The sequence below is a fragment of the Ideonella azotifigens genome (genome assembly GCF_021043325.1).
Taxonomy (GTDB): Bacteria; Pseudomonadota; Gammaproteobacteria; order Burkholderiales; family Burkholderiaceae_C; genus Ideonella; species Ideonella azotifigens.
Map to the genome: position 1 here is coordinate 114338 of NZ_JAJNKD010000004.1, position 351654 is coordinate 465991.

The window sequence follows — 351654 nt, forward strand, 5'->3', positions numbered from 1 at the left end:
CCAGGCGCTGAACCACTGGCTGCGCGACTTCAAGCTCGGCGGCGCTGACCTGCAGGGCGATGCCAAGACACGCTTTGCCGCCATCCAGGACCGCATGGCCGAGCTGTCGCAGGCCTTCTCCAACCACGTGCTCGACGCGACCGACGCCTTCGCCTACTACGCCAGCGCAGAAGAGCTGGCCGGCGTGCCTGAAGACGCGGTGGCCGCTGCACGCAGCGCCGCCGAGGCCGAAGGCAAGGACGGCCACAAGATCACGCTGCACTTCCCGAGCTATTTTCCGGTGATGCAGTACGGCAGCAACCGCGCGCTGCGCGAGACCCTCTACCGCGCTTACGCAACCCGTGCCAGCGAGTTCGGCCCGGCCGACCGCGACAACAGCGCGGTGATGAGCGAACTGCTGACGCTGCGCGCCGAAGAGGCCGCACTGCTGGGCTACGCCAACTACGCCGAGGTCTCGCTGGCCAGCAAGATGGCCCGCAGCCCGGCCGAAGTCATGAGCTTCCTGCGCGACCTGGCGCAGCGCGCCCGCCCCAGCGCCGAGCAGGACTTGAGCGACCTGCGCGCCTTTGCCAAGGCCGAGCTGGGCCTGGCCGACCTGCAGGCCTGGGACGTGGCCTACGCCAGCGAGAAGCTGAAGGAGGCCCGCTATGCCTTCAGCGACCAGGAGGTCAAGGCCTACCTGCCGCTGCCCAAGGTGCTGCAAGGCCTGTTCGGCATCATCGAGACGCTGTTCGAAGTGGCCATCCGCCCGGCGGACGCGCCGGTGTGGCACGAGAGCGTCAGGTTCTACCGCATTGAAAGAGGCTCGGAGCTGGTCGGCGAGTTCTACCTGGACCCGCACGCCCGCCCCGGCAAGCGCCCCGGCGCCTGGATGGACAATGCCCGCGACCGCTGGAAGCGTGCCGACACCGGCAGCCTGCAGACGCCGGTGGCCTTCCTGGTCTGCAACTTCGCCGCCCCGGTGGGCGACAAGCCGGCGCTGCTGAACCACGACGATGTCATCACGCTGTTCCACGAGTTCGGCCACGGCCTGCACCATTTGCTGACCCGCGTCGAGGACCTGGGCGTGTCCGGCATTGGCGGCGTGGAGTGGGACGCGGTCGAGCTGCCCAGCCAGTTCATGGAGAACTTCTGCTGGGAGTGGGAAGTCATCAAGCACCTCAGCGCCCATGTGGACAGCGGCGAGCCGCTGCCACGCGCGCTGTACGACAAGATGCTGGCCGCGAAGAACTTCCAGAGCGGGCTGCAGACGCTGCGCCAGGTCGAGTTCGGCCTGTACGACATGCGACTGCACACCGAGGCCGACGCCGCGCAGCGCGTGCTGCCCATCGTGCAGGAAGTGCGCGCCGAGGTCGCGGTCATGCAGGCGCCCGAGTTCAGCCGCACACCGAACACTTTCTCGCACATCTTTGCAGGTGGTTACTCGGCCGGCTACTACAGCTACAAGTGGGCCGAAGTGCTGTCGGCCGACGCCTGGAGCGCCTTCGAGGAGCAAGGTGTGCTGAACGCAGACACCGGTCGCCGCTACCGCCGCGAGATCCTGGAAATGGGCGGCAGCCGCCCCGCGCTGGACAGCTTCAAGGCTTTTCGCGGCCGCGAGCCGTCGATTGACGCCTTGCTGCGTCACCAGGGCATGGCCAACTGAGCTTGCAGGCCGCGGTCCCCCATGCCTGCGGGGGGACCGTGCCGAAGTGCCTGCTGCGCCCACGGCGTCACCGCCAGTGTTGGTTCCGCGCGGCACGTCGGACCGGCCTTTTTGCTACCCTCAGACCTTGTCGTTGGGCGCAGCCACGAGGTTGGCGCCATTAGATTTGGAATCCGCAGTCATGATGCTCAAGGTTTCGCTTCGCCATCTGTTGCCGCTGGCCACCCTGCTCTGCCTGGCGCCACTGGCCCAGGCGCAGTACAAGGTCGTCGGCCCGGACGGCAAGGTGACCTACACCGACCAGCCGCCCGCCGACCCCAAGGCCAAGGTGCAGGCCATTGCCACGCCTGGCGCCGGCGCAGTGCCCACAGCCAGCCTGCCAGTGGGCTTGCGTGGCCCGGCTTCGCGTTATCCGGTGGTGCTGTATGCCGCGCGCGGCTGCCAGCCCTGCGACGCGGGCCGTGGCCTGCTGGTCCAGCGTGGCATTCCGTTCAGCGAAAAGCGGGTTGAAACCCCGGCCGACATCGAGGCGCTGCAGCGCATGAGCGGCAGCCGGGCGCTGCCTTTGCTGACCATCGGCACGCAGCAGGTGCGCAGCCTGTCCACCGCCGAATGGAACGGCTATCTGGACGCTGCCGGTTACCCGCAGGAGTCGCAGCTGCCGGCCAACTACCAGCGCCCGGCCTCCACGCCGCTGACCACGCCGCCGGCTGCCGCCGCGCCCGCCCCGGTCAGCTCGCCGGACACTGCGCCGCCGCCAGCCCCGGCCCCTGCCACCGGGCCCAACATCCGGTTCTGACGAAGCGCCGGTTCACGGCACCACGCGCCGGGCCGGCCACTGCGCCAGCAGCACGATGCTGCCCATCAGCCACATCGGCGCAGCCGGCAGCGTGGCGGCGGCCAGCAGGCCGAACACCGTGGGCATGAAGACGGTGGCGCCGTTGGTCACCAGCATGCGCAGCCCCAGCGCCTGGCCATGGCGGTCCGGGGGCGTCACCTGGTGCAGCATGGCCAGCACCATCGGCTGAACCGAACCCAGCGCCAGGCCCAGCACCGCCGAGCCGACCAGCATGCCGCCGGTGCCTGGAAGCCAGGCGTAGAGGAACGACACTGCCGTGGCCAGTCCCATGGCCGAACGCAGCGCCAGCCGCTCGTCCAGCTTGTCGGCCCAGCGCGAGATCAGGAGGCGAACCAGCGTGGCCGCGGCGGCAAACGAGCCCAGCACCAGGCCGATGCTGGACGCGCTCATTGCCCGCACATGGCCCAGCACCGGAATCGCGAAGCTGTGCGCGTCCCAGCAGGAAGACAGCGCCAGGTTGACCAGCAGCAAGGCGCGCAGCTGCGGGCTTTTCAGCAGGTGCCATGCAGGCGCCTGCTTGGCCGCAGGCCCCGCTGGCGGCGCAGGCTGGCGCGGCACCCAGCCGGCAAATGCCCAGGACAGCAACGGCAGCACGGCGGCAAACACAAAGCCGCTGCGGTAGCCCACATGGTCGATCAGCAAGCCGACGACCACCGGCGCCAGCGCGTTGGACAGCGCCGGCCCCAGCGACACCCAGCTGAACACCCGCTTCAGGTCCTGCGCGTTGTGCGCCAGGCGGCCGGCCTCGCGCTGGATGCCGACGGCAGCCACCGCGACCGCGCCACCCGTCGTCAAAGCCGCCAGTGCCAGCGCCACCGGGTGCTGGGAAATGGCCGCCAGCAGCGCGCCACCCGCGCCCATGGTCACGCCAACGCCCAGCGTGCGGTGCATGCCGTGGCGGTCTGCCTGCCGGCCGGCCCACAGCGACAGCGGCAGTGGCGCCAGCGCGAACAGCGACAGCAGCGTGCCCACCATCCATTCCGGGTAGCCCAGGTGCAGCAGCAACAGGCTGGCGGTCACGCGGGTCGCGGCCATGGACGCATGCACACCGACCAGTGCGCCGATCACCGCGGGCAGCGCCCGGCGCATCGCCAGCTTGTCCTGCAGCGCGTCCTGGGCAGAAGCCGCGGCCGTCATTCGCCGGTCTCCCGCAGTTCATCCAGTGGTGCAGCCACCGCGCCCAGCAGCTTGGCCGCCTGCGGCTCGCCCATCTGCTCCACGCCCTTGAGCTTGCGCGCCATCACGCGGGTGCGCACCTCGGCCGCGTCAATGCTGGAACTGGCTTCCTCCAGCTTCTTCTTGGTCTTGGCCAGCACCTCGCCAAACTTGCCGAACTCGGTCTTCACGGCACCCAGCACCTCCCAGACTTCGGCACTGCGCTTTTCCAGCGCCAGCGTGCGAAAGCCCATCTGCAGGCTGCTCAGCGTGGCCAGCAGCGTGGTCGGGCCGACCAGCGTGATGCGATGGTCCCGCAGCAAGCCTTCCACCAGGCCCGGTCGGCGCAGCGCTTCGGCGTACAACCCCTCGGTCGGCAGGAACAGCAAGGCAAAGTCGGTGGTGTGCGGGGCTGCCACGTATTTCTCGCGGATGCTGCGCGCCTCCTGCCGCAGCCTGGCCTCCAGCGCGCGCGCTGCGGCTTCGGCTGCCAACGGGTCGGCCTGCTCCTGGGCCAGCAGCAGGCGCTCGTAGTCTTCACGGGGGAATTTCGCGTCGATCGGCAGCCACAGTGCCTGGCCGTCGTCGCGCCGGCCGGGCAGGCGGATCGCGAACTCGACCCGTGCGCCGCTGCCAGGCACGGTTTCTACATTGGCGGCGTACTGGTCCGGCGTCAACACCTGCTCCAGCAGTGCCGCCAGCTGCAGCTCGCCGAACACACCGCGGGTCTTCACGTTGTTCAGCACGCGCTGCAGCGAGCCCACGTCGCGGGCCAGCCCCTGCATCTCGCCCAGGCCCTTGTGCACCAGCTCCAGCCGCTCGGCCACCTGGCGAAAGCTTTCGCCCAGGCGCTGCTCCAGCGTGGCGTGCAGCTTTTCGTCGACGGTGGCGCGCATCTGTTCGAGCTTCTGCTCGTTGCCCTGCTGCAGCTGGGACAGGCGCTGCTCGACGGCCACACGCAACTCGGCCTGCTTGCGTTCGTTGGCATCGGACAGGCTTTGCAGCTGGCGCGTCAGCGCCTCGGCCAGCCGGCGCAGCGCCAGTTCCTGCGCCTCGCGGGCCTGGGCCAGCGTGCGGGCCGCGTCGCCGGCCTGGGTCATCAGGCCTTGCTGCAGGTGCGACAGGCCTTGGGCCAGCTCGGTGCGGGTGGCGCGGGCGCTGCCCTGCACCTCGCCGCGCAGTTCGCGCTCCAGCCGCTCGACCGCAGCGGCGCTGCCATCGCCGCGTCGCAGCCAGAGGGCCAGCACGGCGATCAGGTTCAGCACCAGCAGGGCCAGCAAGGCCGCCTCGACGCTGGTGATGGAAAGGCTGGAAACGGAAACGCTTGAAGAAGCAGCAGCAGGCAACACGGTCATTGCTGCCATTGTCGCGCTCGCCAAGGCGGCCAGCCCCGCGCAGGCCTCAAGTCCTGGCCAGTACCTCGGGGTTCAGGGCGGTCGGCGGCTTGCCGCCGGTCAGCGCGGCAATCAGGTTGTCGGCCGCCAGATTGCACATGGCCATGCGGGTGGGGATGCTGGCGCTGGCGATGTGCGGCGTGAGCACCACGTTGGGCAGGTCCAGCAGCGCGGGCAGCACTTTGGGCTCGCCCTCGAACACGTCCAGCCCGGCCGCGGCAATGCGCCGTTCGGCCAGTGCACGCGCCAGCGCCGCGTCGTCCACCACGCCGCCGCGGGCAATGTTGGTCAGCGTCGCGCCCGGCTTCATCAGCGCCAGCTCGGCCTCGCCAATCATGTGGTGCGAGGCGGGGCTGTAGGGCACGACGATGACCAGGTGGTCGGCCTCGCGCAGCAGCGTGGCCTTGTCGACCCAGCGCGCCTTGACGGCCTGCTCGTCAGCCTCCGGCAGCCGGCTGCGGTTGTGATAGATCACCGGCATGCCAAAACCCAGCGCGCCGCGCCTGGCAATCGCCTGGCCGATGCGGCCCATGCCCAGCACGCCCAGCGTTGCGGCATGCACGTCGGCACCGGCCATCAGGTCGAAGCTCCAGTGCGTCCATTCGCCGCGGCGCAGGAAACGCTCGGACTCGGCGATGCGCCGCGCGGTGGCCATCATCAACGCGAAGCCGAAGTCGGCCGTCGTCTCGGTCAGCACATCGGGCGCGTTGCTGACCAGCACGCCCCGCGCAGTGCAGGCCGGCACGTCGATGTTGTTGTAGCCCACCGCCATGCTGCAGACCGCTTTCAGCTGCGGACAGGCCGCCAGCAGCTCGGCATTGATCGGCTCGCTGGCTGCGACGAACACGCCGTCGCAGCCTTGCAGCCTGGCTTGCAGTTCGGTGGCGCTCAGCGCTTGCTCGCTGTCGTGCGTGATCACGTCCAGGTGCTCGCGCAGCCGTGCAATGACTTCCGGGAAGATGGGCCGCGCGACCAGCACGCGAGGACGGACAAGGCTTGATGGCATCGGTGAAGGTGGGTTGAGAGAGGGCTCAGTCAGCCCGCAGCGGCAGCAAGGCCTGCAGCAAGGCAGCCGGCAAAGGCACCGGGCGACGATTGGCCCGGTCGACGTAGACGTGAACGAAATGGCCGGCCGCGGCGCTCATCTCGTCGCCCGCGCCAAACAGGCCGACTTCATAGCGCACGCTGGAGCGGCCGACATGCGCCACGCGCAGCCCGGCCTCGACGGCTTGCGGAAAGGCCAGCGGCGCGAAGTAGTTGCAGCGGGTCTCGATCACCAGGCCGATGGTCTCGCCGGCATGGATGTCCAGCGCGCCGGCTTCGATCAGGTAGCCATTCACGGCGGTGTCGAAGAAGCTGTAATAGACGACGTTGTTGACGTGGCCGTAGACGTCGTTGTCCATCCAGCGGGTGCCGATGCTGCGGAACAGCGGATAGGCTTCGCGGGGCAAGGCCATGGGGCGGGTGTCTTCGCTCATCAGGCGATTGTTCCATCGGCAGCTGCCAGCGGCTGTCGCCTGCCGGACGAGGCCTGCCACGCCTTCCAGCTCTCGCTGGCCAGTGCCAACGTGTGCCGCTGCAGTGCAACGGTGACGGCAATGTCATGCCCATAACCGCCGGCCATCGACAGCGCCACCGGCAGCCCGCGCTCGCGCAGCGCGTCCAGCACCAACCGGTCGCGCTGCGCCAGGCCAGCCGCGCTGACCTTGAGCCGGCCCAGCCTGTCGCCCTCGTGCGGGTCGGCGCCGGCCAGGTAGAAGACAAGGCCCGGTGGCGTGTGCTGCAGGCGTTGCCACACGGTGTCCAGGCCTCGCGCCAGCGCGGCCAGGTAAGCCGTGTCGTCGCAGCCGTCCAGCAGGTCCACGTCCAGGTCGCTGGGCACCTTGCGGAACGGAAAGTTGCGCGCGCCGTGCATCGAGAAGGTGAAGACGGTCGGGTCGTCGGCAAAGATCTCGGCGGTGCCGTTGCCCTGGTGCACGTCCAGGTCGATCACCAGCACGCGCAGCAGGCTGCGATGATGGCGGTGCCATTCGGCCTGCATCAAGCGCGCCGCCACGGCCACATCATTGAACACGCAATAGCCCGAGCCCTTGGCAGCGCTGGCGTGGTGCGTGCCACCCGCCAGGTTGGCCGCCACGCCTTCGCTCAGCGCCACCCGCGCCGCCGCAATGCTGGCGCCGACCGAGCGGCAGGCGCGCTCGGCCATGCGCTGCGACCAAGGAAAGCCGATCTCTCGCTGCTGCGCCGGGCTCAGCCAGCCTTGCAGCACGGCGTCGATGTAGCCAGGCTCGTGCGCCAGCGCCAGTTCGCCCTCGGTGGCTGGCGGCGCCTCGCGCAGCCGGATCTGCGGCAGGGTCTCGGCCACCGCATCGCGCAGCAGCGCATATTTACTCATCGGGAAACGATGCCCCGGCGGCAGTGGCAGCACGAAATGGTCGGACGTGAAAGCCTGCATCAAGTCTTGATTGTGTGGCCCTTCCGGTTCGGCTGCTTGGGGCCCATAAGGAAGGTAAGTTCCGCATGCGGCATCGCGATCTTCACATGAATTGCTGCAGCGCAACAAAAGACGCTTGCAATCCCCGCGCGCACCTCTATACTTCGAGTCATGTTGCAGCGCACAAAACAGTCCGCGCTGTCCTCACGGATCGAAAGATCCACCCGCCGCTGTTTTTCTTCACTGAATGGAGACTCTGATGCTGACTGCTGAACAACTGGTTGCCAACCAAAAGGCCAATGTGGAAACCCTCTTCGAACTGACCGCCAAGGCCTTCGAAGGCGTGGAAAAACTGGTCGAACTGAACCTGCAGGTGGCCAAGGCTTCGATGAGCGAAGTCGCCGAAACCGCCAAGGCCGCCATGTCGGTCAAGGACGCGCAGGAACTGCTGTCGCTGCAAGCCAGCCTGATGCAGCCGGCCGCCGAAAAGGCAGCTGCCTATGGCCGCCACCTGTATGACATCGCTGCGGCGACCAATGCCGAGCTGACCCGCGCCGCCGAAGCCCAACTGTCCGACGCGCAAGGCAAGTTCATGGCCACGGTCGACACGGCGGTCAAGAACGCCCCGGCCGGTTCGGAAAACGCCGTGGCGCTGGTCAAGTCGGCCATGGCCGCTGCCAACAACGCCTACGAAAGCGTGCACAAGGCTGCCAAGCAAGCCGCCGATGTCGCCGAAGCCAACTTCCAGGCGATGACCAACACGGCAGTCAAGGCTGCCCAGTCGGCCCCGAAGCCGCGCCGCGCCGCCACTGCAGCCTGAGCTTTGAGACACAGGGGGAGCAGATTCACCCTGTAACGCGGACGGCCGGGAACTTCCCCGCCGTCCGCTGCTCCATCTGGAGGGGCACCGCAGACAGCCACCTGCTGGTGCTCGCTCCATGGAAGGTTGTCTCCTCGGTGCCTTCTTCTCCAGTTAGGCACCTTCAAACCCGACTCTGGTCACGCTGACCCGGTCGGGTTTTCTTTTGGCAGAACCCTGCGCAGCGCCGGGTTTGCTGTTTCTGGCCTGGTCAGCGCGTCAAGGCCGTGATGCGCGCCTTCAGCGCCGCCACCTGCGCCAGCGCCGCTTCGCGGCCGGACTGCACGGCCTTGGCGCGGGACGCGAAATCGGCGCTGGAGACGCCGACCAGACCGGGGCGCAGCACGATGTCGGCGTCCTTCAGTTCGAAGCGGTTGATGCTGCGGCCCATGATGGCGAAGGTCTGCAGCAGCAGGTGAAAGGCGTCGCCGGTCGCGGCACCGTCGGGCGGAGACGAAATGTCGACCGCGATCACCAGGTCGGCCCCCATCTGGCGCGCAAAGCGCACCGGCACCGGGGACACCAGGCCACCGTCCACATATTCACGCGTGCCGATCTTGACCGGCTGGAACACCGCCGGCACAGCGCTGGAGGCGCGAACTGCCGCCCCGGTGTCGCCGCGCTGGAACAGCACGGCCGCGCCGTCGTCCAGGTCGGTGGCCACGATGCCCAGTGGCACCTTCATCTGCTCGATGTTCAGGTTGCGAGTCTGCGCGCGCACGTAGCGCGCCAGCGCGTCACCGCGAATCAGGCCGCGGCCGGGGAATGCCCAGTCCGTCAGCGCCGATTCGTCCATGCCTTGCGCCAGCGCGGCCAGTTCCGCACCTGACTTGCCGGACGCATACAGCGCCGCGACCAGGCTGCCGGCCGAAGTGCCGACCACCAGATCCGGCTTGATGCCCTGCTCTTCCAGCACCTGGATCACGCCAATGTGGGCAAACCCCCGCGCCGCGCCGCCGCCCAGCGCCAGGCCAATGCGGGGTGGCTTCGGCACTGCGCTGGGGATCAGCGGTGGCGGTGGCAACTCGACGTGCACCGGAGGCGGCGCAGGCGGGGTCGATTGGCAACCGACCAGCAGGCCGGTCAAACCGCCAGCAGCCCAACCCAGGCAACGGCGACGGGAACAACGCGAATTCATGGACGAGCAGGTCTCCAGAGACTTCCAGTGGCAACGGATTCTAGGTGGCGCATGAGCTTGGAAGATTTCTTCATATTCATTTGAAATAAACAATCAACTTTTATGTTCTTTTCAAGAATAAGAAGGCTTCCTACAGTGCATGGCATCGGGTGTTCCCTGCCCCCAGCCATCGCCATGTACAACTACACCGACTTCGACCGCCAGTTCGTCCGCCAACGCGCCGCCCAGTTCCGTGATCAGCTGACACGCAACCTGGCCGGTGAGTTGGGCAGCGAGGAATTCAAGCCACTGCGGCTGCAGAACGGCTGGTACGTGCAGCGCCACGCGCCGATGCTGCGCGTGGCCGTGCCCTATGGCGAGCTGAACAGCCGCCAGCTGCGCCAACTGGCCGGCATCGCCCGCGAGCACGACCGCGGCTTCGGCCACTTCACCACGCGCCAGAACCTCCAGTACAACTGGATTCCGCTGCCGCAGGCAGCCGATGTGATGGACAAGCTGGCCGAAGTCGACATGCACGGCATCCAGACCTCGGGCAACTGCATCCGCAACATCACCAGCGACGTGTTCGCCGGCATTGCGCCCGACGAAGTGGTCGACCCGCGCCCGTACTGCGAAATCCTGCGCCAATGGAGCACGCTGCATCCCGAGTTCGCCCACCTGCCGCGCAAGTTCAAGATTGCCGTGTCCGGTGCGACCGAGGACCGCGCCGCCATCGCCTGGCATGACGTGGGTCTCCAGTTGCTGAAGAACGAGGCCGGTGAAGTCGGCTTCAAGGTGCTGGTCGGCGGCGGCATGGGCCGCACGCCGGTGATCGGCAGCGTGATCCGGGAGTTCCTGCCCTGGCAGCAGATCCTCGTCTACCTCGAAGCCATCGTGCGGATCTACAACCGCTTCGGCCGCCGCGACAACGCCTACAAGGCCCGCATCAAGATCCTGGTGAAGGCCGAAGGCCAGAAGTATTTCGACGCGGTCAACGCCGAGTTCGACAAGCTGATGACCTCCGACCCGGCTGGCCGCGAACACACCATTCCCGAATCCGAACTGGCCCGCGTCGCCGCGAGCTTCCAGGACCCGGTGGGCGTTCACCCTGCCGTGGGCGGCTTCGACCCGCATCGCACCGGCCCGGCACCGACCGCGTTCCTGCGCTGGCTGGAGCGCAACGTGCACGGCCACCGCATCTCCGGCTACCGTGCCGTCACCCTGTCGCTGAAGCGCCCGGGCCAGGCGCCTGGCGACGTGACCGCCGAGCAGATGGAACTGGCCGCCACGATGGCCGACCGCTACTCCTTAAGCGAGCTGCGAGTCAGCCATGACCAGAATCTCGTGCTGCCCTGGGTGCGCGAGGCAGATCTGTTCGCCGTGTGGCATGCCGCCCGCGACGCCAGCTTCGCCACGCCCAACATCGGCCTGTTGACCGACATGATCGCCTGCCCCGGCGGCGACTTCTGCGCGCTGGCCAATGCCCGCTCCATCCCGGTCGCCGCCAGCATCACCGAGCGTTTCGACGACCTGGACGCGCTGTACGACCTGGGCGACATCGACCTGCACATCAGCGGCTGCATGAACTCCTGCGGCCACCACCACACCGGCCACATCGGCATCCTCGGCATCGACAAGGACGGCGACGAGTGGTACCAGATCTCGGTCGGCGGCTCGGACGGCTCCACGCTGAGCGGCGCCTCGGTGCCTGGCAAGGTCATCGGCCCGTCTTTCGCGGCCGAGGAAGTGCCGGACGTGATCGAGGCGCTGATCGACACCTACCGCGCCCAGCGCGAAGCCGGCGAACGCTTCATCGACACCGTGCGCCGCATTGGCGTGCCGCCGCTGCGTGCCGCGGCCGATGCCGTGCGCCACGCCACCGCCAAGCCCCAGCAAGACCAAGAGCTGGCCACCGAAGCGGCCTGAGCCGGTCACAGGACATCCACCATGAAGTTCGTTTCCCTCCAAGACACCGGCTGGCAGGCAGTTGACGCCGCCGAAACCGCGCCGGCCGCCGCGCCCCAGCGCCTGCTGACGCTGGCCCAGTGGCAAGCCGTGCGCGCCAGCTGGCCGGCCGAGCTGCCAGTCGCCGTGACGCTGCCCAACACCTTCGACGTGGAAGAGCTGGCCGCCGACCTGCCGCGCATCGCGCTGCTCGCGCTGCAGTTCCCCAAGTGGACCGACGGCCGCGCCTACAGCCAGGCTCGCACGCTGCGCGCCCGCCTGGGCTACCAGGGCGAAGTGCGCGCCACCGGCGAGGTGCTGGTCGACATGCTGTCGCTGCTGCAGCGCACCGGCGTGGACGCCGTGCAGCTGCGCGCCGACCAGCGCGAAGAAAGCGCCCGCCGCGCGCTGACGCTGGTCACCGAGAACTACCAGGGTGATGTCTCGCAGACCCGCCCGCTGTTTGCAAGGCTTGCTGCATGAGCGCCGACAACATCTCCGTCCTGCCCGCGCCCGACGCCGGAGAAACCTCCGCCCTGCCCTGGGCCAGCGCCGCGTCCAGCGCGATTGCGCTGTATGCACGCCACACGGCCGGCTTCGAAGCGCGCGTGGCGGCCACGGTCGCCTGGCTGCGCGAAGCCGCCGAGCAGCACCCCGGCAGCGTCGTGCTGGCCAACAGCCTGGGCGCCGAAGACATGGTGCTGACCGACCTGATCGCCCGCCACAAGCTGCCCATTGCCATCGGCACGCTGCAGACCGGCGCGCTGCACGCCCAGACGCTGGCGCTGATTCCGCAGATCGAGCAGCGCTATCAGCTGCCGGTCGAGGTCTACGAGCCGCGCAACGAAGCGGTGGTGCAGTTCGTGCGCAAGAACGGCGAAAAGGCCATGTACGAAAGCCTGGAGCTGCGCAAGGGCTGCTGCTTTGTTCGCAAGCTGGAGCCGCTGGGCCGCATGCTGGAAGGCCGCAGCGCCTGGGTCACCGGCCTGCGCCGCGAGCAGTCGCAAAACCGTGGCGAGATGCCCGCCAGCGAAGTCGAGGCCAACGGCCGCACCAAGTACAACCCGCTGGTCGACTGGACCTGGGCCGACATCTGGCACTACATCGAGCAGAACAACGTGCCGTACAACGCGCTGCACGACCAGTTCATGCCCAGCATCGGCTGCGCGCCCTGCACCCGCGCCATCGCCGTAGGCGAGGAATTCCGCGCTGGCCGCTGGTGGTGGGAAGACGAGAAGGCCAAGGAATGCGGCCTGCACGTTCGACCTGAAGCCGAGACGGCCGAAGCCTGAACCCGCGCATGTCCCTGCCTGCCAACCCCGCAACACCAGGCCGCGTCATCTTCATCGGTGCCGGCCCTGGTTCGGCTGACCTGATCACGCTGCGCGGTGCCCGGGCGCTGGGCCAGGCGCAGGTCGTGCTGTTCGACGCCTTGACCGACCCGTCGCTGCGCGACTTCGCGCCACAAGCCCTGTGGCTGGACGTGGGCAAGCGCGGCTTCACCGCCGCCACCGCCCAGGCGCGCATCAACGCCTTGCTGGTGCAGCACGCCGCGAGCGGCGCCGTCGTCGCCCGGCTCAAGGGTGGCGATCCGTCCATCTTTGGGCGTCTGGAAGAAGAACTGCAGGCGCTGGCCGAGGCCGGCATTGCCAGCGAAGTCATTCCCGGCGTGACCGCGGCGTTGGCAGCGGCTGCCGCCACGCAGCGTCCGCTGACCCGCCGCGGCCAGGGCCGCAGCCTGGCGCTGAGCACCGCGATGACGGCAGAGTTGGAGTTGCGTGCCAGCCAGCGCGCCGACACCGAAGTCTTCTACATGGCCGGCCGCCAGCTGGCCGACCTCTCCCGCCGGCTGCAGGACGCCGGCTGGGCAGGCGACACGCCGGTCAACGTGGTCTCTCGCGCAGGCTGGCCGGACCAGCTGATGTCCGACCATTGCGTGAGCACCTTGCCAGCCGCCTGCGTGATGCATGCCGGCCGGCCGGCTGTGGTCACCGTGGGCGTCGGCGCGGCACCGGTCTGTCGCCTGTTGGCTGCGCCGACTGCGACAGCAGTTGAAGGCCATCCAGCAAGCGCCGCCTTCCCACCGTAAAATTCGCTTTTCGCCAGCCGCTGCCGGCGCGGTCGACTTCGGTCGCCAGCCGCCGCGCAGCAAGCCACGCGTGCGTTCCTGCAGACGGGGCGCCCCCTTTTCTCATACAAACGATTCCGCCCCATGACCCACGTCGTCACCGAAGCCTGCATCCGCTGCAAGTACACCGACTGCGTCGACGTCTGCCCCGTCGACTGCTTCCGCGAAGGCCCGAACTTCCTCACCATCGATCCGGACGAGTGCATTGACTGCGCGGTCTGCATCCCCGAGTGCCCTGTGAACGCCATCCTGCCCGAGGAAGACGTGCCCGGCGACCAGCAGCAATACATCGCGCTGAACGCCGAACTCGCCAAGCTCTGGCCCAGCATCACCAAGCGCAAGCCCGCGCTGCCGGATGCCGACGAGTGGAAGGACAAGACCGGCAAGCTGGGCGAGCTCAAGCGCTGAGCGCCGCGCTCACCCGAACAGCCCGCCGCGTGCGGGCTTTTTTGTGGGCTTTTTGCGCCGGCCGGTCCGCCACCGTGTTGCGCGCTGGTTAAGGGCGATAATCCGCCCGCGCTGCCGTCTCTCTCACGACTGCAGCGCATCCGCTAGGGGTGTTGGCCCGTCCACCGGACGGGGCCGACTGAGACAGTCCCTTTGAACCTGATTGAGGTAATCCTCGCGCAGGGAAGCCATGTTGAGAGCGCGTGCCGGTCCTCGGCCGCCATTCACTGCATTGCCCTTGCGCCATCGACTGGAAGTCACCGATGGCCCGCCGCCTTTCTTCTTCTTTTCTTCGCCTGCCGCTCGCGGCTGCCGCGCTGCTGGCATTGACCGCCGGCGCCCACGCACAAACCACGCCGACCGAGGTCGTCACCGTGACGGGCCGCAGCAGCGCCCTGCCCGCCACCATCGCCGGCTTTGGCGACACGCCATTGGCGCGCTCGCCGTTCCAGGCCAGCGTGTTGAACACCGGCCTGCTGCTGGACAGTGGCATCGACTCGCTGGGTGAGATCACCAAGCTGGACGCCAGCATTGGCGACGCCTACAACGCGCCCGGCTACTGGGCCTCGATGCGGGTGCGCGGCTACGAGCTGGACAACCGCCACAACTACCGGCGCGACGGTCTGCCCATCAATGCCGAGACCGCGCCGCTGATGGACAACAAGGAAAGCATCGAGGTGCTCAAGGGCACCAGCGGCGCGCAGGCCGGCATCAGTTCGCCTGCGGGCCTGGTCAACTTCGTCGTCAAGCGCCCTCGCGGGGACCAGAAGAGCGTGCTGCTGGGCTGGACCGAGTCCGGCAGCCTGAAGGCAGCCGCCGACATCGACCAGCAACTGCTGGACGGCCAGGCCGGCCTGCGCATCAACGCCTCGGTCGAGAAGCTGGACCCGCTGCAGCACGACACCGAAGGTCACCGCCACCTGCTGGCCGCGGCCGGCATGCTGAGCCTGGGCAGCGGCGGCAAGCTGGAGGCCGAGGTCGAGTTCAGCCACCAGTCGCAACCCAGCGTGCCGGGCTACAGCATGCTGGGCGACACTTTGCCCAAGGCCTCGACCGTGGACCCGCGGCTGAACCTGAACAACCAGCCCTGGTCGCTGCCAGTGGTGTTCGACGGCCAGACCGCCAGCCTGCGCTGGACCCAGGCGCTGAGCGCGCAGTGGCAGCTCAGCGCGCAGGCCATGCTGCAGCGGCTGCAGACGGACGACCGCGCGGCCTTCCCGGTTGGCCTGTTCGACCCTGTCACCTACGACTGCGCGCCGTGCGACCGCTACAGCGCCGACGGCCATGTGTCGCTGTGGGACTTCCGCAGCGAAAACGAGCACCGCGACACCCGCACCGCCGCGCTGACGCTGGAAGGCAAGCTTGCCACCGGTCCGCTGACCCACCAGCTCTCCACCGGCCTGACCTGGAGCAAGCTCACCGCCCGCTTCGGCCCGCAGACCTACAACCTCGCCGGCACCGGCACGGTGGACGGCAAGACCGAGGTGCCGGCCAGCCCCGAGGCGCTGTACACCAACACCAACCGCGACGAGCGCAGCGTCGAACTGCACCTGCGTGACGTGCTCGACCTGAGCCAGGCCACCCGCCTCTGGCTGGGCCTGCGCCACACTCGGCTGTCGCGCGGCAGCGTGGCCACCGACGGCAGCGAGCCTGTCAGTTACGACCAGAGCTTCACGACGCCATGGCTGGCGCTGACGCAGCAGTTCACGCCCACGCTGATGGGCTACGCCAGCTGGGGCCAGGGCATCGAGAGCGACGTGGCACCGAACCGCCCGGTCTACAGCAATGCCGGCCAGCCGCTGCCTGCGTTGAAGAGCCGCCAGACCGAAGTGGGCGTCAAGTTCCAAGACCGCGAACTGGACGCCAGCCTGACCGCCTTCGACATCCACCGCCCGGTCAGCAGCGACCTGGGCAGCTGCTCGGACGATGGCAGTTGCACCCGGGTGAGCGCTGGCGACGCGCGCCACCGCGGCCTGGAAGCCAGCGTGGACTGGCACGGCGGCCCGCTGACCCTGCGCGGCAGCGCAATGGCACTGCGCGCCCGGCGCGAAGGCGCGGCCGATGCGGCCCAGAACGGCCTGGTGCCGGAGAACGTGGCCCAGCGCTCGCTGCGTGCCACTGCCATTTACGCACCGCCGCAAGTGCCCGGCTTGTCGCTTGTCCTCACCGCTTCACATGAAGGCTCACGCTACGTGCTGCCGGACAACTCGGTCGCCATTCCTGGCTGGACCACCTGGTCGCTCGCCAGCCGCTACCAGACCCGCATTGCCGGCCATGACACCGTGCTTCGCGTGGGCGTGGACAACCTGTTCGACCAGCGCGCCTGGCAGGAAAGTCCGTACCAATATGGCCATGTCTACCTGTATCCGGTGGCGCCCAGAACTTTTCGCGCGTCTTTTCAAGCGTTTCTGTGAGCCCCAGACCTGCCGCTTCGCGTCAGGCCCCCCGAGGGGGAGAAGAAAACTTGGGGCGGCCCGGCGTTTTCTTGTGAAACCCTTTAATTTCTGCCTATAATCTGAGGCTTCACTTCCCCGATAGCTCAGTTGGTAGAGCGCCGGACTGTTAATCCGTAGGTCCCTGGTTCGAGCCCAGGTCGGGGAGCCAGATCAAGACGCCAAGGTGCCACCGCATGCCTTGGTCGACATACCAAGGTCTCGGGATTTCCGGGACTGACGAACTGCCAGTCAAGTAATTCACTTGCTTGGACAATTCCTCGATAGCTCAGTCGGTAGAGCGCCGGACTGTTAATCCGTAGGTCCCTGGTTCGAGCCCAGGTCGAGGAGCCAAATCATGAGAGCCAGCAGATGAATGTCTGCTGGCTCTTTTTTTCGTGGCTTCGTCAGCGCCTTTTCAGGTCAGTTCTTCAAGCCAAGCTTGGGAATGAGGGCCTTGAAGGTCTCGTTGTCACGCGCCATCACCGCACGGAAGGTTTCGTCGTCTCCGTAGGCGTAGCCAAGGGACAGCTTCTCCATCGCTTCGCGCATGGCCGGTTCCTGCATGGTCTTTTGCGTCGCCACCTTCAGGATCTCCACCACCTCCTTCGGCGTGTTCTTCGGCAGCCCCAGGCCACGCCAGGTGCCCACGGCCACGTCAATGCCACGCTCCTTCAGGGTCGGCACCTTCTCAAACCCCTTCTGGCGCTGATCGGCCATGACCGCAAGCATCCTCAACTTGCCTGCCGCCACATAGGTCGCCACCTCCGCCGGGCTGACCGACACGGCGTCGATGTGGCCGCCCAGCAGGCTCAGCACCGCCGGGTTGGCGCCCTGGTAGGGAATGTGGCTGAACTTCGCACCAATGCGGTCTTCCAGCGCCGCGGCCGCCAGGTGCCAGATCGAGCCGTTGCCCGAGTTGCCGACCTGCAACTCGGTGCCCGGCTTCTTGGCGGCGGCGATGAACTCCTCGATGGTGTTCCACGGCGCATCGGCCTTCACCGTGATGGCGGCCGGGTCGGCGTTCATGCGGGCGATGGGCGTGAACTCCTCGTGGCTGAACTTCTGCAGTCCCAGGTGCGGCAGCGTGGTGAGTTCCACCGTCATCAAGGCCAGCTTGTAGCCATCCGGTTTGCTGTTGAGCACCTCCTGCCAGCCGATCACGCCGCTCGCACCGGGCCTGTTGTAGACCACGATGGGTTGCGGAAAGTGCCTGCGCGCAGCCTCGGCAAAGGCACGCGCCAGTGCGTCGGTCCCGCCGCCGGGGTTGTAGGGAACGACCAGCTCCACCGGGTGATTGGGGTAGTCGACAGCCAAGGCAGGACCGGCGCCACAGGCGGCAAGCAGGGCGAGGCAAAAGGCGATGCGGCGGTTCATGTGGTCCCAAATAGTCAGACCATTTGAGAATCGCAGCGTTTTCAAACCCTGCCAATCGGGTTAGCCCGGCTTTGGCGCGCCCAAGAGAGACTGTCGCGCGCCAGGCATGAAGCGCCGGGGCGCACACTTCAACCAGCCGAAACAGGCACCTGAAAAAAACAGGCCCACATGGGGCCTGTTTCATCTATCGATCAAGCGAGAGACGTGGGCTGAAGGCGCGCCAGGCGCCGTCCGCTCACTTGCTGGCTGCGGGAGCAGCAGCAGCGGCCGCGTCGGCCTTCTTCTTCGAGTGCTTCTTGTGCGAAGCCTTGGCCGGAGCCGATGCAGCAGCGGCCGATGCCTCCGGCTTGGCGGGCGTTTCGGTGGCGAAGGCACCGGCAGCAAACACGGTGGCGATCAGGGCAGCAGCGAGCTTGTTCATGGCAGTTTGACCGCGAGGTCAATCAAGTGGATGGTGCCGGTTCAACGCCACGTGTTTCTGGCACGTTGACGAATCAACCTGTCGTCAAGCTGTCATCGGTGCCGGCGTGTCGCGGTCGAAGCGGTCCAGCACGTGGCTCAGCATGCCGCGCGCCAGTTCCTCCTCACCATAGAAAACCGCGCCGATCTTGTCGCGCCGCAGCAGTTCGGACTCGTCTTCGCTGTGGGTGCGCAGCACCACCTCGATCTGCGGGTTCAGCGCGCGGGCGGCCTCGGCCATCTGGCGCACGTTCAAGGCGTCCGGCGTGGCGATCACCAGCATCGCAGCATTGGCAATGTGGGCCTGGATCAGCACGGCAGGATCGGCTGCATTGCCAGAAACTGCGGCCACACCGCGCTTGCGCAGGTCTTCCACGCGCTCGCGGTTCTGCTCGGCGACGACGTAGGGGATGCCGCGTGCGTCCAGCCCCTGCGCAATGCGCTTGCCCACGCGGCCGTAGCCGACGATCACGACCTGACCTTCCAGGTAGCGGCGCTCGGTGCTGGTAGGCAGTTCGGCGTACGGGTCTTCGCGCTGCTCCAGCCGCTGCGCCAGCGTCGAGCGCGCCAACACCCAGCGGCGAAACGGTTCCAGCGCGGCGAACAGCAGCGGGTTCAGCGCGATGGAGATCAGCGCGCCGGCCAGCACCAGGCTCATGCCTGCGGCCGGCAACAGGCCCAGCGCCACGCCCAGTCCCGCCAGGATGAACGAGAACTCTCCTATCTGCGCCAGGCTGGCGGCCACCGTCAGCGCGGTGTTCAGCGGGTAGCGGAACAGGATCACCAGTGCCGCAGCGGCAAGCGCCTTGCCCAGGATGATGACGGCCACCACCGCCAGCACATGCCCCGGCTGCTCGACCAGGATGGCCGGTTCGAACAGCATGCCGACCGAGACGAAGAACAGCACCGAAAACGCATCGCGCAGCGGCAGTGACTCTTCGGCCGCCCGGTGGCTGAACTCCGACTCGCGCATCACCATGCCGGCGAAAAACGCGCCCAGCGCAAACGAGACCTTGAACAGCACCGCAGCGCCGTAGGCAATGCCGATGGCCACCGCCACCACCGCCAGCGTGAACAGCTCGCGCGAGCCGGTGCGCGAAACCTGCCACAGCAACCAGGGCAACACGCGCCGGCCCACCACCAGCATCAGCACGATGAAGGCCGTGACCAGCAGCAGGGTCTGGCCAATGGCCCACCAAAGAGGCTGGCCAGCTTCGGCTTCGGGCACGGTGCCGCCCAGCACCCCCGCCAGTGGCGGCAGCAGCACCAGCACCAGCACCGTGGCCAGGTCTTCCACCACCAGCCAGCCGACCGCGATGCGGCCGTTCATGGACTCGAGCGTGTTGCGCGCCTCCAGCGCCTTCAGCAGCACCACCGTGCTGGCGCAGGACAGCGACAGGCCAAACACCAGGCCCTGCCCCCATGTCCAGCCCCACCAGTGGGCCAGCAGCATGCCCAGCAGCGTCGCAAACGTCATTTGCACGATGGCGCCGGGCACCGCCACGCGCTTCACGGCCAGCAGGTCCTGCAGCGAAAAATGCAGGCCCACGCCGAACATCAACAGCATCACGCCAATTTCCGACAGCTGCGACGCGATGTGCACGTCGGCTACATACCCCGGCGTGGCCGGGCCGATCAGGATGCCGGCCATCAGGTAGCCGACCAGCGCGGGCAGCTTCAAGCGCTCCGCGATGAAGCCAAGGACCAGGGCAACGCCAAAACCGGCGGCAATCGTGGTGATCAGAGAGGTGCTGTGTTCCATGTCTGGTTGACCTTACCAGACGCTTCCGTTTCTCCAGGCGATGGCCGGACGCTGCGACAAGAATAGCCTCAGCTGCGCGCGCCCAGTCGGCGGGACAAGGCCGCCGCGCTGGCCCGCAACAGCTGCGCAGCGGCACCTTCGGGCGACGGGTCCAGCGAGGCGCGCGGGCCAATGGCGGTCAGCGCCAGCACCATCGCGCCAAAGCCATCGAACACCGGCGCAGCCAGCGCCGAGATGCCCTGCACCGTACCGCCGTCGACGCTGGCGAAGCGCTGCGCGCGGACCTGCGCCAGCTCGGCCTCGAAGCTGGCGTCGATGCCCTTCGGCGGCTTCGCGCCGGCCGGCGCATGGGCCGCTTCGTCGCGCAAGGCCTGCAGCACCTGCTCGCGCGGCGCGAAGGCGGCGAACAGCCGGCCCGAGGCCGTGCCGCGCACCGACACCACCGTGCCATGCCGCATGTTGACGTGCACCGCCGTCGGCCCCTCCTCCAGCCGCACGAAGGTCGGTCCGCGGTTGCCCCAGATCGCGATGCCCACGGTCTGGCCGATCTGCCGCGCCAGCGCCGGCAGTTCGGCCGAAGCCAGGCGGATCGGGTCCACCTGCTGCAGGCTGATCAAGCCCATCTGCAGCGCCAGCGGCCCCAGGCCGTACTGCCCGGTGGCCGGGTCCTGGGCGATCAGGCCCAGCTTGCCGAAGCTGACCAGGTAGGGATGCGCCTTGGCCGGCGCCATGTCGGCTTCGCCGGCCAGTTCCTTCAGCGGCGCCGGCCGGCCCAGGTGCACCAGCGCCCGCAGCAGCCGCCCACCGACCTCGATGCTCTGGATGCCGCGCGAGCCGCCGCCCTCGTCTTCAACGCTCATCGTCACCACACATTGGTAGTTATACCTAAACGAATTGTTTTGACATTATCAAACGAATTGACCAAGATCAACACACTTTCACATTGCCTAATCGATTCGTCATGAGCAAAGAACCCACCAAGGCATTTGCCTCGCAAGCCGATCTGGAGGAGAAGAAAGTCTCGTTCACGCGGCTGTCGGCCAACGCCTATGCCTACACCGCCGAAGGCGACCCAAACACCGGCATCATCATTGGCGACGACGCGGTGATGGTGATCGACACCCAGGCCACGCCGGTGATGGCGCAGGACGTGATCCGCCGCATCCGCGAGGTGACCGACAAGCCCATCAAGTACGTGGTGCTGAGCCATTACCACGCGGTGCGCGTGCTGGGCGCCAGCGCCTACCAGCCGCAGCACATCATTGCCAGCCGCGACACCTACGACCTGATCGTCGAGCGCGGCGAAGCCGACAAGGCCAGCGAGATTGGCCGCTTCCCGCGGCTGTTCCAGGCGGTGGAGTCGGTGCCGGACGGCATGACCTGGCCCACCATGACCTTCACCGGCCGCATGTCGGTCTGGCTGGGCAAGCTGGAGGTGCAACTGATCCAGCTCGGCCGCGGCCACACCAAGGGCGACACCGTGGCTTGGCTGCCCGAGCAGAAGATCCTGTTCAGCGGCGACCTGGTCGAGTTCGACGCCACGCCGTATGCCGGCGACGCCTACTTCAAGGACTGGCCGCAGACGCTGGACAACATCGCCGCGCTGCAGCCGCTTGCGCTGGTGCCCGGCCGCGGCGCCGCGCTGACCACGCCCGAACAGGTCGCCGCCGGCCTGGCCGGCACGCGCGGCTTCGTGTCGGACGTGTACGCCGCGGTGCAAGCCGGCGTGGCGGCCGGACAGGACCTGAACGCGGTCTACAAGTCGGTCTACGCCCAGCTCAAGCCCAAGTACGGCCACTGGGTCATCTTCGACCACTGCATGCCCTTCGACGTGACACGCTGCTACGACGAAGCCACCCAATACGTCGACCCTCGGGTGTGGACGGCCGAGCGTGACCGCCAGATGTGGGAAACGCTGGAGGGCTGAGCCATGGCCGCGGTCGAAACCGATTTCCAGCAACTGCGCTTTGGCTACCAGCGCAGCGCCGACCAGGACGCCGTCACGCCGGTGCGCCGGCCGGTGGTCGTGGTCGGCGCCGGGCCGGTGGGCCTGAGCCTGGCCATTGACCTGGCGCAGCGCGGCGTGCCGGTCGTGCTGCTGGACGAGGACAGCCAGCTCTCGGCCGGCTCGCGCGCCATCTGCTTTGCCAAGCGCACGCTGGAGATCTTCGACCGGCTGGGCGTGGGCGAGCGCGTGGTCGCCAAGGGTGTGAAGTGGAACGTCGGCAAGGTGTTTTTCGGCAACGAGGAAATCTACCGCTTCGACCTGCTGCCCGAGCCCGGCCATGAGCGGCCGGCCTTCGTGAACCTGCCGCAGCATGCGGTCGAGGGCTACCTGGTCGAGCGTGCGGCCGAACTGCCGGAGCTGGACCTGCGCTGGCATCACCGTGTCACCGGCATCGCCCAGCAAACAGACCACGTGCGGCTGACCGTCAGCACACCCGAAGGCGACTACACGTTGGAGGCAGAGTACGTGGCTGCCTGCGACGGTGCCCGCTCGCCGCTGCGCCAGATGCTGGGCCAGGAAAGCAGCGGCCGGGTGTTCCGTGACCGATTCCTGATCGCCGATGTGCGCATGAAACACGCGCAGCCGGCCGAGCGCTGGTTCTGGTTCGACCCGCCCTTCCATCCCGGCCAGAGCGTGTTGCTGCACATGCAGCCCGACGGCATCTGGCGCATCGACTTCCAGCTCGGCTGGGACGCGGACCCGGAGGTCGAGAAGCGGCCCGAAAACGTGCTGCCGCGGGTGCGCGCCCTGCTGGGTGAGGACCAGGACTTCACGCTCGAATGGGCCAGCGTGTACACCTTCGCCTGCCGCCGCATGCCGCGCTTCCGCCACGGCCGGGTGCTGTTCGCCGGCGACTCGGCGCACGGCGTGTCACCCTTCGGTGCCCGCGGTGCCAATTCCGGCGTGCAGGACGCCGACAACCTCGCCTGGAAACTCGCCGCCGTGCTGCAAGGCTGGGGCAGCGACGCCCTGCTGGACAGCTACGCCGACGAACGCGAAGCCGCGGCCGACGAGAACATCCTGAACTCGACCCGGTCCACCGACTTCATCACACCCAAGAGCGAGATCAGCCGCGTCTTCCGCGACGCCGTGCTGCAGCTCGCCAAGCACCACCCGTTCGCCCGCAGCCTGGTCAACAGCGGCCGGCTCTCGCTGCCCAGCACGCTGACCGGCTCGACGCTGAACACGGCCAGCGAGACACCCGAAGGTTGCCGCATGGTGCCCGGTGCGCCGGCAGCCGATGCACCACTGCAAGCCAAGGGCGATCAAGCGCGGTGGCTGCTACGCGAACTGGCTGAGCGCGACCGGGGCTTCACGCTGCTGGTCTTCAATGAGGCGAACGATTGGTCTGACGCCGCATTGCGCCACGCCGCTGAAGGCTTGGCGCCGCTGCAGTTGCTGCACCTGCGTCCGCAAGACGACACGCAAGGCCTGCTGGCGCAACGCTACGCGCTGTTGCCCGGCAGCGCGCTGCTGCTGCGCCCCGACCAGCACCTCGCCGCACGCTGGGAGCGCCTGTTGCCCGACGCGGCAGGCCAGGCCGAACTCCGCGCCGCGCTGCAGCGCGCGCTGGCCCGCTGAACACCGGACACCAAGATGGCCCTGATCCTCACCCCCAACCTGGCAGCCCCCGACGACTTCTATGAAGCCCTGATCGCCGCGCACCAGGACCTGGACACCGCCGCCAGCCACGCGCTCAATGCGCGCCTGGTGCTGCTGCTGGCCAACCACATCGGCGAGCTTCCGGTGCTGCTCGAAGCGCTGCAGGCCGCGCGCGACAGCGGCCCCGCGCCCAAGAACAACGACCTGAGAGACAACGCATGACCGCCACCCACGTTTCCCGCCGTGCCGCCTTGCTGGCGACCTTGGCTTCGACCGCCTCCCCGCTGCTTGCGCAGGCCCAGGACCGGCCGCTGGAATGGGTGCTGGGCTACGCGCCTGGTGGCGGCTCGGACGTGGTGGCCCGCACCGTGGCCGATGCAATGAGCAAGACGCTGAACCGGCCCATCGTCGTCAACAACAAGCCCGGTGCCGCGACCAACATTGCCGCCGACTACGTGGCCAAGTCCAGGGACTACGGCAACGTGATGCTGACGGCTGACTTCGCCACGCTGGCCGCCAACCCGGCGCTTTTCAGCAAGCTCAGCTACAACGCCGAGAAGGACTTCACGCCGGTCGGCCTGCTGGCACGTTTCCCGCTGCTGCTGGTGGTCGCGCCCAATGTGCCGGTGAAGAACTGGAAGGAATTCCTGGCCTGGGCCAACAGCCATGCGGACGGCACCAGCTACGCCTCGGCCGGCGCCGGCAGCCCGCACCACCTGGCGACCGAGCTGCTGCGCGAGCGCACCGGCCTCAAGCTGATCCACGTGCCCTACCGAGGCGCCGGCCCTGCTGTCACCGACCTGCTGGGCGGTCAGGTCCCATTCGGCATGATGGACACCGCCAGCGTGCAGCAGTACCTGGGCAGCGGCAAGCTGAAGGCCATTGCGGTGGCCAGCCCGCAGCGCCTGAAGGTGCTGCCTGAGATCCCGACCTTCGCCGAACAAGGCCTGCCGAACTTCGTCGCTTATGCCTGGCAGGGCCTGGTCGTGCCCACCGGCACGCCGCCCGAAACCGTGGCCAAGCTGAACAAGGCCTTGCAGGCAGCGCTGGACAGCACCTTTGTCAAGGCCCGCTTCCAGACGCTGGCGCTCGAAGCCCTGCCCGGCACGCCGCAGCAGATGGCCGACCACGTGCGCGCCGAGCGCGAACGCTGGGGCCAGCTGATCCGCGCGAACCACATCACCCTCGATTGATTGATGCACCTCTTTTTCCATGTCTGACACATCCCTCCGCTACCTGAGCGGCTTCGGCAACGAGTTCGCCACCGAAGCCGTGGCCGGCGCCTTGCCGCAAGGCCGCAACAGCCCGCAGCGCGCGCCGTTCGAGCTTTATGCCGAGCTGGTCTCGGGCACCGCCTTCACCGCGCCGCGGCATGAGAACCGCCGCAGCTGGCTGTACCGCCGCCAGCCTTCGGTGGTCGCTGGCCGCTACCAGCCCTATGCACAACCTCTTTGGGTGACCGGCAAGCCCGAGGGCGCAGTGCTGCCGCCCGAGCCGCTGCGCTGGGGTCCGTTCCCGATGGACGATGCGGCCGCGCTCGACTTCGTCGACGGCCTGCGCACCGTCGCGTCCAACGGCGACGTCGAAGCCCAGCAAGGCCTGGCCGCGCTGGTCTACGTCTGCGGCCGTTCGATGGACCAGCGCGCGCTGGTGAATGCAGATGGCGAGATGCTGCTGGTGCCGCAGCAAGGCCGGCTGCGCATCACCACTGAAATGGGCTTGCTGGACGTCGCGCCCGGAGAGATCGCACTGCTGCCGCGTGGCATCGCCTTCAGCATCGCGCTGCCGGACGGGCCATCACGCGGCTACGTCTGCGAGAACCACGGCGCCCAGTTCCGCCTGCCCGAGCTGGGCCCGATCGGCTCGAACGGCCTGGCCAATGCGCGCGACTTCCAGGCCCCGGTCGCCGCCTTCGACGACACACCCATCGGCCCGGCCGGCAGCTACCAACTGGTCAAGCGCTTCGGCGGCCGGCTGTGGGCGGCAGACGCGCACCGCTCGCCGTTCAACGTGGTGGCCTGGCACGGCAACCTCACGCCGGTGAAGTACGACACCCAGCACTTCATGACCATCGGCTCGATCAGCTTCGACCACCCCGACCCGTCGATCTTCACGGTACTCACCTCGCCTTCGGACACGCCCGGCACCGCCAACTGCGACTTCGTGATCTTCCCGCCGCGCTGGATGGTCGCCGAAGACACCTTCCGCCCGCCCTGGTACCACCGCAACCTGATGAGCGAATTCATGGGCCTGGTCTACGGCCAGTACGATGCCAAGCCCGAAGGCTTCCGTCCTGGCGGCGCCTCGCTGCACAACTGCATGGTGCCGCACGGCCCCGACCAGGAAGCCTTCGAGAAAGCCAGCGGCGCCGAGCTGAAGCCGCACAAGCTGGACCACACACTGGCCTTCATGTTCGAGAGCCGCTACCGTTTCATTCCCACCGATTACGCGATGCAGCCCAGCGGCGCGCTGGACGCCGACTACCCCGCCTGCTGGGCCGGCCTGCAAGACCGCTTTGCCGCTTCGAACTGAAATGAATCTCCCGATGACCGCATCCTCCGACATGACCCTCAACCCGGCACTGAGCAGTTGGGTAACCTCCGCGAACGCGGCCGAAGCCGACTTCCCCGTTCAGAACCTGCCCTACGGCCGCTTCCGCCGAGCCGGCAGCGCAGACGCCTGGTGCATCGGCGTGGCCATTGGTGACCAGATCCTGGACCTGAAGCTGGCGGCCGACGTGCCCGGCTGGGCCGACGGCCTGAAGGACCTGCTGCTGCCGCTGGCCGCTGGCGAGCTGAACGACCTGATGGGCCAGCCCGCTGCGGCCCGCCATCAGTTGCGCGCCGCACTCTCGGCAGCGCTGCTGGCCAACAGCGTGTACGAAGCCGCGCTCGCGCCTTGCCTGCTGCCCCAGGCCGAAGCCGAAATGAGCGTGCCCTGCCGCATCGGCGACTACACCGACTTCTACACCGGCATCCACCACGCGACTACGGTCGGCAAGCTGTTCCGGCCGGACGAGCCGCTGCTGCCCAACTACAAGTGGGTGCCCATCGGCTACCACGGCCGGGCTTCGTCCATCATCCCCAGCGGCCAGCCTTTCCATCGGCCCCAAGGCCAGTTGAAGCCGCCCGAGGCCGAGCTGCCGTTCCTGGGCGCCACCAAGCGGCTGGACTATGAACTGGAGCTGGCCATCTACGTCGGCCCCGGCAACGCACTGGGCGAGCCGGTGAGCCTGGCGCAGGCCGAGTCGCACATCTTCGGCCTGGGCCTGCTGAACGACTGGAGCGCGCGAGACGTGCAAGCCTGGGAATACCAGCCGCTGGGCCCGTTCGGCGCCAAGAACTTCGCCAGCACCGTCTCGCCGTGGATCGTCACGCTGGAAGCGCTGGCCCCATTCCGCGCCGCCTTCGAACGCCCTGCAGGCGACCCCGCTCCGCTGCCCTACCTCGCCAGCGACGCCAACCAGGCCAGCGGTGCGCTGGACATCCAGCTCGAAGTCTGGCTGCAGACACCCAGGATGCGCGAAGCCGGTGAGCCTGCCATCCGGCTCAGCCAGTCCAACTATCGCGACGCCTATTGGACCGTGGCGCAGCTCATCACCCACCACACCATCACCGGCTGCAACCTGCAGCCTGGCGACATGCTGGGCAGCGGCACCCTCTCCGGCCCGCAGCCCGAACAAGCCGGCTCGCTGCTGGAACTCACCAACGGCGGCAAGCAGCCGATCACGCTGCCCAACGGCGAAACCCGCCGCTTCCTGGAAGACGGCGACACCATCACGCTGCGCGCCTTCTGCCAGCGCGAAGGCGCGCGCCGCATCGGCCTGGGCCACTGTTCAGGCACGGTCCTGCCGGTGCGCGCTACCACCTGAGGGTGCCCCCAGGCCTGCCGCCATAACGGCCACCCGAAGCCGGCCCGGCCGGCAGCATAAAGTGCTTCCTCCCTAATTTGGTGGATGTGGTCACCCCACAAACTTACCCAAACGCATAAGCAGCTGCCTAGACTGCAGTGAAGTTTTGCAAAGAGGTGCCGCAGGTCAAGCGGCGATGCCTCTCTGACAAAGCTCACACAACAACACAGTCAGGGCGGGGGCCATGGATTTTTCGCATTGGCGGGGGCGCTGGGGTGCTCCTGCGCGTGAGCAGCAGCGCGGTTTCATCGAGTTTTCGGCACAGGTGCTGCCTCAGTCGCAATGGCTGTGGGCCTTGGGCTCCTTGTGTGCCCTGCACCAGCGGCCCTTCTCGGCCGGCTTGGTGCTGCGCGAGTTCCCACCGCCGTGCAGTGACAGCAGCTTGCTGGCCGCCGCGCGGCAATTGGGCTTGCGGTGCGAGCCCATGCCGCTTCCGGCACAGCCCGAGGCGTTGGCAGCCCTCCTGCCCCGCTTGCCGCTGCCCCTGCTGGTGAACTTGCGGCCCGCAGCAGAGGATGCCACCGAGGCCTCTGCGCAGCTGGCCATCATCACCACCGTCGACACGGCGCCCGTTCCACCCGGCTCGGAGGCGGGCACCGCCCTGCAAGTCCTGCTGTTCAAGGCCAATACCATCGAGCCCTTGCGCTTGAGCGTGGCAGAACTTCTTCCCATGCTCGGCGGCACGGCATGGCTCAGCAAGCCCAGCACGCCCCAGGTGGCGGACCCGGACGCACCGCCTAGCCAGACCGCTTTTGGTTTCCGTTGGTTCGTGCCCGAGTTGCTGAAGCACCGCCGCGTATGGCGTGACGTGCTGCTGGCCTCGCTGGCCTTGCAGGTCATCACGCTGGCCACCCCGCTGTTCACCCAGGCCATCATCGACAAGGTGGTGGTGCACCGCACCCAGAGCACCTTGATCGCCATCGGCGTGGCGATGGCGCTGTTCATCGTCTTCACCAGCCTGCTCAGCTGGGTACGGCAATACCTGGTGCTGCACACCGGCAACCGGGTGGACGCCGTGCTGGGCGCCACCGTCTGGGGCCATTTGCTGGGCCTGCCCTTGCGCTACTTCCAGCACCGGCCCACGGGCGTGGTGGCTGCGCGGCTGCACGGGGTGGAAACCATCCGCGAATTCGTCGCCAGCACCGCGGTGACGCTGGTGCTGGACCTGCCCTTTCTGCTGATCTGCCTGGGCGTGATGCTCTGGTACAGCCCCTTGCTCTCGGGCGTGGTGGTGGGCGTACTGGCGCTGATCGCGCTGGCCAGCGCGGTGGTGGCGCCCATCTTCCAGGCCCGGCTGGCCGAGCAATTCCAGTTGGGCGCGCGCAACCAGGCTTTTCTCACCGAACACATTGCCGGCTTCGAGACCGTGAAGTGCCTGCAGATGGAGCCTTTGCTGCGCCAGCGCTATGGCGGCTTCCTGGCGGCCTACCTGCAAAGCGGCTTTCACACCAAGCAGATTGGCAACACCTACAACGTCGCCGCCAACACCCTGGAACAGCTGATGACCCTGGGCGTGCTGATGCTGGGCGCCTGGGAGGTGATGACCGAGCCCAGCTTCACCATCGGCATGCTGGTCGCCTTCCAGATGTTTGCCGGCAAGCTCAGCCAGCCGGTGATGCGCCTGGTGGGCCTGTGGGCGCAATTCCAGCAGGCCCGCCTGGCGGTGCAGCGCCTGGGTGACGTGATGAACGCACCCACCGAGCCCCACACGCTCACGCCGCAACGCGCGGGCGGCGGGCTGGCTGGAACCGACCAAGGCCGCATCGAAATCCAGAACCTGGCCTTTCGCTACGCGCCCGAATTGCCGTTGCTGTTCGAGCACTTCCACCTGACGATTGAACCCGGCCAGGCCATTGCCATCATGGGCCCTTCGGGCAGTGGCAAGAGCACGCTGGCCAAGCTGATGCTGGGCTTCTACCCGCCCAGCGAGGGGCAGATCAAGCTCGGCGGCGTGGACATTCGCCACCTCGGGGCCAACGAGCTGCGCAGTGCCTTCGGCGTGGTGCCGCAAGACACCACGCTGTTCAGCGGCAGCATCTTCGACAACCTGCGCGCCGCCAACCCCGGCGCCACGCTGGATCAAGTCGCCGCCGCCTGTCGCATGGCCGGCATCCACGCCACCATCGAGGCCCTGCCCCAGGGCTATCAAACGGAGATTGGCGAGCGTGGCGTGGGCCTCTCCGGTGGGCAGAAGCAGCGCCTGGCCATTGCCCGCGCACTGCTCAAAGGCCCCAAGGTGCTGATCTTCGACGAAGCTACCAGCGCGCTGGACGCCCAAACCGCCGAAGCCTTTGCCGCCACGGTCAACCAGCTCAAAGGCAAGGTCAGCATGGTGTTCATTGCGCACGGCTTGCCCAAGGCACTGAAGGTGGACAGGGTGGTGACCATTGGCGCAGTCCCGGACGGCATCGTTTCGGAACAGGGAGATCGCTGAGATGAGACTCCTGATCATTCACCAGAACTTCCCAGGCCAGTTCGGCCACATGGCGCTGGCCTGGGCTGCCCGCCCCGGCTGGGATGTGCGCGCACTGGGCCGGGAAACCTCGCCCGGCCTGCCGGGCTTCCAGAAGCTCTACCGCTACAAGCTCGCACGTTTGGGCCGCAAAGAGCAGCACCCCTACCTGCGCCAGATGGAAGCCGCCACGCTGCACGGCCAGGCCACCGCGCGCGCCATGCTGCAGCTGCGCCAAAGCGGCTTCACGCCAGACGTGATCCTCGCCCACCCCGGTTGGGGCGAAACGCTCTACGCCAAAGACGTGTACCCGGACTCAAAGCTGGTGCACCTCTGCGAGTGGTACTACAACGCCGAGGGCGCGGACCTGGGCTTCGACCCCGAGTTCCCGCTCACGTTTGACGACCGGGCTCGCATTCGCACCTGGAACGCGCTGCACACGCTGAACCTCACGAACTGCGACGTGGCCATCAGCCCCACGCACTGGCAGCGCAGCCGCCACCCGGAATTCTTCCAGCCCAAGATTCAAGTGCAGCACGAAGGCATTGACGTGGACTCACTGGGGCCGGCCCCCCAGGCCTGCATCCGCACGCCCAGCGGAGAGCTGCTGCGCGCGAACGATCCTGCCAAACCCGTCATCACCTACGTGGCCCGCAACCTTGAGCCCTACCGTGGGTTTCACATCTTCATGCGGGCACTGGAGAAGATTCAGCAGCAGCACCCGAGTTGCCACGCGGTGATCGTGGGCGGGGACGGCGTGAGCTACGGGCGCAAGCCCAAGGACGCGGCGAACTGGCGTGAACAGATGCTGCGCGATGTGAAGCTGGACCCGTTGCGCACGCATTTCATGGGGCGCATTCCGCGGGCGGAATACATCAAAGTGCTGCAAATCTCCAGCGCACATGTCTATCTGAGTTATCCGTTTGTGCTCAGTTGGTCCTTGCTGGAGGCAATGGCGTGTGGCACTCCTTTGATTGCGAGCAATACCTCACCTGTGCGTGAAGTGCTAGTCCACGGGCGGAATGCAAGGCTAGTGAAGTTCTTTGATGCTGGAGCCTTGGCTCATGAGGCGCTAGCGCAGATTGATTCCGGTGCCGATCAATCAGAGCACGCTCGCGGGGCGCGTTTGGATGTGCAGAAGTACAACCTACGGGATGGACTAACTGGGTATGGACGAGCCATGGCAATGCCCAGTTCGCCGGTGGATCTGCCTAGCTCAATCCTAGAAGACGTGACAAATTGAGATGGCCGGATTAAAAGCCAATATTTGTAAATCCAGATTGGGAACAAGGGAGTCAAGCATGAATTTATCTCGAACGCTTCTTTCATTTTTTATCGCGAGTATGGTTGTTGGCCAAGTCGGCGCCGCCATGACGATATCCACGTTTGAATTCTATAGGGAGCCAGAAAACGGCGATAGCAAGGGACAGAGAAGTGACCCGGCTTGCAAAGACATTCTGTCATATATCAATGAGTCACGGTCCAGTGGGCTATTCTTGAGTAGCGGCTTACTTACGCATGGCCATGAGCGCATCAAGTCGGTGATGTGGGAGACTTTGGATAAGAAATTATATAGAGCCGGCTATATGCAACTGATGAGTAGCTGGACTGGTGAAGGTTTGGAACTCGGATTGCGCGAGTTCGAGTCTCAAGATTGGGCGTTGCAGCGTACAGCGCTTTATCCCAACTCATATCATTTGATTAATACTCCGCGACCTGAGCAGTGGTTATACCGTTTGGTTTCCCTGAAGCGAGACGGTTGGGATACAAGTTCCAGAACGGCCGAGCGGCCGGTCAAGAATTCCATATCAACGCTATCTTGGTTTCCATCGGATGCAACTTCTTGGGTGGGGGATGATAAGGGTAATCGATCGGCCGAAGATCGGTACATGGGGTTCCAAACAGGGCCAAGGCAATGGCTGATTCGCGATGGCGCCCACTACGCCATTTATCAATTCGTAGTGGCAAAAGCAAAGAATGCTGCGGAGCCTGCCGAATTGCATCTGCAAGTTACTCAGTTGAGCATGTTTGATAGATTGCAACCCACATATCCATGGGTATGCTCATTTCGCGCAGATTATAGAAATTAATAGAAACCAGCAGGAGGACCAATCATGACCATTACAGCCCATTCATTATCTCAGAATCAATACAATACGCTACTTTACAACATCTTGCTGACGCTTGAGCAAAGTGGAGATCCGGCTACCACAGCATACACTGATGGCAAAGGGATACCCACCATCGGAGTTGGCTTCAATTTGCAAAATAGCGATAAAGTTGATGCCATCTTAAATATCGCGTTTGGGGGAATTATAGACAAAGACCTGACTAAATCGCTGGTCGCCGTCGCCACCAAAAATCCAACCACTAACAAGGCGTGGGAGCCTAACTTGAATGGTTCGGATGCCAAGCCATTGAATGATCTGCTGAATGCGACCATGTTGGAGTACCACAAGACTCACGCGAGTTCGCCTAGCACGTTTGTGCTGGATGTGGGGCAAATTCAATCGGTATTCAACTTCCTGGTACCTGGGTTCGAACTGGATGTTAATGGATTTCTTTCTAAATATCAAGTTGGCAACTTTGATCTCACCCTTGAGAAGCTGGCACTGATGTCGTTAGGTTGGGGAGGATCAAAGGGTGCGAGTCCAGCAAACTTGTTAGGTCCCGGCTTAGGCCAAGCCCTCAAAGAGGGAAATCGAGCTGAGGCATGGTATCAAATCCGGTATGGATCAAATGGTGGCGCTTCTCCAAGCGGCGGCGTTGCTGCGCGTCGGTATCTTGAGTCCAATATCTTTGGTTTGTACAACGGTGCTCAGGCAACCGAGGCCGACGCCAAGCAGATCGAAGCCAAGCAGATCTATGGCATGCTGACCCAGCATCGGTCAGAAATTTTTGGCTACGATGCCAAGTGGAGCGTCTCGCCAGATGGGAAGGTGGCCAACGGTACCAATTATTTGGTGGGCGCTCAGGGTAATTATGATCAGATCGTAAAAAACGCCAATTTGGAATTGGCTGGCAGCGGCAATTTGCTGCCTTCAGGGGCAGTGCCTACGTTGGTCCAAGCCCTGTCCTTGGCTTACAGCTCGTTTGTCTCATACGCGAATCGACTTCATGGCGCCAATGCACCGGATGTCAACCAATCTGTGATATCCAATGCCGCAGCCATCTATTTCAAAGCAGATCAGACATCGGTAGCACAGCTGGATGCACGTGTCGATGACGCGCGTTCGGGCAACCGGCTGAACAATAACTTGATGGTCGGCGGTGAGAAAGGGGATGTGATCTACGGCGGGACGGGGTTGGATTACCTCTTGGGCCAGGCCGGCGGTGACGTGCTAGATGGTGGCGCTGATGATGACACTCTGATTGGCGGTTTGAACAATGACACCCTGAAGGGCGGGCTGGGAAAAGATTCATATATATTCTCCACCGGCGATGGATTGGATAGCATCGTCGACCAAGACGGCCTCGGAGAAATCCGAATCGGCGGGACAGCTCTCTCTGGTGGAACGTCCGTCCAGCACGTGCTGGAAGGTAATTTCGACGCCTGGGTGGTCGATGATTTCCAGTACATCTACAGCTTGGACAACGATCATAAGACCCTGGTCATCAGTGGTCTTGCCTTGGGCGACGGCAACGAGATAACGATCTCGAATGTTGACGTTGATAAGTTGCTTGGAAGTGCAGGCTATTTAGGAATTAAACTGCAGCTCGAGAAGAAGGTCGATGTGCAGCCGGGAGCCAATAGTAACCCCTATGCTCAAACGCCGGCTGGTAGTCAAACCTTGGCGGGGCCGACTGCCGATATTCTTGAGCGAGGCGGCAGATCGTTCACCATCAGCCTGAACAGCGCCGCTGCTGCTGGCGACACGCTGACTTTGGCCCTGACAGGCGGGGCTTCGGGCCAGTTCAAAGCCATTCTTGGCGACAGCACGGTCACTGCCAATGGCGCGGTCATCACGCTGGCCGAAGGGCAGACCCAGGTGACTTTTGCCTTGATTGAAGATGGCGATGTCACCGCTGATTCCACCTCCACGCTTTCGGTGAATTACGTCAGCCAGGGCGCGAGCGTCAACAGCAACAGCGTGGCGATCAATCTGCATGACACCGGGGTCATCTCCAAAACCTTCAATGGCGATCAGCGGCCGGCGAACCTGACTGGGGCCAATCACGATACCTATGACTGGGCTTCCACCACATGGCAGGCCAACGGCACGCTCACGGGCGGCGTGACCGAAGTCAATTTCTCGGACGTCATCCACGGTGGCTCTGCGGCAGAGCAGATCAATGGCCTGGGTGGCAATGACGCATTGGATGGCGGGGCGGGGAACGACAGGATTGATGGCGGCGAAGGCGATGACCTGATTGGCGGCGGCACCGGCAGTGACTACATCCAGGGCGGCAACGGGAATGACTACATCAGCAGCAGCGCCACGCTGAGCACGCTGCAGCGGGAAAAGACGACAGACGATTGGAATCCGCCGGCGGGCCAGCAAGTTATCACCGAAGGGGCGCGCTGGGGGATCTACCTCGCCGGCCCTTACTCAAGTGTTTGGGATGGTGTCAATGCGCCGGTGGGTTCCGATGGCGACGTAGTGGACGGCGGAGCCGGGAACGACAACATCATGACCTCCGCTGGCAACGATCGCGCCACCGGAGGTGCAGGGCAAGATGGCATTGACGGCATGGGCGGTGATGACATTCTCGAAGGTGGCGATGGGATGGATGCCCTCATTGGCGATTACGACATCAACCAGGTAGCCGGGCAATACCATGGCGCTGACTTTTTGGACGGTGGTGCTGGGAACGATTACCTCAATGGCAGTGGCGGCAACGACCAGCTCTTTGGAGGCGCAGACACCGACTTGATGTACGGCGATTCAGACGACAACCCCGACGTGGGCTGGGCCATCCGCGACGTCTCGTTCCATGGAAATGACTACCTCGACGGGGAAGATGGCGACGATCGACTGTTTGGCGGAGGCAAAGGCGACACCCTGTATGGTGGTGCTGGCGGCGACACGCTATGGGGTGATGTATCCGCGAACCTTGCCAAAAACTACTCCGACCAGACCTTGCTGTGGGGTGATGATTTTCTAGATGGAGAAGATGGTGTTGACATCCTCGTTGGCAATGGAGGCGAAGATTCACTTTATGGCGGAGCAGACAACGATTCGCTGTGGGGCGATGATCCCAACCTGGCCCTTGAAGGAAGGTATCAGGGCAAGGATTATCTGGATGGGGAAGACGGCGCCGACCAGTTGGTGGGCGGTGGTGGTGATGATACCTTGTATGGCGGCACGGGTTCCGACGCCATTTGGGGTGACGACAACGCCACGTATCTGGACCCTCAGTATAATGGCGACGATTATCTAGATGGTGAAGCCGGCACCGACCAATTGGTTGGCGGGGGCGGCAATGACACGCTGATTGGCGGTGACGATGCCGACATCATGCTGGGTGATGCCGATGACATTGCGGCCGAATATCATGGCACTGACAATCTGGACGGTGGCGAAGGCAATGACACCCTTTTCGGCTATGGCGGGGATGACACGCTGCTGGGCGGCGCTGGTGACGACTGGCTGGCGGGCGAAGACGAAACCGACAGCTCGGTCGTTTCCGCCTATTCGGGAAATGACTGGCTGGATGGCGGAGACGGGAACGACACACTGATCGGCGGCAATGGCAACGACACACTGATCGGTGGTGCCGGCACGAACAACCTCTACGGCGGCGCGGGGGACGATCTCTACATCCTGGATGTGGGCGACAGCGTCGGTGAAAGTCCTGCCAGCGCGCAACAGGCGGGAGCAGTGGCTACGGCCGGCCCCTCCACGCCCGTAGGCTGGGATGCAGATTTCGGTGCGGTGGCGATCCCGATTGCCATTCCTCGGGCACCGCAGGGCGTCACGGTCGATTCTGCCGTCGCCCAAGTTCACGACAAGCAGATCGCCGTTCCGGACCAGTCCACCCGCGACGTGGATGGGGCCGGTGCGCAGCTGTCCGCTGCCCCCAATGCCTCGGCGGCGCCCGTGAACCTGATAGGCGATAGCGGCGGCAATGACACGTTGCAGGTCAACGGTGATTTCGCCGTGGCGGACACCGATGCGGACGGGTCGCTCACGCTGTCCCTGGGGGATCCGGCCCAAGGGCAATATCTGACATTGCGCAATGCTTATTTTGGCGCAATGACCAATCTGAACATTGGTGGCGACAGCGTCCTGCTGCGGGATTGGGTGCAAGACAAGGTCACGACAAACTTCACCTTCTCATTGGATGGCGCACCGGTTCATCAGGTTTTTGGCGCCGGTGGCAACGACACGATTTTTGGAACCTACACAACGTCTGCCATGGAAATATTGGATGGCGGCTGGGGTGATGATCACATTTTTGGGTATGGCGGGGCCGACTCTCTCATTGGTGATGAGGGTAATGATTATCTCGATGGCGGTGATGGAGAAGATGTATTGGACGGCGGGGCCGGAAATGATACCCTGATGGATTACGACGGTGGAGACCTCTTTCGAGGCGGTACAGGCAACGACTCAATTTATGCACTCGGTAGTAGTTCATATATGTTTAACTTGGGCGATGGAAACGACACCATTGGTGTCGGCGGCACGTTGCCACCCGTTCGGGATGCCCCCTTCAGTACATTAAATTTTGGTAGCGGGATCGCGACGAGTGATATATCTCTTTCGAGAAGCTATCGGCAATATTATGACCCGGATAAGGATGAATGGATAAATGGTCCCATTGACTTGCTGATTAAAATCATCCCATCGGGCGATTCGATATTAGTTCAGAATTTCTCATGGAATAACGATCCGTTCGGGGTGGTTACTCCGCAAAACCCTCTCCAGGAGATTGATTTTGCCGATGGAACCATCTGGAGCCTCGCTCAGATTTGCGATCTAATCACTGCCGGCACAGTCGGCGATGACTACATTGACGGATTTTCTCGGCCGACCATTATAAATGGGGGGCTAGGAAATGATACGTTGGTCGGTCATTCTTCGATCGGTGGGGATACTTTGGCGAGCGGGGATGGTGACGACTTCTTGCAAGGCAATGGCTTGTTGCACGGGGATGCGGGGAATGATTCCCTGGGCGGTGGGGGGTATCTCTATGGAGATGCAGGCAATGATTATTTGTCTAACTACAGTCCGGAGAGCGGATACATTTCTGCAACATTGGACGGCGGGGATGGAGATGACTCCTTTGAAATAAGAGGCGTTCCATGCACGGTGATCGGAGGAGGTGGAGACGATTGGCTGCAGGCCGCAGGATCTGTGTATACTGAAGGTGGAACCGGTGAGGATACCATCTTCGCTAGCAACGAACAGATCATTGGCTTTCGCCGTGGCGATGGCGCGGATTTGATAATGTATGACGGTTTTTCCGGATCGGCAGGGCCGGCAATATTCGATATTCTTGGAATATCTGCCAGTGACGTCAAGATCAGGCTTGCCGGTACAGATGATCTTGTGTTGGATTTTGGTGGGCTTGATCGGATAACGATAGATTCATACTTTGACGCGAATCAGTCTGCCTCTTATGGTATTGAGATCGACGGCGCAGAGGTGCAGTTACTTTCGAGTTTGATTATCTCAGGGACATTCGGCGCTGATTCGATGGTGGGTACCGCGGGCGATGATGTGATGTCTGGAAGCATTGACAACGACACTTTATCCGGTGGAGCGGGTAATGACGGGCTGCAGGGGGGGCTTGGCAATGACAACCTGACTGGAGGGGATGGCGCGGATACATTGGTGGGAAGTTTGGGCTCCGACAGGATGCTCGGTGGCGCGGGAAATGATGTCTACTTCGTCGATGAGTCTGATGCAGCCGTTTCGGAGAATGCCAATGCTGGGTTGGATACCGTTCACCTGGTGGTCGCTTATGCTCCCAAATCCACTTACACCTTGGCCTCTAATGTCGAATCACTGCTGCTCGACGAGGGGACGTCGCAATGGCTGAATGGCAGCGGCAATGATCTGGCCAACACTGTGACTGGGAATTCTGGCAGCAATTCGTTGGCTGGTGGTACTGGTGGCAACGATACCTTGTTTGGTCTGGCGGGTGATGACACGCTCGATGGCGGCACTGGCACCGACAGCCTGGTGGGTGGTCTCGGAAACGATACTTATGTGGTGGATGTTGCCGGAGACATCATCGTTGAGCAGCTGAACGAGGGCGTGGACACGGTGAAGGCCGCGATCAGTTATACGCTCACCAGTAATTTTGAAAACCTCACCCTGTTGACCTCTTCCGCCATCGATGGTGTGGGCAATTTGAATGCCAATGTTTTGACGGGCAACTCCTCGGCCAATTCATTGAGCGGGGCTGATGGCAACGACACGCTGGTCGGCGCCGGGGGGGCCGATACCTTGTTGGGTGGCCTGGGCGATGATGTTTTTGTGTGGGACTCCGGAACCGTCAGTCTGATTGAGAACTCGGGAGAAGGCGCGGATACTCTGCAAAGCAGCCTGACGGTGACGCAGCTTGCCGACAACGTAGAGAACCTGGTCTTGACCGGTGCTGGCATCATCAGCGCTACCGGGAACACGCTTGCCAACCGAATCACTGGCAACGGCGCGGACAACGCGCTCTACGGCGCTGGCGGCGATGACACGCTGGATGGAGGCGCTGGCTCGGACGCCATGTATGGCGGCCTGGGCAATGACGTGTACGTCATAGACTCGGCAAATGACTCGGCCAACGAGACTTCCGGGCAGGGCATCGACACGATTCAGACCGCAGTTAACCTGCAGGGCAGCTTGGCTTCCGAAGTGGAGAACCTGGTGCTGCTGGGATCCGAAGCGCTGAACGGCACCGGCAACGGACTCGCCAACGCGCTCACCGGCAACTCCGCGAGCAACACACTGACCGGCGCTGCGGGCAATGACACACTGGACGGCGGGGCCGGCGCGGACAGCCTGGTCGGCGGCACCGGCAATGACCTGTACGTCTTGGACGACGCCGGCGATCTGGTCACCGAGAACTCTGGCGAGGGGACCGACACGGTCCAGTCCTATGTCTCCGTCGCCGGGCTCTTCGCCAACGTTGAAAACCTCACCTTGCTGGGCTCCGATGGATTGAGCGGCGTGGGCAACGGGCTCAACAACCAGCTCATCGGCAATCTTGCCGGCAACACCCTGGATGGCGGCGCCGGCAACGACATCATGAAGGGCGGCGCCGGGGACGACGTCTACCTCGTGGATTCGGCCAGCGACGCGGTGACCGAAATCTCTGGCGAAGGCACTGACACGGTCCAGACCACGGTGAGTTTGTTGGCTGCCTTGGCCAATAACGTCGAGAACATCACGGTGCTCGGCAGCAATGCCTTGCAGGTGACCGGGAATACGCTGGCCAATGTGCTGACAGGCAATGTGGCCAACGACACCCTGATGGGCGGCAACGGCAACGACACTTTGGATGGCGGCGCTGGCGTGGACAGCCTGGTGGGGGGCGGCGGCAATGACGTGTATATGGTTGACACGACGGGCGACGTGGTTGCCGAAGATGCCAGCGCAGGCACCGACACCATTCGGACCACGGTGACCCTGTCCAGCTTGATCACCAACATGGAGAACCTCGAACTGCTGGGCGACCAGGCACTCAGCGGCACTGGCAATGACAGCGCCAATCGGTTGACGGGCAACTACGCCAACAACGTGCTCACGGGACTTGCCGGCAACGACACCCTGGATGGCGGTGCAGGCGCGGACAGCCTGGTCGGCGGCGCGGGCAATGACGTCTACGTGGTGGACGACTATGGCGATGTGGTGACGGAAAACGCCAGCGAGGGGACGGACACGATCCAGACCTACGTGACGCTCAGCAATTTGGCAGCCAACATTGAGAACGTGCTTTTGCTGGGCAACAACTGGCTGAGTGTGACCGGCAATACGCTGAAGAACACCCTGACCGGCAATGCCGCGGCCAACACCCTGGACGGCGGTGCCGGCAACGACGCGATGCTGGGTGGTGCGGGTGATGACGTCTACGTGGTGGACAGCACAAGCGATGTGGTGACAGAGAACCTGAACGAAGGGTTGGACACCATCCAGACCACCGTCACCCTGCTGGGCAACTTGGTGAGCAATGTCGAAAACCTGGTGCTTCTGGGCTCGTCGTTGCTCAGTGCCACTGGCAACGAACTCGACAACCAATTGGTCGGCAACTCCGCGAACAACACCCTTTCAGGAGGCGCCGGCAATGACACCCTGGACGGTGGTGCCGGCGCGGACAACATGAGCGGAGGCGATGGCAACGACACCTATGTGGTGGACAGCGCCGATGACCTCGTGACCGAAGCGGCCGGTGCCGGGACGGACACGGTGCAGACCAGCGTTCAGTTGGGGGCCTTGAGTGGCACTGTCGAGAACCTCGTGTTGTTGGGGGCGAATGCCCTCAATGCCACGGGCAATGACCTGGCCAACCTGCTGGTGGGCAATTCGGCCGCCAATGTCTTGGACGGGGGCCTGGGCAGTGACGTGCTGCAAGGCGGTGCGGGCGACGATGTCTACCTGGTGGACGCCACAGGGGACTTGGTGACCGAGAACCAAGGCGAAGGTGTGGACACCATCCAGACCTCCGTCGCCCTCCAGGGCAACCTGGTGAGCAACGTGGAGAACCTGGTGCTGCTTGGGTCGGCCGGCCTGAGCGCCACGGGCAACGAGCTTGGCAACTGGCTCACCGGCAACAGCGCAGGCAATCTGCTCACAGCCCTGGACGGGAACGACACATTGGACGGTGGGGCTGGCGTGGACACCATGCGCGGCGGCGTGGGCGACGATGTTTATTTCGTGGATACAGCGACGATGGGGAACACCCCCGGCGACGTGGTGACCGAGAACTCGGGCGAAGGCACGGACACGATTCGGACCACGGTCAGCCTCACCGGCTTGGCGAACAACGTGGAAAACCTCACCATGCTGGGCACCAATGCCCTGAGTGCGATTGGGAACGGGCTTGCCAACGTGATGACGGGTAACTCGGCCAACGACACCCTGACTGGTGCCGGCGGCAATGACACCCTGGACGGTGGCGCTGGCATGGACAGCTTGGCGGGTGGCGGCGGAAACGATGTCTACGTGATAGACGACGCTGGCGACTCGGTCTCGGAGGATGCCAGTGCAGGCACGGACACCGTTCAGACCTACGTGAGTGTGAGTCTCTTGGGGCCAAATGTCGAAAACCTGGTGTTGCTGGGAATTGGGGACCTGAGCGGCACGGGCAATGACCTCAACAACCAGCTCACCGGAAACGCGGGTGCCAATGCCCTGAGCGGAGCAGCCGGCAATGACACGCTGGACGGCGGCAGTGGTGCGGACCGCATGTCGGGTGGCGCTGGCAACGACGTGTATGTGGTGGACGGCGTCGCCGATGTTGTCACCGAGGACGCCAGCGCTGGTACCGACACCATCCAGACCACCGTCACGCTGAGCGGGCTGGCCACCAATGTCGAGAACCTCATGCTGCTGGGCACCGACGCATTGAACGGAACCGGCAACACGTTGAAGAACCTGCTCACCGGCAACACCGCGGCCAACACGCTTACAGGCAATGAAGGCGCCGATACGTTGGTGGGTGGCCTTGGCAACGATTACCTCATCGGGGGCACAGGAAACGACACCTACCGCTTCGCCGTGGGCGACGGGCAGGATCTGCTCAGTGACAGTGACAGCACGGCTGGCAACTCGGACTGGCTGGAGTTCGGCACCGGCATCAACGCCAGCACCGTGCTGGTCAGCCGGGTGGGCAACGACATGGTCATCAAGTCCAAGACAGGCACCGATTCGGTCACCATGACGGGTTGGTACAACGGCACGGCGTACAAGGTCGAGAACGCGCGTTGGGGAGATGGCACAACCTCGACGGCCGCACAGCTGGAGGCTGCGGCGGCAGGGTCTGGCAGTTTGGCCATTGCACCTGGCACACCTGAAGTCGGTATCGACGCCTTTGACGCTGACGAGCCCTGGATCGGGCGGAAGTTCTGGGGTGGCGCCGTGCGGCACGCCCTGGTGCGGCGAGACACCACTTCAGCAGGTGTGGACACACAGGTACCTTCAGTCCCTGCTGTGGGCATGCTCTCGCCAGTCCTGGTTGCATGGCATGGGTTAAACGCCAAGATGGCGTTGTGGGGTGAGCGCGTCGACCTCATGGAGGATGTGACAGGCGCTGATGGCTCGGCCGGATCGCCTCAATGGGCTGGCGCGGCCTTGGGCGGAGGGGATGCAAACGACGCAGCGATGGCCTCGCGCAAGCACCGCCCCAATGCGCCATCGCCGCGGCGCGATGAACTGATGGGTTGGCTGTGAGCGCGCCGGGCCGTCCCAAGGGCGAACACCGGAGTGCGCAGCACGAAGGTTCACCAGTGAGCGCGGCCTGGGACTTCGCGCCCGATCTGCTGGCCCTGCAGGAACGGCCTCCAGCCAGCATGCCGCGTGTGGTGGGCGGTGTCGTGGTGGCTGCCTGTGCGCTGATGCTGGCATGGGCGGCCTGGGCCAAGCTGGACATCGTGGCGGTGGCCGAGGGCCGGCTGGTGCCGCAAAGCCTGGTGAAGCTGGTGCAGCCGGCCGAAGCGGGGGTGGTGCGCGAGATCCTGGTGAAGGAAGGCGACACCGTGGCGCAAGGCCAACTGCTTTTCCGCATGGACCCTCGCCTGTCGCAGGCAGACAGCTCGGCTTTCGAGCGGGACGTGTGGCTGAAAACCTTGAGCCTGCGGCGGGCTGAAGCCGAGTTGGCAGAGCCTTCCAGCTTGAGCCTCGGCATGCTGATGGGAGACGGCACGCTTTTGGGTGACAACCCCGGAAGCCAGGCAAGGGCCCGACCCGATTGGCTGCCGATGCTTGCATCCCAGGTCCTGGCGCAATACCAGGCCAGGCGACGTGCCCATCTGGATGCCATCGCGCAGGAGCAGAACACCCTGGAGAAAGCCCAGGCGGAAGACGCCGCCGCGCGGCAGGTGCTTGAGAAGCTGCGCGCCACCTTGCCGGCGTATCGGCAATCTGCACTGGCCTACGACAAGCTGCACAAGGAAGGCTTCGTGGGCGAGTTGGCAGCGGTGGAGAAACAGCGTGAGGCCATGGAGCGCGAGCAAGACATGAAGGCGCAGGCTGCCACGCTGGAAAGCCTCCAGGCGGCGATTGCCCAGGCACGGAGCCGACTCACCGCCCTGCAGTCCAGCTACAGGGCGGATCTGGAGAACGAACGGATGGAGTTGCAAACCCAGCTGGCCAGGTCGAAACAGGACCTGCAAAAGTCCAATGTGCGAGACGAGTTCCTTGAGATCCGTGCGCCGCAGGCAGGGGTGGTGAAGGACCTGGGCGTCACCACCGCAGGTGCCGTGGTGCAGGCAGGCACCTTGCTGATGAACCTGGTGCCGCAGGGGGACCTGCTGCAGGCGGAAGTGCTGCTCAAGAACGAGGACGCCGGTTTTGTGGTGCCCGGCCAGGTGGCGCGCATCAAGGTGGCGGCCTATCCGTTCCAGAAGTACGGATTGATCGATGCGCAGGTGCTGCAGATCAGCGCGGATGCGACGGACCCGAAGCCGGGTTCAACGCAAATGCCCCTGCCAGCCCAAGCGACCTACAAGGCCTTGATCGCGCCCCAAGCTGCGCAGCTCTCGAACTATGGCCAGCGGCTGCAGGCGGGCATGATGGTGAGTGCGGAAATTCAGCAAGGACAGCGCACGGTGCTGGAGTACCTGCTCTCCCCTGTGCAGAAGGTGCGACAAGAGGCCGGGCGGGAGAGATGACCGCCTCAGGCAGCGCAGCCGCGCGCCCTCACAGGCGCGCCCAAAAAGTTTCGACTCGAAACAGCCGGCGCTTCGTCGATGGGACGCAGCGCTCGGAAAGAGAAATCTTGCGGGTAAACCACGAGATTGGCGTCAAAAATGGCGCCCGTCCGTGCAAAAGACGGCGGCTTCTCGGCAGAACCCCTAATCCCGAGAGAAACCCGGGGCTGGCCCGAATCCTGCAGATGAACGATAATGAGGGGCTGGCCGGAGCGCTTCTATCGTCTCATTCGTCTTACAGGGGAGGTGATCCAGGGTGAAAGCCTTGGGCGTTCATGATTTCGGGGGTCAACCCCGAAGGATCCGGCAGCCGTTGTTGAACCATTTTGTATTTTGAGGAGCGCATTCTGGCCAAGGACGATCCCAAGACCTCCATCGACGCTGGTGGTCTTCGTTACCGCTCGAAAGTAGCGGGTTCTCCCTTCTCTGCGACGGGTGCGTTTGGCGCCGCCACCATGTCGTGTTTCCTGTGTGGCAAACATCGCCCACGTGCCCAGCTGAAGTCCCGTAAGCTGCTGGGCAAGGCACAGGCGGTCTGCGCGCCGTCTTGCCGCGAACTTGACCAGGCTGCTCAAGCCTGATCCGCTGCGCACCGCGCTGGCGCGGTGCGCAGCCTCTTCTTCTTCGGGTTCCCCATTCCGATGCACGAGCATGAGCCGGCCGATGATGCGCGTCTGGACGCGAACGCTGACGCCGAACCCGGTGCCGACCGTCCGCTGAACCGACGCGAACGCGGCGTGGTGCTCGCCCGGATCCAGGCCTTGATGGAGTTCTGGGGCATCACGATCGACGACTTGCTGCAGGACACCCCGGCCCCCGAACCGGTCTTGATTCCCGACCTGCCGCCCAAATACCGCCACCCCACGACCGGCGAAACCTGGGACGGCCAAGGCGCCCAGCCCGACTGGCTGCGCCGCGCGCTGCTCAAGGAAGGCATGCGCGTCGAAGAGCTGCGCCAAGCTGCGCTCGCGCCGCCGCCCCCACCACTCGTCGAGCCTGCGGCCGACGATGCTTCGCCCGCCGCCGACGACACGCCGCCCGCCGGCCACTGAAGCGCGCTGCCCTGCTTTACCACGCCTGCATTGCGCAGCGCGGCAGGGCAAGCCCACAATCCCTCGCTGCCCACCGCCAGCATGCCAAGCCGGCACGCCTGGCAATCGCACGCAGCCAATACCAACCAAGGGACCAAGGGGAGATCGTCAATGGCAGAGGACAAACTGATCCTCATGCACCGCGCGGCGCTGCAGCGCAAGTACGGTGAAAAAGGACTGGCCAAGGTCGATGCGGCGCTCAAGCGCCTGGTCAAGGCCGATGCACGCCGCGGTTTCGACAGCCGGGTGATCCACCTGGACGATGCGGCCACGATGAAGCCCTGGGGCGGCGCCGTCTCGGCCGAGCCCACGCCCAAGGAAATCAAGCAGGCGGTGGACCGCCTCTACGCTGCACTGTCTCCGCACTACCTGCTGCTGCTCGGCGGACCCGACGTGCTGCCCCTGGTGCCGCTGCGCAACCCAGCCTTCAGCACTGCCAACGGCGACCCGGACAAGCTGGTGCCCAGCGACCTGCCCTATGCCTGCGACGCCGCCTACAGCACCGACCCCGGACGCTTCCAGGGCCCTACCCGCGTCGTCGGCCGGCTGCCGGACCTGCCCGGTGCGCGCGAGCCGAGTGCACTGACATTGCTGATCGACGCGTCGGCGCGCAGCATCTCGCGCCCGCGCAACGACTACGCCCAGGCCTTTGGCATCAGCGCGCAGGCCTGGGAGGCATCGTCCAGGCTGAGCATGAAGACCCTGTTCGGCAGCGCCAGCGCGCTGCACCTGGTGCCGCCACAGGCCTTGCCATGGAAGCCGGCGGACCTGGCTGCGCGGCTGCACTTCATCAACTGCCACGGCGCCAAGGACATGCCAGAGTTCTATGGCCAGCCGCCGGGCGTCAGCGAGTTCCCTGTGGCGCATCGCGCACGCAGGCTCAAGGGCCGCATCAGCGCCGGCACGGTGGTGGCCGCCGAATGCTGCTATGGCGCCCAGTTGTACGACCCGGCGCTGGCCGTGCCCTCCGGCGGTGGCGTGGACGAGCCCGGGATTGCACTGGCCTACCTGCTGGACGGCGCCAGCGCGGTGTTCGGCAGCACCACGATTGCCTACGGCCCCAGCGAAGGCAACGGCATGGCCGACCTGATCTGCCAGTACTTCCTGCTGCAGGTGCTGGCCGGTGCGTCGACCGGCCGGGCAATGCTGGAAGCCCGCCAGCGCTTTGCCGGCGCGCGCACCCACCTGGACCCCTGCGACCTGAAGACGTTGGCCCAGTTCTGCCTGCTGGGCGACCCTTCGCTGCATCCTGTCGCCTTCGAAGGCCACGCGCTGAACCGTACCAAGGCCTTCAAGAAGGCCTTTGCCGGCACGCAGGACCGCACCGTGCGCGGCCTGCGGCGCGAAAAGCTGGCGCGAGACGGCCAGTTGCTGGGCAAGGCCTTGCCCAAGCTGGTGAACAGCGAAACGGCACCCGGTGAAGCCGCCACCACCACCTTGCGCGCAATGCTGCGTGAGTCCGGCCTGGATCCCAGCCTGGCCCCCGTCAGCTTTGAGGTGCGCGGCGGGTTGCAGGCACAGGCCAGCAAGCGCGTGGTGCACCTGGTGAACGGCCGGCGGGCGCTGAACCCGACCGAACATCCGCTGAACTCGCCAGCAGCCGGCCTGGTGGCGTTGGTGTTGACCGAGCAGGACGGCGAACTGCTGCACGTGCGCCGCCTGCATGGCCGCTGAAACCGCCATGTCCACCAACGACCCAAACGCCTGCACCGCCAGCCTCTGCGGCCGCCTCGAATCGGCCGAGCGCGCCCGCGGCAGCAAGAGTGAACACCAGGCCACGCTGCTGCGCGACGATGCGGGCGACCTGCACCCGCTGCGCCGTGCCGGCGGCTCGCCGTTCACTGACCCCGCGCTGCAGGCACTGGAAGGCCAGCGCGTGAACCTGCATGGCCAGCCGCGCGACGGTTATTTCCTGATCATCCGCATCGAAGTGCTGCCCGGCTGAACCCGTCAGCCAGCCCGCGCTGGCCCTGCCGCAGGTGCAAGGCGACCTGGGCAAGGTGTCAACATCGCGCTGCATGTGCGCGAGCGGCTGCAGGCGCGCTACAGGCAGGTGGGCGACGATTTGCGCCAGGCAGCCTGGGCCCGGCAGGTGACTCGCGTCACAAGGACTCGGTTGCGGTGGCGGGTGTCGACCAGGCGGCTTTCAGCGCATCACCGAGGTGGGTGTACAGCGCGTAGCTGCGCTTGATGAGATCGGGCAGGCCAAAGAAGCAGCCGCCGCGCGAGTCGGCCTGGCGGAAGACCATCGGTGTGCCGTATTTCAGTCCGTGGGCCTGCGCCAGCTCCTTGTACACGGGCCACAGCACGGAGCCGGCCAGCGGGTTCTTCACATAGGGCGCGGGGAACTGCGGCAGTGTCAAGCCCAGTTCCTTGGCCAGCCGCACGCCATAGGCCTGGAACACGACCGAGGTCGGGTGGTTGAAGGTCATCAGCGTGGGAAACTGGCGGACCAGGCCCAGGAACTCCTTGGCGAAGGGCACGTCCACGTCCTTGTCCCGCGCCAGCAGTTCCTTGGCCGATCTGTCGTAGGCCTGGAAGTAGCCGCGGCGCTCGTATTCGGCAGCGTTGAACATGGCCCGGCACTCGGCTTCGGAACGGCCTTCGCAAAAGGCGTCGAGGATGATCTTGCTGTGGTAGTCGCCCAGCGGCGATTGCAGGCGCGCGCTCATTTGGCCGACATAGGTCACGTCCGGATGGAGACCGTCGAAGAACAGGTTGGTGATGGTCTTGACCTTGGCCGTGCGCTGGCGCAGCTCGTCGGTCGAATAGCCGCCATGCTCACCTTTGACGGGAAAGGTGAAGACGTGGGTATCGGCGCGGTCGAGCAAGGGCTGCAGCTCGGCGTCGATTTCGGCGAAGCGCTTGGAGCCTCGCTCATGCACCGCAATGCTGCGGGCGGTGGCGATGTCCGGCAATTGCTCCAGCATGTGCGCCAGCGGCGCGGCCTGGCAATTGCCGATGACGATGACATTGGGCATGAATGAACTGCCTTCCCCGATCTTGAAAATTGAGTCCGTGCCCGCGATCGTGTGTGCGGGTCATGTGGTGCGCAGCCTGTCCAGCAAGCCACTGGCGCGGCGCGTCGGCAGCGAGGCGGCCTGGGTCATCAGGCCGGGTCGCGGCGCGAGCAGCGAAAACGCCTCACGGGCTCGGGTAATGCCGGTGTAGACCAGTTCGCGCGACAGCAGCAGGCCTGCCTGTTCGGGCAGCACCAGCGCAGTATGCTCGAACTCGGAGCCCTGGCTCTTGTGCACCGTCATCGCAAATGCAGATTCCACCTGGGACAGCCGGGTGACTGCGACCGAGCGGAGTCTCGGGCCGTCCAGGAACCAGGCGCGCAGGTTGCCGCCATCCCCGGCCGCTGGCAGCACGATGCCAATGTCGCCGTTGAACACGCCCAGCGCCGAGTCATTGCGCGTCACCATCACCGGCCGGCCGATGAACCACTCGCCGCGCACCTGCAGCCAGCCCGCCTCGGCCAAGGCCTGCTGCACCGCGCGGTTCAGCCCGGCCGCGCCCCACGGGCCTTCGCGCACCGCGCACAGCAGCCGGAAGCGCTCGAACTGCAGCAGCACGTCACGCGCCCATGCGCCATGCGCGTCCACGTCGCCACTCGCCGGCCGCAGCGCCAGGCGTGACAGGTAGGCCTGGTAGCTGGCCGGCGCGCCGGGCCGGCCGTGCAAGGCCAGCCGCAGCACGTCGGCCTGCGTCGCGGTTTCCAGGCCCCACAGCGGGCCGTGCTCACAAGGAAACGCAGGGGCGTCCCAAGTTTCCTTGACCCCCACGCGGGGCGGGTTGGGTGCAGCCCGACCCTGGGGGCCCTCATCTCGAAGCAGTTGCTGGGCGCGCGCACCATCGCCCACATGCACTGCCAGGGCCAGTTGGCCGATGGGCCCGCCGAAGCGGCGGCTCTCGCGCAGCATCACCGTGTGCTGGGCCAACAGTGCAGGCGGACTTGCCTGCGCAAGGTATTCTTCAGGCAGGGAAATGCTGGCGACCGCCTGGGCATAACGTGCCGTCTGCTCGCTGTAGCCGCCCTGCTCCGCGCCTTCGCACAGGTCGGCCAGCACCGCGCCGGCTTCCACCGAAGCCAGCTGATCCTTGTCACCCAGCAGGATCAGCCGGGCCTGCGGCGGCAAAGCATCCAGCAGCGAGGCCATCATTTCGAGGTGCACCATCGAGGCTTCGTCGACGATCAGCACATCCACGTCCAGCGGCTGGCCGGCATGGTGGCGGAACTGCCGGCTGTCGGGCCGCGCACCGAGCAGCGCATGCAGCGTGCGGGCCGCGCCAATGCGGCCGGCCAGCAGCGTCAGGTCCAGCTTCGGCGCGAGGCGCTCGGCCAGGCCTTGCAGCGCGCTGTCCAGCGACTGCTTGAGCCGCGCCGCGGCCTTGCCGGTGGGCGCCGCCAGCGCGATGCGCAGGCGCTCGGGCGCAGGGTCCACCGCAAAGAGCAATGCCAGCAGCCGGGCCGCGGTGTAGGTCTTGCCGGTGCCGGGGCCGCCAGTGATGACGCTGAAGCCGCCGCGCAATGCGATGGCGCAGGCCAGCCGCTGCCAGTCCACGGTGCCGGGCTTGGGCGCATCGAACAGCGCGTCCAGCCATTCGCGTGCCGCGGCTTCGTCAATGGGCTGCGCACGCCGCGCGCGGTCCAGCACCTGCGCCGCCACGCGGCGCTCATGGTCCCAGTAGCGCCGCAGGTACAGCCGCCCTGCGGCCAGCACCAGCGGCTGGCCGGCATCCGCCTCGCCTGCATCGACGCTGCGCAGCACTGCGCTGCCTTGCAAGGCCTGCTGCCAACCGGCCGGCGCCGCTGGCATCGCCAGCCACAGCTCGGCCAGCGCCTGGGCGCCTGCCAACGGCCAGCCCAGCAAGGCATTCGGGTCGCCGCACAGGTCCTGCAGCGGCAAACAGGTGTGGCCACGGCCTTCCATCTGCGACAGCAGCGCGGCGGCCAGCAGCAGCTCGGGTGACGCGGCCGCATCCAGCTCGGCCAGGAAGGCCGGCAGCGCCGCGTCCAGCCGGCGCAGCCAGCCGGCGTCTGCCCAGGCCGGCAGCAGTGCGAGCACGGCCTCGCGGCTGGTCGCAGCCACTTCGGGCGCAGGCTCGGCGTCGAACAGCGACAGCGTGGTGTCCGTCCTCAGCATGCGGCCTCCGGGGTTTGCAGCAGCGCGTCCAGCGCATCCAGCCAGGCGACATCGGCCGGCAGCAGGCAGACGCCGCCGGTGGGTCCGTCGATGCCGCGCAGGAACAGGTACAACGCGCCGCCGAGCTGCGCGGCCGGGTCGTAGGCATCGCCAAGGCGCGCGCGCAGCAGCCGGTGCAGCGCCAGCAGGTACAGCGCGGCCTGCACGTCGTAGCGGTGTTCGCCCATGGCGGCGGCGAGCGCGGCTTCGGTGTAGGCGCTGCCGTCAGCACCCAACTGGTTGCTCTTGTAGTCCAGCACCCAGTAGCGGCCTCCGTGCTCGAAGACCAGGTCGGCAAAGCCCATCAGCATGCCGTGCAGCTCACGCGCCGGCAGCACCGGGCGCGGCTGACCGGGCAGCAGGTGCTCGCGGCACAAGACGTCGATCTCGGCGGCCGGCAGGCGGCCGGCGGGCAGCCAGAACTCCATCTCCGGCAGCACCCGGTCCAGCCCGGCCAGCGCCACGCCAGGGCCTGGCAAGGGCAGCCGCACGATGGCGCGCAGCCAGGCCAGCAGGTCGTCCGCCTGGGCTGTGCGGCCGGCACGCTGCGCGCGGCGGCGCACGGCTTGCGCCAGCGGCTCATCCGGCTCCTCGCCCAGCCCGAAGCGCTCGCCGGCCAGCCACTCCAGCTGGTCATGCAGGAAGTTGCCGGCGATGGCGCCGCGCTCGAAGCGGTGCCAGGGCGGCAGGTCCGCAGGCTGACGAACCGGTCCGGGCAAAGCTTCGGCCGCGGCTGTTTCGTCATCGGCCGGGCGAGGCAGGGCATGCACGATCTGGCTTGGCCCGTGCTGGATCGCGCGCACCAGCGACGAGAAGCTGGCAATGCCCCAGTGCTGGTCGAAACGGCCGGGGTATGGCGGCGCGTCCTGCAGCGGCGGAAGCTGTTCGCGGGCAGCCAGCCGCGTGACCGGCACCACCGCGTCTTCGGCGCAAGGTGCGCGCTGCCAGGTCATCACGGCGGCATCGCCAATCTCGGCGGCCAGGTCTTCGATCGCCACCTGCAAACCTTCCGGCGTGACCGGCTCGGGCCCGCCCAGCAGGTAGCCAATGGCGCTCAGGTGGCTCAGCGTGTCCGGCACTTCCTTGTTGCGCGAGTTGCCCACGGCCAGCGGCACCAGCCCCAGCCACAGCGCATGCCGCGCCCGGGTCAGCGCCACATAGAACAGCCGCAAGTCCTCGCGCAGCCGCTCGCGCTCGGCCTGCGCCATCGCTTCGTCGCTCAGGCTGAGGTCCAGCGAGCGACGCCCGGCCTCGTCCACCATCGCGACGAAGCCTGTGTTGCGCCGCGTCTCTTGGCGCAGCGCGCCGGCAAACGGCAGACACACGACCGGATATTCGAGGCCCTTGCTCTTGTGCACCGTGACGACCTGCACCAGGTCCGCATCGCTCTCCAGCCGCACGATCTGCTCGTCGCCGCCAGCCATGCCCTCGGCCGCCTGGCCGATCTCACCGGTCAGCCAGCGGATCAGCGCCAGCTCGCCATCCAGCTGGCTGCTGGCGGCCTGCAGCAGCTCGGCCAAATGCAGGTAGTTGGTCAGGCGGCGCTCGCCATCGGGCAGCGGCAGCCAGCGTGCCGGCAGATCCAGCTCGTGCAGCGTGCGGCGCAGCAGCGTCAGCACGCCCTGGCTCAGCCAGACCTGGCGCAGCGCGCGAAGCTGCTCGGCGCGGGCGTCGAAGGCTTCGTCATCTCGCGCCAGCCAGGCCAGTTCGTCCAGCGACAGGCCCACGGTCGCGGTGGCCAGCGCGGCGCGCACCAGGCGCACATCGGTCGGCTGGGCCACGGCGCGCAGCCAGCGCAGCAGGTCCGCCGCCTCGGGGCTGGCGAAGACCGAGTCGCGGTCCGACAGGAAGACCGAGGCCACGCAGCGGCGGCGCAGTGCGCGGCGCACCGCGCGGGCTTCGGTGCCATTGCGCACCAGCACTGCAATGTCGGCCGGGCGCAGGCGGCGCAGCGCTTCGCCTTCGCGCGCAAAGCCGGCCTGCGCGTCGTTCAACCAGCCGACGATTTGCTCGGCGCACAAGACCGCGTGCTGCTGCCGGTAGCCTTCGGCATTGCAGGCCTCGGCTTGCCACTGCAGCAGCAGCGCGGGCACGGCGCCCTGGGCGCTGACGAAGCGCTCGCGCCGGCCGGCTGCTGCCACCGGCAGGAAGGGCAGCGGGTTGTCACCGCCCGGCTGGCGAAAGCCGAAAGCGCCCTCGCCTTCGCGCTGCTCGCCACGCAGGAAGATCGCGTTGACCGCCTGAACCACGGCTTCGGTCGAGCGGTAGTTGGTGTCCAGCACATAGTGGCGGCCAGCGGTGGCGGCGCGGGCCTGCAGGTAGCTGTGGATGTCCGCGCCGCGAAAGCGGTAGATGGACTGCTTGGGGTCGCCGATCAGCAGCAGCGCCGTGCCGCGTGCATTCGCCGCCGTGTCGTAGAGCCGGTCGAACAGGCGGAACTGCAGCGCCGAGGTGTCCTGGAATTCGTCGATCAACGCCACCGGCGTCTGCGCCAGGATGCGCTCGCGCAGGCGGTCGCCGTTGGGGCCTTCCAGCGCAGCGTCCAGCCGGCTCAGCAGGTCGGCAAAGCCGAACTGGCCGGCCTGGCGCTTGAGCTGGTCCAGCCGCGCCGACACGCGCGCCGCAGCATGCAGGCGCAGCGTCGGCGCGATCTCCGGCAAGGCATCCAGCGCCGTGAGCAACGATTCGAAAGCCTCGAACACAGGCGGCAGATCGATGGCTGGCGCGTCGACCTTGCGCATGCCCCGCACACCGGCCGGCGTGAGCCGTTGGCGCCCGGTCTTGAGTTCGGGCAACTCAGCTTCGCTGTCGCCCCGCGCCCAGCTGGCCAGCGTGTCCAGCCAGGGATTGAAGAACCGCGCCTGAAGGCTGCGACCTTCCCAGCCCAGCTTGAGGTCGCACTGCGCCTGCAGCCAGTGGCGCATCTGTTCAGCTCGCTCGGCCCAGCCGGCACGCAGCGCAGCCAAAGCCTCGGCCCGCACCTGGGTGGCCTGGCGCAGGCAGTCGGCCAGGCTGCCCTCGCCAGCACCTTCAGGCAAGGTTTGCGTGCCCAGGCTGCGCACGTCGGCCACCAGCGCCGGCAGGCCGCGCCAGACGGACAGCACGGCGTTCAGCGACGCACTGTCCAGCGGGTAACACTGCTGGCGCCAGTAGTCCTGCGCGACCTCTAGCCACAGCGCCTGCTCGTCGGCCAGCAGCTCTTCGTCGAACAGGCTGCCGCTGTCGAAGGCGTGCTCACGCAGCATGCGCTGGCACCAGGCGTCTATCGTGTGCACCGCCGCGTCGTCCATGCCTTCGGCGGCGGTGGCCAGGCGCCAGGCCGCAGCTTCGCGGGCAGCGTCGTCGCCCTCGTACGTCGCCATCAGTTCCTTCAGCAGCGAATCGATCTTCGACTCGTCCAGCTCGCCTCGGAAGGCCTTGGCCGCGTCGAGCAGGCGGGCGCGAATGCGGTCCGACAGCTCGCGCGTCGCGGCCCGGGTGAAGGTCATCACCAGGATCTGGTCTGGCCGCAGCGGGCCGCCGAAGCGCGTGGCATCAATGCCATGGCCCAGCACCAGCCGCAGGTACAGCGCGGCAATCGTCCAGGTCTTGCCGGTGCCAGCGCTGGCCTCGATCAGCCGGCTGCCCCAGAGCGGAAAGTCCAGTGGCCGCAGGGCCTGGGCAGCGGACGTCATGCAGCCTCCTCGGCCACGTCGTCTGCGCTCGGGTGCCAGGTCACGCTGACGTGGCGCTGCGCCCAGTCGCGCAGTGGCGCATACAGCGCCTGGGCCCAGTGGCCGAAGTTGGCACCAGCAGCGTCGGCTTCCGTCAGTGCCTCGAAGTCAGGAAACAGCCGCGCCAGGCAGGGTTCGTCCACCTCGCCGCGGCGCTGGAAGTCTCCCTGGTAGGTGGCGAGCGCAGTTGCTGGCGCGTCCAGCCAGGCCAGTGCAGTGCGCGGCGCGACCGGCAGCGGCTGCTGCTGTGCCACTTGCCACGCGGCCAGCACAGCTTGCGCCGCCGCGTTGGCCATCTCGAGTGCAGGCGGCGTGAAGTACAAGGTCGCATCGCGGCCGATCAGCAGCAGGTCCACTGGCTGGCCGCTGGCGGCTGCGGCCATCGCGCGCAGCCACGGGCCGACCAGCTTGTCCAGCCGCGGCGTGGCCTTGCCGCTCGCAGGCTTCTTGCCGCACAGGCGGCTGGCCTGCACCTGCAACCAAACAGGGCGCTCTTCGCCAACCCGCAGACCATCCAGCCAGTCGTCCAGTTGCAGTGGCAACAGCAGCGGCTGCCCGTCCAACGGCAACACGTCTTCCGCCTGCGCCAGATGCAATGGCAACCTCGGCGCGGCTTGCGGAAACTGCCGCTGCGCCTGCTGCCAGGCCTGCAGCATCGCAGCCAGGTCATGCGCCAGCAAGGCCTCGGTGCGCTCGCCGAAGCCGGCCAGCGGCAGCCGGCCGGCGCGGCGCAGCCGGGCCAGGCGCTGGGTGACCACGGGCGCCAGTTCGGCCTCGGGTGTGCTCTCCAGCGTGCGCTGCAGTTCGGCCAGCGAGTCGGCAAGCAGTTCGTCGACCAACTGATGCTCATCCAGCCCGGCGATCTCGAAGGCTTCGTCGTCGGCGTCTTCCACTTCGTCCGGGTCGAACACCACCTGCAGGCGGTGGCGGAAAAAGGCCTTGACGGGGTTGCGCAGGAAGGCGGTGAGCAGGTCCAGCGTGAGCGCAACCGGCGTGCCCTGCTGCTCAGGCGCAGCCGCGTCGTGCAAGGCCGAGGGCTTCGCTTCGGCATGGGCTTGCCGCCATTCGCGGGCCCAGGTGTGCGCCGAGCTGCCGGGCTCGAAGTAGCGGCGGCTGAACGGCTGCAGCGGGTGCTCATGGCTGCGCGCTTCCACCGCGGCCTGGCCCCAGGCGGCGGCCAGGTAGTCGCGCAGCTGCGACAGCAGCACCGAAGGCGGCTGTTCGCTGTTGTCACGCGCATTGCGGCCAGCCCAGCTGAGGTAAAGCACGCGGCGGGCGGACAGCAGGGCTTCGAGCATCAGCTGGCGGTCGTCGTCGCGGCGCGAGCGGTCGCCGGCGCGCGTCTGGCCAGGCGTGGCCATCAGGTCGAAGTCGCTGCGCATCGCGCGGCGTGGGTAGTCGCCGTCGTTCATGCCCAGTAGGCACACCACCTCGAACGGAATGGCGCGCATCGGCATCAGCGTGCAGAAGGTGACACCGCCGGCGCGGAAGCGGCGGTTCAGCGCCGGCTCGTCCAGTGCGTCCAGCCAGGCTTCGCGCGCCACGGCCAACGGCACCTCGGCCTCGAATCCCGCCTGGGCGCAGGCGTCCAGCCAGGTGGCCAGTGCGTCGTCCAGCGCGGCCAGGGTCTGGCGCTCGTCGTCGCTGCCGGCGCGAAAAAAGTCGGCCAACAATGCCCTGCCCCGCTCTGCCCATTGCACCGGCGTGGCGGGCATGCGCAGCAGCGCCCACCAGTGCGCCAGTCGCCCCAGCAACTGGGCCAGGCCGCCAGCCAGCTCGGCGTCCAGCCCGCCGACTTCTGCGTAGGGCTCGATGCCGTCGAACGCCGCCGCTGGCGCGGCCTGTCCGTCAAAGTCCTGCATCACGTCCAGTGGCGCCGCGCCGCTGGCATAGCCCAGCAGCATGCGGCGCAAGGCCCACCAGCCGCTGTTCTGCGCACCGCAGGCCCCCAGCCCAAGCGACGCGCGCTGGGCCTCGTGCAAGCCCCAGCGCAGGCCGGCGCCGGCCATCCAGTGCGTCAGCTGCGGCAGGCTTTCAGCGTCGAGACCAAACCGTGCGGCCAGCGCCGGCACGTCCAGCAGGTCGCGCAGTTCGCTGAAGCGGCAGCGCTGCTGAGGCAGGCACAGCAGCCACTCCAGCGCGCCCACCAAGGGGCTGGCCTGGCGCGCGCCCAGGTCGGCAATGTCGAACGGAATGTGGCGCGCATCCTGCCGGGCGTATTGGCCAAACACCGCGCGCACGGCCGGTGCCACGGCGTCGATGTCCGGCACCATCACCACGATGTCGCGCGGCTGCAGCGCCAGTCGTTCAGTCGACGCGGGCTGGGCCAGCAGCGTCAGCAGCTGGTCATGCAGCACCTCCAGTTCGCGCATCGCGCTGTGCGCACTGTGGAAGACGATGGACTGGTCGGCCGCCTCCAGCGGCGCCTCGTCGTGTTCGGCCAGCGGCACCAGGTCGCGGATGCGGGCCTGCACGCGCGTGAGCAGCGGCGCATGTTCGGCCGGGTCTTCATCGAACAGGTCCAGCCGCGGCAGCTCGGCCTGCTCGAGCCCGCGCTGCTGTTCGTCGAAGGCGTCCAGCTGGCGCACGAAGTCCCGGCCCTGGCGGCCCCAGGCGGCCAGCAGCGGGTGTGCATGGGCGTGCATCTGCGCGAGCGGCAGCGCGGCCAGGTCGCGGCCCTCGCGCAGCGGCTGGCGGCGGCGCTCGATCTGCAGCAGCTCGCGGCCATCGAGGATGTCAGCCCAGTGGAAGCGGCAGGGGTTGGGCACAGCCAGCAGCACCTGGCTGTGCGGCGCCATCGCGGCCAGGGCCTGCAGCGTGGGCAGCGGCACATGCGTCATGCCGAACAGCACAACGCGGCGCGGCAGCGGCAGCTCGCCGTGCGACGCCTCTGCCAGGCGCGCCAGCACGCGCTCGTGCAGCCGCGGGCGGATCGAGGCGTGCTGCGACGCTTCCAGCGGTTCCAGCAGCTCGCGCCACAGCATCGCCTGCCAGCGCTGGTCCGCCGGCAGCGGATGGTCCGGCCTGCCCGGGTTGCGCAGCACGTCGCGCCCCTGCGCCCAGCCTTCCAGCCAGTCGGCGCGGTAGACCTGGTACTGGTCGAACAGGTCGGCCAGGCGACGGCTGAGCTGCAGCAGGCGATCCGGCTCGTCGCCCATCAGGAACCCGGCGACGGGCTCAAAGCCAGGTCGCTGCGCCAACTCGGGCAACAGCTGCATCAGCCGCCAGGTCAGCGGCGTCTTGTCCAGTGCCGAGTGCATCGGCACCTGGTCCCGCCCCAGCACCTGCCGGTACAGCCTCCACAGGAAACGCGCAGGCAACTCGACCCGCGCCGCAGCGCAAATGCCCGCCGCCCCGCCAGACTGCGCCAAGGACATCTTCAGCCACTCGGCCATGCCGTTGCTCTGCACCAGCATGACCTCCTCTTCCAAAGGCGCCAGCGGATGCGCCCTGAGCCAGGCGAACAGCGTTTCGGCCAGCAGTTCCGCGCGGTTGCCGTGCAAGACCATCAAGCCTTGCGGGATCGCGGGACGGTTATCGGGAGCAGGTGGGAATGTCATCAGGGCGCGGAGAAGCGAACAGGCGCCTGGTGACTGTAAGCGACCGATCCGCCGGCACGATCAGTGCTCCCATTGATCCAGCCAAGGTCTCGGACAGGCAGCAGGACGAACGGCGAACTCAGGCGGCACCACATAGCCATCAGGCACCACCAGCCGCATCTGAAAGGCAATGCGCTTGATCACCCCATTGCGCTGCTCCTCACTGAGGTTCGCGGCTGACTTTCCACTGTCCGGACTTGGCCCGATGCCCGGGATCACGTCGGCGCTCGTGATGCTGAGCGTTGCTCTCCCCATGGGAAGGGCACCCAACTGAGCCACGCTCGTCTCTTGAGATTGAACAGGTGCGGAAAAGATCAGTTGGCGCACTGACCAGGACGCCTTCTTTCCATCTTTCACTGTGTAGTTGAACCAGAACTCCCGCTTCAGGCCTTTGTAGACAGCATCCTGCGCCTGGAAACCACCGTAACTGAGATCCAGATAGCTGTCGTTCCGATTGCGGTAGGGACGATTGAGAGGATAGATGTATTCCAGTTCATCGTCAGGAGGCTGAAGACGGTCTGGCGGCCGAACTTCCATTTGCCAGCCACCCGAGACTCCTTTGCTGGGCACCATGACAAAGATGGCCTCGGGTCCGATCACGCGCCGAAACTCGTGGTGGCTGCTCACCGCGCCGGAAAACCCAAAGGCCTTGCACCCCATTGCGGGCGCGGCGGCAGATGCGGACTGCGAGGCAAGGTCGCAAGCGACTGCTGCTGCAAGCACGAATCGGCTGGCATGAGTCCGGATCATTACGTCTCCTTGGATGTCAGGCACTTTGCCCTGAATTCCGCCACAACTTCAACATCCGATTTCCGGCCTCACCGAAAAACAGCCATCACTGCGCCCAGCAAACCCATCCCCAGCAAGCCCAGCACCGGTGTCATGCTGACTGCATAACCGAGCGAGCGGCTGGTGGGGTCGCGGGTATAGGCGCGCAGGTAGATCATGCGGCCGACGAGGTAGACGGCTCCAGCGCCGGCTGTCCAGAGCGGCGACCAATGTTGGGCGGCCAGCCACAGGCTGGGCAGCAGCACGACCAGCAGTTCCAGCGTGTTCATCTGCACCCGGTAGAGGCGCTCGAAGCCTTCATGGCCTGACACGGCCGGCGCATGAATGCCGTAGCGCGTACGGCCCCGGCTCACCAGGATGGCGAAGTACACATACTGCAGCAGCGCAAGCGCCGCGACGATTTCAACCCAGGCCATGAGAGATTCCAAACTGAGGAGGTGAAGCGGCGCCCGCGCGGGAAAGGCCCGGCGTTCCGATATCCGGATGAACAGGCCAGCGTCTACTGGCCCTTGAGAAATCGCGCAACGGCCTGCTCGCCAGCCGCCGACAGTCCTTCAAACTGCAGCCCCACCATGAACGCACCATGGTTGCTGCTGAGCACGCTGTGGGCGACCTGGACCTTGACTTCGACTGGCGTGCCGCCTCCCGTGAGCAAAGGCACCACGAAGCGGATCACGCAGCGCAGCTTCGGTGGTGGATTGGCCGAGGCGATGATGGCGATGCCGCCGGCGCTGATGTCCCAGGTGCGCACTTCCAACGGCGGCTGACTGGGGAAGACCAGCTGCGCCGTGCCGCGCAAGGGCTTGCGCTCGTGCAGGCGGCGCTCGGCACCCTTCAGCTCTGCCATGGGGCGCGCAGTGCCGACTCCGGCCGGTCAAGCTTGCTGCGGCGGGGACTTGGAAGCGGTGGGGTACACATCGTGGGCGCAATCTAACATCGACCGCCGCGGCGGCGCTACCGCCTGCCAGCGCTCATTGGGCGAGTGGCAGTACCCGCTCTTTCAGGTACTTGAACTGCGCCCCCAGCATCGCCGGGTTCGGGTCGTGGCCCATGCGAGGCAGCAGCACCCAGTCCTTCTGCGGCGCGTCGATGCTGTCGAAATAGCGGCGGGCCACGTCGGGCGTGGTCACCAGGTCTTCCTCTCCCTGCACGAAGAACACCGGCAGCTCGAACTTCAGGCCCAGGCTGGGCAGGTCGGTGGACGACAGCATGCCGTCGCCCTTCAGGCCGACGAACTGCAGGTAGGAGTAGTCCTCGCCGGCCTCGTAGTCGGCCTCGGCTTTGGCGGTGGTGTAGAGGGCGGAAGGCTGCCACCAGGCCTTGGGCGCGGGGTCGGTTCGGGCGGCTTCGTAGCGGCGGGTCACGCGGCGCAGGATGCCGAAGTTGCGCGGGTCGCGCCAAGGCGGCGGGCCCAGTGCCTCCAGCTTGGCGATGTTCTCCTGGTCTGCGGTCGCCTTGGCCCGCGCCAGCGTCGCGGCGTAGCTCGAAGACAGGTTGGCCTGCCCGTTCACCAGCTGCGCGGTGCTGATGTAGGCATGGAACAAATCAGGCCTGGCCTTGGCGATCTGGATGCCGAGGATGGAGCCCCAGGAACCGCCCATCAGGATCAGCTTGCGCGCGCCCAGGTGCTGCGCCACGTAGCTGGCCACCGCGATGCCATCGTCCCGCAGCTGGGCGACGGTGAGCGCCTCGTCTTCGGCCGGCCGGTTGCGGCCGTAGGTCATGCCGGAACCGCGCTGGTCCCAGTGCACGATGGTGAAGTCCTTCTGCCACGGACCGTAAAGCCCGTCAGAGAACATGCTGACCGGGTTGCCCGGCCCGCCATGCACCACCAGCACCACCGGGTTGCCACAACGTTCGCCCTTGATGGTGACCCACTGCTCGATGCCATTGATCGGCACGAAGCCTTGTTCGTCCAGCCGCTGGGACGGCGAGCTGCAGACCGAGCCGGCGGTGGCCAGTGGCGCAGCTTCCGCGGCGCCAGCGGCTTGCGCGCACACGGTCAGCGCGCCAGCCAGCCAGCGGCAGAGTGAAGAAGAGCGCAACAGGTTCAAGAGGACTCCTACCGAGCGGGGTACCCGCCCGCCGAAGATCGGAGTATCCGCGAGCGTCAGTTCGCGGCCATTGACTGGCGCGAGGCATGGCGCTGCGCCTGCGTCTCGCCATCGTAGCCCCAGCTGTCGCCCGGGACCTGGTGCAGCACGACATACAGCGGCGCCTGCGCGGGCCGGCCGCTTTCGGCCAAGATCAGCGCGTTCGCCTCGGCGATGAAGCGGCGACGTTCTGCCGCGGTGTTGCTGCCATCGGTGATGAACACCTCCAACTGGGCAGACCAGTCCTGCGCGCCAAGCGCAGCACCGGCCACCGACCAGGACCCAGGCGGCGCCTGTTCGACGGCCACGACGGTCAGGGCTGCGTCCTTGCGCAGCGTGCTGGCCATCAGGCGGGTCAGGCCTGACTGAAGGCGCTGGCGGCTCGCGTCGTCAAACTCATTGGCGCTGGCAAGGGTCAGGCGGAGGAAAGGCATGGCGTCTCGAAGAAGAAGTGAAGGTGCGCCATCGTGAACCGGCGCCATCAAGGAGACAATCACACACTCACTTGACACACTGTTTCTCTTGAGGAAACCATCATGCGCCCATCCGCCATTGGCGACGCCCAGCAACTCGCGGCCATGGTGGTCTTCGCCCGGGTGGTGGCCGCGGGCAGTTTTTCGGCCGCGGCGCGGGAGCTCGGGCTCACCAAGTCGGCCGTCAGCAAGCAGGTCCAGCGGCTGGAGCTGGAACTGGGCGCGAAGTTGCTGAACCGCAGCACGCGCAAGCTGTCGCTGACCGAACCCGGGCAGATCGTGCACGCCCATGCGGAGCAGATCGTGCACCTGAGCAACGCCACCCGCAACGAGCTGGCGCAACTGTCCGAGCGCCCAAGCGGGCTGCTGCGCATGACGGCCTCGCTGGCCTACGGCAAGCATGTGCTGGCGCCGCTGCTGCCGGACTTCTTCGCGCAATGCCCCGAGGTGCGGGTGGCGCTGACGCTGGTGGACCGGCACGTGGACCTGATCGAAGAAGGTTTCGACCTGGCGATTCGGCTGACGGACACGCCGCCCGAGCCGCTGGCCGGGCGGCGCCTGCATGCCTGTGAGTTCGTGCTCTGCGCGTCGCCCAAGTTCGCCGGGCTGGCCGACGTTCAGCATGCGCGAGACCTCGCGCAGCAAGCTTGCCTGGGCTTCTCGGCCGGCGTGTCCGCCAAGCTCACGCCCTGGCGGCTGACCGACCCCGACGGCAAGGCGGTGACCGTTGCCGTCCAGGGCCCGGCCGTGGTCAACAGCAGCGACGTGGTGCGCGAGCTGACGCTGCGTGGCCTGGGCATTGGCCTGCTGCCCCGCTTCACCGTGGAGCCCGATCTTGCCCAGGGCCAACTGGTCCAGGTGTTGCCGCAATGGCAAGCCGCCGGCGCATTTGGCCCGGCCTGGGCGCTGTGGTCACCGCAGCGGCAGATGCTGCCCAAGCAGCGCGCGATGATCGACTTCCTGGTGAGCCGCCTGAGCGCGGCCTGAGTGGCCGCTATTTCAGGTAGGACCTAAGCGCGCCCACCACCTGTTCCACATCCTCGCCACGCTGCTCGGCACTCACACCCTCAGCACCCAGGTGCTCGCGAATGTGGCCTTCCAGCACCTCGGCCATCAAGCCATTGACGGCACCGCGGATCGCCGCGATCTGCTGCAGGATGGCGCCGCATTCGGTCTCCTGATCGAGCGCGCGCTCCAGCGCGTCCGCCTGGCCGCGGATGCGGCGCACGCGGGCAATGAGCTTCTTCTTGGACTGGATGGTGTGGGCCATGGGGCAAGGGCATCGCCTCACGGCGACAAGCCGTGAGGCGAGAACAAATGTACTGGGGGGTAGTATGCAGGCTTTACGGCCTTCCGGCCGCCGAACGTCTGCAGTCCGCCCGCCATGACCACGCCCGCCGCCTCACCCTCTTCCGCCAAAGCCTGGACCGACACCGGCCGCCACAGCCACGCCTTCGGCGAAGCCAACCCGCTGGCCGAGCGGCGCACTCGCTGGGCGATGTGGATCACGCTGGCGATGATGGTGGCCGAGATCATCGGCGGCTGGTACTACAACTCGATGGCACTGCTGGCCGACGGCTGGCACATGAGCTCGCACGCGCTGGCGCTGGGCCTCGCGGCCTTCGCCTACGTGGCCGCACGCAAGCTGGCGCACGACCGCCGGTTCTCGTTCGGCACCTGGAAGATCGAGGTGCTGGCCAGCTACACCAGCGCCATCTGCCTGCTGGGCGTGGCGCTGCTGATGCTCATCCAGTCCGGCGAGCGGCTGCTGAACCCAGGTGCGATCCACTACGACGAGGCGATTGCACTGGCCGTGCTCGGGCTGGCGGTCAACCTGGTCTGCGCCTGGCTGCTGAAGGATGGCCACCATGGGCACGACCACGGGCACGGACATGGTCACGCCCACGGCGACGAAAGCCATGCAGACGAACTCCACCATGACCTGAACCTGCGCGCCGCCTACATCCACGTGCTGGCCGACGCCGCCACCTCGGTGCTGGCCATCCTCGCCCTCTTCGGTGGCAAGCTCTGGGGCGCGGACTGGCTGGACCCGGCCATGGGCATCGTCGGCGCAGGCCTGGTCGGCAAGTGGTCCCTGGGCCTGCTGCGCGACTCAGGCAAGGTGCTGCTGGACGCCGAGATGGACGCGCCGGTGGTCGCCGAGATCGAGGAAGTCATCGCCGCCAGCCCGGTGCCGGCCCGCATCCGCGACCTGCACGTCTGGCGCGTCGGCCAGGGCAGCTATGCCTGCATCCTGTCGCTGGAAGTGGACGTGCCCACCACGCCCGAATACTTCCGCCAGCAACTCGCGGTGCACGAGGAACTGGTACACATCACGGTGGAACTGATCCAACCCGGCGAGGCAGTGGCGCGCTGACGGTGCAGCCCCAGGTCCAGCGAGGCCACCCATCCAGTTTCACGGCCGCGATGCCCGCGCCGCCGTCGGCTTGAGCACTGCCTGGAACACCCGGTTCTGCGGGTCGTTGCGGCTTTGGGCTTGGACCACGATGGCGCCGCTGTCGTTGATCGCGGTCGGATACGAAATCATCCAGCCGGCCGCGCGGGCCTTGGTGTCCAGCAGTTTGGTGAGTGACGTGACCTGGCCATTCCGCCAGATCACACCAATGCCGGTGCAGTTGCCAACGGCCACGTCCAGGTTGTTCAGCGCGGTGGCCGTGCAGACGGTGTGCGCCAGCGCCGGCAGCGGCAGCACCTGGCCCGGTTTCCAGAGCATGGCCAGTGAGCCCCGGCTCGGGTCGAGGTAGCCACCCACCGCGGTGCCGTTGGCGTTGATGGCATTGATCGATGGATAGCCGAGCGCATCCAGTTCCGGCGTGGGCACCAGCAGACCGTCCTTCCAGACCAGCATCTTGATGCCGCCCGTCTCCGGCCACTGCCGCCAGCCGCTCATCCAGCCGTTGGCCGACGTGCGGTACACCGCCGACTCCGCCACGGCGACATCGGTGGGCAGCAGCGTGGGCGGCAGGGTGGGATCGGTCCACACCGCAGCCTGTTCGAGACCGTCCTTCGGGATGCGGCCCATCACCCGGCCTTGGGGGTCCACATCGAAGCCCTGGCAGGCGCAGTTCTCGTCGCCGCCATTCCAGGATGACAGCTGCACCGAAGAGCCGTCCGGTCGCCAGACCATGCTGAATCCCCTGTCGCCCTGGGCGCTGACGGTGTATCCGTTCTGCTCGCTGCGGCGCACCGTGTCCACGGTATGGCCGTCGGGCAGGGGCAGCACTTGCGGAACGCCTTGGGTCCACAGCACGGGCACCCACCGGGTGCCCGTCCACGCACGGCCGGTCACCACGCCCTGCTGGTCCAGCGTGCTGGTCACGGCGTCGCTGGCCCCGGAGGGGTTCTGCAGCAATTGCAGCCGGTAGGTTTCGGCGGCAGCAAGCCGCGGCACCAGCGCGGCGGCCAAGGCCACTGCGGCCACGGAGAAGCGATGAATCACGAAGCGCATGAACACACCTTTCAGGGTGATGAGGCAAATGCGTAGCTTTCGACCTCACGCTGCGCGCGTCTATCCTCGTCCAGAGGACGAACAGGCAGGGTCGGCCCCCTAGAATCGGCGGCCCTGCCAACCCACACCGCCGCTCGGGCCACCTGCCCTGGCGTGCCGGCCACCGGCTCGCGGCCACACGCCGCAGCGCCGGCCCAGCCAAGCAACGATGACCCTTGCCCGCCTGATCCTGAACTTCGTGCGCCGCCATGCCGCGGCCTACGGCCTGGCCGGCGTGATGCTGGCCGGCATTGCCTTGTTGACGGTCTGGCTGCCGCGGCAGATCGGCCACCTGGTGGACGCACTGGTGTCACATCAACTGGCGGGCCCGGCGCTGTGGCGCGAGCTGGGCTGGCTGCTCGCGGCCGGCGTGGCGATCTACTTCCTGCGCGTGGGCTGGCGAATGCGCCTCTATGCCGCCGCCTACCGCATGGGCGTGGAACTGCGCGCGCAGCTGTACGGCAGGCTGGCCGACCAGGGCCCGCGCTTTTTCCAGACCCGCCGCACCGGCGACCTGATGGCGCTGGCCACCAATGACGTGGACGCCGTGGAAATGGCTTGCGGCGAAGCGCTGCTGGCCGGCTTCGACGGCACGCTGACGCTGGTGCTGGTCGTCGGCACCATGGCCGTGGGTGTGGACTGGCGGCTGGCCGCGGTGGCGCTGCTGCCCTTCCCGTTCATGGCCTGGGCCTTCTGGTGGATCTCGCGCGCCGTGCACGAGCGCTCGCGCCAGGCGCTGGACGCCTTTGGCGGTCTGAACGACCACGTGCAGGAAACCATTTCCGGCGTGCGCACGCTGCGTGCGCTGGGGCTGGAGGCGCGCAGCAGCGCGCGGTTTGCCGAGCTGGCCAGCCATGCCGCCGAGACCGGCTTCCAGGCCCAGCGCTGGGAGGCGCGCTACGAGCCCGCCGTCGGCATGGCGCTGGCCTGCGCGAGCGCGTTTTCGCTGGGCCTGGGCGGCTGGTTGGTGTGGCATGAAGAACTCAGCATTGGCCAGTTGACCAGCTTCGGGCTGTACCTCACGCAGTTGATCTGGCCGATGTTCGCCGCCGGCTGGGTGCTGTCGCTCTGGGAGCGCGGCAAGGCGGCCTGGGTGCGGCTGTCCAAGGTGCTGGACGAACCACTGGCCATCGACGACGACGGCAGCATCAGCCCGGTGCAGGCCGGCGAGATCGCGATCGAACAGCTGCGCTTTGCCTACCCAGGCGCGCCGGCCCCGGCGCTGGACGCGCTGAACCTGCGCATCACGACCGGGAGCACGCTGGGCCTGGTGGGGCCGACCGGCTCGGGCAAAAGCACGCTGATCAAGCTGCTGCTACGCCAGTGGATGCCGCAGGCCGGCAGCCTGCGCTGGGGCGGCGTGACGCTGGCCGACTACACACTGGACGCGCTGCGCGCCGGCATTGCCTGGGTGCCGCAGGAGCCCATCCTGTTCTCCGCCAGCGTGGCCGAGAACATTGCGCTCTCGCGGCCCGAAGCCACGCGCGAAGCCATCGAAGCCGCAGCCAAACTGGCGGCGGTGCACGACGATATCGTGCGCCTGCCGCAGGGCTACGACACGCCCGTGGGCGAGCGCGGCGTGACGCTTTCCGGCGGCCAGCGCCAACGCGTGGCGATTGCCCGCGCGCTGCTGGCCGACGCCCCGCTGCTGCTGCTGGACGATGCGCTCTCCGCCGTGGACACCGAGACCGAGCACCGCATCCTGCAGCACCTGCGCGAGCAGCGCCGCGGCCGCACGGTCATCGTCGTCAGCCACCGGCTTTCGGCCCTGGCGGACGCAGACCAGATCGCCGTGCTCAAGCAAGGCCGGTTGACCGAACTCGGCAGCCACGAACAACTGCTGGCCCGCGGCGTGGACGCCAGCTGGTACGCGCATCAATGGCGGGTGCAGCAACTGGAGACTTCGTTTGAGCACGACGACTGAGGCGCCTGTGGACGACGCGCACAAGAAGCCCCAGGGCGTGCCGGTGAAACGCGCCGCTGCGCTGCTGTGGCGTGCCGTGCAGCCGGACGTCGCCACCGTGCGGGTGGGCCTGTTCTGGCTGGTGCTGGCCGCCGGGCTGGACGCACTCGGCCCGGTCATGGGCAAGGCCTTCATCGACCGCTACCTGCTGCCGCACAACCCGCAGGTGGGCGCCATGCTCGGCCTGCTGGCCGGCGCGCTGATTGCCGGTTGCACGGCCAGCCTGCTGCGCTACCACCAGCTGTGCCGGCTGGCATCGGTGGCCATGCAGTCGGTGCGGCGCATCCGCGAGTCGGTCTACGGCCATGTGCTGCGGCTGCCGATGAGCTTCTTCGACAGCGCCATCACCGGCCAGCTCGTCAGCCGCGTGACCAACGACACCGAGGCCGTCAAGCAGCTCTATGTGCAGGTGCTGTTCGTGATGCTGGACTCGCTCATCATGCTGACCACCTTGCTGGTCACCATGACCTTCCTGGACTGGCGGCTGATGCTGATCGTCGCGGCGCTGGTGCCTGCCGTGTTCGGCATCGTGTTCCTCTACCAACGCCTCTCGGCACCGGCCGTGGGCCGTACGCGCGAGCTGCGCAGCACGCTGAATGCGCAGACGGCGGAGTCCATCGCCGGCATGGCCGTGCTGCAGGCCACCGGCGCCGCGGCCACCTACGGCAAGCGCTACGCCAGCGTCAACGAGGCGCACTACGCTTCGCGCCAGGTCGAGCTTCGGGCCAATGCATGGCTGCTGCGGCCGGCGCTGGACCTGCTGAACGTGGCGATGCTCGCGGTTGTCATCGCGGTCTTCGGGATGCGCGAGAGCGGCGGCCAGTTGAGCGCGGTCGAGGTCGGCGTGCTGTACGCGTTTGTCAGCTACATCGGCCGCGTGGTCGAGCCGCTGATCCAGCTGACCATGCAGTTCTCGCAGCTGCAGCAGGCCGTCGTGGCAGCGGCGCGGGTCAACACGCTGCTGGACGAAGCCGAGGCGCCGCGGCCGCAGGCCAAGGGCCGCGTCATGGCCGGTGCCGTCACGCTGCAAAACCTGAACTTCGCCTACAAGAACGGCGTGCCGGTGCTGCGGGACGTGAACCTGGATGTGAAGCCCGGCGAGTTCCTCGGCATCGTCGGCCCCACCGGCAGCGGCAAGACCAGCCTGCTGTCCCTTTTGCTGCGCTTCTACCCAATTGCCGAGAACAGCGGCCAGTTGCTGGTCGACGGCCAGCCCATTGCCGAGCTGGACGAAGCCGCCTTCCGCGACGCCGTCGGCCTGGTGCCGCAGGAGCCATTCCTGCTCGCCGCCAGCGTGCGCGAAAACATCGCGATGGGCCGCGACTTGAGCGAAGCGCAGATCCACACCGCCGCCGAATCCGCCGGCGCCGCAGGCTTCATCGGACGGCTGGAGAACGGCTACGACACACCGCTCGGCGAAGGCGGCGCGCGCCTGGCCGTTGGCGAGAAACAGCTGCTGGCGATTGCCCGCGCGCTGGCCGGACAGCCCAAGATCCTGCTGCTGGACGAAGCCACCTCGCACATCGACACCGGCACCGAACAGGTCGTGCAGCAAGCCCTCGCCAAGCTGCACGGCAAGCTCACCATCATCTCCATCGCCCACCGCCTCTCCACCATCCGCGACGCCGACCGCATCCTGGTGCTGAGCCACGGCCATGTGGCCGAACTGGGACCGCACGATGCGCTCATGCAGATCGAGGGCGGGCTCTACCGGCGGCTGGTGGAGTTGCAGCAGTTGGCGTCAGAAACCTGACATCACCGCCGCCTCGGCTTGCGGCGGTACATGTCGGCATCTGCCTGGGCCAGCAGCGTGGTGACGTCATCGCCATGCTCCGGGTAGAGGGCCACGCCAATCGCCACCTCCAGGCCCTCATCTTCCGTCGCGGGCAGGCCGGCGAGGCTGTCCAGCGGTTTGGCGAAGGCGGCTTTCAGCTTCGCAAGCACCGGCGCGAGAGCGGCTTCGGGGTCTGTGCCTTCGCCGGGTTCATTGAGCTCCAGCAGCACCAGGAATTCATCGCCGGCCAGGCGGGCCACGCTGTCTTCCTCGCGCAGTGCGCCGCGCATGCGTTCGCCGAGTTCGACCAGCACCTTGTCGCCCACCGCGTGGCCGTGGTTGTCGTTGATGGCCTTGAAGCCGTTGACGTCGAGGAACAGCAGCGCGAAGGGCTGGTGGTCGCCGGAGCGGCGGTGGTGGGCCAGGCGGTCTTCGATTCGACGCAGCATGGCCTCGCGGCTGGCCAGGCCGGTGAGCCGGTCGGTCGCCAGTCGCTGGGTCATCGCGCTGAAGCTGCGCGCCAGGTCGCCGATCTCGTCCTGCCGCTGCACGTCCAGCGTCGGGTCGAAGCGGCCTTCGCCGACCTGGCGGGCGGCAGTGGCGATCTGCTTCAGGTCGCGTGACAGCACTTCCAGGCTCAGCAGGCCGATGGCCACCACGGCCACCGCAGCCAGCAGGCCCAGCAACAGGCTTTGCATTGCGTTGTCGCTGACGCGCTGCAGGAAGTCGCTACGCGGCACGGCAACGACGATCAGCCAGTCCAGCCCCGCCGCGTCGCGGATGCGCGCATGCGCCAGTTGCACCGAGTCGCCGTCCGGCCCGTCGATGCGCATCGCCCGCGTGGCCCCCGCGTCTTCCGGGCTTTGCAGCAGCGCCTGCACGGCGGCGTGGCTGGCCTTGAGCAGGCCGTCGCTGCTGTCTGCGGCATTCAGGCGAACGGGCTGGCCATCGGCGCCATTGCGCAGATAGTCGCCGCGCGAGGTGGCGATCAGGTTGCCGTTGGGCTCGGTCACGAACGCAATGCCGTGTGGGCTGAGCGGCAGCGAGTGCACGAAGGCGCTGAGGTGGCGCAACGTCACGTCGGTGGCGACCACGCCTTGGGCGTGGCCGTCTTCGGCGAGCACGCGGCGCGCGCGGGTGGAGATCAGCTCGCGGGTGCGGAAGTCGATGTAGATCGAGGTCCAGGTTTCCGTGGGCGCGTCATGCCCGGCCTGGTACCAGGGGCGCTGGCGCGGCTCGAAGATGCGCTCCTCGGGCTTGGCGGGGCCCAGCGCGCCATGGATGCCCTTGAACTCGTACAGGCTGCGCGGGCCCTCGCCCTTCAGGCGCAGCCGCAGCTGGGCCTGTTCGCCGCCTTCGCGCAGCAGGCCGAAGAAGTGGCCTTGTTCGTCGCCGTAGTAGACGTAGTTGTTCAACTCCGGGTGCACCGATGTGGCCAGCCAGAAGCGGGTGCGCAACGCGTCCAGCCCGTCAGCCACCCGCGGCGGCGCGCTCATGCCGCGCGGGAAGGCGGTTTCCAGCACCGCGCCGGAGCCCAGCACGTGCAGTTCCACCGCCTGCGAAATGCGGCCCACGGTCTCGGTGAGCAACTGGTCGGACAGGCTGTCGACCGCGATGCGGCCGGCGCGGTAGGACAAGGTGCCCAGCACCAGCGTGAGCAGCAGCACCAGCACCACGTAGGGCAAGGTCAACAGCTGGCGCAGGCTCAGCCAACGGAACACGGGCATGTTTGTCTCTCTCCAGGACTGTCACGCGGCACCCGTGGCGCGGCGGCAGCCATGAACCGTCGTCGTCGCGCCGGTTCTTGTTGTGCAGGGCTCAGGCGGTGGCGGCCTGGCGCTGCGGCAGCGCGGCCAGCCAGTCCACAAGGTCACGCTGCAGTTGCTGCAGCTCGGATTCGCGGGAATACATCATGTGGCCACCGGCATAGCGCTTGTGCAGCAGGTTGGCGCGCACGGCCTCGGGCAGGTCCAGCTGGTCCAGCGACCAGTCGGTGGCGCTGACGGGGGTGGCCAGGTCGTAGATGCCGCTGGCCACCAGCACGCGCAGATGCGGCAGCCGGCGCATGACCCGCGCCAGCTCCACCGAGGTGCAGGCGTACTGGTTGCCTTTGGCGCTGCCGCGCAGGAAATTCCACTCCTTGATGACCTCGGGGCCGAACAGGTGGTAGCGCCGGCTGCTGTCCATGCCGAGCTGGCCGAAGTAGTGCTGCGCGGCCATCGCGAACGGGCCCCACAGCGGGTCCAACCCGGGGTCGAATTCCATGCCTTGCGGTTGGGCCAGGCCCATCGGGCCGGTGACACGCGCGTCCATGCGGCCAACGGTGCGGCCGCGCGAGCGCAGTGCCTCGACGAAGAAGGTCGAGTCGCTGATGCGCAGGTGGTGCTGCTCCACCAGCGCTGGCGCCAGCCCCGTGAGCTCGCCAACGCGGCGGGCCACGCGGCTGCGCGCCCGCGGCTCCAGCGCGCCGCCGCGGTGCAGGGCGCTGAGGTATTCGCGGTGCACGAAGTCGTTGGCTGCCGCCAGCGCCGCCTCGGGCGAGGCACCGGCCTCGCCCTTGAGCGTGCCGTGGTACTGGGCCACGGCCGCGAAGGCCGGCAGGAACAGCGCGTATGGCAGGTCGTTGCGCGGGCTGAATTCCAGCGCCTGGAAATCCATCGCGGTCGAGACCAGGATCAGGCCGGCCAGCGGCACGCCGGCATCGGCCAGGGTTTCGGTCATCGCCGCGCAACGCGTCGTGCCGTAGCTCTCGCCGCACAGCAGCACCGGCGAGCCCCAGCGGCGGTGCCGCGTGAGCCATTCACACACGGCGTCGGAAAGCACCGCGATGTCGCCGTCGACCGAGAAGTGCTTCTTGCGCACCTCGTCGCCGGCCGACAGTGAGCTGCCGGTGTGCGGCGGGTCCACGAACACCAGGTCGAACTGGGCCAGCCAGCTCAGCGGGTTGTCCTGCACCACGTAGGGCGGCGGCGGCATCTGGCCGTTGTCGAGGATGGTGACCCGCTTCGGGCCCATCAGGCCGATGTGCAGGAAGGCCGACGAGGCGCCCGGACCGCCGTTGAAGGCAAAGCAGATCGGCCGCTGCACAGCAGCAGCGGCCGGCTCACTGCCTTCCGGCGCTTCGAGCTGGTAGGCGGTGGTGAAGATGGCCGCCTCGGGCTCGGGCGATTGGCCGGGCACATGAGAAAACGCCGGCACGAAGCCGGCGTCGACCCGGTAGCGCAGGCGCTGGCCGGGCAGCTGCAGCTCACCCTGGGCGCGCAGCGGCGCACTGGCCAGGGCTTGTTGCACCGCCTCGCGCTGGCGGCGCACCGCCTCGGCTTCGGCGGGCGTGGGAACCGGTGGGGGAGTAGGCGTCGTGGTCATGCAATGTTGGCGCGGCGAAGCACGCAAGGCATCTGGTGGCGGTGAGAAAACGGCCGCCGCCGCTCACGGCGACGGCCCCTGGAAGCCGCCGGCGCGGAAGGTCAGCACAAGGGTGTCGCGGTGGCCTTCGGCCCCGGGCACCAGCGGCTGGATGGGCGTGGATTCATGGATCACGCGCTCGTCGTCCAGCAGCAGCGTGCTCCAGCGCTGGTCCAGCGTGAAGCGCTGGCCCTCGCGGCCCTGGGCGGCGAAGACACGCGTCTCTGCACCCTTGATGCCTTCACGCGAAACCAGCGTCACGCTGACCAGGTCCACGCCGTCGCGGTGGGCGCCTTCGGGCGTCGGCCGGCCAATGCCGTCGGTGGTGTCGATGCGGAACGGGTGCGCCTCGACGTACCAGCTGCGCTCGCCCTTCAGCGCCGAGGCGCGCGCGGCAAGGGCCGCAAGCCAGCGCTGCCACAGCGGGTCAGTCACCAGGCCAGCTTCGATCGGCTCGAAATGGCGCTCGATGCCGCCGTGCAGCGCGTTGTACTCGACTGGCTGCCAGTGTGGCCGCTGCGGCACCAGCGTGACCTGCTCTCCTTCGACGATGAAGCAGGCATGGCGGCGGCGGCGGTAGCGGCCACCGTCGCGCAGGTAGGCGTCTGCCGGCAGCCGGTCCCAGTGGGACAGCCAGGGTGCGAGGTCGTTGGCGGTGCAGTGCAGCAGGCCGAACAGGCCATCGGCGTCCAGCACGGCAAAGCCCTGGCGGGCCAGCGTGGCGTCGATCTCGGCCAGCGGGGTGACGGGAGGAGCGAGCATCATGATGCGCGGATTGTCACCGCTGCGCGCAAGCGCTTTGCTCAGGAACGGCCCGCCCTCAGCCCGGCAGCCGGGCCGGCGTGAATGTGCACCGGCAGACTGTGACTTTTCTCACAGCAGCCACCCCTCATGCGCCCCGCAGCCCGGGACCGGTCCGTCTGCGCCTCGATCGGGATCTCCATCTCTGGTGGCGCACCGCGGCGGGCTGTGTTTTCGCGGCGCGGTAACCGGTGCCGAAGGCCTAGCGCTGGACGCGATGTTCGGCCCAGCTGAACCGCTCGAACCCTGAGCAGACGCAGGCAGGAATGACCCGGCGGGGTCAGACTTGAACCAAGGCCCTCTGGGACCCTGGCGGGGCGCCTCGCCTGGCCATGACCACACGCATGCGGTCCAGGACGGCATCCAGAACCGTGGCCAGTTGCGATGTGGGCGCGTCGATCGGCGCGGCGGTGCGCAACGCGCTCTCCAGCGCAGTACAGGCCTGCGCCACGCCATCCAGGCCCAAGGAGGCCGAAGCTTCGCGCAGCGTGTGCGCGCTGCGCTGCAGCGCGCCAAGATCGGCCTGCGCCAGCAGCGCCATCAGGCGTGCTCCCGCGTCCCGCTCCAGCGCCTCGAACTTGGTCAGCAGTCGCCAGGCCAACATGTCATCGCCGAGCACGCGACTCCGCAGCGCGGCGTAGTCCAGCCCTGGGATCTGCGGATCGCATCCGCCAGCCGGTGCTTCGGCTGGCGCGCCCATGGTGGCCTGCGTGCTCGTTTGGCGGACAGGTGCCTCGTGCGGGATCCACCTCAACAAGGTGTCGAGCAGACCCTCTGGAACCAGCGGCTTGGCCACATGGTCGACCATCCCAGCCTCGAAGCACAGCGCACGGTCCTCCGCGAGCGCGGCAGCCGTCATGGCGATCACCGGCAGCGCCGCCCAGGCGGCACGCCCGCGTATGCGCCGGGTCGCCTCGAGCCCGTCCATGACGGGCATGTGCAGGTCCATGAGCACCGCATCGAAGGGCTGCCCTGCCGGATCCTCCAGTGCCGCAAGCGCCTGCACGCCGTCGTCCGCGACACGCACCTCCAGGCCCATGCGCTCGAGGATCCGCCGCGCCACGATCTGATTGACCATGTTGTCCTCCACCAGCAGCACGCGGGCCCCAGCCAGCGGTGCCGCGCGGCGCAGCAACCATTCGGCCTGCGATGTCGGGGACGGCAACTCCAGGATCCGCTCCCCCGCGCTTGCCGCAGGGCCACGCAGGCCCGCCAGCGCGGCGGCTTTCTGCATGGCTGCGAGCAAGGGCGTGGCCAGCATCGGCTTGACCAGCACCACATCTGCCGGAAAGTCAGTGGCTGTATCGCTGGCCGCGGTGTGGGCCGACGAGAACATCACCACCACAACCGGGCGCTCCGTGCCATCGCCCGCTTGCCTCAGTTCGCGCAGCAGCGTGCGATGCTCGTCCGCGGCGAGCATCTGCCCGTCGAGCAGTACCACGTTGAACGGGTCGCCCGTGCCCCGGGCCTGCTCCACCTGCGCGACCGTGCCGCACGCCTCACGGGAGCAGGTCACCCTCACTTTCCAGGCCTGCAACTGAACCTGCACTCCCCGCGCCGCCGCGCAGGACTCGTCGACCAGCAGCACGCGCAGGCCCTCCAGGCCGACCTGCGTTGGAACGGCGGCCGTCTGCGATGTGTCGCGCAGCAGGGCCGCCGTGAACCAGAATTCGCTGCCACGCCCGAGAACACTGTTCATCCCGATCTCGCCGCCCATCATCCCGACCAGGCGGCGGCAGATCGTCAGCCCGAGGCCGGTGCCGCCGAAACGGCGGGTGATCGAACTGTCGGCTTGCGTGAATGCATTGAACAGGCCGGCATGGTGCGCGACATCAATGCCGATGCCACTGTCGCTCACCGCAAAGCGCAACAGGCAGTGCTGGGCGTCGGCCGCCGGCAGTTCCCGCACCTCGACATGGACGTGGCCATGCTCGGTGAACTTCACGGCATTGCCCACGAGGTTGTTCAGCACCTGCGACAGGCGCAGCGCATCCCCCACCAGTTGCAGCGGTAGTTCGGGCGGCAGGTCGACGACGAGCTCCAGGCCCTTCTGGCCGACACGGGCGGCGAAGACATCGACCGTGCGCTGCAATACCTGCTCCAGGTTGAAGCCCGCCTGCTCGAAGCGCAAGTGACCGGCCTCGATCTTCGAATGGTCGAGCACATCGTCGAGCAATCCCATCAGCGCGACTGCCGCGGTGTGGACCTTGTCGAGGTCGTCGCGCGCACCGGCCGGCAGCTCGTCTTCCAGCGCCAGGCGGCTCAAGCCGACAATGGCGTTCATCGGCGTGCGTATCTCGTGGCTCATGTTGGCCAGGAATGCGCTCTTGGCGCGCATGGCGACCTCGGCCGAGTCGCGCGCCAACACCAGCGCATCCAGGACCTTGCGCTGCTCGGTGACGTCGTTGGCAAAGAGCAGCAGGTGGGCTTGCCCCTCGCGCAGGATGCGCGCCAGCCTGCAGTCCAGGCGCGGCATTGCACCCGCCCCGCCGATCAACTCGACATCGCAGCGGCGCTGCTGGCCGTCCTCCAGCGTGGCCCGGGCGGGTTCGACCAGCGACGGGGCGTGCTGCGCCAGCCAGTCCCAGAGCCCCAGCCTGCCAAGCCGCTCGGCGTCGGTGCCGAGTGCGCAGTCGAGCGCGCGGTTCGACATCACGCAGTGGCCGTCAGCGCGGTAAACGCCGCAGCCGACCGGGTCGGTGTCGATGATCGCCTCGGCGAACCGCGCCAGCTCCTCGGCCCGCGACTGGGCCTGCCGGATCGCGGTGACATCGGTCGCCGTGGCGTAGAAGCCCCGCACCACGCCCTCGTCGTCGGCATCGGGGCGCAGGTTGAACAGCGCATGGCGCGTGGCGCCGCCGACGGTGGCGACGAAATCGTGCCCGAAGGCTTGCGGCTGTCCCTTCAGAACGGCATTGATCTGGCCCTCGTAACGCGCGAAGTGCAGCGGCCCGATCACGTCGCGCAAATGCCTGCCGGGCAAGGTTCGCGCGTTGACCCCGAGCCAGCTGCGATGGGCCCGGTTGCCGAAGCGGTTGCGCAACTTGCTGTCCCAGTAGCCGACGACACTCGGTGTGTGATCGAGAATGGCACGCAGATCGCGCCTGCTCACGACGATCTGCGCCGCCTGCTCTTCGACACGCCGTTGCAGCTTCAGCTTCAGGGAATCGATCTCCCGGCGCATCTGCTGGTGCTCGAGTGCCCGTTGGATGGCACGTGTCAGGATGTCGGTGCTGAGCTGGAACTTGGGCAGATAGTCGGCCGCGCCATCGCGAAGCGCCTGCACCGCCAATCCCTCGTTGCCCGCGCCGGTGATCATGATGATCGGGCAGTCGCGCAACGCCTCGCGGTGCAGTGCCGGCAGCAGTTCCGCGCCGGTGGCCGCGCCAAGCTGGTTGTCCAGCATCACGCAGTCGAATTCATGCTCGCGCACCAGGCGCAACGCATCGGCGCCATTGGCTGCCTGCATCGAATGCACGTCCCAGTCCGCCCGCGTCAGCAGGCGCAGCACACGCTCGCGGTCAACGTCGTCATCGTCAACTACAAGCAGGTGGATGGCCAGGCGTTGGGCCGTCGTGCCGACCGTGCCGGCGGCAACCATGGCAGCGCTCATTGCCGCCCTCATGGCAAGCGCACGGCAAGCCGGTACGACACCAGCAGCTGCGCCAATTTCGCAAACTGCGGCCCGACCAAGGCCTTGACCATGTAGCCCGCGACATTCTCGTGATAGGCCCGCACGCGGTCCGCGTCGGCATCGGAAGTGGTGAGCACGAACACCACCTCGTCGCAGAGCGCCGGGTCCGCACGCAGCTGCTGCAGGAACTCGAAGCCGTCCATGCGCGGCATGTTCAGGTCCAGCAGCACGACACGCGGCCGCGGCGCGTGCCGCAGCGGGTCGGTGCCGCGCAGCACGCGCAGCGCCGCTTCACCATCCTCCGCCCATGCCACCGGCACGCTGACGCCGCAGCGCTTGAGGCCGCGCATCACCGCTTCGGCGGCGACGTCGTCATCCTCCACCAGCAGGATCGCAAGGTCCAGGGCTTCAGTCATTGCCAGCCTTGCGCGCCCGCCTGGGCCACCAGAAGCGGAAGCAGGCGCCACGTCCGGACTCGACTGGCGAGACCAGCTCGATGCGGCCGCCATGCACCTCGATCAGGCGCTTGCTCAGCGCCAGGCCGATGCCCGAGTTGCCACGCTCGGTCGAGGTCAGGGTCTGGAACAATTTGAAGATGCGCTCGCGGGCCTGCAGTGGCACGCCCGGACCATCGTCGATGACGCTGATTTCACAGTCGCTGCGGTCGTGCCGCGCCTCAACACGCAGACGCCCTTCGATGCGATCATGGTGCTTGATGGCGTTGCCGATCAGGTTGCGCAGCACTGTCTCCAGCGGTGCGGCGATGGTCTCGAACGGCTCGATATCGAGCCCCAGTTCAACCACGAACCCCGGCGGTGCCGGCTGCATCTCCAGAATGCCGCGGACCATCGCGCCAAGGTCGACGACAGCGTACTCAGTGGCGGCGCGCCCGGCTCGCGCATAGCTCAGCAGGTCGTCGATCAAGCGCTCCATGCGCACGATGCGTTGGCTCACGCGGTCCAGGTTGCGCTTGACCTCGGCTGGCGGTTCCGGGCCCAGGTCGGCCGCGATCCATTCCATCAGATCGGCGATGCCGCGCAGCGGCGAGCGCAGGTCGTGCGAAGCAACGTAGGTGAACTCCTGCAGATCGGCGTTGGTACGGCGCGACTCGAGCTCCAGGTGCCGGCGGTGCTGCTCGACTTCATCGGCCAGGCGTTTGCGAACCGTGTTGTCGGTGCCGATCAGGAGATAGCCAATGATGGTTTCCTGGGCATCGCGCAGCGCGGTCACCGAAACAACCGCCGGAAAGCGGCTACCGTCCTTGCGGATCTTGGTCAGTTCATAGATGTCTTCAATGCCGCGCGAGGCCTTGAACACCAGGGCTTCGAACCCGGGGGAAATGGTCCTGGAGAACTCGGCACTCAGGACCTGGGCACGGGCGATCAGCTCCTGCGGGTCGGAGATGTCGGCCGGCGTGATCCTGTTCACGACCTCTGCCGCGGCATAGCCGAGCATGCGTTCGGCACCGACGTTGAAGATCTGGATGACGCCCTTGGCATCCGTGGCGATGCTGGAGAACATCGCACTGTTGAATATCGCGCCCTGCAGCGCGCCGGCTTTGGCCAGCGCCTCTTCTGCCTGTTTACGCGCGGTGTTGTCGGTGCCGATCAGCAGGTAGCCGATGACGCTTTCTCCAGCGTCGCGCAGCGCCGTCACTGACACCACCGCCGGCAAGCGGGTGCCATCCTTGCGGATGTAGGTCAGTTCGTAGATGTCTTCGATCCCACGTGAGGCCTTGAACACCAAGGCTTCGAAGCCGGGGGCAATCGGGATCTGGAGTTCGACGCTCAGCGCCGCAGCGCGTGCAATCAGCTCCTGCGGATCTGAAAGGTCGGCCGGCGTGATCTTGTTGACCACGTCGATGGCCGCGTAGCCCAGCATCTTGGCCGCGCCGACGTTGAAGATCTGGATGACGCCCTTCGCATCGGTGGCGATGCTCGAAAAGTTGGCGCTGTTGAAGATGGCGTTCTGCAGCGTGCCCGTCTTGAGCAAGGCCGCCTGCCGGCGCACCTCGGTGATGTACTCAGCCACTGGCGCGGAGTCAGGAACGACAGGATCGGAAAGGTGCGTAGTCAGAGGCCACTTTGTAGAACAGCAGTACCTTTCGCGGATCGCGCGACCGAAGATGCGGTGTGCACTGAAACCCGTTATACGCTGATCCCGCGATCAGCCGCGTGCCATGCCCCCAATGTGGAGACGATTGAGCCTGGCGCAGGGCAGTGAGCGCACGATTCGGTCGATGCGGGTCCGCAACGAATCCACCGGCCATGGCCGGGCAGCCCGGCACGGGATGTCTTGAATGCCCGGCGGATTCCGTACAGCAAGAAGGTCCGTGCGCGCGTCCCAGCGGCGCGGGCCCGGTCGTTCGTCACTGCGATTCACCAGGAGCTTGAAAATGCAGGCACGCCACTCTTCCGTCCATCCGGCCATCAGCGCGTTGCTAGCGGTCAGCCTGGTGGCCAACTTCGCGCTGTTTGGCAACACCGCGGACTACGCGCCCTCCATTCGGCCAGTCCTCGTTGGCGGCTTGTTGATCTTCAATTGCGTGTTGGCATGGTTCGGCGGTGCGCGCGGGCTGCGCAGCGCCGAACCCGTTGGCCAGTTGCCGGCAGTGGCCGGCTGTCTGCTGATCGCACCGTTTGTGCTGTTTGCATTGCTGCTGGGCATCGGCCCGCCGCATGAACAGCCGCCGTCGGAAAACGACTTGCGCTTCTTGCTGCTGGCCATCAATTCGATCCTGGTCGGCGCTGGGCTGATCGTGCTGCGGGAGGCGCTTGTGCCGGGCGGTGAGCGGCTGTATTCAACGCTGGGCCTGGCCTGCGCGGTGCTCGCCACGCCGCTGTATTTCCTCTTCTGCGTCATCCAGCGCAACGACTATGTGGCCGAGCAACTGGGCTGGTCCTGGACAGCGTCTGTCTCGGGCCACCTGCGTGAACTGACGCCGCTGGACGCGCTGTCCATCACCGCACTGTTCTTCGCTGGCGTCTTGACCTACCTGGCGACCGCGGCCTTCGCTCGCTCGCTGTCGAAGGCGGGCTGGCTGGGCCGCGGCGCCACATGGGCCTTCCTGCTGCTCAGCGGCCTCGGGCTGTTCTTCCTGATCGCCCGGGGCCTGGCCTACCCCAGCATGCAAGCGGCGATGTCGCACTGGTACACCGTGCCCGGCTTTGTCGCCGGCATCCCGGCGGTGCCATGGATGATGCCGGCGGCGATTGGCGTGTTGATGCTCAGGCGCTGCGGGCCGGAAAGGCCGCAGGCCTGAGCCGGCGCTTCAAGGCAGCAGGATGCTGCAACCCGTGGTCTTGCGGGCTTCCAGGTCGCGATGCGCCTGCGCCACATCGGCCAGCGGGTAGCGCTGGTCGATGCGGATCTTCACCTGACCGCTGGTGACCATGCCGAACAGGTCGTCTGCCATGGCCTGGGTGCGCTCGCGGGTGGCGATGTGGGTGAACAGCGTGGGGCGGCTCACGTACAGCGAGCCCTTGGCGGCCAGCAGGCCGATGTCCAGCGGCGGCACCTTGCCTGAGGCGTTGCCGAAGTTGGCCAGCAGGCCGAAGGGCTGCAGGCAATCCAGCGACTTCATGAAGGTGTCGGCACCGACCGAGTCGTAGACCACCTTCACGCCCTTGCCGCCGGTGATTTCCTTGACCCTGGCGACGAAGTCTTCCGTGCGGTAGTTGATGGTGTGAGCGGCGCCCAGTTCGCGAGCCAGCGCGCATTTCTCGTCGCTGCCTGCCGTGCCGATCAGCTGGTAGCCCAGCGCCTTGGCCCATTGGCAGGCGATCAGGCCCACGCCACCGGCCGCGGCATGGAACAGGATGAAGTCGCCCGCCTGCAGGCCGCCCTGCGGCAGCGTGCCGCGCAGCAGGTATTGCGCGGTCAGGCCCTTGAGCATCATGGCTGCGCCTTCGTCGAAGCTGATCGCGTCCGGCAGCTTGACCACGCACTTGGCCGGCAGCACGCGGCGCTCGCAGTAGGCGCCGGGCGGCTGGCTGGCATAGGCCGCGCGGTCGCCCACGGCCAGGTGCGTGACGCCCTCGCCCACCGCCTCGACCACGCCCGCACCCTCCATGCCCAGCGACAGCGGCAGCGGGTTGGCGTAGAGGCCGGTGCGCTGGTAGACGTCGATGTAGTTCAGGCCCACCGCGTGGTGGCGGATGCGCAGCTCGCCGGGGCCGGGTTCGCCAACCGGGCGGTCGACGAGGCGAAGTTGTTCGGGGCCGCCAAAGGCGTCGATCACGATGGTGCGGCTGCTCAAGCTCATGGGTCGGAGTCTCCTTGGGGGAATCTTTGGGGGAATGCGGTGCAGGCCAGCTGCAAGAGAGGTAGTCGGTTATCGTGCCAGCCTTTTGTGTTGTCCGATGCCCAACCAGCCACTGACCCTTCGCCTGGCTCTGTTGCTCACGCTGCCGCCGCTGCTGTGGGCCGGCAACGCGGTCGTCGGCCGGCTGGCGGTGGGCGCGGTGCCGCCGGTGGCGCTGAACCTGGCGCGCTGGCTGCTGGCCTTTGCGCTGCTGTGGCCGCTGGGCAAGGCGGCTTTCCGCGACCTCGCCACCATCCGCGCCCGCTGGCGCTACCTGTCGCTGCTGGGCCTGCTCGGCATGGGCAGCTACAACGCGCTGCAGTACCTGGCGCTGCACAGCTCCACGCCGCTGAATGCCACGCTGATCACCGCCAGCTCTCCCGTCTGGATGCTGGCCATCGGCGCGCTGGTCTACCGCATTGCGCCGCGGCGGCAGGACGTGGTGGGCGCGCTGCTGTCGCTGCTGGGCGTGGCGCTGGTCATCTGCCGCGGCGAACCCGAGCGGCTGCTGGCGCTGCGCTTCGTGTCAGGCGACCTGCTGATGCTGCTGGCCATCATCAGCTGGGGCTTTTATTCCTGGCTGCTGGCCCGGCCGCCAGCCAGCATGCAGGGCGAGCAGCGGCCGGACTGGGACTGGGCCGGCTTCCTGCTGGTGCAGATTGCGTTTGGCCTGCTGTGGAGCGGCGCCGCCACCGGCGTCGAAACCCTGGTGGCCGACGCCCGCTGGCACTGGACGCCCTGGGTGCCGGTGATCCTGCTGTACGTGGCCGTCGGCCCGTCCTTGATCGCCTACCGCTGCTGGGGCCTGGGCGTGTCCACCGTCGGCCCGGCCATCGCCGCGTTTTTCGTCAACCTCACGCCGGTCTTCGCCGCGCTGCTGTCGGCGGCAATGCTGGGCGAGTGGCCGCAGTGGTTCCACGGCGCGGCGTTTGCGCTGATCGTCGTCGGCATCCTCATCTCGTCCCGGCGCTGAAAACCGGCAGGCCCACGCGCAGCGCGACAATTCGCGCATGCAACTCAAGCACAAGTTCCTGCTGCTCGCCGCGCTGCCGCTGCTGGTGACGCTGGCGCTGATCGCTGCCACCGTGCTGCACCAGGACAGCGGCCTGGCCCAGCGCGAGCGGGCGCTGGTCGAGCAGGAGTACATGACCGCGCGCAAGGCCGAGTTGCAGCACTACGTGGAACTGGCCGTCAGCACGCTGCAGCCGCTCTACGACAGCGGGCGCGACGACGAGGCCACGCGCGCCGAGGCCATTCGCCTGCTGGGCTCGCTGAACTACGGGCGCGACGGCTACTTCTTCGTCTACGACCTGCAGGGCCGCTCGCTGATGCACTCGCGACAGCCCGAGCTGGTTGGCCAGAACCTGTGGGAACTGCGGGACGCCCAGGGTCGGCCCACGATCCAGCAGCTGGTCGGCCAGGCCCGGCAAGGCGGTGGCTTCGTGGACTACCAGTGGCGCAAGCCCTCCACCGGCCAGATGGCGCCCAAGCTCGGCTACGTGGTCGCCCTGCAGCGCTGGAACTGGATGCTGGGCACGGGGCTGTACCTGGACGACATCCAGGCCACGCTGGCGCAGCTGGACCGCCAGGTCAGCGCCAATGTGCGCAGCACGCTGCTGTGGATTGCCGGCATGGCGGTGCTGGGTGTTGGCCTGATCAGCGCCACCGGGCTGATGCTGAACCTCAGCCAGTACAAGGACGCCGAGACCAAGCTGCGGCTGCTGGCCCGGCAGGTCGTACAGTCCCAGGAGGACGAGCGCGCCTACCTCGCCCGCGAGCTGCACGACGGCACCAGCCAGTCGCTGGTGTCGACCAAGCTGATGATCGAATCGGCGCTGGACGACATGGCCCACGACGGCAGCCAGCGCCCGCTGCCGGCCACGCTGCCCAAGGCCTTGAGCTGCCTCAACGAGACGCTCACCGAAGTGCGCCGCATCTCGCACCGGCTGCGCCCTGCGCTGCTGGACACGCTGGGCCTGCCTGCGGCGCTGGCCCACCTGGCGCGCGAGTTCGAGGGCCACGGCCTGCCGGCGGTGGACGTGGCGGTCGATGGTGAGGCCGTGGAGCTGCCTGAGGAGGTCAACACCGCGCTGTTCCGCATGGCCCAGGAGGCGCTGACCAACGTGGCCAAGCATGGTCACGCCCATGCGGTGCAGGTCACGCTTGGCTTTGCGGCCGATGGCAGCGTGAGCCTGGAGATTGCCGACGACGGCCGCGGCTTCGAGGTCGAGCAGGTCATGCAGGCGCCCACGCGCGGCATCGGCCTGCGCAACATGCGCGAGCGGCTGGACACGATCGGCGGCCAGTTCGAGGTCCACTCGCAACCCGAGGGCGGCACGCAGGTGCAGGCCCACGTGCCGCAGCGCGCGCTCGCGCGGCTGCGCCCCACCGAAACGGCACGCACATGAACGACCAGCTCTCGCCCGAACCCGCCTCGCCGCTGCGCGTGCTGCTGGTGGACGACCATCCGCTGGTCCGCGAAGGCCTGCGCGCCCGGCTCTCGCGCATTGCCCGCATCACCGAGTTGGGAGAAGCCGGCAGCGCGCTCGAAGCGCTGGAACAGATGACCCGCTTGCGGCCTCACCTGGTACTGATGGACGTGGGCATGAAGGACATGAACGGCATCGAGCTGACCACGCTGCTGTTGCAGCGCGAGTCGCAGCTCAAAGTGCTGATGCTGAGCATGTACGACAACCCCGAGTACGTGCAGCGCGCCCTGCAGGCCGGCGCCCGTGGCTACGTGCTGAAGGACGCGCCGGCAACCGAGATCGTCGCCGCCATCGAAGCCGTCTCCGCCGGCGGCACCTTCCTCAGCCCCGCCGTCTCCAAAGGCCTGTTCCGCAACCAGGCCCCTCGTCCGCTGCTCACCCCGCGCGAAAGCGAAATCCTCTCCGCCCTGGGCCGAGGCGAGTCCAGCAAACACATCGCCTCAGCGCTGAACCTGAGTGTGCGCACCGTCGAAACCCACCGGCAAAGCATCAAGCGCAAGCTGGGCATCGAAGGCCAGGCGGAGCTGATCAAGTATGCGGTGGAGCATGGGAAGCGCTTGCCGGAGGGTTGACGATCACATGACAGTTGGCGCTTCCATCAGTTGGCGCCTGATTGATTGAAGGCGTGCCGTTGGATCGCTTTGCGGGTGCTCCCACCTGGTATCGGCGAGCCTAATCAGGGTTGTCACCTACGTGGTCCTGCGCGCATGGCCTGCGCAGTGGCGCCGATGAATCTGCGCCGGTCGATTGCCACACTCGAAGCCCACATCAACGTCGGCCGTTTCGTGTCACCGGACACCGCGCCGCGAGCTTCGAGGAGACATCCGTGTTGAACATCCGCCGCCACCTGCCGTGGCTTGCCGTTGCCGTGCTCGGCGCATTTGCATTGGCCACGGTCGCGCTCGGGCGCGGCGAGGCCGTCAGCGCCTTGTGGATCGTGGTCGCCGCGGTCAGCGTCTACCTGATCGCCTACCGCTACTACAGCCTGTTCCTGGCCTACCGCGTGCTCGGGCTGGATGAGAAACGGCAGACGCCCGCCTGGCGCCACAACGACGGGCTGGACTACGTGCCGACCAACCGCTACGTGCTCTACGGCCACCACTTCGCCGCGATTGCCGGCGCCGGCCCGCTGGTCGGCCCGGTGCTGGCCGCACAGATGGGCTACCTGCCGGGCCTGCTGTGGATCCTGGCCGGCGTGGTCTTCGCCGGTGCGGTGCAGGACTTCGTCGTGCTGTTCATCTCCACCCGCCGCGACGGCCGCTCGCTGGGCGACCTGATCAAGCAGGAGATGGGGCCGGTGCCCGGCGTGATCGCGCTGTTCGGCGCCTTCATGATCATGATCATCATCCTGGCGGTGCTGGCACTCATCGTGGTGAAGGCGCTGGCGAATTCGCCCTGGGGCACCTTCACGGTGGCGGCCACCATCCCGGTGGCGCTGTTCATGGGCGTGTACCTGCGCTGGATCCGGCCGGGCCGCATCGGCGAGGTTTCGCTGATCGGCTTCGTGCTGCTGATGCTGGCCATCCTCGGCGGCCAGTGGGTGCATGAGAGCCCTGCCCTGGCGCCGCTGTTCACCTTCGACGGCAAGGCCCTGACCTGGATGCTGATCGGCTACGGCTTCGTCGCCTCGGTGCTGCCGGTGTGGCTGCTGCTGGCGCCGCGGGACTACCTGTCCACCTTCCTGAAGATCGGCACCATCGTCGCGCTGGCCATCGGCATCCTGATCGTGGCGCCGGACCTGCAGATGCCGAAGTTCACCCAGTTCGCGCAGGGCAACGGCCCGGTGTGGGCGGGCAGCCTGTTCCCCTTCCTGTTCATCACCATCGCCTGCGGGGCGGTCTCCGGCTTCCATGCGCTGATCGCCTCCGGCACCACGCCGAAGATGCTGGAAAACGAGACGCACGCGCGCTTCATCGGCTACGGCGGCATGCTGGCCGAGAGCTTTGTCGCGGTGATGGCGCTGGTGGCGGCATCCGTCATCCAGCCGGGCGTGTACTTCGCGATGAACAGCCCGGCTGCGCTGGTGGGCAGCACGCCCGAAGCGGTGGCGGCCACGCTGTCGACCTGGGGCTTTGTCATCACGCCGGACGTGCTGATCCAGACCGCCAAGGACGTGGGCGAGAACACCATCCTGGCGCGTGCCGGTGGCGCACCCACGCTGGCCGTGGGCATGGCGCACATCCTGCACCAGGTCATCGGCGGCAAGGCCATGATGGCCTTCTGGTACCACTTCGCGATCCTGTTCGAGGCGCTGTTCATCCTCACCGCCGTGGACGCTGGCACCCGCGCCGGCCGCTTCATGCTGCAGGACCTGCTGGGCACCTTCGTGCCGGCCTTGAAGCGCACCGAATCGCTGCCGGCCAACCTGATTGCCACCGGCCTGTGCGTGGCCGCCTGGGGCTATTTCCTGCACCAGGGCGTGGTCGATCCGCTGGGCGGCATCAACACGCTGTGGCCGCTGTTCGGCATCTCCAACCAGATGCTGGCCGCCGTCGCCTTGCTGCTGGGCACGGTGGTGCTGTTCAAGATGAAGAAGGACCGCTACGCCTGGACCACCATCGTGCCGGCCGCCTGGCTGCTGGCCTGCACGCTGACGGCCGGCTGGCTGAAGATCTTCTCGGCCGACGCGAAGGTGGGCTTCCTGGCCCACGCCGCGAAGTTCTCTGAAGCACTGGCCCAGGGCCACTTGCTGGCCCCCGCGAAGACCCCCGAAGCCATGGCCCGCATCGTCTTCAACGACCGGCTGGACGCCGTGCTCTGCGGCCTGTTCATGTTCGTGGTGCTCAGCGTGCTGGTCTACAGCGTGAAGGCCTCGCTGGCCGCGCGCGCCGCCAGCCGGCCGACGACCAGCGAAGTGCCGTTCCAGCCGCTGGCTTTGGGGGCGAAGGCATGACCACGGCCGCCAAGGTAGAGCGCCTGGGTCAGGACTTGAGCCGTGCAGGACGCTACCTGGCCCAGTCCTTCCGGCTGATGGTGGGCCTGCCGGATTACGACGCCTACCTCAGCCACATGGAAGCCACCCACCCGGACCAGCCGGCGATGAGCTACGAGCAGTTTTTCCGCGAACGGCTTGAAGCGCGTTACAGCAGCCGGGTCGGCCGCTGCTGCTGAGGTTCGTCACGCACCCAGCCCGATGCCCACGAAGGCGCTGGCAGGACTGGGCATCGGCGGGTCGGGCAGCGGTGCATCCAGGGCCCAGTCCGGCGCGGCCGCCAAGCCAGCGGCCAACGCCGGGTCGTGGCTCGTCAGCACGGCTTGGGTGGCCTCGCGCTGTCGAGCCAACAGGTTCAGCATCGGCGCCAGCGACCCGCCGGACAAGGCCGAGGGTCCATCCAGCACCTGCTGCAACTCGTCCAGCATGTCCGGGTGGTGCTTGAACAGGTCCTGCGCAACGTCGCATTCCGGTTGGTCGAACTGCAAGGGCTGCGACCAGCGCTCGCGCGCCCGTTGACGCAGCATCGCCACCCGCGCCAGCGCAAACCCCACTTCGCGCAACTGGAAAACGGCCTGCGCGGGCTGCCCTGCGTTGGCCAACAACTGTGCCGCGACAAGCCTGGTTTCCAGTTCCCGCGGGTCATGCCAGTACGCATAGGCCCAGCGAATGCTGGTGGACACGCTGGCCGGCCAGCGTGCATCGTCCGGGGTCATCCGCAGGCAGTCCCGCAGCAGCAGCATCTGCATGCGGCGCAGCGGCGTGGCCAGCCGCGCGGGGTCGCCATCCAGACCCAATGCGCTGGTCCAGTCTTCGGCCAACGCCATGCCCAGCAGTGCCTCGGCCTCTGGCCAGCAGGCCGGTGCCTGCGTGTCCACGGCCGGGCACCAGCGACCGCAGCCGTCCAGCAGCAGCGCGAGCGCGGCCGCATGGGCTTTCTGGAACCACAGCCGGGCAAGGCCTGGAAAGGCCTGGCTTGCGCCAGCCTGCACCACCGCGAAGCGTGCCCCCTCGGCGAAGCTGGCACAGCGCGCGGCGCGCGCGGCAGGCGCATGGGCGTATTCCAGCGAAGCTGCCAGCTGGCGAGCCAGCAGGGCTTGCACCGGGGGCGCGTCCAGCAAAACGGCCTGCGCCATGCGGTGAGTCAGCAAGTCGGCGCAAGCCAGGCGGCCAGGCTCGGCCAGCCAGGCCGCAGGCAATCGGGTCAGGTCCAGCGAAGGCAGCCGTTTGCCATCGGCCATGCCAGGGGGCCAACAGCGCTGTTGCCGCGCATTCGTGCCATGGTCGAAGACCAGCAGTTCCAGCGTGTCGCCTGCCGGCGCGGCCACACCAGCGTCTGGCGGACGCAGCAGCCTCAAGGCCTGCGCCGCGTCTCCGATCTGGCCCATCAGCCAGTCACAGGCCAGGCGGGCCGGTGAGTTTTCAGGGAGGCGGTACAGCTCGGACCCAACGTGTGCTTGCATGTGCGCGCCGAGTGCCCCGCAAGCCCCGCGCTGTGGTCACGGGTGAGGGCCTGCTCGCTCCTTGCTGTGGCCGGTCGAGGCGGCCTGTGGCATGAACAAATCAACCATACGGCAAGCTGTTGCAGCGCACAACGCATAAGCACGGCGTTTGATTCGGGGTTTTCCCGCGAAGGTGCCCGCACGTTCCGCAAGGAAGCGCCGGTTTCGCGCAAGCGCGCTGCCTGCCGGGCCCGTGGACCTACCGATTGGGGATGGCATCGCCAGCACCCCTTTCGTTAGCATGCTGCCAGGCAGCCCGCTGCCGCGACACATCAATCAAGAAGCGAACTTTCTGGAGGGAATTTCCATGCGTGTTCACGCGCCCCTGCGCCGCCTTACCGCGGCTGCGGCCATCTGTGCCATGGCCATGTCTTTCGCCTTGCCTGCCCAAGCTGCGACCTACACGGCACAGCGGGTGAAGTTGACCCATGACATTGGCGCCGGATGCAACGTTGCTGGCATCAACGATGCCGGACAGCTTTCCGGAGGCTGCTTCACAGCAGATGAGCTGTTCTCCGTCGGTTCCGTGACCGAAGCCAAAGGCAAGAAGCCGACGGACTTCGGGCTGCTCGGCGGGATCGACAGCTATGGCTATGACATCAACAACAACGGCGTTGTGGTCGGCGAAGCTACGCTGCCGGGCGATGTGATCTACCACGCCGTGTTGCGCAAGCCTGGCGACGCCGGTTTGACCGACCTCGGCACGCTGGGAGGAAGCTACGCCTACGCGGCTGGCATCAATGACAACGGTCAAATCGTGGGCTACTCGTACACCGCCGACGATGCCCAGGGACAGATCTTCGTCGCCAGTTTGGCTGACACGCGATTGGTGAATCTCGGCGCCGTGAATGACGTAACTTCCAGTACCCCAGTTGGCATCAACGGCAAAGGCGTCATCGCAGGCTATGGCTACACAGCCGCAAGTCCGAACTACACGCACGCGTTCTACGCCAAGCCGCCGAAATACAAGTTCATTGACCTCGGGACACTGGGCGGTGCGATCAGCCTTGCGACAGCCATCAGCGACAACGGGCTGGTGGTCGGATACTCCAAGATCGACTCCAGCAGCTTCCGCCGCGCTTTCATCGCCGACATCAATCAAGGTGGCGTGATGAAAGACCTCGGCACGCCTGCCGGCCTGAATACGCGTGCCTACGGGGTGAACAATCATGGCCAAGTGGTCGGCAGCTACCTCCTCGCAGACGGGGTGACCTACGCGCCTTTCATGTGTTCCGGCGACTGCAGCGACTTCGTTGACTTGAATACGGTGACCGGCGGGCTACCGGAGGGCGTCCTGTTGACCTCCGCCAGGATCATCAACAAGAAAGGCCGCATCGTCGCGCACGGCAGTGACGGCTACGCCTACCTGTTGACGCCGCAGCAGTAACCCCGCTGTGCAGCGAGCTTGAGCCGCGCATTGGAGTTCACACCCAAACGACCCACCATCCTGCAGCACGATCTGCGCAGTGACGTAGCCCGCCTGCACGCTGCACAGGAAGGCGCAGACGGCGCCGAATTCTTCCGCAGTGCCAAAACGCTGGGCGGGGATGGCGAGGAGGCATTGGTCGCGCATGGATTCGACCGGGCGGCCGCTGGTGGCCGCCGCGCCGGCCGTGTTCTTTCTGCAGGCGCGGTGTCGAAGGCGCCAGGCAGCAGGTTGTTGATGGTCACGCTGCGGGCGGCCAGTTGCGGCTGGCGAGCCGGTCCAGTCGCCAGCGTATCGCGCCCGCAGCTTTCACCGTGGTGCGGTCGCCCGGCACGGCATGTTGCAGTACGCCCGCGGCGCCGAATTCTCCACGCGATTGTGGATCCCTGCGAAGTGGCCGAATCGATACCATGCCAGCGGTCCGCCCCTGCCGAGCCGATGTTACGAAGTGAATTTCCCAGAGGATTTGTCATGCACCTTCACGCGCCTTTCCCCCTTCTCAAGACAGCCGCAGTGCTCGCGGCCATCACCGTTTTGTGCGCCCTGCCCGCTTATGCGGTGACCTACGTTGCCAAGCAATTGAAACTGCCCCACGACATCGGCCACGGTTGCGATGCCGCCGGTATCAACGACGCGGGTCAACTCTCGGGTGGTTGCTATACGGAGGACGAACTCTTCTCTGTCGGCTTCAGCACGGAAGCAAATGGAAAGAAGGGCACCGACCTTGGCCTGCTAGGCGGGACGGACAGCTATGGGTGGGGCATCAACAACAACGGTGTTGTTGTGGGAGAAGCCACATTGCTGGGTGACCTGATTTACCACGCTGTATTGCGCCGGCCGGGCGATTCCGCGCTGACAGATCTCGGTACGCTCGGTGGTGACTACGCCTACGCGGCGGGGATCAATGACGCAGGACAAATTGTTGGCGTCTCCACGGTGGCGTCGGGCGACAGCCATGTCTTCATATCCAGCTTGACCGACAACCGCTTGATCGACATTGGCGGGATGGGCGGCAGCTTCACGATGCCAATGGCAATCAACGGCAAGGGTGTCATCGCCGGTTATGGCTTGTCGCCTGCAGATTCGATGAATGTGCGTGCGTTTTACGCCAAACCGCCGAGCTACCACTTTGTCGCCCTAGGCACCCTGGGCGGCGGCGGCAGTTGGGCGCGAGCGATCAGCGACAAGGGACTGATCGTGGGCTACTCGAAGACTGCTGGTAGTGGCTACAACCGTGCATTTGTCTATGACATGCACAGCAAGGTCATGCGTGATCTGGGCACCCCGGGGCCGTACTCATCGATCGCTTATGACGTGAACAGTCATGGCCAGATTGTTGGCCAGTACACGCGAGACGACCGGGGCACCACGGCGGCCTTCGTCTGCTCCGGCGACTGCAGCGACTTTGTGGACCTCAACACCGTGGCAAGCGGTCTGCCCGAGGGGGCAATGCTCAACTACGCCAGGGTCATCAACAAGAAGGGCCAAATTGTCGCCAAGGGCAGCGACAAGAAGCTCTATCTGCTGACCCCTCAGTAAGTCACATCGCCCCCCCAAACGACCCACCATCCTGCAGCACGTTCTGCCCCGTGATGTAGCCCGCCTGCACGCTGCACAGAAAGGCACAGGCGGCGCCGAACTCTTCGGCGGTGCCGAAGCGCTGGGCCGGGATGGCGAGGCGGCGTTGGTCGCGCATGGATTCGACCGGGCGGCCGCTGGTGGCGGCGGCGCCGGCCATCGTTTTCTGCAGGCGCTCGGTGTCGAAGGCGCCGGGCAGCAGGTTGTTGATCGTCACGTTGCGCGCAGCCAGCTGCGGCTGGCGGGCCAGGCCGGCGACGAAGCCGGTCAGGCCGCTGCGGGCGCCATTGGACAGGCCCAGCGTGGCGATGGGGGCCTTGACGGCGCCAGAGGTGATGTTCACGACGCGGCCGAAGCCGCGTTCGGCCATGCCGTCCACCACGGCCTTGATCAGCTCGATGGGCGTGAGCATGTTCGCGTCCAGCGCGGCGATCCACACGTCGCGGTCCCAGTCGCGGAAATCGCCGGGCGGTGGGCCGCCTGCGTTGTTGACCAGGATGTCGACCTGCGGGCAGGCGGCCAGCGCGTTGGCGCGGCCTTCGGCGGTGGTGATGTCCCCCACCACGCCACGCACCTGCACGGACGGGTTCGATGCGCGCAATTCGGCCACGGTGGCGGCCAGCGCCTCGGCACCGCGGGCGGTGATGACCACGTTGACGCCTTCGGCCGCCAGCGCCTGCGCGCAACCCTTGCCCAGCCCCTTGCTGGCGGCGCAAACCAGCGCCCATTTGCCGTTCAGCCCCAGATCCATGATGTGTTGTGCTCCATTGAAGAGTTGAGATTCAGCGCTCGACGGTTGGCTCGGCCGGCGCGCCCGGCGGCGCGACGGTGGCCGCAGCCGGTGTGCGCGAACGGGTGACGATCCAGACGCCGCTGAGCACCAGCGCCGTGCCCAGCAGCAGCACCGGCGTGAAGCTTTCGCCCAGCAGGGCAATGCCCATGAAGATGGTGCTCATCGGGCCGATCATGCCGGCTTGCGCGGTCAGCGTGGGGCCCAGGCGTTCGATGGCCATCATCGTCATCAGGACAGGCGCGACGGTGCAGGCGGTCGCGTTCAGCACCGACAACCACAGCACCGCAGGCTGCACTTCGGCCAGCCCGCTGATCGGCCGGGTCACCAGGAAATGCGCGATGCACAGGCCGCAGGCCACCGTGGAGGCCAGACCCGTGAGGCGCAGTGAGCCGACCCGCTTGACGACTTCACCGCTGGCAACCAGGTAGCACGCATAGCTGATCGCGCTGCCAAACACCAGCAGGCCGCCCAGCACGGTGTGCGTGCCTTGCAGGCTCATCTCGCTGCCGAAGACCAGCAGCGTGCCGGCGTAGCTGACCAGCATGGCCAGCACCGCGCGCGGCGTGAAGCGCTGCCGGCCCAGCAACACCGACATCACCAGCACGATGGTCGGGCCGAGGTAGAGGATCAGCCGCTCCAGGCTGGCGCTGATGTAGGCCAGGCCCATGAAGTCCAGCAGGCTGGCCAGGTAGTAGCCGGAAAAGCCCAGGCCGAGGATGGCCAGCCAGTCGCGCAGACCCAGCGCGGGTTTGCCGCGCCCGGCCCACCACGAAAGCAGCAGGAAAAACGGCAGCGCGAACAGCATGCGCAGCATGATCAGCGTGACCGCGTCCACGCCGTGCCGGTAGGCCAGCTTGACGATGATGGCCTTGCCGGAAAACGCGATGGCGCCGGCAAAAGCCAGCGGCAGGCCGGTGCGCAGCGGGTGCGGCTGGGCGAGGCTGGCCGAGGAGGACGAGGCGGCGCCGCTCATGCTTCGGTCTCCAGGACTGCGAGGCCACCGTCGTCCGGTGCGCGCCGCTGCAGCGCCCAGTCGCGGTCGAAGCCCTGGAAGCCGACCGAGCGGTAGATGCCAATCGCCACATCGTCTGGATCGGCCTTCATCAGCAGGCGCTGCAGGTCCCAGTTCGCGAACCCCCATTCGCAGACCGCGGCGACCAGCGAGCGGCACAGGCCGCGGCGGCGCCAGTCCGGGTGCGTCTCGACGTGCTGGAAGCGGCCCACTTCACTGTCCCGCAGCAGGCCGCAGTCGGCCGCCAAAACGCCATCGCACCAGACGCCGAACCACTCGGCAATGCCGCTGCGCTGCATTGCCGCATAGCGCGCCATCTGGCGCTCGCGGAAACGGCGGTAACCGGCTGGCGCGTGGCCGTCGGTGTCGGTGCATTGCAGCGCCACCAGCGCGGGCAAATCCTGGGCCCAATCGACAGGCCGGACGAGGACTTCGCCGCGCGGCGCAGGAGGCCGCTGCAGTTCACCGCGGTGAAGCGCCAGCACCTCGCTGTCGTAGCGCTCGAAGCCTGCGGCGCGCCAGCTCGGCAGCGCGTCGGGCGGCGGCGCGTCGCTGTTGAAGGCAAAGGCCACATGCCGCACTTCGGGCCGGCCGGCGGCCACTTCGTCGTCGAAACGGCCCAGCCAATGCGCCAGGTCGCCATCAGCCGGCGTATGCGGCAGCGCGAGGAAGTTGCCCCAGTAGAAGTTGGGGTTGGCGGGGGTGCGAACGACCAGGCAGTCGTCGCGTTCGATCAACTCGGCGTCGAAGCGGTGCAGGATGAAGTCGGTGCGCCAAGCGGCACGCAGGTCTTGAAATTTCATGCGGGGGTCAGAAGCCGACGGCGGCGCCGTCGCGGCGGGGATCGCTTGCGGCGACAAAGCCGTCCACCGCGGGGTCGCCAAGACGCCAGATGAACTGGCCGGCGCCGAAGTCCTGGTAGCTGTCGTTGATCTGCTCGATCTGGTGGCCACGCGCGCGCAGCCCCGCGAGCACGGCAGGCGCAATGTGGGCCTCGACGTTCAGCGACAGGCCTTGGTTGTAGCGCCAGCGCGGCGCGTCGCAGGCGGCCTGCGGGTTCTGGCCATGCGCCAGCATGCGCACGAGGGTCTGCAGGTGCCCCTGTGGCTGCATGTTCGCGCCCATCACGCCAAAGCTCATCACCGGCTGGCCGTCCTTCGTCAGGAAGGCCGGGATGATGGTATGGAACGGGCGCTTGGCCGGCGCAACGACATTCGCGCTCGCCGGGTCCAGCGAAAAACCATGGCCGCGGTTCTGCAGGCTGATGCCCCACTCGGGCAGCACAACGCCGGAGCCGAAACCCATGTAGTTGCTCTGGATGAAGCTGACCATGCGGCCTTCTTCATCGGCGGCGGTCAGGTAGATGGTGCCGCCCTTGACGGGATTGCCAGCGCCGAAGTCCTGGGCCTTCGCAGGGTCGATCAGCTTCGCGCGCTCGGCGAGGTAGGCCGGCTCCAGCAGCTGTTCCGCCGTGACGGCCATTGCGCCGGGCTCTGCAACGAAGCGGTACACATCCGCGAAGGCCAGCTTCATCGCTTCGATCTGCAGGTGCTGGGCCTCGGCGCAGTCGATGGGCAGCGATGCGTGGTCCCACTGCTTCAGGATGCCCAGCGCGATCAGCGCGGCAATGCCCTGCCCGTTCGGCGGAATTTCGTGCAGCCGGTGGCCCAGGTAATCCATGCCGATGGGATCGACCCACTCGGGCTGGTGGCCGGCCAGGTCGGCCACCGTCATCGCGCCGCCTTGCGCCTTTGCGGCGGCGGCCAGCGCCTCGGCGATCTCGCCTTCGTAGAACGCCCGGCCGCGGCTTTCGCCAATGGCGCGCAGCGTGCGGGCCGCGCCAGGCATGGCCCAACGTTCGCCCACCGCTGGCGCCCGGCCCCTGGGCAGGAACACATCCGTAAACCCGGGCTGGCGGGTGAGTTCGGGCAGCGCGGCGGCAGCGGCCCATTTCTGTTGCACGACGACAGGCACCGCGTAGCCGCGCTCGGCGATCTCGGCGGCCGGCGCCAGCACTTGCGCCAGCGGCAGGCGGCCGAAACGCTCACTGAGTGCGACCCAGGCAGCCACCGCGCCGGGCACGGTCACGGCATCCCAGCCGCGCACCGGTGGCGTGGCTCGGCCGTCGCCATATTTCTGCCGGAAGTAGCCGGGCGACCATGCGGCCGGCGCGCGGCCCGAGGCGTTCAGGCCGTGCAGTTGCTGGCCGTCCCAGAGGATGCAGAAGGCGTCCGAGCCCAGGCCGTTGCTGCAGGGCTCCAGCACCGTCATCGCGGCGGCGGCGGCAATGGCCGCGTCCACAGCGTTGCCGCCCTGCGCCAGCAGCTTCAGCCCTGCCTGCGCAGCCAGCGGATGAGACGTGGCGACGACGTTGCGCGCGAACACCGGCAGGCGGGCGCTGGGGTAAGGATTGGCGTAGTCGAACATGGCAATGGCGGCGGGTGGCCGGTCAAGGGGTGGATCTTCGCAGCCTCGGCGAATCAACGGGCGCGGCGGGCTTCTCGACTGCACAAGCCTGGCTTCGCAGGCTCGCGCCTGACAAGGTGGCCTGCTCGGCCAGCACTACAAGGTGGCTTGCTCGGCCAGGTAGCGACTGACAACCGGGTCGTGCGCGCCGAGGTGGAACTGCAGGCGCTGCGCGCGCAGGCCCGCGTCCGCGGCAGTGAATCGCTCCTGACGGCGCAGGTGTTCAACCCAGTTCTCGTCAACAAAATATTCGACGTAGCGGCCCACCCGCTCGCTGTCACGGAACAGGCCCCAGGACAGCGCGCCCTGCCTCAGCCGTGCGCGCTTGGTGTCCTGCATCACCCGCGCGAATTCGGCCGCCCGCGCCGGGTCGATCAGGTACTCGACGGTGACCATCACCGGACCTTCGTCGGGATCGATGTCAATGGCCGGGTTCGGTGCGCTGAATGGCTTTGCGCGGCTGTGGTCCTCAGCGGCGCTGGGCAGCTCGCGCTTGCGCACCACCGCCAGCACCGCCAAGCCGAACAGCGCCGAGGCGGTCAGGCTCCAGCGCACGCCCAGGTGCTCGGCCACCTGGCCCCACAGCGCCGAGCCGGCCGCAGTGCCGCCCATCAGCGCCATCTGGTAGATCGCCATGCCGCGGGCGCGCACCCAGTCGGGCAGCGCCATCTGGGCGGCCACCGTCAGCGTGTTGGCGGTCGAGATCCAGGCCATGCCGGCCACGAACATGGCCAACATCGCCACGGCTGGATGCGGCGCCACCACCACCAGCAGGGTGGCCCCGGCATGCGCAGCCGGGCCCCAGGTGATGAAGCGCGAGGCATCGAAGCGGGCGCGCCAGCGCGGGAACAGCATCACCGCGGTGATGGCGCCCGCGCCCTGGCAGGCCAGCAGCGCGGTGAACAGGTGCGCGCCGCCGCCCAGCAGCCGCGCCACCAGCGGCAGCATCGACAAGAGCGCGGCCGAATGCAGGAAGAACAGGAAGATGCGGGTGAGCACGCCACGCAGCCGCGGCGACTGCCAGACGTGCTGCGCGCCCACGCGCATCGCGCCGACAAAACGTTCGCCCGGCAGCGCGCTCTGGCGCTTCTGCTGCGACTGCCAGCGCAGGATGATGACAAAGGCCAGCAGCGACAGCAGCGTGTTGGTGACGAACACCCAGGCACTGCCAAACGAAGCCAGCAGCACGCCGGCCAGGATGGGGCCGATGATGCGCGACAGGTTCATCGCCACGCCATTGAGCGCCAGTGCGCCGGCCAGGTGATGCGGCGGCACGACCTCCGGCACGATGGCCGCGAATACCGGCCAGCGCAGCGCCAGGCCAATGCCGTTGGTGAAGGTCAGCAGCAGCAGCAGGCCGGCGTTCATGCCGTCCGCCAGCGCCACGACCGCCAGCACTGCGGCATTCAGCCCGACCCACAGCTGCGTGGCGGCGAAGTAGCGGCGGCGGTCGAGCAGGTCGGCCAGCGCACCGCTGGGCAGGCCCAGCAGGAAGACCGGCAGCGTGGACGCGGCCTGCACCAGCGCCACCATCGTGGTGCTGGTGCTCAGCGTGGTCATCAGCCAGCCGGCCGCCACGTCGTTCATCCACATGGTGATGTTGGCCGTCAGCCAGGCCAGCCACAGCATGCGGAAGACCGGCACCTCCAGCGGCGCCAGCGCCGAGCTGCGCATCGGCACCGGCGGCGTGGCTTCCTGCGGCAGCACGGGGCCTGGCGCGCCGGCGGCGGCCTCGGCCTCCAGTTCGGCTCCGAGTTCGGCAGGCACCGGGGACGCCGGCACTTCCGGCGCGATGGCCGCAGCCTCCACGGCGGCTTCTACCGGGCCCGGTACCTCCGTCTCGGTCCCCAGCGGCAGCCTGGCCTGGGGGTCGCTGTCATCTGGCGGTGGAACTTCACGCATGGGCACACGCAATCATCGCGGAAGGACCGCCTGAACAAAAAAGCCCCGCCGAGCGTAGGGCTTGGCGGGGCCATCAGAGGTACGGGTCATCACGGACCCGCCACACCGCAGCGAAGCGGTAGGCGTGCTGTCATCAGTCTTCCTGGAAGGCTTCTTCGCGCTTGTTCTTGATGGACGGCAGCATCACGACCACGATCATCAAGGCCGCGGCGATCAGCAGGCCGGCCGACAGCGGACGCGTCATGAAGGTGGCCCAGTCACCACGCGACAGCAGCAACGCACGGCGCAGGTTCTCTTCCATCATCGGTCCGAGGATGAAACCCAGCAGCAGCGGCGCAGGCTCGCAGCCCAGCTTGTAGAACAGGTAGCCGACGAAGCCGAACCCGACCGCCATGTAGACGTCGAAGGTGTTGTTGTTCAGCGTGTACAGGCCAATGCAGCAGAAGGTCAGGATGGCCGGGAACAGCAGGCGGTAAGGCACGGTCAGCAGCTTGATCCACATGCCGATCAGCGGCAGGTTCAGGATCACCAGCATCAGGTTGCCGATCCACATCGAGGCGATCAGGCCCCAGAACAGCTCCGGGTTGCTGGTCATGACCTGCGGGCCGGGCTGGATGCCCTTGATGGTCATCGCACCCACCATCAGCGCCATCACCGCGTTGGGCGGGATACCCAGCGTCAGCATCGGGATGAAGCTGGTTTGCGCGCCGGCGTTGTTGGCCGACTCGGGACCCGCCACGCCGCGGATGTTGCCCTGGCCGAACGGCACTTCGCCCTTGCGGCCGCGGGTCTTCTTCTCCAGCGTGTAGGCCGCGAACGAGGCCAGCAAGGCACCGCCACCCGGCAGCACGCCGAGGATGGAACCCAGCGCGGTGCCGCGCAGCACGGCGGGCCAGGCGTCCATGAAGTCCTGCTTGGTCGGCCACAGGCCCTTCACGTCCTTGGTGAAGACTTCGCGGTGCTCGGCCGGCTGGCCGAGGTTGGCGATGATTTCACCGAAGCCGAACACACCCATCGCGATGGTCACGAAGTTGATGCCGTCGGTCAGCTCGGCAATGTCGAAGCTGTAGCGCGGCGTGCCGGAGATCACGTCGGTGTTGATCTGGCCGAGCAGCAGGCCCAAGAGGATCATGCAGATCGCCTTGACCAGCGAGCCCGAGGCCAGCACCACCGCACCGATCAGGCCCAGCACCATCAGCGAGAAGTACTCGGCCGGGCCGAACTTGAAGGCCAGTTCGGTCAAGGGCGGCGCGAAGGCCGCGATGATGATGGTGCCCACGCAACCCGCGAAGAACGAGCCCAGGCCGGCCGCGGCCAGCGCCGCACCGGCGCGGCCCTTGCGGGCCATCTGGTAGCCGTCGATGGCTGTGACCACCGAGCTGGATTCACCCGGCACGTTGATCAGGATGGCAGTGGTCGAACCACCGTACTGCGCGCCGTAGTAGATGCCGGCCAGCATGATCAGCGCGGGGGTGGCGTCCAGCGAATAGATGGACGGCAACAGCATCGCGATGGTCGCGACCGGGCCCAGGCCGGGCAGCACGCCAATCAGCGTGCCCAGGATCGCGCCGAAAAACGCGTAGGCCAGGTTCGTCAGCGTGAAGGCCGTGTGAAAGCCGATGCCGAGGTTTGAAATCAGGTCCATGACTGCAACTGCCCTTTCAGCCGCCCAGGCCGAACACGGTCGGCCACAGCGGAATGATCAACTTGAGGCCGAGCACGAAAACGGCCCAGGACATTGCGGTCAGCACCACGGCGTTCAGGATGGCGGCACGCCAGCTGAACTCTTCACTGGCCAGGCTGGAGATGATCACCAGCAGCGGCAGCGAGATGAACATGCCCAGGCGCTCCAGCGTCAGGCCGAAGACAAACACTGCGGCCAGGATGACGAGCAGCGGCCGCCAGGCAAAGCTGCCGACCGGATCGCCGTCGGCCGACTCGATGGTCAGCGCCTTGAACAGCACCACGCCACCCAGCACAGCCATCAGGATGCCGAGGCCAAACGGGAAGTAACCCGGACCCGGGCGGGCCGAACTGCCGAAGCTGTATTCAGTGGCGCCCCAGGCGAAGGCAATGCCCACCGCCACGAACATCAGGCCGGACCAGAAGTCCTTCTGACTCTTTATCTTCACGAGATCTCCTCCAATGACAGGTTCCCGACAGATTCTAGGCAGCGAGCCATGACAGGCCGCTGTGGAATACACGTAAGCCCAATGCCTAGACCGGGACCCTTCGACAAGCTCAGGGCGAACGGTGTGGGGGCGCCAGACGAGTCACTTTCCCCGTTCGGGCTGAGCCACCTTCCAGGTTCGGGCTGAGCCGCCTTTCCCGTTCGGGCTGAGCTTGTCGAAGCCTTGTCAGGTCGTCGCGTGCGGCCCTTCGACAGGCTCAGGGCGAGCGGATTCGCTGAGGGGGCTCAACCCTCCCAACGCGGGGTGGAACGCAGCACTTCTTCCAGCGTGGTCACACCTTGTGCGACCTTGTTCAGGCCCGCCAGGCGCAGCGGCTGCAGGCCTTTTTCCAGTGAACGCTGGCGCAACAGCGCCGGCTCCAGGCGTGGGTGAATGGCTTCCTGGTGGGCCTGTTCCATCACCATCAGCTCGTACAAGGACGAGCGGCCACGGTAGCCGGTGCCGCGGCAGACCTGGCAGCCCACGGCCTTGTGCGGGCGCAGCGGGCCGGCCAGTTTGAAGGGCTTGGCCTGGTCCTGCAGCATCTCGGGCGTCACCAGCGGGTCCGGCACGGCGCAGGCCTTGCACAGCGTGCGCGCCAGGCGCTGGGCCAAAACGCCCACCACGGTGGCCGAGATCAGGTACGGCGGCACACCCAGGTCCACCATGCGGGTGATGGCCGAGGGCGCGTCGTTGGTGTGCAGCGTCGAGAAGACCAGGTGGCCGGTGAGCGCGGCCTGGATCGCCATCTCGGCGGTTTCCAGGTCGCGGATTTCGCCGACCATGATGATGTCCGGGTCCTGCCGCATCAGCGCCCGCAGGCCTTCGGCAAAACCCAGGTCCACTGACGGCTGCACCTGGGTCTGGTTGAAGCTGGGCTCGATCATCTCGATCGGGTCTTCCACCGTGCAGACGTTGACCTCGTCGGTCGCCAGCTTCTTCAGCGTGGCGTACAGCGTGGTCGTCTTGCCCGAGCCTGTCGGGCCGGTGACCAGGATGATGCCGTGCGGCCGCTCGATCAGGCCGCGCCAGCGGCTGGCCTCGTCGGCCGAGAAACCCAGCGCGTCGAAGGGCTTGTTGGCAGCGGTCGGGTCGAAGATCCGCATCACCACCTTCTCGCCAAAGGCGGTGGGCAGCGTGGACAGCCGCATTTCGACCTCGCCCTGCCCGTCGGGACGGCGGGTCTTGATGCGGCCGTCCTGCGGCCGGCGGCGTTCGATCACGTCCATGCGGCCCAGCAGCTTGATGCGCGCGGTCATCGCCGCCATCACCGTCTGCGGCACCTGGTGCACCGTGTGCAGCACGCCGTCAATGCGAAAACGCACCGCGCCGGTGTCGCGCCGCGGCTCCAGGTGGATGTCGCTGGCGCGCTGCTCGAAGGCGTATTGCCACAGCCAGTCGACGATCTGGATCACGCCCTGGTCATTGGCGTCCAGCGTGTCCTTGGACTTCAGGTCGACCAGGGCCTCGAAGTTGTTCGAGGCGCCACTGTCGGCGCTGCTCTTGCGGGCCACGCGCACGCTTTGCGCGAGCTGGTAGAACTCGGCGGTGAAGCGTGCCACTTCGTCGGGCGAAGTCAGCACCAGGCGGATCTTGCGCTTGGTGTGGGCCTCGATCTCGGCCACCCAGTCGACCGCAAACGGTTCGCAGGTGGCGATGGTGATCTCGGTTGGCCCCACTGCCACCGGCAGCGCGCGCCGGCTCTCGGCATAGGCCTGGGACATGACCTCCTGCACCCGGCTGGCTTCCACACGCAGCGGGTCGATCTTCAGCACCGGCAGGTTGAAGCGCTGGCCCAGCCAGGCGGTCAGCGTCTCGACGGTCAGCTGCTGCTGGTTGCGCGCGTCCACCAGGCCGGCACCGCCCAGGCGCAGCAGCGGATGCAGGCTGGAGCCCGCCTGGCCGAAGCGCCGCACCAGGCGCTCGGCCTCCTCTGTGCTGAGCGCGCCATCGTCGCGAAGCCACTTGAGCAGGTGGCGCATGTCCAGCGGGCCGCGCGGGGCGGCGGCGGGACGGTCAGCGGCGCGGATCGGAGCGTTCATCAATGGCTAGCAGGCAAGGACATCATCAGCTGGCAGGCCCGGCCAGCAGGGCTGGGTCGAGTGGCCGCACCATGCGCAGCCATTTGCGCGCCGGCAGGCCGAAGCGGCTTTCGATGTTAGCGGCGCGCGCCGTCAGGGTCTCGCGGTCCGGCACCTTTACATGCCGGGCCGCGACGACCACCGTGTTGCCCTCCTGCGTGGGCCGCAGGCTCCAGACCTGGTCCAGCCCGAAGACGCGGGCAATGCGCGCGGCGCTGCGCTGGAAGCTGGCGTGGCGGCCGAACAGGTTGACGGTCATCAGCCCGCCTTCGTCCAGCACGTCGCGGCAGGCGGCATAGAAGGGCTCGTCGTCCAGCACCGGCTCGGCGGCGTCGTGGTCGTAGAGGTCCACGTTCAGCACCTGCGCCGTGTGGCGGTTGGCCGGGTCCAGCACCCAGCGTGCGGCGTTCTGGTTCACCACGCTGAGCTTGGCGTCGTCGTCCGGCAGGCGGAACCAGAGACGGCAGGCCTGGATGACGGACGGGTTGATCTCCACTGCAGTCGTCTTCATGCGCAGCACCTTGTGCGTGAAGCGGGTGATGGCTGCGGCGCCCAGGCCCAGCTGCACGCTGTGGCCCTCGGTCACCTCCTCTTCCGGCCGCCACAGCAGCCAGGCCATCATGCGCTGGATGTACTCCAGCTCCAGCTGGTTGGGCTTGGAAATGCGCATGGCGCCCTGGATCCAGATGGAGTCCAGGTGCAGGAAACGCACGCCGTCATATTCGGACATCGTGGCGCCGACCATCTCGGGCTCGGCAGCGGTGTTGGTTTTCTTGGAAGGCATGAAGACTAGGGTTCGATCAGGCCGCATTCGGCAAACACCCGCCGCCAGGCGGCCAGCTTGCGTTCGAAAGACCAGGAGGCATTGGCCGGGCTGGTGGAGGGCAGCTTGAACACCGGCACGCCGAAGCTGGCGGTGAAGCGCTGCGCGCGGGCCGATTCGCCGCCGTTGTGGGCAATGCCGCGCAGCAGCGGCAGCGTGGGGATGAGGCTGGCGAAGTCGTTGAACTCGGCTTGCTGGATCGCACTGTCCAGGCTGCCTTCGCGCTCGCAGGCGGCGTACACGTCCCAGATGCCCAGCCCGCGCTCGCGCACGGCGGCCAGCCGGTCTTCGTAGGCCATGGCCTTCAGGTCCAGCCCCAGCAGTTGGCCGACGATGGGCCAGAACTGGTTGCGCGGATGGGCGTAGTACTGCGCCGCATCCAGCGAGGCCACGCCGGGGAAACTGCCCAGCACCAGCAGTCGGGTGCGGGTGTCGGTCAAGGGAGCAAAGCCAGCCAGCATCGCGGCATTGTCCATGCGAATGGCGCAAGCCCCGGGGCTGTCCTGCAGACGGGGGATGGTGCGCCCCGCAGCCACGCCGGACACTGCGCAAGCCGCAACATCAGGACGCCCGCCATGCCACTCGCACGCCTCGCCGAACTTCGTCTGCCGCGCCCTCCCGCAGCGCGCGCGATCTCGCGGCTGAGCGTGGTGTTGGCCGTGCTGTTCTGCGCGGGCACGCAGGCCGTCGAGCTGCCACCCGTGGCGCCACCGGGCAACCTGGTCACCGACTACCCCGGCGCCCGCGTGGCCGACCCATACCGCGCGCTCGAAGACCTCAGCTCGCCCAGCACCCAGGCCTGGGCCGCGGCGCAAGCCGCCTACACCCGCACCCAACTGGACGCCCTGCCCGGCCTGCAGCCGCTGCGCGAGCGCATCCAGGCGCTGGACGCCAACCGCAGCCCGGCCATCGTCTCGCTGGACATTGCCCGCAGTGGCGCCTGGTTCTACCTGAAGCGCGAGCCCGGCGCGCGCGTGGCCAAGCTCTACACCCGCGCCAGTGCCAGCGCGCCCGAGCGCCTGCTGCTGGACCCGGAGAAGTGGGAGAAGCAGACGGGCGTGGCCCACTCGATCAACAACATCGCCGCCTCGCCGGATGGCAGGCACGTGGCCGCCGTCGTCTCCAAGGCCGACGCCGAGCTGGGCGACCTGCGCGTGTTCAGCACCAAGGACGGCCGCGACGAAATGCCGCCGGTGCCCGGCATCTGGGGCGAGATTCCCGGCATGTGGCTGCCCGACAGCCGCGGCCTGATCTACATGCGCGGGGCCGACGCGCTGACCCCGGGTGGTGCCGCCTTCGGCAAGATGCAGGCCCACCTGCGCCGCCTGGCCGGTGGCGAAGACGCCTTGCTGCTGGGCGCAGGCCAGGCAACAGCGGCCATGGGCCCGCAGATCCGCGAACGCGACTGGGTCTGGGCCGACAGCCAGAGCAACCCCGGTTTTGCCGTGCTGCAGCTGAGCGACGGGGTGGGCGCCAATGCCCGCGTGATGTTCGCGCCGCAAGAGGCGCTGCTGAAGCCCACTGCGGCGGCCGCCTGGCAGACCTTGTTCGGCGAGGACATCCGGGCACGCGGCGTGACGCAGCAAGGCCCGTGGGTCTACGCCCGCAGCGCGCAGGACGCGCCGCGCTACCAGGTGCTGCGCTACGACCTGCGTGCGCCGACTCAGCCGCCAGTGGCCGTGGTGCCGCAGCAAGTGGGCGTGATCGACGAGATCACTGCCGTGCAGGACGGGCTGTACTACATCGTGCGCCAAGGCTCGGTCAGCAAGCTGTACCGGCTGCCGCATGGTGCGGGTGTGGACAAGGCGGCCCAGGTGCAACTCCCGTTCGAGGGCGCGGTGTCATTCCTGGGCGCGCAACCGCACCGGCCTGGCGTGGTGGTCACGCTGCAAGGCTGGACCAAGGCGCTGCAGGCCTACGTGGTGCAGGACCTGCGCGCCACGGCCAGCCCGCTGATCCCACCCGACCGCAGCGGCATCGGCCAGGATTGGGTGTCGGAAGAAGCCACCTGCACAAGCCACGACGGGGTCGAGGTACCGATGTCGCTGATCTACAAAAAGGGCTTGGCCAAGGACGGCAGCCACATGACCGTGCTGGACGGCTACGGCGGCTACGGCATGGCCGAGACGGCCTACTTCAACCGCAAGCTGGACCCGTGGCTGCAGCGCGGCGGCATCTGGGTGGACGTGAAGCCGCGCGGCGGTGGCGCCTATGGCCACGAGTGGTACCAAGCCGGCGTAGGCGCCACCAAGCCCAACACCTGGAAGGACATGATCGCCTGCGCCAAGGCGGTGGTCGCGCGCGGCTACACCCGCAAGGACAAACTGGCCATCATCGGCACCAGCATGGGTGGCGTGGCCGTGGGCCGGGCCATCACCGAGGCGCCGGAGCTGTTTGCCGCCGCCGTGGTGCGCGTGGGCATCACCGACAGCGTGCGCTTCGTCGAAGCCACCGATAACGGCCCGAATCACGAGCTGGAAATGGGCTCGGTGAAAACCGAGGCCGGCATGCGCCAGCTGCTGGCCATGAGCACCTACGAACACGTGCAGCCCGGCACGCGCTACCCGGCCGTGCTGTTCACCACGGGCATGAACGACAAGCGCGTGGCACCGTGGATCTCGTTCAAGACCTTCGCCCGTTTGTCCGCTGCCACCGCCAGCGGCGCACCGGTGCTGCTGCGGGTGGAGACGGCCGGCGGCCACGGCGTGAGCCAGACGGCCGAGCAGCGCAACGCCGAACTGGCCGACGTGTTCGCCTTCCTGGCCTGGAACCTCGGCGACCCTGGCTTCCAGCCCGCCACCAGCATGCGGCCGACCGCGACAGCCGCGGTGCCTGCCTCGGCGCCGAACTGAAGCCTCAGCCAGCCATCAGGGCGGCCAGCCGGGGCAAGGCCGCAAAGGCGTTGGCCCGGGTCTGCGCCGCGGCCTGTTCGGTGGTCCAGCCTCGCAGCTCGGCCAGCGTCTGCGCAATGCGCGGCAGCTCGGCGGGCTCGTTGCGGCCGGTCACCTCACCCGCGGCGCGCTGCTCTGCCGTGCGGTAAAGCCAGTGCGGCGGAATGTCGGGCGCGTCGGTTTCCATCACCGGCGCCGTCTCGGGCACGGCCACCAAGCGCTCGCGGATCTGGTTCGCGCGCTCGAAGGTCATCGCGCCGCCAAAGCCCAGGCGCAGGCCGCGTTTGACGAACTCGTCCGCCTGCTGGGCGCTGCCGTTGAACGCATGGGCAATGCCGCCCACGCCCTCGAAACGCCGCAAGCCTTTGAGCACCGCGTCCGCCGAGCGGCGCACATGCAGCAGCACCGGCAGGCCCGCGGCACGCGCCAGCTTCAGCTGCGCCCAGTAGAAGCGCTCCTGCTTCTCGCGGTCCAGCCCGGGCACGAAGTGATCCAGCCCGATCTCGCCGACGGCCACCAGGCGCGGGTCGCCGGCGTGTGCCTTCAGCGCCGCGGCCAGCGTGTCAAGGTCGGCCTCGTTGGCCTCGTCCACGCACAGCGGGTGGATGCCCAGCGCGTAGCTCAGCAGGTGCCGGTGCGCCAGCTCGCGCACGGTGTCGAAGTTGGAGACCGCCACCGCCGGCAGCACCAGCATGTCCACGCCTGCGGCCCGCGCCCGCGCCACCACAGCATCCCGGTCCGCGTCGAACTCGGGCGCGTCCAGGTGACAGTGGGTGTCGATCCACATCGTGGGGGCCTAGACGCCTTCGGTTTCAGGCTGCAGCAAACGCCCGGCCTCCATGCGCAAGCTGCGATCGCAGCGCGCGGCCAGCGCCGCATCGTGGGTCACCAGCACAAAGGCCAGGCCACGTTCGCGGGCGCGTTGCAGCATCAGCGCGAAGACCTTGTCGGCCGTGTCGCGGTCCAGGTTGCCGGTGGGCTCGTCGGCCAGCACGCAGGCCGGCTGGCTGACGAGCGCGCGCGCCAGCGCCACGCGTTGCCGCTCGCCGCCAGAAAGTTCGGAGGGCCGGTGCAAGACCCGCTCGCCCAGGCCAACCTCCGTGAGTGCGGCACGCGCTGCATCCCGCGCCTGAGGCGTCGGCACGCGACGAATGCGCAGCGGCATCGCCACGTTGTCCAGCGCGCTGAACTCGGGCAGCAGATGGTGGAACTGGTAGACAAAGCCCAGATGCTGGTTGCGCCAGCGGCCTTGCTGCGCGGCGTTCATCGCGTCGAAGCGCTCGCCCATCAGCGTCACGCTGCCGCCGGTCGGCGCGTCCAGTCCGCCAAGCAAATGCAGCAGCGTGCTCTTGCCGGAACCGGAAGCGCCGACGATGGCCAGCGTCTCGCCAGCGCGCACCTGCAGGTCAACGCCGCGCAGCACCTGCACGTCCAGCGGTCCTTCGATGAAACGCTTCTTGAGGCCTGCGCACTGCAGCGCCACATCACCTGGCCGGACTGCCATCTTGGGTTCATTCATAACGCAGGGCCTCGGCAGGATTCACGCGGCTGGCGCGATAGCTCGGGTACAGCGTGGCCAGGAAGGACAGCACCAGCGAGATGACAGCGATGGGCATGATGTCGCCCCATTGCGGGTCGCTGGGCATGCGGCTGATCAGGTAGATGCTGCCGGGCAGGAAACTCACGCCCAGCAGGTGCTCGATGAAGGGCACGATCACGTCGATGTTGAAGGCCACCAGCAGCCCAAGGCTGACGCCGGCAAAGGTGCCGATCACCCCGGCCGCGGCGCCCTGCACGACGAAGATGCCCATGATGGACCCCGGGCTTGCGCCCAGCGTGCGCAGTATGGCGATGTCGGCCCGCTTGTCGGTCACCGTCATCACCAACGTGGAGACCAGGTTGAAGGCCGCCACCGCGACGATCAGCGTCAGGATGATGGCCATCATGCGTTTTTCGATCTGCACCGCGTCGTACCAGGCGGCGTTGGTGCGCGTCCAGTCGCGCACCAGCACCTGCGGTCCCAGCAGGCTGGACAGCTGCACGCCGACTTCGCGTGCCTTGTGCACGTCGTTCAGCCGCAGCTGCACACCGGTCGGCCCGTCCCGGCGGTAGAGCTTGGCCGCATCGTCCAGGTGCACCAGCGCCAGCGCACTGTCGTATTCGTAGTGGCCCACGCTGAACACGCCCGCCACGGTGAACTGCTTGAAGCGCGGCGCCACGCCAGCCGGCGTCACCTGCGCGCCCGGCGCGATCAGCGTCACCGAGTCGCCCACGCGCACTGCCAGCAAGCGCGCCAGCTCAGCCCCAAGGATGATGCGCCAGGCGCCCGGCTGCAGTTGGTCCAGCGTGCCGTCCTTCTTCAGCTGCGAGGCCAGGTCGGTCACGCCGCCCTCGTCGGCCGGCGACACGCCGCGCACCACCACGCCCCGCATGTCCTCGCCACGCGCCAGCAGCGACTGCGCCGCGATGAACGGTGCTGCAGCTTTCACCTCCGGCAGCGTCTTCGCCTTGTCGGCCAGCACATGCCAATCCGGCAGCGCATTGTCAGTCGCCGAATTCAGCTCCACATGCGGAATGGCCGCCAGCATGCGGTCCCGCACCTCCTTCTGGAAGCCGTTCATCACGCTGAGCACGATGATCAACGCCGCCACGCCCAGCGCAATGCCGATGACCGAGACAAACGAGATGAAGGAAATGAAGCCATTGCGGCGCCCCGCCCGGCCCGCACGCGTGTAGCGCCAGCCAACCTGCCATTCGTACGGCCAGGCCGACCCGGAAAGAAGTGAACTCATGGGGCGGATGCTACCGGAGGCTGCATCCCGCCCCGCCGGTTCAATGCAATGGCATCACCTGAAGCGCTGGCGTGACCATGCCCTGCGCCTTCCTGGCGCTTGCTGCGCGTGACCGCGTGGCAAGGCTGTTCATGACCTCATCTGGCAGGCTCATCGCCACCACGCCTCGCGGCCCGACGACGAACACGCTGCGGTCGCCTGGCGCCACCGTGATGCTTGCGCCATGCTGGCAACTTTCACCGGCGGCAAGCGCCGCAGTGCAGCCCACGGCAGCCGGCAGGGCCAGCCTTGACACGACAGTCTGCGTGCCAATCGCCACGACGGAAAGCGTTGGCTCTGTCGCACGTGCGCCATCCGCAGTGTCGGCAACGCGGTAGCTGTAGATCAGCGCAGCCTGACCGTTGCCTGAGATTCCGTAGCCTCCCGCCACGTGCATGCTCGGCAGCAGTGCCGCCAGCGCAAAGCCGCTGCCGGCATTGGACCAGGGTGCCATGCGAATCACGCCGTCGTCGCTGATGGTCCAGCCGACCTGGTCGGCGACGGCCACGACCCGGCGCCCGGCCGCCAGGCTGCCTGCCTCCAGCCGCGCCTTGTCCAGACCCTTGTAGAGCGTGATGCGGCCATTGGGATAGCTCAGCGCGAGCGAGCCGCCCTGGGCACTGCGGGCGATGCTGGCGCCGCTGCTGGACTCCCCGACATTGCCCAGGTAGTCGCTGCCCGGGTCGCCAAGGCAGCTGTGGGACGCCAGGTCCGTTCGGCCAAAATCGTTTGAAGGACAGCCTGCCAGCCAGCTCACACCGTGTCGAGTGGGCCAGGTGTCGTCAGAAGCCGCCGTCAACGCCCGACCATCGGCCGCATAGGCCAGGCCACTGCTGCCGGGTACCGTGGCGCTATCGAAGACATCGTGACCCCATTCGGTGGACAGACTGGATTGGCGCAGCACGGCCAGCGTGGCCGGATCAAGCGCCGTCACCGCATGAGCGCCAACGGCATAGATCGCCGCTTCGTCAGGCGAAGGCACCGCGTCCAGCAGTTGGGCAAGCGCCTGCTTCTTTGCACTGCGCCATGCGGTGTCATGAGGCCAGCGCCAGAGCGCGCCGCCGCCGGTGAAGGTCAGTGCGGTCAAACCGGGCAGGTACGACGCTGGCCGGTAGCTGCCAAACGGCAACGCGAGATGGCCAGAGGGCACCTGCGGCGGTGCCACGGCCTTCAGCACGCGCTGGGTCACGCCCAGCGGCGAAGTGGCCTGGATCACCACATCGCGCCCAGCCACCACGCCATCGATGTCCAGCGCGATGACGCTCACGTCGCCGGCGAAGCGGGTATCGCTGAGCCGCTGCGCATTGCTCAATGTGGCGCCCTGCACGCTCAAGACGCCTGCGCCCAACACCCCGCTGTCGCTCAGCACCATGCCGTCCAGGTACACGCGCGCACTGCTGCCGGTCAGCACACCGGGAGAGGCCTGGTCGAAGCGCGGCAGGAAATTCTGGACCGTGACCGGCACACGGACCGCACTCACGCCGGCCTGGTCGAGCTGGACACTCAGCCCTGCCTCGACCTGCCAGCCGGTGGCAGGGAACTTCGATGGATCCACCTCCACCTGAAGCGGGTCCACACCGGTGATGCCATCGGCACGCAGCACCTTCAGCCAAGGCTGATCCGAGCTCACATGCCAGCCAACCGAGCTGCCCTCGGGCGTGGCAATCTGGGACTGCAAGCGAAGGTTGGCAGGCTGGGTCTGGGCATTGATGCGCAGTCCGCCGAATTCGGGATTCTCAAGCAGCAGAGCTGGCGAGACCTGCACCGAGATTTCCAGTTGGTCCTGCCCGCCAAGCGGGCCGGCGTCCGCGGCAATCGTGGCGTAGTAGGTAAAGCCTGCTTCGAGTTGGGTACCGTCCACGGTGAATTCGTATTCGTCTTCGCTCACCAGGTGCAAGTTGGTGATGTGAGCATCGCCCGAGACCTGCAACGGGCCCACCAGGTCCGTCCACGTTGGCCGCTGCAGCTTGAAGCGGTAGACCGGCTGCGTCTGGGCCTTGATCGTCACATTGAGGAACTCCGGCGCCAGGCGCAGCGGCAGTTCGCCGCCCGCCGGTGCTTCCACCACATAGCTCAGATCCACGCTTGCGCTGTAGCGATCATCGGAGGTGCCGTAGACCTCCGCATGCATCTGATAGCTGCCGGCCGGCATCTGCAGCGTCCGCACATCCAGCAAGCCGTCGTGCAGCGACAGCTCGAAAGCCCCATACGCGCCGCTTTGCCTCAGCGCCAGCTCGCCCGCCTCGGGCACGAGACTGAGCGGGAGCGACTGACTCGGCGCGGGGTCACGGCCGGTGCGTCGCATTGGTTGGGCCGTCGCAATCTGCAGGTTCGGCTTGACCTCCACGTGCAGTGGGAGATGGAATGGACTGCCGGCCAGTTGCTGCTTGCAGTCTTCATCCCAGCAGGCGTAGAGATCCAGTGTGCTGTCGTACTGGCCAGGCGCAATCGCGTCGCCCAGCAGCAGCGTGGCGGACAACAGATCGCCCGAGACATCCATCGAGCCGTCCTTGACCAGGCCTTGAGACTCGCCCAGGCGCAGGTAGACCGGCTCGGTGCCCTGGTACGACATCGTGGCTTGGACCAGCACGGAGTCGCTCCGGCCCGCAATCAGCGTGGTGCTGACCGCGGGTTGCGCAAACGTCACCGAGAACTTGTCAGGCGACGATGCCGGGTTGCTGCCTCCGCCCCCGCCACCGCAGCCCCCAAACAAGCCGATCAGCAAGCCAACGGCCGCCCAGGCCCATGGACCGAGCGCGCGCCCTTGCCAGCCGCATGTCGGGGACCAAGCTCGCAACAGATTTCCCATCCTCCCACTCCCTCTCGCTGTCTTGTCAATCGTTTGTAAAGCGCAGATTTTGCAACGCCAGCGCCACCGCGATAATCCCGCTCATGCATCTCGTGCTCCCCTTCGCCAGCGCCCTGACGCCGCCAGCCCAGCACGCGATCTCAACGCTGGCATTGCCAAACCTGGAGCGGCTGCTCGGTCGGCTCCAGCCGGCCGGGCCTGGGCCTGCCGCGGCGCCGGAGGAAGACGAAGAGCTTTCGCTGAGTGCGCCGCACGAGCAGGTGCTGGCCGCCGCCTGGGGCTGGCCGGCCGGGCCGGCGCAGGACGGGTTGTTGCCTATGGCGGCGGTGGCCGCGCAACGCGACGGGCTGGCGCCGGTGGATGACGAGTTGGGCTGGGGCTTGCTGAGCCCAACGCACTGGCATGTGGGCACCGACCAGGTCTCGCTGACCGACCCGGCCACGCTGGGGCTGGACGAGGCGATGTCGCGCACGCTGTTCGACGCGCTGCGCCCTCTGTTCGAGGAAGACGGCTGGAAGCTGCAGTGGGGCGCGCCGACGCGCTGGTATGCCACGCACCCCAGCCTGCGCAACCTGCCGACCGCGGCGCTGGATCGCGTGATCGGCCGCAATGTGGACCTGTGGCTGAACACGCACCCGCAGGCCCGGCTGATCCGCCGGCTACAGGCCGAGGTGCAGATGCTGCTGTACAACCACCCGGCCAACGACGAGCGCGAGGCGCGTGGCCTGTTGCCGGTCAACTCCTTCTGGCTCAGCGGCACCGGGCCGACGCAGCCGATGCCGGGCGTGCACGCCGGCATCGTGCATGACGACCGCCTGCGTGCACCGGCGCTGGCTGGCGACTGGACGACCTGGGCCGAGGCCTGGGCCGCACTGGACGCCGGCCCGCTGGCCGAGGCGCTGGCCAGCGTGACGGCCGGCCAGGCTTTCACGCTCAGCCTCTGCGGCGAGCGCCGTGCGCAGACCTACACGCCGCGCCCGCTGACCTGGTGGCAGCGCGGCCCGCTGGCGCCCGGGCGCGTGCACGCGGCACCGCTGCTGGCCTCTCTTTGATCTCCTGCAGGACCCGATGACAAGCAGCCCTTCCCTGCACCTGCGCGACGTGCCGCCGCGTGCCGCCTACGCGCTGGAGCAAAGCGGCGTACACCCGCTGCTGGCACGCCTCTACGCTGCCCGCGGCGTGCGCGAACCGGCCGAACTGGACGACGACCTGAAGCAGTTGCTGCCGCCCAGCCTGCTCAAGGGCACCGATGCCGCCGCGAGGCTGCTCGCGGACACACTGGCCAGCGGCGCGCGCATCTGCGTGGTGGCCGACTACGACTGCGACGGTGCCACGGCCTGCGCCGTCGCGCTGCGCGGCCTGGCGATGCTGGGCGGACAGCCCGCGCAGCTGCACTACGTGGTGCCGGACCGCGCGGTTCACGGCTATGGGCTGACGCCCACCATCGTCGACCTGGCCGTGGCCCAGTGCCAGCCGCAGCTGCTGCTGACCGTGGACAACGGCATTGCCAGCCAGGCTGGCGTGGCCCATGCGCGCGCGCTCGGCATGCAGGTGCTGGTGACCGACCACCACTTGCCCGCATTGGTGGACGGCGAGGTGCTGCTGCCGGATGCCAACGTGATCGTGAACCCCAGCCAGCCCGGCTGCGAGTTTCCCAGCAAAGCGCTGGCCGGCGTGGGCGTGATGTTCTACACCCTGCTCGCGCTTCGCGCCGAGCTGCGCCAGCGTGGCGCCTACGAAACCGTACCCCAGCCCAAGCTGGACGCGCTGCTGGACCTGGTCGCGCTGGGCACGGTGGCGGACGTGGTGAAGCTGGACGGCAACAACCGACGCCTGGTGGCGCAAGGCCTGCGGCGCATCCGCGCCGGCCGCATGCAGCCGGGCGTGGCGGCGCTGTTTGCCGCGGCCTCGCGCCAGCCCGCCAAGGCCAGCGCCTTCGACTTCGGCTTTGCGCTGGGCCCGCGCATCAATGCCGCGGGCCGGCTGTCGGACATGACGCTGGGCATCGAATGCCTGACCACCGACGACCCCGGCCGCGCCATCGAACTCGCGCAGCAGCTGGACGCGATCAACCGCGAACGGCGCGACGTGGAAGCCGGCATGCGCGAGCAGGCCGAGCTGCTGCTGGACTCGCTGATGCCCGAGGGCCAGCCGCCCGCCGCGGTGGTGCTGTTCGACCCGGACTTCCACGAAGGCGTGGTCGGCATCGTGGCCGGCCGCATGAAAGACCGGCTGCACCGGCCGACCTTCGTCTTCGCGCTGGGCGCAGACGGTTTGCTCAAAGGCTCCGGCCGCTCCATCCCCGGCTTCCACCTGCGCGACGCCCTGGACCTGGTGACCAAGCGCCACCCCGGCGTGCTGAAGAAATTCGGCGGCCACGCGATGGCCGCCGGTTGCACGCTGGCAGAAGAAGACTTCGAGACCTTCGACCAGGCGCTGCAGCAAGTCGCCCAGGAATGGCTGCTGCCCGAAGCCCTGGCCCGCAAGCTGGCGACCGATGGGCCGCTGCTGCCGGAATACTTCAACCCCGAGACGGTGGCCAAGCTGGATGCCGTGGTCTGGGGCCAGGGTTTTGAGGCACCTGTTTTCTGCGACGAGGTGGTGGTCATCCAGCAAAAGCTGGTCGGCGAAAAGCACCTGAAGCTGCGCGTGCGCCACGGCGGCCCCAAAGGCACGCTGCGCGACGCGATCTGGTTCGGCCATGCCGAGCCGGTGGCCGAAACGGTGCGGCTGGCGTACCGGCTCAGCGTGGACGAGTTCCAGGGGCAGGTGCGCGTGCAGATGGTCGTGGAGGCGGCCGTCTGATGGCCCGCTGGATCGCCCTCTTCCGCGGCATCAACGTCGGCAAGGCCAAGCGCATTGCGATGGCGGAGCTGCGCACGCTGCTGGAGACCGAGCTGGGCCACAGCGAGGTGAGCACCTTGCTCAACAGCGGCAATGTCGTCTTCAGCGCGACCGGCAGGCCCACGGCGATCAAGCTGGCAGCGGCCATCGAAACTGCCATCGAGCAACACCTGGGCGTGCAGAGCAAGACCACGGTGATCTCGGCCGCGCAGCTGGACGCGATGCTCGCGGCCATGCCCTGGGACGATGCCGACGAGATCGCCTCGCGCCTGCTGGTGGCCGTGCTGCGGGAGCCGGACAGCGAGGCCACCAGCGCCGCGCTGAAGCAGCTGGGCGAGAAGGACTGGGCGCCCGACGGTTTTGCCATCGGCCCCGGCGTGGCCTACCTGCGCTGCGAGCCGGGCATCCTGGACAGCAAGCTGGCGCCGGCCTTCGAGAAGCTGTTCAAGGACCGCGCGACCAGCCGCAACTGGGCCACGATGAAGAAACTGCAGGCGCTGGCGAACGGGTAAGGCGATGGCTGGTTGTCGCCTTTCTGCCCGCTGGCGTTTGGCTGTGCCGTTGCTGATCTTCGGCGCGAGCGCTCTCGCGGCCGATCCACCAGCCGATGCCGAGCTGTTCCAGTTCCCCGCCGACCGCAACGTGGCGGTGAACCTGCAGCTCTGGCCGCTGGGCCTGAAGAGCGGGCGAGATGCACCGGTCTTTCACAACTTCATGGCCCAGTTGCGCTTCTCCGGCGAACCCGAAGTGCTGACCTGCGCGCTGCGGCTGTACGACCCCGAGGGCCAGCTGAACCCTGGCGAGACGCAGGACCTGGCGATCCGCTGCCTTCAGCCGTTCCGCGTGAAAGCGAAGCAGCCGGACTTCCAGGTCTTTGCCGCCGGCCGCCCCATCGGCAAGGGCCAGCTGCGCTCGGCCGCACTGGCGCAGGTGATGGGCGAACCGGGCGCTGCCACCAGCGCCGCCAGCGCACCACCATGAGTGAAGCCCTGTATTTCGCCACGCCAGCCCAGTTGCACGCCTGGTTCAAGCGCCACCACGCCACCCAGACCGAGCTGTTGCTGGGCTACTGGAAAGTGGGCAGCGGCCAGCCCAGCGTGACCTGGCCCGAGTCGGTGGACGAGGCGCTGTGCGTGGGCTGGATCGACGGCGTGCGCCGGCGCATCGACGACGCGCGCTACAGCATCCGCTTCACGCCGCGCCGGCCCGGCAGCGTGTGGAGCATGGTCAACGTGCAGCGGGTGCCGGTGTTGCTGGCCGAGGGGCGCATGCGGCCGGAGGGGCTGGCGGTGTTCGAGGCGCGCAAGCCCGAACACCACACCGGCTACACCTTTGCCGCCCGGCCGCAGGAGTTGCCGCCGGAGATGGCGGCGCAGTTGCATGCGCTGCCCGATGCCCTGGCCTTCTTCCTGGCCCAGCCGCCAGGCTACCGGCGCACGGCGGTGCACTGGGTCACCAGCCCCAAGACGGCCGCCACCCAGGCTCGGCGGCTGGCGGAACTGCTGGCCAGCTGCGCCCGCGGTGAGCGGCTCGGGCATACGCAGAAATACCGCTAGTTGTCGCGTGCTTTGCGACGAACGGGGAGCCACGTTCAAGGGGATTGCGGACAGAAAAACGACAGTGCGGCTGGTGTCAAATTGCCGTCACCATCGCTCCCTGTCCAGGACCGTCCATGTTGTTTTCGACTCCCTTGCGTGCGCTGGCCCATGCGGCCGCCACGCTGTGCCTGCTCACCGCTGCTACCTCAGCTTCAGCAGCCACACCTTCCGCGGCCAGCGCCAACCCGGCCCTGGGCCCGCTGCAGGATCCGCTGTGGATGCGCTACCCGGCCATCTCGCCCGATGGCAGCCAGATCGCCTTCAGCTTCCAGGGCAACCTGTTTGTCGTGCCCGCCGAGGGTGGCGTGGCCCGGCTGCTGGTGGCCAACGGCCAGAGCAACTCGCGCGCCGTGTGGTCGCCAGACGGCCGCAGCATCGCCTACGCGGCCAACCTCTATGGCAACTACGATGTCTTCCTGGTCTCGGCCCAGGGCGGCCCTTCGCGCCGGCTGACGACGCACTCGGCCAACGAGACGCCGCTGAGCTTCACGCCGGACGGTAAGGAAGTGCTGTTCTCCGGCACCCACATGGACGCCCGCGGCAACCTGATGTTCCCCTCGGGCCAGGCCAGCGAGCTGTACAAGGTTTCGGTCGAAGCCGGCCAGCGCCCGGTGCAGCTGCTCAGCACGCCGGCCCTCTCGGCCCAGCTGAACAAGGCTGGCACGCAGATGCTGTACGAGGACTGGAAAGGCTACGAGAACCTGTGGCGCAAGCACCATGTCTCGCCGGTGGCGCATGACATCTGGCTCTACGACACCAAGACCGGCCAGCACCGCCAGCTGACCACCTTCGGCGGCGAGGACCGCAACCCGGTCTGGTCGCCCGACGAGCAGGCGGTGTATTTCCTGAGCGAGCGCAGCGGCTCGTTCAACGTCTGGAAAATGCCGCTGAACCAACCCGAAGCGGCAGTGCAGGTCACCAGCTTCAAGACCAACCCGGTGCGCTTCCTCAGCATGGCCAGCAACGGCACGCTGAGCTTCGGCTACGACGGCGAGCTCTACCGCCTGGCCCCGGGCGCCAGCGCGCCAACCAAGGTCGCCGTGCAGATCGCCGCGGACACCCGCACCCGCGGCACCGAGCTGCAGCGCCTGTCGCAGGGCGCGACCGAGATGTCGCCCAGCCCCAGTGGCAACGAAGTGGCCTTCGTGATTCGTGGCGAGGTGTTTGTCGCCTCGTCCGAGTTCGGCGACACCAAGCGCATCACCGACACGCCGACGCAGGAACGCTCGGTCAGCTTCAGCCCGGACGGCCGGCGCCTGCTGTTTGCCGGCGAGCGCGATGGCGCCTGGAGCCTTTACGAAGCCAGCCTGCCCGGCAACAAGAAGGAATCGCCGAACTTCTACAGCGCCGGCAAGGTGCAGATCAAGACGCTGCTGAGCAACGGCAAGGACAACTTCCAGCCCCGCTACTCGCCGGACGGCAAGGAAGTGGCCTACCTGGAAAACCGCAACACGCTGAAGGTGCTGAACCTGGCCAGCGGCCAGACCCGCACCGTGCTGCCGGCCGAATGGAACTACTCCTACGCCGACGGCGACCAGTGGTTCGACTGGTCGCCCGACGGCCACTCGCTGCTGACCCAGTTCGTGGACCGCAACCGCTGGGGTGCCGAGGTCGGCCTGATCGATGCGCAGGGCAAGCGCCCGCTGGTCAACCTGACCCAGAGCGGCTATGACGACTTCTCGCCGCAGTGGGCACGCAACGGCCAGATGATGGTCTGGCTGACCGACCGCACCGGCATGCACGGCGCCTCCGGCTCGTCGCAGAAGGACGTCTACGCGATGTTCTTCACCCGCGAGGCCTTCGACCGCTTCAACCTCGACAAGGGCGAATACGCCGCGCTGCTGAAGAAGGAAGAAGAGGAAAAGAAGGAAAAGGACAAGGCGAAAGAAGCCAAGGCCGACAAGAAGGGCGGCAAGGACAAGGAGAAGGACGACGACGCCATCACCCTGCCCGAGCCGGTGAAGCTGGAGCTGGACCAGGTCGAGGACCGCGTGGTGCGGCTCACGCCAAACGCCGGCAACGTGCGCGCTGCGGTGCTCTCGGAAGATGGCGAAGCCCTGGTCTACCTGCTGGAAACGGCCGACGGCATCGAGCTGTGGGTCAACCGCCTGCGCAGCAAGGAGAACAAGAAGGTCGGCGGCTTCCCGGCTGGCAAGGGTGGCCACGGCGACCCGCTGCCGGTGGACCTGCAACTGGACGCCAAGGGCGAAACCGTGTTTGTGCTGGCCGATGGCGGCATCCAGAAGTTCAAACTCCCCAAGGAAGACGGCCCCGTCAAGCCTGAGCCGGTCAAGTTCGCCGCCGAGCTGAACCTGGACCTGCGTGCCGAACGCGCCTACATGTTCGACCACGTCTGGCGCCAGACCCAGGCCAAGCTCTACGTGGCCGACATGAATGGCGTGGACTGGGCCGGTTACCGCAAGGTCTACGAGCGCCAGCTGCCCTACATCGCCAACGGCGAGGACTTTGCCGAGCTGCTGAGCGAAATGCTGGGCGAGCTGAATGTCTCGCACACCGGCTCGGGCTACACCGGCAAGCCTGGCGCAGGCGACGCCACAGCCCAGCTGGGCGTGTTCTTCGACCCGGCCTTCACCGGCGCCGGCCTGAAGGTGGCCGAGATCATCGACGGCAGCCCGCTGCAGGCCGGTGAGGCACGCATTCAGCCCGGCATGGTGATCGAGAAGATCGACGGCGTGACGATTGCCGCCGGTGCCGAATACGACTCGCTGCTGAACCAGAAGGCTGGCAAGCGCGTGGTGCTCGGTGTGTTCGACCCGGCCAAGAACCAGCGCTTCGACGAGGTGGTCAAACCCATCCCGGGCGGCGAGCAGAACGAGCTGCTGTACAAGCGCTGGGTCAAGGCCGAACGCGCGCTGACGGAGAAGCTCTCGGGCGGCAAGGTCGGCTACGTGCACGTGCGCGGCATGGACGACGACAGCTACCGCCAGGTCTATTCGGAGATGCTGGGCCGACACAGCGGCAAGCAGGCCGTCATCGTCGACACCCGCTTCAACGGCGGCGGCAACCTGCACGACGAACTGGCCACGCTGCTCAGCGGCAAGGCCTACCTGGACTTCGTGCCGCGCGGCCAGCACCTGGGCGCCGAGCCCACCGGCAAGTGGACCAAGCCTTCGCTGGTGCTGATCAGCGAAAGCAACTACTCCGACGCGCACCTGTTCCCGTGGACCTACCAGCACTTGGGGCTAGGCAAGCTGGTCGGCATGCCGGTGGCAGGCACCGGCACGGCCGTGTGGTGGGAAACGCTGCAGGACCCGAACGTCTACTTCGGCATTCCCGAAGTCGGCTTCGTGGACGCCAAGGGCCAGTACATGGAAAAGGCCTTGATCCAGCCGGACATCCAGGTCGCCAACGACCCGTCCCGCATCGTCAAGGGCGATGACCAGCAGTTGGCAGCCGGCGTGAAGGAACTGCTGAAGGGCATCAAGCCCTGATGCACTGAACCGCTGCGCTGCCAGACAGAACGGCCGCCTTCACCAGGCGGCCGTTTTTTTCCTGCAGCCGGAATGCGTCAGCCCTCGCCGCGCAGCAGCGCCTGAAGGCCCGCCTCGTCCAGCACGGCAATGCCCAGCTCGCGCGCCTTGTCCAGCTTGCTGCCGGCCTCTTCACCGGCCACCACGTAGGTGGTCTTCTTCGAAACCGAGCCGCTGACCTTGCCGCCGGCCGCTTCGATCAGGTCCTTGGCCTCGTCGCGGCTCAGCGTGGGCAGCGAACCGGTCAGCACCAGCGTCTTGCCCAGCAGCGGGCGCGGCGCGTCGCTGGCAGTGCCCTCGATGTCCGGCCAATGCACACCGGCCGCGCGCAGTTGCTCCACGACCTCGCGGTGCTGCGGCTGGTCGAAGAAATGCCGCACGCTTTCGGCGACGATGGGACCCACGTCGTTGACTTCCAGCAACTCTTCCAGCCGCGCGTCCATCAGGCGGTCCAGGTTGCCGAAGTGCTTGGCCAGGTCTTTCGCGGTCGTCTCGCCCACGTGGCGAATGCCCAGGCTGTAGAGGAAGCGGCCCAGCGTGGTGGACTTGCTCTTCTCGATACCGTCCAGCAGGTTCTGCGCGCTCTTGTCGCCCATGCGCTCCAGCGTCGCGAGGTTGGCAAAGCCGAGCTTGTAGAGGTCCGGCAGGCTGCGCACGATGCCGGCGTCCACCAACTGGTCCACCAGCTTGTCACCCAGGCCTTCGATGTCCATCATGCGGCGGCTGGCGAAGTGCAGCAGCGCCTGCTTGCGCTGCGCCGGGCAGGTGATGCCGCCGGTGCAACGCCAGTCAGCCTCGCCTTCCTCGCGCTCGATGGGGCTGCTGCACACAGGGCATTTGCCGTCCAGGCGTTTGTAAAGGTCGAACGGCTCACCCACGTCCTCTGGCCGCCTGTCCATCACCACACCGACGACTTCGGGAATGACATCGCCGGCGCGGCGCACGATCACCGTGTCGCCAATGCGCACGTCCTTGCGCCGCGTCTCGTCCTCGTTGTGCAGCGTGGCGTTGCTCACCGTGGTGCCGCCGACGAACACCGGCTCCAGCTTGGCCACCGGCGTCAGCTTGCCGGTGCGGCCGACCTGGATGTCGATGCCCAGCAGCCGCGTCATCTGCTCCTGCGCCGGGTACTTGTGCGCCACCGCCCAGCGCGGTTCACGCGAGACGAAGCCCATCTGCTGCTGCAGCGCGCGCGAGTTCACCTTGTAGACCACGCCGTCGATGTCGAACGGCAGGCTGTCGCGCAGCTCGCGGATGCGCTCGTGGAAAGCCACAAGGCCGTCAGCGCCCTGCACCACCGCGCGGTCTTCATTGACTGGCACCCCCATCTTCGCCAGTGCGTCCAGCATGCCGCTGTGCGTCTCCGGCACCTCCCAACCCTGCACCTCGCCGAGACCGTAAGCAAAGAAGCTCAAGGGCCGCTTTTTCGCCATCGCCGGATCCAGCTGGCGAACCGCACCGGCGGCGGCATTGCGCGGGTTCACGAAGGTCTTTTCGTTCTTCGCACCCGCGGCAATCAGCTCGCGCTGCCGCTCGTTCAGCGCGTCGAACTCGTCGCGCCGCATGTAGACCTCGCCGCGTACTTCCAGCACCGCCGCACTGCAGCCGCGCAGCTTGCGCGGCACCTGCTTGATCGTGCGGATGTTCTGCAACACGTCCTCGCCGGTCTCGCCGTCGCCGCGCGTGGCGGCCTGCACCAGTTCGCCGTGCTCGTACCGCAGGTTGATCGCCAACCCATCGAACTTCAGCTCGGCCGCGTAGTCCACCTGCGGCGCATCTTCAGCCAGTTTCAGCTCACGCCGCACCCGCGTGTCGAACTCCACCGCACCCTGCGCCGTCGTGTCCGTCTCGGTACGGATCGACAGCATCGGCACAACATGCCGCACCGGCGTGAAGCCATCCAACACCGCACCAATCACGCGCTGCGTCGGCGAGTCCGCCGTCACCAGTTCAGGATGCGCCGCCTCAATGGCTTCGAGTTCCTGGTAAAGCTTGTCGTACTCCGCATCCGGGATCTGCGGCGCATCCAGCACGTAGTACTGCTGGGCATGGTGGTGGAGTTGGGCCCGTATCGCGGCAACTCGCTCTTTCAGTAGCGGAGTTTCTGACATCTTGCTAGTTCGACTGTTCGTCAATTTCAATTGGAAGGGATGTTGACATCTACTCAGAGGAGTCCTTGCCGTCCCCTCGCCTTCTTAAGAGATGCGCCATCAAGCCACGCCCCCAAGAAATGTTCCAAACGACAAATAGCAGAAGCAACAGAAGAAAGGTGAGTCCATTCGAAATGGGCAACCATGGCAGTAACTGCCTTCTCAAGATGAGGCAAATCGCCAGGGTCCAAATGACAAGTTCTTTCACTTCTCGACTCCTTGGACTTCCCCAAAACACATAGGGCAATTTGAAGATCGCCCGTCAACTCACCTTCGCAATCATCACCTGGTCCACCCTATGCCTGTCCACGTCCATCACCTCGAAGCGCCAGCCTTCCCAGGTGACCGTGTCGGTGCGTTTGGGGATGCGGCGCAGCATGACCATCAGGAAGCCGGCCAGGGTGTCGTATTGGCCGGCGTGCGGCCATTCGGCGATGTCCAGTGCGCGTTCGAGGTCGGGGATGGGGGTGACGCCGTCGGCGAGGAAGCTGCCGTCGTCGCGGCGGATGATCTGTTCCTCGTCGTGCGGGGCGACCATCGCGCCCATCACGGTGCTCATCACGTCGTTCAGCGTGATTACGCCCACCACCAGGCTGTATTCGTTGACGATGACGGCGAAGTCCTCGTGGGCCTGGCGGAACTGGGTCAGCATCTCGGCCAGCGTCAGCCGGTCCGGGACGATCAGCACCTTCTTGATCAGCCCGCTGTCGCCGCAGGCGCGCAGGCCGATGGGCTCCTCGCGCAGCACGCGGGCGAACATGTCGGTCGCATCCACGTAGCCGATGACTTCGTCGATGCCTTCACCGCAGACCAGGTAGGTCGAATGCGGATCTTCGGCCACGCGGGTGCGCAGCAGCACCTCGTCGTCGTCCATCGCCAGCCAGACGACACGCTCGCGCGAGGTCATTGCGCTCTCGACCGTGCGCGTGTCCAGCTCGAAGACGTTTTCGATGATCTGCTGCTCGGAGCTGTGCACCGCGCCGGTCAGGGTGCCGGCCGCCGTCAAGGCCAGGATGTCGTGGTGGGTGATGCGGTCGTCGCGCGTCTGCGGCAGGCCGAAGAGCTTGGACAGGCCATCGGCCGCGCGGGTGAAGGTCCACACCACCGGCTTGAACAAGGCACTGAGCCACAGCATCGGGCCGACCAGGCGCATGGCCAGCCGCTCCGGGTCGTTCATGCCCACGCGCTTGGGCAGCAGGTCGGCCAGCAGCACGAACAGCACGGTGACGGCCAGGAACGAAAGCGCGAGGCTGAGCCCGCCAAGGCGCTCCTCGCCCACGCCGGCCCAGCGCAGCGCGGCGGCGAAATGCGGTGTCAGCGCGCCGTCGCCCACGATACCGGCCAGGATCGCGATGGTGTTCAGCCCGATCTGCACCACCGTGACGTAATGGCCAGGCGCATCCTGAACCGCCAGCACCTGTGTGGCCCGGTGTTCGCCCAGGTCGGCCAACTGGCGCAGCTTGAGCCGCCGCGCCGCGGCCATTGCAATCTCGGCCACCGCGAAAAAGGCCGACGCCGCGATCAGCAGCGCAATGAGCAACAGGCTGGCGATCAGGTCCACGGGCCTAGCTGAACAAGCGCCGTGCCGCGGCGCTGCCTGCTTCCAGCTCGCGGGCCGCCAGGGCCTCGTACAGCCGGCCAAGCTCCAGGCCGATGGCGGCAAAGGCGTGCAGCGTGATGGGCGTGCCGCGGTCGTCGACCAGGGTCGCATCCAGATCCTCGGCCAGGCGGCGGGCGCATTCCTGCCAGGCGGCAAAGGGCTCGGCCGAAGCCGGGGTTTGCGGCACGTCCAGCGTCAGCGTCACTTCGCGTAGCGCGGCCTGGCCTGGGTCTTCGGACAGGGCGACCTGCGAATCGAAGGACAGCACCAGCACCGGCGGCGCGCCGTCTTCGGCAGCAGGCAGCACCTGGCGGCCGGCGACCGCGCCGGGCACGAAGCCATGCCGGCTGGTGCATTGCTGCAGGTAGCCGACCGACCATGCGACCGAGTTGGCGCGCAGCACGGCGCCCAGTTGGGCGTCGTGCTGGCTGGCGAAGCTGTCCAGCTCGCGGGCGCGGGCGACCACGTCCAGCATGTCCGGGAAATCCGGGTTGGCGCTCAGCGCGTCGGCAAAGGCCTGCAGCTTCTGCACGAATTCGGAATACTCGATCTCGTTCAACGGGCCATGACGATTGGCCATTTGCAGGCCCGCCTGGAACTCGCCGTAGCGCTGGCCGGGGCGCGGCATTTCCCACTCGCCAGTCTCGGCGTTCAGGCCTTCGATGTGGAAAGGCTTGGCACCGGCGCGGCGGCTGGGCGGCAGGTGCTGCAGCGCCAGGTCGCCGGTGACGGGTGCGTCTGGCCGCACGGTGGCAATCGCGTCGATCAAGGCGTCGATGCGCGCGCTGCGGCGACTCAGCGAAGCGGCGCGCAGCGCCTCGGGCAGCGGCGCCACGCCGGGCACGCCAACCGGGTCCAGGTCCTGGCCGACATTGCTGGTGGCATTGCTCAACCCGCTCATCGTGGGTTCCTGGCGCTCGCCATTGGAAGCCGCGGGCGCGTCCGGCAGGCTTTGCCGCGGTGCGCTGCGCCGTGCGGCCCATGCGCCCTGCACCACAACGGCAAGCAACACGATGCCCGCCAGAATCGCCAAACCAGTGGTCAACGTCATGCGGCTTCCACCATGCCGATGGCGGCCTCCATGTCCACCGCGACGATGCGCGAGACGCCTTGTTCCTGCATCGTGACCCCGATCAGCTGTTCGGCCATTTCCATTGCAATCTTGTTGTGCGAGATGAACAGGAACTGCGTGCCCTTGGACATCTCGGCGACCAGGTTCGCGTAGCGCTCGGTGTTGGCGTCGTCCAGCGGCGCGTCCACCTCGTCCAGCAGGCAGAACGGAGCGGGGTTCAGCAGGAAGATCGCGAACACCAGCGCGATGGCGGTCAGCGCCTTCTCGCCACCTGACAGCAGGTGGATGGTGGAGTTCTTCTTGCCCGGCGGCTGCGCCATCACCTGCACGCCGGCGTCCAGCACCTCGTCGCCAACCATCGTCAGCTTGGCCTGGCCGCCGCCGAACAGCGTCGGGAACATGCGGCCGAAGCCTTCGTTGACCTGGTTGAAGGTGGTCATCAGCAGGTCGCGGGTTTCGAGATCGATCTTGTGGATCGCATCTTCCAGCGTGTTGATGGCGTCGGTCAGGTCGGCGTTCTGCGAGTCGAGGAAAGTCTTGCGCTCGCGCGCCGCGGCCAGTTCGTCCAGCGCGGCCAAATTGACAGCGCCCAGCGCGGCAATCTCGCGGTTGATGCGGTCGATCTCGCCCTGCAGGCCCCAGAGCTTGACCTGGCCTTCTTCAATCGAGGTGGCCAGCGCTGCCAGGTCGACCTCCGCTGCGCTCAGCTGCTCCATGTACTGCGCACCGCCCAGCTGGGCGGCTTGCGACTCCAGCTGCAGCCGGGTGATGGCTTCACGCAGCGGCTCCATGCCGCGTTCCAGCGTCAGGCGCTGCTCGTCGGCCTGCCGCAGTTGCATCGACAGTTCGTCGTAAGCACTGCGCGCCGCGCCCAGCGCCTGTTCCTTTTGCAGCTTGATGGCCAGCGCTTCCTGCAGCCCGGCCTGGGCCGCGGCGTCGTTGAAGCTGGCCAGCTCGCTTTGCAGTTGCTCTTCGGCCTGCACATTGGCCTGGATCTGCTGCGCCGCGGTTTCGATGGCGCGCTGCAGTTCGCCACGGCGTGCGGCCAGCGCGCGAGCCTGGAACTGCGCCTCCTGCGCCTGGCGCTCCAGCGCTCGCAACTGTTCGCGTGCACCACTGAGCTTGCGCTCGGCAGCAATCACCGCGTCTTCCAGCTCGGCGTGGCGTTCCTGGGTGTTGGCCAGGTCCATGTCCAGTTCTTCGAAACGGGCCTCGCCAGTCATGCGGCGCTCTGCCAGCTCTTCCATCTGGCCGTCGATCTCGGCCAGTTCTTCTTCCAGCTGGCCGCGGCGCGAGTTCGCTGCCTGGGCTTGCTGGTTCAGCTGCATCAGCTGGACTTGCAACTGGTGCGCGCGGGTCTGCGCCTCGGCGGCTTCGCGGCGGGCCGCGGCCAGGCGCGAGGCGGCTTCGGTGTACTGGGCTTCCTGGCGGATCAGCGCGGTGCGCGATTCGTCGGCCAGCAGGGCTTGCGCGCGGCTGCTGCGTTCCAGGTTCTCGATTTCCTGCGCCCGGGCCAGCATGCCGGCCTGCTCGGAGTCGGGTGCGTAAAAAGCCACCGCGAACTGCGAGACCGCATGGCCTTCGCGGGTCATGATGACCTCGCCATGCGTCAGCTGGGAGCGCTGGGCCAGCGCGGCTTCCACGGTGTCGGCCGTGTACACGCCTTCGAGCCAATCGTTCAGCAGCGCAGTCAGGCCGGCGTCGTTGAGCTTCAGCAACTCGGCCAGGCGCGGCAGGGTCTGGTGACTGTCGGCATGGCCGCTCGCGGGCGGCGAATAAAAGGCCAGCTTGGCAGGCGGCGCGTCGGTCGCAAAAGCGCGCACCGTGTCCAGCCGCCCGACCTGCAATGCGCTGAGCCGCTCGCGCAGCGCCGCTTCCAGCGCCACTTCCCAGCCTTGCTCGATGTGCACCTTGGTCCACAGGCCGGGCAGCCCATCCAGCCCGTGCTTGGCCAGCCAGGGCTTGAGCTTGCCTTCGGTCTGCACCTTCTCCTGCAGCGCGCGCAGCGCTTCCAGGCGAGCGCTCAGCTCGGCGTGTTTGGCAGCTTCGCGGTTGACCAGCGCCTGCTGCTCGCGGCGCCGCTCGTCCAGCAGAGGCACCTGTTCACCCAGATCGTGCAGGCGGGCTTCGGCTTCGGCATTGGCCTCGTCGGCCATGGCACTGTCTTCTCGCAGCGCGGCCAGCTTGTCGGCGTCCGGCGCGGCCAGGCCCTGGCGCTCGGTGGCCAGGCGCTCGCGGCGGGTGCGCAGCGCGCGGGTCTGTTCCTCGATGTTGCGGCTCTCGGCCGCCAGCACCTGGATCTGCTGCTGCACCTGGGCCACGCGGCCACGCTGCTCGTTGGCGCGCGCCTGCGCTGCGCGCACCGCCTCTTCCTGCTGCGGGCCGCTCCCGGCTTCTTCTTCGGCCTGCGCGGCCAGGATCTCGGCCTGCTCTTCGGCGGCGGCAATCTGCTCGGCAATGGTTTCCTGCTCGGCAACCGCGTCGTCCCGGCGCTGAGCCCATTGCTGGTTCTGGCTTTCCAGGTCGGCCAGCCGGGCCTGGGCGCGTTGCCGGCCCTCGACCACGTAGCGGATGCGCTCTTCGAGCCGGCTCACTTCCAGCGAAGCCTGGGCCAGGTCGCCCTGTTTGGCGTGCAGCGCGTCAGAAGCTTCGTAGTGCGACTGGCGCACCACTTCCAGCTGCGCTTCCACGTGGCGCAGGTCGGCCAGCTTGGCTTCCAGCGCGTTGGTCGCGTCCAGCGTGGCCAGCTTCAGGCGGTCTTCCTCGGCGGCCGCGTCGCGGTGCTTGAGGAACCACAGCTGGTGCAGCTTCAGCGTGCCGGCCTTTTGCAGGCCGTGGAAACGCGTGGCGACCTCGGCCTGGCGCTCGAGCTTGTCGAGGTTGGCGTTGAGCTCGCGCAGGATGTCGTCGACCCGGGTCAGGTTCTCGCGCGTGTCGCGCAGCCGCAGCTCGGTCTCGCGGCGGCGCTCCTTGTACTTGGAGACGCCGGCAGCTTCTTCGAGGAACAGCCGCAACTCTTCAGGGCGCGACTCGATGATGCGGCTGATCGTGCCCTGGCCGATGATGGCGTAGGCGCGCGGGCCCAGGCCGGTGCCAAGGAACACGTCCTGCACGTCGCGGCGGCGCACCGGCTGGTTGTTGATGAAGTAGCTGCTGGTGCCGTCGCGCGTCAGCACACGCTTGACGGCGATCTCGGCGTACTGGTTCCACGAACCACCGGCGCGGCCGTCTTCATTGCTGAACACCAGCTCCACGCTGGCGCGGCTGGCCGGCTTGCGGTTGCCGGAGCCGTTGAAGATCACGTCCTGCATGGACTCGCCACGCAGCTCGCTGGCTTTGGACTCGCCCAGCACCCAGCGCACCGCGTCCATGATGTTGGACTTGCCGCAACCATTCGGCCCGACCACGCCCACGCGCTGGCCCGGCAGCTGGAAGGTGGTGGGCTCGGCGAAGGATTTGAAGCCTGACAGCTTGATCTGGTTGAGCCGCATGAAATGGGGCGTGACACGCAGTCCCACGCTGGCACCGCGGCAAGGCATTCGAATACCCGTCGCGGCGCTGTGGACTGCGCCTTAAGTCATTGATTTACTTGGAATTTTAGGTCGCCATTCGGTGACCTGACTGGCCGGGATGATAGCATCGCACCCCTTCTTCCCGGGTTGGTGCAGCAGCCCGTGGCCCCTTTGTTTGCCTGACTGTGCGCCATGTGGCGCCGGCGGGCGTCCATTTGCATTTGCCATGGCCCGTTCTTCCGCTCCTTCTGCCGACAAATCCGTCGAAAAATCTGCCCAGAAAGCCGCCAAGTCCGCTGACAAGCCGGTGAAGGCCGTCAAGATCGCCAAGGAGGCTGCGCAAGAGCGCCCCATGCCGCCGAACCCGCCGACCGCGCCCTCGAAGGAACTGCATGTGTTCCCGAACCCGGCCGCCGAGCGGGACTACGTGATCCAGTTCCAGATCCCCGAGTTCACCTGCCACTGCCCGCTGACCGGCCAGCCCGACTTCGCGCACTTCACCATCGACATGGTCTGCGACGAACTCTGCATCGAGCTGAAGAGCCTGAAGATGTACATGTGGAGCTTCCGCCACGAAGGCGCGTTCCACGAGAAGGTCACCAACGACATCCTGACGAAGATCGTCGGCGTGACCCAACCGCGCTACGCCCGCATCACCGCGCGCTGGTATGTGCGCGGCGGCATCTACACCAACGTGGTGGCCGAGCACCGCGCCAAGGGCTGGAAGAACGACGCCATCGTGCCCGCTCCGCAACTGCCCCAGGCCACCGGCCTGCGCTGACACCTTGCCGCAGCTCACGCCTCAACCGCCCGTCTCGCCCGAACCGCGGCCCACGCCTCGCCTGATCGACGTCATGGGCACCCTCGCCGTCCGTCCGCCCTACCAGAAGTACGACGTGACGGTGAAACGCAGCCCGATCGATGGCTTCGGCGTGTTCGCGGCCGAGGTGGTGCCGCGCTGGCACAAGATCGGCGAGGTGCGGGGCGAGAGCATCAGCATTGCCGAGGCGCGCCGCCGCGCGGCCACGCTCAAGCGCATCATGATCGTAGAGGTCTCCGACAAGACCGCCATCGACCTGGCCCAGTCCAGCGACCCGATGCGCTTCACCAACCACAGCTGCCAGCCCAACGGCCAGCTGCGCATCATTGCCGGCCGCATCGAGTTCTATGCGCTGCGCGAGATCGAGGTGGGCGAAGAGATCACCGTGAACTACGGCGAGACCCACCACGAAGGCCGGCTGACCTGCCAGTGCGGCGCGCCGGGCTGCGTAGGCAAGCTTTAGGACACACCCGCGGACGGCTCGCCGAGCCAGGCAGCCAGCACCACCTGCAGTGCAAGCGCATCGATCGGCTTGCCCAGGTGGGCGTTCATGCCAGCCTGGCGGCAGCGCTCGCGGTCGTCTTCGTAGACGTTGGCGGTCATCGCCAGGATGGGCGTGCCGGTGTGCATCGGCAAACGGCGGATGCGGCGCGTGGCCTCCAGGCCGTCCATCAGCGGCATGTGCATGTCCATCAGCATCAGGCTGTAGGGGTGGCGCTGGGCCAGCGTGCTGGCCACCACGCCATCGCTGGCGCAGTCCACCACCAGGCCGTGGCGGCCCAGCATGGCCTGCATCACTTCCAGGTTCACCGGGTTGTCGTCGACCACCAGCACGCGCCGGCCGGGCCACTGCGGCAATACGCTGGGCGCCAGCAAGGCACCGGCGTCCGCTTCGGCCTGGCGCAGCAGCGGCAGCGCGATCCAGAAGCGGCTGCCCTCGCCCGGCTGGCTGGCCACGCCGATCTGCCCACCCATCAGCTGGCACAGCTCGCGGCTGATGGTCAGCCCCAGGCCGGTGCCGCCGAACTGGCGCGTGGTCGAAGCGTCGGCCTGCTCGAAGGCGTCGAACACGCGGGCCTGCTGCTCGGGCGTCAGGCCGATGCCGGTGTCCCAGACCTCGAAACCCAGCCAGACCTGGGCGCCTTCGTCGCGCAGCCACTGCGCGCGCAAGCCCACCTCGCCCTGGCTGGTGAACTTCACCGCGTTGCCCAGGAAGTTCAGCAGCACCTGGCCCAGCCGCCGCTCGTCGCCCTGCAGCAGCGCGGGCAGGCGCTCGTCCAGCTCGGTGCGAAGCTGCAGGCCCTTGTCGCGCGCGCTCAGCTCCACCATGCCGACCATGCGCTCGACCAGCGCGCGCGGCGAGAACGTGACCGTCTCCAGCGACAGCTTGCCGGCCTCGATGCGCGAGAGGTCCAGCACGTCGTTGATCAGGCCCATCAGGTGGTGCGCAGCGCCATCCACCTTGGCCAGGCGGTCGCGCTGCAGCGGATCGATGCTGCCTTCGCCCAGCAGCCGGGTCAGGCCGATGATGGCGTTCATCGGCGTGCGGATCTCGTGGCTGATGTTGGCCAGGAAGCTGCTCTTGGCGCGGCTCGCGGCCTCGGCCGCGTCCTTGGCGCTGGCCAGGTCGGCCGTGCGCTCGCGCACCTGGGCTTCCAGGCGCAGGTTGCCGTCCTGCAGCCTCGCCTCGCTCTCGCGCAGCGCGGCCTCGGCCTGGCGGCGCTGGGCCAGTTCTTCGGACAGCGCGTGCAGGTTCTCCGCCAGCCGCTCGCCCATCAGGTTGAAGGCCTGGCTGACGCGTCGCAACTCGGCCGTGCCACGCACCGGCACCCGGCGCTGCAGGTCACCTTCGGCCATCGCCTCGGCCGAGGCGCTGAGCGCCGTCAGCCCGCGGGTCAGCCGCGCGGCGATGGACCAGGCCGCCCCCAGCCCGAGCAGGGCCAGCACCGCCATCAGCAGCACCGCATCACGCAGCTTGGCCCGGACCGGCGCGTCGAACTGGTTGCGCGGCAGGTAGGTCATCACGCGCAATTCGGTGCCCGGCACCGCGGCCACCGCACCGCGCCAGGCCTGCGAGCGCCAATCGAAGTTCAGCGCCCCCGGCGGCGGGTTGACCATGTCGATCGGCACCGCATCGGTCTCCTGCAGCGCCGGGTCGCTCCAGCCGTGAAGGCGGCCATCGGTGTCGAACACGGCGGCCTGCACGTCGGCCCGGTCGATCAGGCTCTCGGCCAGCACCTGGCCCACCAGACCGCCCTGCAGCCGGATGCGCAGCAGGCCCAGCGCCTCGTTGCCCTGTTTGATCGGGGCGGTGACGAACAGTGTGCGTCGCCCATCGTCCGCCCGCTGCGGCCCGAAAACCCTCGGGTAGCCATGCGCAATGCCTGGAGAAAAGAAGTATTCGGCCGCCTCGCTGCTGCCCACGCGCTGCGGTTGCGTGTCGGCCAGGTCGCGGCCGTCCCGGTCCAGCAGCGCCACTGAAATGGTGTTGACCGGCTCGCGCAGGCTGACCAGCGTCAGCACCCGGTTGACCCAGACCTTGTCGGCCTTGGCTGGCGCCTGCAGCACTTCGGCCAGACCAGGGATCGCCACGTCGGCGCGCGCGTTGTCGAGCATGCGGTCCACGCGCAGTCCCAGGTCGCGTGCCGCTCCCTGGCTGAAGCTGACCAACACCTCGTCCCGCTCGCCCAGCAGGTGGCCTGTTTCCTGGCGCACCTGCAGCGCGATCAGCACGCTCAGCGGCAGCACCGTGATGCCGAACAGCACGGCCGTCACGAAAAGCCTCGTGTTCATCACCCTGCGGCTCAAGGCAACAACTCCGCCTGCAGCAGCGCCAGCGCGTCCAGCGGCCGGCCCACCGTGCCCTTGGCGACGAAGAAGTCGCTGTAGCGCTGCACCACAGACGCCAGCGCCGGCACGGCCCCACCAGCGCCCAGCATGCGCCGGTTGTGCGCCAGGTCCAGCAGCCGCACGCCCTGCAGAGAGACCTTGGCCTGCGCCAGGTGCAGCCGGCGTGAAATCAGCTGCACGGCGGCCAGCGGATTCGCGGACCACCAGTCCACCGCGCGGAACCACTGCCGCACAAATGCCTGCAGCGGCGGCCGGCGGCGCTGCACCGTGACCCGTGTGGCCACCAGCACGTCGGCCACCAGCCCCGGCGTCTCGGCGCTGGAAAACAGCTTGCTCGCGCCCGCGGCGACCGCTTGGCTGGCGTATGGCTCCCAGGTGTGGCCCACGTCCAGCATGCCGCTGGCCAGCAGCCGCGGCACCTCGGCCGCGTCTGCATTGACCCAGGTCCAGCGCTTGTGCTGCAGGTGGCGCTGGTCGATGAACTCGTGCAGGAAAACCTCGCCGAAGCCGCCGAGGTTGGTGCCGATGGTCAGCGGTCGGTCGGTCTCCAGCGTCACGCCGCGGCGCAGCAGCACCGCATCGCCGCCGGACGACTCATCGCAGACGACGATGACCTCGACGCCCAGGTGGCCGCGCGTCAGCGCGATCAGGTCGCCCAGCGAGGCACCGATCAGGTCGTACTGGCCGGCAGCGAAGTCGGCAATCATGCGGTCAGTGTCGGCCGGAAAGGCCAGCTTCAGCGCCACGCCCGCCGGTGCCAGCCAGCCCAGCTCGTCTGCCAGCACGGCCGGGAAATAGCCAGGCCACAGGTCGATGGCCACGCGCAGCGGCTGCTGCGCGACTGCTGCGTCCGGCGCGGGGCTGCAGGCGGCCAGGCCACCGAGCCCGGCGGCAGCGAGCAATGCACGGCGGCGCGTCATGCCGCGGGCCTGGCCACACACCAGCACGGAAGACAGAGCGGGAAGGACGACAACGGCGACATCGACAACGCAACAAGCTGCGACAGCAAGGCAACACGGCAAAGCCTGGCGGCGCAGGTCGACCTTGCAGCAAGGCCCCGCGCCGGGGCGGATTGTCGCCGCGTGGCAAGCCCGCCAGGCTGTCACCTCGGCGACGGGTCGTGCCAGATCCGTGCCAAGCCGCCACCGCCCGGCCGCAAAGCCGGCAACGCTCGCCGATAATCCCGGGATGAATCCGCTGCTTGGCCGCTTGCACGCCTACCCCTTCGAGCGCCTGAATGCGCTCGCCAAAGACATCGTCCCGAACCCGGCCCTGCGCCACATCAGCCTGGGCCTGGGCGAGCCCAAACACCCGGCGCCGGCGCTGGTGGAAGAGGCGCTGTGCAGCAACCTGGCCGGCCTGTCGAACTACCCCGCCACCGCAGGCGAGCCGGCATTGCGCGAAGCCGTCGCCGGCTGGATCGGCCGCCGCTACGGCGTGCAGCTGGACGCCAGGACGCAGATCCTGCCGGTCAACGGTTCGCGCGAGGCGCTGTTCTCGCTGGCCCAGGCCGTGGTGGACCCGACCGCAGCCGATGCGGTGGTCGTCTGCCCGAATCCGTTCTACCAGATCTACGAAGGTGCGGCGCTGCTGGCCGGCGCCCGCACCGCCTTTGTCAACAGCAACCCGGCACGCAACTTCGCCTGCGACTGGGACCAGATCGACGAGGCCACCTGGGCCCGAACGCAACTCGTCTATGCCTGCTCGCCTGGCAACCCGACCGGCGCGGTGATGCCGCTGTCGGAATGGCAGCAACTCTTCGAGCTGAGCGACCGCTTCGGCTTCGTGATCGCCAGCGACGAGTGCTACTCCGAGATCTACTTCCGCGAAGACGCGCCGCTGGGCGCGCTGGAAGCCGCCAAGGCGCTGGGCCGGGACGATTTCCGCAACCTGATCGTGCTGTCCAGCCTGTCCAAGCGCAGCAACGTGCCCGGCATGCGCTCAGGTTTCGTCGCGGGAGACGCCAAGGTCATGAAGGCCTTCCTGCTCTACCGCACCTACCACGGCAGCGCGATGAGCAAGGTGATCCAGGCTGCCAGCATTGCCGCCTGGAACGACGAGGCGCATGTGGAGGCCAACCGCGCCGCCTACCGGGCCAAGTTCGCCGCCGTCACGCCGCTGTTGGCCGAGGTGCTGGACGTGCGGCTGCCGGACGCTGGCTTCTACCTCTGGGCCGGCATCCCGAAGCACTTGCACGGCGGCGATGACATTGCCTACAGCCTGGACCTGCTGGCTCAATACAATGTCGCCGTGCTGCCTGGCAGCTTGCTGGCCCGCGAAGCGCATGGCGTGAACCCCGGGGCCGGCCGCATCCGCATGGCGCTGGTGGCCGACACGGCCGAATGCACCGAGGCCGCCCAACGCATCGTGGCCCACGTCCGCAGCCTGTCCTGACCGAGGACACGTCTTCTCTTCCCATACCGCCCCTCGGCAACCGCCGCCGGCCCGTCATTCTTCAGAATTCGCCTCACCCATGACCACCGCCAACCTGCAAGCCACCATCGACGCCGCCTGGGAGCAGCGCACCGAGTTCAGCCCTGCCAGTGCGCCCGCCGAAGTGCGTGCCGCCGTGAAGCACACGATTGACGAGCTGAATGCCGGCCGGCTGCGCGTGGCCGAGCGCCAGGGCGTGGGCCAGTGGCAGGTCAACCAGTGGATCAAGAAGGCCGTGCTGCTGAGCTTCCGCCTGACCGACAACGCGGCGATGCGCTCGGGCGAGTTGACCTTCTTCGACAAGGTCGCGACCAAGTTCTCCGACCTGGACGACGCGGCACTTGCCGCGACCGGCGTGCGCATCGTGCCGCCGGCCGTCGCACGCCACGGCAGCTACGTCGCCAAGGGCGCGATCCTGATGCCGTCCTACGTCAACATCGGCGCCTACGTGGACGAAGGCACGATGGTCGACACCTGGTCCACCGTGGGCTCCTGCGCGCAGATCGGCAAGCATGTGCACCTCTCGGGCGGCGTGGGCATCGGCGGCGTGCTGGAGCCGGTGCAGGCCAACCCGACCATCATCGAGGACAACTGCTTCATCGGCGCCCGCTCGGAAGTCGTCGAAGGCGTGATCGTCGAAGAGAACTCGGTGCTCGGCATGGGCGTGTACCTGGGCCAGAGCACCCCCATCTTCGACCGCGCCACCGGTGAGATCAGCTACGGCCGCGTGCCCAGCGGCTCGGTGGTGGTCAGCGGCAACCTGCCCAAGACGGCCGCCAACGGCGCGCCCTACAGCATGTACGCTGCGATCATCGTCAAGCGCGTGGACGCGCAGACCCGCTCCAAGACCAGCATCAACGAGCTGCTGCGCGACTGATGTCGCGGCCGGGCCGGGTTATCGTCCGGCCCACCCCATTCTTTTTCCTCCATCCTGACCTTTTGCCGCGAAAGAGCTGTCCGATGAACATGCAACGTGTCCTGCAGTTGATGGCGGAAAAAGGCGCTTCCGACCTTTACCTCTCGGCCAATGCACCGGTGCTGCTGAAGGTCAACGGCCAGTTGCTGCCGGTCACCGATCATGTGCTGCCGCCGCTGATGCCGCGCACCATGCTGTCCGAGGTGATCACGCCCGCGCAGCTGGAAGAGCTGGACCGGGAAGGTGAGCTGAACATCGGCATTGGCGTACCCAAGGTGGGTGGCTTCCGGCTCTCGGCCTTCAAGCAGCGCAACACCATCGCGGCGGTGGTGCGTTGCATCCCCGTCAAGATCCCGTCGATCGACACGCTGCATTTGCCGCCGGTGCTCTCCACGCTGGCGCTGGAAAAGCGCGGGCTGATCCTGATGGTCGGCGCCACCGGTACCGGCAAGAGCACGACCATGGCCTCGATGCTGGAGTGGCGCAACCAGCACCTCTCCGGCCACATCCTGACGATCGAAGATCCGATCGAGTTCCTGTTCAGCAACAAGCGCTCCATCGTGAACCAGCGCGAGGTCGGCCGTGACACGGCCACGCTGCACGTGGGCCTGAAAAACGCGCTGCGCCAGGCCCCGGACTGCATCATGATCGGCGAGATCCGGGACCGCGAGACCATGACCGCGACGATCTCGTACGCGCTCTCCGGCCACCTGGTGATGGCCACGCTGCATGCCAACAACAGCTACCACGCGTTGGGCCGCATCCTGTCCTTCTACACGCCCGAGTCCCGCGGTGCGCTGCTGGCCGACCTGGGCGCGGCGCTGAAGGCCATCGTCTCGCAGCGCCTGCTGCGCTCGATGCAGGGCGGGCGCATCCCGGCGGTGGAGGTGCTGCAGAACTCCAAGCTGGTCTCCGAGATGATCGAGAAGGGCGACTTCCCAGGCGTCAAGGAAGCGATGGAGCGTTCGCTTGCAGATGGCTCGCAAACCTTCGAGCAGGACCTGGCGCGCTTGATCGGCGAGGGCCTGGTGTCGCGCGAAGAAGCGCTGGTGCATGCCGACTCGCCGACCAACCTGCTCTGGCGCCTGCAGAACGACAGCGCGCCGGTCTCGCGCGTGCCGCCGGTCAAGGTCGAGCCGGACACGCCCTCGTTCACCGAAATCACGCTGGACGTGGTGCAGGAGGCGCCGCGCACGCCCGGCATCAGCGCCCGCACCCGCTGAAGTTCTGCGGCAAGTGCCGCCCCTGTTGTTGCCTTGCCCACCGCGCACTGCGGTGGCCTGCGGTCCTTTTCGGCCCTGCCCTGTTGTTGCCCATGTCCGCCACCCTGCACCTGCTTGAAGACCTGATCGCCCGCCCGTCCGTGACGCCGGCCGACTTCGGCTGCCAGGGCGTGATCGCCCAGCGGCTGGCAGCCGCCGGCTTCAGCTGCGAGCAGATGCCGTTTGGCCCGGACGACTTCCGCGTCGACAACCTCTGGGCCGTGCACACCGGCAGCCGCCCAGGCCCCACCATGGTCTTCGCCGGCCACACCGACGTGGTGCCCGCCGGCCCACTGAACCGCTGGAACAGCGACCCGTTCGTGCCCAGCTACCGCGACGGCAAGCTCTATGGCCGCGGCGCGGCCGACATGAAGACCTCGGTCGCCGCGATGGTGGTCGCCGCCGAGGAATTCGTGAAGGCCCAGCCTGGCCACGCCGGCCGCATCGCCTTCCTGCTGACCAGCGACGAGGAAGGCCCGTCGGTGGACGGCACCGCCAAGGTCATCGAGGCGCTGAAGGCCCGCGGCGAGGCGTTGGACTGCTGCATCGTCGGCGAGCCGACCTCGGTCGACACGCTGGGCGACATGATCAAGAACGGCCGCCGCGGCTCGCTCTCGGGCAAGCTCACGATCACCGGCGTGCAGGGCCACGTGGCCTACCCGCAATTGGCGCGCAACCCCATCCACCTGCTGGCGCCGGCGCTGGCCGAGCTGGCGGCCATGCACTGGGACGAAGGCAACGAATACTTCCCGCCCACCACCTGGCAGGCCTCCAACCTGCACGCAGGCACCGGTGCGACCAACGTCATCCCGGGCGAAGCCGTGCTGGACTTCAACTTCCGCTTCTCCACCGCCTCCACGCCCGAGAGCCTGAAGGCCCGCGTGGCCCAGGTGCTGGACCGCCACGAGCTGCAATGGCGCATCGACTGGACCCTCGGCGGCGAACCTTTCCTGACGCCCGTCGGTAGCCTGGTCGGCGCGCTGGTGCAGGCCATCCAGGCCGAGACCGGCGTGGCCGCCACGCTGTCCACCACCGGCGGCACGTCCGATGGCCGCTTCATCGCCAAGGCCTGCGAGCAGGTGGTCGAGTTCGGCCCGGTGAACGCCACCATCCACAAGGTCGACGAACACGTGCGCGTCGATGCCATCGAACCGCTGAAGAACATCTACCGCCGCACGCTGGAACTGCTGCTCACATGACGATCTCCGACCTGATCACCGCTGCAGCCGCCCGCCTGACCGAGGCGGGCGTTTCATTTGGGCACGGCACGACCAACGCACACGACGAGGCCGCCTGGCTGGTGCTGTGGTCGCTGCATTTGCCGCTGGACAGCGACGACGCCAGCGGCGACGTGACGGTGCCCGAGCCCGACGTGGCCAAGGCCATGGCATTGATCGCCCGGCGCATCGAAACCCGCAAGCCCGCCGCCTACCTCACCGGCGAAGCCTGGTTGCAAGGCGTGCCGTTCACGGTGGACGAGCGTGTCATCGTGCCGCGCTCCCTGATCGCCGAATGCCTGGCCGACGCCAGCATCGACCCCTGGCTCACCGACAAGACCCGCCAGGTGCTGGACCTGTGCACCGGCAACGGCAGCCTGGCCGTGCTGGCGGCCATGGCCTGGCCCGAGGTCGAAGTCGTCGGTGCCGACCTTTCCGCCGACGCGTTGGCCGTGGCCCGCGTCAACGTCGAACGCCATCACCTGCAGGACCGCATCTTGCTGGTCCAGGGCGACGGCCTGGCTGCCACCGGTGGCCGCGTGTTCGACCTCATCCTCTGCAACCCGCCCTATGTGAACAGCCAATCGATGGCCCAACTGCCGCCCGAATACCTGGCCGAGCCCACGCTCGCGCTGGCCGGCGGCAGCGACGGCATGGACTTCATCCGCAGCCTGCTGCGCGACGCGCCCGCCCACCTCAGCGACCAGGGCCTGCTGGTGCTGGAGATCGGCCATGAAAAGCCGCACTTCGAGGCCGCTTTCCCGCAGCTCGCGCCCATCTGGCTCAGCACCAGTGCCGGCGACGACGATGTGCTGCTCCTGACCCGCGAGGCCCTGCTGATGCAGCCCTCCTCGCCTGCTGTTCCCCTTTCCCGAACATGATCACTCTTCGCAATGTGACGCTGCGCCGCGGCGTCAAGGTGGTGCTGGACAGCGCCACCGTCACCCTCAATCCTGGCGAGAAGATCGGCCTGGTCGGCCGCAACGGCGCCGGCAAGTCCAGCCTGTTCGCGCTGCTGGCCAACCGCCTGGGCGCCGATGCCGGCGACTTCGACATCCCCGCGCGCTGGCGCATGGGCGAGGTCGCCCAGCACATGCCCGAAACCGAAGATGCCGCCACCGACTTCGTGATGCAGGGCGACATCCCGCTGATGGAAGCCGAGGCCGAACTGGCCGCTGCGCTGGCGGCAGACGACGGCGAGGCCATGGCCCACGCCTACCTGAAACTGGAAGAAGCCAGCGCTTTCGACGCCCGCGCCCGCGCCCACACCTTGCTGATGGGCCTGGGCTTCCGCGTCGACCAGCTCGAAGCGCCGGTCAACAGCTTCTCCGGCGGCTGGCGCATGCGCCTGCAGCTGGCCCGCGCACTGATGTGCCCGAGCGACCTGATGCTGCTGGACGAGCCGACCAACCACTTGGACCTGGACGCCCTGGTCTGGCTGGAAGGCTGGCTCAAGCGCTACACCGGCACGCTGCTGATGATCAGCCATGACCGCGAGTTCCTGGACGCGATCACCACCGTCACGCTGCACCTGGAAGACGCCAAGCTCACGCGCTACGGCGGCAACTACACCCGCTTCGAGGAAATGCGCGCCGAGCGCATGGAGCAGCAGGCCGCCGCCTACGGCAAGCAGCAGGAGCGCGTGGCCCACCTGCAAAAGTTCATTGACCGCTTCAAGGCCAAGGCCAGCAAGGCCAAGCAGGCCCAGAGCCGCGTGAAGGCACTGGAGCGCATGGAAAAGCTGGCGCCGGTGCTGACCGCCGCGGACTTCAGTTTCGAATTCCGCGAACCGCTGAGCCTGCCGGACCCGATGCTGGCGATGAACGACGTCGTTTGCGGCTACATCGGCGCCAACGAAGACGGCTCGAACAAGGCCATCGTGCACGGCATCAACCGCACCGTGCTGGCCGGCCAGCGCATTGGCGTGCTGGGCGCCAACGGCCAGGGCAAGTCCACCGTGGTCAAGACGATTGCCCACGCGCACCCGGCCCTGGCCGGCACCATGGTCGAGGGCAAGGGCCTGGCCATCGGCTACTTCGCGCAGCAGGAAATGGACTTGCTGCACAGCGACGACACGCCGCTGCAGCACATGGTGCGCACCGCCAAAAGCCTGGGCATCAACGCCCGCGAGCAGGAACTGCGCGACTTCCTCGGCCAGTTCCGGTTTGTCGGCGAAATGGTGCACCAGCAGGTCGGCACGCTCTCGGGCGGCGAGAAGGCCCGCCTGGTGCTGGGCACGCTGGTCTGGCAGCGCCCCAACCTGCTGCTGCTGGACGAACCGACCAACCACCTGGACCTGCAGACCCGCGAAGCGCTCTCGATGGCGCTCAACGAGTTCGAAGGCACGGTCATGCTGGTCAGCCACGACCGCGCACTGTTGCGCGAAGTCTGCGACGAGTTCTGGATGGTGGCCGACGGCGTCGTCAAGCCTTTCGATGGCGACCTGGACGACTACCAGCGCTGGCTGCTCGAACGCAGCCGTGAGGCCCAGCGCTCGCTGAGTGGCAAGGCCGCGAAAGCTGAAAAGGCAGCCGAAAAGGCAGCCGCACCTGCGCCGGTGGCGCCTGCGCCCGTCGCCAAATCAGCCCCCAAGCCCGCTGCCGCGCCGGCCCCCGCCAGCCGCGACGACCGCAAGAACGCCGCCCAGAACCGCGCCAAGCTGGCCGACCAGACCCGCCCAATGCGCAACGAGCTGGCCGGTCTCGACAAGAAACTTGAAAAGCTCAACGCCGAAAAAACCTCGCTCGAAACCCAACTCGCCCAACCCGGCCTCGCCGGCCCCAAGATCGCCGACCTCGGCCGCCAACTCAGCCACGCCCAGGCCGAGATCGCAATGGGCGAAGAACGCTGGCTGGAGCTGACCGAGCAGATCGAGGCCATCCAGGGCGGGGGTTGATCGGCCTCGGACGAGCTCATCACCCACGGGCTCGGCCAAGTGGAGAACCGTTGGAAGCCAAGAGCGCACCCTGTATTGTGGTCAGGCCAGCCAGGAATCTGAGGTGACCAATGGGCAATACGAAGTCAGACAAGCCACCCCTCCCAGGGCACTGGGTGTTGCGTCTCGGAGTTCGCACATGCGAAAGTGGCGTTCCTGAATCCTTGGAATGCTGGGAACTGACAATGCAGATTGAGGCGATTCGGGGCGGGGCCGGCTGAGCGGTCAGCCTGGCATACGCCTGCTCTTTCGCCACACAGCACGGCGCAGCGTCAGCAGCGCCGTGCTGCCCGTGACCAAGAGCACCATGCCAGCCAACGGCGCCAGCACATGAAGCGCGCAGGCGCCGCACACCAGCCCCGCAGCCGGGTAGAGCGAATCGTCTTCCCGCCACACGCTCCACGCAGCGTAAAGCGCGGAAGCCAGCGTCAGGTAGACCACGTAGACCGCTGCCGCCGCCAACGCACGCGTGTCGTCGACGGAGCCGATGCCCATGGCCTGGAAGCTGCGATCGGCTTCCGACACTCGCAACAGACCCAGCGAATCAGCGATGCGCAGCAACAGACCCGGCCGAAGTGGCCAGGTTGGTTCCAGGGCTCGGATCCCTTCGGCAACGATCAACGCCCCGCCGCCCAGGACAAGGGACAGGACACCATCGACGGCACGCGAGCTCATGCGTCGCACCGCTTGGTTGCTCTGCGAAACCAAGCGTCGCATTTGGAGGCCAGGCTGGAGGTCATGGCTGGGTCGCCTGACGATTCTTCAATTTGTCGATGACCACCTGCTCAGCCTTTTTGACAGCTTGCCAGCTGTGGCCGGCGGGTTCGACTTCGGACTGGCCTTGAAAGAAGAACCAGAGAAGACCGGTCACCACTGCCAAACTGGCAAACAGCAACAGGCCGCCCCCGAGCAAATTCCACCACTTGAATATCGGGTGGACATTTGCGAATCGGGTGTCGAAGTCGGCTCGGAATTCAGGCGACAGAACATAGCGCCACGGCCGCACACTCCCGAGGAGTAAATGCGCGCAGGCCTCGAACACAAACGAGACGAGAGGGCCGATGACCTCAGCAAGGATGGACGCCGCGGCAGAAACCAAGCTGACCTCGAATAAATTCCTGCATGTTGATTGGGTGCTCAAAGCACGCGGCGAGTTTCGTCCGACCGGAACCGGCTGCACGATAACCGGTCCATCAGCGCAAGAAAAGCCAACGCTTGGCGTGAATGGACAGCAAGACCACCCAGCCATCGAGCGAGAGAAAGTTCACCTCATGACCAGCGCCATCATCGACACGCCGCCGGCCCTGCCGCAGACTCACCGGCCCAGCGAAGTGGTCGGCTTCTGGCAAGCCGCCGGTCGCAAACGCTGGTTCTCCAAAAGCACGTCGTTTGATGCCGAATTCAAGCAACGCTTTCTGCCAGCGCATGAAGCGGCCTTGCGGGGTTACCTGATCGGCTGGTCATTGACGGCCGAAGGGGCCTTGGCGCTGGTGCTGTTGCTGGACCAGTTTCCGCGCAATGCCTTCCGCGACACGCCGCGCGCGTATGAGACGGATGCGCTGGCGCGGGAGACGGCCGACCAGGCCATCGCGAAGGGGTTTGACCGGCAGGTGGAAGAGTTGCTGCGGCCGTTTTTCTACATGCCGTTCATGCACTCGGAGCACTTGGCGGACCAGCAGCGCTGCGTGGCGCTGTGCGCCGGGGTGGATGCGAGCACCCAGCGGGCCGCGGTGAAGCACCGCGTCATCATTGCCCGCTTCGGGCGCTTTCCGCATCGCAATGCGGTGCTGGGGCGCGTATCCACACCGGAAGAAATCACCTTCCTCGCGGACGGCGGTTTCAAGGGATGAGCAGCCTCACTCCGGATTGAAGCGGAAATCCAGCGAGGCTTGCTGGCCAGCGCGCAGGTCAACCGGCTTGGCTTCCTGCTTGCCTTTGAATGCGGTCTGCACCTGGTAGTGACCGGGTGGCAGGTTGATCAGCAGCACCGGGCCGCTGAGCTTGCGGTCGAAGAAGACCTGCTCATTGGGGCCGACGATGCGGGTGCGGACGTCGGCGAGGAATTCGCCCGAGGGCGCTGCGGTGAGTACCTTCAACGTGAAGCCGGCGCGTTCGTGCTCGATCTGGCCTTGCTCGTCCTGGCCAATGCCACCCATCACGAAAGGCTGGCCCAGCGGGCCGGTACCGCGGTCCAGCGCCAAGGCGTCTATGGCCGCGGCTGCCAGGCCCACGGCCAGCAGCACTTTGACTGCGCCCATCCACTGGGCATGACTGAGGTGTTTCATCGCGGAAGCTCCTTTGCTGCAGCAACACGAACCTTCGCAGGCTGCGGTCGCATTGTTCAGGGGCAATCGGCAGGCCTGGCCTTGCCTGGCACGTGGCTCATTTGGCGCCGGCCACAGGCTCCGGCATCGCAGACGAGTGATGGTGGGCGATCAGCCACTGGCCGTTCTCCCATTCATAGACATAGGTGTAGCGCGCCTTCACCGTCTGGCCGTCCTTGAACTGGAAGGTGTAGGTGCCGACGTCCTGCGCCACGTTGCAGCCGATCCTGATGAGGCGCTTGTCAATCGTGCCCTGTGGTTCCGATTTCAGGAACTTGACGAAATAGTCGCGAATCTCTGCCGGGCTGGTCCGCGGCTCATTGGAGACGGTGGGCAGCAACACACCGTCGGGGGCATAGTTGGCCACCACCTTGTCCGGATCCAGCGTGCGCAGCGAGGCGTTCCAGCGATCAAACAGGGCCGCCACCTGCTGTTCGCTGGTCGCCTGGCAGATGGCGCTCGTGCCGGCGTCGTCCTGCGCCAGCGCAGGTGTGGACAAGCCCAGCGCCAGGCTGGCAGCCGCGAACAAGGGGGAGAGTGTCGAGAATTTCATGTCGTGACGTGCTCGAAGCAATGAGTTGAATGAAGTGACGCCCTGCCCGAGGGCCTTGCGTCACAGGAACTCATTCTTCGGGTGCTGGATGAACAGCAGCCACGAGGCGCCATGAACAGGCACTGACGCGAAGATGAACGGCAGGTGAACTGCGCGCCGTCCCCTCGCGCGAGCTTCTCAGCTGGGTTCGGCGTCCAGCTTGTAGCCAAAGCCCCGCACCGTCTTGAGCAGGGTCAGCGCGTGGCCTTCGTCGATCTTGCTGCGCAGGCGCCGCACGTACACGTCCACCACATTGGTCAGTGGATCTTCATTGGTGCCCCAGACATTGGCCAGGATGCGCTCGCGGCTGTAGACCCGGCCGGGCGCGCTCATCAGCAGCTCCAGAAATGCCAGCTCCTTGGCGGTCAGCACCACAGTCCGGCCGGCCCGGCTGACGTGCATGCGCTCGCGGTCCAGCTGCAGATCGGCCACCTGCAGCGTGGCGGCGCGCGGTCGCTGCTGCCGGCCCCGGCGCAGCAGGGCCTCGATGCGGGCCAGCAACTCCTCGAAGGCGAAGGGCTTGGTCAGGTAGTCGTCCGCGCCCAGGCGCAAGCCGTTCACCTTGTCCTCGGTCTGGTTCATCGCACTGAGCATCAGCACCGGGACCTGAAAGCCTTCGGCCCGCAGCGTCTGGCAAACCTCCATTCCGCTCATGCCCGGCAGCATCAGGTCCAGGATCAGCAAGGCTCTGTCATCGGCGCGGGCCAGCGCCAGGCCCTCCGGGCCGGTGCGGGCCAGCTGCACGGCATAGCCCTCGGCACGCAAGCCGCGCAGCAGGAAGTCGCCCACCCGCGCGTCGTCTTCCACCACCAGGATGTTCATGCCGACAAGCCCTCGGACAGCGCCTGCAGGGCCCGCGGTAACAGCGGGAGCACCATGCGAACCTGGGTGCCGTGGTCAACCCGACTGTCGATGTGGATGCTGCCCTGGTGGGCGGCAATGATGGTCTGGGCGATCGACAGGCCGATGCCAGTGCCGTCTGCCCGGTACGCCCGCGCGCGGCGACCGCGCGTGAAGCGCTCGAACACCAGCGGCAGCTCGTCGGCATCAATGCCAATGCCCTCGTCGCTCACCAGCAGCATCACTTCCCGCGGCGACACCTGCCATCCCAGCCTCACTGCGCCACCGGGGCGCGAATAGCGCACCGCGTTGTCCAGCACGATCATCACCGCCCGGCGCAGCCGCTCCGCATCCGCATGCACCGGCAGCTCGGTGGGCAGCCGGCCCTGCGGCGCAGCGCCTGGCTCCAGCAGCACCCGCACGCCCTGCGGCTGGCCCAGGGCTTCGGCCTGCTCGGCCACCTCGCCGAGCAAGACCAGCAGGTCCAGCTCATGCGGCTGCATCACCAGCTGGTCCACCTCGGCCCTGGCGATCAGCATCAAGTCGTCGATCACGCCGGTCAGCTGACCCACGCCGCCCACGATGCGGGCCAGTGACTGCTTGTATTCCTCCACCGGCTTGTCCTGGCCGCGCAGGGCGATCTCGGCCTCGCCGCGGATTGCCGTTGCCGGCGTGCGCAGCTCGTGCCCGAGATCGGCAAACAACTGGCGCCGCCGCTGGTCCACGCGCTGCAAGGCGTCATGCGCGACGCGCAGCTCCGCGGTGCGGTCCTGCACGGCGGCCTCCAGCCGGTGACGCGCCTCGTCGGCCGCCTTGCGATGCTGCTGCAGCTCGGCCGCCATCTGGTTGAAGCTCTCGGCCACCCGCTCGAACTCATCTCTCGAACCGATCGCCATGCGATGGCCCAGCTCGCCAGCCTGCAGCGCCTGGGTACCGATCAGCAACCGGTCCAGCGGCTGCTTCAGGCGCCGGTTCAGGTGCAGGGCCAATGCAGCCGCCACCGCCAGCATCGTCACCGCCATGCCAATGGCCTGCCGGCGCAAGGCATCCAGCCCGCGCTCGGTGGCGGCGCGGGCCTCCGGAACGACCACCCGCTGGCGTTCGATTGCGCCGTTGACCAGCTCGCGCAGATCCCGTCCGCCCGCCATGTCGAACACCTCGTTGAGCTCGTGCCACACCGCCGCGAACTCGGCGCCGTGGTCCATCGGCGTCAGGCGCATCAGGCGCGACTGCACCGCGGTGATGTTCTGGTCCAGCAAATCGGTCACGGCCACCAGCTTGGGCACATCCGGCGGGATGGGGGTGTCCTCCCGGGCCGAGAATTCGATCCACAAGGCATGGTCGCGTCGCGCCAGGCCTTTGAGCTTGCCGGCGCTGGACTGGATGCGAGTCACGAGTTGGTCACGCACCTCCACCGAAGCCTCCGCATTCATCAGGCGCTGCGAAGCCCAGACGCGCAGGCGCTGCTTGTTGGCCGAAAGCTCCAGCAGTTCCGAGAGGATGTCGCTGGCCAGCCGGCTGTGCTGGGCATAGTCATTGACGCGGTTCGCGCCCCAATAGACAAAGCCGGCCTGCACAAACACCAGCGCCACCAGCGCCGCAAATGCCAAGGAAAGACGCGTGCGAAACATGCCGAACTGTAGCCGGGCCGCTCGACGCCGGCATGCGGCGCGTTGGCGGCCAACTCGGCGAGAAAGGCGTCCGGATCGCCGGGTCCGCGCCGCGGCCCGCCGCCCGGCTGCCGCGAATCAAGCCGCGCGGTTCGCCAGCCCGGCCAGCAAGGCGTCGCGCTGGCGCACAAAGCTTTTTGCCTGGGTGTTCAACCAGGCCAGCACCAGGTCCACGCCAGGCAATGGCTCGCCATTCATGACGAACTGGTAACTCGCCGGTGAGCGCAACGCAGGTCCAGCAGGCGTGCCGAAGGGGGCGACCAGGCGGCCAGTGGCCAGGTCCTCCAGCACCAGTGCCGCCCGCCCCATGGCCACGCCCTGCCCGGCCAGCGCAGCGCCCACGGCCAGCTGGGAGAGGTTGAAGTGACGGCCGCCCTGCAGCCGGTCCAGGGCGAGACCTGCCGCGCTCAGCCAACCCTGCCATTCCTCATGCGGGCCGGCCCCGTCCCAGGGTTGATCGTCGTGCAGCAGATGCTCGGGGCGCAGGTCGGCCGCCCGGCGCACTTCCGGGTGCGCCGCCAGCCAGGCCGGGCTGGCGACTGGCAGCAACCACTCGTCCAGGAAGGCGGTGGCCTGCAGGTCGCCGTAGGCCGAGCCCGGGTCGTAGCGCACGGCTGCAGCCAGGCCCAGCTGCGCCATGCGCTGGCGATCCAGCCCCTGGAACTCGCTGATCACCCGCAGGTCCAGCGCCGCGTGCTGGCGGAAGAAGTCGCCCAGGCGGGGCGTGAGCCAGCCCATGGCGAACGAAGGTGAGCAGCTCAGCGCCAGCGCCGCGCCGGGCTCGGGTTTGCGCAGTTGCAGCAGGGCCGCCTCCAGCGCGTCGAAGGACTCGCGCAGCACAGTCGCCAGGCGCAGCCCCTCGGGCGTCAAAAGCAGGGTGCGCGGGCTGCGCAAGAACAGCGGCCGCTGCAGCCACTGCTCCAGCTGTTTGACCTGCTGACTCACCGCGCCCTGCGTGATGCACAAGACTGAGGCAGCATGGGTGAAGCTTTCGCACCGTGCTGCAGCATCGAAGCACCGCAACCAGGATAACAAGGACGGATTCAGCGTCGGACCCATGTTGCCATTGCTATTACTAATAGATGGCCAAGTATAAGTGGCTTGCGCGGGCGCACTTATCCAGGCGAGCATGAGGCATGTCATTTGCACCCGCCTCTTCCGCTATTTCCCCATCCAGCGCCCTGCTTCCCTGGCAAACCGGTCTGGACTGGGCAACATTGCAAGCCGCACGCCCCCTGCTCTGGGCACAGGACGCAACACCTCCGACCACGCCCGACAGCGCGCCACAAGGCGAGTCCGGCATTAGCGCCATGCAGGAGTCCCTGGCCGCCATGCAGGCGGCGTCGGCCCGGCTGAACCGCTTCGCGCCACTGCTGGCGCAGCTGTTTCCCGAAGCCCTGGGGGCCAGCGGCGGGCTGATCGAATCCCCGCTGTTGGCGGTGCCGGCGCTGCAGGCAGCGCTGGGCCTGCCTGCCGAGGCGGGCACGCTGTTCGTGAAGGCCGACCACGCGCTGCCGGTGGCCGGCTCCATCAAGGCGCGTGGCGGCATCCACGAGGTTCTGGAACATGCAGAGGCGCTGGCGCTGCGCCATGGCCTGCTGCCGCAGCAGGATCTGGAACTGGCCGACTATCGCGTGCTGGCCTCGCCAGCGGCTCGCGCGCTGTTTGCCGCGCATCAGGTGGCCGTGGGCTCCACCGGCAACCTAGGCCTGGCCATCGGCGTGATGGCCGCTGCACTGGGCTTCAAGGCCACGGTGCACATGTCGGCCGATGCCAAGGAATGGAAGAAGGCACGCCTGCGCCAGCGTGGCGTGCAGGTGGTGGAGCATGAAGGCGACTACGCCGAGGCGGTGGCCGCGGGGCGGCGCGCCGTGCAGGCCGACCCGCAGGGCCACTTTGTCGACGACGAGCACTCGAGTTCGCTGTTCATGGGCTATGCAGTCGCCGCCGAGCGACTGGCGGCCCAGCTGGAAAGCGCCGGACGGACGGTGGACGCTGCGCATCCGCTCCTCGTCTACCTGCCCTGCGGGGTGGGCGGTGCGCCAGGCGGCGTGGCCTGGGCACTGCGCCAGCATTTCGGGGCGAATGTGCACTGCTTCTTTGCCGAGCCGGTGCAGTCGCCCTGCTTCCTGCTGCAGTTGCTGGTGAACCATGCGGGCGCCCGGGCTGCGCTGCCGCCGCTGGCTGCGCTGGCGGCCAACCCGCAGCCACCCTCGGTCTACGACATCGGCCTGAGCAACCGGACCGAGGCCGATGGGCTGGCAGTGGCGCGGGCCTCGGAACTGGCCGGCGCGCTGGCCGGACCCGGTCTGGCGGGCGCCTACACGGTGACGGACGACGATCTCTACCGCCTGCTGCACCACGCCGCCGTGAGCGAGGACCTGCGCCTGGAGCCTTCAGCCACAGCCGGCCTCGCAGGCCCTGCGCGGCTGCTGCACAGCGAAGCCGGGCAGGCCTGGCTGGCACGCCGCGGCCTGCAGGCGCCGCAACTGGCAGTCGCCACCCACGTCGCCTGGACCACCGGCGGCCAGGCGGTGCCCGAGCCTGAACTCGCCTACTTCCGCTACCGCGCGGCCGAGCTGGCCCGCGAGCCGGCCGATGACCCCGCCCTGCGACAAAGCCTGCCCTCCCCGCATCCCTGATCTCCAACCACTTGAGCGCCTCGACATGAACTCTTCCGCATTGCTGCCCTCGTCCATTGCCCGCCGCGCCCTGCTGGCTGGCCTTGCCCTTGCCGGCCTGACCCTGCCCGTGATTTCTGCGCTGGCCGCCGACGCCTATCCGAACAAGCCCATCCAATTGGTCGTGCCCTTCCCGCCGGGTGGCGCCACCGACGTGCTGGCCCGCCTGGTGGCCAAGGGCCTGGGGGACAAGCTGGGGCAGAGCATCGTGGTCGAAAACCGCGCCGGTGCCGGCACCGCCATTGGCGCCAGCTACGTCGCCAAGTCCCCGGCGGATGGCTACACCTTGCTGATCAGCTCCGGCACCACCTACATCGCCAACCCGGCCATCAACCCCAAGCTGGGCTATGACCCGCTCAAGAGCTTCGAGCAACTGGGCATCGTCGGCCGCACCGGGCTGATCCTGCTGGCCAACCCGCAGGTCAAGGCCGACTCTCCCAAGAGCTTTGTCGCCCTGGTGCACCCGGCGCCCGGCAAGTTCGCCTGGGCCTCGTTCGGCAACGGCACCACCTCGCACTTCACCGGCGAACTGCTGCAGCGCGCCACCGACACCCAGATGCTGCATGTGCCCTACAAGGGCAGCTCGCCAGCCATGATCGACCTGATCGCCGGCCAGGTGCAGTTCTCGGTGGACACGGTTTCGGCGGCGCTGCCGCAGCTCAAGGCCGGCAAGGTCAAGGCCATTGGCGTGACCATGGCCAAGCGCTCGGCCCTGCTGCCCAATGTGCCCAGCTTCCAGGAGCAGGGCTATGCCATTGATGCCGACACCTGGCTGTCGGTCGCAGCGCCGCGCGGCCTGCCGGCTGCCGTGCGGGCCAAGCTGGAAAAGGCGCTGGCCGAACTGGCCGGGCTGCCCGAAGTGAAGGCGCAAATGGCGAGCGTGGGCTTCGAGGCTGGCTTCGTGCCGGGCGCCAAGGTCGAGCGCATCATCGAGGCGGACCTGCCGGTGATGCGGGCCACCGCCACTCGCGCGAACATCAGGATCGAATGAAGAAAGACGACAAAGCCCATGTCCTCCTCCTCCTCCCCGTCCTCGCCGCAGGCCGAGTTGCTGGCGCTGTCTGCCGTGGAAATGCGCCGCCGCATCGGCGCCAGGCAGCTTTCTCCGGTTGAACTGCTGGATGCCTGCATTGCCCGCATCGAAGCGCTCAATCCTTTTGTCAACGCTGTCACGGCCACCTGCTTCGACCGCGCCCGCGCCGAAGCGCGCCAGGCCGAGGCCGCCGTCATGCGCGGCGAGCCGCTGGGCCTGCTGCACGGCCTGCCGCTGGGTGTGAAGGACCTGGAGGAAACGGCCGGTCTGCTGACCACCCATGGCTCGCCGCTGTACCGCGCCCATGTGCCGGCAGCCGACAACCTGCTCGTGGCCCGCCTGCGTGCGGCGGGCGCCATCGTCGCCGGCAAGACCAACGTGCCGGAAATGGGCGCCGGCGCCAACAGCTTCAACCCCGTCTGGGGCGCGACCGGCAACCCCTTCGACCCGCGCCTGAATGCCGGTGGATCGTCCGGCGGTTCGGCCTGCGCACTGGCGCTGGACCTGCTGCCGATCTGCACCGGCTCGGACACCGGCGGCTCGCTGCGCATTCCGGCCGCCAAGTGCGGCGTGGTGGGCTTCAGGCCCTCGCCCGGCCTGGTGCCCAGCGCGCGCCGGCCGCTGGGTTGGTCGCCCATCTCGGTGGTGGGGCCCATGGGCCGCAGTGTGGCAGACGCCTGCCTGCAACTGGCCGCCAGCGCCGGCATGGCCGCGGTGGACCCGCTGAGCCACGAGGTCGACGCGGCCGAGTTCCTGCGCCTGCCGGACGTGGACCTGGGCCGGCTCCGGGTGGGCTTCACCGAAGACTTCGGCCTGTGCGATGTGGACGAAGACATCCGCGCCACCTTCCGCGCCAAGGTCGCGGCCCTGGCGCCGCTGTTCAAGTCCTGCACCGAATTGGATTTCGGCGGCAAACATGCCATGGGCGATGCCCACCGCTGCTTTGACGTGCTGCGCGCCGAGGCCTTCGTGGCCGGCATGCGCGAAGCCTATGAACGCGACCCCGCCAACCTCGGCCCCAACCCGCGCAGCAACTACGAGATGGGCGCCCGCATGAGCCTGCTGGACGTGGCCTGGGCCCAAAGCGAACAGACCCGGCTGCTCAAGCGCTTCCAGCAGATCTATGAAGAGGTGGACCTGGTGCTCTCTCCCGTCACGCCCGTCTCGCCCTTCCCCTGGACCCAGCCGCATGCCGCCACGGTGCAGGGCCGCCCGCAGGCCAACTACTACCGCTGGCTGGCGCTGACCTATGTGACCACGCTGACCACCCATCCCGCCCTGAGCCTGCCCTGCGGCAGCGACGCGCAAGGCATGCCCTTCGGCTTGCAACTGGTGGGCCCGTTCCGTGGCGACCGCTTCACGCTGGCCGCCGCCCAGGCACTGGAAAGCGCCTGCGCCGGCAACCCGCTGCTGAACCGCCCGCGCCCCGACCCGGCACGGCTGGGCCCGGTAGCACCGGCGCTGCGCTCCATCGTCACCGCTCCACCGGTGCTGGACGCGGCAGCGCAATCGCAGGCAGACAGCGTCAGCGCCGTGTGAAGGCCGGGCCGCGCTTGCTCAATGCAGCTTGGCCCTGGCCAGCCGCAGCACGAAGCTGACGCCGCCCGCCTCGCCGGGTGCGCCAATGTCGTTTTGCGCCCTCACCGTGCCACCCATCTTGGCCAGGTAGGTGCGCACAACGAACAGCCCCTGGCCGCGCTGGTCCGGCCTGTCGCCCGAACCTTCGTGCTGGCTGGACACGCCGTATTCGAAGATGCGTTCGAGTTGTTCAGTCGCAATCGGCGGGCCGTCGTTGTGGATGCGCAGCTCCGCAGCGTCGCCTTCCAGCGCCAGCGTCAAGCTGATGGGCGTACCGGGCGGGCGATAGCGCTGCGCATTGCTGAGGATGTGGGTCACCGCGTCTTCCAGCGCGTAGGCATCTGCCTGCACCGGCACGGGCTGGCCCAGCGGCGTGTAGACGACGTGCTCGACACCCGCGTGCGGCGCATTGGCCGCCACCTCGGCGAGGAAGGCGTCCAGGTCCAGCGCGTCCAGCCCCAGCGTGGTGGCCTCGAAGGCTTCGCTGGGGCTGGCCTGGCCGTACAGCACGCGCACGGCCTGCTGCATGCGCTGGATGTAGCGGTGGCTGGCGTCGTCCGCCTTCGGGTGCAGCACCATCAGCGACTGCAGCGGCGACATGATCTCGTGGCCCACCGCATGCCACTGGTCCTTCTCCTGCTGCGCGCGGATGTGCTCGCGCCGCACGGCATCGTTGACCCGCTGCATCAGCTCGGCCAGCGTGCCGGCCAGCAGGCCCAACTCGTCGCTGCCGCGCAGGCCGGACACGTCCAGCACCAGGTCGCCTTCCCGCAGCCCTTGCGAGACCGCGGCAGCGCGCTTGGTCAGCAAGGTGATGCGCCGCATCATCGCCAGTTCGATGGCGGCCCAGGTCAGCACGATGGCGGCCAGCATCGCGCCGACATAACCCGCCACGCGCGCCGCCACCAGGCTGAGCGCGCGGTTCACGCCACGCAGGTCGCCGCTGAGCTGCAGTTCGTAGCGGCCCAGCGGCGTGGCGATGCTGTCGTCGATCTGGATGGGCCGGTCGTAGCCCTCCACCGGCAGCTGGCGGATCAGCCGGTCCAGCAGCGGCGAGGTGGGCTGGCTCTTGTCCACGCTGCCAGTGAGTGTGGCGATCTCGGCGCCTGCCGGCGCGCCGGCCTTGCGGATGCGCAGCGTCTCGCCGGGCAGCAGCAGCGGCGCCAGGTCGGCCAGCGAGAACGGTGGCGTGGCGTCAGGCTGGTCAGAGTCGAACAGCGGCTGATCGCTGCCACCGGCCAGCGCCTGCACGCGCACCTGCACCCGGTCCAGGTCCGGCGGCGGCCAGGCCAGGCGCTCGCGCTGCGCCATCAGCTCTTCGCGGAACAGCTCCACCGGCAGGCGCACCGAGAAGAAGGACAGGCGGCGGCAGCCGGCTGTGTTCGCCACTGCCGGCTGCTCGCCCTCGCCCAGGCAGCGGGCGTCCTGCCACCACCAGCCGCGGAAGTCCCGCACTGGCCGCGTGCCGAGCAGGCCTTGCGGGTCCTCGGCAAAACCGGCCAGCCGGCCGCGAGTGGCCGGGCCCCCTTCGGCGCCGGCTTCCAGCGGCGCCAGCCATTGCGTGCTCTGGCCGCGCAGCGTCACGCTGATCTTGAGCCGATGCGCCTGCGCCAGGTCGGCCGAACCGAGGCGGCGGGCGATCAACGGGCCATCGCTGCCGAAGCTGCCCACGGCGTAGAGGAAGGCACCGGCCATCGCGCTGTTGCCCACGGCCAGGCAGAGCTTGGCGCCGTCGCCGTACTGCACCTGGCAGCCGGCCATCTCCACGGCCTGCTGCGCCTTCACGCGGTCGTCGAAGTCGATCGAAGCAAACGGCAGCACCAGCGGGCGCAGCGCAGCACCCGCACTGCCGCCGCGGCTGCCGGGATTCAGCAGCGCCAGTTGGCCTGCCGGGTGGCGCAGCCGGGCGACGATCTGCGCCTGCGTCTTGGCCAGCCCGTCCTGGTAGGCCCGCCAGCCGCGCTGCTTCTCGTCCTGCAAAACACCCAGCGCCAGCGCCAGCGTGGCCAGCGCCAGCAGCAGGAAGGCACCGCGGAAGAAGACCCGCAGCCGCAGCGGAATGCGGATGCGGCCCGGCAGGCTGAGGATTTCAGCGCCGGGAAAGCGCAGGCCGAACGCCATGCTCAGCCGCCCCAGCGAAAGCCACGCATGGGGATGTTGGCAATCGCGTCGAAGGCCGGGTCGATCTCGCGGAAGGCGTCGCGGATGGTGCTGACGTGCTTGCGGATGTTGTCGCGGTTGCGCCCGCTTTTCACCACCAGGTAGAGGTCTTCGTAGCTGACCACCTCGCCCTGGCGGGCCACCAGCGCGGCCAGGATGCGCTGGGCGGTGAGCGGCAGGTTGATGCGCTGGCCACGCCAGATGGCGCTGCCCTGGCGCAGCGGGTCCAGCTGCAGCTCCTGCGCGGGCGCGGGCTGCGGCACGGGGGCGGCCTGCGCGCGGTCGCGGGTGGCACGCAGGATGTCCAGGAAGGTGTCGATGAAGTCGGCCTCCTCGAAGGTCGTCTTCTGCAGGTAGTCCCAGGCGTCCAGCGCCTTCATGATGCTGCGGTAGATGGCAGCCGGCATGGCTGAGACCACCAGCACCGGCGTGCCTGCGTGCTGCTTGTTGATCGCGTTGATGATGGCCACGCCGGCATTGCGCTCGCGGCCCAGCTCGATGTCCAGCACCACCAGGTCATAACGCTCGCGGGCCAGCGCCGCCTCGGCGTCGTCGCGGTTGAACCACTGGTCCACCACGATGCCTGGCCGCGCCGCTTCGATCCAGCCGCGCAGCTGCTGGCTGGTGGGCTGGTCGTCCTCGATCACCGCCACCCGGGGCGGGTTTGCTGCACTGGCCATTGCGCTGGTTCCTCCTGCTGGCCGCGGATTATCCGGGGCCGCCCTGGCCAGCCACGTGAAGGTTTCTTCCGCGGCCGGAAACCAGGCTCACGCCGCCGAGCAAAGACGCCCCGCGCCACCGCTGTCGCCTTCCGGGCCATTTCCGAAGAATGACTTCCACACCATTTGAACGGAGCCCCACATGAACCCCCGCCTCTCCTCCCTGGCCCAGGCTGTGCGCAGCGCCTTGTCGCGCACCGGCCGCGGCCTGGCCCGCGTCACCTCGGCCGGCGCCGGCCGCGTCTTCGCGGCCCGCACCGGCCTGGTCCTGCTGGCAGGCATTGGGCTGGCGGGCTACGCGCTGGTGAAGCATCCGCCGGTGCAGACGGTCGCCCCTGGCGAACTGGCGGTGCGCACCAATGTGCTGACCGGCGGCGCCACCGCCGCCAGCGCCGGCACCGTGTTCCTCATCCCCGGCCTGCACGAGCTGCACCGCTACCCGCTGCGCGACCAGGTCTATCGCCCGGCGGACAGCGCCACGGCCAACGGCGCCGCGCCCTTCCAGTCGGTCGAAGGCCTGTCGCTGGGTGTGGACCTCTCGGTGCGCTACGCATTGGACCCGGCCCGCGTGGCTGCGATGAGCCGCGACCTTCCCGCGGACCTCGGCAAGGACGTGGTGCAACCGGCGGTGCAAGGCGTGATCTTCAAGGTCTTCACCCGCTACACGGTGCGCGAGATCTTCTCCAGCCGCCGCGCCGAGATCCAGCAGCAGATCGAAGCCGAGCTGCGCCCGCGCCTGGCGGCCGACGGCATCCTGTTGCGCAGCGTGCAGATGGGCAAGGTCGATTTGCCGCCCGACTACCGCGCCGGCATGGACCGCCTGCTGGCCGAGGAACTGGCCACCGAGAAGATGCAGTACACGCTGCAGCTGAAGGAAAAGGAAGTGCAGCAGACGGCGCTTGAAGCCGAGGCGCAAAAGGTGCGCCGCGAGAAGAACGCCGAGGCCAGCGCCCGCGAAACCCTGATCGCCGCACAGGCCCAGGAAGAGGCGATGAAACACGTGCTGCCGTTCAAGCAGAAGCAGATCGAGCAGCGCTCGCTGGAAGCTGAGGCCGACAAGCAAACCCGCATCAAGGGCGCGGAAGCGAATGCCCAGGCGCGCCGCATCGAAAGCCAGGGCGAGGCCGATTCTCGCCAGAAGCTGGCCGATGCCGAGGTCTACCGCCTGCAGAAGGTCGGCCAGGCCAATGCCGAGCAAATGGCCAAGGAAGGCGCGCTGATCACCCGCCACCCGCTGCTGATCCAGAAGACCCTGGCCGACAAGCTGAGCGACAAGATCCAGGTCATCATCGCGCCCCCGCCGGCCAACGGCGACTTCATCGGCAGCGCGCTGGTGGGTGGCATGCAGCGCACCGCGGCGGTTGCGCCGCAGCAGCCGCAAGAAGCTGGGGAAGCGCAATGAACCGGCGCAACCTGTGCCTGTCCGCGGTAACGCTGGGCACGCTGGCCGGCGCCCTGGCCAGCGCCGCGCTGCTGATCGCCGCGGCCATGGTGCCGGCCCAGGCGGATGCGGCGCCGCTGCCGTCAGCCGAAGCTGGCGCACCGCTTGCCATCGTCTCGCTGGACAACACCTCGCTGCGCGCCGGCCCGAAAGACAGCGCGCTGCAGCAGGCCCAGCTCTGGCAGGGCGACCTGTTGGAAGTGCGCGGCGAGAAGCTGGACTATTTGCAGGTGTATGACCACCGCCGCGAGCGCGCCGGCTACGTGCGCGCCAGCAGCGTGCGCCGCATCGGCACCACAGAGGCCGACGCGCCTGAGCTGCTGGCCGTGCTGCGCTTCGTGCGCGACACGCCCGCCGCCGAGGCGCTGGGCGTGGCCTATGCCGCGGCCTACCTGCAAGCCGTGCCGGCCAAGCAGCTCAAGGCCGAACCCTTCGACGCGCTGGGCACGCTGGCCGAGCGCCTGGCGCGCCGCGCCTCGGCCCGCAATGCTGCCAACACCACCGACAACAAGCTCGCCGCCCACCTCGAAGGCGTGGCCAGCTACGGCGTGAAGATCGCCAGCTTCGAGCAGGACGGCCAGGTGCAGCTCTGCTACGACGGCGAAGCCTTCCGCCGCGTGCTGGCCATGCCAGGTGCCACGCCCGCCCAGCGCGCCCGCGCCGCGCTGGCGCTCACCCGCGAAGACTGCATTGACCCCGCGCTCACCGCCACCGCCCGCGAAGCGCTGGACCGCTGGCGCGGCGACGTGCTGAACCGCCTCACGCCCGCAGACTGGACCGCCCTGCCTGAGCAGACCCGCAACCGCCTGCGCATGCGCAGCGCCGGCGTGTGGGCCACGCTGGCCTTCCAGCAAGCCCGCCGCGGCGACGCTTCGCAGGCAGCAGGCCAACGCGCGCTGGACACGCTCGCTGGCGTCGTCAAGACCGAGCTGAGCGACGATGACCAACTTGACTACCAGGAAGCCGCGATCCGCGTTGGCGCGTCCCGCTGGGCCGCCGAACCGCCGCTGCCGCCAATTGCTGTTGCAACCGCCAACGATCGCCCACAGCTCAGCACCAAACCCGGCCGCACTGGTGAAACCTGCGTGCTGTTGACCGACGCGCGCCACGACGCCACGCACCCCCTGTTGCGCCGCTGCAGCTTCGGCGTCGCCTGGCTGGCCTCCACCAGCATCAGCCGCGACGGCAAGGCCGCCACGCTGGCCGTGCAGCCGCTCGCCGGCTGGCGCGAACTCTGGGTGATGCGCAGCAGCGCGGACGCGGAAGGCGGCTGGACGCTGGACGTGCTGCCGCCCGCCGCCGGCAACCCACTGGGCAGCGACCTGGGCTACATCGAAGCCGCCGGATGGACGGCAGAGCCCGAGCCCAAGTTGCTGGTCGCCCGCGAGACCCGTACCGACAACAGCGCCGCCAACACTAGCACGCTCGGCCCACGCAACATCCGCCGCTTCGAAGTTACGCGCCTAAGCAACCTGGAAGTCGACAAGAGCGCCAGCAGCCCGCAGATCCTCGCTGCATTCCAGCGTTGGCAGGACCCGCAGTGGAAGCGCCAGAGTGTGAGCTTGCGCTAAGGCAACATCAGTGCAACCCCATCGGCAGTTCCGGCGAACGCTCCCCAGCCAACTCCTGCATGCGGAAGAAAGCGTAATCCGCCAGCATCTCATGGCCACCCTGAAAAATCGTCAGCGAAACTGGGCCGGTCTCTCGTCGATAGAAGACCTGCCGTCCACCGATGCTGGGCGCTGCCATGTTCCACACACCTGACCTACTCACGCTACGCGACAGCAGTCGGATCGTGTCGGCTTGGCTCACTTGGCTGTCAGTCGATCCGAGCGCATTCGCCATTCGGTTGAAGAACTGGATCGAATGGGTGATCGGCACGCTGCCGCTGTAACCATCCTCAATGCCGGCATAGATCTCCAAAAGCGTTGCTGGATTGGGTTTCACATCCCAGTACATTGGTGAGCGTTGTTGCGCCAATGCCTTGTCAAAAGACCTACCATCCGACGTGCAATTGAGAATGTCCGCCGCGTAGCGGGACTTCTGGCCGCTGGACTCGCGGTACCAGGCAGATAGATCGCTGATCGGTGCCCAAGCCAGAAAAGCTTTGACCGTGGCTCGCGTCTTCAAATAAGAACCAAGTGCTATGTAGCCGCCACCCGAAACACCGATGACGAAGACATTGTGTTCATCAACGGAACCTTGCTGCATCGCGTAGCCGATCGCGTCATCAACATCAGCTATGACCTTGTCGCTTAGGCAGGCATCCTTGTTCATGTTCGGTCCTCGCAGATGCGGGTGTACATAATTCCACCCCGCTTTGTACGCAAGCGTAGCCAGCGGATCTCGCTGATCGTAGCTGCCACTCCAAGTATGAAGGCTGACAAGCAATGGTTTCGGCCCACCCGCGGCGGCTAAGAAATAGGCTGGTTGCGAATTTCCGTCGAAACTGCTGTCTATACCGACCTTCACAAACTCGACGCCCCACTTGACTGCAGAATGGTCGTCCCATAAAGTTTGCTGGCTCGTCTTCAGACGATGTGTGTAGACTTTCCAACCGCCCATTACTACCGCCGCTACGCAGGTCAGGGTCAAAAAACCAATGAACTTGACACGACCTTTGATGAATATCATACAAACCACCTCTCCCGCCAAAGGACGATTACGCCGGATATCAGCAATGACGTTGATCGAGCAGGTCGAATGTTCACTTTTCCGTCAGTCCCTCCCAATTCGCATCGCGCGCATGATGAAGGTACCAAAATACGCGCAGCCGAATGTGATCGCTATAATGATACCTGATTAGTCATGCCCCTCATCCTGGCGCATCCTGTGAGCCCGTGGCTGCGTAGCCTGAACAGATTCGCAGCCCAGGAGATCGTGATGGCGATGAACCGAGTTCAGTTCCAGCAAGGCATGTCGCTGCACGAGTTCATGCAGGACTTTGGCACCGAGGTGCAATGCGCGTTGGCGCTGGAGAAGGCGCGCTGGCCCACCGGCTTTCATTGCCCAGCCTGTGACTGGACGGGGCACTACCGCGTTCGCCATGGCAGCCGCACTGTTGCTGCAGTGCGGCGCCTGCCGGCACCAGACTTCGCCGACCGCTGGCACGGTGCTGGAAGGCACCAAACTGCCACTGAGGACCTGGTTTCTGGCGATGCTGATCAGCCAGGCCAAGACAGGCTTGTCGGCCCTGGCCTTGAAGCGCTACCTGGGGGTGAGTTGCCGCACCGCCTGGTTGGTGCAGCACAAGTTGACGGACACGATTTCCCGGGCGGACGCCCAGGTGCCGCCGCAAGGCCAGGTGCTGCTTGATGATGCCTATCTTGGTGGAGAACATCCTGACCCTGGCGGGCGGAGCTCGCCCACCAGGGTGCCTATCCTGGCGGCGGTCTCGCTCAATGACCAGGGCAACCCGGTGCGAGCTAGGATCTCGGCCTTGGGCGGCTTCACCCGGTAGGCCGTCGCGCAGTGGGCGGGCTGGAACCTTAGGCCCGGCGCATGCTCAGCGACGGGCTCAGCTGCTTTGCCGGGGTGATCGATGCGGGCTGCGCGCACTCGTTCATCGTGGTGGGCCAGCGCAAGCCGCGGGAGATGGAAATTCTCAAGTGGGTCAACACGATGCTGTGCAACCTCAAGACAGCCATCAACGGCGCCCCACAAGGCCATTCGGTTCGCCAAGCACGCATCTCACTATCTGGGCGCCTTCAACTACCGTTTCAAACGTCGGTTTGACCTGCATGGGTTGCTTAGTGACGTGCTCAGACATGTGGCCCGCGGGCGTCGACTGAGTGAGCGGGATATCCGCCAACAAGCTGAGACTCGTGACTAATCAGGAGACAGAATGAAGCAGAAATGCCGGTGCAATGCTTGCACTAAATATATGGAAAGAAATGAAAATCGTCGAGATGAATGACGACTCATAGACCAACCCACACACCCAACACTCGATTAAACAATATGACAATCAATTATCACTTGGTTCATGCAAGAAATGCCACCGCGAGCGCCTTACCAATTTTTATCTCCTTTTTTTGCATCCCAATTACCATTTTCTCATCGAATGCGTATGAGTTCGAATGGGATACCTTTATCCTGCTACCTTTCATGGCAATTGCAATCATAGGCTGGATCATCCTGTTTATCACAAGCATCTGTGGCCAACTCAGCAACAGATACATTAAATTCATGCTTACCATCGGCGTATTCATACTCCTCTCTGACGCACTATTTACAACCCAATGGGGCCCCATTGATGGAAATAGCCAAATTAAAATATCAAAAACTGAGACCATAGGGCAAGCCTGCCTCGCAACCGCAATTGTCCTAATCTCATACTTCACCCCCATATTGAGCAGTAAAAATTATGGTTTTTTATTAACCTGCGCCATAACCGCAACATCATGCATTCAGTTAGCTTCAATCCATGCCCCTCACGCAGAATCAATCATCAACAGTGATAAATCAATCCATCAAGTCAAGTTTAAAGGAAATATATATGAAATAGTATTTGATGGATTCTCCGGTCTTGAATTTTCTAAAACGATCAGAAATCTTAACATTAAAAACGAATTTTCAGGGTTTACATTTTTCGAAAATAGCTATGCTAACGAAACAGGCACAGACGCCTCTTTACCCAGTTTCTTTCAAGGGGTCGGATTTCGAGGTGGTAATTATTATGAATATCAGGAAAAAGCAAGGTACGGGGGATTCAGAAGTCGCCTGAGAGAAAACGGGTTCAACATCTCCTTGTACATCCCAGATAAAGCTCGCTATTGGTCATTTCCCAGTGCACAGCATGTTGTCACCAGTATGGAGCTTGCGGGGATTAACCCTCGCATCCAGCACTTGCAAACATTGCTACTGGTTTCTGCCGTCCGGCTGACCCCGATACCCATAAAAAGATGGACGCGACGAAAGCTAGAGGCTATTTTCGTCAACTCGTCGTATCACAAGTATAAATCCGCGTCCATTCCCTTAATCGATCAGTTTATTAAGGACGAGAAAAATAGAAACCGGGCCGGCAATTATATTTATATGCATTTGATTCTTCCCCACCCTCCATTTCTCCTAAATTCCCAATGCGCCGTTACACAGGAGGTGGCGACGAGTTATGACGATCAAACAAAATGCGCAACCCTACAGATGGTCAGAATATTACAAGCAATTGCGGAAGCAAAGAATTTCGATAACTCCCTCATACTAATACACAGTGATCATGGATTCGATTCAGTCAATTCTGATCCAGGCCCCTTCGCCAAGGAGGTACCTATCGATGTTGAAAATGCGATAACCACTAACGAAACATTTGATACACCAGGTGTCATGCGCAGATTGCGTCCACTAATCCTATCCAAGCGCCCAGCCCAGAGCGGAGAGATTCAGACCAGCCCCAAACAAGTCCAGTTGCTTGATATTTCTGCCACCATTTACTCGGAGCTAAACATGAGCAACAGCAGCGATGGGGACTCCATCTTTTGCGATAGTTGCCCCTATAAACCTGTAGAGATATATTTCGGCGCCTCGCGCTTATCATCAATCCCGCACGGGAAGAAATTTTTATTCCTTAAATCATCCTACTCTCAATCTACGGGATGGGGGCCTGTGACCAAGGTTGAGGCAATACGCTGATATTTATTCCTGAATCCGTGATCTCAATACTCATCCCGAATTTGTCTTGCGCGGTGGCCCTGAACATGCCCGCTGAGGCCGCGCAAAGGGTGGTTTTGGTTCATGGTGGAATTGGAACGCTGCTTGCTCGGCTGCGCACCGAGCTGCACCACGCCGCAACGGGCGCGCTGAGCACCGTTTTCGCAATCCGTGCGCCCACGGGTTGGCGCTCGACTGCTGGCGGCAGCGAACAACTCGACACCAAGCCGGCCGAAGGCCGCGCAACGCGCAGCTTCAAAGTCAGCCGTCTGGGCGGGCTCGACCTGGACAAGTCGGCCAGATACGTATTCAGCCCTCCTCAGGCCGCCACCCGGAGGGTGCAGCAGCGGTGAACCTGACGAATGGACTTAAATTGCCTCTTGTAAGCTGCTGATTTGACTGGAACACTGCGACCTCATGGCAATCACTCCGAGCACCCCGAGTGAGGTCGAGGGCGTCAAGCCGGCGACCTTGGCGCAGTGTCACGAGATCATCGCGCAGCAGGCCCTGGAACTGGCCGAGTTGAGGCAGGCCGTGGCGCTGCTGGCCGAGCGGCTGAAGCTGGACTCGCACAATTCATCGAAGCCGCCGTCCTCAGACGGCCCGGGAGGCGCCAACCGAGCGCAGCGCCGCGCCAGTGGACGCAAGCGTGGCGCGCAAAAGGGCCACCCCGGCACCTACCGTGCCTTGCTGCCGGAGACCGAGGTCAATGGGCTGCACCAGTGCGTGCCACCGCCGCAGTGCGAGTGCGGTGAGGCGGTGGCCGTGCGGGGCAAGCCGTATCGCCACCAGGTGTTCGACATTCCGCCCGCGGTGGCCGATGTCCAGGAGTACCAGCTGTACAGCGGCGTGTGTTCGGGCTGCGGCAAGCTGCATCGCGCGCCCTTGCCGGCCGGCGTGCCCAGCGGACAGATCGGCCCGCGCGCGCTGGCCATCATCGGTACGCTGGGCACCCGCCACCACCTGACGCAGTTCAAGATCCGTGACTTGCTGGCGCAGATGATGGGGCTGGACTTCAGCGTGGGCACCATCTCGCAGGCCCATGGCAAGGTGGCCCAAGCGCTCAAGGCGCCGGTGCATGAGGCCATCGGGTCACTGGCCAAGGCGCCGCTGGTGCACATGGACGAGACGCGCTACCCGCGAGAAGGCCAGACCAACTGGGTCTGGGCTGCGGTGCACCCCACCTTGGCCGTCTTCAACATCTTGCCCTCGCGCGCCCGGTATGTGATCCATGAGCTGATCGGACGCGAGCCTGGCGGCATCGTCGTGTCGGACCGGTATGCGGGCTATGCGTTCATCGATCCGCAGCGGCGGCAAGTCTGCTGGGCGCACCTGCTGCGAGACTTCAACCGGATCGGCCAGCGCCAGGGCTTGGCAAGGCAGATCGGGCGCCGCTTGCTCGGGCTGGGCTTTGTGCTGTTTCGCTGGCGCGAGCGGGGCAAGGCCGGCGCGCAGTTCGAGGCCCTGCAGCGCCGCGTTCACACCGCCTTGACCCGAGGGGTCGAACAGACCGGTTGCCCTCGCACGCAGGCCACCTGCCAGAACCTGCTCAAGCTCTGGCCGGCGCTGTGGGGCTTCGTGGGCAACCCGGCCGTGCCGCCGACCAACAATGAGGCCGAACGGTCGATCAGGTCCATCGTGCTCAAGCGCAAGATCTCCGGGCCGACCCGCTCCAAGCGCGGCGACGAGTTCATCGCGCGTGGCTTCAGCGTCGTCGAAACCTGCCGCAGGCAAGGCCGCGACTTGCTAGCCTACATGCATCAGGCGGTCATCGCCTGGATCGACAAGGCTCCCCACCCAAGTCTGCTGCCACCGCCACCGCAGATCGCGCCTTCAGGTTGATGGCCTTCGCGCTTGGCACCCCTGCGCCCGTGAACATCCCTTGCTCGCTTAACTTCCTCGTGAGGGGGCTGAATACGTACCTGGCAATGTTCCAGCGCTGGCAGGATCCGGCGTGGAAGCGCGGCAGCGTGAGCGTGCGGTGAATCACTGGCAGCCCGGCGCTCGGCACGCATGGCACAGGTCGTCGACACGGGCTGTCTCATGCGCCCGCCACCTTTGGACTTGGCGGAAACAGCAGCGCCCGTGGCACGACATAGCGAAGTCCATGCGGCGCTGTCCATTCGAGCCGCGCAGCAACACTTGTGGACAGATCAGCCCGCATCTCAATCGGGTAGAAGCGGCCAGGCTGAAGCTCGATCGCGGCGTCCGGCACTGCCTGGCCGCCCATCATCCATTGGCCAGCGACGATGACGGTGCTGCCGGGCAAGGCATGGAAATGGTAGAGGCCCTTGAGCGGCGCCTTGATCCATCCTTGCCAGCGCGCCGAGCGGGGCCGGGCCGCCGCTGTGGGCCAATCTGTTGCAAGCTCGAATTCAACCGTGGGTTCCAGGCGAGACAGCAGTGGCTGGCCGTTCAAGGCGTCACCTGCAAAATAGTCGGCCTGCAGGCCGGTGCCCTTGGCGTTGCTGTCGCTGCAGCGCAGGGCGCTGGGTTCGGCCAGCACTTCCGCCATCGCAGCTTCGGCTGCCGCCGCACCTGCGCCCGGCAGCGGCATGGCCCACCTGGCGCCTTGCCAGCAAGCCAGCAGCGCCGCTGCGCCGCAGCCCAGCCAGAGCATGCGTTTGAAGCCTGATCGCCCAGGCCGAAAGGCTTGCACAGCTTCTCAGGGAATGACCATCATGCGGCCATCGCCAAGCAGGTGCGAATGGCAATCGCGCTGGGCACGGTCACAGTTCTTCACCCAGACATCGACGATCTCCGGCTTCCAGCCGTTGAACCAGTCGCCGTGGCCGGAATAGCCTGCCGGCTTGGTCAGGTCGTAGTTGTCACTCGCCAGCCGCCAATACTTGGTTTCACCCGCGGCTTTCAGTTGATAGAGCACCTGGAACGAGATCTGCGGAATGGCCACCGGATGCGAGCTGGGGCAATTGCCGGTGTTGTTGGCCTTCACGTTCACTGGCTCAGCCATGTGGCTGATGTGATCCGGCGCGTCGAGATTGACACCGTCCCAGCATTGCGGAAAGTCGATGGCCATGATCAGCCAGGAAGTGCCGACGACGGGGCAGTCGGTCGGAATGCTGTTTTGCCAGTCGCCATTGCCACCGTCCCAGACACAGGCGTACATCACCGCCGCGCTGGGCGCTTCGGGAGTTCCCTTGGAATCGCCAGCAATCATGCGCAGGCCGGCAGGCATTGCGGTGATGGCGCTGGGCGGCAAGGCATAGCCGGTCTTGTAATAGAAGTTCGATTCGAACATGGGCGCCAACGGCGCTCCGGTGCGCGTGTCGACCATGCTGGGCACCCAGTAGGCACTGCGATTGATGGTTCCACCCCGGCAGGTGCTGTTGCCGGTGGTGGCCAGGCTGTCGGCCGTGCTGCTGGCATTGACCCCGGTATTGCCGAAGAAGGTGTGCAGGTGGCTCTTGCCGGGTTGGCCCGGAAACACGATCGGATCGTCGAAGGCGTATTTCGACACCTGGCAACCCGTGCGGAATGCGCCAATGTCGGAGGGAGGCGCCACCTCGGTGGTGGGCAGCAGCATGTCCTGCGACCAGCCTCCCACCGGGTTCTGGTTCACCGCAGGGATCAAGGCCGGATTGACATAGACCACTGGCGGCGGAGGGGGCGGTGGAGGAGGCGGTGGTGGGGGAACGACCTTCAGCTCACAGTGCTTGGCTTTGCCGGGCGCCGGGTCCACGCCGAAGAAGGCGGTCGAGCAAGTGCCCGCGCCTTTCATCGTTTTCTTCACCCAGCTCTTGTCCAGGCCATAGCGCACGACCTGCTTGCCCTTCACCTTGAAGGACTCGTTCTCGTTCGCCAGCCAGGTCCACTCCACTGTTGCAGTGGCGGCCTCGAATGCGGAGGCGGAACGCTCGCCGCCCCCCTGGGCGGCCTGCACCGAGCGACTCGCAGACGCCTGGGCCGGCAAGGTCGCGACGGCACCCGTGTCGGTTGTGGACGAAGAGCTTCCACCGCACGAACTGAATATCAAGCCGGCCGCTGCGGCGCCTGCGATGCGCATGGCGGGCCGGACGGCGCGAAGGCGCTCGCCAGCCGGACTCGGCGCGCACGTCGGCCTGGGTCTGTCTTCCCTCATGAGATCTCCCTCGTTCGAGCTTCAGCCCGGCAAGGGACTTGCTCACATTGAAAAGCGCTGCCCGACGTGACCACTCTGCGGTGGCCATGGCATATCCCTTTGGAATGTCCATGCGCCAACCCGGTCGATACATCATCGAGAACCGCGTTGATGGTAGAAGGCAGGCGCTTCGCCAGCTGTGAACAAGCGTAAATGCCGATGCGGAAAGGCGTTCAGCGCGCCGCGCCAGACCTTGCATCCGCCCGCCGCAGCGCATCGTTCAGCTGCGCCTCGATCGCATCTGCTTCCGCGCTGTCGCCCAGCGCGCGGGTGGCCGCCAGCAGGCCGCGCCTGGCGTCCACACGGCCGGGGTTGAGCGCCAGCGCGCGCTCGAACTGCTGGCGGGCCTGGACAGGGTCGGAAGCGGCCAGCAGGCGGCCCAGCAGTTCGCGCGTGGGCTCGTCGACCTGGGGCGGGCCGAAGGCGGCTGGCAATGCATCCTCCTCCCGCGCGACGGCTTCCAGCTGCGCCAGGCCCACGGCGCGCTGGCCGGCCAGCAGTGGCGCGGCGGCTTCCAGTTGGCCGAGCTGGATGGCGAGCACGCGGCGAAAAGCGTCATCCGCGGGCATGGCCGCCTGGTCGATCTCGGCGCGCAGCCGCGCGGCGCTGGCGCGTGCCCGCGTGGCAGCCGCAGCGAACTCGCCGGCGGCCTGCTTGCGCACGGCGAGGATGGCATCGCCATAGTCGCGCAGGAACTCGGCATACGGCAGGTTGCCGGCGGCGGGTGTCCAGCCCATGACCTCGGCATCGGCCGGCGCGTCCAGCAGGTAGCGCAGCCGCATGATGTAGAAGGCGCCGACGGGCGAGGCTTCGGGGTTGAACTCGCCGGCCGCGCCGCCGCCGGGATGCTGCCGCCCCAGCGCCAGGCATTCGGCCAGCACGCGCTTCGCGTCGGCATACCGACCTTGCTGCAGGTAACCGTAGTTGAGCCAGATCGGACCGTGGCCACAGGCGATGGGCATCACCCCCCGCATGCCGCTGCGGCGCGAGGCCACCGCGAGCGAGCGCTCATTCGCGGCCACCACCTCGTCCCACAGGCCCAGGGCCAGGTAGATGTGCGAGCTCATGTGCAGCGCGTGCGAGGACTCCGGCGCGATCTCGCCATAGGCGCGTGCCGCCTGCAGGCCTAGCGGCGCGTGCGCCGCGTCGTCCACCGAGTGGATCAGGTAGTGCGTGATGCCAGGGTGCTGCGGGTACTGCCGGAACAGATCGTCCAGCAGCGCAAAGGACTTCATGTAGGTCGCCACGTCGCGTCCGGCATGTGCGGTGCCGAGCAGCGAAAGCGCGTAGAAAGCGGTGGCGTCGATGTCGTCGGGCCAGCGCTCGTGCAGGCGTTGCATGGCCAGGGCGTAGCGCTTGTCGCGCTCGAACTTGTCGCCCGTCTCGGCGTAGAGGATTTCTACAGCGTCCAGGTAGGCGCGCTCGCGCTCGGTCTGGCCCTTGGCCACGCGAGTCGCGCGGTCCGGCCCCAGCCTGGCCAGCACGGCGCGGGCGGCAGCAGCGTCCTGCTGCATCCACACCGGGTGGTTGTAGGTCATGGCCTCGCCCCAGTAGGCCATGGCGAAACCCGGGTCCACCACCTGCGCACGCCGGAAGGCGGCAGCGGCGGCCGGGTACTGGAAGTTGTGCAGCTGCGCGAGGCCGTAGGTGAAGTCGGCTTGCGCCGCGGGCGCGCCGGAGTTGGCGAACTTCACCACGCCCACGCTGGCCGGGCCAGTGCCAGGTTCTGCAGGCGCTGCAGGTGCTGGCACCACAGGCTCGTGCGCGACCGCTGCACTCACCTGCAGTGCCAGCACGGCAGCGGCCAAGACAGATCGGGTCTTCATGCACAGCCCCCCGGCGTGAGTTGCGCCGAGTGTAGGGTGGTGGGCGCGGGGCCCTGCCCCCTGTTCGTGGCCTCGCGATCCGGCAATGGCCGACATGATGTGGACGAAGGCTCGCTCGCCGTAAGTGTCAGCTTCCGGGGTAGCGCACGAAAACGACGGCCTTCAGGAGATGTGCGACTCCCCTGTCCCACTCTCCCACTGCACTAGGACCGCCAACCGCCAACGATTAGAAGGACGCCCATTCCTCATGGCCGGTGACTGCCATGGTCTTGCCGGGCGCCGGGCGGCTCGGCGCTTTGGGTGATTTGCTGCCTGCCTTGGCTGCTGGCGCAGCCTTCGATGCAACAGGCCTTGGGCCTGCACTGATCGTCGAGGCTGGCTGGGACGACAGACTGAAGACCGAGACCGAACTCACCAGCCGCTGCGCCTGCTGCCGCAGGCTTTCCGCGGCGGCTGCGCTTTCCTCGACAAGGGCGGCGTTCTGCTGGGTCACCTGGTCCATCTGCGAGATGGCCTGGCCCACCTGGGAGACGCCGGAGCTCTGCTCGCTGCTGGCAGCGCTGATCTCGGCGACGATGTCGCTCACACGCCGGATCGCGCCAACGATCTCTTCCATGGTTCGCCCGGCCTCATCCACCAGCGCGCTGCCATGCTCGACCTGCTCGACGCTGCTGTTGATCAGGCCCTTGATTTCCTTGGCGGCGGCAGCGCTGCGTTGGGCAAGGCTGCGAACCTCGCTGGCAACGACTGCAAAACCACGCCCTTGCTCGCCGGCCCGCGCAGCTTCGACGGCGGCATTCAGCGCCAGGATATTCGTCTGGAACGCAATCCCGTCGATGACGCCGATGATGTCGGCGATGCGCTTGCTGCTGTCATTGATGCCCTTCATGGTGCCGACGACGCGGGACACCACGTCCCCGCCTTTCATCGCCACCTCGCTGGCGCCAGTGGCAAGCTGGTTGGCATGCTTGGCGCTGTCGGCGTTGTTTCGCACCGTGGTGCCGAGCTGGTCCATGGTGGCCGCGGTCTGCTGCAGGGCGCTGGCCTGCTCTTCGGTGCGCTGGCTGAGGTCCGCATTGCCCATGGCAATCTCCGCCGAGCCCGTTGCGATGGACTCCGAGGCCCCCCGGACTTCGCCGACGATGCTGGAGAGGCTGGATTGCATGGCGCTGAGCGACGCCAGCACGCTGCCGGCGGGTGCGTCTTCTCCCCCCGGCAAAGAAGAGAGTTCGCCTTCGGCGACTCGCTGCGCCGCAGCGCCAAGTTGCGCCGGCTCGGCACCCAAGGCGCGAGTGAGGCTGCGCACGATCAGGTAACCCGCAAGCCCCGCTGCGCCGACGGCCAGCAGGCAGGCCAGGATCAACAGTTTCCTCTGGTCGGCATACGCTTGCGCCACCTCCGCGACCTGCCCCTCTTCCTGGCTCGCGGTGGATGATTGATAGGCATCGGAAGCCTTGATCAGGGCCGCGAGCTGCGGACGGCATTCGTCATTCATCTTCGCAATCGCCTCGTCGCGCTTGCCGTCCACCGCCAGCTTGACGATGGCCACCGCGATGGGTGAATAGGCCTGCTCGACCTGATCGATGCCCCCGATCAGCCGTCGCGCTTCCTCCGTCACGCCGGGCAACTGCGCCATCTCCTTGAGCTTGGTCAGGCGCGTCTGCACATCCTCATGGGCTTGCAAGGCAGCCGCCTTTTCTGCGGCCAGCTCCCCAGGCTTGCTGACGAGCACCAGATTGCGCACCGCGACGGCTCGGCGATCGACCGCGTTGCGGACGCTGGCGGCCACCAAGGCGCGCGCATTCACGCCGCGGATGAGGGTTGTGAAGCGGTCGTTTGCGTCGGCCAGGAACTTCAGCGAGAGCCCCGCAACCAGCACAACCAGCACTGCCAGGACTCCGAAGGCTGCGGTGAGCTTGGCACGGATGGTCATGTTCTCGAACTTCATGGATTTACCTCTGGGTCTTATTCAACGTGTCAGGCCGAGCTCAACCCTGCGCACCGAGACGGCTTGGATCTGTCTGCAATTGGCCATGTCGCGCTATCGGCACGAATGACAGTCTCCGTGAGCGAATTTATTCGCATCACATGAATATGCGGTGATTTTGCACACCGACTCTCAGGGCCACCAGCCAGGCGGTTGTGATCGAATGACTGCTGTTCTGAGCTTTTTCCGCTGATACATGCTGCCCAAGACCCTGGCCCTGGTCGACGATGATCGGGAGTACTCGGATGGCCTGACGCGCTACCTGCGCGAACAGGGCATCGTCGTCAGCACTTTCGCCGACAGCAACGACCTGCTCGCGCACGCCGATCCCTACATGTATGACTTCTACGTCACCGACCTGATGCTGCCAGGCGTAGACGGCACGGACTTGATCAAGATCATCCGGCAGCGCACCAACGCTGGCGTGCTGGTTGTTTCGGGCCGGCTCGCCGCGGACACCTTCAAGCAGGTCGTCACGGCCGGGGCTGACATGTACCTGTCCAAGCCGGTTCAGTTCGAGCAAATCGTGCTGGCCATCGAGGCCGTGTGCAGGCGATCGGTCGCGATGGATCCCGCGCAAAACGTGTGGCGCCTGGATCGCCGGGTCAGCCAGTTGATTGCGCCGGACGGCGCCCGCGTTGACCTGAGCGACGCGGACTGCATCCTGATCGAGTGCTTTGTCGAAGCACAGGGCAAGGTGGTGCCACGCGACACCCTGCTGCTGCAGCTGGGCCGAGCAGGCGACGCAGAAGGCTTCGGGAGCTTGAATGCCACCGTCTTCAGGCTGCGCCGCCGCATTGAGCGCGCCACCCCGGCGACCGTGCCGCTGCAAACCAAGTCCGGTGTCGGCTACGCCTTTCGCGCGCTGCTCAAGGCGATCTGAACATCCCGGGTCTGCCGGTTTGCGAAGGCCTGGGACGCGGGGCGCGCCGTGCGCTGGCGGCCTTCGTCTGCCTACGCGCCGTTTCCGGTCTGGTCGACGAGCAACCTCAGGGTCGTGCCTGCGTCTCCCGTGCTCAAGATTTCGACGCTGCCTCCATGCATCGACATCACCTGCCGGACGATGTAGAGCCCGAGCCCATGGCCGGCATTGGCATTGCGCCCGCGGGCGCCGCGGGCGAACAGCCCGGGCAGCTGTTCTGGATGAATCCCGGCGCCCGAGTCGCACACGTCAATCACCAGCGCCAGAGGTTCATCGGAGTCGGCAATGCGGATTTGCACCGGCGTGCCGGGGGGGCTGAACTTCAAGGCGTTGGAAACCACATTGCGCAGGGCCAGTCGCATGAGACTCATGTCCATGAGCGCCGTTCGCGTCGTGGTGTCCCGCTGAACAAGGATGCGGCTGCGCTCGGCCTCGTGCATGTCGGCGACGACAACCGCGATCAAGGTGTCGATGTCCGTGTCATCGCACTGGATGGGTTCGGGCCGCGCCAGCAGCGACGCGACGGCCAAGGTGTTGTCGATGCATGTGAGCACCTGCCCCAGCACGGCTTGCGCCCGCACCAGCTGGTCCGAGACGAAAAGGTCACCCATGACGCTGAGCGCGCCTTTCGCGCTCTGCAAGGCAGCAGAGGCGTTGTTCAATGGCTGCCTGACCTCGTGTGCGAGAACGTCCAGCATCTCGGTGCGCTCACGCAGCAGTGCGTCGAGTTCAGCGGCATGCGCTTCGACCTGCCCACGCAGTTGCTCTTCCCGACGCAAGGCCGCCTGGGTCTCCTTCAACTGGGTGACTTCGGTGACCTGCACGAGAAATCCCCGCACCTCGTCGCCGACAAGGTCGGGGATGTACTCCGCCAGGCTGTGGCGTTGGACGCCACCCGGCCCGGGCACGATCCGCTCGAACACCTGGCGCTCGCCCGCCAATGCTGCTTGTATGTGGGGCTCATTCATGGCGAACAGCTTCGGTCCCAGCAGGTCGCGTATGGACGTGCCGAGCAAGCGGTCCGGACTCACACCGAACCACCTCTCGTAGGCACGATTCGAGAACCGACAACGCAGGTCTCGATCCCAGTAAGCCAGCATCGACGGCACCCGGTCGACAAGCAGCCGCATGTGGTAGTTCGCATCTGCGGAGAAGTCGTCGCTCATGTCAACCTTTCGAATGGCCGGGGGCCTGTCCATCGTGATGCGCGCACCAGTCAACTCGCCTTGGCGTGAACATTCACCCCCCGGCACTTGTCGCCACACCCAAACGCTTGGCCAGTCGCGCCAGGTTCGCCCGGTCAAGTCCCAGAGCACGCGCAGCCGCTGCCGGCCTGCCGCCGTGCGAGGTCAGCGTGGTCTGGAGCAGGCGACGCTGGAACTCGTCGACCGCGTCTCGCCAATTGGCGACAGGGGAGATTTCGGTTCCTGGCCCGGTAGATGAAGCCTGCGCCGCCACTGGCTCGAATGCCGCGATGGGCAAATCCAGGTCTTCCGCTGCGACGCCCAGGATGCGCGGCCTGTTCGGCTGGCGACTGAGCGCGCGCAGTGCGGCTCGCGCGATCACGTGTTCGAGTTCGCGCACGTTGCCGGGCCAGCCATATGCGAGCAAGGCGGCCTGGGCGTCTGCCTCCAGGCGCAGCGAACCCAGGCCGAGGCGGCTGCGGTTTTCTTCGAGGCAGAAGCCGGCCAGCAGCAGCACGTCTCGTCCACGCTCGCGCAGTGGCGGCACCTGCAGCGGGAAGACGCTGAGGCGGTGGTAGAAGTCGGCACGCATGCGGCCGGCCTTGACTTCGTCGGCCAGCTTGCGGTTGCTGGCGGCGACGAGGCGCACGTCCACGCGGTGCGGCCGGTCCGAGCCCAGGCGCTGCAGCTCGCCGCTTTGCAGCACGCGCAGCAGCTTGGCCTGCACCAACAGCGGCAGCTCGGCCACTTCGTCGAGGAACAGCGTGCTGCCGTGCGCCAGTTCGAACTTGCCGCGCCTGTCGCCATGCGCGCCGGTGAAAGCGCCGCGCACGTGGCCGAAGAGTTCGCTTTCGACCAGCGTGTCCGGCAGTGCTGCGCAGTTCACGCTGACCATGGGCTGGGCCGCACGCGCCGAGCGCTCGTGCAGCGCCTGCGCCACCAGCTCCTTTCCAACGCCGGTTTCGCCGTGGATCAGCACCGGCAGTTCGCTGGCCGCAACGAGTTCGATCTCCTGCAGCAGCGCCTTGAACGGCTTGCTCTGGCCCAGCAGGCGGCGCGGCACGCGGGCCGCCACAGCCGCCTCGCGGTAACCCTCGGCACGCCGCCGTTCCTGCTCGGCGCGCACCGCCAGCGCCTCCATGCGGCGGATCACCGAAACCGTGGCCGCGGCCAGTTCGGCAAAGGCCTGCAGCGCGGACAACTCAATGCCATCGAAGCGGCCGACGCTGAGCGCGTCCACCGTCAGCATGCCCCAAAGCTGGCCGTCGAGCTTGACGGCGCAGCCGGCGCAGTCGTGCACCGGCAGTGGCCCGGTCTGGTGTTCGACCAGGCCGTCGTACGGGTCCGGCAGCTCGCAGTCGGCATCGAAGCGCAGCGGGCCGGGCGCGTTCAGCAAGGCCTGCAGCCGCGGGTGCTCGGCGGGCAGGAACTGGCGGCCCAGCGTGTCGGCGCTCAGGCCTTCGACCGCCAGCGCCTGCAGGCGTTCGCCTTCCAGCCGCAGCAGCGCAATCGCGTCGCAAGGGATCAGCTGCCGCAAGCCGTGCAGCAGGCGCCGGTAGCGCTCGCCTTCGGGCAGCTCGCGCGCGAGGTCGGCCACCAGCGGCACCAGCGCGTCCATCGTCGTTGGCGTGGTCATGTTGACTCCATGCTGTCGAAACGACTCCTTCGTCACCGAGTCATTCTGACAGCAACATGCGCCAAGTGCCTGATTTTCCTGGTCAGGCATTGTGGAACGGCGCTTGCGGATGCCGCCCACTCATCACCGCCAGGGACCCAACACCATGCTCACCGAAGCCCAACGCCAGATCGTCACCGCCACCGTTCCGCTGCTGGAAACCGGCGGGGAAGCACTGACCACGCATTTCTACAAGATCCTGCTGGCCGAACACCCGGAGGTGCGGCCGCTGTTCAACCAGGCCCACCAGGCCAGCGGCACGCAGCCGCGCGCGCTGGCCAACGGCGTGCTGATGTACGCCAAGCACATCGACCGGCTGGAAGCGCTGGGCGGGCTGGCGGCGCAGATCGTCAACAAGCACGTGGCGCTGCAGATCCAGCCCGAGCACTACGGCCCGGTGGGCGCCTGCCTGCTGCGCGCCATCCGCGAAGTGCTGGGCGCGGAGATCGCAACGGACGAAGTCATCGCGGCCTGGGGCGCGGCTTACGGCCAGTTGGCCGACATCCTGATCGCTGCCGAGCGTGCACGCTACGACGCTGCCGCTGCGGAACCCGGCGGCTGGCGTGGCGGCCGGCTCTTCCGTGTGAGCGACAAGCGGCGCGAGAGCGACGAGATCACCTCGTTCCACTTAGAGCCGGCAGACGGCGGCGCCATCGTCGCCTTCGAACCAGGCCAGTACATCGGGCTGCAGCTGTTCGTGGAAGGCGAAGAAATCCGCCGCACCTATTCGCTCTCGGCCGCGCCGAACGGGCGCGACTACCGCATCAGCGTCAAGCGCGAGCCGAATGGCAAGGCCTCGAACTTCCTGCACGACCAGCTGCAGGTGGGCGACACACTGACGCTGTTCCCGCCCTCGGGCCAGTTCACGTTGAAGCCGGGCGACAGGCCTGTGGTGCTGATCAGCGGCGGTGTCGGCATCACGCCCACGCTGGCGATGCTGGACGCTGCGCTGGCGCAGGACCGGGCCGTGCACTTCATCCACTGCGCCCGCCATGCCGGTGTGCACGCCTTTGGCGACACGGTGGACACGCTGGCCGCGCAGCACCCGCGGTTGCAGCGCTTCTACTGCTACGACGAGACGCTGCCCGGCGCGCGGCTGCCACATGCGGTCGGCCGCCTGGACACCCAGCGCCTGGCCGACTGGCTGCCGGCCGGCACCCGCGACGTGGACGCCTATTTCCTCGGCCCCAAGCCCTTCATGCGCGAGGTGCGGCGCTCGCTGCTGGCGCTCGGCGTGCCGGAAGACCAGATCCACCACGAGTTCTTCGGGCCGGCCGAAGCGATCTGACGAAACCCGGCGGCGCCAGGCGCGCCGTCGGCAGGTTAGGCTGGCGCCTTTGCCACTCTCGCGCCAGCCCATGCCCATCGAACTCGACAAGCCTGTCCGTGAGCAGGCCATTGCCTCGATCCAGCGCTACTTCGAGCAGCACATGGACGACAAGATCGGCAACATTGCCGCGGGCGCGCTGCTCGGCTTTTTCCTCGAGGAGATCGGCCCGACGATCTACAACAAGGGCGTGGCAGACGCCCAGGCCGCGATTCAGGCCCGCGTCGCCGAAATCGACATCGAGGTCCACCAGGACGAGTTCGGCTACTGGCAGAAGTACGAGCGCCCTGCCAAGCGGCGCTGAGGCGCAGCCGGGCAAGGTGAAGCATTGCGGCCGCAGAGGCGGCGGCATGCAGGCTCAGGCGACGACTTCGACGCCGCGGTCGCGTGCGCGATCTGACCGCGAGCGGCGGTTGGCGTGCACAAGCGGCAGGTTCTTCGCGCGCTGCAACACCGTCTTCGCTTCGCTCAGCGCCATCAACGGCGCGGCGACCGCATGGTGCTGCTCTTCCCAGGCGCTGCGGCGCGTCAAGGCGTACAGCGTGTCCCACAGGCCGACGATGGCAAGGACAAACGCACCCATCGCGGTCAAATACAAAGCGGTCACAGGCATCTCCAAGGTGTTGGTTGGACGGGTTGCACGCGCAGCGGCGCGCACCCGATTCGGCATCAAGTCGCCCCAGCTACATCGGGCATCCGCACCGAAACCTTGAGCCAAACATCGCACGCACCGAGTGCCGCCACAATGGCCCGCTTCATTGCTCACGCTGAATTCGCCATGTCTGGTTTTCACCGTTCCCCGGGCGCCCGGCCGGCCGCCACGCGCCTGGCCGGCACCGCCGCGCTGGCCGCCGCCCTGGCCTGCGCCGTTGCCACCCCGCTCGCCTTTGCCTCGCCCGCCGCGCAATATCCGGCCACAGCCAAGCGGCCGGTCAGCGACACCTTCCATGGCGTCAGCGTCAGCGAAGACCACCGCTGGCTGGAAAACGGCGCCAGCGCCGAGGTCACCGCCTGGGCCCTGGCCCAGCAGCGCCTGACCCGCAGCGTGCTGGACGGCCTGCCCCAGCGCGCCTCGCTGGCCAAGGAACTCGCACAGATGATTGGCGGCAACAAGGCCATGCGCCACGGCTTCGAGCTGACCGCAGGCCAGGTTTTTGCCCTGAAGCGCCAGCCACCTAAGAACCAGGACCTGCTGGTCGTGATGAATGCCAGCGCCGAAACCGCCAGCGAGCGCGTGCTGCTGGACCCGAACCTACTCGACAAGAGCGGCAAGACCACCATCGACTGGTTCAAGGCCTCGCCGGACGGCAGGCTGGTGGCCGTGTCCCTGTCCCGCAACGGCAGCGAGGATGGCGCCCTGCACATCTATCGCACCGACAACGGCAAGGCCCTGCCTGACCTGGTGCCCCGCGTCCAGTTCGCCACCGCCGGCGGCAGCGTGGCCTGGACGCCGGACGCCAAGGGCCTCTACTACACCCGCTACCCGCAAGGCCAGGAGCGGCCGCCGGCAGACGCCAACTTCTACCAGCAGGTCTATTTCCACCGCCTGGGCACGCCCGCGCAGCGCGACGAATACGTGCTGGGTCGCGACTTCCCCCGCATTGCCGAGACCGTGCTGGCCAGCAGCGACGACGGCCACCACCTGCTGGCCGACGTCTCCAATGGCGATGGCGGCGAGCACGCCTTCTGGCTGCGCAGCCGCGGCGAGAACGGCAGCGAAGGTGCCTGGCGCCTGCTGGCCGGCTTCGAGGACGGACTGCGCGCGGCGCAGTTCGGCCGGGACGGCAAGCTCTACGGGCTGGCCTTGAAGGGCTCGCCGCGCGGGCGCATCGTCGCCATGTCGCTGGCCGATCCGGCTGCCGACCTGCGCAGCGCCACCACCGTGGTCCCCGAGAGCGAAGCCGTGATCGAGGCCTTTGCCGCCAGCGCTACGCGCCTGACCGTCGAGGCCCTGCTCGGCGGCCCCACGGAACTGCGCCGCTACACGCTGGCCGGTGAGCCCCTGGGCACGCTGCCAGCGCCCGCGGCGTCCACCAACCTGATCGGCCTTCGACTGAAGGGCGATGAACTGCTGATCGGCAGCCAGAGCTTCACCCGCGCCTTCAGCTGGCTGCGCCTGGACAGCGCCGCGGCCGAGCCCAAGCCGCAGCCCACCGACCTGGCCGAACCGCCCGCGTTTGCCCAGGACGGTGGCCTGCCCGGCGTGGAGGCCGTGCGCGAATGGGCCGTCTCGAAGGACGGTACCAAGGTGCCCATGACCATCGTGCGGCGCATCGGCACGCCGCTGGACGGCAAGCAACCGGTGCTGCTCACCGGCTACGGCGGTTTCGGCATCTCGGAACAGCCGCGCTTCAAGCGCGACGTGGCGCTGTGGCTGCGGCACGGCGGCGTCTACGTGCAGGCCAACCTGCGGGGCGGCGGCGAGTTCGGCGAAACCTGGCACCAGGGCGGCATGCTCACGCGCAAGCAGAACGTGTTCGACGACATGATCGGCGCCGCCGAGGCCCTGATCAAGCTGGGCTACACCACGCCCGAGCGCCTGGCGATCCAGGGCGGCAGCAATGGCGGCCTGCTGATGGGCGCGGTCACCACCCAGCGGCCAGAGCTGTTCCGTGCCGTGGTTTCGCAGGTGGGCCTGTACGACATGATGCGGGTGGAGAACACCTCCAACGGCGCCTTCAACGTGACCGAGTTCGGCAGCGTGAAGGACCCGGCCCAATTCAAGGCGATGCTCGCCTACTCGCCGCTGCACCAGGTCAAGGATGGCACCCGCTACCCGGCCATGCTGTTCACCACCGGCCTGCACGACGGCCGGGTGGAGCCCTGGATGTCGTTCAAGATGACCGCGCGCATGCAGGCCGCCAACCCCGGCTCGCTGGCCGAGGGCCGGCCGGTGCTGCTGCGCGTGGAGGCCGATGGCGGGCACGGCATCGGCACCTCGCTGGCGGCCGGCGTGGCCGAACAGGCCGACATCTTCGCCTTCCTGTTCAGCCAGCTGGGCATGAACTGACAGCCCGCAGGCAGCGCCGTGGCGCCAGTGGGCAGCGACACACCGTTGGCCGCTTCGTAAAATCACGGCCATGTCGCTGCCCATCCTCAACATCTCCACCTACCGTTTTGTCGCCCTCGATGGCCTGGAAGCGTTGCGCGACCACCTGCATGCCGAGGCCCAGGCCCGCGACCTGAAAGGCACGGTGCTGCTGGCCGAGGAAGGCATCAACCTGTTCCTGGCCGGGTCGGCGGAAGCGGTGAACGGCTGGCTGGCCGTGCTGCGGGCCGACCCACGGTTTGCCGACCTGCCGGCCAAGGAAAGCTGGAGCGAGGCCCAGCCTTTCGAGCGCCTGAAGGTCAAGGTCAAGCGCGAGATCATCCGCATGAACATGCCCACCGTGCGTCCGCAGGGCGGCCGCGCGCCGGCCGTCTCGCCGGCCACTGTGGCACGCTGGCTGGCCGAAGGCCATGACGACGCCGGCCGCGAGGTCGTGATGCTGGACACCCGCAATAGCTTCGAGGTGGACGCTGGCGCGTTCGACAAGGCCATCGACTGGCGGCTGGAGAAGTTCAGCGACTTCCCCGCCGCGCTGGCCGCGCACCGCGAAGCCTTGCAGGACAAGACCATCGTCAGCTACTGCACCGGCGGCATCCGCTGCGAAAAAGCCGCGCTGGTGATGCAGGACCTGGGCCTGGCCCACAGCTACCAGCTCGAAGGCGGCATCCTCAAGTACTTCGAAGAAACCGATGGTGCGCCACACTGGCATGGCGGCTGTTTCGTGTTCGACGAGCGCGAGGTGCTGGACCCGACGTTGCAGGCCACGCCCGTCGGGCGGCGGCCAACCAAGGCTTCGGCGACATGAAAATGGTGCTCTGGCGCATGTTCGGCATCTTGCTGATGCTGACAGCGCTGTCGCTGCCCTTGATGCAGGCGCCGGACCGGGCTGTCGAAACCCTGGTCGCCCATTGGGCCCTGCCGCCATCCGAATTCATCGAGGTCAAGGGCCAGCTCGTGCACCTGCGCGACGAAGGCCCACGCGACGACCCCGCCCCGCTGCTGCTCATCCACGGCACCGGCGACAGCCTGCACACATGGGAAGGCTGGACACAGGCGCTCAAGGGCCAACGCCGGGTGATCCGCTTCGACCTGCCCGGCTTCGGCCTCACGGGTCCGTTCACCGGCCAGTACGCGCCTGACGACTACCGCGACGCCACGCTGGCCAGGTTCACGCTGGACCTGATGGACCAGCTGAAGCTGCAGCAGGTGGTGATCGCCGGCAATTCGCTGGGCGGCGAGGTCGCCTGGCGCGTGGCCGCCGCCGCGCCGCAGCGGGTCGAAAAGCTGATCCTGGTCGACTCCGCCGGCTACGACTTCAGGTCCCAGGCGGTGCCCATCGGCTTCCTGCTGGCCCAGGTGCCGGTGCTGAACAAGCTGGGCGAATACCTGCTGCCCCGCGCCGCCGTCGAAGCCAGCCTGCGCGCTGTCTATGCCCACCAGGACCGCGTGACACCCGAACTCGTCGAGCGCTTCTATGAACTGACGCTGCGCGAAGGCAACCGCCGCGCACTGGGCCTGAGCATGCGCCAGCTCGACCGCGGGGCAGGCGCCGCCCAGATCGCCACCCTGCGCCTGCCCACGCTGATCCTCTGGGGCCAGCAGGACAAGCTGATTCCCCCGGACAGCGCCCAGCGCTTCGCGCACGACATCCCGGGCAGCCAGCTGGTGATGCTGGACGGGCTGGGGCACGTGCCGCAGGAAGAAGACCCGGCGGCGAGCGTGGCACCGGTGAAGGGGTTTCTGGGGCTGAAGTGAAAGCTGGGCGCCTTTCCGTCTCTTTTCCTGCCCTACTTGCACCAGTTCTCGACCCGCACGCCTTTCACGCGCCCAAAGTCCTTGACGTTGTTGGTGACGACGATGGCGCCCATCGCGCGTGCATGTGCCGCAATCATCAGGTCGGCCGCGCCAAGCTGGGCGCCTCGCTTCTTCAAGTCCTGCCGGATCTCCGCATAGTGGGGCGCTGCGGCCTGCGGCCAATCGAGCACAGCCAGGTGCCGCGCAAGGCTGTCCAGCACGGCCTGATTCTGCTTTCGCTTGGCGGCCGCCGAGGCTTGCACGCCATAGGTCAACTCGGCGAACGTCACCGCCGACATCACCTGCTGCCGCAGCGGCACCGCCTGGACCCTCACGGCCAGTGCAGGCATCTCGCCCCGCATGAGAAAGATGCAGGTGTCGGTGTCCAGCATGTAGACCGGAAGCGTCAAAACGATCGCTCCTGAACCGGCATGCGTTCATCGGTGGCCATGAAGTCTGGCGAAGCCTTGAGTCCCAAGGCAAAGAAGCCGGACCAATCGCTGGGCCTCGGTGTCAGGATGACACTCTCGCCCTCGCGCCGGATGAACACCTCTTGCACCGACTCTGGAAACCGGAAGTCCAGCGGCATCGTGACCGTCTGCGAACGATTGTTCCAGCCAACGCGGGCGGTGGGGCGGGGATCGGGAGTTTGACGTTGTGCCATGTATCAAAGCATATGGCTTTCAACGCCAGGTGGCAAGGCATGTATTGAGGGGAGTGAGCGTTTCCGGTTCTGGCCGTCCACTCGCTCGTTCACCACGCCGGTGGTTGCGCACGGGCGGCCGGCCAAGCCGCGCCCCTTCAGGATGCGCCGGCTGGCAGCAGCGGTGCCACGAAACTGATGGCCACGTCAAGGTTCTTCGCGGCCAGCATCCGCATGTCATCCGAGATCGGCACCGGTAGCTGCTCGGTTTGCACCGCCATCCAGAACCGGCGGGCCGCCTTCGCCGCCATCGCCCACACCTGCGGCTTGGCACCCACCGTGCCGACCTTTGGCTCTATGGGCACCAGGTCAGGATCAATGCCTGCACCGATTGGCGCATAGCGCATCGGCAGGATGTCGTAGGCCGGCGCGATCCCTATGTATTCGCCGCGCTCATCGATCAGCAAAGAGATGTTCTCGAAGTGGCGATCCGTGTTGCCAATGAGCTCACTGAATGCGGCCATCACGTCCACCTGGAGCACGTCCTTTGACGACAGGTACCTGACCTGCTCGCACCGGGCTGCAAATTCCGACCACGTGTCGCGCTTGCCGAAGAACTCATCGTCCACAGCGCCCGCCGACAGCATGCCGACGCGCCCCGTTTCACCGATGCGGTCAAAGCGACGAATCTCCAGGAAGACGAAGTCGCCCGAGCTCACCAAGGATGTCTTGGACGACGGGATGCCCACCTCCGCAAGCGAGCGCAGCGCCAGGTGTTCGAGTGGCAGCAGATCCGCCATGCGAGTCCCGAGCTTTGCAAACTTGACGATGAGGTGTTCGACATCCTCCAGCGTCGCGAGAAACTTTGGCTGCTCCCCTCCCGCGCTGGAACCCAGGGCATGGCCCTTGAGTGCCATGGCAACGGCCTCGTAGTGCTCGGCCTTGTCCCCGCCAAGCCTTGCATGGGCCTTGCGGAGATTCATCTCCCGCTCCACTGCGGCGTCACCAAACACCAGGTTCCCCACCTGGTTCACGGCGCGGGTGAAGAGGTACGCCAGTTTGTGCTCGTCGTCCCAGTCCTTCAGGCTCTCAGGAAACTGGGCGGTCGCCGAAGCCGCCTGGGCTTGGACGCGGCCCAAAAAGCCGGACGGCGCAGCAAATGAGATGTAGGGCGGCAGCCCTTCGTACAGCCGCGCAGCCGTGCCCATGCGCTCCAGCGTCGCACCACCGGACAGGAATTCGAGCTCGGCGAACGGCTCGAAGGAGCCAGTGCTGAGGATCTTGTAGATCCGCTGCCTCGGGTTGAGACCCAGTGGCAACTGCCGGAGCAAGCCGTACTGCGGGGTTCGAACGCCCTTGATTCGAAACGATGTGACTTCGCGCGACATCTCACGAATAGTTCGAGAAAGCGTTGGTTGGCTCACACCCAACGCCTCCAAAAGTTCAGCCGCAGACTTCGCGCCACCCTTGAGTGCTCGCCTGATGCTTTGCTCAAGCTCACCGCCAGCCGGAACGCCAAGTGTCGCCATTTGGATTGTTCATGAATAGTTCAGAGAATTTTATCAGAAATCCCTTTTCAAGGCGGTGCGGCGCCAGACAGTCCCCAAGAAGCCCCCGATCCCCCCACCATTTCCGGGCACCACAGCAGGGCGGTCTTTCTTACGATCGGTGAAGCTTTCCATCAGCTCGCCGAACATGACCGTGACCACCTTGCCGCGCCCCGTGACCGAGACCTCTGCCCCTGAGGCGGCAGGCGCCGTGCCTGCCGTGCCGGCTTTCCAGGCGGCCTGCGTGCCGCAATTGGTGCGGGCGCAGAGCGGTGAAATGCCCATCAATGAGCTGCTGGACTTTGCCGGGCGTTGGCAGGAACAGAGGCTGATGGCCGAGGCAGCCGAGATCTACCGGCTGTGGATTGCCCACACCGACTCGCCCGTCAAGTACGTTGCCTGTTTCAACCACGGCACGGTGCTGGCGGCACAGAACCGGCTGCCGGAGGCGGAAGCCGCCTACCAGCTGGCGCTGACGCTGTCGCCGCATTTCCCGCAGGCAAAGCTGAACCTGGGCCATGCACTGGAGCGCCGGGGTGCGCATGAGGAAGCGCAGGCCCAGTGGCAAGGCGTGCTGGAAGACACTCAGGACGGCGGGGCCGACGCGCTGCCGTTGCGCCTGCACGCATTGAACAACCTGGCGCGCCTGAACGAGACGCTGCGCCGCTTCGACGTGGCCGAGCGCTACATGTGCGACAGCTTGTCGCTCAAGCCAGATCAGTTCGACGTGCTGCAGCACTATGTGCACATCCGCCAGAAGCAGTGTGAATGGCCGCTGTACAAGACCGTGGGCGAAGTGACGCAGAACCAGCTGCTGGTGGGCACCTCGGCGCTGGCCATGCTCAGCGCCAGCGACGACCCCGTGCTGCAGCTGATGGCCGCGCAACGCTTCGTGCACGAACGCCTGCCCGCGCCGCCGGCCAAGGCCATGCACATCGGCTTTCCGCCGCGCACCGGCAAGGTCAAGATCGGCTACCTCTCGGGCGACCTGCACATGCATGCCGTGGGCCTGCTGACGGCCGAACTGCTGGACCTGCACGACCACGAGCGCTTCGAGACCTTCGCCTTCAGCTGGAGCCGGGACGACGGCACCCCGCTGCGCGCGCGGCTGGTGAAGAGCTTCGACCACTACTACCGCATTGGCGGCGTGGACGACCACACTGCCGCCCGCATGATCGCCAGTTGCGGCATTGACGTGCTGGTGGACCTGCAGGGCCTGACCAATGGCGCGCGCGCCAACATCCTGGCCCAGCGCCCGGCGCCCATCCAGGTGAGCTACCTCGGTTTCCCGGGCACCTGCGCGCTGCCCGGCGTGGACTGGATCCTGGCCGACCGCTTCGTGATGCCCGAAGCGCTGCGGCCCTTCCACACCGAAAAGCCGATCTACCTGCCGAACTGCTACCAGGTGAGCGACCGCCAGCGCGAGATCGGCAAGATGCCGACGCGCGCGCAATACGAGCTGCCGGAAGACGCGTTTGTCTTCTGCTCGTTCAACAACAACTTCAAGTTCACCGAACCCGTGTTCGCAGCCTGGATGCACATCCTGCACGAGGTGCCGAACAGCGTGCTGTGGCTGCTGGCGGACAACGAATGGGCACGCGAGAACATGCTGCGCCAGGCCGACGCGGCCGGCGTGGCCCGCAAGCGGCTGATCTTCGCGCCGCGTGTGGCGCCGCCGGACTACCTGGCCCGCTTCCAGCTGGCCGACCTGATGCTGGACACCTTCCCGTACAACGCCGGCACCACCGCCAGCGACGCGCTGTGGATGGGCCTGCCCATCCTGACATGCTCGGGCCGCAGCTACATCTCGCGCATGGCCGGCAGCCTGCTGACCGCCGTGGGCCTGCCGGACCTGATCACCGAGTCCATCGCCGACTACGAGAAGCTGGCCATCCAGCTGGGCCGCAACCCCAAGCGCGTGGCTTCGTACAAGCGCTACCTGGCCGAACACGGCCGCAGCTCGGCCCTGTTCGACATGCCGCAGATCGTGCGGGACATCGAAGACGCATTCGAGACCATGGCGCTGGCACAGCGCGCACATGGCTGAAACGAGGGAATTGCCAGTGTCGGAAGCGATCACGCTCTCCATGGACGACGCCGTGCCGGCGATCGAGCTGCCGCCATCGGCAGCCTCGGCCGCGCCCGGCGCCAAGGCCGTCAGCCCGGACGACGACGCGCTGGTGCAAAGCCTGATCTGGATCACCTTCCACTACGGCAGGCCGCGCTCTGCTGCCTCGCTGCTGGCCGGCGTGGCGGTGGACGGCGCGCTGCGGCCCAACCAGGCGGTGCGCGTGATGCAGGAGGCGGACTACCACGCCAGCCTGATCGAACGCCCGCTGGACCAGATCAGCGCGCTGATGATGCCGGTCGTGGCGCTGCTGCGCGAAGGCGACACCTGCGTCATCACCAAGCGCCTGCCGGCCAAGGGTGGCAAGGGCGAATGCAGCTACGAGATCGTGCTGCCGGCGGCGGCGGGCGCGACCTGCATCGTCAGCGAAACCGAGCTGAAGAGCGAGTACCTGGGCCATGCCCTGGCTGTGGCACCGCGGGTGGAGCTTGGGCAGAACGAGCACAAGGTGCTGCAGTCCGGCAGCCACTGGCTGTGGGGCACGCTGCGGCGCTTCATGCCGTACTACCGCTCGGCGCTGATGGCCGCGCTGGTCAGCAACGTGATGATGCTGGTCACCGGCATGGTCACCTCGGTGGTGTTCGACAAGGTCATTCCCCACCAGGCATTCGTCACGCTGTGGACCCTGGCCAGCGGCGCCTTCCTGGCGCTGTGCATGGACTTGGCCGCACGCCAGCTGCGCAGCCATTTGATCGACCTGTCCGGCCGCAAGGCGGACATGATCATCGGCTCGCTGCTGTTCCGCCAGACCCTGGGCGTGCGCATGGAGCACAGGCCTGCGTCTTCAGGCGCGTTTGCGCACCACCTGGCGCAGATCGAAACCGTGCGCGACTTCTTCGCCTCGGCCACGCTGTCCACGCTGTCGGACCTGCCGTTCATCGCGATGTTCGTCGCCATGTGCTTCATCACCGGCGGCCCGCTGGGCTGGGTGCTGGCGATGGCCATTCCCATCATCCTGGGCGTGGTGATCGTGATCCAGGGCTCGCTGAAGAAATCCATGCAGGCCAACCTCGGCCACCAGGTGGACCTGCAGGGCGTGCTGGTCGAAGCGGTGGAAGGCCTGGAAGACCTGAAGAGCTGCGGCGCGCAAGGTCGCTTCCTGCAGCGCTACGAATCGGCCACCGCTCAGGCGGCGAACTCCTCGCTGCGTGCCCGCGCGCTGTCGAGCTGGTCGAACAACCTTTCTTCTGCCGCTCAGCAGGCCGTCACGCTGGTGATGCTGGTCTGGGGCGTCTACCTGATCAAGGACGGCACCATCACCGCCGGCGCGCTGATCGGCTCGGTGATGTTCGCCGGCCGCGCGGTGGCGCCGCTGGGCAGCGTGGTCGGCCTGGCCGTGCGCTACCAGGGCGCGCGTGCCGCGATGAAGTCGCTGGACCGGCTGATGCAGCTGCCGCTGGAACGCGACGAACAACGCGCCTATGTGGCCACGCCGAAGATCGAAGGCGGCATTGCGCTGAGCCAGGCCGGCTTCGCCTACCCGCCCACCGGCAAGGACGCGGCACCCATGGTGCTGCAGAACGTCAGCCTGAGCTTCAAGCCGGGTGACCGCGTGGCCATCCTCGGTCGCATCGGCTCGGGCAAGTCCACCATCCTGCGGCTGCTGGCTGGCCTCTACCAACCCAGCGAAGGCCGGGTGGACGTGGACGGCGTGGACCTGCGCCAGATCGACCCGGCCGACTTCCGCGCCCGCGTCGGCTTTGTCACGCAGGACCCGCGCCTGTTCGCCGGCACGCTGAAAGACAACGTGCTGCTGAACCGCACCGCGGCCGATGCGAGCCGCCTCAATGGCGTGGCCCAGCTCACCGGACTGGACCGCGTGATCGCCTCGCACCCGCTGGGCTGGGACATGCCGGTGGGCGAGCGCGGCGGCCTGCTCTCGGGCGGCCAACGCCAGTTGGTGGCACTGGCCCGCTCGCTGGTCACCTCACCGCAGATCCTGCTGATGGACGAACCCACCAGCTCGATGGACGCGCAAAGCGAAGTGCAATTCCTGCAGCGGCTGCAAGCCTCGGTCGGCAACCGCACGCTGATCATCGTCACCCATCGCCCGGCGGTGCTGGAAATGGTCAACCGGCTGATCGTGGTCGACGGCGGCCGGGTGCTGATGGACGGCCCCAAGGGCCAGGTCCTGGCAGCGCTGTCGGGCCAGCCGCCCGCCGCCCGCCCGCCAGCAGCGCAAGCGGCGCCCGGTGCCATGCCACCTGGCATGGCGGGTAGGGCACCGGCATGAGCCCCGCACGGCCGCCCGAAGGGGCGCATTCCCGCTTGGCGGGACAGGCCGACAGGCCTGAGGGTGCAGCATGTCGTTGAGCAAACGCAGCTGGCATGCGACAGACGAAGGCGGCGAAGGCCGCATCGACCCGACCGGGCTGGTGCACGCGGCCGACCTGCCGCTGCAGCCCGGCGCCAAGCCACCCAAGCCATCGCTCATGCAGCGCTGGCGCAAAACGAGCGAAGAGCGCGAGCAGCGCCGCCTGAAACCGGGCGACGTGCAGTTCCTCAGCAGCGTGCGCGAAGCGCAGGTGCTGGAATCTCGCACCGGCGCAGGCGCGGCCATCTGGCTGATGCTGGCCACCGTGGTCGCAGCCGGCACCTGGGCCAGCATGACCAAGGTCGAAGAGATCACCCGCACCGATGCACGAGTGGTGCCAGACGGCCGCGAGCAAGTCATTGCCAGCCTGGAAGGCGGCATCCTGCGAGAGCTGATGGTCAAGGAAGGCTCGGAAGTGAAGATCGGCCAGCCGCTGGCCAGGCTGGACCCGACACGCTTCGAGTCCCAGCAGAACGAAGGCGAGGTCAAGCAACTGGCCCTGCAGGCGACCATGGTGCGGCTGCGCGCCGAAGCCTCGGGCGCCAACTCGCTGAACTTCCCGCCCGAACTGGCGGCCAAGCCCAAGCTGGTCAGCATCGAGATCGAAGCCTTCAATGCGCGCAAGCAGCTGCTCAACGAGGCCGTGGCGTCGTACCAGCGCAGCATCGGCCTGGTGCAGAAGGAACTGAACATGGCCGAGAGCATGTCGGCCCGCGGGCTGATGTCCGAGGTCGAGGTGATGCGGCTGCGGCGCCAGATCGGCGAGATGCAGCAACAGTCCACCGAACGCCGCAGCCGCTTCCGCCAGGAGGCCAGCACCGAGATGCTGCGCGTGCAGTCGGACCTGGCGCAGATCGAGCAGCAGATGGTGGCACGCGAAGACATGGTCAGGCGCACCGTGATCGAGTCGCCGGTGGTCGGGCTGGTCAAGAACATCCGCAACAACACGCTGGGCGGTGTGGTCAACCCCGGCGCCGCGATCATGGAGATCGTGCCGCTGACCAGCCGCATGCTGGTCGAGGCCCGCATCAAGCCCAGCGAGATCGGCTTCGTCAAGGTGGGCCAGGTGGCCGAGATCAAGCTCAGCGCCTACGACTACAACCTCTACGGCGGCCTGCGCGGCACGGTGGACTCGATCAGCCCCGACGCACTGGGCGACGCCGAACGCAACAACGGCGGCCCCGACAACACCTACTTCCGCGCGCTGGTGCGGGTCGACCACTCGTCCCTGGAAGCCGGCGGCAAGGCCCTGCCCGTCCGCCCCGGCATGACCGCCACGGTCGAGATCAACACCGGCGAACGCACGGTGCTGGAGTTCGTGCTGCGACCCTTGCTCAAAGCACGCGAGGCGTTCAAGGAACGTTGAGCGGGTTCAGGAACCCTTCGACAGGCTCAGGGCGAACGGCCATGAAGCGCGGAGCAACTGCCCTTCCCCGTTCTGGCTGAGCCGTGCGCTACGCGCCAGCGGGAGTCTCCTCCTCCGGCAGATGAAACTCATGCCACATGCCGTTGAGGATGCCGAAGCCGACGGCCAGGCCGAGGCCGAGGATCCAGGTGAAGTACCACATGCTTGAAAAGTCCTTTCGATTTGTTGGATCGTGATGCCGGAGCGGCCAAGGAAACGCAGGGCCGCCCCAAGTTTCCTTGACCCCCTCGGGGGGCGGGTCGGGCACAGCCCGGCCCTGGGGGCCCTCAGTAGCGGTCCGGGTGGGTGGCCATCTCTTGGGTGGTCACGCGGCCGCGCATCACGCGCAGGGCCCAGCCGGTGTAGATCAGGATCAGCGGCAGGAAGACCACGGTGACGAAGAGCATCACGCCCAGCGTGCTCTCGGTGGACGAGGCATTCCACACGGTGAGGCTGGAACGCGGGTCGATGCTGGAAGGCAGGATGAACGGGAACATCGACACGCCGACCGTGGCGATGATGCCTGCGGCCGACAGCGACGAGCCGGAGAAGGCCAGCCCTTCGCTGCGCAGGCGAATGCCCAGCAGCGCCAGCAGCGCGCCGAGGAAACCGGCGGCGGGAGCGAGCATCGTCAGCGGCGCTGCCGCATAGTTCGCCAGCCAGGCGCCTGCGGTGTGCACAGCCTCCGAGCGCAGCGGGTTGGACGGGCCGAAGTGGTCGGCCGGCGCGGTCAGCTTGTAGCCCAGGTCGCCATAGGCCACGAACAGGCCACCGGCCGCGAACAGCAGCAGGCTGGCCAGGCCGGCCACCGTGCCGAAACGGCGTGCGCGCACATGCACCGGACCGGGCTCGACCTTGATCGTCAGCCAGGCGCTGCCGTGCAGCACCAGCATCGCCACCGAAAGCAAACCGCACAGCAGCGAAAACGGCGTGAACAGCGCAAAGAAGCTGCCTTCGTAGAACGAACGCAAGTCCGAATCGAGCCGGAACGGCACGCCCAGCAGCACATTGCCCACCGCCACGCCAAAGACCAGCGCCGGCACCAGGCCACCGACGAACAGCGCCCAGTCCCAGCGGGTGCGCCAGGCGGTGTCTTCATGCTTGGAGCGGTACTTGAAGCCGACCGGCCGCAGGATCAGCGCGGCCAGCACCACGAACATCGCCAGGTAGAAGCCGGAGAAGCTCACTGCATAGACAAACGGCCAGGCCGCGAAGATCGCGCCGCCGCCCAGGATGAACCACACCTGATGGCCCTCCCAATGCGGGCCCACCGAGTTGATGACCATGCGGCGCTCGACGTCGGTCTTGCCGACAAAGGGCAGCAGCGCGCCGACGCCGAGGTCGTAGCCGTCGGTCAGCGCGAAGCCGATCAGCAGCACGCCCAGCAGCGCCCACCAGATGAAGCGCAGGGTTTCGTAGTCGAAGAAAGCCATGATGTTGTTGTCCTTCTTGTGGGCTCAGGCGGCAACGGGTGAACTGGCCGGCACCGGGCCGGGCGCGGGCTGCTGCTCGTCGTGATGGTCGTACGGGCCCTTGCGGATGGCCGAGAGCATCAGCCGGACCTCGATCACGGCCAGCGTGCCGTACAGCGAGGTGAAGCCGATGATGGTGATCCACAGCGAGGTGCGGCTCAGCGACGAAGCGGCCAGGAAGGTGGGCAGCACGCCATCAATCGCCCACGGTTGGCGGCCCATTTCGGCCACCACCCAGCCCAGCTCGGCTGCCAGCCAGGGCAGCGGAATGGCCAGCACGGCCAGCTTCCAGAACCATCGCGCCTGGCCATGCAGGCGCAGCGAGCACAGCACGAAGGCGGTGGCGAACAGCGCAATCATCGCGAAGCCGATGAAGGCCATGATGCGGAAGCTCCAGAACATCACCGGCACGCTGGGCACGGTGTCCCAGGCGGTGGCAGCGATCTGCTGCGGCGTGGCCTCGCGTGGGTCGGCCAGCGTGCGCTTGAGCAGCAGCGCGTAGCCCATGTCGTGCTTGTGCTGCTCGAAGGCGGCGCGAGCCTGCGTGTTCTTCGGGTCCAGCTTGAGCTTTTCGACCGCGTCGTAAGCCACCACGCCGGAGCTGATGCGCTCCTGGGCGCGCAGCACCAGCTCCGACATGCCGGTCACCTGGCCATGCAGGCTGCGCGTGGCGATCAGGCCCAGCACCCAGGGGATCTCGACCGCATAGCGCGTGGTCCTGGCCTCGGTGTCCGGCAGGCCGAACAGCGTGAGGCCGGCCGGTGCCTTCTCGGTGTGCCAGGCGGCCTCGATGGCGGCCAGCTTCATCTTCTGGTTGTCGGTCAGCACATAGCCGCTTTCGTCGCCCAGCACCACAACCGACAGCGACGAGGCCAGGCCGAAGGCGGCGGCCACCGTCATCGAGCGGCGCGCCACTTCGGGGAAGCGGCCACGCAGCAGGTAGAAGCAGGAGATGCCCAGCACGAAGACCGAGGCGATCACGTAGCCAGCGCTCACCGTGTGCACGAACTTGGCCTGCGCAATCGGGTTGAACAGCACCGCGACGAAGTCGGTCACCTCCATGCGCATCGTCTCGGGGTTGAACTCGGCGCCAATCGGGTTCTGCATCCAGCCGTTGGCGATCAGGATCCACAGCGCCGACAGGTTGGTGCCCAGCGCGACCAGGAAGGTCACGACCAGGTGGCCGAGCTTGGACAGCCGGTCCCAGCCGAAGAACATCACGCCGACGAAGGTGGCTTCGAGGAAAAACGCCATCAGCCCCTCGATGGCCAGCGGGGCACCGAAGATGTCGCCCACGTAGTGCGAGAAGTAGGACCAGTTGGTGCCGAACTGGAACTCCATCGTCAGCCCGGTGGCCACGCCGAGCACGAAGTTGATGCCGAAGAGCTTGGCCCAGAAGCGGGTGATGGTGCGCCAGATGGGCCTGTCGGTCATCACATAGATCGCCTCCATGATGACCAGCATGAAGGACAGCCCCAGCGTGAGCGGAACAAAGAGGAAGTGGTACAGCGCGGTGAGTGCGAACTGCAAGCGCGAAAGATCGATGACGCCTGAATCCATGACGGGTTCTCTTCTTTTGAGCGAACGAAATAGGAGGGTTAACCCCAGGGCGTACAGCGTATCCATCGTACTGGCGATGCGCTTGATCCAAATCATGCGAAGGGAGGAGGCGATATAGGATCGTGGTGAACATGGTTTCATCCCCTCTTTCCATGCTCTCCGACCTGGCAGAGCAACAACTGCAGGCCCACGCCCGGGCCGCCCCCGGCAGGCATGCCGCGAGTGCCTGCCTGGTGCTGGACGCCGTGGCCGGCATCGGCTTCGCAGCCGGCCTGGCCGGTGCCGTGGCCGCGCTGGCAGCGCAACAGCCGCCCTGGGGCTGGCTGGCACTGCTGGTGCTGGCGGCAGGGCTGCGCGGGCTGCTGGGGCGAAAGGCCGCACTGTCGGGGCAACAGGCGGCGTTGGCCGTCAAGCGAAGCTGGCGCGCCCGCCTGGTTCAGGCCGCGCTGGGCGGAGCTGCAGGGACCGCCGCCGCGCGGCGGCAGGACACGGCCGGCGGCGAGGCCGGCCCCGCCCGGCTGGTCAGCCTGGCTGCCGAAGAGATCGAGGCCCTGGAGGCCTGGGTGGCCCGCTTTCTGCCGGCCCGGCAGGCCGCCACGCTGGCACCGCTGCTGGTGCTGGCCGCGGTGGCCATCGCCAGCCCGGTGACGGCCGCGATCCTGGCCGCCACGCTGCTGCCTTTCATCGTGCTGATGGCGTTTGCAGGCCGGGCCTCGGCTGCTGAGTCGCATCGCCAACTGGCCGCGCTGGCCCGGCTCTCGGGCCTGCTGGCCGACCGCGTGCGCGCGCTGCCGGTGGTGCTGGCGATGCGGGCCGAAGGGCGCGAGCGCGCCCGCCTGGCAACGGCCGCCGAAGACGTGGCGCAGCGCACGCTGCGGGTGCTGCGGCTGGCCTTCCTGTCCTCTGCGGTGCTGGAGTTCTTCGCCGCCTTGTGCGTGGCGCTGGTGGCCGTGTATTGCGGCTTTGGCCTGCTGGGGCTGCTGCCCTTCCCCGCACCGGAACGCTTTGCGCTGGGCCCGGCGTTTTTCGTGCTGGCGCTGGCGCCGGAGTTCTACCTGCCGATGCGCCGCCTGGCCGCGGCCTATCACGACCGGCAGGCCGCGCAGGCGGCGGCCGAGCGTCTTCTGGCTTGCGAGAGCGCCGCCACGCCGGCGCTGAAGTCTGCTGCAGCAGCCAGCTTCCAGAGCCCGCCCAGCCTGTGTTTCCAGAACGTCAGCCTGTCCCACGGCGACACGCCAGCCGTGCTGCAAAAGCTGAGCTTCGATCTGCCCGCCGGCCAGAGCCTGGCGCTGATGGGCCCGTCCGGCAGCGGAAAGACCACCGTGCTGCGCGCACTGCTGGGCCTGGCGCAGGTCCGCGAAGGCAGCATCCTGCTCAACGGCCTGCCGCTGGCCGCCGCGGGCTCGCTCGCAGCTTGCGCGGTGTGGATCGGCCAGCAGCCGCTGATCGTGCCGGGCACGCTGCGCGAGAACCTGTTGCTTGCGGCGCCAGAAGCCTCGGCGCAGGCGCTGGCCGAAGCAATCGAGCGGTCCGGCCTGCAAGCCATGCTGGCCGGCCGCCCGCTGGGGCTGGACACGCTGCTGGACGCACGCGGCGGCGGTCTCTCCGGCGGCGAGCGGCGGCGCCTGGCGCTGGCTCGGGCGCTGCTGAAGCCCGGCGCATGGCTGTGGCTGCTGGACGAGCCCACGGCCCACCTGGACGCCGAGGCCGAAGCCGCGCTGGTCGACACGCTGGCCCGCGCCTGCGAAGGCCGCACCACCTTGATCGCCACCCACAGCGAGCGGCTCGCCGCCTGCGCGCACCGGGTGCTGCGGCTGGGAACCATGGCATGACGAACCACGTTCATGCGAATGCCGTACCGGCCCCGCCGGCCTTGGCACAGCGCGGGCCAGGCAGCATCCGCCAGCAAGATCGCACCGGCCCCGCCGGATCCCCGTTGCGCCAGTTGCTCGCCACCGAGCGCCGGCGGCACAGCGGCCTGTTCCAGGCCGCTGCCGCCTGTGCCGCACTGCTGGGCCTGGCTTCGGTGGCCTTGCTGGGCGTGTCCGGCTGGTTCATCACCGCGGCGGCGGCGGCAGGCGTCAGCGGGTTGGCTATGGCCCAGGCCTTCAATTACCTGCTGCCCAGCGCCGCGATCCGCCTGCTGGCAATTGCCCGCACAGGCGCACGCTACGGCGAGCGCCTGTGCAGCCACGAGGCAGCGCTGCGCAGCCTGGCCCGCGTGCGGCCGGCCATCTTCGGCGCGCTGTGCGCCGCACCGGCGGAGCGCTCGCTGGCAGTGAGCACCGGCGAGGCCGTCACGGCGATGGTGCAGGACGTGGAAGCCATCGAGGCCCAGCAGGTGCGCCGCTCGGTGCCGTGGACCGCCGCGGCCGGCGTGTTGACCGGCCTGGCGCTGCTGGCCTTCGGCGGCTGGCCGCCCCTGGTTGCCACGCTGGGTTGCGGCGCGCTGCTGGTGTTGGCCGGCGGGTTCGGCGCACGGCGGGTGCGCAGCGCAGCGCAGGCCAGCCGCGCCGCGATGGGCGCGCTGAAGGACGAACTGGCCTGGCTGTCGGCCCACGACGCCGAGCTGCACTGCCACGACCTGGCCGCGTGGGCCGGCCAGCGCGTGGTGACCCAGGACCAGGCCCTGGCCAAGGCCCAGCGCCGCCAGCTGCGCCTGATGGCCGGGCTGGACGCGGTACTCGCACTGGCCAGCGGCTTCACTGCCGCGCTGGCCTTTGCGTTGGCACGGGGCGCCGGCGCACCGGTGGCGGCGCTGTGCGCGCTCGCGGCGGTCATGACGGTCGAATCGCTGGCGCCGCTGCTGCGCCATGCGCTGCAGCAGGCCAGTGCCCACGAAGCCGAGCGCCGGCTCGATGCCCTGCTGGGCAGCGCGCAAGCCTTGCCCTCGCCTGCCCCGGCCGACAGCACGCCCGCCAGCACCGCCGCCGCGCTGCACCTGCCCGCGCTGTCCGCCTCGCCCTTGCAGCCCGGTGAACACGTCGCACTGCTAGGCCCGTCCGGCTGCGGCAAGAGCACGCTGCTCGAAACCCTCCTGGGGCTGCGCCCTGCCGTGCGCGGCACGGCGGAGCTGGCAGGTCACGACCTGGCCGACCTGCCGGTCTCCACGCTGCGCGCCCAGTTCGCCTGGCTGCCGCAGGATGCCGCGCTGCTGGCCGGCAGCGTGCGCGACAACCTCACGCTGGGCTGCGGCCAGGCCAGCGACGAACAGCTCTGGGCGGCCCTGCAGGACGCCGGCCTGGACCGCCGCATCCGGGCCCTGCCAGGCGGGCTGGACGGCTGGCTGGGTGAGGACGGCGCAGGCCTTTCCGGCGGTGAGCGGCGCCGCCTGGCGCTGGCCCGGGCCTGCCTGGTGCCCGCGCCATGGCTGCTGCTGGACGAACCCACCGAGGGCCTGGACGCCGCCACCGAAGCGGCCGTGGTGGCCGGCCTGCGCCGCCGCCTGAGCCTCACCGGCCAGGGCCTGCTGCTGGTCAGCCACCGGCCCGCGCCGCTGGCCTTGTGCAACCGGCAACTGATGCTGGGGCGCCTGCAGGACAGCGCCAACGGCTTGGAACAGGCGGGTTTTGAAGCTGTTTATTGAGGGGATGTGAAGGCCGCTGCGACGGTCTACTGGCGGGCATGTCTCCTCCTGGGTCGACGGCCATGTCCACTCGCACTTCTGCGCTCTCCCTGATCACCCGTGCCATGCTGGCAGCCACCGCGCTGACGCTGGCCGGCACCGGCATGGCCCACGCCGCCTGCGCCGAAGGCCTGACGCCGCTGGCCCAGCGCGACACACCTTCGGGCGACGCCAGCGCACCGCGGCTCACGCTGCTGAACCTGATCCAGGCGGCCGAGCAGCGCAGCAAGGCCGTGGGCGCCGCCAAGCTGCTGGCCGATGCCGCGCGCAGCGACATCGAAGAAACCAAGGCCGGCGCGCTGCCCACGGCCACGCTGAGCGCCGCCATCGGTCCGTCCGGCGACCAGATGGAAGGCCAGAAGACGCGCAACCAGTTCCAGGTGCGGCCCGGCCTCACCGTCAGTGCGATGCTCTACGACTCCGGTCGCAATTCACACCTGACCCAGTGGCGCACCAGCTTGGCCGAGGCTGCCAACCAGGGCCAGATCAGCACCACCGAACAGGTCGCGCTGCAAACCGTCATCCTGTCCTTCGAGCGCGACCGCTACCGACTGCACGCCCAGGTCTGGAGCCAGTACGCCGCCAAGGTCTGCACGCTGGTGGACTCGCTGGAACAGATCGTCGCCACCGACCGCGGCCGCGGCAGCGAGCTGGTGCAGGCCCGCAAGACGCTGCAGCAGGTGCTGCTGTCGCGGGCCCAGTCCATGACCCAGCTGCGCCTCACCGAAACCCGGCTGCGCCGCCTGGTGGGCGACAGCCTGCCGGAGGCCAACGGCCTGTCCGCACTGATGCTGCAAACCCCTGCGCTGCCCGAGCTGCAGTCGCAAGCCACAGGCGCCTCCAGCATTGCCCAACTGGCCGCGCAGGCCGACGCTGCCGACAGCCTGGCCAGGGCCACCGATGCCGGCAACAAGGTGCAGGCCAACTGGCTGGTCAGCGTGGCCAAGAATGCCACCGGCGACCACGCCGGCAACTGGAACGCCGGCATCACCATCAACGTGCCGCTGCTGAACCCTGCCGCCGCACCGGCGTCCACTTCGGCCCGCCTGCGCGCCGAAGCCGCCCGCGTGCAACGCGCCGAATCGCTGGACGCGCTGCAGAACCGGCTGGCCGAAGTCCACGAACAAGCCAGCGCCGCACTGGTCCGCGCCCGCGACACCGTCACCGTGCTGAAGAGCAGCGAACGCGTGCGCGACGACACCATTGCCCAATGGCAGCAACTCGGCAAGCGCTCGCTGTTCGACGTGATCTCGGCCGAAGGCGACCACTTCAACCTACGCATTGCCTATGTGGACGCCCTGCACGACGGCCAGGAATCGATCGCCCTGCTCTATTCGCTGGCGGGCAGCGTGAAGTTGCCGTTGAACTGACCGGCTTCGCACCCGGCAAAAAGCCGCTCGATTCCGAGCGGCTTTTTTCATTCACGCTGAATCGTCACCTCATCTTGAGGGCAGTTGCCATACCTGCTCGGCAACCCGATGGATCCAACGCTGGCGCCCGTCAAAAAATTTCGATTGGGACCGCCGTTTGGTGAAGAAGGCGTTCACCTCCACCACCTCGCCAAGGAAGTGCGGAACGTATTCGATTTTGCGCAGGACGAGCCCGAAAGGCTCAAGCAGCGAAATGAGGTCAGGCAGCAGCTTCTGCTGGTTGTAGAGCGGATAGAAGTGCGCTTCAAGCTCGATGCCGAGGCATCCATGCAAGAGATCACCGAAACCCTGCAACACCTCGTATTCGAAGCCCTGCACGTCAATCTTCACGAGATCCGGTTGAGGTGTCTTTCCTTCTCGATGCAACACGTCATAGCGGGTGCAAGCGATGTCAATCGAACGTTGCACCTCGAAATGCGCCTGCATATTGGGATATTCCGCCAGCAGCACCTCATTGGGCTCCAGCACGGAAATGCAAAACGGATTTTTCGTGATGTACAGCTTCCGCGATTCCACCGCGTTGGACAAGCCGGCCTGCACCACATGTGCCTCGGGAAACTTAGCGCGAAGATTCTGCGCGGATTGCGGGCTGGGCTCGAACAGGACAGGCTCTAGCCATGCCACATGTGGCCGCCACTTTGCCTGCAGCCCGCCTGCACTCCCCACGTCGGCCAGCCGTATGCGCATTTCTGCGGAGGGAGGCTCGGGGAACGTCAGCACCGATGGCTCACTGGTCTGCATGGTTGCAGGTACCGGCACGGACGGTAGGCTGGCGGTAGCGGGCTTTCTCGATGAAAAGAGCTTGAACGGATTGGACTTCATTCGCCTAGTTCGCTGACAGTGAATTCACTGCGACCACGGTGCCTGTGTACGGCCAGTGCCGGACACCGCCGCCAGCCTCGAATCAGCGCTCAATAGAAGCGAGGACGTGGCCGGCGAGGGCATCATAGTCGCCACCGAAGTGATGGCCGCCGGCCAGCGGCAGCGGGCGGGCGTGCAGCGGTGCCAGCGTCGGGCACAGCGAGTTTTTCTCGTCCTGGCCGTAGATGCACAGCGTGCGGGCGGCCACGAGCTGCTGGGCTTCGGGCGCAATCGGCCGGTCGCCGCTGGGACCGATCCAGTTGGACAGGTGGAACTCGAACGAAGCCTTCTGGCCCAGGCCCAACAGCGCGGTGAGACGCACCCGCGTGCGCGTGGCGGCGGGCAGGCGGTTGACGGCAAATGGCAGCACGTCCGCGCCTTGCGAGTAGCCGATCAGGATCACCTCGCTGCGCTTCCAGCGGTGCGAGTAGAAGCGGATCAGGCGGTCCAGGTCGGTGGCCAGGCCTTCGGGCGTGCGGGCGCTCCAGAAGTAGCGCAGCGAATCCACGCCGACCAGCGGAATGCCTTTGGCGGCCATCGCCGCGGCAATGCCTTTGTCGATGCTGGCCCAGCCGCCGTCACCGGACAGCAGCACCGCGAAGCGGTCCGCATTCGGCCCGCCTGCGGCTTCGGCAGTGGCCGGCACTTCGATCACCGGCAGGTCGGCCAACTGGGCCGGCGGCGGGCCCAGCGTGACCTGGCGCGCGGCCAGCGAGGCATAGGCGCTGTCGAAGCCGGCCGGCAACTCGGGGCCGGTGGCCGGCGCAGGCTGCCAGACGGCTTGCGGCACGCGCTGCACGAAGTCTTGCGCCGCCGGGCACGCGGCCATGCTGCTGCCGGCCTGCATCGCAGTCCACGGCTCGGGCAAGGCGGTGGGAGGCGGCAGCAGGTCCACTCCGCTGCCGTCGGCTGCAGGCTGCCAGCGCAAGGCGTTTTGCGCGCACATGGGCTTGCTCATCGGCAGCCGCGGGCAGAAGCCGACCGACAGCGCTGAAGCAAAGGTGCCGGCCGGCGCCTGGGCCACCAGCGCGTAGGCAAACGCGCCCGCGCTGCCGGTGCCCACCAGCATCGGCTCCATGTAGGCCCCCAGCTTCTCCGAGGCCTGCAACTGGCGCGAAAGGTTCTCGAAGGCGCCGCCGGCATAGGTGCACTTGCCGTCCTGCACTTCCAGCCGGCGGTAGAAGTTGGTCAGCGGAATGGTGGCCACCATCGCGCCGGCGGTGACCATCTTCTGGATCATCAGCCGCTCGCTGTCGTTGGCGCCGTCCATGCCGGTGAAAGGCAGCATCACGAACTGCTGCGGCACGCCGGCCGGGCGGTACAGCGCCACGTCGTTGAACAGCCCGTGCGACAGCAGCCGCGGGAAGCTGGTGCCGGGAATGGGCAGCGGCGGCGGCACGGCGGGCAGTACCAGCGCAAGCGCTGGTGCCAGGGCCGGCGCGCTGCCCGCGGCTGCGGGAGGCACCAAAGGGGCCAGCTTGGCCGTCTGCGCCAGCAGCAGCCCCGGCAGCATGGCCATCAGCAGCGGCAGGCCCACCCGCCCCCGCGTTGCCCAGGTACGCACACTCACTTCGTCACCACGCCTTTCATGCCACCGCCAATCAGCGCGGCCACGTCGGCCAGCACGAAAAACGGCGCCAGCCCGCCGGGTGCCGCCAGGTAGCGGGCTTCCCATTCGGGCTCGAACTTGTCCTTGAAACTGTGCAGGCCGCGGAAGTTGTAGAAGCGGTCCCCGTATTTGTAGAGCAGCCGGCCCAGTTGCTGCCAGCGCGGCGCCTTGCGACGCTCGGCCATGCCCGCCATGGGCGACATGCCCAGCCCGAAACGCTGGTAACCCTCGGCCTGCAGGTGCAGCATGACCTTGGCGAACAGGAAGTCCATGGTGCCGGGCGGGGCGCCGGGCAGGTAGCGCATCAGGTCCACGCTGGCTTCCTGCTTCGCAGCGGTGCTCAGCAGGTTGGCAAAGGCGATGACCTTGCCCTCGCGCCAGACCACGGCCACCGGCAGCTGCTGCAGGTAGGCCTCGTCGAAGCGGCCAACGGAAAAGCCTTTTTCACGGCCGCGCTGGTGCGTGAGCCAGGCCTGCGAAACCTCGCGCAGCTGCGGCAGCAACTCGGCCACGCGGGCCGGGGGCAGCACCTCGAAGCTCAGGCCTTCACGCTCGCCGCGGTTCACGCCGGAGCGCAGGTTGGCGCGCTTGGCGCCCTTGAGGCTGAAGTCAGGCAGGTTCACATGCGCATATTCGCCCAGCTTCAGCGCCTGCAGGCCGCAATCCAGGTACAGCGGCAGGGCCACTGGCCGCACCTGGTAGAAGGCCGCACGACCGCCATGGGCGTTGGCCAGCTCGATGAACTGCCACACCAGGTCGGCCCACTCGCGGCTGTCGCCAAACGGGCCGTACAAGGACACCCAGCTGCGCGCCTGCTTGCCGTACATCAGGAAGCTCCTGCCGGACGGCGAGAACATCAGCTGCTTGTCGCCGATCAGCGCGTAGCAGCCGTCGGACGAGGGGTTGGCGCGGATGATGGCCGCCGCGCGGGCGATCTGCTCGGGCGTGGTGCGGCTCAGCACGCCGGCTGGCTGGCGCATCAGCTGCCACAGGAAAAACGCCAATGCCATCAAGGCCACGCCCATCAGCGCGCGCAGCGAGCGCGGGGCCTGCCCGTCCAGCTCGAACTGCCACCACAGGTGGTTGCTGTAGGCCACTTCCTGGTAGGCGAAAAACAGCACCCACACACAGGCCAGCACCACGCCCAGCAGCGCCAGCAGCCACTCCGGCTCCAGCCGCTGGGCGAACAGCGAGGACGGCCGGTTGAACTGCTTGCGCGAGATCACCAGCAGCAGCACCAGCATGCTGAGGAAGGCCGCCTCGTTCAGCGCAATGCCCTTGGGCAGCGCCAGCAGCGCAGCCACCATCGACAGCCCCAGCGCCGCCCACCAGGCCGCGTCCAGCCGGTGCAGCAGCCCGCGCGCCACCAGCAGCAGCCCGAGGCCGGCCACGCTGCCGAGAAAGTGCGAGGCCTCGATCAGCGGCAGCGGCACACGCAGCGTGGCCAGCACCTCGCGCGCGTCTTCGGTGAAAGGGGTGACGCCGGAGACCAGCAGCCACAGGCCGGCGACCATCGTCAGTGCCGCCATCAGGCGCGGGCTCAGGTGCACGGCCATGCGGCTCACAGGTGCGGCCACGCCTGAGCGCAACTCGTAGGCGATCAGGGTGCCGGTGGCCAGCAGCAGCGGCAGCACGTAGTAGATGCCGCGGTTCAGCAGCAGCGCGCCCAGCATCGCGTCACTGGGCACCCCGGTGCCGCTGGCCAGCAGCATCACCGCCTCGAACACGCCCACGCCGCCCGGCACGTGGCTGATGATGCTGGCGGCGATGGCAATCGCATAGAAGGCGATGAAGGTCGGCAGGCCGATGTGGTTGGTCGGCAGCAGGAACCAGAGCGCTGCGGCCGAAGCGGCCAGCTCCACTGCGGAAATGAGCAGCTGGCGCAGCGCCAGGTTCAGCGTAGGCAGGCGCAGCGTCCATCGCCGGCCGCGGCCCAGGCCCACCTGCAGCAGGTGCTGGCGGCTGCACAGCCACAGGAAGCCGGCAAGCGCCAGCAGCATGGCCAGCGCCAGCACGCGCAGCCACCAGGCCCGGCTGTGCAGCAGCGGCGCGACGTCCGCCGCGCCCCACAGCAGGCCCATGGCACCGAACACCATCATGCCCAGCGCAAAGGCCGCTGCATTGAAGCCGATGACCCGCGCGATCTGAGGCGGCTCCAGCCCCGCCGCGGCATACAGCCGCATGCGCACCGCACCGCCCGACAAAGGTCCGAGGCCGATGGTGTTGGACAGCGCATAAGCAACGAAGGAAGTCAGCAGCACGGTGCTGCGCGGCACCTTGGCCCCGGCATATCGCAGCGCGGAGGCGTCGTACTGGGTCAGCGCAAGATAGCTGGCGGCGGTGGCGAGCAGCGCGGCGAAGATGTCGATGTTGGGCGTGGCCGAGACGGCGGCCATCACGCTGGCATAGCGCACCTCGCGCAACAGCCCCTGCAGTGCGAAGCCCACGGCGCCCGCCAGCACCAGCCCCAACGCGGCCAGCAGCCAGGGCCGCAGGCGGGGCCACCACTCACCAAGCCTGGCCACAGGCGAACGGGGCTGCACAATCAACGGGGGTTCGGGAACGGACACAGGTCTTCTTGCTTTCTGGGTGGCCGGGTCAGGCACATTCTGTCGGTTTTGAATCCATTGTTGCGAATGGATTCAATGCCGACGAAGCTGAACGCCGTTGCAGTTGCGACGGTGCACAGTGCCACGCAAGCCTCGCACCAGCTTCTGCCAGGCAAACCGAGTACCCGCGTCAAGGCGCAGGCGGCTGCCACCAGTCGTATTCCCACTGCCACGGCATGCGGGTGGCGCCCAGCACCCGCTCGGCCAGCGCCGGGTAGAGCCGCTCGGCGCGCACGTCGTTGGCCAGCAGCACGATGCAGCGCTGGCCAGCTTCCAGGCACAAGGCCATGTTGCCGGTGGCGTCGTCGTGGCCGCCCTTGAGCCAGGCTGGGCCGCTGGCATCGTCGAAGCGCACGACGCCCAAGGCAGCGGAGAGGCCGATGGCCTGGTAGCGCGTTTCGGTGGGTGGCAGGAAGGTCGGGAACTGGTGCGCGGAGGTGATGGGCAACTGCCCTTTGATCCATTCGGCGCGCGCTGCCGGGCTCAGGCCGTCGCCTCGCATGAAGCCGGCCCACATGCGCGCCTGGTCGGCAATCGTCGTGTCCATCGAACCGGCGGCGCGCACATTGCTGCGCTCGTCATGCGGCAGCTCGCTGCCGTCCAGCTGGTAGCCGTCGGCCAGGTTGTTGGCAAAGTCCGGCCGCCAACGCATGCTGGTGCGGGTCATGCCGAAACGGTCGAAGATGCGGCGCTGCATTTCCTGGCCCACGTCCAGGCCCAGGCCTTTTTCCAGCACGAACTGCAGCAGGTTGATGCCTTCGCCGGAATACGCATAGCGGCTGCCGGGATCGAAGTGGAACTGCAGCCGCTGGTCCGCCTCGACCCATCGGAAATTTGCAAAACCGCTGCTGTGCGTGAGCAGCATGCGAGGCGTGAGCTGGCGCCAGCGCTCGTCGCCAGCCAGGTCGGCGTAACCGCGCTTGGCATCGCCGTACTTCGGCAAGGGCTGCGGCAGCAGCTGCGCCAGCGGCGCGTCCAGCGACAGCCGGCCCTCGTCCGCCAGTTGCATCACCATGTAGCCGAAAGCCGCCTTGGTCAGCGAGGCGCCATACATCACCGTGTCCGGCGTGAGCGGCAAAGCCTTGGCCACATTGCGCTGCCCGTAGGCGGCCACCTTGACCACCTGGCCGTGTTCGATCACCGCCAGTGCCAGGCCCTTGACCTGCTCGCGCTGCATCAACTGGCGCACCGCGTCGTCCAGCGAAGCGCTGGCCAGCGGAGCCGACGGAGGGCCGGCGCACGCGCCCAGCAGCATCGCCCCCGCAGCCCATGCACAAGCCCCCATCCACCGCCAACCTGGCTTCATCGTTGCTGGCTCCGTTGTGGTGCGACGGTTCATCAAGCCATTCCTGAAAGACATGCGAGGCAGCGCGTGCGACACGGCGGCCATTCACCTACGAACCTGGACGGAGGCGTGCCTTGTCGAGCTTGATGGCCACCCCGACACTTCGGCCCGCAAGATTGGGCACGCTGTAGTGTGCCGAACTGCCAAGGATGATGGCGCATTCGGACAGCGTGAATCCATGGTCCTGCTGCAGCCATTGAATGAGTCCTGTCGTGGCCGAGCGCAGCGCTTCGTCCAAAGAACCCGCCTGGCCCAGCACCATGATCTGCGTCGGGGATTCAACCCGCGGCATCGCGATCGATTTCCCCTTGATCACCTCCACTGTGAATTCGACATCCATCGAGGTTTCCAGCGCGTACTGCGAGGTTTCGCCATCGCCTTGAAGGGCATGGGCGTCGCCCAGGTAAAGCAAGGCGCCCGGCTGCTGGACGGGCAGGTAGACCACATTGCCTTCCACTACTTCGTTGAAATCCATGTTGCCGCCAAACCTTCCGGTGTCTCCGGTGGAAATGGGAGCCGATCCAAAACCCGGTGCAACCGCAAGCCCGCCCAGCATCGGGCGAACCGGTACGACAAACTCCTTCAAGCGCTCGGTCGGCGTTTCAAGGCTTGCCAAACCGCGCATCCGATCCAGCTTCCAGCGCACCGGCTGGCCCAGGTCCGCCGCTTTGCCAACCAGGCTGGCACCCAGCGCCCTACCCACGATGGTATCCAGGCTGTCGGCATGGTCCCGGTTCAGGCGCAGGCGGTTGAGCCGCACCACCAGCGTGTCGCCAGGCGAGGCTGTCGCGACAAAAAACGGGCCGGTCTGCGGGTTGCCGAACAAGGCGCGGGTGACGCCGTTTTCGTCCACGCCACCTGAATCGATGGTCTTGGTGTGCACGGTGTCGCCCGGCCAGATAGTCAGGACTGGCGCGCGGTGCGGACTGAACTCGTTGGAATACTCCGTTGGCTCGAACTCGTGGCGGCGCGGCGGTCCTGCCGGTCGATCGGGAATGCGGCGCGCTGAAAAGCCATGCTTGGCACGCCTGGCCGGGTTGTTGCTGTCCGGAAAGTCGGCAATGCCATCGATGCGTCCGCCCTTGATCGTGCCGGCAAACGAATACCTCGCGTTGTTCGCGCCGGTTTCCTCGAACGTGATGGTCGAGCCATGGCGACGCCCCGTGACCTTGTCGCCGTCCATGTCCCCCGCAATCGCCTCGCCATCCTGTTTCAAGGTGAGGGTTTGATAGACAGGATTGCCCCAGAGATCGGTCGTCACGACCCACTGCTCGGTCGCCTGCGCCAGCGCGGCCCCGGGGATCAGGCAAAACAGCAAGGCAACACGTTTCAACATCAAGCAGGTTCCGGTTCGATTCATGAATTCACATGGGTTGTTTCAGCGCACCAGGCTACCGCTGGTGGCCCGGGATATGCCCGGATCTCCAGCAAATGCTGATTCGGATCGTTGAAATAAAGCGTGGGCGCTGGCCCGCGTGCACCGCTTTCCTCGCCTGGCCCGGTGTTGGTTCCCACCGAATCGAAGGTCGGGCCGTGGGCCATGCCGGCCGCCTTGATGCGCACGAAGATCTGCTCGAATTCCTCGCTGCTCACCGCAAACGCGTAGTGCTCGAATCCGGGCGTGCCCCAAGGCGCCAACTGCAGCTGACATTCTGGCCCTGCCCTGAGCACGGTGAACGGTCCGTCCTGCCCCTGCAAGGTGAAACCCAACACCTGCGTGTAGAACGCGATGCTGGCGGCCAGGTCGTTGACCTTCAGGATGATGTGATCGAGTGTGGCCATTCGTGCAGTCCTCCGGGGTCACATGCCCACACCATGCGCCATCAGGCTGGCGCACAAGGCCACGCCCAGCAGCAGCACGACTTCCAGCCGCAGGGCCAGCATGATGCGCCGGTACTCCTGCGCCGAAACCGAAGGCGCCATGCCCTGGCTGGTCTGCGGGCGCCACTTGATGAAGCGAATCGTCGGGTAGATCGACAGCAGACCCGCCAGCACGAACAGCGTGAGCTTGGCGTGGAAAAACGGGTTGGCGAGATAGAAGCCGCTGCCCTTCTCGAAATAGAACACGCGCACCAGACCGATGATCAGCACCAGCCCGGCAAAGGTGCCATACCACCGGTCGCTAGCCTGAAGCCGCTTCGCCTCCGCCAAGGTCGGCGCGGGGCTCATGGTCTGCCACTCCAGGAAGACGGCGCCCACGATGCCGAAGACGGCGAGGAAATGAAGGAAGGCAAACACCGCGCTGATGGTCATGGATGTCCTCTTCAATGATCTTCGGTCATGCCCCGCCCAAGCGGGTCGGCGGCGCCTGAATCTCAGGCGCCAACATCCTTCAGCGAGGCCTGGTAAGCCTGAATCCTCGGCAACAGCAATTCCCGGCGCTGCAGGCTTGACGCAGGCCAATGCTGCGCCCGGTCGTAATACTCGGGCACTGCCGGCACGTCGCCGGACAACAGCACCCAAGGCTGCTTCGAGGCCGTGAAGATGTGGATGTCCGGCGGCAGCAGATCGGGGTTGTCCAGTGTGCCCACGCGCACGAACTTCACCAGCGGCCCCGCACCCGCGTAGTGGCTCCACACCGCCACCTGGCACCGCGGACAGCGCGCGATCTGCTGGCCCTCGCCACTCTCGGAAGGCATGTGCACCAGCGCCACTTCGCCACCCAGCGAATCCACCGCATCGCTTTCGATCATCGCGTTCAGCGCAAACGAAGCGCCCGATTCCCGCTGGCACCAGCGGCAATGGCAGCAGTGCACGAACAAGGGCGCAAGGTTCAACCGGTATCGGATCATGCGGCAATCACAGCCGCCTTCGATGGGGGTCATGGTGCGTGGCGAAATTGGAGCAGCGCCAGCCTACCCGCGGGAGCCCGCGATGGCAAACACCGCCATCACCGGCACACCCGGCAGCAGCAAGCCGACCACACACTGCCAGTCGGCCAGGCCCCGCAGTTCAGCGCGGAATCTCGCGCAACACGCGCACGCCGACGCGGCCGTCCGAGTCGACGAAGTTGATGTCGTAGCGATTGCGGATGCCGCAGCGCACGTAGGGTGCCTTGCCGTCCCACGAGCCTCCGCGCATCACCCGCTTCTCCTCGCCGCCGGATTCGATCTTCGGGTTGTTTTCCACCGCCGTCGGGTAAGGCGACACAAACTTGTCCTGCACCCATTCCCACACGTTGCCAGCCATGTCATGCAGGCCCAGGCCATTGGCCTTCTTGGTGCCGACCGGGTGGGTCTGCTTGCCCGCTTCCGCCTTGTTGAACCAGGCCACCTCACCCAGTTCGCTCGCACCCACGCCGCCAGGCCAGGTCTCGTCCTTGCCGCCACTGCGGCAGGCGTATTCCCACTCGGCCTCGGTCGGCAAGCGGAACATGCCCTTGCCTTGCGCGCTGAGCTTCTGCACGAACTCCTGCGCCTGCAGCCATGAGACCTTGTCCACCGGGCAATTGTCGCCACAGCCCGCGAACTTCGACGGGTTCACGCCCATCACCGCCCGCCACTGCGCCTGCGTGACCTCGTACTTGCCAATCTCGAAGTCGCTGACGCAAACGTTGTGGATGGGTTGCTCGTGTTTCTCGTAGCCCTGCGTGCCCATCTTGTAGCAACCACCCGGCACACGCACCATTTCGATGGTGGCCGCAACCTCCTCGGCCCGTGCCGCCGACGCACCCAGTGCCGCCGCGAGCAGGGAAAATGCCATCGCACTCTTCATCCATTCCTCCCTGAAATCACTGCTGATCCCAAAGATTCTGCCAGTGGCATGCGAGGCTCAGGCTCAGCACAGGCCCTGGACTTGGCCCCGGGGCCAGGCAACCCACCAGCGCCGAACCGCATTCAGGATCGTCCTCAAGCGCAGGCTCGTCGGCCAAACTAGGAAGCGTCATTCGCCGCCTGTGTGAACAGGGCCATGGCGGCGTTCGATTTCGGCGACTGAACCGATGACGAGTTGCGCCAGGACGGACGGGTCCAGATCCGCGAGGCGCTTGAAGTAGAGGCAACCCTTGCCCATCTTGTGCGGGCCCAGCCTGGACAGCAACTCGGCTGCGCCATCCCAGTACGGCGCCAGATAGAGCACGATCTCGCGCCCTCGAATCGCGAAGCCGACCAGGCATGAAGTGCCGGTCCTGCCGGATGCGTAGGTGTACTGGTAGGCGCCATAACCCACGATGCTCGGCCCCCACATCTTCGGGCCTTGCCCGGTGACCTTCTTGAGCAGGGCCATCAGGGCCTTGCAATCGGCTCGCTGCGCCTCGCTTGCCTTCGCGGCGATGTGGTCATCGACGCTTGCATCTGTCGGCTTGGTCTTGGCTTCTGGCATGGCGGGAATCCTGGCAGGGTTTTCAAAGCTCGGCGATGGTCAGAATGATGGCGACTTTCTTCTCATCGAGGCCCTGAAGATCTTCTTCGGCAATGCGACCTTCGCGCAGCAGACGCCCAAAGACGTGCAGCAGCTGCGAGTACCGGTAGTCGTACTTGAAGTCAATCTCCCTGCGCCTCTGATCGGTGCGCTTGATGAGAGACCACAGTTCATCAGGTTCGGATATGGATGCAGCCGCACGCTTGAACTCGGTGATGATGTCCGAGAGTTCCTTCTGCAACGCAGATTCAAAGACCGCTCGCGCGACCCGCTTCTCCGAGTTTGACCAGTTGATGTCGTGCATGTCTTGGCCTCCAGAACAAGGATCTCCAGACACGAGGGGCTGCCGAAGCCAGTCACCTCGATTGAAGGGTCAAGCAACGCTCGACCGTGCGTTCATGACTTCCCTTCCCGTTTGAACATCGCCTTCGTGTCTTCGAACCCGATGGGGGCGGATGTGTGCTCGTGGACGATGCGTAAAACATGGCCGCGGGTTTTGAGCACCCAGGTGATGCGGTTTTGCATGGCCCGAAGTTCTTCGCCTTGAGCCGAAAAGGCAGCGTACCTGGCGAAGGCGGTCATTGCGGCGAAGCTGGGCTCCGCCGTGATTTTCACGTCTTCGAACGTCACCCTGACGGTCTCGTCTCCGAGCGAAGAGAACCACCCCTCCACGGCGATTCGCCAAGCCGCGGCACCTTCGTATGACCAGGTTCCCCAAGTGTCGAATACCCGGACCTCGGCGTCGTAAAGCTGCATGAAGGTCTCGGCGTTCTTCGCCAGGACAGCGGACTTGTAGGTGTCGAGCTTTTGCAGAACCTGCTTCTCGGGATCACTCATGGTGAGTCCTTCCATTGACGATTGATCGTTGCGGCTGGTGACGGGCCGCAGCCAGTTCCAACAGGACATCCGGGCAGCGCTCTTCGTTCAAGCTGCCGTCTGTGAACTCTATCGCGCTGAAGCCGTGCCGCTTGTAGAAGCGGCGTGCGCCTGCATTGGCCTGGAATGTATAGAGCCTGACGGGCCGGGGAAGCGACGCAAGCCCATGCCCTGGCCAACAAAGCCCGGCAGCACATACAGCTGATCAATCCAGGAAATGCCCTTGGCCTCGGAGGTGGCCAGAATGCCAACCACGGCCTCCGCCATACAGGCAACCGAAACTCTACAAGAAGGCATGAGAATATTCCGTACCCAGTGGTGGGTTTCGACTGCGCTGTGCGCCATCGGCGCATATGGAATGAATGCCTTGCGAGACGAGATAATAACTTCGGCTACTGCCGATGCATCGTCGTTCACAGCCTTACGGAGAAGAGGTTGCATACGAAGGAATCACCCAGTCCTGGATTGGTATCGAAGTACCAATATTGACTTGCTGCGGAAGTTCAATCTGAGCGACCCAGCTTGATGCGGCAAGTCAGGTTGATTGAAGGGTCTACAGCTTGCGCGCATACGAAAAGCGCCCTGTGCACAGCCAAATGATGATCTGGGCACCGCTCCGGGAGCCGAGCGAGACTGCGCTGGAGTGGTCCTTGTCCAGAAACCAAGTATGCATGCCAGCACTGCTCATGGAGGGCGAACCCAGCAACTGGATCATGGCCGCAAGGGCCGTCTCCTTCTGCACTGATTCCAGCTTGACCAACAGCGCTCTTTCGCTTGCAGTCATTTGGGCCAGCGCATCAGCGTTCTGCTCTTCCTGGGTTTGATTGGGGTCGAAGCCGTAGCGCCACTTGTTGAGAAGACTGTCGGAACTCTGGATGCCAAAGATGTCCATGATGTTCTCGATGTATTGAAGCAATTGGTCTCGGTCTTCGCTGTCTGTGTTCTCGAACTCCTTCAACGTAGGCTTGAACTCGTCGAGCACTTCGGCCTTCGACGGCAGAGCGCTCAGTCGAGCAAGCAGACGGTTGGCAAGAGCGTTCACTCGCGCCTCGTATTCCAGGCGTGCGGCCTCGCTTGGCGGGCGATACAACCCTTCCTCTCGAAATTTCGGTAACGCTAAAAAGCGTTCGAGCGCTTGCCTCGTATCGCTGACAACGGACATAGGCACGGATCCCCCTGGGGTTTCGTTGCTCACCGCACCAGCCACAAGGCAAAAATTGAGAGCAGTGGAGAATAAGATGGCAACCAGCAGTCGACGGCTCATGGAAACCTAAATTTAAAATTCAGCTGCGTGGCAGCGGCTCGGTGCAATTCGGCATTGAAGGAGCCCGAATGGCGACTCAATCAAACGTAGGACTTGCCGCGCTAGGAGGTTCTTCACGGGTTGGGCGGAACTTCATGCGCCGCCGCGAGCCCAGTGCCAGAACAATGCTCCGGCCAGCGCGAACAAGCAAAAGTATGTGCCTAAAGCACCCACGAACTTGAGTGGGTGGCGCTCATTGACGGAGGGAACGAGAAGCGTGCCAGCAGCATGAAACCTGCAGACCAGAACTGCTGCCGCAAGGCCAGTGACAAAAATGCTCGGAGAGGCGGTGTTAGGCGTGGGCCCTCCGTACCCGAAAGAGGACGCTCACAAGAAGCGCGCCCACGGGAGCTGCTAGGGACCATATGGCCAACTGCCACGGAGCTGCCGGTCTTGGGAACTGAGCAAATGCCGTAGCAAAAACAGCACTTGCCACAAGGCTTCCCCGCAACGACCATGAATGCGATCCAGAGAGAAGGCAAGCGATGAACGCGCCAAGACCAAAGGACACCGCACGAAACAAAGTGTCTACGCGCCAGAAAGATGTTTGGCCGGCGATGAGCACAACATTTTCAGACGGTGGCTTGTCGTAGAGCCACTCGAGTGCAGCGATAGGCACCAAGTTGTCGATCAGCACTTGTGCTCCCAATGAGACCAACAGGGCCACAACGGTTGCAAACCAGATCGAACCGGTGAATTTCGGGGGTGCTGACATGCGACGTCTAACGAATGAAAGGGACTTCCCCGTCCCGATTGGTACCCTGGCCTATAGAAATCATCTCGCCTGCATCAGTTCGGCGTCGGAAGCCGGTTCGCTTTCGCGCCACCGCTCCTGCCGATGCGGGTGTAGGTGATCGTCCGAGCCGGGCCTTCTCCGGTCGTGACCGCCTTGATGGTGATGCCGCTGTCCGGGCCCACCAGACCTTCCGCCGTGGCGTAAAGAGGTTCACGGTGGCCGTCGCCGCGGTCGAAGATCAGGTCTTCGCCTGCCTGGCCGTGAATGATCCTGAATGGATCGACGCCCTGAATGTCGGCGAACGCATAGGTCCCAACAAACCTCTCGGAAACTGAGGCAGTGATTTCTGTGCGCACCACGACCGGCGTGGCCATGGCGTCTGGCCAGCCATACGCGTCGGCGATCCCGCGCAGCAGTTCGGCGATCAGGGGTTTGGCATTGTCGGAATTGGTCAGTATCGCGGCCCCTTGGCAGGTCGCGGGGTAGAGGATCAGTGAGGAGTTGTACCCTACGTTCGTGCCGTCATGTCCGAAATGGCGATTTTGGCCTTCGCCGCCGACAACAAAGCCGAGACTGCGTGAGCCGATCTGCGCCGTCGTCATCAGGTCGGCAATCCCCGGCGATAGAAGAGCGTGGCGGTCATGGCGCGCGGCCTTCATTGCCACCACGCCGAACAGGGCGAGATCGGGCGCGGTGGTCCACAGGCTTGCCGCCGCTAGCTCGGGATAGATGTGCCAGCCCCCCGGGACTTCCGATCCATCCGCGACATGGCCGACCGCCACATCCTGCCCGTCTGGAGTCTCGAAGCCGCTGTGGTGCATGCCGGTGGGCACGAACACCTCGTCTCGCATGAGGCTATCGAAGCTCTTACCCGTCTTCTCTGTCATGAGAAGCTGTGCGACAAGGTAGCCGCCGCCAGCGTAGCGCCACTCGGAACCTGGCGTATAGGCAACCTCGACCGGTTTGGGGCGTGCCGGTTCGATTCCGTCCAGGGTCTGGAGCAGTGTCGGCATCGGTGACCCCTTCTTATAGCCACCATAGCCACCGGGAACGAGGCCGGCACTGTGACTGAGGATGCTCCGCAGGGTGACTGGATGGCCAGCCAGCAGCGGGGTGTCCGGAACCTTCCACGCTTGCAGATGGAGATTCACGTTTTCGTCGAGCGAGAGGACGCCTTTATCGACCAAACGCAATGCGGCGAAGGCCGCCACGGGTTTGGTGACGGAAGCTGCCTGGAATATGGTTTGTGTACTGACTGCATGCCCGTTTGCACCAGCGACCCCGAAGCCTTTGATTTCAACGATGCGGCAGTCGTCGATGATGGCGACACTCACCCCCGACACCTTCCAGCGTGCCATCCGGTCGGCCAGCGACATCTTTGCTTCCGCCGCACCTTCGAACGCAACCGCCTGCCGCAAGGCGTTGTCGTAGCGCGTGTGTGGGCTGACGGAAGGAACCTGAACAAATGCACAGCCAGACAAGGCCGAACCGATGATTGCGCCAACAACGCGTTTCTGAGCTGCTGCGTGCATTTATATCCATTGCCGTTCGAGCTTGAAGCTTAACTATAAATCACGCTTCAGACATCGCCAAAGTGCCTGACGAGGCGGCGCCTGCCCCAACATCTGAAAAGCCATTGGATTCTCGCTGAGGATTCCGGACGCCTGGCGCTGGTTTTTTTTTGAAAACGCTCGCCCGGCCAACGCGCCGCGCGAGCCCAAAAAACAAAACCCGCCAGCGGCGAGTTTTGGGGTCTGCGGGTGAGGCCTGGTGGGCAAGTGGAGGACGGGGCTTGTGCCCTGCCCTGCCTTTGCCCGCCGGGCTTGTGCCTTAGATCAGCGGGGTGCTGTTGGCGCGCAGTTCGTCTTCCAGCGACTTGTGGTGCAGGACGCTGGCGGCCACGTTGGTGGTGGCGGCGTGGCTGGTGCCAGCGTCGCCGACACCGCCGGGCAGTGCATCGGCCGGGGACGCGAGCAGGTCGTTCAGGGTCGGCGTGGTGGACGCCGTGCCCGTGGTGCTCTTGCCGTTGTCCTTGTTGAACCAGACGTCCGCCACGTCGTGCTTGCTGCCGTCGGTGGTGGTGTAGCTGGAGGTCAGGCCGAGGAAGTTGCCGTTGTCGGTCACCGTGCCGGTTTGGGCGTGCAGGTTGATCGAGACGATGCCGTAGTCGGACAGGCTCTTCAGTTCACCCGCTTCGCTCACGCCGTCGTGGTTGGCGTCGACCCACAGCTTGAGCTTGTCGAAGTTGATGTCCGACGCGTTCAGCAGGCCGTCGCTGTTGCTGTCCATCGAGCTCATGGCGGCGAAGCCGTCGGTGGCCTTGCCGGTGGCCGTCTGCGTGGCCGAGCCGAAGAGTTCGGAGCCATTGTTGATGGTGCCGTCCCCGTTGCGGTCCATGGCCAGCAGGCCGTCGGTGGAATCCACCCAGCCGACCTTGTGCGCGGTGCCGGTCGCGTCCAGGTCGAAGTTGACACCGTTGGCAGCCGCGGTGGTGTGCACGCCGTCGCCGTTCAGGTCAAAGACGATCGGGGTCGAGGCCAGTGCGGTGGTCTGGCCGGCGTCCATGGCGTCCTTGGTCGCCTGGGTGAAGGCCGAGGCCTGGCTGGCGCTCATCGCCGCGATGTCCGCCGAGGACAGACCGGAGATCTGGTCGGAAGTCATCGCATGGATCTGGGCGTTGGTCAGGGACTGCGCCTGGTCCGTCGTCAGGCCGGCGATCTGGGCGGCAGACAGCGAGACAAACTGGTCGGTCGTGAGACCGGCAATCTGCGCCGCGTTGAAGCCTGCCACCTGGGTCGAGCTGAGGCCGTCCAGCGTGGTGGCGTCCAGCGTCTTCAGGTCCGCAACGTCGATGGCCGCGATCTGGCTGCTGGTGAAGCCGGCGATCTGCGTCGCATCCAGGTGTTGGATCTGCGTCGAGGTCATGCCGGTGATCTGGGCGTTGCTCAGCGAGGCGAGATCCCCCGAGGTCAGCGCACCGATGGCGTCCAGCGACAGGCCGCGCATGTCACCGGCTTCGATCGCGGCCAGCTGAGCGGTGCTCAGGGCGTTGAGGTGGGCGGCGTCCAGCGTGTTGAGCTGAGCGGTGTTCAGGGCGATGACGGCGTCCGTCGTCAGGCCGGCGATCTGGGTCGCATCCAGACCGGCGAACTGTGCCGTGCTCAGTGCGGCAACGTGGGTGCCCAGGGCAGCCACGTCGGCCGAGCTGAGGCCGTCCAGCGAACCACCGACCATGGCCTTCAGGTCCACCGTTTCAATGGCGGCCAGTTGGTCCGAGCTCATCGCATGCAGCTGGGTGCTGGTCAGCGCGGCGGCCTGGGTGGTGCTCAGGGCGACGATCTGGTCGGTCGTCAGTGCATGCAGGTGGGTGGCGTCCAGGCCGTTGAGCGTGTCGGCGCTCAGGGCCTTGATGTCGCCCAGCTCGATCTTGGCGATCTGCGCGGTGCTCATCGCGTTGACCTGGTCGCTGCTCAGCACGGCGATCTGGGTCGACGTGAGCGCAATGATCGCGTCGCTGCTCAGGCCGGCAATCTGCGCGGTGCCGATGGCGTCGATCTGCGTGGTGGTCATCGCGCCGACCTGGCCGGCCGTCAGGGCCGACAGGTCAGCGGAGCTGAGGCCTGCCAGTGCGCCTGCATCGATGGCCTTGAAGTCGGCCGATTCGATGGCAGCCAGCTGCACCGAGCTCATCACGCCCAGCTGGTCGCTGGTCAGCGCTGCTGCCTGCACCGTGCTGATGGCGACGATCTGGTCGGTCGTCAGGCCGCTGATCGCGGTGCTGCCCAGGCCGTGCAGCGCGTCGGTGGCGATGGACTTGATGTCCGCTGCCTCGATCTTGCTGATCTGGGTGCTGGTCAACGCGTTCAGCTGCTCGCTGGTCATCGCGGCGAACTGGCTGGAGGTCATGGCCACCAGGGCGGCGGTGCTCAGGCCAGGGACCTGGTCGCTGGTCAGTGCGTGGATCTGCGCGGTGGTCATCGCGGCGACCTGGGTGGCGCCCAGTGCGGCCACGTCGGCCGAGCTGAGCCCTGCCAGTGCGCCCACGCTGAGTGCCTTGACATCGGCGGTTTCGATCGCGCCCAGCTGGGTCGAGGTCATGCCGCCGAGTTGGTCGCTGGTCAGCGCGTAGGCTTGCTGGGTGCTCAGGCCGACGACCTGGTCTGTCGTCAGTGCGGCAACCGAGGCCACGGCGAGGCCGGCGATGGCTTCGGTGGCAATCGCCTTGATGTCACCCACTTCCAGCTTGGTCAGCTGGGTGGTGGACAGCCCGTTGAGCTGATCCGAGGTCATGGCGCCCACTTGCGCGGACGTCAGGGCCACGACACCGGCGGTCGTCAGGCCGGCGACCTGGTCGCTGCCCATGCTGTGCAGCTGGGCGGTCGTCAGCGCCTGCACCTGGTCGGTGGACAGGGCGCCCACGTCGCCAGCCACCAGCGCGGTCAGCGCGGCCGTGGTCAGGGTCTTGATGGCGTTGGTGCTCAGCGCGAGCAGCTGTGCGGTGCCCAGCGCGTCGATCTGGTCGCTGGTCAACACCGCAGCCTGGGCCGAGGTCAGCGAGGCCACACCGGCGGTGCTCAGGCCGGCGAACTGGTCCACGCTCAGGGCATGCACCTGGGCCGTGCTCAGCGCGGCGACCTGGTCGGAGCTCAGTGCGCCGACCTGGGCGGCCAGCAGGCCGGCCATCGCGGCAGTGCTCAGGGCCTTGACGTCGACGATTTCCATCTTCGCGATCGCGGCGCTGGTGATGCCACCCAGCTGGGTGCTGCTCAGCGAAGCCACCTGGATGGAGCTCAGGCCGACGATCTGGTCGCTGCTCATCGCGGCGAAGCTCACGTCGGTCAGGCCCTTCAGTGCGGTGGTGCTCAGCGCGGCCAGGTCAGCCGTTTCAAGCTTGCCGACCTGGGCAGCCGACAGGGCAGCCACCTGGTCGCTGTTGAGCGCGCCGAACTGGGCCGAGCCCAAGGCGTTCAGCTTGGCCGTGGCCAGGCCGCTCAGCTGGTCGGCGGTCAGCGCCGCGGCTTGCGCCGTGGTGATCGCGTCGATCTGCGCGGTGGTCATGGCGGCCACTTGCGACGGGTCCAGCGCATGCACCGCGGCGGTGGTCATGGCCTTCACGTCGGCGGTGGTGATCGCGGCGATTTGCGCAGTCGTCAGCGTGACGAGCTGGGCGGTCGGGATGGCGTTGAACTGGGCCGAGCCGAGGACGGCCAGGTTGGCCGTCGTCAGGCCGGCCAGTTGGTCGGCGCTCAGTGCCTTGACCTGGTCGGTCGTCATGCCGGCGACCTGGGCGGTCGTCAGCGCGCCGACCTGTTCAGGGGTCAGCCCGGCCATCGCGGCGGTGCCGATGGCCTTGAAGTCCACCGCTTCCATCTTGGCGATGTCGGCCGTGGTGATGGCGGCGATCTGCGCGCTGCCCAGTGCCGAGACTTGGGCGCTGGTCAGCGCCACGGTCTGGTCGGTGGTCAGTGCGGCCATTGCGTCAGCGCTCAGGCCCTTGACCGCTGCGGTCGACAGGGCCGCCAGGTCGGCGGTCTCCATCTTGGCCACTTGCGCGCCGGTCAGTGCCGACACCTGGGCGCTGTTCAGTGCAGCGAACTGCCCCGTGCCCAGCGCGTTCAGGTTGGCGGTGCCGAGGGCGGCGAGTTGGTCGGAGGTCAGCGCCGCGGCTTGCGCCGTGCTCAGGCTGGCCATCTGCGAGGTCGAGAACTGGGCGATCTGGTCCGGCGACATCGCATGCAGCGCGGCGGTGCTCAGCGACTTCATGTCGCTGGTGTCCATCGCGGCCAGCTGTGCCGAGCTCATCGCGGCGATCTGGTCGCTGGTCAGCACGCCCAGCTGGGTGGAGGTCAGGCCATGCACCGCAGCGGTGGTCATGCCGGCCACCTGGTCGGCGGTCAGCGAGTTGATCTGCGCGGTGGTCATCGCGCCGACCTGGCCGGCCGTCAGGCCGCCGATCTGGTCAGCCGTCAGACCGCGCAATGCTGCGGTGCCGATGGCCTTCAGGTCCACGGTCTCGATGGCGGCCACGTCGCCGGTCGTCAGCGCTGCCAGCTGCACGCTGCTCAGCGAGCCGACTTGCGCGGTGTTCAGCGCGACGACCTGGTCGGAGGTCAGCGCGGCCATCCCGTCAACGCCCAGGCCCTTCAGCGCAGCGGTGCTGATGGCGGCCACGTCGGCAGTATCCATCTTGGCCACTTGCGCGGCGGTCAGGCCGCTGATCTGCGCGCTGTTCATCGCGGCGAACTGCGCGCTGCCCAGGGCGTTCAGCACCGCGGTGCCGAGCACATTGAGCTGCTCGGAGGTCAGCGCGGTGGCCTGGTCGGTCGTCAGCGCAGCGAACTGGCCGCTGGTCATCGCGCCGATCTGGTCAACGTTCAGCGAATGCAGTGCGGCAGTGCCCAGGGCCTTGATGTCGGCGGTTTCGATCGCGGCGATCTGGGCGGTGCCCAGACTGGCGATCTGGGTGCTGCTCAGCGTGCCGATCTGGGCCGAGCTCATGCCGGCCACGGCCGCGGTGCTCAGGCCGGCCAGCTGGCTGCTGCCCAGCGAGGCGATCTGGGCGGTGCTCAGCGCGGCCATCTGGCCCGCGGTCAGCGCACCGACCTGGTCGGCCGACAGGCCATCCAGCGCGGCGGTGCTGAGCTGCTTGACGTCAACCGTTTCCATCGCGGCGATGCCGGCGGTGGTCAGCGCGCCCAGCTGGGTGCTGGTCAGCGCCGAGACCTGCAGCGAGCTGAGGCCTGCGACCTGCGTCGTGCCCAGCATGGCCATCGCGTCGGCCGACAGGCCCTTCATCGCGGCGGTGCTCAGCGCGGCCAGGTCCTGGGACTCCATCTTGGCGACCTGGTCACCCGTCAGCCCGGCCACCTGGGCGCTGCCCATGGCGGCGAACTGGGCGGTGCCCATCGCGTTGAGGTTGGTGCTGCTCAGGTTGGACAGCTGGGCAGTGCCCAGCACGGCGACCTGGGCGGTCGTCAGCGCGGCCAGCTGGCTGCTGGTCAGGTTGCCGAACTGGTCGGCCGTCAGGGCCTTGACCGCGGCGGTGGACATGGCCTTCAGGTCCGCGGTTTCAATCGCGGCCAGCTGGGCGTTGCTCAGCGCTGTGACTTGCGCGGTGCTCAGCGCGCCGACCTGGTTCGAGGTCAGGCCGACGATGGCGGCCGTGCTCAGGCCGGCGAACACGCTGGGCGACAGCGCCGCCACCTGCTCGGTGGCCATCACGCCGACTTGCGCCGCCGTCAGGGCACCGACCTGGTCAGCCGACAGGCCGGCCAGTGCGCCGGTGCTCAGCGCCTTGATGTCCACGGTCTCGATGGCGGCCACGGCGGCCGTCGTCAGGCCGCTCAGCTGGGCCGAGCTCAGCGCGCCCACTTGCGTGCTCGTCAGGCCGGCCACTTGCGCGGTGGACAGCTGGTTGATGTCGTCTGCAACCAGGCCCTTCAGCGCGGCGGTGCTCAGCGCGGCCAGGTCGGCCGTCTCCAGCTTGGCGATCTGGTCGCCAGACAGCGCGGCGATCTGGGCGCTGCCCATGTTCGCGAAGTCCGCGGTGGTCAGCGCGTTGAGGTTGGTCGAGCTCAGGTTGGCCAGTTGGTCGGTGCTCAGCGCGCCAACCTGGGTGGTCGTCAACGCGGCCATCTGTGCCGTCGTCAGCGTGTTCAGCTGGTCAGCGCTCATGGCGCGCAGCACGGCGGTGGACAAGGCCTTGATGTCGGCCGTCTCGATGGCGTCCAGCTGGGTGCTGGTCAGCGAGGCGATCTGGCCGGAGGTCAGCGCGCCCACTTGAGTCGAGGTCAGGTTGACGATGTCGGTCGTGCTCAGGCCGGCCAGCGAGGCCACCGGGTCGAACGGCAGCGCGGCGATCTGGGCGGAGCTCAGCACGGCCAGCTGCGAGGAGGTCAGCGCGTCCACTTGCGCCGAGCTCAGGCCGGCCAGTGCGGCGGTGCTCATCGCCTTCAGGTCCACCGTCTCGATGGCGGCAATGTTGGCGGTGCTCAAGGCGCCGATCTGGGCGCTGCTCAGCGCGGCCACTTGCGCCGAGCCCAGGCCTGCCACTTGCGCAGTCGTCAGCACGGCCATCTGGTCCACACCCAGGCCCTTCAGGGCGGCGGTGCCGATGGCGGCAAGGTCGGCGGTCTCCATCTTGGCGACCTGGCCGGCGGTCAGCCCGGCCACCTGGGCGCTGGTCATGCCAGCGAACTGTGCGCTGCCAATCGCGTTCAGCGCGGCCGTGCCCAGCACGCCGAGCTGGTCAGAGCTCAGCACTGCGGTTTGCGCGGAGGTCAGCGCGCCCAGCTGGGTGCTGGTCAAGGCGCCGAACTGGTCCACGCTCAGCGCCTTCAGCGCGCCGGTGGACAGGGCCTTGATGTCGCCCGATTCAATGGCGGCCAGCTGCGCGGTGCTCAGCGCCGCGACTTGCGCGGTGGACAGCGCGGCAACCTGGTTGGAACTCAGGCCGACGATGCCGGCGGTGCTCATGCCAGCGAACTGGTTGGCACCGATGGCGGCGATCTGGCCGGTGCTCAGCGCACCGATCTGGCCAGCCGTCAGCGCGCCGACCTGTTCGGCGCTCAGCGCGGCAAAGGCGCCGGTGCTCAGGGCCTTGATGTCCACCGTCTCGATGACCGCCACGTCAGCCGTCGTCAGCGCCGCCACCTGGGCGGTGCTCAGTGCGGCGACCTGGTTGGAGGTCAGGCCGGCGACTTCGGCCGTGGTCAGCACGGCCATCGCGTCAGCGCTCAGGCCCTTCAGTGCGGCGGTGCTGAGGGCGGCGAGGTCAGCGCTCTCCATCTTGGCCACCTGGTCCGGCGTCAGCGCGGCCACCTGGGCGCTGCTCAGCGTGGCGAATTGCGCGCTGGTCAGGGCGTTCAGGTTGGTCGAGCTCAGGCCGTTCAGCTGGGCGGTCGTCAGCGCGGCGACCTGGTCGGTCGACAGCGCAGCCATCTGGGCGGTGCCCAGGCCGCCGAGCTGGTCGGCGTTCAAGGCCTTCAGCGCAGCGGTGGAAATGCCCTTCATGTCGCCGGTTTCGATGGCCGCCAGTTGCGCGGTGCTCATCGCAGCCAGCTGGGCACTGCCCAGCGTGTTGATCTGGGCCGAGGTCAGGCCCACGACTGCGGCGGTGCCCAGGCCGGAGACCTGGTCAGCGCTCAGCGCGGCCACTTGGGCGGTCGTCATCGCGGTGGCTTGTGCCCCCGTCAGTGCGCCCACCTGGTCGGCCGACAGGCCCTTCAGCGCAGCGGTGGAAAGGTTCTTCAGGTCCACGGTCTCGATCGCGCGGATGCCGGCGGTCGTCATCGCGGCCAGTTGGCTGCTGCCCAGCGCGCCCATCTGGCCGGAGGTCAGGGCCACAACCTGGTCGGTGCTCAGTGCGGCCACGCCGTCCGCGCTCAGGCCCTTGATGGCGGCCGAGTTGATCGAGGCCAGGTCACCGGTGGTGAGCTTGGCGACTTGGTCGGCCGTCATCGCGGCGACCTGGGCACTGGTCAGCACCGCGAACTGGCTGCTGCCCAGTGCGTTGAGACTGGCGGTGGACAGGTTGGCCAGTGCGGCCGAGCCCATCGAGGCGATCTGGTCGGTGCTCAGGGCAGCCAGCTGGGCCGTCGTCAGCGTGGCCACCTGGTCGGCGCTCAGCGCATGCAGTGCAGCGGTGGTGATGGACTTGATGTCGCCGGTGGCGATGGCGTCCAGCTGGGCGCTGTTCATCGCGGCCAGTTGCGAGCCGGTCAGCGCCGCGGCTTGGGTCGAGGTGAGGCCAGCGATGCCGGCGGCCGACAGGCCAGCGACCTGGTCGCTGCCCAGCGCGGCCAGCTGGCCGGTGGTCAAGGCGGCGACCTGCACGCTGGTCAGCGCGCCCATCTGGTCGGCCGACAGGCCCTTCAGCGCCGCGGTGCCCAGCGCCTTCAGGTCAACCGTTTCGATGGCGGCGATGCCGGCGGTGGTCAGTGCAGCCACTTGGCCGCTGCCCAGTGCGCTGACCTGGTTGGAGCTCAGGCCGGCCACTTCGGCGGTGGTCAGCGCGGCCATCGCGTCGTTGCTCAGGCCCTTCAGTGCAGCGGTGTTCAGGGCCGCGAGGTCAGCGGACTCCATCTTCGCGACCTGGTCGGCCGAGAGGCCCGCCACCTGGGCGCTGCTCATCGCAGCGAACTGGGCGGTGCTCAGCGCGTTCAGGTGGGTGCTGTTCAGGCCGCTCAGCTGGGCGGTGGTCAACGCGCCGACCTGGTCGGTCGTCAGCACGGCCAGTTGGCCGGTGCCGAAGCTGTTGAGCTGGTCAGCGCTCAGGCCCTTCAGCGCGGCAGTGGCAAGGCCCTTGATGTCGGCCGTTTCGATGGCGGCCAGCTGCGCGGTGCTCATCGCACCCAGCTGGGCGCTGCCCAGGGTGTTGAACTGGGCCGAGGTCAGGCCGACCACGGCGGCGGTGGACAGGCCGGCGACCTGGTCGCTGCTCAGCGCGGCGACCTGGGCGGTGCCCAGCGCGGTGGCCTGGGCACCCGTCAGCGCGCCAGCCTGAGTGGCCGTGAGGCCCTTCAGTGCGGCGGTCGACAGGTTCTTGATGTCCACGGTTTCGATGCCGGCGATGGCGGCGTTCGTCAGCGCGCCCACCTGGGTGCTGCTCAGCGAGCCCACTTGGTTGGACGTCATGGCCGCCACTTGCGTGGAGCTCAGCGAGGCCATGCCGTCGGCGCTCAGGCCCTTGATGGCGGCGGTGTTGATCGCCGCCAGGTCGGCCGTGCTCAGCTTGGCCACCTGGTCAGGCGTCAGCGCAGCGATCTGGGCGCTGTTCAGCGTGGCGAACTGCGCGGTGCTCATCGCGTCGAGGTTGCTCGTCGACAAGCCTGCCAGTGCGGCGGTGCCCAGCACGGCGATCTGGTCGGTGCTCAGCGCGGCCAGCTGGGCCGTCGTCAGCGAGCCGACCTGGTCGGCGCTCAGTGCCTTCAGCGCAGCGGTGCTCAGCGACTTCATGTCGCCGGTCGGGATCGCGTCGAGCTGGGTCGAGCTCATCGCGGCCAGTTGCGCGCCGGAGAGCGCAGCAGCCTGCGTGGAGGTCAGCCCGGCCAGGCTGGCGGCCGACAGGCCTGCGACCTGGTCGGAGCTCAGCGCGGTCAGCTGGCTGGTGGCCAGGGCGCCCACCTGGGTGCTGGTTAGCGCAGCGATCTGGTCAGCCGAGAAGCCCTTCAGCTGGGCCGAGCCCATCGCCTTCAGGTCCACGGTTTCGATGGCTGCCACGTCAGCGGTGGTCAGTGCGTTGACCTGGCCGCTGCTCAGCGCCGCGACTTGCGTGCTGGTCAGGCCGGCGACCTGTGCGGTCGTCAGCGCAGCCATGTCGTCAATGTTCAGGCCCTTCAGCGCAGCCGTGCCGATGGCCGCCAGGTCGGCGGTCTCCAGCTTGGCGACTTGCGCGGCCGTCAGCGCGCCCACCTGGGCGCTGGTCAGCGCAGCGAACTGGGCGGTGCCCAGCGCGTTCAGGTTGGCGGTGGACAGGGCGGCCAGCTGGTCGTTGCTGAAGCCGGCAATCTGGCCGGAGCTCAGCGCGGCCATCTGCGCGGTGGTCAGGTTGTTCAGCTGGTCGGCGCTGAGCGCGTGCAGCGCGGCGGTCGAGAGGGCCTTGATGTCGGCGGTCTCGATGGCCGCCAGCTGGGCGGTGCTCATCGCGGCCACCTGGGCCGAGGTCAGGCCACCGACCTGGGTCGAGGTCATGGCCACGATGTCGGCGGTCGACAGGCCGCCCAGCGAGGACGGGTCCACCGTCAGCGCGGCGATCTGGGCCGAGCTCAGCACGGCCAGCTGGGTGGAAGTCAGCGCATCGACCTGGGCCGAGCTGAGGCCGGCCAGGGCGGCGGTGCTCAGGGCCTTGATGTCGACGGTTTCGATGATCGCGATGTTGGCGGGCGTCAGCGCGGCCAGCTGGGTGCTGCTGAGCGCGCCCACCTGGGTGCTGGTCAGGCCGGCGACCTGGGCGGTCGACAGGCCGGCCATGCCGTCAGCGCTCAGGCCCTTCAGCGCGGTGGTGTTCAGTGCGGCCAGGTCGGCCGTTTCCAGCTTGGCCACTTGCGCGGCGGTGAGGCCTGCGACCTGGGCGCTGGTGAGGGTGGCGAACTGGCTGGTGCCCATCGCGTTCAGCGCGGTGGAGCCCAGCGAGCCGAGCTGGTCGGCGCTCAGCACGGCGACCTGGTCGGTCGTCAGCGCGCCGAGCTGGCCGCTGGTGAGGTGGCTGACCTGGTCGACGCTCATCACCTTGATGGCGGCGGTGGACAAGGCCTTCAGGTCACCGCTCTCGATGGCGGCCACCTGGGCCGTGCCCATCGCGGCGACTTGCGCGGTCGTCAGCACGGCGACTTGCGCCGAAGTCAGGCCAACCACGCCGGCGGTGCTCATGCCGGACATCTGGCCGGGTGTCAGCGCGGCGATCTGGTTGGTGCTCAGCACACCCACTTGCGCGCCGGTCAGCGCGCCGACCTGGTCTGCCGTGAGGCCGGCCAGGGCGCCGGTGGCCAGCGCCTTGATGTCGATGGTCTCGATGGCCGCAATGTCGGCCGTGTTCAGCGCAGCCAGCTGGCCGGTGCTCAGCGCGGCGATCTGGTTGCTGGTCATGGCAGCCACCTGACCGGTGGTCAGCGCAGCCATGTCGTCGTTGCTCAGGCCCTTCAGCGCAGCGGTGCCGATGGCGGCGAGGTCTTTGGTCGCGAGGTTGGCGACCTGGCTGACCGTGAGGCCGGCGACTTGCGCGCTGGTCAGGTTGGCGAAGGTCGAGGTGCTCAACGAGTTCAGGTTGTCGCTGCTCAGGCTGCCGAGCTGGGCGCTGCCCAGGGCGGCGCTCTGGGCAGTGCTCATCGCGGCCAGTTGCGCGGTGGTCAGCGAGGCGATCTGGTCAGCGCTCAGGCCCTTCAGCGCGGCGGTCGAGAGGGCCTTCATGTCGGCCGAGTCGATGGCCACCAGCTGCGCGGTGCTCATCGCGCCCAGCTGGGCGCTGGTCAGCGCACCCACTTGCGTGGAGCTCAGCGCGGTCACGTCACCTGCGGTCAGGTTGGCGACCTGCTCGGCCTTCAGGGCGCCGATCTGGCCGGCGGTCAGCGCGGCGACCTGGGCGGTCGTCAGGTGCGACAGCTGGTCAGCCGTCAGGCCGGCCAGCGTGGCCGTGCCCATGTTCTTCAGGTCGGAGGTCTCGATTGCGGCGACAGCGGCGGTGCTCATCTGCGCCAGTTGGCCGCTGCTCAGCGCAGCCAGCTGGGCCGAGCCCATGGCCGTGACTTGCGCTGCGGTCAGCGCGTTCATCGCGTCGTTGCCCAGGCCCTTCAGCGCGGCGGTGCCGAGGGCGGCCACGTCGGCCGTCTCCAGCTTGGCCACCTGGTCAGCCGACAAGGCGGCCACCTGGCCGCTGCTCAGCGAGGAGAACTGCAGCGTGGTCAGCGCGTTCAGGTCGTCGGTGGCCAGGCCGGAGAGCTGCTGGTTGCTCAGCACCGCGACTTGCGCGGTGGTCAGCGCGGCCAGCTGGCCGGAAGTCATGCTGCCCAGCACGTCCGGGCTCAAGGCCTTCAGCGCGGCGGTGGAGATGGCCTTGATGTCGGCCGTCTCGATGGCGCCCAGCTGCGTGCTGCTCAGCGCAGCCAACTGGCCGCTGCTCAGCGTGCCGATCTGGTTGGAACCCAGGGCGGCGATGTTGGCGGTCGACAGGCCGGCGATCTGGTCGTTGCTCAAAGCCGCGACTTGCGCGGTGCTCAGCGCAGCGGCTTGCTGGGAGTTCAGGCCGCCGATCTGGTCGGCCGACAGGCCCTTCATCGCGGCGGTGCTGATGGCGGTGATGTCAGCGGTGCTCAGCACGCCCACGTCGCCTGCGGTCAGCGCGCCCAGCTGGGTGCTGGACAGCTGTGCCACCTGGGCGGAAGTCATGTACTTGACCTGGTCGGTGGTCAGCGCGCCGATGGCGTCAACGCTCAGGCCCTTGATGGCGGCGGTGTTGATCGCGGCCAGGTCGGCGGTTTCGAGCTTGGCGGCCTGGGTGGCGGTGATGGCGGCCACCTGGGCGCTGCCCATCGCGGCGTATTGAACCGTGGTCAGCGCGTCCAGGTGGGCGGTGTCCAGCGCGGCCAGCTGGTTGGCGCTCAGCGAGGCGACTTGCGCGGTGCTCAGCGCGGCCAGCTGGGCGGTGCCCAGCGTGGCGAACTGGTCGGCCGACAGGGTCTTCAGCACCGCGGTGCTGATGGCGCCGATGTCGGCAGTGTCAATCGCGGCCAGCTGGGTGCTGCTCAGCGCGCCGAGCTGGGCCGAGGTCAGCGTGCCGACCTGGGTGGAGCTCAGTGCGGCGATGTTGGCGGTGTTCAGGCCGGAGACCTGGTCAGCGCTCAAGGCGGCGACCTGGGCGGTGCTCAAGGCGGCGATCTGGGCGGTCTTCAGCGCACCGACTTGGTCGGCCGACAGGCCCTTCAGCACGGTGACGCTGATGGCGGCCATGTCGGCGGTTTCGATGGCGCCAATGGCGGCGCTGCTCATCGCGGCGAGCTGGTTGCTGGCGAGCTGGGCCAGCTGGGCCGAGCTCATGGCCACCACTTGCGCGGTGGTCAATGCGCCCAGCGCATCGGCGCCCAGGGTCTTGACGGCGGCGGTGCTCAGCGCAGCGACGTCGGCGGTTTCGAGCTTGGCGACCTGGTCGGCCGACAGCGAAGCCACCTGGGCGCTGCTCATGGCGGCGAACTGGGCGGTGCCCAGTGCGTTCAGGTGGTCGGTGGAGAGGCTTTGCAGCTGGGTGGTGCTCAGCGCTGCCGTCTGGGCGGTGCTCAGCGCGGCGTACTGCGCGGTGGTCATGGCGCCGAGCTGGTCGGCGTTCAAGGCCTTGACGGCGGCCGTGCCCAGCGCGACGACGTCAGCGGTTTCGATGGCGGCGACTTGCGCATTGCTCATCGCGGCGACTTGCGCGCTGCTCAGCGCGCCGATCTGGGTCGAGCTCAGGGCAGCAACGTTGGCGGTGCTCAGCGAGCTCAGCTGGTCAGAGCCGATGGCGGCCAGCTGGGCGGTGCCCAGCGCGGCGGCCTGGACGCTGGTCAGGCCACCGACCTGGTCAGCGCTGAGGCCCTTGATGGCGGCGGTGCCGATGGCGCGGATCTTGTCGGCGCTCAGCTGCTGCAGGTCCACCACGTCCATCGCGGCGATCTGGGTGCTGCTCAGCGAGGCGACTTGCGCGCTGGTCAGCGCGGCAGCCTGGGTGCTGGTCAGCGCGGTGACGGCGTCGGCCGTCATGCCCTTGATCGCGGCGGTGCTCAGCGCAGCCACGTCCACGCTTTCCAGCGCGGCCACCTGGGTGGCGGTCATGGAGGCGACCTGCAGGCTGGTCATGGCGGCGAACTGGCCGGTGCTCAGCGAGTCAAGCTGGTTCGTGGCCAGGCCGGCGATCTGCGAGCTGGTCAGCACGGCCACCTGGCCGGTGGACATGGCGACGAACTGGTCGGTCGTCAGGGCGGCGAGCTGCGCGTCCGTCAGCGCCTTGATGGCGGCGGTCTTCAGCATCGAGAAATCTGCCGTGCCGAAGGCGGCGAGCTGGCTGCCGCTCATGGCGGCAATGCCGCTGCTGGAGATGGCGGCGGCCTGCGCGGTGCCCAGGGCCTGGATCTGCGCATTGCTGAACGCGGCCCAGTCTTCGGTGGTCAGCGCGGCGACGGCAGCGGTCGAGAGAGCTGCGATCTGATCAGTGGTCAGGGTCGGAACAGTGGTGGCCATGACAGATGTCCTTTAACTTGTGATCTCAAATGGAACGAGCCGGCGTCGCGGCGCGACTGCTACCCAGAAACTTCAAACGGTGCGCAAGGGGCTGAACCGAGGCTCCTCGCCTTGCGCCGAGATCAGGGCAGCAGCCGGTCGCAGGGCAGCGACGTCGGTGGAATTCCGATCTCTCAGTCGGTTTTCGTCCCGTGGACGAACGACTTAAGCCGCCGGAGGCAGCAAACAGGGCCCGAAAACCCCCTCTTCTTGCCGAAGAGTTGGCAAACCGGGGCTTCCTGGGCGTCGGCCGTTCACGGCCCCGCAAAATTCCGCGGGTTAACCCGCAGGCCGACGCGGAGGGGTGGTCAAGCGCGTACATCGTTGAACAGCTCATCGCATTCCACCGGGGGCGCCAGCTCCGGAGTGGCCGCAGCGGCCGGTGAAGAAGAGGCCACCGAAGCCGCAGGCGCTGCGGCGGTGGAAGACGACGAGCCGGCGGCAGCCAGCTCCGGATAGAAACTCGACAGGAAGCAGCCCATCACGTGCGAGACACCGCGTTCGGTGACCTCGCGCAGGTCCGAAGCCAGGTACTGGCCGAACGACGCCGCGTGGCTGATGATTTCGAAGGACGGGAAGTAGGCGACCTGCGCATGGCGCGCTTCGACCTCGCCCACCGCGGCGCGCAGCACCGACTTGGAATACGAGGACGCCACCAGCACGTTGCGCTCGCTGCGAGTGGCGACCAGCGGCACCGGTGAAACGGTGAAGATGATCTTCAGCGCCGGGTTCACCTCGGTGAGCGCGGCAACCAGGGCTTCCAGGTCGGCCACGACTTCGGTGCAGGTCAGGTTGCGGAAGACGTGCTTTTCAGGATCGAACTCGCCCTTGACCGTGCCCGGGCAGGCTGGGTAGGTGTGGCCGGTCTCGGTGTTGAGCCAGCATTCGGTCAGGCCCAGCGTGAAGATGAACACATCGGCCGTCTCGAACATGTGCTTGACGCGGCCCAGGTGGTAGGCCCGGTCTGCCCTGGCTTCTTCCAGGCTGGCAAAACCGGCCTTCACGACGCTGGGACGCACCAGGTCGTACCAGCGGCCGTCCTGCTCGAAGAAGTCTTCGATCATGGGGCGCTGGCCGAAGGCCTGCTGGAACAGCTCCAGGCACTGGCGTGTGGTGTAGATGTTCCCGTAGCGGGCGGAGAACTGCTGGTAGCTCTCCACCTCGCCGCCGAACTGGTGCATCAGCGGGTGGGCCGGCTCGGCGATGTACGGCGCCATGCCCACTTTCTTCATGTAGCGGGCGATGTGCTGCGCGAAGCAGCTGCCGGCGGTGGCGACCTTGTCGCTGCGCAGCAGCTGGAACTTCGGCGTGTCGTTGAGCGGCAGGTCGCGCCAGGCCACGTCGGACACGAACTTCTTCCAGAAGGCCCGCGGGGGGAGATTCGAATAGGGATGCATGTCGATCTCTCCGTTCAGGCGGCTTGCGCCAGCAACTCGGCCGGCACGCGGCGCTGGCCGGTCTTCTCGGCGATCTCGGCCATCTGGCGCAGCACCAGCGCGCCGTAGCGCTTGTTGCCATGCACCGAATCGCCGGCGAACTCAGCGGCCAGGTAGCCCTGCGGGTCCATGGCTTCTGCGGGCGGCAGCAGGCTGTTGATGCCGCAGGCGCGCGCCGATTCGCGGATCTGCCGGGCGTAGACCAGGTAGTACTTGAGCCGCACCGACAGCGGGCTCATGTCCACCGCTTCCGGGTCCACCACGCCGGGGCCCGGGTCCCAGCGCTCGCCAGGGATCGTGGGCGGGCACACCACGTTGAAGACCGGCATCGAAGGCTGCATCGCGCGGATGGCCAGCAGGATGGCCTGGGCCTTGGCGATCTGCGCGGCCACTTGCAGTTCGATGACGTACAGCGGCACGATCTGCCGGCCCGGCAGCGGCGCCAGGTCCGGCCGCTCTGGCAGCCAGAAGTCCAGCGGCTGCGGCTGCTCGCGCAGCGCCAGGTGGATGTGCTCCTCGCCGTGAATGAAGGTGAACAGCACGTTGCCGCCCTGCCCGCCTTCCCCGTTCATGCCAGCCAGCATCTTCTGGAAGCCCGGCGCCATGCTGATCACGCTGGGCGAGCTTTGCAGCGCCAGCGTCGGGCCCCAGTGCGGGGCGATCTGGCGGATGTAGAGGTTGGCCACCTGCACCGGCACGGCGATCTGCGCCGGATCGGTGTGCCAGTCGACAAACTGCGGCGCCTGGTCGTTGGAAATGCGGCCCAGCTGCGCCTTGAGCCCGTCTGCGCTGCAGGCGTCAAGCACCGGCAGGATGTGGCTCATGCCCATGATGTAGATCATTGGGTTGTCTCCCTCTTCTGGAATGCCTGTGGCGGCGGGTGTTCAGTCAGGTCAGCTGGATCAGCGGCACTTCGAAAGTGCGCAGCCCGCGGGCGTGCAGCCAGAAACCCAGGAAGCGTTCGGCGAGGAAGCCCGGGTAGCGGTTGTTGTAGGTGTCGTAAGGCGCGCCGATGCGCGCGTACACCGCGTCGATCAGCGGAAAGAGTTCTTCGCAGTACGCGTTGAACTGCTCGCGGCGGATGACGACCATGTTGCAGTTCGACATCGTGCTGTTCAGCTTGAACAGCGGGATGAACCTGCGGTATTCGGGATGCTGGTCGTGCAGCTCTTCCAGGAAGGCTTCCCAGGTTTCTGCAGGGTGATGCGCCAGGTAATGCGCCTCGATCGAGCGGTTCGAGCCGGCGCGCTTGGGCACGATGGCGTCGGCCACGTCCAGGATCTCGTCGAGCTTGCTGCGCTGGCCGTCGGCCGTCAGGTACGAGAGGAAAAAGGCATCGCCCGGCACGCCCACGGTGGTCTGGTACTGCCAGGTCGCGTCGAACACATAGTTCAGGTAGCGCCGGTAGTGATAGAAGCCCACCACGTCGGCCGTGGCGTTCTTCCAGGCCCAGTACTGGGCCGTCAGCTCGCAATAGAACGAGTTCAGCGACGAGATGTTGTCGTCACCCTCCCCGTCACTCTTGAAGCCCTCGGCCTGGTAGCCGTTGACCCCCACAGGCTGGATCCACGGGCAATCGGCATTGCGCACGTAGTCCTTGTGAAAGGTCTGGTAGATCGTCAGTTGCTGCGGGTCACTCATCTCGGTTCCTTGACGCTGCGCCAGCCTCGGAACCGGTCGGGTCAAGCCTCGACACGAGCACCAATCTGGACACAGCGACCTTACCGAGCGAGAGGTGTCTGCATTCCGGGGAGTAGAGGGGGGTTTTGGGGGCTATTGGGGGCGGAGAGGCGCGGCCGACTCCGACCGAGCGGCGGTTGAGCGACCAAAGGGAAAAGGTCGAGCAGTCTCAGGTTTGAAGCCCAGCGCCCAGCCCGCTCCATTTCCCAGGGGCTTTAATCCTTAAGGTAGAGGAAGTCGCCTCTTTCCATGATCGATACCGCGGTGATACGCTGGAGCGACGGACCAAAAATCAAGCCCATCGAGAACTTGCCTTAAATACCGCGAGTGTTGGTCTCTGACGATGAGTCTTGTCTCGCGACGGGTTTTACTGCTACATCGCGTTAGCTGCCTCAATCATGCGCCGTCTCAAGTCTTTAGCACTCGTTCTCACAGGCTTGGCATTCTTCGCGGGATGCACAGGCCTCGTTGTATGGGGGGTGTACGCCTTTTTCCAGTATCTCAGCACCATTCCGAAGGAGCTTGCCGCGCCGCTAATAGCCGCGTCAGCCACGGTGTTCGTTGCAACGGCAACGGTCATGGTGGGTCGGTACTACGAGAGAAAGAAGGAACTCGATGCGCTTTACCGCGACAAGAAGACCGAAATCTATGATGAGTTTCTCAAGGAGTTTTTCACCCTCTTCTTCAACGGTGGCGAAGACAGCCCGAGGACAGAGAAGGATTTGGTTCCCTTCCTTCGAGAGTTCACCCGCAAGCTTGTTTTGTGGAGCGGCCCAGATGTGATTGAAGCGTTCGTCGCCTGGAAAGATCACCTTGCCAAGGGAAATCCTGACGCAAAGTCAATCTTCCTCACAGAGGATTTTTTACTCGCAATTCGCAAGGACTTACGGCACACAAACAAGTCTCTGCGCAAAGTATTCTGTGCCCGTCTGTTCCTTCGCGAGGGTGCCCTATTCCTGACAATGGCGGAGAAAGACCCAAACGTCACGTTGGCAGCCCTCTCGGAAATTGAGAGTGCACTTTCAGCCCAAGCAACAGCGGTATAAAAAAGAAGACCAACCTGGTACTGAAGAGGACCGCCAAAACTCTGCGAATTTTATCTTCTGCTGAGCTTCGACATTATTCGTAAAAAACAGGGATAACGAGGTAAAATTTTGTATTCATGTATTCCTTTTCATGCGCGACGACGGCTCGTTTAGCTAGTTGCTGAGCGATGCCGCGATACAGGACTTGATCCTAGCGTATTTATTGCCCGACACATTCCCTACCGTTTGGACCTGGTAGACGGCATTGCACTCGAGGAGCGCCTCAAGAAGCTCTCAACAGAGGATGGCAACGGTGCCCAACAAGTTATTGGATCCTACTCGCGTCGGCAAGCCGTCGCTCGCACTCGGCTTAGTTGGCCTTTTCTCGTCGCTTGGAGTACTCATGTCGAACACAACCGAGGAAGAGCTAGTTGCAGCAGGGAGGGGAAAATGGTCAGCGCCAGGCGTGCCCCACAAAGGTTGGGTTTGCATTGATATCGAAGACCTTGGCGAGCCTCAGACCGAATGTGAAATGTGTGAATCTCGGACCATTCGCTACGTTCATCACATGGAGCATCCGGATTACTCAACGATTCTAGCCGTGGGCTGCGTTTGCGCCGGTCACATGGAAGGGGATTTGGATGCCGCGCGGAGTCGTGATGCATCAATGCAGAGCCGAGCATCCAAGCGTAGCCGTTGGACTACTCGAAAATGGAAAATATCAAAGAATGGCAACCCAACGATCAAGGCGGATGGGTTTAGGGTTACTGTATACGAGCGCAGCAATGGCTGGGCAGCAACCGTATCGCCGATGGGCGGATCTGGAGTTATACACGGCAGGCGAAACTATCCAACCATGAATCAAGCAAAACTCGCCGCTTTTGACGAAATCACTCGCCTACAGTCCGCAAATAATGGCTAACATCAGCGCCTCGGCGAGAGAAAATTTTGTGTTATACAGTATGATTCAATCACACTCAGTTCTGACTCTGAGATGATGCAATACAAGATTCGACTCCAGAATTACCTACCAAATCAGAACGCATGCCGCCACAACCCCAACGCCGGAAGCAGCTTCAATTCTGTACATAACGGCTGCTTGAGCGGGCCATAGACACAAAATAGTACAAGTTGACTAGTTATCGAGCCAGCAAATCCCACCATCGGAAATTTGCAAAGCTTAATAATGTCACATCATATGTGCACGGAGGCGGACTTCCAAAGCTGCTCGAATGTATCCCTCACAGGAATGAATGCATCCGCTATTTGCGTAAGTGTCGTCGGCGCCTTCTTTGCGCCATCTTTAAATGATGCTCCGGATTGATAGCAGTTAGCGTTGTCAACGAAGAGAAAGCGGTCGTGTAGTTGCGCTGTGGAACGCACTTCAATAGCTAATTTACTTTGCTGAGAAAAGGCTTGTACCGCCGGGAGGAGGGATTGAATTGTCTTATTTGCAAGAAGACGGACGCTGACTCCCGACTTGATATGAGGAGCGTATCTGGAAACAAACTCAGCATCGAGATAGGGATCAACAAAAAATAGACTTGCTTTGGCCTCTTCAATTATTTTCCTGAGCTCATCAAAATAATCGAAAACATTCCCACCACCTACCACAACAGATAGCGGACCGGTAGTCCTCATCCGCAGATCGAACCTCGCTTGGTTGATAATTGTCATCATTCCCGCAAGAGCCATGTAAAGGTCTCCGGTAGGCGATGCCAACGAATTAATGTACCCGTTAAGGACAAGCGATTGCGCCTCATCCCATTGAGCCACCAATGCAAGCGCCCGCCCAAACCACGAGTAGTTTTCTTCAAGCGGGTGTCTCAGCTTTGACCGTTCAGGCATTGTTCTCAGCAAATCCTCAATTTCTGAGAGCAACTGTTCGCGACTAAGGTTTGGCATGTTTACGTTGTGTGCGTTGTGGAAGGCAGGCGGTAGTGGGAGATCGTAAATGAGATCGCCTCATTGTGCCTGATGCACATAGATAGGTTTGTGGATCAGGCACGAGTAGAGAAGATCAGGCGCCGCGGCGAAACCAAGGTCCAGGCTTTTCGAAGAGTTTTTCTATCGTGTATATTTCGCTAAGTTGTTGATTCTTATGGAATCCGCTGTTTGAAATTTGCAAGAAAATTATTGGGCAGAGCTTAGATCAAGCGTCCCATTATCATCCACAATGATTGAATTCAATAGCAAATCCCCGTGAACACGAAATGATCGGCAAGAAGGAATTGCACTTCATGTGCGGCAAGGCGGGGGCCGGGAAAAGCACTTTGGCGGCATCGCTTGCGCGGCAACACGACGCAGTACTGCTGCGCGAGGACATCTGGCTGGCGCGGCTTTTTCCTGACGAGCTCGCCACTTTTGCGGACTACATCAAGTACTCGAAACGCATCAAGCTCGTGGTGGCGCCGCTGGTGGTGGAACTGTTGGCCAGGCAATCGGTGGTACTGGACTTTCCGGCGAATACGCGGGACGGGCGCAACTGGTTCCGCTCGATCTTCGAGCAGGCGAATTGCGCCCACACCTTGCACCATCTGGACGCCAGCAACCAGCTGTGCCTGCAGCGCATTGCCAAACGCAACGTTGAACGCCCGGAAGGCTCGCACGAACTGGACGAGGCGACCTTCAACCTCGTCACCTCGTATTTCCAGCCGCCTTTGCCGGATGAAGGCTTCAATGTGCGGAAGTATGCGCCGAGCGCGAACCAGTCCGACGGGGCGGATCGCCAGCCATGAAGGTTCGCGTCTTACCGCCCAATCCAGATTGGCGCGTCGAGTTTGATTCTGAGGCGGCACAGATTCATGCTGCGTTGGCCAATCTGGACATCGAAGTCCATCACATTGGCAGTACCGCGATCCACGGCGTCTTCGCCAAGCCAATCATCGACATGCTGCTGACGGTGCCCAGTCTCGCCACAGTGGACGACAACGCACAGGCCATGCAGGCACTGGGCTACGAAGCGATGGGCGAATTTGGCATTCCGGGCCGGCGCTATTTCCGAAAAAATTCACCAGACGGTATTCGCACGCATCAAGTGCATGCATTCGAGCGCGGCAGCGAGGGCGCAAGCCGCCATCTTGCTTTTCGCGACTACATGAACGCGCATGCCGAAGCGGCGCAAGCTTACAGCGCTCTGAAACAGCGCTTGGCGATCAGCTTTCCAGACGACATCCAGGGTTATATGGATGGCAAGAATGCGTTCGTCAAACACCATGAAGCACTCGCCCTGGCTTGGCAAGAGGGTCAACAGGTTGGCTGAAAAGTTGGCTTTGCGTACTGCACCACTCGCCGCGCTGCTCCTTGCAATCTCCGTGACGGCAATGCCGGCCGGTTTGGGTGCCAACGACAGACGACAGGTGGACGACGTTCGTGTCGATGACGCCACCGGTCAGGTCAAACTGTTGCTGGTGATTGACCGGCCGCTGGAAGACGGCCTGACCAAGCCCAGCGCGCAGCGAAAACTGCGCGGCTATCGGCAATGGCTCGACGATCCAAAGTTCACCACCAACTTTCCACAGGCGAAGCGCGACAAGGCGCCACTGGTACTGCTGGTCCATTTGCCGCCCAAGAACGAGCTTGGGCGTTCGGTCTTGAGTCAGATCGAGGTTTATGCGCGTGAATTGGGATTTGCGCCCGAGTTGCAACTCGCCGCGGTAAAAGACCCGCCACGGTAAAGCTGCCGAAACCAGCGTTGCTCACCCCCGCACAGGAGACCACCGACACTTGAAGGCACTGTCAGTGCGGCGCCGTTCGCTGGCAGCTGGACGAGATGCCCGAGCCCGGCACGGCTGGCAATCGCACTGCCAGCTGGCGATGCGACACGCTCTGGGTGTATGGGCTACGACGGTGAAGACATCAGGGACATATGGTTTGAACCCGTTCCTGACAGAGCGGGCGTGCCGTTTGCTGCCGGTCAGATCTGGTGGATTCGGAGGCGCACATGAAGCCAAGCATCACATTGCTGACCCTCGGGGTTTCGGACCTGGAACGGGCGGTCGCGTTTTACCGGGACGGGCTGGGATTGCCGACCAAGGGCATCGTCGGCACGGAAATCGAGAATGGCGCGGTGGCCTTCTTCGATCTGGAGAATGGCTTGAAGCTGGGCCTGTGGCCGCGCAAGAGCATGGCGGCCGACAGCGGGCTGCCAATGCAGCAGGCCACGAGTGCTCTGGAAATCTCCCTCGCGCACAACGTGGGCTCGAACGAAGAGGTCGACGCGGTGATGGGCCAGGCAACTGCCGCTGGCGCGAACATCGTGAAACCGGCCCAGGCGACCTTCTACGGCGGCTACGCCGGCTACTTCCAGGATCCGGACGGGCACCTGTGGGAAGTGGCGTTCAACCCGAGCTTCTCGTCGCTCTGACGAACCTGCTTCCGTGCCCAAGGAATGGCTTGCACTTCAGCCGCAAGCAGCTGGCGCTCAAGGCGACTTCGAGAACAAGACCACCTCGGGCAGGCCATCGAAATGCGCGTCACAGGTCAGCAAGTCCGCGCCGGCGTGCCGAGCCGTTGCGTAGACGATGGCATCGGCGGTAGCCAGTTTGTGTTCGCGGTGCAGGTCTGCCGCGAGCAGGGCGATGGAGGTGTCCATCGGCACGACCACACACTTCTGCGTGTAGGCGATCACTTGATCCGACTGTTCTTCGCCGAGCTCGCGCACCAGCCACTTCGACAGTTCGAGCTGCACGATGGTGGGGACGATGCACTGCGACTTGTCGGGGAACTGCTGGCCAAGTTGCTTGCCGAGCGTGCTGCCGATCAACCACTCGATCCATGCCGATGTGTCGACCACGCGCATGGCTGCCATCAGTAGCGATCCCCACGGTCGCGGTAGCCGTCTGTCTGCGCGCCCTTGGCGATGCCAGCCAGTTGTTCGAGTTCCGGCACGGGCATCACCAGCACCCCCTTGCCCTTGGGGATGAACACGAACTCTTGCCCGGCCTGCCAGTGCAGTTCCTCGCGCACGCCCTTGGGAATGGAAATCTGGAATTTGCTGGACAAGGTGGCGGTAGCTGTCATTTTCTTACTCCGTAAATATCGATCACCATTCGGTAAGAATACGCCTCTTTGCCCCCTGAGGCCAGGCGTGGTCGCGTGCAGCAACCATCAGCCCCAGCGGGCCCTACCTCGCCAGCAGTGCCAGCACCTCCGAATGGAACTCCCGGCGGAACAGCACCCAGATGACGCCGACGGTGGCGGCCACGAAGATCCACGGCGAGAAGAACCACCCGACGACGGCGAAGGCCATGTAGTAGCCGCGCAGGCCGTCGTTGAAGGCTTCGGCGGCCAGGGCCATGACGCCGCCGGCGCGGTCGGCGAAGGCGTCGCGTTCGGCTTCGGTCCAGGGTTCGTCGAACAGCGGGGCGGAGGCGACGAGCAAGGCGCCGAAGCTGTACTGGCGGATGCTCCAGGTGAAGCGGAAGAAGGCGTAGATGAAGATGCCCAGCAGCAGCACCAGCTTCATCTCCAGCACCAGCGCGCTGGTGTGGGCGGCAAACGGCAGGTCGCGCACCAGTTCTTCGGTGCGCTCCACGCCTGCGCTGATCACGGCCAACAGGCCGCCAATGATCAGGATGGTGGTGGACGCGAAAAACGATGGGCTGCTGGACATGCTTTGCGTGACCATGCCGTCGAGGATGCGGTTCTCGCGCTGCGTGGTGCGGCGCATCCAGAGCCGGCGCTCATGGTTGGTGCTGCCCAGCACCGAGGCGCGGGTGGTGGCGCGGCGGCGGGCGAAGCTGGCGTAGCCGGCCCAGCCGCCGAAGAACACCAGCAGGGCCAGCCAGTCGAGCCCGGACAGCAGGCTCAGCGCATCCAACAGCGAAGTTCTCATGGGCCCGGACTTTACCGGGCAGCCACCGCTTCTTCAGCCTGCCGTCAAGGCAGGTAAGGCGTCAGCCAGCCCATCTGCGGCGCGTCCACGCCGTTCTGCGGCTCGATGGAATACATGTAGCTGCCCCACCACGGGCCGGCCGCCCACCAGGTCCAGCCATTCCACACGTCGCGGTTGGCGCCGAGGTGGTCCAGCATGCCGGTGACGGCGGCCTGGCAGGTGGCGTTGTTGCCACCGGCGAATTCGCCGAGGAAGCCGCGCTTGCCGTGGCTGCGCAGCCAGGCGGTGAAACCGCTCAGGCGCTCGACGCCAATGGTGGTGCTGACGCAGTTGGCCGAATTGCCGGAACTGTCGCTGTCCAGGTACTGGTGCACCTCATAGGCGTAGCGGTCCGCCGGGTCCACCACGCCAAGCATCACGGTGGCGTTGGACGTGCCGTACCAGGTGTCGCTCCAGCTGTGGCCGCCGGTCCAGCCGTTGCCGGGTACGAGGATCAGGTTGCCGGCACCGGCTGCGCGGATCGCCGCGATGGCGGCATTGGCCGCGCCCAGCCATTGCTCGGTGGGCATGTCGTGCGGCTCGTTCATCAGCGCAAACACGACCTTGTCGTTGCCCTTGTAGGCAGTGGCCAGGCGCGACCAGAGGTCGGCAAAAGCGGCATTGGACACGCCGGCGCCGACGACGTTGCTGTAGTAGCGGGCGTAGTTGTGCGGGTCCAGCACCACGGTGACGCCGCTGGCGGTGGCGGCGGCCACGAAGCCGTTGAGCCGGCCCCACTCGGCGCTGTCGAACGCGGCATTCAGCGTGGGCTGCAGCCGCTCCCATCGGAATGGCAACCGTACCGTGTTCATCTGCTTGCCGGCGAAGTAGCCGACCTCGCCCTGCGTCGGGTAGGTGTAGTTGACGCCGTAGGTGCCGGGCAGCGAGCCGCCACCCCACGGGTCCGCCCCGAACTCGGCGCCGGCCAGGCTCACGCCGCGGTAGGCCGGCACCGGGCTGCTGGTGTTGATCTTCTGCTTGTTGTAGGAGCAGACCTTGGCGGGCTTGGCAGGGTTCGGATCCACGCCGCCGAAGCTGGCCAGCGTGCAGGCCACGCCACCCACGTAGGTGCCGTAGGCGAACTTGCCGGCCGCCCCATAGGCGACCTGGCGGGCGCCCTTGAAGCTGCAGGTCTGGCCTTCGGTGGCGCACTTGGCGTAGCCGGCGGGCAGGTTGCCGGCGTGGGCGGCAGCGCCCGCCAGGGCAGCAAAGAGGACGAGTGACGAGCGACGCAGCGGGGGCATGAGGTCTCCGGCAACCCCTCAGCGGGGCGAAAGCCGGATTCTCATGCTTGGTCCGGGCGGCAGCAGGTGTTTCCGGTCGCCCGGCAACATGCAGATGCGTTTGTTGCCTGGCGACATCAGGGCCGCCGTTGCCCGCGCTCAGGCGATCAGGCTGCCAGGTCGAACACCAGCACCTCGGCGCCCTGCCCGCCGCTGATCTCCAGCTGGTGCTCGCCGGTCAGCGCCAGGGCGTCGCCCGCCGAGAGCTGCTGGCCGTTGACCGTCAGCTTGCCGCGGGCCAGGTGCACCCAGGTCTTGCGGGCCGGGTTCAGCGCCAGCTCGGCCGATTCGTCACCGTCGAACAGACCGGCGCGGATCGCGGCGTCGGCGTTCAGCGTCACCGCCCCGTCGCGGCCGTCCGGCGAGGCCACCAGGCGCAGCTTGCCGCGCTTTTCCTCGGTGCTGAAAGCCTTCTGCTCGTAGCCCGGTGCCAGGCCTGCGGCCTTGGGCAGCAGCCAGATCTGCATGAAGTGCGTGGTCTGGCCTTCGGCGTGGTTGAACTCGCTGTGGCGCACGCCGGTGCCGGCCGTCATGCGTTGCACTTCGCCAGGCTGGATGGTGGCGCCGGTGCCCAGGCTGTCCTTGTGGCCCAGGCCGCCTTCCAGCACGTAGCTGACGATTTCCATGTCGCGGTGGCCATGGGTGCCGAAGCCGGTGCCCGGGGCAATGCGGTCTTCGTTGATGACACGCAGGTTGCCAAAGCCCATGTGGGCCGGGTCGTGATAGTCGGCAAAGGAGAAGGTGTGGAAGCTCTTCAGCCAGCCGTGGTCGGCATAGCCGCGGTCTTCAGACTTGCGCAGGGTGATCATGGTGAGCATCTCCGTGTGAAGCGGCGGTGGAGGCGAAAGGCCTTGCGTCGCGGTGAATCCAATGTAGGTCTGGGACCCTCTTGTGCGGCGGCGGTGGCTTGAAGCGAGCTTTCAAATAAGATGAATGCCCAAGCGCTTCTGCATTCAGTCTTTACGCCTCCCCAAAACGCCGCCGCCATGACAGACCGCCGCCAAGCCCTCACGCCCGACGCCTTGTCGATGATGGACACCATCGCCCGCACCGGCAGCTTTGCCGCTGCAGCGCGCGAGCTGGGCAAGGTGCCTTCGGCGCTGACCTACAGCGTGCGCCAGCTGGAAGACGCGCTGGACGTGCTGCTGTTCGACCGCCGCTCGCGCCAGGCCCAGCTCACCGCCGCTGGCGAGGAACTGCTGCAGGAAGGCCGGCGACTGCTTGCGCAGATGGACGCGGTGGCCAACCGGGTGCGCCGCGTATCCACCGGCTGGGAAACCCAGTTGACGATCGCGGTCGACGGCGTGCTGTCCCGGCTGACCATCCTGGAGCTGTGCGAAGCCTTCTACGCCATGCGCCCCAACGGCGGCCAGGACGGCCCAGGCACGCGGCTGCGGCTGCGCACCGAGGTGCTGGCTGGCACCTGGGAGGCGCTGGTGTCGGGCCAGGCGGACCTGGCGATTGGCGTGCCGGGCGACAGCGTGCTGGCCTCGGGCATCGAACTAAGGCCGCTGGGCGACATGGCGTTTGTCTTCGCGGTCGCGCCGCATCACCCGCTGGCCACTTTCGACGGCCCCATTGACGACGCCGAGTTGCTGCGCCACCGCGCGGTCGCCGTGGCCGACTCGGCCCAACGCCTGTCGCCCATGACGGTCAACCTGCTGCCCGGCCAGGACGTGCTGACCGTGCCCACCATGCACACCAAGATCGAGGCCCAGCTGCGCTGCCTGGGCTGCGGCTTCGTGCCCGAGCCGCTCGTGCGCGACCACATCCGCCTGGGCCGGCTGGTCGTCAAGCAGGTGCAGCGCCAGCAGCGCGTGGCGACCATGGCCTACGCCTGGCGCGCGGCGTCGGTCACCCAGCCGCGCAAGGCGCCGCAGGGGCTGGCCTTGCAGTGGTGGCTGCAGCAGCTGGAGAGCCCTGCCACTCGGCATGCGCTGCTCAATCCGCAAAGCGGCCTGGTTTCCGACGTGGATTGAACATGTCGGGCTACATCGGTCGCTTTGCGCCCTCACCCACCGGCCTGCTGCACGCCGGTTCGCTGGTGGCCGCGCTGGCCAGCTGGCTGGACGCACGCGCACATGGCGGCCAGTGGCGCGTGCGCATCGAAGATGTGGACACGCCGCGCTGCATCGCGGGTGCAGGCGAGGCCATCCTGGCCCAACTGGCGGCCTGCAGGCTGTTGCCGGATGGCCAGGTGTGGTGGCAGTCGCGCCGTGGCGAGGCTTATGCGGCGGCGCTGCAGCAACTGGTGACCGCCGGCCTGGCCTACCCCTGCGGCTGCAGCCGGCAGGACATCCTGAACGCGCTGGCCGCGCAAGGCGCGTTGCCGCCGCGCCATGGCGAACGGGTCTACCCCGGCACCTGCCGCAACGGCCTGCATGGCAAGCCGGCACGCGCCTGGCGCCTGCGCTGCGAACCCGCAGGGCTGCTCAGTTGGCACGACCGCCGCCTGGGTGCGCAGGCACAGGACCTGTGCGCCGAGGTGGGCGACTTCGTGCTCAAGCGCGCCGACGGCCTTTGGGCCTACCAGCTCGCCGTGGTGGTGGACGACGCGGCCCAGCAGGTCAGCGACGTGGTGCGCGGCGAGGACCTGGCCGACAACACACCGCGCCAGATCCATCTGCAGCGTGCGCTTGGGCTGCCCACGCCGCGCTACCTGCACACGCCGCTGGTGCTGGCAGAGGACGGGCAGAAGCTGTCCAAGCAGAACGGTGCGCAGCCGCTGAAGCTGGACCAGCCGATCGACGTGCGCAAGGCGCTGCGGACTGCGGCGGATGCGCTGGGCCTGGCGTCACTGCCAGGCGACGACGACACCGCCGCGCCGGCCGACTGGCTGGCGCAGGCGGTGTCAGCCTGGCGCGCATTGCATGCCCCCTGAAGCCGGCACGCACCCCCGGGACTGGCGATGTCATCGGTCAGTGGCATCATGCTGCCCCTGATTCACGACCCTTTGGGACGAAAGAGAACCCCCATGACGACCACCCCCAGCGGCCTGCAGTACGAAGACCTGGCCACCGGCAGCGGCGAAGCGGCCAAGGCCGGCCAGAGCGTGACGGTGCATTACACCGGCTGGCTGTTCGACCCGGCAGCACCCGACAACCGTGGCCGCAAGTTCGACTCCAGCAAGGACCGTGGCGAGCCCTTCGAGTTCGACCTGGGCGCCGGCATGGTGATCCGCGGCTGGGACGAAGGCGTGCAAGGTATGCTGGTTGGCGGCACCCGCATCCTGACCATCCCGCCAGAACTCGGCTACGGCCCGCGCGGCGCAGGCGGCGTGATCCCGCCGAACGCGACACTGGTCTTCGAAGTTGAGCTGCTGCCCACGCCAGAACGCGCTTCGCTGCAGAAGACGGACGTTGTGATTGGCGAAGGCGCCGAGGCCGTCGAAGGCAACAGCGTGACCGTCCACTACACCGGCTGGCTGTTCGACGCCGCCGCCGCCGACAACCGCGGCCGCAAGTTCGACTCCAGCAAGGACCGTAACGAACCCTTCGAGTTCGACCTGGGTGCCGGCATGGTGATCCGCGGCTGGGACGAAGGCGTGCAAGGCATGCTGGTCGGCGGCAAGCGCGTGCTGGTCATCCCGCCGCACCTGGGCTACGGCAAGCGCGGCGCAGGCGGCGTGATCCCGCCGAACGCCACGCTGGTGTTCGAAGTCGAACTGCTGGGCGTTTGAGCCCTGCGGCAGGCCTGGGCGCGCTCAGGCCTGCCGCGCCTTCTCCGCCTGCACAAAGCGCAGCGCGTCGTCCGCCAGCCTGCGCATCAGGCGGGACAAATCGGCAAGCTCCTGCTTGTCCCAATCGGCGAGCAGCGAGGTGATGATCTTCTCCCTCGCGCCGTCCAGCGCCGTGGTCATCACCCGGCCCTTCTCGGTGATGACTGCCTGCTTGATGCGAGCGTCCTGCTCGTGCACCTGCCGGGCCGCCAGGCCCAGGCTCTCCAGCTTCGTGACCTGCCGGCTGACGGTGGTGTAGTCCCGCCCGCACAGCTCGGCCAGTTCCTTGATGCCCAGCGGCCCACGCCGCTCAATGCGCACCAGCAGCGGGAACAGCGCGCGGTCCAGGTCGATGCCGGCCATCTCGATCAGGGCGGCGTCCGGCTGAGGCCGGTTCAACACGCCGGTGAGGTCCATCAAGGCCTCGCGAAGCTGCAGCATTTCTCGTTTCATGGGCATTGGGTAGGAGCGGTTCGGTCAAATAGGTGCAAAATACACTCATTCAGAAATCTAAGCAGCGCGAGAGGCATGTTGCCCGCCGCGCACTGAACGGAGTTGTATATGAAAGCAGCGATCGTGACGCAAGCGGGCCAGGCCCCGGTCTTTGGCGACTTTGAGACACCGGCGGCCAGCCCCGGCAAACAGCTCATCCGGGTCACGGCTTCGGCCATCAGCCATGTGACCCGTGGCCGCGCCTCGGGCAAGCACTACAGCGCCAGCGGCGCCCTGCCCCTCATTCCGGGCGTGGATGGCTCGGGCGTCACCGAAGACGGCCAGCGCGTCTATTTCCTGATGCCGGAACATCCGTACGGCGCAATGGCCGAGCACTGCCTGGTCGACGCAAAAAAACTGTTGCCCTTGCCCGAGGGCCTGGCCGACGAAACCGCCGCCGCGATGGTCATTCCCGCGATGTCGTCCTGGGCGGCGCTGGTCGAACGCGCGCAAATGCGCGCCGGCGAAACGGTGTGGATCAATGGCGCCACCGGCGCTTCCGGCCGGCTGGCGATCCAGGTGGCCAGGCACCTGGGGGCGAAAAAGGTCATCGCGACCGCACGCAACACCGGCGCTTTCGACGACCTGCGGCGGCTGGGTGCGGACGTGACGATTGCGCTGACGCAGAACCGCGAGACGATGGCGCAGGCCTTCGAGCACGAGTTCGCACAAGGCGTGGACATCGTGCTGGACTACCTGTGGGGCCCGAGTGCCGAGACGCTGATCGTTGCCGCCGCAAAGGCCAGCCCGGATGGCTTGCCGGTGCGCTTCGTGCAGATCGGCGCGATCAGCGGCGCCGACATCACGCTGCCAGCCGCCGCGCTGCGATCCACCGCGCTGCAACTGATGGGCAGCGGCATCGGCAGCGTGCCGATGCCACGGCTATTCAAAGCCATTCAGGGCGTGCTGGCGGCGGCACCAGCAGCAGGCTTCGAGATTGCGACCCACGTGGTGCCGCTGGCAGAGGTGGGGCGCGTTTGGGCGGACGAGGACAGCGCCTCGCGCATCGTGCTTCGGCCCTGAGCCGGCTCAGGCCGGCCAGCGCACCACCGCCCGCAAGCCCTGTGGTGTGGCGGGCTGTAGCTCGACGGTTGCCCCGAACGCATCGGTGATCTCGCGCACGATGGCCAGGCCCAAGCCCGAGCCTTCGGTGTCGCCCGCCGCGCGGAAGAAGCGCTCGAAGACGCGGGGCAAGGCCTCGGGCGCGATGCCGGGGCCGTTGTCTTCCACCGTCAGCTCGGCGCCGCCTTGGGGCAACGTGCGCAGGCCCACGGTCACGCGGCCGCCCTCCTGGGTGTAGCGCAATGCGTTGTCCAGCAGGTTGCTGATCAGCGCGTCCAGCAGCGCAGGCTCGGCCATGACCTGCACCGCCTCGCCGCTTGCGGGCAGGTCCAGCCCGAGGTCGATGTAGCGGCGGTCGGCCAGCGCAGCCAGTTGCTCCACGCAGTGCTGCGCGGCCTGGCCCAGGTCCAGCGGCACGAGCCGGGTGCGCACGTCGGCATGCTCGGCCTGGGCCAGCAGCAGCAGCTTGTTGGTGACGGCGATCAGCCGGCGGTTGCTGGCCTGCATTTCGCGCCACAGCGTGTCCATGTCCTCGCGCCGGGTGTCCCAGTTCTTACGGTGCTCGCGGGTGTAGCGGGCGAACTCGATCTGCGAGGCCTGCAGCGCCAGCGGCGTGCGCAGTTGGTGCGCGGCATCGGCAATGAAGCGGCGCTGGGCCTCGCTGTGGGCGCGCAGTTGCGCGACGAAGCGGTTCAGCGTGTCGGCCACCGGGCGCAGCTCGCTGTGCAGGCCGTGGGTGTCGACCTCGAAGTCCAGCCGCAGCGGGTCGCGCTGGGCGAGTTGCTCGCGCAGGCGCAGCACCGGGCGCAGTTCCCAGGTCAACGCCAAAGTTGCCAGCACGATGGCCAGCGCAAGGGCCAGCAACAGGAACTCCATCGACGGCCAGAACAGCGCGCGCAGCATGCGGTCGCGGCTGCCGGTCGTCTTGCTCACGGTGAGCGTGACGGGATGGCCGCCGCCGACCTCGTACATGTCGCGCCGGGTGATGACGGCGCGCAGCGGAAGGCCGTCGAACTGCGTGTCGTACCACTGCGCCTGGTCCACGCCCTGCAGCTGCAACTGCGGCGGCAGCGGGAAGTTCGGCGAGCCGGCCAAGAGGCGACCGTCGGAATCGGTCACGCTCAGGAACACACGGTCCCGCGCCTCGGAGCGGAACAGGCTGAGCGCGGACGGCGGCACCGTGGCCTGGATCGCATCGCCCTCCCAAATCAGCCGCTCGGCCAGCACCTTGGCCGAGGCCAGCAGGTCGTGGTCCTGCACGTAGTCCGCCAGCGCCGCGGCATTGCGCCAGTTCAGCCAGCCGCACAAGGCGACAAACAGCGACAGCGGCAGCAGCAGCCACACCGCGAGCCGCGCGCGCAGGCTGGACAGGAGGCGCTCAGCTCTCATCGCGCGTGCGCAGCAGGTAGCCCAGGCCGCGCAGCGTGATGATGGTGGCCTGGCTGGTTTCCAGCTTCTTGCGCAGCCGATGCACGTAGAGCTCCAGCGCGTCCAGGCTGGGCTCGTCGTCCAGGCCGTAGATGCTGTCCAGCAAGGCCTGCTTGTCCACCGTGCTGCCGGCCTTGAGCATCAGGGTTTCGAGCAGCGTGCGCTCGCGCGGCGGCAGCGCTAGCTCGGCGGCGGCCAGCGTGAACTGGCGCGTGCGCAGGTCGTACAGCAGATCGCCGCAGGCAATCTCGTTGGCCTTGCCCGGCATCTGCCGCCGCACCAGCGCCTTGATGCGCGCCACCAGCTCGCGGCCCTCGATGGGCTTGACCATGTAGTCGTCCGCGCCGATCTCCAGGCACAGCACCTTCTGGTCCAGCGAGGCGGTCGCGGTGAGCACGATGACCGGCACAGCATCACGCCGCTCGCGCAGCCGCCGCAGCACACCCTTGCCGGGCAGGCCGGGGATGTTCAGGTCCAGCAGCACCACGTCGTAGTGCTGTTGCTGCAGTTGCAGGTCGGCCGCATCGCCACTGTCCACGTGGTCCACGACAAAGGCCTGCTCGCGCAGCAGGCTGGCGAGCCAGTGCGCCAGTTCGGCGTTGTCTTCAACCAGCAGGAGTTTCATGGGACAGGGTTCAGGGAGGCGGTCGATTCTACGGAGCGCAGGCATTTCGCGTGGGGACAGGCCCAACCCCTTCACCGTTCGTCCTGAGCTTGTCGAAGGGCCAGCTCGCGAGGAAGTGCCTGTGTCAGGCGCTGCCGCTCGGCGGGCTTCGACAAGCTCAGCCTGAACGGTTGGAAGTGGAGGCAAGCGAGACACCCTTCGACAAGCTCAGGGCGAACGGCGGGAAGCGTGTGCGGCTAGGGAAAACCAGCAGGGTTGCCGACCCTCGCCGAAAGCTGGCCGAAGGACGCGGCTGCCTACAGTGAACCCATCAAACCAAGGAGACTCGCATGCACCTTCCCCGCCGCACCCTGCTCGCCGCCAGCCTGTTCACCGCCCTCGCCGCCACCGTGCCGGCCCAGGCGGCCGATGCCAACACCGTGACCGTCATGGTCGGCGGCATCAACAAGATCATCTACCTGCCGGCCAAGCTCACCGAGGTGCTGGGCTACTTCAAGGACGAAGGCCTGGTGGTGGACCTGCAGTCGCAGCCCGCCGGCGTGGACGCCGAGAACCAGCTGATCGCCGGCGCGGTGCAAGGCGTGGTCGGGTTCTACGACCACACCATCGACCTGCAGAGCAAGGGCAAGGAGATCCAGGCGATTGCCGTGCTGTGCAAGGTGCCGGGCGAAGCGCAAATGGTCTCGACCAAGGCCGCGCCGACCTTCAAGAGCATGGCCGATGCCAAGGGCAAGACGCTGGGCGTGACCGGCCTGGGTTCGTCCACCGACTTCCTGACCCGCTACCTGGCCGAGAGTAAGGGCGTGCCCAGCAAGGACTACTCGCTGCTGCCGGTGGGCGCGGGCAACACCTTCATCGCGGCGATCAAGCAGGACCGCATCGAGGGCGGCATGACGACCGAGCCGACCATTGCCCAGTTGCTGAAGACCGGCGACGCGCAGGTGATGGTGGACCTGCGCACCGAAGAAGGCACTCGCGCCGCGCTGGGCGGCCTGTACCCCGCGGCCAGCCTGTACGTGCAGAACAGCTGGGCCGCCGAGCACAAGGACCTGGCCGCCAAGATGGCCCGCGCCTTCGCCAAGACCATGCAGTACATCAGCACCCACTCGGCCGAGGACATTGCCGAGAAGATGCCCAAGGACTACTACGGCAATGACAAGGCGCTGTATGTCTCCGCGCTGAAGGCCTCGCTGCCGATGTTCACCAGCGACGGCAGGATGCCCGCCGGCGGCCCGGAGACGGTGCTGAAGGTGCTGGCCGCGACCAAGCCGGCCATCAAGGGCAAGAACATCGACCTGTCCAAGACCTACACCAACGCCTTCCTGGCGGCGAAGTGAGAAGGAACCTGTCATGAGCACCGTCCTGCCATTGAACGCTGCGCCCGGCGCGCCGGCGATCGACTTCGACAATGTGTCCTTGCGCTTCATTTCCGCGGACGGCGACGCCACCGTCGCGCTGCGCAATTTCTCGATGTCGGTCGTGCGCGGCGAATTCATCGCCATCGTCGGGCCGACCGGCTGCGGCAAGTCGACCACGCTGAACATGGTGACCGGGCTGCTGAAGCCCACCGTGGGCAAGGTGCAGGTGATGGGCCAGCCGGTGGACGGCATTGACCCGCGCATCGGCTTCGTGTTCCAGGCGGACGCGGTGTTCCCGTGGCGCAGCGTGCTGATGAACGTGGCAGCCGGTCCGCTGTTCCGCGGCATGGCCAAGAAGGAAGCGCTGGAACTGGCCCAGCACTGGATCCAGAAGGTGGGCCTGGCCGGTTTCGACAAGCACTACCCGCACCAGCTCTCAGGCGGCATGCGCAAGCGCGTGGCGCTGGCCCAGACCTTCATCAACAAGCCCGAGATCCTGTTGATGGACGAGCCCTTCTCTGCGCTGGACATGCAGACCCGCACGCTGATGCAGGACGAACTGCTCAAGCTCTGGTCCAGCACCGGCGGCTCGGTGATCTTCGTCACGCACGACCTGGAAGAAGCCGTGGCGCTGGCGGACCGCGTGTTCGTGCTGTCGGCCCGGCCGGCCACCTTGAAGCGTGTCTATGAGATCGACCTGCCGCGGCCGCGCGTGATGAGCGAGGTGCGCTACGACCCGCGCTTCATCGAGCTGTCCAAGCGCATCTGGGCCGACCTGCGCGAAGAAGTCGACATCCATTGAGCCGCACACCAGGAGACATCATCATGACCGCCCTCGCCTCTCCCGTTGCCGGCGCCAAGCCCGGCACTGCCGCCCTGCCCGCCGCGCTCAGTGAAGCCGCGCTCGCCAAGGAATCCGAAGTCGCCCATGCCGCCATCAAGCGACGCCGCCTGATGATCATCGGCCTGCGCCTGGCGGTGCTGGTCGTCACGCTGGGCGGCTGGGAACTCGCCGCGCGCCTGAAGTGGATCGACCCGTTCTTCTACTCGCAGCCTTCGCTGATCTGGAACCAGCTGGTCGAATGGAGCACCGAGGGCACCTCGCAAGGCTCGCTGTGGCGCCAGGTGGCGGTGACGCTGGAAGAGACCGTGCTGGGCTTTTTGATCGGCTCGGTGGCCGGCGTGATCTGCGGCATCCTGCTGGGCCGCAACAAGCTGCTGTCGGACGTCTTCAGCCTGTACATCCAGATCGCCAACTCCATCCCCCGTGTGGTGCTGGGCTCGGTCTTCGTGATCGCGCTGGGCCTGGGCATGGCCTCCAAGGTGGCACTGGCGGTCGTGATGGTGTTCTTCGTCGTCTTCGGCAATGCCTTCCAGGGCGTGCGCGAGGCCGACAAGTACATGATCGCCAACGCGCAGATCCTCGGCGCCTCGCCGCGCCAGCTGACGACCGCGGTGGTCATCCCTTCGGCGATGTCGTGGATCCTCGCCAGCCTGCACGTGAGCTTCGGCTTTGCGCTGGTCGGTGCAGTGGTCGGCGAATTCCTTGGCGCCAAGGAAGGCATTGGCCTGTTGATCTCCACCGCCCAGGGCGCCTTCAACGCCAGTGGCGTGTTCGCCGCGATGATCGTGCTGGCCATCGTCGCGCTGGCAGCAGACTTCCTGCTCAGCCGCGCCGAGAAGCGCCTGCTGAAGTGGCGGCCGGCTGCGTTCTGACGCCCAACCATTCCTTTGGGGCCATGCAGGCCCCGTCCAACGGGGCGCTTCGGCGCCCCGTTGTCGTTGATGCCCACAAAGGCATGCAAACGCCGAAGCGACCTGCGCTCGCACTTCACACTGCCCGCCAACGACGCGCACAGCCTGCTGTTCCACCTCTCGGTGATGCGCGGCCAGATGGCAGGCATGATCCAGCAGGTCCAGACCTCGGCGCAGGCCGTCGCACAGGCTTCCAGCGAAATCGCCGATGGCGCGCAGGAGCTGTCCAGCCGCACCGAATCCCAGGCTTCAGCGCTGGAAGAGACGGCGGCCTCGATGGAGCAGTTTTCTGCCACCGTGCAACAGAACGCCGACAGCGCACAGACGGCCAACCAGCTGGCCCAGAGTGCCTCCTCGGTGGCCAGCGATGGCGGCCAGGTGGTGGCCGAGGTGGTGGAGACCATGAAGGGCATCCACACCAGCAGTGCCAAGATTGCCGACATCATCGGCGTCATCGACGGCATTGCCTTCCAGACCAACATCCTGGCGCTGAATGCCGCGGTAGAGGCCGCAAGAGCGGGCGAACAGGGCCGCGGCTTTGCGGTGGTGGCGGGCGAGGTTCGCAGCCTGGCTCAGCGAAGCGCCGAGGCCGCGCGCCAGATCAAGAAGCTGATCAACGACAGCGTAGAGCGCGTGTCCCACGGCACGGTACTGGTCGATCGCGCCGGAAGCACCATGTCGCAGGTCGTGACGTCCATCCGGCGGGTGACCGACATCGTCGGCGAGATCAGTTCGGCCAGCCGCGAGCAGAGCGCAGGCGTAGTCCAGGTCGGCGAAGCCGTCACGCAGATGGACCAGGCCACGCAGCAGAACGCAGCCTTGGTCGAACAGACGGCAGCCGCCACCGAGAGCCTGAAGCTGCAGGCCAGCCAGTTGCTGGAGGCGGTGTCGGTGTTCCGTTCGTCCGAAGCACCGGCCGTGAAAGCCGCCGCGCCTGCGCCGCGCCCGGCCAAGACTGCTGCCATTCGCCCCCGCGTGCCAAAGGCTGCAACTGCGGCACCGCGCGCTGCGAAGGCCGAAGCCGTCGCAGCGGCGCCGCGCACCGCGGATGGCGACTGGGCACAGTTCTGAGCGGCTGAAAGCAAAACACCCGGCCAGGGCCGGGTGTTTTTGTTTGACGGATCGAGCCTGCCTTATTGCGCCGTACAGCCTGGCGTGGTGCTGGCGGGGAAGCTGTAGTTCAATGCCTTGTAGTTCCAGGCACCGTTCTTTGGCACCTGGTATTGCAACAGCACCGGCACGCCAGCGGCTGGCGCAACTGCCGGCATTTCATTGCGCATGTGCTGGTACTGCACCTGGTTGCCGTCAGGTGCAGGCTCGTGCGTGAGCAGGTGCGTGCACTTGAAGCTTTGCAGGCTGCTGCCGCGGCTCGCAGACTGGTAAACGCGCAAGTTGGAGACCTTGCCTTCGACATGCGCGTTGAAGACCACGGCAATGCTGCTGCCGCCCAGGTAGCTCACTTCGGGATAGCCGGTGTCAAGCGGCGTGTCGGAAAAGGCAATGCTGTTCTGGCTCCAGGCCGGTCCACCTTCCGAGACCAGCGCGTTGAAGCGCCGGTAGTACGGAGTCTTGGCGTCGGCATAGACCAGGTGAATGTTGCCCTGGTCATCGGTCGTGGTGCTGAAGTGGCTGGCGTAGGGATCCACGTCGGCCTCGCTGTCCGGCGTGCCTTGGATCAGCATCTGAGAAGCTTGCCAGTTGCCGTTCCAGGCCGCGTCGGCGGGCCGTTGGGCCCACCAGATGTCGGCACCGTCGGCGATGACCATGCCGATGCTGTCCGGCGTGCGCACCAGCCGTGCGCTGAGCTTGGGCGCGTCGTAAGGCCGGTCTGCCGCCTGGTGGAAGGCGAGTCCGGTGTCGCTCCAGGTGCTGGCATCCTTGGCCCGGTAATACAATCGGAGCACGGCCGGGCCGCTCGACTGTCCGCTCTTGACGGTCTGCTCCAGGAACACCACCCAGAAGTTGCCGCTCTGGTCTTCCACCAGCGAAGGCACGTAGGCAGGCTTGCCCTTGAGCTTGTCCTTGCCGTCTCGCACGACCTGGCCCGGACCCTTGATCTTCCAGCTTTGGGTGGACGGGTCGTACTTCAGCGGCGCGAAGTTGATGCCTTTGTTGGCCGTCGAATAGACGACAGAGAGCAGCCCGCCATTCAGCGAGCCATCCGCTGAACTGTTTTCGTCGGAGTTCGCCAAGGTGAGCTTCTTGGTCCAGGTCACCCCATCAGGACTGGTGCTGAGTTGCAGCGCATCACCGGCGGTGGAACCGGTGTTGTAGAGCAACTGGAACTGCTGATCGGCCGTTACCCAGGAATGCTTCTGGTGCCGGAACGAGATCATCTTGTCCGCTTTGCTGCTCAGGTTGGTCTGGTCGCCTGGCACGGCCACGACGGTCGCCTGGGCGGCCGGCAGAAACAGGGCGCCAGCGGCAAGCACTGCGGCGGAGAGCATGAACGGGATCGAACGCATGGGCTGGAGACGCGGGGAGGCGTCGCAAAAAAGTTGACCGATTGTCTCAGGCACGGTCTTTTCCGGCCTCCTTCGATCAAGGGATACGCCGCGTGACTTTGTCACACTCCCGCCATCAATCCCCCCGCACCTCGCCCTCGCGCCGCGGGTCCGCGCCGCCCAGCCAGCCGTCCTTGCGGCGCTGCAGGGCCTGGATGCCGCTGGTCAGCTCGACCTGCTGGATCTGCTGGCCGCGCTGGGTCAGGGCTTGCACCGTGGCGGACGGGAAGCGGCCAGCCTCGAGCAGCGTGCTGGCGCTGTTGAAGTTGCCGAAGTTCGGCAGGTTGGCGGCTTGTTGCGGGTCCAGGTCCCAGGCCAGCATGCCCAGCAGCATCTTGGCGGTGTAGTGGATGATGACCCCGCCGCCGGCCGCACCGGTGCTGAGCTGCAAGCGGCCATCGCGCCGGTCAAACACCAGCGTGGGGCTCATGCTGGAGCGCGGGCGTTTGCCGGGCTGCACGCGGTTCGCCACCGGCCGGCCTTGCGCGTCGGTGGGCCGGAACGAGAAGTCGGTCAGCTGGTTGTTCAGGATGTAGCCACCGGGCAGGCCGGTGCCGCCGTCGGCCAGCAGGCCAGTGCCGAAGCTGGCTTCGACCGTGGTCGTGAACGAGACGGCGTTGCCCTGCGCATCGACGATGCTGATGTGGCTGGTGCCGTATTCGGGCTGCTCGGGCTGCGGGGCGTAGGCACCGCGTTCATCGCCGGGGCGGCCGGCGGCAACGGGCGAGGTGGCCGCGCGTTCACCGATCAGCAGCGCACGCTGGCGCAGGTAGGCCGGCGCCAGCAGGCTTTGCCAGCCGCCAGAGGGCGCAGCGACAAAAGCCGGGTCGCCGAGGAACTGGGCGCGGTCGGCAAAGGCCAGGCGCGAGGCTTCGGCGTAGCGGTGCAGGAAGGCCGGCTGCGGCAAGCCGTCTGCGCCCAATGCACTGCCGGTCAAAGGCGGCAATTCGTCGAGCAGGCCGAGGATCTGCATCATCGCGATGTGGCCCGACGACGGCGGCGGCACGCCGCAGACGCGCCAGACCGCACGCCAGTCGGTGCAGAGGGCTTCGCGCTTGACGGGCTGGTAAGCCGCAAGATCGGCCTCGGTGATGCGGCCGGGGTTGCTCGGGTGGCTGCGCACACGGCGCACCAGGTCGGCGGCCACCGGCCCCTGGTAGAAGGCCGCGCTGCCCTCCTTGGCGATGCGGCGCAGGATCTCGGCCAGCGCCGGGTTGCGCAGCCGGTGGCCAACCGGCCAGGGCTGCGGGTCCGCGCCCGGCGGGCCGGGCTGGTAGTAGAAGGCACGCGCGGCGGGGTCGCGCTTGGCCGCCTCGGCCTCGGCCAGCAAGGCCACCGGCCGCGGCGTCAGCTCGAAGCCGGCTTCGGCCAGCTCGATGGCGGGCTGGAACAGGCGCGCCCAGGGCAGCTTGCCATGCTCGCGGTGCACGGCTTCCAGCATGCGCAGCACGCCCGGCACACCGACTGCACGGCCGCCCGGCACGGCCTCGCCCATGTTCATGGATTGGCCATCGGGTTTGAGGAAGAGCTTCTCATCGGCCGCGGCCGGCGCAGTCTCGCGCCCGTCCCAAGCCTGCACCTGCTTGCCATCCCAGTACAGCAGGAAGCCGCCGCCGCCCAGGCCGCTGGACTGCGGCTCGACCAGGCCCAGCACCATCTGAACCGCGATGGCCGCGTCCGCCGCGCTGCCGCCTTCCCGCAGCATGCGCGCACCCGCGTCCGCCGCCAGCGGGTTGGCTGCAGCCACCGCCGCATGCGGGTAGTACCAGCCGGGCTTCGCCGTGAAGCCGGTGGCGGCTTCGGGCATGACCAGCGGTGCGGCTTCGGAAGCGGCCAATGCCGGCAACACCGGAACCGGCGCCTTGGCCGCGGCCACACTGGCCAGCAGGCTGAGCAGCAGCCCACCGACAGACGGCTTGAACAAAGGCAATCGCGAAGCAGACATGCTGGCGATTCTGCTCGCGCAGCCCGCCATCCGGCGAAGGCTGCACCGAAGAGGCCCAAACCCTCAGGGGTTTCGGCCGAAACCTGCCACGCCTCGTGCATGCGGCCGATGCCCAGGGGCTCGTCTGGGGGATTGGCGAACAGACCGCAAACCCGAAGATGATGGGCATCATCAACTGCCCCGAGGAACAACATGGCCGACAAAGTGCTGGTGTTTTATGGCTCCTACCGCTCCGACCGCATGGGCATTCGCCTTGCAGACTACCTCGTCAAGGGCCTGAACGCGCGCGGCGCGGCGGCCGAGCTGGTGGACGCCAAGGCGGTGAACCTGCCGATGCTGGACCGCATGTACAAGGAGTACCCCAAGGGAGAGGCCCCCGCGGCGATGGAAGCGCTGGCGGAGAAGATCCGCACGGCGGACGCCTTTGTCTTCGTGACCGGCGAATACAACTGGGGGCCACAGCCCGGGCTGAAGAACCTGACCGACCATTTCCTGGAGGAATGGTTCTGGCGCCCCGCCGCGGTGGCCAGCTATTCGGCCGGCCGCTTCTCCGGCGTGCGCTCGGGCAGCATCTGGCACAGCATCCTGTCGGAGATGGGCATGGTGGTCATTTCCAGCGCACTGGCGGTCGGCCCGATCTCGCAGACGCTGGACGCCGACGGCAATCCCACAGGCGGCGCCGGCGAGTCGTTGCAAAAAGCCTTCCCGCGCTTTGCCGACGACCTGGCCTGGTGGACCGAAGCGGCCCGCGAACAGCGCACGCGCAAGGCGCCGCCGTACTGAACCGCAACGCATTGAAAAAAGGCCCGAAGGCCCTTTGTCGTGAAGTCGCTGCGCCGTGCTCAGTGCAGCGGCACGCCGGTCTTGCCCTGCACCTCTTCGCGGCTCACGCCCGGCGCGGTCTCGATCAGCTTCAGTCCTTCGGGGGTCACGTCCATCACGGCCAGGTCAGTGATGATGCGATTGACCACACCCAGGCCGGTCAATGGCAGCGTGCAGGCGGGCAGCAGCTTCATGTCCGTGCTGCCGTCCTTCTTGGTCGCCACGTGCTCCATCAGCACGATGACGCGGCCGACGCCTGCCACCAGGTCCATCGCGCCGCCCATGCCCTTGACCATCTTGCCGGGGATCATCCAGTTCGCCAGGTCGCCCTTTTCGCTGACCTGCATCGCACCGAGGATGGCCAGGTTGATCTTGCCGCCGCGGATCATGCCGAAGCTGTCCGCGCTGGAGAAGATCGACGAGCCGGGCAGCGTGGTCACCGTCTGCTTGCCGGCGTTGATCATGTCGGCGTCGACCTCTTCCTCGGTCGGGAACGGGCCGATGCCCAGCAGGCCGTTTTCGCTCTGCAACCAGACCTCCATGCCGCCAGGCACGTGGTTGGCCACCAAAGTGGGCAGGCCGATGCCCAGGTTCACGTAGAAGCCGTCCTGCAGTTCCTGTGCAGCGCGGGCGGCCATTTCATCGCGGGTCCATGCCATGGTGTGTGTCTCCTTCTGCTCAGGCCGATTTCCGGACCGTGCGTTGCTCGATGCGCTTTTCCGGCGTCGCGTTCAGCACGATGCGGTGCACGAAGATGCCGGGCAGGTGAACCTGGTCCGGGTCGATCTCGCCGGTCTCGACGATCTTCTCGACCTCGACGATGGTGATCTTGCCGGCCATGGCCACATTGGGGTTGAAGTTGCGCGCGGTCCGGCGGAACTGCAGGTTGCCGCTCTTGTCGGCCACGTAGGCCTTGACCAGCGACACGTCCGGCGTCAGCGAGCGCTCCATCACGTAGGTCTGGCCATCGAACTCGCGCAGTTCCTTGCCATCGGCCACGATGGTGCCCACGCCGGTCTTGGTGAAAAACGCCGGAATGCCGGCGCCGCCGGCGCGCAGCTTCTCGGCCAGCGTGCCCTGCGGCGTGAATTCGAGCTGCAACTCGCCGGCCAGGTACTGGCGCTCGAACTCCTTGTTCTCGCCCACGTAGCTGGAGATCATCTTCTTGATCTGCCGCGTGCTCAGCAGCTTGCCAAGGCCGAAGCCATCGACACCCGCGTTGTTCGAGATGACGGTGAGGTTCTGCTTGCCGCTGGCCTGCAGCGCGTCGATCAGCGCCTCGGGAATGCCGCAGAGGCCAAAGCCCCCGACGGCGAGCAGTTGGTCGTCCTGGACGACACCTTCCAGCGCAGCCGCTGCGCTCGGGTAGATCTTGTTCATGGGTTTGCCTCCGGGCTTGTTCGGATGTGCAAGCAGGTTACTACGTAACATATTACGTAGTCCACTAGGTAGATTTGACTAAGGCCATGACCCCAGACGCTCCCCGCAAGCCCTCGCCATTGCCCGCGAAACCGCTGGACACCGACAAGCTGCAGCGCCTTTGCAGCGAGATCTTCGCCCCCTGGGTGCAGGCGCTGGACCTGCAGGTGCGCGCGCTGGAGGGCAGCGAGCTGACGCTGGCCCTGCCCGTCACCGCGCCGCATGTGCATGCCGGCGGCGTGCTGTGCGGGCAGACGCTGATGGCCGCGGCCGACAGCGCGATGGTGCTGGCCATCTCGGCCCAACTGGGCGGCTTCCAGCCCATGACCACGGTGCAGTTGCAAACCAGCTTCCTGCGCCCGGTGCCTGGCGATGCCGGCGAAGTCCAGGTGCTGGCCCGGGTATTGAAGCTCGGCCGGCAGCTGGTGTTCGGCGAGATCGAATGCCGGCTCGCATCTGGGACACTCGCGGCCCACGCCACCACCACCTATGCGCTGCTTTGAACCGCAGCGTTGCCTTGCCTGCCCGCAATGATTGACCTGGACTACCGGATTGCCTTCGACCTGGCCCCGATCGGCATGGTGCTCTCGCGCTACCGCCTGGTGGTGGACTGCAACCAGCATGCGCTGGCCATGTTCAACGCCGAGAGTGCACAGCTGATCGGGCAGTCGTTCGAGGTGATGTACCCCAGCACCGCCGAGTACCAGCGCACCGGCGACCGCATCATTGCCAGCCTCGGCGAAGACGGACGCTATGCCGACGACCGCGTGATGAAGCGCATGAGCGGCGAGTTGTTCTGGTGCCACGTGTCCGGCCGCGCGCTGGATTCATCCGACCCGCACGCCGCTGGCATCTGGACCTTCGAGGACCTGTCGGCCCGGCGCGTGCTGAAGGTCGACTTCACCGGCCGCGAGCGCGAGATCGCCGCGCTGCTGATCGAGGGTGACACCAGCAAGCAGATCGGCAAGAAGCTCGCCATCAGCCCGCGCACGGTGGACGTCTACCGCGCCCGCCTGATGCGCAAGATGAACGCCAGCACCACGCCCGAGCTGGTGCACCGCTTGCTTGCGGTATGAATCCTCCGCCGCACCCCATTGCCCTCGTGACCACGTCCCAGCCCCTGCCCGCTTCGCTCTCTCAGCTTCACCACGGTCACGCCCGCTCGCCGCATTGCCGCAACTGCGAGCAGGACCTGACCCCGCTGCCCGATGCCGACTACTGCCCGCGCTGCGGCCAGGAGACGGTGCTGCATCCGCCCAGCTTCACCGAATTCGTGCACGAGTTCATCACCCACTACGTGGCGCTGGAAGGCGCGCTGTGGCGCACGCTGCGCATGCTGCTGACCCGGCCGGGTCAACTGACGCGCGAGTATTTCCATGGCAAACGCCGGCACTTTGTGCTGCCGTTGCGGTTGTACCTGACTGCGAGCTTCGTCTTTTTCCTGGTGATGAAGCTGACCGGCGGCGATGGCCGGCACATCATCGTGGGCTCGCACCTGCCCGCGACCGCAGCTTCGGCGCCGGCTGCAGCCAACAGCGCTGCTTCGTCCGCGTCGTCGGCCTCGGCAGACGCATCAGAGCCCGAAGTCGAACTGGACGACGACTCGGTCCTGGCCACCATCGACGATAAAGACCTGCAGCGCGAACAGCGCTGCCTCAAGGAATCCGACGCCTGCAGCGCCATCGATCACTTCGTGGCCCGCATGACGCACAAGGCCAGCGCGGCGCACCCGGAAGGGATGAGCCACCAGTTCGCGGCCAAGGCGCCTTACGCGGTGTTCCTGATGCTGCCATTTTTCGCCGCGCTGATGAAGCTGGCCTACCTTGGCCGCAAGCGCTCTTACGGCGAGCACTTCGTCTTCAGTCTGCATGTGCACAGCTTCTGGTTCATCGCGCTGCTGTGCATCCAGGTGCTGCCCAATGCGGTCATGGTCCTGCCGCTGCTGGCCATCCCCGTCTATGGCGCGCTGTCGATGAAGCGTGTGTACGGCGGTTCCTGGTGGGCCACCTTGCCACGCGCGCTGCTCATCTCGCTGGCCTACAGCCTGCTGCTGGCACTGGTGACCGGCGGGCTGGCGCTGTGGCTGCTGATGGTCGGCTGAGAGCGTTCAGGCGATCAGCGCCCTCAGCCAATCCGGCAGCGGTGCGGACTTGCCGGAGGGAAAGTCGACCCAGACGGTCGTCGCACCGCCCTCGGCGCAGACCACGCCAGGCCGGTCGGTGCGTTCCAGCGTGATGAAGGTGTCGAAGCTGCTGCGGCCAGGGTTGGCCACATAGTGCCTTGCCAGCACCTCGCCGGGGTATTCCAACTGCTTGAGGAAATTGCAGAAGGCGTTGACGATGACAGGGCCCTGGCCGCTCGGGTCCGGCTTGCCGCCCACCGCATGCAGCCACTCGACGCGCACGGTTTCCAGGTAGCGGAAATACATTGCGTTGTTGACATGGCCCATCAGGTCCATGTCACCCCAGCGGATGGGGATGCGCATCTCGTAGGTCAGCTTTTTTTCAGCCGGCAACGCGAATCGCATGCGCTCCCCCTTGATGCCGGAGATCAGTGCCCGAGCGCCTCGCGCAGCTCGGCCATCACGCGCTTGAGCTCCGCCAGCTCGCTGCCCTGGCGCACCACCTCGGCCTGCAGCGCTTCCCAGTCGGACCAGCTCGGCCCTGTTTGCCCGCCGCTGCCACCGGTGGCAGCGCCAGATGCGCCGGCCAAGGACGCCGGCGGCTCGCCGCACAGCAAATGCGCCCAGCGTGCCTCACGCTCGCCAGGTGAACGCGCCAGCTTGCGCACCCGCGCCGGCTGCTTGGTGGCCAGCTCGTCGAGGAAGGCATCGACCGAAGAGACGTCGGCAAAACGGTGCAGCCGTTCGCTGTTCAGTCGCAGCTCGGCAGCGGTCTGCGGGCCGCGCAGCATCAGCGTGGCCAGCAGCGCCGCGGACTGGCTGGGCACGCCCAGGCCACGCGGCATGTTGTGGTCGAAGCGCACCACGCGGCTGCCGCTGACTTCCGAGATCAGGTGCTTGCGCTTCAATTCGTCCAGCGCTTCGAGCAGGTCGCGCTCGCTGACCTCCATCACCGGTGCGCGTGCCGTCTTCTGGTTGCAGCCGGACTGCAGCGCGTTGAGCGACAGCGGGTAGCTGTCCGGCACCGTGTGCTGCTTCTCGACCAGCACCGCCAGCACGCGGGCCTGCAGCGTGGTCATGACCGGCACCGCTGCCGACACTTCGGCGGTGGGCGCCGCCTGTCCTTCTTCTTCGCTCATCGGCAGTTCAGACGCCAAAACCGTCGTCGGCCTGGATCACCGCGCCGTTGATGAAATGGCTCTGGCTGGCGCACAGCATCATCAGCGTGGCGTCCAGGTCCTGCGGCTGGCCGACGCGCTTGCGCGGCAGCATGGCCATCAGCTTCTTGCCACCTTCGGTTTCCCAGTGGTGGTGGTTGATCTCGGTGTCGATGTAGCCGGGGCAGATGGCATTGACATTGATGCCGTAGCGGCCCCACTCCAGCGCCTGCGCGCGGGTCATGTGGATGACCGCAGCCTTGCTCATGCCGTACAGGCCGATCTGGCCCAGCGCGCGCAGCCCGGCCATCGAGGCAATGTTGACGATGCGGCCGCCGATGAAGGTGCCGGGCGCCGCGCCGCGCGAGCGGGCGATCATGCGCTTGGCAACTTCCTGGGCGACGAAAAACGCGCCCTTGGTGTTGGTGTCCATCACATAGTCGTAGTCTTCCGGCGTGACGTCGGTCAACTTCTGCGTGGTGCTGACACCGGAGTTGTTGATCAGGATGTCCAGCGTGCCGGTTTCGGTCTCGGCATGGGCAACGGCGGACTTGATGCTGTCGTGGTCGGTCACGTCCAGCTTGACGACGTGGGCGTCGCCGCCGCCGCTCTCGATCTCGGCGCGCAAGGTCTTCAGCCGCTCGACACGGCGACCGGCCAGCACCACGGCGGCGCCGGCCTTGGCCAGGGTCTTGGCGAACTGGGCGCCGAGGCCGCCGGAGGCGCCGGTCACCAGGGCCACGCGGCCCGAGAGGTCAATGTTGTAGCTCATGGATGAAACCATAGCACGTGCCTCGCAGGCGTGACAGGCAGCGACGCAGGGGTATTTACGCGGGCGCAATGCAGCGGTTTTTCAGGCGCCAGGTCACCACGGAGACACAAAAGCACGACCGTGCTTTTTTTGAGCACAAGCCGCTAGAATTACCTCAAGCACGCCTGCGGCCGGCCCATGGCACGCGGAGACAAATTCATTCAAACGCAGAAAGAGACCCATGACCCCGAGCGAGTTGCTGGCCCAGTACGGCCCCCGTGAATCGATGGAGTACGACGTGGTCGTCGTCGGCGGCGGCCCCGCTGGCCTGTCGACCGCGATCCGCCTGAAGCAACTCGCCGCCGAAAAGGGTCGCGAGGTGAACGTGGTGGTGCTGGAAAAGGGCTCGGAACCGGGCGCGCACATCCTCTCGGGCGCAGTGATGGATCCGATCGCGATCACCGAGCTGTTCCCCGACTGGAAGGAACGTGGCGCGCCGCTGAACCAGCCGGTGACGGCCGACGAAGTGCTGTTCCTCTCCGAGGCTGGCGCCAGGAAGACACCCGACGGCCTGGTGCCGGAGTGCTTCCACAACGAAGGCAACTATGTCATCAGCCTGGGCGCGGTGACCAAGTGGCTGGCCGAGCAGGCCGAGGCCTTGGGCGTGGAAATCTTCCCTGGTTTTGCAGCGGCCGAAGTGCTCTACGACGAGCAGAACCGGGTCAAGGGCGTGGCCACCGGCAACCTGGGCGTGGGCAAGGACGGCGAACCCAACGACAGCTTCCAGCTCGGCATGGAACTGCACGGCAAGTACACCATCTTCGCCGAGGGCGCGCGCGGCCACCTGGGCAAGCAGTTGATCGCCAAATACCAGCTTGACGCCGGCAAGGACCCGCAGAGCTATGCCATCGGCATCAAGGAGCTGTGGGAAGTACCGGCTGCGCAGGCCAAGCCCGGCCTGGTGGTGCACACCGCCGGCTGGCCGATGGACCACGAGACCTACGGCGGCGGCTTCCTCTACCACCTCGAAGGCAACAAGGTCACGCTGGGCTTCGTGGTCGGCCTGGACTACAAAAACCCGTGGCTGAGTCCGTTCGAGGAAATGCAGCGCTGGAAGACGCACCCTGCGATCCGCAAGCACATCGAAGGCGGCAAGCGCCTGGGCTATGGCGCACGTGCCATCACGGCTGGCGGCATCCTCAGCCTGCCCACGCTGGTGTTCCCGGGCGGCGCACTCGTCGGCTGCGAAGCCGGCACGCTGAACGCGGCCCGCATCAAGGGCAGCCACGCGGCGATCAAGACCGGCATGCTGGTAGCAGAAGCTGCGTTTGACGCACTCGGCGCCGGGCGTGCCCAGGACGAGCTGACCGCCTACCCGGCCGCCTTCGAGCAGAGCTGGCTGAAGACCGAGCTGATGCGCTCGAAGAACTTCAAGCAGTGGTTCAAGAAGGGCAACACCGTGGGCACGCTGATGACCGGCATCGAACAGTGGCTGCTGCCCAAGCTGGGCGTGCAAAGCCCGCCGTGGACGATCCACCGCACAGCACCCGACCACGTCTACCTGCGCCCGGCCAACGAATCAACCAAGATCGACTACCCCAAGCCCGACGGCAAGCTGACCTTCGACCGCCTCTCGTCGGTCTTCATCAGCAACACCAACCACGAAGAGAACCAGCCGGCCCACCTGACGCTCAAGGACAACGCGGTACCGGTGCAGGTCAACCTGGCCAAGTTCGCCGGCCCGGAGAGTCGTTACTGCCCGGCGGGTGTCTACGAATTCGTCGAAGAAGCCGGCACGCAGCGCCTGCAGATCAACGCGCAGAACTGCGTGCACTGCAAGACCTGCGACATCAAGGACCCGACGCAGAACATCGTCTGGGTCACGCCCGAAGGCGGCGGTGGGCCGAACTACGCAGGCATGTGAGCCTTGCGCTGGGTTCGCTCGGATTGCAGCCACATCAATTGCGGTCTTCCATGGTCTGGCTGACCATCACAGCATCGCGTTGGTCTGACGCCTGACCTCGTCGGCAAGTGGGTGCAGCGCATCGGCGCGCTCCGTGCCGACCACGCTGTAGCCCAGCCCATGCGCGGCCCAGGTGAAGCCCGCAATATTGCCTGTGTGCTGTTTCAGCATCGGCGTATCGTGCTCGATCGCCATGGGCCTCACCACCATGGCCAGGCGCGTGCCGTTTGCATCGTCGTAGAAGAACATGCCGGCAGGACCATGTTCGGTAGAAACGAGTCGGCCGCCGATGTAGCGGAATCCTGATCCGGAGAGATCCGGTACAGAGACGGCACGCTTCAATCTGGCCGAGACCCAACTGACCAACTCAGTCTGGCGCTCAGGCCCCATTTCGACAGGGCGCAGCGGATCGGCTGCGTACACCGCATAGCTGCTCGTGGCTTCGCGAGCCAGCGCGGCGATGCCACCATGGCCGTCGGGCCACACCCCGCGAACAGACCATCCCCCCAAGCCGCCCGCTCCCAAGGCCAAGACCACGGCGGCGGCCATGCTCCAAGGCCAGGGGCGGGGCGTCCGGCGCTCTTCGAGCATGCGCTGCAAGTTCAACCTGGGCGGGACAGGCTCGTCCGCAATGCCCGCCAGCGCGCTGCGCAGGCCCTGCCGCTGGGCGGCGAAACCCGCCACCTGCGCCGCGGCCTCGGGATGGTGGTCCAGGTAGTGCTGCACCTCACGCCGGCGCGCCGCATCGAGGCAGTGGTCCACGTAGGCGTGCAAATCCTCTTCGAGGATGGGTTGCGGTGTCGGGTTGTCTGCGCTCATCTACTTCAGTCTCCGCAGCGCGGGTTGCGAGCCTCGCTCAGGTTTTTGCTGGCGCGGCTCACCCTCCATGGCACGCAGCAACCTCTCCCGGCCGCGGGCCAATCGCGACATCACGGTTCCGATCGGTATGTCCAGGGCCTTGGCCGCTTCCGCATAGGAAAAATCCTCCACGGACACGAGCAGGATGACGCTTCGCTGCTCATGCGGCAATCGGTCCAGGAAGCCCAGCAGTTCATGGTGCCGAATGTGGGCCTCCTGAGCGGCGGGCGTCACCATCTCCTTCTCTTCGACGTCCTCAATTGCAAGATGGAGGCCGCGGCGCCTCTGCTGCCGCAGCCAGTCCATCGCCAGGTTGTGCGCGATGGAGAAGACCCATTGCCGCGTATCGTCCTGGTGGCGCCGCTGCTCCCATCGCTTGACGACTCGCTCCAGGCAATCTTGCACCAGGTCGTCGGCCAAGTGTGGATCATGCATCAGCGCACGCGCGTAGCGCCGCAAGGTCGGCACCATCGGTTCGACAAGCGCCAGCAGATCCTTCATGTCAATCGAAGTCCTGAATGCCAGCCTTCACACTGGGTGGGGCCGCTCATGCCAAAGCCCGCAAGAGCAGGTTGCGTGAGACGGACATTCACATGCCCTGCACTTGAACCGGCGCGCCAGGCGTATCACCGTTGTGAGGTGCAATGACCAGGTAGCGACGCTGCGCCCCAGCCTGCCCCTGCACAGTTTGCCGGATGGGCCCAATGGCATTGACGATGGCAGACCCCGCCGGGTTGGTCATGAAATTTGCGAGTGGCTGCAGGATGCCCGAGCCATCGGCCTTGTCCGCCAGCGCCAGCACATACGCCTGCTTGGGTGCGAGCCCGGTCGCAGAGGCTTGCACCACCTGCAGCAAGCCCTGGTCGAACAGCGCGACGCTGGTAGGCGGGTTGTCGCTGCTGCTGCCCCGCCCATTCTCCAGCGGAACCAGAAACAATTGCGCCAGTTGACCGGCAACGCCAAGAGGCTGCAAGCCCTGCATGCCGTCGCCTTCGGGCACGGCATTCGGCACATAGGCAATCGCCTGCGGCGCCTGGCCGACGGGCACGGTCCCGACGACGGCATTGGTGGCTGTGTCAATCGCGGCAAGCGCGTCGGCATTTTCCAGGCCCACGTACATGCGGGTACCGTCACCCGACGGCCAGATGCCGTGCGGCAGCTTGCCAACCGGGATGGTGGCGACAAGCGAGAAGTCGTCGGTACGGAAGACCTTGACCTGATTCAAGCCGCCAATGCTCACGTAGGCGAACTGGCCGCGCTTCGTGTTGGCGAAGTTGACGTGATTGGTGATGGGTCCGGTATCGAACGATTTGATCACCGAGAACGGTGGCCTGGCGTCAAAGACCATCGTCCTGCCAATGTCCTTGAGCGTCAGCCAGACCTGCTTTCCGTCAGGCGTTGCGGCAATGTTGGGGCAGAAGGGACTGTCCTGCCGGACGCGGCCGACGATCTGGTGCGTCGCGACCGAAACGACATCAGTTTCCGGATTGAAGGACGAGCAGATGTAGCCGTATTGGCCGTCGGGCGAGAAGATCTGCATGCCGGGACCCGATGGGGTGGTGATGCGCGTCTTCTCCAGGAACGTGGCCGCGTCGAGCACGGCGATGTAGTTCTCGCCGCGAACCGTCACCCAGACCTCCTTGCCGTCCGGCGTGTAGAAGGCTTCGTGCGGCGAGCGCCCGAGATAGGTCGTATGCTTCACCGCATTGGTGGCGGTGTCGATGAAGGTCACCGAATTCGACCCGATGGAGACGACAGCCAGGGTGCGATGGTCAGGCGAGAAGCCCATGCCGTGCACCAGCACCTGCCCGCGGTAAAGCGGGCTGAAGTTGCCGGGCGACGGGTCGCCCAGGCGAATCAAGCCGAGCAGCTTGTTGTCCGCCGGGTCGGTCACCGACACCGTGTTGGAGAACTGCTCGGCGGCGTAGAGGCGGTCCCGATGGCTGATGGGAATGTCGGCGGTCGCTGAAGCGCCGGGCGCCTGGCCGGCCTGCGCCCAAGCAAAAGCCGTGGCGAGCGCTGTGCCGAGGATGGCGTCGACGATGCGTGGATGTTTCATGGTTGCGGAGCTCATTGGGGGTTGTGGACGTGAGGCGTGCAATGTGTGCCGAGAACCGCTCCGTCGGGACCAGTAGAAGCAGCTGCGCCGGCTGGTGCGGCTGGAGCAGCTGAGACGGCAGGTGCCAGGAATGGCGTGCCCTGGGTCGGCGCGGGCGCGGAAGGCGGCAGCGGCAGGCCCAGCGCAAGGTGCATGGCGGCGATCTCCTGCTGTTGCTCGACGATGATCTCCTGCGCGATCCGCCGCAGTTGCTCGTTGTGCCCGTAGCGCAGTTCGGACAGCGCCATGTCGATGGCGCCTTGGTGATGCGGAATCATCATCAAGGCGAAGTCCCGGTCAATGTCACCCGAAGGCGTCAACGCCATGCCGTCCATCATGCGGGCCATGGCCGCGTCGTTCTCGGCAGCAAAGGCAGCCTGCGGTGAGTCCGCAGAGACGTTGCAGACCACGAGCAAGCTTGCAAGCATGGCGAGGACACCAGCTGCAGGTATCGTGGTTCGTCGCAAGGGCGTTGCGTCGGAATGTGTCATGGCAGGTCGGAAAGTGGTGTCGGCTACAGGGGTAGACGACGCGCTGCCGCACTTATTCCAGTTGCCGGTCGATTTTTCTTCGATGGCCTCGAAGCGCAGCCCCTCTGCCATCGGGCTTCAAGTCGGAGGAGGCGCATGCCCCGGCGGTCTGTAGGCACCGGGCCTGCGCCAGGCTTTGCCGTCAGCCTGGCGGCCGCATCCCGGGCACACCTGCAAGGTAGCGGCCCAAGGCCGCGATGGCATGCCGGACCTTGGCCGGCTGGGCATCTCGCTGCGGGGTGAGAGCCCAGACGTCCAGCGAACCGGCCTGCCATTCCGGCAGCAGGTGGCGCAGACGGCCGGCTTCCAGGGCCTCGTGCACGTCCACCATGCCCAACATCGCCGGCCCTAGGCCGGCCTCGCACATCTGCTGGATCGACAGCTGGTTGTTGCTCCCGATGCGCGGCTGGATGCGCAAGGTCTGCAGCTGACCGGCCGGCCCCCGGAAACTGGGCATCAGCACACCGCCCGTGCGCGCAAAGCCGACCCACGCATGGCCCAGCAAGGCTTCCGGCGAGGCCGGTTCGCCATGCTGGGCCAGCCATTGCGGTGAGGCACACAGGCACCAGTCGAAACTGCCCAGCCGCCGCGCCGCCCAGGGCATGTCCGGCACCTTGCCAAAGCGCACCGCCAGGTCCACCCGGGCCTCGATCAGGTCCACCGGTGAATCGTCCACCAGCAACTGCAGGCTGAGCGCCGGATGAGACGCCAGCAGCTCGCCCAGCGCAGGGGCAATGTGGCGCGCAAAACCTACCGTTGCAGCAATGCGCAGCTCGCCACTGGGCGCTTCGCGTGCGCTGTGCAGTTCCGCCCGCGCCAGCTCGGCCTGCGCCACCATCGCGGCACAGGCCACATGCAGGCGCTCACCGGCGTCGGTCAGCCTGAGCTTGCGGGTGGAGCGGTGCAGCAAGGTCACGCCGCCGTCTTTCTCCAGCAGCCGCACCTGCTGGCTCACCGCCGAAGGGCTCATGCCCAGGGCTCGCCCTGCGGCGCTCATCGAGCGGTGCCGCACCACCGCGGCAAACACGGCCAAGCGCCGCAAATCATCCATCTTGAAGCCCTACTTCAAACTGATAGCAATTCTGACCCGCTACCGCACTGCTTGTGAAGCAGACAAACTGCATGGCACTGCAATCCAACCGGAGTTTCTTCATGCGCATCGCCCTGATCGGCGCCACCGGCTTTGTCGGCACGCCCACCCTGACCGAACTGCTGCAACGCGGCCACCAGGTGACCGTGCTGGCACGCCATCCCGAGAAGCTTCCCGCTCAGCCGAACCTCACCGTCGTGAAGGCCGACGCGCTGGTGGCCGACCAAGTCGCCGCCGCGGTGCGCGGCCATGACGCGGTGCTCAGCGCCTACAACCCAGGCTGGGGCAACCCCGACATCCACGACGAATTCCTGCGCGGCTACGACGCACAGGTCGCCGGCGTGAAGCAGTCCGGCGTGAAGCGTTTCGTGATGGTGGGTGGCGCCGGCAGCCTGTTCGTCGCCCCCGGCGTGCAATTGGTGGACACGCCAGGCTTCCCGGCCGAGATAAAGGCCGCCGCCTCCGCCGCACGCGAGGCCCTGAACCGCCTGCGCGGCGAAGATTCGCTGGAATGGACTTTCCTGTCTCCACCCATCCTGCTGCAACCCGGCGAGCGCAGCGGCAACTACCGGCTGGGCAGCGAGCAGCCGTTGATGGACGGCGACCAGCCCGGCCACATCTCGGTGGCCGACCTGGCAGTGGCGCTGGTGGACGAGCTGGAGAACCCGCGCCACGTGCGGGCACGCTTCACCGTCGCCAGCTGAGCACCGCAGCGCAGCAGTTCTGCCGAGCTGCTGCGCAACAATGCGCGGCATGCAACTTCCACGCTGGCTGCTCGCGGGGCTGCGCCTACCCACCTACGGCTTGAACGGCATTTCGGTTTCGCTGGGGCTGGCGCTGGTGCAGTTGCTGGTCTGGCCCATCGGTGGCGCGTCCGCAGCCTTCGTGGCCGCCTCCGGCGCGATCTATGCCAGCCTGGCCGACACGCCGCTGGCGCCGGACCGGACACGCTACCGGGTATTCACCGCGGCGTTGGTCGGCACCTGCTGCAGCGCGCTGGTGCTGGCGGTCGCCGCGCATCCCGTGCTGCTGGCGCTGACGATCACGCCGATCGCCGCCGCCTCCTGCATGGCGCTGGCCTGGGGACCGCGCGCCGGCGCGGTGTCCTTCGTCGGCATCCTGGCGCTGGTCTTCAGCCTCGCGTTGCCGCCCGGCATGGGCCTGCTGGCGCTGGCCAAACACTCCGGCTGGACGCTGCTGGGCGCGCTGCTCTACCTGGCCTGGGCCAGCCTCGCCTCGCGCCTGCTGCAGCCCCGGCTGCGCACGCTGGCGCTGGCCGGCACGCTGGAGACCCTGGCCGCGCTGCTGCAGTCGCGCAGCCGGCTGCTGCGCCCGGCCGAGCCCGGCGCGCTGCCTGCTCAATCGCCGCTGCAGGAATGGCTGGCCCACCAAGCTGTGCTGGACGAGCGCCTGCAAGCCGCCCGTGACCTGCTGTTTCCCGCGCTGGACCGGCCCGGCGCGCTGGCCCAGACCCAGGCACTGCTGCAGGTCATCGAGCTGCGCGACACCTTGCTGGTCAGCGAGCTGGACCTGGAAAGCCTGGATCTCGGCCCGCAGGCCGCCGCACGTGCCACAGCGCTGCGCGAAACGCTGTGCGGCACCATGGAGCAGATTGCGATGCAACTCGCCCGCATCGCACTGGCACTGCAGTTTGGCGAGCCTGTCATCACGACGCCCGGCACCGTGGCCGATCTGCGGGGCCAGCTGCAAGCCCAGCAAAAGGCCGCGCTGGACGACGGCGTGTCGCCCGCCCAGCAGCAGCTGGTGAACGCGCTGGTGATGCGCGGCGAGCACATGCTGAACGACCTGGCACGCTTGCAGGCCGCGCTCGCAGCGCCGCAACCGAACCAGCCGCCGCTGCCGGTGCCAGACCGCGAGGAGCTGTTGCTGTTCGTCAGCGCAGAAGGCTGGCCGTTGGCTGCGCTGAAGTCCCAGTGGCACCTGGCCTCTCCCGTGCTGCGGCATGCCTTGCGCTGCGCCGTGGCGCTCACCAGCGCCTATGTGCTGGCGCTGTGGCTGCCCTGGGCCTCGCACCCGCACTGGCTGGTGCTCAGCGTGGCCGTGGTGCTGCGCGGCAACCTGGAGCAGACACTGGCGCGACGAGACGCGCGCATGGCCGGCACCCTGATCGGCTGCCTGGTGGTGATGCTGCTGGCTGCGCTCCATGTCACTGCGCTGTCCGGCCTGCTGTTCCTGCTGGCTGCCGGCGTGGCCCATGCCTTCGTCAATCGTCGCTACCTGGTCACCGCCATCGCCGCCACCGTGATGGCCTTGTTGCAGGCCCACCTGGCGCAGCCCGAAGCCGGCTTCGGCGTGGCGGAGCGGCTGGCCGACACGGTGCTGGGCGCATTGCTGGCCTGGGGCTTCAGCTTCGTGCTGCCGTGGTGGGAACACCGCAGCCTGGCCTTGCAAACCGGCCGCGTTCGCATCGGGCTGGCCCGGCTGGCCGAGCAGGTATTGCGCTGGCCGCTGCCAGTGCGGCCCGAGCTGCCGCTGAAGCTGGCCCGGCGCGAGGTTTACGACAGCATTGGCGCGCTGGCCGGCATGGCGCAGCGCACGGGCGTGGAGCCGCGCGCGGTGCGCCTGCCCATCCACACTTTGGCCACGTTGCTGGTGCAATGCCACGTGCTGCTGGCCCAGCTGGCCGCGCTGCGACGCTTGCTGATCTACCGCCACCCGCAAATGAACCAGGCCGCAACCGAAGCCGCCCTCACGCGCTGCGCCGCCCACCTGGCGCCGCTGTTGACCGCCACCGCCGGCTTGCTGCCCGGCGAGCTGCCGCGCAAGACCGCCGGCATCGACCTGCCGACGGCACAGCTCCCGTCACCCACCGGCTCCGACGGCGACAGCGAAAGCGCCCACCTGATGCGCTGGCTGCAGCGCCGGCTGGACCTGATCGAGCTGGCCGCGCAACGGCTGACCGCGGCGGCCGAAGTGCTGAAAGCCGCCGCCATGCCGCCCGAGCCGGCAAAATCTGCCATGCCAGGGCCTTGAAAAGCGCAGCGGCGATGGCAGATGAGTCACATGAACGCCAACCCTTCGCTGATCATGCTGCCCACCCGCCTGAAGCCGCTGGCCGCGCTGGCCATGCTGCTGGAGCGGCTGGAACGTCAACGCCTTGAGGCCAGTGCCGAGCAATACCAGCGGCTGGTTCGGGAACTTGGCCAACTGCTGGCCCAGGCGCCAATGGATGACGGCCTGGAACACCTGCTGCGGGCCTTCCCCGCGCTGTCTGAGCTCTACGAAAACCAGCACTACGAGCAAGCCGGCCTGTGCCGTTCGCCGCTGGAACGCTCGCTCAACACCGAGCTGGCCGCCACCGCGCTGTTGAAGAGCCTGCGCGACACCCGGCGCCACTGACCCTCCCGTTGCAGCGCTGGCCCGCTGCAACCCATGCGCGCGCCGGTTGGGTACAGTCACAGCCCAACACATCGCCGGGAGGAACCCATGAAGCCGCAACTGCAACGCCCCACCTCTGCCTTCATCGGTGCCTCGTGGCTCGCACTGGTGGTAGGCGCGGCCACCTACCTGATCGGCCTGTGGAACGCCAACATGCAGCTCAACGAAAAGGGCTACTACCTGACGCTGCTGATGTACGGCCTGTTCGCCGCGGTGTCACTGCAGAAGTCAGTGCGCGACAAACTCGAAGGCACGCCGGTGACCGGCATGTACTTCTCCCTCTGCTGGATCTCGCTGGCCGCCTCGCTCACGCTGCTTGCCGTCGGCCTGTGGAACGCCCAACTCGCGCCCAGCGAAAAAGGCTTTTACGCCATGGGCTTCGTGCTGAGCCTGTTTGCCGCGGTGGCGGTGCAGAAGAATGTGCGTGATGTGGCCACGGCAGGTGAGCACAGGACGCCCGCCGATACCCGTTCGGAAGCTTGACGCTGCACCACCTGCCCAAGGCCCATTCAGAAATTCATGGAACTGTTGGCGATCCCAACAGTTCAGCCTTTGGTCCAGCCCATGTTCCTCAGGCAAACATCGGTTGCCTTCTGGCGAGCTTGCTCGTTCTCGTCAACCAAGCGAGGAGCTGCCGGCACGCCTGGAATGCTCGTGCAACTGACCTTCTCTGCCCCTCCCGTGCATTCCCTTCTCGGGGGAGTCGCCCAACCACCGTTGACCGTCACGAGTTTGGGGGGGAGCGTATTCTCCGCCTGGGCCTTACACGTGCCAGTGTCCACTGCCAGTGTCTCAGGTGAAGCCCCTGGCTTGACCCATTGCGTGGCACATCCGGTCAACAGAATCAAACCCGCAAAAACCAACTTACGCATCGGTCTACTCTCCCTGAAATTCCCAAAAAACAACTGATCCAATCTCCTGGCACCAAGGCCTGAGGACTGTCGTTGGCGTCATCCTGAACTGCAGCCATCATTCGCAATGGCGTTCGCCTTGTCGACGATACTAGAAGCTGTATCCGCTCGGATGGCGCAAGTCCACGATCTTGAGCATACCCCCCATGAACATTGGGATGCCGAGGCCAAGCCGCCAGGTGCTCGCGTCAAGACAGAGCACGGATGTCACTGTGATCCTTCAGCCCCACCCCCGTGAGCTGCAGCCGCCGCGCCGCCTGCCCCAGCCACCACAGCTTGCGAGCCGCTTCGGCGTGCGAGAGACCTTCGGGGCGCACATTCGACAGGCAGTTGCGTTCGGCGTCGGTGCGGCCGACCTTGGGGGCATGGGTGAGGTAGACACCCAGGCTGTCGGGTGAGCTGAGGCCGGGCCGTTCGCCGATCAGCATCGCGACTTGGGCGGCGGCCAGGCGCTCGCCGATTTCGTCGCCCAGCGCCACGCGGGCTTGGGTGGCCAGGACAGGCGGGCCGAGGCGCCAACCTTTAGGTTTGGTGGCCAGCAGGGCCGCGAGCATCGGCATGGCCTGGCGTTCGACGGCAGCGGCGGAGAGGCCGTCGCCGACGATCAGCAGCAGGTCGCAACCGGCGGGGGTCTGTTGCGACAACAAGGCTCGGCTCTCGTCGCTCAGGCGCCGGCCCAGGTCGGGGCGCAGCAGGTAGGTTGAGCGATCCGGCGCGGCGCTGCGCAGTTGCAGCGTGGGTTCGCCGAACAGGTCGGCCAGTTGCGCGGCCAGCGCCTCGGCCTGCAAGGGCAGGTGCACTGCGTCGCGGGCCTGCGCGTGTGCGGCCGAGAAGGCCAGCAGTTCCTTGGTCGGCATGCTGCGCCCACTGCGGCCCAGGCCGATGCGCGCCGGGGTCTGGTTGCGCAACACGGCCCAGGGATCGGCGGTGATCAGGGGCTTGTCGGTCACAGGTGCACCCTCCACTTCGTGGGTCCCTCCATGAGGGAAGGAGCGCCCCCTTCGGGCGGCCGTGCGGGAGCGCTCATAGCTTCATCCAAAGTGCTGCAGCAAGGGGTGGCTCGGCGTCACAGGCAGCAGTTGGCCGGCCTCTCCCGTCACGCCCATGCGCTGCAGCCAGGCTTCGAATTCGGGGGCGCGCTGCAGGCCCAGCAGTTCGCGCAGCACCAGGCCGTCGTGGAACGACGTGCTCTGGTAGTTCAGCATCACGTCGTCGGCACCGGGCACGCCAATGAGGAAAGTGACGCCTGCAGCGCCGAGCAGTGTCATCAGCGTGTCCATGTCGTCCGAATCGGCCTCGGCGTGGTTGGTGTAGCAGACGTCGCAGCCAATCGGCAGGCCCAGCAGCTTGCCGCAGAAATGGTCTTCCAGGCCGGCACGGATGATCTGCTTGCCGTCGAACAGATACTCCGGCCCGATGAAGCCGACCACGGTGTTGCAGATCATCGGCTCGAAGGCACGCGCCACGCCGTACGCCCTCGCCTCGCAGGTCTGCTGGTCCACGCCATGGTGGGCGTTTGCGGACAGTGCCGAGCCCTGGCCGGTCTCGAAGTACATGACGTTGTCGCCCAGCGTGCCGCGCTTCAAACTGAGCGCCGCTTCGCGGGCTTCGCGCAGCACCGCGAGGTCAATGCCGAAGCTGCGGTTCGCCGCCTCGGTGCCGGCCACCGACTGGAACACCAGGTCCACCGGCGCCCCCTGTTCGATGGCCTGGATCTGGTTGGTGACATGCGTGAGCACACAGGCCTGGGTGGGGATCTCGAAGCGCTGGATGGCTTCGTCGACTGCATGCATCAGGCCGGTCAGCGGACCGATGCCGTCGCCCGCGGGGTTGATGCCGATCACCGCGTCACCCACGCCGTACAGCAGCCCGTCCAGCATCGAGATCGCGATGCCGCGCGGGTCGTCGGTCGGGTGGTTGGGCTGCAGCCGCATCGCCAGCCGGCCCGGCAGGCCCAGCGTGTTGCGAAAGCGGGTGATGACGCGGCACTTGCGCGCCACCAGCATCAGGTCCTGGTTGCGCATCAGCTTGCTGACGGCAGCGGCCATCTCGGGCGTGATGCCGCGGCGCACGCGGGCCAATGCCGCTTCGTCGGCCTGCTCGCCCAGCAGCCAGTCGCGGAAATCACCCACGGTGAGGTGGGCGATCTCGGCGAAGGCGGCAGCGTCGTGCGTGTCGATGATCAGCCGCGTGACCTCGTCGGCCTCGTAGGGCACGACGACCTCGCTGAGGAAGGTCTTCAGCGGCAGTTCGGCCAACGCCAGCCGCGCGGCCATGCGCTCGGCTGCCGTTCCGGCCGCAAGGCCGGCCAGCACGTCGCCTGAACGCAGCGGCGTGGCCTTCGCGAGCAAGGTCTTCAGGTCGGCAAACTGCCAGACCTGCCCCCCCAGGGTGTGTGCATACGGCATGTGTGCAGTGTGCGTCAGGTCGCGCCGATCAGGAACTGGCACCCACTGCGCCTGGCAACGCCGCAGCAGCAGTGCGCTGACCCACGGTCAGGCGGAAGTAGAGATAGGCCAGCGCCATCACGCCAAGGAACAGGCCGCTGACCAGCGGGTTGAACCAGATCATCGTGACCAGGCAACCCACGGCCAGCACCAGCGCCACCGCCGGCAGCACCGGGTAGGCAATGGCCGGGAACGGCCGCTCCAGGTTCGGCTCCTTCTTGCGCAGCGCGAACAGGCTGACCATCGAGATGATGTACATGACGATCGCGCCCAGCACCGACATCGTGACGATGTTGGCCGTCAGCGTCTGGCCACCGATGGTGATCAGCTCGTCGCTGAAGATCGCGGCAATGCCGATCACTCCGCCAGCCAGCACGGCACGCCACGGCGTGCCGAATGTCGGATGCACGGCCGCCAGCCAACCCGGCAGGTAGCCCTCACGCGCCAGCGCAAAGATCTGCCGTGAGTAGCCGAGGATGATGCCGTGGAACGACGCCACCAGGCCGAACAGGCCGATCCACACCAGCATGTGCAACCAGTTGCTGCTCTCGCCGACGATCATCTTCATCGCCTGCGGCAGCGGGTCGTTGATGTTGGACAGCTTGGACCAGTCGCCCGCACCTCCGGCGAACACCATCACGCCCAGTGCCAGCACCAGCAGCGTCAGGATGCCGGCAATGTAGGCAATGGGGATCGTGCGCTTGGGCTCCTTGGCCTCTTCGGCCGCCATCGCCACGCCTTCGATCGCCAGGAAAAACCAGATCGCAAACGGAATGGCTGCGAACATGCCCGAGATCGCCGCGGGCGAAAAGGTGTCGCTGCCGGCCCAGCCCTTGGCCGTGAAGTTGGCCACCGAGAAGCCCGGAGCGACCACGCCCATGAAGACAAGCAGCTCGACGATGGCCAGCACGGTGACGAACAGCTCGAAGGTCGCGGCCGTCTTCACACCGACGATGTTCAGCGTCATGAAGATCACGTACGCGCCCACCGCCATCAGCTTCGGGCTCACACCCGGAAACTGCACGTTCAGGTAGGCGCCAATTGCCAGTGCAATGGCGGGCGGCGCAAAGACGAATTCCACCAGCGTCGCGAAGCCGGCAATGAAGCCGCCGGTGGGGCCCAGCGCGCGGGCCGCGTAGGCAAACGGGCCACCGGCATGCGGAATGGCCGTGCTCAGCTCGGTGAAGCTGAAGATGAAACTGGTGTACATCGCTGCCACGACCAGCGTCGTGATCAGGAAGCCCAGCGTGCCGGCGCTGGCCCAGCCGTAGCTCCAGCCGAAGTATTCGCCCGAAATGACGAGGCCGACGGCCAGGCCCCAGAGGTGCCAGGCGTTCAAGGTGGGTTTCAGGTGTCCGGGGGTGCTCATGGGAACCTCCTGGTAATGAATGATGGGTTGCAACATGGGTAGGGTCGGCGGCCATCTTCGGCAACGCGAGGCGGGCTGGCTATCGGAAATCGGCAAGTTCACGCATCGCTGTCATCGGCCTGCCTCAGGTGGCACATGGATTGCAAACACCCGGCCGCCCCCGTACCTTGCACGCATCCAGCGGACCACGGAACCATGGCCCAGCCCTTCCCCGCCCTGTCACCCGCCTCCGGCAGCCCGCCACCCGGCCTGCACCTGCGCCAGACGGGGGATGCCGACGAACAGGCCGCGCTGCTGCAGCACTGGCAGCAGGACTATGCGCAGCTCTCGGCCGGCCCGTTCGAAGGCCGTGTGCGCGAACTTTGGCTGGGCGACCTGCACCTCTTTGTGGAAGACACCAGCCGCCGGCTGCTGCAGCGTGGTGCGCTGCCGGCCGGGCAACTGGCGCTCGGCCTGCCGCTGTCGCTGGGCCTGGGTGCGGTGAGCTTCTGCGGCAACACCGATTGGCAAGGCCAGGCGCGCGCCGAGCGCTTCTGCAGCTTCTCCGGTGCGGCCGGTTTTGAATTCGTCACGCCCGAAGGCCTGTGCATGGCCGGGCTCTCGCTGCCACTGCACAGCCTGCAGGCGCTGGCCAGCCCGGCGCAGCAGCAGGCCATGGCCCGCCTGGCCTCGCGCGCCGGCCTGCATGCCGCCGCACCGCAGCGGCTGCAAGCCCTGAGAGAACAGGTCGCCACGGTGCTGGCCATGGCCCAGGCGCAACCGGAGCTGCTGGCCTCGGCGCACGCGGCCGGCCAACTGCGCGAGGAACTGCTGAGCCACTTGCTCGCGCTGCTGCCGGCAGATGCCGACGCTGCGCCCGCACTGTCCCCCGCCCGCGCGGGCACGCTGGTCGCCCGCGCCCAGGCCTGGCTGCGCCAAGCCGCCAGCGCCAGCCTGGCCGACGAGCCGCCCAGCGTCGCCACCTTGTGCGACGCCTTGGGCGTGAGCCGGCGCACGCTGCAAAGCGCCTTCCAGCAGACCACAGGCCTGGCGCCCGCGGCCTTCCTGCGCACGGTGCGGCTCACCGCCGCACGGCGGGCGCTGCGCGAAGCCCGCTCGGTGGCAGAGGCGGCCACCTCGCAAGGCTTCTGGCACCTCGGCCAGTTCTCGCAGGACTACCGCGAACTGTTCGGCGAGCTGCCCTCGTCAACCTGGAAACGCTGGCAACAGCCCGGCGGCAGCGCACTTCACTGAGCTGGCCTTCGTCGCGCCGAAGCTTCGCGAGCCTCTTGTAATGAGAGTGATTCGCATTACAATCATTTAATCCTCTGGAAGCGCCCGCTGAAACGCCCTGCATCAGGTCGTTCGACAGCTCTGCCGCGGGCAGCGCCGCGATGACCCCGGCGCCCGCTTCCAGCCTGGCACCGCCAGCCTTGCGCCAGCACCTGCCGCCTCCTCATTTCTGGAACGCAATTGATCCGCAAGACGCCGTTGGCACTCGCCATGGGCCTGGCCGGGGCCGTGGCCCCGATGCTGCCTCTGTCCGCATGGGCGCAAGCCGCCTCAACAACCGCAGCCCCTACCGCCGCTGCCCTCGACGCACCGCTGCCGCTGCTCACCGTCACCGCCACGCGCACCGAGCGCGCGATCGACAACGTGCCGGCCACCGTCACGGTGCTGCCGGCCAAGCGAATCGAACAAAGCGGCGCGCGCGACATCAAGGACCTGCTCAACGACGAGCTGGACCTCACCGTGCGCCAGCAGGCCACGCGCTTCAATGCCTCCGGCGGCACGGCCCGTGCCGGCAACGAAGGCGTGAACATCCGCGGCCTGGAAGGCAACCAGGTGATGATGCTGGTCGACGGCGTGCGCACCCCTGCCGGCTTCACCTTCGGCCCCATAGGCACCGGCCGTGGCGACTTCCTGGTGCTGGACACTGCGCAAAGCGTCGAAGTGCTGCGCGGCCCCGCGTCCACCCAGTACGGCAGCGACGGCCTGGCCGGCGTGGTCAGCCTGCGCACGCTGGACCCGGCCGACCTGCTGAAAAAAGGCCAGACCTTCGGCGGCTTCGCCCGCGCCGGCTACAACTCTGTCGACGACTCCTGGGCCGCCACGCTGGGCCTGGCGGGCCGCGAAGGCCTCGATGGGCGGTGGCAAGGCCTGCTGCTGCTGACCACCCGCCGCGGCCACGAGACCGACAACCAGGGCGGCGTGGACACGCAGGACGGCACCCGCACGACGCCCAACCCCGTCAGCTACCGCGCCCCCGCGGTGCTGGCCAAGGTCTCCTATGCACTGGCGCCCGAACACGAACTGGGCCTGAGCTTCGAAAGCCAACAGCGCAAGCAGGACACCGAGGTCTACAGCGCCCGCGGCGACGTCAGCTCGCGCGGCACCACGACCACCACCACCGACCTGGACGCGCACGACAAGCTGGACCGCCAGCGCGTCTCGCTGGAACACCGCTTCGACGACGAAGCCGGCAGCTGGCTGCAGCGCGCCCGCAGCCAGGTCTACTGGCAGGACGCCAGCACCCACCAGCTCACGCTGGCCGAGCGCACGCTGACCACCGCCGGCGTGTCGACCGACTCGCCGCAAAGCCGCGACTACAACTACGAGCAGAAGCTGCTCGGCTTCTCGACCCAGCTCGAAAGCACCGTCGCCACGCCCGCGCTGGGACCGGACACACGCCAGCGTTTCAGCTACGGCCTGGACTGGAGCCAGGCCAAGGTCACCGGCGAGTTCACCGGCATCACCCCGCCCAAGCTTTTCCCCGACACCACCTACACGCTGGCCGGCGCCTTCGTGCAGGACGAGATCGAGGCCGGCCCCATCAGCATCATCCCCGCCCTGCGCTTCGACTCTTACAAGCTTTCGGCCAGCCAGGCCGGCTACACCGGCACGGCGGTCTCGCTGTCGGACCAGGCCGCCACACCGCGCCTGGGCGCCATCTGGCGGGCTGACGAAGCCTTTGCGCCCTACGTCAACTGGGCCCGCGGCTTCCGCGCGCCCACGCCGGACCAGGTCAACAGCAGCTTTGCCAACCCGGCGCAGTTCTACTCCAGCATCGGCAACCCGGACCTGAAGGCCGAGCGCGCCAACAGCGTGGAGCTGGGCCTGCGCGGCCGCGTGCGCGGCGCCTGGGGCGAGCTGCGCTACCAGGTGCTGCACTACGACAACCGCTATGACGACTTCATCAGTCAGCAGGTCGTCAGCGGCACCGGCGCGCCGACCGATCCGCTGGTCTTCCAGTACATCAACCTGAGCAAGGCACGCATCCTCGGCAGCGAAGCGCGCGCCGAATGGCAGCGCAGCGGCTGGGTGCTGAACGGCGGCGTGGCCATCTCGCATGGCCGCAGCGAGGCGGATGGCGTGAAGACGCCGCTGGACACCGTGGAGCCCGCCCGCAGCACGCTGGGCCTGCGCTACGAGGCAGCGGACTGGTCGCTGCGCGCCAGCGCGCTGCACGTGCAGGGCAAGGCCAGGAGCGAGATCTCCAGCGCCACCTACCACGCGCCCACCGGCTACACCACGCTGGACCTGGGCGGCAGCTGGAAGCCGCTGCCCGCCCTGACGCTGCAGGCCAATGTCAGCAACCTGTTCGACCGCCACTACACGCGCTGGTCCGACGTGCGCGGCCTGGCCGACAGCAGCACTGTCAAAGACGCCTACACCGCACCTGGCCGCAGCGTGCAGGTTGCAGCGCGCTACGACTTCTGAAGACCTTCCCGGAGCCCAAGATGAGCCTTTCGCCCGCCACCCCCACCCCATCGCTCGCAGCACTGCGCATCGCCTTCGCCGAGGGTCGCCGCGCCGCGCGCTCGCGCCACCGAGACCTTGCCGAAGCGCTGGGCGTGTCCGAAGGCGAGTTGGTCGCCGCGCATGCCGGGGCCTTCCCGGCAGACCAGTCGCCGCTACAGGCCACGCCGCTGCGCGCGGAATGGCCAGCCGTGATCGGCGCGCTGGCGCCGGCCGGCGAGCTGATGGCACTGACCCGCAACCCCTCCTGCGTGCATGAGAAGACTGGCGTCTACGCGCCTGCCAGCGCCAGCGGACCGGCCGGTGGCGAGATGGGGCTGGTGCTGGGCCGCGAGATCGACCTGCGCATCTTCTACAGCCGCTGGGCCCACGGCTTCGCGGTGGTCGAGCGCTTGGCCGACGGCAACACCCAGCGCAGCCTGCAGTTCTTCGATGCGCAAGGCGGCGCGGTGCACAAGGTCTTCACCCGCACGGGCACCGACCTGGTGGCCTGGCAAGCGGTGATCGACCGTTTCGCCTCGCCGGCAGCCGCGGCCGAACCGGTCGGCATCCAGACCTTGCCCGCCGCCGTTCCGCCCGAAGTCAAGCCCGATGCCGATGTGGATGTGGCCGCCTTCCAGGCCGAATGGCTGGCGCTGAAGGACACGCACGAGTTCTTCGGCCTGCTGCGCCGCCACGGCCTGGCACGCACCCAGGCGTTGCGCCTCGCACCGGCCGGCCACGCGCTGCCGCTGCCCGCCAGCAGCGCACATGCCCTGCTGCAGCAGGCGGTGGCGCAATCGGTGGCCATCATGGTCTTCGTCGGCAATGCCGGCGTGATCCAGATCCACAGCGGGCCGGTGCAGCGCGTCGAGCGCATGGGGCCGTGGCTCAACGTGCTGGACGCCGGCTTCAACCTGCACCTGCGCGAAGACCACATCGCCCGCGCCTGGCTGGTGAAAAAGCCGACCAGCGACGGCCCGGTGCACTCGGTCGAGTTCTTCGATGCCGCGGGCGAGACCATCGCGATGATGTTCGGCGAACGCAAGCCCGGCCAGCCCGAGCGGGCCGACTGGCGAGCGCTGGCCGAATCCCTCGCGGCGGAGGGCGAAACATGCGCGGCCTGATGCCTTCGCGCCGCGATGCGCTGGCGCTGCTGCTGGGTGGCGCGTCCGCCGCGGCGCTGCCCGGCTGGGCACTGGCCGCGCCCGCGCCGCGCATCGTCGCGGCCGGCGGCGCGGTCACCGAAATGGTCTACGCGCTGGGCGCCGAGCATCTGCTGGCCGCCGTGGACGTGACCTCGCTGTACCCGGAAGCCGCGCGCAAGCTGCCCAGCGTCGGCTACATGCGCACGCTGTCGGCCGAAGGCGTGCTGGCGATGGCACCCACGGTGCTGCTGGCGACTGAAGACGCCGGCCCGCCGGCGGTGCTGCGGCAAATCGCCGCGGCCGGCGTGCAGCTCGCGGTGCTGCCGGCGCACAACCGCTTCGACGGCATGCTGGACCGACTGGGCCGCATCGGCGAGCTGGTGCAGAAACCGGCCGAAGCCGCCGCGCTGGCGGCCAAGTTGCGCGAGGACTGGCGCGCCAGCGAAGCGCAGGTCGCCGGCCATCTGGCGCAGCGCCAACAGCGGCTCGGCCGGCCGCTGCGCGCACTGTTCGTGCTGTCTCATTCGGTGAGCCAGGTGATGGTGGCCGGCGGCGAGACCGCGGCGCAGGCCATGCTGGTCTACGGCGGCGCGGTCAACGCGATCCAGGGTTTCAATGGCTACAAGCCGCTGACGCCGGAAGCGGCGATTGCCGCGCAGCCGGACTTGATCCTCGCCACCACGCAAGGCCTGGAAGCCGCCGGCGGCGTGCCCGGCCTGCTGCGCCTGCCGGGCCTGGCCGAAACACCTGCTGGCCGCGCCAGGCGTGTGGTTGCCCTCGAAGCCCAGTTCCTGCTCGGCTTCGGCCCGCGCCTGCCGCAGGCCGTGCGCCAGCTGGACAGCGCATTCACCGAAGCCCTGGCCGGCCAGACCGCGGCATGACGCTCAGCGTGCTGCGCCGCGGCCCCGTCCCCCGCACGCCGGCGGCTGCGGGTTCGAAGCTGCTCGCATGGCCCTTGCTCGGCACGCTGGCCTTGCTGCTGGCCGCCACGCTGCTCGCCGCCCAGTTCGGCCCGGTCGCCATCAGCATGGCCGACTGGCTCGCGCCCTGGCGGGCTGCCCATGACGACGGCAGCGCAGCGTTCAGCGGCGCCGCCCACGTGCTGTGGCAGATCCGCCTGCCGCGCGTGATCTTCGCGCTGCTGGTCGGCGCAGCCCTGGCACTCGCCGGTTCACTGACCCAGGCGCTGTTCCGCAACCCGCTGGCCGACCCCGGCCTGCTGGGCGTGACCACCGGCGCCGCCTGCGCCGCGGCGCTCACGCTGGTCATCTTCGCCAGCGCCGCCGCGCCGCTGCCGCCCGCCTGGCGGCCCTGGGTGCTGCCGGTGGCCGCGTTCTGCGGTGCGCTGCTGGTCTGTTTCTCGCTGGACCGGATCGCCCGCTGGCTCACGCCCGGCTCCATCGCCGGCCTGCTGCTGACCGGGCTGGCGATCAACGCGGTGACCGCCGCGGTGATCGGCCTGGCCACCTACCTCGCGACCGACGAGCAATTGCGCAGCCTGTCGTTCTGGACCCTGGGCTCGCTGGCCGGTGCCGGCTGGCCACTGGTGGCGACCATGGCCTTGCTGCTCGCGCTGCTGGTGCCGTTCGCCTGCCGGCTGGCGCGGCCGCTGAATGCATTGGCGCTGGGCGAAGCGGCCGCAAGCCACGTCGGCATCGCGGTGCCGCGGCTGCGCGGCTGGGTCGTGCTGCTGGTGACGCTGAGCTGCGGCGCCGCGGTCGCCTGGTGCGGCGTGATCGGCTTCCTCGGGCTGCTGGCGCCGCACCTGGCGCGCGCCTGCGTTGGCGCGGACCTGCGCCGCCAGCTGCCGTTCTCGATGCTGCTGGGCGGCGCGCTGCTGCTGCTGGCCGACACGCTGGCGCGTACGCTGGCCGCACCGGCCGAGATCCCGGTCGGCATCTTCACCGCGCTGATCGGCGGGCCAGCCTTCCTGCTGATGCTGCGCGCTGCGGTGCGCCAGCAAGGCGGCAGCGTCTGAAGGAACGCGACATGACGACCGACTGGGCCGAGCGCCTGCCCACCGATTTCGCCTTCGCCGAATGCCGCGAGGCCTGGCGCATGGCCGATGCGCCTCAGCAGCCCGCTGCAGCCAGCAGCGTCCTGCTCACGCTGCAGCAGGTGCAGCTGCGCCAGCCCGGCCGCAGCGGTGCCAGCATCGGCCCGTTCAACCTGGCGCTGCAGGCCGGCGAGCACGTCGCCATCCTCGGCCCCAGCGGCGCCGGCAAGAGCACGCTGCTGAAGCTGATGGCCGGCGAGCGCCCGCCGCAGCAAGGCGAGTTGCGGTTCGACGGGCGCACGCTGGCCGGCTGGTCGCCCGCCGCGCTGGCCCGTCGCCGCGCGGTGCTGCCGCAGTCGCATGCCGTCGCCTTCAGCCTGCCGGTGGCACTGGTGGTCGGCCTCGGCCGCGTGGCGCTGGACCATGACCCTGCGCTCGCCAGCATCACCGCCGAAGCGCTGGCCCTTGCTCACGCCGGCCACCTGGCCACGCGCCGCTTCGACACGCTTTCCGGCGGCGAGCAGGCGCGCGTGCAACTGGCGCGTGTCTTCGCCCAGCTGTGGGACGCGCAGGCCGGGCTGCTGCTGGTCGACGAGCCGCTGGCCTCGCTGGACCCCGGCCTGCAGTTCGAGTTGCTGGACGCGATGCAGGCCTTCTGCCGCACCCGCGGCCATGCGCTGGTCGCCGTGCTGCACGACATCAACCAGGCCCTGGCCGGCTTCGAGCGCCTGTGGCTGCTGCAGCAAGGCCGGCTGATGGGCGACTTGCCGCCGAACGCCAGCGCGCTGGCGCCGCTCGAAAACCTCTACGGCATCCAGCTGCGCAGCGTGCCGGGCGAGGACGGCCGGCTGGCGGTACTGGCGCGCCGCCGCGTCGCTTGAACCCTCACCGGAGCCTTGCCCATGAACTCCTCGCGCCTTCCCAGCCGCCTGCCGCTTCGGTACGAGCGCCTGCGCGACCTGGCGGCCTTGCTGCTGGTGCTCGCGGCGGCGGCCGTGGTCTGGTTCACGCTGCCGGTATAGAACGGCACCAGCGCCCCCACCCGCCACCCAGCCTTTGCGCCGTGCCGCCACAAGCGCCCGCCTTGCGCCGTAGAGTGGGCTCCCAGGCGCCAAGCCCTTCGCGCATCTTTTTCCTGACGGAGCCTCCTCGCATGACCACGTCCTCTTCTGCCGCCGCCTTCCGCACCGAATCCGATTCCATGGGCGCCATGCAGGTGCCCGCCGAGGCGCTGTACGGCGCCCAGACGCAGCGCGCGGTGCTGAACTTCCCGATCAGCGGCCAGCCCATGCCGGCCCCGTTTGTGCACGCGCTGTTGGCCATCAAGGCCGCTGCAGCCGAGGCCAACCAGCAGCTGGGCGGCATCAGCGCTGCGCAGGCACAAGCCATCCAGGCCGCCGTGGCCGAACTGCAGGCGTTGCCGGACGAGACCCTGCTGCGCCACTTCCCGGTCGACATCTTCCAGACCGGCTCGGGCACCAGCTCGAACATGAACGCCAACGAGGTGCTGGCCACGCTGGCCGGGCGCCGGCTGAACGACAAGGTCAGCGCCAACGACCACGTCAACGCCAGCCAGAGCAGCAACGACGTGGTGCCCAGCGCGATCCACGTTGCCGCGGCCCAGGCCCTGCAGAACAGACTGCTGCCGGCCCTGCAAAGCCTGGTCGCCACCACGCTGGACAAGGCCCGCGCCACGCACGCGCACGTGAAGACCGGCCGCACGCATTTGATGGACGCGATGCCGGTGCGCCTGAGCCAGGCGCTGGAAGGCTGGGCCGCGCAACTCGCGCTGGCGCAAGGCCAGTTGCAAGGCGTGTTGCCGCTGCTGCAGAAGCTGGCGCTGGGCGGCACGGCGGTGGGCACCGGCGTGAATGCCGACCCACAGTTCGCCGCGCTGTGCTGCGCGGCGCTGAACCGCCAGACCGGCATGGCCTTCGCGCCCGGCGAGAACCGCTTTGCGCTGATGGGCGCGCAGGACACGGCTGTCGCAGCCTCCGGCGCGCTGAAGACGCTGGCCGTCGCGCTGATGAAGATCGCCAACGACCTGCGCTGGATGAACTCCGGCCCGCTGGCCGGCCTGGGCGAGATCGAGCTGCAGGCGCTGCAGCCGGGCTCGTCCATCATGCCCGGCAAGGTCAACCCGGTGATCCCGGAAGCCACCGCGATGGTTGCCGCGCAGGTCATCGGCAACGACGCCGCACTGACCATCGCCGGCCAGTCCGGCAACTTCGAGCTGAACGTGATGCTGCCGCTGGTCGCCCGCAACCTGCTCGAAAGCATTGCGCTGCTGGCCGGCGTGATGCCCCCGCTGGCCGACAAGGCCATCGCCAGCTTCCGCGTCAACGAGCAGCGGCTCAAGCAGGCCCTGTCTCGCAACCCCATCCTGGTCACCGCATTGAACCCGCTGATCGGCTACGCCAAGGCCGCCGAGATCGCCAAGCTGGCCTACAAGGAAGACCGCCCCATCGTCGATGTGGCCGCCGAACACACCGACATTCCGCGCGCCGAACTCGAAAAGCTGCTCGATCCGGCCCATCTCACAGGCCAGGATTGACTCGGGGCGTTCAGGAGGACGGCGGCGTGCTGCGCGCCGCCTGACCGGCGGCGGCCTCACTGGCCCCCAGCTTCTTGATCTGCAGCCCGTCGATCTTCTCGACCCAGAAGGCCATCCTGTCTTTCAGCGCGAGGTGCTCGTCGTAAGGCGCTTCGTAACTCCAGATCACATCCGGCAGCGTCTGGTCACCGGAGTGCAGTGCGTAGTAGCTCGCCTCGCCCTTGAACGGACAGTGCGAGCTGGTTTGCGTGCGCTTGAGCATCTCGGTCTTCACCTCGTTGCGCGGAAAGTAGTAGCGCGGGGGGTTCTTGTCCTCGTCGACTTGAATCACATCGCTCGAGTCGGCCAGCGTCTGGCCATGCCACTCCACCACCATGCGCTGCTTCAGGTGCCGCTCGCGCACATGATGTTCCGGATGTTCCTTGTGTCCTGGAGAAGGGTTCATGAGGGTCTCCTGTCGGTCCATGTCGAAGCCGGCAGCTGTCCAAACGGGCCGAGCTGGACGCCCGGAGCAGCAATCGGCGTGCCGCCGCGGGCGCGGCCCGCAATGCGGTAGCCTCGCGGGCAATGCACAGGAGCTGACCCTTGGACGCCACGACCTTCCGCAACCCCGCCAACCATGGCTTCACCCGCGTGGCGGTGGCCGTGCCGCGCAACCGCGTGGCCGACCCCGCCTTCAACGCCGAGCAGACCATCGCGCTCTACCAGGCCGCCGCGGCCGAAGGCGCCTCGCTCGTTGTCTTCCCCGAGTTGGGCCTCACCGGCTACAGCTGCGACGACCTGTTCCACCAGCAGGCCCTGCAGCGCGCAGCAGAAGCCGCGCTGCTGCGCGTGGCCGAAGCCACACAGGGGCTGGACACGCTGGCGCTGGTGGGCCTGCCGCTGCGGGTGGACCACGGCCTGTTCAACTGCGCCGCGGTGCTGCAGCGCGGGCAGGTCCTGGGCATCGTGCCGAAGACGTATTTGCCGAACTACGGCGAGTTTTACGAGGCGCGCCAGTTCAACCCTGCTGCCAATGTTCAAAGCACCGAGGTGACGATCGGCGCGCAGCGCGTGCCCTTCGGCAACGACCTGCTGTTCACCGCCACCGACCAGCCGCTGCTGCAGCTGCACGTGGAAATCTGCGAGGATCTGTGGGTGCCCATCCCGCCGTCCAGCCATGCGGCGCTGGCGGGCGCCACGGTGCTGGCCAACCTGTCGGCCTCGAACTTGACCATCGGCAAGGCCGGCTACCGACGCGCGCTCGTCACGCAGCAGGCCGCGCGCTGCCAGGCGGCCTACCTCTACAGCTCGGCCGGCACGGGAGAGTCCACCACCGACCTGGCCTGGGACGGCCAGTCGCTCATCTCCGAATGCGGCGAGTTGCTGAAGGAGTCCGCCCGCTTCCTGACCGACTCGCACTGGATCAGCGCCGACGTGGACCTGGAACGCATTGCCAACGAGCGCCAGCGCCAGAACTCCTTTGGCCACCAGACTTCTCAACTGCGCGCGCAGCTGAACCACTTCCGCCGCGTGCCGTTCCAGGTCGGCACCTCCCGGCTGACCGGCCCGCTTCGCCGCCGCGTCGAACGTTTTCCGTACGTGCCGGCGGACGCCTCGCGCCGAGACGAGCGCTGCCAGGAGGTCTACGACATCCAGGTCCAGGGCCTGGCGCAGCGCATTGCCTCCAGCGGCATCGGCAAGCTGGTCATCGGCATCTCGGGTGGGCTGGACTCGACGCAGGCGCTGCTGATCTGCGCCCGGGCAATGGACCTGCTGGGCCGGCCGCGCAGCGACATCCTGGCCTACACCATGCCCGGCTTCGCCACCAGCGGCCGCACGCTGGACCAGGCGTTGCGCCTCATGTCCGCCATCGGCTGCCAGGCCGAGCAGATCGACATCCGGCCCAGCTGCGAGCAGATGCTGAAGGACATCGGCCACCCCCACGCGCGCGGCGAGAAGGTCTACGACATCAGCTTCGAGAACGTGCAGGCGGGAGAGCGCACCAGCCACCTGTTCCGCCTGGCCAACCAGCACGGCGGCATGGTGGTGGGCACCGGCGACCTGAGCGAGCTGGCGCTGGGCTGGTGCACCTACGGCGTGGGCGACCACATGTCGCACTACAACGTCAACGCCAGCGTGCCCAAGACGCTGATCAAGCACCTGGTGCGCTGGGTGGCGGATTCGGGCCAGATCGGCGCTGCCGGAAGCCAGGTGCTGCGCGATGTGTTGGGCACCGAAGTCAGCCCGGAACTCATCCCCGCCGATGCTGGTGCGAGCGAAGGCAGCCAGCCAGCGCAAAGCACCGAAGCCAGCATCGGGCCCTATGCGCTGCACGACTTCTTTCTGTACTACACGCTGCGCCACGGCTTTGCGCCGTCCAAGGTGGCTTACCTTGCCTTGACCGCTTGGCAAGACGAGGCAGCAGGAAGCTGGCCCGAAGGCCCAGACGTGGCCCGCACCGCCTACGAGCTGCCGGCCATCCGTCAGCACCTGCGCACCTTCCTGCACCGCTTCTTCACCACCAGCCAGTTCAAGCGCAGCTGCGTGCCGAATGCGCCCAAGGTTGGCTCGGGCGGCTCGCTCTCGCCTCGCGGCGACTGGCGCGCGCCCAGCGACGCGACCGCCACCGCCTGGCTGTCCGAACTGGAAAAGGTACCTCAGGTATGAGGCCCTGAAACGCAGCGGGGCCAGGTGTTGCCACCTGGCCCCGTGCGTCTATCGATTCAAGCTTCAGTGCGTGTCGGCTCAACGGCCTGGCACGTTCGGGTGGGGGTCGGCGCGGTTCCGCACGCCGTCGCCGTCGCGGTCGTGGTCACGGGAATTCTTGATGCCGTCGTGGTCGCGGTCGTTGCGCGCCCAGTTGCCCTGGCTCAGGCGCCACTCGCCGTTGCGCTCCACCCAGGTCGGGTGGTTGTAGACATAGCCCGGGCGCTCACGCACCCAGGTGCCCGCGACCCAGTAATGCTGGTTGTTGCGGTAGCTCCAGTAGCCAGGGGTCCACAGGTAGCCCGGACGCGGCGGCGGCACCACTTCATAGCGCGGCGCCGGCGGCGCGATGCGCACCACGAAGTCCACGGCAGCCGAAGCTTGGGTCGGCAAAGCCGCGGCAAACGGGGCCGCAAGCGACAAAGCAATGATGGAAGCCTTCAACATCTCGATCTCCTTCTTCGGCAGTGATGCCATGGACGAAGATTCCCACTTTGCAGGCTGCGCTCACATCGGACGAGCGCGGATGGTGCTGTAGGCCCAGGCCTGCAGCACCTTGCTGCGCCTTCACTCGCGCTTCACAGCGCTTTACACTCAGGCTGCTTGCAGACCGGTTTCGCGGTCCATGCGCAGCGCCAGTTGCCACAGCCGCAGTGCGCGCCCGACGAACACGCCGCTGAACAAGCCATACGCGGCCGACAGGCCCACCGCGAAGCCCAGTTGCTGGGCCAGCGCCGGCTGCATGGCCAGCAGCACGCCCACGGTGTACTTGGTCAGGAAGATGCCCATCATCAGCGCCAGCGGCACGGCGCTGCCAGGCACCACGCATTCCTGCGTGGCCGTGTCGAAGCGCGTGCCCTGCGGCAGCGGCCTGCGCGAGACCAGCGTGGCCACCTGCGCCGCAGCCAGTGCCCAGATCGGCAGCGCCGCTGCCGTGCCCGAGAAGGCCAACCACACGCCCGCCACCGACAGCCCGGTCATCAGCAACGCCACCAGCGTGATGCGCGCAAGCTTCACGCGACGTGCCAGCATCTGCTTGCCACCCAGCCACAGCAGGCCGGCGAACAAGGCGAAAACCCAGGTAGGGGTGTGGGACAGGATCTGCATCAGCATGGTGGGCTCCTTCAGGTTGATTCGGTTCGAATGAAAGGCATCCGATGAACGAACTGTGCCCACGCGCCCGGTTCGCCGACAGCGGCTTGCGACGAGCCGCCAAGGCCGGTCGCGAAATACGGCCCGGCGGCGCGAAATGCAAGCCACCGAAGTGCCGTTCAGGCGCTTTCCCGCGCCACCAGTTCGCAAACCAGCTCGGTCAGCGCCGACGGCTGCTCGCCGCGGCCCAGCTGCAGCACCTGCGCCGCCGCCAGCTCGCCGATCTGCCGGGCGGGCGGGCGGATGGTGCTGAGGCTGGGCAGCAGCTTGTCGGCAAAGGCATAGTCACCGAAGCCGAACACCGCCATGTCCTGAGGCAACTGCATGCCAGCGCGCTGCCCCGCCAGCAACGCGCCGCAGGCCAGGTTGTCGTTGGCGAAGATCAGCGCCTCGGGGCGCTGGCGTTGGCGCGCCGCCAGCGCCTTCATCGCCTCGGCGCCGGCTTCCAGCGGCGCAGCGGCGGTCGGCACGAAGTGGCGAGGCTCCAGGCCATGCGCCTCCATGACCTCGGCATAACCAGCCTCGCGCTCCTGCGCACTCAGGTCGCCAGCCGCGCTGTTGCGCACGAACTGGATGCGGCGATGGCCCTTGTCCAGCAGGTATTGCGCCGCGTCCCGCCCGACCTGCCTGTGAGAAAAACCGATCTGCAACGGCTTGCGGCCAGGCTGCAGGTCCCAGGTCTCGATCACGGGCTGCGTCGCATCGGCAATCAAGCGCTCAGTCGCCGCACTGTGGAAGCGGCTGGTGAGCACCAGCGCGGCCGGGTTCCAGCCCAGGAAGGCCCGCACCGCGCGCTCCTCGGCCTCGACCGAGAAGTAGCTGGACGCCAGCAGCAACTGGTAGCCGCCCACTGCCAAACCGTCCGACAGCGCCTGCAGCGTGTCGGCAAAGATCGGCCCGGAGATGTTGGGCACCACCATCGCGACCACCCTGTTGTGCGCTGACGCGAGCCCGCCCGCGGCCAGGTTGGGCACGTAGTTCAGCGCCTCCACCGCGGCACGGATGCGCTCAGTCGGCTCAGGCCCCACGCGGTGCGGTTCGTTGAAGAAGCGCGACACGGTGATGGCCGAAACACCGGCCATCGCGGCGACATCCGCCAGCGTCGTGCGCTGCGCCGCCTTGCGTCTGCGCACCGTCATGCCGGTCCGCCGCAAACAAGGTTTTCGCCTAAGCAAGCCATTTTTTGTCGTTTGACGCAGTGCGTCCCGGGTCTCGATGATGGCGACAATGTTAGCGCTAACACGGCGCTGCTGGCTGTCCCAAATTTCGGAGAATGAAGATGTCCAACGCCTCGCCCGCCGCCCACTTCCCGCGCAAATTTCCCCACCACGCCCTCGCCCTCGCGGCGCTGGCCTGCCTGAGCGCCACCGCCCGGGCCGAAGAAGCAGCCACCGAACCCGCTGCCACGCTGGAGACGGTGACCGTCACCGCCACGCGCCGCGCCGAGTCGCTGCAGAGCGTGCCGGTGGCCGTGTCGGTGGTCAGCGGCGAACAGCTGGAACAGAGCAACCGCAACACGTTGGGCGCGCTCGCCACCCAGGTGCCCAGCGTCAACTTCCGCACCGGCGCGTCGAACAAGGACACATCCCTCTTCGTGCGCGGCGTGGGCACCATCTCCACCTCGCCGGGCGTCGAGCCCACCGTGTCCACCGTGATCGACGGCGTGGTGCTGGCCCGCCCCGGCCAGGCCACGCTGGACCTGCTGGACGTGGACCGCGTGGAAGTGCTGCGCGGCGCGCAGGGCACGCTGTTCGGCAAGAACGCCTCGGCCGGCGTGGTCAACATCAGCACCCGCGCGCCGGCCCGCACGCCCGAGGGCTACGTCGACTTCTCGCACTACGGCGGCGGCAACGAGAACCGCCTGCGCGCCGGCATCTCCGGCGAACTCTCGCCCGGCGTCACCGCATCCATCACCGGCCTGCGCGCCCGCTACGACGGCAACGTGCGCAACCTCTTCACCGGCGAAGACGTGAACGGCTACGACAAGAAGGGTGTGCGCGCACGGCTGGACTGGGACCTGGGTGGCGGCCGCAAGCTCAGCTTCAATGCGGACTGGCTGCAGTCGCACGACACGATTCCCACCGGCGTCATCACCCGCAGCTCGCTGATCGCCTACCCCGCCGGCACTGTTACCAATTACCCGGCCTTCGCCGCGGCGCTGGGCCCGGTCACCGCCAGCGACGACAACCGCGAGATCAACAACAACCTGAAGACCACCGCCGCCGACCGCAACCGCGGCGCCTCGGTGCAACTCGAACTGCCGCTGGGCAGCCACACGCTGACTTCCATCACCGCCTGGCGCGACTGGCAGAACCAGCAGGTGCAGGACGGCGACCGCCTGTCGGCGCCGGTGGTCGGCCTGCCGCAGTCGCATGACCACGGCCAGGTGGACTTCGACCAGTTCTCGCAGGAGCTGCGCCTGGCCTCGGCCCAGGGCGGCGCCTTCGACTACGTGGGCGGCCTCTACTACATGCACACCAAGGACCGCGAAACCTACCGCCGCGACGTGACCCGCGTGGTGGCCGATGGCAGCAGCTTCGCCGACTGGGGCCTGGCCCACTACGGCACCCAGAGCGACAGCACCGCACTGTTCGGCGAAGGCCGCTGGCACTTCGCGCCGGATACCCGCGCGCTGCTCGGCCTGCGCGTGACGGAGGACCGCCTCAGCTTCGACCACGAGCGCAGCCGCAGCACGCCCGACGCGCAGTTCAACGGCGCGATTCCCGGCGTCAATGCCGTGGTGGCCAACCAGGGCAGCACCAGCGAAACCGGCTACTCCGGCCGGGTCGGCCTGCAGCATGACCTGTCTGCCGAAGCCAGCAGCTACCTCACCTTTTCTCGCGGCTACAAGGGCCCGGCCTACAACGTGTTCTTCAACATGCTGGACCGCGACACGCTGGCGCTCAAACCCGAGACCTCCAACTCGCTGGAAGCTGGCCTCAAGACCGAGACCTTCGACCACCGCTTGCGAGTGAACCTGGCAGCCTTCGTCACCAAGTACCAGAACTACCAGGCCAACTTCTACGACAACGTGGACGGCACCGTCATCACCCGGCTGATCAACGCCGGCGACGTGTCCTCGCGCGGCGTGGAGCTGGACCTGAGCGCCAAGCCCACGCCGCAGCTCACGCTGGGCGCCGCAGCCGCGTACATCCGCGCCCGCATCGACGACTTCAACTGCCCGGCAGGTGCCGCCGCCAGCTGCGACGTGAACGGCAAGCCCCTGCCCTTCTCGCCGGACTGGAAGCTCGCGCTGCGCGGCGACTACACCGTGCCGCTGGACAGCGGCCTGCAGCTCACGCTGGGCAGCGACTTCAACTGGCAGAGCAAGGTGCAGTACGACATCGGCCAATACGCCGACACAGTGCAAGGCGCCTACGGCATCTGGAACGCCAGCGTGGCCCTCGCCTCCCCCGGCCAGGGCTGGCGCGTGGCCGTGCTGGCCAAGAACCTCACCGACCGCAGCTACGCCTCCTTCCTCGGCCGCGGCGGCAGCTACGTGAACCGCTGGGTGCCGCGTGACGACCAGCGCTACTTCGGTCTCAACGTGCGCTACGACTTCCTCTGAGCCATGAAACAAGCCATGTCAACGCAGACCACGCGGGCCGAGCGCCGGGCCGCTCCCAAGCCGGCCCGCATCCCCTCGGGGGATCGGACGATGTACCCGTCGGACGAGGGGCTGTCATGATGCATTTAGGTGCCTTTTTGATGGAGTCTGGGCACCACGTCGCGGCCTGGCGTGCGTCCAGCGTGCCACCGCGAGCAGGTCTGGACTTCGCGCTCTACCGCCAGCTCGCGCGCACCGCCGAGGCCGCCTGCTTCGACGCGATCTTCGTCGCCGACAGCGTGGCCGCCGATGAAGGCCCAGGCGCCGAGCGCATGTCCCGCTCCGCCCGCTTCGAGCCGCTCACGTTGCTGTCGGCACTGGCCGCGGTCACCGAGCGCATCGGCCTGATCGCCACCGCCACCAGCAGCTACAACGAGCCCTACACCGTGGCCCGCCAGTTCGCCTCGCTGGAGCATCTCTCGGGCGGCCGCGCCGGCTGGAACCTGGTCACCTCGGACAACGCCGCCGAGGCCGGCAACTTCGGCCGCGCCGAGCACATCGCCCACGAGGACCGCTACGCCCGCGCCCGCGAATTCCTGCAGGTGGTGCTGGCCCTGTGGGACAGCTGGGGCGATGACGCGTTCGTCAACGACAAGGCCACTGGCCTGCACCACGACCCGGCCCAGCGCCACGAGTTGAACCACCGCGGTGAACACTTCGCGGTGCGCGGCCCGCTGAACGTGGCCCGCTCGCCGCAAGGCCGGCCGGTGCTGGTGCAGGCCGGCGCCTCCGAGGCTGGCCGCGCGCTGGCCGCGGCCAGCGCCGAGCTGGTCTTCACCGCGCAGCCGAACCGCGCCGCCGGCCAGGCCTTCTACGCGGACCTCAAGGCGCGCGCCGCCGCGTTCGGCCGCGCGCCCGAGGCGCTGAAGGTCATGCCGGGCGTGTTTGCGGTGGTCGGCGAAAGCCGCGCCGAGGCGCAGGAGAAGCACGAGGCCCTGCAGGCGCTGGTGCACCCCGAAGCCGGTGTGGCGCTGGTGTCTCGCATGATCGGCAACTTCGACCTCAGCGGCTACCCGCTGGACGAGCCGCTGCCCGAGCTGCCCGAAACCAGCACCGGCCAGCGCAGCCGCCAGCAGCTGCTCAGCAGCCTGGCGCGCGACGGCCAGCTCACGCTGCGCCAGCTCGCGCTGAAGATCGCCGGTGGGCGTGGCCACCTCAGCGTCGTCGGCACCGCGGCCGACGTGGCCGACGTGCTGCAGGACTGGTTCGAAGCCGGCGCCGCCGATGGCTTCAACCTGATGCCCCCGACGGTACCTGCCGGGCTGGACGACTTCGCCCGCCTCGTCGTGCCCGAACTGCAGCGCCGCGGCCTGTTCCGCCAGCGCTACGAAGGCCGCACGCTGCGCGAGCACCTGGGCCTGGCCTGGCCTGCGCATCGCCTGCCCACCGAGCATTTGAAGACCGCACAAGCATGACCCGTCGAATCCTTCTCAAAGGCCTGCTCGCCCTGCCTGTCCTGGCGCACGCGTCAGAGCCCAAGACCCTGCGCATCGGCTTCCAGAAAGGTGGCCTGCTGCTGCTGGTGAAGACCCGCGGCGTGCTGGAGCAGCTGCTGGCTGCGCAAGGCTGGCAGCTGAAGTGGATCGAGTTCCCGGCCGGCCCGGCGCTGCTGGAAGCCCTGAACGTCGGCGCCATCGACTTCGGCGTGACCGGCGCGCCGCCGCCGGTCTTCGCTCAGGCCGCCGGTACGCAGTTCGTCTACGTCGGCGCCGAGCCCGGCGCCCCCGGCACCGAAGCCATCCTCGTCAAGCCCGAGAGCGCGATGCGCAGCGTGGTCGACCTGAAAGGCAAGCGCATCGGCCTGGCCAAAGGCTCCAGCTCGCACTACCTGCTGATCCGCGCCCTCACCCTCGCCGGCCTGCGCTACGCCGACATCCAGCCCGTCTTCCTGCCCCCTGCCGACGCGCGCGCCGCCTTCCAGGGCGGATCCATCGACGCCTGGGTCGTCTGGGACCCGTACCTCACCATCGCCCAGTCCGCCACCCAGGCCCGCCTGCTCAGCGCCCCCGGCCTGGACACCGGCGCCCCCTGGAGCTTCTACGAAGCCCGCCGCGAGTTCACACAAGCCAACCCTGCGATCGTGCGCGCCCTCGTCGGCTGGCTGGGCGAAGCCGGCGCCTGGGCCAACAGCCACCAAGCCGAAGCGGCACGCATCCTCGCGCCGCTGCTGGGGCTGGATGAAGCGCTGGCGCTGAAGCTGCAGCAGCGCCAACACTACGGCGCCGTGCCCACCAACGCCGCCATCGCCGCTTCGCAACAGGCGGTGGCCGACGCGTTCTTCGAGCTGAAGCTCATTCCGAGGGCGGTGCAGGTGCGGGAGAACTTCTGGCCCCCGTTGGGCTGAACAGCGCCGCGCCTGCAGAGCCCGGCGCTTCGATGTCCCATCTGCGCCCTGCACGCCGTTCAGTGAAGTAGCAGGTGCTGCGCCATGCGCAGCACGCCTTGTCTCTTCACGGCGGAGTTGCCATGTTTTGTGTTCCCTGGCGCGCGGCGCGTCGTTGCCGCAGCGTCGTCAGGCTTGCCTTCGGCGTTGGCGCCTTGCTGGCCAACACGCTTGCGTCAGCCCAACAGGCTGGTCCCACCGAACTACTGTGCAGCATGCGCAGCGGGGAGGCCACCGCGACGCTGCGGGTGGCAGCGGACATTGACCCGCTGGCGGCCACGCGCGCCAAGGTGGGCGAAGGCTTCGAGCTGCGCGCGCTTGCGCTGAGCGACGCAGCCGGTGCGGACCAGGTCAGCCAGGTGGTCGTCACCGTGCTCGACCGGGAAGGCGCCGGGCCCGCAGTGGTGCTGTCGCAAAGCCGGTGGCCGGCCGCGGGGCATGGGGTGCTCGACCAGGAAGATGCGTGGCAACCAAGCTTGTCGGGCTGGCAGCGGGCCTACACCTCGGGGCTGGGCCGTGAACTGGCCTGGGGTTGTGCGCTGGTGCGGCAAGGCGCAACCCCCGATGGCTGGGCACGCGTGGACGCGACCGGCGATGGCGCGCAACTGGCGCGGCCGCGAGCCGGCATTGCCAGGCCAGAGGCAAACGGCGCTGTGGTGCGGCTGGCGTGGATGGGCGACGTAATGCTGGCCGACGGGCCGGGGCGGGTCATCGCGCGCGGACAGGATCCTTTTGGACCTGTCATGAACGCCATGAAGGATGCGGACCTGCGCATCGCCAACCTGGAATGCGTCATCGCCACCGGCGGCAAGCCCGTCGACAAGCCCTGGACCTTCCGGGCGAACCCGCGGGTGCTGGACGTGCTGCGCCGGCATGTCGACGCCGTCTCGCTGGCCAACAATCACTCGGGCGACTTCGGCCCCGGGGCCTTTGGGGAGATGCTGGGCCGGCTGCAGCGCGCCGGCCTGCCCTACTTCGGCGGCGGCACCGATTTGCGCGCGGCGCACCGCCCCGCCATCATCGAGCGACAGGGCTTGCGCATCGCCCTGCTGGGGTATGACGAGATGTTCCCGCGCCGCTTCGAAGCCGGGCCTGACAGCCCGGGTGTGGCCTGGGCCGACGAGGAGCAGATCGTGGCCGACATCCGCTCGGCCAGGACACAGGCCGACATCGTCATCCCCTTCATGCACTGGGGCCAGGAGCACAGCGAAACCTCGCACGCCCGCCAACACGCCCTCGCCCGCTTGATGATCCGCGCCGGTGCGGATGCGGTGGTGGGCGCCCATCCCCACATCCGCCAGGACACCGAAATCATCGACGGCAAACCGGTGATCTACAGCCTGGGCAACTTCGTCTTCGACGGCTTCAGCGACGCGGACAACAACACCGGCTCCATCCTGTGGATGACGGTCACCGCCGCCGGCGTCAGGGACTGGCGGCTGCAGGCGGTGCACATCGACCCAACGGGCACGCCGCACTTGGCACGTGCTGCAACAGACCCCGCGCGGACCCGCAGGCTCGCCGTGAACTGAGGCCGAGGCCCGCACCGCCTTCCAGGGCACCTTGCTGGCAGCACTCCTGCGCCCGGGCCAAGCGCCGCTTCAAGACGAGTAGCCAACCTCCGCCCCGCCCCGGCCAGGCCAGGCCAGGCCACCCGTCATGGCATCTGGCTGACTGCCGTGATTCACGGCGATATGTCTTCGAGTGCCCGATTGGTCGTTTCGATCATCCGCATCGCGGCGAGCAGGCCGATCACGTTGGCGAGGGCAAACATCAGGAAGACCGCGGCGATGCCCTGGCCAGACAAGACAATGCCGGCAACCGCCGGCGCGGTGGCCGAGGCCACGCGCAGCCAGGACGTCGCCAGCCCGGTGCCGATGGCCCGCATGCGTGTCGGGTAGATCTCGGGCGTGTAGAGATACAACAGGACTGTCGTGGTTCCCATCACCGCATAGGCCGACGAAGCGAGGATCATCACCGACAAGGCACTCTTGGCGCCGAGGGCCGCCAGCACCCCGAGCAGCGCGCCGCACAGCACGAAGCAGCCCATGGCCCAGCGGCGGCGGCCGACGCGGTCGACCAACAGTGCGCAGCCGAGGACGGCCACCACGCTCAGCACGTTGGTCAGCGACGCTACGCGCAGGGCTTCCTGCAACGGCATGTTGTAGACCGTCTTGTAAAGGGTCGGCAGCCAGTTGTTGATGCCGTTGGCCACGAAATACGACGTGGCCCAGAGTACCCAGACCACCATGGTGCGGGGCCGGTAGACCGGCGAGAACAGTTCTTTCCAGGATGCTCTTTTCTGTGACCGCAAACCGAGTGCCAGGCTTTCGACGCGACTGGCGATCTCCTGCCTGTTGTTCGTTGGATCGAGGCTGCGCTTGGACGTACTCGCCTCGATGGTTCGAATGATCTCTTCCGCCTTCTCGAAGCGGCCCTTCGAGATCAGCCACCGCGGCGACTCCGGCAGGCGGGCCAGAAAGATCAGGATCAGCAGGCCGGGAACGCCGCCGACGAGGAACATGTACTCCCAGCCAAATCGCGGCACCACGAAGGAGCCGACCTGGGCCGCAGCAAGCAGCCCGAGCGGGAAGATGAGTTCGTACAGGATGAAGAAGCGGCCTCGCCCATTGGCCTGCGACAGCTCGTTGATGTAGGCGGCGGCGATGGGCACTTCGCCGCCGACTCCGATGCCCTGGATGAAGCGCATCACGAAGAGCATCAGGAAGTTGCCCGACAGCGCGCAGACGATGCTCATGGCCGACATCAGTCCGACGGCCACGGCGACGATGGGAACGCGCCCGTAGCGCTCGGCCAGGGAGCCGAACAACAACGCACCGATGACCTGGCCGAGGTAGCCCGCGGCGATCAGCACACCCACCTGGACAGTGGTCAGGTGCCACAGGCCGACCAGCACCGGCAGCACGAACGCCAACGCCAGCGCATCGAAGGCATCAAAGAAGGTGGCGCTGCCCATGACGACGCGCGCCTTCGTGTGCCATCGCGTGAATGGCACGTTCTCGATGCGGAACAGCAATTGGGCTGCGTGGTGGGCGCCGTCTTGCTCGGACATCGCCGGTGTCGGGTGGTCGTACATCATGTCTCCATCACGCCGCTCGGGTCGTTCTTGTTGTCTGTCGAGCGGTCGTCGCGCAACTGGGAATTCGCGGTCTCGGGTCAGCGTTGCCCTAGAAGTCGTGCCGCACACCCACCTCGTAGGCGGTCGACTTCTGGCCACCGAAATAGTTGGCTGCCGTCGCCGTTCCGCTGACCGCCGGGCCACCCGGAATTGCGAAAGTCGCCGCGCCCTTGTTCTCGACCTGCGCCACGTGCGCGTAGAGGGCGGTGCGCTTTGAGAGGCTGTAGACGTAACCAGCTCCGAGCAAGCTGGCGTCCTTGGCGCTCTGCGCAGCCGTGGCGCCGGTCTGATTGGCGCGCAGATAGGTCAGCTTGATCACGCCCCGGCCGACTGGAATCACCGCGCCGAACTGGGTGTTCACAGTGCGGTCCACCCCGAACAACCAGCGCCGCTGCGCGACGTCGAGCTTGACGACGCCGAAGTCGTACGAGGCGCCGTAGACCTGATCCTTGAAACTCTGGTCGCCGGCGGCATTGTGCGTCGTGAATTGCGCGGCAGCGACGTTCCAGCCGCTCCCTGCCCAGCCCAGCCGGAAGCCCTCGCCCCTGGTGCCGCCAGCGGCCGGCGTGCCGCCTTCCCCCGCCGTCACGATGGCCTGACCGTAAATGCCGGCAAGTCCGGCCGGGAGGAAATATTCAAGCGCGTTGCTGACTCGCAATGTCGGGTTGGCCGTCGTGGCCTCGCCGGCCGTTCCGAATGCCTGGCCCAGTGCGCGCGAGGCGGCGAAAGACCGGAAGGTGTTGGCGCTGGCGATGCCCAGCGTCATGAACGGGTCGAAACCGGTCCACACCAGGTGCGTCGGCACCCAATCGCGGCCCAGCCGGACCTCGCCGAGTTGGGCGCTGGCCACGCTGACGGTGGAGCGGCGGTCCCAGAACTGCCCGGCCGGCGCAGCAGCGCCAGCAACGCCTGTGTCGGCGAGGATGGTTCCGTCCAGATAGAAGCCGGCACTGAGTCCGCCACCCAGGTCCTCGACCCCGCGGATGATGAGCTTGCTCGTCGCGTTGGCACCGCTGACTTCGGACTTCTGAGAACCAACCGAGCCGTTGCGGACCTGCCGCAGGCCCAGGTCCAGCGTGCCGCCGACCGTGACCGACGACTGCGCCGTGGCGGCGAAACAGGCGGCGCTCAGGCCGGCCGTGCAAATGCTTTTCAACATGATGCTTCCTTGCTTGCGATGGGCACTTGTTGCGCCATCCGCGTAGTGAGTGGGACGGCAATCTCCGCCGGGGCATCGCTGACGCCACCGTTGACGGGTGTGCCAATGCCTGTGGCGTTGGCCTGGGCGCGGGTCGGCTACTCCGGCTTGAAGCCGGCGTTCTTCAGCAATTCGGCGCCCTGCGCGACGTCTGCCGCCACGTAGCGCCTGAATTGCTCAGCGGTCTGGGAGACGGCGTCTATGCCCAGGCTTGCGAAAGCGCCACTCTTCGCCAGTTCGGCCACAGCCTTGTTGATGGCGGTGTTGAGGATGGCAATGCGCTCGGCCGCCGTGTCCTTCGGCGCCCACACGCCATACCAGGACACGTACGAGAAGTTCGGCATCCCGCTTTCGGCCACGGTCGGCACCTCCGGTGCGAGGGCACTGCGTTTGGCTGAAGTGATGGCGATCGGCTTGACCTTGCCGCTCCTGGCCAGGGGCAGCACGGAGATCATCGAGTCGAGCAGCAGGTTGACATGACCGCCACCGACATCGACCAGCGCCGGCTGCGTTCCCTTGTAAGGCACGTAGGTGAACGTGACGCCGCCTTGGCTGGCCAGCAGCAAGGTCGCCAGATGGCTGGGAGCACCGGCTGCAGGTATCGCAGCCATCCACTTCTCGGGCTGCTGCTTGGCGGCGGCCAGCACCTCGGCCAGCTTCTTCTCCGGCTGCTGCGGTGAGACCACCAGCATCAATGGCGCCTCGCCGACGCGCGCCACCGGCGCGAAGTCGGTTTGCGGGTCGTAGGGCGGGTTGGACAGCACCTGCTTGGCCAGCACATGCGTCGCCGCCGAGAACAGTAGCGTGTAGCCGTCGGCAGGCGCCGTCTTCACCGCGCTGCCGCCGATGGTGCCGCTCGCACCGGCCTTGTTGTCGACGATGACCGAGACGCCGAGTTGCTTGCGCAATTGCTCGCCGAGCAGGCGTGCCGCGTTGTCAACGCCACCGCCGGCGGCGAAGGGCACGACGATGCGAATCGTCCTGTCCTTTTCCGGGAAGGTGGCGGCTTGCGCCCATGTAGGCGCAATGGCCAGCAAGCTCGTCGCCGCCAGCAATTGGATGATGTTCAAGATGTCTCCTGGATTTTTGTATTTCGTTGGCAGCGGGTGTGCTCAACCTTCGAGCTTGGGTCCATGCAGTTCGGCGTAGGACCGCAGCGTCTTCTCGACCTTGGGCAACAGCCACTCGGTCACCGCAAGTGGCAGGCGTTCGCGCCGGGCCTGATCGAGCAGGTGGCGCAGCGGCTGCGCGCGCGTGCCCATCGCCGAGCCTTCCTGCGCGCGCTGCTGCTGTTCCACGAAAAAGGCCGCAACCTCTGGCACACCGGACCGCACACCGGTGTCACCCAGGTAGTCGACGATGTCGAGTTCGAAGTCGTCCAGGCGCAGACTGATGCCGCCGATGCCGCAGCCGCAGCCAGCCCCGAGCGCCACGTGCAGCATCGACAGCGAACTCCACAGGTCGAGCAGGTGCTCGGCACGCTGCACGAAATCGTTGGCTGCCACGGCCAGGCCCGCGCTGCTCACTGCCCGGCCCAGGCGAGATCACCTGCCGTACCGTTGCGCGGGGCCCGCGGGGCGCTGCGCAAGGTTCGCGTGGCTTCGGCGTGGACCTGGCCATTGGCGTCGAGTGCAACGCGGTAGACCTCGCGCGCCACCTCCGCGCTGACGTAGCCTTCGCGCACATCCTCGGCGACCTTCTCGATGTCGCGCTCCAGCGGGTCACCAAAGCCCCCGCCGCCGCCCGACAGCATCTTGTAGGCGTCGCCCCGTTCGAGCCGCACGTTGAAGATCTTGGCGTTCAGGTGGTCAGTCTTCCATTCACCCTTGTGGCGCACGGCCAGGCCGTTGCCCATCGCGTCGCCGCCGCCTTCCAGGCCCCAGGGCTTGCAATGCACGCGGTCGATGCGAGTCGTCACGGTGAATGGCGACAGCGCCTGCACCACCATCTCGGCACCGAGGCCGCCTCGGTACTTGCCGGCGCCGGCGCTGTCCTGGCGAATTTCGTACTTCTCGACCAGAACCGGGTACTTCGCTTCGAGCTGCTCGGTCGGGCTGTTGTGGGTGTCGCCGTCATTGATGCAGACGGTCACCGAAACGCCGTCTTCGCTGCTCTTGGCACCCCAGCCGCCGCCGAGCGGGCCGATGCCCACGATGAACAAGCGGCCATCCTCCGGGGAGATGCCGTGGATGTTCGGGAACACCAGGTCGGCATGGTGGCCGGCAATCGAGCGGTGCGGGATCGCCGGTGCCAGCGCCTTGAAGATGGTGTCGATGACCGTCATCGGGAAAGTCATCCAGACGCGCATCGGGTAAGGCCGCTCGGCACTGATGACGGTGCCCATCGGCATGACCACCTTCAGCGGCCGGAAACTGCCGTCGTTGACCGGGTAGTCGGTGGGCGTCGTCAGGCACTTGTAGGCCACCTGCGCGCAGGCGATGCCGGTCGTGAATCCCGAGTTGTAGAAGCCGCGAACCTGCTTGCTGACATCGGACAGGTCGACGGTCATCTCGTCACCAGCGACGGTGACCTTGACTCGGATTGGAATGCGCTTGCCGATCTCCAAGCCGTCGTCGTCCATGAACGATTCGGCCTCGTAGACGCCGTCGGGGATCGACAGCGTGTTCTGGCGCGCTACGGCTTCCGACGAATCCATGATCTGGCGGATCGAGGCGTTCACCGCATCGGCACCGTAACGCTGCAGCAGCTCGACGTAGCGACGCTCGCCGGTGGTGATGGCGGTGATTTGCGCGCGCAGGTCGCCGAGTGCCCGGTCGGCCAGCCGCACGTTCATCGCGATGATGTCGATCAGGTCCTGGTTGACGACGCCCTCTCGCTGGTACTTGATGATGGGGATCTGGATCCCCTCGCTGAAGATGTCGGTGGTGACATTGCCCAGCGTGCCGCCCACATCCAGCCAGTGCGCCATGCAGCAGGTAAAGCCTTCAAGCTTGCCCTCGTGGAACACCGGCATGGTGAACGTGAAGTGGTTCAGGTGGCTGCCGGTGGTGTAGGCGTCGTTGGTGACCAGGATGTCGCCCGGCAGGATGTTCTCGTAGCCGAAGTGCCGGATCTTGGCCTTCACGGTTTCCGACATGCCGCGGATGAACATCGGCAGGCCCAGCCCGATCGAGACCGTGTCGCCTTCCTTCGTGAACAGGCCGACCGTGAAGTCCAGCGCCTCGTAGATGATCAGGTTGTAGGCGGTGCGCGTCAGGTTGGTCTTCATCTCCTCGGTCACGGCGTAGAGCCCGTTGCGGATGATTTCGACAGTGACTGCGTCCACCGTCGAGGCGTTCGTGTCGGGGGCCCGGGTGGTGCCGTGGGTGGTGCCGTGGGTGTTGGCCAGGGTTGTGGCTTGGGCGGTGCTCATGAGCGGTCGCTCCCAATGGAAATCTGCAGGTTGCCGAGTTCGTCCACGCGCAGCTCATCGCCGGGCTGCACGACGGTGGTGGAGGCGTGTTCTTCGATGAGGGCCGGACCGGTGATGACGTTGCCGGCCAGCAGCAGGTCGCGCAGGTAGACCGGGGTGTCGGCCCAGCCGCCGGCGCGGAAGTACACCGGCTTGACGGCGCGAACCGCGCGCTTGTCCGGCGTGGCCGTGCCCACGTCCACGCTGTGCCTGGGCGGCTTCTTCATCGTGCCCAGCACCGTCACGCGCAAGCTGACCAGGTCGGCCGGCTCCTTGGGGGCCGAGGTGCCGTAGCGGACCTTGTGCAGTTCGTCGAATTGCTGCTTGATCGCCTGGCGGTCCTTGCCCGCGAAGTAGGCCAGCGGCAGGTCGACCGTGACGGCGTGTTCCTGGCCGACATAGCGCATGTCGGCGGCACGCTCGATCACCACGCCGTCGGGATTGATCCCCGATTGCGCCAGTGCCGCGCGGCCCTCGTCTTCCATCGTCTTGTACGCCGCCTCGATCTCTTCGAACGACACGTCGTTGAGCTTGCGGAACACCGATCGCACGTAGTCGTAGCGCAGGTCCGAAAACAGCATGCCGTAGGCCGAGAAGTAGCCCGGCGCATACGGGATCAACACCTTGCGGATGCCGATCTCGCGGGCAATGGCCGACGCATGCAGCGGGCCGGCGCCGCCGTAGACGACCATCGTGAAGCTGCCGGCGTCCAGGCCCCGCTCGGTGGTCACAGCCTTGACCGCATGTGACATCTGCGTCACCGCAATGCGCAGGATGCCGTCGGCCGCTGCGGTCGGGTCCAGGCCCAGCGGCTTGGCCACGCGCTCGCGCATCTGGCGCTGGCAGCCGTCGAGGTCGAGCTTGAGCTCCCCCCCCAGGAAGTGCTCGGCGTCGAGCCGCCCGAGCAGCAGATTGGCATCGGTGACCGTGGGTTCGGTGCCGCCGCGGCCATAGGCCACCGGGCCAGGGATCGAACCCGCACTCTGCGGGCCGACACGCAGCGCGCTGCCAGTCTCGACACGGGCGATGCTGCCACCGCCGGTACCGACTTCGTGGATGTCCATCATTGGGATCTGGATCGGCAAGGCACGTTCGTACCCACCGATCAGCGCCGAGCCCGTCGTCAGCGGCCGGCCCTCGCTGATCACGCCGGCCTTGGCGGTGGTGCCGCCCATGTCGAAGGCGATGGCATCGCCCATGCCGAGTTGCGCGCAGATCGCCTGGGCACCGATGACGCCGGCTGCAGGCCCGGATTCGAGCATGCGCACGCAGCCGACCTTGGCATGCGCCACCGGGAACAGTCCGCCGGTGGACTGCACGATGTAGAAGTCACCTTCGAAGCCGTGGCCGGAAAGGTGGGTCTCCAGCTGACCCAGGTACTCCGAGACCCGCGGCCCGACGTAGGCATTGGCCACCGCCGTCGATACGCGCTCGAATTCGCGGTACTCCTGGCTCAGCTCGTGCGAGGCGCAGATGAAGGCGCCGGGAATTTCTTCCTGCAGGATCTGCTTGACGCGCTGCTCGTGCGCCGGGTTGCGGTACGAGTGCAGCAGCAGCACGGCCACCGCCTCGACCTTCTGCCCCTTGAGCTCACGCGCCAGTTCGCGCACCGCAGCCTCATCCAGCGGCTTGTGCGTGCTGCCGTCGGCGCGCAGGCGCTCGGCGACCTCGAAGCGCAGCGAGCGCCGCACCAGCGGCTGGTGTTTGTTGAAGAAGAGGTTGTAGGCATCGGGCCGGTTGACGCGGCCGATCTCGTAGATGTCGCGGAAGCCCTCGGTGATCAGCAGCGCGGTGTTGGCACCGGTGCGCTCCAGCAGCGTGTTGATCGCGATGGTCGAGCCGTGCAGGAACAGGTTGCCGTCGCGCCAGTCGATGTCGGCGCTGGCGATGGTGGCCTGGATGCCCTTGACGAGTTCGCCATGAGTTGACAGCGCCTTGCCGAACAGCAGCTTGCCACTGGCCTCATCGAAGGCCGCCATGTCGGTGAAGGTGCCGCCGATGTCGACGGCGATGCGCAGTTGGGGTCGTGGGTTTGCCATGTCGGTCTCCGCGCTTCAGGCTTCCGTGGCGATGCGGTTGCGCAGCACACCCAGGCCTGTGATCTCCACCTCGACCACGTCGCCATCCTTCATGTAGACCGGCGGCTCACGGCGATCACCCACGCCGCCCGGCGTACCGGTGGCAATCACATCGCCTGGCGAAAGCGGCGTGAAGCGCGAGATGTATTCGATGAGCACCGGAATGTCGAAGATCAGGTCGTCGATGCTGGCGTGCTGCATCACCTGGCCGTTGACGCGCGTTTCCAGCGTCAGCTTCGCGACGTCGGGTACATCGTCGCGGGTGACCAACCAGGGGCCGAACGGCGCCGTGCCGGGGAAGTTCTTGCCGGGCGTGAATTGGTGGGTATGGCGCTGCCAGTCGCGCACGCTGACGTCGTTGAAGCAGGCGTAGCCGGCGATGTGCTCGAAGGCCTGCGCCTTCGGGATGTGCCGGCCGCCCTTGCCGATCACGAGGGCCAGTTCGCCCTCCCAGTCGAAGCGCTCGGAGAAGCTCGGCCGCAGCACCGCATCACCATGCGCAGCCAGGGTGTCGTTGAAGCGCAGGAAGAGCGAGGGGTACTCGCTGTCGGCGCGCTTGGTCTCGGCGACGTGGCTCTTGTAGTTGAGACCGACGCAGATCAGCTTGCCCGGATTCGACAGCACCGGCAAGGCCTTGACGGCGGCCGGGTCCACGGACGTGCCGCTCTTGGCCGCGGCCAGTTGCAGTTCGCTCTGCGCGCCGGCCTTGAGGACCGCCAGCAGGTCCGGAAAGCGGCTCAGGAAATCGGCGGGGGGTTGCACATAACGATCACCCTGGACGACGCCATACGTGGGCTGTCCGGCGTGAATGAAGCTGACGAGTTTCAACGGCGTCTCCTGACTGAGGGATGCTGCTGCCGGTGGCTCGGTCGAGTCGCTCGGTGCAGCGGATGACGCCAATGTAGAAATCCGGAGGCTCTCTGCCTACCTAGAATCCCAAGGATTCAGACTTGCCATTTTTGGCATGGCTCTTACTGGAAATCCCTATGAACATCGCCAGCGCGAGACTCTTCCTGGAAGTGGCCGAGGCAGGCAGCCTCAGCAAGGTGGCGGCACGCAGGCAGACGGTGCAGTCGCATGTCAGCCGGCAGATCAGCGAATTCGAAGCCACTTTTGGCAGTCCCTTGTTCCGGCGCACGGGGCGCGGCGTGGCGTTGACCGAACTCGGCTCCCGTGCCGCGCTGCGCTTGCGCTCTTGGCTTCAGGAAACGGAGCGCCTGACCGAGGACCTGCGCGCGGATGCGGGCAAGGTGCTGGGCGAGGTGCGCATGGGCATCATCCCTTCGGCTGCGCATCCGCTGGTGACGCGACTGTTCGAGCGCCTGCAGCAGGAACATCCGGGCATCCGTCTGAACATCGCCGAGGCGCAAGGCGCGGAGATCGACGCGATGCTGGACAGCGGGGCCGTTGACCTCGCGGTCCTCTTCCGCTTCAAGCGTCCGAGCGGACGTGAGGAGAAGCTGCTGAGCGTCGCGCACACCTACCTTGTGTCCGCGCCAGGTGACGATTTGACGTGTGAGCCCACGGTCAACTTCACGCGTCTTGCGAACTTGCGGCTGGTGCTGCCCCGGCGTCCGGGCCAATGGCGCAACGCGCTTGACGAAGCGGCGCGCAGCCTCGGGTTCAAGTTGGAAACTGTCACCGAGGCGGACTCATTGACCGTGCAGAAGGAGCTCGTTGCGCACACGAAAGGCCTCTACTCAGTGCTCGGCCCCTACTCGATGGCAGCCGAGTTGCAGAGCGGACGGCTTCAGGCCAGCCAACTCGTCAAGCCTGACCTGATCCGCCACACGACCCTGGCTTTGCCCAAGCAAGGCAAGCTCTCACCCGCATGTCGCATCGTCGCCGAAGTGGTTCAGCAGTTGACGCACTCGTGGGGAGACCGCCTCACCGAACCCGTACCCGAGGGCGACGCGTCGAAGTCGGCAGCGAAGGCCAGACGGTCGCCGAAGGAAAAGACTTCTGCGTGACCGCCTGGTCTCCCCATGCGGCCATTCGAAAGCGCCGATCGACCGAGCGCGCGTGGCCAACAGCGTGCACCCAACCCATCGGCAGGTGGCATCTCGGCCACCAATGGCAAGGAACAGGACCGCCGTTCTCTGCTACCTTGCCAGTCTACCGAGAACAATGGAGACCGGCATGCCCCTGCAAGCGCTGCGTTGGCTGAGCAGCCTCACCTTTTGCGCCACAGCCGCGCTGGCCCAAACGCCACCGCCGCCTGAGCCTTCCGCCTCCGCCGTGATGGACCTGCTGCGCCAGGCCGCGCCGCAGGTCGTGCCCTTCAGCGCTGAAGAGATCGACCGCGTGCAGGCCGGCAAGGGCCTGACGGATTGCTTCTGGGTCGGCACCGTGTCGCCGGCCACCTTCAACATCCTGAGTCCGGACCGGGCGGTGACCTACTGGATCTCGCAATTCAGCTTGCCCGAGGGTGCCAAACTGGTGCTCAAGGGTGAGTACCCGCGGGCGCGCTACATGTCGTTTGCTTCGTACAACCCGCTGGGCCAGCCGGTCGATGGCCTGGCGGACGATGGGATTGCGCCAGATGCGGGCAGCGTGAATCCCTTCCGCCCCGGCGCGCAGCGGCTGGCCATGCCGCGGCAGTTCACGGTGAACGTGCAGGCGCGCGCGGCGCTGCAGGCGGGGGTGCGGGTGGACGAGGCGACACGGCCGGCGAACACGATCTTCGTGCCGACGGGCGAGGCGACCTACCAGCTCTGGCTGCGGGTGTATGCGCCGGACGATGGGCTGGGGCCGCTGGGTGGCGCGAAGCTGCCGCGGCCGGTGATGACGCTGGCCGATGGCAGCCAGGTGGAGGGCGATGCGCTGTGCCGCGGCCAGGTGGTCAAGGACCAGGCCGTGCGGGACTTCCGTGCCAGCAAGGCTGGCAACCAGGCGATGTTCGCGGTGCCTGGGGCCAAGGCGCCCTACCACCCGGCCCAGCCGGTGCCGCGCTGGAATGGCTTCTACAACCCGCTGCTGACGATGGCCAGCGTGCTGATCAACACACCGTTCGAAGAGGCGCGCAACCGCATGGATGCGACGCGACGCAGCGGCTTCTACGGCACGCTGGACAACTACTACATGTCGGCCTACGTGGACGACCGCTACGGCGAGTTGCTGGTGGTGCAAGGCAAGGCGCCGCGTACGCCGTACACGCTGCAGGGCAATGCGGTGATGGACGCCAACGTGGACCTGCGCTACTGGTCCTTCTGCAAGGGACGCTCGATCCACGACGGCGCGGTGGACGCCTGCCTGATGGACGAACAGGTGCCTCTGGACGCGAACCAGCGCTACACGCTGGTGGTCTCCACGCCCGCCAACCGGCCAGCCAATGCGCGCGCCGAATGCGGCGTGGCCTGGCTGCCCTGGGGCGTGGGCGACGGCATGGACAACCCGCATGGCGGCTACATCATCCACCGCCACATGAAGCCCTCGCCCGGCTTCACGCAAAGCCTGTGGGCCACGCAGAAGCCGGGGGATGAGGCGGCCACGCTGGGTGAGTACTACCCGGTGCCGGCCTACCAGGCCAGGGCAGGGTTCGAAGCCCTGGGCTGCCCGGTGAAGAAGCCATGAGCAGTGAAGGAATCTGACGCATTCATCCCTTACGATGGCGGGATGTCGCTTCCCGCCGCCGTCAGCCCTTTGCACCTGGCCGTTCTCGACGACGAGCCCGACATCACCGCACTGCTCGCCAACTACCTGCAGGGCCGGGGCTACCGGGTCACGCAGCTGCACAGTGGCCGCGCGCTGATGGCGCTGATGAGCAGTGATGCGCCTTCGCTGGTGCTGCTGGACCTGGGATTGCCCGGCGAAGACGGTTTTTCCATTGCCCGCCAGCTGCGCGAGCACTGGCACTGTGGGCTGGTGATCGTCACCGGCCGCGGGGACGCGGTGGACAAGGTCGTGGGCCTGGAGGTCGGCGCGGACGACTACGTCACCAAACCTTTCGACCTGCGCGAACTTCTGGCGCGCGTCAAGGCCGTGCTGCGGCGCATTGCACCCGACGAAGCCGCTGCACCCGCCATGGCACCCGCTCCGGCCCCTGCTGCTGCAGCCGCCGGCCCGCAGCGCTTTGCCGGCTGGTCGCTGGACAGCTCGGCGCGCAGGCTGCTGGACGCACAAGGCCAGGAAACCGTGTTGACCACAGGCGAATTCGACCTGCTGAGCACCTTCCTGCAGCATGCCGGCCGGGTGCTCTCGCGCGACTTCCTGCTGGAGCAGACCCGCGGCCGCAGCGCCGCGCCGTTCGACCGCACGATCGACGTGCAGGTGGGGCGGCTGCGCAAGAAGCTGGAGGCCGATGCCGACGATCCGCAGATCATCAAGTCCGTGCGCGGCGCCGGCTACATCCTGGTGGCGCCGGTGACCAAGGGCTGAGACAGATGCGCAGCCCTGCCCCTCCGCCCGCCTCGGCGCCCAGCCTGCCGCTGGAGCTGGATGAGCGCGATGTGTTCCGCTCACTGTTCGCGGCCTACCCGGACGCGCTGATCGTGGCCGATGCCCGCGGCACCATCGTGCTGGCCAACCCGTCGGCCGCGGCCTTGCTGGGCTACATCCCCGAGCAGCTGGTGGGCCTGAATGTGGACGTGCTGGTGCCAGACGCGATCCGACCTCAGCACGCGGCTTACCGCGAGGGCTATGCCCGCCATCCACGCACCCGGCCGATGGGTACCCAGATGGACCTGGTGGCCAAGCGGCGCGATGGCAGCGAGGTGATGGTGGAGATCGCGCTGAGCCCGCTGCAAAGCCAGGGCCTGCCACTGGTGGTGGCGGCCATCCGCGACATTGGCAGCTACCCGCGCGTCAAGCAGGCCCTGCAGCGGGCCCGCTACAGCGAACACCTGGCGCAGCTCGGCCGCGCCGCGGTGGATGCCCGCGACCCGCAGGTGCTGCTGGACCAGGTGCCGGTGATCGCCGGCCAGGCGCTGCAGGTCGAGCTGGCCGCGGTCTACCTGCTCACGGCAGACCGGCTGAACTTCAGGCTGGTGAGCGGCTTTGGCGTGCTGGCGGAGGAAACCATCGGCTCGCAGCTGGCGAACCTGCCGGACAGCCCGCTGGCCTTCGTGCTGGCCCAGGGCGGGCCGGTGACGGTGGCCGACTACCGGTGCGAACAACGTTTCGTGGTGCCGCCTGCCTACCTGGCCGCCGGGCTGACCAGCGGGCTGGCCGTGCCCTTGTCCGACCGCGGGCGCACCATTGGCGCACTTGTCGTGCGCTCGCGCGAGGCGCAGCGCTTCGGTGAGGACGAGCAGCGCTTCCTCGAATCGCTGGCCAACCTGCTGACCACCAGCCTGCAGCGGGCCGAGTCCGAAGAAGCGCTGAACCATGCGCAAAGGCTGGAAAGCGTGGGCCAGTTGACCGGTGGCATTGCGCACGACTTCAACAACCTGCTGACGGTGATCCAGGGCAACCTACAGGTGCTCGAAGAGCTGCCGACGCTGGCCGACGACCCACACGCGCTGCAGCTGGTGGACGCGGCCACCCGGGCCAGCCGCCGCGGCGCCGAGCTGACCGGCAAGCTGCTGGCCTTTTCGCGCCGCCAGGTGCTGCAGCCCAGCGCAGTGGACGTGGGCCAACTGCTGCTCTCGCTGGCCGGCATGCTGCGCCGCACGCTGGACCAGCGCATCCAGATTGCAGTCGAGCCGCTGGTGGACTTGCCACCGGTGCTGGCCGACCCCGGACAGCTCGAATCCACGCTGCTGAACATTGCCATCAACGCCCGCGACGCGATGCCCGAAGGCGGCACGCTGCGCTTCACGGCCACGCCGCACGCGCGCCTGCCCGGCGCACTGCGCGCCGAGCTGGACCCGCAGGGCCAAGCCGACGGCGGCTTTGTCGCGATTGCCATCAGCGACACCGGCAGCGGCATGTCCGAGGAAGTCAAGGAACGCGCCTTCGAGCCTTTCTTCACGACCAAGGAGGCCGGCCGCGGCACCGGCCTGGGGCTGAGCACGGTCTACGGCTTCGTCAAGCAATCGCACGGCGCCGTGACCCTCGACAGCACGCCTGGCAGCGGCACCTGCCTGACGCTCTACATCCCGACCCAGGCCGACGCGCAGGCCCCGGCCAGCGAGCCGGTGCCGGCCACGCAAGCGCTGCCGCCAGGCTTGCGCGTGCTGCTGGTGGAAGACGACGCCGAGGTGCGCGAGGTGGTGCGGCAGTTCCTGCTGGCGCTGGGCTGCCAGGTGACGCCGGTGGCCAGCGGCGAGGCGGCATGGTCGATGCTGGAACAGCTGGACCCGCCGGAGCTGCCCGATGCCGGTTTCGACGTGCTGCTCAGCGACATCGCGCTGGGCGCCGGCATGCGCGGCACCGCGCTTGCAGCAAAAGCCAGGCAGCGCTGGCCGCTGCTGGCGGTGCTGCTGATGTCCGGCTTCTCGGCCGAGCTGCTGGAGGCGGACCGCGATTCCCCGCCCGACTGGGAGCTGCTGCGCAAGCCCTACAGCCGCAGCGAACTGGCGCAGGCGCTGGCCCGCGTCATTGGCACCAGGTGATTCGCTGGCTCACTGCAACGTAGGCGCAGCCGGCAGTTCGTCGGCCACCGGCGAAAGGCAGCGCTGCACAAAGGCTGACAGGGCGCTCACGTCCGGGATCTGCACCTCGCGGCGGCCCTTCTCGGCGAAGCAGATGATCCCGTCGCGGGCCAGGCGCGACAGCGCGCGGCTGACGGTCTCCAGCGTCATGCCCAGGTAGTTGCCGATCTCGGCGCGGCTCATGCGCAGCGTGAACTGATCGGTGCGCAGGCCACGCTTGGCCAGCGACTCGGCCCAGTAACGCAGGAAGTCCGCCACGCGCGCGTCGGCAGGCAGCGTGCAGACCGACATCAGCGAATCACGGTCACGGGTGATCTCGCGGCTCATCGCCTGGTGCAGCACCGTCAGCAGAGCCGGTTGGCGCAGGCTGGCGGCCACCAGGGCGTCATAGCGCACGCTCCAGACCTCGCCGGTGTCCATGGCCACGGCATCGCAGCCATAGTGGCCGTGGGCAATGCCGTCGAAGCCCAGCCAGTCGCCGCGGAACTTCAGGCTGACCACCTGCTCGCGGCCATCGGCCGACAGGCGCACCAGCTTCACGAAGCCGGCGTTCATCAGGTGCAGGCACGCAAAGGCTTCGCCGGCTTGGTAGATGCGATCGCCTGCATGCACCACGCGGCGCTGCGGCGCAAGCGCCTCGCCGATCAGGCTCAGCGTGTCACCGATCTGGGCAGCAGCACTGAGCTGCGTGCGCGCCAGGCCTGGCAGCTTGGGCGCTTGCGCCATGGCCCGAGCCGGGGGCGTCGGCATCGCCATCACGTGGGCGGCAGGAACGGCGATGGCAGAGGCAGTGGCGGCGGCAGAGCTGTGCATGGGGATCTCCAGGGCGTTGGCATTCAGGTTGAGATGAATGCTAGGCAGCGCCTGCAACACAGGCATCAACGGCCCGCGTCGCTCGGTAACAGTGGGTCAACAGACCGTGTCAACCGCGTATCAGGCAGGCCGGCGGCGGCGGGCTTGACGCCGCTCAAATGCGCGCCGCGCTGCCGCCGCTAGGCTGGGCCTCCGCGCAATCAAGGCTTGCGCCGCACCTCCCCGCAACCCATGCCTGCCCGCTCCCACATCCTTCCGTCCCCCATGCCCGAGACGCTGCCTCCCGCGAATCTCGCCGCCCGGCAGGCCACACTGCTGGCCAGCGCGCGCAGCCTGCAACGGGCGGCCGCGGCCGGCACCGCTTCGCAACCGCTGCGTGGCCTGAACCTCGGGCTGCTGTGCGAAGACAGTGCGGCCGACCCCACCCAAGGCGCCGGCCTGCTGCGCCGTGCCGCGCTGGCGCTGGGCGCACAGGTGGCGCTGGTGCGCCCCAGCCAGTGGCAGACCGGCACGCCAGAGGACCTGCAACCCACGCTGCGCCTGCTCGGCCGCTTCTATGAGGCGCTGGCCTGCGAGGGCCTGCCAGCCGCGCTGGTGCAGCAGATCCGCAGCGAGGCCGGCGTGCCGGTCTGCCAGGACCTGGCCTCGGGCGCGCATCCGGGCCACACGCTGGCCGACCAGCTCGAAGGCCAGAGCTCCGAGGCCGACAAGCGCTGCTACCTGCTTCAGGCGCTGCTGCTGGACGCGCTGCGCTGATTCGCGGTGAATGACGACTCACTCAGCGCTGCGGCACGCTCACGCCACACGCTGTAGCCCGCCACCGCAAGGCCGCCCAGCGTCAGCACGGCCGCCACCCAGGGCAGGTGCGCGAGGCCGGGCCCGTGGTCGATCACCACGCCGCCCAGCCAGGCGCCCAGCGCGTTGCCCAGGTTGAAGGCGGCGATGTTGAGGCTGGACGCCATGCTCTGCCCGGCCCCCTCGGCCTTGCTGAGCACGCGCAGCTGAAGCGGTGCCACGGTGGCGAACGCGCCGGTGCCCAGCAGCCCGACGAACAGCACCGCGGTGAGGTGGTGGCCCATCGCGAACCCCATCAGCACCAGCACGGTGGCGAGTGCGGCCAGCGAGCCGAGCAGCATGCGCACCGGCGCGCGGTCGGTCAGCCGGCCGCCGATGACGTTGCCGAGGATCATGCCGACGCCGAACATCAGCAGGATCACCGACACCGTGGCCTCGACAAAGCCGGTGACCTGGGTCAACAGCGGCTGGATGTAGGTGAACACGGCGAACACGCCGGCGAAGCCGAACACGGTGGCCGCGAGCCCGAGCACGACGTGCAGCCGTCCCAGCACCTTCAGTTCCTCCTTCAGCGACACGCCGCTGCCGCAGCCCGCCTCCCTCGCCGAGACGAACAGCGCGATGACCGCCATCGCGACGAGGCCGATGGCGCACACGGCCCAGAACGTAGCCCGCCAGCCGAAGTTCAGCCCGAGCCAGGAACCCACCGGCACGCCCAGCAGCGTCGCGACCGTCAGGCCGGTGAACATCGTCGACAGCGCAGCGGCCTTTCGGTCCGGCGGCACCACGCTGGTGGCGACGACTGCGCCCACGCCGAAGAAGGTGCCGTGCGCCAGCGAGGTGATGACCCGCGCCACCATCAGCACCGCGTAGCTGGGCGCCAGCGCACAGGCCAGGTTGCCGAGCGTGAAGATGACCATCAGCGCGAGCAGCGCCGTCTTGCGCGGCACCTTGCTCAGCGCTGCCGTGAGCAGCGGCGCTCCCACGAACACGCCGAGCGCGTAACCGGAAATGAGCAGGCCTGCGGTGGCCACGGTGACCTTCAGGTCCGCCGCCAGCTGCAGCAGCAGGCCCATGATGACGAACTCGGTCGTGCCGATGCCGAAGGCGCCGATGGTCAGCGCATAGAGGGCCATCGAAGGGCGCTTGCCGGCGTTTGCGGAGGCGCCCTGGCTGGATTGCGGTGGGTTGGTCATGCCGGCGTGGTCTCCATGGTCGATGCCTGGAAGACTAGCGACGGCTTGTGTTCCCCACCTCTCCCGAAAACGCCCTCCTGGTGCCGGCTGATGGGGGGAGGCCTGACTCTCCCCGGCCCCTGGCCGCGGGGCACCTTCTCAGGCTCTCAGGCCACGCACCAGGCAGCGAACTGCGCCAGCAAGCCATGGCTCAGCGCCCAGCCCGAGCCCAGCACCAGGCCGGCGCCGGCCATGCGGTAGCCCCAGGCCTGCGCCAGCACGGGCGAGACGCGCTGGCCGCGCCAGCTTTGCCAGCGGGTCCACAGCCAGGGCGCCAGCGCCAATGCGGGCATGGAGCCCAGCGCAAACGCGGCCATCACCAGCGCACCGCCCAAGGCATCGTTCGCCAATGTGGCGAGCAACAAGCCGGCCTGCAGCGCGCCGCAAGGCAGCGCCACCCAACCCAGCCCGGCCAGGCCGGCGCGCCAGGGCCGGCGGCGGCCACCCACCCAGCGCACCGGACTGGCGCCGTCGCGCAGCAAGGCAGCCGGCAAGCGGCCGGTCAACAGCCACCACAGGCCCAGCGCCAGCAGCGCCAGGTGCAGCGCCACCCACAGCGGCCGCAGCGCCGGCACGGCCTGGCTCCAGGCACCCAGCGCCGCCACGCTGGCCGCCGCCAGCGCACCGCCAGCCATGTAGCCCACGAGCCGGCCCAGCTGGAAGCCGGCCAGGTTGCGCCCGCAGCCACCGGTGAGCGCCGCACACGGCCCGGCGCACATGCTGGCGCAGTGCGGCGAAGCAGCCACGCCCATGGCCAGGCCAGCAAGCACCAGCGGCAACATGGCAGCGGTCATCAGGCGCTCAAATCATCCTGGAGAAACGCTCGCGCTGGCGGTCGGTCTGCAGGTAGCGGTCGAAGACCATGGCCACTGCGCGCACCACGTACCAGCCGGTGGCGGTGACCTGCAAGGCATCCGGCTCGATCTCGACCAACCCTGCCTCGGCCAGCGGCGCCAGCTGCTGCAGCTCGGTGGCGAAGTAGCTGCGCATGTCCATCAGGTGAGCGAGTTCGATGGATTCGAAGTCGACCCGGCCCTGGCACATCAGCGCCATGATGACGGCGCGCCGCACCAGGTCGTCCCTCACCAGCGCCACGCCGCGCTGCACCGGCAGTTCGCCCTGGCGCAGCGCGTCGTAGTACTCGGGCAGGGTCTTGGCGTTCTGGTGGTAGCTCGCGCCCACGCGGCCGATGGCCGACACGCCCAGGCCGATCAGGTCGCAATCGGGCTGGGTGCTGTAGCCCTGGAAATTGCGGTGCAGCCGACCTTCGCGCTTGGCCACGGCAAGAGGATCGTCCGGCAGCGCGAAGTGGTCCATGCCCACATAGGTGTAGCCGCGACCCAGCAAGCCGGCGATGGCACCGCCCAGCATTTCCACACGTTGCGCGGCGCTGGGCAGCTGCAGGGTGTCGATGCGGCGCTGCGGCTTGAAGCGCTGCGGCAGGTGGGCATAGGCGTACAGCGCCAGGCGGTCCGGCCGCAGTTCGCCGATCTGCGCAATGGTGCGCGCGAAGCTGGCCGGCGTCTGCTGCGGCAGGCCGTAGATCAGGTCGGCATTGATGGAGGCGAAGCCCAGTTCGCGCGCGCTGACCATCAAGGCTTTCACGCTTTCGAACGGCTGCACGCGGTGCACCGCCTGCTGCACCTGCGGATCGAAGTCCTGCACGCCGAAGCTGATGCGGTTGAAGCCCAGTGTGCGCAGGTGGGCCAGGCGCTCGGCGCTGACGGTGCGCGGGTCGACCTCGATCGAGAGCTCCGCACCCTCGGTGAAGCCGAAGGCGGCGCGCAGCGAGGCCAGCAGGCGGCCCAGCTCCTCGTCGGACAGGAAGGTCGGCGAGCCGCCGCCCAGGTGCAGCTGCGAGACCAGCTGCGAAGCCGACGGGCCGTCGCCCAGTGCGGCGCGCACCAGGCCGATCTCGGTGTCCAGCGCCTGCAGGTATTCGGTGGCGCGCTCGTGGTGGCGGGTGATGACCTTGTTGCAGGCGCAGTAGTAGCAGACCGACTCGCAGAACGGGATGTGCACGTAGACCGACAGCGGCCCGCCCAGCGCCGCGCCGCCGCCGCGCAACGCCAGCGCTCGGCGGCACTCGGCCGGGCCGAAGGCTTCGACGAAGCGGTCTGCCGTGGGGTAGGAGGTGTAGCGCGGGCCGGGGGCGTCGAAGCGCCGCAGCAAGGCCTCGGGCAGCAGCGGCGACGCCTGCTCTGCGCCAGCGGAGGTCGACGAAAGGACTGTCATGCCCGGCATGCTGCCCGGCACCGGCCTTGGCCGGCTTGATCTGGCGCAAGCGCCCACAGCAGCCGGGCTTGAACAATCAGGTCCCGGACCTTTGTTGTCTCACATCAAGACTGCCCCGCCATGATTCCCCTGACCGATGCCTGCGCCGCCCAGGCCAAGCCCAATGTGGCCTGCTCACACTGCAATCTGCGCGAGCTGTGCCTGCCGGTGGGCATTCCGGACGACGAACTGCAACGCCTGGACGGCATGGTTGCCACCCGCCGCAGCGTGCGCCGCGGCCACACGCTGTTTCGCCACGGCGATCCGTTCGAAGCGGTCTACGCGGTGCGCACCGGCTTCTTCAAGACCCGCATCACGCCTGAAGACGGACGCGACCAGGTCACCGGCTTCCAGATGGCAGGCGAATTGCTGGGGCTGGACGGCATTGGCAACGACCACCATGCCTGCGACGCCGTGGCGCTGGAGGACTCTCAGGTCTGCGTGATTCCCTACAGCCAGCTCACGCAGCTCTCGCGCGAATTCCCCGGCCTGCAGCGCCAGTTCCACAAGATCATGAGCCGCGAGATCGTGCGCGACCATGGCGTGATGCTGCTGCTGGGCAGCATGCGAGCCGAAGAGCGCCTGGCAGTGTTCCTGCTGAACCTCTCGCAGCGGCTCAAGGCGCGCGGCTTCTCGCCCTCGTCACTTGTGCTGCGCATGACACGCGAGGAGATTGGCACCTACCTGGGCCTGAAGCTGGAGACCGTGAGCCGCTGCTTCTCGAAGTTCCAGGAAGACGGCGTGCTGGCGGTACGCCAGCGGCAGATCGACGTGCTGGACCCCGAGGCCTTGCAGCGCCTGGTAAACAACGCGCACGGCTGATCCAGCCGAGCCGCGGCGGTGCCACCCCCCTGCGTGACACGCTCCGCGGCGCCAGCGGTCATTCGGGCGCCGCCTCGCGCTCGCGCCGCAAGCCGCCCACCAGCCACAAAGTAGCGGCCGACGAAATGGCGGTCGTGACCCAGAAGACCAGGAATGCCAGCGAACAGATGGCGTTGCGCGACCATTCGGATTCGCCGCTGCCTGGCAGGTCGTGCACGCTGCCGGGGTCCACGAAGGCGAACATCAGGCCGGCGAGCAGGCCCGCCATCACGAATGCAGGCCAGAGCACCAGCAGCAGCCTGCTGCGAAGCCTGGGCCGGAAAGCGACGGTGCGCTCCTCCGGCTCGTCTTCCTCAACGGCGTGCGGGGCTGGCAGCATGATTGCGCGCCTGCATGGCATCGGTCGTGGCCCCCTGCTCTGCGCTGCCCGCCTCCAGCAGCGGCCGGTCCCGGCCGTGCAGCGCCAGGCCGAAGGTGGCGAAGCTCGCCACCACCACGAGGGCGGGGCCGCCAAACACCATCCAGGCAGTGGGCACCCGCCACCAGGGCAAGGTCGGTTGAAACTGTTCGATGGGCCTTGCCTTCATGGCTTGTCTCCTTGTTGGCGGAATCAGCGGGGGATCACAAACGAGGACTTTTCGCTCACCGCGGCACCCGCGGCGCCCAGCGGCGACACCTCGAAACGGATCGGGTGGGCGCCCGGTTTCAAGGCCGCCGCCTGCTCGGGCGGCACCCGCACCGCGAGCGTCACCCAGCGGGCTTCGGCAGGCAGCAGGCTGACCTCCGGGCTGCCGGACAGCACAGCGCCGGGAATGCCCTGCACTGCCACGTGATAGCGCTGTGGCTGCTCGGTGGCATTCATCAACTGCAGCCGGAAGACGTTCTCGACCAGGCCGTCTTCAACGATGCGCGCCAGCGTGGCGCGGTCGCGCACCACGTCCACCTTCAGCGTGCGGCGCAGACTGAGGCTGGTGACAAACGCGACGGCGATGACGATCAGCACCGCGCCATAGATCAGCACCCGGGGCCGCAGCAGGTGCGGCAGGTCAAGCGCTGGCTTGGGCGGCTTGGTGAGGTCCGGATGCGGTTCCTGCCGGGCCAGCGCATTCTGCGTGGCATAGCGGATCAGGCCGCGCGGATAGTGCATCTTGTCCATCACACCGTCGCAGGCGTCGATGCAGGCGGTGCAGGCGATGCATTCGTACTGCAGCCCCTCGCGGATGTCGATGCCGGCCGGGCAGACCTGCACGCACAGGCTGCAGTCGATGCACTGGCCCAGGCCGGCGCTCGCCAGGTCGGTGCCGCGGGCGCGCGTGCCGCGTGGGTCGCCGCGAGCGCTGTCGTAGCTGACGATCAGCGTGTCCTTGTCAAACATCGCGCTCTGGAAGCGCGCGTACGGGCACATGTACTGGCAGACCTGCTCGCGCAGGAAACCAGCGTTGCCGTAGGTGGCCAGGCCGTAGAAATTGACCCAGAACCATTCCCAGGGGCCGAAGTCCAGCGTGAAGGCCTCGGTCCACAGGCTGTGGATCGGCGTGAAATAGCCCACGAAGGTGAAGCCTGTCCACAGGCCCAGCAGCACCCACACCACGTGCTTGCCGCCCTTGCGCCAGAGCTTGTTCAGCGTCCATGGGCCGGCGTCCAGCTTCATGCGGGCGCCGCGTTCGCCCTCGAAGCGGCGCTCTATCCACAGGAAGATCTCGGTGTAGACCGTCTGCGGGCAGGCATAGCCGCACCACAGGCGGCCGCCCACGGTGGTGAAGAAGAACAGCCCGTAGGCGCTGAGCACCAACAGGCCGGTGAGGTAGATGAAGTCCTGCGGGTACAGGACCAGTTGGCCAATGTAGAAGCGCCGCGCCGACAGGTCGAACAGCACCGCCTGCCTGCCGTTCATCGACAGCCAAGGCAGGCCATAGAACAAGGCCTGCGTGAGCCACACCATCAGCCAGCGCCAGCGGGCGAAACCGCCTTTGACCGAGCGCGGGTAGATCTTCTTCTGCTTCTGGTAGAGCGAGACCATCTCGCCCTCGCCCGCTGCGGACGCAGCGTCACCCGGGGCTGGCACGATGGGAATGACGCGGGTCATGCAGCTTGCCTTGATTTGCCTTACGGCGTGGCGGAAGTTGTGGCCGTGGCCGTCGTCACCGGGCCGGACTTGGACAGGCCCCAGACGTAGGCGGCCAGCAGGTGGATCTGCTGCGCCGAGAGGCGCTCGCCGTGCGCCGGCATGACGTTGGTCTTGCCCTTGTTGATCATCGCCACCACCGCGTCTTCACCCCAGCCGTGCAGCCAGACCTTGTCGCTGAGGTTGGGCACGCCCAGCGCCTGGTTGCCCTTGCCATCCGGCCCGTGGCAGGCTGCGCAGGCCACGAACTTGGACTTGCCGAGCTGTGCAGCCAGGCTGTCGTGCGGGCTGCCGGACAGGCTGAGCACGTAGTTCGCCACCTGGTGCACCTCGTCGGCATTGCCGACCGCTGCCACCATCGGCGGCATGATGCCCACGCGGCCTTCGCGGATGGTCTCCTCGATGCGCTCGGGCGCCCCGCCCCACAGCCAGTCCTGGTCGGTCAGGTTCGGAAAGCCCTTGCTGCCGTGCGCATCCGAACCATGGCAAGCCGCGCAGTTGTTGGCGAACAGGCGCTCGCCCACCGCCATGGCCTGCGGGTCCCGGGCCAGTTCGGGCGCAGTCTTGGCAGCAAACGCAGCAAACATCGGCGCGGTGACCGCGTTGGCTGCCGCCTGCTCTTCCTTGTACTGGCCGACGCTGCTCCAGCCCAGCTGGCCAGGCGCGCTGCCCAAGCCGGGGTACAGCGCCAGGTAGCCGGCGCCAAACACCACCGTGAGGATGAACAGCCACATCCACCAGCGCGGCAGCGGGTTGTTGAGTTCGCGCAGGTCCTCGTCCCAGACGTGGCCGGTGGTGTTGTCCTGCGCCATCACGCGGCGGCGTGCCGCGATCAGCAGCAGCGCGATGCAGGCCACCAGGCCCAGCACGGTGACTGCGGCAACGTAGTAGCCCCAGCCTGCGTTGATGAAGTCGCTCATGCCCGGCTCCCTCGCGTGTGATCTTCAGCCACCGCGGCAGCGGAGAGAGGGCCGTCATCCCCTTCAAAGACCAGGCGGGCGGCAGCCTCGTGCGCGGCGCGTTGCGCCGGGCGCCAGGTCCAGACCATCAGCCCGATGAAGAGGGCCAGGCTCAGCAGCGTCACGAGGCTGCGGATGTCGTTGATGTCCATGGTGTCCCTCAATTCACTTGACGTGCGTGCCCAGCGACTGCAGGTAGGCCACCAGCGCGTCGAGCTCGGTCTTGCCTGTCACGGCCTCGGCACTGCCGGCCACATTTGCGTCGGTGTAGGGCACGCCCAGCCGCTGCATGGCCTTGAGCCTGGGGGGCACACTGGCCGGCTCGATGGCGGCCGTCTCCAGCCAGGGGTAGGCCGGCATGTTGGACTCGGGCACCAGGTCGCGCGGGCCGGCCAGGTGCAGGCGGTGCCACTCGTCGCTGTACTTGCCACCCACGCGCTGCAGGTCGGGCCCTGTGCGCTTGCTGCCCCACTGGAAGGGATGGTCGTAGACGAACTCGCCGGCCATCGAGTAGTGGCCGTAGCGCAGCGTTTCGGCATGCAGCGGGCGGATCATCTGCGAGTGGCAGTTGTAGCAACCCTCGCGCAGGTAGACGTCCCGGCCGACCAGCTGTAGCGCCGAGTACGGCTGCAACCCGGTCACCGGCTGGGTGGTGGAACGCTGGAAGAACAGCGGAATGATCTCGACCATGCCGCCAACGGCGATGACCAGCAGGATCAGCACGATCATCAAGAAGTTGCTCGTCTCGATGCGCTCGTGGCCGCTGACGGGAGAATGGGTGCTCACAAGGCGCTCCTCAAGCTTGGACCAGACGGGGGATGGGGGACGGGGCCGGACGACCGCTGCGCACGGTCATCACCACGTTCCAGGCCATCACAGCCATGCCGGACAGGTACAACAGACCACCCAGCAGGCGGATCGCATAGAACGGCCAGGTCGCCTTGACACCTTCGACGAAGGTGTAGACCAGCGTGCCGTCGGTGTTCAGCGCACGCCACATCAGGCCCTGCATCACGCCGGCAATCCACATCGCGGCGATGTAGAGCACGATGCCCAGCGTGGCGATCCAGAAGTGCAGCGAGATGGCCTTGACGCTGTACATCTCCTTGCGGCCGTACATGCGCGGGATCAGGTAGTACAGCGAGCCCATCGAGATGAAGCCCACCCAGCCGAGCGCACCGCTGTGCACGTGGCCGACGGTCCAGTCGGTGTAGTGCGAGAGCGCGTTCACCGTCTTGATGGACATCATCGGACCCTCGAAGGTCGACATGCCGTAGAAGCTCAGGGCGACGATCAGGAACTTCAGGATCGGGTCGTCGCGCAGCTTGTGCCAGGCGCCCGACAGCGTCATCACGCCATTGATCATCCCGCCCCAGCTCGGCGCCAGCAGCACCAGCGAGAACAGCATGCCAACGCTCTGCGCCCAGTCCGGCAAGGCCGTGTAGTGCAGGTGGTGGGGGCCTGCCCACATGTAGGTGAAGATCAGTGCCCAGAAGTGCACGATGGACAGGCGGTACGAGTACACCGGCCGCTCGGCCTGCTTGGGGATGTAGTAGTACATCATCCCGAGGAAGCCGGCAGTCAGGAAGAAGCCCACGGCGTTATGGCCGTACCACCACTGGATCATCGCGTCCTGCACGCCAGCGTAGGCCGAGTAGCTCTTCCAGAAGCTCACCGGCATGGCCGCGCTGTTGACGATGTGCAGCAGCGCGACAGCCAGGATGAAGGCGCCGAAGAACCAGTTGGCCACGTAGATGTGGCGCACCTTGCGCACACCCAGCGTGCCGAAGAAGACCACCGCATAGGCGACCCACACGACGGCGATCAGCAGGTCGATGGGCCATTCCAGCTCGGCGTATTCCTTGCCCTGGGTGAAGCCCATCGGCAGCGTCACCGCAGCCAGCACGATCACCGCCTGCCAGCCCCAGAACACGAACTTGGCCAGCCACGGCAGGAACAGCGGCACCTGGCAGGTGCGCTGCACGACGTGGAAGCTGGTGGCCATCAGCGCACAACCGCCGAAGGCGAAGATCACCGCATTGGTGTGCAGCGGCCGCAGCCGCCCATAACTGAGCCAGGGGATGCCATAGGTCAGGTCAGGAAAGGCCAGCTGGGCGGCGATCAACACCCCCACCGTCATGCCCACCACGCCCCACAGCACCGCCGCCAGCGCAAATCCACGCACCGTTTCGTCGGTGTAGTTCACCGTGCCGGGCGTCTCGCGCATTGCCACCATCAGAGTCCTCCGATCCCAGTCGAATGTCGACAGAAGGATTCTTTGCTGGCCGCCCCCCTCGGGGCTTGATGCTTGTCAATCGGGGGCGCGGTCGTCCAGCAGAATCTGCTCGCCTTGCTGTTCCAGGTCATCGAACTGGCCGCCATGCAGCGCCCAGGCGAACACGGCCAGCAGGCCCAGCACCAGCAGTGCCGAAAGCGGGATCAGGAGGTAGAGGATGTCCATTGGATGAAGCCGCTCAGCGGGCCAGGCGCAGCGCATTGAAGACGACGACCAGCGAGCTGCCGGCCATGCCGAGGCCGGCGGCCCAGGGCGGCAGCCAGCCCAGCAGCGCCAGCGGCACGCTGGCCGCGTTGTAGGCCACGGCCCAGGCCAGGTTCTGGCGCATCACGCGCCGGGTCTTGCGCGCGAGTTCGCGCGCCGAGGCCAGGTCCTGCAGGCGGTTGGAGACCAGCACCGCGTCTGCCTCGCAGCGGGCCACACCAGCGCCCTCGCCCATCGCCACCGAAACATCGGCCTGCGCCAGCACCGGCGCGTCGTTGATGCCGTCGCCCAGCATGGCCACGCGCAGGCCGGCGGCCTGGGCTTCGCGCACCACCCGCAGCTTGTCTTCGGGTGCCATGCCGCCGCGCCAGTCGGCCAGGCCCACGCTGGCGGCAAAGCGGCCGACCCGCGCCGGGTCGTCGCCAGACAGCAGCAGCACCTTCAATCCGCCCTGCTGCAGCTGCCGCAGGCAGTCGACCACGCCGGGCCGCGGCTGCTCCTGCAACTCGAAGCAGGCCAGCGCCTGGCCGTCCACGCTCAGCGTGGCGGCGCCACGCTGCTGGGCTTCACTCGCCAGCGCACCCGCCCAGCCGGCCACACCCAGCCGCCAGGCCCGGCCCTGCGCGTCCAGCGCCTGCAGCCCCTTGCCCACCACTTCCGAGGGCGACTGCCAGCAGCCGCCATGGGCAGGTCCCGGTGCTGCGGCCACCAACGCCCTGGCCACCGGATGGCTGGACCAGCCGGCCAGCGACGCACCGATGCGCATCAGCGCAGCGTCGTCCCAGCGCGCATCGGGCGCCAGGCGCTGCAGCCGCAGCGTCTGCTGCCGCGGGTCGGTCAAGGTGCCGGTCTTGTCGATGCACAGCAGCTGCACCCTGGCAAGGCCGTCAATCGCGTCCAGCCGGCGCAGCAGCAGCCCGCGGCGGCCCATGGCACCGGCGGCAGCCAGCAGCGCCGACGGCGCCGCCAGCGCCAGCGCACACGGGCAGGTGACGATCAGCACCGAGACGGCCACCCACACCGCACGCGCGGGGTCAATGGCCTGCCAGGCCAGCGCCGCTGCGCCGGCCACCAGCAGCACCGCCCACAGGAACGGGCCGGCCCAGCGCTCGCTGCTGGCCAGCGAGGCTGGCCGCAGCGTCTGGGCCTGGCGCATCAGCCCAACGATGGCCTCATAACGGGTGTCCGCCCCCACGCGCTCGACCCGCATCAGCAATGCCGCATGGCCGTTGACGCTGCCGGCCACCAGACTGTCTCCAGGCGCCTTGGCCACCGGCGTCGACTCGCCACTGAGCAGCGATTCGTCCACCGCCGTGTGGCCCTCCAACAGCACACCGTCGGCCACCAAGGCCTGCCCGGCCGGTACGCGCAGCACGTCGCCCCGCACCAGTTGGTGCACCGGCACCGTCTCCACGCCACCATCAGCCCGGACCCGAAGCGCGCGCTCGGGCAAACCGGCCAGGGTGTCTTCGAGCGCAACGGCTGCACGGTGCCTGGCCTGCATCTCCAGCAGCCGCCCGCCCAGCAGGAAGGCCACGAACATGGTCAGCGAATCGAAATACACCGCGTCGCCGAACAGGCCGCCCGGATCGAAGGTGGCGCCGCTGCTGCCGATGAAGGCCACCGCGATGCCCAGCGCCACGGGCACGTCCATGCCAATGCGCTTGTTCTGCCAGGCCCGCCAGGCGCCGCGGAAAAACGGCGTCGCGGAAAACGCCATCACCGGCAGTGCCAGCAGCCAACTGCCCCAGTCCAGCAAATGCTTCAGGTCCGGTGCCAGCTCGCCGGGCCCCGCCACGTAGGAGGGCGTGGCCAGCATCATGATCTGCATCGCACACAGGCCGGCCACGAACAGTCGCCACAGCGCCGTGCGCGCCTCGCGCTGGCGCAGCGCACGTGCGCCGGCCGCCGTGTCCGGCACCGCCTGGTAGCCAGCACGCTCGATCGCCCGGATCAGCGCCGGCACGTCCGTGCGCGCGCCGTTCCAGCGCACCGTGGCGCAGGCCGACACGGCACTGACATGCGCCTGCAGCACGCCGTCGACCTGGCGCAGCGCGGCCTCGATGGTCATCGTGCAGGCCGAGCAGCTCAGGCCACCCAGGCGCAGTGAAGCCTCGACCGGCTGCGGCGCCACGTCCGGCGCAGCCACATGCTCCGGGCCACGCTTGGCTTGTGCACCCGGCCAGAAGTCTGGCCCACCCTGGACCAGCGGTTTCATCATGCAAGCTCCCGCCAACACTGGGCGGACATCGCCTGAATGCATGCTGGACGTGACTCGCATGCTGAGGCAACGGGCCGGTTCAGCGCTTGCGCAAGATCAATCCAGCGCCGCGAGACGAAGCGCCGCGCGGGGCCTTACATCAGGCCGTGAGACTTCAGTCCTGCCAGCACCCGCTCGACCCGCGCCTCCACCGATAGGTCGCCATGAAGTGCCAGCACCGGGCAGGTCCTGTCCGCCAGCCAGGCCCGGTGCTTCGCCAGGCTGCGGCCTTCCGACGGGCCTTGGTCGTACTGACCGGCCCATTCGATGAAGGCTTCATCCACTGCACCGAAACGTTGCAGTTCACGCTCGCGCAGCCGCGCCAGGCGGATGGGCGCATCCAGGTAGAGAAAGACGATCAGGTCGAATGCATCTTCGACCTCGGTGCCCCAGCCGATGATGGCGCCACCGAGCACCGCGTGCTGCGCGGCTTGCAGGTCGCGCGAAAGCATCGCCCGCCGCGCGTCGGCCGGCCGCTTGTCCAGGAATGGGGGTTCTGGCCGCAGCCAGTAGTAGGCGTCACCATCCAGGCAGGCCGCACCCAGTCGCTCGGCCAAGGCTGCCGCCAATGTGGAAGTGCCGGAACCGGAAGCGCCGGTGATGTGGATGCGCATGGCGTTGATATCAGTTGGCAAACCACTTCGCCGGGCCGGTGACCAGCCAGGGAAAGAAGACCATCAGGAACATCATGGCGAACTGGGCTGCCATGAACGGCAGAACACCGCGGGTGACTTCATCCATTTTCATGCGGCCCACGCCGGCCACCACATTGAGCACCGTGCCCACCGGCGGCGTGATCAGACCGATCGCGTTGTTGATGATGAACAGCACGCCGAAATACACCGGGTCGATGCCCGCTGCCTTGACCACCGGCATCAGCACCGGGGTCATGATCAGGATGGTCGGCGTCATGTCCATCGCGGTGCCCACCGCCATCACCAGCGCCATGATCGCGATCATCAACAGCGTCTGGTTGCCCATGAACGGCTGCAGCAGCGAGATCATCTTGCTCGGAATGTCTGCCACCGTGATCAACCAGGCGCTGACCATCGCCGCAGCCACCAGGAACATGATCACGGCCGTCGTCTTGGCCGCGCTGACGAACACCTCGCGCAGTTGGCGCAGGCTCATCTCGCGATACACCAGCGTTGCGACAAACAGCGCATACACCGCAGCAACCACTGCCGCCTCCGTCGGGGTGAACACGCCCAACTTGAGCCCTGCCACCACGATCACCGGCAGCACCAGCGCCCAGGTCGATTCCTTCAGGGCGCTCAAACGCAGGGCCAAGCTGGCCTTGGGCGGCGGCGGGATGTTTTCCTTCTTCGCCACCCACCACCAGGCGAGTGCGATGGACAGGCCCATCAACAAGCCCGGCACGATGCCGGCCAGGAACAGCTTGCTGATCGACACATTGGCCGCCACGCCGAACACCACGAAGCCGATCGAGGGTGGGATGACCGGGGCGATGATGCCGGCCGAGGCGATCAGGCCGCCAGCGCGAGCCTTGTCGTGGCCGGCTGCCACCATCATCGGAAGCAGCAGCGAAGCCAGCGCCGCCGTGTCAGCCACCGCCGAGCCCGAGAGTGCAGCCAACAGGCAGGCCGCCACAATGGCCACGAAGCCCAGTCCGCCACGCTTGTGACCCACCAGCGCCAAGGCCAGGTTGACGATGCGCCGGCTCAAGCCGCCGACGTTCATGATCTCGCCAGCGAGCATGAAAAAAGGCACCGCCAGCAGCGGAAAGCTGTCGGCGCCATTGACAACGTTCTGCGCCAGGATCTGGGCGTCAAACATGTCCAGGTGAACCATCAGCGCCATGCCTGAGAGCAGCAGCGAATAGGCAATGGGGATGCCCAGCGCCATTGCAGCGAGCAAGGCACCCAGGAAGATGAGAACCGTCATGATGTGTCTCCGCCGCTCAGTGCTTTTTGAAGGTCTGGCTGCGGTCGAGCTGGAGTTCTTCGATCTGCGCCAGATCCTCCGACTCTTGCACCATCACCAGTTCGGACTCGCTCAGCCGACCCGAGACGGTGCGCCAGAATTCGCCCAGCAGCATCAGCCCGGTGGAGACGGCGAACACGATGCCAGCGGCGTAAAAGATGGCCACCGATGCGCCCGTGACCGGGGCTTCGACGTCCCAGTTGATCCTGGCTTGCTGCCAGGAGCCCGACAGCAGCAGTGCGGTGGCCCACAACATCAGGATCTGGCCAAGTCCCAGGCAGATGCGCTTGCCGGTAGGGCCTAGCCGCGAAGTCAGCATGTCCGAGCCCAGATGGGCGCGCTCGCGCACGGCGACCGCGGCGCCCAGGAAGGTCAGCCAGACGAAGAACCAGCGCGAGAGTTCCTCCGAGACCGCGATGCCGGAGTTGAATGCGTAGCGCAGCACCACGTTGCCAAACACCAGCAACACCATCAGCGCCAGCAAGGTCACCAGCACCCATTCCACGCCGCGGCAATAGCCGTCGAGCAGTTTCTTCATCATGTTGTCTCCGTGACGGTCTTTGCCGTCGCCATGTGAACGGGCGGTTTCAGAGCGTGCCGTCCTTCAGCAAGCCCCGCGCGGCCAAGTTGTTGATGAAGGCGCGCAGGCCGAATTGCCAGGGAGCGGCCGTCTCGCTGTGGGTGACGCGGTTGTGCAGGCCGCCCAGCCAGTGGCTGTGGATGGTGACCACGTCGCCCAGCTTGTGGGTGAAGCCACTGCCGGGCTGGTCGCGGTCTTCGATGGGCGCGAAAAGAGTGCCCAGGAACAACATGAAGCCATCGGGGTACTGATGTGCCGCCAGGGTCTGCGCCACCAGTTCGCCAGGGTCACGACTGATGCTCGCCATGGTGTTGATGCCGCGAAGTTCAAAGCCGTCGACACCAGCCACCCGCAGGTGCACCGTCTCGCGCCTCACGTCGTCCAGGCTGAAACCGGCATCAAACAGGCGGATGAAGGGGCCGATGGCACACGAGGCGTTGTTGTCCTTGGCCTTGCCCAGCAGCAGCGCACTGCGGCCTTCGATGTCTCGCAGGTTGACGTCATTGCCCAGGGTGGCGCCGACGATCTGGCCACGGCCGTTGACCGCCAGCACCACTTCAGGCTCCGGGTTGTTCCAGGCCGAGTCGGCACGCACGCCGATGTCCTCGCCGCAGCCCACCGAGGCCAGCACCGGCGCCTTGGTGAAGACCTCGGCATCCGGGCCAATGCCAACCTCCAGGTACTGGGACCACAGCCCCTTCTCCTGAAGCAGGGCTTTCAATGCCATGGCCTGAGGCGACCCGGGCCGGATGTCGGCCAGGCGCTCACCGAGCAACGCATTGACCTGGGCGCGCAGGCTCTGGGCACGGTTGGCATCGCCACCTGCCTGCTCTTCGATCACCCGCTCCACCAGACTGGCAGCAAAGGTCACGCCCGCAGCCTTCACGACCTGCAGGTCGCAAGGGGCCAGCAGCCACGGCAGCGCCTCGTTGCGCGCGCCGCTTCGGCTGTTGGCCAACAGAGCCTCCACGCTGCACAGGCGCTCGCCTGCCGTCTGGCTCACAGCCTGAGCCGGACCATCCCGTTCCAGCAAGGTGCTCATGGTCGGGAACTGCGTGCTCAGGTCGAACACGCCGTGCTCGCGCAAGGCCACCACGGCCGGACCGGCAATGCCATCGCTGCGCCAGACCCGGGCCACGAGTGTGCCAGACAAGCCGTCGGCGGGCAGGATGGCGGCGAGATCGGCAGCCAGGGTGGTCAGGGCGTTCATGCGGGTTCCTTCAAGCGATCAGGGGACGGCAATGCGGCAGCCCCGTGCGAGTACGGCGGCGCCGGCAAGGACAGAAGTTCAGTGGTTGTGGCGGGGGGTGTTCTCGGCGATGCGGCGGTAGGCGAGCGCGAAGTCAAGCGTCGCGCCATCCACCAATTGGCCCGTCTTTTCGCGGTACAGCGCTTCCCAGGGCGAATGGCTGGGTGGCACCGGCGGTGCGGGCAGTTCGCGGCGGCGGCGCGCGATCTCTTCCGGTGCCAGCAAGGCGTCGCAGCGGCCGGTGTTCAGATCCACGCGGATCATGTCGCCGCTTGCCAGCCAGCTCAGGCCGCCGCCAACCGCACTTTCAGGTGAGACGTTGAGAATGGACGGACTGTCAGACGTGCCGGACTGGCGGCCGTCGCCCAGCGTAGGCAAGGTGGTGATGCCACGGCGGATCAGCGCGTCAGGCGGCTGCATGTTGACCACCTCGGCGGAGCCCGGCCAGCCGATGGGACCCGCCCCTCGCATCACCAGGATGCAAGCTTCATCGATGTCGAGACCCGGATCGTTGATGCGGGCGTGGTAGTCCTCAGCACCCTCGAACACCACAGCCCTGGCCTCGAAGACACCTTCGGCACCGGGCCGGTTCAGGTAGCGTGCCCGGAAGCGCTCGGAAATCACCGAAGTCTTCAGGATGCCAAAGTCGAACAGGTTGCCGCTCAGCACCAGGAAGCCAGCCTCGTGCATCAGCGGCTGGTCGAAAGGCTTGATGACCTCGCGGTCGTGGGTCTCGCGGCCTTGCAGGTTTTCGGCCATGCTGCGGCCGGTCACGCTGAGGCAATCGCCATGCAGGCGCTGGGCCTGCAGCAGCTCCCACATCAGCGCCGGCACACCACCGGCGCGGAAAAAGCGCTCGCCGAGGAACTGGCCCGCAGGCTGCATGTTCAGCAGCAGCGGCAGGTCATGCGCGTGGGTGCGCCAGTCGCTGGCATGCAGTTCGACCCCGGCATGGCGCGCCATGGCCATCACGTGGACCTGCGCATTGCTGGACCCGCCCGCGCAACTGATGACCGACAGCGCATTGAGGAAGCTCTCTCGCGTCAGGATGCGGGAAGGCCGCAGATCCTCATGCGCCATCCCGACGATTCGCCGGCCGGTCTCGTAAGCCATCTGCCCACGCTCGCGATAGGGTGCCGGAATTGCGGCGCAGCCAGGCAGCGACAGGCCCAGCGCCTCGGCCACCGCATTCATCGTGGATGCCGTGCCCATGGTGTTGCAATGACCCGCCGACGGAGCGCTGCTGCAGGCGCGCTGCAGGAACTCTTCTTCGTCAATCTCGCCCGCAGCCAACTGGCGGCGGCTGCGCCAGATGACAGTCCCCGAACCGACCAGTTCACCCCCGTGCCAGCCATCCAGCATGGGCCCGCCCGAAAGCACGATGGCAGGGATGTCCACCGTTGACGCCGCCATCACGCCAGCCGGCGTTGTCTTGTCGCAACCGGTGGTCAGCACCACCGCGTCGATCGGGTAGCCGTAGAGGATTTCGACCAGGCCGAGGTAGGCCAGGTTGCGGTCCAGCGCGGCCGTGGGCCGCCGGCAATTCTCGAAGATCGGATGGACCGGGAACTCCATCGGAATGCCACCGGCGTCTCGGATGCCGTCGCGCACCCGCCTGGCCAGGTCGAGGTGGATGCGGTTGCAGGGCGACAGGTCGCTGCCGGTCTGCGCAATGCCGATGATGGGGCGACCGGAACGCAACTCTTCGGGCGTGAGCCCGTAGTTCATGAAACGCTCGAGATACAGCGCGGTCATGTCGGATCGCGCCGGGTCGGCGAACCAATCACGTGACCGAAACGGGCGGCGGGGCATCTTGTCCATGGCAGCGTGGGCAGGCAGCAGGAATGGGGGCAAGGCAAGGCAGTGCAGCCCGGAGGCCGCACCGCCCGGGACGTTCCGGCGTTACTTCGTGCCGGCCCTGACCTTGGCCAGCTCGGCCATCATCTCCGCGGTCGTCGCCTCGCCGAATTCCTTGGCGTACTTGGCCATTACCGGCTGCAGCTTGGCGCGCAGCTTGGCCTGCTCCGCGGGCGGAAGTTCGGTGACCTGCATGCCAAGCTTCTTCAACTCGCCCAGCGCCTTGTCGCCGAAAGCACGGATGGTCTTGCGCTCGTAGGCAGTGGCTTCGCGGGCCGCGTCCTGCACGATCTTCTGCTCCTGGGCAGACAGGCCGTCCCAGGTTTTCTTCGACATCAGCAACACCCAGGTGCTGTACATGTGGTGCGACAGCACCAGATGCTTCTGCACCTCGTAGAACTTGCTGGCGAGGATGGTGGCAGGCGGGTTCTCCTGGCCGTCCACCGCGGCCTGCTCCATCGCCGAGTAGAGCTCGGTGAACGGCAGCGGCGTGGCGTTGGCGCCCAGGGTGTTGAAGGTGTCCAGGAAGAGCGGGTTCTGGATCACGCGCAGCTTCAGGCCCGCCAAGTCCTCGGCCTTGGTGATGGGCCGACGTGAGTTGGTGACATCACGAAAGCCATTCTCCCAATAGCCAAGGCCCACCAGGCCTTTGTCCGGCAGCGTGGCCAGCAGCTTTTGTCCGACCGGACCATCCAGCACCGCGTCGGCCTCAAGTTCGGTATTGAAGGTCAGTGGCAGATTGATCACGCCAAAAGCCTTCACCATCGAGACCAGCGTCGAGCTGTCGGGCACGGTCATCTCCAGAGTGCCGCCGCGCAGCGCTGAGGTCATGCTGATGTCGTTGCCCAGCGAGCCGCTGGAGAACAGCTTGACCGTCATCTTGCCGCCGCTCTTGGCGGCCAGTTGCTCACCGAAATACCTGACCGCCACGGCCTGGGGATGGTCGTCGCTCAGCCCGATGCCGACCTTGAAAGTGTGTTCCTTGACTTGTGCAGCCACGGGTACCGCCAGCACGGCCAGCAGCGCGCCGACCAGGGCGAGGGTCTTGAACTTCATGCTTGTCTCCGATGGTTTGAAGTGGACGCGACGGACCCAGCGGGCCATCGGCGGCGCCTTGGTGGATCTGTGTCGGTCCCCTTCAGCGCCGGCGCAGATTAGGTCTGCGCCGGCCGCGGGTCTATTCAATTTTTTGCTAGCATCCATTCCAGACAGTTATGACTCCAGACACCTTTACGGGCAAACCCTTGTCCATGGCACAGGCCTGTTCTCGCCTGCGCTTCAGGCATCTGCAGTTCCTGGACATCCTCGGCCACACGCGCAACCTGCGCCTGACCGCCGAGCAAATGCACATCACCCAGCCGGCGGCTACCAAGATCCTGATGGACATCGAGGAGATGCTGGAGTCGCGGCTGTTTGAGCGGCTCTCGCGCGGCATGCGGCCCAATGAACTGGGTCTGTTCACGCTGCGCTACGCGGCCAGCGCACTGGCCGGGCACCGCAAATTCGTGGACGAGTTCAATGCCCTGCGGCAGGGAGGTCATGGCCACCTGACGATAGGCGCCATCACCGGTTCGGCCGCTCACCTGCTGATCGCCTCTGTCGCCGAGATCCAGCGCCTGCGGCCGCTGCTGGTGCTGAAGATCCTGGAGCACAGCAGCGACCAACTGATCGTCTGGCTGGCCGAGCGCAAGATCGACCTGATGATCGGCCGCTTCACCGAAGAATCCCAGCAAACGCAGTTCCAATACGAACGCCTTTCCGGCGAGATGCTGGACGTGGTCGCGGGCGTTCATCACCCGCTTCGTGCCGCAACCGATCTGGAACTGGCGAAGCTGGCGCACTGGCCCTGGATCCTCTACCCCACCTCGACAGCCTTGCGACGCGTTTCGGACGAGGCATTGGGCAATACCGGACTGGCGCTCAGCTCAGGCGTGGTCGAAACACCCTCCTTCCTCTTCGCGATGGCATTGATGCAGAGCACCGACATGCTTTCGTTGCAGCCAGCGGCACTCGTGGACAAATACGTCAAGAAAGGCCTGCTGGCTCGCATACCGGTGGCCCTGCCGACGCGCATGCCGGATTACGGCCTGATCACAAGGCTTGATGAGGTTCTCACACCAGCCGCGCAGGCGTTCATCAATGTGCTGCGCAGTGTTGCCGCACCTGTGTCGGACGCGGCATGAGCCGTCGTTAGGCGCGTACATTCAAGCAGATGCCCGGGCATCTTCAGGTTGTTCCCCAGCCCTGGCTGACCCACCCCCGCGAGGCCACTGGTGGCGCAAGCGGCCACGGGGCTGGCGGCTTTACCGCCGGCAAGCGCGCCGACGTTGGCTACGGCAACGGGGGCTTCGGCGGGTGGTGTTCGAGTTCAGCGAAGGCCGCAGCGGCGAGAGCGTGCGCGAGTTCCTCAAGCTTGACACCCCACAGGCCCGGCAGGGCACGTTGCTCACCGACGGCTTCAGCGGCTACAACGCGGCCACCACCAAGGGTGTGACCTCGGCGCAATGCATGGCCCACGCCAGCAGGAAATTCAACGACCTGTGGGCCAACCACCGCAGTGAGGTGGGCCGCAAGGCCCGGCGCTACCACCAGTGCCTGTTCAGGATCGAGCGCGAGATCGAAGACCGGCCCGGCGACGAGCGACGGCGCATCCGCCAGCGCAAGTCACGACGGGTGCTGGCCGTCTTCCATCGCTGGCTGCTCGAACAGCGGCGGTTGGTACCCGTCGGCTCGGCCACGATGAAGGCCATCGACTACAGCCTCAAGCGTTGGACACAACTCACCCGCTTCGTCCAGGACGGTGATGTGCCGATCTCGAACAACTGGGTGGAGAACCACATCAGGCCGATTGCCATCGGCCGGTCGAACTGGCTGTTCGCCGGCAGCCTGCGCTCGGGCAAGCGGGCCGCAGCCATCATGAGCCTGCTGCACTCGGCGCGCATCAACGGGCACGAGCCCTATGCGTACTTCAAGGACGCGCTCGAGCGGCTGCCGACGCATCCGGCCAGCCGCATCGGCGAGTTGTTGCCGCATCGCTGGGCGCCCGCTTCCTGAAGTGCGGCGTCAGCCGCATGCCTCAGGCCGAGCTGACTTGGCCGGACGCTTACCTCCAGTTTGCGATGACCCAGGGTTGTGTCCATTGCAAGCTCTTTGTCGATGGAGACACCTTGGGCCGGCGCGCGGCGCAATAGGGTGGAATCGCCCAGATTGCGGTGGGCGGTATTGGCAAAACGTATTGCCTCGCTGCACATACTGAATGGCCACTTGGCGCTAGCGCAGCGATGCTCCTTGCCCTGGCCTCGAGCTGCATGCACCCCCAAACAGCCAGCGAAAAAACTCACCCAGGAGACACGATGACCTTTGCATTCGGCAGGCGCATGGCGCCGTTCTCGGCAGCCTCGGCGCTGTTCGTCTGTGCCGGCCTGCAACCAACGTTGGCGCAGGATCAGGTCACGGTCTACGGCATCGTCGATGCCGGCGTGCTGGTGTCCAAGACCGGCGCACCCGGTGCGCACTGGACCAAGGCCGTGGACTCGGGGCACCAATGGAACTCGCGCCTGGGCTTTCGCGCGAGTGAAGACCTTGGCGACGGCCTGCAGGCGATCTTCAACACCGAGACCGGCTTCGGTCTCGATACCGGCACCACGGTCACCTACGGCGAGCCGGCCTCGGCGTTCTGGGCGCGGCGCTCGGTGGTCGGCCTGAAGGGCCGCTTTGGCGAAGTGCTGCTGGGCCGGGACTATTCGCCGGGCTTCTGGACCATCATCCAGTCGGACCGAAATCGGTACGGCTTGCCGGGCACCATCTCGGTCGCAAGCCAACTGCGCGAGGCACGCATCAACAACGGTGTGTTCTACAACTCGCCAGCCTGGTCGGGCTTCATCGGGCGCGCGGCCATTGCGGCCGGGGAAGGAATCGCTGGCAAGCTGATGGCCGGGTCGATCGACTATCGCCGGCCCGACCTCTTCGCGACTGTCTCGTTGCAGCGCCGCAAGCTATTGGCGACCTCTACACAGGCCGCAGGGCATTTCGACGAGGGCGGCTTCGGCGTCGAGTACAAGCTCGCGGCCTACGCAGCCAATCTCGGCTGCTGGCGCACCGATCCCGTGACGGCAACGACCGGCGCCGTCGACAACACCCGCGCTTGCTGGATCGGCGCAAGCGCCAGCTTCGGCCAGCATGTGCTATGGACCCAGGTCGCACGCACGAGCTTCGAGCACTTGAACACTCCCTCCGGCCGAGCCATCAACTACGGCCTCTCCTACAACTACCTTCTCTCCAAGCGGAGCAACCTCTACGCCTCCTACGGCGGAGTCGACAACGATGCGAATACCAACCTCGCACTGGCGACGGGCTCGGCTCGTGTCGGCGGTGCGGGGCGCGATGCCGACCCGCGGGGCTTCGTTGCCGGCATCAAGCACAGCTTCTGAACCGGGGAGCAGACCGTGGCAATCATCATTGGCGGCATCGGGACATCTCATGTCCCGACCATCGGCGTGGCATACGACAAGGGCAAGCAGCAAGACCCGGCGTGGGCGCCGCTGTTCAAGGGCTACGAGCCGGTTGCGGCGTGGCTGGCGGCTCATCGGGCCGATGTGCTCGTGTTCTTCTACAACGACCACTGCACCACGTTTTTCTTCGACCTGTACCCGACCTTTGCGCTCGGGGTCGGGGCCACGTTTCCCGTTGCCGATGAAGGCGCGGGCCTCCGGCCACTGCCACCGCTGCGGGGCGATGTCGAGTTCCAGGCGCATATCGCCGAATCACTCGTCAACGACGAGTTTGATCTGACCATCTTCCAGGAAAAACCGATCGACCACGGCTGCGCAGCGCCTTTGCCCTTGTTGTGGCCGCATGTGCCCGATTGGCCGGGCAGCATCGTGCCGATCGCCATCAATGTGCTGCAATACCCGCTGCCAACCGGCAGGCGTTGTTACCGCCTCGGTCAGGCGGTGCGCCGCGCCATCGAGTCGTATCCGGTCGACCTGCGGGTAGTGGTGGTCGGCACCGGCGGCTTGTCGCACCAGATCCACGGCGAGCGCACGGGCTTCAACAACACCGAATGGGATCTGAAGTTTCTCGAACTGCTGGAGAACGATCCGGAGCAGTTGATGAACATGACGCACGCAGACTACGTTCGGCTTGGCGGCGCCGAGAGCGTCGAGCAGATCATGTGGCTGTCCATGCGCGGTGCACTCGGTGACCGCATCCGCAAGCTGCATCAAAATTACTACCTGGCCACGACCACCGCGATGACCGTCGTGCTGTATGAAACCCAGACCTGAGGCGCGAAGCATGAATCCACAAGTCGAGGGTATGGCGGCGTTGGGCGGTACCTACGTCTTCGATCTGCGCGTGAGCAACCGCACCCTGAAGTTGAATCGCTTCTTCTGGAACATGATCAACGCCGAAGCGCGCGATGCCTACCTGGCCGACAGCGAACGGTCGATGTCGAACGCCGGGCTGTCGGACGGCGAAAAGGCCATGATCCGCCGGCTCGACTGGATAGCGCTGGTGCGCCACGGCGTCAACTTCTTCGTGCTCGAGAAGTTCGCCCGCGTGGTGAAGACACCCAATCTGGTCGTGTACGCGCTGATGCGGGGCGAGACCTTCGAAGCCTTCATGCGGACGCGCCAAGTGCCGAGCCTGCGATGAACAAGCCCGTGCTGCTTCTCTTGCCCGGCCTGCTGTGCGACGGCGCGAACTGGGCGCCGCAATGCCGCGCCTTGGCGGATCTTGCCGACTGCCGGGTGGCAGCCTATGGCGCACTGGACAGCATCGAGGCCATGGCGACGCATGTGCTGTCCACCGCGCCGCCGGGCGCTTTCTCCCTGGCCGGGCACTCGATGGGTGGACGGGTGGCGCTGGAGGTGCTGCGCCGAGCGCCGGAGCGAGTGGAGCGCCTGGCGCTGCTGGACACGGGCTTCCAGGCGCTGCCCGAGGGGGCGGCTGGCGAACAGGAGCGCGCGGCACGGCTCGACCTGCTGAGCTTGGCGCGCGCCTTCGGCATGCGGGCGATGGGCGAACCCTGGGCGCGCGGCATGGTGCACCCGGCCTGCGTTGGAACACCGGTGTTCGAGACCATCCTGGAGATGATCGCGCGCAGCACGCCGCAGATCTTCGAGGCCCAGATCCGCGCCTTGCTGGGCCGGCCGGACGCGAGCGAACTGCTGCCGCAGATCGTTTGCCCGACCTTGCTGCTGTGCGGTCGGGAAGACCGGTGGAGCCCGCCGGAGCGGCACCAGAGCATGCACGCCATGATGCCGACTTCGAGGCTCCAGATAGTCGAAGCATCGGGCCACATGACCACGCTGGAGCAGCCGCAGGCCGTCTCGCAAGGTCTCGCCGCGTGGATGGGTGCCTCGCTCATCGAGACCGGCAGTGTGGCGCAAGGCCCAGCATGAGCGATGGGACCAAAGCCGCCATGGTCGAACAATGGATCGCCAGGCAAGCCTGCGCCGACCTCGTGGTGCGCGGGGTGTCGTGCATAGACGCGCGGGACCACGACGGCTTCGCCGCCTTGTTCGCCGACGACGGCGTGCTGGTCCGGCCCGGCGCCGAGCCGCTGCATGGACCGGCCGCCATCGCGGCGTCCTACCGCTCGCGGCCGTCCGATCGCCTGACCCGGCACCTGATCACCAACACGCTGGTGACGCTCCAGACATCGAGCCGCGCCCACGGACACAGCTGCGTGCTGCTCTGGAGCGGCCTGTCGAGCGACGAGGCCGGCCTGTTCGGTCGACCGGCGCAGCCTCGACAGGTGCTTGGCGAGTTCGAGGACGACTTCGTGTGTACACCCTCTGGCTGGCGCATCGCGCGCCGTGAAGCGCGCTTCGTGTTGTTTCGCGAGGACGCCGAGTGAGCACGGGACCTGTCACTGACGCTGGGCGCCGCGCTGCCGGATGGCGGCCACCTTCCGTGACGCAAGACCCGGTCGAGGTCAACATGCGGCAACTGCGTGCCTTCGCCGCTGTGGCGCAGCACCGCAGTGTGCGCAAGGCGGCGGACAGCCTGCACCTCACCCAGCCCGCCGTCACGCGCGCCGTGCGCGGGCTGGAGCGCGAACTCGGCCTGACGCTGTTCGACCGCAGCTCGCGCGGCATGTCGACCACCGACGAGGGCGACCTCGTGCAGCTGCGTGTACGGCGGGCGATCGAGCACCTCGAAGGCGCCGGGCGCGAGATGGATGAAGCCGCCGCCGCGGGCGAGCCTCGCGCGCGCCGCTGCAGCCTGGTCGGCCAAGTGGCGCGGCGGCACCTGCAGGCAGTGATCGCCATCGCCGATCACTACACCGAGACGGCGGCAGCGCTGAGTCTGGGCTTGTCTCAACCGTCGATTACGCTGGCGCTGCGCGACCTCGAACGTATCGTCGGCCGCGACCTCTTCCTGCGCACATCGCGCGGCATGGTCGCGACCACCTGCGGCCAGATCATGGTGCGCTGCGGCAAGCTGGCGTTGGCCGAGATCGGTGCCATCGGCAGTGACCTGGCCGCCAGCGTCGGCCTGGTCAGCGGCCGCTTGCTGGTGGGCGCTTTGCCGCTTTCGGGCACGGTGCTCGCGCCACGGGCGATCAGCCAGCTCGCCGCGGCGCATCCGGAGTTGCACGTGAGCGTCATCGAAAGTCCGTACGACGCTTTGCTGCAAGGCCTGCGCTGCGGCGACATTGACGTGATGGTCGGCACGCTGCACCCCAGCCCGCCCAACGACATGGTGCAGGAGCGCCTCTTCGATGACGTGCTGTCCGTGGTCGTGCGTCCGGGGCATCCGCTGGCGCAACGCAAGCGGCTGGCACTGCCCGACATTGCGAATGCCGAGTGGGTGGTGCCGTACCGCCGCACTCGCTCGCGCAACGTTTTCGAGCGGGCGATCCTGGCAGCGGGCCTGAGCCTGCCGGCCCACGCGATCGAGTCGAACACGGTGGCGATGGTCCGCGGGCTCCTGCGGGCGAGCGACCGGTTGTCCGTGCTGTCGCGTCGGCAGGCCCTGCACGAGCAGCGCAACGGCCAGCTGACGTTGTTGCCGATCGAACTGGCCGGCACCGAGCTGCAGATCGGCGTGGTGATGCGCGCTGACGCGATTCGATCGGCCGGACTCGAGGCGTTGCTGGCGGAGCTGCGCGCCTTGTGCGAGGAAGAGTCGATCGGCGACCTGCAGACTGCCGCGACCCTGTAGCGGCCGCGGTCAGCGCGGAGCGTCAATCGATGGTGATGTTGCCCGCTTTGACAACGGCCTGCCAGCGCTGCATTTCGCTCTTCACGTAGGCGTCGAAGCTCTCGGGTGACGAGGCAACGGGCTCCAGGCCGATTTCGGCGAGCCGTTTGACGACTTCGTCGTTCTTCAGCACGGCGGCGAAGTCGGCGTTCAGGCGCTTCACCAACTCGCGCGGCGTGGCGGCGGGCACCACGATGCCGTTGATGCTCTGCACATCGAACCCGGCATAGGTCTCGCCGATCGCCGCAATCCTGGGCGCGATGGCATCGCGTCTGGCGCTCAGCACCGCGATGGGCCGCAAGCGCCCGGCAGTGACATGGGGTAGTGAGCTGAACAGCGGATCGATCAGCACGTTGACGCGGTTCTCGAACACATCGCCGTAGGCGGCGCCGCTGCCCTTGTAGGGCACATGAGCCATGTCCAGGCCGGAGGTGAGCTTCAGCAATTCGCCAGCCAGGTGCATCGAGCTGCCGGCGCCTGGCGTGGCGTAGCTAAGCCTGCCCGAGTTCGCCCGCGAGTAGGCCAGCAGCTCTGCCAGCGAGTGCACGGGCATGCCGGACGCCACCGAGAGCAGCAGACTGGAGCGGGCGGTCAACATCACACCGGCCAGGTCCTTCTGGGTGTCGAACGGCATATTCCTGCGCAACGCCGGGTTGATCACATGCGAGGTCACGACCATGCCCAGCGTCGATCCGTCCGGGGGCGACTTGGCCACGTAGTCGGTGCCGATCATCGTGCCTGCGCCGGGCTTGTACTCGACCAGCAGGGGCTGTTGCCAGATCTTGGCCAAGTGGCGCTCGAGCAAACGTGCCAGCGTGTCGGTGCCGCCGCCCGGCACGTTGGGCACGATCAGCCGCATCGGCTTGTTTGGCCACTTGCCGGGCGGGTAGCTCGTCTCGGCGAATGCGCGGCTCGGGAACGCCAGGGCGGGGATCGACGCGCTGGCGACCATGAACTTTCTTCTAGTGGAATTCACCGGCCTTGTCTCCTTGGAGGTCTTGAGAAGAATTCTGCGGGCTTGCAGTGGCTCGCGCGCTGCGATTCGCAGCCGCAGCGATGCCGATTCCCTATGGCACCCAGCGGCGCGCTATCGGCAGAACGCATCGCCGCATGCCAATCTGCATTGGCGCCCGGGATGCTTGCTTCCTAGCATCGATGCTCTTCTTTCAACGAGCCCGAACCATGAACGAACAACTTCTCCAGCCAACCGCCAAGCCCGCAAGAACCGTGGTGCCGATCGTTCCGGCCAGCGGCAGCGCACACGGCTACGTGCCGGGTCAGCCCGACGAACTGCTGACGCGCATCGGCCCGGGCCAGCCCTGCGGTGAATTGCTGCGGCGCTACTGGCAACCGGTCGCTGCGTCCGCGGCGGTCACTCGCCGGCCGCAGCTCATCAAGGTGCTCGGCGAGGAGCTGGTGTTGTTCCGGACCGGCAACGGCCAGGTCGGGCTGCTGTACCCACGCTGCATGCACCGCGGGGCTTCACTCTATTACGGCAAGGTCGGCGCCGACAGCATCGCCTGCTGCTATCACGGCTGGCGCTTCGACACCGAGGGCCACTGCCTCGGCCAACCCTGCGAGCCCGACAACGGCCGTTTTCGCGACAAGGTGCGCCAACCCTGGTACCCGACCGAAGAGCGCTACGGGCTGGTGTTCGCCTACTTGGGCCCGCTGGACAAGAAGCCGGTGCTGCCGCGCTACGACATCCTGGAAGACCTGGCCCCTGGCGAGTTCCACGAGACCAGCGTGGGCGGCTGGGGTGCGACACGCGACGAAACCTTCGCCGCCACACCGCACGTGCCCTACAGCTGGCTGCAGATGAATGACAACATCATGGACCCCTTTCATGTGCAGGTCCTGCACTCGACCTTCAGCGTAGTGCAGTTCGCCGAGGAGTTCGCCGTGATGCCCTCGGTGGAATTCACGCGCACGCCGAACGGCTCGCAGGCAGTGGCCAAGCGCGTGCTCGACGACACCGAGTTCAGCCGCATCACCAGCTACTTCTTCCCGAACGTGATGTCGATCCCGGGTACCGACGTGAGCGACGGCCGGGCCAACCGGATCTCCTGGGTGGTGCCGGTGGACGACACCCACTACGTGCAGGTGCTGGTGGCACGCACCGCAACGGCGGGGGTGTTCGGCACGATGCGGTGGAAGGGCAAGGCCTGGGGTGAGATGACACGCGAGGAGTTGCAGGACTCGCCCAACGACTACGAGGCGCAGGCGAGCGCCGGCGTACTGAGCTTGCACTCCGAAGAACATCTCGGCACCAGCGACCGAGGCATTGTGATGATGCGTCGCATGCTGAAGGAGCAGATCGCCGTGGTGGCCGAGGGCGGTGATCCGCTCGGCACGAGCTTCGATCCCGGACAGCCGGTGATCAGCGTGCCGGCGGGGCACTTCTTCCGGCCTCTGGACAAGGCCTGAACGGCGAGGCACCGTCATGTTCCTGAACAACGCTTGCCAACTGCCGGGCACCCCCGGCCCCGCGGCGCTCGCCAGCCGAGGAGGACCTAGCATGGGCCACACCACCGACATGCTGCGCGTGATGGTGGCGGCACGCAACGTGGAGGCGGTCGACATCTGCAGCTTCGAGTTGGTGGACGCTGGCGGCGGAGCGCTGCCGCCATTCTCGGCCGGCTCGCATGTGGACGTATTGATCCGCGACGGCCTGACACGCCAATATTCGCTTTGCAACGATCCCGCCGAGAGCCACCGCTACCGGATCGCCGTGCTGCGTGACGCCCAGTCGCGAGGAGGCTCCAAGGCCTTGCACGACGGGGTGCGGGTGGGCGACAGCTTGACGATCAGCCTGCCGAAAAATCACTTTGCTCTCGCTCACGACGCGCAGCGGCATCTGCTGCTGGCAGGCGGCATCGGCATCACGCCAGTGCTGTGCATGGCGGAGCGCCTGGCCCGCATCGGCGCCGAATTCGAATTGCACTACGCCACGCGATCTCGCGAACGCACCTCGTTCATCCAACATCTCGCGGCGTCGTCGTTTGCGGGCCGTGTGCACCACTACTTCGGCGACTCGGAATCTCGCCTTGTGCTCACCGACCTGCTCGCGGCGCCCGTCGGCAACACCCACTTGTACGTGTGCGGCCCGAAAGGGTTCATGGACGCGGTGTTGACGACCGCCCGTTCCGCCGGCTGGCCGGAGGCCGCGTTGCACCACGAGTTCTTCGGCGCCGCTCTCGCCTCATCGGCGGACGATGCAGGCTTCCAGGTCAAGCTCGCCAGTTCCGGGCAAGTCGTCTGGGTGCCGAAGGAGATCAGCGTGGTGGCCGCGCTTGCGCAGGTGGGTGTGGAGATACCCACCTCCTGTGAGCAGGGTGTGTGCGGAACCTGCCTGACCCGAGTGCTCGCCGGCGAGCCGGACCACAAGGATCTCTACCTTTCGCCCGCCGAGCAGGCGGCGAACGACCAGTTCCTGCCGTGTTGTTCGAGGTCTCGCTCGGAGATGCTGGTGCTGGATCTTTGATGGGAGCCGCCTCGCGACGAAGACCTTCGACTCGCCAAGCGACTGCAGCCGATTGCCCACGCCATGCGAGGTGCGCCTCCGCGCAACTGGCATGCCCAGGCAGAGCGATCAGCCTTCTTCTTCACCCTTGATCGCAGAGTAGGGTGACGCCATGAGCAGGCTGGAAAGATGCACAGTGATGCGGACCAGCGTGCGTGTCGTGCCCGCCGTCTTGTCAGGCGTCCCGCTCAGATCGACATAGTTCTTGTCCATCGGCTCGCAGCTTCGCTCCGCGCTTCCTCCCCACACTTGGTCACCCTCGTGCAGTTGCGCTTCACTTCGTTCGTCGTGATCAACTTACGGCGGGACTTGCCCCCACAAGAGTACACCCATGCTGGGCCCACAAACAAAACGGGTTAGCCCCTTGCAGAGCTAACCCGTTGTTTTCTATGGTCGGGGTGGCGGGATTCGAACTCGCGACCCCTTGCACCCCATGCAAAAGAGACAACATTCCAAGATGTTCCAAGAAGCGCCAAAAAATGCAAAATATCTTTGTATTTCAATGGCTTGAAAACAATCATTGTTTCGAGATGCCCCAAGACGTGCACTGAAAGCCTGAAAAAAAATAGGCACCATATAGGCACCAGTAACGCTATGACGACGATCACGGATAAAGCGATGCAGGCAAGGCCTACAGGCAAGGACGTTTGGATCGTTGAAGATGGCGCCCGAGGCGAGGGACGCCTTGTCGGAAGAATCACGCCAGCGGGGGCCAGGGCTTTCTACTACCGGTACACCAGCCCCCCGCGTCAGAATACTTGTCGCCTCCATAGAACCATGAACCCGGGGGCGCAGAGAGAACGAGTTGGCTCGATACGGACAAGCATTCAAGGACCGGGCGGTAGCGCGCATGCATCGCCGGAAGCGGTGGCGCGTGAGATTGGCGTCGGGGTGGACACGCTGGAGCGCTGGCGCTCGGAGTCGTTGTCCAGGCCGGTCAAGGAACGGGTCTGGACGGCCGCAGCGCGGTTCGAGGCGGTGATCGCCACCGCTGCCATGGACGAGGCCACGCGCAGCGCGTGGTGTCGCGAGAACGGCGTGTACCTGCAGCAGTTGCAGCAGTGGAGGGCCAGTGCGACGCAGGCGCTGGCAGCGCCCGAGGAGGCGCGCGCGAGCCCCTCACAGACCAAGGAAGACAGGCGTCGCATCAAAGAACTCGAGCGCGAAGTGCGTCGCAAGGACAAGGCCCTGGCGGAGACGGCAGCACTGCTGGTGCTCTCAAAAAATGCGAGGCGATCTTCAAAAGGAACACGCAGGGCGAGGACGAATGATCGGCCTCGAAGATCGCCAGGAACATGCCCGAGACATCGAAGTGGCCCGCAAGGCGGGCGCGCGGTTGCACCAGGCCTGCGGGATTGTCGGCATCACGGCACGCACGCTGCAGCGCTGGAGCGCCCACCAGGGCCTCGAAGCTGGCGATGGCAGGCCGAACGCGGTGCGGCCGATGCCCAGCCATGCGCTGAGCGATGCCGAGCGCGCGCAGGTCCTGAGCGTGGCCAACGAGCCGCGCTTTGCCGACCTGCCGCCCGCGCGCATCGTGCCAACGCTGGCCGACGAGGGCGTTTACATCGCCAGCGAGTCGACTTTCCAGCGCGTGCTGCATGCGCAGGGGCAGACGCGCCACCGCGGCCGTGCCAAGGCCCCCCGCAAGAGCCGTCCGCCGACCACGCACATCGCCACCGCCCCGCGACAACTTTGGTGCTGGGACATGACGTTCCTGCCCACGGAAGTCGCCGGCCGCTGGTTCTTCCTGTACCTGATCCTGGACGTGTACAGCCGCAAGATCGTGGGCTTCGAGGTGCACGAAGACGACCACTCGGACCATGCAGCGCACTGCGCTGGCCGAGGCCATCCACGCGATGCCGCGCGACGAAAGGCCTGTGCTGCATGGCGACAACGGCGCCACGCTCAAGGCCACCACGGTGCTGGCGATGCTGTGGTGGCTGGGGGTGAAGCCTTCGTACTCGCGGCCGCGCGTGAGCGACGACAACGCCTTCATCGAGAGCCTGTTCCGCACGGCAAAGTACCGGCCAGAGTTCCCCGCCGCGGGCTTCGCCGATCTTGGCGCGGCGCGCGAATGGGCGCGCGAGTTCGTGCATTGGTACAACCATGATCACAGGCACAGCGGCATCCGCTATGTCAGCCCGGCGCAGCGCCATGAGGGCCGCGACGTTGCGATCCTCGCGGCCCGGCACGAGGTCTATCAGCAGGCTCGCGAGCGCAACCCGGCGCGGTGGTCAGGCAATACGCGCGACTGGTCGCACATCAAGGCTGTCACCCTCAACCCGGAACGCGACTCGGTCGTCGTCGCGGCATCTCGCCGCGAACCCATTCAGCCGTTGGCTGCGTGACCGAGGCGACAAGTAGCTTGACGCGCACCGGAAGGGCCGCGGTCGTCATTCCCGCCGGCTATGCTGACCTGGTCGTGTTGCGTAAGGGATGGCGGCCCGTCAGGGGCGAGACGCTGGGCCTTAGACAGCGGTTTGCCGCGCAGCGCAACAGCCCGGCCCCGCGGTGCGGGGACACGCCCAGGCTCACAATGACCTGGCATCAACAGAAGCTCACCACTCACCACCGCCACCCGCAACAGGCGCTCTGGCTATGGCTGCCGTTGTCGGCGGCCCGTCGGAATAGACACCGTGGCAGCAATCAGAACCAGACCGCGGGACAAAGGTATGCGTCGGCCAAGTCAAATTGAATTGACGTAGCGGGACAAGGATGCTTGTGTCCACGAACAAATGGACATCATCTCGGGTGGTGGCGGGTTTTCAAGATGTGATCGCCGGGTACTTACGATCATCCTTTTACTCATCGGATCGCGATGTGCGCCTCGAGAGCGCGTGGAGGTAATCGAACTTGTCAACCGGTGGCCAGTGCTGGGAAGAGGCTGTTCTTGGCATGCATCTCATCTCGGCCCAGGACTCGACCTGCTCGCGGATCCTCTGCAATGCTGTCTCGGGACATCCCGCCAGCAGGCGCTCCGTCTCGGTCCGATGCCACGCGGGAATCTCGAATCCATACGCACGCATCACCAGCAGCCGACGAATCGCGATGCGCCAGTGCCGACGCTTGAGCGCGCGCGAGAGCTGCAGGAGCAGGACTTTCCGAGTGTCCGGATGAACGCACTGTTCATGGCTGCGCGGACTCGCATGCCTTGACTCCCATTCGAATGGTGTCGTCAAGTTCAATGCGAACCGCGTTGACGCGTTGGTAAGCGCGGCGGAACGATAGGCGCGATCTCGATCGACGATCTCTGTCGAACGCGAGATAAGCCTGCATTCTGCGCAGGAGACCGGCAGAGTCCAGCCGCGGCGCGGCCGCAGCGGGTCATCCGGCGCTGGCCGCCTGCATGGCGCGCAGGCTCTCGGTCACGTTCAGCTCCGTGGAGCGGATGTGACCCTGGATCAGGCTGCACGCCGCATCGACGTTGCGTTGAAGGACGGCATCCACAATGCGTTGGTGCTCCGTACCCTTCGAGCGCTCGCCCGTGCGAAACCGTGCGGAGAAACGTCGATAGCGTTCGGCTTGGTCGAAGAGTCCTTCGACCATGTTCTTCAGCAATGGCGACGAGCACCCGGCATAGATGCCCAAGTGGAAGACGCGGTGCCGGTCGGACTACTTGTCGTCGAGGACGAGCGGGCCTTCGGTGAGCTTCTTCTCGACGGAGGACAGCCCGTGAAACGAGGCGACGACGTCGCCCTCCCAGTCTTCGGAACCGTTCTGCAGAGCGTCGCGCAGGGTCTCGGTTTCGATCAGCAGGCGCACGCGCGTTAGGTCGGCGATCCCCTGGATGGAGATCGGCGCGACGCGGAAACCACGGTTGTCGATGGAACGAACCAGACCCTGATGCACCAGCCGATTGAGTGCTTCCCGTAGCGGGCTGCTGCTCTGGCCGTACTGGCGGCTGAGTTCCTCGACGCGCAGACGGTCCGTCCAGCTTGAAATCGCAGCGGACGATCACTCGGCGCAGCTCCTGATAGGCGCGCTCGCCCAGCGGAAGAGCGTCGACTTCCTTGGTAGGTGCGGTGAGCGTTTCCATATACGCTCACTATGCCATAGAGCATGTATTGCGCACAAGACTATCATTTGTGCACAAAGATATGCGCAGCGGCTTCGCGTGCCGGAGGACATCCGATCAAGACGCCGCCAGGCGTCCCGCGGTTGTCCCGCCGCCGGGCTGGGCCGCCTCCGTCACCGGCCGCGAAGTCGAAGAGGCCGCCGCGACCACGCTGCCAACTTTGGGCTTCAACAGGAAGCAGGCCAGGGCCGGGATCAGGATCAGGATCAGCATGAACGCTGATATAGCCTCTTCCTGTCAATCGGCAAAGGCATTTCCCCTGCGACACAGATGGGATTGAGGGACCTGTTGCCGGACGGGGAACGCGACGGAGCCGTTGGATGCCACCCGTGGGGATGCGCGACGGTTGGTCATGCTGATATGCGCAGGTTGGGTACCGCAAGACAAGTGTTCGTCGCAGGCCTGCCTTCGGTCTAGGGGCTGAGGTCGCCGGGCCGCATTGCTGCGGTGGCGCTCAATAACGTTGCCGAGGATTGCCCTGATGGCCGTGGCTGCGCCGCGCTCCCGATCCGGCCGCTGGTTGGGATGGTTCGATGAGACCTCCCGTCTTGAGTTTCAAAGTCAAAAGCAGAGGGTGTTCAATGCGCGGGGCCGACCGGGGCTGCAACCGCACTCGCAGGCAAGCCCCGCCAACCCGAGGCTTGTACCTCGCAGCCAATGGCCCAGACGAAGCCTGCCAGTTCGCGTGCCACGGCGACCACGGCCTTGTTCTTCATCACCCGCCGTGCGGTAAGCCGCTTGAACTTGCTGGTCAGCCGCAGCTGGGCCTTCCAGGCGATGTCGGTCACCGTGGTGGGCAGCCCGTCCTGGCGCTTGGCGATGACCGGGCTGACCCTGGCCTCGTGCTGGTAGTGCCAGGCCACCTCGACCAACATCCGCCGGGCCGCGCTGTTGCCGGCCTTGGTGATGCTGCCCTGGCGGCGCTTGGGCCTGAGCTGTGCTCGCCCGGCACCAGGCCAACATAGGCCATCAACTGCCGCGGCGAGGCAAAGCGGTGGAAGTCCTGCAACTCGGCGGGCGCGCGAACGACGGCGGGAAGGGGCTTGCATGTCTGTCTCCTCGAATAGTTATGGGCGAGCTCGACCAACGCAGGCTTCGACGAAGCCTCACGAAAGGAGCGTTCTGGCGTGACGCGACCCACTGCTCTGACGGCAGCGTGATCGCTCTCGGGGTACTGCGGGCTAGGCCGCCTTGCGGCGCCGCAAGTTCAGTTCGGCCACGGGAGCCGACGCCGGCAGCCGGTTTACCGGATCGGTGGCGGCGACGGCCTGCATCGCAGCGAGGCGTCTCACCAGCAGCAAGGTGCAGGTGGCCGCGATCGCCACGCCCGGGATTGCCGAGGCGATCACCATGCTGGCCGATTGCCCGCCCGCAAGCAGCATGCCGCCGAGCGCCGGTCCGGCCACCGAACCGATGCGCCCGATGGCAATCGCGGTGCCGACGCCGGTGCCCCGGACATCGACCGGATACGGGCCCGGTGCCAACGCGTAGATCAGCGACTGCGCGCCCAGGACGCAGGTGCCGGCCAGGAAGCCGATGACGGCCAGGGCGGCGAATCCATCGACCGAGGCGAGCGCGGACAGCGAGGCCAGGATGCCGGCGAACACCAGCACGGATGACCCGCTGCGGACGCCAGCGACCCATCAACACCCCCAGCACCGCGCAGCCGATGGCGCCGCCGACGTTGAACAGGATCATGACCGCGCCGGTCATCGGCTTGGTCAGGCCCTTGCCGATCAGCAGCGACGGCAACCAGTTCAGCAGGAAGTAGACGACGAGCAGCGTGAACAGGAAGCTGGCCCACAACAGCCAGGTCGAGGCCGCGCGGCCGGGCGCGAAGAGTGCGGACCCCAGCGTCGGCTTGGCGGGTGAACCCAGGCCCGTTCCCGCGGCGGGATGCAAACGTGCGAGCAGTTGGCGCGACTCGGGCAGGAATGCCATGAGCACCGGTGCCAACAGCAGCGGCGCGATGCCGCCGACGTAGAACACCAACCGCCAATCGCCAGTCGCGTTCAACAAGCCGATCGCGGCCGCCGTGGCGCCGCCCAGCGGCATGCCGCAGTACACCGTCGTGACCGCGGTGTTCTTCAGGCGAGCAGTTCGGTGTACCCCGGGGCGTGGGCGGTCAGCAGCGACGCGAGCGCAAAGGCGACCATCTAGCCAAGCAGGATGCGCTTGCGCCCCACGTGATCGGACAGCCACCCGCAGATCGCGGCACCGGGCAGCAGCCCGATGATGCTTGCGCTGAAGACGAATCCCATTGGGGCCACCGACAGGCCGAACTGCGCGCGCAGGCCAGGCCGCAGAGAAACCAGGTCAGACGGGCGTGGCCGTCGAGAGGTTCACGCGAAGCGGCGCGAGCAGAGCTTGTCATGATGATGTCCTCCGCTCACGGGTTCACGACGAAGTTGCCGAAGCCACCGTTGCGGTTCTCGATGCCCGAGATCGCTTCGTTGACCTTGGCCAGCGGGAACTTGACCTGCTCGAACACGGAGAGGTCCAGCAGGCCCGCGGCGGCCATGTCGGCCATATCCTGGCCCTCTCCCGCGGAGAACCACAGGGAGCCGGCCAGCGAATGCTGGCAGTCCATCATCGTGTGGATGTCGACCGGTAGCGACCCGGCCGCGGCGCCGATGTCGATCGTCTGGCCGCCACGGCGCAGCGAACGCATGCCCTGCAGGAACGACTCGTGCGGCGCGCCCGGGCCGCTGGCGTCGATGAAGATGTCGATGCCTTGACCCTGCGTCACCTCGAGCGCCCATTCATCGATAGAGCGGCCATCTTCCAGCGAGAGCACTTCGATGCGCGACGGCGCGAGCGCCTTCACACGTTCGAGCAGCCCCTTGTTGCGGGCGGTGCCGAGGATGCGCGTCGCGCCCATCGCGAGGCCGAACAGCGCGCCGCCCAGGCCCAGCGTACCGCTGATGCCGTTGACCAGCAGGTTCTTGCCCGGCGCGACACCGGCCTTGCGCATGGCCGAGTACGCGGTGCCCAGGTAGCCGAAGCGCGAGGCCTGGTCGTAGGTGACCGAATCGGGCAGCGAGACCAGCGAATACTGCGGCGCCGTCATGTACTCGCCCAGGCCGCCGTACGGATAGGCCTGGAAGATGGGGAGCGACTTCTCGGAGAAGCCGAAATAGCCGTTGAACGTGTAGTGCGTGCAGTTGATGTGGTCGCCGTAGCGGCAGGCGCGGCAGCCGCCGCAGTAGCGACCCGGGTTCACGTAGACGCGGTCGCCGGCCTTCCAGGCGTGCACCTGCGAGCCGACGGCAGCGATCTCGCCTGCCGGGTCGAGGCCGAAGATCGCGGGCAATGGCGGCAAGGGACGCTCGGGAAACCACGTCGGCCAGTTGGAGAGGATGTTGGCCAGGTTGGGGACGATCCCGCAGGACCGAACACGAACCAGCACGTCCTGAGGGCCCGGCGTCGGAACGGGAATGTCTTCCAGTTCCATCGGGCAGCCCACCATGTGCATGCGCGCTACTTTCATCGTCTTCATCAGCTGTCTCCTGAGGCGCCGTGTGATTCGGTCTATATGCACACTTTTATTTTATGTGCATAAAGATTATTTCTTTGCGTGAATAGGCGCTTCGCGACGGTCTTCCCCCATCGGGGCTAACCCGCAAGACAACGCCAGTAGAAGCGTCGCTCGGGCAGCGCTCCGCCAGCAGCCGCCCGGCCCGATAGGATCGGTGGCTTGTGAGCCTTCAGGCCGCGGTGTAGGCGGTCTTGACGGTGGTGAAGAACTCGGCGGCGTAGCGCCCTTGCTCGCGCGAGCCGTAGCTCGAGCCCTTGCGACCGCCGAATGGCACGTGATAGTCCACGCCGGCCGTCGGCACGTTGACCATCACCATCCCAACCTCCGCCTCGCGCTTGAATCGGGTCGCGTGGCGAAGTGACGTCGTGCAGATCCCGGCCGACAGGCCGAACTCGGTGTCGTTGGCGACGCGAATGGCGCCGTCCACGTCGTCGACCGCGATGACGCACGCGACCGGCCCGAAGATCTCCTCGCGGGCGATGCGCATCTCCGGCGATGCGTCGACGAACAGCGCCGGCTCGAGGTAGAAGCCCGGCGCGTCCCGCTTCGGTTGCGCGCCGCCCACCACGAGCCGGGCGCCTTCGCTGCCACCGACGTCGATGTACTGCAGATCCTGCGCGAGCTGGTCGGCGTCGACGACGGGGCCGATGTCGGTGCCGGCCGCGCGCGCGTCACCCACCTTCAGGGCGCGCAGCCGCTCCGTGACGCCGTCGACGAACGCCGGCAGGATGCCCTTCTGCACGATCAGGCGGCTCGACGCCGTGCAGCGTTGGCCCGTCGAAAAAAAGGCGCCCTGGACGGCGCACTCGACCGCGGTCTTGAGGTCGGCGTCGTCGAGCACTACAAGCGGGTTCTTGCCGCCCATCTCGAGCTGCACCTTGGCAAACCGGGCTGAGGTCCCCGCGAGCACGCGTCGACCGGTGTCCACGGAGCCGGTGAACGTCAGCGCGTTGACGTGGCGATGGTCGATCAGCGTCTGCCCGACACGGCTTCCCGGCCCCATGACGAGGTTGAAGACGCCGGGCGGCAGCCCCGCGCGCGAGATGATCTCGGACAGCGCCCACGCCGAGCCGGGCACGAGGTCGGCAGGCTTGAACACCACGCAGTTCCCATAGGCCAATGCGGGCGCGATCTTCCAGGCCGGAATTGCGATGGGGAAATTCCAAGGCGTGATGATGCCGACCACGCCGACCGGCTCTCGCGTGATGTCGACCTCGACGCCGGGCCGCACGGACGGCAGGTGCTCACCGCCACCACGCACGACCTCGCCGGCGAAGAACCGGAAGATCTGGCCGGCGCGCGCCACTTCGCCGATAGCCTCGGGCAAGGTCTTGCCTTCCTCGCGCGCCAGCAGGTCGCCGAGCTCGGCCTTCCTGGCGAGCAGCTCGCTGCCGATCCGGTCGAGCGCGTCGGCGCGGGCCTGCACCGACCCGCGCGCCCAGGCGGGAAATGCCGCATGCGCTGCGGCGATGGCGGCTTCCGTCTGGGCGACATCGGCATGCGCGTACTCGCCGACCAGGTCGCGCGTGTCGGAGGGGTTGATGTTGCGGCGCACGGCGGCGCCCTCGAGCCACTCGCCCGCGATGAAGTTGCGATTCATGTCCACGTCTCCAGGATGTCCGGCGGCGCCGGCGCGAGTCAGGGTGTTGGGGCGAGCCGCTCGCGCAGCCGGGCCAGCAGGCGCAGTGCGCCTTGAACGTCCCCGGCGGTGCCGAAGACGTAGTGATCGGGACGAACGACTGCGATCATTGCGCCGAGCTGCGCCAGCCAGGGGCCGATCACCGGGCCCTCCTCGCGCACCGCGACGACCTCGCCGGGCGGGTCGGCGTCGTCGTCCTCGAGGACGATGAGTCGACCGCCGGCGGGCAGCGCCGCCATGAGCGCGGCGGCGTCTTCTGGCGCGAGCGGGCCCGCACACGCGACGCGTACGCAGGGTCCCGTGACCTCGTCGAGCAGAACAGGTTCGGCGCCGCGCGCACGGATCAACGGCTGCGGAAACAGCGTGCCGGCACCGGACGTGTCCTCCGCCACGAGGTCGCCGGTCAGGTCGGGAATCATGTTCTGCCGGATGGTGGTCCTGATCGATCCGCCGTGCTCCTCGAGCAGGCGCGCGTCACGCTCGCGTGCGCGCTGGGGATCGCGCTCGCAGATGACGCGACCGAGTGCGATCGACGCCGCCGTCGTCGCGCGAACGTGCGGGCGGCGCTCCTTCCCGTAGGTGTCGAGCAGCGCATCCGACGACTCGCCCTTGATCACGCGGCGCAGCTTCCACGCCAGGTTCTGGGCGTCGCGGATGCCCTGCACCATGCCCTGCGCCATGAACGGTGGCGTCATGTGGGCGCTGTCGCCCGCGAGCAGGACGCGCCCGCTGCGCCAGCGCTCGGCCACGAGCCCGTGGAAGCGATAGGCGGCGGCGCGCCACAGCTTGACCTCGCCGGGCTTCACCCAACGCGCCAGCAGCGGCCAGAGTTCCTCGTCCGGAAAGTTGGCCGACAGGCTGTCGCCGGGCAACAGCATCACCTCCCAGCGCCGGTGATTGCCTGGCCCGACGACGAACGTGCAAGGGCGCTCCGGCTCGCAATACTGGACCTGGGTCTGCGGCAGGTCGGCCAGCTTCGCGTCCGGGACGATCGCGTCGACCACCAGCCACGGTTCGTCGAACCCCAGATCCTCGAGCTTGATGCCCAGCTTCTTGCGGATCGGGCTGGCGCCGCCGTCGCAGGCCACGAGGTACTTCGCCGTGAAGCGCGTCACGTCGCCGCCGGCCAGGCGGACGTCGGCCCAGACGTGCCCGTCGCCCTCCCCGCTGTCCTGGATCTCGGCCGAATAGTGCACCTGCGCGAGCTCGAGCTCGGTCAGCCGCTGACGGATCTCGCGCTCGAACGCGGGCTGGTCGAACACGTGGTTCGGCGCCCAACCCAGGCGGTGCGGGGCCGGCGCGGAATCGAGCCGCTTGATCAGCGGGCCCTCCACGCCCAGGTACTCGCTCGGTCGGTACGGTGCGGAGTGGCGGCACACGCGATCCGCGATCCGGAGTTCCTGCATCACCCGCATGACCTCGTGATCGAAGCCGATCGCGCGCGGCAACGGGAACAGGTCGGGCAGCTTGTCGAACGCGGCCACGCGCAGGCCGCGCTGAGCCAGCAGGCCGGCCAGCACGGCGCCGGTGGGCCCGAGTCCCGCGACGATCACATCCGCATCGAACATATGTCTCTCATTGATCTTTCGCGAACCGTCAGCCTGGCAATCGCGTCGACTGGAACACCGCGAATCGCCACCCGTCGCGCCGGACCCAGATCTCGGTCGCCAGGGACTGGACGTCGATCCGCTGCGATTCACCGTGCCGCTGGATGGTCTGCGACAACTGGCCGCGGACCACCACCGTGTCCATATCCTCGAAGGTGCAGGCCACCGCGAGCGACACGCGGCGAAATTGCTGTCGGTCTCGGACGAATGCCAGGTACCCTTCGCGATCGTGCGTGATGCCGGTCGCGTGCGTGTAGCGGAGTTCCTCGGCCAGCAGCGTGCGCAGGAGCGATCCGTCCCGCGTCTCGAGCGCCTCGGCTCGCTTGCGCGAGGCCGCGAGCACGCTGGTCACCGACGGACTCGTCGCGCCCTCAAGAGTCGAAGGCGACATCGAGGATTCCTTGCGACGTGAAGTGGGGAGGTCAGGCCGACTCGGCCGAGAACTGCCGTTGCCATTCCTCGCGCGGCAGGAACGTCGGATCTGCGCGGCAGATGCGCTCGGTCTCGGTCCAGATCTCGGCGTCGGCCTTCTCGAGATCCAGCGGATCGCCATGCGGTTGCGCGACGTAGTACGGCGTGTCCAGGTACACCTCGACGGTGTTGCCTTCCGGGTCGGAGAAATAGATCGACAGCGCATTGCCATGGTTCAGGCCGCGCATCTGGCTCGCGCCCAGCCGCAGCGCGTCCTGCTTGACACGGCGCAGGTCGTCGAGGGCCTGCACTATGAACGAGAGCTGCATCACGGTGCTGAAGACCGCCTCCGCCGGACGACCCGACGACAGCACGAGCTGATGGTGCTGCTCGGGTCGCGCGCTGAGGAAGACCAGCTCGTTGCGAAAGGTCTTGCCCATGCCGCGGTCGGTGATCTTCAGGCCGAAGACCGAGGTGTAGAAATCGACCATGCGCGGCAGGTCGTGGACGAACACGCCGACATGGGAGAGGTTCGGAAGTGCGGAGGCAGTCATGAGTTCTCGCTCGTACGGAGTGTGAGCGCTCAAGCGGCGCGTTCGGCGCCCACCAGCACGAACAGCATGACCGCCGGCGCGTGGCTCTTGTTGCGCCACGCGTGCCGGTTTCCATGCTGCACCACGACGTCGCTGCGCTTCAGGAGAACTTCTTGACCGTCGTCGAGCTCGAGCGTGATCTCGCCGTCGAGGACGACGTCGTAGTCGATCGAGTCCGTGGTGTGCATCCCGGGACTGTCCATCTCGAACGTCTCGGCCAGGCCCGGCATCGCGCCGCCGAATTCGGCGCCGAAGGCGGCGGGATCGAAGTCCGCGCGCATCATCACCGCGTCCGGCGGGAAGGTGACGATCATGAGGCGGGTGCCGCCGGCACCGGGCGTCCACGTGGCCGTGGGGGTCACGTCGTCGACGCCGGACCGGCCCACCTTCGCACCGCCGTTCGTCGACCACAGCAGCGTTGGCGAAAATCCCGGAACGCTCTTGAAGTCGGTCGTGCGCGGAGCCGCGCCGTCGGCCAGCACGCGGGACTTTCCGTCGGGCCCGTTGCCCGTGATGACACGTCGAATCTGCATGGCTTGTCTCCGTCTGATTGATTTATGGATGCTCGATCGAGCGAGGTCAACGCAGGCCGTCGAGCCCCTTGACGTCCGCCGCCGCCAGGCCGCCGATGCGGGCGTGGATGCGACCGCCCGTGGCCATCGCGAGGCCGAACGCGATCTCATCGCGGCGCGGCCCGTCCCACACCGTCATCTCCGCGGTACCGAAATGGCTTCGGACATACGCCGCCTGGGTATGTCCCAGCGGGATCATCAGGCGCGTACCCATGTGGCCGATGGTCTTGGCCGCCGGCACGATCGCTTTGGGCTGGCCCAGCACCTCACGCATGGCCCAGCCGCCGGCCTCGTGCCAGAGGGCGCCGTGTTCGAGTTCGCCATCCTCGCCGACGATCGCGCCCTTGCCGTAGGCCTGCACGCGATCCGCGCCGCCCAGGGCCTCGACCAGCCGCGTCGACAACTGCGTGCCGAGTGCGCGCAGTTCGGCCATGAAGCCCATCAGGTCGGCCTCGTGCCGTCCCGCGTAAGGGTTGCGGATGATTGCGAGCGCGGTTGCCACGACCAGCGGCTGGGCCGCGCGCGGGCCGCGTTCATGGAATATCTCCTCGACCGCGAGGTGCGTCTTTCGAATATCTACGAGCGACATGGATTTTCTCTCGAATCGGGGTTCAAGCTTGATCGACGATCGGGTTGCGGAGCGTGCCGACGGCTTCGATTTCGACTTCGACGACGTCGCCGCCCTTCATGTACATCGGCGGCTTGCGGCCGAAGCCGACGCCGGCCGGCGTGCCCGTGACGATCACGTCGCCGGTCGCGAGCGTGAAGATGGTGGACGCGTAGGCGATCAGCTTCGGAATCGAGAAGATCATCAGGCTGGTGTCGCCCGACTGCATGACCTCGCCGTTCAGGCGCGTCTCAAGCTTGAGCTTGCGGCCGGGCTCGATCTCGTCGGCGGTGACCATCCAGGGGCCGAATCCGCCCGTCGATTCGAAGTTCTTGCCCGAAGCGATCTGCTTCGCGTGGAACTGCCATTCGCGCACGCTGGCGTCGTTGTAGCAGGCGTAGCCGGCCACGTGCTTGTAGGCGTCCGCCTCCGCGATGTTGCGGCCGCCTTCGCCGATGATGACGGCGAGCTCGCCTTCCCAATCCAACGTCTCGGACACGCGCGGACGCACGATGGGCGCACCGTGAGCGGTCTGCGAACGCCACACGCGCAGGAAGACCGGTGGGAAGTCCGACAGCTCGCGCTGCAGGCCGGCGGCCAGCGCCTCCTGGTGGTGATCCATGTAGTTGCGCACGGCGCAGACGATCTTCTCCGGCCGCGGGATCACCGGCAGGAACTCGATCTCCGAGAGAGCCACCTCGGCGGCCTTGCCCGCGACGAGCGCGTCCCGATCGATGTAGCCGGGGCTGCCGATGAACTCGGCGAGCGTGGCACAGCCGGTCGGGCCGGCGAGTTCCACGACGCCGTCACCGACCACGGCGCCCCAAGTTTCACGGCCATCGCGCTTGTAAGAGAGCAGTTTCATATCGACTTCCTCGAATGTTCGTTGTCAGTCGAAATTTGCGCATAAAACATTCGACCATGCACAATGCTACCGCCGACGCCGGCGCGTGTCCAGCGAGCATGGAGGGCGAAGGGCAGTGGTTTACCCGAGTGACCTGCTCCCCACAGGCCGTACCAATCTGAAGTAGCAAGGGGTCCGCCATTCAGGAGAATCGCGGACAAGAGGAAGATCAAGTTCACAAAGGAACAGATCATCGGGTTCCTCAAGCAGGCCGAGGCCGGCATGGCGGTGGCGGAGATCTGCCGCAAGGGCGGCTTCTCGGACGCCACGTTCTACAAGTGGCGCGCCAAGTTCGGCGGCATGGATGTATCCGAGGCGCGGCGGCTGCGCGAGTTGGAGGCGGAGAACGGCAAGCTCAAGCACCTGCTGGCCGAGGCCCATCTGGACCTGCATGCGCTCAAGAGCGTGCTCGGGGCAAAAAAGGTAGCCCCACAGGCCAGGCGCGAGATGGTCACGCGGCTGATGCATGAGCATCAGTTGTCCGAGCGTCGCGCGTGCTGGCTTGTGGGGCTAAGCCGAGACAGCTTCCGACACCCGCCAGTGCCCAGCGCGCAGACGCTGAAGGACAAGATCGTCGAGATCGCGCACGTGCGTCGGCGCTTTGGCTACCGGCGCGTGCATGACCTGTTGCGCCTGGACTTCCGGGCGTCAACCACAAGCGGGTGTACCGGCTCTACAGCGCGGCCAACCTGGCCGTGCGCAGGCGCACGATGGAGCGCACGCCGCTGAACATCGCCCAGCGCATCAACGAGGTGTGGAGCATGGACTTCGTCAGCGACAGCCTGGCCGGTGGACGGCGCATCAAGTGCCTGACGGTGGCCGATGACTTCAGCCACGAATGCGTGGAGATCGCCGTGGACTACGGCATCAGCGGTTTGTACGTGACCCGGCTGCTGGATCAGGCGGCGCGCTTTCGGGGCTACCCAGCGATGGTCAGAACCGACAACGGGCCGGAGTTCACGAGCCGGGCCTTCATCGCGTGGACGCAGGAGCATCACATCCGGCACATCCTCATCGGTAAGCGATCAATAAACCCCGTCCTTGAACTCCCGGCTGAGAGCTGACAGCCTACGTTCCCACGTAGACGAACGTGGGAACGTGATGACAGACGAATTGCAAGAGCTCAGGCGCAGGCTGGTGG

At 67.0% G+C, this 351654-nt stretch carries 281 protein-coding genes, 2 tRNA genes, 9 pseudogenes and 1 riboswitch (1 of these 293 running past the window's edge); of the genes and pseudogenes, 128 read left to right on the plus strand and 164 right to left on the minus strand.

Annotation, left to right across the window (positions count from 1 at the left end):
* Together LRH25_RS11135 and LRH25_RS11140 are read left to right on the plus strand one after the other, a co-directional pair.
* On the plus strand, nt 1–1645 hold the 3' portion of the coding sequence (locus LRH25_RS11135) for a M3 family metallopeptidase (RefSeq protein ID WP_141287584.1). Its footprint begins 380 nt before the window's first position; 1645 of the gene's 2025 nt are visible here — the last part of the coding sequence; the start codon falls outside the window, past its left edge; it ends in the stop codon at nt 1643–1645.
* A gap of 181 nt (nt 1646–1826) precedes the next feature.
* On the plus strand, nt 1827–2444 hold the full coding sequence (locus LRH25_RS11140) for a DUF4124 domain-containing protein (protein ID WP_231011163.1): 618 nt from the start codon (nt 1827–1829) through the stop codon (nt 2442–2444).
* Between the two features lie 12 nt (nt 2445–2456).
* On the opposite strand, the gene LRH25_RS11145 is transcribed toward LRH25_RS11140, so the two are convergent.
* The 5 genes from LRH25_RS11145 to LRH25_RS11165 are packed head-to-tail and all read right to left on the minus strand — an operon-like array spanning nt 2457 to nt 7508.
* Nucleotides 2457–3641 carry an MFS transporter gene (locus tag LRH25_RS11145; RefSeq protein WP_231011164.1) on the minus strand — a complete coding sequence of 395 codons (1185 nt, stop codon included), beginning with the start codon at nt 3639–3641 and terminating at the stop codon, nt 2457–2459.
* Nucleotides 3638–5014, minus strand: a complete 1377-nt coding sequence (locus tag LRH25_RS11150; protein WP_231011165.1) for a DNA recombination protein RmuC — start codon at nt 5012–5014, stop codon at nt 3638–3640. The genes LRH25_RS11145 and LRH25_RS11150 overlap by 4 nt, the downstream gene beginning before the upstream one ends.
* Nucleotides 5015–5060: 46 nt before the next feature.
* On the minus strand, nt 5061–6059 hold the full coding sequence (locus tag LRH25_RS11155; RefSeq protein WP_141288714.1) for a 2-hydroxyacid dehydrogenase: 999 nt from the start codon (nt 6057–6059) through the stop codon (nt 5061–5063).
* A 25-nt stretch (nt 6060–6084) separates the two neighbouring features.
* Entirely contained in the window at nt 6085–6531 is a 447-nt protein-coding gene (locus LRH25_RS11160) for an acyl-CoA thioesterase (RefSeq protein WP_141288713.1), read from the minus strand.
* Nucleotides 6531–7508 (minus strand): histone deacetylase family protein, encoded by a 978-nt coding sequence (locus tag LRH25_RS11165; protein ID WP_141288711.1) that lies wholly within the window; start codon nt 7506–7508, stop codon nt 6531–6533. The genes LRH25_RS11160 and LRH25_RS11165 overlap by 1 nt, the downstream gene beginning before the upstream one ends.
* 235 nt (nt 7509–7743) lie before the next feature.
* On the opposite strand from LRH25_RS11165, the gene LRH25_RS11170 reads away from it, so the two are divergent.
* Nucleotides 7744–8307, plus strand: coding sequence for a phasin family protein (locus LRH25_RS11170; RefSeq protein ID WP_141288716.1), 564 nt, complete (start codon nt 7744–7746; stop codon nt 8305–8307).
* Between the two features lie 250 nt (nt 8308–8557).
* Here LRH25_RS11170 and LRH25_RS11175 read toward each other — a convergent pair whose 3' ends face one another.
* Nucleotides 8558–9484: a patatin-like phospholipase family protein gene (locus LRH25_RS11175; protein ID WP_141288709.1), complete on the minus strand. Its 927-nt coding sequence runs from the start codon at nt 9482–9484 to the stop codon at nt 8558–8560.
* Nucleotides 9485–9658: 174 nt separating this feature from the next.
* Here LRH25_RS11175 and LRH25_RS11180 point away from each other — a divergent pair, with 174 nt between their 5' ends.
* The 8 genes from LRH25_RS11180 to LRH25_RS11215 all read left to right on the plus strand — a co-directional run bounded on the left by LRH25_RS11180 (nt 9659) and on the right by LRH25_RS11215 (nt 16768).
* Complete coding sequence (locus LRH25_RS11180) at nt 9659–11389, plus strand: nitrite/sulfite reductase (RefSeq protein ID WP_141288707.1); 1731 nt, start codon at nt 9659–9661, stop codon at nt 11387–11389.
* 21 nt (nt 11390–11410) lie between these two features.
* Nucleotides 11411–11890 (plus strand): DUF934 domain-containing protein, encoded by a 480-nt coding sequence (locus tag LRH25_RS11185; RefSeq protein WP_231011166.1) that lies wholly within the window; start codon nt 11411–11413, stop codon nt 11888–11890.
* Nucleotides 11887–12699 (plus strand): phosphoadenylyl-sulfate reductase, encoded by an 813-nt coding sequence (locus LRH25_RS11190; RefSeq protein WP_141291992.1) that lies wholly within the window; start codon nt 11887–11889, stop codon nt 12697–12699. Before LRH25_RS11185 ends, LRH25_RS11190 begins: the two co-directional genes overlap by 4 nt.
* Nucleotides 12700–12707: 8 nt before the next feature.
* Nucleotides 12708–13496 carry a uroporphyrinogen-III C-methyltransferase gene (cobA, locus tag LRH25_RS11195; RefSeq protein WP_231011167.1) on the plus strand — a complete coding sequence of 263 codons (789 nt, stop codon included), beginning with the start codon at nt 12708–12710 and terminating at the stop codon, nt 13494–13496.
* Nucleotides 13497–13619: 123 nt separating this feature from the next.
* The gene (gene fdxA, locus LRH25_RS11200) at nt 13620–13943 is read left to right on the plus strand and encodes a ferredoxin FdxA (protein ID WP_141288510.1); all 324 of its coding nucleotides are present in this window, start codon (nt 13620–13622) and stop codon (nt 13941–13943) included.
* Nucleotides 13944–14078: 135 nt separating this feature from the next.
* Nucleotides 14079–14185: riboswitch (TPP riboswitch) on the plus strand.
* Between the two features lie 60 nt (nt 14186–14245).
* On the plus strand, nt 14246–16396 hold the full coding sequence (locus LRH25_RS11205) for a TonB-dependent siderophore receptor (protein WP_141288511.1): 2151 nt from the start codon (nt 14246–14248) through the stop codon (nt 16394–16396).
* Nucleotides 16397–16510: 114 nt separating this feature from the next.
* Nucleotides 16511–16586, plus strand: a tRNA-Asn gene (locus LRH25_RS11210).
* Between the two features lie 106 nt (nt 16587–16692).
* Nucleotides 16693–16768, plus strand: a tRNA-Asn gene (locus tag LRH25_RS11215).
* A 69-nt stretch (nt 16769–16837) separates the two neighbouring features.
* Here LRH25_RS11215 and LRH25_RS11220 read toward each other — a convergent pair.
* The 4 genes from LRH25_RS11220 to LRH25_RS11235 form a co-directional block, all read right to left on the minus strand.
* On the minus strand, nt 16838–17791 hold the full coding sequence (locus tag LRH25_RS11220) for a Bug family tripartite tricarboxylate transporter substrate binding protein (RefSeq protein ID WP_141288512.1): 954 nt from the start codon (nt 17789–17791) through the stop codon (nt 16838–16840).
* 235 nt (nt 17792–18026) lie between these two features.
* Nucleotides 18027–18212 (minus strand): hypothetical protein, encoded by a 186-nt coding sequence (locus LRH25_RS11225; protein WP_141288513.1) that lies wholly within the window; start codon nt 18210–18212, stop codon nt 18027–18029.
* 84 nt (nt 18213–18296) lie between these two features.
* Entirely contained in the window at nt 18297–20012 is a 1716-nt protein-coding gene (locus LRH25_RS11230; RefSeq protein WP_141288514.1) for a cation:proton antiporter domain-containing protein, read from the minus strand.
* Between the two features lie 68 nt (nt 20013–20080).
* Nucleotides 20081–20872, minus strand: a complete 792-nt coding sequence (locus LRH25_RS11235) for an IclR family transcriptional regulator (RefSeq protein WP_231011168.1) — start codon at nt 20870–20872, stop codon at nt 20081–20083.
* 101 nt (nt 20873–20973) lie between these two features.
* Here LRH25_RS11235 and LRH25_RS11240 point away from each other — a divergent pair, with 101 nt between their 5' ends.
* From LRH25_RS11240 to fahA, 6 genes are read left to right on the plus strand one after another with little or no spacing between them, the layout of a single operon-like run.
* Nucleotides 20974–21939, plus strand: a complete 966-nt coding sequence (locus LRH25_RS11240; protein WP_231011169.1) for an MBL fold metallo-hydrolase — start codon at nt 20974–20976, stop codon at nt 21937–21939.
* Nucleotides 21940–21942: 3 nt separating this feature from the next.
* The gene (locus LRH25_RS11245) at nt 21943–23601 is read left to right on the plus strand and encodes an FAD-dependent oxidoreductase (RefSeq protein WP_141284743.1); all 1659 of its coding nucleotides are present in this window, start codon (nt 21943–21945) and stop codon (nt 23599–23601) included.
* A gap of 15 nt (nt 23602–23616) precedes the next feature.
* Nucleotides 23617–23844: a DUF2783 domain-containing protein gene (locus LRH25_RS11250; RefSeq protein ID WP_141284741.1), complete on the plus strand. Its 228-nt coding sequence runs from the start codon at nt 23617–23619 to the stop codon at nt 23842–23844.
* Nucleotides 23841–24815 (plus strand): Bug family tripartite tricarboxylate transporter substrate binding protein, encoded by a 975-nt coding sequence (locus LRH25_RS11255; protein WP_141284739.1) that lies wholly within the window; start codon nt 23841–23843, stop codon nt 24813–24815. Before LRH25_RS11250 ends, LRH25_RS11255 begins: the two co-directional genes overlap by 4 nt.
* Before the next feature lie 19 nt (nt 24816–24834).
* Nucleotides 24835–26154, plus strand: a complete 1320-nt coding sequence (gene hmgA, locus LRH25_RS11260) for a homogentisate 1,2-dioxygenase (protein WP_141284737.1) — start codon at nt 24835–24837, stop codon at nt 26152–26154.
* Between the two features lie 13 nt (nt 26155–26167).
* Entirely contained in the window at nt 26168–27493 is a 1326-nt protein-coding gene (gene fahA, locus LRH25_RS11265; RefSeq protein WP_141284735.1) for a fumarylacetoacetase, read from the plus strand.
* Nucleotides 27494–27805: 312 nt separating this feature from the next.
* On the opposite strand, the gene LRH25_RS11270 is transcribed toward fahA, so the two are convergent.
* Nucleotides 27806–27958 (minus strand): hypothetical protein, encoded by a 153-nt coding sequence (locus LRH25_RS11270; protein WP_231011170.1) that lies wholly within the window; start codon nt 27956–27958, stop codon nt 27806–27808.
* A gap of 46 nt (nt 27959–28004) precedes the next feature.
* Here LRH25_RS11270 and LRH25_RS11275 point away from each other — a divergent pair, with 46 nt between their 5' ends.
* From LRH25_RS11275 to LRH25_RS11335, 8 genes are all read left to right on the plus strand, one after another.
* On the plus strand, nt 28005–29966 hold the full coding sequence (locus LRH25_RS11275) for a peptidase domain-containing ABC transporter (RefSeq protein ID WP_231011171.1): 1962 nt from the start codon (nt 28005–28007) through the stop codon (nt 29964–29966).
* A 1-nt stretch (nt 29967) separates the two neighbouring features.
* On the plus strand, nt 29968–31227 hold the full coding sequence (locus tag LRH25_RS11280) for a glycosyltransferase family 4 protein (RefSeq protein ID WP_141284731.1): 1260 nt from the start codon (nt 29968–29970) through the stop codon (nt 31225–31227).
* A 58-nt stretch (nt 31228–31285) separates the two neighbouring features.
* On the plus strand, nt 31286–32074 hold the full coding sequence (locus LRH25_RS11285) for a hypothetical protein (protein ID WP_141284729.1): 789 nt from the start codon (nt 31286–31288) through the stop codon (nt 32072–32074).
* Between the two features lie 24 nt (nt 32075–32098).
* On the plus strand, nt 32099–42319 hold the full coding sequence (locus LRH25_RS33075) for a calcium-binding protein (protein WP_141284727.1): 10221 nt from the start codon (nt 32099–32101) through the stop codon (nt 42317–42319).
* Between the two features lie 56 nt (nt 42320–42375).
* Nucleotides 42376–43758, plus strand: coding sequence for an HlyD family type I secretion periplasmic adaptor subunit (locus tag LRH25_RS11315; RefSeq protein ID WP_231011172.1), 1383 nt, complete (start codon nt 42376–42378; stop codon nt 43756–43758).
* A gap of 644 nt (nt 43759–44402) precedes the next feature.
* On the plus strand, nt 44403–44849 hold the full coding sequence (locus LRH25_RS11325) for an H-NS histone family protein (RefSeq protein ID WP_231011173.1): 447 nt from the start codon (nt 44403–44405) through the stop codon (nt 44847–44849).
* Between the two features lie 150 nt (nt 44850–44999).
* Entirely contained in the window at nt 45000–46562 is a 1563-nt protein-coding gene (locus LRH25_RS11330) for a C25 family cysteine peptidase (protein WP_170200712.1), read from the plus strand.
* Between the two features lie 7 nt (nt 46563–46569).
* Nucleotides 46570–46833, plus strand: coding sequence for a hypothetical protein (locus LRH25_RS11335; RefSeq protein WP_141284723.1), 264 nt, complete (start codon nt 46570–46572; stop codon nt 46831–46833).
* 157 nt (nt 46834–46990) lie between these two features.
* On the opposite strand, the gene LRH25_RS11340 is transcribed toward LRH25_RS11335, so the two are convergent.
* The 9 genes from LRH25_RS11340 to LRH25_RS11380 all read right to left on the minus strand — a co-directional run bounded on the left by LRH25_RS11340 (nt 46991) and on the right by LRH25_RS11380 (nt 60705).
* Nucleotides 46991–47869, minus strand: a complete 879-nt coding sequence (locus tag LRH25_RS11340; protein WP_141284721.1) for a WcbI family polysaccharide biosynthesis putative acetyltransferase — start codon at nt 47867–47869, stop codon at nt 46991–46993.
* Between the two features lie 60 nt (nt 47870–47929).
* Entirely contained in the window at nt 47930–50038 is a 2109-nt protein-coding gene (gene recD / locus LRH25_RS11345; protein WP_231011174.1) for an exodeoxyribonuclease V subunit alpha, read from the minus strand.
* Entirely contained in the window at nt 50032–53751 is a 3720-nt protein-coding gene (gene recB, locus LRH25_RS11350) for an exodeoxyribonuclease V subunit beta (protein WP_231011175.1), read from the minus strand. The genes recD and recB overlap by 7 nt, the downstream gene beginning before the upstream one ends.
* Nucleotides 53748–57350, minus strand: coding sequence for an exodeoxyribonuclease V subunit gamma (gene recC / locus LRH25_RS11355; RefSeq protein WP_231011176.1), 3603 nt, complete (start codon nt 57348–57350; stop codon nt 53748–53750). Before recC ends, recB begins: the two co-directional genes overlap by 4 nt.
* Nucleotides 57351–57410: 60 nt before the next feature.
* Nucleotides 57411–58139, minus strand: a complete 729-nt coding sequence (locus LRH25_RS11360) for a hypothetical protein (RefSeq protein ID WP_141287853.1) — start codon at nt 58137–58139, stop codon at nt 57411–57413.
* A gap of 68 nt (nt 58140–58207) precedes the next feature.
* Nucleotides 58208–58594, minus strand: a complete 387-nt coding sequence (locus LRH25_RS11365) for an MAPEG family protein (protein WP_141287852.1) — start codon at nt 58592–58594, stop codon at nt 58208–58210.
* Between the two features lie 83 nt (nt 58595–58677).
* Nucleotides 58678–59025, minus strand: coding sequence for a PilZ domain-containing protein (locus tag LRH25_RS11370; RefSeq protein WP_141287851.1), 348 nt, complete (start codon nt 59023–59025; stop codon nt 58678–58680).
* A 124-nt stretch (nt 59026–59149) separates the two neighbouring features.
* The gene (locus tag LRH25_RS11375; RefSeq protein WP_211361393.1) at nt 59150–60232 is read right to left on the minus strand and encodes an alpha/beta fold hydrolase; all 1083 of its coding nucleotides are present in this window, start codon (nt 60230–60232) and stop codon (nt 59150–59152) included.
* A gap of 56 nt (nt 60233–60288) precedes the next feature.
* The gene (locus LRH25_RS11380) at nt 60289–60705 is read right to left on the minus strand and encodes a tautomerase family protein (RefSeq protein WP_170200872.1); all 417 of its coding nucleotides are present in this window, start codon (nt 60703–60705) and stop codon (nt 60289–60291) included.
* 102 nt (nt 60706–60807) lie between these two features.
* Between LRH25_RS11380 and LRH25_RS11385 the strand changes: the two genes are divergently transcribed.
* Nucleotides 60808–61731: a LysR family transcriptional regulator gene (locus LRH25_RS11385; RefSeq protein ID WP_141287849.1), complete on the plus strand. Its 924-nt coding sequence runs from the start codon at nt 60808–60810 to the stop codon at nt 61729–61731.
* 7 nt (nt 61732–61738) lie between these two features.
* Here the strand turns inward: LRH25_RS11385 and LRH25_RS11390 are convergent, their stop codons facing one another.
* On the minus strand, nt 61739–62014 hold the full coding sequence (locus LRH25_RS11390) for a metal/formaldehyde-sensitive transcriptional repressor (protein ID WP_141287848.1): 276 nt from the start codon (nt 62012–62014) through the stop codon (nt 61739–61741).
* Nucleotides 62015–62128: 114 nt separating this feature from the next.
* Here LRH25_RS11390 and dmeF point away from each other — a divergent pair, with 114 nt between their 5' ends.
* Nucleotides 62129–63121 carry a CDF family Co(II)/Ni(II) efflux transporter DmeF gene (gene dmeF / locus LRH25_RS11395; protein ID WP_141287847.1) on the plus strand — a complete coding sequence of 331 codons (993 nt, stop codon included), beginning with the start codon at nt 62129–62131 and terminating at the stop codon, nt 63119–63121.
* Nucleotides 63122–63160: 39 nt separating this feature from the next.
* Here the strand turns inward: dmeF and LRH25_RS11400 are convergent, their stop codons facing one another.
* Nucleotides 63161–64213: a hypothetical protein gene (locus tag LRH25_RS11400; RefSeq protein WP_141287846.1), complete on the minus strand. Its 1053-nt coding sequence runs from the start codon at nt 64211–64213 to the stop codon at nt 63161–63163.
* 208 nt (nt 64214–64421) lie between these two features.
* Between LRH25_RS11400 and LRH25_RS11405 the strand changes: the two genes are divergently transcribed.
* Nucleotides 64422–66176 (plus strand): ABC transporter ATP-binding protein, encoded by a 1755-nt coding sequence (locus LRH25_RS11405; protein ID WP_231011177.1) that lies wholly within the window; start codon nt 64422–64424, stop codon nt 66174–66176.
* Between the two features lie 7 nt (nt 66177–66183).
* Nucleotides 66184–67968 (plus strand): ABC transporter ATP-binding protein, encoded by a 1785-nt coding sequence (locus LRH25_RS11410; protein WP_375140606.1) that lies wholly within the window; start codon nt 66184–66186, stop codon nt 67966–67968.
* A gap of 2 nt (nt 67969–67970) precedes the next feature.
* On the opposite strand, the gene LRH25_RS11415 is transcribed toward LRH25_RS11410, so the two are convergent.
* The 7 genes and pseudogenes from LRH25_RS11415 to LRH25_RS33285 form a co-directional block, all read right to left on the minus strand.
* On the minus strand, nt 67971–69716 hold the full coding sequence (locus LRH25_RS11415; RefSeq protein ID WP_141289840.1) for a diguanylate cyclase domain-containing protein: 1746 nt from the start codon (nt 69714–69716) through the stop codon (nt 67971–67973).
* Nucleotides 69717–69807: 91 nt separating this feature from the next.
* Nucleotides 69808–71355 carry a S10 family peptidase gene (locus LRH25_RS11420; RefSeq protein ID WP_231011178.1) on the minus strand — a complete coding sequence of 516 codons (1548 nt, stop codon included), beginning with the start codon at nt 71353–71355 and terminating at the stop codon, nt 69808–69810.
* 63 nt (nt 71356–71418) lie between these two features.
* Nucleotides 71419–72159 (minus strand): 2OG-Fe dioxygenase family protein, encoded by a 741-nt coding sequence (locus LRH25_RS11425; RefSeq protein ID WP_141289367.1) that lies wholly within the window; start codon nt 72157–72159, stop codon nt 71419–71421.
* A 316-nt stretch (nt 72160–72475) separates the two neighbouring features.
* Complete coding sequence (locus LRH25_RS11430) at nt 72476–75808, minus strand: response regulator (RefSeq protein WP_170200970.1); 3333 nt, start codon at nt 75806–75808, stop codon at nt 72476–72478.
* Between the two features lie 8 nt (nt 75809–75816).
* Complete coding sequence (locus LRH25_RS11435) at nt 75817–76245, minus strand: response regulator (protein ID WP_231011179.1); 429 nt, start codon at nt 76243–76245, stop codon at nt 75817–75819.
* The gene (locus LRH25_RS33345) at nt 76238–76678 is read right to left on the minus strand and encodes a sensor histidine kinase (protein WP_425551798.1); all 441 of its coding nucleotides are present in this window, start codon (nt 76676–76678) and stop codon (nt 76238–76240) included. The genes LRH25_RS11435 and LRH25_RS33345 overlap by 8 nt, the downstream gene beginning before the upstream one ends.
* Nucleotides 76679–76729: 51 nt before the next feature.
* A pseudogene (locus LRH25_RS33285) lies at nt 76730–77860 on the minus strand (PAS domain S-box protein); the annotation flags it as partial.
* A 364-nt stretch (nt 77861–78224) separates the two neighbouring features.
* Between LRH25_RS33285 and LRH25_RS11445 the strand changes: the two are divergent.
* Nucleotides 78225–79091 (plus strand): hypothetical protein, encoded by an 867-nt coding sequence (locus tag LRH25_RS11445; protein WP_141285880.1) that lies wholly within the window; start codon nt 78225–78227, stop codon nt 79089–79091.
* Between the two features lie 9 nt (nt 79092–79100).
* Here the strand turns inward: LRH25_RS11445 and LRH25_RS11450 are convergent, their stop codons facing one another.
* Nucleotides 79101–80093, minus strand: coding sequence for a quinone oxidoreductase family protein (locus LRH25_RS11450; RefSeq protein ID WP_141285878.1), 993 nt, complete (start codon nt 80091–80093; stop codon nt 79101–79103).
* A gap of 97 nt (nt 80094–80190) precedes the next feature.
* Between LRH25_RS11450 and LRH25_RS11455 the strand changes: the two genes are divergently transcribed.
* The 5 genes from LRH25_RS11455 (at nt 80191) to LRH25_RS11475 (ending at nt 85732) form a co-directional block, all read left to right on the plus strand.
* Entirely contained in the window at nt 80191–81105 is a 915-nt protein-coding gene (locus tag LRH25_RS11455; RefSeq protein ID WP_231011181.1) for a DMT family transporter, read from the plus strand.
* A 37-nt stretch (nt 81106–81142) separates the two neighbouring features.
* The gene (locus LRH25_RS11460) at nt 81143–82540 is read left to right on the plus strand and encodes a cache domain-containing protein (RefSeq protein WP_141285874.1); all 1398 of its coding nucleotides are present in this window, start codon (nt 81143–81145) and stop codon (nt 82538–82540) included.
* Nucleotides 82537–83193 (plus strand): response regulator transcription factor, encoded by a 657-nt coding sequence (locus LRH25_RS11465; RefSeq protein WP_141285872.1) that lies wholly within the window; start codon nt 82537–82539, stop codon nt 83191–83193. The genes LRH25_RS11460 and LRH25_RS11465 overlap by 4 nt, the downstream gene beginning before the upstream one ends.
* A gap of 254 nt (nt 83194–83447) precedes the next feature.
* Entirely contained in the window at nt 83448–85514 is a 2067-nt protein-coding gene (locus tag LRH25_RS11470) for a carbon starvation CstA family protein (protein WP_141285870.1), read from the plus strand.
* Nucleotides 85511–85732 carry a YbdD/YjiX family protein gene (locus LRH25_RS11475; RefSeq protein ID WP_141285869.1) on the plus strand — a complete coding sequence of 74 codons (222 nt, stop codon included), beginning with the start codon at nt 85511–85513 and terminating at the stop codon, nt 85730–85732. The genes LRH25_RS11470 and LRH25_RS11475 overlap by 4 nt, the downstream gene beginning before the upstream one ends.
* A 6-nt stretch (nt 85733–85738) precedes the next feature.
* On the opposite strand, the gene LRH25_RS11480 is transcribed toward LRH25_RS11475, so the two are convergent.
* Nucleotides 85739–87016 (minus strand): hypothetical protein, encoded by a 1278-nt coding sequence (locus tag LRH25_RS11480; protein ID WP_231011182.1) that lies wholly within the window; start codon nt 87014–87016, stop codon nt 85739–85741.
* A 346-nt stretch (nt 87017–87362) separates the two neighbouring features.
* Between LRH25_RS11480 and LRH25_RS11485 the strand changes: the two genes are divergently transcribed.
* Entirely contained in the window at nt 87363–88442 is a 1080-nt protein-coding gene (locus tag LRH25_RS11485) for a DUF3466 family protein (protein WP_170200758.1), read from the plus strand.
* Here LRH25_RS11485 and LRH25_RS11490 read toward each other — a convergent pair.
* The gene (locus LRH25_RS11490; RefSeq protein WP_231011183.1) at nt 88335–88628 is read right to left on the minus strand and encodes an SDR family oxidoreductase; all 294 of its coding nucleotides are present in this window, start codon (nt 88626–88628) and stop codon (nt 88335–88337) included. The genes LRH25_RS11485 and LRH25_RS11490 overlap by 108 nt on opposite strands.
* A 324-nt stretch (nt 88629–88952) precedes the next feature.
* Here LRH25_RS11490 and LRH25_RS11495 point away from each other — a divergent pair, with 324 nt between their 5' ends.
* The gene (locus LRH25_RS11495) at nt 88953–90020 is read left to right on the plus strand and encodes a DUF3466 family protein (RefSeq protein ID WP_170200757.1); all 1068 of its coding nucleotides are present in this window, start codon (nt 88953–88955) and stop codon (nt 90018–90020) included.
* Between the two features lies 1 nt (nt 90021).
* Here LRH25_RS11495 and LRH25_RS11500 read toward each other — a convergent pair whose 3' ends face one another.
* From LRH25_RS11500 to LRH25_RS11545, 10 genes are all read right to left on the minus strand, one after another.
* The gene (locus tag LRH25_RS11500) at nt 90022–90810 is read right to left on the minus strand and encodes an SDR family oxidoreductase (RefSeq protein WP_141285864.1); all 789 of its coding nucleotides are present in this window, start codon (nt 90808–90810) and stop codon (nt 90022–90024) included.
* A gap of 31 nt (nt 90811–90841) precedes the next feature.
* Nucleotides 90842–91825 carry a DMT family transporter gene (locus tag LRH25_RS11505; protein WP_141285862.1) on the minus strand — a complete coding sequence of 328 codons (984 nt, stop codon included), beginning with the start codon at nt 91823–91825 and terminating at the stop codon, nt 90842–90844.
* Complete coding sequence (locus LRH25_RS11510) at nt 91822–92667, minus strand: GNAT family N-acetyltransferase (RefSeq protein WP_141285860.1); 846 nt, start codon at nt 92665–92667, stop codon at nt 91822–91824. The genes LRH25_RS11505 and LRH25_RS11510 overlap by 4 nt, the downstream gene beginning before the upstream one ends.
* A gap of 7 nt (nt 92668–92674) precedes the next feature.
* Nucleotides 92675–94291, minus strand: a complete 1617-nt coding sequence (locus LRH25_RS11515) for a gamma-glutamyltransferase family protein (protein ID WP_231011184.1) — start codon at nt 94289–94291, stop codon at nt 92675–92677.
* Between the two features lie 135 nt (nt 94292–94426).
* Nucleotides 94427–96232 carry an MFS transporter gene (locus LRH25_RS11520; RefSeq protein WP_375142166.1) on the minus strand — a complete coding sequence of 602 codons (1806 nt, stop codon included), beginning with the start codon at nt 96230–96232 and terminating at the stop codon, nt 94427–94429.
* A gap of 133 nt (nt 96233–96365) precedes the next feature.
* Nucleotides 96366–97877 (minus strand): tripartite tricarboxylate transporter permease, encoded by a 1512-nt coding sequence (locus LRH25_RS11525; protein WP_141289147.1) that lies wholly within the window; start codon nt 97875–97877, stop codon nt 96366–96368.
* Nucleotides 97878–97893: 16 nt separating this feature from the next.
* Complete coding sequence (locus tag LRH25_RS11530; protein ID WP_141289145.1) at nt 97894–98364, minus strand: tripartite tricarboxylate transporter TctB family protein; 471 nt, start codon at nt 98362–98364, stop codon at nt 97894–97896.
* 284 nt (nt 98365–98648) lie between these two features.
* Nucleotides 98649–100445: a GspE/PulE family protein gene (locus LRH25_RS11535; RefSeq protein ID WP_141289143.1), complete on the minus strand. Its 1797-nt coding sequence runs from the start codon at nt 100443–100445 to the stop codon at nt 98649–98651.
* A 25-nt stretch (nt 100446–100470) separates the two neighbouring features.
* Nucleotides 100471–101268, minus strand: a complete 798-nt coding sequence (locus LRH25_RS11540; protein ID WP_141289141.1) for a spermine/spermidine synthase domain-containing protein — start codon at nt 101266–101268, stop codon at nt 100471–100473.
* Nucleotides 101269–101273: 5 nt separating this feature from the next.
* Nucleotides 101274–101783 (minus strand): DNA-deoxyinosine glycosylase, encoded by a 510-nt coding sequence (locus LRH25_RS11545; RefSeq protein ID WP_141289139.1) that lies wholly within the window; start codon nt 101781–101783, stop codon nt 101274–101276.
* A gap of 99 nt (nt 101784–101882) precedes the next feature.
* Between LRH25_RS11545 and LRH25_RS11550 the strand changes: the two genes are divergently transcribed.
* A complete protein-coding gene (locus LRH25_RS11550) occupies nt 101883–104159 on the plus strand; it encodes a prolyl oligopeptidase family serine peptidase (protein WP_231011185.1) in 2277 nt (758 codons plus the stop codon).
* 4 nt (nt 104160–104163) lie between these two features.
* On the opposite strand, the gene LRH25_RS11555 is transcribed toward LRH25_RS11550, so the two are convergent.
* From LRH25_RS11555 to LRH25_RS11570, 4 genes are read right to left on the minus strand one after another with little or no spacing between them, the layout of a single operon-like run.
* Complete coding sequence (locus LRH25_RS11555; RefSeq protein WP_231011186.1) at nt 104164–104985, minus strand: TatD family hydrolase; 822 nt, start codon at nt 104983–104985, stop codon at nt 104164–104166.
* A gap of 9 nt (nt 104986–104994) precedes the next feature.
* Entirely contained in the window at nt 104995–105702 is a 708-nt protein-coding gene (locus tag LRH25_RS11560) for an ABC transporter ATP-binding protein (protein ID WP_231011187.1), read from the minus strand.
* Between the two features lie 7 nt (nt 105703–105709).
* The gene (locus tag LRH25_RS11565) at nt 105710–106990 is read right to left on the minus strand and encodes a lipoprotein-releasing ABC transporter permease subunit (protein WP_141289479.1); all 1281 of its coding nucleotides are present in this window, start codon (nt 106988–106990) and stop codon (nt 105710–105712) included.
* A gap of 40 nt (nt 106991–107030) precedes the next feature.
* A complete protein-coding gene (locus LRH25_RS11570; protein ID WP_231011188.1) occupies nt 107031–109676 on the minus strand; it encodes a hypothetical protein in 2646 nt (881 codons plus the stop codon).
* A 245-nt stretch (nt 109677–109921) separates the two neighbouring features.
* Between LRH25_RS11570 and LRH25_RS11575 the strand changes: the two genes are divergently transcribed.
* The 6 genes from LRH25_RS11575 to LRH25_RS11600 all read left to right on the plus strand — a co-directional run bounded on the left by LRH25_RS11575 (nt 109922) and on the right by LRH25_RS11600 (nt 117732).
* Nucleotides 109922–110890 carry a hypothetical protein gene (locus LRH25_RS11575; RefSeq protein WP_231011189.1) on the plus strand — a complete coding sequence of 323 codons (969 nt, stop codon included), beginning with the start codon at nt 109922–109924 and terminating at the stop codon, nt 110888–110890.
* Between the two features lie 16 nt (nt 110891–110906).
* Complete coding sequence (gene recJ / locus LRH25_RS11580; RefSeq protein ID WP_231011190.1) at nt 110907–112643, plus strand: single-stranded-DNA-specific exonuclease RecJ; 1737 nt, start codon at nt 110907–110909, stop codon at nt 112641–112643.
* Complete coding sequence (locus LRH25_RS11585) at nt 112643–113194, plus strand: DUF1697 domain-containing protein (RefSeq protein WP_141287468.1); 552 nt, start codon at nt 112643–112645, stop codon at nt 113192–113194. The genes recJ and LRH25_RS11585 overlap by 1 nt, the downstream gene beginning before the upstream one ends.
* Nucleotides 113195–113237: 43 nt before the next feature.
* Nucleotides 113238–113663, plus strand: coding sequence for a hypothetical protein (locus LRH25_RS11590; protein ID WP_141287469.1), 426 nt, complete (start codon nt 113238–113240; stop codon nt 113661–113663).
* On the plus strand, nt 113660–114238 hold the full coding sequence (locus tag LRH25_RS11595; RefSeq protein WP_141287470.1) for a YdeI/OmpD-associated family protein: 579 nt from the start codon (nt 113660–113662) through the stop codon (nt 114236–114238). The genes LRH25_RS11590 and LRH25_RS11595 overlap by 4 nt, the downstream gene beginning before the upstream one ends.
* 116 nt (nt 114239–114354) lie before the next feature.
* Nucleotides 114355–117732: a S41 family peptidase gene (locus tag LRH25_RS11600; protein WP_141287471.1), complete on the plus strand. Its 3378-nt coding sequence runs from the start codon at nt 114355–114357 to the stop codon at nt 117730–117732.
* Between the two features lie 77 nt (nt 117733–117809).
* Here the strand turns inward: LRH25_RS11600 and ligA are convergent, their stop codons facing one another.
* The 4 genes from ligA to smc all read right to left on the minus strand — a co-directional run bounded on the left by ligA (nt 117810) and on the right by smc (nt 126084).
* Nucleotides 117810–119882 carry an NAD-dependent DNA ligase LigA gene (gene ligA, locus LRH25_RS11605; protein WP_141287472.1) on the minus strand — a complete coding sequence of 691 codons (2073 nt, stop codon included), beginning with the start codon at nt 119880–119882 and terminating at the stop codon, nt 117810–117812.
* A 301-nt stretch (nt 119883–120183) separates the two neighbouring features.
* A complete protein-coding gene (paeA, locus tag LRH25_RS11610; RefSeq protein WP_141287473.1) occupies nt 120184–121482 on the minus strand; it encodes a polyamine export protein PaeA in 1299 nt (432 codons plus the stop codon).
* Between the two features lie 4 nt (nt 121483–121486).
* Nucleotides 121487–122572, minus strand: a complete 1086-nt coding sequence (locus LRH25_RS11615) for a cell division protein ZipA C-terminal FtsZ-binding domain-containing protein (RefSeq protein ID WP_231011191.1) — start codon at nt 122570–122572, stop codon at nt 121487–121489.
* Entirely contained in the window at nt 122569–126084 is a 3516-nt protein-coding gene (smc, locus tag LRH25_RS11620) for a chromosome segregation protein SMC (protein ID WP_231011192.1), read from the minus strand. The genes LRH25_RS11615 and smc overlap by 4 nt, the downstream gene beginning before the upstream one ends.
* A gap of 373 nt (nt 126085–126457) precedes the next feature.
* Here smc and queF point away from each other — a divergent pair, with 373 nt between their 5' ends.
* Nucleotides 126458–126886 (plus strand): preQ(1) synthase, encoded by a 429-nt coding sequence (gene queF / locus LRH25_RS11625; RefSeq protein ID WP_141290189.1) that lies wholly within the window; start codon nt 126458–126460, stop codon nt 126884–126886.
* Between the two features lie 4 nt (nt 126887–126890).
* On the plus strand, nt 126891–127388 hold the full coding sequence (locus LRH25_RS11630; protein WP_231011193.1) for an SET domain-containing protein: 498 nt from the start codon (nt 126891–126893) through the stop codon (nt 127386–127388).
* On the opposite strand, the gene LRH25_RS11635 is transcribed toward LRH25_RS11630, so the two are convergent.
* A complete protein-coding gene (locus LRH25_RS11635; RefSeq protein WP_231011194.1) occupies nt 127385–129718 on the minus strand; it encodes an ATP-binding protein in 2334 nt (777 codons plus the stop codon). The genes LRH25_RS11630 and LRH25_RS11635 overlap by 4 nt on opposite strands.
* An 11-nt stretch (nt 129719–129729) precedes the next feature.
* The gene (locus LRH25_RS11640; RefSeq protein WP_231011195.1) at nt 129730–130695 is read right to left on the minus strand and encodes an ABC transporter substrate-binding protein; all 966 of its coding nucleotides are present in this window, start codon (nt 130693–130695) and stop codon (nt 129730–129732) included.
* Nucleotides 130696–130963: 268 nt separating this feature from the next.
* On the opposite strand from LRH25_RS11640, the gene dapC reads away from it, so the two are divergent.
* The 6 genes from dapC to LRH25_RS11670 all read left to right on the plus strand — a co-directional run bounded on the left by dapC (nt 130964) and on the right by LRH25_RS11670 (nt 138499).
* On the plus strand, nt 130964–132169 hold the full coding sequence (gene dapC, locus LRH25_RS11645; protein ID WP_141286821.1) for a succinyldiaminopimelate transaminase: 1206 nt from the start codon (nt 130964–130966) through the stop codon (nt 132167–132169).
* 79 nt (nt 132170–132248) lie between these two features.
* The gene (gene dapD, locus LRH25_RS11650) at nt 132249–133085 is read left to right on the plus strand and encodes a 2,3,4,5-tetrahydropyridine-2,6-dicarboxylate N-succinyltransferase (protein WP_141286822.1); all 837 of its coding nucleotides are present in this window, start codon (nt 132249–132251) and stop codon (nt 133083–133085) included.
* 83 nt (nt 133086–133168) lie between these two features.
* Nucleotides 133169–134347, plus strand: a complete 1179-nt coding sequence (locus LRH25_RS11655; RefSeq protein ID WP_231011196.1) for a PilT/PilU family type 4a pilus ATPase — start codon at nt 133169–133171, stop codon at nt 134345–134347.
* 92 nt (nt 134348–134439) lie between these two features.
* The gene (gene dapE / locus LRH25_RS11660; protein WP_141286823.1) at nt 134440–135585 is read left to right on the plus strand and encodes a succinyl-diaminopimelate desuccinylase; all 1146 of its coding nucleotides are present in this window, start codon (nt 134440–134442) and stop codon (nt 135583–135585) included.
* The gene (prmB, locus tag LRH25_RS11665) at nt 135582–136484 is read left to right on the plus strand and encodes a 50S ribosomal protein L3 N(5)-glutamine methyltransferase (protein ID WP_141286824.1); all 903 of its coding nucleotides are present in this window, start codon (nt 135582–135584) and stop codon (nt 136482–136484) included. Before dapE ends, prmB begins: the two co-directional genes overlap by 4 nt.
* Nucleotides 136481–138499: an ABC-F family ATP-binding cassette domain-containing protein gene (locus tag LRH25_RS11670; protein ID WP_141286825.1), complete on the plus strand. Its 2019-nt coding sequence runs from the start codon at nt 136481–136483 to the stop codon at nt 138497–138499. Before prmB ends, LRH25_RS11670 begins: the two co-directional genes overlap by 4 nt.
* Before the next feature lie 264 nt (nt 138500–138763).
* Here the strand turns inward: LRH25_RS11670 and LRH25_RS11675 are convergent, their stop codons facing one another.
* Both LRH25_RS11675 and LRH25_RS11680 read right to left on the minus strand, forming a co-directional pair.
* Nucleotides 138764–139213 (minus strand): hypothetical protein, encoded by a 450-nt coding sequence (locus tag LRH25_RS11675; protein ID WP_141286826.1) that lies wholly within the window; start codon nt 139211–139213, stop codon nt 138764–138766.
* Between the two features lie 61 nt (nt 139214–139274).
* Nucleotides 139275–139637: a hypothetical protein gene (locus LRH25_RS11680; RefSeq protein WP_141286827.1), complete on the minus strand. Its 363-nt coding sequence runs from the start codon at nt 139635–139637 to the stop codon at nt 139275–139277.
* Nucleotides 139638–139809: 172 nt separating this feature from the next.
* On the opposite strand from LRH25_RS11680, the gene LRH25_RS11685 reads away from it, so the two are divergent.
* Nucleotides 139810–140388 (plus strand): DUF924 family protein, encoded by a 579-nt coding sequence (locus LRH25_RS11685; RefSeq protein ID WP_141286832.1) that lies wholly within the window; start codon nt 139810–139812, stop codon nt 140386–140388.
* A 6-nt stretch (nt 140389–140394) separates the two neighbouring features.
* Here the strand turns inward: LRH25_RS11685 and LRH25_RS11690 are convergent, their stop codons facing one another.
* The 5 genes from LRH25_RS11690 to LRH25_RS11710 all read right to left on the minus strand — a co-directional run bounded on the left by LRH25_RS11690 (nt 140395) and on the right by LRH25_RS11710 (nt 145023).
* On the minus strand, nt 140395–140823 hold the full coding sequence (locus LRH25_RS11690; RefSeq protein WP_141286828.1) for a carboxypeptidase-like regulatory domain-containing protein: 429 nt from the start codon (nt 140821–140823) through the stop codon (nt 140395–140397).
* Between the two features lie 97 nt (nt 140824–140920).
* Entirely contained in the window at nt 140921–141415 is a 495-nt protein-coding gene (locus LRH25_RS11695) for an SgcJ/EcaC family oxidoreductase (protein WP_141286829.1), read from the minus strand.
* Nucleotides 141416–141592: 177 nt separating this feature from the next.
* Nucleotides 141593–142276 carry a response regulator transcription factor gene (locus LRH25_RS11700; RefSeq protein ID WP_141286830.1) on the minus strand — a complete coding sequence of 228 codons (684 nt, stop codon included), beginning with the start codon at nt 142274–142276 and terminating at the stop codon, nt 141593–141595.
* Nucleotides 142273–143925, minus strand: a complete 1653-nt coding sequence (locus LRH25_RS11705; RefSeq protein WP_141286833.1) for a sensor histidine kinase — start codon at nt 143923–143925, stop codon at nt 142273–142275. Before LRH25_RS11705 ends, LRH25_RS11700 begins: the two co-directional genes overlap by 4 nt.
* A gap of 117 nt (nt 143926–144042) precedes the next feature.
* Nucleotides 144043–145023, minus strand: a complete 981-nt coding sequence (locus tag LRH25_RS11710) for a LysR family transcriptional regulator (protein ID WP_231011197.1) — start codon at nt 145021–145023, stop codon at nt 144043–144045.
* Between the two features lie 77 nt (nt 145024–145100).
* Between LRH25_RS11710 and dsdA the strand changes: the two genes are divergently transcribed.
* Genes dsdA through LRH25_RS11725 form a run of 3 tightly spaced genes read left to right on the plus strand, consistent with a single transcriptional unit; the run spans nt 145101 to nt 149217 of the window.
* Nucleotides 145101–146606 (plus strand): D-serine ammonia-lyase, encoded by a 1506-nt coding sequence (gene dsdA / locus LRH25_RS11715; protein WP_375142167.1) that lies wholly within the window; start codon nt 145101–145103, stop codon nt 146604–146606.
* Nucleotides 146607–146631: 25 nt separating this feature from the next.
* Nucleotides 146632–147636 carry a Bug family tripartite tricarboxylate transporter substrate binding protein gene (locus LRH25_RS11720; protein WP_141291960.1) on the plus strand — a complete coding sequence of 335 codons (1005 nt, stop codon included), beginning with the start codon at nt 146632–146634 and terminating at the stop codon, nt 147634–147636.
* A gap of 18 nt (nt 147637–147654) precedes the next feature.
* Entirely contained in the window at nt 147655–149217 is a 1563-nt protein-coding gene (locus tag LRH25_RS11725) for an amidase (protein ID WP_231011198.1), read from the plus strand.
* Between the two features lie 18 nt (nt 149218–149235).
* Here LRH25_RS11725 and LRH25_RS11730 read toward each other — a convergent pair whose 3' ends face one another.
* Together LRH25_RS11730 and LRH25_RS11735 are read right to left on the minus strand one after the other, a co-directional pair.
* Nucleotides 149236–151377: a sensor histidine kinase gene (locus LRH25_RS11730; RefSeq protein ID WP_231011199.1), complete on the minus strand. Its 2142-nt coding sequence runs from the start codon at nt 151375–151377 to the stop codon at nt 149236–149238.
* A gap of 2 nt (nt 151378–151379) precedes the next feature.
* Complete coding sequence (locus tag LRH25_RS11735; protein ID WP_141291918.1) at nt 151380–152096, minus strand: response regulator transcription factor; 717 nt, start codon at nt 152094–152096, stop codon at nt 151380–151382.
* 181 nt (nt 152097–152277) lie between these two features.
* Between LRH25_RS11735 and LRH25_RS11740 the strand changes: the two genes are divergently transcribed.
* Nucleotides 152278–153537: a prohibitin family protein gene (locus tag LRH25_RS11740; protein ID WP_231011200.1), complete on the plus strand. Its 1260-nt coding sequence runs from the start codon at nt 152278–152280 to the stop codon at nt 153535–153537.
* A gap of 86 nt (nt 153538–153623) precedes the next feature.
* Nucleotides 153624–155147: a hypothetical protein gene (locus LRH25_RS11745; protein WP_231011247.1), complete on the plus strand. Its 1524-nt coding sequence runs from the start codon at nt 153624–153626 to the stop codon at nt 155145–155147.
* A 7-nt stretch (nt 155148–155154) separates the two neighbouring features.
* On the opposite strand, the gene LRH25_RS11750 is transcribed toward LRH25_RS11745, so the two are convergent.
* On the minus strand, nt 155155–156210 hold the full coding sequence (locus LRH25_RS11750) for an alpha/beta hydrolase family protein (RefSeq protein ID WP_141289689.1): 1056 nt from the start codon (nt 156208–156210) through the stop codon (nt 155155–155157).
* A gap of 249 nt (nt 156211–156459) precedes the next feature.
* Between LRH25_RS11750 and LRH25_RS11755 the strand changes: the two are divergent.
* The 4 genes and pseudogenes from LRH25_RS11755 (at nt 156460) to tnpC (LRH25_RS11770) (ending at nt 161067) form a co-directional block, all read left to right on the plus strand.
* Nucleotides 156460–157408: pseudogene (locus LRH25_RS11755) on the plus strand (IS1595 family transposase).
* Nucleotides 157409–157683: 275 nt separating this feature from the next.
* Nucleotides 157684–159207, plus strand: a complete 1524-nt coding sequence (locus tag LRH25_RS11760) for an alkaline phosphatase family protein (protein ID WP_231011201.1) — start codon at nt 157684–157686, stop codon at nt 159205–159207.
* Between the two features lie 17 nt (nt 159208–159224).
* Entirely contained in the window at nt 159225–159578 is a 354-nt protein-coding gene (locus LRH25_RS11765; protein ID WP_170200999.1) for a hypothetical protein, read from the plus strand.
* Nucleotides 159579–159642: 64 nt separating this feature from the next.
* A complete protein-coding gene (tnpC, locus tag LRH25_RS11770; protein WP_231011202.1) occupies nt 159643–161067 on the plus strand; it encodes an IS66 family transposase in 1425 nt (474 codons plus the stop codon).
* A gap of 199 nt (nt 161068–161266) precedes the next feature.
* Here the strand turns inward: tnpC (LRH25_RS11770) and LRH25_RS11775 are convergent, their stop codons facing one another.
* The 4 genes from LRH25_RS11775 to LRH25_RS11790 all read right to left on the minus strand — a co-directional run bounded on the left by LRH25_RS11775 (nt 161267) and on the right by LRH25_RS11790 (nt 167137).
* Nucleotides 161267–161845: a PA14 domain-containing protein gene (locus LRH25_RS11775; protein ID WP_141291131.1), complete on the minus strand. Its 579-nt coding sequence runs from the start codon at nt 161843–161845 to the stop codon at nt 161267–161269.
* A gap of 45 nt (nt 161846–161890) precedes the next feature.
* On the minus strand, nt 161891–163126 hold the full coding sequence (locus LRH25_RS11780) for a DUF1996 domain-containing protein (RefSeq protein WP_141291129.1): 1236 nt from the start codon (nt 163124–163126) through the stop codon (nt 161891–161893).
* A gap of 410 nt (nt 163127–163536) precedes the next feature.
* The gene (locus LRH25_RS11785) at nt 163537–165189 is read right to left on the minus strand and encodes a tetratricopeptide repeat protein (protein WP_231011203.1); all 1653 of its coding nucleotides are present in this window, start codon (nt 165187–165189) and stop codon (nt 163537–163539) included.
* A 226-nt stretch (nt 165190–165415) separates the two neighbouring features.
* On the minus strand, nt 165416–167137 hold the full coding sequence (locus LRH25_RS11790; RefSeq protein ID WP_231011204.1) for a methyl-accepting chemotaxis protein: 1722 nt from the start codon (nt 167135–167137) through the stop codon (nt 165416–165418).
* A 235-nt stretch (nt 167138–167372) separates the two neighbouring features.
* On the opposite strand from LRH25_RS11790, the gene LRH25_RS11795 reads away from it, so the two are divergent.
* Nucleotides 167373–168059 carry a response regulator transcription factor gene (locus LRH25_RS11795; RefSeq protein ID WP_141288958.1) on the plus strand — a complete coding sequence of 229 codons (687 nt, stop codon included), beginning with the start codon at nt 167373–167375 and terminating at the stop codon, nt 168057–168059.
* A 71-nt stretch (nt 168060–168130) separates the two neighbouring features.
* Here the strand turns inward: LRH25_RS11795 and LRH25_RS11800 are convergent, their stop codons facing one another.
* Both LRH25_RS11800 and norR read right to left on the minus strand, forming a co-directional pair.
* The gene (locus LRH25_RS11800; RefSeq protein WP_170200945.1) at nt 168131–169264 is read right to left on the minus strand and encodes a sensor histidine kinase; all 1134 of its coding nucleotides are present in this window, start codon (nt 169262–169264) and stop codon (nt 168131–168133) included.
* A 73-nt stretch (nt 169265–169337) separates the two neighbouring features.
* Nucleotides 169338–170918, minus strand: a complete 1581-nt coding sequence (norR, locus tag LRH25_RS11805; RefSeq protein WP_231011205.1) for a nitric oxide reductase transcriptional regulator NorR — start codon at nt 170916–170918, stop codon at nt 169338–169340.
* A 145-nt stretch (nt 170919–171063) separates the two neighbouring features.
* On the opposite strand from norR, the gene hmpA reads away from it, so the two are divergent.
* Nucleotides 171064–172245 carry an NO-inducible flavohemoprotein gene (gene hmpA / locus LRH25_RS11810; RefSeq protein ID WP_141291240.1) on the plus strand — a complete coding sequence of 394 codons (1182 nt, stop codon included), beginning with the start codon at nt 171064–171066 and terminating at the stop codon, nt 172243–172245.
* A gap of 70 nt (nt 172246–172315) precedes the next feature.
* A complete protein-coding gene (locus LRH25_RS11815; RefSeq protein WP_141291238.1) occupies nt 172316–172588 on the plus strand; it encodes a DUF2164 domain-containing protein in 273 nt (90 codons plus the stop codon).
* A gap of 54 nt (nt 172589–172642) precedes the next feature.
* Here the strand turns inward: LRH25_RS11815 and LRH25_RS11820 are convergent, their stop codons facing one another.
* A complete protein-coding gene (locus LRH25_RS11820; RefSeq protein ID WP_141291236.1) occupies nt 172643–172891 on the minus strand; it encodes a hypothetical protein in 249 nt (82 codons plus the stop codon).
* Nucleotides 172892–173062: 171 nt separating this feature from the next.
* On the opposite strand from LRH25_RS11820, the gene LRH25_RS11825 reads away from it, so the two are divergent.
* The 3 genes from LRH25_RS11825 (at nt 173063) to LRH25_RS11835 (ending at nt 177088) form a co-directional block, all read left to right on the plus strand.
* A complete protein-coding gene (locus tag LRH25_RS11825; RefSeq protein WP_231011206.1) occupies nt 173063–175294 on the plus strand; it encodes a prolyl oligopeptidase family serine peptidase in 2232 nt (743 codons plus the stop codon).
* Nucleotides 175295–175364: 70 nt separating this feature from the next.
* Nucleotides 175365–176138: a sulfurtransferase gene (locus LRH25_RS11830; protein ID WP_211361325.1), complete on the plus strand. Its 774-nt coding sequence runs from the start codon at nt 175365–175367 to the stop codon at nt 176136–176138.
* Entirely contained in the window at nt 176135–177088 is a 954-nt protein-coding gene (locus LRH25_RS11835) for an alpha/beta fold hydrolase (RefSeq protein WP_141286514.1), read from the plus strand. The genes LRH25_RS11830 and LRH25_RS11835 overlap by 4 nt, the downstream gene beginning before the upstream one ends.
* A gap of 32 nt (nt 177089–177120) precedes the next feature.
* On the opposite strand, the gene LRH25_RS11840 is transcribed toward LRH25_RS11835, so the two are convergent.
* From LRH25_RS11840 to LRH25_RS32770, 4 genes are all read right to left on the minus strand, one after another.
* Complete coding sequence (locus LRH25_RS11840) at nt 177121–177519, minus strand: type II toxin-antitoxin system VapC family toxin (protein ID WP_141286534.1); 399 nt, start codon at nt 177517–177519, stop codon at nt 177121–177123.
* 14 nt (nt 177520–177533) lie between these two features.
* Nucleotides 177534–177791, minus strand: a complete 258-nt coding sequence (locus tag LRH25_RS11845) for an antitoxin (protein WP_141286516.1) — start codon at nt 177789–177791, stop codon at nt 177534–177536.
* Nucleotides 177792–177928: 137 nt separating this feature from the next.
* Nucleotides 177929–179299, minus strand: a complete 1371-nt coding sequence (locus tag LRH25_RS11850; RefSeq protein ID WP_141286518.1) for a HipA domain-containing protein — start codon at nt 179297–179299, stop codon at nt 177929–177931.
* 33 nt (nt 179300–179332) lie between these two features.
* The gene (locus LRH25_RS32770; protein WP_259373988.1) at nt 179333–179467 is read right to left on the minus strand and encodes a hypothetical protein; all 135 of its coding nucleotides are present in this window, start codon (nt 179465–179467) and stop codon (nt 179333–179335) included.
* Nucleotides 179468–179492: 25 nt separating this feature from the next.
* On the opposite strand from LRH25_RS32770, the gene LRH25_RS33080 reads away from it, so the two are divergent.
* From LRH25_RS33080 to LRH25_RS11865, 3 genes are all read left to right on the plus strand, one after another.
* Nucleotides 179493–181364 (plus strand): O-linked N-acetylglucosamine transferase, SPINDLY family protein, encoded by a 1872-nt coding sequence (locus LRH25_RS33080; RefSeq protein ID WP_231011207.1) that lies wholly within the window; start codon nt 179493–179495, stop codon nt 181362–181364.
* A 16-nt stretch (nt 181365–181380) separates the two neighbouring features.
* A complete protein-coding gene (locus LRH25_RS11860; protein ID WP_170200788.1) occupies nt 181381–183678 on the plus strand; it encodes a type I secretion system permease/ATPase in 2298 nt (765 codons plus the stop codon).
* A gap of 70 nt (nt 183679–183748) precedes the next feature.
* Nucleotides 183749–185125 (plus strand): HlyD family type I secretion periplasmic adaptor subunit, encoded by a 1377-nt coding sequence (locus LRH25_RS11865; RefSeq protein WP_141286524.1) that lies wholly within the window; start codon nt 183749–183751, stop codon nt 185123–185125.
* 88 nt (nt 185126–185213) lie between these two features.
* Here the strand turns inward: LRH25_RS11865 and cydX are convergent, their stop codons facing one another.
* The 3 genes from cydX to LRH25_RS11880 all read right to left on the minus strand — a co-directional run bounded on the left by cydX (nt 185214) and on the right by LRH25_RS11880 (nt 188196).
* Nucleotides 185214–185327, minus strand: coding sequence for a cytochrome bd-I oxidase subunit CydX (cydX, locus tag LRH25_RS11870; RefSeq protein WP_141286526.1), 114 nt, complete (start codon nt 185325–185327; stop codon nt 185214–185216).
* 124 nt (nt 185328–185451) lie between these two features.
* Nucleotides 185452–186597: a cytochrome d ubiquinol oxidase subunit II gene (gene cydB, locus LRH25_RS11875; RefSeq protein ID WP_141286528.1), complete on the minus strand. Its 1146-nt coding sequence runs from the start codon at nt 186595–186597 to the stop codon at nt 185452–185454.
* 24 nt (nt 186598–186621) lie between these two features.
* Nucleotides 186622–188196 carry a cytochrome ubiquinol oxidase subunit I gene (locus LRH25_RS11880; protein ID WP_141286530.1) on the minus strand — a complete coding sequence of 525 codons (1575 nt, stop codon included), beginning with the start codon at nt 188194–188196 and terminating at the stop codon, nt 186622–186624.
* Between the two features lie 152 nt (nt 188197–188348).
* On the opposite strand from LRH25_RS11880, the gene cydD reads away from it, so the two are divergent.
* The 3 genes from cydD (at nt 188349) to LRH25_RS11895 (ending at nt 193191) form a co-directional block, all read left to right on the plus strand.
* Nucleotides 188349–190028 (plus strand): thiol reductant ABC exporter subunit CydD, encoded by a 1680-nt coding sequence (gene cydD, locus LRH25_RS11885; RefSeq protein WP_231011208.1) that lies wholly within the window; start codon nt 188349–188351, stop codon nt 190026–190028.
* The gene (locus LRH25_RS11890; RefSeq protein ID WP_231011209.1) at nt 190025–191782 is read left to right on the plus strand and encodes an amino acid ABC transporter ATP-binding/permease protein; all 1758 of its coding nucleotides are present in this window, start codon (nt 190025–190027) and stop codon (nt 191780–191782) included. Before cydD ends, LRH25_RS11890 begins: the two co-directional genes overlap by 4 nt.
* Before the next feature lie 62 nt (nt 191783–191844).
* Nucleotides 191845–193191, plus strand: coding sequence for a TolC family protein (locus LRH25_RS11895; RefSeq protein WP_231011210.1), 1347 nt, complete (start codon nt 191845–191847; stop codon nt 193189–193191).
* A 69-nt stretch (nt 193192–193260) separates the two neighbouring features.
* Here the strand turns inward: LRH25_RS11895 and LRH25_RS11900 are convergent, their stop codons facing one another.
* The 18 genes from LRH25_RS11900 to LRH25_RS11985 all read right to left on the minus strand — a co-directional run bounded on the left by LRH25_RS11900 (nt 193261) and on the right by LRH25_RS11985 (nt 225767).
* Nucleotides 193261–194073: an FkbM family methyltransferase gene (locus LRH25_RS11900; RefSeq protein ID WP_141290889.1), complete on the minus strand. Its 813-nt coding sequence runs from the start codon at nt 194071–194073 to the stop codon at nt 193261–193263.
* Between the two features lie 82 nt (nt 194074–194155).
* Complete coding sequence (locus LRH25_RS33085) at nt 194156–195682, minus strand: AcvB/VirJ family lysyl-phosphatidylglycerol hydrolase (RefSeq protein ID WP_231011211.1); 1527 nt, start codon at nt 195680–195682, stop codon at nt 194156–194158.
* Nucleotides 195679–198264: a bifunctional lysylphosphatidylglycerol flippase/synthetase MprF gene (gene mprF, locus LRH25_RS11910; RefSeq protein ID WP_231011248.1), complete on the minus strand. Its 2586-nt coding sequence runs from the start codon at nt 198262–198264 to the stop codon at nt 195679–195681. The genes LRH25_RS33085 and mprF overlap by 4 nt, the downstream gene beginning before the upstream one ends.
* 196 nt (nt 198265–198460) lie before the next feature.
* Nucleotides 198461–199585 carry a serine hydrolase domain-containing protein gene (locus tag LRH25_RS11915; protein WP_211361257.1) on the minus strand — a complete coding sequence of 375 codons (1125 nt, stop codon included), beginning with the start codon at nt 199583–199585 and terminating at the stop codon, nt 198461–198463.
* A gap of 139 nt (nt 199586–199724) precedes the next feature.
* Nucleotides 199725–201011 carry an acetamidase/formamidase family protein gene (locus LRH25_RS11920; RefSeq protein WP_141284119.1) on the minus strand — a complete coding sequence of 429 codons (1287 nt, stop codon included), beginning with the start codon at nt 201009–201011 and terminating at the stop codon, nt 199725–199727.
* A gap of 20 nt (nt 201012–201031) precedes the next feature.
* Nucleotides 201032–201457, minus strand: coding sequence for a VOC family protein (locus LRH25_RS11925; protein ID WP_141284112.1), 426 nt, complete (start codon nt 201455–201457; stop codon nt 201032–201034).
* 18 nt (nt 201458–201475) lie between these two features.
* Complete coding sequence (locus LRH25_RS11930; protein WP_141284110.1) at nt 201476–201928, minus strand: DUF2214 family protein; 453 nt, start codon at nt 201926–201928, stop codon at nt 201476–201478.
* 62 nt (nt 201929–201990) lie between these two features.
* Nucleotides 201991–202500, minus strand: a complete 510-nt coding sequence (locus LRH25_RS11935; RefSeq protein ID WP_141284108.1) for a GFA family protein — start codon at nt 202498–202500, stop codon at nt 201991–201993.
* A 127-nt stretch (nt 202501–202627) separates the two neighbouring features.
* Complete coding sequence (locus LRH25_RS11940; RefSeq protein WP_170200674.1) at nt 202628–203377, minus strand: formylglycine-generating enzyme family protein; 750 nt, start codon at nt 203375–203377, stop codon at nt 202628–202630.
* A gap of 180 nt (nt 203378–203557) precedes the next feature.
* Nucleotides 203558–203995, minus strand: a complete 438-nt coding sequence (locus LRH25_RS11945) for a DUF1801 domain-containing protein (RefSeq protein ID WP_141284104.1) — start codon at nt 203993–203995, stop codon at nt 203558–203560.
* Nucleotides 203996–204017: 22 nt separating this feature from the next.
* Nucleotides 204018–204338: a fluorescence recovery protein gene (gene frp / locus LRH25_RS11950; RefSeq protein ID WP_141284102.1), complete on the minus strand. Its 321-nt coding sequence runs from the start codon at nt 204336–204338 to the stop codon at nt 204018–204020.
* A gap of 92 nt (nt 204339–204430) precedes the next feature.
* Nucleotides 204431–204871 carry a YybH family protein gene (locus LRH25_RS11955; RefSeq protein WP_170200673.1) on the minus strand — a complete coding sequence of 147 codons (441 nt, stop codon included), beginning with the start codon at nt 204869–204871 and terminating at the stop codon, nt 204431–204433.
* Between the two features lie 592 nt (nt 204872–205463).
* Complete coding sequence (locus tag LRH25_RS11960) at nt 205464–206174, minus strand: DUF4844 domain-containing protein (protein WP_141284096.1); 711 nt, start codon at nt 206172–206174, stop codon at nt 205464–205466.
* Nucleotides 206175–207002: 828 nt separating this feature from the next.
* On the minus strand, nt 207003–208481 hold the full coding sequence (locus LRH25_RS11965; RefSeq protein WP_141284094.1) for a serine hydrolase domain-containing protein: 1479 nt from the start codon (nt 208479–208481) through the stop codon (nt 207003–207005).
* A gap of 298 nt (nt 208482–208779) precedes the next feature.
* Complete coding sequence (locus LRH25_RS11970) at nt 208780–222651, minus strand: SPM autocatalytic domain-containing protein (protein WP_141284092.1); 13872 nt, start codon at nt 222649–222651, stop codon at nt 208780–208782.
* Nucleotides 222652–222998: 347 nt separating this feature from the next.
* Nucleotides 222999–224087: a GSCFA domain-containing protein gene (locus LRH25_RS11975; protein ID WP_141284090.1), complete on the minus strand. Its 1089-nt coding sequence runs from the start codon at nt 224085–224087 to the stop codon at nt 222999–223001.
* 14 nt (nt 224088–224101) lie between these two features.
* On the minus strand, nt 224102–224968 hold the full coding sequence (locus LRH25_RS11980) for a hypothetical protein (RefSeq protein WP_141284088.1): 867 nt from the start codon (nt 224966–224968) through the stop codon (nt 224102–224104).
* A 46-nt stretch (nt 224969–225014) separates the two neighbouring features.
* Complete coding sequence (locus tag LRH25_RS11985; protein WP_141284086.1) at nt 225015–225767, minus strand: DUF4422 domain-containing protein; 753 nt, start codon at nt 225765–225767, stop codon at nt 225015–225017.
* A gap of 437 nt (nt 225768–226204) precedes the next feature.
* Here LRH25_RS11985 and LRH25_RS11990 point away from each other — a divergent pair, with 437 nt between their 5' ends.
* Entirely contained in the window at nt 226205–226852 is a 648-nt protein-coding gene (locus tag LRH25_RS11990) for a hypothetical protein (protein ID WP_141284084.1), read from the plus strand.
* A gap of 382 nt (nt 226853–227234) precedes the next feature.
* Entirely contained in the window at nt 227235–227753 is a 519-nt protein-coding gene (locus LRH25_RS11995) for a hypothetical protein (protein WP_141284117.1), read from the plus strand.
* Between the two features lie 272 nt (nt 227754–228025).
* On the opposite strand, the gene LRH25_RS12000 is transcribed toward LRH25_RS11995, so the two are convergent.
* A complete protein-coding gene (locus tag LRH25_RS12000) occupies nt 228026–228736 on the minus strand; it encodes a hypothetical protein (RefSeq protein WP_141284082.1) in 711 nt (236 codons plus the stop codon).
* A 308-nt stretch (nt 228737–229044) separates the two neighbouring features.
* On the opposite strand from LRH25_RS12000, the gene LRH25_RS12005 reads away from it, so the two are divergent.
* The 4 genes from LRH25_RS12005 (at nt 229045) to LRH25_RS12020 (ending at nt 231197) form a co-directional block, all read left to right on the plus strand.
* Nucleotides 229045–229569, plus strand: a complete 525-nt coding sequence (locus LRH25_RS12005) for a P-loop nucleotide/nucleoside kinase family protein (protein WP_141284080.1) — start codon at nt 229045–229047, stop codon at nt 229567–229569.
* Nucleotides 229566–230093: a GrpB family protein gene (locus tag LRH25_RS12010; protein ID WP_141284078.1), complete on the plus strand. Its 528-nt coding sequence runs from the start codon at nt 229566–229568 to the stop codon at nt 230091–230093. The genes LRH25_RS12005 and LRH25_RS12010 overlap by 4 nt, the downstream gene beginning before the upstream one ends.
* Nucleotides 230086–230508 (plus strand): hypothetical protein, encoded by a 423-nt coding sequence (locus LRH25_RS12015; protein WP_231011212.1) that lies wholly within the window; start codon nt 230086–230088, stop codon nt 230506–230508. The genes LRH25_RS12010 and LRH25_RS12015 overlap by 8 nt, the downstream gene beginning before the upstream one ends.
* Nucleotides 230509–230774: 266 nt before the next feature.
* The gene (locus LRH25_RS12020; RefSeq protein WP_141284074.1) at nt 230775–231197 is read left to right on the plus strand and encodes a VOC family protein; all 423 of its coding nucleotides are present in this window, start codon (nt 230775–230777) and stop codon (nt 231195–231197) included.
* 57 nt (nt 231198–231254) lie between these two features.
* Here LRH25_RS12020 and LRH25_RS12025 read toward each other — a convergent pair whose 3' ends face one another.
* The 5 genes from LRH25_RS12025 to LRH25_RS12045 all read right to left on the minus strand — a co-directional run bounded on the left by LRH25_RS12025 (nt 231255) and on the right by LRH25_RS12045 (nt 234798).
* A complete protein-coding gene (locus tag LRH25_RS12025) occupies nt 231255–231632 on the minus strand; it encodes a type II toxin-antitoxin system VapC family toxin (RefSeq protein WP_141284072.1) in 378 nt (125 codons plus the stop codon).
* A gap of 8 nt (nt 231633–231640) precedes the next feature.
* Nucleotides 231641–231853, minus strand: coding sequence for an AbrB/MazE/SpoVT family DNA-binding domain-containing protein (locus LRH25_RS12030; protein WP_141284070.1), 213 nt, complete (start codon nt 231851–231853; stop codon nt 231641–231643).
* 103 nt (nt 231854–231956) lie between these two features.
* Complete coding sequence (locus LRH25_RS12035; protein WP_141284068.1) at nt 231957–232667, minus strand: DUF599 domain-containing protein; 711 nt, start codon at nt 232665–232667, stop codon at nt 231957–231959.
* A 44-nt stretch (nt 232668–232711) separates the two neighbouring features.
* Complete coding sequence (locus LRH25_RS12040) at nt 232712–233950, minus strand: glycoside hydrolase family 5 protein (protein ID WP_141284066.1); 1239 nt, start codon at nt 233948–233950, stop codon at nt 232712–232714.
* Between the two features lie 146 nt (nt 233951–234096).
* Nucleotides 234097–234798: a pirin family protein gene (locus tag LRH25_RS12045; protein WP_141284063.1), complete on the minus strand. Its 702-nt coding sequence runs from the start codon at nt 234796–234798 to the stop codon at nt 234097–234099.
* Nucleotides 234799–234975: 177 nt separating this feature from the next.
* Here LRH25_RS12045 and LRH25_RS12050 point away from each other — a divergent pair, with 177 nt between their 5' ends.
* From LRH25_RS12050 to LRH25_RS12065, 4 genes and pseudogenes are all read left to right on the plus strand, one after another.
* Nucleotides 234976–235968 carry a LysR family transcriptional regulator gene (locus LRH25_RS12050; RefSeq protein WP_141284061.1) on the plus strand — a complete coding sequence of 331 codons (993 nt, stop codon included), beginning with the start codon at nt 234976–234978 and terminating at the stop codon, nt 235966–235968.
* 2 nt (nt 235969–235970) lie between these two features.
* Nucleotides 235971–236870: a tRNA glutamyl-Q(34) synthetase GluQRS gene (gluQRS, locus tag LRH25_RS12055; RefSeq protein ID WP_231011213.1), complete on the plus strand. Its 900-nt coding sequence runs from the start codon at nt 235971–235973 to the stop codon at nt 236868–236870.
* Nucleotides 236871–236963: 93 nt separating this feature from the next.
* A pseudogene (locus LRH25_RS12060) lies at nt 236964–237311 on the plus strand (FKBP-type peptidyl-prolyl cis-trans isomerase); the annotation flags it as partial.
* Nucleotides 237306–237668, plus strand: a complete 363-nt coding sequence (locus LRH25_RS12065) for an FKBP-type peptidyl-prolyl cis-trans isomerase (RefSeq protein WP_231011249.1) — start codon at nt 237306–237308, stop codon at nt 237666–237668. The pseudogene LRH25_RS12060 and the gene LRH25_RS12065, both read left to right, overlap by 6 nt.
* A gap of 24 nt (nt 237669–237692) precedes the next feature.
* On the opposite strand, the gene LRH25_RS12070 is transcribed toward LRH25_RS12065, so the two are convergent.
* The gene (locus LRH25_RS12070; RefSeq protein ID WP_231011214.1) at nt 237693–238160 is read right to left on the minus strand and encodes a MarR family winged helix-turn-helix transcriptional regulator; all 468 of its coding nucleotides are present in this window, start codon (nt 238158–238160) and stop codon (nt 237693–237695) included.
* Nucleotides 238161–238268: 108 nt separating this feature from the next.
* Between LRH25_RS12070 and LRH25_RS12075 the strand changes: the two genes are divergently transcribed.
* Complete coding sequence (locus LRH25_RS12075; RefSeq protein ID WP_141287283.1) at nt 238269–239222, plus strand: quinone oxidoreductase family protein; 954 nt, start codon at nt 238269–238271, stop codon at nt 239220–239222.
* A gap of 6 nt (nt 239223–239228) precedes the next feature.
* Here LRH25_RS12075 and LRH25_RS12080 read toward each other — a convergent pair whose 3' ends face one another.
* Together LRH25_RS12080 and LRH25_RS12085 are read right to left on the minus strand one after the other, a co-directional pair.
* Nucleotides 239229–240650, minus strand: a complete 1422-nt coding sequence (locus tag LRH25_RS12080) for a sensor histidine kinase (RefSeq protein WP_141287282.1) — start codon at nt 240648–240650, stop codon at nt 239229–239231.
* Nucleotides 240640–241314 carry a response regulator transcription factor gene (locus LRH25_RS12085; RefSeq protein ID WP_141287281.1) on the minus strand — a complete coding sequence of 225 codons (675 nt, stop codon included), beginning with the start codon at nt 241312–241314 and terminating at the stop codon, nt 240640–240642. Before LRH25_RS12085 ends, LRH25_RS12080 begins: the two co-directional genes overlap by 11 nt.
* Before the next feature lie 329 nt (nt 241315–241643).
* Here LRH25_RS12085 and LRH25_RS12090 point away from each other — a divergent pair, with 329 nt between their 5' ends.
* From LRH25_RS12090 to LRH25_RS12105, 4 genes and pseudogenes are all read left to right on the plus strand, one after another.
* A complete protein-coding gene (locus LRH25_RS12090) occupies nt 241644–242651 on the plus strand; it encodes an ABC transporter substrate-binding protein (RefSeq protein ID WP_141287280.1) in 1008 nt (335 codons plus the stop codon).
* Nucleotides 242652–242664: 13 nt separating this feature from the next.
* Nucleotides 242665–243474: an ABC transporter ATP-binding protein gene (locus tag LRH25_RS12095; protein ID WP_141287279.1), complete on the plus strand. Its 810-nt coding sequence runs from the start codon at nt 242665–242667 to the stop codon at nt 243472–243474.
* 23 nt (nt 243475–243497) lie between these two features.
* Nucleotides 243498–244388: an ABC transporter permease gene (locus LRH25_RS12100; RefSeq protein ID WP_141287278.1), complete on the plus strand. Its 891-nt coding sequence runs from the start codon at nt 243498–243500 to the stop codon at nt 244386–244388.
* Between the two features lie 129 nt (nt 244389–244517).
* A pseudogene (locus LRH25_RS12105) lies at nt 244518–245498 on the plus strand (methyl-accepting chemotaxis protein); the annotation flags it as partial.
* A 62-nt stretch (nt 245499–245560) separates the two neighbouring features.
* Here the strand turns inward: LRH25_RS12105 and LRH25_RS12110 are convergent.
* Nucleotides 245561–246892 carry a hypothetical protein gene (locus LRH25_RS12110; protein WP_170200825.1) on the minus strand — a complete coding sequence of 444 codons (1332 nt, stop codon included), beginning with the start codon at nt 246890–246892 and terminating at the stop codon, nt 245561–245563.
* Nucleotides 246893–247007: 115 nt separating this feature from the next.
* The gene (locus tag LRH25_RS12115) at nt 247008–248876 is read right to left on the minus strand and encodes a gamma-glutamyltransferase family protein (RefSeq protein ID WP_231011215.1); all 1869 of its coding nucleotides are present in this window, start codon (nt 248874–248876) and stop codon (nt 247008–247010) included.
* 192 nt (nt 248877–249068) lie between these two features.
* Here LRH25_RS12115 and LRH25_RS12120 point away from each other — a divergent pair, with 192 nt between their 5' ends.
* Entirely contained in the window at nt 249069–249659 is a 591-nt protein-coding gene (locus tag LRH25_RS12120; protein ID WP_141286637.1) for an NADPH-dependent FMN reductase, read from the plus strand.
* A gap of 59 nt (nt 249660–249718) precedes the next feature.
* On the opposite strand, the gene LRH25_RS12125 is transcribed toward LRH25_RS12120, so the two are convergent.
* Together LRH25_RS12125 and LRH25_RS12130 are read right to left on the minus strand one after the other, a co-directional pair.
* The gene (locus tag LRH25_RS12125) at nt 249719–250357 is read right to left on the minus strand and encodes a CoA transferase subunit B (RefSeq protein WP_141286639.1); all 639 of its coding nucleotides are present in this window, start codon (nt 250355–250357) and stop codon (nt 249719–249721) included.
* Between the two features lie 19 nt (nt 250358–250376).
* Nucleotides 250377–251078, minus strand: coding sequence for a CoA transferase subunit A (locus tag LRH25_RS12130; protein WP_141286640.1), 702 nt, complete (start codon nt 251076–251078; stop codon nt 250377–250379).
* Nucleotides 251079–251164: 86 nt separating this feature from the next.
* Between LRH25_RS12130 and LRH25_RS12135 the strand changes: the two genes are divergently transcribed.
* Genes LRH25_RS12135 through LRH25_RS12145 form a run of 3 tightly spaced genes read left to right on the plus strand, consistent with a single transcriptional unit; the run spans nt 251165 to nt 253218 of the window.
* Complete coding sequence (locus tag LRH25_RS12135) at nt 251165–251620, plus strand: PaaI family thioesterase (protein WP_141286643.1); 456 nt, start codon at nt 251165–251167, stop codon at nt 251618–251620.
* 27 nt (nt 251621–251647) lie between these two features.
* Nucleotides 251648–252193, plus strand: a complete 546-nt coding sequence (locus tag LRH25_RS12140; RefSeq protein ID WP_141286645.1) for a PAS and helix-turn-helix domain-containing protein — start codon at nt 251648–251650, stop codon at nt 252191–252193.
* Between the two features lie 26 nt (nt 252194–252219).
* Nucleotides 252220–253218 (plus strand): DUF3667 domain-containing protein, encoded by a 999-nt coding sequence (locus LRH25_RS12145; protein WP_170200793.1) that lies wholly within the window; start codon nt 252220–252222, stop codon nt 253216–253218.
* A gap of 6 nt (nt 253219–253224) precedes the next feature.
* On the opposite strand, the gene LRH25_RS12150 is transcribed toward LRH25_RS12145, so the two are convergent.
* From LRH25_RS12150 to LRH25_RS12160, 3 genes are read right to left on the minus strand one after another with little or no spacing between them, the layout of a single operon-like run.
* A complete protein-coding gene (locus LRH25_RS12150) occupies nt 253225–253644 on the minus strand; it encodes an acyl-CoA thioesterase (RefSeq protein ID WP_141286649.1) in 420 nt (139 codons plus the stop codon).
* Between the two features lie 23 nt (nt 253645–253667).
* Nucleotides 253668–254378, minus strand: coding sequence for a YceH family protein (locus LRH25_RS12155; protein WP_231011216.1), 711 nt, complete (start codon nt 254376–254378; stop codon nt 253668–253670).
* Between the two features lie 7 nt (nt 254379–254385).
* Nucleotides 254386–255168 (minus strand): SDR family oxidoreductase, encoded by a 783-nt coding sequence (locus LRH25_RS12160; protein WP_141286651.1) that lies wholly within the window; start codon nt 255166–255168, stop codon nt 254386–254388.
* Between the two features lie 220 nt (nt 255169–255388).
* Here LRH25_RS12160 and LRH25_RS12165 point away from each other — a divergent pair, with 220 nt between their 5' ends.
* Nucleotides 255389–257071, plus strand: coding sequence for an electron transfer flavoprotein-ubiquinone oxidoreductase (locus LRH25_RS12165; protein WP_141286653.1), 1683 nt, complete (start codon nt 255389–255391; stop codon nt 257069–257071).
* Nucleotides 257072–257137: 66 nt separating this feature from the next.
* Here the strand turns inward: LRH25_RS12165 and LRH25_RS12170 are convergent, their stop codons facing one another.
* The 5 genes from LRH25_RS12170 to LRH25_RS12190 form a co-directional block, all read right to left on the minus strand.
* Nucleotides 257138–257929 (minus strand): anti-sigma factor family protein, encoded by a 792-nt coding sequence (locus LRH25_RS12170; protein WP_141286655.1) that lies wholly within the window; start codon nt 257927–257929, stop codon nt 257138–257140.
* A complete protein-coding gene (locus LRH25_RS12175; protein ID WP_375140564.1) occupies nt 257930–258475 on the minus strand; it encodes an RNA polymerase sigma factor in 546 nt (181 codons plus the stop codon).
* An 82-nt stretch (nt 258476–258557) separates the two neighbouring features.
* The gene (locus LRH25_RS12180; protein WP_141286665.1) at nt 258558–260027 is read right to left on the minus strand and encodes a YncE family protein; all 1470 of its coding nucleotides are present in this window, start codon (nt 260025–260027) and stop codon (nt 258558–258560) included.
* Between the two features lie 11 nt (nt 260028–260038).
* Nucleotides 260039–260494 carry a DUF305 domain-containing protein gene (locus LRH25_RS12185; RefSeq protein WP_231011250.1) on the minus strand — a complete coding sequence of 152 codons (456 nt, stop codon included), beginning with the start codon at nt 260492–260494 and terminating at the stop codon, nt 260039–260041.
* Between the two features lie 244 nt (nt 260495–260738).
* Nucleotides 260739–261647, minus strand: coding sequence for a LysR family transcriptional regulator (locus tag LRH25_RS12190; RefSeq protein ID WP_141286659.1), 909 nt, complete (start codon nt 261645–261647; stop codon nt 260739–260741).
* A 101-nt stretch (nt 261648–261748) separates the two neighbouring features.
* Between LRH25_RS12190 and LRH25_RS12195 the strand changes: the two genes are divergently transcribed.
* From LRH25_RS12195 to yiaA, 4 genes are all read left to right on the plus strand, one after another.
* A complete protein-coding gene (locus LRH25_RS12195; protein ID WP_141286661.1) occupies nt 261749–262390 on the plus strand; it encodes an NAD(P)-dependent oxidoreductase in 642 nt (213 codons plus the stop codon).
* A gap of 49 nt (nt 262391–262439) precedes the next feature.
* Nucleotides 262440–264680 carry an FUSC family protein gene (locus LRH25_RS12200; RefSeq protein WP_231011217.1) on the plus strand — a complete coding sequence of 747 codons (2241 nt, stop codon included), beginning with the start codon at nt 262440–262442 and terminating at the stop codon, nt 264678–264680.
* A 30-nt stretch (nt 264681–264710) separates the two neighbouring features.
* Entirely contained in the window at nt 264711–265046 is a 336-nt protein-coding gene (locus LRH25_RS12205; RefSeq protein WP_141289203.1) for a hypothetical protein, read from the plus strand.
* Nucleotides 265047–265133: 87 nt separating this feature from the next.
* Complete coding sequence (gene yiaA / locus LRH25_RS12210; RefSeq protein WP_141289202.1) at nt 265134–265568, plus strand: inner membrane protein YiaA; 435 nt, start codon at nt 265134–265136, stop codon at nt 265566–265568.
* Nucleotides 265569–266184: 616 nt separating this feature from the next.
* Here yiaA and eutC read toward each other — a convergent pair.
* The 3 genes from eutC to eat form a co-directional block, all read right to left on the minus strand.
* A complete protein-coding gene (gene eutC, locus LRH25_RS12215; RefSeq protein WP_141289200.1) occupies nt 266185–266946 on the minus strand; it encodes an ethanolamine ammonia-lyase subunit EutC in 762 nt (253 codons plus the stop codon).
* Nucleotides 266947–267027: 81 nt separating this feature from the next.
* Entirely contained in the window at nt 267028–268404 is a 1377-nt protein-coding gene (locus LRH25_RS12220; RefSeq protein ID WP_141289198.1) for an ethanolamine ammonia-lyase subunit EutB, read from the minus strand.
* Between the two features lie 28 nt (nt 268405–268432).
* Nucleotides 268433–269812, minus strand: coding sequence for an ethanolamine permease (gene eat / locus LRH25_RS12225; RefSeq protein ID WP_141289196.1), 1380 nt, complete (start codon nt 269810–269812; stop codon nt 268433–268435).
* Between the two features lie 195 nt (nt 269813–270007).
* Between eat and LRH25_RS12230 the strand changes: the two genes are divergently transcribed.
* The 7 genes from LRH25_RS12230 (at nt 270008) to LRH25_RS12260 (ending at nt 279227) form a co-directional block, all read left to right on the plus strand.
* A complete protein-coding gene (locus tag LRH25_RS12230; RefSeq protein ID WP_231011218.1) occupies nt 270008–271045 on the plus strand; it encodes a helix-turn-helix domain-containing protein in 1038 nt (345 codons plus the stop codon).
* A 219-nt stretch (nt 271046–271264) separates the two neighbouring features.
* The gene (locus LRH25_RS12235) at nt 271265–273511 is read left to right on the plus strand and encodes a TonB-dependent hemoglobin/transferrin/lactoferrin family receptor (protein ID WP_141290404.1); all 2247 of its coding nucleotides are present in this window, start codon (nt 271265–271267) and stop codon (nt 273509–273511) included.
* 20 nt (nt 273512–273531) lie between these two features.
* Entirely contained in the window at nt 273532–274656 is a 1125-nt protein-coding gene (locus LRH25_RS12240; RefSeq protein ID WP_231011219.1) for a hemin-degrading factor, read from the plus strand.
* Complete coding sequence (locus LRH25_RS12245) at nt 274644–275558, plus strand: heme/hemin ABC transporter substrate-binding protein (protein WP_231011220.1); 915 nt, start codon at nt 274644–274646, stop codon at nt 275556–275558. Before LRH25_RS12240 ends, LRH25_RS12245 begins: the two co-directional genes overlap by 13 nt.
* Nucleotides 275555–276655: a FecCD family ABC transporter permease gene (locus LRH25_RS12250; RefSeq protein WP_231011221.1), complete on the plus strand. Its 1101-nt coding sequence runs from the start codon at nt 275555–275557 to the stop codon at nt 276653–276655. The genes LRH25_RS12245 and LRH25_RS12250 overlap by 4 nt, the downstream gene beginning before the upstream one ends.
* Nucleotides 276656–276666: 11 nt before the next feature.
* Nucleotides 276667–277554, plus strand: coding sequence for an ATP-binding cassette domain-containing protein (locus LRH25_RS12255; RefSeq protein ID WP_231011222.1), 888 nt, complete (start codon nt 276667–276669; stop codon nt 277552–277554).
* 272 nt (nt 277555–277826) lie between these two features.
* Nucleotides 277827–279227 (plus strand): class II fumarate hydratase, encoded by a 1401-nt coding sequence (locus tag LRH25_RS12260; protein ID WP_211361456.1) that lies wholly within the window; start codon nt 277827–277829, stop codon nt 279225–279227.
* 10 nt (nt 279228–279237) lie between these two features.
* Here the strand turns inward: LRH25_RS12260 and LRH25_RS12265 are convergent, their stop codons facing one another.
* Nucleotides 279238–279672 carry a DUF427 domain-containing protein gene (locus LRH25_RS12265; protein ID WP_141289049.1) on the minus strand — a complete coding sequence of 145 codons (435 nt, stop codon included), beginning with the start codon at nt 279670–279672 and terminating at the stop codon, nt 279238–279240.
* A gap of 140 nt (nt 279673–279812) precedes the next feature.
* On the opposite strand from LRH25_RS12265, the gene LRH25_RS12270 reads away from it, so the two are divergent.
* The gene (locus LRH25_RS12270; protein ID WP_141289048.1) at nt 279813–281876 is read left to right on the plus strand and encodes an NAD(+) synthase; all 2064 of its coding nucleotides are present in this window, start codon (nt 279813–279815) and stop codon (nt 281874–281876) included.
* Between the two features lie 78 nt (nt 281877–281954).
* On the opposite strand, the gene LRH25_RS12275 is transcribed toward LRH25_RS12270, so the two are convergent.
* The 3 genes from LRH25_RS12275 to LRH25_RS12285 all read right to left on the minus strand — a co-directional run bounded on the left by LRH25_RS12275 (nt 281955) and on the right by LRH25_RS12285 (nt 284206).
* Nucleotides 281955–282362: a YXWGXW repeat-containing protein gene (locus tag LRH25_RS12275; protein ID WP_141289046.1), complete on the minus strand. Its 408-nt coding sequence runs from the start codon at nt 282360–282362 to the stop codon at nt 281955–281957.
* A 147-nt stretch (nt 282363–282509) separates the two neighbouring features.
* On the minus strand, nt 282510–283091 hold the full coding sequence (locus LRH25_RS12280; RefSeq protein WP_310733348.1) for a DUF6622 family protein: 582 nt from the start codon (nt 283089–283091) through the stop codon (nt 282510–282512).
* 95 nt (nt 283092–283186) lie between these two features.
* Nucleotides 283187–284206, minus strand: a complete 1020-nt coding sequence (locus LRH25_RS12285) for a LacI family DNA-binding transcriptional regulator (RefSeq protein ID WP_231011223.1) — start codon at nt 284204–284206, stop codon at nt 283187–283189.
* Nucleotides 284207–284346: 140 nt separating this feature from the next.
* Here LRH25_RS12285 and LRH25_RS12290 point away from each other — a divergent pair, with 140 nt between their 5' ends.
* From LRH25_RS12290 to LRH25_RS12305, 4 genes are all read left to right on the plus strand, one after another.
* Entirely contained in the window at nt 284347–286635 is a 2289-nt protein-coding gene (locus tag LRH25_RS12290; protein ID WP_211361547.1) for a TonB-dependent receptor, read from the plus strand.
* 140 nt (nt 286636–286775) lie between these two features.
* A complete protein-coding gene (locus tag LRH25_RS12295) occupies nt 286776–288089 on the plus strand; it encodes an LLM class flavin-dependent oxidoreductase (protein ID WP_231011224.1) in 1314 nt (437 codons plus the stop codon).
* Complete coding sequence (locus LRH25_RS12300; protein WP_141286077.1) at nt 288086–289018, plus strand: aliphatic sulfonate ABC transporter substrate-binding protein; 933 nt, start codon at nt 288086–288088, stop codon at nt 289016–289018. Before LRH25_RS12295 ends, LRH25_RS12300 begins: the two co-directional genes overlap by 4 nt.
* A 254-nt stretch (nt 289019–289272) precedes the next feature.
* Nucleotides 289273–290589 (plus strand): CapA family protein, encoded by a 1317-nt coding sequence (locus tag LRH25_RS12305; protein ID WP_231011225.1) that lies wholly within the window; start codon nt 289273–289275, stop codon nt 290587–290589.
* Nucleotides 290590–290741: 152 nt separating this feature from the next.
* On the opposite strand, the gene LRH25_RS12310 is transcribed toward LRH25_RS12305, so the two are convergent.
* The 7 genes from LRH25_RS12310 to LRH25_RS12340 form a co-directional block, all read right to left on the minus strand.
* A complete protein-coding gene (locus LRH25_RS12310; RefSeq protein ID WP_141286085.1) occupies nt 290742–292157 on the minus strand; it encodes an MFS transporter in 1416 nt (471 codons plus the stop codon).
* Between the two features lie 88 nt (nt 292158–292245).
* Nucleotides 292246–293355, minus strand: a complete 1110-nt coding sequence (locus tag LRH25_RS12315; RefSeq protein WP_141286075.1) for a porin — start codon at nt 293353–293355, stop codon at nt 292246–292248.
* Nucleotides 293356–293492: 137 nt separating this feature from the next.
* Complete coding sequence (locus tag LRH25_RS12320; RefSeq protein WP_141286083.1) at nt 293493–294458, minus strand: Bug family tripartite tricarboxylate transporter substrate binding protein; 966 nt, start codon at nt 294456–294458, stop codon at nt 293493–293495.
* A gap of 48 nt (nt 294459–294506) precedes the next feature.
* Nucleotides 294507–294920 carry a hypothetical protein gene (locus tag LRH25_RS12325; RefSeq protein WP_231011226.1) on the minus strand — a complete coding sequence of 138 codons (414 nt, stop codon included), beginning with the start codon at nt 294918–294920 and terminating at the stop codon, nt 294507–294509.
* A complete protein-coding gene (locus tag LRH25_RS12330) occupies nt 294917–296767 on the minus strand; it encodes a hydantoinase B/oxoprolinase family protein (RefSeq protein ID WP_231011227.1) in 1851 nt (616 codons plus the stop codon). The genes LRH25_RS12325 and LRH25_RS12330 overlap by 4 nt, the downstream gene beginning before the upstream one ends.
* Complete coding sequence (locus LRH25_RS12335; protein ID WP_141286073.1) at nt 296764–298845, minus strand: hydantoinase/oxoprolinase family protein; 2082 nt, start codon at nt 298843–298845, stop codon at nt 296764–296766. Before LRH25_RS12335 ends, LRH25_RS12330 begins: the two co-directional genes overlap by 4 nt.
* Before the next feature lie 15 nt (nt 298846–298860).
* Complete coding sequence (locus LRH25_RS12340) at nt 298861–299712, minus strand: fumarylacetoacetate hydrolase family protein (protein ID WP_141286071.1); 852 nt, start codon at nt 299710–299712, stop codon at nt 298861–298863.
* A 158-nt stretch (nt 299713–299870) separates the two neighbouring features.
* Between LRH25_RS12340 and LRH25_RS12345 the strand changes: the two genes are divergently transcribed.
* From LRH25_RS12345 to LRH25_RS12360, 4 genes are all read left to right on the plus strand, one after another.
* Nucleotides 299871–300854 (plus strand): LysR family transcriptional regulator, encoded by a 984-nt coding sequence (locus LRH25_RS12345; RefSeq protein WP_141286069.1) that lies wholly within the window; start codon nt 299871–299873, stop codon nt 300852–300854.
* A 169-nt stretch (nt 300855–301023) separates the two neighbouring features.
* Nucleotides 301024–302457, plus strand: coding sequence for a hypothetical protein (locus tag LRH25_RS12350; protein ID WP_141286067.1), 1434 nt, complete (start codon nt 301024–301026; stop codon nt 302455–302457).
* A gap of 42 nt (nt 302458–302499) precedes the next feature.
* Complete coding sequence (locus LRH25_RS12355; RefSeq protein ID WP_141286065.1) at nt 302500–303261, plus strand: response regulator transcription factor; 762 nt, start codon at nt 302500–302502, stop codon at nt 303259–303261.
* Between the two features lie 5 nt (nt 303262–303266).
* A complete protein-coding gene (locus LRH25_RS12360) occupies nt 303267–305378 on the plus strand; it encodes a PAS domain S-box protein (RefSeq protein WP_231011228.1) in 2112 nt (703 codons plus the stop codon).
* A gap of 9 nt (nt 305379–305387) precedes the next feature.
* Here the strand turns inward: LRH25_RS12360 and LRH25_RS12365 are convergent, their stop codons facing one another.
* Nucleotides 305388–306230, minus strand: coding sequence for a Crp/Fnr family transcriptional regulator (locus LRH25_RS12365; protein ID WP_231011229.1), 843 nt, complete (start codon nt 306228–306230; stop codon nt 305388–305390).
* A 264-nt stretch (nt 306231–306494) separates the two neighbouring features.
* On the opposite strand from LRH25_RS12365, the gene LRH25_RS12370 reads away from it, so the two are divergent.
* Nucleotides 306495–306986 (plus strand): Rossmann-fold NAD(P)-binding domain-containing protein, encoded by a 492-nt coding sequence (locus tag LRH25_RS12370; RefSeq protein ID WP_231011230.1) that lies wholly within the window; start codon nt 306495–306497, stop codon nt 306984–306986.
* Here the strand turns inward: LRH25_RS12370 and LRH25_RS12375 are convergent.
* From LRH25_RS12375 to hemN, 3 genes are all read right to left on the minus strand, one after another.
* Nucleotides 306956–308221, minus strand: coding sequence for an MFS transporter (locus tag LRH25_RS12375; protein ID WP_231011231.1), 1266 nt, complete (start codon nt 308219–308221; stop codon nt 306956–306958). The two genes, LRH25_RS12370 and LRH25_RS12375, sit on opposite strands and share 31 nt — an antisense overlap.
* Nucleotides 308222–308367: 146 nt before the next feature.
* On the minus strand, nt 308368–309054 hold the full coding sequence (locus tag LRH25_RS12380) for a sulfite exporter TauE/SafE family protein (protein ID WP_231011232.1): 687 nt from the start codon (nt 309052–309054) through the stop codon (nt 308368–308370).
* Nucleotides 309055–309061: 7 nt separating this feature from the next.
* Nucleotides 309062–310495, minus strand: a complete 1434-nt coding sequence (gene hemN / locus LRH25_RS12385; RefSeq protein ID WP_231011233.1) for an oxygen-independent coproporphyrinogen III oxidase — start codon at nt 310493–310495, stop codon at nt 309062–309064.
* A 120-nt stretch (nt 310496–310615) separates the two neighbouring features.
* On the opposite strand from hemN, the gene fnr reads away from it, so the two are divergent.
* Complete coding sequence (gene fnr, locus LRH25_RS12390; RefSeq protein ID WP_141288734.1) at nt 310616–311356, plus strand: fumarate/nitrate reduction transcriptional regulator Fnr; 741 nt, start codon at nt 310616–310618, stop codon at nt 311354–311356.
* 58 nt (nt 311357–311414) lie between these two features.
* On the opposite strand, the gene LRH25_RS12395 is transcribed toward fnr, so the two are convergent.
* From LRH25_RS12395 to LRH25_RS12465, 15 genes are all read right to left on the minus strand, one after another.
* Complete coding sequence (locus LRH25_RS12395; RefSeq protein ID WP_141288733.1) at nt 311415–311735, minus strand: hypothetical protein; 321 nt, start codon at nt 311733–311735, stop codon at nt 311415–311417.
* A complete protein-coding gene (locus LRH25_RS12400) occupies nt 311710–311943 on the minus strand; it encodes a hypothetical protein (protein WP_141288732.1) in 234 nt (77 codons plus the stop codon). Before LRH25_RS12400 ends, LRH25_RS12395 begins: the two co-directional genes overlap by 26 nt.
* Nucleotides 311944–311966: 23 nt before the next feature.
* A complete protein-coding gene (gene ccoG / locus LRH25_RS12405; RefSeq protein ID WP_141288731.1) occupies nt 311967–313442 on the minus strand; it encodes a cytochrome c oxidase accessory protein CcoG in 1476 nt (491 codons plus the stop codon).
* Between the two features lie 20 nt (nt 313443–313462).
* Nucleotides 313463–314401: a cytochrome-c oxidase, cbb3-type subunit III gene (gene ccoP, locus LRH25_RS12410; RefSeq protein ID WP_141288730.1), complete on the minus strand. Its 939-nt coding sequence runs from the start codon at nt 314399–314401 to the stop codon at nt 313463–313465.
* Entirely contained in the window at nt 314398–314592 is a 195-nt protein-coding gene (locus LRH25_RS12415) for a CcoQ/FixQ family Cbb3-type cytochrome c oxidase assembly chaperone (protein ID WP_141288729.1), read from the minus strand. Before LRH25_RS12415 ends, ccoP begins: the two co-directional genes overlap by 4 nt.
* A 13-nt stretch (nt 314593–314605) precedes the next feature.
* Nucleotides 314606–315226, minus strand: a complete 621-nt coding sequence (gene ccoO, locus LRH25_RS12420) for a cytochrome-c oxidase, cbb3-type subunit II (RefSeq protein WP_141288728.1) — start codon at nt 315224–315226, stop codon at nt 314606–314608.
* 10 nt (nt 315227–315236) lie between these two features.
* Nucleotides 315237–316667 (minus strand): cytochrome-c oxidase, cbb3-type subunit I, encoded by a 1431-nt coding sequence (gene ccoN, locus LRH25_RS12425; protein WP_141288735.1) that lies wholly within the window; start codon nt 316665–316667, stop codon nt 315237–315239.
* 84 nt (nt 316668–316751) lie between these two features.
* The gene (gene ccoS, locus LRH25_RS12430) at nt 316752–316901 is read right to left on the minus strand and encodes a cbb3-type cytochrome oxidase assembly protein CcoS (RefSeq protein WP_141288727.1); all 150 of its coding nucleotides are present in this window, start codon (nt 316899–316901) and stop codon (nt 316752–316754) included.
* Between the two features lie 13 nt (nt 316902–316914).
* A complete protein-coding gene (locus tag LRH25_RS12435) occupies nt 316915–319158 on the minus strand; it encodes a heavy metal translocating P-type ATPase (protein ID WP_231011234.1) in 2244 nt (747 codons plus the stop codon).
* Nucleotides 319159–319295: 137 nt separating this feature from the next.
* Nucleotides 319296–319814 (minus strand): P-loop NTPase family protein, encoded by a 519-nt coding sequence (locus LRH25_RS12440; RefSeq protein ID WP_141286920.1) that lies wholly within the window; start codon nt 319812–319814, stop codon nt 319296–319298.
* A gap of 10 nt (nt 319815–319824) precedes the next feature.
* Nucleotides 319825–321105 (minus strand): TRAP transporter large permease subunit, encoded by a 1281-nt coding sequence (locus tag LRH25_RS12445; RefSeq protein WP_141286921.1) that lies wholly within the window; start codon nt 321103–321105, stop codon nt 319825–319827.
* Nucleotides 321106–321121: 16 nt separating this feature from the next.
* Nucleotides 321122–321682, minus strand: coding sequence for a TRAP transporter small permease (locus LRH25_RS12450; protein ID WP_141286923.1), 561 nt, complete (start codon nt 321680–321682; stop codon nt 321122–321124).
* Nucleotides 321683–321731: 49 nt separating this feature from the next.
* Nucleotides 321732–322934 (minus strand): fumarylacetoacetate hydrolase family protein, encoded by a 1203-nt coding sequence (locus tag LRH25_RS12455; protein ID WP_141286924.1) that lies wholly within the window; start codon nt 322932–322934, stop codon nt 321732–321734.
* A gap of 78 nt (nt 322935–323012) precedes the next feature.
* Nucleotides 323013–324794: an IlvD/Edd family dehydratase gene (locus tag LRH25_RS12460; RefSeq protein WP_141286926.1), complete on the minus strand. Its 1782-nt coding sequence runs from the start codon at nt 324792–324794 to the stop codon at nt 323013–323015.
* A gap of 81 nt (nt 324795–324875) precedes the next feature.
* The gene (locus tag LRH25_RS12465; protein WP_141286928.1) at nt 324876–325886 is read right to left on the minus strand and encodes a TRAP transporter substrate-binding protein; all 1011 of its coding nucleotides are present in this window, start codon (nt 325884–325886) and stop codon (nt 324876–324878) included.
* Nucleotides 325887–326080: 194 nt separating this feature from the next.
* On the opposite strand from LRH25_RS12465, the gene LRH25_RS12470 reads away from it, so the two are divergent.
* The 8 genes from LRH25_RS12470 (at nt 326081) to LRH25_RS12505 (ending at nt 333002) form a co-directional block, all read left to right on the plus strand.
* The gene (locus tag LRH25_RS12470; protein ID WP_141286938.1) at nt 326081–327013 is read left to right on the plus strand and encodes a LysR substrate-binding domain-containing protein; all 933 of its coding nucleotides are present in this window, start codon (nt 326081–326083) and stop codon (nt 327011–327013) included.
* On the plus strand, nt 326970–327884 hold the full coding sequence (gene tnpC / locus LRH25_RS12475; RefSeq protein WP_375142168.1) for an IS66 family transposase: 915 nt from the start codon (nt 326970–326972) through the stop codon (nt 327882–327884). The genes LRH25_RS12470 and tnpC (LRH25_RS12475) overlap by 44 nt, the downstream gene beginning before the upstream one ends.
* Before the next feature lie 299 nt (nt 327885–328183).
* The gene (locus LRH25_RS12480) at nt 328184–329260 is read left to right on the plus strand and encodes a porin (protein ID WP_170200813.1); all 1077 of its coding nucleotides are present in this window, start codon (nt 328184–328186) and stop codon (nt 329258–329260) included.
* Nucleotides 329261–329275: 15 nt separating this feature from the next.
* The gene (locus LRH25_RS12485; RefSeq protein WP_141286933.1) at nt 329276–330115 is read left to right on the plus strand and encodes a gallate dioxygenase; all 840 of its coding nucleotides are present in this window, start codon (nt 329276–329278) and stop codon (nt 330113–330115) included.
* A gap of 10 nt (nt 330116–330125) precedes the next feature.
* Nucleotides 330126–330485 carry a protocatechuate 3,4-dioxygenase gene (locus tag LRH25_RS12490; RefSeq protein WP_141286934.1) on the plus strand — a complete coding sequence of 120 codons (360 nt, stop codon included), beginning with the start codon at nt 330126–330128 and terminating at the stop codon, nt 330483–330485.
* Complete coding sequence (locus LRH25_RS12495) at nt 330482–331234, plus strand: alpha/beta fold hydrolase (protein WP_141286936.1); 753 nt, start codon at nt 330482–330484, stop codon at nt 331232–331234. The genes LRH25_RS12490 and LRH25_RS12495 overlap by 4 nt, the downstream gene beginning before the upstream one ends.
* Nucleotides 331231–331692, plus strand: coding sequence for a nuclear transport factor 2 family protein (locus tag LRH25_RS12500; protein WP_231011235.1), 462 nt, complete (start codon nt 331231–331233; stop codon nt 331690–331692). Before LRH25_RS12495 ends, LRH25_RS12500 begins: the two co-directional genes overlap by 4 nt.
* A 56-nt stretch (nt 331693–331748) precedes the next feature.
* Nucleotides 331749–333002 carry a LysR family transcriptional regulator gene (locus LRH25_RS12505; protein ID WP_231011236.1) on the plus strand — a complete coding sequence of 418 codons (1254 nt, stop codon included), beginning with the start codon at nt 331749–331751 and terminating at the stop codon, nt 333000–333002.
* A 22-nt stretch (nt 333003–333024) separates the two neighbouring features.
* On the opposite strand, the gene LRH25_RS12510 is transcribed toward LRH25_RS12505, so the two are convergent.
* Entirely contained in the window at nt 333025–333993 is a 969-nt protein-coding gene (locus LRH25_RS12510) for a tripartite tricarboxylate transporter substrate binding protein (protein ID WP_141289524.1), read from the minus strand.
* A gap of 230 nt (nt 333994–334223) precedes the next feature.
* Here LRH25_RS12510 and LRH25_RS12515 point away from each other — a divergent pair, with 230 nt between their 5' ends.
* Nucleotides 334224–335468, plus strand: a complete 1245-nt coding sequence (locus LRH25_RS12515; RefSeq protein ID WP_141289523.1) for a Rieske 2Fe-2S domain-containing protein — start codon at nt 334224–334226, stop codon at nt 335466–335468.
* 91 nt (nt 335469–335559) lie between these two features.
* The gene (locus LRH25_RS12520) at nt 335560–336525 is read left to right on the plus strand and encodes a PDR/VanB family oxidoreductase (RefSeq protein ID WP_211361490.1); all 966 of its coding nucleotides are present in this window, start codon (nt 335560–335562) and stop codon (nt 336523–336525) included.
* A 108-nt stretch (nt 336526–336633) separates the two neighbouring features.
* Here LRH25_RS12520 and LRH25_RS12525 read toward each other — a convergent pair whose 3' ends face one another.
* Nucleotides 336634–336777 carry a hypothetical protein gene (locus LRH25_RS12525; protein WP_170200981.1) on the minus strand — a complete coding sequence of 48 codons (144 nt, stop codon included), beginning with the start codon at nt 336775–336777 and terminating at the stop codon, nt 336634–336636.
* Between the two features lie 592 nt (nt 336778–337369).
* Between LRH25_RS12525 and LRH25_RS12530 the strand changes: the two are divergent.
* Nucleotides 337370–338915 (plus strand): annotated as a pseudogene (locus LRH25_RS12530) (IS3 family transposase).
* Between the two features lie 976 nt (nt 338916–339891).
* On the opposite strand, the pseudogene LRH25_RS12535 reads toward LRH25_RS12530, so the two are convergent.
* From LRH25_RS12535 to LRH25_RS12595, 14 genes and pseudogenes are all read right to left on the minus strand, one after another.
* Nucleotides 339892–340158: pseudogene (locus tag LRH25_RS12535) on the minus strand (FCD domain-containing protein); the annotation flags it as partial.
* Between the two features lie 21 nt (nt 340159–340179).
* Nucleotides 340180–340509 carry a GntR family transcriptional regulator gene (locus LRH25_RS12540; protein ID WP_141284503.1) on the minus strand — a complete coding sequence of 110 codons (330 nt, stop codon included), beginning with the start codon at nt 340507–340509 and terminating at the stop codon, nt 340180–340182.
* A 190-nt stretch (nt 340510–340699) separates the two neighbouring features.
* Nucleotides 340700–340855, minus strand: a complete 156-nt coding sequence (locus LRH25_RS12545) for a hypothetical protein (protein ID WP_170200691.1) — start codon at nt 340853–340855, stop codon at nt 340700–340702.
* 365 nt (nt 340856–341220) lie between these two features.
* Nucleotides 341221–341657: pseudogene (locus tag LRH25_RS12550) on the minus strand (transposase); the annotation flags it as partial.
* Nucleotides 341658–341823: 166 nt separating this feature from the next.
* Entirely contained in the window at nt 341824–342255 is a 432-nt protein-coding gene (locus tag LRH25_RS12555; RefSeq protein WP_231011238.1) for a hypothetical protein, read from the minus strand.
* Nucleotides 342256–342307: 52 nt separating this feature from the next.
* A pseudogene (locus tag LRH25_RS33295) lies at nt 342308–342697 on the minus strand (3-(3-hydroxy-phenyl)propionate transporter MhpT); the annotation flags it as partial.
* Nucleotides 342698–343031: 334 nt separating this feature from the next.
* Nucleotides 343032–344096 (minus strand): alcohol dehydrogenase catalytic domain-containing protein, encoded by a 1065-nt coding sequence (locus tag LRH25_RS12560; RefSeq protein WP_231011239.1) that lies wholly within the window; start codon nt 344094–344096, stop codon nt 343032–343034.
* Between the two features lie 253 nt (nt 344097–344349).
* On the minus strand, nt 344350–345780 hold the full coding sequence (locus tag LRH25_RS12565; RefSeq protein WP_141284513.1) for an aldehyde dehydrogenase family protein: 1431 nt from the start codon (nt 345778–345780) through the stop codon (nt 344350–344352).
* 38 nt (nt 345781–345818) lie between these two features.
* The gene (locus LRH25_RS12570; protein WP_141284515.1) at nt 345819–347387 is read right to left on the minus strand and encodes a bifunctional 3-(3-hydroxy-phenyl)propionate/3-hydroxycinnamic acid hydroxylase; all 1569 of its coding nucleotides are present in this window, start codon (nt 347385–347387) and stop codon (nt 345819–345821) included.
* A 28-nt stretch (nt 347388–347415) separates the two neighbouring features.
* A complete protein-coding gene (locus LRH25_RS12575; protein WP_141284517.1) occupies nt 347416–347817 on the minus strand; it encodes a nuclear transport factor 2 family protein in 402 nt (133 codons plus the stop codon).
* Between the two features lie 31 nt (nt 347818–347848).
* Nucleotides 347849–348391 carry a VOC family protein gene (locus LRH25_RS12580; RefSeq protein WP_141284519.1) on the minus strand — a complete coding sequence of 181 codons (543 nt, stop codon included), beginning with the start codon at nt 348389–348391 and terminating at the stop codon, nt 347849–347851.
* 29 nt (nt 348392–348420) lie between these two features.
* On the minus strand, nt 348421–348963 hold the full coding sequence (locus LRH25_RS12585) for a cupin domain-containing protein (protein WP_141284521.1): 543 nt from the start codon (nt 348961–348963) through the stop codon (nt 348421–348423).
* A gap of 46 nt (nt 348964–349009) precedes the next feature.
* Nucleotides 349010–349591, minus strand: coding sequence for an amino acid synthesis family protein (locus LRH25_RS12590; protein WP_141284523.1), 582 nt, complete (start codon nt 349589–349591; stop codon nt 349010–349012).
* A 22-nt stretch (nt 349592–349613) separates the two neighbouring features.
* Nucleotides 349614–350474: a fumarylacetoacetate hydrolase family protein gene (locus LRH25_RS12595; RefSeq protein ID WP_141284525.1), complete on the minus strand. Its 861-nt coding sequence runs from the start codon at nt 350472–350474 to the stop codon at nt 349614–349616.
* A gap of 189 nt (nt 350475–350663) precedes the next feature.
* Between LRH25_RS12595 and LRH25_RS12600 the strand changes: the two are divergent.
* Nucleotides 350664–351529, plus strand: a pseudogene (locus LRH25_RS12600) (IS3 family transposase); the annotation flags it as partial.
* Nucleotides 351530–351654 lie beyond the last annotated feature (125 nt).

Excerpts from the sequence above, each read along its gene's own strand:
- LRH25_RS11140 (WP_231011163.1), top strand. The coding sequence starts at position 1,827 with ATGATGCTCAAGGTTTCGCTTCGCCATCTGTTGCCGCTGGCCACCCTG.
- LRH25_RS11145 (WP_231011164.1), bottom strand. The coding sequence starts at position 3,641 with ATGACGGCCGCGGCTTCTGCCCAGGACGCGCTGCAGGACAAGCTGGCG.
- LRH25_RS11150 (WP_231011165.1), bottom strand. The coding sequence starts at position 5,014 with ATGACCGTGTTGCCTGCTGCTGCTTCTTCAAGCGTTTCCGTTTCCAGC.
- LRH25_RS11155 (WP_141288714.1), bottom strand. The coding sequence starts at position 6,059 with ATGCCATCAAGCCTTGTCCGTCCTCGCGTGCTGGTCGCGCGGCCCATC.
- LRH25_RS11160 (WP_141288713.1), bottom strand. The coding sequence starts at position 6,531 with ATGAGCGAAGACACCCGCCCCATGGCCTTGCCCCGCGAAGCCTATCCG.
- LRH25_RS11165 (WP_141288711.1), bottom strand. The coding sequence starts at position 7,508 with ATGCAGGCTTTCACGTCCGACCATTTCGTGCTGCCACTGCCGCCGGGG.
- LRH25_RS11175 (WP_141288709.1), bottom strand. The coding sequence starts at position 9,484 with ATGAATTCGCGTTGTTCCCGTCGCCGTTGCCTGGGTTGGGCTGCTGGC.
- LRH25_RS11180 (WP_141288707.1), top strand. The coding sequence starts at position 9,659 with ATGTACAACTACACCGACTTCGACCGCCAGTTCGTCCGCCAACGCGCC.
- LRH25_RS11185 (WP_231011166.1), top strand. The coding sequence starts at position 11,411 with ATGAAGTTCGTTTCCCTCCAAGACACCGGCTGGCAGGCAGTTGACGCC.
- LRH25_RS11190 (WP_141291992.1), top strand. The coding sequence starts at position 11,887 with ATGAGCGCCGACAACATCTCCGTCCTGCCCGCGCCCGACGCCGGAGAA.
- cobA (WP_231011167.1), top strand. The coding sequence starts at position 12,708 with ATGTCCCTGCCTGCCAACCCCGCAACACCAGGCCGCGTCATCTTCATC.
- fdxA (WP_141288510.1), top strand. The coding sequence starts at position 13,620 with ATGACCCACGTCGTCACCGAAGCCTGCATCCGCTGCAAGTACACCGAC.
- LRH25_RS11205 (WP_141288511.1), top strand. The coding sequence starts at position 14,246 with ATGGCCCGCCGCCTTTCTTCTTCTTTTCTTCGCCTGCCGCTCGCGGCT.
- LRH25_RS11220 (WP_141288512.1), bottom strand. The coding sequence starts at position 17,791 with ATGAACCGCCGCATCGCCTTTTGCCTCGCCCTGCTTGCCGCCTGTGGC.
- LRH25_RS11225 (WP_141288513.1), bottom strand. The coding sequence starts at position 18,212 with ATGAACAAGCTCGCTGCTGCCCTGATCGCCACCGTGTTTGCTGCCGGT.
- LRH25_RS11230 (WP_141288514.1), bottom strand. The coding sequence starts at position 20,012 with ATGGAACACAGCACCTCTCTGATCACCACGATTGCCGCCGGTTTTGGC.
- LRH25_RS11235 (WP_231011168.1), bottom strand. The coding sequence starts at position 20,872 with ATGAGCGTTGAAGACGAGGGCGGCGGCTCGCGCGGCATCCAGAGCATC.
- LRH25_RS11240 (WP_231011169.1), top strand. The coding sequence starts at position 20,974 with ATGAGCAAAGAACCCACCAAGGCATTTGCCTCGCAAGCCGATCTGGAG.
- LRH25_RS11245 (WP_141284743.1), top strand. The coding sequence starts at position 21,943 with ATGGCCGCGGTCGAAACCGATTTCCAGCAACTGCGCTTTGGCTACCAG.
- LRH25_RS11250 (WP_141284741.1), top strand. The coding sequence starts at position 23,617 with ATGGCCCTGATCCTCACCCCCAACCTGGCAGCCCCCGACGACTTCTAT.
- LRH25_RS11255 (WP_141284739.1), top strand. The coding sequence starts at position 23,841 with ATGACCGCCACCCACGTTTCCCGCCGTGCCGCCTTGCTGGCGACCTTG.
- hmgA (WP_141284737.1), top strand. The coding sequence starts at position 24,835 with ATGTCTGACACATCCCTCCGCTACCTGAGCGGCTTCGGCAACGAGTTC.
- fahA (WP_141284735.1), top strand. The coding sequence starts at position 26,168 with ATGACCGCATCCTCCGACATGACCCTCAACCCGGCACTGAGCAGTTGG.
- LRH25_RS11270 (WP_231011170.1), bottom strand. The coding sequence starts at position 27,958 with ATGGGCTCGCACCGCAAGCCCAATTGCCGCGCGGCGGCCAGCAAGCTG.
- LRH25_RS11280 (WP_141284731.1), top strand. The coding sequence starts at position 29,968 with ATGAGACTCCTGATCATTCACCAGAACTTCCCAGGCCAGTTCGGCCAC.
- LRH25_RS11285 (WP_141284729.1), top strand. The coding sequence starts at position 31,286 with ATGAATTTATCTCGAACGCTTCTTTCATTTTTTATCGCGAGTATGGTT.
- LRH25_RS33075 (WP_141284727.1), top strand. The coding sequence starts at position 32,099 with ATGACCATTACAGCCCATTCATTATCTCAGAATCAATACAATACGCTA.
- LRH25_RS11330 (WP_170200712.1), top strand. The coding sequence starts at position 45,000 with ATGGCAGAGGACAAACTGATCCTCATGCACCGCGCGGCGCTGCAGCGC.
- LRH25_RS11335 (WP_141284723.1), top strand. The coding sequence starts at position 46,570 with ATGTCCACCAACGACCCAAACGCCTGCACCGCCAGCCTCTGCGGCCGC.
- LRH25_RS11340 (WP_141284721.1), bottom strand. The coding sequence starts at position 47,869 with ATGCCCAATGTCATCGTCATCGGCAATTGCCAGGCCGCGCCGCTGGCG.
- recD (WP_231011174.1), bottom strand. The coding sequence starts at position 50,038 with ATGCTGAGGACGGACACCACGCTGTCGCTGTTCGACGCCGAGCCTGCG.
- recB (WP_231011175.1), bottom strand. The coding sequence starts at position 53,751 with ATGACGTCCGCTGCCCAGGCCCTGCGGCCACTGGACTTTCCGCTCTGG.
- recC (WP_231011176.1), bottom strand. The coding sequence starts at position 57,350 with ATGACATTCCCACCTGCTCCCGATAACCGTCCCGCGATCCCGCAAGGC.
- LRH25_RS11360 (WP_141287853.1), bottom strand. The coding sequence starts at position 58,139 with ATGATCCGGACTCATGCCAGCCGATTCGTGCTTGCAGCAGCAGTCGCT.
- LRH25_RS11365 (WP_141287852.1), bottom strand. The coding sequence starts at position 58,594 with ATGGCCTGGGTTGAAATCGTCGCGGCGCTTGCGCTGCTGCAGTATGTG.
- LRH25_RS11370 (WP_141287851.1), bottom strand. The coding sequence starts at position 59,025 with ATGGCAGAGCTGAAGGGTGCCGAGCGCCGCCTGCACGAGCGCAAGCCC.
- LRH25_RS11380 (WP_170200872.1), bottom strand. The coding sequence starts at position 60,705 with ATGCCTTTCCTCCGCCTGACCCTTGCCAGCGCCAATGAGTTTGACGAC.
- LRH25_RS11385 (WP_141287849.1), top strand. The coding sequence starts at position 60,808 with ATGCGCCCATCCGCCATTGGCGACGCCCAGCAACTCGCGGCCATGGTG.
- LRH25_RS11390 (WP_141287848.1), bottom strand. The coding sequence starts at position 62,014 with ATGGCCCACACCATCCAGTCCAAGAAGAAGCTCATTGCCCGCGTGCGC.
- dmeF (WP_141287847.1), top strand. The coding sequence starts at position 62,129 with ATGACCACGCCCGCCGCCTCACCCTCTTCCGCCAAAGCCTGGACCGAC.
- LRH25_RS11400 (WP_141287846.1), bottom strand. The coding sequence starts at position 64,213 with ATGCGCTTCGTGATTCATCGCTTCTCCGTGGCCGCAGTGGCCTTGGCC.
- LRH25_RS11405 (WP_231011177.1), top strand. The coding sequence starts at position 64,422 with ATGACCCTTGCCCGCCTGATCCTGAACTTCGTGCGCCGCCATGCCGCG.
- LRH25_RS11415 (WP_141289840.1), bottom strand. The coding sequence starts at position 69,716 with ATGCCCGTGTTCCGTTGGCTGAGCCTGCGCCAGCTGTTGACCTTGCCC.
- LRH25_RS11420 (WP_231011178.1), bottom strand. The coding sequence starts at position 71,355 with ATGACCACGACGCCTACTCCCCCACCGGTTCCCACGCCCGCCGAAGCC.
- LRH25_RS11425 (WP_141289367.1), bottom strand. The coding sequence starts at position 72,159 with ATGATGCTCGCTCCTCCCGTCACCCCGCTGGCCGAGATCGACGCCACG.
- LRH25_RS11430 (WP_170200970.1), bottom strand. The coding sequence starts at position 75,808 with ATGAGCGCTGCCATGGTTGCCGCCGGCACGGTCGGCACGACGGCCCAA.
- LRH25_RS11435 (WP_231011179.1), bottom strand. The coding sequence starts at position 76,245 with ATGACTGAAGCCCTGGACCTTGCGATCCTGCTGGTGGAGGATGACGAC.
- LRH25_RS33345 (WP_425551798.1), bottom strand. The coding sequence starts at position 76,678 with ATGGTCCGCGGCATTCTGGAGATGCAGCCGGCACCGCCGGGGTTCGTG.
- LRH25_RS11445 (WP_141285880.1), top strand. The coding sequence starts at position 78,225 with ATGCAGGCACGCCACTCTTCCGTCCATCCGGCCATCAGCGCGTTGCTA.
- LRH25_RS11450 (WP_141285878.1), bottom strand. The coding sequence starts at position 80,093 with ATGAGCTTGAGCAGCCGCACCATCGTGATCGACGCCTTTGGCGGCCCC.
- LRH25_RS11455 (WP_231011181.1), top strand. The coding sequence starts at position 80,191 with ATGCCCAACCAGCCACTGACCCTTCGCCTGGCTCTGTTGCTCACGCTG.
- LRH25_RS11460 (WP_141285874.1), top strand. The coding sequence starts at position 81,143 with ATGCAACTCAAGCACAAGTTCCTGCTGCTCGCCGCGCTGCCGCTGCTG.
- LRH25_RS11465 (WP_141285872.1), top strand. The coding sequence starts at position 82,537 with ATGAACGACCAGCTCTCGCCCGAACCCGCCTCGCCGCTGCGCGTGCTG.
- LRH25_RS11475 (WP_141285869.1), top strand. The coding sequence starts at position 85,511 with ATGACCACGGCCGCCAAGGTAGAGCGCCTGGGTCAGGACTTGAGCCGT.
- LRH25_RS11480 (WP_231011182.1), bottom strand. The coding sequence starts at position 87,016 with ATGCAAGCACACGTTGGGTCCGAGCTGTACCGCCTCCCTGAAAACTCA.
- LRH25_RS11485 (WP_170200758.1), top strand. The coding sequence starts at position 87,363 with ATGCGTGTTCACGCGCCCCTGCGCCGCCTTACCGCGGCTGCGGCCATC.
- LRH25_RS11490 (WP_231011183.1), bottom strand. The coding sequence starts at position 88,628 with ATGCGCGACCAATGCCTCCTCGCCATCCCCGCCCAGCGTTTTGGCACT.
- LRH25_RS11495 (WP_170200757.1), top strand. The coding sequence starts at position 88,953 with ATGCACCTTCACGCGCCTTTCCCCCTTCTCAAGACAGCCGCAGTGCTC.
- LRH25_RS11500 (WP_141285864.1), bottom strand. The coding sequence starts at position 90,810 with ATGGATCTGGGGCTGAACGGCAAATGGGCGCTGGTTTGCGCCGCCAGC.
- LRH25_RS11505 (WP_141285862.1), bottom strand. The coding sequence starts at position 91,825 with ATGAGCGGCGCCGCCTCGTCCTCCTCGGCCAGCCTCGCCCAGCCGCAC.
- LRH25_RS11510 (WP_141285860.1), bottom strand. The coding sequence starts at position 92,667 with ATGAAATTTCAAGACCTGCGTGCCGCTTGGCGCACCGACTTCATCCTG.
- LRH25_RS11515 (WP_231011184.1), bottom strand. The coding sequence starts at position 94,291 with ATGTTCGACTACGCCAATCCTTACCCCAGCGCCCGCCTGCCGGTGTTC.
- LRH25_RS11520 (WP_375142166.1), bottom strand. The coding sequence starts at position 96,232 with ATGCGTGAAGTTCCACCGCCAGATGACAGCGACCCCCAGGCCAGGCTG.
- LRH25_RS11525 (WP_141289147.1), bottom strand. The coding sequence starts at position 97,877 with ATGGACCTGATTTCAAACCTCGGCATCGGCTTTCACACGGCCTTCACG.
- LRH25_RS11535 (WP_141289143.1), bottom strand. The coding sequence starts at position 100,445 with ATGAACGCTCCGATCCGCGCCGCTGACCGTCCCGCCGCCGCCCCGCGC.
- LRH25_RS11540 (WP_141289141.1), bottom strand. The coding sequence starts at position 101,268 with ATGCCTTCCAAGAAAACCAACACCGCTGCCGAGCCCGAGATGGTCGGC.
- LRH25_RS11545 (WP_141289139.1), bottom strand. The coding sequence starts at position 101,783 with ATGGACAATGCCGCGATGCTGGCTGGCTTTGCTCCCTTGACCGACACC.
- LRH25_RS11550 (WP_231011185.1), top strand. The coding sequence starts at position 101,883 with ATGCCACTCGCACGCCTCGCCGAACTTCGTCTGCCGCGCCCTCCCGCA.
- LRH25_RS11555 (WP_231011186.1), bottom strand. The coding sequence starts at position 104,985 with ATGTGGATCGACACCCACTGTCACCTGGACGCGCCCGAGTTCGACGCG.
- LRH25_RS11560 (WP_231011187.1), bottom strand. The coding sequence starts at position 105,702 with ATGGCAGTCCGGCCAGGTGATGTGGCGCTGCAGTGCGCAGGCCTCAAG.
- LRH25_RS11565 (WP_141289479.1), bottom strand. The coding sequence starts at position 106,990 with ATGAGTTCACTTCTTTCCGGGTCGGCCTGGCCGTACGAATGGCAGGTT.
- LRH25_RS11575 (WP_231011189.1), top strand. The coding sequence starts at position 109,922 with ATGCATCTCGTGCTCCCCTTCGCCAGCGCCCTGACGCCGCCAGCCCAG.
- recJ (WP_231011190.1), top strand. The coding sequence starts at position 110,907 with ATGACAAGCAGCCCTTCCCTGCACCTGCGCGACGTGCCGCCGCGTGCC.
- LRH25_RS11585 (WP_141287468.1), top strand. The coding sequence starts at position 112,643 with ATGGCCCGCTGGATCGCCCTCTTCCGCGGCATCAACGTCGGCAAGGCC.
- LRH25_RS11595 (WP_141287470.1), top strand. The coding sequence starts at position 113,660 with ATGAGTGAAGCCCTGTATTTCGCCACGCCAGCCCAGTTGCACGCCTGG.
- LRH25_RS11600 (WP_141287471.1), top strand. The coding sequence starts at position 114,355 with ATGTTGTTTTCGACTCCCTTGCGTGCGCTGGCCCATGCGGCCGCCACG.
- ligA (WP_141287472.1), bottom strand. The coding sequence starts at position 119,882 with ATGTCAGAAACTCCGCTACTGAAAGAGCGAGTTGCCGCGATACGGGCC.
- LRH25_RS11615 (WP_231011191.1), bottom strand. The coding sequence starts at position 122,572 with ATGACGTTGACCACTGGTTTGGCGATTCTGGCGGGCATCGTGTTGCTT.
- smc (WP_231011192.1), bottom strand. The coding sequence starts at position 126,084 with ATGCGGCTCAACCAGATCAAGCTGTCAGGCTTCAAATCCTTCGCCGAG.
- queF (WP_141290189.1), top strand. The coding sequence starts at position 126,458 with ATGCCGCCGAACCCGCCGACCGCGCCCTCGAAGGAACTGCATGTGTTC.
- LRH25_RS11635 (WP_231011194.1), bottom strand. The coding sequence starts at position 129,718 with ATGAACACGAGGCTTTTCGTGACGGCCGTGCTGTTCGGCATCACGGTG.
- LRH25_RS11640 (WP_231011195.1), bottom strand. The coding sequence starts at position 130,695 with ATGACGCGCCGCCGTGCATTGCTCGCTGCCGCCGGGCTCGGTGGCCTG.
- dapC (WP_141286821.1), top strand. The coding sequence starts at position 130,964 with ATGAATCCGCTGCTTGGCCGCTTGCACGCCTACCCCTTCGAGCGCCTG.
- dapD (WP_141286822.1), top strand. The coding sequence starts at position 132,249 with ATGACCACCGCCAACCTGCAAGCCACCATCGACGCCGCCTGGGAGCAG.
- LRH25_RS11655 (WP_231011196.1), top strand. The coding sequence starts at position 133,169 with ATGAACATGCAACGTGTCCTGCAGTTGATGGCGGAAAAAGGCGCTTCC.
- dapE (WP_141286823.1), top strand. The coding sequence starts at position 134,440 with ATGTCCGCCACCCTGCACCTGCTTGAAGACCTGATCGCCCGCCCGTCC.
- prmB (WP_141286824.1), top strand. The coding sequence starts at position 135,582 with ATGACGATCTCCGACCTGATCACCGCTGCAGCCGCCCGCCTGACCGAG.
- LRH25_RS11670 (WP_141286825.1), top strand. The coding sequence starts at position 136,481 with ATGATCACTCTTCGCAATGTGACGCTGCGCCGCGGCGTCAAGGTGGTG.
- LRH25_RS11675 (WP_141286826.1), bottom strand. The coding sequence starts at position 139,213 with ATGAGCTCGCGTGCCGTCGATGGTGTCCTGTCCCTTGTCCTGGGCGGC.
- LRH25_RS11685 (WP_141286832.1), top strand. The coding sequence starts at position 139,810 with ATGACCAGCGCCATCATCGACACGCCGCCGGCCCTGCCGCAGACTCAC.
- LRH25_RS11690 (WP_141286828.1), bottom strand. The coding sequence starts at position 140,823 with ATGAAACACCTCAGTCATGCCCAGTGGATGGGCGCAGTCAAAGTGCTG.
- LRH25_RS11695 (WP_141286829.1), bottom strand. The coding sequence starts at position 141,415 with ATGAAATTCTCGACACTCTCCCCCTTGTTCGCGGCTGCCAGCCTGGCG.
- LRH25_RS11700 (WP_141286830.1), bottom strand. The coding sequence starts at position 142,276 with ATGAACATCCTGGTGGTGGAAGACGACGCGCGGGTGGGCGACTTCCTG.
- LRH25_RS11705 (WP_141286833.1), bottom strand. The coding sequence starts at position 143,925 with ATGTTTCGCACGCGTCTTTCCTTGGCATTTGCGGCGCTGGTGGCGCTG.
- LRH25_RS11710 (WP_231011197.1), bottom strand. The coding sequence starts at position 145,023 with ATGGGTCCGACGCTGAATCCGTCCTTGTTATCCTGGTTGCGGTGCTTC.
- dsdA (WP_375142167.1), top strand. The coding sequence starts at position 145,101 with ATGTCATTTGCACCCGCCTCTTCCGCTATTTCCCCATCCAGCGCCCTG.
- LRH25_RS11720 (WP_141291960.1), top strand. The coding sequence starts at position 146,632 with ATGAACTCTTCCGCATTGCTGCCCTCGTCCATTGCCCGCCGCGCCCTG.
- LRH25_RS11725 (WP_231011198.1), top strand. The coding sequence starts at position 147,655 with ATGTCCTCCTCCTCCTCCCCGTCCTCGCCGCAGGCCGAGTTGCTGGCG.
- LRH25_RS11730 (WP_231011199.1), bottom strand. The coding sequence starts at position 151,377 with ATGGCGTTCGGCCTGCGCTTTCCCGGCGCTGAAATCCTCAGCCTGCCG.
- LRH25_RS11735 (WP_141291918.1), bottom strand. The coding sequence starts at position 152,096 with ATGGCCAGTGCAGCAAACCCGCCCCGGGTGGCGGTGATCGAGGACGAC.
- LRH25_RS11740 (WP_231011200.1), top strand. The coding sequence starts at position 152,278 with ATGAACCCCCGCCTCTCCTCCCTGGCCCAGGCTGTGCGCAGCGCCTTG.
- LRH25_RS11745 (WP_231011247.1), top strand. The coding sequence starts at position 153,624 with ATGGTGCCGGCCCAGGCGGATGCGGCGCCGCTGCCGTCAGCCGAAGCT.
- LRH25_RS11750 (WP_141289689.1), bottom strand. The coding sequence starts at position 156,210 with ATGATATTCATCAAAGGTCGTGTCAAGTTCATTGGTTTTTTGACCCTG.
- LRH25_RS11760 (WP_231011201.1), top strand. The coding sequence starts at position 157,684 with ATGGCAATTGCAATCATAGGCTGGATCATCCTGTTTATCACAAGCATC.
- tnpC (WP_231011202.1), top strand. The coding sequence starts at position 159,643 with ATGGCAATCACTCCGAGCACCCCGAGTGAGGTCGAGGGCGTCAAGCCG.
- LRH25_RS11775 (WP_141291131.1), bottom strand. The coding sequence starts at position 161,845 with ATGCTCTGGCTGGGCTGCGGCGCAGCGGCGCTGCTGGCTTGCTGGCAA.
- LRH25_RS11785 (WP_231011203.1), bottom strand. The coding sequence starts at position 165,189 with ATGAAGACCCGATCTGTCTTGGCCGCTGCCGTGCTGGCACTGCAGGTG.
- LRH25_RS11790 (WP_231011204.1), bottom strand. The coding sequence starts at position 167,137 with ATGAAGTTCGAGAACATGACCATCCGTGCCAAGCTCACCGCAGCCTTC.
- LRH25_RS11795 (WP_141288958.1), top strand. The coding sequence starts at position 167,373 with ATGCTGCCCAAGACCCTGGCCCTGGTCGACGATGATCGGGAGTACTCG.
- LRH25_RS11800 (WP_170200945.1), bottom strand. The coding sequence starts at position 169,264 with ATGAGCGACGACTTCTCCGCAGATGCGAACTACCACATGCGGCTGCTT.
- norR (WP_231011205.1), bottom strand. The coding sequence starts at position 170,918 with ATGACCACGCCAACGACGATGGACGCGCTGGTGCCGCTGGTGGCCGAC.
- hmpA (WP_141291240.1), top strand. The coding sequence starts at position 171,064 with ATGCTCACCGAAGCCCAACGCCAGATCGTCACCGCCACCGTTCCGCTG.
- LRH25_RS11815 (WP_141291238.1), top strand. The coding sequence starts at position 172,316 with ATGCCCATCGAACTCGACAAGCCTGTCCGTGAGCAGGCCATTGCCTCG.
- LRH25_RS11825 (WP_231011206.1), top strand. The coding sequence starts at position 173,063 with ATGTCTGGTTTTCACCGTTCCCCGGGCGCCCGGCCGGCCGCCACGCGC.
- LRH25_RS11830 (WP_211361325.1), top strand. The coding sequence starts at position 175,365 with ATGTCGCTGCCCATCCTCAACATCTCCACCTACCGTTTTGTCGCCCTC.
- LRH25_RS11835 (WP_141286514.1), top strand. The coding sequence starts at position 176,135 with ATGAAAATGGTGCTCTGGCGCATGTTCGGCATCTTGCTGATGCTGACA.
- LRH25_RS11840 (WP_141286534.1), bottom strand. The coding sequence starts at position 177,519 with ATGCTGGACACCGACACCTGCATCTTTCTCATGCGGGGCGAGATGCCT.
- LRH25_RS11845 (WP_141286516.1), bottom strand. The coding sequence starts at position 177,791 with ATGGCACAACGTCAAACTCCCGATCCCCGCCCCACCGCCCGCGTTGGC.
- LRH25_RS11850 (WP_141286518.1), bottom strand. The coding sequence starts at position 179,299 with ATGGCGACACTTGGCGTTCCGGCTGGCGGTGAGCTTGAGCAAAGCATC.
- LRH25_RS32770 (WP_259373988.1), bottom strand. The coding sequence starts at position 179,467 with ATGTTCGGCGAGCTGATGGAAAGCTTCACCGATCGTAAGAAAGACCGC.
- LRH25_RS11865 (WP_141286524.1), top strand. The coding sequence starts at position 183,749 with ATGTCGTTGAGCAAACGCAGCTGGCATGCGACAGACGAAGGCGGCGAA.
- cydX (WP_141286526.1), bottom strand. The coding sequence starts at position 185,327 with ATGTGGTACTTCACCTGGATCCTCGGCCTCGGCCTGGCCGTCGGCTTC.
- cydB (WP_141286528.1), bottom strand. The coding sequence starts at position 186,597 with ATGGCTTTCTTCGACTACGAAACCCTGCGCTTCATCTGGTGGGCGCTG.
- LRH25_RS11880 (WP_141286530.1), bottom strand. The coding sequence starts at position 188,196 with ATGGATTCAGGCGTCATCGATCTTTCGCGCTTGCAGTTCGCACTCACC.
- cydD (WP_231011208.1), top strand. The coding sequence starts at position 188,349 with ATGCTCTCCGACCTGGCAGAGCAACAACTGCAGGCCCACGCCCGGGCC.
- LRH25_RS11890 (WP_231011209.1), top strand. The coding sequence starts at position 190,025 with ATGACGAACCACGTTCATGCGAATGCCGTACCGGCCCCGCCGGCCTTG.
- LRH25_RS11895 (WP_231011210.1), top strand. The coding sequence starts at position 191,845 with ATGTCCACTCGCACTTCTGCGCTCTCCCTGATCACCCGTGCCATGCTG.
- LRH25_RS11900 (WP_141290889.1), bottom strand. The coding sequence starts at position 194,073 with ATGAAGTCCAATCCGTTCAAGCTCTTTTCATCGAGAAAGCCCGCTACC.
- LRH25_RS11915 (WP_211361257.1), bottom strand. The coding sequence starts at position 199,585 with ATGCTGCTGGGCGCGTGCGCCGGCCCTCCGTCGGCTCCGCTGGCCAGC.
- LRH25_RS11920 (WP_141284119.1), bottom strand. The coding sequence starts at position 201,011 with ATGTTGAAACGTGTTGCCTTGCTGTTTTGCCTGATCCCCGGGGCCGCG.
- LRH25_RS11925 (WP_141284112.1), bottom strand. The coding sequence starts at position 201,457 with ATGGCCACACTCGATCACATCATCCTGAAGGTCAACGACCTGGCCGCC.
- LRH25_RS11930 (WP_141284110.1), bottom strand. The coding sequence starts at position 201,928 with ATGACCATCAGCGCGGTGTTTGCCTTCCTTCATTTCCTCGCCGTCTTC.
- LRH25_RS11935 (WP_141284108.1), bottom strand. The coding sequence starts at position 202,500 with ATGACCCCCATCGAAGGCGGCTGTGATTGCCGCATGATCCGATACCGG.
- LRH25_RS11940 (WP_170200674.1), bottom strand. The coding sequence starts at position 203,377 with ATGGCATTTTCCCTGCTCGCGGCGGCACTGGGTGCGTCGGCGGCACGG.
- LRH25_RS11945 (WP_141284104.1), bottom strand. The coding sequence starts at position 203,995 with ATGCCAGAAGCCAAGACCAAGCCGACAGATGCAAGCGTCGATGACCAC.
- frp (WP_141284102.1), bottom strand. The coding sequence starts at position 204,338 with ATGCACGACATCAACTGGTCAAACTCGGAGAAGCGGGTCGCGCGAGCG.
- LRH25_RS11955 (WP_170200673.1), bottom strand. The coding sequence starts at position 204,871 with ATGAGTGATCCCGAGAAGCAGGTTCTGCAAAAGCTCGACACCTACAAG.
- LRH25_RS11960 (WP_141284096.1), bottom strand. The coding sequence starts at position 206,174 with ATGAGCCGTCGACTGCTGGTTGCCATCTTATTCTCCACTGCTCTCAAT.
- LRH25_RS11965 (WP_141284094.1), bottom strand. The coding sequence starts at position 208,481 with ATGCACGCAGCAGCTCAGAAACGCGTTGTTGGCGCAATCATCGGTTCG.
- LRH25_RS11970 (WP_141284092.1), bottom strand. The coding sequence starts at position 222,651 with ATGGCCACCACTGTTCCGACCCTGACCACTGATCAGATCGCAGCTCTC.
- LRH25_RS11975 (WP_141284090.1), bottom strand. The coding sequence starts at position 224,087 with ATGCATCCCTATTCGAATCTCCCCCCGCGGGCCTTCTGGAAGAAGTTC.
- LRH25_RS11980 (WP_141284088.1), bottom strand. The coding sequence starts at position 224,968 with ATGATCTACATCATGGGCATGAGCCACATCCTGCCGGTGCTTGACGCC.
- LRH25_RS11985 (WP_141284086.1), bottom strand. The coding sequence starts at position 225,767 with ATGAGTGACCCGCAGCAACTGACGATCTACCAGACCTTTCACAAGGAC.
- LRH25_RS11990 (WP_141284084.1), top strand. The coding sequence starts at position 226,205 with ATGCGCCGTCTCAAGTCTTTAGCACTCGTTCTCACAGGCTTGGCATTC.
- LRH25_RS11995 (WP_141284117.1), top strand. The coding sequence starts at position 227,235 with ATGTCGAACACAACCGAGGAAGAGCTAGTTGCAGCAGGGAGGGGAAAA.
- LRH25_RS12000 (WP_141284082.1), bottom strand. The coding sequence starts at position 228,736 with ATGCCAAACCTTAGTCGCGAACAGTTGCTCTCAGAAATTGAGGATTTG.
- LRH25_RS12005 (WP_141284080.1), top strand. The coding sequence starts at position 229,045 with ATGATCGGCAAGAAGGAATTGCACTTCATGTGCGGCAAGGCGGGGGCC.
- LRH25_RS12010 (WP_141284078.1), top strand. The coding sequence starts at position 229,566 with ATGAAGGTTCGCGTCTTACCGCCCAATCCAGATTGGCGCGTCGAGTTT.
- LRH25_RS12020 (WP_141284074.1), top strand. The coding sequence starts at position 230,775 with ATGAAGCCAAGCATCACATTGCTGACCCTCGGGGTTTCGGACCTGGAA.
- LRH25_RS12025 (WP_141284072.1), bottom strand. The coding sequence starts at position 231,632 with ATGCGCGTGGTCGACACATCGGCATGGATCGAGTGGTTGATCGGCAGC.
- LRH25_RS12030 (WP_141284070.1), bottom strand. The coding sequence starts at position 231,853 with ATGACAGCTACCGCCACCTTGTCCAGCAAATTCCAGATTTCCATTCCC.
- LRH25_RS12035 (WP_141284068.1), bottom strand. The coding sequence starts at position 232,667 with ATGAGAACTTCGCTGTTGGATGCGCTGAGCCTGCTGTCCGGGCTCGAC.
- LRH25_RS12040 (WP_141284066.1), bottom strand. The coding sequence starts at position 233,950 with ATGCCCCCGCTGCGTCGCTCGTCACTCGTCCTCTTTGCTGCCCTGGCG.
- LRH25_RS12045 (WP_141284063.1), bottom strand. The coding sequence starts at position 234,798 with ATGATCACCCTGCGCAAGTCTGAAGACCGCGGCTATGCCGACCACGGC.
- LRH25_RS12050 (WP_141284061.1), top strand. The coding sequence starts at position 234,976 with ATGACAGACCGCCGCCAAGCCCTCACGCCCGACGCCTTGTCGATGATG.
- gluQRS (WP_231011213.1), top strand. The coding sequence starts at position 235,971 with ATGTCGGGCTACATCGGTCGCTTTGCGCCCTCACCCACCGGCCTGCTG.
- LRH25_RS12070 (WP_231011214.1), bottom strand. The coding sequence starts at position 238,160 with ATGAAACGAGAAATGCTGCAGCTTCGCGAGGCCTTGATGGACCTCACC.
- LRH25_RS12075 (WP_141287283.1), top strand. The coding sequence starts at position 238,269 with ATGAAAGCAGCGATCGTGACGCAAGCGGGCCAGGCCCCGGTCTTTGGC.
- LRH25_RS12080 (WP_141287282.1), bottom strand. The coding sequence starts at position 240,650 with ATGAGAGCTGAGCGCCTCCTGTCCAGCCTGCGCGCGCGGCTCGCGGTG.
- LRH25_RS12085 (WP_141287281.1), bottom strand. The coding sequence starts at position 241,314 with ATGAAACTCCTGCTGGTTGAAGACAACGCCGAACTGGCGCACTGGCTC.
- LRH25_RS12090 (WP_141287280.1), top strand. The coding sequence starts at position 241,644 with ATGCACCTTCCCCGCCGCACCCTGCTCGCCGCCAGCCTGTTCACCGCC.
- LRH25_RS12095 (WP_141287279.1), top strand. The coding sequence starts at position 242,665 with ATGAGCACCGTCCTGCCATTGAACGCTGCGCCCGGCGCGCCGGCGATC.
- LRH25_RS12100 (WP_141287278.1), top strand. The coding sequence starts at position 243,498 with ATGACCGCCCTCGCCTCTCCCGTTGCCGGCGCCAAGCCCGGCACTGCC.
- LRH25_RS12110 (WP_170200825.1), bottom strand. The coding sequence starts at position 246,892 with ATGCGTTCGATCCCGTTCATGCTCTCCGCCGCAGTGCTTGCCGCTGGC.
- LRH25_RS12115 (WP_231011215.1), bottom strand. The coding sequence starts at position 248,876 with ATGTCTGCTTCGCGATTGCCTTTGTTCAAGCCGTCTGTCGGTGGGCTG.
- LRH25_RS12120 (WP_141286637.1), top strand. The coding sequence starts at position 249,069 with ATGGCCGACAAAGTGCTGGTGTTTTATGGCTCCTACCGCTCCGACCGC.
- LRH25_RS12125 (WP_141286639.1), bottom strand. The coding sequence starts at position 250,357 with ATGGCATGGACCCGCGATGAAATGGCCGCCCGCGCTGCACAGGAACTG.
- LRH25_RS12130 (WP_141286640.1), bottom strand. The coding sequence starts at position 251,078 with ATGAACAAGATCTACCCGAGCGCAGCGGCTGCGCTGGAAGGTGTCGTC.
- LRH25_RS12135 (WP_141286643.1), top strand. The coding sequence starts at position 251,165 with ATGACCCCAGACGCTCCCCGCAAGCCCTCGCCATTGCCCGCGAAACCG.
- LRH25_RS12140 (WP_141286645.1), top strand. The coding sequence starts at position 251,648 with ATGATTGACCTGGACTACCGGATTGCCTTCGACCTGGCCCCGATCGGC.
- LRH25_RS12150 (WP_141286649.1), bottom strand. The coding sequence starts at position 253,644 with ATGCGATTCGCGTTGCCGGCTGAAAAAAAGCTGACCTACGAGATGCGC.
- LRH25_RS12155 (WP_231011216.1), bottom strand. The coding sequence starts at position 254,378 with ATGAGCGAAGAAGAAGGACAGGCGGCGCCCACCGCCGAAGTGTCGGCA.
- LRH25_RS12160 (WP_141286651.1), bottom strand. The coding sequence starts at position 255,168 with ATGAGCTACAACATTGACCTCTCGGGCCGCGTGGCCCTGGTGACCGGC.
- LRH25_RS12165 (WP_141286653.1), top strand. The coding sequence starts at position 255,389 with ATGACCCCGAGCGAGTTGCTGGCCCAGTACGGCCCCCGTGAATCGATG.
- LRH25_RS12170 (WP_141286655.1), bottom strand. The coding sequence starts at position 257,929 with ATGAGCGCAGACAACCCGACACCGCAACCCATCCTCGAAGAGGATTTG.
- LRH25_RS12180 (WP_141286665.1), bottom strand. The coding sequence starts at position 260,027 with ATGAAACATCCACGCATCGTCGACGCCATCCTCGGCACAGCGCTCGCC.
- LRH25_RS12185 (WP_231011250.1), bottom strand. The coding sequence starts at position 260,494 with ATGCTTGCAAGCTTGCTCGTGGTCTGCAACGTCTCTGCGGACTCACCG.
- LRH25_RS12190 (WP_141286659.1), bottom strand. The coding sequence starts at position 261,647 with ATGGATGATTTGCGGCGCTTGGCCGTGTTTGCCGCGGTGGTGCGGCAC.
- LRH25_RS12195 (WP_141286661.1), top strand. The coding sequence starts at position 261,749 with ATGCGCATCGCCCTGATCGGCGCCACCGGCTTTGTCGGCACGCCCACC.
- LRH25_RS12200 (WP_231011217.1), top strand. The coding sequence starts at position 262,440 with ATGCAACTTCCACGCTGGCTGCTCGCGGGGCTGCGCCTACCCACCTAC.
- LRH25_RS12205 (WP_141289203.1), top strand. The coding sequence starts at position 264,711 with ATGAACGCCAACCCTTCGCTGATCATGCTGCCCACCCGCCTGAAGCCG.
- yiaA (WP_141289202.1), top strand. The coding sequence starts at position 265,134 with ATGAAGCCGCAACTGCAACGCCCCACCTCTGCCTTCATCGGTGCCTCG.
- LRH25_RS12220 (WP_141289198.1), bottom strand. The coding sequence starts at position 268,404 with ATGCCGTATGCACACACCCTGGGGGGGCAGGTCTGGCAGTTTGCCGAC.
- eat (WP_141289196.1), bottom strand. The coding sequence starts at position 269,812 with ATGAGCACCCCCGGACACCTGAAACCCACCTTGAACGCCTGGCACCTC.
- LRH25_RS12230 (WP_231011218.1), top strand. The coding sequence starts at position 270,008 with ATGGCCCAGCCCTTCCCCGCCCTGTCACCCGCCTCCGGCAGCCCGCCA.
- LRH25_RS12240 (WP_231011219.1), top strand. The coding sequence starts at position 273,532 with ATGAGCCTTTCGCCCGCCACCCCCACCCCATCGCTCGCAGCACTGCGC.
- LRH25_RS12245 (WP_231011220.1), top strand. The coding sequence starts at position 274,644 with ATGCGCGGCCTGATGCCTTCGCGCCGCGATGCGCTGGCGCTGCTGCTG.
- LRH25_RS12250 (WP_231011221.1), top strand. The coding sequence starts at position 275,555 with ATGACGCTCAGCGTGCTGCGCCGCGGCCCCGTCCCCCGCACGCCGGCG.
- LRH25_RS12255 (WP_231011222.1), top strand. The coding sequence starts at position 276,667 with ATGACGACCGACTGGGCCGAGCGCCTGCCCACCGATTTCGCCTTCGCC.
- LRH25_RS12260 (WP_211361456.1), top strand. The coding sequence starts at position 277,827 with ATGACCACGTCCTCTTCTGCCGCCGCCTTCCGCACCGAATCCGATTCC.
- LRH25_RS12265 (WP_141289049.1), bottom strand. The coding sequence starts at position 279,672 with ATGAACCCTTCTCCAGGACACAAGGAACATCCGGAACATCATGTGCGC.
- LRH25_RS12275 (WP_141289046.1), bottom strand. The coding sequence starts at position 282,362 with ATGTTGAAGGCTTCCATCATTGCTTTGTCGCTTGCGGCCCCGTTTGCC.
- LRH25_RS12285 (WP_231011223.1), bottom strand. The coding sequence starts at position 284,206 with ATGACGGTGCGCAGACGCAAGGCGGCGCAGCGCACGACGCTGGCGGAT.
- LRH25_RS12290 (WP_211361547.1), top strand. The coding sequence starts at position 284,347 with ATGTCCAACGCCTCGCCCGCCGCCCACTTCCCGCGCAAATTTCCCCAC.
- LRH25_RS12295 (WP_231011224.1), top strand. The coding sequence starts at position 286,776 with ATGGAGTCTGGGCACCACGTCGCGGCCTGGCGTGCGTCCAGCGTGCCA.
- LRH25_RS12300 (WP_141286077.1), top strand. The coding sequence starts at position 288,086 with ATGACCCGTCGAATCCTTCTCAAAGGCCTGCTCGCCCTGCCTGTCCTG.
- LRH25_RS12305 (WP_231011225.1), top strand. The coding sequence starts at position 289,273 with ATGCGCAGCGGGGAGGCCACCGCGACGCTGCGGGTGGCAGCGGACATT.
- LRH25_RS12310 (WP_141286085.1), bottom strand. The coding sequence starts at position 292,157 with ATGATGTACGACCACCCGACACCGGCGATGTCCGAGCAAGACGGCGCC.
- LRH25_RS12315 (WP_141286075.1), bottom strand. The coding sequence starts at position 293,355 with ATGTTGAAAAGCATTTGCACGGCCGGCCTGAGCGCCGCCTGTTTCGCC.
- LRH25_RS12330 (WP_231011227.1), bottom strand. The coding sequence starts at position 296,767 with ATGAGCACCGCCCAAGCCACAACCCTGGCCAACACCCACGGCACCACC.
- LRH25_RS12335 (WP_141286073.1), bottom strand. The coding sequence starts at position 298,845 with ATGGCAAACCCACGACCCCAACTGCGCATCGCCGTCGACATCGGCGGC.
- LRH25_RS12345 (WP_141286069.1), top strand. The coding sequence starts at position 299,871 with ATGAACATCGCCAGCGCGAGACTCTTCCTGGAAGTGGCCGAGGCAGGC.
- LRH25_RS12350 (WP_141286067.1), top strand. The coding sequence starts at position 301,024 with ATGCCCCTGCAAGCGCTGCGTTGGCTGAGCAGCCTCACCTTTTGCGCC.
- LRH25_RS12355 (WP_141286065.1), top strand. The coding sequence starts at position 302,500 with ATGTCGCTTCCCGCCGCCGTCAGCCCTTTGCACCTGGCCGTTCTCGAC.
- LRH25_RS12360 (WP_231011228.1), top strand. The coding sequence starts at position 303,267 with ATGCGCAGCCCTGCCCCTCCGCCCGCCTCGGCGCCCAGCCTGCCGCTG.
- LRH25_RS12365 (WP_231011229.1), bottom strand. The coding sequence starts at position 306,230 with ATGCACAGCTCTGCCGCCGCCACTGCCTCTGCCATCGCCGTTCCTGCC.
- LRH25_RS12370 (WP_231011230.1), top strand. The coding sequence starts at position 306,495 with ATGCCCGAGACGCTGCCTCCCGCGAATCTCGCCGCCCGGCAGGCCACA.
- LRH25_RS12375 (WP_231011231.1), bottom strand. The coding sequence starts at position 308,221 with ATGACCAACCCACCGCAATCCAGCCAGGGCGCCTCCGCAAACGCCGGC.
- LRH25_RS12380 (WP_231011232.1), bottom strand. The coding sequence starts at position 309,054 with ATGACCGCTGCCATGTTGCCGCTGGTGCTTGCTGGCCTGGCCATGGGC.
- hemN (WP_231011233.1), bottom strand. The coding sequence starts at position 310,495 with ATGACAGTCCTTTCGTCGACCTCCGCTGGCGCAGAGCAGGCGTCGCCG.
- fnr (WP_141288734.1), top strand. The coding sequence starts at position 310,616 with ATGATTCCCCTGACCGATGCCTGCGCCGCCCAGGCCAAGCCCAATGTG.
- LRH25_RS12395 (WP_141288733.1), bottom strand. The coding sequence starts at position 311,735 with ATGCTGCCAGCCCCGCACGCCGTTGAGGAAGACGAGCCGGAGGAGCGC.
- LRH25_RS12400 (WP_141288732.1), bottom strand. The coding sequence starts at position 311,943 with ATGAAGGCAAGGCCCATCGAACAGTTTCAACCGACCTTGCCCTGGTGG.
- ccoG (WP_141288731.1), bottom strand. The coding sequence starts at position 313,442 with ATGACCCGCGTCATTCCCATCGTGCCAGCCCCGGGTGACGCTGCGTCC.
- ccoP (WP_141288730.1), bottom strand. The coding sequence starts at position 314,401 with ATGAGCGACTTCATCAACGCAGGCTGGGGCTACTACGTTGCCGCAGTC.
- LRH25_RS12415 (WP_141288729.1), bottom strand. The coding sequence starts at position 314,592 with ATGGACATCAACGACATCCGCAGCCTCGTGACGCTGCTGAGCCTGGCC.
- ccoN (WP_141288735.1), bottom strand. The coding sequence starts at position 316,667 with ATGCGCGAGACGCCCGGCACGGTGAACTACACCGACGAAACGGTGCGT.
- ccoS (WP_141288727.1), bottom strand. The coding sequence starts at position 316,901 with ATGGACATCCTCTACCTCCTGATCCCGCTTTCGGCACTGCTGGTGCTG.
- LRH25_RS12435 (WP_231011234.1), bottom strand. The coding sequence starts at position 319,158 with ATGAAACCGCTGGTCCAGGGTGGGCCAGACTTCTGGCCGGGTGCACAA.
- LRH25_RS12440 (WP_141286920.1), bottom strand. The coding sequence starts at position 319,814 with ATGCGCATCCACATCACCGGCGCTTCCGGTTCCGGCACTTCCACATTG.
- LRH25_RS12445 (WP_141286921.1), bottom strand. The coding sequence starts at position 321,105 with ATGACGGTTCTCATCTTCCTGGGTGCCTTGCTCGCTGCAATGGCGCTG.
- LRH25_RS12450 (WP_141286923.1), bottom strand. The coding sequence starts at position 321,682 with ATGAAGAAACTGCTCGACGGCTATTGCCGCGGCGTGGAATGGGTGCTG.
- LRH25_RS12455 (WP_141286924.1), bottom strand. The coding sequence starts at position 322,934 with ATGAACGCCCTGACCACCCTGGCTGCCGATCTCGCCGCCATCCTGCCC.
- LRH25_RS12460 (WP_141286926.1), bottom strand. The coding sequence starts at position 324,794 with ATGGACAAGATGCCCCGCCGCCCGTTTCGGTCACGTGATTGGTTCGCC.
- LRH25_RS12465 (WP_141286928.1), bottom strand. The coding sequence starts at position 325,886 with ATGAAGTTCAAGACCCTCGCCCTGGTCGGCGCGCTGCTGGCCGTGCTG.
- LRH25_RS12470 (WP_141286938.1), top strand. The coding sequence starts at position 326,081 with ATGGCACAGGCCTGTTCTCGCCTGCGCTTCAGGCATCTGCAGTTCCTG.
- tnpC (WP_375142168.1), top strand. The coding sequence starts at position 326,970 with ATGTGCTGCGCAGTGTTGCCGCACCTGTGTCGGACGCGGCATGAGCCG.
- LRH25_RS12480 (WP_170200813.1), top strand. The coding sequence starts at position 328,184 with ATGACCTTTGCATTCGGCAGGCGCATGGCGCCGTTCTCGGCAGCCTCG.
- LRH25_RS12490 (WP_141286934.1), top strand. The coding sequence starts at position 330,126 with ATGAATCCACAAGTCGAGGGTATGGCGGCGTTGGGCGGTACCTACGTC.
- LRH25_RS12495 (WP_141286936.1), top strand. The coding sequence starts at position 330,482 with ATGAACAAGCCCGTGCTGCTTCTCTTGCCCGGCCTGCTGTGCGACGGC.
- LRH25_RS12500 (WP_231011235.1), top strand. The coding sequence starts at position 331,231 with ATGAGCGATGGGACCAAAGCCGCCATGGTCGAACAATGGATCGCCAGG.
- LRH25_RS12510 (WP_141289524.1), bottom strand. The coding sequence starts at position 333,993 with ATGGTCGCCAGCGCGTCGATCCCCGCCCTGGCGTTCCCGAGCCGCGCA.
- LRH25_RS12515 (WP_141289523.1), top strand. The coding sequence starts at position 334,224 with ATGAACGAACAACTTCTCCAGCCAACCGCCAAGCCCGCAAGAACCGTG.
- LRH25_RS12520 (WP_211361490.1), top strand. The coding sequence starts at position 335,560 with ATGGGCCACACCACCGACATGCTGCGCGTGATGGTGGCGGCACGCAAC.
- LRH25_RS12525 (WP_170200981.1), bottom strand. The coding sequence starts at position 336,777 with ATGGACAAGAACTATGTCGATCTGAGCGGGACGCCTGACAAGACGGCG.
- LRH25_RS12545 (WP_170200691.1), bottom strand. The coding sequence starts at position 340,855 with ATGCTGATCCTGATCCTGATCCCGGCCCTGGCCTGCTTCCTGTTGAAG.
- LRH25_RS12560 (WP_231011239.1), bottom strand. The coding sequence starts at position 344,096 with ATGGAACTGGAAGACATTCCCGTTCCGACGCCGGGCCCTCAGGACGTG.
- LRH25_RS12565 (WP_141284513.1), bottom strand. The coding sequence starts at position 345,780 with ATGAATCGCAACTTCATCGCGGGCGAGTGGCTCGAGGGCGCCGCCGTG.
- LRH25_RS12570 (WP_141284515.1), bottom strand. The coding sequence starts at position 347,387 with ATGTTCGATGCGGATGTGATCGTCGCGGGACTCGGGCCCACCGGCGCC.
- LRH25_RS12575 (WP_141284517.1), bottom strand. The coding sequence starts at position 347,817 with ATGTCGCCTTCGACTCTTGAGGGCGCGACGAGTCCGTCGGTGACCAGC.
- LRH25_RS12580 (WP_141284519.1), bottom strand. The coding sequence starts at position 348,391 with ATGACTGCCTCCGCACTTCCGAACCTCTCCCATGTCGGCGTGTTCGTC.
- LRH25_RS12585 (WP_141284521.1), bottom strand. The coding sequence starts at position 348,963 with ATGCAGATTCGACGTGTCATCACGGGCAACGGGCCCGACGGAAAGTCC.
- LRH25_RS12590 (WP_141284523.1), bottom strand. The coding sequence starts at position 349,591 with ATGTCGCTCGTAGATATTCGAAAGACGCACCTCGCGGTCGAGGAGATA.
- LRH25_RS12595 (WP_141284525.1), bottom strand. The coding sequence starts at position 350,474 with ATGAAACTGCTCTCTTACAAGCGCGATGGCCGTGAAACTTGGGGCGCC.